The following is a 445,839-nucleotide window of genomic DNA, read 5'->3' as shown; positions in this document are numbered from 1 at the left end:
GACACGCGAGCAGTGCCAGCCGACGACCGTTCACTGGACCTATGACACCGCCGCGCTGGCCAATGGCACCGGCGGTGCCGTGACCAATGCCGGCGGCGAAAAGTGGTTCTTCCTGACCGCCGACTACGCCTTCGGTCACTCGCTCGAAGAGAACACGATGGAAGTCGTCAAGCAGAATGGCGGAGAGGTCGTGGGCTCCGTCCGCCATCCGTTCCCGTCGCAGGATTTCTCGTCCTTCCTGCTGCAGGCACAAGGTTCGGGCGCTGATGTGATCGGTCTGGCCAATGCAGGCGGCGATACCGTCAATGCGATCAAGCAGGCGTCGGAATTCGGCATCACGCAGGCCGGGCAGAAGCTGGCGGCGCTGCTCATGTTCGTGACCGATGTGCACTCGCTCGGCGCCGAAACCGCGCAGGGTCTAAACCTGACCGAAGCCTTCTACTGGGATCAGAACGATACGACCCGCGAATGGTCGGCCCGGTTCGAAGAGCAGATGGGCTCCAAGCCGACGATGGTTCACGCCGGCGCCTATTCCGCGACCATGGCCTATCTCGAAGCCGTCGAAGCAGTGGGCAGCGCCGAGGATGGCCGTGCCGTTGTCGCCAAGATGAAGGAGATGGATATCGACGATCCGCTCTTTGGAAAGACGAAGGTGCGCGGCGATGGCCGGGTGATCCACGACATGTATCTCTTTGAGGTAAAAGCGCCGGGCGAGTCCGAGGGCGAGTGGGATCTTTACAACCAGGTCTCAACCATCAGCGGCGACGACGCGTTCCTGCCGATGCTCGACGAGTGCGATTTCACCAAGAAATAAGCCGATTGCCTGGGCCGGCCCGCCAAGGGCCGGCCCAGGTCTCACGGAATATCTGAAAGACAGGGCCGAGGCATGTTCGAACTCTTAGGTATCTCTCCGCCGGTGCTGATGGGCCAGCTTTTGCTCGGGCTCATCAACGGATCGTTCTACGCGGTCCTGTCGCTCGGTCTGGCCGTCATCTTCGGCCTGCTCAACATCATCAATTTCGCGCATGGCGCGCTCTACATGATGGGCGCTTTCGTGGCCTGGATGCTGCTGAATTATGTCGGCATCGGCTACTGGCCCGCGCTCATCCTCGCGCCGATCATCGTGGGCGCGTTCGGCATCCTGCTCGAACGCACCATGCTGTCCCGGCTCTACCATCTCGATCACCTCTACGGCCTGCTTCTGACCTTCGGTCTCGCGCTCATCATCCAGGGGTTGTTTCGCAATTACTACGGTATCTCGGGGCTGCCATACCAAATCCCGGAGGTGCTTTCGGGCGGCCAGAACCTTGGTTTCATGTTCCTTCCGAACTATCGCGGCTGGGTCGTTGTGGCATCAATCATCGTGTGTTTCGGCACCTGGTTCATGATCGAGAAAACCCGCCTCGGCGCCTACCTGCGCGCAGCTACCGAAAACCCGGTGCTTGTGGGCGCGTTCGGCGTGAATGTGCCGCTGATGATCATGCTGACCTACGGATTCGGCGTCGCGCTGGCCGGGTTTGCCGGCGTGCTGGCCGCGCCGATCTATTCGGTCAATCCGAACATGGGCGCCGATCTCATCATCGTGGTCTTCGCGGTCGTGGTGATCGGCGGAATGGGCTCGATCATGGGGGCCATCCTGACAGGCTACCTGCTCGGCATCATCGAAGGGTTGACGCGGGTGTTCTATCCCGAGGGCTCGGCCGTCGTGATCTTCGTCATCATGGCCATCGTGCTGATGATAAAACCTGAAGGATTGTTCGGGAGGCCCGCCTGATGGCTATGGCAGAAAAGACAACCGCAACCGTGCCCGTCAGCCAGACGGCCGGTATGCCGCGGCTGCACAAGATCATCTTCGCCGTGCTTCTGGCGGTGCTGCTCGTGCTGCCCTTCTTCGTCTACCCGGTTTTCGCGATGAAGGTGATGTGCTTTGCGCTTTTCGCCGCCGCGTTCAACCTTCTGCTGGGGTTCGGCGGTCTGCTGTCCTTCGGGCACGCGGCTTATTTCGGCGGCGCGAGCTATGTCGCCGCCCATGCCGCCAAGGTCTGGGGGCTTACGCCCGAGCTTTCCGTGCTTTGCGGCGCCGCCGCGGCTGGTGTTCTGGGCTTTGCCATCGGCTCGCTGGCGATCCGGCGGCAGGGCATCTATTTCGCAATGGTCACGCTTGCCTTTGCGCAGATGGTTTATTTCGTCGCGTTGCAGGCTGAATTCACCGGAGGCGAAGACGGTATCCAGAGCGTGCCGCGCGGCGATCTGTTCGGCGTGATTTCGCTTCAGAACAACATCGCGCTCTATTTCTTTGTTCTGGCCGTCACCTTCGGCGGGATCCTGTTCCTCTACCGGATCGTCCATTCGCCCTTCGGGCAGGTGCTCAAGGCCATCCGGGAAAACGAACCGCGCGCGGTATCGCTGGGCTATGACGTGAACCGCTACAAGATCATCGTCTTCACCCTCTCCGCGACGATGGCGGGCGTTGCCGGCGCCACCAAGAGCCAGGTGTTCCAACTGGCCTCACTCACCGATGTGCATTGGTCGATGTCCGGAGAGGTGGTGCTGATGACCCTCTTGGGCGGCATGGGCACGATCTTCGGCCCGCTGCTCGGCGCTGGGATCATCGTGACGATGCAGAACTATCTCGCCACCTTCGGCGCATGGGTGACGATCATCCAGGGCGTGATCTTCGTGATCGGAGTTCTGGCCTTCCGCGAGGGGATCATCGGGGTGCTGTCGCGCTGGCTCAAGAAACCGCTCTAGGCGGTTTTCGCGGCCCCGCATGCGGCACGCGCCACTGGCCTTCCCGCGCATACGCCTGCGCCTCGTCGAGCGGCAGATCTCGCTCGGCTGAGCGCAGGTGTTCGAAGCCCTCCGTCGCCGCTTCGCCGCGCAGGAAATTGAGCGCGATGCGGCGCGAAGCCAGTGCGGCGGCGGCGCTGGTGCCGACGATCCGCGCACCCGAGCCGGACAGGATGCCGATCGAGGGGATGCCCGGCCGGAAAGCGTCCTGATCCGAAACTGCGCACGCGATCGGTGCCTCCAGCCCGACAAGGGCACGCCCCTCGGCGCGCACGTCAAGTGACGCGCTGCCGCTATAGGACGCGGGTTTGCCGCTGCCTTGCACATATCCCGCCACGCGAAACACCGATGGGGCGGTGCCGATCCCGTTCAGGCAGCCATAGCCGCGCACGGGCCGAAGCGGCGGCGGATCGAGCGGGCGCGGCGGGGCAGGGCGCTCAAGATCGACAAGATAGCTTTGCTGCCCGCCGGTGCCGAGCTGCGTCGGATCGTCATCGCGCTGGACCCAGATATCGAGACATTGGCCATCTTCCAGCGGGGTGCCGGCCATGTCGATGGTGATGGTCCATAGGCCCGATGGCGCGCGCCGGGATATATGAGCCGACGGCGCGGTCGGGATCAGCGCCAGCAACACCCGCCAGCGATTGCCCTGGTGCTTGTCGGCGGAAAGCTGGCCTATATTGCCCTCCGGCATCTCGAGCTCCGTGAACCGGCGCGGATCGCCGCCGGTCAATTCCGGATCCGGCGAAATCTCCATCGTCCCGCAGCCGGAAAGCGTCACGCCATGCGGCGGGCTGACCGTCACGCGCCAGCCGTCCGGTTCGAAGCCAAGCGGGAGCCAGATTTCAAGATAGCTCGATGTCCGGTCATTCGGCTTGACCTGCCATCCGAACGCGTGCCGCCCTTCGGCGGCATCCTTCGCGCCGAAATGGGCGTGCATTCGGTTCGAGAAATTGTTTCCCGTGGGCATGACGAGTTCGGTCAGAGGTTGCGCCTCCTTCCGCCTCGAAACGAGGCTTTCGACAGCCCGCTCGAAACTCGATTGCCCATCATGCCGGTTCGCGCTCCAGCCATAGCTGAAATTGACCACCAGCGGCAATTCGGGGCTATCGCAAGCCTGCGCGATCATGCGGGCGCGGTGAAAGACATATTCCACGGCGCTGAGCATCATCATTTCCTTGCCGAAACCGGACGTGTCCCAGGCGATGGTATTTGGCAGCTGAACCGCGATGATCGCCGCGTCATCGGGCAGGTGCGGAGCTTCCGTCCGAATGTCGTTCCCGGCGGCCAGCCCCATAATATGCGCGCCGTGACTGGCGTGATGGGCCAGCACCGTGCCAAGCTCGGGCAGATCGCGGTCCACCGCCCCGGCGGCGCGATAGGCGGCCGGCTCCCGAACGCCATGCGCGTTGTGCAGATCGTCGATCTCGCGGTTCGTCAGTTCCCGGCCAAACGGAACGGCGGCAGCCTGCGCGCCGCGTGCGGCCTGCAGCCAGCAGAAGGCGATGCGGCTATGGCCATCCCGGTCCCGAAAAGCGCGATGCAGGAATGGAATGGCATCGTCGATCACGCCGATGATCGCCTTTGGCCGGCGTTTCGGCGGCCTCCAGCCGCCTGGCCGGGCCGATGGATCGTAATGGCCGGTCCAGGTCGCATCGGCGAGCGGCATGCTCAGCCGATATCGCGCGCCGGGCAAGGCTTCCAGGATGCGGGCGATGCGCGTATCGCCTATGGACGGGCCGAACGGCTCGGCCAGATCGCGCATGGCGAAGGGGGTGATCTCGGGCGCCTCGCTCCAGAGCGGCGGCACCCTAACATCGACCGTGTCGCTGCTCTCAACCCTGCCGCGCCCTTCCATCAGCGCGGTGATATGGCTCGACGGTCCGCTGCGGATGGCGGGAAAGGCGAAGGGGCGGCCTAGCTCTTCGGAGAAGATCCAGCGCTCGTACGGGCCGGTATAGCTGTCGATCCGCTGCCCCTCGGGACGTTCGCGAAACATGGCCTAAACCCCCTGCGCTTCGCCAAGCGCTTCGGCCCAGAGCCACGAAAAGGTCTGCTTCGCTTCCAGTTGAAACGCCTCACCATCCGGCTTGAGCCCCGCATCCGCGGCCTTGTCGGGGTCGCGATAGTCATCGTCGAAGAAATCACGGTTTTCGGGCGCATAGATCATCGGCGTTGCCTCCGCCTCGACGCCGCAGCGGTTCAGCACGACCGTTCCGACGACCCGGCCAAGCGCGGCACCGGCCCAGCTGTCGATGGGGTAATGCACCCCGGCCACCGTGCGGTTCACCGCGATCCGCTCGGCCAGGGCGCGCAGCGTGCCAAGCCGTTCCGGCCCGTCAGACAGGCTTTTCCACGCGCCCACCAGCGCTTCGAGGACCGTCAGGACGGCATAGGCTTCGGTCGCATGAGCGGATGGGAAACTGCCATGTCCCGGCGTCGGGATCATCGGCATGATCCGCGCATCGAGCTGATCGGGGCGGCGCACGGCCAGATGGCCCTTGACGATCATCGCGGTATGCGCAGCGGCGACCTGCGTTGCGGTGATGAGTTCGAAACTTCTGGCATTCTGCGCACTGTGCAGCCCCAGCAGCATTGCGAAATACGCCGTCGGAAAGCCCAGTTGCGAAGTGATCTCTGCCGTGCGTTCGGCCCGCAAGGCGCCATAATCGGTGACATAGGCGCATTGCTTGCGCAAAAGGTCGGGTTTCGGGCGATGCAGGGTGAGGCTCGTCTTGCCGTCGAACGCCAGCGCAACCTGCGCCGGGGCATCGCAGCTTGCCTCTTGCGCTTCGGCGGAAATGCCGGCCAGAAATTCGCTGACGTAAAGCGAGCCGCGCACCCATGTCGCCATCCCGTCCAGGGTGTCGGGGCTGGAGAAGGGCAGTTCCTTGTCGTTCGGGGTGGCTCCGGCTTCGGTCAGATGGCGCAGCCCCTCGGCGGTTGTCTGCAGCCCGTGCGTTGTCATCGGGTCGTAGCCGCCGGGATCCTGCGCGCCCAGGAATCCGCCGAGGCCGGTGAAATTGGTGCCGCCGCCAAAGCCACCGAAACCGCCGAACCCCCCGAATCCGCCAAATCCTCCGAACCCCCCGAACCCGCCATATTGTGCCATTGCCATGCTCCTTAAGGTAAATTCAGGTTATGCCCGCCTCGGAAAGCGCCGTAATCACCAGCTGGCCCGTCTTGCTGCCTGCCGACGGGTGGGTGCGGCGGTAATCGTCGAGGCTGAAATCGGGAAAGCGGCGCTGCAATTCGCTCGCCGTGCGGCGCGCCTCGTCGCCGCGATCGAGAGCGTGCAGGGCGGCAATACGCGAGCGCAACGTCGAGATATGCCGGTCATTCGCCGCCAGCGAGCGGTCCGCCAGTTCCAGCGCCTCCTCGTATTCGCCGCCCGCCAGATGCGCCGAACTGGCAAGGCTGTCGAAATAATATCCGAACGGATCCACGGGCGACAGATCGCGGGCCATGCGCGTCGCGCGGATCGCCGATCGCCCCTCGTCGCGAAACGCCATGAGCGAGCCGCGCAAAAGCCATGCGAGGCTTTCGCTCGGGTTGATGTCCTGCGCCGCCGCGTAGCGTTGCTCGGCGACCGTCATGTTCTTGAGAATGTTGCCGTTGAGAAACCCGTCTATCGTCAGCGCAAAACTGGAATGGGGATCGAGATCGAGCGCGCGCGCAGTGCAATCGAGCGCGCGCCGCGTGTCGCTGTCCCGGTCGGTGCTGTAATTCTTGAAAACGCTCAGCACATACCATTTGCCCAGCCACGCCAACACGTTGGCATTGTTCGGCGCACGCCCCACCGCTTCGTCCAGAAGCTGCCGCGCGCGCAGGAAATCCCCCAGCCCCGGCAGGTGCATCGCCGTTGCGCCGCCGATCAGCAGCTTGTGGTCGGGCAGATCGGGCAGCGCCGTTTGCCGGCCCAGATGCAACGCCGTTTCAGCGATCGAGCGGCCCACCGATTGCACCACATTGACAAGCCATTCCGACGCGGCCTGCCCGAAGCCGTCGGTGCGGCAGGACATATGGCGGTTCCAGAGCAGGGTGCCGCCGTGGATGTCCGTCAGATCGATATCGGCAACGATCCTGCCGCCTTGCCGGCGCAGGGTTCCGGTGAGCAGGTAATCCACATCCAGCGTATCGCGCACCTCGCCGATATCGACGAACCGTTGCGAGATCGCGCGCCCGGAAAGATGCGAGATCACCGATAGAAGACTCGAGCGCGACATCATGCGCAGCGTCTCTTCGGCGATCCAGTCGCCGGCAATCGCCAGATCGGCATCGCCGGGTGGAACTGTCAGGGGCAGGGCGCAGACGCGGGGCCGGATGCGCGCCGGGCCGATCTTGCGCGCGATGACGCAAAGCGCCTTGGCCGGGGCCGGATCGCGCCGGATCGCGTCGCGCCATGCGACGAAGCCGGGCTCGCGCACATGCAGATCGTCGAGGAACGGCCCGTCCGACGGATCTCCGGTGACCCGGACGTGCCGCATGTCGAGCTCGATTTCCTGATTGGAGACGGTCAGGATCGCATCGAAGGCCGGCCCGAGCCGTTTGCGAAGATCCGACAGTGCCCGGCGCAGGTTCTGATGGCCGCTTTCGTAATCGGCCAACCCCCAGAGCGTTTCCTGCAGGAACGCGCGCGAGCGGCGGTGCAGCGGGGCCGTTACGAGAAGGGCGAACAGCGCGCGGTGCTTGATCCCGGTGATCTCCAGATCCACGGGGTCATCGCCCCGCGCCGCGACAACACGCAGGATACAGGAGCCGAATAACGATATCTCGAGCCTCGCGGCCAAACCTGCATCCTCCCTTACCTTGGGTTATGCTATCCGCCAAAGCGCGATGAACCAAGCGCTTCACACTGTTTTCACAGTAAAAACGCGCCCCGTTTTGATAGGCTGGGCGGGATCGGTTCGAGGAGTGTGACGGTTATGCCGGACGAGGAAACGCCGCGGCCCATCGCGGACGCGGTGGATTTTTACAGCCGGTGGCCGAGGTTGCGCGCCCGTGCCCATGTGCTGATCGACAGCCAGGACAATCGCGAGGATGCCGAATTGCTGCGCTGGATGGTACGGCTGATCGATATGCTGGGCCCGAACGACATTCACCCGCGACGCTGACGCCGAGCGGCCCTAGCTGACCGATTTGCGCACCATGTCCCAGTAGATTGCCTCGACCTCGCCCTGCGACAGCCGCCCGCCGCTGCGATACCAGGTGTTCACCCCGGTCAGCATCGCGATGATCGCAAGCGCGGCGATCTTGGTGTCCGGAACGGTGAACCGGCCGGCCTGTCGCCCCTCCCGCAGGATCGCCTCCAACGCTGCTTCATAGCGCCGCCGCAGCTCTTCGATCACGGTGAAATTCTCTTCGGTCAGGTTGCGAAGCTCCATGTAGGAGATGAAGACCGCCTCGGCCCGTTCAAGGTGAAACCGGATATGAAACCGCGTGAAGGCTTCGAGACGCTGCTCGGGCGGCCCCAAGAACCGTTCCGCCTCGAAGGCGGCAAGCAAGTCGTCCATATGCCCCTTCAGCAGGCTGAACAGGAGCGATTGCTTGTCGGGCGTGTAATTGTAAAGCGCGCCGGCCTGTACGCCGACGGCCCGCGCGATCTGGCGCATCGATACCGCGGCATAGCCATGACGCGCGAAAAGCGACAGCGCGGCGGCGCGGATGCGGGGGCGGGTGATATCGGCATGGGATCCTGTCGTGCGCGCCATGCGCGGCAGGGTATCTGAACGCCCGTTCAAATCAAGCGCGGTTGCGCGCGGCGCATCGCTGCGGCATGACTGTGCCAGCAAGGAGCGAAGCCGATGTGGCGTGCAGCATTGATCGCGGTGGCGGCCCTGACGGCCTGCGCCGAATTTCCGCAGGTCGATACCGCCTTGGCCGAAGGCAATCCCGATCTGGACTATCCCGATCTTCTGCCCTTCGAGCGATTGCTTGACGGCGCGCCGCCCCGGCTCGATCCGGCCGAGGATGAGAACTTGCGCGCGCGCGCCGACGCCGTGCGCGCCCGTGCGGACAACCTGCGCGGCCCGGTGATCGAGCCGGAAACGCGCGGGCGGATGGAAGACGGCGTAACCCCGCGCTGAGCCGCCCGTTGCAGCCGCCGGGACAAGGCGCTATTGCGAGCCGGAATTACGCCCGTTTCTCGAAAGGATGCCCCGATGACCGAACCTCTGCGCCTTGGAATTGCCGGTCTGGGAACGGTCGGGGTGGGGGTCGTCAAGATCGTGCGCCAGAAGGCTGCTCTGCTCGAGGCGCGCGGCGGACGGCCGATCCGCATTTCCGCCGTCTGCGCGCGCAGCAGGGTCAAGGATCGCGGCGTATCGCTCGACGGGTATGATTGGGAAGACGATCCGGTCGCGCTCGCGCAGCGCGACGATGTGGATGTTTTCGTCGAACTGATGGGCGGCAGCGACGGGCCAGCCAAGGCCGCGACCGAGGCGGCCTTGCGCGCCGGCAAGGATGTCGTCTCCGCCAACAAGGCGCTTCTGGCACATCACGGCCAGGCGCTTGCCGAAGCGGCGGAAGCATCGAATGTCGTGCTCAGGTTCGAAGCGGCGGTCGCGGGCGGTATCCCGGTGGTCAAGGCGCTGACCGAAAGCCTTGCCGGCAACGACATCAACCGGATCATGGGCGTCATGAACGGCACCTGCAATTACATCCTGACACGGATGGAATCGGCCGGGCTGAGCTATGAGGAGGCCTTTGCCGAAGCCGATGGGCTGGGCTATCTCGAAGCCGATCCCGAACTCGATGTGGGCGGGATCGATGCGGGCCACAAGCTGTCTTTGCTCGCCTCCATCGCCTTCGGCACGCAAGTCGCGTTCGATGCGGTCGAGCTTGAAGGGATCGGCCGGGTGAGCATCGAGGATATCCGACAGGCTGCCGGAATGGGCTACAAGGTCAAACTGCTCGGCGTCTGCCGGATGACGGGGCGCGGGCTGGAGCAGCGCATGTCGCCCTGCCTTGTGCCTGCCAGTTCTCCGCTCGGGCAGCTCGATGGCGGAACCAACATGCTTGTCATCGAGGGAGATCAGGTCGGCCAGATCGTCATGCGTGGCGCGGGCGCCGGCGAGGGGCCGACGGCCAGCGCCGTCATGGGCGATATCATCGACATCGCGCGCGGCACACGTGTGACGACCTTCGGGCAGCCGTCGCATAGCCTCGTTCAGGCCACCCCGGCCCGCGCCGGCGCGGCCGCGCCCTACTATCTGCGCCTCACGCTGCTCGACAAACCGGGCGCGTTGGCCAAGGTGGCGGCGGTGCTGGGTGAGGCGGGCGTTTCCATCGACCGGATGCGCCAGCGTAGCCACGACAAGGAAACCGCGCCGGTGCTTATCGTCACGCACAAGACCACCCGCGCCGCGCTCGATACCGCGCTGGCCGCAATGGACGGAACCGGTGTGGTCCGCGACGAGCCGGTCGCCCTCAGGATCGAGAAGGTCTGACGGGGTAGCGCAATCACGCTTGTCTCGCCCCGGCGCGGCGCATAACAAACCGCAGGATTATTGCAAACTGGAGGCATTCATGCCCGATCGTATCGATTTCAATGACCGCATGTTGTCTCTGGGCCTCGCAAGGGTCGCCGAACAGGCGGCGATCGCCACCGTTGACCTCGTCGGCCGCGGGGATGAAAAAGCGGCCGATCAAGCGGCGGTGAACGCCATGCGCGAGCAGCTCAACCTGCTCGATATCAAGGGTGTCGTGGTCATCGGCGAAGGCGAACGCGACGAGGCGCCCATGCTCTTCATCGGCGAGGAAGTCGGCAACGGCAACGGCCCCGGCGTCGATATCGCCCTCGATCCGCTCGAAGGCACGACGCTCACCGCCAAGGACATGCCCAACGCGCTGACCGTGATCGCGATGGGGCCGCGCGGCTCCATGCTGCACGCGCCGGATGTCTACATGGACAAGCTCGCCATCGGGCCGGGTTATCCCGAAGGCGTCGTTTCGCTCGACATGCCGCCCGCTGCACGGATCGCCGAACTTGCGAAGGCCAAGGGCTGCGAGCCGCGCGACATCACCGTTTGCGTGCTCGAACGCCCGCGCCATGCCGACATGATCGACGAGATTCGCTCGACCGGTGCTTCCATCCGGCTGATCACCGATGGCGACGTGGCCGGCGTGATGCATTGCGCCGAGCCCGGCCAGACCGGGATCGACATGTATATGGGCACCGGCGGCGCACCCGAGGGCGTGCTGGCGGCCGCGGCGCTGAAATGCATGGGCGGGCAGATCTTCGGCCGTCTGCTTTTCCGCAACGACGATGAAAAATCCCGCGCCGCGAAAGCCGGGATCGCCGATCTTGACCGGGTTTATTCGCGCGACGACATGGTGACACAGGATGTCATCTTCGCCGCGACCGGCGTCACCAGTGGATCGCTCCTGCCGGGGATCAAGCGCGAGGTCGGCTATTACACGACCGAAACGCTGCTCATGCGCTCCAAGACCGGCTCGGTGCGGCGCATGACCTATCGCAACCCGCGGCAGGGCTGACGGCCGCGTGACCGGCTATCTGGGTGTCGACAGATCGCTGACCGGGCGCAGATGGATCGGCCCGACGCCCGAGGTGACGCGCCTGTCCGAAACGCTGGTGCAGCGCACCGGTCTGCCGCAGGCACTTTGCCAGACGCTCGCCCGGCTCGGCGTGTCCTGCGAGGAGGCGACGGGGTATCTGGAGCCGACCCTGCGCGCGTCGCTGCCCGATCCGCGCAGCTTGCGTGACATGGAAGCTGCCGCAGGGCGGCTTGTGCGCGCGGCGGAACACGGCGAACGGATCGCGATTTTCGCCGATTACGATGTCGATGGCGGCGCTTCTGCCGCCTTGCTGATCGATTGGCTGCGCCAGTTGAACCGCAGCGCGACCCTCTATGTGCCCGACCGGATCGATGAAGGATATGGCCCGAACGAGCCGGCCATGGCCGCGCTTGCCAAGGACCATGACCTCATCATCTGCGTCGATTGCGGAACCCTGTCGCACGGGCCCATCGCGGCGGCGAAAGGCGCCGATGTTGTCGTGCTGGATCACCATCTGGGCGGTGAAACCCTGCCCGACGCTCTCGCCGTGGTGAATCCCAACCGGCAGGACGAGGATGGCGCGCTCGGACACCTCTGTGCCGCTGGTGTGGTGTTCCTGGCTCTGGTCGAGGCAGGGAGGCAGTTGCGCGAGGCGGGGCGGCAAGGGCCGGATCTGATGAGCCTGCTCGATCTGGTGGCGCTGGCGACGGTCGCGGATGTCGCACCGCTGCGCGGCGTCAACCGCGCGCTCGTGCGGCAGGGGCTCAAGATCATGGCGCAACGCAGGCGGCCGGGGCTTGTTGCGCTTTGCGATGTCGGGCGGCTCAGCACGGCTCCGAAATCCTATCACCTCGGCTTCGTGCTCGGTCCGCGCGTCAATGCTGGCGGGCGTATCGGCAAGGCCGATCTCGGCGCGCGGCTGCTCTCGACCACCGATCCGCATGAAGCGCAGGCGATGGCCGAACGGCTCGATGCGCTCAACGCCGAGCGCCGCGAGATCGAGGAGGCGGTGCGCGCCGCCGCTTTGGAGCAGGCCGAGGCGCGCGGACTGGACGTGCCGCTCGTCTGGGCAGCGGGCGAGGGCTGGCATCCCGGCGTCGTTGGCATCGTCGCATCGCGCCTGAAGGAATTGACCAATCGCCCCGCCATCGTCATCGGGTTCGACGGCGAGGATGGCAAGGGATCGGGCCGCTCGGTCAGCGGCATCGATCTGGGCGCATCGATCCAGAAACTCGCGGCGGAAGGGCTGATCGCCAAGGGCGGCGGTCACAAGATGGCAGCGGGGCTGTCGCTCTCGCGCGCGCAACTCGAGCCTGCGATGATGCGGCTAACCGAGCTATTGGCGAAACAGGGCGCGGATCGGCTCGGCCCGATGGATCTGCGCCTCGACGGCCCGTTGATGCCCGGTGCCGCGACGCCGGAGTTGATCGACCGGATCGAAACCGCCGGACCGTTCGGCGCAGGCGCCGCAGCGCCCCGTTTCGTCTTCCCCGACATCCAGATCGGTTTTTCCAAGCGCGTCGGTGCCTCGCATCTCAAGCTCGGCTTCGGCGACGGCATCGGTGCGCGGATCGACGCCATCTCTTTCGGTGCCTTCGACGGACCGCTCGGAGCTGCGCTCGAAAACCACGGAGGCGCGCGATTCCACCTCGCCGGTCGGCTCGAAATCAACGAATGGGGCGGACGACGCAACGTGCAGCTCCGGCTCGAAGACGCCGCGCCGGTAACGACATAACCGGCGTAAGGCGCTGAATTAAAAAGATTTGTGTTGCAGTTTTTCGGCTTTGACGAAAGATTGAAAAAACCTCTGCGCAAGCCAAATTTCTGCTTGCATGGCCGCGCGGCTTTGCCTAGATACACCGCACGTCACGCGACAGTGGCCCGTTCGTCTATCGGTTAGGACGCCAGGTTTTCAACCTGGAAAGAGGGGTTCGATTCCCCTACGGGCTGCCACTTTCCTTCTCCCTCATCTTGCAAAGCGTGCCAGCCCCGGACATATCGCGGGCATGAATGATCTGTTCGATACCGGCGATATGCCTGATACCGCGCCTCGGCCGCTTGCCGACAGGCTCAGGCCGCAAAAGCTGTCCGAGGTGATCGGGCAGGCGCGTGTGATCGGGCCGGAGGCGCCGCTGACCGTGATGCTGGAGGCGGGCAGCCTTGGCTCGGTAATCTTCTGGGGGCCGCCAGGTGTGGGCAAGACGACCATCGCGCGGCTGCTGGCGGACGAGACGGATCTGCATTTCGTGCAGATCAGCGCGATCTTTTCCGGGGTGCCGGAACTTCGCAAGGTGTTCGATGCGGCCCGGCAGCGGCGCAAGGCGGGGCAGGGCACGCTTCTTTTCGTCGACGAGATTCACCGTTTCAACAAGGCGCAGCAGGACAGTTTTCTGCCGCATATGGAGGATGGCACGATCCTTCTGGTGGGGGCCACGACCGAAAACCCCTCCTTCGAGCTGAACGCCGCTTTGCTGAGCCGGGCGCAGGTGCTGATCCTGGAGCGGCTGGCGCTTTCCGATCTTGAGCGTCTTGCGCAGCGCGCGGAAATGGAGCTTGGGCGCTCGCTGCCGCTTGACGGCGCGGCGCGGGAGAACCTGCTGGAGATGGCCGATGGCGACGGACGCGCGCTGCTCAATCTGATCGAGCAGGTGATGGCCTGGAAGGTGGACGGCAAGATGGACAGCGCCGCACTCGGTCAGCGGCTGATGAAGCGCGCGGCGCAATACGACAAGTCTGGGGACGCGCATTACAACCTGATTTCCGCGCTTCACAAATCTGTACGCGGCTCCGATCCAGATGCCGCGCTTTACTGGTTCGCGCGCATGCTGGATGCGGGCGAGGATCCGCGCTATCTCGCCCGCCGCATCACCCGCATGGCGGTCGAGGATATTGGACTCGCCGACCCGCAAGCGCAGGCGGTTTGCCTGCAAGGCTGGGAGACGTTCGAGCGGCTGGGCAGCCCCGAGGGCGAATTGGCCATCGCGCAGGCGCTCGTCTATATCGCGCTCGCGCCGAAATCGAACGGGGTCTATGCCGCCTACAAGGCGGCGCGGCGGGCGGCGAAAAAGACCGGATCGCTGATGCCGCCCAAGCATATCCTCAACGCGCCGACCAAGCTTATGAAGGACGAAGGCTATGGCGCGGGCTATGCCTACGACCATGATGCCGAGGACGGGTTTTCCGGGCAGGATTATTTTCCCGAGGAGATGGGGCGCACGGAATTCTACGCCCCCGTCGAACGCGGCTTCGAGCGCGATCTGAAAAAGCGGCTGGAGTATTTCGCGCGGCTGCGCGCCAAGCGGCAAACTTGACTCTGCCGTTCGCCCGCGCGACAGACCGCGCATGGTTCAGACCCTGTCTCTAGTGGCCCTCGGAGGGGCAATCGGCGCCAGCCTGCGCTATCTTGCGGGCCTTGGCGTGACGCGTCTTGCCGGGCAGGGAGAGTTTCCGCTCGCGATCCTGACGGTCAATATCGTCGGATCGGTCCTGATGGGCGTGTTCGTGGTGGCCGCGGCGGAGCGCGGGCTGGCGCATTTGTCGCCGTTCGTGATGACCGGCGTTCTGGGGGGCTTCACCACTTTCTCCGCCTTCTCGCTGGAGACGATGACCCTGATCGAGCGGGGGGCCTTTGGACCCGCGCTGCTCTATGTCGCGTTATCGGTGGGGCTGTCGGTGGGCGGTCTGGCAATCGGCCTGATGGCCGCAAGGAGTGTTTTCGCATGAGCCGCGTTCAGACCATCACCATCGGGCCAAGCGATGCCGATCAGCGCATCGACCGCTGGCTCAAGCGGCTGTTTCCGCATCTGGCGCAGGGGCGGATCGAGAAGATGTGCCGTAAGGGCGAATTGCGCGTGGATGGCGGGCGGGTCAAGGCGAATACGCGGCTGGCGACCGGGCAGGAGGTGCGCATCCCGCCACTGCCCGAACCCGGTGAGGTCACGTCCGCCCCGAAACCTGCCGTCTCGGACAAGGATGCCGAGATGATGAAATCGCTGGTGCTTTACCGCGATGATCACATCATCGCGCTGAACAAACCCGCTGGTCTGCCGACGCAGGGCGGCAGCAAGCAGATCCGCCATATTGACGGGCTGTCCGAGACGCTGACCTTCGGCTCTGACGAGAAACCGCGCCTCGTGCACCGGCTCGACAAGGACACGTCGGGCGTTCTGCTTCTGGCGCGCACGCGGGCGGTGGCTGGGGCGCTGACGCAGGCGTTCCGCGCGCGCGAGACACGCAAGATTTACTGGGCGGCGGTGGCCGGCGTGCCGGTTCCTCAGATGGGCACGATCAAGTTCGGTCTGGTCAAGGCCCCCGGCCATGGCGCTGGCGGCGAGAACGAAAAGATGCGCTGTTTGCATCCCTCCGATGTCGCACGCACCGAAGGCGCGAAGCACGCAACCACCGATTACGCGGTCCTCAGCGCGCTGGGCAAACGCGCCGCGTGGGTGGCGATGGTGCCGATCACCGGGCGCACGCATCAGTTGCGCGCGCATATGTCGGAACTGGGGCACCCGATCATCGGAGATGGCAAATACGGCGGCTCGGGACAGGAAAACCTCGGCGATGGATGGGGTGCGATGCTGGGCGGCGCGATGAGCCGCAAACTTCATCTTCATGCACGATCCATTTCGCTCGGACACCCCGTCACCGGCGCGCGGCTGCACATTACCGCGCCGCTGCCCGAGCATATGCAGCGGACTTGGGATTTCGTGCAATGGAACGCGGGCGACGTGCCGGCCGATCCGTTCGAAGACCTCGATTGACGCACCGCACCGCAATTCCCGCGATCTGGAAAGAGGCTGATATGAGCGAATGGGCTCCCAAACGGTTCTGGACCAAGGCCGAGACCACACAAACCGAAAGCGGCTTTGGCATCCTGCTGGACGGGCGGCCCGTGCGCACGCCGGCCAAGGCGCTGTTGCATGTCCCGAGCCACGCGCTGGCAGAGAAGATCGCGGCGGAATTCGACGCTCAGGGCGATAAGATCGATCCCGGAACGATGCCCTTCACCCGCACCGCGAATTCGGCCATCGACAAGGTTGTGCCGCAGCACGGAGCTGTCGCGGATATGCTGGCCGATTATGGCGACAGCGATCTTCTGTGCTATCGCGCCGACGCGCCCGAGGCTCTTGTCGCGCGGCAGGAGCGCGCCTGGGATCCGCTGCTGGACCGCGCGGCGGCGGAGCTGAACGCCCGTCTGGAGCCGCGCACCGGCGTGATGCACCGCCCGCAGGATCCGCAAGCGCTCGAAACCCTGCGGCGCAGGGTGCACGAGCTCTCGCCGTTCGACCTCGCTGCGTTTCACGATCTGGTGTCCCTGAGCGGATCGCTGATCATCGGTTTCGCGGCGAGGCTGCATTGGCTCCCGATGGAGGAGCTTTGGGCGATTTCACGACTGGACGAAATTTGGCAGGAAGAACAATGGGGCAGGGACGAAGAAGCCGCGCGGATGGCGCAGATCAAGAAAGACGCGTTCTTGCATGCAGGGAAATTTGCGGATTTGATCCCGCGTGAAAATTCGGCTTGACGTACCGTCAATCCCCGGGCGCACGCGAAAAAAGCCGCTAATAAGCTTGACCTGAAAGATTGAATCCTCCCAAAATCGGCTCCATCGATTGCGGGTTTGCTCCCGCTTCACCGGAATGGGCGCAAAACCGCTCATGAAAAACGCGCCCCAAGGCGCGGCACAACAGGAAGAGGTATACATGAAACAGATTGCAATCCTTGGCGCGATGACCGTGGCGGGCCTTTCGGCCGGTGCCGTATCGGCGGGCACGCTCGACGATGTGAAGGCGCGCGGCAAGCTGAATTGCGGGGTCGTGACCGGGCTTGTGGGCTTCGGTGCGCCGAATGCGAATGGTGAATGGGAAGGGTTCGACGTGTCCTATTGCCGGGCGCTCGCCGCTGCGGTTCTGGGCGATCCGACCGCCGTGGAATTCATTCCGACCACCGGCAAGACACGCTTTACCGCGCTCGCATCCGGTGAGATCGACGTGCTCGCCCGTAACACGACATGGACCTTCTCCCGCGATGTCGATCTGAAGTTCGATTTCATCGGCGTCAATTACTATGACGGTCAGGGCTTCATGGTGCCCAAGGAACTGGGCGTGTCCTCCGCCAAGGAACTTGATGGCGCGACGGTCTGTATCCAGACGGGCACGACGACCGAATTGAACCTCGCCGATTACTTCCGCAAGAACAACATCGATTACGAGCCCGTTCCCATCGAAACCAACGCCGAGGCGCAGCCGCTCTATCTCGAAGGCGCGTGCGATGTCTACACGACCGACGCATCCGGCCTTGCCGCGACACGCGCCGCGTTCGAAAATCCGGGCGATCACGTCGTTCTTCCCGAGATCATCTCCAAGGAGCCGCTTGGCCCCGCCGTGCGACATGGCGATAACGATTGGGCCGACGTGGCACGCTGGACCTTGAACGCGCTGATCGCGGCCGAGGAATACGGCGTCACCTCCGCCAATGTCGAGGATATGGCGGCGCAGGCCGGCGACAGCCCGGAAGTGAACCGCCTGCTCGGCACCGAAGGCAATCTTGGCGAAATGCTCGGCCTCGATGCCGATTGGGCCAAGCGCGCCATCGCCGCCGAAGGCAATTACGGCGAGATCTTCGAAAAGAACATCGGGGAGAATACGCCGATCGGTCTTGCGCGCGGACTCAACGCCCAATGGACCGAAGGCGGGCTTCTTTACGCACCGCCCTTCCGCTAAAATCGGGTTTCGAAAGGGCGCGGCACGGACCGCGCCCTTTCCGTTTGAATGACCTCCGGGCAAGGCACTAGAGCGGGCAAACCGCCAGCCGCATCATTCCGGGAAAACAGGGAAACACGCATGTCCACATACGCGGACCCACCGTCTCGCGCGTTCACGCCGTCGATGCTGATCAACGACAGGCGATACAGATCCTATACCTTCCAGTTCATCGCCCTTCTCCTTCTGGCATTGGCGATCGGGTATCTCGTTTCAAACCTGCTCGAAAATCTCAGGGTGGCGGGGCTGAACCTGTCCTTCGATTTCCTTGGGGAGCCGGCAGGGTATGACATCAACCAGACCCTGATCGATTACACCAGCCAATCGACGCATCTGCGCGCCTCGATGGTGGGCGTTCTGAACACGCTGCTGGTCGCGCTTCTGGGATGTGTCATGGCAACGATCATCGGCGTTGCGGTGGGCGTCCTTCGGCTCAGCAACAACTGGCTCGTGCGCAAGCTGATGTCCGGCTACGTGGAGATTTTCCGCAATGTGCCGGTGCTGATCTGGATCCTGATCGTGATGGCGGTGTTCGTCGCTGTTCTACCGCAGCCGCGCGATTTCCGGGGCGACGATGCGGAAGCGCAGATGCTCTGGGACGCCTTCGCCTTCACCGGGCGCGGCTTCTACCTGCCCAAGCCGATCTTCGCCGCGGGATCGGGGATCGTGATTACGGTATTCGCGGCTTCGATCATCGGCATCTTTGCCTATCGACGCCACGCAACGAAAACGCTGTATGACACGGGGCGGTTGCTGCCGACCTTCTGGCCCTCGGTCGCGATCTTCTTCCTGCCGACGCTTCTGGTGTTTTTCCTTCTCGGCGGGCCCATTGCGCTCGAATACCCCGAGCTCAAGGGCTTCAATTTCCGCGGCGGCATCTACATGCGCAATTCGCTGATTTCGCTTTGGTTCGCGCTCTCGATCTACACGGCGGCATTCATAGCGGAAAACGTGCGCGCCGGAATACTCGCGGTCAACAAGGGGCAAAGCGAAGCGGCCGCGTCGCTGGGCCTGCGCCCGCGCCGGATCATGAACCTTGTGATCCTGCCGCAGGCCTTGCGCGTCATCATCCCGCCTTTGATCTCGCAATATCTCAACCTGACGAAGAACAGCTCCCTGGCCATCGCCGTCGGCTATATGGACCTGACCGGCACGCTGGGCGGCATCACTCTCAACCAGACGGGGCGTGCCATCGAATCCGTTGTGCTCTTGATGCTGTTCTACCTGCTGATCTCTCTCGCCATCTCGGCGATCATGAATGTCTATAACAACGCCGTTCGGCTGAAGGAGCGTTGAGATGAGCGATACACATGCCGAATCCGTCGCCTATGTGCGCGACACGATGCTGCCCCAGCAACCGCCGCCGGCCTCCGAAGCCGGTGCGGTCAAATGGATGCGCGAGAACCTCTTTTCGGGCTGGTTCAACACGCTTCTGACCTTGGTCTCGCTCTACTTCATCTACCAGATCGTGACCGGAGCATGGCCGTGGTTCGCCAATGGCATCTGGACGGCGAGTTCGCTTGCCGAGTGCCGCGAGATCCTCGGCGGACAGACAGGGGCCTGCTTTTCGGTTCTCACGGAGCGGTGGAACCAGCTTCTGTTCGGGTTTCAATACCCGTCCGACCAATACTGGCGCCCGGTGACGGCCTTCGTTCTGCTGATCGTCGCGCTGGCCCCGGTGCTCTATCCGAAGGCGCCGCGACAGCTTCTTGTGGTCACGGCGCTTTATCCGTTCGTCGCGTTTTGGCTGATCTGGGGCGGAACGCTCCTGGCCCCGCTTGTTGCGCTGATCGGTGTGGCGGGCGGCTATGTCGCCTTCAAGCTGGTGGAGCATCAAAGCTTCGCCATGGGCGCGTTTGCAGGCCTCGTCGCTGCATTGGTGATCTGGGTGCTGGGCGGGTTCGTGTCCGGTTCCGCCGAGAACGTTCTGGCGCTCCAACCGGTGCCGTCGCGCGATCTCGGAGGTTTCATGCTCAACATGATCCTCGGCACCGTCTGCGTGTCGCTGTCGCTGCCCATCGGCATCCTGCTGGCGCTGGGGCGGCAATCCTCCATGCCAATCATCAAGTGGATCTGCGTGATCTTCATCGAGTTCATCCGCGGCGTGCCGCTCATCACGCTGCTGTTCGTCGCGAATGTGGTGCTGGCCTATTTCTTTCCGCCCGATGCCAATATCGATCTGGTGCTGCGCGTCATCATCATGATCACGATGTTCGCCTCCGCCTATATCGCCGAGGTGATCCGGGGCGGTCTGGCCGCCCTGCCGCGCGGTCAATACGAGGCCGCCGACAGCCTCGGCCTCGATTATGCGCAGGCGACGCGGCTCATCATCATGCCGCAAGCGCTGAAAATATCCATCCCCGGCATCGTCAATGTCGCCGTCGGGCTTTTCAAGGATACGACGCTGGTGTCGGTGATTTCCATGTTCGATCTGGTCGGCATGATCCGCGGGCCGATCCTCGCATCGACGGAATGGAACGGTGTCTATTGGGAGCTGTGGGGCTTTGCCGTCCTGCTCTTCTTCATCGTCTGCTTCAGCATCTCGAAATATTCACAGTGGCTGGAGCGTCAGCTCGCCACCGATCACCGTTAAGGAGGCCTGACCATGGCTCAACCCGCACAGAAGCCCGTCTCGGGCGAGGTCGCGATCCAGATCGAGAACATGAACAAATGGTATGGCGCGTTCCACGTCCTGCGCGACATCGATCTCACGGTCTACCGCGGCGAACGTATCGTCATCGCCGGCCCGTCCGGTTCGGGTAAATCCACGCTGATCCGCTGTATCAACGCGCTCGAAGAGCATCAGAAAGGGTCGATCACCGTGGACGGCACGTTGTTGTCTTCGGACGTGAAGAACATCGACAAGATCCGTTCCGAGGTCGGTATGGTGTTCCAGCATTTCAACCTGTTTCCGCATCTGACCATCCTCGAAAACTGCACGCTTGCGCCGATCTGGGTGCGCAAGATCCCCAAGCGCGAGGCCGAGGAAACCGCCATGCATTTCCTCGAAAAGGTCAAGATCCCCGAACAGGCCGACAAATATCCCGGCCAGCTGTCAGGCGGCCAGCAGCAGCGCGTGGCCATCGCGCGCTCGCTCTGCATGCGCCCCCGGATCATGCTGTTCGACGAGCCGACATCGGCGCTCGATCCGGAGATGATCAAGGAGGTTCTCGACACGATGGTCGAACTGGCCGAGGACGGGATGACCATGCTCTGCGTCACGCACGAGATGGGCTTTGCCCGGCAGGTCGCGCATCGGGTGATCTTCATGGATGCCGGTCAGATCGTCGAACAGAACGAACCCGAGGCGTTCTTCAACAATCCGCAGAACGACAGGACCAAGCTCTTCCTGAGCCAGATCCTGGGGCACTGACGCGGCGGCACGTCACTCCGGCACAACGTCGCGCGGGGTGACGTCGCCCGGAGTGGCGAAGCCTTCGCAGATGCCGCTGCGCCTGCGGATGTCCGACCAGTCGGCGATTTTGAAGCTGAGTAGCGTCGTCGCGCAGGTCGGGTAATCGTCGAAACGGGGATGCGGCGGCGCCTCGCGCACGAGCGAATGGGCCAGGTCCGCGAGGCCATGATTGTGCCCGACCACCAGCACTGTCTCCGCTTCGACGCCGTGGAGCGCCGCGAGGATCTCATCGGCCTCGGCGAGATAGAGACGGCGTTCGAAACAGGCGCGATCCTCCGGCATTTCCAATAGCGCCAGCGTCTCACGCGTCCGCGCGGCGGTGGAGCAAAGAATTTCACCCGGTATCCAGCCCCTCTCGCGCAACCAGTCGCCCATCGCCTCGGCCCCGGCCCGGCCGCGCGGGGTCAACCGGCGCGCGTGATCGCCCCCTTCCGCATGCCAGTCGGCCTTGCCGTGGCGCATAAGGATCAATCGCTTCAAACCCGTCGCCCCTTTCGCGAATGGCACGCTATCGGCGGATGAGCGATCCGGCGCCATGCTCTGTGAACAACTCCAGCAGACACGCGTTGGAGACCCGCCCGTCGAGGATAACGACCGCCCGAACGCCCTCGTCGATGGCCTTGAGCGCCGTTTCGGTTTTCGGGATCATCCCCCCCGCAATCGTGCCATCCGCGATCATTGCGCGCACCTCGTCCGGTGTCATGGAGGTGACAACCTTGCCGCCCTGATCCTTGACACCGCTCACATCCGTGAGCAGCAGGAGCCGGTCGGCCCGCAAAGCGCCGGCGATTGCGCCCGCTGCCGTATCTCCGTTGACGTTGAACGTCTCGTTCTTGCCTCGGCCCGTCCCAATGGGTGCGACGACGGGAATGATCCCCGCATCGAACAAATCGCGAAGCACCTGCGGATTCATCTTGCTCGGGCGCCCGACAAAACCCAGTTCGGCATCGTCCGCATCGCAGACCATCAAATTGTCGTCCTTGCCGGAAAGCCCGACCGCGCGGCCGCCTTCGGCCATGATCGCCTGAACGATCCGCTTGTTGACCAGCCCGGTCAGCACCATCTCGACGACCTGGATCGTCGCCTTGTCGGTGACGCGCTTACCGCGCACGAACTCCGAAACGATCCCAAGACGGCTGAGCATCTCGTTGATCATCGGCCCGCCGCCATGCACCACGACGGGGTTTATACCGACCTGCCGCATCAGAACGATATCGCGCGCGAATTCCGCCATGGCCGCATCGTCGCCCATCGCGTTGCCGCCGAACTTCACCACTACGATCGCGCCTGCATAGCGCTGCATATAGGGGAGCGCTTCGGACAGGGTGCGGGCGGTGGCGATCCAGTCTTGGTTCATGTGTCGGGATTTCATCATCTGTCTCATCACTGCCGAAACGCTGTCGGCCCGCCATGTGTGCGCCAGCCCGATCTGCGAGGCAAGTCGTTTCCCGCGCGCCGGTTCAGACGAGCCCGGCAATGATGCTGCGCAGCGTCGCGATCCCGTCACCCTTTTCGCTGCTGGTCAGAACCAGTTCGGGATAGGCCGCGGGATGGCGCGCGAGCTTGTCGCGCACCTGCCTGAGAAGCGCCTCATGTTGGGACGGTTTGATCTTGTCCGATTTGGTCAGCACCGCCTGAAAGGTCACGGCGCTCTTGTCCAGCAGCGTCATGATCTCCTCATCCACGGGCTTTATCCCGTGCCGGCTGTCGATCAGCACAAAAGCCCGCCGCAGATTTGCGCGGCCGGACAGATATTGCTTGAGCAGGGCCTGCCATTTCTCGACCACCTGCACCGGCGCGTTCGCATAGCCGTAGCCCGGCAGATCGACGAGATATCTGTCATCGCCCAGGGTAAAAAAGTTGATCTCCTGCGTGCGCCCCGGCGTGTTCGACGCCCGCGCCAGTGCCTTGCGGCCGGTGAGCGCGTTGATCAGGGAAGATTTACCGACATTCGAACGTCCGGCGAAGCAAACTTCGATCCGGTCCGCATCGGGGAGTCCCGACATGGCAACGACGCCCTTGAGGAAATCGATTTCTCCGGCGAAGAGTTTGCGGCCCTTTTCGAGCATCGCCGCGTCCGGCGCCTCTGCCAGGGGGAACCGCATCTGTGCGTCAGACATAAGCGACCTCGTCATTGATGGACAGTGTTCCGCCCCGAACGACCTCCGCGCGGACGGAAAATTCTTGGTGCCCCCATGTTTCGAGGCCGCCCAGAATGTCGGCATCCCGTTTCCCGGTGGCGGGATTGCTATGAGTAGCCTTGCACCGTTCCGTAAGTTCCCGCACATGGAACTGTACGCTTCCAATCCGGATTTCCCGACCGAGCCAGTCGCGCTCTTCCCACGGTTCGAGCCCCTCGATCCAGACATTTCCCCGCCACCGCAGATGCGACAGGGTTCTGCTCATCTCGCTCTCAACGGCGCGGTGCGAGGCCGCGTTGCAGAGCGTCACGCTCGGGAACGGGCTGTCGGTGAAGGCCGGCCCGCGCGCGCGCAGCAGGCGCGCAGGTCTCAGGCTATCGGTTTTCACGATCTCCGAAATCCAGTCGAGAAACCGCGCCTCTTCGGTATCGGGATCGAAGCACAGATCGTCATGACCCGGAATGCGCAGCGTCATCTTCGACGTCTCCGCACAATAGGACGCGGTCATCGCCATCAATTCCCGCATTTTGGCCACACGGCAGAAGTTGCCGCAGTGTGCCCATTCCGTTCCATCCGCGCGTGATCGTTCATGTGCCACGGCCCAGAGGCGATCGAATGGCATTGCCTCGCCTGCTCTCAGCATCACCGTGTCAAGCGGTTCCCGACCGTGGCTCTTGATCGGGTGCCGCCAGATCCCGGTGACATGCGCCATCACTTCTCGCCAGTCTTGGTCCGCCGCTTCACACCCGATTTGATGTTGCCGAAGACGTCCGGTTTATAGCCCTGCGACCGCATGATGAGATATTGCTGCGTAAAGGTGATCGTGTTGTTGGCGATCCAGTAGATCACCAGACCGCTGGCGAACCCGCCGAGCATGAACATGAAAACCCACGGCATCCATGCGAAGATCATCGCCTGTGTCGGATCGGTCGGCGCCGGGTTCAGCTTCTGTTGCAGGAACATCGAAACGCCCAGCAATAGCGGCAAGATGCCGACGAAGATCAGCGCCAGGATCGACCCCGCCTCGGGCGCCGCCCAGGGCAGCAGGCCGAAGAAATTGAAGATCGAGGTCGGATCGGGAGCCGAGAGATCCTGGAACGGGCCGAGCCAGGGGGCGTGCCGTAGTTCCAGCGTGACGAAGATCACCTTGTAGAGCGAAAAGAAGATCGGGATCTGCAGAAGGATCGGCAAACAGCCGGAGGCCGGATTGACCTTCTCCTTTTTGTAGAGCCCCATCATCTCCTGCTGAAGTTTCTGACGATCGTCGCCGGCGCGTTCCTTGATCTTTTCCATTTCCGGCTGCAATTCTTTCATTTTCGCCATGGAAACGTAGGATTTATACGCCAGCGGGAAGAGCAAGGCCTTGATGATGAGGGTCAGGCTGATGATGGCCCAGCCCATGTTCCCGATCAGCAGGTTGAGGTGGTGCAATAGCCAGAAGATCGGTTTCGTCAGGAAGAAGAACCAGCCCCAGTCGATGCTGTCGATGAACCGGTCGACGCCGGCGCGCTGATAGTCGCGGATGGTCTCCCATTCTTTTGCGCCGGCGAAAAGCTGCGTGGTCACTTCCTGCGTTTCGCCGGGCGCGACGGTCACCGTGGGCTGGACGGCTTCGGTCTGGAAGATGTTGCTGGCCTCGTTGAACTTCGCGACCTGACGGAATGGCGCATCGCTGCCGGGGATGAGGGTGGTCATCCAGTAGTGGTCGGTGAACCCGATCCAGCCATTTTCATTGACCTGCATCACCTCCGCACGCGCGGCCTGGGCCGCCAGCACCGGAAACTCGGTAATCTCGTCGTAATCGATTTCCGATAGCGTGCCGTCGGTCATGGCGACGACACCTTCGTGCAGAATAAAGAAGTTCTTGAGATCCTGCGGCTCGCCGTGCCGCGCGATAAGGCCATAGGGCGCAACGGTCAGCGGTTCGCTCCCGGCGTTCTCGACCGATTGGGTGACGCGGAACATATAGTCATCGTCAACCTCGATCTGCCGGCGGAACACCGCGCCTGTCGGGCTTTCCCAGCGCAGGGTGATCGGGGTTTCCGGCGTCAGGGTTTCGCCGGCCTCCAGCGTCCAGGGCGTGGTCACGCTCGGCACATCGTCGAGCCCGAGGCCGCCACCGGGTGCCCAGCCGAAAAGCGCGTAATAGGGCTCATCCGAGCTGACAGGGTTCAGAAGGTGGACGATATCGGAATCTTCGTCGGTAGAGACGCGATACTCCTTCAACTTCAGATCGTCGATCCGGCCCCCGGCAAGCGAGATCGAGCCTTCGAGCTTGCCGGTCATGATCGGCACGCGCGGCGCTTCCACGACCTCGGGCGGGGCCGCGCCGGTCGCCGGCGCATCGCCGTCCGGCGCGGCCTCGGGCAGGGATGCGACATCAGGCGATACGCTTTCGCTGACAGGCGGCAGATCGGTCTCGGGATCGACGGCGGAGTCGGGTGGCGGGAACAGGACAAACCACACCAGAATGATCGCAAAGCTGAGCGCTGATGCGATAAGTAGGTTCTTGTTCTGATCGTCCATCGGAGACCGCCACCTGTGCTTTTGGATTATCGCAGCGTTCAACAGGCCTCGTGCGCGAAGGTCAAGCAGATTCACGGGCACGGATGCAGGATGACGCGGAGGGTCCGGCAGGCGCAGGGCGCTTCATCTGGCGCTGCGAATGTCGGTAACGTCGGCCGCGCCGGCCATACCGCTCTGGGCCAGCCATTCGCCGCACTCGTCGACAGGCATGGAGTGTGCGAAGAGGAAGCCTTGCGCGGCGCGGCAGCCGACCTGCCGCAGCAGGGATTGCTCCTCGATCGTTTCCACGCCCGCGGCGAGCGTTTCGATGCCCATCGTTTCCGCCATGCCGCAAATCGCGCTCAACATGGTTTGACGGGCCGGTATGGTATGCGCGTGTCTGACCAGCGTGCGGTCGAGCTTGATGCGGGAGATAGGCGCTTGCTGCAAGGCCAGAAGCGACGCGTGGCCGGTGCCGAAATTGTCGATATCGAGCCGGCAGCCGAGCCCGGTGATCTCTCGCAAATTTGTGCGGACCATATCATCGCCCTCGAAAAGCGTGGTTTCGCCGATCTCCAGAACCAGCCGACGGGGCGCAAGGCCGAGCCTGTCGAGCCGTTCGCCGATTGCGCCAGCCAGATCGGGCACACGCAGTTCCTGTGCGGAAAGATTGAGACTGACGCTATCCACGCCGCGCCCTTCGCGATCGAACCGGAACAGTGCTTCGGTCGCTTGGTCGAGCATCGTGGCGCCGAGCCGGCTCATCTGACCGCTGTCCTCCAGGGCGGGGATGAATTCGCGAGGCTCGATGAGCCCCCGCGCCGGATGGTGCCAGCGCGCAAGGATTTCGAGTCCGGTGGCGCGCCCGGAGTGAAGGCTGATCTGGGGCTGGAAATGCGCGACGAAACTGCCGGTATCCAATCCGGCGTCAATGTCGGCGCGCAGGTTGGTGCGGAATTGCGCGTTGCGCGACAGTTTGTCGGACCAGACGCGGATCGACGGCGCGTTTGAGGCAAGAGCCTCATCCAGGGCAAAACCCGCCGAATCGATCCATTTTGCCGCTGTGATATTCCGTCCGAAGGTCAGCGAGGAGGCAATGCCGACGGATGCGGACAGGTTGCGGGTTGTTTGTGACACCGAAAGCGGTTCTTCGGCGGCCTCCCGAAGGCGCCGGGCGATATCGAGCAGATTTTCGAGCTTCATGCGGAACCCCGGCGCCAGCAGGATGATGAAGCGGTCGCTTCCTCCTTCGAACACGCGGTCGGATTCGCGCAGCGCCGAGATCAACCGCCCTTTGAGGACATTTTTCGCCTCCGCCGCAGCACCGCATCCGAGCGTGCGGCCCAGATCGTCAAGCCCCTCGAGCGCGATCTGGAAACAGGCGGTCGTCTGACCGTTATGAAGCGCAGCTTTCAGGAACCCGTCCGCGGTATCGAGCAGATCGGCGCTGGCCGGTTCGGGCGCGGGGGGCGGCACCGTTCCGAAACCGCCGGTCAAAGCGTAGAACAACGGCACCGCCAAGGCGCAGGACACGAGCAGTATTTCCCCTCCGGTCCAATATGCGGCAAGGCACAGCGCTGGAAGGAAGGCGAGCATATGCACGCCTGACAAAGCCTGGATCGCGTTGCGCCTTGCTGTTCCGACGCTGAAATTCGACCGTTTCATCAATCCGTCCTCAAGTACCTGTCAGGACCATGAGGCGCGGTGAGTGACCAAATCCTTAACGCAGCTTGGGGATCTCCGGCGAATTTTCGTCAATTTCAGAAGGGTTCAGGGAAAGACCTTTGAAATCAAAAAGATCACTATCGAGCAGATGCGAAGGGCGTGCATTTGTCAAGGCGCGGAACATGACCTGACGACGGCCGGGGCTGTTCTTTTCCCACTTGTCGAGGATCGCCTTGACCTGCTGACGCTGCAGCCCATCCTGGCTGCCGCAGAGATCGCAGGGGATGATCGGATAACCCATGGCGGAGGCGAATTTCTCGCAATCGGCTTCGGCGACATGCGCAAGGGGCCGGTAGACGAAAAGATCGCCCTCTTCGTTCACCAGCTTCGGCGGCATCGTGGCCAGACGTCCGCCGTGAAACAGGTTCATGAAAAACGTCTCGAGAATATCGTCGCGGTGGTGGCCAAGGACCACGGCCGAGCATCCTTCCTCGCGGGCGATCCTGTAGAGATTGCCGCGCCGAAGCCTCGAACATAGTGCGCAGAACGTGCGGCCTTGCGGAATCTTGTCGACAACCACGGAATACGTGTCTTGGTATTCGATCCGGTGTGGAACGCCCATTTTTTCAAGGAATTCAGGCAGAACCGTCGCGGGAAATCCCGGCTGGCCCTGATCGAGATTGCAGGCCAGAAGATCGACCGGCAAAAGCCCGCGCCACTTCAATTCGTGCAAAACGGCAAGCAGGGTATAGCTGTCCTTTCCGCCTGACAGGCAGACAAGCCATTTCGGCGGCACCTCGTCGGCGCGGTCGATCATGCCATACTGCTCCACCGCCTCGCGCACGTTCTTGACGATACGTTTGCGCAATTTCCTGAATTCGGTCGTCCGGGGGGCGCCGAAGAAAAGCGGGTGAATATCGTCTGCGTCATCGAGCATGGCGTGTCCTCTAAGCGCCGAAAGCAGGTTCGGCAAGGGCTGTCAGCGGCCTCGCGGCTTGGCACGCAGGGTCGGATCCGCTGCGGTCGGGTCTTCGGGCCACGGATGTTTTGGGTAGGCGGCGCGCATGTCCTTGCGCACATCGGCATAGGAGCCCGCCCAGAATCCCGGCAGATCCATCGTCGTTTGAACGGGCCGCCCGGCGGGGGAAAGCAATGTCACGCGCAATGGCGCGTTGCCGACGCGCGGATGGTCGGTTTGCCCGAAAAGCTCCTGTAGGCGCAGGGCGATTTCCGGCTGATCGCCGGAATAGTCGATCGGTATCTCCCGGCCGAGCGGTGTGATGAAGCGCGCCGGCACGGTCGCGTCCAGCCTCTGCATCTGCTGCCAATCGAGCATTGCGCGCAGCGCCGGAAGGAGATCGAACGCCTTCCAATCAGCTGCACTGCGCACGCCGTGCAGATGGGGGAGAAGCCAGCTGTGGAGAGAGGCCAGCAGGGCGCTTTCGGACATATCGGGCAAATCCTGGCCAGCCTCTCGTGCGATACGGACACGGGCGCGGAAGCGTTCCGTCGCGTTCGACAACGCCGGGGAAAGTCCCAGATCGCGCACCCCGTCGAGCATGGCTTCGGAAATCTTGCCGGGGGGCGCATCCTTCCAGAGCCGGTCATCGAGCGCGACGGCGCCGAACCGTTCCTGCCGCCTCGAGACAACGCGCCGTTCGCGGCGCGACCATTCGCAAATATCGATCCAATGGATCTGATCCTCGAAGAGCTGCCTTAACGCGCCTTCCTCGATGCGGATGGCTTGGCGAATCCGGGCCTCGCGCGGATTGCCGTCAAGGTCGGTCGCCACGATCAGGCGCGCGCCTGCGATCGGATCGCTTTCGTCCATCACCGCGCCCTTGCCGCCCGCCAGGCGATAGCGGGGCGCATCACCCTTGCGGCGCAGTCCGATGCGGTCGGGGTAGGCGAGCGCTGCCATTTCGGCCGGACTCAGATCGGGAATGGCCGGCTTCGGCGCCGCGCGTTCGAGCCGCTTTGCCTCGGTTCTTATTCTCTCCAAGGCGCTGCGGTTCGCCGTTCCGCGCTGCGTTCGTGTAAAACGAGCCGGATCGCGGAGCGCGTCCAGACGTAGCATCAGATCGACGCCGGCACCCTGCACCGGATCGCGGTCGGCCATCAGTGCGGCAAGCGGCGCGCCCGGCGCGCCGGCCATCGCCATCATATGCGCAAGACGGGGATGCAGCGGCAATCGGGCAAGCGTGCGGCCGTGATCGGTGATACGATCCCGAGCATCGAGCGCACCGAGCATCCGAAGCAGAGCCTGTGCCTCTGCGAACGCGCCTTCGGGAGGCTGCGTCGGGAATGGCAAGTCGGACGGCTTCGCGCCCCAAAGTGCGAGTTCGAGCGCCAGGGACGCCAGATCGGCCGCCTCGATTTCGGCAGGGGGGAAGGCGCGCAGGGCGCCTTCCTCGCCCTTGGTCCAGAGCTTGTAGGCCGTCCCTTCCGCAACGCGCCCCGCCCGGCCGGCGCGCTGGGCGGCTTCGGCCCGTGTGACCTTTTCAGTCACCAGGCGCGACATGGCCGATCCTGGATCGAACCGCACGCGCCGGGCGCGCCCGCCATCGACGACGGTGCGTATATCCTCGATGGTCAGCGATGTCTCCGCGATGGAGGTGGCCAGAACGATCTTGCGCCCATCGGTTTCGGGCAGGATCGCTTGTTGCTGGGCCTTGAACGGCATCGCGCCATAGAGCGGGCGGATATGCGCGCCACCCGGCAACCGGCCGCCGAGCAACGCCTGAACACGCCGGATTTCGCCTTCTCCGGGCAGGAAGGCGAGCACCCCGCCGGTGTCTTGCCGGGCGGCATGCACGATCAGATCGGCCATCGCGGTCTCAAAGCGAACGGATTTCGGCACGGGAGTGTCGAGCCATCGTGGCTCGACCGGGAAGCTGCGCCCTTCCGATGTGACCGTGGGGGCCGACATCAGCTCCGCCACCGGCCCGGCGTCGAGCGTTGCAGACATCGCCAGAAGGATCAGATCGTCGCGCAGCGCGCCGGCGATCTCCAGGCAGAGCGCAAGGCCGAGATCGGCATTCAGCGAGCGTTCGTGGAACTCATCGAAGATGACCGCCCCGATCCCGGCGAGTTCCGGGTCAGACTGGATCATCCGCGTCAGGATTCCTTCGGTGACCACCTCGATCCGCGTGCCGGGGCCGATCTTCGTGTCGTCCCGCACGCGGTAGCCCACCGTCTTGCCGACCGGCTCGTTCAGCGTTTGCGCCATGCGCTCGGCCGCCGCCCGTGCGGCAAGGCGGCGGGGTTCGAGCATGACGATCTTTCCTGGCGCAAGATCGGCGCCCAACATCGCCAGAGGCACCCGCGTCGTCTTGCCCGCCCCCGGCGGCGCCTGCAGCACGGCGCGGCCTTCGTCCCGAAGGCAGGCGATCAATTCGGGCAGGGCATCGTCTATGGGAAGGCGCGTCATGGGGTCTTCTAATCGGCCGGCCAGCCGCGCGGCAAGGTGATTACGGATCCTCGGGCGGGAAGGCGGCAAGGCAAGCATCCGCGCCGCGTTGGGCGGCCTTTTCAAGCGCCGGCAGATCCCTCGCGAGCTGCGCATCCCGCGCCGTCAGAACCGCGCGATCGATCGGGACGCGGCGCGTAACGGGGTAGGTCTCGCGATCCCAGCAGGGAACGAACCCACCATCCGCGCGGTGGCAGCGCGTGAACACCCGGCGGGTGCGGAACTCCGTCACATAGTCGAAGCCGCGGGCGAGGGTTTCCGCGATCTCGGCGCGTTCCTTGAGCGCGGCGCGATAGGGCGCGGCGGCGTCGTTGATACAGCGCTCCTGCGGGGTGGCGCAGGCGGCCAGAAGGGCCAGGCATGGCAGGGCGACGCGGAGCATGACGCGACTGTAGCGCCGCGCCATCTCGCGGGCAACGCGCGCCGGTTTGCCGGATCGGCAAGCCACCACGTGACATACGCGCCTTCGATCTTATGTCAGAATGACAGGAAGCAAAGGAGACGCCCCAATGAAATGCCCGATAGACGGAACCGAACTTGTCATCACGGACCGCTCCGGTGTCGAGATCGATTATTGCCCGCAATGCCGGGGCGTCTGGCTGGATCGCGGCGAGCTTGACAAGATCATCGACCGAAGCACCGCATATATGCCCGAACCCGCGCGCGACTACGGGGAGACCCGCTACCGCGACGATCAGGGCTATCGCAAGAAAAAGAAACGCGGCGGGTTTTTGGAAGAACTGTTCGACTTCTAGCAAAGTTGCAAATAGCAAGGCGCGATGTTTGCAACATCACGGATCGCCCGATGCGCCTCTTTTTTTTGCCTGATCGTTCTTTGTGCCGTGTCCGGCTGCGGCGTGCCGTTCATCCCCTTGATCTAGCGCGCCGTCACCTTTTCTTTCGCCGCTGCACGTTGCCGCCGCGTTGGCCGGGGCGTCCTGCGGTGGAGCGACCCGACGCCTTGACGGCCTCCTCGCTCGCCTTGGCGACCGCCTGCTGACGCGCGAGCGGATCGTCGGCGACAGCGAGGTCGACCGCTTCGAGCCGCTTGACCTCGTCGCGCAGCCGCGCCGCTTCCTCGAATTCAAGGTTCTCGGCCGCCTTGCGCATATCCGCGCGCAGCCCGTCGAGCACGGCTTGCAGGTTGGAGCCTTGCATCTTGTCGTCGATCTTCGCGGTGACGCGATTCATGTCCACGTCGCCCTTGTAGAGCCCGGCAAGAATGTCCTCGACGTTCTTCTTGACCGTTTCCGGCGTAATGCCGTGTTCCTCATTATAGGCGATCTGCTTGGCGCGCCGGCGGTTGGTTTCCTCAAGCGCGCGCTCCATCGAGCCGGTGATGCGGTCGGCATACATGATGACCCTGCCATCGGCATTGCGCGCCGCGCGGCCGATGGTCTGGATGAGTGACGTTTCGGAGCGCAAGAAGCCCTCCTTGTCGGCATCGAGAATGGCTACTAGCCCGCATTCAGGAATGTCGAGCCCTTCGCGCAGCAAGTTGATCCCGACGAGCACATCGAACGCGCCGAGACGCAGATCGCGCAGGATCTCGATCCGCTCGATCGTGTCGATGTCGCTGTGCATGTAGCGGACCTTGATGCCCTGTTCGTGCATGTATTCCGTCAGATCCTCGGCCATCCGCTTGGTCAGCGTCGTGACCAGCGTGCGGTAGCCGTCCGCCGTGACCTTGCGCACCTCGTCGAGCAGATCGTCGACCTGCATTTCCACTGGCCGGATCTCCACCTCCGGATCGAGGAGCCCGGTGGGGCGGATCACCTGTTCGGTGAACACGCCGCCGGTCTGTTCGATCTCCCATTTGGCGGGTGTGGCCGAAACGAAGACCGATTGCGGGCGCATCGCGTCCCATTCCTCGAACTTGAGCGGACGGTTGTCCATGCAGGAGGGCAGGCGGAAACCGTGTTCCGCCAGCGTGAACTTGCGCCGGTAGTCGCCTTTATACATCGCTCCGATCTGCGGAACCGAAACGTGGGATTCATCGGCGAATACGATGGCATTGTCGGGGATGAATTCGAACAGCGTGGGCGGCGGCTCTCCGGGGGCGCGGCCCGTCAGGTAGCGCGAATAATTCTCGATCCCGTTGCACACGCCCGTGGCTTCCAGCATTTCGAGATCGAAATTCGTGCGCTGCTCAAGTCGCTGTGCTTCAAGGAGCTTGCCCTCGCTCACCAACTGATCGAGCCGCATGCGCAGTTCTTTCTTGATGCCCTGGATCGCCTGCTGCATCGTCGGTTTGGGCGTGACGTAGTGGCTGTTCGCGTAAACGCGGATGCGCTCGAACGTGCCGGTCTTCTCCCCGGTCAGGGGGTCGAATTCGGTGATGCTTTCCAGTTCCTCCCCAAAGAACGAGAGCTTCCATGCGCGATCTTCGAGGTGGGCTGGAAAAATCTCCAGCGAATCGCCGCGCACGCGGAAACATCCGCGCTGGAAGGCCTGATCGTTGCGGCGATATTGCTGGGCCACCAGATCGGCCATGATCTTGCGCTGATCGTATTCCTTGCCGACATGCAGATCCTGCGTCATCGCGCCGTAGGTCTCGACCGAGCCGATGCCGTAGATGCACGATACCGAGGCAACGATGATCACATCGTCCCGTTCAAGCAGAGCGCGGGTGGCCGAATGGCGCATCCTGTCGATCTGCTCGTTGATCTGCGATTCCTTCTCGATATAGGTGTCGGAGCGCGGCACATAGGCTTCGGGTTGGTAATAGTCGTAATAGCTGACGAAATACTCGACCGCGTTGTCGGGGAAGAAGCCCTTGAACTCACCGTAAAGCTGCGCGGCCAAAGTTTTGTTGGGTGCCAGGATGATCGCCGGGCGTTGCGCCTGTTCGATCACCTTGCCCATGGTAAATGTCTTCCCGGTGCCGGTCGCGCCAAGCAGAACCTGATCGCGCTCGCCATCGAGAACGCCCGCGGTCAACTCCTCGATTGCGGTCGGCTGATCGCCCGCAGGCTCGAACTCGGTCTGCATCCTGAACCGGATGCCGCCCTCGAGCTTTTCGCGGTTACGCACATCCGGCGCGGGGTTGGCCATCATCGGCATCTGTTCGATGGTATCGCTTTTCGGCACGCAGCTATCCTTGGAAAAAACGGTCCTCTATAAGTGTCATGAATCGCACGCCGTTCAAGAGGGCGACCCGAACAGGCGCTTACTTGAGCAAACGCCTGCGATTGGCGCGCACCTTGCGAGACAGCGGTTTTATCGAAGCAGCGACGATATCGTGCGCCGGCCGTCCGCTCAGGGCCGCTTTCGCTCCCGCGCCCCAGGCATCGATCAGAGCTTTCTGCTTTTCCGAAACCATGCGCGCGTTTTCGCCTCGGCGTGCCGGAATCGCGCCGCTCATGCCAAGCAATCTGAGCGTGATCACGGTTTGCGCATTGAGCGCCATCAGCGCCATGTCGGTTTGCAATTTGAGCAATGCGGGCAGATACATGAAAAGCCTCCTGCGGTTGTCCTTGCTGCGTTGCAGCGCCCGCGAGGCAAACCGCCGCGGCCTCTTGATGGTTCCCGTGAAATGTCCGATACAGCCGCGAGTCCGAGACGGAGATCCTCATGCGCGCACGTCTGTATCAACCCTCCCGCACGGCCATGTCGTCAGGCACCGCCAAGACGCGGCACTGGCTGCTCGAATTCCTGCCCGACAGCAAGCGCGAGATCGATCCGCTCATGGGATGGACCTCGTCAAGCGACACGCAGACCCAGGTGCGCCTGAAGTTCGACACGCTCGAAGCTGCGCAGGCCTATGTCAAGGAACACGGTATCGACGTGGTCCAGTTTCAGCCCAACAAGCGCAAACCGAATATCCGCCCGCGCGGATACGCGGAAAATTTCGCCGTCGATCGTAAGGGCGCCTGGACACATTGAGCCGCCCCGGCGCTTGGCCGAGGCGGAAAGAGGCGTTTATTGCGCTTCGCGCCGGAATACGCCGCAAGCGATCCGGTCGCCTGCAGCGCCGGCGGGCTGGCTGACGTAATCGTCGCCGTCAGAATGCATGATGAAGGCAGCGCCGTCTTCATCGAAAAGCTGCGACATCTCTATCAGCGGATTGAAGAAGGCGACATTCACAACGCCATCATCGCCCACGACCACATTGGGCAGATCCCCCGGATGCGGGCCGCCCTCGACCCCGATCCCGTGCTGCGCATCACCGGCGATATGCCCCCCGGCCGACGAAAAATCCTCGGCAGAGCAATCGCCCGTTTCATGCAGATGCACCGCATGATCGCCTTCGGGGATATCGGTCAGTGCCAGGATAACCAATGCGTGGCCCGAGGGCTGGCTTGTTACCGTCACGGTGCCGATGGAGGTGCCATCGCGGTTTTCCACATCGGCGGCAGCGATCTCGGACTCTTGTGCCGCCAGCGGCAAGGCAGGCAGAACGGCCAGCGCGGCAGCGAGGAAGGAACGGGTCATCGTGATCTCCTTTCGGTGGTGTTTAGGCTTCAACCGCCGTCGGGGCGTGCATGTTCCATTCAATCTTTGACGCCGCGCCGCTCCTGTCGTAATCGACACTCAGCGGTCCCTTAGCTCAACTGGATAGAGCAGCTGACTTCTAATCAGCAGGTTTGGGGTTCGAGTCCTCAAGGGATCGCCAGCTTTGCCCCGTAACACATTGCCATCACGCTAGGTCATCTGCGCGGAATCGGGGGACTTTGCGCAATATCAAATTCGTGCGCGGCAAAGGCTGGTAGGTCGCGGGCATGAAGACGCTTTGCTGCACCCTTTCCCGACTCGTCCTGGCCCTGTGCCTGGCGATCTATGGCCCGGCCTCTGTGGCCTTGGCCGGGGAAAACGGCGCTGTGGCGTTTGTGGAAATTTGCGCCGATGGTGCGGTGCAAACCATCGCGGTCGATGCTGATGGCGCGCCGGTCGAGGAGGGCGGCGTCTGCCTGAAATGCCTGACCTGTTGTAGCCTCCATCTCGACACGCTCGAACCGGATGTGCAGAATGTGTCGGCCCGTCCGGTGCCTGCCGATCCTCTTGGCGGGGTGCGACAGCATTCCGTCACTCATACCCACTTCGAACTCGGCCCCATGCCGCGCGGTCCTCCGGCGCGTCGCATTCCTTCGTCGACCAAGCCGGATCACGGTGCGGGCGCATTGCGCGCCGGCCTCGATCCGCGTTGCGATGGGCGCCCAATCTTGCAGGACGCCGTTGCATGACTGCCCTTTCCCATCTCCTCAAATCGCTTGTCCTCGTCTTCGCTTTGCTGCTCTTCGGGCAGGGTGCAGCGGCGCAATCCGTTTTGTCGGATCTTCTTCCCGATGTCGAAGCCGGTGCCTTGGTCGAAGGTGCCGATGCCTTCGGCGCGATCCGCGACGATATCCCGGTGGTCGAGGTTCTCTCCGGCGGGGACAGGATTGGCTGGGCCTTCATTGCCTCGGATTTCGTCTCCACCACCGGCTATTCCGGCAAGCCCATCCATACGATGGTCGCCGTTGATGACGCCGCGCAGGTGATCGGTGTCGAACTGGTCAAACATTCCGAACCCATCGTTCTCATCGGTATTCCGGATTCCAAAATCAAGGCGCTGGTCGCCGATTATCGCGGGCTGGACCTTGTCGCGGAGGCCGAGTCGGGCGGCACGGCGCATGAGCTCGATATCATCTCCGGCGCAACCGTGACGATCATGGTGATCGACGATTCCATCATCCGCGCCGGTCTCAAGGTCGCGAGGCGGCTGGGTCTTGGCGGGCTGGCGGTCGAGGAGGAAGGCACCGGCCCGCAGTTCGAGATCGACCCGGATGCAGTCGCGGCCGATGACTGGATGACGCTGGAGGGCGACGGCACCTTGCGCCGCCTGTCGCTCGATGTCGGGCAGGTCAATGCGGCCTTTGCCGCGATGGACGATCCCCGCGCGACCAAGCGCGCGCTGACCGAGGCGCCTGAGACGACGTTCATCGAGATGCAGGCCGCGCTGGTCTCGCATCCTTCCATCGGCGAGGTTCTTCTTGGAGAGGCCGAGGCGCAGAACCTGCAAGCGTGGCTGGACGAGGGCGACCATGCCGTGGCGATCTTCGGGCGCGGCATCTATTCCTTCAAGGGATCAGGCTATGTGCGGGGGGGCATCTTCGACCGGATCGTTCTGATTCAGGACGATATTTCCGTCCGCTTCCGTGACCGTATGCACAAGCGTATCAATGGTATCGCCGCCGATGGCGCACCCGAGTTCAACGAGGCGGATCTGTTCAAGATCCCCGCCGATAGCGGGTTCAACCCTGCCGAGCCGTTCCGGATTCAGCTCCTCGTGCAACGCGAAGTCGGGGCGATCGAGAAGATTTTCACCACGTTCGATCTGGGCTACGAGTTGCCCGACGCCTATCTTCAGCGCGTATCGCCCCCTCCTGCCGCCGAGGTGCCCGCCTCCGTCGATCAGGTGACGACGCAATCGGAGGCCGCCGCGCATCAGGCGCTCTGGAAGCGCATCTGGGAAAGCAAGACGACCGAGATCATCGTGCTGGGCGTGATGCTCGCGCTGCTGACCGGCGTGTTCTTTTTTCAGCATTTCGTTGTTCAGAACGAACGCAGGTTCTTCTGGTTCCGCATGGCCTTCCTGACTGTCGTGCTGGTCTATCTCGGCTGGTATGCGAATGCGCAGCTTTCTGTCGTCAACCTGATCGCGCTCTTCAATTCGCTGACCTCCGGGTTCAGCTGGCAGGCGTTTCTGCTCGATCCGCTGACCTTCATCCTGTGGTTCGCGGTTGCGGCGGCGCTGATCTTCTGGGGGCGGGGCGCCTATTGCGGTTGGCTTTGCCCCTTCGGCGCGCTGCAGGAATTGCTCAACAAGATCGCGCGGGCGCTGCGCATCCCGCAATGGGATTTGCCCTGGGGGCTGCATGAGCGCCTTTGGCCGCTGAAATACATGATATTCCTGGGGTTGTTCGGCGTGTCGCTCGTCAGCGTGGAGCAGGCGGAGAGACTGGCCGAGGTGGAGCCGTTCAAGACCGCGATCATCATGAATTTCGTGCGCGCCTGGCCCTTTGTCGCCTATGCGGTGGCGCTTCTGGTGGCGGGGCTCTTCGTGGAGCGGTTCTTCTGCCGCTACCTTTGCCCCTTGGGCGCCGCGCTCGCGATTCCCGCGCGGATCCGCATGTTCGACTGGCTCAAGCGCTATCACGAATGTGGAAACCCGTGCCAGATCTGCGCCAAGCAATGCCCCGTTCAGGCGATCCATCCCACGGGTGAGATCAACCCGAACGAATGTATCGACTGCCTGCATTGCCAGGTGCTCTACCAGTCGGAAACCACCTGCCCGGTGGTGATCAAGAAGTTGCGGCGGCGCGCCAAGGTCGGCGCCGCGCCCGACCTGTCCCGGAATATCGCGGGGCATCCGAACCAACCCAAAACCCAACCAGCAACTTGAAAGGAAAAAAGATGTCTGAGGGGAATAAACTGCCGATCACCCGGCGCGGCCTTCTCGGCGCGACCGCAGGAGGCGCGGCGCTTGCCGGCGCTCTCGGCACACGCGCGATGCTGACGGGCACCGCCGCCGTCGGCGCAGCCACCGTTGCAAGCACCACCAGCGCCCGCGCCACCGGCGCCGAAGTCGGGCCGGGCCAGCTTGACGAATATTATGGCTTCTGGTCCTCGGGTCAGGCCGGCGAGATGCGCATCCTGGGCGTGCCGTCCATGCGCGAGCTGATGCGGGTGCCGGTGTTCAATATCTGCTCCGCGACCGGCTGGGGCATCACCAACGAATCCAAGAAGATCCTGACCGAAGGCCTGCTGCCGGAGACAAAGGAATTCCTCAAGGCCAACGGCCATGAATTCCCGCCCAACGGCGATTTGCACCACCCGCACATGTCCTTCACCGAAGGCACATATGACGGTCGTTATCTCTTCATGAACGACAAGGCCAACACCCGCGTCGCGCGCGTGCGCTGCGACGTGATGAAATGCGACAAGATCATCGAGATCCCCAACGCCAAGGCGATCCACGGTCTGCGTCCGCAGAAATGGCCGCGCACCAACTATGTGTTCGCCAATGGCGAAGACGAGGTGCCGATGGTCAATGACGGCAAGATCCTCGACGAGCCGGAAAAGTATGTGAACTTCTACACCGCCATCGACGCGGACGAGATGAAGGTCGCTTGGCAGGTGATGGTGACGGGCAACCTCGACAACACCGATTGCGATTACGACGGCAAATACGCGTTCTCGACCTCCTATAACTCGGAAATGGGCATGACCCTGCCCGAGATGACGGAAAAGGACATGGACCATGTCGTCGTGTTCAACATCAAGGAGATCGAGAAGGGCATCGAGGCCGGCGATTATCAGGAGTTGAACGGGGTCAAGGTTCTCGACGGCCGCAAGGATGCGGGCAACAAGTATACCGCCTATGTGCCGATCCCGAACAACCCGCATGGCTGCAACATGGCGCCCGACAAGATCCACCTGTGTATTGCCGGCAAGCTGTCGCCGACCGTTTCGGTCATCGACGTGCGCAAGCTGGACGATGTGTTCGACGGCAAGATAGAGCCGCGCGACGCCGTGGTTGCAGAGCCGGAGCTGGGCCTCGGGCCGCTTCACACCGCGTTCGACGGCAAGGGCAACGGCTACACCACGCTCTTCCTCGACAGCCAGGTCGTGAAGTGGAACATCGAAAAGGCCAAGCAGCTTTACGCAGGTGAGGACGTCGATCCGATCATCGTCAAGAAGGACGTGCATTATCAGCCCGGCCACAACTCGACCGTGATGGGCGAAACGCTTGAGGCGACCGACAAGTACTACCTGACAATGAACAAGTTCTCCAAGGACCGGTTCCTCAATGTCGGCCCGCTCAAGCCCGAGAACGAGCAGCTCTTCGCCATCGACGGGGACGACATGACGCTGATTCACGACGGCCCGACCTTTGCCGAGCCGCACGATTCGATCATCGTCGATCCGTCCAAAGTGAACCCGGTTTCGGTCTGGGATCGCAATGACGTGATGTGGGAGGACGCGCGAAAGCAGGCCGAAAAGGATGGAGTCGATCTCGACGACTATCAGGACACGATCATCCGCGATGGCAACAAGGTGCGGGTCTATATGTCGAGCCAGGCGCCGAACTTCTCGATCGACAAGTTCACCGTGCAGCAGGGCGATGAGGTTACCGTCTATGTCACCAACCTCGACGACATCGACGATCTGACCCACGGCTTTACCATGAACAACCACGGCGTTGCGATGGAAGTCGCCCCGCAGGCGACGGCCTCCGTCACCTTCACGGCGGCCAAGCCCGGCGTTTACTGGTATTACTGCCAGTGGTTCTGCCACGCGCTCCACATGGAGATGCGCGGCCGGATGTTCGTCGAACCGCGTGCGAGCTAAGCCATGATGCGTGTCCTGCCCTTCCTTCTGTCCGTGTGTTTCGCGCTGCCTCTCTGGGCGGACGAAATTGCCGTGCAGCCGGGGCAGGGCACGCTGGCCACCGCCATCGCCGGGGCCGATCCCGGCGATGTGCTGCTTTTGCAAGATGGGCGCTATGAGGGCGCCATAACCATCGACCGCCCCCTGACGCTGCAGGGCGAGGGCGAGGCGATCATCGACGGGATGGGCAACGGAACCGTCGTCACCATCGACGCGCCGGATGTGACCCTGCGCGATCTGACCGTCACCGGATCGGGCCTGAACAGCGAGGCGCTGGATGCCGGGATCAAGATCCTCAAGGAAGCCGACCGCGCGCTGATTGAGAACAACAAGGTGCTGGGCAATCTGCACGGCGTCGATGTGCATGGCGGCCATGACGCAAGGGTCATCGGCAACACCATCGAAGGCACGCAACAGCAGCGCATGAACGACCGGGGCAACGGCATCTATGTCTGGAACTCTCCCGGCACGCTGGTCGAGGGCAATTCCGTCCGCTGGGGCCGCGACGGCATCTTTTCCAACACCTCGCGCACCGGCACCTACCGGAACAACCTGTTCCGCGATCTGCGGTTCGCTGTGCACTATATGTATACCAACGACTCCGAAGTGTCCGGCAACGTGTCCATCGGCAACCATCTGGGCTATGCCATCATGTTCTCGGATCGCGTCGTGGTGAAGGACAATCTGAGCCTGTCCGACATCAGCCACGGCGTCATGCTGAACTATGCCAATAACGCCGATGTGTCCGGCAATCTCGTGCGCGGGGGTGCGAACCGCTGCACCTTTATCTACAATGCGCATAAGAACCTGATCGTCGGCAACCGTTTCGAGGGCTGCGAGATCGGCATCCATTTCACCGCCGGATCGGAGCGCAACGTGCTGACCGGCAATGCCTTCATCGGCAACAAGACGCAGGTGAAATATGTCGGTACGCGCGATATCGAATGGAGCTTCGAGGGGCGCGGCAATTACTGGTCCGACCATCCCGGCTTCGATCTGGGCGGCGACGGCATCGCCGATAGCCCGTTTCGGCCGAATGACCTGATGGACCACATCCTGTGGTCCCAACCCGCCGCCAGCCTGCTGACCGGCGCGCCGGCGGTGCAACTGATCCGCTGGGCGCAATCCAGCTTTCCGGCCACGCTGCCCGGCGGCGTCGTGGACAGCGCGCCCCTTATGCGAGCACCGCAGATTGCGGTGCCCGATGAATACACCCGCATGGAGGCCGAAGCGGTCGCCAACCGGGACGAAAGTGACCTCGATGACTTCGACATTAACGATCTCTCATCTCACTAAGACATATGACGGGGTCGCGGCCCTGTCTGACGTGTCCCTCAGCGTCGCTCCCGGCGAGCGGGTGGCGCTGCTCGGCCATAACGGGGCGGGCAAATCCACGCTGATGAAAGTGATCCTTGGCCTCATCGCACCCAGTGGCGGCGAGGTGACGGTCTGCGACGCGAAGCCCGGACAGGCGGCGGCGCGCGAGCAGGTCGCCTACCTGCCGGAAAACGCGACCTTCCATTCGGCGCTCACGGGGCTTGAACAGATCACCTTCTACATGCGCCTGCGCGGGCAGGATACCGCCGGCGCGATGGAGCTGCTGGAGCGGGTCGGCCTCGGCCATGCCGCGCGGCGGCGGATCGGCACCTATTCCAAGGGGATGCGGCAGCGGGTCGGACTGGCGCAGGCGCTGATTGGCGCGCCGCGCCTTCTTGTGCTGGACGAGCCCACAAGCGGGCTCGATCCGGTTTCGCGCCGCGATTTCTATGAATTGCTGGATGGCCTCGCCGCCGACGGCGCGTCGATCCTGCTGTCGAGCCATGCGCTGACCGAGGTGGAGGCGCGGACCGACCGGCTGCTGATCCTGTCGGGCGGGCGCATGGTGGCCGAAGGCACGCTGCCCGATCTGCGCCGCGAAGCCGCGTTGCCGGTTGCAATGCATATTACCGCGCTCAACGGCTATGACAGCGACATCATGGCGGCGCTGCCCAACGCGATCCGTGTCGGCGAGGGCTTGCAGATTTCCTGCACGCAGGAAGAAAAGCTCGCCACGCTGGCGCGGATTTCCGAGCTGCGCGGCAAGGTGGTCGATCTGGAAATCATCCCGCCCAGCCTTGAAGATATCTATAGCCATTACAGCCGGAGGGACGGACAATGATCACCCGCATCCTTGCCACCGCCGCAACCGAGATCCGCATCGCCAGCCGCAACCGCTGGGTGCTGATCGCCGTCGTGCTGATGGTGCTTTTCTCGCTCGTCCTTTCGGCCGCAGGCTCGGCGCCCACCGGTGCGCTCGGCGCGGACCGGCTGTCGGTCGTTGCGGCATCTCTCACGTCGCTTTCGGTCTATCTTGTGCCTCTGGTCGCGCTGCTCATGTCTTTCGACGCCGTGGCGGGCGAGGTCGAGCGCGGGACGTTGCCGCTCTTGCTGACCTATCCCGTCGCCCGCTGGGAAGTGCTTGCGGGCAAGCTGCTGGCGCATACGGCCATCCTCATCCTTGCCATCGTCGCAGGCTACGGCGCGGCGGCGGCCATCGCGATTGTGGTCGATCCGGCGGCATTGTCCGGCCTCGCGGCGCTTTGGCGGCTGACATGGACCTCCGTTCTTCTCGGCGCGACCTTCCTCGGCATCGGCTATGCGCTGTCCTCGCGGGCAAAGCGTGTCTCCGGCGCGGCGGGGCTGGCGATCGGGCTTTGGCTCGGGCTGGTGGTGCTTTACGATCTGGGCCTTCTGGCGGCCGTGGTCGCCGACGATGGCGGCTTCTTCACCAAGAGCATCTTCCCGGCCGCATTGCTCGCCAACCCGGCGGACGCGTTCCGGCTCTTCAACCTCACCGCCGCCGAAGCCACGGCAGCGGCCTCAGGCGTCGCTGGCGCGGCGAATGCGATCCCGCAATGGCAATCGCTTCTTTCGGTCGCCGTCTGGCCCTTCATCGCGCTGGCGCTTGCCGCGCTCAGCTTCCGAAAGGTGGTGCCATGAGAGTCCTGCCGATCATCGCCATGCTCCTGGCCCTTGCCGCCTGCAAGGAAGAGGTCGCGCAGGATGTCTCTGCCGTTCCGCTGTCCGAAGATGCGGTCGGGCATTATTGCCAGATGAACCTTCTGGAACATGACGGCCCCAAGGCCCAGGCGCATCTGGCCGGCCTTCCGCAAGCGCCGCTGTTCTTCAGCCAGGTGCGCGACGTGGTCGCCTATATGCGCATGCCCGAGCAGAGCCACGAGATCCTGTCGGTCTGGGTCAATGACATGGCCGCGCCCGGAGCGACATGGGCGCAGCCCGGCAAGGACAACTGGATTGATGCTGAAGACGCGCTTTATGTCGTCGGGTCCGCGGTCAAGGGCGGCATGGGCGCGCCCGAGATCGTTCCCTTCTCCGATCCCGACAAGGCCGCAAGTTTCGCCGCCGAGAATGGCGGGAACGTCATGCAGTTAAGCGAGATCCCCGACAGCGCCGTTCTGGCCCCCGTCGATCTGGGTGGGGATTCCGACGATGCCGATTTCGAACAACGTCTGCGCAACCTGTCGCGCACATCCGGAGGATGACAATGACCACTCGCCGCCGTTTCCTCGCCATCAGCGCCGCCGCCTTTGCCGTTCCCGGCATCGCGCGGGCCGAGCCGGTCTATACCTGGCAGGGCGTCGCCCTTGGCGCACGTGCCACGCTGCGCCTCGCGCATCCAGACGCCAAGGCTATCGCCGAACGCGTCGCGTCCGAGATTTCGCGCCTGGAGGATATCTTCAGCCTCTATCGCGCCGAAAGTGCCCTGTCGCGACTCAACCGAGATGCCGCGCTTGAAAATCCGCCGTTCGAGCTGCTTGAATGCCTGTCTCTCGCCGGGGCCGTGCATAACGCCAGCAGTGGCCGGTTCGATGTGACCGTGCAGCCGCTTTGGGCGGCTTACGCCGAGGCGGGTGCGCGGGGTTCGCTGCCGGCTGCTGGGGAAATCGAGGTTGCGACGGCGAAAACCGGATGGAGCAAGGTGTCGCTTGCACCCTCGGCGATCACGTTAGAGCAGGGCATGGCACTGACGCTGAACGGGATCGCGCAGGGTTATATCGCCGACCGCGTCGCGCAAATGCTTGAGAAAGAGGGATTGACCGACATCCTGATCGACACCGGAGAGTTTCGCGCCATCGGCGGTCATCCCGGCGGCGGGGCGTGGCCGGTCAAGCTGGCCGCTGGCGGCAGCGTGCGGCTCGCGACGCGGGCGCTCGCCACATCCGCGCCGCTCGGCACCAGCTTTGACGCAGGCGGGCAGGTGGGGCACATCCTCGACCCTCGGACCGGCAAGCCGGGCACTTCTAAATGGCGCGAGATCAGCGTGACGGCGCGTTCCGCCGCGCTGGCAGATGCACTGTCCACCGCCGCTTGCCTCATGTCGTCACCTGACGAGATCGGCGCTTGCATCGCGCGGTTCGACGGGGCGCGGCTCGAAAAACTGACCGAGGCATGATCAGCCTTCGAGACCGAAACTGAACGGGCGCGGTGCGTCGAACACCGCGCGCGTCAGGATGTTATGTTCTGCGTCGAGCGTCAGCCGAAAGGCACGGTCCCTGTAGAAGAACGTCAGCCGCGAACGCCCCGCATCCTCGTCCATGCCGGTCTCGCTCCGCGAGGTGATGGCCCCGCTTTGCATCAGTGGCTGAACCTCTGCCGGATCGAGCTTGAACGCCTTGGCGATCAGCCCGGCATCGACGACATATCCATCCTCGCCAAACTCGACATCCGCCATCACCTGTCCTTCCAATACCCGTTCGCCGCCGCCACCGTCGCGAAATGGGTGGCGACCACCTGGCTGACCGCGATCAGGGAATCCGCATCCTCCGCATATTCGGGGCGCATCTTGTCGCGCGCCTCGGCATCGGGCTGGGTCAGCTTGACGGTCATGCGCGACAGTTTGACCGCAAGCTCATAGCCCTCTTGCGGCGTGTCGGTGATCAGAGTGGGGAGCCATTGTGACATGAGGTATCCTTCCTTTTTCGGTGGGTGAACTCAGGCATCGACCGGGATCGCCGGCAGAGAGATATCGGCGAGGGTGGATTGATCGAGGTGATCGAGAAAGGCCGTTTCCGCCCCCCGCAGGCGAGATTTCAGGGCGCACCGCCCATCGAGCGTGCATTGCGCGCCGGGCTGGAAACACTCGACAAGCGGTTGATCCTGTTCAAGAAGCCGCACGATATCGCCAAGCCGGATCTGCGCCGGCTTCCGCGCCAGGACCGCGCCGCCGCCGCTGCCGCGCCGGGTATCGACAATGCCGCCCTTTGCCAGACGCTGCATGATCTTGCTAAGGTGGTTGCGCGACAGGCCGAATTCCTCGGCAAGCTCCGCAGTCGAATGGGCGCGCCCCGGCGCGCTGGCCATGCGCATGAGCATCCGCAGGCCGTAATCGGTAAAGGAGGTCAATCGCATGGGCGCCCGTTTGCATTGCTGTTGAATAAGTATTTACAATACCGATTAACAGGTTTAGCAGGGAATGCAAAGCGAATATCTGCAAGGCAAGGCAGGCCGATGGCCGACACGAAACATCCCGAACTGCGCGTCTCCTCCGCCCGGCCTGAAATGACTGCGAAGATCATGGCCGAAACCGGGCTCGACGAGGATATCCTGACGCGCCTCGTGCATCGCTTCTATGATCGCATCCGCGCCGATGCGGCCCTCGGCCCGATCTTCGAGGCGCGCATCACCGATTGGCCCACCCATCTGGATCGCATGGTGACGTTCTGGTCCTCCGTTGCCCTGATGACGGGCCGGTATCACGGCGCGCCGATGCCCAAACACGCGAAGCTGCCGGTGACTTGGGACCATTTCGACCATTGGCTGACGCTTTTTCGCCAGACCGCACAGGAGGTCTGCACGCCCGCAGGCGCGGTGCATGTCATCGAACGGGCCGAACGGATCGCCCGCTCGCTTCACATGGCGGTGGAGGATATGTCGCGACGGGAAGCGCGGATCGTTCCGATGCTGAGGCGCGCGCCATGACCGGATCGTCACCCTACGCCTCGTCGCCCTGCATGGCGCCGGAGCTTGCGTTGCCGAAGGACGTGCCGGCCTGGCGCAGGGCCGAGCGCGCGCGTCTGCGAGCCGAACGGATGGCGATGGGCGTTCAGGAGCGCGAAACCATCGATGCGGCGCTGCGCAACCACTTGCGCGATCTGCTGGAACGGCGTTTCGCGGGCGGTGCAGGCAAGGTGCTGTCCGCCTATTGGCCGATCAAGGGAGAGCCGGACCTGCGCCCCCTGATGAAGGATCTGCACGAGGCCGGCGTCATCGTCTGCCTGCCCATCGTGGAACAGAAATTCGCTCCGCTGGTGTTCCGCCGCTGGACGCCCGACACCAAGATGACCCGCGGCGATTGGAACATTCCCGTGCCGCCACCCGAAGCCGAGGCGGCCGCGCCCGACATCACGCTCGCCCCGCTGATGGGCTGGAGCGCGGATGGCTACCGGCTCGGCTATGGCGGGGGGTACTTCGACAGAACGCTGGCGGCGCTCTCGCCGCGGCCTTTCACCATCGGCATCGGGCTGCAATCGGCACGGCTCGACACGATCCACCCGCAACCTCACGATATCCCGCTAGATGTTATCCTGACCGAAGCGGGAACACAGACAAGTTGATCCCATGAGCACCACCGCAGAACTGATGCGCGCCTGGCGCGGCCCGGCAATCCTGAGTTACGGTTTCAGGCCGTTCTTCTTCGGCTCCGCGATCTGGGCGCTTCTTTCAATGGCGCTTTGGATTCCAATGCTGTCCGGGGCGATATCCCTGCCGACCGCCTTCGATCCGGTTTCATGGCACGCGCATGAATTTCTCTATGGCTATCTGTCTGCGGTGATCGCCGGCTTTCTGCTGACCGCCGTGCCGAACTGGACGGGGCGCTTGCCGATCGTCGGATGGCCGCTGGGCGGGCTATTTCTGTTCTGGGTGCTGGGCCGGCTCATCGTCGCCGCCTCGCTGGGTCTCTCGCCGCTTTGGGTGGCGCTGATCGATCTGACATTCAACATCATGCTCGCTTCGGTTCTGGCGCGCGAGATCGTGGCGGGCAAGAACTGGCGCAACCTGATCGTGTTGGCGATGCTGGTCGTCTTCACGCTGGGCAATGCGGTCTTCCACTGGGAAGCGGCGCAGGGCGCGTTCGCGGCGCAAGGATACGGTCTGCGCATCGGGCTTGGGGCGGCGATCATGATGATCGGCGTGATCGGCGGGCGGATCGTGCCGTCCTTCACCCGCAACTGGCTCGTCAAACGGGGCGAGACGCGCCTTCCGACCCCGCCCATGCGGAAATTCGACAAGGCGGCGCTTCTGGCGCTGCTCGCATCGCTCCTGCTCTGGACGGCGCTGCCATATCACCCCGTCACGGGCGCCGCGCTTCTGGCTGCCGGTGCGCTGCACACGGTTCGGCTCGCCCGTTGGTCCGGGCATCTTACCCTTGCTGAGCCGCTGGTGACCGTTCTGCATGTCGGCTACGCCTTCGTTCCGCTCGGCGCGCTGGCGATGGGCGGGGATATCCTGCTCGGTGGTTCCGGTCTCGCGGCGATACAGCATTTCTGGATGGCCGGCGCGATCGGTCTGATGACGCTTGCGGTGATGACCCGCGCGACGCTGGGCCATACGGGCCAGACGCTTGCGGCCAGCCCCGCCACAAGCGCCATCTACATCGCGATGCTGGTGGCCGTACTCGCGCGTGTCGCCGCGGGCATCTGGCCCGAGCAAAGCGCGGCGCTGCATGTTGCCGCCGGGTTTGGGTGGATGGGGAGTTTCGCGCTTTACGCAGCAGTCTATGGCCGGCTGCTTCTTTTCAAATCCCCGGCCAAACGCGCGGCGAATTGAGGCAGGTTCATGGGGTGGCTTGAATTCATCGCGGCATGGATCGTGTTCTTCCTGTCCCATTCGGTGCCGATCCGTCCGCCGGTGCGACCGTGGCTGGAGGCTCGGCTTGGGCAACGCGGCTTCACGCTCGCCTACTCGCTTCTTTCTCTGGCAATACTGTTCTGGCTGATCGCGGCCGCGGGGCGTGCGCCCTATGTGGCGCTCTGGCATTGGGCAGACTGGCAGCGGCATGTCCCTCTGACAGTCATGCTTCCGGTCTGTATCATCATCGCGCTGACAATCGGACGCCCCAACCCGTTTTCCTTCGGAGGGGCGCATCGCGAACGGTTCGACCCCGAACGCGCCGGGATCGTTCGGGTCAGCCGCCATCCGCTGCTGCTCGCGCTGGCGCTTTGGGCGGGCGCGCATCTGGTGGCCAATGGCGATCTGGCGCATGTCATTCTCTTTGGCGTCTTCACCCTCTTTGCGGCTTTTGGCGGCCGCCTGATCGACCGGCGGCGCAAGCGTGAGATGGGGCCGGATTGGCAGCGGCTGAGGCGAGAGACGACGGCGCGCTTGTCGCATGCCCGCCCGGCTTCATGGACTGGCGCGGCCCTGCGTATCTTGGTGGGAATTGCCCTTTACGTCTTTTTGATCTGGCTGCATCCTTGGCTTTTCGGCGTCAGCCCACTGGGGTGACGCGGCAGCAGGAGACGACTGGGCATGACGCGACTGGAGAGTAAATTCGCCGAACTGGGTGCCGAGAACGCGCCGGGCCAGGAGGTCCGCCAAGGCACGGGGCAGCTTTCCGCGGTGATGCGCGGCGATGTCATACCCGGCACGCCGGTCGATTTCTCGCATGGCGATGTCGATGCCTTTGCACCCACGCCCGGCGCGCGCGAGGCTTGGGAGGCCGGATATGAGGCCGGCGGCGCGCAGGCCTATACCGAATATCGCGGCGCTGCCGCGATCCGCGAGCGGCTTGCAAGGCGCCTTGCCGGTTTCACCGGTGCGCCGGTTGATCCGGTGGACGAATTGATCCTTACGCCCGGCACGCAGGGTGCGTTGTTTCTTGCACTGGGCGCATTGGTGGATCACGGCACGCGCGTCGCCATCATAGAGCCGGACTACTTCGCCAACCGCAAGCTGGTGCGGTTCTTCGGCGGGCAGATTCTGCCGGTGGCTCTGCGCTATCGGGATGCGGAAACCGGGCCGGATCTGGACGCTCTGGAAGCGGCGTTCCGCGATGGGGCGGAGGTCTTTGTCTTTTCCAACCCCAACAATCCGACCGGCGTGGTCTATTCGCAAGACGCCATCACGCGGATCGCTGAACGTGCCGCGCGATATGGTGTGACGGTGATCGTCGATCAGCTTTATTCACGGCTTCTCTACCGCGGCGAAAGCTACACCCATCTGCGCGCGCAGCCGCAGAGGCCCGACAATCTGATCACGATCATGGGGCCGTCGAAAACGGAATCGCTCAGCGGCTTCCGGCTTGGCGTTGCCTTCGGCAGCGCGCATCTCGTGGACCGGATGGAAAAGCTGCAGGCGATCGTTTCGCTGCGCGCCGCCGGGTATAATCAGGCGGTGCTAAGCACATGGTTCGATGAGCCGGATGGCTGGATGGAAGACCGGATCGCGCAGCATGAGGCCATTCGGGACGATCTTCTGGCGGTGTTCCGGGGCGCCGGCCTGCCGGTCGCAACGCCGCAGGCCGGCAGCTATCTTTTTCCCGAATTGCCGGGCCTTGCGGTGCCGCCGGAAACCTTCGTGCGCCTGCTCCGAGTTCAGGCGGGCGTGACGGTGACGCCGGGATCGGAATTCGCGCCGCAGACCGCGTCGAGCATCCGGCTCAACTTTTCGCAGGATCACAAGGCGGCGGTCGCGGCGGCAAAGCGGATCGTGGAGATGGTGGCGCGCTACCGCGCCTGAGCCGCCGGACGGTTCAATCGTCCAGCCGAACCGATCCCGAGGATGCGCCGCGTTCCTCGGCGCTCCATCCCGCGCCTTCGAGGATGAAATTCGCCGCGACGGCGATCACCGCGATGGCGACAAATCCAAGGATCATGGCTTTCACTTCTCGTCCTCCTCCGGCGCGGTGCGATCGCGCAGGTATGCCACCAGATCGGCCCGGTCCTGCGCGCTGGTGATCCGCTGCATCGGCATCTTGGTTCCGGGAACATACTCTTCGGGGCCGATATCGAAAAGCCCGTCTATCGTCGTCTCGTTCCAGATGATGGACGAGCCGTCAAGCGCGTCCGAATAGCTGTAATCCTCGACCGTTCCGGCGCGCCGTCCGAATAGGCCGTGCAGGCTCGGCCCGGCGCGGCGGGCGCTGCCCGGGGTGAGCGTGTGGCAGATCGAGCATTTGCGCATGAATTGCCGCTCGCCATTCGTCATGGTGGCAGGATCCTTGAGATACTCGGGCGCGCCGGTTTCCATCGGACCCATTTCGTCCATCGTATCGATGGGCCAGGAATAAAGCCTCGGGTCGAGCCCGCCGGCATGGATGCTCTCGCCATCCGCCGAAAAGGCCAGGGCCCAGATCGGTCCGCGCTCGGTTGCGCGGAAATCATGCGAGATGCGCCAATCGCGCGAATCCACGATCATGATATAGCCCTCTCCATCCCCCACGGCGAGGCGCGTGCCACCCGGGTCCTGCTCCAGCGCGAGGATGGGTCTGCGCTCCAGCGTGAGATCGGCCAGCGTGTCGCCGCTTTGCAGATCGATCGCCCGCGTGCCGCCATCGACGGCGCCATAGGCGAGCCATCCGTCGCCTTCGTTCAACGCGATCTCGTTGATGCCGAACCCGTGTTCGATCACGCGCTGGCGTTCCTGCCCGGTCTCGATATTCCAAAGCCGGATACTGCCATCGGCAGAGGCCGAATAGAGCGCTGCGCCCCCATCGGCGAAGGCCACGTCGTTGACCGGCCCGGCATGGCCATCGAGAAAGCGCGGCGCGGAACCGTCCTGGGGCCAGAGCCCGATGGTGCCGTCCCAACTGGCCGAGGCGAGGAGCGCGCCATCCGGCGACAGCGCGAGCGCGACGATCTTGCCCCGATGCCCCGCCAGCACCTCGGGCGCGTTATCTGCGCCGCGCCAGACCCGGATGGTGAAATCGTCACCGGCGGAATAGATCGTGCCGTCCCCGGACATGGCAAGTGCATTGACCGCAGCCTCGTGCCCGTCGAGCCAGAGCGGATCCTCTCCGTTCCAAAGCCCGACAGCATTGTCGAAACTCCCGGTCGCGATCTGGCCGGACCCCGAGACCGCAATCGCCATGATCGGACCACCATGCCCGTTCAGGGTGAAAAACTCGCCTGCCGAAGCAAGCGTGGCGACGCTTAGCGCAGCGCAGGTTGCAAACGCGCGCCGCATGTCATTCGGCAGGCGTCGTGCGCCCCGGCGCGGCGGCTTCGCGCGATTTCACTTCATCGACCCAGAGGCTGTGATGCTCTCGCGCCCATTGCTCCTCGACATCGCCCGATCCCATCGCATCGAAGGCGCCTTCCATCCCGATCGAGCCGATATAGATATGCGCCAGGATGATCGCCATCAGGACGAAACTGACGATGGCGTGCCAAAGCTGCGCGAACTGCATCTCTTCCTGCGGGCTGAGCGTTTCGGGCAACGTGCCGAGCCCCGCAAGCTCAGGCAGCCCGCTTGCGTTCAGCCACCCAAAGGTCTTGGCGAAGAGCGGGAATTCGAAGGGAAAGAGCAGCGATACACCGGACACTGCGATGGAGCCACCAAGCACAATGGTGGACCAGAAGATCAGCTTCTGCCCGGCGTTGAACTTCTTGGCGGGAGGATGCCCGTTGCCGAAAAGCCCGCCCGCCTGCGCCAGCCATTTCACATCGGTCCGGTCGGGCAGGTTGTGAACGACCCACATGACGAACACCATCACGAGCCCGATAATGAAGGCCCAGGCGACGTTGTTGTGTATCCATTTGGACCAGGTTGCGATGGCCGAATAGGGCTCGTGCCCGAAGGCCGGAATGAGAAACTTGCGACCCATCAGCGAAACGAGCCCGGTGAGGCCCAGCAGGATGAACGAGCCTGCAAGCAGCCAATGGCCAAAGCGTTCGACCGTCTTGAAGCGCTCGATCGTGCGGCCGGTCTTTTCGCCGTCGATCCGGATCCGCCCCCGCAGCAGGTAGAAAAGCGCCAGCAGCACGATCGTTCCGACGAGCAGCCAGCCGCCATAGGTCAGAAGCGGTCCCTCCCGGAACTGGAGCCACCACATGCCGCGATCCTGAATCAGAACCTCCGCCGCCGGCCCGCGGATCTGCGTCGAGATATCGGCATCGTTGAACCGCACGCCGCGCCACAGATCGGGGTCGGAGGCACCGCCGAGCGTGCCGAGCTGATCCGATACCGGCGGTGCATCGTCGCCCGCGCCGGTGTTCTGCCTGCGAAACGCGTTATCGACCTTGAGCCCTTCCTGACGGCGCAGGATATCTTCAAGCGTGGTCGCCCCGCCGGTGGCGGATCGGTCGCTTTCGACAGTTGCAGAGGGCGGGCCGTCTTGCGCAAGTGCAGGGGCGAGCGCAGAAAACAGCATGGCAAATGACAGAAGAAGGACGGTCATCGAGGATCGGAAGGCTGGCATTTGGCTGGGCTCCCTGGAGAAGAACGACATTGCGGACCCTTGCAAATGGCCCAAGACTTTGTTCGTGCATAATAATGCATATCTGTCACTTGTCACCTGGATTGCAGGGCTGACACGAATGGGAAGGCACGGACGATGAGCGAAGCGGCGAATGGCAGGCAAATGCGCACGCGGCGGACGGGCCGGGCGGCATGATCGACATTCTCACGCCCCTCAATGCCGGAATCGTTCTCATCGTCGCCCTACTCAGCCTCGGCGTCGCCTATCGCGCCGTGCTGACATCGCGCACGCCTCAAGGGGCGACCGCGTGGATTTTGCTCATCCTTCTCTTGCCGGTGATCGGAACGCTGCTTTATCTGGTGTTTGGACATGCCAATTTCCGCCGCTTCGAACGGGATCGCAAACGGTCTGACGATCAGCTGTTCGAACTCGATCCCGGTGAGGACGGATACAAGCCCGGCTCGCGGCTCAATGCGTTCTCGCGTCTGGCGCGATTGCCGGTGGTCGGCGGCAATGACATGAAGCTTCTGATCGATGCGCGCGCGACCTATGACGCGATGAACGACGCGATAGGCGGCGCAAGTTCCCATGTCTTCGTGCAGTTCTATACCATCGAGGATGACGAGGTCGGCCGCGCCTTGCGCGAATTGCTGATCGAGCGGGCGCGGGCCGGCGTGTCGGTCTGGGTGCTGCATGACGCGCTGCCGTTCTTCGGGCTGCCGACACGGTTCAAACGCCCGATGCTGGAGGCCGGTGTTCGCGTGGCGCGCACCAAGGGGCCGACGCGGCTGCTGGGGCGGTTTCAGCTCAACTACCGAAACCATCGCAAGCTTGTCATCGTTGACAACGAAACAGCCTTCACCGGAGGGATCAACATCTCGACCGACTATCTTGGCATGAACCCGTCCATCGGGCCGTGGCGCGATACCTTCGCGGCGTTCCGCGGCCCGGTTGTGGAACAATTGGCGCGGCATTTTTCCTCTGATTGGAAATGGGCGAACGGAGACGATCTGAGCCGGATCGCCTCTCGCGCCCCGGAGCCGGCGGGCGATCTCGATGCGGTCGCGCTTGCGCCATCTCCGGCGGAACATGTGGCGGCCGGGAATATGTATTTCATCGCTCTCGCCCATGCCGCCCAAAAGCGGCTCTGGATCGCGACGCCCTATTTCGTGCCCGACAGGGACGTTCTGACCGCCCTGCGCTTCGCGGCGATCCGGGGCGTCGAGGTCAAGCTCCTGGTGCCGGAGAAGACGGATTCCTTCCTGACCCATTATGCCGCGATGGCCTATTTCGACGATCTGCGCTCCGTTGGCGCTGAGGTCTGGGCCTACAAGGCCGGTTTCCTGCATCAGAAGGTTATTCTCGTCGATGACGATCTGTCCTCCATCGGGTCCGTCAATCTGGACATTCGTTCCGGGTTGCTGAACTTTGAAATCGCGGTGGTCGTCGATGGCAAGAGCGCCGCGCGCGATGTGCGCGAGATGCTGGAGGCGGATTTCGGGAAGGCGGAGATGATTGATTTCAATCTGGCGGAACGCTCGTTTTTCACCCGTGCGGCGGCGCGGATCACCCGTTTGATGGCGCCGGTGCTCTGATGCGAATCGTCAGTTACAATATCCGCAAGGCGGTCGGGCTCGACTGGAAGCGCGATCCCTATCGCATCATCCGTGTGCTGTCGGACCTCGACGCCGATGTCGTCGCCTTGCAGGAAGCCGACAAGCGGCTCGGCGTGCGGCCCGCCGTTCTGCCGGAAGCGCTGCTTTACGAACAGACCGGATTGCGCATCCTCGACGTGATCGACGGGCCAAGCTCGGGCTGGCACGGCAACGCGCTGCTCGTGCGCGACGGCTGGACGGTGCATGACGCCGAACGTCTGACGCTGCCGGGGATCGAACCGCGCGGCGCGGTGGTTGCCGATCTGACCGGGCCGGACGGCGATGTCACGGTTGTCGGCACGCATCTCGGCCTGCGCCGGGGCTGCCGGCAGTTGCAGCTGGCCCATCTGCGCGAAACCATCGCGGACCGCGCGCCGCGCACGATCATCGCCGGGGATATGAATGAATGGTCTCCGAGGATCGGGTTCGATCTGATCGAAAAGGAGTTCGACCTGATCGCGCCAGGCCCGAGCTTTCACGCCAGCCGTTTGCTTGCTCCGCTCGACCGGTTCGCGCTGGGCAAGGGGCTCGGCCTGCGCGATTCCGGTGTCGTCCTTGGGGGCGAAGCCCGGCGCGCATCGGATCATCTGCCGATCTGGGCGGATATTGACGTGGGGAATACGTAAAGCCTTGAGGCAATACCGGAAGAGAAAGCGCCCCGACGGTTTTGCCGGGGCGCTTTGTCTGATCACTGATTGAAAGGTTCAGCCGCCCTTCTGGTCGTAGGCGGTGCCCCAGCCCCATGCGCCCGAGCCGAAGCCGCGGGCGACGACGCGTTCGCGGTAGATCGAGGACACCACGTCGCCATCGCCGGCCAGCAGTGCCTTGGTGGAACACATCTCTGCGCAGAGGGGCAGTTTGCCCTCGGCGATCCGGTTGCGCCCGTATTTGGCGAATTCGGCGGCGGAATGGTTCTCTTCCGGGCCGCCGGCGCAGAAGGTGCATTTGTCCATCTTGCCGCGGCTGCCGAAATTGCCCGCTTGCGGGTATTGCGGCGCGCCGAAGGGGCAGGCGTAGAAGCAATATCCGCACCCGATGCACAGATCCTTCGAATGCAGAACGATGCCTTCCTCGTTCTGATAGAAGCAATCCACCGGGCACACCGCCATGCAGGGTGCGTCCGAGCAATGCATGCAGGCCACCGAGATCGAGCGTTCGCCCGGTTTGCCGTCATTGATCGTCACCACCTTGCGGCGGTTGATGCCCCAAGGCACCTCATGCTCGTTTTTACAGGCCGTCACGCAGGCATTGCATTCGATGCAGCGTTCGGCGTCGACAAGGAATTTAGCTCGTGCCATGTCTCTTTCTCCTCCTTACGCCGCTTGGATCTTGCAAAGCGTGGCTTTGGTTTCCTGCATCTGGGTCACGCTGTCGTACCCATAGGTCTGTGCAGTGTTGGTGGATTCGCCCAGAACATAGGGATCGGCCCCGTCGGGATATTTGTGGCGCTGATCCTCGCCCTGGAAATGGCCGCCGAAGTGGAACGGCATGAAGGCCACGCCGGGTGCGACCCGTTCGGTGAGCATCGCCATGACCTTGACCTTGCCGCCCTCCGGCCCTTCGACCCAGACCTGCGATCCGTCACGGATGCCCAGATCGTTGGCGTCGCGCGGGTTGATCTCGACGAACATGTCCTGCTGAAGCTCGGCCAGCCACGGGTTCGAGCGCGTCTCGTCGCCGCCCCCCTCGTATTCGACAAGCCGGCCCGAGGTCAGAACGATGGGATAATCGCCCGAGAAATCCTTGGCCTGGATCGACTTGTAGAGCGTCGGCAGGCGGTAGAATTTCTTGTCCTCGTAGGTCGGATAATCGGCAACCAGATCGTAGCGCGGCGTATAGAGCGGTTCGCGATGGATCGGCACCGGGTCGGGGAACGTCCAGACGACCGCGCGGGCTTTGGCATTGCCGAAGGGTGCACATTCATGCTTGATCGCCACCCGCTGGATGCCGCCCGAGAGGTCCGTCTTCCAGTTGATCTTGGCAACGCGCGCATTGAAATCGGACGGGAAAGGCGACATCGCCTGCTCGCCCACTTCCTCGGCCGCGCCCTGGATGCCGTCTTTGCCGCTGGTCAGGCCCTGGGCCATTTCCTTTTCGTCGCCGTCATCGGCGTTGCCCAGATCGTTGCGCAGCTCCATCCCGACGATGCGCGCCATGGTCCGGCGCTCCTCGTCGGTCAGATCCTTGTCCCAACCTAGATCGACGAGCATCTGATAGGTGAACTCCGGATAGCCGTCCTGGATCTCCGATCCTGCGGAAGCCACACCTTCGGCCAGAAGGTTGTCGCCGTCCCGCTCCACGCCGAAGCGCGCGCGGAAGGTCAGACCGCCCTTCGAGACCGGCTTGGACATATCGTAAAGGTTCGGCGTGCCGGGATGCTTCATATCGGCAGTGCCCCAGCACGGCCATGGCAGGCCGTAATAATCGCCATCCGCCGGCCCGCCGACCGCCTGCAGCGTGGTGCGATCGAACGTGTGCTGATTGGCCATGTGCATTTTGAGCCGTTCCGGCGACTGGCCGGTGTAGCCCACCGTCCACATGCCCTTGTTGAACTCGCGCGTGACGCTTTCGATGTTCGGCGTGTTCTCGTCTTCCATCTCGATATTGCGGAAGAAGCGGTCCGCGAAACCGAACTTGTTGGCGAAAAGGCCGATGATCTCATGGTCCGGCTTGGCTTCGAAGAGCGGTGCCATGATCTGGTCGCGCCATTGCAGCGATCGGTTCGATGCGGTGACCGAGCCGCGCGTTTCGAACTGCGTGGCCGCCGGCAGCAGGTAGACGCCATCGGTGCGGTCATGCAGCACGGCCGAAACCGTCGGGAACGGATCGATCACGACCAGCGTGTCGAGCTCCTCCATCGCGGTCTTCATCTCGGTCATCCGGGTCTGCGAGTTGGGCGCGTGGCCCCAGAGCACCATCACCTTGACGTTGTCCGGCTGGTCCATGTTCACGGGGTCTTCGAGAACCCCGTCGATCCAGCGCGAGACCGGAATACCGGTGCTGTTCATCAGATTGACGGCATCCTCGCCTTCGCCATCGCTGTGGAACCGCGCCTTGAGCCAGTCCACATCCTCTTCCCAGACGCGCGCCCAGTGATCCCAGGCCCCTTCGCTGAGACCGTAATAGCCGGGCAGCGTATGGCTGAGCACGCCAAGATCGGTCGCGCCCTGCACGTTGTCATGGCCGCGGAAGATGTTGGTGCCGCCGCCCGATGTGCCCATGTTGCCCAGCGCAAGCTGCAGCACGCAATAGGCGCGGGTGTTGTTGTTGCCGTTGGTGTGTTGCGTGCCGCCCATGCACCAGATCACGGTGCCGGGGCGGTTGTTCGCCATGGTCCGCGCGACGCGTTCGAGCTGGCTGCCCGGTGTGCCTGTAACGCGCTCGACCTCCTCGGGCGTCCATTTGGCGACCTCTTCCTTGATCTGGTCCATGCCCCAGACACGGGTGCGGATGAACTCCTTGTCTTCCCAGCCGTTCTCGAAGATGTGCCACAGGATCCCCCAGACCAGCGCCACATCGGTGCCGGGACGGAAGCGCACATATTCATCGGCATGGGCCGCCGTGCGGGTGAAACGCGGATCGCAAACGATCAATGGCGCGTTGTTCTGCTCCTTGGCCTTCAGGACATGCAGCAGCGAAACCGGATGGGCTTCGGCCGGGTTGCCGCCGATGATGAAGATCGCGCGGGAATTGTGGATGTCGTTGTAGCTGTTGGTCATGGCGCCGTAGCCCCATGTGTTCGCCACGCCGGCAACGGTGGTCGAGTGGCAGATCCGCGCCTGGTGATCGACGTTGTTCGTACCCCAATAGGCCGCGAACTTGCGGAAGAGATAGGCCTGTTCGTTATTGTGCTTGGCCGAGCCGAGCCAGTAGACCGAATCCGGGCCGTGCGCCTCGCGGGAGGCCAGCATCCGATCGCCAACCTCGTTGATCGCCTGCTCCCAGGAAATGCGCTTCCACTCGCCGCCCTCTTTCTTCATCGGGTATTTCAACCGGCGCTCGCCATGCGCGTGCTCGCGCACCGATGCGCCCTTGGCGCAATGCGCGCCGAGGTTGAAAGGGCTGTCCCAGCCCGGTTCCTGACCGACCCAGACGCCATTGCTGACCTCGGCGATGACGGTGCAGCCGACGGAGCAATGGGTGCAGACGGATTTGACGGTTTCGACCGCGCCGGTGATTGCCTGCTGGGCGCTCGCCTGCGTGACGGTGCCGCCCGTGGCGCTGATCGCGGCGAGTCCGCCGATGGCGAGGCCCGAGCCGCGCAGGAAGGTGCGGCGGTCGACGGTCTTGTTCGCGGTTTCGGAAATCAGGCCGGCGCGGGGCGCGCGAGAGACGGGCCTTCCGGTTTTCTTTCTAAGCATGGGGTTCCCTCATTGGCTACCTGGGGCGCGGCGTCGCGCGTTCGGCTGGGTTGCATCCTGCGGCGCGGCAATGCGCGGCCTGCGGGAAGGGCGGGTCGTCAGAAACGCGCGCTTTCGAAATAGGCGCGGGTATGGGCGGTGTCCTGCATCCGGCCATCCTCAGCGCGGATCTCGTCGGCTTGTGCTTCCTTGCCAGACATGGCGACGGCGGCCACCGCTGCTGGCGCGGCGGTTCCGGCGAGCTTCAGAAAATCGCGCCGGCTCGACGCGGGTTCGGATTTTTTGGTCATGGCAGTTTCCTCCCTTTCATAGTCCGTATCGTGGAGCCGTTGCGGCTCAGTTCGCTGTCAGTCTGAACGCTTCGCGTTCGATATCCATGAAGGCCTTTCCGACAGAGCCGAGGGCGCTGTAGAGCATGGCCGATTTCGCCGTTTCGAGATCGGCGAAGAAATGGCCCGCCCACGGGCCGATGTGACGGTTGAAGAACTCTTTTTGATCGTCCAGCGAGGCCGGGCGGTCGAAACGACCCACGATGAGCCCACCCATCACCTCCATCAGCGTGGCGATGTTGTCTTCGGGTTCATAGACGTTCGGCGCACGTTCGATCCGGCGGGCCGACAGATCGCCGCGCAGCGTGGCCAGCGGTTTTTCGTTGAGAAAGCCGGTCAGGTAAAAGCTGGCATAAGGGAGCAATTCCCCTCGGCCGAGACCGATGAAAAGCGCGTTGAACTCGCGCTCGGCCTGTTTCGGCTGCGTCGTGCGCGCGCAATCGGCCAGCCGCGCGATAGCCCGTCCCAGATCGGTCTCGTCCCCGGTCAGGCCGGCGGTCTGCGCCAGCAGGAACTCATCCGGTGGGGAGGCGAGCATCAGCCCGAGGTAATTGTAAAGATCCGCCCGCAGACGGTCTTCCTCGGTCACCGATGGGGTGTGCTGCACCGCGCTCGTGCTCATCACGTATCGCTTTCAAGTCTGAAACGCATCCGACGCGGACGCGCTGTCACCTCTTCGATTGTATCCGACGGTGTGCCGTCGGCATATTCTGCGACGTCTACGACTTTAGTTGTATATGCGGCGGAGTCATTTGCGTTTTCCTGCATATTTTCCGTTTTTTCGATAGCTTCTTCGAAAGTTCTGGAATCTTTGCAGTCGCCCTCGATATCTGACAGATTCTCTGCGGTATCAACGGGTTCGGTCTCGTCCTTCCCCTTCCGAACCTCCTGTGCAGCGATATGTTTCAATAGCCCTTGGCCGACGCGATACGCGGTGACCACCCCCGGTGCATCGGTCGCCGCGTTGGTGAAATCGTCGTTGTAATCGCAAAGCCCGTCCAGATTGGCGAGCGCCGGATTGATCCGCCACAAGCGCCGCAATGCGCGCTGGCGCAGGCGATCCGGGACGATCTTCTGCATGAAGGCTGAAATGTCCTGCCCCGGCTCCAGCGCGTCGGGGTCGGGCAATCCAAGCTCCTGCAGAATTTCCTCGTCGGGCCTGTCTTCCAATTCGGCCCGCGCCGCGCGGGTCTCGGCCTCCTCGGCATCGCGCGCTTCCCTAGCCTCTTCGGCTTCGACGGCACGCTTACGGCGCGACCAGAAATCGGAATTGCGTGTCATGACAGCCTCGGCTTTCTCGCGCGTGACGGGGCGCGGTAGACATCGCTCGTTTGCGCGATGCGTGGATCGCCCTTGCCGTCCTGCACCTTGTCCTCGCGGTAGCGGTCGCGTTTGCGCTTCTTGAAGGGTTCCTCCACGAAATGGCGGTCTGTCCAATCCTGAACCCAAGCCACAAGCGCCGGCGGCATCGGCACCTTTTCGACCAGATCGTCGCCCCCTTCGGCATATTGCATCGCCTCGTTGGGATTGGCCGTCACCAGCTTGAGCCGGTATGGACGATCCCCGCCCTGCGGGGCGAGCACGACATAGGCGCAGACGACAGGTTCGGCGAGGTTGACGCGATAGGCCTCCGCATCGGTGCGCCAAAGCGTCAGGGGCAGGGTGCCGATATGGAATTCGGCGACATCGCCCTCCTCGCGCAGCAGCTTCCAATCGGCGGCACCCGCACCGGGCAGCAGCGCAACGGGCGACCAGGCCCATGCCTGCCAGCGCGTGACACCGGGCTTGCGCTGCAGCACGACACCGACAGGCAATTCGGTATAGCGGTGATCGGGGTCTTCGGTCATCCGGCCTCCTTGTCGCGGCGACAGCGTGACGGGGCGTGATCGGCCCTTGGCCGCGGTTGACTTCCTGATAGCATGGTCCTTCTTTAGGACAAATCCCGAACCTTTGGTAAACTGGCGCAAAACACCGCGCCGCGAAAGGGCATGATGCGACCCAAACTGCTTTTATGCGACTGTCTCGGCAGTCAGACCGTCGATGCGAGCCGGATCGGCGAGGCAAGCGGCCTCGTGCCGAGCCCGGTATTCCGCAATCTCTGCGGTGCGGACGCCAAGGCGGCGGCGTCGATGCTCGGCGAGGGGGATGTGATCGTCGCCTGCGGGCAGGAACGGGCGTTCTTCGAGATGCTGGCCGAGGAAATCGGCGCCGAGGCGCCCGGTTTCGTCGATATACGCGACCGCGCCGGATGGAGCGATGAAGCCGATCGCGCCGGCCCGAAACAGGCGGCGCTGGCCGCCGAGGCGGCCTTGCGCCTGCCCGCGCCCAAGGTCATGGATGTGGTGAGCGAAGGCACCTGTCTGATCGTCGGGGATGGCGCCGCGGTTTTCGCTGCGGCGGCGCAGCTTTGCGACACGTTGGCGGTGACGGTTCTTCAGACCGATGACGCGGACGCGCCGGCCGATCGCCGGTTCGACATCATCCGGGGCGATCTGCGCCGCCTGACCGGCGCGCTGGGCGGCTTTGCCGTGAAGATCAACCGGTTCTCGCAGCTCCAGCCGGGCGGGCGCGGAGCGTTCACCTTTACCGATCCCGTAGATGGGGCGATTTCGGAATGTGATATCGTGATCGATCTGACGGGCACGACGCCGTTCGTTCCCGCCCCGCACAAGCGCGAGGGCTATCTGCGCGCCGATCCGCGTCAGCCCGGCGCGGTGGGCGCGGTGCTGACAGAGGCGGTGCAACTGGTCGGCTTGTTCGAAAAGCCGCTCTATCTCGCGGTCGAGCCTGCGCTCTGCGCCCATAGCCGGGCCGGGCAGACCGGCTGTTCGAAATGCCTCGATATCTGCCCGACCGGGGCGATCCTGCCGGAGGGCGATCATGTCACTGTCGATCCGATGATCTGCGCGGGCTGCGGGGCCTGCGCGTCGCTCTGCCCATCGGGCGCGATCACCTATGACGCGCCGCCGGTATCAACCATCTTCCGGCGTCTCGACACGCTTGCAGGCACCTATCGCCGTGCGGGCGGCGAGGCGCCCCGCCTTCTGGTGCATGACGAGGGGTTCGGGGCGGAGCTGATCCAGCTTGCGGCACGTTTCGGGCGCGGGCTTCCGGCGGATGTGATCCCGTTCGAAGTACCGGCGCTCAACGGGTTCGGCCATGCCGAAGTGCTGGCCGCGCTCTCCTGCGGGTTCGCATCGGTCGATGTCGTGCTGTCCCCGCGCACCGAACGCGAGACCCCGGAGTTCGAAACGGCGCTGGCCAACGCGCTCGCGGGGCGCGAGGCGGTGTCTTTGCGCGCGCCGGAGGATCCCGACACGCTTTCGGATACACTCTACGGGCATAAGAGCGCATCTGCAGCTCCGGCGCCGGTGCTGCCGATGGGCACGCGCCGCCAGGTTGCGCGGCTGGCGGCAAAGGCCCTCAGCCCCGAGGCCGAGATCCTGCCTTTGCCCGACCGCGCGCCCTATGGCGCGGTTCTGGTCGACCGGGACGCCTGCACATTGTGCCTGTCCTGCGTGTCGCTTTGCCCGTCGGGCGCGCTCGGCGACAACCCCGATCTGCCGCAGCTTTTGTTCCAGGAGGATGCCTGCCTGCAATGCGGGATCTGCGCGACGATCTGCCCCGAAGACGCCATCGCGCTGGAGCCGCGCATGAACCTGACGGAAACGGCGCTGAGCCAAATGGTCCTGAACGAGGAGGAGCCGTTTGCCTGCATCGAATGCGGCGCGCTGTTCGGCGTGAAATCCACCGTCGAGAAGATCACCGAGAAATTGGCCGGCAAACACGCGATGTTCGCAAGCGGCGACGCGGCGCGGATGATCCAGATGTGCGACAATTGCCGGATTCAGGCGCAGTATCACTCAAAGGACAATCCCTTCGCGATGGGTGCTCCGCGCAAGCCGCGCACCACCGAGGACTATCTCGCCGAACGCGGCGCGGTTCCGGGCAAGGACCGCCGCGATCACTGAGCGCGCTTGATGCGTTGACGCATCAAGACGTTTCCGTCGACGGAAACGGGCGCTTGCGCGTCATTCGCGCATCGCTTGCACCGGCCGGCCCAGATCGGCGGGCGGAACGGACTGGACGAAGGCGAGAATGTCGTCGAGATCGCTCAGGCTCATTTCAAGCGCCCGGATCGGGGAGGGCCGGGACGGATCGAAGGGCGCCGTCAGGCCGGCAATCTGAGTGAAGGCGGGATGCGGGTTCTGGACGTAGAATGTCTCGAACCGCGTGCGCCAGTTGCGCAGCGTGCGCAAGACGGCAAAGGATGGCGTCGAGCCGATGGAGTTCATCCGGTTCGCCTCGCCGATCACATGGCAGCGTCCGCAGAGCGCGAGCGAGGCGCGCTCGCCGCGGGCCGCATCACCGTCCAGTGCCGCTTTCGGCGCCGCTAGCGGGCGCTGGGTGACGGCGCTGAAAACGGGTGCGCCATCGGCGCTGAACGCCTCGATCGTCCTTCGCCCGATGTCTGAGCGGAGCCACTCGCCGAAACGCTGCGCGTCCGGGTCCGGGCCGGGATCGAAATGCCACACGCGGCCATCGCCTTCGAACACCGCGACCCCGGCATCGCCGAAACGCGCATCCGCTGCGCTTTGGGTTGTCTGCATCTCGATGGCCATGCGCGTCTTGAGCGAGAAGCGCGGCAGAAGGTAGTCCAGAAAACCGCTGCCTTGCAGCTTTTCCGGCGCGGCAAGCGAGAAGCGCTTGTCGCTCTGAGGCTCCGCCCCGGCCGGCGTGCTGCACAGGCCGAGAGCGAGCGCGAACAGGGCGCGTTTCGGAATTGCTGGCATCGGCGCCACCTCCTCGGCTTGAAAGCCTACGGGCAGTGGCTTACACCCGTCAACGCTCCAGCTTTCGAGCCGATGGCCTTTACCAAGTAGGGATCCCCCATGAGCGACGATTTCAACATGTCCATGCGCAAGTTTCTGAAACAGGTCGGGGTCACGTCCCAGCAGGCCATCGAGGAGGCGATGCGGGGCGCCGATACCGCCGGAAAGACCTTCGACGCCAAGGTCGTGCTGACCATCGACGGGCTCGATCTTGAGCATGTCGTGACCGGAACGATCAAGGGTCAGGGCTGACGTGGCTCTGACGCGCGATGCGGTTCTGGCCGCGCTGAAGGAGATTGCCGATCCGGTCTCTGGGCAGGATATCGTTTCGGCCGGGCTGGTCCGGGCGCTGAATGTCGATGATGCCTCCGTGCGCTTCGTGCTGGAAGTCGCGCCCGATCATGCCGAGGCTTATGCGCCGGTGCGCCAGACCGCAGATGAGGCGGTGCGCGCGCTTGGCGCGTCGAATGTGTCGGTCGTCATGACGGCCCATAGCGCACCCAAGCCGCCGCCCGATCTGAAAGCCGGTGCAAAGCCGAAACAGGCGGGGCCGGAGAAGGTGCCTGGGGTCGAGCGGATCGTCGCCATCGCGTCCGGCAAGGGGGGCGTCGGTAAATCGACCCTGACGGCGAACCTCGCCTGTGCGCTCGCCGCCGAAGGGCGGCGCGTCGGGCTGCTCGATGCCGATGTCTACGGGCCGAGCCAGCCGCGCATGTTGGGCGTGTCGGGGCGGCCCGCCAGCCCGGATGGCAAAACCATCCTGCCGATGCGCAATTTCGGCGTGACGATGATGTCCATGGGCCTGATGGTGAACGAGGCGCAGGCGGTGGTTTGGCGCGGTCCGATGCTGATGGGCGCTTTGCAGCAGATGCTGACGCAGGTGCAATGGGGCGCTCTGGATGTGCTGCTCGTCGATCTGCCGCCCGGCACGGGCGATGTGCAGATGACGCTGTCGCAAAAGGCGCAGGTGGATGGCGCCATCGTCGTCTCCACGCCGCAGGACGTGGCGCTGATGGATGCGCGCAAGGGGATCGACATGTTCAACCAGATGAACGTGCCGATCATCGGGCTGGTAGAGAATATGTCGACGCATATCTGCTCCAATTGCGGGCATGAGGAGCATATCTTTGGCCATGGCGGCGTCGCGGCGGAGGCTGCAAAACTCGGCGTGCCGCTGCTGGCGGAAATTCCGTTGCATCTCGATATCCGCAAGGCCGCCGATGGCGGTGCGCCGATCGTCGTGTCCAAACCCGACAGCCCGCAAGCCGCAGCGTTCCGCGATCTGGCGCGGGCGCTGGTGGATGCCGGCAAGGCATGACCGGCACGCCCGCTTTCCCGCCGCTGATGCAGGGGATGAACGCGGCGGGGGCCGATCCGTTCGAGGCCGCCTGCGTCGAGGCCGCGCGCGGCTGCGATGCGGGCCTGATCCTTTACGATATCGCGCCCGAGCGGTTGCGCGCCGCCATCGTGCTGGCGCCCGAAGTGGCGTTGAAGCAGGCGGCGGCGATGCTTCCGCTGACGGGCGTTGCGGTGCAGAACACGCTAGGCGCGCTTGGCCCGCCCGAGCTTGCCGTGCATCTGGGCTGGACCGGCGCGATCTTCGTCAATGGCGCCGCGTGCGGGCAACTGCGCGCCGCATCGGACAGCTGCGTGCCGGAGGATGTGCCGGGCTGGCTCGTGACCGGGGTCGAGGTTGTCTTTGCCCGCCCCGGTCTGGATGGCGGCGAGTCGCCGGGGGAGACGGACCTTTCTGCCGAAGGCTGCGGCGATCTCGAGCCTGCTGCCGTGCTGGAAAGCTGGTCGCGGCATCTGATGAACTGGCTGAGCCGCTGGGAGGACGAGGGCATCGCGCCGCTGCACCGCGAATGGAGCGGTCTGGCGCATGGGCTGGGCGAGCCAGCCCGTGTGCAGGGGCAGAGCGGCACATTCCTCGGCCTTGACGAAACACTCGGTCTCTTGCTTCGGCAGGACACAGGCACCATTGTGATCCCGCTTACCGACCTGCTGGAGACCCGCCCATGAACCTTGCCCGCGCGATCCATTTCGACGAAAGCGACCAGCGCGTCTTTCACAGCCCGGCACGGACCGGGGAATGGTGCATTTCCGGCGGGTTTGAGTTTTCCAACTGGTCGGAGGCCGATCTGAACGGCAAGGCTCGGCAGGCCTTCGCCAATGGTTGGCTGGGGATCGAAACCTTCGGCCGGGTCAGTTTCGTCGCTGTCACCCGGATCGAAGATGCGGAGCGCGCGGCGCTGGAGCAAGGGCTCGCGCAGCATTTTGTCGATCTTTACGGCGCGCCTTCGGTCGAGGCGGCCCGCGATGTCGCACAAGAGGAAATCGCACATATGATAGAGCTTTGCGATGATCACGCGCCGAACACGCTGCTGACGGTGGCGCGGGAATTGACCGACGCGGGGGTGCGCGAAGCCTTCCGCGTGATCGAACCGCAGGACGCGGACCTGACGATCCTCGCGGTGCATGGATCGCTCGATGAGTAACGGGTGACGTCGGCATGCGTTTTCAGCATGTCGTATCCCGGCTTGTCCGAGGTATCTACTCACGCCGAGGTCCCCGGATCGAGCCCGAAAATGACACGCTTCGCGACGTCCGACTTGCCTCTTGATCCGCGTCAACGCTTTGGCGAGGATCGTCCGATATTCTATCGCGGAGACAGACGGAGGACACGCCATGCGGACCCTGATTGCCACCATCGCGGGATTGATGCTTCTGACCACGGCCGCCGCCGCACAGGATCCCGATAAGGGGGCCGCGCTCTACAAGACCCATTGCGCGGAATGTCACGGGATCGATGCCGGCGGCGACGGCCCTCTTGCCGGCGCGCTTCTCATAAAGCCGACGGACCTTACAGCGCTGGCCAAAGCCAATGGCGGGGAGTTCCCGCTCGAACGCGTGTTGCGCCGGATCGACGGGACCGATCCGCTGGTCAGTCACGGCTCCCCGATGCCGGTTTTCGGGCCATATTTCGAAGGTGTCGCCAACACGCCGATGAAGCTCAAGAGCGGGCAGCCGATCATGGTATCCGACCCGATCGCCGATCTTGTCAGCCATATCCTGACGCTGCAGGAGGGGAGCGAGGCGCAATAGAAAACCCCGCCGAAGCGGGGTTCTCGAAACGCTGCGATGCGGTCGATCAGTTCGGGATCTCTCCGGTGATCCCCTCGACATAGAAATCCATTCCCGCGAGCGTGCCGTCATCGGCCACTTCGCCCTCCGCCAGCCATGCGCTGCCGTCCTGCTTGTTGATCGGGCCGGTAAAGGGGTGATACTCGCCCGATGTCATCTTGGCGATCAGTTCCTCGGCTTCGGCCTTCACATCGGCGGGCACGGCTTCGGTGATCTCGCCGATCACGACCTCGCCCTCGGGCATGCCGCCCCAGCTGGCCTGCTGCTCCCAGGTGCCATCCATCACCGCGCCGACGCGGTCGATGTAATAGGGCGCCCAGTTGTCGATGATGGAGGCGACGCGCGGCCCCGGCGTGCCGTCATCGTTTGTCTTGAACGCCGCCATGTCCGATGCCTGACCGAAACCGATCACCTTGCCGCCTTCCTTGGCCGCTTCGCCCAGGGGCGCGGTGGAATCGGTATGCGCCGCGATCACATCGACACCCTGATCGATCATCGCCCGCGCGGCATCGGCCTCCTTGGCCGGGTCGAACCACGTGTAGGCCCATGTCACCACAAGCTCCACATCCGGGTTCGCCTTCTTGGCATGCAGATAGTAGCTGTTAATCCCCTGGATGTTTTCGGGGATCGGGAAGGAGCCGATATAGCCGATCTTGTTCGTCTTGGTCATTTTGCCCGCGATATGCCCCAACACGGCACGACCCTCGTAGAACCGCGCGTCATAGGTGGATACGTTGGGATGATCGCGCTTGTAACCGGTGGCGTGCTCGAACTTGATATCGGGGAACTTGGCGGCGACGTTGTTCGTCGCGTCCATGAAACCGAAGGAGGTGGTGAAGATGATGTCGCAGCCCGACAGCGCCATCTGGGTGATGACCCGCTCGGCATCCGCGCCTTCCGGCACGCTTTCCTGATAGGCGATCTCGACCTTGTCGCCGAATTCCTCCTTCACGGCCATCGCGCCTTCATGGTGCTGATAGGTCCAGCCGCCATCGCCGATGGGGCCGACATAGACGAAACACGCCTTGGTCGGATCGTCCTGCGCCATCGCAGGCGCGGCAAGGCCCAGCGTCAGCCCGGCGGCGGCACTGGCAAGTAGAGTTCTGCGGATCATGGAAAGTCTCCCGAGTTGGCGGGGCGCTAAACGCCCCATTTGGTTGCACGCGCCGCTTCACCGCGTCGCGTGGAAGGTTTGCCCCAGATTGGCCGGCGCATCATGCGACATGCGGCTGCGGTTGGATGAAATGAACACCAGCACGAGGATGGTGACAAGATAGGGCGACATCGACAGGTATTGCACACCCCATGTCATCCCCGCCGCTTGAAGGTTGAGTTGCAGAACGCTGATGCCGCCGAAAAGATAGGCGCCGATCAGCACCCTCCCGGCGCGCCAACTCGCGAAGACCACGATGGCCAGCGCGATCCATCCGGCGCCGGCGGTCATCCCTTCGGTCCATTGCGGCACGCGCACAAGGCTCAGATACGCGCCGCCCAACCCGGCGCAGGCGCCGCCGAACATGATCGCGGCAACGCGCACCTGCACCACCTTGTAGCCAAGCGCATGGGCGCTTTCCGCGCTTTCGCCCACCGCCCGCAAGATCAGCCCGGCGCGGGTGTATTTGAGGAACGCCCAGACCGCGAGGACCAGCAACAGGCTGAAATAGACCATGATGTCATGCGAAAAGAGCATGCGCCCCACCACCGGCAGATCGCCGAGCAGCGGAATGTCGAGCTTGGGCAACGAGGCGGCCTTCATCCCCTCATAGGGCTTGCCGATGAGGGAGGACAGGCCCAGCCCCGCCAGCGTCAGGCCAAGCCCTGTCGCCACCTGGTTCGACAGCAGAACCTGCGTGAGCAGCGCAAAGCTGAGCGACAGCGCCGCGCCAGCCAGGGCCGCAGCCACGAAACCCAGCCCCGGCGAGCCGCTGTTGATCGCGGCGACGAACCCGACCACCGCGCCGGTGATCATCATGCCCTCCACCCCGAGGTTGAGAACGCCCGATTTCTCCACCACCATCTCGCCGATCGCCGCCAGCAGGATCGGCGTGGCCGAGATCATCAGCGAGGCGATCAGAAGGACCGGGCTGATCGAGGACAGATCCATCACGCCACCTCCCGCCGCGCGATCCGCACGCGGTAATTGGTCAGCACATCGACCCCGAGCAGGAAAAAGAGCAGCATCCCCTGGAATAGTTGGATCGATGCCGCCGGGACGTTCAGCATGAGCTGCGCCAGCTCTCCACCGATATAGGTCAGCGCCATAAGCAGTCCGGCCAGCAGGATGCCCACCGGATGCAGACGGCCCAGAAATGCCACGATGATCGCGGTGAAGCCGTAGCCCGAACCGAAATCGATGCTGATCTGCCCCGCCGGGCCGGTGACTTCGAAAAGGCCCGCAGCCCCTGCCAGCGCGCCAGCGAGCCCCAGGCAGAAGAGGATCGTCCGCGCCGGCGACACGCCCGCAAACCGCGCGGCCCGCGGCGCCGCGCCGCTCAGGCGGATGTTGAACCCCTCGATATGCCGCGTCAGCAGCACATAAGCCGCGATCACCGCGATAAAGGCGGCAACGACGCCGAGATGCATGCCGGTGTTCGGAACGAGTTCGAGGTTCTGAGAAGAGGACCATTGCGACAGGTTCCGCGAGCCGGGAAAGCCCATCCCTTCGGGGTTGCGCAACAGGCCGGAGGAGACCGAGGCAAGGATGTTCTCGGCCACGTAGACCAGCATCAGCGAAACAAGGATCTCGTTGGTTCCGAACCGCACCTTGAGCAGCGCCGGGATCATCGCCCAGGCCCAGCCGCCCAACGCCCCGCAAAGGATCATCAGCGGCAGGATAAGCGCAGAGTCCATGGGGTAAAGCGCGAGCCCCGCCGCCGCGCCGCAGATCGCGCCGATGATATACTGACCCTCGGCGCCGATATTCCAGATCCCCGCGCGAAAGCCGATCGAGAGCCCGATGGCGATCAGGATGAGCGGCCCCGCCTTGACCAGAAGCTGCGGGCGAGAGAACCCGGCGAATTGCGGATGAAAGAGCGGATCCCAGAAGATCGTGCGAATGGTCTCCAGCGGCGGCGTGCCGATCAGACCGAACATGATGCCGCCGAACAGCATGGTCAGCAGCACGGCAAGGAGCGGGGTGATCGTCGTCCAGATGCGGGACGGCTGCGGGCGCTTTTCCAGACGGATCATGAAATCACCTCGTCTGCGAGCATGGGGCAACCGTTCGCGTTCGAGTATTTGGAAAGAGAAGATAGCCCGGAAAGCGAGCCCGCTTGCGGCTTCTTTTCGTCATAAATACTCAAATTCAACGGAAACCGCAGGTGCAGCTGCGCGATATCCGGGCGCTCAGGGGTCCGCATGTGCCACCTCCATGTCATGCGCGCCGCCCATCATCAGGCCGATCTCCTCCAGTGACAGATCATCGACCGGTTTCACGGCGGACAGCCGCCCTTCATTGAGCGCGCCGAAGCGCTGCGCGACTTCCATCAATTCGTCGAGATCCTGGCTGATGACCAGGATCGCGGCGCCTTGAGCGGCCAGGTCGAGCAGCGCCTGCCGGATCGCGGCGGCGGCGGCGGCATCGACCCCCCAGGTAGGCTGGTTGACGACGAGGATGTCAGGCGCTTGCGCGACCTCGCGGCCGATCACGAATTTCTGCAGGTTGCCGCCCGAAAGCGCCCGCGCGGCCACGTCCGGCCCCGGTGTGCGCACGTCGAACCGGTCGATCACATCGCGCGCGAAACGTTCGGCGCGGGACCATTTGATGAACCCTTTGGCGATGAGCCGCTGACGCCGTCCGGCAGTCAGAACCGCGTTTTCGGTCAGGCTCATATCGGGGGCCGCCGCGTGGCCGAGCCGCTCTTCCGGCGCCGTCAGCAGACCGGCGGCGCGGCGGGCGACCGGACCCTGGCGGCTCAGATCCGCGCCCTTGACCCAGATCGTGCCGGTATCCGAAAGCCGTTCGCCGGAGAGTGCCGCGAGCACCTCGTCCTGTCCGTTTCCGGCCACGCCGCCCAATCCGAGCACTTCGCCGGCGCGAAGCTCGAAGCCGATGCCGCGCAAGGGCGTGCCGAAGGCACCGGGCGCCGGCATCGTCAGGTTGTCCACCCGAAGCAGCACATCGCCCGGCGTGGTGCGCCGGGCGGACGGGGCGGCGAAGCTCGATCCGATCATCATCTCGGCCATCGCGCGCGCAGTCGTCTCTGACGGGGTGCAGGTATCCACCATCTTGCCCAACCGCAGGATCGTCGCATGGTCGCAGAGCGCGCGGATTTCTTCGAGTTTGTGGCTGATATAGAGGATTGCCGTGCCTTCGGTCTTGAGCTTGCGCAGGGTCTGAAACAGGATTTCCACCTCCTGAGGTGTCAATACCGACGTCGGCTCGTCCATGATCAGCAGCTTCGGTTTCTGCAAAAGGCAGCGGATGATTTCCACCCGCTGCCGTTCTCCGGCAGACAGGGTGCCGACGATGCGGTGGGGATCGAGCGGCAGGCCATACGCTTCGGAGACATCGCGGATGCGCCGGGCCAGATCGCGCCGACGCGGCGGGTGCTCCATGCCGAGCGCGACGTTCTCGGCGACATCCAGCGCGTCGAACAGCGAGAAATGCTGGAACACCATGGCCACGCCGGCCTCGCGCGCTTGTCCGGGAGAGGCAGGGGCGTAGGCTTTGCCTTGCAGGGTCATCTCGCCCCTGTCCGGCTTGACGAGCCCGTAGATCATTTTCACGAGCGTGGATTTGCCCGCTCCGTTCTCGCCGAGAAGGGCATGAATCTCGCCCTCGCGAATATCGAAGGAGATATCGTCATTGGCGATGACGCCGGGATAGGCTTTCGTCAGACCAGAAAGGCGAAGGAGGATGTCGGACAATCTGCACCTGTGGCTCGGGCTGCTATGCCCAATAACTACGGCGGGATGCGGATGGCAATTGTCTCGACGCGAACGCCGGTCGATTTGTGACCGGCGGGGCACGCGGCGCGCGCCGTGGCGGGATCGGACGGGCGCTTGACGTGCCCGCCGGAGGCTGGATCAGAAGGACAGCAGCCCGTCGTTCAGATCGCGGCTCTGCACCGCGATCAGGGGCTGATCGCCGTCCAGCGAGAAAACGAAGACATGTGCCATGTCGTCCTTGAGTGTCAGGCGGCAGAAGGCGGTATCGTTGTCAAAAGGCGCGGGGCATTCGGCCAGATCGGCATGGGCGACGGCGGTTTCAAACGCCTCGTAGGTGAAGGCGCCGCCGTTCACCTCATGCGTGCCGGGCGCGCCTGAACCGGATGCCGCAGCGAGAGACGCGATAGCAGTGAAGAGAGCGGTTGTGGCGAGGGATTTCAACATATCCGATTCCTTTTGTCGGGTTTGATGGCGAATGGCTTACTGAATCCATCAGAATTAAAAAGTTCCAATTTTCGGCATCTTTGACGTGCAGGATTGGCTTTCATCGAGGATAGTCAAAGCATAGGCTGCGCCCATGGCAGATCCCCGATTCATTCACCTGCGCGTTCATTCCGAATATTCGCTGCTCGAAGGGGCCGTGCGGCTCAAGAAGCTGCCGGGTCTTTGCTCGGCGATGCAGATGCCCGCCGTTGCTCTGACCGATACCAACAACCTCTTCGCCGCGCTGGAGTTTTCCGTTGCCGCCGCGGGGGAGGGGGTGCAGCCGATCATTGGCTGTCAGATCGATCTGCGCGTGGCCGAACCTGCGCCGGGCGAACGGGCCGCGCCGCCTGCGCCGGTGGTCCTGCTGGCGCAATCGGAAACCGGATACGAGCATCTGATGAAGCTCAATTCCTGTCTCTACCTGCGCCATGACGGCGAGCTTGCGCATATAACGCTCGACGAGCTGGAGCGGCATTGCGATGGCGTGATCTGTCTCACCGGGGGGCCGGAAGGCGCTGTCGGGCGGATGCTTCAGCAGGGCAATCGGGGTGCGGCGGAAGCGGTGATGAAGCGGCTGGCGGGCATGTTCGGCGACCGGCTCTATGTCGAGTTGCAGCGCCATCCGGGCGAGAATGGTCTGCCCGAGGCCGAAAGGCTGACCGAACGCCCCTTTGTCGAAATGGCCTATGCGATGGGCCTGCCGCTGGTGGCGACGAATGATGTCTATTTCCCGGAATCCGAGATGTACGAGGCGCATGATGCGCTGATCTGCATTGCCGACGGTGCCTATGTGGACCAGCAGGAGCCGCGCCGGCGGCTGACGCCTCAGCATTACTTCAAGTCGCCGCAGGAGATGGCAACGCTTTTCGCCGATCTGCCGGAGGCGATAGAGAACACCGTCGAGATCGCCCGCCGCTGCGCCTTCATGGCCTATCGGCGCGATCCGATCCTGCCGAGATTCGCCGATGACGAGGTCGAGGAACTGAAGCGGCAAGCGCGCGAAGGCCTTGCAGCGCGGCTCGCGGTGATCCCCCACGCCGCCCCTGTCGAGGAATACGAGAAAAGGCTCGAATTCGAGCTCGGCATCATCGAGGGCATGGGCTTTCCCGGCTATTTCCTGATCGTGGCCGATTTCATCAAATGGGCCAAGGAGCAGGATATTCCGGTGGGGCCGGGGCGCGGCTCCGGCGCGGGCTCTCTGGTGGCCTATGCGCTGACGATCACCGATCTCGATCCGCTGCGCTATCAGCTCCTGTTCGAGCGGTTCCTGAACCCCGAGCGGGTGTCGATGCCCGATTTCGACATCGATTTCTGCATGGATCGGCGTGAAGAGGTGATCCGCTACGTTCAGGATAAGTACGGCCACGACAAGGTCGGCCAGATCATCACCTTCGGTGCGCTGCTGTCCAAGGCTGCCGTGCGCGACGTGGGCCGCGTTTTGCAGATGCCCTATGGGCAGGTGGACCGGCTGTCGAAAATGATCCCGGTCGAAGGCGTCAAACCCGTCAGCATCGAAAAGGCGCTCAAGGATGAGCCGCGTCTGCGAGAAGCAGCGCGCGAGGAAGAGGTGGTGGACCGGCTGCTCACCTATGGCCAGCAGGTCGAGGGACTTTTGCGCAATGCCTCCACCCACGCCGCTGGCGTGGTGATCGGCGACCGCCCGCTCGACGAGTTGGTCCCGCTCTATCAGGATCCGCGTTCTGACATGCCGGCGACCCAGTTCAACATGAAATGGGTCGAACAGGCGGGGCTGGTGAAGTTCGACTTTCTCGGTCTGAAAACCCTGACGGTGATCCAGTATGCGCTGGACATGATTTTCAAGACCGGGCGGCCCCTGCATATCGCCGCCGACGGGACGGAGCTTTACGCACCCGCACCGGGCGCCGAGAACGACATCGGGCATATTCCGCTCGATGATGAAACCACCTACAAACTCTACGCCGCCGCAAAGACTGTGGCGGTGTTCCAGGTGGAAAGCTCGGGCATGATGGATGCCCTGAAGCGCATGAAGCCCACCTGTATCGAAGACATCGTGGCACTTGTCGCGCTTTACCGGCCCGGCCCGATGGAGAACATCCCGACCTATTGCGAGGTCAAGAACGGGCTGCGTGAACGCGAATCCGTGCATCCGCTGATCGACCATATCCTTGAGGAAACCCAAGGTATCATCGTCTACCAGGAACAGGTGATGCAGATCGCGCAGGTCATGGCGGGGTACAGCCTGGGCGGCGCGGATCTGCTCCGCCGCGCGATGGGCAAGAAGATCAAGGAGGCGATGGACGCCGAACGCCCCAAGTTCGAGAAGGGCGCGGCAGAAAACGGGGTCGCGCCTGCGAAAGCCAAGGAAGTCTTCGACCTTCTGGAGAAATTCGCCAATTACGGCTTCAACAAGTCCCACGCCGCTGCCTATGCAGTGGTCAGCTACCAGACGGCATGGCTCAAGGCGAACCATCCGGTCGAGTTCATGGCCGGTGTGATGAATTGCGATATTCACCTGACCGACAAGCTCGGCGTGTTCTTCGAGGAGGTCAAGAAGGGGCTGAACCTGCCTTGGGTGCCGCCTTGCGTGAACCGTTCGGAGGCGATGTTCGACGTGCAGGATGGCGCGCTGGTCTATGCGCTGGGCGCTTTGAAAAATGTCGGCGTGGACGCGATGCGGCTTGTCGTCGAAGGGCGGGGCGACAAGCCTTTCGCGACGCTCTTCGATGTCGCCCGCCGCGTCGATCTCAAGCGAGTCGGCAAGCGTCCGCTGGAAATGCTGGCGCGGTCCGGCGCGTTCGACCAGCTTGACCGCAACCGCCGCCGGGTGTTCGAAAGCCTCGACGCGCTGGTCGCCTATTCCGCCGCCATCCACGAGCAGCGCGCTTCCGCGCAGGTGTCGCTCTTCGGAGAGGCAGGCGACGACCTGCCCGAACCGCGCCTGTCGCCGGTCAGCGATTGGCTGCCCGCCGAGCGGCTGGCCGAAGAGTTCAAGGCGGTGGGCTTCTATCTCTCCGGCCACCCGCTCGACGATTACATGGCGGCGCTCAGGCGCAAGGACGTCAAAACGCTCGACGATGTGCTGGCCAAGGCGCAGGGCGGGCCTTGCGTCGTCAAGATGGCCGGTGTCGTCGCCGGCCGGCAGGAGCGTAAATCGGCACGCGGCAACCGTTTCGCCTTCGCCCAGCTTTCCGACCCGACCGGCGCCTATGAGGTGACGCTTTTCGCCGATACGCTCGAGACGGCGCGCGATCACCTTGAGACCGGATCGAAAGTGATCGTCACCTGTGAGGCGACGCTTGAAAGCGATCAATTGAAATTGCTGGGCCGCTCGGTCGCGCCGGTCGATATCGCGGTTGCCGATGCGGTCAGCATGGGCTTGCGCATCTTCGTGGACGAGCCGGGCGCGGTGCCGCATGTCGCCTCGGTCCTGTCGCGCGCCGCCGATCAACTGCCGAAGGCGGGCAAGGGGCCGATCCGCATTTGCTGCCTCGGCGCGCCGGGACTGCCCGGTGAGGTGGATGTCGCGCTAGGGCGCGAGTTTCCAATCACGCCCGAGATCAAGGGCGCGATCAAATCGCTCGGCGGGGTTGTGGAGGTCGAGGAGCTTTGAACGGGACGCCATGCCGCAGTCGCGTCGCTGGACCGTCCAACGCAGCGCCGCTAGGCTGTGCGCGCCTGCAGGGAAGGGGCGCCATGCGACGTATCGCTGCGATCATCTGCATTGCCGCCGCCCTTGGCGGTTGCACGTCCGATCCGCTGGGGCAAGTGCCGCGCTTGTCGGAGGCTGACGTTCCCGATGGCGAGATGAAGGCGACCTTGCAAGCCGGCCCGGATAGCACGGCCAAGCAAAAGGTTCCGTCAGACGCGCCCGCCGGGGGCGGATTGCTCGGGTTTCTGGGCCGCGCGGCGCAGGCGGCGAAGGCAGAGCCGGACGACGGTGCCATCGCGCCCGGTGCGGCGGATGCACGGATCGTCGATCTGGGCGCGCGTCTGCCTTATGGCGAATTGGCACGGGTCTGCGGTGTTGGTCCGCGCCAACTCGGCACGCGCGTCGATCGCTATCCCGAAGGGCGCGGGGTTTACACACTCTACGATTCAGAGCCGGGCAATACCGCGCCGCATACGTTCTACGTGACCGGGTTCGAGGATGGGTGCGCCCGCCAGTTCACCGCCGCGATGAGCATGTTCGGCTCCCCCCAGACGCATGAGCAGTTGCGCTATGGCCTGCCATCGCAGGTGCAGCCCTATTCGAAGACCGATGCCGCTTACGAGAAAATCAAGGCAAAAATCTGCCGTGCGCCCAAGGGTAAGCCCTGCGGCTCGGCCATGCGGCGGCTGTCGCGCGATACCGTGTTCCTGAGCGTTTATGAGCGTTTCGGTTCGAACCCGGCCTGGAAAACGATCCTGCTGCATGACGGGCGGATCGTGGATACCGACATTCGCAGCAATTGACCGATCAGTAATGCGGCGGACGTTCGTCTCCCAGAACGATGCCGCCGCTTCCTTCGGCCTCGCGTTCGGCTTCGCGCTGCATCAGCCTTTCGACGCGCGCGGTCAGCCGTTCGATCTCGCGCGCCTGCGCGGCGACGGTGTCCGAAAGGTCGTCGGTCGTGCGCATCAGATGCGCGATCTTCTCTTCGAGGTCTGTCCTGTCCATCGCCCAGACATGCGCCCGGAGCGCGCTCTTGGCAATAGGTCAACATGCGCGCCCTATTGTTTCGCATGCGAAACATTGGGTCCGATGCGGACCTTTTGCCCCGCCCGTTCCCCTCGGCCGCCTTGCCCCCTCTGCCCCCAGCGTTTAGAGGGTGCGCGGACACAACCCACAGCCGGGACCATATCATGGCCAAGCAGAAGAAAGCCCCGCGCCCCAAGGCGCAGACCCCCAAGGGGTTCCGCGATTTTTTCGGACGCGACGTCACCGAACGCGCCGCGATGCTGAACGCGATTGCCGGGGTCTATCATCGCTATGGCTTCGATGCGCTGGAAAGTTCGGCTGTCGAAACGGTCGAGGCTCTGGGCAAGTTCCTGCCCGATGTGGACCGCCCCAATGAGGGCGTTTTCGCCTGGCAAGAGGATAATGACGGCGACTGGCTTGCGCTGCGCTATGACCTGACCGCGCCGCTGGCCCGCGTCTATGCGCAGCACCGCAACGATCTGCCGCTGCCCTACCGGCGCTATGCGATGGGGCCGGTCTGGCGCAACGAAAAGCCGGGGCCGGGGCGGTTTCGCCAGTTTTATCAATGCGATGCGGATACCGTGGGCGCGGCGAGCGTGGCTGCCGACGCGGAGATCTGCGCGATGCTTTGCGATGCGCTCGAAGAGGTGGGCATCCCGCGCGGCGATTACCTGGTGCGGGTCAACAACCGCAAGGTGCTGAATGGCGTGCTCGAAACGATGGGCGTGGGCGATGACAGCCAGCGCAACGCGGTTCTGCGCACCATCGACAAGTTCGACAAGGTCGGCGAAGCGGGCGTGCGTGAGCTGCTTGGCAAGGGGCGGCTCGATGCCTCGGGCGCCTATATCGACGGCGTGGGCCTGAACGATAAACAGGCCGCGCCCGTTATCGCTTTCTTAACGTCCAGGGGCGATAGTGCCGCGCAGACCTTGGGCAACTTGCGGGATGCGGTCGGTGACAGCACGATTGGCATGGAAGGCGTGGACGAGCTTGGGCAGATGGCTGATCTGTTGGATGCGGGCGGCTATGGGGCCGACCGTATCGTCATCGACCCGTCTGTCGTGCGCGGGCTGGGCTATTACACCGGGCCCGTGTTCGAGGCGGAGCTTACGTTTGAAATCCTCGATGAAAAGGGGCGGAAACGGCAGTTCGGCTCGGTTGCGGGCGGTGGGCGCTATGACGATCTGGTCAAGCGTTTCACCGGGCAGGCCGTGCCGGCCACCGGGGTCAGTATCGGCGTGGATCGCCTTTTGGCTGCCTTGCGCGAAAAGGGCCGTATTGGCCGCGAGGATCATGGCCCGGTGGTGGTCACCGTCATGGATCGCGACCGGATGAGCGATTATCAGGCGATGGTGACGGAGCTGCGCAATGCGGGCATCCGCGCCGAGGTGTATCTCGGCAATCCGAAGAATTTCGGCAACCAGTTGAAATATGCCGACAAACGCAATGCGCCGGTGGCGGTGATCGCGGGTGCGGAGGAGCATGAAAAGGGCATCGTCCAGATCAAGGATCTGATCCTCGGCGCGAAAATCGCCGAAAGCGCGAGCCTCGAGGAGTGGCAGGACCGGCCCAACCAGTTCGAAGTGCCGCGCGCCGATCTGGTGGCCAAAGTGCAAGAGATCCTGGGCCAGTATTGATGGCCGATATTGCCGATATCCGGACGGAAGCAGCACGGCTCTGCGCGATTTTCGAAGACGCGGGCGCGGTTCCGGTGGACTGCCCGATCCTTCAACAGGCTGAAACGCTGCTCGATCTCTATGGCGAGGATATCCGCGCCCGGACATACGTCACCCGCGATCCCTCTCGGGGCGAGATGATGTTGAGGCCGGATTTCACGGTGCCGGTTGTCGAACGCCACATGGCCGAAGGCGCCGATCCGGCGCGCTATACCTATGCCGGGGAGGTGTTTCGCCGGCAGGAAGATCACCCCGACCGGGCATCGGAATATATCCAGGTGGGCTTCGAGATATTCGATCGCGCGGCTCCCGCGACAGCCGATGCGGAGGTGTTCGCGCTTATCGCGGGTGCGCTGGCTCCTCTCGGACTCAAGGCGGTGACTGGCGATGTCGGGCTGTTGATCGCGATGGTCTCCGCGCTCGATCTGTCCGAGGACCGGCGCGCGGCGCTGATGCGCCATATCTGGCGCCCGGCGCGGTTTACCGCTTTGGTTAAGCGGTTCGCCGGTCTGACGCCGGTGCCGCCGACGCGTGCGGCGCTGCTTGCACGGGCGGATCCGATGGCATCGCTTGCGCCGCTGATCGGGCTGCGCGGTGAGGACGAGATCGCAGCACGCATCGCGGCACTCAGGGCCGATGCCGAGGAGCCGCCGCTGCACGCAGAGGCGGTGGCGCTCATTTCTGCGGTGCTATCGGTGTCGGAAACCTGCCCAAACGCGCTGGAGCAACTGCGCGATATCGCGGTGGATATGCCTGCGATCCTGCCCGCGCTCGAACGCTTCGAGGCACGGTGCGAAGCGCTCGCCGCGAAAGGTGTTGCGGTCGAGTCCCTGCAATTCGAAGCCTCCTTCGGGCGCAGTTCGATGGAATATTACGACGGTTTCGTTTTCGGCTTCTACGCCGAAGCCCGGCCCGATCTTCCGCCTGTCGCGACAGGTGGGCGCTACGATGCGTTGACGCGAAGATTGGGGCGTGGGCGAGAGATCCCGGCTGTCGGGGGGGTTATCCGGCCCGACATGGTGCTGCTTCTGGAGGCGGGGTCATGAGCGTCAAGCTGGGGGTGCCCTCGAAGGGCCGGCTGATGGAAAAGACGTTCGACTGGTTCGCTGCGCGTGGCATTGCCCTGTCGCGCACCGGCTCGGATCGCGAATATGCCGGATCGGTCGAAGGCATCGGGAATGTCGATCTCGTGCTGCTCTCGGCCGGGGAAATCCCACGCGAGCTGGCCGCCGGGCGCATTCATCTTGGCGTGACCGGCAACGATCTCATCGAGGAAAAGCTGGTCCAGTGGGATCAGCAGGTCAAGCCGCTCGCCGGGCTCGGTTTCGGTCAGGCCACGCTGATCGTCGCGGTGCCGGAGTGTTGGGTCGATGTGGACACGCTCGATGATCTCGATGGCGCGGCGGCGGCGTTCAGGGCGCGACACGGATTTCGGATGCGGATCGCGACGAAATATCACCGGCTCGTGCGCGATTATCTCAGGCGCGGTGGCGTGGCCGATTATCAGCTTGTGGACAGCCAGGGGGCGACTGAAGGCACGGTGAAGAACCTCACCGCCGAAGCGATTGCCGATATCACCTCCACGGGCGAGACCTTGCGCGCCAATCACCTGAAAATCCTCAGCGATCCTCCGGTGCTGGAAAGCCAGGCGACACTGTTCCTCAGCCGTAGGTCCGAGAAATCGGACGCAGATCGCGAAACGCTGCGGCTTTTGGCGCACATGCTTGGCGTTTAGCGCGCATCAGGCGTAGCGCTCGAACAGCGCGCGCAAATCCACCTTCGCGCCCAGCCGCGTTGCCAGCAGGAAGAGCCCGGCCGCCTTGCGTTGCAGGAACAGCATGTCGATGGGCGGGATGTGCTGCACCCGCCTGTCGCGGCCGATTTCTATGCCTTTTTGCCGCAGTTCGGCGACGAGCGCGGTTTGGCCGAAATCGAACCCGTTCGCGTCAAGAAGCGGCGGGTTTGCAAGCTCCACCAGCGCGAGAATGTCGCGGCGGGCGTCCTGCGGCATCGCCGGGTCCAGAAGCCCGAGATGTTCGAGCGCGTCTTCGATCTCTTCAAGGTTTCCCGAAAGCGCGCTGCGCAGCAGGTGGTGGGCGTTTCGTGCAATCGTGTCCGGTATCCGCCGGGCCGCGCCGAAATCGAGCAGGACGATCTTGCCCCGCTCCGGTTGCCAGCGGAAATTGGCGAAGTTGGGATCGGATTGAACGAAACCGAACTCGAACACCTCCCGCATGAAGAGCGTGATCAGACGTTCGGCCATTGCATCGCGCGTGGACTGATCCGCGCGCTCCAACGCGCTCATGAGCTCGGAGGGAATGAACTCCATGACCAGAACGCTCGGGGCCGATAGATCGGCTTCGAGCCGCGGGACGGTGAAATGCGGATCGTCGGATAAAAGCGTGCCAAACTCGGACAGGTTTTTCGCCTCTGCCGCGTAATCCGCTTCTTCATGAAGCTGTTGCCGCGCTTCCTCAAAAAGCGAGTCGAGCGGGATGTCGCGCGGCAGAAGGTTCGACGCGCGGAGCAAGGTGGCGAGGTTGCGCAGATCGCTGTCGATGCTGTCCCGAATGCCGGGATATTGCACCTTGATCGCAAGATCGCGGCCGTCGCGGGTTTGCGCGCGGTGAACCTGTCCGATCGAGGCGGCGGCGATGGGGCGGGGATCGAACCGCTTGAAACGGCGCGTGAAATCGTTGCCCCATGCGTCGCTCAGCACGCGCTTGAGCTGTTTGGGCGGCATGATATGCGCCTGCGCCTGAAGCGGCGCTAAGATCGCGGCGAGTTCGGGCGTGAGCATGTCGCCGGCTTCGAGAGACAGGAGTTGCCCGAATTTCATGGCTGCGCCGCGCATATGCGACAGATGCGCGGTCAGCCGCCGCGCGTTGCCCGGCGTGAGCAGCAGATCACGCGGCGCCGGGCGTTTGCCGTTCAGCAGCTGTTTCGCGCCGGACAGCGCAGCCGAGCCCAGAAGCCCGCCCGTCATCCCTCCCATGCGCAGGGCGCGGGCGGCGCGGCCCGTCGGGACGGGGCGGGATCGTGGATCGGTGGGCCGTGTCATGCCGCGCAAGGTAACGCGCCGACCCGAAGCGGCAAGCGGCGCTCAGTTGCCGCCGAGCTTGTCTTGCGTTCTGGTGTCGAAATCAGAGGCATCGTGGCGTTCGTGAAGTTGCTCGCTCGGATCGCCGAAGGTGCGGTTGACCTTGCGCCCGCGCTGCACAGCGGGTCGCGCATCGAGCATTTCGGCCCAGCGGACGACGTGTTCGTATTCGTGCACCGACAGGAACTCGCCCGCATCATACTGACGCCCGAGCGCGAGATTGCCATACCAGGGCCAGATCGCGATATCCGCGATGGTGTAGTGATCGCCGGTGATGAATTTTCGATCCGCAAGCGCGCGGTTCAGCACATCGAGTTGCCGCTTCGCCTCCATCGCGAAACGGTTGATGGGGTATTCCATTTTCTCCGGCGCGTAGGCGTAGAAATGCCCGAAACCGCCGCCCAGATAGGGCGCGCTGCCCATTTGCCAGAAAAGCCAGCTTAGCATTTCGGGGCGGATTTCGTCGGGGCCGAGGAAGGCGCCGAATTTTTCGGCCAGATGCATCAGGATCGCGCCGGATTCGAACACGCGCACCGGCGTCGTCCCGGAGCGGTCGACAAGGGCGGGGATCTTGGAATTCGGGTTCACCTCCACGAAGCCGGAGCCGAACTGATCGCCCTCTCCGATGCGGATGAGCCACGCGTCGTATTCCGCGCCCTTGTGCCCGGCTTCGAGAAGCTCCTCGAACATGATGTTCACCTTCACCCCGTTCGGGGTCGCTAGGCTGTAAAGCTGGAACGGGTGATCGCCGACCGGCAAGTCCTTGTCATGGGTCGGCCCGGCGATGGGGCGGTTCGTGCTGGCGAACTGGCCGCCATTGTCCTGGTCCCAGGTCCAGACCTTCGGGGGTGTATAGGCATCGGCCATGATCGTCGCTCCTTGGAAATTGGTATTTCTAATCTAGGGGATGTGGGACAGGGCGCCAGCGCGCTGCCGCGCAGGGCCTGTGCGCCGGGTTCAGAGAACGCCGATCTCCGCCAGGGCACCGGCCAGCTCGGCCGGCAGCGTATCGTCACTCGCGCGCGCCTTGCCGAGATCGACCGGCGCGTCTTCGGGCTTGAGATAGCGCCAGCCTTGGAAAGGGCGTTTCGGTGCGGTGGCGGTGCGAACAATCTCGGGGTCGAGCACGATGGCGCAGCGGCGGATACCGTCATCGCCGATCATCTCGTCGAGCCGGATGACCCGCTGGCGGGCCTGCAGCACCCCCTTGATCACCCAGTAGATCGACCCGCCATTCACGATCTCGGCCTCGCGTTTGGGCCACATGCGGGTCAGGTGATAATAATAGTCGTCCCGCCGCTGGCGCGAGCGGTTCTTCTGCCAATCCTCCATCTGCTCGACACTGTCGGAGCCGACGGAAAGCTTGATGAGGTGGATATGATCGGGCATCGGATTTCCTTTGCGCAGAACATAAGCGCCGGGCCGGGCGGCGCAAGTGCTTCCATGCCGCGCCGTGCCGGGCTAGTCTGGGTCTCCGCCGTCAGACAGGGAATCGCAGACATGACCCGCTTCACCGCGCCGATCGCCGAGCAGATCTGGGATATGAAATACCGGCTGAAAAAGGCCGATGGGACGGTGGTGGACAACACGGTCGAGGACACCTGGCGGCGCATCGCGCGTTCATTGGCCAGCGTGGAGGACGACCCTGCCCGTTGGGAGGCGGAATTCTACGCCGCGCTGGAGGATTTCAAATACCTGCCCGCGGGCCGGATCACCGCCGGGGCGGGCACCGCGCGGAAGGTGACGCTCTTTAACTGCTTCGTGATGGGAACGATCCCCGACAGCATGGGCGGGATTTTCGAGATGCTCAAGGAAGCCGCGTTGACGATGCAGCAGGGCGGGGGGATCGGCTATGATTTCAGCACCATCCGGCCCAAGGGCGCGGATGTGACCGGGGTCGCGGCGGATGCGTCCGGCCCGCTCAGCTTCATGGATGTGTGGGACGCGATGTGCCGCACGATAATGTCGGCGGGCTCGCGACGCGGTGCCATGATGGCGACGATGCGCTGCGATCATCCCGATATCGAGGCCTTCATCGCCGCCAAGGCCGATGCCGCGCGGCTTCGCATGTTCAACCTCAGCGTTCTGGTGACGGACGATTTCATGGCGGCGGTCAAGGCGGATGGGTCGTGGGACTTGCAATTCGGCGGCAAGGTCTATCGCACGGTCGAGGCGCGGGATTTGTGGAACCGCATCATGCGCGCGACCTATGACTATGCCGAGCCGGGGGTGATCTTCATCGACCGGATCAACGAGGCGAACAACCTGAGCTATTGCGAAACCATCGCGGCGACCAACCCCTGCGGCGAGCAGCCCCTGCCGCCCTATGGCGCGTGTCTGCTTGGGTCGATCAACCTCGCCCGCCTGGTGACCGATCCGTTCGAGGACGCCGCAGCGCTCGATACAGGTGCGCTGGACGAGCTGGTGGCGACGGGCGTGCGGATGATGGACAACGTGGTCGATGCGTCGAATTTCCCGCTCGAGGCGCAGGCGCGAGAGGCGCAGGCGAAGCGGCGGATCGGGCTGGGCGTGACGGGGCTTGCCGATGCGCTTTTGATGTTAGGGCTGCGCTACGGTTCGGACGAGGCGGCGCGTCAGACGGAGCGCTGGCTCCACGCGATCGCCCGCGCCGCTTACCTGGCGTCGGTCGAGTTGGCGAAGGAAAAAGGGGCGTTCCCGCTTTTCGATGCGGAGAAATTCCTCGCCTCGGGCATGATGCAGCGGATGGACGAGGATGTGCGCGAGGCGATCCGCGAGCATGGCATCCGCAACGCGCTGCTGACCTCGATCGCGCCCACGGGCACCATTTCGCTTTACGCCGGAAACGTGTCGTCGGGGATCGAGCCGGTCTTCGCCTATAGCTACAGCCGCAAGGTGCTGCAGAAAGATGGCACAAGAACGGAGGAGGAGGTTGTCGATTACGCGGTGCAGATGTGGCGCGAGATGTTCGGCGACCGCCCGCTGCCGGATCATTTCGTGAACGCTCAGACCCTGTCCCCGCTGGAGCATGTGAAAATGCAGGCGGCGGCGCAAAAATGGGTCGATTCGTCGATTTCCAAGACGATTAACTGCCCGGAGGACATCTCCTTCGAGGCCTTCAAGGACGTCTACATGGAGGCGTTCGAAACCGGCTGCAAGGGCTGCACCACCTACCGTCCGAATGACGTCACCGGATCGGTATTGAGTATTTCTGAAGAGAAGACCGAGGGCGGGGCGCCCGAGGTTCTGGCGGCGACGGGCGGCGAGCCTCAGCAGCCGCATGGCGATGTGATCTACATGTCCGAACCGCTCGACCGGCCGCAGACGCTGGAGGGCAATACCTACAAGCTGAAATGGCCCGACAGCGAACATGCGATCTATCTGACGATCAATGACATCATCGTCGGCGGGCATCGGCGGCCTTTCGAGGTGTTCATCAACTCGAAGAACATGGAGCATTTCGCCTGGACGGTGGCCTTGACGCGGATGATCTCGGCGGTGTTCCGGCGCGGCGGGGATGTGTCTTTCGTGGTCGAGGAGCTCAAGGCGGTGTTCGATCCGCGCGGCGGCGCCTGGGTTCAGGGCAAATACATCCCATCGATCCTCGCTGCGATCGGCGGGGTGATCGAGCAGCATCTGATCGCGATCGGGTTCCTGGAGGGCGAGGGCATGGGGCTGAAATCGGACCCGCGGGCGCAGGTCGTCAATCTCGACAATCCGCGCGGCGCGCCATGTCCGGCCTGCGGCCAGTATGACATGCGGATGATCGAGGGTTGCATGACCTGCGGATCGTGCGGTCACAGCAAATGCGGATGAAGCCTCGCGGCGGGGTGTGAGGCCATGTCTGACATAGCAAAACGTGACCATTCCTGAGGTTTTTTGACCTCTCGACACAGATCAAATGACCACCGAGAGCACTGCTTTCGGTGGTTTTCGTTTGTATTCAATGCCTTGTCCGAATTCGACGTATGAGGTGTCTTTAAGCGGACTGTACCGTGCGAGCATTGTGCCAAGGGCTTGCTCTGCGTCACGGATGTTCCCTAAAAGTTCTACAGGGTTCCGGAACCTTTCACATCTCACCGCCCGACTGATTTCGGCTTGGGCGACCTGCGCGGAGACGTCTTCGCGCATTGAAAGGATTCCACCATGACCCGCGCCACGACGACCATACCGTTTCACAACCTGACCTTCATGGACGACATCGCCAAACTCCGCGATATCGAGGAGCGGTGGAAGAGGTTCCTCAAGCATTTCCGTCGAGAGGCGCAGGAGGCGGACCTTGCGGCAGGGAAGATCACAAAGGAAGATCTGGTCGCCCCTTATGACCTGCTCGACGAGTTTGACCGCCGCCGCATCAAACGCCGCGCCATGCGTCTGCTCGAACGCGCGCATTCCAAGACGGGTATGTATCACCTGAGTGAAGAACACCGCGCCCGCCTGACGCCCCTGCGCGGCGGCTTGCCGGTCGCCAAGATCACAACCGAGCACGAGGCCGACGAGATCGCGGCAGCCCTTCACGCCGAGATGCCTTGGATGGCCCCTGCGACGGAAGAGGTGTGGCACGGATTGCGCGCATCAGCGCGTGAGGGACTACCAGGCCTTCGGTTCAATCCCATGGTGCTGGTCGGTTCACCCGGGATCGGCAAGAGCTTCTGGGCCCGACGATTGGCGCATCATCTGAATGTCCCAACGACCAAGATCGAAGCCACCGGAGAACCTGCCGCCTTTTCCATTGTTGGCTTGCAAAAGGGCTGGGGCAGTGCATCGCCGGGCAAACTGGTGCAAACCGTGCTGCGGGACCGTCACGCGGGGCCGCTGATGATCGTGGACGAGGTCGAGAAGGCTGACGAGGTTTATTCGAACAAAGGCTCACGCCATACGCTCACCGATGCCTTACTGCCCCTGTTGGAACGCATGACAGCCTGCGAATGGCAATGCCCGTTCTTTCAGATACACATGGACATGTCCTGGGTGAATTTCGTCCTGACGGCCAACAGCCGAAAGGGCTTGCCCGAGCCCTTTCAAAGCCGCTGCGTCGTTCTGGACCTGCCCGACCTGACGCCGGAGCAACTTCGGCACTTCGCGATCGCGGAAGGAACGCGACGCGGCTTCCCTGAACCAGCGCTGGTAGCACTGGTCGACGTCTTCGATTGCGGCGCCATCTCGAACGCGCGATTGAGCCTGCGCACGGTCAGCCGGATGTTGGACAGGGCGGAGACTTTGGCCCATCGACCGATGCTGAACTGAAAGGTCGAAAGACATGGATAGGAATTTTCATTCCGTTAAGAGCCGCCCAAAGGTGATCATATTGCACCTCGGGTCGGTCGAAAGTGGTGCTGAACGTATGTGTGGCGTCCTTGATGGCATCAGCGAGGCCGCAATTGCGACTGGGTTGCCCATCATCGTGATCGCTTCATCTGTAGGCAGCATGCCAGCCCCCCTTAAGGACATAGAAGCCCCACGAAATTCCGTCGCTCAAGACAGCCAGCAGGCATTGAACATGATGACGAAAATGGCGTTTTGCGAGCTGTCTGATGTATTGTGGGTCACGGGTGTGATGGAAAACGGTGCCACACCGGAAGGCGTTTCCAGAACTCCGTTAGAAGAAGCGATTCCCCGTCTCCAAAGCCTTTCTAATAGCCATCGCCGCGCCTCGCTCCGGGGAAATATACCAGCTGAACCCGAGATGGCGCATACAATCCTGTTGCCGCTGGACCTCGATCTTGGCTCCATGGAGGATCCCCATAGGCTTTTGACCCATGGGCGTTTCATCTTTGACGCCGTGTTGCTGCTCGAAGGTCAGGTTCCAATGGCCGGCTTCGCAGTAAAGACCCTTGAAAAACTTGTAGCGGACTTCGCGCCGATTGTTACCAACTTGGATAACGATTTCTTCGACGGGGGCGAAGAGCTGCGCACGAATTTACGTCGGCTCTCGGCAAGAGGTGCGAAATCGGTGATTGCGGTATCTCGCCATTTGGATGACGGGCCAGACTACCGGTTTGTGGAGGAACAGGTCAAAGCTGGAGGGCTATTATGGTACCACACCGCCTGGGATGGTTTGGTCAAAATAAATATCGGGACACCCGGCGCGCTCAGGCATGAGTGAACTCATCAAATTATCTGATACATGCCAAAGCGTGACGTCAGACTACAAGATGCGCGAAGAGCGGCTGTTCGAGGCATTCGCAAGCTATCGAGTTACCATGAGCGTAAGCTCGCAATAGCGTCGCGCATACATCCATACGCCATGACTTCTTGCGCCTTTAATAGATTCAACAGCCAATAAGAAAATGAGCTTCCGTCATTGACCCGACACTTGTAGCCTTTTGTTTTTGAAAAGTATGTTGTGTGAGAGAGGGGTTGAAACGGTGATGCCGGACAGCGCGAATATAGAAAAAAGCGACGATACTGTCCCTATGCGAATTCTAGCGTGGTCGGAAAACCGCCCGCTATGGCAACGCGATGCCCTGCGCCGCATTGTACTAAACGGCTATCCGGACGAAGCTGCGTTCGAGGAGTTATTGGCGCTCTGCAAGAAAGAGCACGGCGATGAGACGGTGACTTTGGCAGCCAGGCCACTCTCGAAGGACCACCTGCCGGTTGATCCTGGTGTCGGCGAGTCAGTTTCCCTGTCCGGCATCGCAAATGTTTCTGGTGTCAATCAGCTGGCAACCGGTCAGACCCTGAACTTTGAGGAGTCAGGCCTGACCATAGTTTACGGCCAGAACGGCACCGGAAAATCTGGCTACACTCGGATTCTCAAGAGGGCTTGTCGCTCAAGACATGCCGGCGAGATCATGCCTGATGTTTACAGCGCTTCGCCAACGCGCACTGCAAAGGCCGAGCTGAAAATTTCGCGTGCCAGTGGCACAGCGGAAACGGTCGCATGGGAAGATGAGGGTCAGACCGAAGAGATGCTTTCCGCCATTACGGTCTTCGACCGTGATGCGGCTTCGGTACACGTTCAGAAGAAGAATGAGGTTTGGTTCCGCCCCTTCGGCCTTGATATTCCGGATGACCTCGCCGGTGTTTGTCAGGAAATAAAGGCGCGCCTGACGACCGAGCAAGAAACACTGGAGCAAAAACGTAACTCTGTTTTCCTCAATCCGATCTGGTCAAGCCGCTCTGAGCTTGGCAAAGCCCTGTCTTCGCTTCGTCATGATACCGATGTCGGCGCCGTAACGCCCAAGACAGCCTTTTCGAATGCAGACGAAGCGCGCCTGATCAAGCTTCAATCCGATCTCGCTCAAGACTCCGCCGTGGCGGCACAAGCCCAACGCGACTACGCAGCCCAGCTCGATCAATTGGAAACCTATTTGAAGCGGATCGAGCAGACGCTGAATGACGAGGCCCGTCAGGCGCTACATGCGACGAAAAAGGGTGCTGACGACATGCGCATGGCCGCCAACACGGCAGCGCATGATGCGTTCTCTGGATTGGCGCTTGTTGGCGTTGGTGAAACCGTCTGGCGGACTCTCTGGGAATCCGCCAGATCATATTCGCAAATGGCGAAGGAAGGTGGTACGCCGTTTCCACCATCGGCTGGAGATATCTGCGTTCTGTGCCATCAGCAAATCGACGAGCCTACCGCGGCGCGGATGCTTGGCTTTGAAGATTTCATCAAGAAGGACACAGAAACTAAAGCGGCTGAAGCTGAGCACGCCTTCAAGGAAGCAGAGCAAAAATTCCGCTCCATGGTCGTTCACGTTAACAAGGTCTCGGCGGCATATCGAAGTTTGAGAGCCGGAAACTTCGCGCTCGCAAGGCAAGTGCTGAGGTTCATCGCGCTTGCGCGGCGTGTACAGGGGCAGACTCTTGCACAGCTATCCGGCCAAGATGTTCCGAATCCGTTGGCTTTGCCGGAATCCGTCGCGGAGGCGGTAAACACCGAAGCTGCGCAGACACGAGTCTATGCGGCTTCTCTCGATGATGCATCCGGCTGCGAAGCACGGGAAGCCTTGCTCGATGAACAGGCCGATTTGCAGGATCGGAAACAAAGTCACGAGTTGCTGGATATTGCGAAAACAGAGATCGCGAGGCTCGCAGAGTTAAAGCGCATTGAAGACTGCTTGCGCGACACTGCCACCACTGCGATCACGCGGCTCGGGAACGAAATCGCCGACAATCTTATCACGCCGCGTATGCGCGACCGGTTTCAACAAGAGATCGTTGCGCTGGCTGGTAATCGGGTGCGGGTCGAGGTCGTGCGCTCGGGGGGCAAATTCGGTTCACCGCAATATGAAGTAAAGCTCTATGCCAACCCTAAGGCCAAGGTTCATGATGTGCTCAGCGAGGGTGAGCAGACGTGCGTTGCGTTGGCTTCATACCTTACCGAACTAGCGAACGCATCGCACACATCGGCGCTTGTGTTCGATGATCCGGTTTCCTCGCTCGATCATCGCTGGCGTTCAAAAGTCGCCAAGCGCCTGGCAAAGGAAGCCGGCGTGCGGCAAGTAATCGTGTTCACGCATGACATGATCTTCGTCAACGATCTGGCACAGTTGGCTTCGCAGCGAAATACGCCGACTAAGCTGGCGCATCTTACGCGCGGACAGGATGTCGTCGGCATCGTAAACAAGGACTTGCCTTGGACGGCCTCTAGTATTCGAGACCGGATTGACAAACTTGAAAAAGAAGCTCGCGCGGCAACGCGCCTGTTCGAGGAGAATGACGACGAGGCCTACAAAACGGCAGTATCTTCGCTCTACAGCCGATTGCGTGCGACTTGGGAACGGGCGCTAGAGGACATCGTATTTAACAAAGTTGTAATGCGCCACCGCGATTACATTGACACCAAAAATCTGAAACGCGTCACAGCCTTGGAAGAGGCCGATGTGCAGATTTTCCAAAAAGGGTTCAAAAAATGCTGCGACTTTGTCGACGCGCATGATCCTTCCCGCGGCCATGATCCCGAGCCACCAGAGCCATCGGAAGTCATGGCTGACATTAAGTCGTTGCAGGACTGGACTGAAGGTTTGCGCTCCAAGATGAACCGGGTTTCTTGAAGCGATACCAACTGTATCATGGCTCGTTCTGAATGCCGTCCGCTTTGCCTTTGATATCAATACATCTTATCGATGCAAGCAACTAGTACCATCGCTGCTGAAGGAGATTCGAACTATGGAACAGGCGACTAAGCAGTATGTCCGCCTTCAGCCCCTCGCCGAACAACACTGCATCGCGGCCAATGTCGATGCCCTGATGGCACCCTGCGACCGGCTGGAGGCCAGCCTCACCGCCACTATCCGAAGCAAACTCCCCAACTTCGTCCTGCACGAGGCACTGAGGCCTTCTGTAGGATCAGTCAACGCATGACCGAAATTCGCGCGGTTCATCGGTTCTTTCCAGTTGGGCAAGGCTTGTTTGCCACCGGTTCGGTAGAGTTCTGGCCTCCCCGACGAAGACCGCGCCGAATTGTAGATACTGGCGGACCGTCGAGACCGGCACCGCTCGGGCCATATCGCTGGGTCTATGATTGTGGATCCAGTTCGGGAAAGCGGCTAGTCACCAACGCGATCGACGATTTGAAACGTGATTGCCGTGGTGAGAAAATCGACCTTCTCACCCTTTCGCATTTCCACAATGACCATATCAGCGGTGTAGTTGAACTGCTGAATGTGATCGGTGCCAAGACAGTAATGCTACCGTGGGCACCCTTGTGGCATCGCCTACTGATCGGTTTTGAACAAGGGCTGAGGGCAGAAGACCCCGAGATGTTGTTCTATGTCGACCCAGTGCAATACTTCACCCAGGAGGCGGGTGACGGGTTTGAACAGGTCCTGTTCGTTATGCCCTCTAACGATGATGGGCCACCATTCTCACCCGAACCAACTGCAGCTCCCGAACCGCCCGAAGAGTTTGATGACCCCGAAAAGCCGTCTGGGCCCGGCGAACCAGTTTCATATGGCGATTTGGAAGGTGCGTACGGTGACTTGGACCATCGCATTCGGATGCTTCCTCCTGGCAACGCAATTGCCATCTATGGGGTTTGGGAATTTCTGCCTTACAATGATCCCGCGACAAAACCAGATGACACATTTGGGTTTGCTTCAAAAGTCGACACATATCGAGGCTCGCTGCTGAACAGCAGCGAAAACAAACGGCAAAGTGCCCTTGATGACCTAAGGAAGCTCTATGAGACTAACTTCGGTCGTGGGGCGGCGATGAACAATGTCAGTTTACTCCTTTATGGCGGTGCAGTTGGACCTTGGATGGGGCAAAGGATTTGCAATTGTGATTGCGTTTATCGCCGACTTATCGGCGCTTGCGGCTGTTGGAAGGAACATGAAACGAGAGGTGCGATTCTGCTAACAGGCGATGGGAATCTGAACGCTGCGGAGAAATGGGACAGTTTTGAGAGTTACCTTGATGCGCGCCGCGCAAGACGCGTTAGCGTGTTTCAGGTTGCGCATCATGGTGCGAGGGCCAATTGGCACGATGGCCTTGCGGCACTTGCTGCGCCGACGACAAGCGTATTTAGCTCTGAGCCAAGCCTTAGCTACGGCCACCCGCATGCAGAAGTCCTACGAGATTTCTGGACGTTCGGCCCGATCCAAGTGGATCAGCTGTCAGGGTTTTCAGTTCGAATCCATCTGGAGCGGTGAGTTGGCTGATTTGAAAAAGTCTGTGGGTAAAGTCGAGCACAGTGAGTGGCCGAAACGCCCGGGTCCCGACTTTTGCATCGACAGGTAGATGTTCTTTGCGAAATCGGCAGTATTGGTGAACCAAATTGCGGCACTTTGAGGTGGCAGGTAAAATTTGAGCCGGCGTTGATTCCCAATGACGCTCACCTCGGAGCTGTGTTTCCCGCCCCCCGCATTGCTCGCTGGAACATCAACGCCATGAGCATCTTGCGCGCCTCCTCGTCCTGCATGAATGCGTTCCGCATAGCGTTATCCCGTTGGAAGGCCTGCCGGGCACGGCGCATGAATTCCTTGTCAAAATGGGGGCGGACGTCGCGAGGATCGTTGTTGCGGAGCATCTCGGCGAAATCATCGTCAGCCAAGATGTCGTTGTTCACCGCCTCAAACCGAATGTAGTCATCGTCGGTGAAGTTGGTCCCATGGCGGCTGTTGAAGGCCTCAATGATCTCGGCAAGAGTTTTAGACTCTTCTTCGGTGAAGGGGTTGGCACCGAACCGGTCGATCGGGCTAAGCGGTGCATTGTCGTCCCGATCGAGGCTTGCATCCATGGGGCCGCCTTCTTTCTCCAGTCGGTACGCCTCAAGTTCCAGCATGTCGTCAGTGACATCCTCCCCGTGGGGCGCCTGCCGGCTCGGCAGGATGCGCTTGAGCCATGACCCGTAGACATGCAGCTTCTCAAGGTCCGTGTCGCCCATATCGACCACCTGCGCGATGAAGGAATAGAAGCGCAGGAAAGAAGCGAGGACCTGCCGGAATTCTTCCTGATCCTCCTCGTTCAGGTTCTCGGAGAACCGCGAGACAGCCTGACGGACTATGCCTTCCAGGATCGGCCTCTCGTCGGCCCTCTGGCGCGCCGCAAGGAAGCGCTCGATGAACCGGTCGATTTCGGCCTGATCAATGACTCCAAACGTCTTGAGGCGTGCTTCAAGGTTATAGACCTGGTTGGGGTCGGACAGGTCTTCGAGAGTCGTGACGTTGTGGTAGGGCTTGAACGCCTCCTGTATCTCCTCGACGGAATTGCGGAAATCGAGAATGAAGGTGCGATCCTTGCATGGGTAGATCCGGTTAAGGCGCGCAAGTGTCTGGACGGCTTGCAGACCGCTCAGACGGCGATCCACATACATCGCCACCAGTTTCGGTTGATCAAACCCCGTTTGGTACTTCTGAGCTACCACGAGGACGTTATAGCCGTTCCCGTCGAATTGCCGTGGCAGTTCCGTTTCGCCAAACCCGTTCATGCCGGCTTCGGTGTAGGGCTGGCCGTCCACGTTGATTTCGCAGGAAAACGCAACCAGGGCGCGGACGTCGGTGTAGCCATGATCTTCGATGTATTTGGCGATGGCCATCTGGGTTCGGATCGCGTGTTCGCGGCTGGCCGTGACCACCATGGCCTTGGCCTGACCGGACAGCTCCGGCAGGGCATGGCGACGGAAGTGCTCGACGATCACCTCGGCCTTCTGGCTCATGGAATACTCATGGAAATCGATGAATCGCGCGACCTTGCGGGCGGACTTTCGCTCCAGCAGCTCGGGATTATCTTCGATCGCCTTCTCCAGCTTTGCGTAGGAGCTGTAGGTTTGATAGTTTCGCAAGACATCGAGGATGAAGCCTTCCTCCACGGCCTGCCGCATCGAGTAGAGGTGGAAGGGCTCTGGGCCGTTTTCACCCATTTGGCCGAAACGCTCCAGCGTGACGTTCTTGGGTGTTGCAGTGAAGGCGAGGTATGACAGATTGGCCTGAGGGCCGCGTAGACGTTGCAGTTCCAGCAGGGCCTGCTCGGTGGCGGCCAGCTCCTTTTCCTCATCGCTCAATTCCCCATCGGCCAGCACCTTTGCCATGCTGTCGGCGTGCTTGCCCGATTGCGAGCTATGCGCCTCGTCGATGATGATTGCGAAGCGCTTGCCGTCCTCATTTTTTAGAACCGACAGCTGATCGGTCGAGAACTTATGGATCGTTGAGATGATGATCTTCGCGCCTTCCTCAATCGCTTTTTTCAGCTGTCGCGAGGTGCCGTCGATCGGTCGAACATATTTGTCGGTCTGAGCGAAGGACTTCACTGTCTGCTGCAACTGGCGGTCCAGAACGACGCGGTCGGTCACAATGATAATCGTATCAAAGATCGCTTTGTCCTCATCGTCATGCAGCGTGGCCAAGTGATGCGCGGCCCATGCGATCGTGTTGGATTTTCCAGAGCCGGCGGAATGCTGAAATAGGTAGTTCTGCCCGGCGCCGTTGGTCTTAGCGTCCTGCACCAGCATCCGCACTGCGTCGAGCTGCTGGAAGCGCGGCCAGATCGTCGTGCGTTTGACCTTGCCGCCGGGCTGTTCGACCTCATCAACCAGAACGAAGCGATGCAGGATCGACAGGAACACCTCGCGCGAGAACACCGCCTGCCGCGCGCCGATATCGCGATATAGATATGCGATGCGGAACTCGTCCTCCACGTCCGGGTTGCCCGCACCGCCATCGCGGCCCCGGTTGAAGGGCAGGAAGCGGGTGCGGCCATTGTCCAGCCGCGTGGTCATCGACACGTTGTCCTGATCCAACGCGAAATGCACCAACCCGCCGCGCTTGAAGGTCAGCAGAGGCTCGCCATTGGGCGAGCGGTCCTTGCGATACTGCGCCTCAGCGGTCTGATAGGTCGATCCGGTGAGGGTGTTCTTCAACTCCAACGTCACCACAGGAATGCCATTGACGAAGAGCACCACGTCAATTGCGTTCTCGGACCGCTGGGAATACCGCACCTGCCGCATGACCCCAAGGATATTGCCCTCATAGGCGCGCAAGGTCGCGGGATTAAGGCCAGACGCTGGCTTGAAGGCGCACAGGTCGATCTTGATGCCCGGCACGATGGTGATGCCGCCGCGCAGCACGTCGAGGGTGCCCACGGCCTTCAGACGCGCCTCCACCTGCCGTACGAGCGTCTCACGCTCCTTGCCAGGGTACTGCCCGCAGAGCTTGTCCCAAGCGGCCGCTTGCGTGTTACGCACGAACTGCTCGATCATCTCGGAGTCCAGCGCTGTCTTGCGGTCAAAGGCCTGCCAGGGCCGCTCGACCCAACCTTGCTGACGGACGAGCTGGTCCACCAGATGTACTTCGACCGCTTCTTCGGTGTGCAGCTTGTCTCGGGAGATTTCGGGGCTGGTCATTGGTGTCTCGCAATCAATGTCTTTACAGATGAATGCAGGTTGCGCAGATCCCGTGCCGCCTTAGGCACGATCTCAATGCGCTCGAATGGAATGCCGTGGGCGATATCGTTTCGGGCATCCCGGATGTTTCGAAGGTTCGGAATGGCAACGCCTGCAAGCTGTCCACTGTTTTTCAGCCCTTCAAGCAGGGCAAGTTTGATCCCGAAGGACAAAGTCAGGATAGGCGACCCAAGATCGTCACGCCTGGCCGCGCGCTTGAGCCCTTTTTCAATCTCGATCTTGATGATCCCGCGTGGATCGTGGACCAACGTGTGCCATTTAGCCGGATCAGGAGCGGCAAGATCGAGCAACCCTGCAATGTCCTCTTCCAGATCGGTCAAAGCAGCGAATAAGGCAATCCGAACAGGCAGCCTCTGCAAATCGTGAACGGTGACGAGGCCACACACAATGGACCGCTCGTCTGCGGTCACAAATGTCAGCTCATCAACGCGTCCGCTTGCCGCGAACTCCAACAGGGGAAGGGTACTGCGGATGCCCACACAGTGTCGCTCCTGCATGTGCGTTGACACTGACTGACGCATCTCAGCTGGTGCGACTTCCCGGCAGTCTATGATGCCGATGACTTCCGCTGCGGGGTCCCTTGGGTCATTGCCTTCGATGACGGGCAGCGCGTCATAGACTTCGGGCACGTGCTGAAAAGCCTCGGCAACGGTCTGACCCTCGAGTGCGCAGAGGAATGCATCCCTTGGGGTCATGATCTGGTCTACCGTCAGCTGCGCCTGCAGGGCAGAGTGATCCCCTGTTCGGTAGCTGGCGACCGATACGACAGGCGCATTCATTCCTGCATCTCCCCTTCAATCCGGTCGAGGGTGGCGGAGGTCGTTTCGGTGCGGGTGTAGCTGTCCACGTCGATTTGGCCTGTGACGGCGGCGGTGATTAGGGCGGCACGGTATTCGCGGAGTAGTTCTGTAGCCTTCGCATTCTTTCTTACGAGCGTGTCTTCTCGGGCAGCACGTGCCCTGACCTGCTGCAATATTCTTGACTGTCGTTCCAAAGTTGGAACGGGCAAGCGCATATCCAAGAACGCGTCCGCGTATAGGCGAAGTCGGGAAGAGTGGATTCCCTTGCTGCGCCGCGTTGCCTCGGCGACGAAAGGTTTGGAGCGCACCAAAAGATCCAGGTATTCAGGTAACAACTTGCCACTGGTCGGGCGATAAATCCCATAGGCTGGACTTATGAGGCCGGCTTCTTTGCTGACACCCATGGCGCCCATCCACGCCCACATCGTATTGATCACAAGGTCATCAGGCTGGACAAGCTTATAACCCTCATGACTTTCGGCCATGATCATGTTCACGGTTTTTTCTGAACGCTTTGTGACGCCCGCGAGATGTGAAACGGTGAGCAATTCCTCTTCGCCATTCTCACTTAGCTCCACGCGCTCCCGAAAATGGACCTTCGCCCGTTCTCGATTGATCTCGCACGGCAGGTTTTCAAGCCAGTCGGTCGTGGATGGGCGCTGGCTTTCTTCCGGCAATCCAACCAGTAGACTAGCAACAAGGGCTTCTCGGCTCTCTTGTACTTTTGCCTCAAATTTTGCGCGCAACTCGATCAGCATATCAATGCGCGCGGTTTCGCGGTCGAGGAAGGCGGATCCGTTTTTGGGTGGGGAGGTCGGTTACAACTAGTCGATAGTTCAAGATTGCTTTTTCGCTAACTCGCTTCAAGCCGCCCGCGCCTGTCATACTTTTCAGGCCTTCTGCTCGAAAGTCTTCACTAGAAAGAAGGTAGATCAGAAATTGGGGATCAAGCTTTGATCGGTTCGGACGCACGACATGAACTTCGGATGTAGCAAAGCCAATTCCGTTCATAAGCTTGGTTGCGAGGGCTTTTTTGCCGTTTTCAAAACAGGGTGTCACTTTTGCCAGTAGGACATCACCATCTGCAAAGAAATTGTAACTGCCTGATCGCACTTCACCCAATGGCTTAGTTATGCTTGTATCAAGACCTCCAAGGCCATCTTGGAGCGCATCCATGGGTGCGAATGTTACCTCATCGCCGTCACCAATCTCACCGATTTCCGATGGTGACGGCGCAACACTGAGCAGGTGTCGAAGCCGCATCACGCCACACTCTCTTTCAGCAGCCCTGCAATACCGGCTTCCAGTGCCTTCAGCTCCGCATCAATCTCCTCCAGCGGCCGCGGCGGCACGTACTGATAGAAATACCGGTTGAAGTTGATCTCGTAGCCCACGCGGCCCACCTGACGGTCGGTAGCGTCCACATGGGATGTATCCACCCAGGCGTCGGGCACGAAGGGCTCGACCTCGCGCGCGAAATACGCCTGCCAGTCCTCGCCCAGGGGCACCAGCTCGTGATCGCGCAGCTTGGTATCGGGTTCGGGATCGCCGTTCTTGTCGGTGCAGATCTCGGCCTCTTCGTGCGGCTTGCAAAACTGCGCCACCAGCACCTTGAGCGCTGCGGCAGGCAGCTTGACCCCGCGCTCGGCCATGGCGTCCGTCACGTCAGCGATAAACACGGCGCGATCCATCCAGGCCTCGCCCAGTTTCTCCTCCAGCATGGCGCGCACTTTGTCGGTGAAGCCATCGAACTTCTTGCCCGCCTTCTCCAGCGCAGCCATGGCTTTTTCATCGGCCTTGAGGGCGCCCAGCAGATCATGGGTGATTTCAAGCCTAAGCCGTAGGGGGCGTTCCACCCGGATCTCGCGATAGCCGAAGTCGGTCGTGTCGAAGATCTTGGACACGTCGCCATAGCCCGACTGGCCATTCAGGAAATCGCCATAGATGCGCACGATCTCGGCCCGTGCCACATCGCCGATCTCGCGGCGTTTGGACCCCAGAGACTTGCGCATGGACTGCCAGAACCGCTCGCCGCTGGCGTCGATCAACTGTACCTTGCCGCGCCGCTCCGCAGGCTTGCGATTGGACAGAATCCAGATGTAGGTCTGGATGCCGGTATTGTAGAAAATGTCCGTGGGCAGGGCGATGATCGCCTCCACAAGATCGGTTTCCATGAGCCAGCGGCGGATTTCGGAATAGCCCGAGGCCGCGCCACCCGAGAACAGCGGCGAGCCGTTCATGACGATCCCCACGCGCGAGCCCTTTTCATCGTCTCGCATCTTGGAGATCATGTGCTGCACGAACAGGAGTTGCCCGTCAGACGTGCTGGGCAGGCCCGCGCCGAAGCGGCCCTGGTGGCCCAGGTCCTCGGCTTCTTCCTTGATGGGGGCGGCGTATTTCTTCCAGTCGACGCCGTAGGGCGGATTGGAGAGCATATAGTGGAAGGTCTCAGCGCGGTGGGCGTCTTCAGTCAGGGTGTTACCATAGGCAATGCGTGAGGCGTCGTGGCCTTTGACCATCATGTCAGATTTGCAGATCGCGAAGGACTCGCCGTTCAGTTCCTGCCCGAAGAGGTCGACCTTGAGCCCGTCGTTGAGTGCTTTCATGGATTCCTCGGCCACAGACAGCATGCCGCCCGTGCCGCAAGCAGGGTCATAGACCCGGCGGATGATGCCCTTGCCCGACAGCGCCTCTTCGTCATTGGCCAGCAGCAGATCAACCAACAGGCGGACGACCTCGCGCGGGGTGAAGTGTTCCCCCGCGGTCTCGTTCGACATTTCGGAGAAGCGACGGATCAGCTCTTCGAAAAGGTATCCCATTTCGAGGTTGGTGATCTTGTCGGGGTGCAGGTCGATCTGGCAGAAGCGGTCGAAGACCATCCAGAGCGAGCCTTTCTCGTCGAGGTCTTTCAGAATCTCGGTCAGCTTGAACTTCTCGATGAAGATGTCGCGAACATTGGGGCTGAAGCCCGCCAGGTAGTCCACGAGGTTGGTGCGCAGCTGCCCCGCGTCCTGCTGGCGCAGGGTTGCGAAGGTGAATTGGCTTTCATTGTAGATCTGTCCGCCCGCGTCCGCCGCATCACACAGGATGTCCATGCGCATCTCGTCGTCGATGCCCTCGGGCATGTTGGCGACCTCGTCGAGGACAGCTTGTTTGGTCCCGTCCAAAAGGCAATCAAGCCGCCGCAGGATGGTGAAGGGCAAGACGATCTTGCCATATTCGGATTGCTTGAAATCACCGCGCAGCAGTTCCGCGATAGACCAGATGAAAGAAGCGTTGTTATTGATGGTGTCCGTGCTCAAGGCCGGTCTCCTAAAGTATTGGGATTCAATCCAAGTTTTGACGAGCTTAGGAGCCAGTGCGAGGAATTGGAATCCGTGTTATCGCTATAGTTGTGGATTGCGGTGCATTGGGTCATCCGCCCTCAAAAAGCACTTTATGGGGCCAGCTTTGGTTTCTTGTCTTGGCCACTGCATGCTCTAACGCGTCGATCTGATCGAATAGCTTTTGCCGTTCGGCAAAGCCGGCTTCGACATCTGCAAGGGTCTTGTCATCCGGCACCGGGATCGGCAGCGACTTGATATCCTTCATGGCAAGCGTCTGGATCGCTGTTCCACCGGCGATGGATTGCAGATGCTCCCTTACGGTCGCGTTGGAGAGATATTCGAAGAGGGCAAGACTACTGACATGGATACGTTGCTTTGGGCGCAGGATCATCATGGATTGCCCTGAGGTCCAGATCACGCTCTCTCCTTCCTTGGGCACATCATCCGGCGCGAGGGCCGTGATCCCCACATTCCCCTTTATAGAGAGGAGTACGTCGCCTGGGCGGAGTTGCTGGTTGAAGGCCTTGTTGTACTTTGGTCGTGAGACGCTGATTTCGCGGCGCGGCTCGGCGATGAAGCCTCGTTTGTTCACGTCGCCCGGGGCGGCTTCGAAGAGGGTGTACTCGCCTTCTTCGTCCTCGGAGATCGTGACAGGGCGGATCAGTTCGACAATATCTTCGAGCGCCGCAACATCAGACTTGGCCAGAAGAGCGTCAATCCGATCGCGCGCACCACTGTTGAGGTAGCGCACGGGCACGAGCACGGTGTTATTGGCCATGACTTTGTCCAAATCCACATCCCGGACAAGGGTGGGGTCTTCAGAGCCTTGCGAGTCGAGGAGGGCGCGCCAATCAGCATCATCGGCGACCTCTAACCTACCACGACGCCCCTTCTGCGTGACGGTTGCATGGCCGAGGTCTACGAGCCGCACGGTGTCGGCCTTCTTGTCGGCGGGATCAATCACCACGAGGTTCGTTTTGATGCCTGTGTTCGCGAACATCATCCCTGAAGGAACAGCCATGACAGCTTTCAGACGTCCACTATCGATCAAGTTTCGCCGCGCGACTTTTTCAGTGCCAACCATGCGGAAAAGCTCACCGTCAGAGGTCGAGATAATGACGCGGTTTAATGTGCGTTGAAGGGCATTAGAAATAGAGGCTGTTTCGCAATTCAGTCGAACCGATTGCCTTTCATCCAAGTCGAGGAACGACAGCAGGCTCTGGGGTAAGGTCTCATATTTTGACACGTCTAGTCCGAATGGGGGCAAGATGACTTCGATAGCATCTTTCCGCGTCGTATGGTCGTCCCAGGGCATCGCCTGTACGATAGTCAGGTGGCTTTCAAGATCTGCAATCGCGGCCAAGTCTGAGGCAAAATCACATTCGTCCGTATTGGGAGAACAGAACTCAGCAGTAGCGGTGGTCCCTTGATCTCGCTTGGATGCGAGAAAAGTCATACATGGTCTTAAGCTCATGCCGAAGGAAAAGCGTACCTGCGGGGCATCGCCAATGAGCTTCGTAAGCTGCAAACAGGCACCTTTGCGGATCCAAACATCTGGGCCGTGATTGGACGCCCCAAGTATCAGCGCATCGACATAGTCCATGATTGCTGCGAAGCGCTCCGACGGCGCTTCTGACAGAAGCCGTTGCGATGTTGCAATGAGCGTATCCAGATCAATGTCGGAAATTGTCCTAGCGATCGGATTTTGCGGGGTTTCGCCGCGCGCGACTGCCGCTGCGACCTTGACGAAAAGCGCAAAGCTCTCATCGGAGCGCATCGTACTGCGGAATTGTGAAAGAGAGTCTAGTAGTTTCATGCCTATCCTAAAGTATAAACCTAACTATTTCTTATCAAGTTAGCATTGAAGTTGGATTTGCGGTAGGTGGTTATAAGGTTTTCGCCTTCGGCAACCACAACCACCCCACCTTTCTTTCGAGCGTCCGCGAGCAACTTAAGCCGATGTCGCAGCTCGGCCTCCTCTGCGCTGATCGCTTCTGACGATAAGACGATGCGATCGCCTTCTACGTCACCAATCTCCATTGTGAGGGCTACGAGATCTCCGCGAATGGCACGATGGTTCATTCTGGTATCAATGTGTTCTGTTTTGTTCATGAGGACCTCTGTTTTCATTTTCGATACATGGATCGACTAAACTTCAAAGTCAAGCAAAAACAAGAAAGTCAGCATATAACTTTTTAGAACAAGGTTGATCAATGATTGACTGTTGGTTGAGGCTTCGACGTTTGTCGTTTGATTTCAAATGGTTGCGCTATTCTCTCTTCTGCGCAGAGGTCCATGGCCAGCTCGTGTCAAGAGAAGGAAACGACCGCTGGTGGAAGTTCGGTCACCGTTCAAGGGTCGCTGAGAAATAAAATTTCCGAGGAAAATGTGAGTTTTGGAGTGCGGTGCCAATTCACATACATGCTCCCTATCAGCGATCGGTAGGGCATCTGGCATCTGATAGGGAGGAGGTAGCTCATCGACACAAGCCTTAACAATATCTACTCTTCACGCAGTCAGGTTTTGTTGCGACCTCGCCACAATCCGTCACACCGCGGGTCCCGATTGCCAATGCGTTTCTTGTTTTCGATCAGCGCATTGTGCATTTCTTGGCCCATGACACAAAGAACGCTTCATAACTTTTCCCGTCTCATACGGATAGCCTGACTCAGGCCACCTCGGTGCGGTTCCGCGCGCCGGGTTCGAAAGAAGCGTGCGAAAGCGAAGACCGTGTTTTTCTCCAGGTACCTTCCTTCTGGCCTCGGCCATATTGAATTGACGCGATGCCTATATTCGCCCTGCGAATCCCATGGTTTGATGGACTAGACTCCGGAATCATTTGTGGAAGGTAAGACAAAGAATAATTCCTGATATAAAGACTCAGGTAATTTTTCGCGCGTCGTTCGGAAGTGCGTGGTGACTTGGTCGATACCGGGTTTCGCAAGGCAGCCGTGGGCAAACACAACTACAGCTGGGGACCCATATGCGAAAAATGAGTCGCTCTGAGTTTCGTAAGGCTCTGAATTAAAACGGAAAAAAGTTTTCTCAAGCTGAGTTTGTTGGTAGCGTACCGACAGCCGAACGCTGAGAAAAAACAAGTAAAGGAACGATGATGCCCGAACCTTAAAAATGAAAATCGCGATCTGCGCCAACAGACCGCGACTTAACTCGAAAGACCGAGGTCTTCCTGACTTCAACGTGAAGCTATCACCTTAACGCGATCGCTTCAAGGACATCGGTCTTTTCACACATGACAGATCCCGCCCAACCCATCTCCAGATGGGGACAGGAGAGGCTTGTCTTCAGCAGTTTCACGACGGGTGCTCAGCGCCTTGGCGAAATCGGTTGGACGGCTTCTGGGGTCAACCGCTTTCCGAACTCTCGGGCAGCGATCCCCTTCTTATGTTCGAAAGAAAGAGACGATCATGTCCTATCACTTCCAATTCGGCGGTATCCGCCTTCCCGCATTCAGCCGTGGCAACCGTAAGACCCAAGTTGGCTCGACCAAGCACTTTACCGGCGGCCTCGTCCTGGGTGATCAGGAAGGCGTGCGCCTTGGCACTGAAAGCCATCTTGAGACTAACGCTGCCCTGTTGTTGGGCTACCGTCCAAACACTTTGGACCTCGTCGAACAAATTCAGTTCGCATGGTATGATGAGCACGGCGAGTTTTTTGACCATTTCATCGACCTGGTCGTCACACGGATCGATGGCACCGTCTGCGGCTACGCCGTTCGTCCGGCGAGCCGGGTCAGCCAAGCTTATGAGTGCAAGCTCGCGCGTATCAAAGAGCAGGCCATTGCGCAGTGTTTTCTGGACGATTTCCGCTTGTTCACCGAAGAGGACGTCTGCCCGGTCGAACTACACAATGCGAAGCTGTTCCACTCGGTACGTCGCCCTGATGCCTTTGCGGACCCCGTCGCTCAGGATGCATCCAGAAAGGTCTGCGGCACCACGACCGTTGGTGCCCTTGTGGACGAGACACGCCTCGAGGGAATGGGCTTTCGCGCCATCGTTCGACTGATCCGTTCAGGCCACCTCCAGATGGTGCGTCATGAACGCATCGAGCGCAGCACGGAAATCATGCGGACGCGCATGATCTGATCTTTCTCTCCGAAGGTCGGCCAGTTCCAAGTGATTAAGCGTGGCTGATCTTCACCCCCCCCTTTTTCCTGATTCCGCCGAGGCGACCTTCGCCTGGGTTCGACCTCTCTACGCCTGACGAAAGGACAAATAATGCCCCGATTCTTCTTAGAAGTTCTTATGAACTCTGACCGGACAATCGCTAGCTATCAGCTTGTCTCCCTAAATGGCGTCGATCGAAAACCTTCACCCTTTGAGCGGGTGGAGATCGACGATTGCTGGATGAGCATCGCTCCGCCCTCATTGCTGAGAACTCGCAAATAAAACAGCGCTTCGGACCGCTGTACCGCCTGCGAAAGCATGCATTTCCCGCGGCCTCATGCCGCCTGATCCCTTGAAAGGAAATTCCCATGGATCTCTCGTTCACCAACAAAAATGCCCACTACGCCTTTGGCAAGTTTGATCGCGTCACCATTGAAGGCGTCGGATATCGGCTCCATCAGGAAACGGAAGTTGGCCTTGTGTTCGTTCGCGATGACGAAACGCAACTCGCACGGCACTTCCCACATCAGGAGATGCAGCGGCTCGGCAATGCACACGCAATTCGGGTTGAGCAAGGATACTTTGATCCTCGCTTTGCGGCAAAGCGCCAACTTCAGATGAGCACTGCTTACGGTGGTCTTGTTTCGGGCAGAAAGACACGTGTGACCAAGCGTGAAGCCTACGCGCAAGCCCTTTTGGAGATCTATAACAAGGGCACGCTGAAAAAGACCGACGAATCCCTTAAGGCGAATGAAGACTTGCTGATTGCCAAGGCAATGAAGCTTGCGGACAATCTAAATCCTTCTGGGAAAGACAAGCTTCCCAAAGCTGAGGATTTCAGCATTCCTCCATCGCCAAGAACGCTGCGCCGGTGGCTGAGCGCTATGGAAAAGTTCGGCCCGAGCGGCCTTATTGATCGGATCGACAGCCGCGGCAATCGGTCATGCCGCATGGGACCGGAAGCGATCGGTCTGGTGATGAAAGAGGTGCGCACGTATCTCTCTCCGGAAAAGCCATCGATCAAGCATATCCATGAACAGGTGCAGATCAGCTTTCATGACCGCAACGAGCAGCGCGTCGCGAACGGACAATCACCGCTTACCATCCCCAGCCGCGAAACCGTGCGCCGCGCCATCCGTGCGCTGGACCCCTATCAGGTTGAATTGGCCCGTAACGGGGAAGCCGCCGCGCGCAAGAAGTTCCGGCCGGTTCTGAACGGCGTCTCGGTGACGCGGCCTTTGGAGCGCGTTGAGATTGACGAGTGGACGGTCGATGTCATGACGCTGATGCAGAGCAGCGGGATTTATGACCTCCTGGAGGATGACGCGAAGCGTTCGCTGGGTCTCTACGTCGAAGGTGATGAAGATGGATCGGGCAAGACGAAGCGCAAAAAGTGTGGTCGCTGGACACTGACCGCCGCAATCTGTTGTGCCACGCGCTGCATCGTTGGGATGGTTTTGAGCCGCAATCCCGGAGAGGAAGCGGCTATTCAGCTTTTGCAGATGATCACGACCAACAAAGGCGCGTGGTCAGATGCTGTGGGCGGCATGACGCCTTGGGACATGCATGGCACGCCTGAACTAATCGTTTTCGACGGCGGCGCAGCCTTCAAGTCGCAGCGGTTTCGCATGTCGGCTAGCGATCTCGGCGTCGCATGGGAAATGGCAATGAACGGTGTGCCTGAGAACCGCGGAACCATCGAGCGGGTGTTTGGTACTTTCGCAAGCGATTTTGCACCACGACTGACCGGTCACACTTTCAGCAGCATCATCGAGAAAGGTGATGCCGATCCGGAGAAGCGGGCCGTCCTAACCCTGGATGACTTCACTTTTGCCCTGATCCGTTGGGTGACGGACATCTACCACAATACGCCTCACGGTGGGCTGAATGGCGAGACACCCGTCAACGCGTGGCGTCGCCTGAGCAAGGAGTACGGGGTTCTTCCTCCGCCTGATATGGAAATGATGCGCCTGTGTTTCGGGCAGCAGCGCCAGTATCGTCTCGACAAGACCGGGATCACGATCCTTGGGGTGCGTTACCAGGCTGAACATCTGCAAACCTATATGCGCCGCAAGGATCCGCACATGGTTGATGTGCGGTGGCACCCAAAGGATATGGGTGCGATTTCGGTTCGGTTGGGCAAGGAATGGTTCGAGGTTCCGGCCCTGGACACTTCCCTGAAAGGGGTTGCTGCACAGACCTGGCTGACGGCTATCCGGCATACCCGTTCGGCCAACCCGACCTCGAACCGCTTGGCCAATGTGGCGGTGCGCGAAGCCATCAAGGCCATCAATGATCGCAACGAGCAGGCTAAGCAGGCGTCCAGCTTGAACCTTGAGGACTGGTCGGAGGAGCGCATGGAGCGCGCCGAGCGGGACCTGTTGGTCGGCGTCGAGTTCTTCGAGCGCAAGGCGCCTGCTCAGCAGAAGGGTGAACTGGGCCATCATATTCCGTCCACGGAAGAACTGACCGGTGTTCCCATGGATCACAACGCGCCGAAAAAGCCGTCTGGCGATGCGACCGCACCCTCGGACCTGCCCGCCAAGTCAACCAACATCACGATCGAGGAGGACTGATCATGAAGGATTTCGTCAACAAGGAAGCCGCTCTGGACGCGGTCCGCAAACTGCACATCGGGTTGGATTGGGATGCTGAGGCTGCCATGCATGTCAAGCGGCTGCTCGCACGGGACGGGGAGGGCAATCTCATCCCCAAGGCCCGCTACTTCACCAAGACAGGGGAGACTCGTGGGATGATGCTCGTCGGGGATCCCGGCAGCGGGAAGTCGCACCTGATGGACCGAACGCTGACCAAGATTCCCGAACTGGCTCCGGCCGATGATGGGGTGCCGCGTGTCATTGCTTGTCCAGTGCCTAGTCCTGCGACCTTCAAAAGCATGACCCTCGCGCTACTGGAGCGGTCTGGATATCCCGATGCTAATCCGCGGCAGGAGGCATGGTCGCTCTGGCAGCTCTTTCGGCATCGACTGAGCAAGTTGGGGGTCGCAGTGCTTTGGATTGATGAGGCGCAGGATTTGTTCTGTGCCGATCGCAAGGCCATCCTGCGGGCCCTCAAGTCGCTGATGCAGGGCGATGATGCTGTCGCCGTTATCCTGTCTGGCACCGACGATCTTGCACAGGTCATTCGGACTGACCCCCAGGTGAAACGTCGATTCACTGCGATGGTATTGCCGGAGCTCACCGAGGCGGCTCATGGAGACATGTTCTGCACGGTGATGTCGGACTACTGTGCGCGGGTCGACCTTGAGCCACCGGTGGAAGCCGACCTTGTTGCGCGCGTTTTCCATGGCGCACGGTATCGCTTTGGCCGCGCTGTCGAGCTCTTGCTGGTTGCCATGGAGTTCGCGATTGCCCGCAATGCGGAGCATCTGACGATCGACGACTTTGCCTCCGCCTATGCCATGAACGAGGCATGTCTTGCATCGCAGAATGTCTTCTACGCGGACAGCTACGTGCTTCTCAAACCTGATGCCGATGAGGACGCGCTTGCTTTTCCCAAGCGCCGTCAAGGCAAGGCGCGCAACTAATGAGCATGCTGTTTCCAAAAATCGAGCTCCATACCGGCGAAACGCCGATGTCATGGGCATCGCGGCAGGCGGCCTTCCATACGGGAGGCCGCGTCGTCCCGTTCCTGAACGATCTGGGGATCCCGGTTGCCGATCTAGCTCGTGGCAAGCGTGAAGCAGTTGTGAGGCTCTGTGCGAAGGCTGGCGAAGATCCTGCAGAGGTGATCCGCAACAGCATCGTCGCTGTCGGACTTCGTCGCTTCGAACTTTGTGGCCAGGAATTCTCAGCAGAGTTCACCACGGGGCCGGTCACTCGGTTTTGTCCGCTCTGCATTGCTGAGGACGTCGACGGCCATCGACATCCCGGTGAGGCGATGCGTCACCGGGTTCAGTGGCGGCTTGCGCCATATCGGACCTGTCCGAAACACAATCTGCCAATGAGCGACATCCGCATGGGAAAGTGGAGCGACATGCTCCACGAGCTTCAGGCCGTGCCGGAAGCACTCACGGAGCAGCTGGATGTTGCGAGGACAGGTGCCCGGAGAGAGCCGTCTCCTTTGCAGACATACGTGGAATGTCGGTTGAAGGGTGAGGCAGGCGCCGCTTGGCTGGACCTTCAGAGGGTCGACCAAGTCTGCCGCGCCGGTGAAATGCTGGGTGGCCTATTGCATTACGGGCCTGCCACAAAGGCTGCCGGGATGACGGAAGACATGTGGGACGCTGCGGGCCGCACCGGTTGGTCACTGTTGGAGGATGGTCCTGAGGTAATTCGGACGGTTCTCGCTGAAACCCTCAAAGGCTGTCTTCGTCAGAACGGGCATCCGAGCCCATGCAGCGCATTCGGCATGCTCTACGGGTGGCTGTTCGCCAGCCGATTGACCAAAGATCCAGGGCCAATTCGCGATCTCGTTCGAGACGTCATTATCGAACATGTTCCTCTGGTCCCGGGCCAGATGCTGCTCGGCAAGGCAGTGGAACATCCGCGGTTGTCAAGCATCGCCTCAATCGCGAAGGCTGAGGGATTGCATTCGAAGACACTGGCCAATGTCCTCCGTGTCGCCGGGGTGATTGAGGATGGAAAGGAGCAAAAGAGCGTTCGGAATGTGGTTGCCGACTATGCCAAGGCGAAGGACCTGATCGACAGGGCAAAGCGCGCGGTTCCGGTGACACAAGTGCCTGATATGCTCTCCGCGTCCCGTCCGATTGTGGCTGAGTTGATTTCACTAGGACAGCTGACGAGAATACAGGACCACGGTCAGCTGCAAAGCAAGCTGGGGAAGTCGATTGACGGACGGTCGGTTCAACGGACGCTCAACTTCATCGAAGGTTTCGGCCCGCTTGTAGAGAAGCCTCCCGAAACCCACGTCCACCTAGCCAAAGCTGCGGAGAAAACCCGGGTCACACTACGGGCCATTCTCGAAATGCTATTTGGGCAATTCCTGCAAACGGTCTATCGGCTACAGGGTTGCCACGGGTTAGAAGCGGTCTTGGTTTCACCGGATGAGATCATGGCATGCATCGAAGATCCGCCGCCCAATGCCTCTAACGAGATTCGGTTTTGGATGGGGTGAAAGGGCTTCAGTGGCTTGAAAGCCCAACGATTTTCCAAATTGCCGCTTTCGAGCGGCATATTTTTCGAACTTTCGATGGCCATTTGATCTGTGCAAAAGGTCATTTTGGTCGCCGGTGGATAATAATTATCCAATGAAATCAATACTTCAGAGTGGCGGAATGGTCACGTTTTGCTATGTCTCCACAGGCCATCGCCGATCCCTGGGGGGCAAGCGAAAGGCCCGGCGAAATGGCCCTGCCGATCATTGCGCCGGGGCGATTTCCAGTTCGATTTCTGCATACCAGTCGGAGATGGCCCGGATCTCGGCGTCCGTCAGCTTGGCGGCAATCTGTGACATGATGTCATGCCTGCGTTTCCCGCTCCGAAAGGCCTTCAGTTGGGTGTCGATATAGATATTCACCTCGCCGGCGAGGTTCGGCGCATCGAGCGCCGCAGAGATGCCATCGGCCCCATGACACGACACGCAGGCATCGGGAGCATCGGCCCCCGTTGCGCCCGGGGGCAGTGTCGCTGTCGCCTCATGCGCGGCATACCATGCCGCGACGTCCGATATTTGCTGCGCCGTGAGGTCGGCTGTGACCACCGACATCATCTCGTGCGTGCGCGCGCCGGTCTTGAACGCCATGAGCTGTGCTTCGAGATAGTCTTTCGGCTCGCCGCCGATATGCGGGGCGAGCGGAATTCGTGCATAGCCGTCGATGCCGTGACAGGTCTGGCACATGGTCGCGATCTTCCGTCCAGCGGCCGGATCGCCCGCCGTCGCGGCGTTGGCCCCGGCGAGCAGGAGCCCGCCGAGGAGAGCTGTCGCGGCAAGCCGTATCATTCAGGCGTCTGCGGGTTGTAGGCGATCCGCCAGATGGCACCGGCGAAATCGTCGGACACGAGCATTGAGCCATCCGGCAAAAATTCGATATCCATCGGGCGGCCACGATACTCGCCGGTCTCCTCATTGAGCCAGCCATCGGCGAAAACCTCGGCGCCCACCGCATCGCCCGTCTCTGGATCGAGCGCGGTGAACATCACGCGTGCCCCGACGGGGGTCGTGCGGTTCCAGGAACCGTGTTGCGCCCAGAAAATGCCGCCGTGATATTTTTCCGGAAAGCTGCTGTCATGGTAGAAGCGCATACCGAGATCCGCGGCATGGGCGGTCAATTCGAGTTGGGGTTCGATGAATTCAACGCCCTCTGGCCGCGGATGGTCGGATTCCGATACGATTTCGATCCGGGAATTCGTCCACGGAAAGCCGAAATGCTGGCCCGCCGCTGTTTGCCGGTTCAACTCGCCTGGCGGAATGTCGTCGCCCATCCCGTCCACCTGGTTGTCGGTCCACCACAGCTCGCCCGTTTCCGGATTGAAATCCTGTCCGACCGAGTTGCGCACACCGCGCGTGTAGACTTCGCGCCCCGTTCCATCCGTATTCATGCGAATGATGCCGCCAATACCGATCTTGTCATACATCTCGATCTTTTCGACCGGCTGCACGTTGTGAGGCTGGCCGAGCGAGACGTAAAGCATCCCGTCGGGTCCGATGTCGCAGACGCGTGCGGAGTGATTGAAGCTTTCTTCCTCGGGCGGGATCAATTCTCCCTGCGGCACGACGGTGCCAACGGCGATATCGGGACTCTCGAAGAAAAACTCCGCTGCGGGGAACACAAGGATGCGGTTGCGTTCTGCGATATAGAGAAATCCGTCGGGCGAGAAACAGGGCCCGTTGGGAATGTCGAAAGTAACCGACGGCGCGAAATCCTTGACCTCATCGGCAACACGGTCGCGGTCACGATCGACGATCGACCAGACCTTGTCCTTCCGCGTTCCGGCAAAGAGGACGGTGCCCTGAGGTGCCATGGCCATCGAGCGGGCGTCGGGAACCACAGCGTAGAGGCTGACCTCGAAACCATCGGGCACGTTGATATGTTCGACGATGTTGTTGAGCGCCTCCGCCCGTTCCCCTTCCTGTTCGATGAAGGTGAAGGTTGCATCCGTCTTTTGCATGTTGGAAAGCTTGTCCATGTTGTCCTGCGCCAATGTCGGCGCAGCCAACGCAGTGCTGAGCAGAAGCCCAGACGCGATATTTCTGCAAGTCATCAGTTCCTCCCATTGTCGATAGGCTGCCCAGCGATCGAGCGGCGTGGGCGCCTTACGCAACGGAAGCTTCGCCTTGCTTCAAGTGCGCTGTCAATGGTTTTGACGGCTCGCGGTCTGCGCCGAGGGGGTCAGCTTCCGGTGACCGCCCGGATGACGAAAAAGATCACGCCGGACAGGATCGCGGCGGCCGGAACCGTGATCACCCATGCGGCGATGATTGTCAGGAAATGCGAGCGGCGCACCAGTTTGCGGCGGCGGCGTTCCTCGGCGGAGTAGGTGGTGCGCTCGGGCATCGCGAGCCGCGCCTTGCGGATGCGACGTTCTGCGTCCCATTCGCGGAAAAATCCGACGCCGAACACGCCGCCGACGGCAATATGAGTCGAGCTGACGGGCAGACCGAGCCAGCTTGCCACGATGACGGTGATCGCCGCCGACAGCGCGACGCAATAGGCGCGCATCGGGTTCAGCTTGGTGATTTGCCCGCCGACCATGCGAATGAGTTTCGGCCCGAAGAGGAAAAGCCCGAAGGATATGCCGAACGCGCCGATGATCATCACCCAGAGGGGGATGTTGATCGCATCGCCGAAGCTTTCGGTTTGCGAGGCCTGCACGATCGCGGCGAGCGGCGCAACGGCGTTGGCCACGTCATTGGCACCATGGGCGAAGCTGAGCAGGGCGGCGGATACAACGAGAGGTATGCCGAAAAGCACCTTGAGCGACTTGTTGCGGTTCTCCAGCCCTTCGGATTGCCGGCGGATCACCGGGATCATCACCAACCATACGCCGAGCCCGAGACCGAGGCCGATCATCAGCGCGGAGGGCATGTCGATATCCATGATCTTTTTCAGGCCCTTGAGGGCGAGATAGGCGGCAAAGGCGCCAGCCATGATCCCCACAAGGATCGGAACCCAGACGCGGGCGGCTGCGATCTTGTCGGGCCGATAGATGATGCGCGACTTGATCAGCCACAGGAAACCGGCGGCGATCAGCCCGCCCAGAACGGGTGAGATCACCCAGCTTGCGGCGATGCCGCCCATGGTCTGCCAATCCACCGCAGCGAAGCCGGCGGCGGCGATGCCTGCGCCCATTACGCCGCCCACGACGGAATGGGTGGTCGAGACCGGCGCGCCGATCCATGTCGCCAGGTTCACCCAGAGCGCGGCCGACAGCAGCGCGGCCATCATCGCCCAGACGAAGATGGAGGCGGTGTCCATGCTTTGTGGCGCGATGATTCCCTTGGCAACGGTAGAAACCACATCTCCGCCGGCGATCAGCGCGCCGGCGCTTTCACAGACCACGGCGATGGCGATGGCGCCGCCCATCGAGAGCGCGTTGGCGCCCACGGCAGGACCCATGTTGTTGGCCACGTCGTTCGCACCGATGTTCAGCGCCATGTACGCGCCCAGACAGGCGGCGATGACGACGATCAGCGAATTGGTGGTCTGTCCGAAGAACAGCATCGCGGCGAGGCCCGCGAAGATGATGAAGACCAGCGCGATGCCTGGCCCGACCATCGGGCGCGATATGTAGCTGGTGGCGGTTTCAAGCTTGGAGAACCGCGCCAGATCGCGGTCGAGGGTTTCGAGGTGGCGGGGATCGCCCTGTTCCTGTGTCATGATCTTCCGTTCACGATGAGACACGCCCTTTTCGCGGCGACGACTACCGTTGCAATCGCGAAAAGATCAACCTTTCATTTGTGCCCCGGCGACGATTTCCGGGAACTGAGGATCTGAGGTGAAAGTCGCGGGTGCTTGCCCCCGGGTGAGCCGCCGAAGGGGCGAATCGGCTGGCTGCCGCGGCTTGCACGGCGGCGCTGCCGCGCCGACCGAACCCGCCGGGGCAGCGCGATTTCCGCCTAAGCGCCTTGGCGCGCGCAATTATTTGCGCGTGCGGACGCGGCTATGGGTTTCGTTGTGAGCGCGCCTGCGTATACTCTGGCCTGCAACGCGCCGGTATTTTGCGTGCGACAGGGAGATACGAGATTATGATACGCTCGGAATTGATCCAGAAGATTGCCGACGACAACCCACATCTATATCAGCGCGATGTCGAGCGCATCGTGAACACCATTTTCGAAGAGATCATCGATGCCATGGCGCGGGGCGACCGGGTCGAGCTACGCGGGTTCGGAGCGTTTTCGGTGAAAAAGCGCGATGCGCGGACGGGGCGGAACCCCAGGACGGGCGAAGCGGTTGAAGTGGAAGAGAAGCATGTGCCGTTTTTCAAGACCGGCAAGCTGCTTCGAGACAGGCTGAACGGAAAGTAAGGATCAGATGCGTTACATTCGCTATGCGTTTCTTGCGGTGCTTGCCATCGCGCTTGTGTCTGTGGCGCTTGCCAATCGCGGCATGGTCACACTGCAGCTGCTGCCAGCCGCGCTGGCCGATCTGGCGGGAATGAACCGGGTGATCGAATTGCCGCTTTTCGTGGTGATCCTCGGCGGGGTCGTCGCGGGGCTGATGATCGGCTTCGTGTGGGAATGGTTGCGCGAGCACAAGCACCGCGCCGCCGCCGCGCGCCGGGAGGCCGAGATCAAGCGCCTGGAGCGCGAATTGCGCCGCACCAAGGCGCAGCGCGACAAAGACAAGGACGAAGTCATCGCCCTTCTCGATCAGGCCAGCTGATCCGCGCATGGTTCCCGGAACACGCGTCAAAATCTGCGGTTTGAGCCGCGACGAGGAGGTCGCCGCCGCTGCCGAAGCGGGTGCGGCCTATGTCGGGTTCGTGTTCTTCCCCAAGAGCCCGCGCAACGTGACCATCGAAACGGCCCGCGATCTGGCGATCGATGTGCCGGTCGGCATCGCGAAGGTGGCGCTGGTCGTGAATGCCGGCGACGATCTGCTCGATGCGATCACCTCTGTCGTGCCGCTTGACATGTTGCAGCTGCACGGTTCCGAACCTCCCGAACGTGTGGCCGAGGTTCGGCATCGCTACGGTTTGCCGGTGATGAAGGCTGTCGGGGTCGCCGGGCCGGAGGATGTGGCCGCGCTCGACCGCTACAGCGTGGTTGCCGATCAAATCCTCGTCGATGCCAAACCGGCGCAGGGGGCCGATTTGCCGGGCGGCAATGGGGTAGCCTTCGATTGGCGTCTGATCGCGAACCGGCGCTGGAATGTGCCGTGGATGCTGGCAGGGGGGCTCACGCCCGACAATGTGGACGAAGCCATCGCGCTGACGGGCGCGCGGCAGGTTGATGTGTCGTCTGGCGTGGAATCGGCGCCAGGCGTCAAGGATCCCGTCTTGATCAGATCGTTTCTCGGCGTCTAGGGCGCGGATGCGTCGACGCATCCGGCCGTTTCGGTCGACCGAAACGGTCAGGCCCGGATTTCGCCCTTCGTGCCGACCGCATCCGCAACGCTTGCGAACCCGTCCCGTTCGAGCAGCGCCTCCAGCCCGGTCACGATCCTCGGAACGAGCCCAAGACCTTCATAGACGAGCGCGGAATAGAGCTGCACCGCCGATGCACCGGCGCGGATCTTGGCATAGGCGTCTTCGGCAGAGCCGATGCCGCCGACCCCGATGATCGGCAGGCAGCCTTGTGTTTCCCGGTAGAGCCGCGACAGAACGCGGGTCGATTTATCGAAGAGCGGACGCCCCGAAAGCCCGCCGGCCTCTCCCGCCTGCGCAGAGGCGAGGCCGGACCGGTCCAGCGTCGTATTGGTCGCGATCAGCCCGTCGATACCGGAGGTCACCGCGATTTCCGCGATATCCGCGATCTCGCCGTCCGAAAGGTCGGGCGCGATCTTGAGGAACACCGGAACCCGCTTGGCAAGCGTATCTCTCGTGTCGGTCACACCGGACAGAAGCGCGCCGAGCGCGTCCTTTCCCTGCAGATCGCGCAGTTTTTCCGTGTTCGGCGAGCTGACATTCACCGTTGCGAAATCGAGATGCGCGCCGCAGGTTTTCAGAACGGTTGCGAAATCCCCCGCGCGGTTCGCGCTGTCCTTGTTCGCGCCGAGATTGAGACCGATCACCGTGTCGCGGGGGCGCGCGGCCAACCGCGCCGCGATGGCCTCCATCCCGTCATTGTTGAAGCCGAAGCGGTTGATCACCGCGCGATCCTCGCTCAGGCGGAACAGCCGCGGCTTGGGATTGCCGGGCTGCGGGCGTGGCGTGGCAGCGCCGACTTCAAGAAATCCGAAACCGCTTCGGGATAGCGGCCTGAGCGCGACAGCGTTCTTGTCGAACCCGGCGGCCAGACCGACCGGGTTCGGAAGCGTCAGGCCCGCCAGTTCGGTTCGCAACCGCGCCGAAGTCAGCGTGCCGGCCGAAGGTGCAGCGCCCAGTTGCAAAAGACGCAGCGCAAACCCATGCGCGGTTTCGGGATCGAGGCGGTGCAGCAAGGCGAGCCCCGCCTTCTCGACGGCACTCATGCCAGATCGTCCGGAAAAACATGGCCGTCCGGGCCGAGGGGCAGGGGTTTGGCCCAAACAAGATCGGAATGGCGCAGGGGCGCGTGGAGATGTGGGAAAAGCGCGCCGCCGCGCGACGGCTCCCACCGCAGATCGCCGGTGATCGCCTTTTCATCGAAGGCCAGCAGCATAAGCCCGTCTTCGCCGGCGAAATGCCGGGCAGCGGTCTCGGGCACCTGCGCGGCTGTCGAGAAATGCACAAAGCCGTCGGCCACATCCACAGGCGCGCCCTCGATGACACCGCGGCTTTGCAGCGCGTCCCACTCGCCGGATCGGAGAATCTTGTAGATCATGGTCGCGATGTGCCGTCTGGGGGCAGCAAGGTCAAGCATTCGCCGGTGCCGTTTTCCTCCATCTTCCATACGCTTCGCTTTTGACTCCGCCCCCGGCGCGTTGCACCATCGTTTCAGAACAAGACAACAGAGAGGATTGAGATGACGTATCGACTACTCACCAGCGCAGCGGCGCTGGCGCTTTCGGCGGGTGTGGCACAGGCGGAGTATTCCCTGACCATCCTGCACACGAACGATTTCCACGCCCGTTTCGAGCCGATCAGCAAATACGATTCCGGCTGCTCCGCCGAAGATAACGAGGCGGGCGAATGTTTCGGCGGATCGGCACGGCTTGTCACGGCGATCAACGATGCTCGTCAGCGCAGCAACAACCATATCCTCGTCGATGGCGGCGATCAGTTCCAGGGCACGCTCTTTTATACGCAATACAAGGGCAAGCTGGCCGCCGAGATGACGAACAAGATGGGCTATGACGCAATGACCGTCGGCAACCATGAGTTCGACGACGGACCCGAAGTCTTGCGCGCCTTCGTCGACACGGTTGAGTTTCCGGTGCTGATGTCGAATGCCGATGTCTCGCAGGAGCCGCAACTCGCGGACGCGATCCAGAAATCGGTGGTGATCGAACGCGGCGGTGAAAAGCTCGGCCTCGTCGGGCTGACGCCGCGCGATACGGACGAGCTTGCCAGCCCGGGCCCGAACGTGATTTTCACCGATCCGGTCGAGGCGGTCCAGGCAGAGGTCGACCGGCTGACCGAAGAGGGAATCGACAAGATCATCGTGCTGTCCCATTCGGGCTACGGGGTGGATATGGATATCGCCGAACGCACCACGGGAATCGACGTGATCGTCGGCGGCCATTCCAACACGCTGCTGGGCGATATGGACCGCGCGGCCGGTGTCTATCCCACGATGGTGGGCGATACCGCGATCGTGCAGGCCTATGCCTATGGCAAGTTCCTTGGCGAATTAAACGTCACTTTCGACGATGAGGGAAAGATCATCGAAGCGGTCGGCGCGCCGATCATCATGGATCATTCGGTCACCGAGGACGATGTCACCAAGGAACGGATTTCCGAAGCGGCCAAACCGCTCGACGAGATCCGCAACAAGGTCGTCGCCAGCACGGAGCAAGCCATCGAGGGCAATCGAGAGGTTTGCCGCGTGCAGGAATGCCCAATGGGCAATCTGGTGGCCGACGCCTCGCTCGAACGGGTGAAGGATCAGGGCATCGACATCGCCATCGTCAACAGCGGCGGGCTGCGGGCGTCGATCGATTCCGGCGAGGTGACGATGGGCGAGGTTCTGACCGTTCTGCCCTTCAACAACACGCTGTCGACGTTCCAGATCACCGGCGAGACACTGGTGGAGGCATTGGAAAACGGCGTGAGCCAGATCGAGGAGGTCGCGGGCCGTTTCCCGCAGGTCGCGGGCATGAGCTTCACCGTCGATCCAAATGCCGAACCCGGTAGCCGCGTATCCGAGGTGATGGTCGGCGGCGAGCCCGTGGAGATGGACAAGATCTACGGCGCGGTTTCGAACAATTACGTGCGCAACGGCGGCGACGGCTACAAGATGTTCGTCGAGGCTCAGAACGCCTATGATTTCGGCCCCGATCTGGCGGATGTGACGGCAGAATATCTCGCCGAGAACAGCCCTTATCAGCCTTATACCGACGGTCGGATCACGGTTCAGGAATGAACGAAGTGCGGGCCGCGCGGTCGCGGCCCGCATATCCGCGAGGCGCAAGAATTCCTTGGGTGCAGAGGCCGCCGGATCGAGCGCGTCGATGACGCGTTTTCGCGAGAGTTTGTCATCCTCGGGCGCGACCCGAGGATCTTATGAGTCAAAGAACCGCGGGTCGGGTGCCCGCATTGGCTCGCGCCGCTGCGCAAACCGCTCGGCGATCCATGTATGAGTATGCCCGGGAAACCCCGCTTCGAACCGTTCAACAAGCTTGCTGTAAGAAAAGCCCAATTCGGATCCTTTGCAGACTCTGCTTCCTTCAGGATAAGTGAATAGCGCAAGGCCGCCGCCGGCCGGCCTCAATTCGTAGCCACATTCCTTCAAACGATGTCGCAGACTTTCCCAGCCGGTCGCATTGGCAAATTCAGGTGCGAGGCGCGCTCGCAAGGGCGCGATGAGCAGCTCGTCCGCCCGATTGGGCGGCCTCGCGTTCTTTCGGCGCGAGATTTCCTTCGCCAGCAGGTTACGCAAGAGTTGGCCGAGGCTGATATCGTCCTCTCGAGCGAGCATCGCGCCGACACGAAGCATCTCTTCCGGTATCTTGAAGTGAACGGTTCCCATGTCGCGGCTCAGTTTCCGCGAAGATTGTTAACATTCCGTTTCACACATCCAGTTCTTCAACAAACCGGGCATTCTCCTGAATATACTGAAACCGCAGCTCCGGTTTTTTCCCCATCAGCTGCTCCACCAGATCGCCGGTTTCCCCCGGCTCATCCTCGTCTATCGTCACCCGGATCAGTTTCCGCGACGCCGGGTCCATCGTGGTTTCCTTCAGATCCTTCGCGTCCATCTCGCCCAGACCCTTGAAGCGTTGCACGTCGATCTTGCCCTTGCCGCCAAGACCCTTTTCCATCATCTCATCCTTCTCGGCATCATCCGCCACGTAGAGCCGCTTGGCCCCCTGCGTCAGCCGGTAGAGCGGCGGGCAGGCGAGGTAGAGATGGCCCGCGTCGATCATTGGGCGCATTTGAGTGAAGAAAAAGGTCATCAAAAGCGATGCAATATGTGCGCCGTCCACGTCGGCATCCGTCATGATGATAACCTTGTCGTAACGAAGATCGTCCACATTGAACTTTGTCCCGAGCCCGACGCCCAGTGCTTGGGTCAGATCGTTGATTTCCGCATTCGTGCCCAGTTTGGAGGAGGCTGCCCCGAGAACGTTCAGAATTTTTCCCCTCAGCGGCAATAACGCCTGCGTTTTGCGGTCCCGCGCCATCTTGGCCGATCCGCCGGCGCTGTCGCCTTCGACGATGAAAAGCTCCGTTCCCTCGCGCGAGGTTGCCGAGCAATCCACCAGCTTGCCGGGAAGGCGCAGCTTTTTCGTCGCGCTTTTCCGGGCCGTTTCCTTTTCCTGACGGCGCCGCAGCCGCTCTTCGGCACGCAAAACGAGGAAATCGAGGATCGCGCCCGCCGATTTGGTATCGGCGGCCAGCCAGTTGTCGAAGTGATCGCGCACGGCGCCTTCGACCATGCGCTGCGCTTCGGTCGTGGCCAGACGGTCTTTGGTCTGGCCCACGAACTCCGGCTCGCGGATGAAGCAGGAAACCAGCGCGCAGCCTCCGGTGATCAGATCATCGCGGTTGATCTGCGCGGCCTTCTTGTTATTCGACAACTCGCCGTAAGCACGGATGCCCTTGAGGATCGCCGCCCAGAACCCCGCCTCATGGGTGCCGCCTTCGGGCGTGGGAACGGTGTTGCAATAGGACTGAATGAACCCGTCGCGCGACGGCGTCCAGTTGATCGCCCATTCCACCTTGCCCGACGCTCCGAATTTCTCGCGGAAATCCACGGTGCCGGAGAAGGGTCGCTCGGCATAGGTCGAGGCCTTGCCCAGCGTCTCGATCAGGTAATCGGACAGGCCGCCGGGAAAATGAAAGGTCGCCTCCCGCGGTGTCTCGCCGTCATCGACCGCCGATTTCCACCGAATCTCCACGCCGGAGAAGAGATAGGCTTTCGACCGCACCATCTTCAGAAGCCGGGCGGGCTTGAACCGGTGATGGCCGAAAATCTCTTCATCGGCGTGGAACGTCACGGTGGTGCCGCGACGGTTGGGCGCCTGGCCCACCTTTTCGACCGGGCCGAGCGGCACGCCGCGCGAGAAACGCTGTTCGAACAATTCGCGGTTGCGCGCGACCTGCACGACCATCGAATCCGAAAGCGCGTTGACGACCGATGCACCGACGCCGTGCAACCCGCCCGAGGTCTCATAGGCCTTGCCGGAGAATTTGCCCCCTGCGTGCAACGTGCAGAGAATCACCTCGAGTGCGGATTTGCCGGGAAATTTCGGATGCGGATCGATCGGAATCCCGCGCCCGTTGTCGCGGATCGTGATGGCGTGATCCTCGTGCAGTTCCACTTCGATCCGGTTGGCATGCCCTGCGACCGCCTCATCCATCGAGTTGTCGAGAACCTCGGCGACAAGATGATGGAGCGCCCTTTCATCGGTGCCGCCGATATACATGCCCGGCCGTTTTCGGACCGGCTCCAGCCCTTCCAGAACCTCGATGGAAGAGGCGTCATAATCGGTCGGTTCATGCCCTGTCAGGAGGTCTTCGGCCATCACGCTGCTCTGTATTGTTGGTTTGCCAGCCATTATGGCAGAGCGCGCAGGCCGGGGAAAGCGCCTAGCGCCTTGGCGCGCAGCCGTAGGGCCGGGTCTGGCTCCTTGCGCTGACCTTCAATCCGCCCCGTCGCCGTCGCGTTTCAGCAATCGGTCGGCCTTGCGGCGCACCAGAACGCTGCGCAGATCGTGCATTGCCAGCAGAAGTGTATCGGTCACGCGGCTCAACTCGTCGTCGGATGCACGCGATTGTGCCCATTGAGCGGTGAGATTGAGATGATCGACGGTTCGCAGGATGTCGTCGATCCGGCGCGCGTCGAGGTGTTGGCGCCGCTCTTCCATCCAGCCCTCGATCACCGCGATATCCTCCGCGCCAAGCTCGCGGTCACCGTGGGGTTTGATTTCCCCGTTGCGGATGTTCAGCACTGCGATCTGATCCATCTCGATCCGCCTTTGGCGGTTCTGGGAATCGACGCGGAAGACGAGCGCGCCGTTTTCGCGGATGCGGAAATAGTATTCGGGCAGACCCGCGCTCATGACGCGTGCAATCCGCTGCAAAACTTCCGAATTCGCGCGCAGGCTTCGGTAAGTTGTGCATCCGAGGTTGCGTAGCTGACCCGGAAATGGGGGCTCAATCCAAACGCCGCTCCGAAAACGACGGCAACACCTTCTTCCTCGAGCAGCGCGGTGGCGAATGCCTCGTCATCGTCGATCCGCGTGCCGCCGGCGCTCGTCTTGCCGATGCAGCCGGAAATGCAGGGATAGACGTAGAAAGCACCTTCGGGGGTTTCGCAGGTGACGCCCTTGGCCGCGTTAAGTTCACGCACCACCAGGTCGCGCCGCTTCCGAAACACGGTGCACCTTTCCGAAAGGAAATCTTGCGGCCCGTTCAACGCCTCGATCGCAGCGTATTGGCTGATCGAGCAGGGGTTCGTCGTCGATTGCGATTGCAGCTTGCGCATGGCGGCGATCAAGTGCTCTGGCCCGGCGGCATAGCCAATCCGCCAGCCGGTCATCGCATAGGCCTTCGACACGCCGTTCACGGTCAGCGTGCGATCGTAGAGCGCCGGTTCCACCTCCGCCGGAGTGCAGAATTCAAAACCGCCGAAGGTTAAATGCTCATACATGTCGTCGCTCATCACCCAAACATGCGGGTGCCGAAGGAGCACATCAGTCAGGCGCTTCACATCATCGCGCCCATAGCCCGCGCCAGTCGGGTTGGCGGGAGAATTGAAGATGAACCATTTGGTGCGCGGCGTAATCGCGGCCTCCAGATCCTCGGGGGTGATGCGAAATCCGTTCTCCTGACGGGCGGTCACGATCACTGGCGTGCCGCCGCCGAGGCGCACCATGTCCGGATAGCTGACCCAGTAGGGCGCGGGAATGATCACCTCGTCGTCGGGGTTCAGCGTTGCCATCAGCGCGTTGTAGAGCACTTGCTTGCCGCCTGTCGAAACCGACACCTGCGCCGGAGCGTAATGCAGCCCGTTGTCGCGCTGGAACTTGGCGCAGATCGCCTGTTTCAACTCCGGGATGCCATCGACGGCCGTGTATTTCGTTTTTCCCGCCTCGATGGCCGCAATCGCCGCAGCCTTTACGTTATCGGGCGTGTCAAAGTCAGGCTCACCGGCCCCGAGGCCGATCACATTGCGGCCCGCGGCTCTGAGCTCCATCGCCTTCTGCGTCACCGCGACCGTCGAGGACGGGCGGACGCGCGAGAGCGTTTCGGAGAGGAACGGCATCGCTGGCCTCTGTTTGTGATTGCACCGGGACTGTCTTAGGGTGCGGCCCGAATGCGATCAAGCGGGGATCGCGAAAGGAGACATGATGACTGAGAGCGAACAGGACTGGTATGCCCCTGAAATCGCGACATTCGGCGACCGTCTGACCGCCGCGCGCGAGGCCTCGGGAATGACGCAGGAGGCGCTTGCCAAGCGGCTCGGCGTCAAGAAGCTGACGCTGCGGAACTGGGAGGACGACCTGTCCGAGCCGCGCGCCAACCGTCTTTCGATGATGGCCGGGCTGCTGAATGTGTCGATGATGTGGCTCATCAACGGTGAGGGCGAAGGGGTCGATTCCCCCGGAGAAACCGATATGCCGGCAGATATCGTCGAGGTGCTTCTCGAACTGCGCGAATTGAAGACCGATCTTCACAAGAAGGCGGAGCGGCTTGCTCGGCTGGAAAAGCGTTTGCGCGTGATGGCGAGGGCCGAGCCATGAACGAGACGCGTGAAAATCGGCTCAAGAGGCTGAAAATGCGTTCGATGCGGCGCGGCATCAAGGAGATGGATATCATCCTGTCGCGCTATGCCGAGAGGCGCTTGGACAGTTTCGATCAGTCCGATCTGGACGCTTATGACGCGCTTTTGTCGGAGAACGATCAGGATCTCTATCAGTGGGTCAGTGGCCAGAAAACGCCGCCCGAGAGGCTGCGCCCGCTTATCGAGGATATCTCGAACGTGGCCTTTCAGGGGTAGACACGGGAAAATTTCGTGGCTTAACCGATTATTCGGGAATATGACGCATGCTCCTCCGCAACAGGTAAGGCGGAGAGACGAATGAGCATTCACACATCTGTTGATCACACCCGGACCAAGGGCGTTTTGCACGGCTATCTTGAGGCGCTCGCGCTTGTCGAACGATTGCACCGGCTGCTGCTCGATGTGATCAAGGACGAATTCGAACGCGTCGGCGTGATCGAGATCAACGCCGTTCAGGCGCTCTTGCTGTTCAATATCGGCGATAACGAGGTCACGGCAGGGGAGTTGAAGACGCGCGGGTATTACCAGGGCAGCAATGTCAGCTACAATCTCAAGAAGCTTGTCGAGATGGGCTACATGCATCACCAGCGTTGCGAGATCGACAGGCGATCGGTGCGCGTGCGGCTGACGGCGCGGGGGCGGGAAATCCGCGATCTGATTTCCGCGCTTTTCGCGCGCCATGCGACGGGCCTGCTCGATCAGAACGTGATCGACGATATGACGCTTGGGGATATGAGCGATACGCTCCGCCGCATGGAACGCTACTGGACGGATCAGATCCGCTATATCTATTGATGCAGCGCTGGCCTACCAATGGCCGGTATTGCCCATCGAGGTCCATGGCTCTTTAGGGGGCAGGGGATCACCGTTTTGGAGAAGCTCGATCGAGATATTGTCGGGCGACCTTACAAAGGCCATCCGCCCGTCATGCGGCGGGCGATTGATGGTCACGCCGTTGTCCATGAGGTGCTGGCACATTGCATAGATATCATCCACGCCATAGGCCAGATGCCCGAAATGCCGGCTGTCTGAAGGCAGCCCCTCATCGCCGTCCCAGTTATAGGTCAGCTCGATCGGGCACTCCTCCTGTCCTTCCGGCGCCATAAAGATGAGCGAAAAGCGGCCCTTGTCATTATCGGTGCGGCGCGTTTCCCTCAGGCCGAGCAGCTCGTAGAATTTCATCGATGCGTCCAGATCCTTGACGCGGACCATCGTGTGCAAATAGCGCAGCGGCATGTGTCACCTCCTTGTTCTTCGCGCGCAAGGCTAGAACAATTCGGCGCGGTGTCCAGCCGAAGCGTCAGAAGACGGAGCGGATGCCCAACTGGATGCCGTAATTCTCTGTCTCGTAAAGATCGATATTCGCATCCGTGCGCTCGGCATTGAAGGTGACGGTCGGGATGAAGCCGTAGGCGTCGAGACCCGGAAAGGCGGCCGTGATCGAGGCTTCGATGCTGCGCTCGTCGCGTCCATCCATGGAAACGGCCGACCGGTCATGATTCTTGTCCGACAATGTCACCCCGAAATCCAGCAGCGCAGGTCCGATGGGGCGCGCCAGCGCGTAGCGCAGGGACAGATCGCGCTGCGTATAATCGAGGTAATCCCCATCGCTAGAAGAGCGTGTCAGCCCCACCGACATGGCGAACCTGTCGCCGCCTTGCGCCGTCAGGTCATAGCCCAGCCGCGCGGACCAAATGGTTGCATCCTCGCGCCTGCCCTGTCCGATCTGGCCCTCGCGGGTGAGGCCCAGATCGATCCTGGCATCTTTGCTGATGGGTTTTGTAAGGCCAATTCCCGCACGGTTATAATGAAACAGCGGATCGCCCCCATACCAGACGCCGCCAATGCCAAGGTCCCAGCGCGCCTGCGCGCGCAGGGCGGACAACGCATGGCTCTCGGAAATCCCGGCAAAGACCGAGCTGGTGGCGAAATCGGATCCTTCGACATCCGGCGCGATGTCCTTTGCATCGTCCGATAGCTGGTATGTTCGGTGCGAGACGCGGAACGACAGATCGCGGCGCCGGGTGGGCGTGGACATCAGCCGGTAGCGCGCGCGAAACCCTGTCGAAACCTCGACGCCGGAAAGCGCTCGCGCCTCGCCCTCCAGCTGGAATTCGAAGGGCAGACCAAACAGCTCGGAGGTTTCGTTCCGGCTGCCGTTGTTGATGTTCGAGCTCGGCGCGACCGAGAAGGAAAAGGCGGTGGACCAAGGGTTTTGCGACCGGACATACCGAAAATCCCGCGCCGCCCGCGCCTTGAGCGCATCGCTCGGCGCATGATGCACCGCCCGCCGCAACCAAAGCTGCGCCGATGTGCGCCGCCCGGCGGAGGACAACGCCTGGGCCATGGCGAGAGAGGAGGCGTACTTTTCACTTGGGGTTCGTGACAGGGCCCATGCCGCCTTCGCATGCGCCGTTGCCTTTCCGGTATAGCCCAGATCACGTGCCGATCTGGACCGTATCAACTGGGCATTCAAATCGTTGGAATCGCGCGAGATCAACGCCCCGGAAAGGTCATAGGCCAACTCCGGGCGGCCTTGCAGAACCGCTTGACCTGCGAGTTCGCGCATTTCCTGCGGCGACAAAACGACCTGAGCCGTTGCATATCCTGTGGATAGCAGCGCAACCGCAAAAATCGCGATCCTGAGAAATTTTGCGATCATCATTGACGGTAGATGATAAATCCGCCGGTTTCCTGGAACGAGGTGTTGTCGGTGCGGGGATCATCGCCCTCGATGACCAGAACACCGACGATTTCGCCGGCATCCTCGCCGGAAACGATTGCGTAATAGTTCCCCTCCGCAGTAACCGAGGTCGCACCATCTTCGAACGTACCGACCTCCCGCAATTCGCCGGCGATCTCACCATTCGAATCCGCAATATTGGGAGAGATTACAGGCCGCAACGGCGGCAGAACCAACTCGCCGCGATCATTGACTTCGGCTGCGATACCGGGCGAGGACGTTCCGCCATCGCTGTCGGTTTCAAAGCTTGCCAGATACTCGGGTGTTACGTTTTTTCCGGTGCTGTCGAAAATCTGACGGTTCCTGACATAGAGAGCCACGCCGCGATTGCCATTGTTGAAATCCTTGAAGTCCACGAACATTTCGGCATCGCCCTGGACATATTCCAGCCCGCTGCGCCCCTCGAAGATCCGGATACCGGCATAGTCGCCCAAATATCTTGCATCTCCCTCATCCGGCAGGACCAGACGCACGGGATTGCCAGCGTCATCCACATCGTTGCGCTGATATACGAAGCCGCCGAACCCGTAATCGATATAGGAACCCGATCTCACAATCGCGAATTCGGTCTGGCCTGTCGTGCTGCGGCCATAAAGTGCGCGGTATGTGAAGGTATCGAGCGTGGTTCCGGTTACAGGATCGGTCGCCTGCTCCTTGCCTTCGTAAACGCCGTACGGGCCGAGCTGGGCAACGCCTGTCACCGGATCGCCCCTCGTGTAGACGTTGTCCCCATCGAAAGCGATGTTGTCGACGTAGAATTCGTCCTGACCTTGATCGTTGCGATATTGAATGTCGGTTGCGAACCCTCCGCCGGTCTCGTCATCACGCGGTTCGACCCGCACGATACCAGCGTTCGGGTCCGGCGATGTTGTTCCCGGCGGCAGCGCAGGCAAGCGGCCGTCGCTGTCTATAGGGTCGCCATCGCTGCCGGGATTTTCACCCTGGTTCCCGTTCTGCCCGCCATTCTCGCTCTCTTCTTCGTCGGGCGTTTGCAGAACGTCGCCGCCGCCGCTGTCGCAGGCTGTCAACATGCCGAGGCACAGGATCAGAAGTAGGGTACGCGTCATTAGAAAACTGCCTCGGTCTGATTGGTTTGTCGAGTTTGCCTGAACGTCCGGCAGCACCGCGGGAAAGTCAACGTCGCGCCGTGCGGTCGATCGAAAGATGCGGCGGCGCGACAACAGCTTGTGCACGGTTCTCAAAAAGAGCGGCGTTGACGTACCGTTCGGCCGTGGCTGTTAATATAGAGGCCATGTCGACTCACCTTCACGAAGGATTAACCGTGCCCCTGTCATCTGACCAGAAAGCCGAAATCGAAGAGCAACGCGCGAGCCATCGGCAGACGCTTCGCGCCGTCAGCGATGGCATGGAAGACCATCTTTATCGAGCCAATCCGGTGCTCGACCACGGTTTCGTTCGCGTGGTCGATTACATGGGAGACGATTCGGCGATTTGTCAGGCGGCGCGTGTGTCCTACGGCAAGGGCACCAAATCGGTTCAGAATGACGAAGGGCTGATCCGCTACCTGATGCGGCACTGGCATTCGACGCCCTTCGAGATGTGCGAGATCAAGCTGCACGTTAAATTGCCGGTCTTCGTGGCACGCCAGTGGATTCGCCACCGCACCGCGAATGTGAACGAATATTCCGCCCGATATTCGATCCTCGACCGGGAATTCTACATCCCGGAGCCCGAGCATCTGGCTGCGCAATCGGTGGTCAACAACCAGGGGCGCGGCGAAGCCCTTGGGGGGGAGGAGGCGGATCGGGTACTGCGCCATCTGCGTGAGGACGCGATGCGTTGCTACGATCATTACGAGCAAATGATTGACCAGGACGGGCAACAGGGGCTGGCGCGCGAGTTGGCGCGGATGAACCTGCCGGCCAATATCTACACGCAATGGTATTGGAAGGTCGATCTGCACAATCTGCTCCATTTCCTGCGACTGAGGGCAGATTCGCACGCGCAGTATGAAATAAGGGTTTACGCCGACGAAATTTGCAGGATCGTGTCCGATTGGGTGCCGTTCGCCTACCGCGCCTTCGAGGATTACCGGATGGGTGGTGCGCAACTGTCGAAAACGGGCCTGGATTGCGTGCGGCGCATGCTGGGCGGAGAGGACGTGACGCAGGAAACGTCCGGCATGTCCAAGGGGGAGTGGCGCGAGTTCCAGGCGCTTTTCGGCTAGATCGTTCAAATTCGCCGGATTTTCGCTTCAGTCCTTCGCCGTCTGTTAACCTCTGAGCGTCAGAAAGGGTCCAAGTTGACGCAATAGGGAGGTATCTGGATCAGGTCGCGTCTTTCGCATGATCGCGCACCGGCCCTTGGCATTGCCGGACGTCTTGCATATACGCCCGGTCTGATCGCGAACAGCCGGAGGCCCATGATGCAGGGCAGTGCCAATCTCAACATCATGATCAAGGCCGCGCGGAAAGCGGGCCGGTCGCTCAACAAGGATTTTCGCGAGATCGAAAATCTACAGACCTCCGATGCGAGTGCGGTGGATTTCGCCGCGCGCGCGGCGCGGGCGGCGTCGGACAGTCTGCGCGGTGATCTGATCGGCGCCCGGGCGACCTACGGGTATCTCGATCCTGCGGGCGAGGTCGCGGGTGAGGATCCGACACGGCGCTGGATCGTTTGCGGGCTCGATGGGGAGGTGAATTACCGGCACGCTCAGCCGCATTTCGCGGTCACCATCGCGCTTGAGCATAAAGGGCGGATCGCCTCGGCAGTCGTGTTCGACCCGGCCAAGGACGAGATGTTCTATGCCGAGAAGGGGCAAGGCGCCTGGCTAAACGACAACAAGCGCGTGCGTGTGTCGAGCCGGTCGAAAATGGTGGATTGCATCTTTGGCCATGCCGTTCCGTTCGGCGTAAAGCGGACCTTGCCGGCTACCATGAAAGATCTGGCGCGGGTCATGCCGGAATGTTCCGGTTTGCGGGCCTCGGGCTCTGTTCCGCTCGATCTGGCCTATCTGGCCGCGGGTCGGCTGGATGGCCTCTGGATGCGGGAGGCAAAGCTCTGGGAGCTTGCAGCGGCGACACTCATCGCGTCCGAGGCCGGGGCGCTGATCGAAGGTGTTCGGGAGGGTCAGGTGCCGCTCGAGGACGGCACGGTGCTTGCTGCGAACAACCAGGTATTCGATGCCTTCGCCAAGGTGATCCGAAGCGCGGACTGACCGGGGGCTATCGCCTGCATCGAGGGTGTGTATCATGATCCCGGTTGACGGGAGAATGACATGCGTCTCAGGGGTATAAGGCGAAGCCGGAATATCGAGGACAGACGTCGCCGCGGGGGCACCGCGAAGGCTGGGCTCGGCGGAGTCGGGTTGCTTGTCGTGCTGGCGATCGGATATTTCGCAGGCATCGATGTCACGCCGCTGTTGCAGCAAGGCATCGCGCCGGAGGAGACGCGCTCGCTCAGCGCCGAGGAGGAGCGCGCGGCGGAGTTCAGCGGCCGCGTTCTGGCAACGACGGAAGAAATCTGGTCCGAGCTGTTCGCATCGCAACTCGGCGCGTCCTATGATCCACCCGTGCTCGTTCTGTTTTCAGGCACAACCGCATCGCCCTGCGGCGGGGCGAGTGGCGCGACGGGGCCGTTCTATTGCCCGGCGGATCGCAAGGCGTATCTCGACACGGCGTTCTTCGCCACGATGGCGCGCCAGTTGGGCGCGCGCGGCGATTTCGCGGCCGCCTATGTCGTCGCGCATGAGGTCGCGCATCATGTGCAGAACGAGCTGGGCATCCTCGCGCAGGTCAATCAACGACGTCAGGTCGCGGACGAGGCCGGCGCCAATGCGCTGACGGTGCGGCTCGAATTGCAGGCCGATTGCCTCTCGGGCGTTTGGGCGCGCTTTGTGGGCGATTTGCTGGAGCCGGGCGATATCGAAGAGGCGCTGAACGCAGCGCGGATGATCGGGGACGATCATCTGCAGCGCCGCGCCGGGCGCGTGCCGCAGCCGCATACCTTCACGCATGGCACATCGGAGCAACGCGCGCGCTGGTTCGAGACAGGGTATCGCAGCGGCGAGATCGGGGCGTGCGACACATTCGGCGCGCAGCGGTTGTGACATGATCGTCTATGCGCTTCCGGTCGATCGCGGAATCCTCGGATTGTCCCGTATCCCCGGCCTGGAGGGCGATTTCCGTGGAGATGTGGAGCATTTGAAGGAATGGAAGCCGGCGATGGTCCTGTCGCTGGTGACGGATGTGGAGCTTGTGGCCGCTGGTGCGGCGGAACTCGGGCGTTTGCTGGTCGAGGCCGGCACGCGCTGGGAGCAGCCGCCCATCGGCGACGGGGCTGGCGCCAATGAGGCGTTCGACGCCATCTGGCCGAGGATCAGCGAGAATGCGCGGCGCGCGTTGGTCGGCGGCGGGCGGGTGCTGTTGCATTCACGCCGCGGCTGCGGACGTTCGGGGATGGTTGCGCTACGGCTGATGATCGAGCTTGGCGAGGCGCCGGACGAAGCGCTGAGCCGTTTGCGGGGCGTGCGCCCCTGCGCGATCGAAACAGCGGAGCAGATGCAATGGGCCAGACGCGCGCGGCGCGAGCCGGCGGTTTTTCTGCGGCATGACGGCGAAAGGTGAGAGGTTGGACAACGACCCAAGCGGGGCTCGTTACGGCTGCTTCCTTCCGGACCTGACCGGGTTGGCGAGGCGCTCGCCCGCGCCAACCTCTCAAGGGTGAGGTAATGCGCCACGGCGTGGATTGCAAGGCCGATGGGAAAAACCGGAGCCGGGCGATTGCGCGCGCCACGGCATCGTGGCATCGCAGGCCAAGGACGGGAAGGGAAATGCGATGCGGAATGCCGAACATGTCACATTCGGGGGCTCGCAATTCGACCGGGCGACCGAGATGCGCGGAAACGTCCCGGCGGTGGCAATGGCCATGCAGGATCCCTCCAGCCGCACGATCGTGCTTTGGCGCGGAAAGCCGCTTCTGGCGAACGGCGGAGACGTGACTGCGCTCGCGCGTCTGCCCTTGGCCCATCCGATCCTGAATGAAGCGGTGGAGCCACCGATCCTACTGGGACGCGAGGGCACAGAGGTGCGATTCGCGCATGATATCTCACGCTGGGAGCCGGCAGAGGGCACAGGCACGCTCGGTGCTTTTTTCGATGCGAGCGAGCAGCGCCACCCGGACGCGCCGGGCCATGTGTTCACCGAGTTGCGGCAGGTCATGACGACGCTGAGCCCGCGGGATGCGGAACTTGCGGCCTCGGCCAAGGCGATTCTCGGCTGGCACGAGACGCACGGGTTTTGTGCCCGGTGCGGCGCGAAGAGCGAGGTCACGCTCTCGGGTTGGCAGCGTGTTTGCCCGGCTTGCGGGGCGCGCCATCATCCGCGCACGGATCCGGTCGTCATCATGCTCGTCACCTGCGGCAACAAGGTGCTGCTCGGCCGCTCACCAGGGTGGCCTGTGGGGATGTATTCCTGCCTTGCCGGTTTCGTCGAACCCGGTGAGGCGATCGAGGCGGCGGTGCGGCGCGAGGTGTATGAGGAGGCCGGGATCGAGGTGGGCGCGGTGCGTTACCTGTCGAGCCAACCCTGGCCGTTTCCGGCCTCGCTCATGGTCGGATGCCACGCCGCTGCCTTGACCGAAAAGATCAGCATCGATCCGAGCGAGATCGAGGATGCGATCTGGTTCAGCCGCGAGGACGTTATGGACGCCTTCGCCGGCCTGCGCACCGGTTTGCTGCCCGCACGAAAGGGCGCCATCGCGCATTTCTTGCTGCGCAACTGGCTTGCCGATAGGCTGGACTGACGCAATCCGTTCAACGCCAGACCGAAAGGGCCGAGCCATGCAAATCACCGCGACAGAAGATGTGGCCGCGCCGGTCGATCATGTCTTTTCCGAGCTGACCTCCTTCGAGGTTCTGGAGCGGTATGCCATGCGGCGCGGGATCGAGGTGCAGCGGCGCTTCAAGGGCGATCTTCCTACAGCCGGTGAGGGGTGGATGCTGCGTTTCGCATTTCGTGGCAAGGAGCGCGAGGCGAGCATCGTTCTGGAGGAGTATCGCCCCTTCGACGGGCTCCGCTTCGGCGGCCGTTCCGGGGGGCTGGAAACAGACACATTGATCGAACTTGTGCCGCTTTCGCCATCGCGCACGCGCGTCAATCTGGTGTTCAAGATGACGCCGAAAACCCTGTCGGCGCGGCTTTTGGTTCAATCGTTCAAGCTGGCGCGCTCATCGATCAACCGGCGCGTGCAAAAGCGCATGGCGCAATATCGCGATGAGATCGAAGCGAGGCTCGCCAGATCGGCCTAGCCAGTCGCGCCGCCCGTTCAGGTCGTGTGCCAGTCGAAAAAGCCGGGGCCCGCGCGATCGAGCAGCGTTTGCGCAAGTGCCGTGCCCATTTTTGCGCCATCCTCGATCGGGCCGCTGATCTCATCGGCATGGGAGACAGACCCGTCCGGGCGCAGCACTTCGCCGCGCAGGCGCAGCGTGCCGCCATGCAGTTCGGCGAGGCCCGCAATCGGCGTTTCGCAGGATCCGTCGAGCTTGGCGAGAAATGCACGTTCGGCGAAGAGCCGTTGGGCCGTTTCGATATCGTGAATGGCGGCCAGCATCTCGGCGCTGCGGTTGTCCTCGGTGCGGCGTTCGATGCCGATTGCGCCTTGCGCCACGGCGGGGAGCACATCGTCTGGATGAATCGGCGTCTTCGGCACATCCTTCATCGCCAGCCGGTTCAGCCCGGCCATCGCAAGGAAGGTGCAGGACGCCACCCCGTCATCGAGTTTCTTCAGCCTGGTCTGAAGGTTGCCGCGAAATTCCACGACGTTGAGATCGGGCCGGCGGTTGAGAAGCTGCGCGCGGCGACGCAGCGATGACGTGCCGACGATGGCGCCTTCGGCGAGTTCCGAAATGGCGGAAAACTCAGGCGAAATGAACGCATCGCGCACATCCTCGCGCGGCAGGTAGCAATCGAGGGTCAAGCCTTCCGGCTGCTCGACCGGCATGTCCTTCATCGAATGGACAGCGATGTCGATCTCGCCGGCATACATCGCGTCCTCGATCTCCTTGGTGAAGAGCCCTTTGCCACCGATATCCTTCAAGGGGCGGTCGATGATCCGGTCGCCCGAGGTCTTGATGGCGACGATGCTGAACGCCTCGAAAGGCAGATCGAACGCATGGGCGAGCCGGTCGCGTGTCTCGTTCGCCTGCGCAAGCGCGAGCAGCGATCCACGGGTTCCGATCCTCAGGGGTTTGGCGGGGCTGGGCAAATCAATCGTCATGGCGCCGTGTGTAGGCGCGTAATCTTGTCCTGACAAGCGTACCCGGCTTGACTTATGGGCGGCAAGATAAGATCCGGGCGTAAAGACAAGGAATGTTTCATGGCCGAGACGAAAACCATCCTCCGCGCGCTGGCTGGGGAGACGCTGCCGACCCCGCCGATCTGGATGATGCGCCAGGCAGGGCGGTATCTGCCGGAATATCGCGCAGCGCGCGCCGAGGCGGGCGATTTCCTGTCGCTGTGCTACAATCCAGAACTCGCCGCCGAGGTTACGCTGCAGCCGATCCGGCGCTACGGGTTCGACGCGGCGATCCTCTTTGCCGATATCCTGCTCTTGCCGCAGGCGCTGGGCGCGGATCTGTGGTTCGTCACCGGCGAGGGGCCGCGCCTGTCCACCGTGACGACGCAGGCCGATTTCGACAAGCTCGGGCGCGGCGAGATGATCCACGACACGCTGAACCCGATCTACGAAACGATCCGCATCCTGCGCCGCGAATTGCCGCAGGAAACCACGCTGATCGGCTTTGCCGGCGCGCCCTGGACGGTGGCGACCTACATGATCGCGGGCAGGGGCACGCCCGATCAGGGGCCGGCCCATGCGCTCAAGGCCGAGAACCGCGCGCTGTTCGACGCGCTGATGGAGCGGCTGACCGAAGGAACGATCGATTATCTCTCGGCGCAGATCGAAGCCGGGGCCGAAGTGGTCAAGATTTTCGACAGCTGGGCCGGATCGCTGAACGGAGAGGATTTCCGCCGCTATGCGCTGGAGCCTGCGAAACAGATCACGCAGGAACTCAAGCGACGCCATCCAGGGATTCCCGTTATCGCCTTCCCGCGGCAGGCCGGGGGGGGCTATATCGGGTTCCATGAGGCCACGGGCGCCGATTGCGTCGCGGTCGATGACAGCGTTTCCCCCGAATGGGTTGCAAAGCACGTGCAGCCTGGCGGTTGCGTTCAGGGCAATCTCGCGTCGAAACACATGGTCACAGGCGGCCAGGCCCTTGTCGACGAGACGCGCCGCGTTGTCGAGGCGCTCTCGAACGGCCCTCATATCTTCAACCTCGGTCACGGGATCACGCCGGATGCCGATCCCGAGAACGTCAAGCTGATGGTGGAGACCGTGCGCGGCGCGTGATGCGCCGATGCCGGACGTCTCGTCGGCGCGGAAACCGCGAAAGGTGCCCTGATGCAGCCGATGGTCGAGATCAGCGATGTCTCCAAGACATACAAGGACGGCTTTCGTGCGCTGAACGGCGTGTCGCTCGATATCGAGGATGGCGAGATCCTCGCGCTGCTTGGGCCGAACGGGGCAGGCAAGACGACGCTGATTTCCGCCATCTGCGGCATCACGCGCCCCACCGATGGGACGATCCGGGTCGGTGGGCACGATGTGGTAGCCGAGTATCGCGGCGCACGAGCGCTTGTCGGGCTGGTGCCGCAGGAGATCAATCTGGAGCCGTTCGAGCGCGTGATGAACACCGTGCGCTTTTCGCGCGGCCTCTTTGGCAAGCCGAAGGACGATGGCTTTCTGGAAAAGATCCTGCGCCAGCTGTCGCTCTGGGACAAGCGCAATGCGCGGATCATGGAGCTTTCGGGCGGTATGAAACGCCGCGTGCTGATCGCCAAGGCGCTGGCGCATGAGCCGCGCGTGCTTTTTCTCGACGAGCCGACCGCCGGTGTCGATGTCGAGCTGCGCCGCGATATGTGGGAGGTGGTTCGCGAGCTCAAGCTGGGCGGCGTGACGATCATCCTGACCACGCATTACATCGAGGAGGCCGAGGCCATCGCGGACCGTATCGCGGTGATCGACAAGGGGCGTATCCTGCTGGTCGAGGAAAAGGATGCGCTGATGACGCGGCTGGGCCAGAAGGAACTCCGCATCGAGTTGCAGGAACCGATCGAGGCGCTTCCCGGCGCGCTGGCCGGGCGCGGGCTGCAGCTGGAGGAGGATGGCTGCGTCATCGTCTATACCTATGACACGGCCGAGGAGCGGACCGGCATCACATCCCTCATCACCGATCTGAGCGCGGCGGGGCTGGTCCTGCGCGATCTGCAGACGCGGCAGAACTCGCTCGAGGATATTTTCGTCGGGCTCGTCGGCGACAAGGGGGACGCGGCATGAACTGGCGCGCGATCCGGGCGATGTATGTATTCGAGATGTCGCGGTTTTTCCGCACGCTGCTGCAAAGCTTCGTCTCTCCGGTGATCTCGACCTCGCTTTATTTCGTCGTCTTCGGCGCCGCCATCGGCAGCCGCATCGATCAGGTCGAGGGGGTCAGCTACGGCGCCTTCATCGTGCCGGGGCTGATCATGCTGAGCGTGATGACGCAGGCGATCTCCAACGCGTCCTTCGGCATCTATTTCCCGAAATTCATCGGCACGATCTACGAACTACTGTCCGCGCCGATCAACTTCCTGGAGGTCGTTCTGGGCTATGTCGGTGCGGCGGCGACCAAGGCGCTTTTCATCGGGCTGGTGATCCTCGGCACCTCGTCGCTCTTCGTCGATCTGAGCATCCAGCACCCTCTGGCGATGCTGGCCTTCATGGTGCTGACCTGTCTAAGCTTCGCGCTTTTCGGTTTCATCATCGGCATCTGGGCGCAGAATTTCGAGCAGTTGCAGCTGATTCCGCTTTTGGTGGTCACGCCGCTGGTGTTCCTCGGCGGCTCCTTCTACTCGATCTCCATGCTGCCGCCCGCGTGGCAGACGATTTCGTTCTTCAATCCGGTGGTTTACCTTATCTCCGGCTTCCGCTGGTCGTTCTTCGGGGTGGCGGATGTGCCCATCGTCTTGAGCCTGCTCGCGATTGCGGGTTTCACCGCGCTTTGCCTGGGAATCATTTGGTGGATCTTCAAGACGGGCTGGCGCATCCGTGCCTGAGTACGGGTGGATCAGGGTCAAAAGCTGACCATTGCGACACCCAGAACGACCAGCGCACCGCCGAAAAGCTCCTTCGGCGAGAGGGTTTCGCCGATCAGGAACGTGGCGGCCAGGACAAGAAGCGTTTCGGTTGCGGTCACCGTGATATAGGCGATACCGAGATCGACTTGTCGAAGCAGCAGGATCTCAGCCGCTACCACGATGCACAGAACGATGACAATCGCACCCAGAACGATAAGGGAGACGCTGCCCGAAGCGACTTTCATGAGAAGCGTGGCGAGCGCATAACCGACACCGGCGACGATCGCTAGAGCGGACTTGTTCGTGATGATATCGAGAGCGACCATGCGGGAACCGGTGATAGATTGCATCTGGGTTGTGCTGTCGCATCTTAATGGCTTCGTGAGGTGCGGTATGAGTGAATTGCCTGTGAAATCCGGCGGCGAGGGTCGCGTCATACCTGTGCCGGTTGGCCGCGCCCGCCCAAAAGAATGTCCATGCTCATGCCGCCGATCCACATGCAAAAGAGCGCCAGCCATGCCGTGCCGGCGAAGATCGACCCGCCCGTCACCCCCGCTCCGATCGAGCAGCCGCCCGCCAGCATCCCGCCGAACCCCATCAGCGCCGCGCCGATCATCGCTTGGCGCATCGGCGTCGGCCCGTCGAACCCGCGAAACTTGAGCTCTCCGGCTAAGAACGCGGCAAGGAACGAACCGATCACGACACCGGGCACCAGCCCGATATCGAATTCGAGGATCGAGCCGCGATCGAGAAAGAACATCAGCGTGTTGGCCGAGGGGCCGGTAAAGGTGATGCTTTCGATCTGCACCAGATCGAAGGCGATCAGGCTGAGCGCATAGGTGAAGGCATAGCCCATCGCGACAGCAAAACCGACACCGGAGGCAAAAACGAGACGCTGCCAGCCGATGCGGTTGCGGCGCGCGAGTTCCAGCGCAAGAAGCGCGGTGGCCAGCCCGAAGACGAGCCCGGCGCCGCGCGGCAGATGCAGGGCGGTCAGCAGGTTCATGTTGCGCCCGCCCGAGGTGATCCACATCGCCGCCAGCTGGTCGCGCATCGGGGCGAGCCAGCCGGTCAGGCTCATCTGCGCGACGACGGCGAAGATCAGGCCCGAGACGACCGACCTGAGATTGCCGGTGGCCGCCAGAACCAGCAAGCGGCCCGAACAGCCGCGCGCCAGCACCATGCCCGCGCCGAACATCAGCCCGCCGATGATCGCGCCAGACCAGCTTCCCGGCACCGCCATCATGCGCGCGTCCGATGTATCGAAAATTCCCAGCAGATAGGCCGCTTGTACCCAGACAACGGCGGTCGAGAAGGTCAGCAGCCAGACCGCCACCTTGTCCCGCATCATGCCGCGCGCGAATTCGACCGTCGCGGCGCGAAGGCAAAAGCGCGATCGCTGCGCCGCCACGCCGAAGACGATTCCAGTCAATAGACCGAAGAGCGCGGTTGTCGGCGCTTCGCCGAGTCTGTCAACGAGAGCGATAAGATCCATGTCGGGCCTGTCTTTTCTCCGGCCATGGATGCAGGCATTTGAATGTAACGGCCTTGATTTATGTCAGATCCGCGGAATTTGCCTGGGCGCGTTAGTGATTTGTAAAATGCGCGGCGCGTATCACCGGGGGCATGACGGGGTATCTGAATGCCAATCCGAACCGATATTGCATCTCGCCAAGTCTGCGGCTTGGGCGTAGACCGATGGCCATGACACGCATCGTTCCCCTGGCCCAAGCGCGCAGCCTGCCGGTATATCGCAGGCCGCTCACGCTGCTTTTCCTGATGGCGATCGCGATGCCGCTGTCCTTTGCGACCTGGTCGGCGCTGCTGAACAACTTCGTGGTCGAGGCGGCGCAATTCGATGGGTCCGATATCGGCTGGCTGCATACCGTGCGCGAAATTCCGGGGTTTCTCGCCGTCGGGGTGATTTTCGTCATCATGTTCATGCGCGAGCAGACACTCGCGATGATCTCTCTTGCGATGCTGGGCATTGCCACCGCGATGACCGCCTGGTTCCCGACGATGGGCGGCATCCTCTTCATCACGCTTTTCAGCTCCATCGGGTTTCACTACTACGAGACCGTCAATCAATCGCTGCAACTGCAATGGCTGCGCAAGGATCGTGCGCCTCAGATGCTGGGGCTGCTCGTTGCCGCTGCGTCGGGTGCGACGCTGGTAGCCTATGGCGTGATCGTGCTGACCTGGCGGGCCTACGATCTGAGCTACAATTTCGTCTATATGGTCTCCGGCGGGCTGACGCTTGCGATTGTGGCCTATTGCGTGCTCATGATGCCGCATTTCGAGGCGCCCGATCCGCAGACAAAGAAATTCGTCCTGCGCCGGCGCTACTGGCTTTATTACGCGCTGCAATTCATGTCGGGGGCGCGGCGCCAGATTTTCGTGGTGTTCGCCGCCTTCATGATGGTGGAACGGTTCGGGCTCGGCGTCGATCAGATCACGCGCCTGATGCTGGTTACGCTGGTGGCGAACATGGTTCTGGCCCCGATCCTTGGCCGCGCGGTTCACCGCTTTGGTGAACGCAATGCGATGGCGTTCGAGTATATCGGGCTGATTACCGTTTTCGCGCTTTACGGCGGGATCTATTGGTTCGGCTGGGGCGCTGTGCTTGGCGGCGTGCTATACATCGCCAACAACATCTTTTTCGCGCTGGCGCTGGCGCTCAAGACCTATTTCCAGAAGATCGCCGATCCGGGCGATATCGCCCCTACAGCGGCGGTGGCCTTTACCATCAACCATATCGCCGCGGTGTTTTTGCCAGCGCTTCTGGGCTATTTGTGGTTGCTTTCGCCAGGGGTCGTCTTTGCGCTCGCGGCCTGCATGGCGGCAATCTCCCTCGCGCTGGCGCTCATGATCCCGCGCCATCCGGAGCCGGGGAACGAAACGATCCTGTCACGGGGGCTTCCCTCGCCGGCGCGCTGAGCTTGCAGGCCAGGTCGCTTCGTGTCAGAGGGCGCAATGTCTCATGCAGCCGGACCTCCAAAATCATGACCAGTTTCACCGCTTTCACCACGCTGAACGACAGGGATCGGGCAGAGGCCCTCGGCGCCGCTCTCGAGGAGATCGATCCCGCCCCCTACGGCGTCGGCGTGTTCGAGATCGAGGATGGATCGGGAAACTGGGAAATCGGCGCCTATTTCATGGAGGCGCCCGATGACGTCGCGCTGGCGCTGCTGGCGGCGGCCTATGGCGCGCGGGATTTCGCGGTATCGGAACTGCCCGAGACTGATTGGGTCGCAAAGGTGCGGCGCGAATTGACGCCCGTCCGCGCAGGGCGCTTTTTCGTTCACGGCAGTCACGACGCGGACGCGATTCCCGAAGGGGTCGAGCCGCTTCTTATCGAGGCTGCGATGGCCTTCGGCACCGGCCATCATGGCACCACCCAAGGCTGCCTCGAGGCTTTGGACAGGCTGATCGGCTCCGGCGTCCACTGCCGGAACGTCGTCGATATCGGCTGCGGAACGGCGGTGCTCGCGATGGCGGCAGCGCGCGTCTGGAGCGAGCCCGTCCTTGCAAGCGACATGGACCGGATCGCCGTCGATGTGGCCGAGGCGAATGTGGCGGCCAACGGGCTGTCGGGCAAGGTGCAATGCCTTGAAGCCGCCGGGTTCGATCACCCCGACCTGCACGCCGCAGCGCCGTTCGATCTCGTTTTCGCGAATATCCTGAAACAACCGCTGATCGATCTGGCTCCCGACATGGCGCGGCATGTCGCGACCGGGGGGCATGTGATCCTGTCCGGCATTCTCAATGAACAGGCCGACGAGGTGATCGATGTTTATGCACGCCATGGCATCAATCTTGTGCATCGCGCCGAGATTGGTGACTGGACGACGCTGACATTGCGTGCCGCGGCCTGAGAATCGACAAATTTAACCGGATTTTCCGGTTTTTGCCGCATTTGCAGAAAATCTGCCATGTTTGCCCAAATCTTGCCACATTCCGCCCCTATCAATGACACATCCGGTGGGGGCCGGAATCGAGAGCTGCTGGATATGACCAACAAGCAGGATATGTTTGACGAACGGTATCGCCGGGTGCTCAAGCGGCATCGGCAACTGTCGCGCGGTTATGTGACCCGGCTGGGCAAGAACGGTGTGATCGATCACTACCCGATCGGACATCTGCGCGATGCATTTTCCCTCAAGGCACTGCTGCTGCCGATCGGGATTCTCTTTTTCCTCAAGGCCTGCATGGTGACGGTGCTAGGGCAGGATGCTTATAGCGCGCAGGTCGCCTTGTTGCGGGAGGGGAGCCTCCTTGAACAGTTCGGGGCATTCTTCTTGCAGATGGACCCGATCACATGGCCGATGGCGCAAATGCTGGGCGCGGTGATCGGCTGACCTTGGTCGGATGTAGAAAAGCCGTGCGCGGGTATTCCCGGCACGGCTTTGTCTTGCGCGGCGGGCGCTTTCAGCGCGAATTGATATCGCCGCGGGTCAGGCCGATGTCCTCAAGCTCGAAATCCGAAAGCCTTGCCAGGATCTTGCGTGTCTGACGAGCGTCATGCCAATCCATGATCGCCGCGAAAAGCTGCGCGAAAGTTGCGCCAAGGCCCTTGCGTCCGGAGACATATGTCGGGCGGGAAGTGTCGAAAGCGGCCATTGCCATGCTCCTTGAGCGAGGGTTTGAGCGATGTGTCAAATTCGCAGTTAGATGCGGGAAATCACGCGCACAATGTCATTTAATGCATGGATCCCATGCGAGATTCACATGACTAAACCTTGCCGTATACTATCCCTAATTGCTTGCGATATAACGACATTTTCGGTGTCGTTTTCCGCTTTTGAAGATTGAAAGCGACCAAGCATCGTCCGGTTGCGACCCACGGGCATCATAGGCTGGCACGTATAGAAGGCTTGGCGTTTGTTCGCGTTTCGTGCTAGCCGTGATGCAAAAGCAACAAGGCGGCGAGCAGCCATGCGAGTTTTGGGGATCGATCCTGGGTTGCGCTTTCTCGGGTGGGGCGTGATCGAAGCAGAGGGCAGCCGCCTGAGCCATGTCGCGAACGGCGTGTGCCTGTCCGGCGCGGGTGATCTGGCCGAGCGGCTTCTGGCGCTGCATCGCGGGTTGACGGACGTGTTGCAGCGTTTCGCGCCGGAAACGGCCGCCATCGAAAAGACCTTTGTGAACAAGGATGCTGTCGGGACGTTGAAGCTCGGTCAGGCGCGCGGGGTCGCGCTGCTGGTGCCGGCGCAGTTCGGGCTCGAGATCGGGGAATACGCGCCCAATTCCGTCAAGAAGACCGTGGTGGGCGTGGGCCATGCGGACAAGCGGCAAGTGGAGCACATGGTCAGGATGCAGTTGCCGGGCGCGCGGATCGAGGGGTCGGATGCGGCCGATGCGTTGGCGATCGCCATTTGTCACGCTCATCACATGAACGCTCCCGGCCTGAGGAGACCCGCATGATCGGCCGGATCGCCGGGCGGGTGGAATACAAGGCGGACGATCACGTCCTGATCGATGTGCGCGGTGTGGGCTATGTCGTCTATTGCTCGGATCGCGTGCTGGCGCAGATCGCCGCGCCGGGCGAGGTGGCGGCGCTTTATACCGATCTGCTTGTGCGGGAGGATGTGCTCCAGCTTTTCGGTTTTCCGACTCTTATGGAGAAGGAATGGCATCGGCTCTTGATGACGGTGCAGGGCGTCGGTGCGAAGGCGTCGCTTGCCATTCTGGGCACGCTTGGCCCCGACGGTGTGAGCCGCGCGATCGCGCTGGGCGATTGGAACGCGATCAAGGCCGCCAAGGGGATCGGCCCGAAAACGGCGCAGCGGGTGGTCAATGAGCTCAAGGACAAGGCGCCGGCGGTCATGGCGATGAGCGGTGCGGCTTCGACGCCGGCGGTTGTCGAGGCAGCGGAGATGATCGAGAACGCGTCGCCCGCGCCGAAGCGGGCAGCCCCGACTGCCGCGCCATCCGCGCAGGCCGAAGCGCTTTCGGCGCTGGGCAATCTGGGTTACGCGCCCGGCGAGGCGGCAGGCGCGGTCGCGCGGGCGGCGGGAGAGGCGCCGGAGGCCGATACCGGCGCGCTCATCCGTGCGGCGCTGAAACTGCTGGCACCGAAAGGGTGAGGGCGATGCGATGAGTTCCGATCCGACATTGCGCCCGGAGCCGCTTCCCGAGGATCGCGACCGTGCGCTGCGACCGCAGATGCTGGATGATTTCGTCGGGCAGGCCGAGGCACGGGCAAATCTGCGCGTCTTCATCCAATCGGCCCGCCAGCGCGGCGAGTCGATGGATCACACGCTGTTTCACGGCCCGCCGGGGCTGGGCAAGACGACATTGGCGCAGATCATGGCGCGGGAGCTTGGGGTCGGGTTTCGCATGACATCCGGGCCTGTATTGGCCAAAGCGGGCGATCTCGCGGCGATCCTGACCAATCTCGAGGCGCGTGACGTGCTGTTCATCGACGAGATCCATCGGCTGAACCCGGCGGTCGAGGAGGTTCTTTACCCTGCGATGGAGGATTACGAGCTCGATCTGGTGATCGGCGAAGGGCCGGCGGCGCGCACGGTGCGGATCGAGTTGCAGCCCTTCACACTGGTCGGCGCGACGACGCGGCTGGGCCTGCTCACCACCCCCCTGCGCGACAGGTTCGGAATCCCGACGCGGCTGAATTTCTATACCGAGGATGAGCTGAACACGATCGTGGCGCGCAATGCGGTCAAGCTGGGCGTTCAGGCCGCGTCGGAAGGGGCGCGGGAGATCGCCCGGCGCTCGCGCGGCACGCCAAGGATCGCGGGGCGGCTTTTGCGGCGCGTCGTCGATTTCGCGGTGGTGGAAGGCGACGGGATCGTCACGCGCGAGCTGTCGGACAGCGCGCTGACGCGGCTGGGGGTCGATGGGCTGGGCCTCGATGCGGCGGACCGGCGCTACCTGCGGCTTATCGCGGAGAATTACCAAGGCGGGCCGGTCGGGATCGAGACCTTATCTGCGGCACTGTCGGAGAGCCGGGATGCGCTGGAAGAGGTGATCGAGCCTTACCTTTTGCAGCAAGGGCTGATCCAGCGCACGCCGCGCGGCCGGATGCTGGCGCAGAAGGGCTGGACGCATCTGGGCCTCGCGCCGCCGAGGCTGCCGGGACAAAGCGATCTTTTCGGTTGAGGCTGCGCCCAGCGATACCGGTGCGACATGAGTATTTTTGAAGAGAAGAAGCGGGGCGGCGTTCAGGGCGTGCAGAACATTTCGTAAAGCAGGGCGATCATGCGCTGGGTGTTGTCATCGCTCAGGCTGTAATAGATCGTTTTGCCGTCGCGGCGCGTTTTGACAAGATTTTCCTCTCGCAGCCGGGCGAGCATCTGGCTGACCGCCGCCTGCCGAATGTCGAGCAGCGCCTCCAGCTCGCCCACGGATTTCTCTCCTGCGCCGAGATGGCACAGGATCATCAGCCGGCCTTCATGCGCGAGGGTCTTGAGATAGGCCGACGCGTTCTGCGCGTTGGTTGCCATGTCCTGCGCCGCGGCAGGGGCGAGCGTGGTTTCGGTCATTCGGCGGAGCCCCGGGAGAAAAAACTGCGCTCCATATAGCACCGTTTTGGCGAAAGGTTCAAAGGTTTAACGGTTTCATGTTCAGTGGGCGAGCGACGAAAGGAAATCGCGTAGCATCTCGGCATAGGCGTCGGGGGCGTCGACGCAAGGGACATGGCCCGTCTTGCGGATCAACTCGAAGCGGGAACCGGGCACGAGCGCGGTCGTTTCACGAACCATGTCCGGCGGGGTCGAGCCGTCCTCGGAGCCGGCGATGCCGAGCGTGGGCAGGCGCAGGGCGGCGGTTGTGGTGAAAAAATCGGTGCCGGAAATGGCGTGGCAATAGCCGATATAACCGTCTACCGGCATGTTGAGGAACATGTTGCGCCAAGCGTGAAACGCGTCCGTTTCGCGGAAGGTGGCGGGGAACCACCGCTGCATCGTCGCATCGACGAGCGCTTCGAGGCCGCCCCGTTTCGCGGTTTCAATACGTTCGGACCAGACATCGCGATTGCCGAAACGGGCGGCCGTGTTGGCCAGCACCATTGCGCGTACGAGATCGAGCCGCTTGGCGGCAAGGCCCTGTGCGATCAGGCCGCCGACGGACTGGCCGACGAACACCGCATCCTTCACGTCGAGATACTCCATCAGGAGTTCGGCATCGCGGATCATTGCGCCCATCGCATAGGGTTCGGAGGGGCAATCGGAAAGGCCGTGTCCGCGCATGTCGTAGCGGATGTAGCGCCAGCCCGTATCGGGCATGCGTTCGAGCAGCGCGTCCCAGAGGCGAAGATCGGTGCCGAGCGCGTTGCCGAACACAACTGGCGCGCCGTTCGGATCGCCGTCGATACGGTAATGCAGGTGGATATTCCCGAGGCTTGCCATCTTCATCGCGCTCTCCCTTCGCTTGGGGTGGGGTGCCGCCGCAGGCGCATGGCGGCAGTTTACCGCGTAACCTCGCAGGGACAAACCGTTTTCCTATCCGGCGCGAAGCGTTCGATGGCGGTGCAGAACACGCCGGGATCGACATTGCCGCCCGAGATCGTGACGATGACCGTGTCTTCTTGCAACGCATCGCCATGATAGAGCGCGGCGGCGAGCGCGACCGCGCCGCCCGGTTCAGCCACCAGCTTGAGCCGCAAAAAGGCGGCAGCCATGGCGCGCTGCGCCTCTTCGTCGCTGACCACGAGGCCGGGGCCGCAGAGGCGCTGCATGATCGGAAAGGTCAGGGCGCCGGGCTGCGGCGTGATGATAGCATCGCAAAGCCCGGAGCTTCGGCTGTTGCACCGAATGCTGCCTGCAGCGAGGGAGCGGGCGGTATCGTCGAAGCCTTCGGGCTCGGCGGGGCGAACGCGCATGTCCGGCGCGTCCGCTTCTAGCGCGAGCGCGATGCCCGAGGTCAGGCCGCCACCGCCGCAGCAGGTGACGACTTCGGCGCGGGTGATGCCGAGTTCGGCAGCCTGCGCGGCGATTTCGAGACCGCAGGTGCCTTGCCCCGCGATCACCTCCGGCTCGTCGAAGGGTCTGATCAGGGTCAGGCCGCGATCTTTCGCGAGGCTGTCTCCGATGGCGTCGCGATCCTCGGCGGCGCGGTCGTATAGAACAAGCTCGGCGCCGAGCGCGCGGGTGTTGTCGATTTTGAGGCGCGGCGCGTCACTTGGCATTACGATCACCGAAGGCGCGCCGAATTGCCGGGCGGCGAGCGCGACGCCCTGCGCATGATTGCCTGAGGAAAAGGCGATCACGCCGCGCGCCCTTTGCTCTGGCGCGAGCGCCGATAGAGCGGCCCGCGCGCCGCGGTATTTGAAGCTGCCGGTATGCTGAAGACATTCGGGTTTGACGAGGATGCGCCGCCCCGCCAGATCGTCGAGGAAGGGGGAGAACAGGAGCGGCGTGCGGCGCGTATGGCCATTCAGACGGCGCGCGGCGGCGCGGATGCGGGCGATATCCATGGCTCAGCGCAGCATGTCGAGCCAGCGGCGCAGCGCGTTCAGGCTTTCGGGCTCATCGAGGAAGGGAATGTGACCGCGATCCGGCACGGTCGCGGCGATCATGTCCGGACGCCTGTCTTTCATCTTGTTGAATGTGCCCTCGGTCAGAAGATCGGAGTTTTCGCCGCGAATCGTTGCAAGCGGCAGCCCGGCAAGAGCGTCGAACAGGGGCCAGAGATCGGCGGCGGGCTGCGCGCCGTCCCTTAGAACGGCATCGCGCAGGCGCGGGTCGTAGGTCAGATCGAGCCCGTCCGGCGTTTCGCGGAAGAGGATATCGGCCTCCTGCAACCAGCGTTCATGCGGAACGTTCCGAAAGCCCGCCATCGCCGTGGCGCGCGCCGAAGCGGCGTCTTCCAGGGTTTTGGCGCGGGGCGGCTTGCCGATGTAGTCCTTGATCGCGGCGAGGCCCTCGGGCGCGATCTCGGGGCCGATATCGTTGAGCGCGACGCCCAGCAGGCGATCCTTGGCGGTAGACGCCAGAACCATGGCGATCAGACCGCCGCGCGAGCTTCCCAGGATGGCAGCGTTCTCGATGCCGAGATGATCGAGGAGTTCGACGGCATCGCGCGCCTCTACGGGGATCGTGTAGGTTTCGGGATCGGCCCATTCGGATTTGCCGCGCCCGCGATAGTCGAGCCGGATCAGGCGCACATTCTGCAAATGCGGCGCCACGAAATCGAAATCACGGCCGTTGCGCGTCAGCCCGGCAAGACACAGAAGCGGCAGGCCGCTGCCGTCATCGGTGTAATGCAGCGAAATTCCGTCGGATGTTGTGAATGTCGGCAAAGGGGGCGCTCCGAAACTGCGTGTTCGGCGGCACCGTGGCAGAGCATGCGCGGCAAGGGAAGGGCCGGCGCTGGCAAAAGAAAACCCCCGAACGGCGATGCCTCGGGGGGTTTCGATCGATACAAGTGCTGGAAGCCGCTGCTTAGAGCAAACCTTCGCGCTGTGCCTTCTTGCGCGCCAGTTTGCGCGCGCGGCGGATCGCTTCGGCTTTCTCGCGGGCTTTCTTTTCCGAGGGTTTCTCGAAGTGCTGACGCAGCTTCATCTCACGGAAAACGCCTTCACGTTGCAGCTTTTTCTTCAGAGCGCGGAGCGCCTGATCGACGTTATTGTCACGAACACTAACCTGCATGTGGTTTTCACCACCTTTCTAAGTTGGATTTGCAAGGATTTGCAGGAAGGCGCCTTCTAGCAGAGGTTTCCCGATTTGTCCAGCCGGCGATCACGCCTTGTCCGCGCTTTGATGCAACGGATTGGCGGGATAGAGGAAGATCGCCATCGACAACAGGGCAAAGATGCACTCATAGACCTCCCAGCGTCGACTCTCTTCGAGAAACGGGATCGCTGCGGTCACGAAGAGCGCGAAGCCGGCGTGATGCAGTTGCGGAACAGGGATCACCATTGCACGGGTCAGGCGGCGGACCCAATCGAGATTGAGCCAGAGAAGCGGTAGAAGCAAAAGATAGCTCAGGATGATCGTGGAGAGCACGGGGCCGAAAAGCGATTCGTCAAGCCGCACGTCGCCAATGGTGAGATTATGGAAGGTGAATTCCTGCTGGTCATTGTTCTGCTGGAAATACTCCGGGCTGTCGAAGCCCAGAATGCGCTGGCCCCAGGAGATTTCCTCCCCGGCGGCCCAGATATAGGCGAGCCCGTATAGCAGTCCGAGCGCGAGGACGGCGCCTGTGACATGCCGGCGGTCGCGCAGGATCCGGGCGATCAGAACCGCGCCCGCGCAAGCGAGGCCGATGGCCGTGAAATTCTCGATAAGCGAATCCTCGGCACCGAACCACGTGAAGAACGCCTCCTTCGAGATTGACGAGACCACGAAGGCGGAGACCAGGATGGCCGCGCCGAGATAGAGGAACACCATATCGAAAGACGGTCGGGTCACGGGATGGCTCGCAATCGGTTGTGGCAGATTTTTTCATGCTCTTGCCCCAAGTCTTCGCCGGAACGCAATAGGTCGGGGCGCGTTTGCTTGCCGGTGCGCCCGCGCCTTGCCGCTGGTATGGGCTGGCGCTTGCGCGGGTCGCGCCCTAGGTTAAGGCGCACAGCGGCACCCGAAACGGAGGGCTTCATGGCAACGATAGAGAATGACACGGCGACGCGGCTTCTCGATGCGATCCTGGCGCATGTGCCGTTCGACGGCTGGTCGCAGACGGCGTTCGAGGCGGCCATCTCGGACACGGATATTTCACCCGCCGTCGCGCGCGGGCTCTTTCCGCGCGGTGCCGTTGATATGGCGGCGGCCTTTCACCGGCGCGGCGACGATGCGATGGCCCGTGCGCTCAAGGAGCGGGACCTGTCGGCGATGCGTTTCCGCGACAAGGTCGCGCTCGCGGTTCGGCTCAGGCTCGAAGCGGTGGAGGACAAGGAGGCCGTTCGGCGCGGCATGACCCTTTTTGCCCGCCCGCCGCATTCTGCGGAAGGCGCACGGCTGGTCTGGAATACTGCCGATCGCATCTGGACGGCGCTGGGGGACAATTCGGACGATATCAACTGGTATACCAAACGCGCGACCCTGTCGGGCGTCTATTCGGCCACGGTGCTTTATTGGCTAGGTGACGATTCGCCGGATCACCGCGCAACATGGGAGTTTCTGGATCGGCGTATCGACGATGTGATGCAGATCGAGAAGCTGAAGGCACAGATTCGCAAGACGCCGGGACTGGGGCAAATGATGAAGGGCACGGAAACGGCGTTGTCACGCCTCGCGTCGCCCAAAGCCGCGCATGGCGATCTGCCGGGCGGCTGGTCGCTGAAACGCTCGCCGCGCTAGGGGATCGGCGCCATCAGGGCGTCGTTCTTGCGGCAGTCGCGAATGACATCGTCGCCGCAGCGCACCGGATTGAGCGATTTCGACAGGCAGATGCGCGCTTCCTCGATACGGCCATTCTTGCATGTGACGGTAATCATGTCCGGATCGAGCTGCGGATTGGCGTTGAGGAAGGCCTCTTCCACCACCGCGGCAGGCAGGGTCACGGCCCTGTCGAGACGCCGAAACGCCTCGGGCCGCGCGACCGCTTCGAAGGCCCGCCGGGCCAAATCGAAATACGTTTGTGCCGGCACACCTGCGCAGACGCCGTGCTTCTTCCATTGATGCCATGCAAGGCCCGGGCTGCCCATGATGTCGGCCATGCCGGCGGTCATGGCGCGCGATGGCGCGCGCGCGTCGGTTCGGCAATAGGACGGCCAGCCGCGATGGAATTGCGGCCAGAGCCCGTGCAGGATCCATCCCAAATCGGCCGTTTCATCGCATTGCGGTGCCCCGCGCGCCGCGCCTTCCAGCGCGCACCATGTGGGTGACCAGCTGAGCGAGAGCACGAAATAGTCGAACCCTTCCGCCCGGTCGCCCCTGGCGGAGAGCGGCTCCATCCACGCGATCACCGCCAGGACTGCCAAAACTGCCCGCATTTTCTCTTTCCTCTTCGCTTTGGCGCGACTATAAGGCCGCCAAGTTCCCTGACAATGGAAACCGTCCCGGCCTGATCCGGGACCTCCCGGACCGCTCCGGGAGACCGAACAAGCTTTGCGCAAGGAGACGCGAGATGGGTAAACCGATCATGGCCAAGGCCACCGCCGTCTGGCTGGTGGACAACACGACGCTCACATTCAAGCAGATCGCCGATTTCACCGGCATGCACGAGCTGGAAGTGCAGGGCATCGCCGATGGCGATGTCGCGACGGGCGTGAAGGGATTCGATCCGATCGCCAACAACCAGCTTGAGGCCGAGGAGATCAAAAAGGGCGAAAGCGATCCGTTGCACAGGCTCAAGCTCAAGCATTACGCTGCGGCGGAAGGCGAGGAAAAGCGTCGGGGCCCGCGCTATACGCCGCTGTCGAAACGGCAGGACCGGCCGGCCTCGATCCTGTGGCTGGTCAAGTTCCACCCCGAATTGAGCGACGGGCAGATCTCCAAGCTGGTGGGCACGACGAAGCCGACGATTCAGGCGATCCGCGAGCGCACGCATTGGAACATCCAGAACATCCAGCCGATCGATCCGGTCGCGCTGGGGCTGTGCAAGCAGTCCGAGCTGGACACGGCTGTGGCCAAGGCGGCCAAGAAACAGGAAGCGGTGATGAGCGACGACGAGCGCCGCAAGCTGGTGTCGACCGAGCAGAGCCTCGGCATGGATCCCGAACCGCGCCTGCCGACGGCCATCGAGGGTCTAGAGACATTCAGCCTTTCGGGCAGTTCGTCGGACGATGAGGACAGCCGGGATGACGCGGATTACGCGGATGCCGACAGTTTCTTCAACCTTCCGGATGATGACGACGAAGAGGACGACAAGTCCTGAACCGATGAGCTTCGGCGCTCGATGCGTTGACGCATCGAGCCGTTTGCGTCGACGCAAACGGGCGCGTCAGTCCTCGATCCGTGTGCAATCGTATTCGGTGCCATCGGGGTCGGCCTCGCGATAGCGCGCGGTGTCGCCCTTCATCCAGATCTCGCGCCCGAAATCGCCGGTATAGCGAATACCCGACGCCGTTCTGACCTGTGACGCCGTGGAAATCTCGCCATCGATCTCAAAGCGCAGTGCCTGAAGGTCAGTCTCGTAAAGGACGGTGGTGACGTGCTTGCCCGCCTTTCCGCAGCGCCATGTGTCGCGGGCAAGCTCTGGTTCAAGCTGCCAGCGGGCCACCAGTTCGCTTTCGCGCATAAGGTAGGATAGCCGCACACACTCACGCGCATCGTCCGCTTTCCAGCAGGCATCGCGGCCCTTTATCCAACCGCGTTGATAGGCGCGCAGCAGGTTCCGGGTCTCTTTTTCGCCCACCCGGTCGAGCGCCGCGCTGTAGCGTTCGGCCAGTCGGCGGTCGAGACGGGCCAGTTCGGAATCGGAGCAGACGAGCCGTTCGGCCTCGCTTTTCGCCTTGGCGCAATCGAAGGAGGGTGCATCCTGCGCGGCGAGAGGCGAAGCCAACGTGCAGACCAAAGCAATCCAGTAGGATCTCATATCGACGCCCCGTGCCTCATTCTAGATCGGTTTGCGCGCGCTCAGCGCCGCGCCAATGGTGCCTTCGTCCAAATAGTCGAGCTCGCCGCCGATGGGCACGCCCTGCGCAAGCGAGCTGAGTTGGACGCGGCCTTCGAGCTCGTCGGCGATGTAATGCGCGGTGGTTTGCCCGTCGATGGTGGCATTGAGCGCGAGGATGACCTCGGTGACGTCCTCGCTTTCGACGCGCGCGGACAGCTTGGGGATGCGCAATTCGTCCGGCCCAACCTGATCGAGGGCCGAGAGCGTGCCGCCCAGAACGTGATACCGGCCCTTGAACACGCCCGCGCGTTCCAGCGCCCAGAGATCGGCCACCCCTTCGACAACGCAGATCACGCCGATATTGCGCCGATTGTCGCGGCAGATGTCGCAAATGTCCTGCGTGCCCACATTGCCGCAGTTCAGACATTCGCGCGCGTCCTGCGCCACGCGCGTCATCGTTTCTGCCAGCGGCGACAGCAGCACCCCGCGCTTGCGGATCATGTGCAGCACCGCGCGCCGCGCCGAACGGGGGCCAAGCCCGGGCAATCGCGCCATCATGGCGATGAGGGTTTCTATGTCGCTATCGTCGCGCATCACGAACCGGCGCAGCCGTGCGGGGGCAACATGGCCGTCAAAACGGCAGATTCATACCGGGCGGCAAGCCAAGCCCTTCGGTCAACTTGCTCATTTCCTCTTGGGATTTCTCCTGCGCGCGGTGCTGGGCGTCCTTGATGGCGGCGAGGATGAGATCCTCGACCACTTCCTTGTCGTCGCCGTTGAAGATCGACGGATCGATATCGAGTCCGGTCAATTCGCCCTTGGCCGTCGCTGTCGCCTTGACGAGCCCCGCGCCGGATTCCCCGGTGACGGTCATGTTCGCCATGTCTTCTTGCAGTTGGGCCATCTTACCCTGCATTTCCTGCGCGGCCTTCATCATCTTGGCCATGTCGCCCATCTGGCCCAAACCCTTGAACATCTGTCTCTCCGATTGTCGGCGCCAGCGGCGCGTTTGAAAAACTGTCTTCTACATATTGTGACGCCTGCGCCGTTCAACACGCGGCGCCGTCAATCTTCCTCGAACGGATCCCATTCGTCCTCGACCTCGGGCAGCGCCTCGATCTCGGCTTCGGCGGCGAGTTGGTCGGGCGTGCGCACTTCCTCGATCCGCGCACCGGGGAAAGCGTCGAGAACCGCCTTGACCAGCGGATGTTCAGCCGCCTCGGCCTTGATCGCCAGTTCGGCGGCGTCACGGGTCTCGACGATCGTCGGAGCGTCCGATCCGTTGACGAGCGTGACGCCCCAGCGATTGCCGGTCCAGCGTTGCAGGCTCGTTCCGAGACGCTGCGCCAGATCGGCGGGGGCCTTGTCTGTCGGGGTAAATTCGATGCGTCCCGGCTGATAGGCGGCAAGGCGCACGCAGCTTTCGACCTCCACCAGCAGCTTCACATCGCGGTTGGCGCGGATCAGTTCGACCACATGTTCGAAACTCGGGTATCGCGCGAGCGCCTGATCGGTGGCGATGGCCAGAGCCGCGCCGCCATGGGAGGCGTGAGGGCCGGAGGAGGGCGCGTGGGTCGGGGCCGGCGCGCCCTGCGCGCTGTGCGTTGCGCGCGCCGTGCTCTGCACCATGCCGCCGCCCTGGGGGGGTGGGGGCGGCGCGTCCTGCAACTTGCGCAGCAATTCCTCAGGGCTTGGCAATTCGGAGACATGCGTCATGCGGATGATCGCCATCTCGGCGGCCATCATCGCGTTGGGCGCCTGCGCCACCTCGTCCAGCGCCTTGAGCAACATCTGCCATAGCCGGGTGAGCGGGCGCATTCCCAGAGCCTCCGCCAGTTCCTGACCGCGCTGGCGCTCGTCGGGGCCGATGGTCGGGTCTTCGGCGGCCTCGGGCGTGATCTTGACGACGGAAATCCAATGGGTGATCTCGGCCAGATCGCGCAGCACGGCCATCGGATCGGCACCTTCGGCATATTGTGCCGAAAGCTCGGTCAGCGCAGCGGCGGCATCTCCCTTCATCACCATGTCGAAGAGGTCGAGCACGCGGCCCCGGTCCGCCAGCCCAAGCATCGCGCGCACTTGCTCCGCGCCCGTCTCTCCGGCGCCGTGGCTGATCGCCTGATCCAGAAGCGAGGTCGCATCGCGCGCGGAACCCTCTGCCGCGCGCGTGATGAGCGCGAGCGCATCATCGGTGATCTCGGCGTTTTCGGCGGTCGCGATGCGGCGCAAAAGGGCGATCATCTCCTCCGGCTCGATCCGCCGCAGATCGAAGCGTTGGCAGCGCGACAGGACCGTCACCGGAACCTTGCGGATCTCGGTCGTGGCGAAGATGAACTTCACATGCGCGGGCGGCTCTTCCAGCGTTTTCAAAAGCGCGTTGAAGGCCGAGGTGCTTAGCATGTGCACCTCGTCGATAATGTAGATCTTGTAGCGCGCAGATGCCGCGCGGTAATGCACCGAATCGATGATTTCGCGAATGTCGCCAACGCCCGTGCGGCTGGCGGCATCCATCTCCATCACATCGACATGGCGGCCCTCCATGATCGCGGTGCAATGCTCGCAAACGCCGCAAGGCTGCGTCGTCGGCCCGCCGGTGCCGTCGGGGCCGATGCAGTTCAGCCCCTTGGCGATGATCCGCGCGGTTGTCGTTTTGCCGATGCCGCGGATGCCCGTCATGATGAAAGCCTGCGCGATCCGGTCGGCGGCAAAAGCGTTTTTCAGCGTGCGCACCATCGCTTCCTGACCGACGAGATCGGCAAAGGTCTCGGGGCGATACTTGCGGGCAAGCACCTGATAGGCGGTGTCGGACATGGATGTTCTTTCCTCGGCTTGTCGCTCAGGCTACCTGATCCGGGGGAGGATTCACAACAACCAAAGAATGATCCCCGTCGCCACGGTGCCCAAGCTGAAAACGACCGTAATCACGGTGATATGGTGGCGGGATTGCCCGTTCGCATCATGTGTGCTGAGCGATTCCCGCGTCCGATTGGCTTGTCGCCATGCCGAGACATAGATCAACAGCGCTGCGACAATGAAGACGGTCGCAACGGCCTTCGGCACCCAGGTCGGCTCATATGGGCCGAACAGCGCTTTCAGGCCAAGCGCGATGGCGACCGACGCCATGCCGGTGCGCATCCAGCCGGCGAAGGTGCGTTCATTGGCGAGAACGGTTCGATCCTCGGCCCATTCGGTGCGGTTTTCAGCGTAGTCTGTGCGGTCTTCGGCCAGATCGGTCTTGTCGGTCATGCGTGCAAGCTACTGCCGGAGCGGTTCGGGACCAATATCGAAAATATCACCGCGCATGAAAAAGGCCGCCCGGACCGGGCGGCCTTGAGAAAGATCGATGCAAAACGATCAGCGCTTGGAGAACTGGAAGCTCCGGCGCGCCTTGCGCTTGCCGTATTTCTTGCGTTCCACGACGCGGCTGTCGCGGGTCAGGAAACCGGCGGCCTTGAGCGACGAGCGCAGCGACGGATCGTAAAGCTGCAGCGCCTTGGAAATGCCGTGCTTGACCGCACCGGCCTGACCGGAAAGGCCACCGCCCTTGACTGTCGCGACGACGTCGAACTGGTCCTCGGTGCCGGAGATGGTGAAGGGCTGGCGGAGGATCATCTGCAGAACGGGGCGGGCGAAGTAGACCTTCTGCTCCTTGCCGTTCACGGTGACCTTGCCGGAGCCCGGCTTGATCCAGACGCGGGCGACCGCATCCTTGCGCTTGCCGGTTGCGTAGGCCCGGCCCAGATCGTCCCGCTGCGGCTCGCGCGGCGTTTCCACTGCTTCCGGCGCGGCGTCGAGGCCGGCGGCGGTGTTCAGCTCTTCGAGAGAATTGAGTTGCTCAGCCATTATTTCGCCGTCCGCGTGTTCTTGGAGTTGAGGGATTTCACATCCAGCACTTCGGGGCTTTGCGCCTCGTGCGGGTGATCGGTGCCGGCATAGACACGCAGATTCGTCATGATCTTGCGCGACAGACGGTTGCCCGGCAGCATCCGCTGCACGGCCTTCTGGACAACGCGCTCGGGATGCGCGCCTTCAAGGATCTGCTGCTTGGTGCGCGATTTGATGCCGCCCGGATAGCCGGTATGCCAGTAGTAGTTTTCCTGGCGCTTGTTGCCGGTGAGCTGCACCTTGTCGGCATTGATGACGATGACGTTGTCACCCATGTCCATGTGCGGCGTGAAGGACGGCTTGTGCTTGCCGCGCAAGCGTGTGGCGATGATCGACGCAAGACGGCCCAGAACGATGCCTTCAGCGTCGATCAGGATCCATTTCTTGTCGATATCTGCCGGTTTTGCAGAATAGGTTTTCATCGTGGGAAGCCCCTGACAAGTAAGTGTGATGCAGGGCACGCGCGCCCCGGTCATTTCGATGGGCGGGTTATAAGCTTTCGCAAGCTGCAGTCAAGCGGCTCTGCGCGCAATAATGCAAGTCATTTCAGTTGGTTAGAAATAAGGTATCAAATTACCCCACAAAATTCATCCCGTTTCAGCCGCAGGCAGCATCAATTTCCGATAGACGAGATACGGGGTCAGGGCGGGGGGAATGGTGCTGCTCTCGTAACGCTCCGAGTCTGTGAAGCCGAGGCGATCGTAAAGGGAAAGGATCGCGCTGTTGTCGCGCACCGCGTCGGAATAGACGGTTGTCGCACCCATCTCTCGCGCCTTGTCTATGCGCATTTCGATCAGCCTGCGGCCAAGCCCCAGCCCGCGCGCGAGGTCCCGCACATAGAGCCGCCGCAGCTCGGCGCGTTCGGCGTCGATCATGCGCACGAAGGCGCAGCCTAGCAGGAAGCCCGAACTGTCGCGCGCCAGCACCGTCGCGCCGCGCGGAGGCAGGAAGCTGTCCATCTCATCGAGTGCCGTCTGGACATAGTCGGAGATCGAAAAACGCGGCCCTCCGCTGGCCATCAGGCGTTCGCGGATCTGGGTGAAATATTCCGTCAGAATATCCGTCATCTCGACCCGGTCGGGTTCGGTCTGGGCAAAATCGAGCTGGATATCGAGGTCCATGGGATTTTCGAAATCAGTGAGTCGTTCGCGGCAGGTTAGCCGCCGTTTCGGGATCAGGCGACAGTTTATTCTGTGCCACCTTGGAAAATCAGTCACTTATCCCGCCCGGAGCGACGTGAATCAGGTGCCCCGCGCGGATTCAGCCGTTGTAAAGGATGCCCCAGCGCGCCAGAAGCCGCTGCTGCAGGTTGCGCGATCTTGCGCTGTAGTGCTTGCCGCCCGGCGGTCTTTCGCGTTCCTCGCGGCTGAGCGCATCGCGGCGTGGCAGATCGGCCGAGAAGAAGGCGAAGGCCAGTTCGGTGCCATCGGGCAGATCAATGAACCCGCCGAGCCCGCTGACGAAGTTCAGCGTGCCGGTCTTGGCGTGAACCGACATGGAAGGGGCATCGTCGCGCAGACGGTGCGCCTTGAGCAGCGGCTTGATCTGCAGACTCTTGCGGGCGGTGATGAGTGCGGTGACCATATCGCGCGAAGAGATCCGGCTGTCATCGCCGAGCCCGGAATGATCCTCGAGCGCGGGGTGGCGCATGCCGAGCGTGTCGCGCGCCCAATCGTTCATCGCCTCCGCCGATGCCTTGAGCGAGGTGGCACGCCCCTGCCGCGCCGCCGTGGCGGTCAGCCCGACACATTCGGCGGTGAGGTTGGTCGAGTATTTCAGCATGTCGCGCAGGATCGTCGTCAGCGGGGCGCTTCGATGCGCGGCAAGTTCGGTCGTGCCGGCCGGCAGTGCCTCGATCCGTTCGGGGGCGGGCAGGACGATCCCGTTCGAGCGCGCGAGTGTCTGGAATACCTCGGCGGTATAGAGCGCGGGTTTGCGGACCGGCAGCCAGCGCGCGCCTTTCTGCCCGAGCGCGCCGCGCGCCACCGTCCAATTGTCGTAGGTTCCTTCGTCGGCATAGGTGTAGATCGGATATTTGCGCGGCGCGACCTGCATGCGCGCCGACCTTACGGCGGGGCGCAGCGTGGCCGATGGCGCCTCCATGCTGATCTTGTAATCGTCGCCGTTGCGCACCCATTCGAAATGGACACGGTTGTAATTGAGGTTCAGCCCCGACAGGCCGGGATTGTAGCCGACCTGGTCGGGCTGCTCGGAATCGATGCCGGTGAGGCGCGGCAGGGCGAGATCCCAGATGCGAAACCGCCCGGTGACTTCGGCAATGCCCGCCTTGTCGCGCAGGTCGCCCGCCAGCGCGGCGAGCGCATCGGTATCCAGCGTCGGATCGCCCCCGCCGGCGAGGATCAGATCGCCCTCCAGCTTGCCGTCCTTTATTGGCCCGCTTGCCAGAAGCCGCGTTTCGAAGCGATGATCGGCGCCAAGCGTATCGAGCGCGTAGCAGGCCGTCAGCGCCTTGGCGACGCTGGCGGGGGGCAGGGCGCGGAGCGGGTTGTGCGATTCCAGCACCAACCCGGTCTTGACGTCGGCCACTTGCACGCTGATCTGTCCGGGCAGATCGGTCCTGGCGATCAGCTTGGAAAGCGGCGGCTGGTATGATTTGAGCAGCTCATCCGCCCGCGCGGAGGGACGCAGGGAGTTTTGCGGCGCGAGGGCGGATTGCGCGAAGGCCGAAGGTGCGAGTCCGCTTGCCACAAGGGCGCCGAGCACCGCGCGGCGTGAGATCCGGTCTGTCATAGGGGTGATCTATCCCGAGGATCGACGCGCTTACAAGGACACGCTTTGGTGATCGGTGCGGCTATTCCCTCCAATCGCCGCGCGCGCGGATCGCGGTCGAGCTCTGGGCTGTCATCGGCATGTTGACGAAGCACCAGACGGGCGGGACGTGCATCGGCAAAAGCTGCGATGCGGTGGCGGGCAGCATGTGCTGGCGATACTGGCGCGCGGTGCGCGAATGGAGCGCCGATTGCCGCCAGCCGGGCCGCGCCAGAACGCCGAGCGGAACGGCGCGCAGGATGTCCTGCCAGCGGTCCCAGAGGTGGAATTGCTGAAGGTTGTCCGCCCCCATCAGCCAGACGAACCGCACGCCCGGATGCGCGGCGCGCAGCGCATCGAGCGTGGCGGCGGTATAGCGCGTGCCAATGCGCGCTTCGACATCGCTGACGATGATGCGGGGATCGGTAACGAGCGCGCGGGCATGGGCGATCCGTTTGACCAGGGCGGCCGGTCCGCGTGCCTTGAGCGGATTGCCGGGCGAGACCAGCCAGACAACACGGTCGAGCGCAAAGCGCTTGAGCGCCACGCGGCTGATCTGCAGATGGCCCTCATGCGCCGGATCGAACGAGCCGCCGAGCAGTCCGACCGTCATGCCGGCCCGGACCGGCAGCCCGGTCCATGCTTTTATTGCGACCATTCGTGAGGGCGCTTTTCGAGAAACGCGCCGATCCCTTCCTCCGTGTCGCGCGACAGCATGTTCTGCACCATCACGTCGCCGGCATAGGCATAGGCGTCCTCGTCGCTCAGCTGCGCCTGTTCGTAGAACGCGGCCTTGCCCATACGCACAGCAGAGCCGAGCTTGCCTGCCACCAGATCCGCCAGCTCGGCGGTTTCGGCTGCAAGATCGGCCTCGGGCACGACCTTGTTCACAAGCCCTAGCACCTCGGCGCGCTCGGCATCGATGAATTGGCCCGTGACCAGCATTTCGAACGCCTGCTTGCGCGGGATGTTCCGGGTGAGCGCGACCATCGGGGTCGAGCAAAAGAGTCCGATATTCACCCCGTTCACACCGAACCGCGTGCCCTCGGCCGCGACCGCCATGTCGCAGGAAGCGGCAAGCTGGCAGCCGGCTGCGGTGGCGATCCCGTGGACCTGCGCGATCACCGGTTGAGGCAGGCGTTGCAGGCCGAGCATCACCTTCGCGCAGCGGTCGAAGAGATCGGCGAAATAGGCTTTGCCCCCGTCCTCCGCCTGCCGCCCCGCGGTCATTTCCTTGAGGTCATGGCCCGCGCAAAACGCCTTGCCCGCTCCCGAGATCACGACGCAGCGAATGGCGGTATCCTGACCGAGCGCGTCGATCTGTCCCTGAAGCGCGGCCAGCATGTCATCGGACAGCGCGTTGAGCCGGTCCGGCGCGTTCAGGCGCAGATGGCACACCGCGCCGCTGTCGTGACGTTCCAGAAGTTTCATCTTGTCCTCCCAACGGCTTGGCGCAACTCTAGCGGCGGATCGGGCAGGAGGAAAGCATGGCGCTTAAACTGGAACGCGATGAAATGATGGAGTTCCTCGGGGAGGTGTTTCCCCAGATCGAAGGCATGTTCACGATCGACAGACTCGACGAGGACCTTCTGGTAATGCGCCTGCGCACCACCGAAGAGCATCTGCGCCCCGGCGGCACCGTGTCGGGTCCGGCGATGTTCGGGCTGGCGGATGTGGCGGCCTATGTCGCGACAATGGCGCGGATCGGGCGCGAGGCGCTCGCCGTGACGACGAACTGTTCCATCGATTTCATGCGCAAGCCGGAAGCGGGCGTCGATGTTCTGGCCCATGCGAGGCTTCTCAAGCTGGGGCGCAACCTCAGCGTGACGGATGTTCTGCTCTATTCGGACGGCAAGCCCGATCCCGTGGCGCGCGCGACGCTGACCTATTCGATCCCGCCGCGGCGCGACGGCTGATCACATCCGCACATGCCGCGCGCGCGCGCCGCGTTCGATGGCGGCGGCGTGCAGCCGGTCGATATTGAGCTCGTAGCGCATCTCCTCCAGCAGGCGCAGCTCCGCCTCGCGCAGCGTGCCATCGGCAGCGGCCACATCGCAGGCCAGCGCATAGGCGGTCTCGAAAAGCCGTTCGGGCAGGTTGTCGCGGATGAGGCCGAACAGCGCATCCAGCCCATCCTCCTGTTCGAACAGATCGAACACGAGCGCTGACATCTCGGGGATGCGGGTTTCGTCATACTCGGCAAAGACCGGAAGATTGTTCACGGCGGAATTGATCTTGACCAGCTCGGCCGTGCGAATCCGCTCATCAGATGCGGAAATCGCGATCATGAGGGCAACGAGGCAGTCTTGCGGGCTGAGCGGATGGGGATCGGTATCTTGCACGGGCGGTCTTTCCGGATTGCGGGCAGGTTGCGCCAACTTATTGACCAGACCTGCCCGCCGCAATAGGGAGTGGCATTCGACGCGAGCGCGATCCCCGCGCAGCCTTTTGGAGTGTGAGAGCAAATGTCCGACCTGCGCGAAGCTGCAATGTCCTCAAAGGCGTGGCCCTTTGAAGAGGCGCGCCGGCTGCTCAAACGCTACGAGGCCGGACCGCCCGAAAAGGGCTATGTGCTCTTCGAAACGGGCTATGGCCCCAGCGGCTTGCCGCATATCGGCACCTTTGGCGAAGTGCTGCGCACCACGATGGTGCGCCGTGCCTTCGAAGCGATCTCGGACATTCCGACCAAGCTCATCAGCTTTTCCGACGATCTCGACGGGATGCGCAAGGTGCCGGACAACGTGCCCGACCGCGACATGCTGGCCGAACATCTGCACAAGCCGCTGACCAGCGTGCCCGACCCGTTCGGCGAATACGACAGTTTCGGCGATCACAACAACGCCATGCTGCGGCGGTTCCTCGACACGTTCGGGTTCGACTACGAGTTCATCTCGGCGCGCGATTTCTACCGCTCCGGCCGCTTCGACGAAACGCTTTTGCGCGCCGCCGAACGCTATGACGATCTGATGGCGGTGATGTTGAAAAGCCTGCGCGAGGAGCGTCAGCAGACCTATTCGATCTTCCTGCCGATCCATCCCGAAACGGGCCGCGTGCTTTACGTGCCGATCCGCCATGTCGATGCAAGGGACGGCACCGTCACCTTCGATGACGAGGACGGGCGCGAATGGACGTTGCCCGTCACCGGCGGCAACGTAAAGCTGCAATGGAAGCCCGATTTCGGCGCGCGCTGGGCGGCGCTTGGCGTCGATTGGGAACCTTACGGCAAGGAACACGCGCCCAATACGCCGATCTATACCAAGATCTGCTCGATCCTCGGCGGCCGCCCGCCCGAGATCTTTACCTATGAGCTCTTCCTCGATGAGCAGGGGCAGAAGATCTCCAAGTCAAAGGGCAACGGGCTGACGATCGACGAATGGCTGACCTATGCCAGCACCGAATCGCTGTCCTATTTTATGTATCAAAAGCCCAAGACGGCGAAGCGGATGCATTTCGACGTGATCCCGAAGGCGGTGGATGAATACCACCAGCAACTGCGCGCCTATCCCGCGCAGGATGTCGCCGCGCAGGTCAACAACCCGGTCTACCATATCCATTCTGGCGATGTGCCCGCTTCGCATATGGTCGTGCCGTTCTCGATGCTGCTCAACCTCGCTTCCGCCTCGGGGGCCGAGGACAAGGAGGCGCTTTGGGGCTTCATCCGGCGCTATGCGCCCGGTGCCACGCCCGAGACGCATCCCGACCTCGATCAGGCGGCTGGCTTTGCGGTGCGTTACTATCAGGATTTCGTCAAACCGGCGAAAACCTATCGCGCACCGGATGAAAGTGAACGCGCCGCGATGGCCGATCTGGCCGAGCGGCTGCGCGGCTATGACGGGCCCGTGGAGGACGAGGCGCTGCAAACGCTGGTCTTTGCGGTCGGCAAGGACCACGGGTTCGAGCCGCTGCGCAACTGGTTCAAGGCGCTCTACGAGGTTCTGCTCGGCCAAAGCCAAGGACCGCGTTTCGGTGGCTTCATCGCACTTTACGGCGTGTCGGAAACCGTCGATCTGATCGAAAAGGCGCTGACCGGCGATTTGCTCTGAAATTTTGCCTGCGCCGGCCCTTGCCCTAGCTTGTGTCCGGGGAGGATCGCCATGCGCAATTTCATCACGGCAGTATTCTTGAGCGCGGCCCTGGCCGGCGCGCCGTCCGCGCAGGATGCGCTGGCACCGGAGCGGCAGATCGAAGGAGTGATCCGAAGTCAGATCGATGCTTTTCTCGAAGACGACTTCGCGCGGGCCTTCACATTTGCCGCGCCGAACATCCAGCGTCTTTTCGGCACGTCCGAGACGTTCGGCGATATGGTCCGGCGCGGCTATCCGATGGTCTGGCGGCCGCAAACGCTGCGTTTCGGCGCGCTGCGCGAAAAGGTAGGCGTATTGCATCAAATGGTGGTGATCGAGAGCGCGGATGGCGCGATTCATTATCTCGACTACCGGATGGAGCGGATCGATGGCGCATGGCGCATTGCCGGGGTGCAGATTCTGGAACTGCCCGAACTCGCTGCCTGACGCATGGTGCCGGCAAGGCACAATCTTCCGCCGCGGCAATTTTTATGCTGCACCTGCGAGATAACGCTGTAGGCTCGGCGCGAATCGCAGGGAGACCAGCATGGCCGGACATGTCATCACCGTCGCGCAGCAGAAGGGCGGCTCTGGCAAGACCACCGTTTCGGCCAACCTCGCCACCGGGTTCCTGCGGCAGGGCAAGAGCGTGGCGCTTGTCGATATCGATCCGCAAGGCAGCCTGGGCCGCTGGTTCATGACGCGGATCGAGACCGGGAGCGGGCCGTGCGAGAACCTCGAATTCGCGACATCCTCCGCCTGGGGGATCACCTATGAGGTGCGCAAACTGTCCGGCACCCATGACATCGTCATCATAGATACGCCGCCCAAGGCCGATAGCGATTTGCGCCCGGCACTTCGCGTGGCCGATCTCGTGGTTGTTCCGGTCAGTGTGAGCCATGTCGATCTCTGGGCGACGGAAGGCGTGCTCGATCTGGCCCGGCGTGAGGACAAGGATGCGCTTGTCGTGCTCAACCGTGCACGGGCGAACACGCGGCTTGGCGCGGAGGTGGCCGCCGCGGCCGAGTCCCTGAACGCGCGCATCGCAGGGGCGACATTGGCCAACCGCGTGATCTATGCCGAGGCGCTGGGACAGGGGCGCGGCGCGGCCGAAGCCCGCAAGACGCCGGCACAGTCCGAGGTCGACGCGCTCACCGCAGAGGTGGCGCAGGTGCTGGCAAACGGCTAAACCCGCCGGGCCATACCGACCGGAGCCTGACATGACTGACCTCGATGACCTCGCCGCGCTGATCCGCGCCGACAGCCGCGCGCGCGGAGAGCCGCTGTCAAGGCTCGGCTATTTCTGCGCGCCCTTCCGCCCCGCCACTGGCCCCTTTTCCGAGAAGGTGATCAAGGTCTATCGTGGGCTCAAGGACGATGCCGCGCTGGACCGGCTGGCGCGCTGCCATGACGATTATGTCGCCGCGCTGAACGCGGCTGGTGTCGCCCTTCCCGAAACGGAATTTCACCTCCTTCCTGTCGATAATGCACGTATTCCCGTCATCGTGCAGCGCGCGCTGCCGTCCGATTCGATGATGCGTCCGCAGATGCTATCGGCCGATCGTGAAGAAACGCTCAAGATGATGGAGGCCGCCGGCGACGTAATCGCCACCTTCTGGAACAATGCTGATCGATCCGCGACGCGCATCGGCTTTCATCCGTCCATCCGAAACTTTGCCTATCTCGATGGAAAGGCGCTGTTTTTCGACACGTTCCCGCCCCTGATCCACTACAGCCGTGAAGAGATGGGTAGGCTGCTGCTGCTCTTCTCGGACAAAGCGGTGATGCGCTGGATCGGCCCCTTGATGCGCGCCCGTGTCACCGCGATCCAGGATGAATGGTATTCGCCCCCCGAAACGCTTGTCGGCCTTGTCGGCTCCGCGTGTCGGCTGCGTCCCGATGATGCGCAGGCCTATCTCGACTGGGGGCGCGATTTCGCATCCCGCCGCATGGCGCGCTGGGCCGAGGAGGCGCTGCCGAAACTGCACGAGCCGCCGCGTCTTCCGGGATACTGGACAGGCTTTCGCAAACTGCTCGGCTTGCAGGGCGAGCCGAACGTGCCCTGATGCGGATCAAGGCGGGGTTTTACGGGATATGCTAGAGTGCGGTCTATCGTGAAAGGATCCGCCATGTACGACACCATCCTCGTCCCGGTCGCGCTCGACAATGAAAACGGCCGGATCGGCCATGCCATATCGGTTGCCAGACGGCTCGCCTCGGACGGCGCATCCATCACGCTGCTGCACGTGGTCGAGGCGGTTCCCACCTACGCGATGAGCTATATTTCTGCCGACGTGATGTCCGAAACCCGCGAAGAGATCGAGATCGAAATGAACCGGCTTGCGGCAAGCGCGGGCGCCGGCGTTTCCGGCAAAGTCGTCGACGGCCATTCCGGCCGATCGATCCTCGACCATGCCGAGCAAACCGGCGCCGATCTGATCGTCATCGCCTCGCACCGGCCGGACATGCAGACGCTGCTGCTCGGCTCGACCGCGACGCAGGTGGTGCGCCACGCCAAATGCGCGGTGCACGTGCTGCGCTGACGGCTTTACTTGCACGCCCGGCCCATGCCACATCTGCGCCCGGATCAAGACGGAGCGCGCGCATGGATATCGACGATCTGGCACCCCGTATCCTTGCCGGGGAACGGCGCGCGCTGGCGCGGGCGATCACGCTGATCGAAAGCCGGCGCGAGGATCACCGCACCCATGCAGCGCAATTGCTCGACCGCTTGCGCGGCCATGGGCGCGAGGCGCTGCGAATCGGCCTCTCCGGCACGCCCGGCGTCGGCAAATCGACCTTCATCGAGGCATTCGGCTGCATGCTGACGGGGCACGGGCTCAAGGTGGCCGTTCTCGCGGTCGATCCCAGTTCGGCGCGCTCTGGCGGCTCGATCCTCGGTGACAAGACCCGGATGGAGCGCCTAGCCCGCGATCCGAACGCCTTCATCCGCTCCTCGCCCTCGCAATCGCATCTCGGCGGCGTCGCACGCCGCACGCGAGAGGCGATCGATCTGTGCGAGGCGGCGGGGTTCGACGTGGTGCTGATCGAAACTGTCGGCGTGGGTCAGTCGGAAACCGTGGTGGCCGAGATGTCCGACCTGTTCCTGCTCCTCTTGGCCCCCGCGGGTGGCGACGAATTGCAGGGCGTCAAACGCGGCATCATGGAAATGGCCGATATCATTCTCGTCAACAAGGCCGATGGCGATCTCGAACCCGCCGCCACCCGCACTCGCGCGGATTATTCCGGCGCGCTTCGGCTGCTGCGCAAACGGCCGCAGGACCCGGATGGCTTTCCCAAGGCACTGCTGGTCTCTGCGCTCGAGGATAAGGGGCTCGAGACGGCTTGGGAGGAAATCCAGGCGCTTGCGCGCTGGCGCCGCGTGAACGGACATTTCGCGGCCCGCCGCGCGGCGCAGGCGCGTTTCTGGTTCGAAGCGGAACTGCGCCATTCCCTTCTCTCCCGTCTCGAGCGAGAGCCGATGAGAGGCATTGTCGAGGCATTCGGCCGCCAGGTTGAAGACGGAACCCGAACCCCGTCACGCGCGGCGGAGATGGTCCTGGCTCAGATCGAAGGCGGGAGCGCACCGAACTGATGCGGCAATAGCTGCGGGCGTCGAGCCACCGGGGGCTTTGCCCCCCTGCCGCGCGGGCGCGGCATTCCCCCCAAGATATTTGGAAAACAGAGAAGTAACGGAATATTAAGCTTTGGCTATCAAATTTGTGAGGCGGTACAGGCGGAGACACCGATGACCGTAAACGGAGAAGCCCCCTGCCGATGCGCAGGGGGTGGACCAATCCTCCCACCTTCTCTGTTTTTCAAATATCTCGGGGGAGTCGCCGCTTGCGGCGGCGGGGGCAGAGCCCCCAATCGCGTGCGGGTAAACCCGGTGCGTTTTCGCCGGGCTGGCACTTGACGCTTTGAGCGCATGGCTCTAAGGACAGCAAACGAGATTCCGGGCGCTGTCAGTCGGCGCCCTTTCATATTGGTGCACGGCCGATCGGCCGCCTATGACAAGACGAGGACGAACCCATGTCGCGTGTATGCGAATTGACCGGTAAGGGCCCGATGACTGGCAACAATGTCAGCCACGCCAACAACAAGACACGCCGGCGCTTTCTGCCGAACCTCAATGATGTGACGCTGCAGTCGGAAACACTTGGGCGGGGCATCAAGATGCGCATCTCCGCGCATGCGCTGCGCAGCGTCGATCACCGCGGCGGGCTGGATAAGTTTCTTGCCAAAGCCAAGGATACCGATCTGTCGCCGAGCGCGTTGAAGGTCAAGAAAGAGATCGCCAAGGCGCAATCCGCCGAGGCGTAAACCGTTTCGATTTCCAGCTTCGCTCAGCCCCGCCGTTCGATCGCGCGGGGCTGTTTCCTTTTGTCGCCTTGCGATCGCGCCGTGGCAGCGTAGACCGATTCCATGCAGTCTTCGATACGCCGTTCGATTGGATTTCTTCTGGTTGCCCTGATCGGCGCGACCGGTGTTGAACTCGCCGCCGCGCGCGGACAGGCGCCGGCCGTTGGGATCATGGAAATCTGCACCGGCACAGGGCCGGTGCATGTTCTGGTCGATGAAGATGGCACGCCGACAGGCGGCACGGTCATTTGCCCGGACTATGCTATTGCGGGTCTTGTCGATTTGGAAAGGAACGAGCCCGCGGTAGCGCGTCATGAAATATGGGGCAAGCTCTGGACGGCGACTTACGAGCTTGTCTCGGCGGGGCGCAAAGCACCTGCCGAAATGGCACGCGGCCCGCCGCGTTTCGTTTGAGCGAAATTCACGAAACTCGAACGGAAAGACCAGACATGATCAAAACAATTCTGACCGGGGCAACAGCCCTATTCTTTGCCTTGCCCGCATTCGCCGAGATCGAGGTAAGCGATGCCTATGCACGTTCCGCCTCGCCGATGGCCAAGACGGGGGCGGCGTTCATGATCCTTCGCAACACTGGCGCCGAGGACGACCGGCTTGTCGATGTCTCCAGCGATATCGCCGCGAAGGTCGAGCTTCATACGCATGAAGAAAACGCAGAAGGCGTGATGCGAATGATCCATGTCGAGGAAGGCTTCGACCTGCCCGCCGGCGGCGAGACCGTCCTGCAGCGTGGAGGCAAGCACGTCATGATGATGGGGCTGAACGAACCTTTGGATGAAGGCAAGACAGTCAGCATCACGCTGACCTTCGAAAAGGCCGGCGACATGGTCGTCGATGTGCCGGTCGATCTCGAACGGCAGGATCACGGCGGAATGGATAAGGGCAAATCGCGGTAGCGGAAGATAGCGGGGCGGGCGATGTGCCCGCCCTTAGCGCTTCGGTTGAAGGAGCGCTTCGACCCAAGCCGGCACGATGTTGCTGGCCGGTCCGGTGATATGCGCGTCGAAGGCGCGTGACATATCGCTGTTCGTCAGGTTCAGCTCCGCGGTTTCGGCCCCGCTGCGCCGGGCCTCTTCGACGAAACCGGCGGCGGGATAGACCTGGCCCGAAGTTCCGATAGCGGCGAAAAGATCGCAGCTGTGGATCGCCGACAGGATACGCTCCATCTCATGCGGCATCTCACCGAACCAGACGATATCGGGGCGCGTGGCCGGCGCGGTGCAGGCGGGGCATGGATCGTCCGGTGACATCTCCGCTGGCGCGTCCCAGCGATAGGAGCAGGCCGCGCAAATCGCGCGGGACAAAGCACCGTGCATATGGATGGGACTTGCCCCTGCCGCTTCGAGAAGACCGTCCACATTCTGCGTCACAAGCGTGACCTCGCCCGGCCAATCGGCCTGCAATCTTGCCAGCGCGCGGTGGGCAGGGTTCGGTCGGGCCGAGGCCGCCTGTGCGCGGCGCATGTTGTAGAAACGGTGCACGAGGGCAGGATCGCGGGCGAAAGCCTCGGGGGTGGCGACATCCTCGATCCGGTATTGCGCCCAAAGCTTGCCCGCGTCGCGAAACGTGTCGAGCCCGCTTTCGGCCGAAAGGCCCGCGCCGCTTAGAATGACGATGCGTTCGATATCCGGCACGGGAGCGCAATCAGCCCTTGGAGATTTCCCGCGCCACATACCAGCTGACCGGAAGGCCCAGAAGCGCGCCGGCGGCCGCGGCGGCAACGATCGGCATGGGATCGACATAACCTGCGGTCAGCACGGCGATCACGCCGACGCCCGCGAGGGACGTGCCGATCAAGGAATATAGAATGGAAGCGAGGCGCAGCATCGAAGGCTCCTTTGCTAACGGATTTTTTGCGTTTATTCCACGCCGTGCAGGCTGCTTCCTTGACGCGGATCAAATCGCCGTGAGCTTAGGCAGAACGAGCGCAATCGCGGCACAGGGCGGTTTCAGGCACGGCCTTGAGCCGTTCATCCGAGATCTCGGCGCCGCACGAGGCGCAGGTTCCGTAGGAGCCATTCTCGATCCTGTCGAGGGCGGCATCGATGGCGCGGATGCGATCTACATCGGAGTTGCCGCGCGCCTGAAGCACCTCGTCTTCCTGCCGTTCGGAAGGAAGATCGTCCATGTCGTCGGACATCGGCTCATCCAGCCGATCCTCGATTTCGGCAAGATCGCTGGTGATCTCCTCGCGGCGTTTGAGCAGAAGCGATTTTTGTTCAGAGGTGTCCATCTTCGGTCTCCTGTGATTGCCGCCGAGCCTGCGCGGATTTGACGGTTCGGGCATTGACCTGAGGCAAACGCGCGAGCCGCGCTAATCGTTCACGACGCGCAGGCCGATATTTCCGATCACGGTGTTCCGCCCGTAATCGCGATGCATGAGCACGCCATCGGCGATATAGAGGTCTTCGACGTCGAAGATGAAAGGGCCGATGCCCGTCGAAGCGACGCGCAGTTTGTCCGTGCCGGCAATCGCATCGCGCCCCTTGAGCGTGACATATTCCGTGCCTTGCAGGATCAGTTGGAAGCGGGTCGGATCCGAGTTGGCCGCAAGGTTGCTCACGATGAAGAGAATCTCGTCATAGTCGGTGATTCGGTCCTCGCGGAAATGACACACACCTTCGTAGCTGCCCAGTGCGGCGGCGGTCAGCCCGGCGACCGCGATCGTGACCGGCGCGGTGGCGATGGCGGTCGCCGTGCCGAACGCTCCGCCCGCGCTGCCGGCGACGGTACTGCCGGCGGATACCGCGCCGCTGACTCCGCTGCCGATCATGCTGGCGCCCGAAACCGGGTTCTCCAGCGTGTAGACGCCGAGGGCGCGGACGCCTTCACCGGCCGCTCCGGCAACCGCTCCGGCGGTGGATTTTGCGACCTTACCGGCCTTTTCGGCAAGGATGCTGGGGCGGAAATCGCAGATCTCCGCCTGTGCGGAACTGGCTGCGAGGGTGAGGGCGGCAATCAAAAGCGCGCGCATGGGTTTGCTCCTGCTCGGGACTCGCGCGGGATCCTAGCGGGTGTCGGCCCGTATTGGCAGCGCTCTCCGCTCACGAAACCGTGGATCGGCAAGGCAATGCCGGGGCGTTCTCAGGTGTCCATCTTCAGGGCCGAGATGAAGGCTTCCTGCGGGATGTCCACCTTGCCGAACTGGCGCATCTTCTTCTTGCCGGCCTTTTGCTTTTCCAGAAGCTTCTTCTTGCGGGTCGCGTCGCCGCCATAGCATTTCGCCGTCACGTCCTTGCGCAGCGCGGCCAGCGTTTCGCGGGCGATCACCTTGCCGCCGATGGCCGCCTGTATCGGGATCTTGAACATATGGCGCGGGATCAGATCCTTGAGCTTTTCGCACATGGCCCGCCCACGCGTTTCCGCGCGGTCGCGGTGCACCATGGTGGAGAGCGCATCGACCGGCTCGTCGTTGACGAGGATCTGCATCTTCACGAGGTTATCCTCGCGATAGCCGATCACCTGGTAATCGAAGCTGGCATACCCCTTGGTAACGGATTTCAGCCGGTCGTAGAAATCGAATACCACCTCGTTGAGCGGCAGATCGTAGACGACCATCGCGCGGCTGCCCGCATACGTCAGATCGAGCTGGATGCCGCGCCGGTCCTGGCAGAGCTTGAGCACATCGCCCAGATATTCGTCGGGCACGAGGATCGTCGCCTTGATGCGCGGCTCTTCGAGATGGTCGATGGTGGAGGGGTCGGGCATGTCGGCGGGGTTGTGCAACTCCTGCATCTCGCCGTCCTTGGTGTAGACGTGATAGATCACCGACGGCGCGGTGGTGATCAAATCAATATTGTATTCGCGCTCCAGCCGGTCGCGCACCACTTCGAGATGCAGCAGGCCCAGAAACCCGCATCGGAAGCCGAAGCCGAGCGCGGCGGAGGTTTCCATCTCGTAGGTGAAAGACGCATCGTTGAGCGCCAGCTTCTCGATGGCGTCGCGCATATCCTCGAAATCATTGGCATCGACCGGGAACAATCCGCAGAACACCACCGGGATCGACGGTTTGAAGCCGGGCAGGGGCGTTTCGGTGCCCTTCTTTTCGGTCGTGATCGTATCGCCGACGCGAGTATCGGCGACGCGCTTGATCTGGGCGGTGATGTAGCCGATCTCGCCGGGGCCAAGCTCGTCCACCGTCTGCATCGCAGGGCGGTAGACGCCGATCCGGTCGATGTCATAGGTGCCGCCGGTCTTCATCATCTTGATGCGCTGGCCCTTTTTCAGCACACCGTCGATCACGCGGACGATCACCACGACGCCCAGATAGGGATCGTATTTGCTGTCCACCAGCATCGCCTTGAGCGGCGCATCCCGCTCCCCGCCATGCGGCGGCGGCAGACGTGTGACGATGGCTTCCAGAACGTCGGGAATCCCCAAGCCGGTCTTGGCCGAAATCTCGACCGCCTCCGAGGCGTCGATGCCGATCACATCCTCGATCTGTTCCTTGACGCGCTCGGGCTCGGCGGCGGGCAGGTCGATCTTGTTGAGCACTGGCACGATCTCGTGGTCGGCGTCGATTGCCGTATACACGTTGGCCAGCGTCTGCGCCTCGACGCCCTGCGTTGCGTCCACCACCAGAAGCGAGCCTTCAACCGCACGCATGGAGCGACTGACCTCGTAGGCGAAATCCACGTGGCCCGGAGTGTCGATCAGGTTGAGGATATAGACCTCGCCATCGGCGGCCTTGTATTCGATCCGCACGGTATTGGCCTTGATCGTGATGCCTCGCTCGCGTTCGATATCCATCGAGTCGAGAAGCTGCTCCTTCATCTCCCGTTCGGTGACGGTGTTGGTGGATTGGATCAAGCGGTCGGCCAGGGTGGATTTCCCGTGGTCGATATGGGCAACAATGGAAAAATTGCGGATGCGCGAAAGCTCTGTCATGGGGCGGATATGATGCGGTTTCAACCTCCGGTCAAGATGGCGCGAGGGCGGCCCGCTCCTTATGCAAAAGGTGATTTGAAATATCTCAGCGTTTGAGGCACGGTTGAGCCGGGCAGCCTTGCGGGTAGGGTGGCGCAAGACCATCCGCGCGGGGCGCGATGAAACCGGGCAGGCAATCATGAGAATATTTGCAGCATTGATGATGGCGGCGCTGCTTGCGGCTTGCGGAGGCGGGCGCGTCGACCGGATCGACAGCGGGGTCGTCACGCGTTTGTCCAGCGGGCCGATCAGCCGCGCATGTAACGCATCCGATCGCAAAGCGCGCAATCCGCGTCTGTGCGGATGTATACAATGGGTCGCCGACCAAACGCTTTCCGGCAGCGATCAGCGCAGATCGGCCAAGTTCTTCCGCGATCCGCAGCGCGCACATGACGTCTGGATGTCGAAATCGTCTTCCGACGACGCGTTCTGGGATCGCTACAAGCGGTTCTCGGGCAGTTCGGAACGCTATTGTCGGGGCTATTGATCGAGAAACGCCCTGACGGCGGCTTCGAACTCGCGCGGCTTTTCGGCGTGCAGCCAATGGCCGGCGCCGGGGATTTTCACGAAACGCGCTTTCGGGAACAAGGCGCGGATCGCCGGGCGATGCGCATGCGTGACGTAGTCGGATTGCGCACCTGACAGGAACAGAGCGCGCCTGTCGAACGTCGCGTCGATCTCGGGAAAGCCGAGGATATGCGGCATCTGATCGGCCAGCGCATCGAGGTTGAGTTTCCAGCGGCGGTTTTTCAGATCGAGCGACTGGGTGAAAAACGCCTGCAGGGTGGTGTCCTCGACATACGCGGCAAGCTGCGCGGCGGCGTCCGAGCGTTTTTCGACCTGCGCCAGATCGACGGCGCGCATCGCTTCGATGAATTGCATCTGCGAATGGGTGTATGCGACCGGCGCGATATCGGCGACGATCAAACGATTCACCAGATCGGGCCGCGTCAGCGCGAGCACCATCGCCGCCTTGCCGCCCATCGAATGCCCGACCACGTCCATGGGTGCGCCCTCGGCCTCGATTACCTCTGCCAGATCGCCGGCCATGTCGGTATAAGTATGGCTCTCGGCCCAGAAGCTGTCGCCGTGATTGCGCATATCCACCGCGACCGTTCGTCCACGATCCGAAAGCCGTTTGGCGATCACGCCCCAGTTGCGGCCCGAGCCGTAAAGCCCGTGCACGATGAGAAGCGGCGTGGCGGACCCGTCCGAGGGGTTTGGAAGGATGTTCAACATCGTGCCTGCATACTGCGCGGATGGCGGCTTGAGCAAGCCTGAGCGGCGACGTATCACTTGTCTTATGAACACGGGCATGGCGATCACGGATCAGGCAGAAGAGCTTTGCGCCTTGATGGCGCACCGGCTGGGCCAGCGGCGCGGTCCGCTCTCGCGCCGTCTGGCGCGGTCGCGGCGGCGTTTGCCCGCTTCGGTGCGTTCGGATATCGCCAGGATCGCAGAGGCTGACGCCATGGCGCAGAACCCGCGCCTTGCCGCCCGCACTGATCCGGGCGCGACACAAGCCGAGTTCGAACGTGCGCGAAGCTATCTGGCCGGAATCGACATCAAGGATCGCCGCAAAGGTCAGATCCTGTCCGTTCTCGGCAGCGTTGCGTTCGATCTGCTTGTGGTGACGATCCTCGTCATCACCGTCTTGCGCTGGCGCGGTCTGGCCTGATCCGGTTGACTGGCGGGGCGGCGGGCCTAGCTGAATGCGCCATGAAAAATGCACTTGTGATAGGCGCCAGCGGCGGTATCGGCAGCGCGGTTGCAGCGGCGCTTTCGGCGCGCGGCGTGGCGGTGACGGGTCTTTCGCGCAGCGAAGACGGTCTGGACGTGACCGACGAGACCAGCATCCGCGACGCGCTGAGCGCTTTGGACGGGCCGTTCGATTTGATCTTCGTAGCCACGGGCGCGCTTGTGATCGATGGTGCCGAGCCAGAAAAGACGTTGAAATCGGTTACGGCTAAAGCGATGGCGGATCAGTTTTTGTTGAACACGGTCGGCCCGTCGCTGGTGCTCAAACACGCAATCCCGCTTTTGCCGCGCAAGGGAAGGGCCGTCTTTGCGGCACTTTCGGCCCGTGTGGGGTCCATCGGCGATAATGGGCTGGGCGGCTGGTACAGTTACCGCACCGCGAAGGCGGCGCTCAACCAGATGCTGCACGGCGCGGCGATAGAGCTTGGCCGGACGCACAAGGATCTAATCTGCGTCGCGCTGCATCCCGGCACGGTGGCGACCGAGTTCACCGCGAAATACGCCGACTCGCACCCGACCGTGCCACCCGAGGAGGCCGCCGGGAACCTCTTGCGCGTGATCGAGGGGCTTGATCCGGCGCAAAGCGGCGGGTTCTACGATTGGCAGGGCAAGGAAATCCCCTGGTGAGCCGGCTCGTTCTGGTCCTCGGCGATCAGCTGAGCGATACGCTCTCCGCACTGCGGGAGGCCGAGAAGGCCAGCGATGTGATCGTCATGGCCGAGGTTTCGGACGAGACCACCTATGTGCAGCATCACCCCAAGAAAATCGCCTTTATCTTCGCCGCGATGCGCAAATTCGCGGCGCGGCTGCGCGGGGATGGATGGGATGTTCGCTATACGCGGCTCGACGATGAGGGCAACGCGGGCTCAATTCCGGGCGAGCTGCTGCGCCGTGCCGAGGAGATTGGCGCAACCGAGGTGATCGCCACCCAGCCGGGCGAATGGCGCCTGATCGCAGCCCTTGAGGATATGCCGCTGCGGCTGGCGATGAAACCCGATACGCGGTTCATCAGCACGCAGGCGGAATTCGACCGCTGGGCCGAGGGACGCAAGGCGCTTCGGATGGAGTATTTCTACCGCGAGATGCGGCGCAAGACGGGTATCCTCATGGATGGGGACGAACCCGAGGGGGGCAAGTGGAATTACGATGCCGAGAACCGTAAGCCCGCTCCGAAAGACATCGCTTTCAGCGGCCCGATGCAATTCACGCCGGATGACACGGTGGAGGATGTTCTCAACCTGGTTGAAGCGCGGTTCGGCAACAGTTTCGGCGCGCTTCGCCCGTTTTCCTTTGGCACCGATCAGGGGCAGGCCCGGCGCGCGCTCTCGCATTTCATCATCTACGCGCTGCCGCGTTTCGGCGATTATCAGGACGCGATGCTGAACGATAATCGCTTCCTCTATCACGCGCTGGTGTCACCCTATCTGAATGTCGGGCTGCTGGATCCGCTTGAGGTCTGCCGCGCGGCGGAGGATGCCTATTACGACGGCCACGCACCGCTGAACGCGGTCGAGGGGTTCATTCGCCAGATCCTCGGTTGGCGCGAATATGTCCGTGGCATCTATTTCCGCGAAGGCCCGGATTATCCGCGCCGCAACGCGCTGAACCACCAGCGCGCGCTGCCCGATTTCTACTGGACCGGCGAGACGGAGATGAACTGCCTCTCGAAGGCGATCACCCAGACGGCCGAAGAAGCCTATGCCCATCATATCCAGCGCCTCATGGTGACGGGCAATTTCGCTCTGCTCGCCGGGGTGAACCCAGCCGAGGTGCATGACTGGTATCTGCGCGTCTATATCGACGCCTATGAATGGGTCGAGGCACCCAACACGATTGGCATGAGCCAGTTCGCCGATGGCGGGATCATCGCGTCCAAGCCCTATGTCTCCTCGGGGGCGTATATCAACCGGATGTCGGATTACTGCAAATCTTGCCGCTACCGGGTGCAAGACAAGACGGGGCCGGATGCGTGTCCCTTCAATCTGCTCTACTGGCATTTCCTGGACCGCCATCGGCAAAGGTTCGAGGGCAACAACCGCATGAGCCGCATCTATGCCAACTGGGACCGGATGGATGCGGACCGCAAGGAAACGGTCCTTACCGAAGCGCAGGCTTTTCTGGAAAAGCTAGGCCGCGAAAAGGTCTAGCCGTATTTCGCTACCGGCGTGCCGGCAATCGCCGCCATGTTGAGCAGCCCGCGCGGTGTGATACCCGGTGTAACGACATGCGCGCGGTTGCCCATGCCCATGAGGATCGGCCCCACCTCCAGCCCGCCAGCCTTGGATTTGAGGATGTTCCGCGCCGCGGAGGCCGCGTCTGCATGGCCGAATATCAGCACATTGGCGCTGCCTTGCATCCGGTTGCCGGGGAAAAGCCGCTCGCGCAATTCCGGGTCGAACGCAGCATCGACATTCATTTCGCCCTCATAGCAGAAATCGCGCGGCGCCTGATCCAGAAGCCGCATCGCCTCGCGCAGCCGCTTGCCGGAGCCTTCGGCCTGATTGCCGAATTGCGATTGCGAGCAGAAGGCAATGTTGGGCGCCAACCCGAAGCGGCGCACATGGCGCGCGGCGCCGATCGCAGTTTGCGCCAGTTCTTCCGGGGTGGGCAGCGAGCGCACATGCGTATCGGCGACGAAGAGCGGGCCGTCTTCAAGGATGATCAGGCTGAGCGCGCCATGTGCGCTGAGGCTGTCGGAGCCGAGAACCTGTTCGATATAGTTCAGATGCCAGCGATATTCGCCAAACGTGCCGCAGATCAGGCTGTCGGCTTCATCGCGATAGACCATTACCGCGCCGATGGCGGTGGTGTTGGTGCGCATGATCGCACGGGCCAGATCGGGCGTGACGCCGCGCCGTGCCATGATGCGGTGATAGGTCTCCCAATAGTCGCGGTAGCGCGGGTCGTTTTCCGGGTTCACGATGGTGAAATCGCGGTCCGGGCGGATCTCCAGCCCGAGCCTTTCGCAGCGTGTGGCAATCACCTCCGGCCGGCCGATCAGGATCGGCGTTTCGGTGGTTTCCTCGAGGATCGCCTGCGCCGCGCGCAGCACGCGCTCGTCCTCGCCCTCGGCAAAAACGATGCGCCGTGCGGCGGTGGCCGCCGCCTCGAAAACCGGGCGCATGAGCAAGGCGGATTTATAGACGCTCGCATCCAGCTTATCCTTGTAGGCCTTGATATCGGCAAGCGGGCGCTGCGCGACGCCCGACTCCATCGCCGCCTTCGCCACAGCGGTCGAGACGACGCCCGACAGTCGCGGATCGAACGGTTTGGGGATCAGGTAATCCGGGCCGAAGGTGAGTTGCTCGCCCTGGTAGGCCGCCGCCGCTTCCGCGCTGGTTGTTGCGCGCGCGAGCTTGGCGATCCCCTCGACGCAGGCGATCTGCATCGCGTCGTTGATTTCCGTTGCGCCCACATCGAGCGCCCCGCGAAAGATGAACGGGAAACACAGCACGTTGTTGACCTGATTTGGATAATCGCTGCGCCCGGTGGCCATGATTGCGTCCGGGGCCACTGCCGTGACCTCATCGGGAAGGATTTCGGGGTTGGGATTGGCCAGCGCGAAAATAATCGGACGCGTCGCCATGCGCGCTACCATGTCCGGCTTGAGAACCTTCGGCCCGCTGAGACCGAGAAACAGATCGGCGCCGTCGATCACCTCGTCCAGCGTGCGCAGATCGCTTGTCTGGGCAAAGGCCGCTTTCTGGGGGTTCATATCCTCGGTCCGGCCTTCATAAACCAGCCCGTGAATGTCGCACAGCCAGATGTTCGAACGCCGCACGCCGAGCTTGACGAGCATGTTGAGGCAAGCGATCCCCGCCGCGCCGCCGCCCGTGGAGACGATCTTGATATCCTCGAACGATTTGCCCGCGACGTGAAGCGCGTTGGTCGCCGCCGCGCCGACGACGATGGCGGTGCCGTGCTGGTCATCGTGGAAGACCGGAATATTCATCCGTTCGCGGCAGATCTTTTCGACGATAAAACAATCGGGCGCCTTGATGTCTTCAAGGTTGACCGCCCCGAAGGTGGGCTCCAGCGCGCACACGATTTCGGCCAGCTTTTCGGGATCGGGTTGGTTCACTTCGATATCGAAACAATCGATATTGGCGAATTTCTTGAAAAGGACCGCCTTGCCTTCCATCACCGGCTTGGACGCCAGCGCACCGATATTTCCGAGGCCAAGTACGGCGGTGCCGTTGCTGACGACGGCGACCAGATTGCCCTTCGCGGTATAGCGCGAAGCTGCCGTTTCATCGGACTGGATCTCGATACAGGCCTCGGCCACGCCGGGTGAATAGGCGCGCGCCAGATCGCGTCCGTTCGCCATCGGTTTGGTGGCACGGATCTCGAGTTTGCCCGGTTTCGGATGCTCGTGATAGAAAAGCGCCGCCTGACGCAGCGTCTCGTTATTGTTGTCGGACATGCTGTCTCCCCCGAAAGCTATGCCTCAGGGGTAGCCGCATTTTTGCAGGAGGAAAAGGCCGCGCCTAGCTGAGATATTCCTCCAGATGCGCGATGCGGCGCTCAGCCTGACGGCGCGTCAGGCTACCGTCGAAGGCTTCTCCGGCTCGGGAAGTGAGTTCGCGTAGCTTGACCGCCTGCTTCTCGGTCATTTCCTCTTCGGGATCGGGGCCAAGCCCGACGGAAGGGTCGAGCGCGAGGCTGTTCTGCATGGGCATGGTCGGTCTCCTTTCTGACAAGTCAACGCGACGTTCCGATGCGCGGTTCCCCCCGGCCCTTGCAATCGCGGGCGCGCGCTCGCAATCATGGCATCCGCAACGCAGCTGCCGGGGGCATGGATGGAATTGAGGCAAAAGGCGCTCAGCGTCAGGGAAAACGCGCATGCGCCCTATTCGAATTTCAGGGTCGGGGCGGCCTTGCGCACACCGGATGGCCATATCTTTACCGGGTGCAATGTCGAGAATGTCGCCTATCCCGAAGGCACCTGTGCCGAGGCCGGGGCCATCGCCGCGATGGTGGCGGCGGGCGAGCGCGAGATCGTGGAGGTCTATGTGATCGCAGACAGTCCCGATCCGGTGCCGCCCTGCGGCGGATGCCGCCAGAAGCTCGCCGAGTTCGCCGGTGCCGATGTGCCGGTCACGCTTGCGACCACGCAGGGCACGGAGCGGCGGACGACCGTAGGCAATCTCTTGCCCGGCGCGTTCGGCCCGGGCCACATGGATCGCGCGTGATGGATGCACGCAGCGTCATTGCCGCGCTGCGCCGGGGGGAAGCGCCGGACGCCGAGGCTCTGGCCTGGTTCGCGCGCGGGCTCGCCGATGGCAGCGTCAGCGATGCGCAGGCCGGCGCTTTCGCGATGGGCGTGTGCTGCAACGGGCTTGGCGATGCCGGGCGCGCCGCCTTGACGACCGCCATGCGCGACAGCGGGGCGGTGCTGCGCTGGGATCTTGGCGCGCCGGTGCTGGACAAGCATTCAACGGGCGGTGTGGGCGATTGCGTGAGCCTCGTTCTGGCCCCCGCGCTCGCCGCCTGCGGCGTCTATGTCCCGATGATCTCGGGACGGGGGCTAGGCCATACCGGCGGCACGCTCGACAAGCTCGAGGCGATTCCCGGGTTGCGCACGGATCCCGGAGAGGCGCAGTTCCGGCGGATCGTCGCGGAGGCGGGCTGCGCCATCGTCAGTGCCACGGCCGATATCGCGCCCGCCGACAAACGGCTCTACGCGATCCGCGATGTGACGGCGACTGTCGAAAGCCTCGATCTCATCACCGCCTCGATCCTGTCCAAGAAACTCGCCGCCGGGCTCGATGGGCTGGTGCTCGACGTCAAATGCGGATCGGGTGCCTTCATGAAGACGCCTGAGAAGGCACGCGCTCTGGGCGGCGCGCTGGTGGAGACGGCCAAGGCGGCGGGGTGCCGGGCGTCGGCGCTCATCACCGATATGTCGCAGCCGCTGGCCAGCAGCCTCGGCAACGCGCTCGAAGTGGCCGAGGCGATGCGCGTGATGTGCGGCCAGTCCGAAGGACGGCTGGCCGAGTTGACCATCGCGCTGGGCACGGCGCTGTTGCAAAGCGCGGGTTACGAGGATGCCGAGATGATACTGCGGAAGGCCATCTCCTCGGGTGCGGCGGCGGAGCGGTTCGGGCGCATGGTCGCCGCGATGGGCGGGCCTGTGCAATTCGTCGAAAACTGGGCGCGTTTCCTGCCCGAAGCGCCGGTGATCCGCGAGGTGATAGCGCCGCAAGCCGGCACCGTTACCGCCATCGACGGCGAGGCGCTCGGGCTTGCCGTGGTCGGTTTGGGTGGCGGCCGGCAGGTGGAAACCGACAGGATCGATCCTGCCGTGGGTCTTTCCGACGTTGTGTCGCTGGGCAGCCGCATCGCAAAGGGCCAGCCGCTCGCGCGCATCCATGCGGCCCGCGAGGAACAGGCCGATGCCGCCGCACAGGCCGTGCTCGCCGCGATACGTTTCGGGGAAGATGCCCCGCCAACCAAGCTGATACTGGAGACAGTCATATGAGCCGTGCCTTTCTGATCGTGATGGATTCCGTCGGTATCGGGGGCGCACCCGATGCGGGCGAGTTCTTCAACGACAGCACGCCCGATACCGGGGCAAATACCGTGCTGCATATCGCCGAAGCCTGCGCGCGAGGGGAGTCCGAGGACCGCCGATCAGGTCCGCTTCGCGTTCCCAATCTGGCTGCGCTGGGCCTTGGCCCCGCGCTAACATTGGCCTGCGGGCAAACTGCGCCGGGCCTCGATGTTGTGCCGACAGGCTGCTGGGCGGCCGCCACGGAGGTATCACGCGGGAAGGACACGCCCTCGGGCCATTGGGAGCTTGCCGGTCTGCCGGTGCCCTGGGACTGGACCTATCTACCCGACACGCAGCCGGCGTTTCCGCCCGATATCACCGCGCGGATTTGCGAGCTTGCCGGCACCGATGGCGTTCTTGGCGATTGCCACAGCAACGGGGTCAAGGTCATCGAGGAGTTCGGCGCCGAGCATCTGCGCACGGGAAAACCGATCTGCTACACCTCCGCCGACAGCGTGGTGCAGATCGCCGCTCATGAAGAGGCGTTCGGGCTGGAGCGCCTGATTCGGCTTTGCGAGGATCTTGCCCCGATGGTTCACGAGCGCCGCATCGGGCGGGTGATCGCGCGGCCTTTCGTGGGCACCGAAGGCGCGTTCGAACGCACGACGAACCGCCGCGATTTCGCCATCGCCCCGCCCGAGCCGGTGCTGACCAACTGGGTTCAGGATGCCGGGCAAAGGGTGATCGCGATCGGCAAGATCGGCGATATCTTCTCCATGTCGGGCATCGACGAGGTTCACAAGGGCAGCGATGCGGTGCTGATGGAGCATCTGGCGGCACAGATCGAAACCGCGCCGGACGGCGCGCTGGTCTTTGCCAATTTCGTCGAGTTCGACAGCCTCTATGGGCATCGCCGCGACGTGTCGGGATACGCTCGCGCGCTCGAATGGTTCGATGGCGAAATCGGCAAGCTGCTTCCGACGCTTCGGGACACTGACCTGTTGCTCATCACCGCCGATCATGGCAACGACCCGACCTGGACCGGATCGGATCACACCCGCGAACGGGTGCCGGTGCTGATCGCCGGCGCGGGGCAGGGCGAGATCGGACCCGTCGGCTTTGTGGATGTCGGCGCCAGCGTTGCCGCGCATCTGGGCATACCGGCGCAGGGGCCGGGACGAAGTTTTCTCTAGCAAGGGATCGAACATGAACGAAGAGCAATTGCACCGGATCGAACGGCTGCCCAAGGTCGAGCTGCATCTGCACCACGAGGGCGCAGCCCCTCCGGCGTTCATCCGCGCGCTGGCGCAGAAGAAATCGATCGGCCTCGATGGCGTTTTCGCGCCCGATGGCAGCTATGCGTTCCGCGATTTCGTCCATTTCCTCAGCGTTTACGAGGCGGCGACGCAGGTGCTCAGGACGCCGGAGGATTACGCGCGGCTGACCACGGCGCTGCTGGAGGAATGTGCCGCCAACGATGTGATCTATGTCGAATCCTTCATCTCGCCCGAATTCTGCGGCGGCGGTGATCTGGCTGCATGGCGCGAATACCTTCATGCGATCCAGGACGCTGCGGACGCGGCAGAGCGTGACATGGGCATCATCCTGCGCGGCATCGTCACCTGCATCCGCCATTTCGGCCCCGAACGTGCCAAGGCCACGGCACGATGCGCCGCCGAGACGGCGGGCGACTGGATCACCGGCTTCGGCATGGGCGGCGACGAGAATATGGGCCAGCAAAAGGACTTCGCCTACAGTTTCGACATGGCGCGCGAGGCCGGTCTGCAATTGACTACCCATGCCGGCGAATGGGGCGGGGCGCAATCGGTGCGCGATGCGGTGCAGGATCTGGGGGTCGAACGCATAGGCCACGGCGTTCAGGCCGCGAGCGATCCCGCGCTGCTCGATCTTCTGATCGAGAAAGGCGTCACGCTGGAGGTCTGCCCCGGTTCGAACGTGGCGCTCGGCGTTTATCCCGATCTGGCCAGCCATCCGATCGACATGATGCGCAAGCGCGGCGTGAAGGTCACGGTCTCCACCGACGATCCGCCTTTCTTTCACACCACCATGCGCACGGAATACCGCAATCTTGCGCAGACCTTCGGCTGGGATGCCGAGGTGTTCGCCGATATCAACCGCACCGCCGTCGCGGCGGCCTTCTGCGATGAACAGACCCGCGCGCGGGTTCTCGAAAAACTGGAGCACGCATGAGCCAGCATCTCACCATCGTCGAACACCCGCTCGTTCAGCACAAGCTGACCCTGATGCGCGAGAAGGACACATCGACCAAATCCTTCCGTCAGCTCTTGCGCGAAATCAGCCTGCTGCTCGCTTACGAGGTCACGCGCGGATTGCCGATGACCACGCGGCGGATCGAAACGCCCATGTGCGAGATGGACGCGCCGGTGATCGATGGCAAGAAGCTGGCGCTGATCTCGATCCTGCGAGCGGGCAATGGGCTGCTCGACGGTATTCTCGAACTGATCCCGGCGGCGCGGGTCGGTTTCGTGGGGCTTTACCGCGACGAGGAAACGCTCAAGCCCGTGCAATATTACTTCAAGGTGCCGACCGGGCTCGACGAACGGGTCACGATCCTCGTCGATCCGATGCTTGCCACCGGCAACAGCTCCGCCGCGGCGGTCGATCTGGTCAAGCAGGCGGGGGCGACGAACATCATCTTCCTGTGCCTTCTCGCCGCGCCGGAAGGCGTCGCGCGCATGAGGGAGGCCCACCCGGACGTGCCCATCGTGACCGCCTCGCTCGATGAACGGCTCGACGAACGCGGGTATATCGTGCCGGGGCTTGGCGATGCCGGGGATCGGATGTTCGGGACGAAATAACGCTTTACAGGCAAGGGGCTGGCAGGCAGTCTCGCCCTGCATCTGTGGGGACGGATACATGACTGCTTTCACATCCCGGGCCTTGGCCGTGCTGGCCCTGCTCGCCTTCACCGCAACCGGGGCGCTTGCGCAGGGCGCACGCTCTGTCGGCCCGCCGGCCGAGGCGCCGCCCGAAGGCTACAAGGCGCGGCAATATGTCGATAGCCGCGGCTGTGTCTATGTGCGCGCCGGTGTCGACGGCGCGGTGAACTGGGTGCCGCGCGTGTCGCGGGATCGCAGGCCGATTTGCGGTCAGGAGCCGAGTATTCCGGCGCAACCGGTCGCGAAGGCTGCGCCCGAGATCGTCACCGCGCCGGCCCCGCAGCGCGCCGTGCGCGGTGTTCCGAACCGTGATCTGCCCAACCCGAAATACACCGCACCGAAGCGGTCGGCCGAAACGCGGATCGTTCCGCTGCATGTCTATACGGCGCAGGGCGATAGGCTGCCGCCCGTGCCCAAGGGCTACAAGCGCGCCTGGGAGGACGACCGGCTCAATCCCCACCGGGCGCATATGACGCCCGAAGGCTATATCGCCTCGCAACGGGTAATGAGCCATACCGTTCCCCGCCGCAGCGTCAGCGGCGCGACGACGATCCAGAGGCCCGTGATCGTCGGGCGCGGGAAAGGGCTCGGACACTGATCACTCGCCGCAAATTCCCTGTAGCCGCAGCCAATCTGCATCGCTGAGCACCGGGCGGGCGCCGCCGCCGGCCATCGGGTCGGCCTCGATCAGCGGCAGCGTGGTTTCGCCTGTCACGTCGAGCGCATAGGCATAGGGCGTCGAGCGCAGCTCGGCCGTTTCGAAGGCGGCGAGCAACATGTCATTCGACAGGGCCGGCGGGTTTTGCGACAGCAGATGCTCTGCGTATCGTTCGAGATCGGTTTCGCTCATCTCGCCGGTCGTCAGCAATCGCAGGCTCGACCACAGGCCAGTCTGAACGAGCATGTCTTCCAGCGGATCGCGGCTGAGCGCGCGGAGCCGTTCGGCGAGGATGTAACCGGCGGTCACATCGGGATCTTCGGGATCCTCGACAAGCGAGCGATTGAGAAGGATGCGTCCACCGGGGAGATGGGCCGTCGTTTTCACGCCGCCCGGAAGCACCACGAGCGCGCCGCGCTGACCGGGGCCGAGCACGCGGGACGCCATGCGGCGCAGCGGTTCGGTTGCCTCGCGCGATGTGCAAGCGGCACCGGAAATGCGCGTGATCCGTTCAAGAAGCGCGTCGCCGATTTCGTCGCGTTTGACCGCCGGAACCACCTGTACGGTATGGCGCAGCAGCGCATCGGGAAGCCAGAAAATCAGCCCCGCCAGCACGAGCGCAGCGATGAGCGCAGTGATCCAGACGCGCAGTTTTCCGGGGCGGGGGCGGCTTTTCTCGATGGCGGTGCGGATACGTTCGATCGCATCGATCATCTCGGGACTGTCCTTGCCGAGTTCGAGCGTTTCGCCCGGATCGCCGTCGGGATGGTAAATGGCAGGTGTCTGCCCCTTGTTTGCGCGCGCCACGGCGGCGACGGACCAATGCGCCAGCACGTTTTCCCGCAGATCGAAAATGGTAAGGGACGCATTGCCGAGCGAGACGATGACATCCTTGCGTTGATCTTCGGGCGTTGCGCGCCAGATGCCTGCGGCTTCAAGCCGTTGAAATTCCTTGAGCGCGGTCATGCGGGCTGCTCTGCCTCATTGATTGGACAAAGCCTACACAAGGCGCGCTTTCCGCGCAATGCGCCAGCCGCTTGCCAGTGTCTGCAATCGCTGCCACACCCGGCGCATGATCATCTCGCCGGGACGCCGTTTCATCTTCGTTCACATTCCCAAGACGGGCGGCACATCGATGGCGCTCGCGCTCGAGGACCGCGCGCATCGCGACGACATCCTGATCGGCGACACACCGAAGGCGCGGAAGCGGAAGAACAGGCTTGCCAAGCTGCGCGGGCGAGGCCGGCTCTGGAAACACAGCACCCTTGCCGATATCGACGGGATCGTTTCGCCGGACGCGCTTGACGGGATGTTCGTCTTCACGCTGGTGCGGAACCCGTGGGACCGGCTGGTCAGCTATTATCACTGGTTGCGCGCGCAAAGCTTCGCACATCCTGCGGTCACGCTCGCCGCGGCGCTGCCATTCCCTCAATTCGTGGCGCATGAGCAAACCCGCACAACACTTTCCGCCGCGCCCTATCGCAGCTACACGCGCGATGCGTCTGGGCAGGATCGCGCGGCGCTTTTTATCCGGCTGGAGCATCTGGAAGAGGATCTCGGCCCACTTTCGCAGCACCTGGGGTTCACGCCAGCCCTGCCGCATGTGAACAGATCCGACCGGCCACGCGATCATCGCAGCGTCTATACGGATGCCGCCGCCGAAGCGGTGGCACAAATATGCGCAGAGGATATAGAGCAGTTCGACTATCGGTTTTGACCTCAACATTGAAACGCCGCCCGGCCGGGCCGGACGACGTCTAATGAACAAGGTCTGAAGAAACGGTTTACGCGGCCTGATCTTTCTGCCCGAACCGCCCATAGAACGACTGGCCCTTCGCCGCCATGTCGCGCAGCAAGTCGGGGCAGGCGAAGCGCTCCCCATATGCTGCCACCAACTCGTCGCAGCGTGCGGCGGCATATTCCGCGCCCAGCATGTCGAGCCACGAAAATGGCCCGCCCGACCAAGGTGCAAAGCCCCAGCCAAGGATCGCGCCCACGTCGCCTTCGCGAATGTCCATGAGCACCCCATCCTCCAGCGCGCGCACCGCTTCAAGCGACTGCGCGAAAAGCAGGCGGTGCTGCACATCGACAAGATCGGGCCGGTCGTCCGATTGCGGATATTGCGCCTTGACCACGTCAGACAGCCCCTCACGCTTGCCCTTGTCGTCGTAGTCGTAGAACCCCGCGCCGGTCTTGCGGCCCAGACGGCCTTGCTCTTCCATCCAGAAGATCACCTCGTCCACCTCGCCATCGGGATAGGCATCGCCCATCGCCGCACGGGTCGCGCGGGCGATCTTGGCGCCCAGATCAATGGATGTCTCGTCCACCAGTTGCAGCGGACCGAGCGGCATGCCGACCATCTTCGCCGCGTTCTCGATCAGGGCAGGGGCCACGCCCTCCTTCACCATGCGGATGCCCTCGTTGATGTAGGGAATGATGCAGCGGTTGGCATAGAAGAACCGCGCGTCGTTCACCACGATGGGCGTCTTGCGGATCTGGCGTACGAAATCGAGCGCCTTGGCCACCGCGCGGTCGCCGGTCTCGCGGCCCTTGATGATCTCCACCAGCATCATCTTTTCCACCGGAGAGAAGAAATGGATGCCGATGAACTGCTCGGGCCGTTTGCTGGCCTTGGCCAGATCGCTGATCGGCAGGGTCGAGGTGTTGGTGGCGAAGATGCACTCCTCGCCCACGACCTTTTCGACCTCCGCCGTCACTTCGGCCTTGATCTTCAGGTCTTCGAACACCGCTTCAACAATCAGATCGCATCCCGCGAGATCGCCGTACTCCGTGGTCGCCGTGATCCGCGCCAGCATGGCGTCGGCCTTGTCCTGCGTGATCTTCTTGCGGCTGACACCCTTGGCGGCATAGTCCGCGGAATACGCCTTGCCCTTGTCCGCTGCTGCCTGCTCGCGGTCCAGAAGCACAACCTCGATCCCCGCCTGCGCCGACACCAGGGCGATCCCGGCACCCATCATGCCCGCGCCCAACACGCCGACTTTCTTGACTGACTGATCGTCAACGCCCTCGGGCCGCACCGCGCCCTTTTCCAGCGCCTGCTTGTTGATGAAAAGCGACCGGATCATCGCCGAGGATGACGGGTTCAGCAGCACATTGGTGAACCATCGTGCCTCGATCCGCAGCGCCGTGTCGAATTCGACCAGCGCGCCCTCATAGACCGCCGACAGAAGCGCCTTCGCCGCAGGGAACGCACCCTTGGTCTTGCCGTTCACCATGGCAGAGGCTCCGACAAAGGTCATGAAGCCTGCGGGGTGATAGGGCGCGCCGCCCGGCATCTTGTAGCCCTTGGCGTCCCACGGCTTGACCAGATCGGCATCTTTCGCGTTCAGCACCCACTCGCGCGCAGCGGCGACCGGATCGTCCACCACCTCGTCGATGATGCCCGCCGCCTTGGCCTTCTTCGGGTCGGACAGTTTGCCTTCGAGCAGGAAGGGCGAGGCCGCCATCGCCCCCATCTTGCGCACCAGCCGCGTCGTGCCGCCAGCGCCGGGGAAGATGCCGACCATGATTTCGGGCAGACCGATCTTGGCTTTCGGATTGTCGGCGGCAAAGATGCGATGCGTGGCCAGCGGCAGTTCCAGCCCGATGCCAAGCGCCGTTCCGGGCAGGGCGGCCGCAATCGGTTTGCCGCCCTTGAGCGTCTTGGGGTCCATCCCGGCACGCTCGATCTTGCGCAACATGTGATGCCCGTTCATCGTGAACTCGAAAAGCGCCTTGGCGGGATCGTCTCCCGCCTCGGCGCGGATCGTCGCCAATGTGTTCAGGTCCATCCCGCCCGCGAAATCGGCCTTGCCGGACGTGATGACGATGCCCTTGACGGCCTCATCGGCCAGCGCGTCGTCGATCAGGTCATTGAGAACGACCATCGATTCCCGCGTCATGACGTTCATCGATTTGCCCGGCACGTCCCAGGTGATGAGGGCGACGCCATCGGCGTCCTTGTTCATGGTGAAATCGGTCATGTCGATGCTCCTCAAACCCGTTCGATGATGGTGGCCGCGCCCATGCCGGACGCGATGCAGAGCGTGGCGAGCCCCGTGCCTTTGCCGGTGCGCTCGAGCTCGTCGAGCAGCGTGCCGATGATGATCGCGCCCGTCGCACCCAGGGGATGGCCCATCGCGATGGCGCCGCCATTGACGTTCACCTTGCCGGCGTCCACGTCGAAGGCCTGCATGAACCGTAGCACGACGCTGGCAAACGCCTCGTTCACCTCGAACAGATCGATGTCGCCTATGCCCATGCCGCTGGCGAGAAGGATCTTCTCCGTCACCGGAACCGGCCCGGTCAGCATGATCGTCGGATCGGTGCCGATCTTGGCCGTCGCCTTGATGCGGGCGCGGGGCTTGATGCCCCATTTCTCGCCGAATTCCTTGCTGCCGATGAGCACCCCGGCAGCGCCGTCCACGATGCCCGAGGAATTGCCCGCATGGTGGATGTGGTTGATCCGCTCCAGATGCGGGTATTTCATTAGCGCCACGGCATCGAAACCGGGCATCACCTCGCCCATCTGCTGAAACGCGGGGTTGAGCGCGCCGAGGCTTTGCATATCCGTCTGGGGGCGCATGTATTCGTCGCGCTCGAGGATCGGCAGGCCGTTCTGGTCGCGCACCGGGAGGATCGACTTGTCGAACCGCCCCTCGTCCCAGGCCGCCTTGGCGCGGCGCTGGCTTTCGACAGCCAGCTGGTCCGCCTCGTTGCGGGAAAAGCCATACTCCGTCGCGATGATGTCGGCAGAGATCCCCTGCGGGACGAAATAGGTCTCCATCGCAAGCGACGGGTCGACGGCAATCGCCGCGCCGTCGCTACCCATGGCGACGCGGCCCATCATCTCGACCCCCCCGGCAATGTAGGCGCTTCCCGCGCCACCGGCGATCTGGTTGGCGGCGAGGTTCACCGCCTCCATGCCGCTGGCGCAAAAGCGGTTGATCGCAAGGCCGGGAATACTTTCGTGCAGGCTTGAAGCGAGCACGGCAGATCGCGCAAGGCAGCCGCCCTGTTCGCCGACCTGCGTGACATTGCCCCAGATCACATCCTCGACGGCATGGCCCTCCAGCCCGCTCCGCTCCCTGATCCCGTCCAGCACCTGCGCGGACAACCGCACGCTCGTCACCTCATGCAGGCTGCCATCCTTGCGGCCCTTGCCGCGCGGCGTGCGCACGGCGTCGTAGATATAGGCTTCCGTCATATCAGTCTCCGTTTCAGGCCCGGTCCGCAGGGGAGCCGGGCATCAGATCGTAGGGGTGTTTCCAACCGGGCACAGATTCGATGTTCGACAGCCACCGGTCGATATTGGGCCAGTCCGCGCGGGCGAACCCGAAAGGTTCGGGATAGAAAAGATACCCGCAGCAGGACAGATCGGCATTGGTGAGCGCGTCGCCGACGATCCAGTCGCGCCCGCCCAGATGGGTGTCGAGCACGCCGAGCGCGGCTTTCAGCCGTCCCTGAAGAAACGCGATCACCTCGGCCGGGCGTTTATCCTCCGGCATGAAGTTCATCAGGAACCGGGTCATGCCGGCCTGGCTCGACAGCTTGTGATTGTCCCAGAACATCCAACGTATCACTTCGCGCGCATCCCGCGCTGTCGCACCCCCGAAATTGCCGGTCTTTTCCGTCACATACATCTGGATCGCGCCAGACTGTGACAGCCGCATGTCGCCATCGACAAGCACCGGCGCTTCGCCCATTGCGTTTACATCACGCCGATACTCGGGTGAGCGCGTCTCACCGCCAAAGAAATCCACCTTGACCGGCTCCCAGTCGAGTCTGGCAAGCTCCAATGCCAGGGCGGCCTTGTAGGCGTTGCCGCTTTCACCAAAACAGTAAAGCTGAAGGGTCATGGGCGGCTCCTTTTTGAGTATTTAGGACGAGAAGAAGACGAGCCAGTAACCGGCCGTTAACGTTAATGCGCGACAAAGGAAGGTGCGGTACAGGCTGGAGAGCCGATGGCCGTACGAGGAGAAGCCCCATCGACGGTCGACCAAGGGCCGCGCCCGATACTGGTGCCGTGCGATGGGGTGGACCCGATCCCTTCTTCTCGTTCCAAATACTCATCTCCTGCCGCAGGGCGTTCCCCGTCGCCTAGAAATTCGCAGCCTCCAGCGCCATCACCGGATCGGCCCCGGTTTGAATGCGGGCAAGGTGCATTTTCGTGGCGGGCAATTGCCGCGCCATGTAGTAGCGGCCCGTTGCCAGCTTGGTTTCATGGAACGCAGTGTCTTCCGCACCTTCGGCAAGCCTGTTGGTCGCCGCCAGCCCCATCCGCGCCCACATGTAGCCAAGGCAGACATGGCCGAACATATGCATGAAGTCATAGGACCCGGCCAAAGCATTGTTGGGGTTCTTCATGCCGTTTTGCATGAAATACATCGCGGCGGCCTGCAAATCCTTCGAGGCTGCTTTGAGCGGCTCCAGGAAGTCGCGATCGAACGCTTCGTCCTGGCCCTTGTTCTCGGACGCGAAACTCTTGATCGTGTCGAAGAACGCCATGACATGCTTGCCGCCGTCTTGCGCCAGTTTCCGGCCAACCAGATCGAGCGCCTGGATGCCGTTAGCGCCTTCGTAGATCATGGCGATCCGGGCGTCGCGGGCGAATTGGGACATGCCCCATTCCTCGATATAGCCGTGCCCGCCATAGACCTGCTGGGCGTTTACCGCCATTTCGAAGCCCTTGTCCGTCAGGAAGCCCTTGACCACCGGGGTGAGCAGGGAAATCAGGCCGTCCGCGTCCGTGTCGCCGTTTCGATGGGCGCGGTCGATCAGGTAGGCGCCCCAATAGGTGAAGGCGCGCGCGCCTTCGGTGAAGGATTTCTGATCCATCAGGTTGCGGCGGATATCGGGATGCACGATGATCGGATCGGCCGCCTTTTCAGGCGCATGCGCGCCGGTCACATCGCGGCCTTGGAGCCGATCATTGGCGTAATCAACCGCGTTTTGATAGGCGACTTCCGCCTGCGCATAGCCCTGTAGTCCGACGCCAAGCCGCGCTTCGTTCATCATGGTGAACATCGCGCGCATGCCCTTGTGTGCCTCGCCGACGAGATAGCCCGTCGCGTCGTCGTAATTCATCACGCAGGTGGCGTTGCCGTGAATGCCCATCTTCTCTTCGAGCTTGCCGCAAACCACGCCATTGCGCGCGCCAAGACTGCCATCCTCGTTCACGAGGAATTTCGGCACGATGAACAGCGACACGCCCTTGATGCCCTCCGGGCCGCCCGGAATTTTCGCCAGAACGAGGTGGATGATGTTCTCGGCCATGTCGTGATCGCCGGCGGAGATGAAGATCTTCTGCCCGGTGATCTTGTAGCTGCCATCGTCCTGCGGCACCGCCTTGGTGCGCATCAGGCCGAGATCGGTGCCGCAATGCGGCTCCGTCAAGTTCATGGTGCCGGTCCATTCGCAGCTTGTCAGCTTGGGCAGATAGGTTTGCTTCTGCTCCTCCGAGCCATGCGAATAGATCGCCGAATAAGCGCCGTGTGTCAGGCCCTGATACATGTTGAAGGCCATGTTCGCCGATACGAACGGCTCCTGCGCCGCCGTGTGCATGACATAGGGAAGCCCTTGGCCGCCATAGTCCGGATCGCAATCGAGCGCCGTCCAGCCGCCGTCGCGCATCTGGTCGAACGCTCCCTTGAAGCCGTCAGGCGTGCGCACGACACCGTTTTCCAGCCGGCACCCCTGCTGATCGCCCACCGCGTTGAGCGGCATCAAAAGCTCGGAGGCCAGCTTGCCCGCTTCCTCGATCACCGCGCCGGTGAAGGCGGGGTCGAGTTCCTCGTAACCGGGAATGTCCTGTTCGGACGCCTTGAGAACGTCGTGCAGGATGAACTGCATGTCCTTCAGGGGGGCGGTATAGCGTGGCATCTGGGTCTCCCTTGGTCGCGGCGGCCTATTCGGCGGCCTTCTTCGTCTGGTCCATCGAGGCGAGCATCTTCTCGCCCCAGCGCATCTGTTCCTTGAGCTCGTCGATGGCCTGGGTCAGCTCATCGCGCTGCGCTTCCATATCGGCGAGCCGCTCTTTGGCGATCTCGTAGGTGCGGGCGAGTTGCGTGCGCTGTTGATCGCCCATGTCGTAGAGATCGAGCAGCTGGCGGATTTCCTCCAAGCTGAAACCGAACCGCTTGCCGCGCAGGATGAGCTTGAGTCTCGCGCGGTCGCGTTTCGTGAACAGCCGTTTCTGGCGCTCGCGGATCGGAAACAGAAGCTCCTTCGCTTCGTAGAACCGCAGCGTGCGCGGTGTGACGTCGAACTCGTCGCACATCTGCCGGATCGTCATCGTGGCCTCTGTCATCTGGTTGGCCTGTGTCGTCATGGTTTTCCCTCTCGAATGCCGTAGCGGCACCGAGATGCGCGGGCTCGTCCCTTCTTACAATGGGAAATCACGTTGACGTAACTTATACGCCGCGTCACATTTTGGGTGACGTAAGATCAGGCAAGGTCAACGCTGGAGCGCGGCAACTTTCTTTCAAGGCGCTTTGGGCGATATTGCCGCCAGCTTACCGGCGGCGCGCCGCTTGGCGGCGATGAGGCGCTGCCCGCGTCAGCTGTCCAGAGAGGCGATCGTCTGATCTCGCAGGGATTGCAGCTCGTCAATCGTTTCATCGAGCTGCTTGCGTTGCTCGGCCAATTCGACGAGCTGCCGGTTGGCCATCTCTATCCATGTGCGCATCTGCGCATCGGTGCCGTCCTGTTCGTAGATCAAGAGCCACTGACGGATCTCTTCAAGCTGGAATCCGAATTTCCGCCCGCGCAGGATGAGCGTCATGCGGGCGATTTCGCGCGGACCATACCAGCGCGAACGGCCTTCGCGTTCGGGCTGAAGCAGCTCGATATACTCATAGTATCGAAGCGTGCGCGGCGTCACATCGAATTTTGCGCACATTTCCTTGAAGCTCAATCGCGGCTCGGCCATTTGCTGTCCTCATCCTTCGGTGCGAACCATAGGAGCGCGCTACGTGCTCGGCAACCGGATCGCGGCTGGCCTTGCGCCTTCGGGTTGCGTAAAGCGATATGACACGACGAGGAACAGTTCAATGAGCGCAGACAAAGCGAGAATTGCCCGCCAGTTCATTCAGTCGATTCCCCATGCGCGGGCGCTCGGCATGCAGATCACCGCGCTGGACGACGGTATGGCCGAAATCACGATGCCCTATGACACCCGTCTGATCGGCGATCCGGAAACCGGGGTGATCCATGGCGGCGCGGTCTCGGCCCTGATGGATACTTGCGGCGGGGCGGCGGTGATGAGTCATCCGGCGGCTCCGGCCGGAACGGCGACCATCGATCTGCGGATCGATTACATGCGCGCCGCCACGCCCGGCCAATCGATCACGGCGCGGGCGGAGATCTATCACATCACGCGCAACGTCGCGTTTGTGCGCGCGACCGCACGCGACGAAGATGCCGAGCTCCCGGTGGCGACCGCGACCGGCGCCTTCACCGTCGAGGGGAGCTGACATGAGCCGCAAGACACCGGAGCCGGTTCAGGTCGTCAAGCAGCGGCGCGATGCGGCGCTCGCCGCGCTGGTGGGCGGTGTGCCCTATATCTCGTTTCTCGGCATCGCCTTCGACCGGCGCGGCGACGAGTTGACCGCCGTTCTGTCCTTTGACGAAATGCTGATCGGCAACCCGATTTTGCCGGCGATCCATGGCGGCGTGACTTCCGCCTTCCTAGAAGTGACGGCGCTGATCTCGCTGAGTTGGGCACATATCTGGAGCGATCTGGAAAGCGGCGTTCTGGATGTAGAGGGGTTGACGGCGGGCAAGCTGCCGCGGCTGCCCAAGACCATCGATTTCACGGTCGATTACCTGCGCTCCGGGCTGCCGCGCGATGCCTATGCCCGAGCGACGATCACGCGCGCCGGGCGGCGCTATGCCTCCGTGCAGGCCGAAGCATGGCAGGACAATCGCGCGCGTCCCTTCGCGCAGGCGACCGCGCATTTCCTGATGCCGCGTCCGGTTTCAGGCGATGACTGACGCGGCCCTCCGGCCGCGCGAAGTCACCAGCCGGCGCATTCTGGCAATCGCGCTGCCGATCGTGCTGTCGAATGTCAGCGTGCCGATCCTCGGCGCGGTGGATACCGGCGTGGTCGGCCAGATCGGTGAGGCGGCACCCATCGGTGCGGTGGGGATCGGGGCGATTATCCTCTCGGCGATCTACTGGATTTTCGGCTTCCTGCGGATGGGCACGACGGGCCTTGCCGCGCAGGCGCAAGGGCAGGGAGATAGCGCCGAGGTCGCGGCAATCCTGACGCGCGTTCTGCTTATCGCCTTCACCGGCGGCGCGGCGATCATCCTGCTGCAGGTGCCGCTGATCTGGGCCGCGTTCCAGCTTGCGCCCGCCAGCGCCGAAGTCGAGACGCTGGCGCGCGGCTACATGGCGATCCGCATCTGGTCCGCGCCTGCCGCGATTGCCGTGTTCGGGATTACGGGCTGGCTCATCGCGCAGGAGCGCACACGCGCGGTGCTGGCGCTCCAACTCTGGATGAACGGGCTCAACGCGGCTTTGAACCTGTGGTTCGTGCTTGGGCTGGGCTGGGGTGTGAACGGCGTGGCCTTCGCTACATTCGCGGCAGAGTGGGGCGGGCTCGCGATGGGTCTTCTCCTCTGCCGCGCAGCCTTCCGCCGCCCGGACTGGCGCGATCGGGCGCGGGTTTTTCACCGTCCGGCGCTGCTTCGGATGGCACGGGTCAATACCGACATCCTGATCCGATCCGCGCTGCTGCAGGCGATCTTCCTGTCGTTCATGTTCCTCGGCGCGGGGTTCGGCGATGTGACCCTTGCGGCCAATCAGGTGTTGCTGCAGTTCCTCTTCATCACCGCATACGCACTCGACGGATTCGCCTTCTCGGCTGAAGCCATTGTCGGTCAGGCGGTCGGCGCGCGCGCGCTGCCAGCGCTGCGTCGCGCCGCGATCCTGTCGAGCGCTTGGGGTCTTGGCGCTTCGGTCATCCTGGCTTGCGGGTTCTGGGTGTTCGGGCCGTGGATCGTCGAAATCATGGCAAAGAGCAACGATGTGCGCGCTGCCGCCGCGGTTTTCCTGCCGTGGATGACAGCGGCGCCGGTGCTGGCGCTCGCCTCCTTCATGTTCGACGGTATCTTCATCGGCGCAACGCGCACCGGCGATATGCGAAACATGATGATCCTGTCGGTTGCGATCTACGCGGCGAGTGTTGCAATTCTGGTTCCGGGCCTGGGCAATCATGGGCTCTGGGCGGCATTGCTGGTGTCCTTCATCGCGCGCGGGGCCACGCTGGCATGGCGCTACCCTGCATTGGAACGCGCAGTTGCCACGTGACGCGCGCCGGAAAGCGGTTTTCAGGACAATTCGAGTCGGCCTGTCCGGGCGGTTTCGATCCCGCCGGCGCTTGCCCCGAACGGGCCGAGCCGCTACCTGTGGCCCGTTGGAGATAAGAGGCGCGCGATGAACGATCTGGTCAATAGTTTCATGACAGGCCCCGACGAAAAGGGCCGTTTCGGCATTCATGGCGGGCGTTTCGTGTCCGAAACGCTCATGCCGCTGATCCTCGATCTTGAACGGGAATACGAGCGCGCCAAGACCGATGACAGCTTCTGGACCGAGATGGATTTCCTCTGGAAGCACTATGTCGGCCGCCCCAGCCCGCTTTATCATGCCGAGCGCCTGACCGAGCATCTGGGCGGTGCCAAGGTCTATATGAAGCGCGACGAGCTCAACCACACGGGCGCGCACAAGATCAACAACGTGCTGGGCCAGATCATCCTCGCCCGCCGCATGGGCAAGACCCGCATTATCGCCGAAACCGGCGCGGGCCAGCACGGCGTGGCGACAGCGACCGTTTGCGCCAAGTTCGGCCTGAAATGCGTTGTCTACATGGGCGCGCATGACGTGGAGCGCCAGCAGCCTAACGTCTTCCGCATGAAGCTGCTGGGCGCCGAGGTCGTGCCGGTGACGTCGGGGCGCGGCACGCTCAAGGACGCGATGAACGATGCGCTGCGCGACTGGGTGACCAATGTGCGCGACACGTTCTACTGCATCGGCACGGTGGCCGGCCCGCACCCCTATCCGGCCATGGTGCGCGATTTCCAATCGATCATCGGCAAGGAAACCCGCGAACAGATGGAGGAGGCCGAGGGCCGCTTGCCCGACACGATCATCGCCGCGATCGGCGGCGGCTCGAACGCGATGGGGCTGTTCTACCCGTTTCTCGACGACAAGGAGGTGAACATCATCGGCGTCGAGGCGGGCGGCAAGGGCGTCAACGACAAGATGGAGCATTGCGCCTCGCTCACGGGCGGGCGGCCCGGCGTGTTGCATGGCAACCGCACCTATCTATTGCAAGACGATGACGGCCAGATCCTCGAAGGGTTCAGCATCTCCGCCGGACTGGATTACCCCGGCATCGGACCCGAGCACGCCTGGCTGCACGATGTGGGCCGCGCGCAATATGTGTCGATCACCGACAAGGAGGCGTTGGAGGCGTTCCAGCTTTGCTGCGCGACGGAAGGCATCATTCCAGCATTGGAGCCATCCCACGCGCTCGCCCATGTGATGAAGATCGCGCCGGAGCTTCCGAAGGACCACATCATCTGCATGAATATGTGCGGACGCGGCGACAAGGACATCTATGCCGTGGCCAAGCATCTCGGCTTCGACATGGGCTGACGCGCCGCGTCAGCCCTCCGCCTCGCCCTGATCGACACGCAGCGGCTCCTTGAAGGTCAGCGTGCGATAGGGGAAGGGGATTTCGATACCGGCATCGTCCAGCGCGCGTTTGATCGCGGCAACCACCGTGTCGCGCGACTGATGCTCGCCCAGCGGGGTGCTTTTGGCCCACCAGCGCACCATGAAATCGATGGAAGAGGAATTGAACGTCGTGGCGAAGACCTGAACCGGCTTGTCGGCCGAAACCGTTTCCAGACCGTTCACCGCGCCTTCGATCACCTCACGCGAGCGATCCACATCCTCGCCGTAAGCCACACCGACCACGACCTCGATCCGCCGCAGATCCCGGTCGGTCAGCACCCGTACCGGGTTCTTGTAGATAAAGGAATTGGGGACGAGGATCAATTCGCCCGAGCGTTTGCGCAAAAAGGTATCGCGAATGGTGATCTGCTCGACCTGCCCGCTCAGGCCGTTGCATTCGATATCGTCCCCGATCCGCATGGGCTTGCGCAGCAGAATCAGGAACCCCGCAAGAAAATTTTCGAACACATCCTTGAATGCAAGACCGACAGCAATGGAGCCGAGTCCGAGCCCGGCGAGCAGTTTCGTCGGGGTCAGGTTCGGGAAAAGCACCGTCAGGGCGATCATCAATCCGAAAGTCCAGACCACGATCTTGACCAGAGTGACGACCGCGCTGACGAGCGATGGTCGCCGCTTCGAGCGTCTGAGGATGCCGCGCGTCAATCGCACGAGGCCATAGGCGACAAGCGCCGTAAGCAGGATGATCCCGATGGCGGCGATGAGGTTCGGAAGGAGCGCTATGGTATCGCGCGCGAGCGTTTCGATCTGGTCGTAAAGAATGCGAAGCGGGTGGACATCGTCCAAGGCGGGCTCCATGCGCGGCGATCCTTGCTGTTTCGGTCTTGGTCAACGCGGCTCGGGGCCGGTGGTTCCGGGTCAGCCGCTCTCGGTTGCGTGCTGCTCAAGGATCGTCAGCGGCACGATCTCGAGCGCGCGGCGATGCGTCGCCTCAAGGTTGACCCTGGGCGCGCAGCCCTCGTCATGCGCCTGAAGAAACCGCCCGGCACAAAGGCACCACAGATCCCCCGGCTGCAATCCGGGAAACCGGAACTCGGGCATCGGTGTGCTCAGGTCATTGCCGACATATTTCGAGTAGGCGAGGAATTCGGCCGTCATGACTGCGCAGACCGTGTGGCTTCCTTGATCGGCGGCACAGGTATTGCAATGTCCGTCCCGGAAGAAGCCTGTCAACGGATCGGTGGAGCAGGGCGCCAAGGCGGTGCCGAGCACGTTTATTGAATCGTCTTGCTGCATGATCGCCTCCGCTCGCGTTGTTGTTGCAGGACGTAGCGGGACCGTCGCACCTTTCCACCGCACCGCGCAAGTCCACCGCACCGTGCAAGGTGCCGTTCAGCGAAACCTGTCGACCAGCTTTTGCAGCGCGCTGCGATCGTCGGGCTTGGGCGTTTCTTTCGGTTCTTCACCTGTTTTCGGCGGCGCATCGTTTCGCGGCGGGGCGCTGCCCGAGGAGCGTGGCGGCGCGGTGCGCAGCGCGACGGCATTCTGAAACCGCCCGGTATCCCCTTCGGCGAGCTGCGGCGCTCCGTCTGAAATACCGCGCAGAAGATCGTCCAGCCATTCCGCATCGGCCTTGGCGAAATCGTGCAGCACATAGCCCGATACCTTGTCCTTGTGGCCCGGATGCCCGATGCCGAGCCGCACGCGGCCATACTCCGCGCCGATATGGCCGTGGATCGAGCGCAAACCGTTATGGCCCGCATGTCCGCCGCCTTGCTTGACGCGGAGCTTTCCGGGGGCGAGATCGAGCTCGTCGTGAAAGACGATCACGTCTTCGGGCAGCAGCTTGTAGAACTGCATCGCCGCCTGAACCGATTGGCCGGAGCGGTTCATGAAGGTGCCGGGTTTGAGGAGCAACACCTTTTCGCTGCCGAGCCGCCCTTCGGCCGCTTCGCCCTGGAATCGCGCTTTCCAGGGTCCGAATCCGTGATCGGCAGCGATCCGGTCCACCGCCATGAAGCCGATATTGTGCCGATGCCCGGCATATTTCGCGCCGGGATTGCCAAGACCCACGATGAGTTTCATGCCTGCTCATGCCCCCAGTGCCGCGTCATAGCGCCCTGTCTAGGCCAAAGCGATGTCGGTGGCAAAAGGCGAAGTGGCCCGGCAAACGAAAACGGCCCCGCAGGGGCGGGGCCGTTCGTTCGGGATATCCTAACGGATCAATCCTCGTTCTGCTCCGTTGCGGGAACTTCATCCGCATCGGGCGTTTCTTCCTCATCTTCGCTCTCGGAAGCGCGCAGCCCCGACGGCGCCGAGATGTTCGCGATAACGAAATCGCGGTCGATCGTCGGCTTGGTGCCCTTGGGCAGCGTGATGTCGGAAATCGTGACCGTGTCGCCGATATCCAGACCGGCCAGATCGACGGTCAGCTTCTCGGGAATATCGCCTGCGGTCACGACCAGCTCGACCTCGGGGCGCACAGTCGTCAGCACGCCGCCACGCTTGAGGCCGGGCGCCTCTTCCTCGTTGATGAACTCGACCGGGATGAAGAGCGCGATCTTCGTCGTGCGGCGCAGGCGCATGAAATCGACATGCGTCGGCAAATCCTTGACGACATCGCGCTGCACATCGCGGCAGACCACGCGCACATCCTCATGGCCGTCCACTTTCATGTTGAACAGCGTCGACTTGAAGCGGCCCGCTTTCAGGCGCTTGAGCAATTCGTTGAACGGAATGTTGATCGCGAGCGGGTCTTTGTCGCCGCCGAAAACAACGCCCGGAACCATGCCATCGCGGCGTGCCTGACGAGCGGCGCCCTTGCCTGTCCCCGTCCGTTCCAGAGCTACGAGATCAGGAATCTCACCAGCCATGATATATCTCCAAATTGTAAGGGCAGGGTGCCTCCAAGGCTGTCACCCCGCGTGAAGCCTGCGCGTTAAACCGGATCGGGCGGCAGGGCAAGCCCAAAGCGCGGGGTTTTGCGGGAAAGGATGACGTATACTTGCAAAAGAGGGCCGAACCGAACGCAAGGACATGAACCGGCGCGCTGCCTAGTCTTCCCAATCGCCGGAAAAACCCTTGGGCACCATCAGGATGCTCCTGTCGAGCGTCGTCACATCGGTGCGCCCGCAAAGGCCCATCGACACGTCGAGTTCCTTGTGGATGATGTTCAGCGCGTCGGTCACGCCCTGTTGGCCGCGCGCGCCCAGACCGTAGACCCATGCGCGCCCGATATGCGCGCCCTTGGCCCCGAGCGCGAGCGCCTTGAGCACGTCCTGACCGGAGCGGATGCCGCTGTCGATATGCACCTCGATTTTGTCGCCGACCGCATCGAGGATCGGCTCCAGCGCGCGAATGGAGCTGAGCGCGCCGTCTAGCTGCCGCCCGCCGTGGTTCGACACGATGATCGCGTCCGCGCCTACGTTGAGCGCCTCCAGCGCATCGCGCGGGTCCATGATGCCCTTGATGATGAGCGAGCCGTCCCACATCTTGCGGAACTGGCGGATACGATCCCAGTCGAGCGATTGATCGAAGGCCTGCGCCGTCCATTCGGAAAGCGAGGACGGGTCGGTCACACCCTCGGCATGGCCCACGATGTTGCCGAAGAACCGCCGCTTGGTCTGCAGCATACCCAAGCCCCATTGAACCTTGGTCATCATGTTGGCGACCGATTTCGGCGTCAGCTTGGGCGGGGCCGACAGGCCGTTCTTGATGTCCTTATGCCGCTGTCCCAGCAATTGCAGATCGACCGTAATCACCGCTGCCGAGCATTTGGCGTCTTTCGCGCGGTCGAACAGGCGGCGCATGTAATCGTCGTCCTTGAGCGTATAGACCTGCATCCAGAACGGCTTTTCGGTGTGTTCGGCCACATCCTCGATGGAGCAGATCGACATGGTCGAGAGGCAAAACGGCACGCCGAACGCCTCTGCCGCGCGGGCGGCCTTTATCTCACCGTCGAAATGCTGCATCCCGGTCAGGCCGACAGGGGCGAGCGCGACCGGCATCGTCACATCATGCCCGATCATCCGCGAGGCGGTGCTGCGCCCCTCCATGCTGATGGCGACCCGCTGGCGCAGGTAGATCTTGTCGAAATCGGAGGAGTTCTCACGGAAGGTCTGCTCGGACCAGCTGCCCGACTCCGTGTAATCGAAAAACATCTTGGGCACGCGGCGCTTGTAGAGGCGACGCAGGTCTTCGATTTCCGTGATTGCGGGCATGGCGCGCTCCTGATGGAGATTGGTTAGGTTTGCTTACCAATCCCGCCCGCGGCGTGCAATGCGGCTCAGGCCCGATGTGCCCCGTCCGCAAGCGATTTGACGAAGGCCAGCACGTCGGCGACCGGCTTGCCGCTGGCCATTTCCGCCACGATGGCCGATCCGACGACGCAGCCATCGGCGACCCCCGCGATCGCCTGCGCGGCCTCCGGCGTCCTGATGCCGAAGCCCACGATCACCGGCAGATCGGTCTTGTCCTTGATCCGCGCCACTTCCGGCGCCACATCCGATGCCTGCGCCTCGGCGGCGCCGGTGATGCCGGTGATGGAGACGTAATAGACGAAGCCGGAGGTGTTCTGCAGCACCTTGGGCAGGCGTTTGTCATCCGTTGTCGGCGTGGCGAGCCGGATGAAGTTCAGCCCCGCCGCCTGCGCCGGGATGCACAGCTCCTCGTCCTCCTCGGGCGGCAGATCGACGATGATCAGCCCGTCGATACCGGCCTCGCGCGCATCCGCTAGAAACCTGTCTACGCCGCGCGAATAGATCGGATTGTAATAGCCCATCATCACGATGGGCGTCGTGTCGTCCCCCTCGCGGAAGCGCCGCGCAAGATCGAGCGTGCGCTCCAGCGTCATGCCCGCCTCCAGCGCGCGCTGGCCAGCCAGCTGGATCGTGCTGCCATCGGCCATGGGATCGGTGAACGGCAGGCCCAATTCGATGACGTCGACCCCGGCGCCGGGAAGCCCCCTGACCAGTTCGAGCGAGGCGTCGAAATCCGGATCGCCCGCCATGACATAGGCGACGAACGCCTTTCGTCCGCTTTTGCGCAGGTCGGCGAATTTGGCGTCGATACGGGTCATGTCGGTCTCCTGAACTGTCGGGGTTTCGACTGCCGGAAGCCGCGCGGAAAATCAATGGGCAAGCGCGTATTGACGTGCCTCAAGGACATCTTTGCGCGCTTGCAGTAGGCTTGAGGCATCACAACCGATGGAGCCTCCACATGACGCAATCGCCCGCCGTTCTAGCCCCCGTTCATGACGATCCGGCCGATCCGAACGCTCCGGCTTCGATCCGGCGCGCCTTCGAGAGCGGGGATTACCCCTACAGCACGCGCATGTCGCGCAAGAGCTACGAGGCGCAGAAGGCGGCGTTGCAGGCCGAATTGCTCAAGGTGCAGCATTGGGCACAGGAGACCGGCGAGAAGTTCGTCATGCTGTTCGAGGGTCGCGACGCCGCCGGCAAGGGTGGCACGATCAAGCGTTTCACCGAACATCTCAACCCGCGCAGCGCGCGCGTGGTCGCGCTCAACAAGCCGACGGAGGAGGAGCGCGGGCAATGGTATTACCAGCGCTATATCGCGCATCTGCCGACCGCCGGGGAAATCGTGTTCTATGACCGCTCGTGGTATAACCGCGCCGGAGTCGAGCGGGTGATGGGGTTCTGCGAGCCGAATGAGTATCTCGAATTCATGCGCCAGACGCCCGAGCTCGAACGGATGCTGACGCGCTCGGGCATCCGGCTTTACAAATATTGGTTCTCGGTCACGCAGGAGGAGCAGAAACGCCGCTTCGCCAGCCGCGAGACCGATCCGCTCAAGCAATGGAAGCTGTCGCCGATCGACAAGGCGAGCCTCGGCAAATGGGACGAATATACCGAGGCCAAGGAAGCGATGTTCTTCTATACCGACACCGCCGACGCGCCCTGGACCATCGTGAAATCAGACGACAAGAAGCGCGCGCGGCTCAACTGCATGCGGCATTTTCTGACCTCGCTCGACTATCCGGGCAAGGATCCCAAGGTGGTCAAGGCGCCCGATCCGCTGATCGTGGGCGGCGCGGGGCACGTGATCCATCGCTCCGATCATATCCTCGGCACCGCGCTGCATCCCGAGACCCGCAAGGCCCGCGCCTGAAGCGCGGCGATCCGCCGGCGCATTGGCGCGATATTGCCTTGCGCGCCGGCGCGGCTTACCCAAGCGGCATGAAACGGCTTCTCTCCATCGCCGCCCTGGGGATGCTGGCGCCGCCCGCGCTCGCGCATCCGCATGTCTTCGTCGATACCGCCCTGCGGTTCGAGATCGACGAGAACGCGCGGATCACCGGCGTTACGATGACCTGGGCCTATGACGATTTCTTCAGCCTGCTGATCCTGGAAGATATGGGGCTTGATCCCGATGGCGATGGCGTGCTGACCGAGGCCGAACTGCAATCGCTGCACGGGTTCGATCTGGTCGAATGGCCCGACGGCTTCGAGGGCGATCTCTACATTTTTTCGCACGGTGACAAGATCGAGATGCCGCGCCCCGAGCCGATCGGTGTGGCGATCGAGGATGGCCGGATCGTGTCGGTGCAATACCGCGAGATTCCGGCGGTGCCGGCAGAGGGGCTGGAGATCCTGCAATACGATCCGACCTATTACGTCGCCTATACCGTCAGTCAGGGCATCAGCTTCACCGCGCCCGATTGCGCGGCGCAGGTGACAGAAGCGGATCGCGCCGCTGCCGAGGCCGAGGTGGAAAAGGAGCTTGGCCGCTCGATGGACGATATCTTCGACGAAATGGAGGTCGGCATCCATTTCGCCGACCGGATCTCCGTGACATGCTCCGCGCGCTCCAACTGATCGCGGTGCTCGTGCTGGCACTGGCCGTCTGGCTCTGGGGCTTCGGCGGCGCGGCGATGCTCGAAGGCTGGGCTGCGGAAGGTCAGCGCGCGGCGCAGAGCGGCATGGCGCGCGGCTTGCGCGCGCTTCGGGCAAACGAGCCGGGCGCGCTGCTGGCGTTGATGGCGGTGTGTTTCGGCTATGGCTTCTTTCACGCCGTGGGGCCGGGGCATGGCAAGATTCTGATCGGCGGCTACGGCCTGGCGCGCCGCGCCCCCCTGGCGAGGCTATCGGCGCTCGCGGTGCTCTCCAGCCTCGCGCAATCGGTCACAGCGATCCTGCTCGTCTATGGCGGGATCTGGCTCTTCGGCCTGGGGCGCGAGGCCATGGTCGGCGCGACCGAGGACTGGTTCGCCCCGCTCAGCTACGCCGCCATCGGGGCCATCGGCATTTGGCTGGCACTACGCGGCGCGGGGCGGCTTTGGCGCACGCGCGCGAGCCACGCTCTGGCGGACACCTGCGCCAGTTGCGGCCATGCCCATGGGCCGACGCCGGAAGACGCCGAACAGGTGCGCTCCTTTCGCGACGCGGCGTTGCTGATCGGCGCCATCGCGATCCGGCCCTGCACCGGCGCGCTGTTCCTGCTCATCCTGGCGGTGCGGATGCAGATTGAGCTTGCCGGCATTCTTGGCACGCTGGCGATGGGGCTCGGCACTGCCAGCGTGACGCTTATCGCGGCCATCGCCGCTGCCACGCTGCGCGAAGGCGCGCTGTCGCGGCTTGCCTCCGGGCCGCAGACGCTGCGCGCGATGGGCCTGATCGAGACGGTGTCGGGGCTGATCATCGCCGTGCTGGCCGGCCAGATCTTGCTCCGCGCGCTCTGAGCGGGGTTTGCCCTTGCCCGGCGCGCCGCGCGGGGCTAATCGCACGGGATGCAACCGCCCGCCATGTCATATCCGGCCCATGTCAAGGCCATCCTCGTGCTCGGTCTGCCGCTGGTCGGCGGGCATCTGGCGCAGATGGGCATCGGGCTGACCGACACGATCATGGTGGGCTGGTATGGCGCGGAGGCGCTGGCGACGGTCACGCTGGCGAGCACGCTGTTCATGACGGTCTTTCTTGCCGGATCGGGATTTGCCTGGGCGGTGATGCCGATGGTGGCGAAATACGTTGCCGAAGAGGACGAACAACAGGTCCGCCGCGCCACCCGCATGGGGCTCTGGCTGTCGGCGCTCTATTGCGCGGCCATCTTTCCGCTGCTTTGGTGGTCCGATCCGGTGCTGCGGGCGCTGGGGCAGGCGCCCCAGATCGCCGCCGAAGCGCAGGTTTATCTGCGTTTCCTCGTCTTCGGTCTTCTGCCTGCGCTGGTGACGATGACGCTCAAGAGCTATCTCGCGGCACTCGAAAAAACACAGGTTGTGTTTTGGGTCACGGCCATCGCCGTTCCGTTCAACGCAGCGGCGAATTATGCGCTCATCTTCGGCAATTTCGGCTTTCCCGAGCTTGGCATCAAGGGCGCCGCGATCGCGTCGCTCAGCACGCATGTCTTCTCGGCCGTCGTCACGGCGGGCTATATCATCGGGTTCGTGCCGCAACACGCGCTTTTCCAGCGGCTCTGGAAATCGGATTGGGACATGTTCGGCACTGTGTTCCGGCTTGGCTGGCCCATCGGACTGACCACGCTGTCCGAGGTCGGGCTGTTCGCCGCCTCCGCAATCATGATGGGCTGGCTCGGAACGATCCCGCTTGCCGCGCATGGCATCGCGCTGCAACTGGCCTCCGTGATGTTCATGCTGCACCTTGGCCTGTCGAACGCCGCAACGGTGCGTGCCGGCAACGCGTTCGGCCGGCAGGACTGGACGCATATGGCACGCGGCGGCGCGATGGCGCTCGCGCTTTCGGTCGGTGTGGCATTGGCGACGATCATTCTCTTCATCGCGCTGCCGGAGCCGCTCATCGTGATCTTCCTCGACCCCGGCGATCCCGCCCGCGCCGCGATTATAGAGACCGGCATCGTCCTTCTGGCGGTGGCCGCGGTGTTCCAGCTGGTCGATGGCGCGCAGGTCGTGGCGCTGGGCCTGCTGCGCGGAGTGCAGGATACCCGTGTGCCGATGTGGATCGCGGCAGTGTCCTACTGGGTGCTCGGGCTGCCGGCGGCCTATCTGTTGGGGTTCACCTTCGGCCTTGGCGGGGCGGGAGTCTGGGGCGGTCTCGTCGTCGGGCTGGCGGCGGCGGCGGTGCTGCTCAATCACCGTTTCTGGCGCCGCATCCTGCCCGGTTTCAGCCGCCTTGCAGCGCCCGGCCCGACCGCATAGAAGCGGCGCGACATCGCCAGCGCAGGAGAAACGGGAATGGGGTTCAAGGTCGGAATCGTGGGTCTGCCCAATGTGGGCAAATCGACCCTTTTCAACGCGCTGACGAAAACGGCCGCGGCGCAGGCGGCGAATTTTCCCTTCTGCACCATCGAGCCGAATGTCGGCGACGTGGCCGTGCCCGATGCGCGGCTCGACAGGCTGGCAGAGATCGCCAAATCGAAACAGACCATCCCGACCCGCATCACTTTCGTTGATATCGCCGGTCTGGTGAAAGGCGCGTCGAAGGGCGAAGGCCTCGGCAACCAGTTCCTTGCCAATATCCGCGAGGTGGATGCCATCGCTCATGTGCTACGCTGTTTCGAGGATAGCGACGTGGTGCATGTGGACGGCCGCATCGATCCGGTGGCCGATGCCGAAACCATCGAAACCGAGCTGATGCTGGCCGATATCGAAAGCCTCGAAAAGCGGCTTCAGAACATCACCCGCAAGGTGCGCGGCGGCGACAAGGAAGCCGTGCAGCAGGAACGTCTGATGAAAGCGGCGCTGGCCGCGCTGGAAGAAGGCAAACCCGCTCGCACCGTCGAGGTGGACGCCGAGGACCGCCGTGCCTGGGACATGCTCCAGCTTCTGTCCACCAAGCCGGTGCTCTACGTCTGCAACGTCTCCGAAGCCGACGCGGCGGACGGCAACGCGCTTTCTGACGCGGTGGGCGAGATGGCGGCGGCGCAGGGCAATTCCCATGTCGTCATATCCGCCCAGATCGAGGAAGAGATCGCCCAGCTCGATGCCGAGGAAGCACGCGAGTTCCTGTCCGAAATGGGTCTCGAAGAGCCGGGCCTGGACCGCGTGATCCGGGCCGGTTACGAACTCTTGCATCTTGAGACTTATTTCACCGTCGGCCCCAAGGAGGCCCGCGCCTGGACCATCCGCGAAGGCACGGCCGCCCCGCAAGCGGCCGGCGTCATCCATGGCGATTTCGAGAAGGGCTTCATCCGCGCGGAAACCATCGCCTATGACGATTACGTCACCCTAGGCGGCGAGACTCCGGCGAAAGACGCAGGCAAGATGCGCGCCGAAGGCAAGGGCTATATCGTCAAGGATGGCGACGTGCTGCATTTCCTGTTCAACACGTAGCCGACCCGCGCGTTCAATGCGTTTTGGGGTCAAGGCAGTGGAGATCGTCGATCCGTTCCATCCCGTGTGAATTCGAAAGGATGATCTGCCGCACCGCATCGTCGAGATCTTCGCCGATCTCGGACAGGGTATCCATACGCATCGCGACGGTGACCTCGGCGATGGCATGCATGACCTCTTCGGCCGCCGCTTCGGAAAGCTCGCCTTCGCTCAGCCCGGACAGAAGCCGTTTCAGAACCAACTGAAACGCCTCGATCACGTCGCGGCTCCCGACCACGGCCAGCTTGTGGTTGAGCACCCGAAGCGCATCGACAAGCTCGTCGTCATAGCGCCGGTATTCGACGATGTCGGCCACCGTTTCGATGGCCGCCATGTAGACCGCGTTTTTCTGCTCCAGAAGCAGCACACTCCCTTCCTTGCGCAACTCAAGCTCGGTCTGGCGGTTGAGCAAGGTCGCCGTGATGAAGATCGTGGCGGTCGCGCCAAGCAGCACGAGGATCGATTCCTGCGCGAACACGGCTCCGTCTCCGGCGTAAAACAAAAATCGGAACGCGGCGTAGCCGGCCACCAGAAGCGCAACCGCCAGAACGGCATATGCCAGATCGCGCTGTCGATAATGGCTTTGTCGCTTCGGTTTCACGATCCCCTCCCGAACAGTGTTCCTTTATAACCCGCGACGCCGCTCAGAAGTTCACGCAGCGCCACGTTACGCGCAACAAAGAGCCCGGCGCGGTTCCCGGAGGCAATCGCATCGCCTTCACGGGTCGAGGATGAGCTTTTTTCCAAAGCCTCCAGTTTCGCCTTGTAATCCCCCAAACCGCTTGGCTATACGCGTCCTCGGAGACGTGGCCGAGTGGTCGAAGGCGCTCCCCTGCTAAGGGAGTAGGCCCGGAAGGGTCTCGAGGGTTCGAATCCCTTCGTCTCCGCCACCTGCCATTGCGATTGTTCTTCCCGGAAATTCGGAATGGCGGCGCACCCTTAGCAGTTAGCGGCCAGGAAGAATGCGCCGTCCAGGGGGGTGCCTTTCGGGGTCACGCGATTGGTGAGCATTTCGGAAGGGAAGTGGTCTGCGTAATGCGGGCCGATGCCCCCGGTGAAACAGAGGCGATTTCCGGACGTGAACCCCGATCGTGTGAGGGCATTCTGAAGGTAATCGGCGCCGCGTTTCATAAGCGGTGCGGCAATTGCATCGCCGGCTTTGGCGGCGTTGACGATTTGGGGGGCAAGTGCCGCGAAATCGCCGGCTCCGGCCGTTTTGGCAAAGTGCACGAGACGTGCCGGATCGCAGCTGAAGCTTTCGAGCAGGGCGTGGGTCAGGGGGCTGTGCTCCTTTAGCCCGTCGTGGCAAAGAAGAACGCTTTCCAATGCGTTTCGGCCCAACCAGGCGCCAGAGCCCTGGTCCGAGATCTGAAATCCCCATCCACCGACCGAAGAGGCGACGCCGTTCTTGCGCGCCGCGACGAAGCTGCCGGTGCCGGCCGAGACGAGGTAGCCGTCGCGGCCGCCCAGAGCGCCGGCGAGCGCGGTCGTGCAATCGTCCGTGACGGTTACCTGCGCGAAGGGCAGGGCAGCTGCGACGCGCGACGCGTCTTTTTCGGACAAAACCCCGGCCAGTCCGAGATGCAACCTGACGCCGGCTGAAAGATCGTCGATCCCGGCGCGTCGGCAGGCTGTATCTATCGTGGAGAGCAGGTTGCGGATGGCGAGGTCGAAATCGGTGGTCACATTCGCCGCGCCGCCTTCGGCCTGCGCGCGTATGCCTTCGGCGCGCGTTCCCACCGCAACGCGGCAGCCGGTGCCGCCACCATCGACGCCGATGAGGATAGAGGTATCGGGCATCGCAATTCCTTACGCAACGAATGTCGAGCATCGTGAATGACGATACTTTTGCACATGCAAAAGCAACACTTGAGAACCTGCCGAGACCCGAAGAATGTGGTGGCGGTGCAGGGACTTGAACCCCGGACACGCGGATTATGATTCCGCTGCTCTAACCAACTGAGCTACACCGCCAGAACGCCGTGGTGATTACGGGCGGCGTTGGCTGACGTCAAGGGGAAATCGTGCGAAAAATCGCGTCCGGACGCTGCCGCATCCAAGAATTACAGACGGTTTGAAATCTACCTTGCGTCATTTCACGATATGCTCATCTTTCACGAACATGTTGCCCCACGCGCGATCGATCAGTTCCGGCGTCATCTTGTAAGGCCAACCTTCGAAATCGCACACGGCAATCATCTGATCGATCAAGAAGACCGGTTGGTAATTGGCGTAGACATTGCCGATCGTGGGGTATTTCGTCTTTAGCAGATGGATCAGCGATTTTTCGCAAAGCTGCATCTTTTTCTTCTTGGCGACCATCGAGAAGATCTTCAGGAAATTCTGCTGATCCGGGCCGTCGATCTTGATCTTGAAGAAGATCCGACGCAGGGCCGCTTGGTCGAAAATCTCGTTCGGATGGAAGTTCGTCGAAAAGATCACCAGCGTATCGAATGGGACCTGGAACTTTTCACCCGACTGCAGCGACAGGATATCGCGCGCCTCTTCCAGTGGAACGATCCAGCGGTTCACCAGTTTCTGCGGCGGTTCGGCCTGCCGGCCAAGGTCGTCGACGATGAAGATGCCACCGGTGGATTTAAGCTGCAGCGGCGCCTGATAGGTCCGCGCCGTCGGGTTGTAGACGAGATCGAGCATGTCGAGTGACAACTCGCCCCCCGTGATCACGGTTGGGCGGTCGCAAAGCACGTAACGCGTGTCGAACCGGTTTGTAAGCCGCAAGCCGCTATTGCTTGCGGCGCTTTCGGCGGCGCTATGCACGATCGGATCGTAGACGGTGATAACCTGGCCGGCATATTCGATCGCATGGGGGACATAGATCTTATCTCCCATGGCGTCACGGATACCGTTGGAGATCGAGGATTTGCCGTTCCCCGGCGGGCCATACATCAGGATCGAGCGTCCCGCGCCCACGGCGGGCCCGAGGTTGTCCAGAAGATCGGGCGGCAGGATGAGGTGGCCCATCGCGCCGGTCAGCTGGTCGCGGCTGATATGGATGTTGCGGATCGATTGGCGCTCCACCTGCTGCGAATAGACCGCGAGCGGCACCGGCATGGGCCCGTAATATTCCGATTGCGACAGCGCATCGAGCGCGCGTGCCTTGCCTGCATCGGTGAGCTGATAGCCCATTTCGGAACCGTTATTGGCATTCAGGGTGCCGGTGGCTTCGAGCAATAGTTGGCCGCGGGTATAGTCGATCAGTTCCTGCGTGATCGGAACCGGCAGGCGAATGCCTTGCGCGATATCCGTCGCCGTCGAGACATTCTTGCGGAAGATCGTCTTGAGCATGATGTCACGCATCATCACCGTTTGCAGATGCATGTCCTCGATGCGCTTCGGCGGCGGCGGCGCCATGACGGCGCTGGATTGCATGTTCATCGGATGCCCCGGTCTTTATGCTTGACTGTTCACGCGTCAGGCTCGCCGATCATTGTGGCAAGAGATGGGCCGAGGCGGGACCGTTCTGGACAAGTGTTACCGCCCGAACCAGACCCCGAGCGCGAGATAGAGCGCGAGAGTGCCGCCAAGCGCAAGACCCATCGGGAATTTGGGGTTGTCCCAGCTTTTCCAATGCGGGGCGATGCGCTTCAGGCCGCTATGCTTACCGATCCGGTGGGTGACGAAGGCGGCCAGCATGTTCGCGGCGAAGAGCGCGACCAGAAAGCGCACATCGGCCAGTTGGATGAACGGAGCGGCGGCGGCGGCGAACTTCGCGTCTCCCGCGCCGAGCGCGCCGCCGGCATTGAGCGCGATACCGGCCACCAGGACCACCAGCACATGAAGATAGCGCCACGCATACACATCGAGCGGCAGCGCGATCAGCCCGACGATGGCGAAGACGGCGAATAGCGCCACCACCATCTGATTGGGGATGCGCATATCCCGCATGTCGGAAAAGGCGACGTAGATGCAGATCGGCAGCGCAAAAGGCAGAAAAAGCAGCGCCGCAAAGGCCGAGATATCCATCCCGCGCCTCAGTTCACGACATTGGATTCAAGCGCCTTGAGACTGCGCGCGGCGGTTTCGAAATGCTGCGGATGGGTGTCGATCGCCTCGCGCATCAGGCCCTGGCCCGTCACCACGTCGCCGCGCTTGACCGCCGCAAGCCCCATCGAATGCAGCAACTCGGCGCGTTCGACCTGGCTCATCGGGATGACGGGCAGCACATAATTTCCCTGCGCTCCGCGCGCGAGCACCAGGTTGTTCTTGGCGGTGAAGAGGGAATCGTCATTCTGGATCGCCTGGGCGAAAAGCCGCTCCGCACCGCTGTAATCACCTCGGGTGAGTTTGGAGAAGCCCCAGTTGTTCATCACCGATGCCGGTTTCGTCGTCAGCCCGACGGCCACCTCGTAGAAGCTGTCGGCCTTGTCCCATTCCTTGTTGCTATCGGCGATCATCGCTTCGAGCCGGTAGCGCTTGTAGGTTTCATGCGTGGGCGGAATGGCGTCGAGGACGGTTTCGGCGCGCTTCCATTCGTTGTTGCGAATGAGCGCATCAGCCAGTTCAACCCGGTCGTCGCTCGTGGCCTCTTCATGCGAGACGACACGCGACCACGCAGCAACGCCTTCGGTGCTGCGCCCGGCGCGGATGAGCGAGGATGCGAGGCCGCGCTGGAGATCGATCCGCTCGGGTGCCTTGCTGCTCGCGCGCTGGAAATACGAGACCGCCTCATTCGGATCGGACACCGTCAGCATGACCTCGTTGAGATTGGTGCCGTCGATGGCGTTCACGTCCTGAAACTGCCGATCGACGGTTTCGGTATCGATGCCTTGCTCGCATCCGGCAAGGGTGAAAGCCCCGGTCACACACAGGGTCACGATAAAGGGATGGCGCATTTTCGCGTCCTTTTACTGCTCTGCCTCGTTACTGTGCCGGGCGGATCAGGAAGTCGCTGCTGCCGCGCCGCACAAGCTTGTATTCTTTTTCTGTGTCGCGACCATACTGCGGATTTTCGATTTTTGCGAGTGCCAAGCGAAGATTGTCGCGGATTGCAACACTTTGGCCATTGTCGAGCGCGAAGGCGCGGCGAAACGCCTGCGCGGCTTCGGCATGCCGGTTCCGCTCCATCAACACGACGCCGAGGTTGTTCCATGCGCCGGGATCGGCCTCATCGGCCGCGATCGCGCGGCGCAGAAGCGTTTCGGCCTGTCCAAGCCGGCCGAGCCCGAGATTGGCCGAACCGAGCGCGGAGACCACATCTGGCGTCAGCCCTTGCTCGGCGGCGGCGAGTTGGAAGGCGCTGAGCGCAAGCTCGTATTCGCCCGCATTCATCAGGCGATGCCCGACCGTCAACTGATCGATGGCCGCCCCGCGCGGATCGGCGGGGGGCGCGAAAACCGGATCGTCCGACGCGGAAAAGCCGCCCGGCGAGCAGGCGGCCAATCCGAAGACCAAAACAAGAGCGCATAACGCGCGTGGGATCATGGGCCGGCCATCCCTGCCATGTTTCCGAGTTGCTGGATGCCGACCACGGAGGGCCCCACCAGGATGATGAGAAGCGGCGGCACGGTCAGCATCATTGTGGTCAAAGTCATTTTGGTTGGCAACTTGTTTGCCTTCTCCTCGGCGCGCATGACGCGCTTGTCGCGCATTTCCGATGCATAGACGCGCAGGGCGTCGGAGATCGGCGTGCCGAAGCTCTGGCTCTGATTCAGAACCGTGACGAAGGACATAACGTCCTGCACGCCGCAACGCTCGCCCATATCGTCGAGCACGGTCGATTTGTCCTTGCCCGCCTTCATCTCGTAGCTGACAAGTTCGAATTCGTCCGCGAGGCTCGGATAGGAGGCGCGCAGTTCCTGGCTGACCCGAACGATGGACTGGTCCATCGATTGACCCGCTTCGACGCAGACCAGCATCATGTCGAGACTGTCGGGAAACCCGTCCTCGATTTCCTGCTGGCGGGTCTGGACGCGTTTGGTGATCCAGTATTTCGGGAAAAGATAGCCCGCTGCACCCGGACCCATCGTATAAAGAAGTGTCTGGGTCGTCGTTGCTTGCGAGCTGTCCATTGCCAGCGTGAAATAACCGACGCCGAGGATCAGTCCGCCGATACCGAGCGCGAATTGCGCGAAGTAATAATACTGCACCGCATCCTTGCCGCGATAACCGGCCTGAAGCAGCTTCATGCGGATTTCCGACAGTTCCTTCTCATCCTGCGGCTCCAGGAAATGGGCGTATTTGTTCAGCTTTTCGTTCTTGCGCTTATCGCGCAGCACCGCACGGGTTTCCGCGTCGATCTTCTGCCGCCCGGCATTTGCATCGAGCCGGTCCATCGGGTTCGGCTTGGAGGCGAAGAACATCGGAATAGCGAGCAAGAGCAGCAAAACGCCCAGCCCGGCAATCCCGATCATCGGCCCGGCAGGGCCGAACATATTGATCATCATGTTGTTCAAAGCTTGCATGTCAGGGCCTCACACTTTGATGTTCACGAGCATGCGCATCACGATCAGGTTGGCGATCAGGAAGGCGGCGACAAGGAAACAGGCGGGAATGAACCAGGGGTGATCGAGAACGTCGTCGTAGTAATGCGGATCGGTGACCTGGATCACGATGAGCGCGGCGACGGGAAAGCCCGAGAGGAACTTGCCCGACCATTGCGCCTCCGCGGTGATGGCCTTGACCCGGCGGAAAAGCCGGAAGCGCGCGCGGATCACCTTGGCCAGACCTTCGAGGATTTCCGCAAGGTTGCCGCCCGATTGCTGCTGGATGGTCACGGCTACGGCGAGGAAGCGCAGATCCTGCATGTCGAGCCGTTCGGCCATCGCCTTGAGCGATTCGCCGATGTCGCGCCCGTAGCTCGATTCATCGGCGATCACACCAAACTCGGTCGCCAGAGGATCCTTGATTTCCTTGGAAACGATGGAAATTGCCGATGAGAACGGATGTCCGACACGCAGACTGCGCACCATCAATTCAACGGCATCGGGAAGCTGCTCCTCGATCAGCGCGAGGCGCTTCTTGGCTTTCGAATTGATCCAGAAGAACACTCCGCCGACGCCGATGGCGATCCCCATCACGATGCGCACCGGCAATTGCGCCTCGGTCCCCACCGTGAGACCGACGAAGGCAAGCACGCTGACCGCGGCCATGACCATCACGATCTGTTTGGGTGTGAAGGCGATGGCGGCTTTCTGCGCCCGGTCCGCGAGGATCGAGTAGAGCGGGAAGCCGCGCGAGGCCATGTGCTGGTCCATTTCCTTGCGCAGCTTGGCCAGCACCTCTTCGCGTTTGGTGCCCTTGTCGAGCATTTCAAGGCGGCGGTTGACCCGTTTGTTCAGGCTGATGGATTTGCCGAAGGCAACGAGGTAGACCCCTTCGACAAGCACCAGGACGGCGACGAAGATCAGGCCATAGACGATGGGTTCTGCGCTCAGGGTCATGATCAGTAATTCCCGTTGAAGGGTTCGAAGATCGATGGCGGCAGATCGTAGCCCCACATCTTGAAGCGCTCCGAAAAGTTGGAGCGCACGCCGGTGGCGGTGAAATGACCGATGATCTTGTTCTCCGGCGTCAGGCCGACGCGCTGGAAGCGGAAGATCTCCTGCATGGAGATGACTTCGCCTTCCATGCCGGTGATCTCGGTGATCGAGGTCATGCGGCGCGAGCCGTCCTGCAGGCGGCTGGCCTGCACGATGAGGTTCACAGCCGAGGAAATCTGGGAGCGCATCGCCTTGAGCGGCATCTCGATCCCGGCCATCGCGATCATGTTTTCCAGGCGGCTCACGCCGTCGCGTGCGGAGTTGGCGTGGATCGTCGTCATCGAGCCGTCATGGCCCGTGTTCATGGCCTGCAACATGTCGATGACTTCCTCGCCGCGCGTCTCCCCGACGATGATGCGGTCGGGGCGCATCCGCAGCGCGTTCTTCAGACAGTCGCGGGGCGTCACCGCGCCCTTGCCCTCCACGTTGGCGGGCCGGCTTTCCATGCGCCCGACATGGGTCTGTTGCAGCTGGAGTTCCGCCGTGTCCTCGATCGTGAGGATACGTTCGCTGTCGTCGATGAAGGAGGAAAGCGCGTTCAGCGTGGTCGTCTTGCCCGAGCCCGTGCCGCCCGAAACGATCACGTTGAGGCGCGTGGCAACGGCGGCTTGCAGGTAGACGGCCATTTCCTCGGTAAAGGCGCCGAAATTGACCAGATCGTCGATGCTGAGCTTGTCGGTCTTGAATTTACGGATCGAGACGAGGCTGCCATCCACCGCGATGGGCGGCACCATCGCGTTGAAGCGCGATCCATCCTGCAAACGGGCGTCCACATAGGGGTTCGATTCATCGACCCGACGTCCCACGGCGGAAACGATCTTGTCGATGATCCGCATGAGGTGGCGTTCGTCCTTGAACGTCACGTCGCTCAACTCCAGCTTGCCGAACCTTTCGACAAAAATCTGCTGCGGCCCGTTCACGAGAATATCGCTGACGCTTTCGTCCTTGAGCAGCGTCTCCAGCGGGCCGAGCCCTTTGACCTCGTCGTAGAGCTCCTGATTGAGCGCGGTGCGTTCCTCGCGGTTCAGCACCATGCCGCGCTCTTGCAGGCTTTCGGCGGTGATCGCGTTGATCTCGTCCTTCAGTTCCTTCTCGGTCGCCTTGTCGAGTGCCGCGAGGTTGAGGTTGTCGAGCAGCGCGCGATGCAGTTCCAGCTTGATCTCACCAAGCCGCTCCTTGCGCTTCTTCTCGCGATCGGCCGGCTGGGCTTCGGCGTGTTTGACCGGCTTGACCTTGCGTTTGACCTTGCTTGTCGCATCGACCATCGCAGCAGGAGAGCGGGCCGCCGGTGCGGGTTGCGCAGCGACTGCGGCGGGGGCGGCGGTGCCGTTCGGTTTCTTGTAGCGCGAAAACATCGGGGCGCCTCCTTAGGCCGCTTCGGCGTCGGACTGGCCGACCTCGAAGAGCGATTGCGCGAGTTTGGCAATTTCCTTGCGCAGCGGGTTTTTGGGGTATTGAAGACCCAGCGGCTGACCATGATCGCCCGCTTCGGCAACGGGCTTGCCCCCGTCGGGCAATTGCAGATCGACGGAAATATCCAAGCTCTCCTGCATCCGCTTGAGCCGGCTCTTGCCCTGAAGATCGGTAAATCGCGGCGCGCGGTTGAGGACGAAACGGATCTTCTCGAACGGCAGATCCTCGGATTGCAGCGCCCGCTTCAGCCGGAAGGTGTTTTGCGCCGAACGCATGTCGAGCTCGATCACGCCGAAATAGACCTGCGCGGCGTAGAGCACGGTTTCGGACCATTGCACGAGACTCGGGGGCATATCGACGATCACGAAATCGAAATGCCGGGCGGCAGTGTCCAGAAGGTGCTGAACCTCCGATTGCCCGACGATATCGAGCGGCGGCAGATCGGCCGGGGAGGTGAAAATCTGCAAACGGTCCTCGAAGGTCACCAGAGCCTGCGCAAAGCTTTCGTCGTCCAAGGCTTCGGGGTCGGTCAAAAGCTCCAACACGGATTCCCGCCGCTGTGCATCGAGGTAAGTGGTGACAGCGCCGAATTGCAGGCCGAGATCGATGATGCAAACCTTGGGCGGACTCTCTTTGGAAACCGTCGCCAGTTCCCAGGCCAGGTTCGCGGCGAAAGTGGTCGCGCCGCAACCGCCGGCCATGCCCTGAACGGCGATGATAACGCCATCGCCGTCATGCGAGAGTTTGACCGTATCGCCATCCTTCGGCTGCGAAGCCGCAGCGGAGGGAGGAGCCGCGCGCATCCGGTCGATCGCGGCGGCAAGCTCGCCCTCGGGCAAGGGGTAGGGGACAAACTCGTTCGCGCCCTGTCGCAGCAGATGATGCAGCGCCGAGGGGGTGACGTCATGTGCGATCAGCACGACCTTGATGTCGCGCGCCTTGGCCGCTGCGATGATCGCAGACAGATGCTCGACATCATCCTCATCCTCGGAATCGACGGCAAGCGCCACGAATTCGAGATCACTCGCATCGTCCTGCGAGAAGAAATGCATCGCCTCGTCGAAACCCAGATCGCCCCAGCCTTCGCCAAGCGCCGCTTCCATGTCCTCGATCAGAAGGTCAAATTCCTGAACGTCCCGGCTGATTGTACACGCAACGAGCGGTGCCGGGTCCGGGGTGCCTGGTAGGATAGTCGTCATGTGCCTCGTTTCCTCTTTCTTCCTATCGCCCGGCGCGGGCATTCTGCGCACGCCGCTGGCGATAATCCCGAGTTGCGCGGGAGGACTGCTATTGTCCGAAGGTCGGTGGAAAACTTGGCAACATTGGGGCCGAATTACCGAAATTGTACGGTATTTCAGGCCGCTGGAACGGCCCTTCACCGGGCCGTTCCTTGAGTGTCGGCGCGTCAGCCGCCTTCTACCGCTGTCACCACTTGGCGCGGAACCGCGCTGTTGATGTATTCGCGATAGATGATCTGGGCATATTTGCCCTCGAGCACCATCGGATGCGAGGCCACGAACCCGGACACCTCGGTCACCGTGCGCCGGTTGCGGCGCTCGCGCCCTTGGGTCACGATGAGCGGCTGTGTTTCGCCAAAGGAAACAACCGCTTCGAGCCGCGATGTGCTGATGCCTTGCGACGCGAGGAACGCCACCACCGCGTTGGCTCGGGCCAGACCGAGACGCTTGTTGTAGGCTTCGCTGCCCACCAGATCGGTATGTCCGTAGACGCGGAAGTGCACCTCGGGGAATTGTTTGATCCAATTGGCCTGCTCGCGCAGCGTATCGCGCGCTCCGTTGTCGAGCACGGCGCTGTTGAAAGCGAAATTCACCGTGGTCATCACTTCGCTGGCGAACCGCTGCGAGAGGTCATATACATATTGCCGTTCGCCGCTCATGACCTGCGTGTTGTTCATGGTGGCGTTGCCGAAATGTCCGGTATCGAGCAATGCGCCGGCTTCGCGGTGAAAGGCGCTGTAGACGGGATCGTTGCCGGCGCAGGCCGCCATCAGGGCAAGGCCGGTGAGGGCAACGGGGATACGAAAGTTCTTTTCTACTGCCATCGCCTCAATCCATCACATAACCATAAGAGCCGTTGAAATCCTGCTTGGCAACCTCTCCGGCCGCCCCGCGAAGCGGTGTGCCATCTCCGGTGACGCGGCCGAAGAGGAACAGATCCTTCTCGCTCGGCGGCCGCACGCGATCTGTCGGCAGCGCCAGCGCTTCGCCTCGTGTCGGAGTGACGAGATGCGGCGTGATGATGATCACCAGTTCGGATTGCTCGCGCTGATATTCCGCGCTGCGGAAAAGGGCACCGAGAACCGGAATGTCGCCCAGCCATGGGATTTGATCGTTCACATCGCGGAAATCGTCCTGCAGAAGACCGGCGATGGCAAAGCTTTCGCCGTCGCGCAACTCGACCGTGGTGCTCGTCTCGCGGCGCTGGAAACCATCGATGCGGATCGATCCGGTGTCGACGCCGCTTGATGGATCGATGGAGGAAACAGCTGCTTCGAGTTCGAGATTGATGATATCCTTGTCCAGAACGCGAGGGATGAAATTCAGCTCGACGCCGAACGGCTTGAACTGCACCGAAATCCGGCCGTCCTCCTGCGAGACCGGAACGGGATATTCGCCGCCAGCAAGGAACTTGGCTTCCTGGCCCGACAGGGATGTCAGGTTCGGCTCAGCCAGCGTTCGCACAACACCCTTCGATTCAAGAGCTTCGAGCAGGATGCCGACTTCGAGCCCGCCGGCATTGAAACCGAAAAGGATCGCGCCCTGGCTATCACTGGATGAGGCCAGTTTATCGGCCACGCTGTCTACAGCCGCGAAAGGAGCGGAGTTGCCTGTGCCGAGCTCCAGGCCCAGATCGCCGTCGAGAACCGACCCGCCGGTGGCGAGAGAGCTGCGCAGCGCTTTGGATACCGAGCGCTGCATCTCGGCGAAACGGACCTTGAGCATGACCTGCTGCACGCCGCCGACCGTCATCAGGTTCGACACACGCTCCGGCGCGTAGCGCTGCGCCAGTTCGAGCGCGCGTTCCATGCGCACGATGCTCGAGACCGTGCCGGACAGGACGATCCCGTCATTCGCAGTGCGCACCTCGATGGTTTCGTTCGGCAGGATTTGCCGCAGCCGTTCCTTGAACTCGCTCAGATCGGGCGCGACCCGCACATCGACATTCGCGATCAACTGGCCGTTGGCATCGAGAATGGTCATCGACGTCGTGCCGGGTGTTTTGCCAAGCACGTAGATCGTGCGTTCCGACAGGGAGGAAATGTCGGCGATTGCGGGGTTGGCGATGCTGAGCTCGGCGAAGGGAACTTCGCTTTCGACAACAACGGCCCGGTTCATCGGGACGTTCAAAGTGGATTCCGTGTTCGTCCGGATCACACGCAGCGTGTCGGCGAAGGCCGTGTCGGCAATCGGAAAAATCGCAAGCGCCGCCCCGACGAGAGCGGCCTTGAAAGTAGTGCTCGTAAACATGTGACCTGCCTTTCGGATCACGCCTCGGATTGTGGGTCTTTTCGCCCGATTTTCCCGTCAACCTGCGGCAAGACACGATTTATTGCAAGAATCAATCATTTCACTGCGATGCTTCATGTGGATAAGGCGCAACATGTCGTTGCGCCTCTGCCGTGCCTCAGAACGGATCGCTCAATTCGTGCAGGGGATCGGAATTTCCGTCAATTCGCCGCCCTTGCGTGTTCGGATGGTGCAGATTTCGGGGCGCGAGGGCGCCTCGACCCGTTCGCGCGCCTCGATGCCGAGGAGCGATCTCTGATCGACCTCGATCACATCCGCCACGGTGTCGTCGTCACGTGCCATGAGCGACAGCGACAGGCGCCCCGTCGACTGTGCCTGCGCCAGGGCCGCAACCTGCTGCGGGCTGGCAGAGACCGTCACCGTGCGGGCGATGGTGGCGCTGGAACTTTCGGTTTGTGACGTCTGGTCGATCGCGATCAGCTTGACGCCAGTGTCGATCAGGCGGGTCACATCGCCTGTCGGCGTGTCCGCGTCGGCGAAGTTCATCCGGCCTGTCCAGTAGACGTCAACCCTGTCGCCGGGCCGCAAGAAACCGGAAACACCGGAGGCCACATCGACCTTGATTGCGAAGGCACGCTGCCCCCGCTCCAATTGCGATGTCAGGCCGGCGGTGCCACCTGGTTCGCTGACCTTGACGCTCATCAAGGCTTCATGCTTTTCAATCTGCCGAAGCGCTACGCGTGTTGCCTGTCCTTCGACGTAGATCGGGTTTTCGGCATCGAAAAACGTCTCGGGAAGGGCTTGTTGGGGCCAGGGCATCAGCGCAACGTCATCTGACGTGATATCTTCGCCGAACTCTATTGCACGGGTCGTCACGTAGATTTCCTGCATTGGAACGACTTCGGCAGCCTTGCTGCGTTCCTGCTGCAAGGCGTTCTCATAGGCTCCGATATAGTTCTGGGCCATGTAGACGGCGAAGCCGGCCAGTGCCAACCCGGCAACCAAGACAAGTCCAAAAACAACGCGCATAGCGCCTCCTCCTTCTTCCGTGCAGAACCCTCGCGTGTCGCAACAAAAACGGGGTCTGATACGTCAGTTTCGCCGATGATTGTGACTACGGCTTGTTCGGTTCACGGCGAAAGTTTGCATTATCGTGGGCACGCAATACGGGCGCCAGTTTTTTGGCGTCCGACGCGTCAGAAATTGCTCCGATGCTTGAAACCCGACCATTATACCGGTCAAGTGTGCGCCTTATTGCAGGATAGTTGAAATATCTTGGCTGGTCGCAACTGGTCCGTTGACACTTGAAATAGCGTTTCCGGTTGAAAGCACAATGCTATCAGAGCCACTGGCGACCATATCGTAAGTCGCGATGGCGAGACCCACTAGGGCGGCCGTCAGGACTAGGAAATCGAGTGTGACCGCACCAAGTTCTTCAGCTAGGAAGTTTTTGAGGAAAAAGCTCACTCGATACTCCACTTGTCAGGGTGTGATCGAAGGCGCAATTTGCGCCTTCTAAATCTTTCTCGATAAACTTGCCGTTGTTTAGGGTTGGCTGCCGCCACCATTGAGATTCGAGATGTCCGCAGACGTTGTTCCGGGGCCGCTAACACTACTTACTGCGGTGCCGGTCGCAGTCAAAATCGAGCCGGTGTTGTCGGCAATCATTGTGTAAGCCGCGATGGCCAGACCAACAACGGCTGCGGTCAGGACGACCCAGTCGACCGTTACGGCGCCGTCTTCGTCTTTGCGGAAGTTTTTGATGAACTTGATCATGTCTATCTCCTAGTCCTGGTTTGCTCACGTTTGCCAAGTTGGGGATGCTTCCGAGCGCTCTCTCTTTCGCTCCATCCCGTCTTGGATGAACACTTATAGTCGCCGGATTGGGGCAGCAGTTTGACGCGATTGGTCCGTTTTTGCAGCTTGCGGAAAATGCGAACGAATTTTGGTTAGGTTACTGAAAGTAAATGATTATATTTTTGGAAATTTGTTAAATTTTCTCTGAACCCGCAATTTCCAGGCGCCTTCGCGATTGCAATTGGCGCAAGGCTGGAAACGAAATGGCGAAGAGCGACGGATTGTGCGATACTGGCGCAAAACACGGGCATCGAGCAGGAGCCTGACATGAAACGATTGCCAGCCTTGACGCTCTGCGCACTCGCGCTTTGTGCGCCGCACGCTTTCGCCGAGCCGCCGCCTTTCCCGGAATTTTCCGCCAAACGGGTCAAGCCGCCGAAGCCCGGTGTGCAGAAGCGGATCACCGTCCAGATCGCGCCCCGTGCGCCGGAACCGGACACGCCCCGGACGCCGCAGTCAGAGCCGCGACCGAGTGGATCGGAAATCCTCAGCTGGTTCTGGGCGGAAATATCGCCGTCGCTCGACGCGCAAGGGCCGGGGCGGCTCGAACCGGCGCTGGTGCGGCTCTCCAACCCGCCTGCGGGGGAAGGCGTTGCCGCACCGCGATTGCAGGATCTCCAGGATATCGCCGCGCGCTACGGGGCGGATATCCTGCTCAACAGCGCCGGCACGCGTGTGTCTCCGGCGCTGGCGCTTGCGGTGATCGCGGTGGAATCCGCCGGGCGCTTCGACGCGGCAAGCTCCGCAGGGGCGCAGGGGTTGATGCAACTCATGCCGGATACCGCCGCGCGTTTCGGCGTGCAGGACAGCCTGTCGCCGGCGCAGAATATCAGGGGCGGGATCGCCTTTCTGGATTTCCTGATGACGACCTTCGACAATGACGTGATCCTTGCGCTGGCCGGATACAACGCGGGCGAGAACGCCGTGTTGCGCAGCGGCGGCGTGCCGGATTATGCCGAAACGCGCGTTTATGTGCCCAAGGTGCTGCAGGCGTTCCAGCTTGCCAAGGGGCTCTGCCTGACGCCGCCGCAGCTTGTCACGGATGGCTGCGTCTTTCGCGTCGCCTCACGGTAGCACTGCACCGGGGTTCATGATGCCCCTGGGATCGAGCGCATCCTTGATCGCCCGCATCGCCGCCAGTTTCGCAGGATCGCCATAGCGCGCCAGATCGGCCTTCTTGAGCCGCCCGATGCCATGCTCGGCACTGACCGAGCCGCCCAGATTATGCGCGATGTCGTGCACGGCGCGTTTGATCTGTGCGGTTTGCTTCAAATACTCATCGCGCGAGCGGCCCTCGGGTGGAAAGACATTGAAATGCAGGTTGCCGTCGCCGACATGCCCGAAACAGTTGATGCGGAACGTGCCGATCTGCCCGATTGCAGCCTCGGCGCGTTCGATGAAAGCCGGCAACGCGCCGAGCGGAACCGACACGTCATGGCTCGACACCGATCCGATGCGCCGGTTCGCTTCGGGGATGTGTTCGCGCACGGACCAGAAATCGGCGCGCTGCGCTTCGGACTGGGCGATCAACGCGTCGGAGACCAATCCGTCGGTTTCGGCCGCAACGAATAGATCGGCCAGCGCGTCCTGCGGATCGAGCCCGCGCGGCAATCCGATCTCGATCAGCACCATCCATTCGGGGGGGGCTGCGCCGAAGGGCTGGCGTATTTCCGGCACGGTCTTGGACAGAAAATCGAGCCCGGTACGGTGGATCAGTTCGAAGGCGGTGATGCTCTCGGCAAGATGCGACTTGGCGAGCGAGAGCAGATCGAGCGACGCTTCGGGGGACGGGATCACAAAAATCGCGGTGCCTTGCCCAGCGGGGCGGGCAAAGAGCTTGAGTGAAGCGGCGGTGATGATGCCGAGCGTGCCTTCTGCGCCGATCAGAAGGTTGCGCAGGTCGTAGCCGGAATTGTCCTTGCGCAGCCGCCGCAGACCGTTCCAGATCGATCCGTCCGGCATCACGGCCTCCAAACCCAGACAAAGATCGCGTACATTGCCATAGCGCAGCACGTTCACACCTCCTGCATTGGTCGCCAGCAGCCCGCCCATCCGCGCCGATCCCTCCGAAGCCAGCGAAAGCGGAAAGAGCCGATCCTCGGCCGCCGCTGCGGCCTGCACGTCGGAAAGCACGGCACCGGCTTCGGCAATCAGAACATTCTCCTGTGGATAGATCGCACGTATCGCGGTCATGCGTTCCAGCGACAGGATAAGAGGGCTCTCGCCCTCTGCTTTCGGGGCGATCTGGCCGCCGACAAGGCCCGTGCCACCGCCATAAGGAATGATCCCGATCCCGCGTTCCGCGCAGGCGCGCACGAGGCCGGAAACCTCCTGCGTGTTGCGGGGGCGGGCCACGAAGCCCTCCGCGCCGTGCCAGCGTCCGCGAGGCTCTTCGAGGTAGCGTTGTTCGGCGGGCCGGAACATATCGGCGGGGAAACGGGCGGAAAGCGCGTCGACGAATTCGGTATCGGCGGATGGGCGTGGCATGGATCGGCTCCGGCGGGTCTATTGCGGCGCGTCCCGCAACCAGTCGGGGCGCAGAACCACGACCGTAGGCCGGGGCGGCAGATCGCGCAACGAGATCTCGATATGCGAGGCGTTGCGGCGGTCGATCAGAAAGCTGTCTTCGACCTCGGACAGGAAGGCGTCGAGTGCCGCGCCGGAAAACCAGTGCATCGGAATGACGACGCTCGATCGCAGCCTGTCCACGATCCGCACAACCGTTTCGCGCGGCATGGTGTAGCCGCCATCGACCGGGACCATCACCACGTCCAGACGCCCGATCGCGGCATATTGCGCTTCGGAGGGTTCGTGATGCAGATGGCCGAGATGGCCGATGCAGAGCCCTTCGATCTCGAAAATGAAGATCGAATTGCCGTTCTCCTCGGTTCCGCCAAAGGGCGACCGGATATCGGTGGACACGTTGCGGATCAGCACCTCTCCAAGATCGAGATGATGATCGATCCCCTCCCCGAACGGCCCCCAGCCGGGCAGGACATGCGGGATCGCCGGATCGGGATTGGCGGTCCAATGCGTGCCATGCGCGTGGTTCATCGTCACTACATCGGGGATGAGAGCGGTGTTGCCCAGAAACCCGGTGAAATCGGTGGCGATGTTCAGCCCGCCGGGGGTTTGCAGCAGGAAGGTCGCATGCGAGACATAGTTGAGCCTGACGCTGAAATCAGGCACCGGCTCTGTGAACGCGGCGCGCTGGATGACCGGGTTCTCGGGCGCGGTGCGGGCGACGGCGAGGCAATGGCTCGGGCGGCGTGTGTCCTGCGCGGCCGCCGTGGCGGCAGCCGTGATGATGGCAAGACAGATGACCAAGGCAAAGCGCATCGCAGCCCCTCCCGTCCACGAGGATAGTGCCACACCGCCCTTCGTCCACAAAGCGCGTTTGAACGCGCTTGCAAGACCTTTCGAAAGGTCTTGGCTCTTATCCTGCTGTCGTGCGGCCGCGCCGATCGCTACGCAGGGAGGCGTAAAGCACATGCGTGCGCCAGCGCCCGTCGATCTGCAGGTAACTTTGCGCGACCCCTTCGTATTTGAAGCCCGTCTTCTCCAGAAGCCCGCGCGAGGCGGCGTTCTCTGGCAGGCAGGCGGCCTCGATCCGGCTCAGGTCGAGCCGGTCGAAAGCGTGATGCACCACCGCTTCAATGGCCTCGCACATGTAGCCTTGCCGCGCGAAGGGGGCGCCGATCCAGTAACCGAGCGTTGCCGATTGCGCCGGCCCGCGCCGGATATTGTCGAGGGTGATCGCGCCAAGAAGCGCGTCGTCCTCGCGCCGGATCAGGAACAGCGGGATCGCCGATTCATTTCCGATGGCGCGGTTTGCCCAGTAGACGCGGTTCGTGAAGGACCGGCGCGTCAGGTGGTCCTCGGCCCAGCTCGGTTCCCACTTTGTCAGGAACGCCTCGCTGCTCGTGCGCAGGGCGGCCCAGGGATTGAAATCGCCATGGGTGGGAGGACGCAGCAGAAGCCGCTCGGTGTCGAGCCGCAATTTGCGCCGGAGCGACAGCATCAGGCCACGCGGCGCTCTTGCAGGGCGGCAAGTTCGGGCGCGGCATCGACCGGCCCGTAAAGCGCCAACGCAGCGGGGGCCTGTCGCACGAGATCCTCGCCGAAGGCGCGCACATCGCCTGTCGTCACGCTGTCGATCCGGCTGATCGTGTCGTCGAGCGGCGGCACCTCGCCCCAGATCTGGACCATGCGGGCCAGCCGTTCGGTGCGCGCGGACGGGCTTTCCAGCCCCATCAGCAGCCCGGCCTTCATTTGCGCACGCGCGCGGGCGACTTCCGCGCAGGACATATCCTCGGCGGCGCGTTTCATCTCATCGATGGTCAGGTGGGTGAGGTCATGGATTTCCGCGCCGCTGGTGCCGGCATAGATCGTGGTCATGCCGGTATCGCAATAGGCCCCCGTCTGCGCGAAGATGGTATAGCACAGCCCGCGCTTTTCGCGGATTTCCTGAAACAGGCGGCTCGACATGCCGCCGCCAAGCGCGGTCGAATAGACCTGCGCCGCATAGAAGGACGGATCGCGATAGCCGGGCGATTCGAAGGCGAGCGCCAGATGCGCCTGTTCGAGATCCTTGATCTTGCGGCTTTCGCCGCCGCGAAACTCGGCGGCATCCGCCACTGCGGCGGGGCGCGCAGTCATATCGCCGAAAAGCTGTTCGGCCTGCGCGACGATCTTCGCGTGATCGACCGCGCCGGCCGCTGCGAGAATCAGTTGATCAGGGCCGTAATGTTCGTCCACGAAGGTCTTCAGATCGGCTTCGGTGAAGGAGGACACGCGGCCGCTTTCACCGAGAATGGTGCGGCCGATGGCCTGGCCCGGATAGGCGCTTTCCTGCAGCCAGTCGAAGATCACGTCGTCCGGCGTGTCGGCGGCCTGACCGATCTCCTGAAGGATGACGCCGCGCTCGATGTCGATTTCCCTCGGATCGAAGACGGGATTGCGCAGGATATCGGCGATCACGTCGAGCCCCAGTTCCACGTCATTGCGCAGGACACGTGCGTAATAGGCGGTGACTTCGCGTGAGGTGTAGGCGTTGATATAGCCGCCGACATCCTCGATGGCTTCGGCGATCTGCAACGCGCTGCGCGTTTCGGTGCCCTTGAACGCCATATGTTCGAGGAAATGCGCGATGCCATTCTGTTCGATGCGCTCGTGACGGCCCCCGGCCGTGACCCAAACGCCGATGGCCGCACTTTCGAGACCCGGCATTTCCTCTGTGACGATGCGGAAGCCGTTGGAAAGGGTGGTGAGTTGAACGGTCAAGAGGCGATCCTGTCGTGAATAAGTGTTTCGAGTTGGCCCAGATCGTTCGGCGCGCGCGTGACGCGTTCCTCGCGGTCGAAGAGATCGGCCATACGCTCGGGCAGGGGCGGGCGAACGCCGCTGGCCTTTTCGACCGCATCAGGGAATTTCGCGGGATGCGCCGTGGCGAGCGTGATCATCGGCACGGCCGGATCGCGCTGCGCCTCGGCCACGGCAACGCCGATGGCCGAATGTGGGCAGAGCAGTTCTCCCATGTGCCTGTGCGCATGGGCGATCATGGCGAATGTTTCGTCTTCTGAGACCCGGCCCGAATCGTAATGCTCGCGCAGGGTTTCCAAAGCGCCCTGACTGACATGGAAGCCGCCCTGTTTCAGTTCTTCCATCAGCTGCGCCACGGCGTTGCCGTCACGCCCATAGGCATCGAACAGGGCGCGTTCGAAGTTCGACGATACTTGAATATCCATCGAGGGGCTGATCGACGGCGCGACGCTGCCGGTCGTGTAGTCCCCCGAGGACAGGCAGCGGTGCAGGATGTCGTTCTGGTTCGTCGCGACAATCAGGCGGTCGATGGGCAGACCCATGCGCTTGGCGATGTAGCCGGCGAACACGTCGCCGAAATTGCCCGTGGGCACGGTGAAGCTGACCTTGCGGCCCGGCGCGCCGAGACTGACGGCGGAAGAGAAATAATAGACCACCTGCGCCAGAACGCGGCCCCAGTTGATCGAATTGACCCCGGCAAGGTTCACCGCATCGCGGAATTCGAAATGGTTGAACATGTCCTTGAGCCGCGCCTGGCAATCGTCGAAATCGCCATCGAGTGCGAGGGCATGCACGTTGCTCTCGGCCGGCGTCGTCATCTGGCGCCGCTGCACATCGGACACGCGGCCATGCGGGTAGAGGATAAACACATCGACGGCGTCGAGCCCGCGAAACGCCTCGATCGCGGCAGAGCCCGTGTCGCCACTCGTCGCACCGACAATCGTGACACGATCGCCGCGCCTCGTGAGGGCTTCTTCGAACATCCGTCCGATGAGCTGCATCGCGAAATCCTTGAACGCGAGCGTCGGGCCGTGGAACAACTCCAGCAGGAAGTGGCCGCTGCCGAGTTGAACGAGCGGCGCGCGCGCATCATGGCCGAACCCGGCATAGGCCTTGCCGATCAGATCGGCGAAGACCTCGTCGGTGAAGGCGTCGCCTATGAAGGGGCGCATCACGCGGAAGGCGATTTCCTCGTAGGGCAGGCCGTGCATCGCGCGGATCTCGTCCGCGCTCAATGTCGGGATGGTTTCGGGAACGTAAAGCCCGCCGTCGCGGGCAAGGCCCGACAGCATCGTGTCTTCGAATCCAAGCGCAGGCGCCTTGCCGCGGGTCGAGATATAGCGCATCAGCCGATGCCTTCCTTGCCTTTGTATTGCCGCCAGATAAGCACGGAGATCATTCCGAACCAGAAGGCAGCGAGAGAAAACCACGTGATCGCGTATTGCAGGTGATCGTTCGGGATGCCGCTGCTGTCCACGGGCAGCGGTGTCACACCCGGCTCGCGCGGCGTGACGCGGCGGGCGATGACCAAAAGCGGCTCGGTATCGAGCAGCTCGGCCATCTCGGCCACGTCGCGGGCGAACCAGGTGTTGCCAGCAATGTCGTTCTGGGGCGTGGACGGAGTGCGGTCGTCCGGCCAGTGGAGGTTGCCCTCGACGGTGATTTCGCCGGAGGCGCTGCGCTCCGCGGCGCGATCCTGCACCGGGATGAAGCCCCGGTCGATCAGGATGCGGCGCCCCTCTGCGAGGATGAGGGGCGAGATCACGCGATACCCCGCGCCGACATGCTTTTGCGAGACGAGCACCAGGATTTCGTCCTCGCCCAATGTTCCCTCCAGCATAACGGGCAGGTAGCGGTCCCGTTCGGGGTTTGCCGCGCCGGGCGCGGGGAGGGGTTGGAACGTGCCACCGATCCGGGCGTCGATCTCGGCCAGTATCTCGCGCTTTTGCTCCAGACGGTCCAGTTGCCAAAAGCCGAGCCAGAGCAGAAAGCCGAAGCCGATAAGACCGAACAGAATGGAGAGGGCGAGGCGCAAGGGGCGGGGTTCCGTTCAACGTAGACAGGGCGCACCGAACCGGCGCGCCCTGCTTTAGCCTTGTCCAAGCCTCCGGTTCAAGCCGGAAAGCCCAGCGCGGGGTCAGCGGCCCCAGACGTAGATCGCGGCGAAGAGGAAGAGCCAGACAACGTCAACGAAATGCCAATACCAGGCAGCGGCTTCGAAGCCGACATGCTTGTTCGGCGTGAAGTGACCGCGTGTCAGACGCATCAGGCAAACGAAGAGGAAGATCGTGCCGATGATCACATGCGCGCCATGAAAGCCCGTCGCCATGAAGAAGTTGGCGCCGTAGATATTGCCCGAGAAGCCAAATGCCGCGTGGCTGTATTCATAGGCCTGCAGCCCGGTGAAGATGACGCCGAGCGCGATGGCGATGATCAGGCCCCATTTCATGTCCTGGCGGTTGTTCTCATGAACGAGCGCGTGATGTGCCCATGTTGCCGCCGCGCCCGAGCACAGCAGGATCAACGTGTTGATCAGCGGCAGGTGCCAGGGGTCGAACGTTTCGATCCCGGCGGGAGGCCATTGTCCGTCGATAGCGGGGCTATCGGGGCCCATGGGATACATGGCGTGCTTGAAGAAGCTCCAGAACCATGCCGCGAAGAACATGATCTCGGACATGATGAAGAGGATGAAGCCGTATTTCAGGCCGATTTGCACGACGGGCGTATGATCGCCGACTTGGCTTTCGGCGACGACATCGGCCCACCAGCCGAACATCGTGTATAGCACACCGACAACGCCGATGAGGAACAGCCAGGGGCCGTTGTCATGCATCCAGAGAACTGCTCCGAACAGCATCACGAACCCCGCTACCGCGCCGATGAACGGCCAGATGGAAGGGTTCAGGATGTGATAGTCGTGATCTTTTGCGTGCGCCATTTTTGTCCCTCTTGGATAGGCGTTAGTTCAGTGTCGTGCTGTCCGTTTCGTCGGCGTCGAGCATGGCCTGCATGTCGTCGGTCAACTCGATCTCGTGGAACGTATAGGACAGGGTGATGTGTTTGGCGAATTTCGCGTCCGAATCGTCGAGGATGTCGGGATCGACAAAGAAACTGACCGGCATGTCGACCCGCTCGCCCGGCATCAGAAGTTGCTGCTCGAAGCAGAAACAGTCGATCTTGGAGAAGTAGCTGCCCGCACCGAAGGGGGCGACGTTGTAACTGGCCGTGCCGGCGACGGGGCGGTCGGTTGGGTTGTAGGCTTCGTAGAAGGCCAGACCTTCCTCGCCGAGCCGCAACTCCATCTCGAGTTGCTTGGGCTTGAATTCCCACGGCATGCCGCGTTCCAGCGAGGCATCGAAGCGCACCTTGATCGTGCGATCAACAATCTCGGAGCTGCCGGCCTCGGCGACATTGGTTTCCCCGCCATAGCCGGTGACGCGGCAGAACCAGTCGTAGAGCGGCACGGAGGCCCAGGCCATCGCGCCCATGAAAAGCACGACGGCGACTCCCTGAAGCGCGGTTTTCGTCTTTGGATCAAGCGATGTCATTGCGTCACCGTTTGTGTTGCGGGTGTCTCATAGTCGCCGCGCGTGACCTTGACGACGGTCAGGCCGAAAACGATGGCAATCAGCGCCACCAGAACCAGCCCGACACCGATATTGCGGCCGCGTCGGCGGGAGTGAAGCTCGTGTTGCTTGGATAGGCTCATGCCAGACCCCCGAGCTTGTCGATCCCCGCCTCGATCAGGATCGCACCGAAATGCGCGAAGAGATAGAGCAGGGAAAGTTTGAAGAACTTGCGTTCGGCAAGATAATTGTCGGCCTCGGCCATATCCTCGTCGCGCCGCCAGATACGGATCGCGCCGCGCAGGAAAAGCGCGTTGAGCGTGATGGCAACGGCGAGGTAGACCGGCCCGCCGATCTGTGTGAAGCCCGCCGCGACAGCGAGCACCGCAAGCAGCGCGGTATATACAAGGATGTGCAGGCGGGTCGCCGGCCGTCCATGCGTAACCGTCAACATCGGGACATCGGCGTTGTCGTAATCCTTGCGCATGAAGAGCGCGAGCGCCCAGAAATGCGGCGGCGTCCACATGAATGTCAGGCAGAACATCAGCACCGATTCAACGCTGATGCCGCCGGTCGCGACGGCCCAGCCGATCATCGGTGGAAAGGCTCCGGCCGCACCGCCGATGACGATGTTCTGCGGCGTCCACCGCTTGAGCCACATTGTGTAGATCACGACATAAAAGAAGATCGTAAAGGCCAGCAGCCCGGCAGCGACCCAGTTCGTCGCAAGCCCGAGAAAGACCACCGCGAAGGCCGACAGCGCGATGCCGATGGCAAAGGCTTCGCCTTCGGTCACCTTGCCGGCAGGAATGGGGCGCCGCTGCGTGCGTTTCATTACAGCGTCGATATCGGCGTCATACCACATGTTGAGCGCGCCCGATGCGCCGCCGCCGATGGCGATGAACAGGATGGCGCAGAACCCGATGAAAGGGTGCACCGGGGCCGGGGCAGCCAAGAGCCCGACGAATGCGGTGAACACCACGAGCGTCATCACGCGAGGTTTGAGCAGGGCGAAATAATCGCCGAATTGCGCCTCGTGTTCGGTGCTGCATGCGCGGGTGTTGATGCTTGTATCGCTCACTGGTCTCTCGGCTCGGCTGGGGATGCGTCTGGTCTGGGCCGGCGCGCGACAGGGCCGCGCGACGGCGTTCAAATCAGTTGGTCAGGACGGTGCGGACATCCACGTAGTCCCCGGCCTCCTTGGAGGCGGCAAGCCAGGCGTCATAGGCCGCTTCGCTCACCACCTTGACGGTGATCGGCATATAGGCATGCGCGATCCCGCAAAGCTCGGAACATTGACCGTAATAGATGCCCTCTTTCTCGGCGGTGAACCAGAGCTCGGCAAGGCGGCCCGGAACGGCATCCTGTTTCACGCCAAAGGCGGGGATCGTCCAGGAATGGATCACGTCCGCGCCGGTCACCTGCATCACGATGGTCTTGCCGACGGGAACGACGACGGCGGTATTCGTTGCAAGAAGGAAGTCGTCGCGGCTGTAGCCGGCTTCGACAAGCTGCTCCTCGACCTCGGGCGTGAGGCGATTGTCTCCGCCGGTAAAGGGCGAGCCGATCATGTAGGAATCGTAAACGAGTTCCTCGCCGACATAGTCATACCCCCAATACCACTGGTAGCCGGTGACCTTGATGGTCACGTCGCCTTCGGGAATTTCCTGCTGCTTGAAGAGCACGGGCAGGGAAAACGCCCCGATGAACACCAGAATGAGGATCGGGCCGAGCGTCCACGCGATCTCGATCGGGGTGTTGTGGGTGAAGCTGGACGGTGTCGGGTTGGCGCGGCGGTTGAAGCGCACGATGCAATAGGCGATCAGCGCCGTCACCAGAAGCACGATGGCGGTGATGATGATGAGGATGATCCCATCGAGCCATTGAAGATCCCGCGCCAGTTCGGTGGCGGCGGGCTGAAAGCCGGTTCCCTGGTCCACCGGACGGCCGATGACCTCCAGCGTTTGCTGGGCAAACGCCGGTGCGGCGGCAAGTGCGGCGGTCAGCCCCAAGAGCAAAGATTTGAGTTGCATGTCCTACCCTGATCGGTTGCGTAAATGTTCAAGCGGCGCCGGAGGCGGCCCGGAATCGGCCGACGACCCGAACTGCCCCGTTGTCTTCGGTTGCGGTTAAAACCATATTCTACACATCAGTTAAAGAAACTTGCTTGCGGCAAAAAAGCGCTTTCTTTGATCTAGATCAAATTTATCCCGAAGGAGACCCCATGTCCGACGCTTCTTTCAAACCGTTCGAAACGCATCTCGACCGCGATCGCGCGCTTGCCCTGTTGAAGGATGCGGTTTCGGGCGCGGATGATGGCGAGCTGTTTCTGGAGCGTCGGCGGTCCGAGGTTCTGGTGTTCGATGACGGGCGCGTGCGCACCGCCAGCTATGACGCATCCGAAGGGTTCGGGCTGCGCGCAGTGCGCGGCGAGGTCGCCGGATATGCCCATTCGACGGATATTTCCGAATCGGCGATCAAGCGTGCCGTCGAAACCGCGCGCCTTGCAGTGGGCGAGGGTGGGGGCACGCTTGCCGACAGGCCGCAGGGCACGAATACGAAGCTCTATACCGACGCCGATCCCATCGACGGGCACAGTTTCCCCGTAAAGGTCGAGACCCTGCGCGAGATCGACGCCTTCGCCAGGGAACTCGATTCGCGGGTGGTTCAGGTCAGCGCGACGATTGCCGCGTCGCTTCAGGAAGTGGCGATCCTGCGCCCGGAAGGCACGCTTGTGACCGATACCAGGCCAATGACCCGCGTGAATGTCAGCGTCATCGTCGAGGAGGACGGCCGTCGCGAATCGGGCTCGGCAGGCGGCGGCGGGCGCGTCTTGCTGGATGGGCTGCTCGATCCCGCCGATTGGCAGGCCAAGGCGCGCGAGGCGCTGCGCATCGCGCTTGTCAATCTGGGTGCTGTGCCCGCGCCCGCCGGGGTCATGGATATCGTCCTCGGACCGGGCTGGCCCGGCATCCTGTTGCACGAAGCGGTGGGCCACGGTCTTGAGGGCGATTTCAACCGCAAGGGCTCATCGGCCTTTGCCGGGCTGATGGGCCAGCAGGTGGCGGCGAGGGGCGTGACCGTTCTGGACGATGGCACGATCCCCGACCGGCGCGGGTCGATCACGGTGGATGACGAAGGCACGCCCTCGGGCAAGAACGTGCTGATCGAGGACGGAAAGCTCGTCGGCTTCATGCAGGACCGCCAGAACGCCCGGCTGACGGGTGTCAGACCCACCGGAAATGGCCGGAGGGAAAGCTATGCGCACATCCCGATGCCGCGCATGACCAACACCTATATGCTAGGCGGCGACAGCGATCCGGGCGATATCGTCGCCGATCTGAAGGACGGTATCTGGGCGGTCGGCTTCGGCGGCGGACAGGTCGACATCACCAATGGCAAGTTCGTGTTCTCCTGCACCGAGGCATACCGCGTGAAAGACGGCAAGGTGGGCGATGCCGTCAAGGGCGCGACGCTGATCGGGGATGGCGCGACCGCGCTGCAGCAGATTCGTGCGCTTGGCAATGACATGGCGCTCGATCCGGGCATGGGCAATTGCGGCAAGCAGGGCCAATGGGTGCCTGTCGGGGTCGGTCAGCCGACGGTCATGATCGGTGGCTTGACGGTCGGTGGATCGGAAGGGTGAAAATAGTTTTATTCATTATCAGTTGGTTATCGAATTAATCGGCCGGCAGGCAATGTTTCCGCCAGCCATTCACGCTTGATTAACCCTCCGCTGCCTAATGTCGCTTCAGCAAGCAGACGGAGGCAGGCTGACATTGGAACCCAACTCTTCCACTCACCCCCTACTCCCACCCACCACGGAAGACCAACGCTTTGACTGGCTCCGTCTCTTGCGCTCGCGCCGCGTGGGCATCAGCACGTTTTACCGCCTCATGGGCGATTGCGGCTCTGCGGGTGCGGCGCTCGACAGGCTGCCTGACATCGCACGGGCGGCCGGGGTCGAGGATTACAGGACTTGCCCAGAAGCCGTCATTCACGCCGAACTCAAGGCCGCGCGTCAGGCGGGGGCGCGTTTGCTCTGCCGCGGCGATCCCGCCTATCCGAAAACGCTGTGCGATCTTGATGATGCGCCGCCGGTTCTTTGGGCGGTTGGCGATGCTGACATCCTGAGCCAGCCGCTGATCGCGATGGTCGGGGCGCGCAACGCGTCGTCTTTGGGTGGTCGGATGGCGCGCGCATTGGCGGGCGGCCTTTCCGAGGCTGGCTTTCGCGTCGTGTCCGGCATGGCGCGGGGGATCGATACAGCCGCGCATCTCGCCGCGCTCGACCACGGCACGATTGCGGTTCTGGGCGGTGGTGTCGATGTGCTTTATCCCGCCGAGAACGCGAAACTCGCCGAGGATATCACCGCAAAGGGCGGCATGCGTCTCAGCGAACAACCGATGGGCCTGCAGCCAATGGCGCGGCACTTTCCGGCGCGCAACCGCATCATCTCCGGCCTTGCCCGTGCCGTTGTCGTGGTCGAGGCGGCGGTGAAGTCAGGCTCGCTCATCACGGCGCGCACCGCGCTCGATCAGGGCAGGGAGGTCATGGCCGTGCCCGGCCATCCTTTCGACGCGCGCGCCAGCGGCTGCAACCTGCTCCTGCGCGACGGGGCACGGCTGGTGCGTAGCGCCGATGATGTGATCGAAGCGCTAGAACCATTGTCGGTGCCAGAGCCGCAATTGCCGCTGGAGCCGGCCGTGCCCGAGCGTTCTTTGGCAGACGTCGCTCAACTCCACCAGCAGATCCTCGACAGGCTCGGCCCGTCGCCGTTGGGTGAGGACCAATTGATCCGCGATCTGGGCGCTTCGTCCCGCGCGGTATCGCCGATCCTGACGGATCTCGAACTTGACGGGCGCATCAACAGGCAGGCCGGAGGGCTCATCTCGCTCATATCATGAAAAAAATTTTCGAAGTTCTGGAACAATCTGAAAAACCGCCGCGTTGGCAGCCAGAGGCCGATGACAAACTGCGTATCTAATCGCGATCGACGGCTGGAAGAGGAAACAGAAGGATCATATCCCAATGCTCAAGAAATCCACACTCGCCATTTGCACGACATCGGCCCTGACGCTCGCCGCCTGCGCTGACGATCCCGAACCGATGGCGCAAACGACGCCGATTTATGCCAAGGATGGCACGATCATCGGGCAGACCGTCGTGGTTCCGGAGCGGCAAGGCTCGGCTGCGCCCGGCGTGATCTCCGAACAGGATGACAGCGCGTTTGCCGATGGCGTCGATATCGACGACGACAACATGGACGAAAGCGATGACGGGTAAGCCCCACGGCTTCACCGACTGACCGGTCCAGGCCGCTCCGCGTTTTCTTCGGAGCGGCCTGTTTCGTCAGATCAATGATATTATCAGAAAGGCCCTCGACATGATTTTACGCCTTACCGCCGTTCTCGTCGGATTTTCCGCGCTATTTCTCTCTGCCTGCGACGATTTCAATGCCTCCCCAGGCCAGGCAATGCCGGCCGATGAAACCGGTATCATTTCCCCTGACGACAACGATACGGGCTTCGCCAACTAGCGCAATCAACCTTGAGAGAACACGATCGGCAGGCATCGCCTGCCGGCCGCTTCGCGCCGCGGTCCAGCGCGCTCGCCGATTGGCGGCGAATTGACAATTGGACCTTGCACACCACATCCTGCCCCGCCATATGCAGCCGAACCCGGTAAGCCGCAGTCAGAAAGGTGTCCTGTTCATGCCCGTTGTCGTTGTCGAATCCCCGGCCAAGGCCAAAACGATCAACAAATATCTGGGATCCGACTACACTGTTCTGGCGTCCTATGGGCATGTGCGTGATCTTCCGGCCAAGAACGGATCGGTCGATCCCGAGCATGATTTCGACATGACCTGGGAGGTCGGATCTGATTCCCGCAAGCATGTCGCAGCGATTGCCGACGCCTTGAAATCCGATGATGCGCTGATCCTCGCAACCGACCCCGACCGCGAGGGCGAAGCGATTTCGTGGCACCTCAAGGAAGCCTTGACCAAGCGCCGTTCGATCAAGAAATCCACCGATGTAAAGCGCGTGACGTTCAACGCGATCACCGAGGCGGCCGTGTCCGAAGCGATGGCGAATCCGCGCGATATCGACGAGCCGTTGGTGGAGGCGTATCTCGCGCGCCGTGCGCTCGACTATCTGGTCGGCTTCAACCTATCGCCGGTGCTGTGGCGGAAGCTGCCGGGAGCGCGCAGCGCCGGACGCGTGCAATCGGTCTGCCTGCGCCTAATTGTCGAGCGCGAGATGGAGATCGAGGCGTTCCGCCCCCGCGAATACTGGACGGTCAAGGCGCTTCTTTCCACGCCGCGCGGACAGGACTACGAGGCGCGGCTGACGGTTCTGGCGGGCAAGAAGCTCGACAAGTTCGACCTAGAGAACGAAACTCAAGCCGAATTGGCGGTGCAGGCGATCACCAGCCGTGATCTTTCGGTGCAGTCGGTCGAGGCGAAACCGGCATCGCGCAACCCCTCCGCGCCCTTCATGACATCGACGCTGCAACAGGAAGCCAGTCGCAAGTTCGGCATGGGCGCGCGTCAGACGATGAATGCGGCGCAGCGGCTTTATGAGGCGGGTCACATCACCTACATGCGGACCGATGGGATCGACATGGCCCCCGAAGCCGTCGATCAGGCGCGTGCGGCGATCAAGGACCGCTACGGTGCCGATTACGTGCCAAGCGAAAAGCGCATCTACAAGAACAAGGCCAAGAACGCGCAGGAGGCCCATGAATGTATCCGGCCAGCCGACATGTCCAAGGATGCGCAAAGCCTCAAGATCAGCGAACCGGACCAGCGCAAGCTCTACGATCTGATCTGGAAGCGCACGTTGGCCTGCCAGATGGCGTCGGCCCGGCTGGAGCGCACCACGGTTGAGATCGGAAGCGCGGACGGTCAGGTGGGCTTGCGGGCAACGGGGCAGGTGGTGCTGTTCGACGGGTTCCTCAAGGTCTACGAGGAAGGCCGCGACGACACGGTCGTCGATGAGGACGACAAACGCCTGCCGCAGATCATGCAAGGCGAGAAGGCCGAGAAGCGAAAGATCACACCCGACCAGCATTTCACCCAGCCGCCGCCCCGTTATACCGAGGCCACGCTGGTCAAGAAGATGGAAGAGCTGGGCATCGGTCGCCCCTCGACCTATGCCAGTATCATCACCACGATTCAGGATCGCGAATACGTCCGCAAAGAGCAGAACCGCCTGATCCCCGAAGACAAGGGCCGGATCGTCACGATCTTCCTGCTGAATTTCTTCAAGCGATATGTGGAATACGATTTCACTGCCGCGCTGGAAGCCGAGCTTGACGACGTCAGCGCTGGCGAGAAGGACTATAAGGAATTGCTGGGCCGGTTCTGGCGCGATTTTTCGGCGGCGATCGCGGAAACGTCCGATCTGCGCATTGCCGAAGTGCTCGACGTTCTGGATGACGCGCTGGCGCCGCAGCTTTATCCGCCGCGCGAGGATGGCAGCGATCCGCGTATTTGCCCGCTGTGTGGCGAGGGCCAGTTGCATCTCAAGACCTCGCGCACCGGCGGGTTCGTCGGCTGCGGACGCTATCCCGAATGTCGTTACACCCGGCCCATCGGCGGCGATGCGGCCGAGACCGGCGACCGTGTCCTTGGCGTCGATGATGGCGACGAGATCTCGCTCCGCTCCGGCCGGTTCGGGCCATATGTGCAGCGCGGCGAGGCGACCGAAGAGAACAAGAAACCCAAGCGGGCCAGCCTGCCCAAAGGCTGGCAGGCCGATGAGATGACGCTGGAGAAGGCGCTGACATTGCTCAGCCTGCCGCGCGTGATCGGAGAGCATCCGGATGGCGGCGAGATCAGTTCGAATTTCGGGCGGTTCGGCCCGTACATCATGCACAAGGGGCCGGAGGACGCGAAGCCGGTCTATGTCAATCTCAAGGATCCGGCGGATGTGTTCGAGATCGGCATGAACCGCGCGGTGGAGCTTTTGGCCGAGAAGCGCGCCAATCCGGGCCGGGGGCGCGGCACGGCGGCCAAACCGCTCAAGGAACTCGGCGAGCATCCCGAGGAGGGCGGGCCGGTCAACGTCATGGAAGGGCGCTACGGTCCTTACGTCAAATGGGAAAAGGTCAACGCGACGCTGCCGAAGGATGTTGAGCCCGAGGCGGTAACGATGAATATGGCGGTCGCTCTTATCGCGGAAAAGGCGGCGAAGGGCGGCAAGAAGAAAACGGCCAAGAAGGCCCCCGCCAAGAAAGCTGCCACCAAGAAAACTACGGCGAAAAAGAAGGCGACAGGCAGCAAAACGGGCGCAAAGAAATCGACAGCCAAGGCAGATCAGGACAGCTGAGGCAGGCGGAAAACCGCGGAACATATCTTTTCAATTGAATGTTATTGGCCATGCGAGATCGCCCGTGCGACGTCTTGGCCGAACAATCAAGAAAGGAGCAGACATGTCCGATCCCCGTTTTTCCCGCCGCACCCTTCTTGGCGCTGCCGCAGCGGCTTGCACGGTTCCGGCGCTCGCCCGCGCCGAGCCGTTCAACCGCCGCAACATCTCGTCTTTCGCGCAGCAGAGCTGGCGCGCGCATTTCAGCGAACTGGGGCAGGGTGCAATCGTATGCGACACCGTTTCGCGCGCGCTGCATTTCTGGAGCGGGGATGGCACCGATTATCGCGTCTATCCCACTTCCGTGCCGAAATCGGACGAGTTGACCAAGCGCGGCTATACCAAGATCGTGCGCAAGAAGATCGGCCCCTCCTGGACGCCGACGGCAAGCCAGATGGAGCGGTTTCCCGATTGGAAACCCGTCGCGGGCGGCGCACCGGACAATCCGCTCGGCACTCACGCGCTTTATTTCGATTGGCCTGCCTATCTCATTCACGGCACACATGACACGCGCAAGATCGGGCGCAAATCGTCGGACGGGTGCATCGGCCTTTACAACGAGAAGATCGAAGAGCTTTACGGGCTGGTTCCGATCGGCACGCAGGTCAGGCTGATTTGACCGGATCGGTTTTCCAAGAGCATGGCCGCGGGTCCGAAAGGGCGCGCGGCTTTTTCGTCTTGGACAGGCGTGTTTGCCGCCGTTGACTTACCTCCGGGGACGGGCGAAAACGGCGACAACGCGCAAGGCAGGGGAGAGCTATGAAAAAGGTCTATGGATCGGCAGCGGAGGCACTTGACGGGCTTCTTGCCGATGGAATGTTGATCGCGGCAGGCGGGTTCGGGCTATGCGGGATCCCTGAGTTGCTTCTCGAAGCGATCCGCGACAGCGGCGTCAAGGATCTGACCTTCGCGTCGAATAACGCAGGCGTGGATGACTTTGGCATCGGCATCCTGCTTCAGACCCGGCAGGTGAAAAAGATGATGTCGTCCTATGTCGGCGAAAACGCGGAATTCATGCGCCAGTATCTGTCGGGCGAGCTCGAGCTCGAGTTCAACCCCCAGGGCACGCTTGCGGAGCGGATGCGGGCCGGCGGCTGCGGGATTCCGGGGTTCTATACCAAGACGGGTGTCGGCACGGTGATCGCCGAGGGCAAGGAACACAAGGATTTCGACGGCGAGACCTATATCCTCGAACGCGGGATTTTCGCCGATTTGAGCATCGTGAAGGCATGGAAGGCCGACGATACGGGCAACCTCGTCTTCCGCAAGACCGCGCGCAACTTCAACCCGCCGGCGGCCATGTGCGGCAAGGTCTGCGTAGCCGAGGTCGAGGAGATCGTGCCGCGCGGATCGCTTGACCCCGACCATATTCACTTGCCGGGAATTTACGTGCACCGCCTTATCCAGGGAGAGCACGAGAAGCGCATCGAACAACGCACTGTCCGCAAGCGGGAGGACGCATAATGCCTTGGGATCGCAATAAGATGGCCGAACGGGCCGCGCAGGAACTCGAAGACGGCATGTATGTCAATCTCGGCATCGGCATCCCGACGCTGGTGGCCAATTACGTCGGCGACAAGGACATCACGCTGCAATCGGAAAACGGGATGCTCGGGATGGGGCCCTTTCCCTACGAGGGCGAGGAAGACCCCGATCTGATCAATGCCGGCAAGCAGACGATCACCGAACTCAGCCGCACAGCCTATTTCGACAGCGCAATGAGCTTCGGCATGATCCGCGGCGGCAAGATCGCGGCGGCGATCCTCGGTGCGATGGAAGTGGCCGAGAATGGCGATCTGGCGAACTGGATGATCCCCGGCAAGCTGGTCAAGGGCATGGGCGGCGCGATGGATCTGGTGGCCGGGGTCAAGAAAGTCGTGGTCGTGATGGACCACACCAACAAGCATGGCGACAGCAAGCTGCTGAAGGAATGCACCTTGCCGCTGACCGGCAAGGGGGTGGTGGACCGGATCATCACGAACCTGGGGGTTCTCGATGTGGTCGAGGGCGGGCTCCGGATCGTGGAGACGGCCGACGGCGTGACCGAGGACGATATTCGCGCCGCAACCGAGGCGACGCTGGTCTGACGCGGACCGAATTTTCGAAAAATTCGGAAGGCGATCCTTCGAAGGGTCGCCTTTGGCGTTTGTTTAGGCTTGAAACGCATGGCAGGTATTCGCCCGGCGCAATGGTCTTTTGGCGGCAAACCGACTAGGCAGCGCCCCTTACATCCGTCCATACCGAGTGTGTTCATGCCCAAGGGTCTTCTGGCCTCCTTTGCCAATCGTCTTGCCATCCCCGATCTCAGCTTGATGCCGAAAGAGCGTTTGACGCCATCGCGCATCCGCATCGAGCTTCTGTCGGGTTTGACGGTGGCGCTGGCGCTGGTGCCCGAAGCGGTGGCGTTCGCCTTCGTCGCCGGGGTGCATCCGCTCGTCGGTCTGTATGCGGCCTTTCTCGTTGGATTGATCACCGCCCTGATTGGCGGCCGGCCCGGCATGATTTCGGGTGCGACCGGTGCTCTTGCGGTCGTCATGGTCGCGCTCGTGGCGGAGCATGGGGTCGAATATCTTTTCGCGACCGTTGTTCTGATGGGGATCTTGCAGATCGTCGCGGGGGCGATGCGATGGGGCAAATTCATTCGCCTCGTGCCGCATCCGGTGATGCTCGGCTTCGTCAACGGTCTTGCGATCGTCATCTTCCTCGCGCAACTCGGACAGTTCAAAGTTCCCGGTTCCGCAGAGGCCACGGGGCACGGCATGGGCGGCGGCGAATGGCTCTCGGGCGCGCCGCTCTATCTGATGCTTGGCCTGACCGTGCTGACCATGGCGATCATCTGGGTCATGCCGCGTTTCAGCCGCCTCGTGCCGGCACCGCTTGTCGGGATTGCTGTGGTGGCGGCGCTGGTGATCGGGTTCGACCTCGATGTGCCGCGCGTCGGCGATCTCGCCTCGATCCAGGGCGGATTGCCGGCGTTCCACATCCCGCTCGTGCCGCTCAACTGGGAAACCCTTGAGATCATCCTTCCCTACGCCGTGATCCTTGCCGCCATCGGGCTTATCGAATCCCTGCTGACGTTGAACCTGGTGGGAGAGATCACCGGCCAGCGCGGCGGTGCGAGCCAGGAATGTATCGCGCAGGGTATCGCCAACACCGTCACAGGCTTTTTCGGCGGCATGGGCGGCTGCGCCATGATCGGCCAATCGATGATCAACGTCAAATCCGGCGGCCGCACGCGTGTCGCGGGCATCGCGGCGGCCCTGTTCCTGCTGGTGTTCATCCTCTTCGCCGCGCCGCTGATCGAACTGATCCCGCTGGCGGCGCTTGTCGGGGTGATGTTCATGGTGGTGATCGGCACTTTCGCGTGGAATTCGCTGACGATCCTGCGCAAGGTGCCGCTGACCGATGCATTCGTGATCTTGCTCGTGACTGTCGTGACGGTGCTTGAGGATCTCGCCGTGGCGGTGGTTGTCGGCGTGATCGTCTCGGCGCTCGCCTATGCGTGGAACAACGCGCGGCGCATCCACGCCATCACGCGCGACAGCACGACCTCGAAAGGCGCGAAAGTCTATGAAATCCAAGGGCCTTTGTTCTTCGGCTCGTCCGATGGCTTCATCGAGATCTTCGACGTTGAGGGCGACCCTGACCTCGTGATCGCCGATTTCGCGCAAAGCCGCGTCGTCGATCAATCGGCGTTGCAGGCCATCGAGGCGGTCGCGGGCAAATACGAGGCCGCCGGCAAGCAGCTGCAACTGCGCCACCTGAGCCGCGACTGTCACAGATTGCTGTCCAAGGCAGGGCATCTGGTGATCGACAGCGACGATGATCCCGACTACGCGCTGGCCGTCGATTACGGTGTGCGCACTGGGATCCTCGGCGATCACTAGGCCCCCGAGCTTTTCCAAAAACGCTCGCAAGGGCTTCCGAAAGCCCTTGGCCCTAGCCCTGACGCGGAAGGAACGCTTCGACTGCTGCTGTGGCGACGACCAGCACATTCCCAGTGTCGGGATTGGTGACGTTGAGCCCGCCCTCGACCGCTGTCACCTCCGCGCGTCCGCGCGGAAGGTTCCGCGCCAGAGCGGCGCAATCGACCTTGTCCGGCTCCGCGACGCCGATCGTCACCTGCACGCGCATCTCGTCATGCGACCGGCCGGTCGCCTCGAACAGCGGGATCGCGGAATGGCGGATCGCGTCCTCGATCGCGCGGGCGGCGGCCTTGGTGTAGTCCATTCCGTATTGATCGTTGCCCATCCCCATCTCGATGATGAAACGCTGCTCGCTCATGCGGTATCCTCCAGATCGAGCGCGACCGAGATCGCGGCATTCGCGATCACTGTCGGTTTGCCGCCGTCGCTGCGCGGCACGTCCAGCCCGCCTTTGCGCGCGATGACGTCGATCCGGCCATAGGGGAAAAGCTCCGCGACACGCTGGACATCGACACGGCCCGGTTCCTGAACGCCGATCTCGACCGTGATGCGCATATCGGATTTTTCCTTGCCGTAGAGTTCGGCGAGGTTAATCGAATTGTGCCAGAGCGCATCGCGCACCGCGCGCGCGGCCGCTTCGGTATAGTCCTGTCGGCGCAGCGAACTGCCCATGCCGAATTCGGTGATCAGGCGTTTCAGGGCCATTGTGGTCTCCCTCGGGTTCGGAACGCGGAGCCGGGACCGGCGCGCCGCGCCAGCATATGCGCGGAAGATACGGCATGACAACGGCGCAAGGTTCGCGGTTTGCCGCCGCAAGGGCTGCGTGATAGGCGCATCGCAATCCGCCCGCCAACGCGTAGAGCCGCCCTATGTTTACCCTGCACCCCGAGACCCCGGACGACTGGTGGGAGGTCGAAGCCCTGTTCGATCTCTGTTTCGCTCCGGGACGGGAAGCGCTGTCATCCTACCGGCTGCGCGAGGGGGTCGCTCCGGTGTCATCCCTGTCGCGCGTTGCGCGCGATGAGCAGGGCATCCTGGGCGGCGCGATCCGGTATTGGCCGGTGCGCATCGGCGCTGCGCGCTCCCTGCTGCTCGGCCCGGTCGCGGTGCATCCGACGGCGCAGGGCGAAGGGCTGGGCGGCGCGCTTATCCGCGACAGTCTGGAACAGGCGCAGCAGGATGGCTGGCCGCGCGTTCTGCTGGTGGGCGATGCGCCCTATTACGGGCGGTTCGGGTTCCGGCGGCTGGATCAGGTCCTCATGCCGCCACCGACCAACCCTTTGCGCGTTCTGGGCCTTTCGCTGCAAAACGGCGCCTGGGACGGAATTCGCGGGCCGGTCACTTCGGAGGCTTGAACGCCTTGCGATCAGACCCAATCTCATAGCGCATGACACATACCGATCTCGTTCACACCGACACGCAGGTTGCCATCGCCGCTCTGGCGCGACGTCACAAGGCGGCCGGAGGCGTCGGGCTCCAGGTTCTCAACATGCTGGGCGGGCGGGCCGAGAACCTGCTGGAACGGCTGCCCGCTCCGGTTCGAAGCGGGCTCGATGGGGCAACCGAGCGCGCGCTGCGGGTGGCGCTTCTGGCCGCCCGGCAATCGCGCCGCGCGGTGCCGGATCAGAAACCCTGGCTGAACACGGCCCTGACCACCGCGATGGGTGCCGCGGGCGGCGCCGGCGGATTGCCGACCGCCCTGGCCGAGTTGCCGGTCACGACGACGATCCTGCTGCGGGCGGTGCAGGGGATCGCGGCGGAACGGGGGTTCGATCCGAACGATCCCGGCGTTCTGAGCGATTGCCTGACGGTCTTTGCGAGCGCAGGACCGCTGGAAGCCGATGACGGCGCGAACATGGCGTTTCTGAGCACGCGAGTGACGCTGACCGGTGCGACGGTCCACGGCCTGTTGCGTTCGGTCGCCCCGCGCCTTGCAACGGTTCTTGGTCAGAAGCTTGCTGCGCAGACGGTTCCGATTCTCGGCGCGGCAGCGGGCGCGGCGACGAATTACGCCTATACAAGCTATTATCAGGAGATGGCGCATGTGCATTTCGGGCTGCGGCGTCTCGCACTCGAAACGGGCACGTCCGAGACTCTCTTGGTGCAGGAACTCAAACGCGCGCTGAAGGCCGTCTGACGGCAGGCGCGGCGCCGTGATGGCGTTCGGCGGGTTTGCGCCGGGGCGCGGATGCATGTTCGACGCAGTCTTGGCTTTTCTCGTTGGCAGCGGATTGCCGATGGCAGAGGTCTGTGGCAAAAAACAGGTCAAACAACTGAACGAACGAGTTTAGGACATGAGCGATTTTGCCGCCCGCCGGAACATGATGGTCGACACGCAGGTGCGCCCTTCGGATGTGACCAAGTTTCCCATCATCGACGCGATGCTGTCGGTCAAGCGCGAGGTGTTCGTTCCGTCCGAACAGATCGAAGCGGCCTATATCAGCGAGAATGTTCCGCTGGCGCCCGGCCGGGTGGTGCTCGAGCCGCGAACCTTGGCCAAGCTGCTCGATGGGCTGAACATCCAGCGGGACGAGCTGGTGCTCGATATTGGTGCGGGTTACGGCTATTCCTCCGCGGTGATCGCCCATCTCGCGGAAGCGGTGATCGCGGTCGAGGAAGATGCCGACATGGCGCAGGAGGCGCAGGGGCTGCTGGCCGAACAGGGCGCCGACAACGTCGTGCTGCATCAGGGCGCGCTCACCGAAGGGGCGCCGCAGCACGGGCCGTATGATGCGATCATCCTGCAAGGCGGTGTCGCCGAATTGCCCGATGCGCTTCTGGACCAGATCAAGGATGGCGGGCGGATCGGTTGCGTGTTCATGGAAGGCGCGCTCGGTGTCGCGCGGATCGGCTACAAGTTCGACGGCGTGATGACATGGCGCTTTGCGTTCAACGCATCCGCGCCGGTCATGCCGGGATTCGAAAAGAAAACCGCCTTCGCGCTTTAGGCCCGAAAGGCGACAATCATAACGGGCAGACAGTCCGAGGAGAGCAGGAATGGCGAAACGCAAAACGATGACGAGCCTTGCGCTGATCTTCGGCCTTGCCACGGGCGGAACCGCGGCCTTGGCCGAAACGCTGGCCGACGCGATGATCGGTGCCTACAAGACCAGCGGTTTGCTCGAACAGAACCGGGCCGTCTTGCGCGCGGCCGACGAGGATGTCGCGCAGGCCGTTGCGTCCCTTCGCCCGGTCTTCAACTGGTCGGCGGATGCGACGCGCCAGTTCGGCACCTCGCGGAGTGCCTCGACGCGCAATGAGATCGTGCCGACGGTCTCCAACACCATTTCGGGCAGCCTGATCGGGGAGCTGACGCTTTATGACGGCGGCCAGAACCGGCTCGCCATCCGCACCGCGAAGGAAGCGGTGCTCGGCACACGGCAGCAACTTGAATCGGTCGAGCAGCAGGTGCTTTTCTCGGCGGTCGAGGCGTTCATGGAAGTGCGTAGGGCGCTTGAGAACGTGGCGCTGCGGCAGAATAACGTGCGGCTCATCACGCAGCAATTGCGTGCGGCGCAGGAACGGTTCGAGGTCGGCGAGGTGACGCGGACCGACACGTCGCTCGCCGAAGCGCGCCTTGCCGCCGCCCGCAGCCAGCTTGCCGCCGCGCAGGGTGCATTGACCATCGCACGCGAGGAATATCTAGCCGTCGTCGGCCGCTTGCCCGGTGATCTTCAACCGCCGCGCACATTGCCCAATCTGCCGAACACCATCGAAACGGCCAAGGCCATCGCCGTTCGGCTGCATCCGCAGATCAAATCGGTGCAGCATCAGGTCGCGGCGGCCGAATTGAATATCCTGCGGGCCGAAGCGGCGATGAAGCCATCGGTGCGCCTTGCAGGGCGCCTGACCGTGACCGAGGGAATCGACAGCGAACGGTTCACGCGCGGTGGCTCTATCGGGGTCGAAGCCGGCGGACCGATCTATCAAGGCGGACGTCTCTCATCGCTTGTTCGGCAGGCAATGGCCAATCGCGATGCGGCACGCGGATCGCTCCATCAGACCATCGATCAGATCGCGCAGAATGTCGGCGTCGCCTATTCGCAGCTTCGTATCGCGCGGGCCAGTATCGAGGCGACCGAAAAGCAGGTCCGCGCAGCGACCGTGGCTTTCAGGGGCATCCGGGAAGAGGCGGCTCTCGGCGCGCGCACCACGCTCGACGTTCTGGACGCAGAGCAGGAATTGCTCGATGCCCGGTCGGCGCGCATCTCGGCGCAGGTGGACGAAACGATCGCCGCGTATCGCGTGCTGCAGGCTCTGGGCCAGCTGACGACCGAAGAGCTGAGCCTCAACGTGCCGCAATACGATCCCGCGGCTTACTATAACCTCGTCAAGGATGCGCCTTCGCATCTCAGCAACGAGGGCAAGCAACTTGACCGTGTTCTCAAGGCGCTGGGAAAAGACTAAGATTTTCGCTATCTGTTGTGCGATTGGCCGATGGCCGCTACTCTGAACACGAGGTAGCAGTGGTGAGCCATGTCTGATCCCGTGACAAGCGTGGAAATCGAGGACGTTCTGTCGTCCATTCGCAAGCTCGTGGCCGAGGAAGCGCGCGCCATGCCGCCGGCACGCAAGCCCTCGGAAGAGCCCGACAAGCTCGTTCTCACGCCAGCGCAGCGCGTTGACGAACCGGCGGACCGGGGGCGCGATCCAGTGCTGCTGACCGAGCCGGTCCGTGAGGCTGCGCCGAAACCGATTGAGGATTTACCGAAAAACGCGCGTCTGTCCGAATTCGGTGACGTCGAGCACAGTTTCCCCGACGCGGAGGATGCGCCCCACCAGGATCGGTCGGACGAGGCCGGGGCGAGCGATAAGCTGGGTCTGGCGCGGCTTGTAGAAGAAGAGGTCGCCGCCGTGCTCACGTCGCATGACGCGGGGCCGGAAACAGAGGCGCCCGACGAGCAGGCTGAGGATAATGCGCAAGAAAGCGATGCTGCTACTGACGAGGCTTCGGATACCGCCGAGATAGCCGTGCAGGACGCGCCGCCCTGGCCGCCGCTCAGTCTGGAGGACAAGGTCGCCGCGCTGGGCCGTCTTGTCGCGCGCGATAGCGGCGAATTTGAGGAAGAACGCGAAAGCGCGGTGGACGACACAGCGCCCATGCCCTCCGATCCGATGGATTGGTCCGAGACCGCGCCGTTTGTCGAGGTGCCGGAAGAGGCAGCGGAGCCTTCGCCATCGAACGTGGTGCATCCGCAGGGAACATGGCCCGAACCCGAGCAAGACATTGGCGAAACTCATCAGGCGCCCGTCAATACCATGTCGCCGCTCGATGAGACTGAAGCCGAGGCGGGGACGTCTGACGTTGAGGAGCGCGGTGCAGATCAGCCTTGCGATGAGTCGCAGATCGGATCGCTTCCGATCGACGAGGCACAACTCCGCGCATTGGTGAGCGATATCGTGCGTCAGGAACTGCAGGGCACGCTTGGCGAGCGGATCACTCGAAATGTACGCAAACTTGTGCGCCGGGAAATTCATCGAATGTTGATTGCCCAGGAACTGGATTGAAGACCGGCCGAGCCCGCGCTGGCTAAGGGTCTAGCGGTCCAGATTCCGAACCAATATGCAGAAATGCAAAGAACGCGCCCGGATCAGGACGCGTTCTTTGCATATTGGCAGTCTTGTCGTATTCAGGCGGCTTCGGCCTGCTGTGCCGCGGCGTTGCGACGCTCGCTTTCCTCGCGCGAGAGCGCGACGGACGTGCGCACACCCTTACCCACGAATTCCATCAGCCCGGCGACAACCCGTTCGTTCGGATCGATCCCGGCGCAGCTGAGAACCTCGCGGCCATCCCGCGAGCGCGCCCAACGGGCGATCTGTTCGGGCCCGTTGCCGTATTTCTTGTCATCGGCAATTGCGTCATCCAATGCAGCAAGAACCACCGCCGCAAACAACTTGCGTGCGCGATTGCCTTGCTCTGCGTTGAAGGCGGTACCGTCAACGAAATCCTTCATGACTCGTCCTGTGATTATTGCTCTTGTCTTTCCGGCGTGAGGCTCGTTATGGCGTAATTCCTTCGATTCGGATACACCATGTCAGCATACCATCCATGCGCGCTGCGCATGGCTTGGGGCGATATTGCCACGAGATATGGTCGTCTGGACAGGCACTCATCACCCAGATATAGGGTCGGCCAAATCCCCATCAACCTTTTGTCAAAGATTTGCCATGCCCAAGATCAACGGAAACGAAATTCGCCCCGGAAACGTCCTTGAACACAATGGCGGTTTGTGGGTTGCGGTGAAAGCCGACCATGTAAAGCCCGGTAAAGGCGGCGCCTTTGCTCAGGTCGAAATGAAAAACCTGCGCAACGGCTCCAAGCTGAACGAGCGCTTCCGCTCCGCCGACAAGGTCGAGCGGGTGCGGCTCGAACAGAAGGACATGCAGTTCCTTTACGAAAGTGACGGGATGCTGGTGTTCATGGATACCGAAACCTACGATCAGGTCGAATTGCCCGCCGACATCCTCGGCGACCGCCGCCCGTTCCTGCAGGACGGCATGACCATCGTGGTGGAGTTCCATGAGTCCGAGGCGCTGAACGCCACACTGCCACAGAAAGTGACCTGTCAGGTGACGGAGACCGAACCGGTCGTCAAAGGCCAGACAGCGGCCAACAGCTTCAAGCCGGCGATCCTCGATAACGGGGTCAAGGTGATGGTGCCGCCCTTTGTGGGGCAGGACGAGATGATCGTGGTGAACACCGAAACGATGGAATACGCAGAGCGCGCCTAACCTTTCGAAATCAGCATGACGGCCGCGTCGCCCGCCGTTATGCCGCCCTCCGCACGATCGAAGCGCAGATAGGCCAGACCCTTATCGCCTGCCTGCGTGTAAAGCGTACCGGCAGGTTTTTCGCCCGACAGTATCTCGGTGCCGACTGGCACCTGCTGCGAGACAGAGACCTGTGCAAGCCCCTTGCGCAGTTCGGTCTTGTGCTTCATGCGCGCCACGATTTCCTGTCCGACGAAACATCCCTTGCGAAAATCCACACCGTTCAAACGCTCGAACCCCATTTCGAGAATGAAGCTGTCAGGCGTCAGTTCAATCCCGCTTTCCGGCACGATGGCATCGACGCGAACGGCGTCCCAGTCGACATCCTTATCGCCGGGCTGGCCTTCATATCCGCGCCAGCCCAGAGCCGCATCACGCGGGTCGGCAAACGCACCTCCGGGCGGTGTGCCAAGCCCGCGCGTGACCGCGATATCGGTGTCCTCTATTTCGACAGCGGAGCGGAGCTTGTACATTGAAAGCGCCTGTTTCAGTCCGGCCGCGAGGGGCGTTGCCACATCGAGCAGAACGCCGTCACCGTCCGGCACGAGGAAGAAATCCGCACGATACTTGCCTTGCGGCGTCAGAAGCGCGGCATAGACAAGCCCTGCGTCCAGCCTGGAAACGTCGTTCGTAACGATGCCCTGCAGGAATTCGCGTGTGTCATTGCCGCTTAAGCGAAAGATCGTGCGGTCGGTCATGTATTGCTTGCCCCTCGAACCAGCCCTTGGAAGACAGGTAAGCCCTCCGCGGCGGCCTGCAAGGGTCAATCCTCGGGCCGGTCCCGATCGAGCGGCTCCAGAGCACCGCGACGCGGGGTTCCGTCTGCCATAGGAGGCAGGGTGATCGACAAACACCGATCGGCATCGACGAGAACCCAGGCATTGCCTTGGTAGTCGACGGTCGCGCTACCGGCCTTGTTGCGCTCGGGATCGCTCAACCCGTCATTCTCGCCGGCGAGGACGACACCATAGCATTTTTCCTTCGCCTGGGCATACGCAGGCTGCGGTGCGGCGCCGAGGAGCGACAGCGCGGCGGCCGAGATCAGAAAACGCGAAATCACCTTGGTTGCATCCTTTGCACAATGATATCCGTCGCGCAGCAGTATCGCGCCAAACCGTTTGCGCTGCAAATCCCCCGAATGGGCGGGGGCCGCACCCCACCGGCGCGACCCGAATTCATCAACGCAGGTCGGGCGGCGTTGCGTCGATGCCGAGGCTTTGGACCACCTCATCGAGCGCCTTCACCCCGGTGCGCTTGTCGCCCAATCGGCGCACCGTCACCGTCCGGTCCTCGACCTCGCGATGGCCGATGGCCAGGATCACCGGCACCTTGGCGACGCTGTGTTCGCGCACCTTGTAATTGATCTTCTCGTTACGCGTATCGGCCTCGGCCCGAACGCCCTGCGCCTGCAGTGCGGCGACGACCTCGTGAACGTAATCGTCCGCCTCGGAGACGATGGACGCCACCACAACCTGACGCGGCGCGAGCCAAAAGGGCAGTTTGCCTTCCCAATTCTCAATCAGGATGCCGATGAACCGCTCGAAAGAGCCGAGACAGGCGCGGTGCAGCATATAGGGCCGGTGACGATCCCCATCCTGCCCTATATAGCTCGCGCCGAGCCGTTCGGGCAGGTTCGGATCGACCTGGAAGGTGCCGCATTGCCAGACGCGGCCGATGGCATCGGTGAGGTAGAAATCGAGCTTCGGGCCGTAGAACGCGCCATCGCCCGGCTCCAGCACATAGTCGCGCCCGACCGCCTTGATCGCGTTTTCCAGCGCGCCTTCGACGTGATCCCAGCTTTCGTCAGAGCCAACCCGCTTTTCCGGGCGGGTGGCAAACCGGATCTCGAAATCGTCGAAGCCGAGTTCCTTGTAGACATTGGCCAGAAAGTCGATGAAGCGGGCGCATTCCTCCTGAATCTGGTCCTCGGTGCAGAAGATATGCGCATCGTCCTGCGTGAAGCCGCGCACGCGCATGATGCCGTGCAGCGCGCCCGACGGCTCGAACCGGGCGCAGGAGCCGAATTCGGCCAGCCGCAGCGGCAGGTCTCGATAGGATTTCAGACCCTGGTTGAACACCTGCACATGGCAGGGGCAGTTCATCGGCTTGAGCGCATTGATGCGGGTGTGATCGCTGTTCTTCGCGCTGGCATCATCGGTCTCGCCGTCGCGGCTCTCGTCCACCTCGACGATGAACATGTGGTGCTGGTATTTCTCCCAGTGCCCCGACGCCTCCCACAGTTTGCGGTCCACCACCTGTGGCGTGTTGATCTCGCGGTAGCCACCGGCGCGTTGCTTGCGGCGCATGTAGTCCTGAAGCGCGGTGTAGATGGTCCAGCCGTTCGGATGCCAGAACACCTGACCGGGGGCTTCCTCCTGCATGTGGAACAGGTCCATCTCGCGGCCAAGACGGCGGTGGTCGCGCTTTTCGGCTTCTTCGAGGAAGGTCAGGTATTTTTTCAGATCGTCGCGGTTCTTGAACGCCACGCCATAGATCCGCTGGAGCATCGGGCGCGAATTGTCGCCAAGGAAATAGGCGGCGGAGACGTTCATCAGCTTGAACGCATCGGCGGGCACCTGCCCGGTATGCGCCAGATGCGGGCCGCGGCAGAGATCCATCCAGTCGCCATGCCAATACATGCGGATGTCCTCACCCTCGGGAATCCGGTCCAGAAGCTCGATCTTGTAGGGCTCGTTCGTGTCGGTGTAGTGCTGGCGGGCCTTGTCGCGGGACCAGACTTCGGTGCGCACGGCATCGCGGGTGTTGATGATCTCTTTCATCCGCTTCTCGATCGCGCCCAGATTCTCGGGGGTGAAGGGCTCCTCGCGGTCGAAATCGTAAAACCAGCCATTATCACGCACCGGGCCGATGGTGACTTTCACGTCGGGCCAAAGCTCCTGCACCGCGCGGGCCATGATATGCGCAAGATCGTGACGGATCAGTTCCAGCGCCGGTTCGTCATCGGCCATCGTGTTGATGGCGATTTTCGCGTCTTCGTTGATCGGCCATTGCAGATCGTAATGCGCGCCGTTCACATTGGCCGATATGGCCTTTTTCGACAGCGATTTGGAGATGCTCTCGGCGACGGCGGCAGGGGTCACGCCCTTGTCGTAATCGCGCGCAGAGCCGTCAGGGAATGTCAGGGAAATCTGGCTCATGGCCGATACTCCTCGTCGGTTTGGCGCCCACGGAACGCCCGGTTGCGGGTTATGTGTGTGGGCGCCTTTTCCTCCCGGGGGCGCGGCGTGTCAAGAGCTTGCCCGCCCTTGGGCGCGCGGCGCATAACGGCTATAGCGCGGGGCAGGAAGGAGATGAGACATGAGTGGAATCGACCATCTGGACGGGCCCGGCGGCCGCAGGCTCGCCTATGTCAAAACCGAAGGGCAGGGGCCGTGCGTGGTGTTCCTGTCGGGATTCAAATCCGACATGGAGGGCACCAAGGCCATACATCTGGAGGCATGGGCAAAACGGCAGGGCCGCGCCTTCCTTCGGTTCGACTATTCCGGGCATGGCGCGTCAGGCGGCGCCTTCGAGGAAGGGTGCATCGGCGACTGGGCGGCGGATGCCGAAGCGGTGATCGCGGCAGCGACAAGCGGGCCGGTGATCCTCGTCGGCTCTTCGATGGGTGGCTGGATCGCCAGCCTGCTGAGCAAGCGGCTTGACCGGATCGCCGGCTTTGTCGGTATCGCCGCCGCGCCGGATTTTACCGAGGACGGGTTCTGGGCGCATTTCTCGGACGCGCAACGCGGGCGGATCATGAATGAAGGGCAACTTGCGCTGCCATCGGATTATGACGAGCCCTACATCATCACGCGGCGGCTGATCGAGGATGGCCGGGACCGGCTTGTCCTGCGCTCGCCTTTGCCGATGCCGTTTCCGGTCCGGCTGCTTCAAGGCACCGAGGATGGCTCCGTCACCCGCGAGACCGCGTTGCGCTTGCTCGACCATATCGATGGATCGGACGTGCGGCTGACATTCGTGAAGGGTGCGGATCACCGGTTTTCCGATGATGCCTGCCTCGATCTTATCGAAGCCTCCATCAGGGATATTTCAGGCTAGGGCGTGTTTTTGCAAACGTGTGCAAGTTTCCCTTGAGAGCACCGGGCGGCCCGCTATGCTGAAGCGGGCTACAACAGGGAGAGCGAGATGGCCGAGTATCTCAAGCGGGGAAAGCCGGAGGCCGAGCGGGCCGAGGACGACGCGAAGACCCGCGAGGTCGTCGAGGCGACCCTCGCCGATATAGAGACGCGCGGCGATGCCGCCGTGCGCGATCTGGCCGCGAAGTTCGACGATTACACGCCGGAGAGTTTCCGCCTGAGCCAGCAGGATATCGACGCGCTGATGGCCGAGCTGACGCCGCGCGAGTTGGACGATATCAGGTTCGCACAGGAACAGGTGCGCAATTTCGCACAGGCGCAGCGCGATTCCATGCTGGATATCGAGGTCGAGACGCTGCCGGGCGTCATTCTGGGCCACAGGAACATCCCGGTGCAATCGGTCGGCTGCTATGTGCCCGGCGGCAAGTTCCCGATGGTTGCATCGGCGCATATGTCCGTTGCCACGGCCAGCGTTGCCGGCGTGCCGCGCATCGTCGCCTGCACGCCGCCCTGGCAGGGCAAGCCCAACCCCGCCGTGATTGCGGCAATGCATCTGGGCGGCGCGCATGAGATTTATGTGCTGGGGGGCATCCAGGCGGTCGGTGCGATGGCGCTCGGCACCGAGAGCATCGAGCCTATACATATGCTGGTCGGGCCGGGTAACGCCTTTGTCGCCGAGGCAAAGCGACAGCTTTATGGCCGCGTCGGGATCGATCTGTTCGCCGGCCCGACGGAGACAATGGTGATCGCCGACGAAACAGTCGACGCGGAGCTTTGCGCAACCGATCTTCTGGGGCAGGCCGAGCATGGCTACAATTCTCCGGCTGTTCTGGTGACAAATTCGCGCCGGCTGGCCGAGGCAACGATGGCGGAAGTCGACAGGATTTTGAAAATCCTGCCCACCGCCGAGACGGCATCGGTGTCTTGGAAGGATTACGGCGAAGTGATCCTGTGCAAGGATCATGACGAGATGCTCGCGGTGGCGAATGACATCGCCTCCGAGCATGTGCAGGTGATGACGGATCGCGACGACTGGTATCTGGAGAACATGACCAGCTACGGCGCGCTGTTCCTCGGACCGCGCACCAATGTCAGCAATGGTGACAAGGTGATCGGCACCAACCACACGTTGCCGACCAAGAAGGCCGGGCGCTATACCGGCGGGCTCTGGGTGGGCAAGTTCCTGAAGACCCATTCCTACCAGAGGATCACCACCGACGAGGCCGCCGCGATGATCGGCGCCTATGGCTCGCGGCTTTGCATGCTAGAGGGTTTTGTCGGTCATGCGGAGCAATGCAATATCCGGGTGCGGCGCTATGGCGGGGTGAATGTGCCCTATGGTGAAGCTGCGCCGCACCGGGATGCCGCTGGGTAGCGGATGATCGCGGGGGCTTTGCCCCCGCACCCCCAGGATATTTTCAGCAAGAAGAAAGGGGACGCGACATGCGGGCGGCGGCGGAAACGCGGGCGGTCATGGCGCCCTGGTTCGAGGCGTTGAGCGATATGTCCAATGTGGCCGAATTACCGGAAGGAGTTTTCGCGCCAGATGCCATATTGCGATTGGGGTATCCTTTCGAAGCGGCGCGCGGGATCGGGGCGTTTTGGCTGGCGGCCTATGATCCGTTGAAGGCCGCGCTGTCCGGCCTGGAGCGGCAGGAAACCATTCGGATCGCCGGGCTTGACGGGGACGGGGCGCTATGGGTCGGATCGTGCGGGCAATATCTGGGGCATTGGTCGGCACACTGGCTCGGGATACCGCCATCGCATGGCACGGCTTCGATGCGGTTTCACGAGTTCTACAGGGTTGAAAACGGCGTTTGCGTCGAGATGCAGGCGCTTTGGGACATTCCCGAGATGATGATGCAGGCGGGCGTCTGGCCCATGGTGCCGCAGCTCGGCCGCTTTCATCACGCGCCGTCGCCGATGACGCAGGACGGGCTGGGCCCGCATGATGCGGGGATGTCTGAGGGCTCCTGCGCGCATGTGGTGGCCATGCTCGCGGCAATGGGACGGCATCCTTTGCAGGGCGGGCCGGAAGTGATGGAGATGGAGCGTTTCTGGCATCCGCGCTTCATGTGGTACGGTCCGGCAGGGATCGGCACGGCGCGCGGGGTCGAGGAGTTCCGCCGCTTTCATCAAATCCCGTTCCTCGCCGCCATGCCGGACCGCGGGCAGCACGCGACGCGCACGCGGCATCATTTCATTGCCGAAGGCGCCTATGTCGGTGTGACGGGGTGGCCCAATATGTGCCAGACGCTGAGCGGCGGCGGCTGGCTGGGACTGCCGGCGCTGGGCCATCTCGTCACTCTGCGTTCGCTCGACTTCTGGCGTATCGAGAATGGTCTGATCCGGGAAAACTGGGTGCTTGTTGACCTGCTCGATCTCTATGACCAGATCGGTATCGATGTCTTCGCCCGGATGAAGGAGCTCGCCTGGAGCCGTGGAAGGGCTTGAGGCGGGGTCGTCCGTCGGCTCCGGATGGGACTGGACAGGGGGATCTCTCGGGTCTAGCGTAGCTTTGCACAGGTATGCAAAACAGGAAAGGCGCGCCGCGTGACATTGCCGAATACACCGTCCTTCCGTCTCGATGGGAAGCGTGCGCTGGTGGCTGGAGCCTCGCGCGGGATCGGGCTCGGCTGCGCGGTCGCCCTGGCAGAGGCGGGGGCGGAAGTCATTCTTGCCGCCCGCGGACGCGAGGCGCTCGACAAGGCCACGGGTGACTTGGTGGCCGCCGGATGGACCGCATCGGGCGCGGTGCTGGATGTGACGGATCCCGACCGGGTGCGAGACCTGCTGGAAGAGATCGGGCCGCTAGATGTGCTGGTCAATTCCGCCGGGCTGGCGCGTCACGGGCCAGCTTTGGAGACCGAGCCCCGCGACTTCGACGCCGTTTGCGCCGTCAACATCCGGGCCGCGTATTTCCTCGCGCAATGCGCTGCGCGGCACATGCAGGAGCGTGGTGGCTCGATCATCCAGATCAGCAGCCAGATGGGTCATGTCGGCGGGCCGGACAGGGCCGTCTATTGCGCGACGAAACACGCGGTCGAGGGTATGACGAAAGCCATGGCCATCGAATGGGGGCCGCAGAATATCCGTGTGAACACGATTTGCCCGACCTTTATCCTGACCGATTTGACCCGCGCCACCTTCGACGATCCGCAAAAACGTGCCTGGATCGAAAGCAAGATCAAGCTGCCGCGTGTCGGCAAGGTCGAGGATATCATGGGCCCCTGCCTGTTCCTCGCCTCGGAGGCCAGCGCGATGGTGACCGGGACGTCGCTTCTGGTCGATGGCGGCTGGACAGCCGAATGAGCGCGCGCGTCACGGCCTTTGACGTCGCCGCGCGCGCCGGGGTCAGCCAATCGGCGGTCAGCCGGGTATTCTCCGGTGCCTCCGCCAGTGGCGAGACCGTGCGAAAGGTGCGCGAGGCGGCCGAGGCGCTGGGCTACCGACCCAATGTGCTTGCCCGATCGCTCATTACCGGGCGCAGCCGGATCGTGGGGATGGTCGTGGCCTATCTGGACAATCCGTTCTATCCCGACGCGTTGGAGCGGTTCAGCCGCGCTTTCCAAAGCGAGGGCTATCACACAATGCTGTTTACGCTCCCCGAAAGCGCGCCGGAGCGGGAATGTGACCGGATCGTTCAGCAGATGCTCGACCATCAGGTCGACGGGCTGGTGCTGGCCAGCGTCGGGCTCAGCGATGCGCTCGCGGCACGCTGCGCGGCGGCGGGCATTCCCGTCGTGCTGTTCAACCGTGGTCAGAGCGGCAGCGCGTTGGCGCAGGTCACGTCCGCCAATCGGGCCGGCGGGGCCAAGGTGGCGGAGTTCCTGATCGCAGCGGGGCATCGCAGGATCGGGCATATAAGCGGATGGCAAGGATCCTCGACGGGGCGCGACCGGACGCAAGGCTTCATCGAGGCTTTGCGCGCAGCAGGTTGGGAGTTGGCCGGGATCGAGGAAGGGCGCTACGATCACGGCGCGGCCATTCGGGCGGCGGATCGCCTGATTGAAAACGATGTCGATGCACTGTTCGTCGGTAACGATCATATGGCCTTCGCGGTGATGGATCATTTGCGCTTCACGCGCGGTCTGTCGGTGCCGGAAGATGTGTCGGTTATCGGCTATGACGACGTTCCGATGGCGGCTTGGGCGGGATATGAGTTGACCACCGTGCGCCAGCCCGTGGGGCGCATGGTAAGTGCCGCGGTAGCCGCGCTTTTGCGCCAGATGGAAGACATGTCCGCGCAAGCGGGAATCGAGGAAATCGATGGGCCGCTGATCCTGCGCGGCTCGGCGAGACGACCGGAAGGACTGACATGAAGGGATTTGACGACCGTTTCGCGGATTTCCCGGGGTATATCCTCGGCATAACCGAGGAGATCTGGGAAAATCGCGGTCTCGGGGCGCGGATGAAGGCCTATTACCATCCCGATGTGATCGTGCGGATGCCCGGCGGTATCTCTTTCGGAGAGCCGGCCTCTACCGCCGCCACCATGTCGACGCTGGTGGAGTTTCCCGATCGGGTGCTCCTGGGAGAGGATGTGATCTGGTCGGGGCGGCCCGAGGTGGGGATGCTGTCCTCGCATCGCATTCTGTCCACCGCGACCCATACGCGCAGCGGCATGTTCGGTCCAGCCACCGGGCGAAAGGTGACTTATCGCGCGATCGCCGATTGCTATGCGAAGGCCAACATGATCAGCGATGAATGGCTGATCCGTGACAATGCGGCGATCGTCCGGCAATTGGGCTTCGATATCGAGGATTGGGTGCGTGAGCGAATGGCTTCGCTTGATCCCGAAACGCAGCCGTTCCGGCCGGAAATCGACGTTCAGGGGCCATATACCGGGCAGGGCAATGACAACCAATGGGGCGCGGCCTTTGCCGACCTGTTGAACCGGATGATGCAGGCCGAGTTTTCCACCATTCCCGATCAATATGACCGCGCCATTCAGGCCGATTATCCCGGGGGGCGCACGGTGCATGGCTGGGCCGAGGTGGATGCGTTCTGGCTCGGTCTGCGCGCGTCCTTTCCTTCGGCGACGTTCGAAATTCATCATCAGATCGGCATGGAAGAGCCGAACATGCCGCCGCGCGCCGCGATCCGCTGGTCGCTGACCGGTCGGCATGATGGCTGGGGCTGCTTCGGTGCGCCCTCCGGTGCGCAGGTGCATGTCATGGGCATCAGTCATGCCGAGTTCGGCCCGCGCGGGTTGCGCCGCGAATGGACGCTTTACGATGAAACCGCGATCTTGATGCAAATTCTGGCCCAAAAGGGCTGAGCCGAAAAGGAAACGCCGAATGACACCGCAAGAGATGGAAACCCGCATCGTCCGCTACGGCGATCTGCAACCCTGCCGCACCGCCTTTATCGATGCGCATACGCCGGGCAGCAATCAGAAAGAGAATTTCACGATCATCGGCGGCGGCGTGTCCGAATCCGCCGATCAGCATGTGCACATTGCCGATACACCCGGTTTCAATATCGGTGCGGCCGGCCAGCCGCCCAAGTGCCGCAATTCGCTGCACAGTCACCGAACCGCCGAAGTGTTCTTTGTCCTCAAGGGGCGATGGCGGTTCTTCTGGGGCCGCTGGGGCGATGCGGGCGAGGTGGTTCTCGAAGAGGGAGACATCTTCAACATCCCGACCGGCATTTTCCGAGGGTTCGAGAATATCGGCACCGATTACGGAATGATCATGGCGATCCTCGGCGGCGATGACGCCGGCGGCGGCGTGATCTGGGCACCGCAGGTGATCGAGGACGCGCAGGATCACGGTCTGATCCTGGGCGAGAACGGCAAGCTTTACGATAGCAAGAAGGGCGAGGCGCTGCCCGAGGGCGTGGCCCCGATGCCGCTGCTGAGCGAGGAAGAGTTGACGGCATTTCCCGAACCGACCGCGCAAGACGTGGTGCCGCACTATGTCGCGCGCTACTGGGATCTGGTGGCGTTGGCGGGCAAGGCACCGGCGCAGGTGATCGGCCCCGAGGGCAAGCTCAGGGACCGGCCGGGCTTCGATGTCGATTTCATCACGCGAGAGTCGATCCCGGCCGAGCCTTACACCGTCCAGGGGCACGAAGTGCTGATGCCCCTGCGCGGCCATTGGCGCCTGACATGGGAGGGTGGCAGCACGGCGCTCAACCCGGGCGATACCGCCGCCATTCCGCCCGGCCTGCCGCATGGTCTTGCCCCGGCGATGACCGGCGAAGCCGCGATGTATCGCGTCAGATCGACGGATGATCCGGCCGGTCCCACTTGGAAGGGATAGGCTTGCTCGCATGGGGCGGCGTTCGGTGATAGGCTGACGGCAAGGAGGACAGTCCATGCTCACGATCACGAAACCGGAGCCCAACCGGCTCGATGTGGAGCTTGCGGGCAAGCTCGATGCCGAGGCGATGGCGAAAGGGCTCGATGAGTTGATCACGCTATCGCGGGACATCAACCGCGGCGTGATGCTCTATCGCGTCATCAGCGTCGAATTCCCCGATCTCGGCGCGTTGAGCGTGCAGATGACCCGCCTGCCCAAGCTTTTCGGTTTGCTCGGACGGTTCGACCGTTGCGCGGTGCTCAGCGATGCGGCTTGGGTGCGCACAGCCGCGGAGGTCGAAGGCGCGTTCTTCCCCGGGATCGAGATCAAGGCGTTTGCGCTAAATCAGGGCAGCGCCGCGGAGGCATGGCTTAAAACGGGTATGGCATAAGCGCCTCGATGCGTCGACGCATCGAGCCGTTTGCGTCAACGCAAACGGGCGCCCGTGTCGATGGTCTCACGCTCCGTAACGATCATGTCGAGCGGCTGATCGGTCGGCTCCAGTGGCAAGTCGTCCATTTCCTGCGCGCCATAGGCAAAGCCGATGGCGAGGACCGGACACGCCTTGCGCAGCATCTCCAGCGTCCGGTCGTAGAACCCACCGCCATAGCCGAGCCGCCCGCCTTCGCGGGAAAACGCCACCAGCGGCACGATCAGGATTTCCGGCTGCATCAGGAATTCCCGGCGCGGGACGCGCGCGCGGAAGGCACCTTCGACCATGTCGCTGTCCGGTTGCCAGCGAGAGAACACCAGCGGCTGATGCGGCGCGCGGATGACCGGCACCCCCACCGGCCCGTGCGCCGCCGCCTCGGCCATGGCGGGGAGGGGATCGATCTCGTTGCGCAGCGGCATGTAGCCTGCCAGCGGAACGCCGCGATAGCCGGCCAGAACGCTGCTCAGAACCCCTGCGGAACCGGGACCGGCAGCCTCATGCGCCGCCCTGCGCCGCGCCAGCGCCTCCCGGCGCAGTTCCGTCTTGCGCGCTGCCGGGCTCACAACAACACGATCACCGCGAGGCCGAGAAAGGCGAAGAACCCGACCACGTCCGTCACCGTGGTCACGAAGGCACCGGAGGCCAGCGCCGGATCGATCTTCAGCTTTTCCAGCAGGATCGGGATTGCCGTGCCTGCGAGGCCTGCAACAACAAGGTTGATCACCATCGCCGCGGCGATCACCCCGCCCAGCGCCGCCGATCCGAACCACGCATAGCCGACGCCGCCCATGATGACCGCGAAGGCCAGACCGTTTATCAGCCCGACCAGGATTTCGCGCCGGATCACCCGCCAGACATTCGACCCGGTCAAATCCTTGGTCGCCAGCGCGCGCACCGCGACAGTCAGCGATTGCGTTCCCGCGTTGCCGCCCATGGAGGCCACGATCGGCATCAGGACCGCGAGCGCCACGATGGTCGCGATGGCGCTTTCGAATTGCGAGATCACGAGGCTGGCGAGGATCGCCGTCACGAGGTTCACGAAAAGCCAGGGAAAGCGCCGCTTCGTCGTTTCGCGAACGCGGTCGGAGACCGAGCTTTCGCTGTCCACACCGGCGAGGCGCAGGATGTCCTCCTCGTTCTCCTCGTCGAGCACCGCCATCGCATCGTCGATGGTCACAACGCCGACAAGCCGGTCGTTCTCGTCCACGACCGGGGCGGAGATGAGGTGATACTGGTTGAACGCATAGGCCACGTCGGCCTCGTCCTGCAGCACGGGGATGATGTGAAACGTGTCCTCGACGATCGATTTCAGCAGCACCTCGCGCCGCGAGCCCATCAGTTTGCCAAGGGTGACGTTGCCAACCGGGCGCAAGCGCGGATCGACCAGCGTGATATGGTAGAACTGATCCGGCAATTCGTCGCTGTTGCGCAGAAAATCGATCGCCTCGCCGACGTTCCAATGTTCGGGCGCCATGACCACTTCGCGCTGCATCAGGCGGCCTGCGGAAAATTCCGGGTAAGTCAGCGATTTCTGCACTGCCACGCGGTCGCTGTCCTCAAGAACCTCGAGAATGGCGTCCTGCTGGGGCTGGTCCAGATCCTCGATCAGATCGACGACATCGTCGCTTTCCAGCTCGCGCACCGCATCGGCGAGCACCTCGGGCGCGAGCAGCCCGACCACTTCCTCGCGGATTGATTCGTCGAGCTCAGACAGGATGTCTCCGTCGAACTCCTTGTCGTAGAGCCTGATCAGACGCATCCGCTCCCAAGCGTCGATCTGTTCGAGAAGGTCAGCAATATCGGCCGGGTGGAGCGGCTCCATCAACTCGATGAGCAGCGCTCGATCTTCCAGATCCACCGCCTGCAATATCCGAGCGACCGCGCGGCGATCCAGCGAATAGGCGCCGTCGCTCTCTTCGGCCTCGGCGGCCTCGGTGGTCTGGTCTTCGCTCATCCGGGCGCCTCCGATCCTCTGCCGCCACCATTACGCAAATATGCGGTGAAACGACAAGGCGCAAAGATGTTTCCGAAGCACTGCTTTGCGCCGCCGCTATAAAAGAAAGGCCGCGCGGGACGATCCCAGCGCGGCCTTGTCTTCACTGTCCCCGAACGGGAAGGCTTACTTGATCTTGCCTTCCTTGTATTCGACATGCTTGCGCGCGACCGGGTCGTATTTGCGCACGGTCATCTTTTCGGTCATCGTCCGCGCGTTCTTCTTGGTCACATAGAAATGACCCGTTCCCGCAGACGAGTTCAGGCGGATCTTGATTGTGGTCGGCTTCGCCATGGGTCGTCTCCTGCACCGGGCAAGGACTGCCCGTAAATTCCATTCTTGAAGGCTGCCTTCTACAAGCGGAGACGTCCGAGTCAACCCTTCTGATGCGGCTTTCGCAGGGAATCGGGCAATAATCGCGCGCGGAGGGCCTGTAAGCCGGATTCTGTCCTTCTCGCGAAGGGACGACCATTCATCTGGGACCGCTGTTGCCAACGGCCTCGTGCTGCCAACCCGGAGATCCGGGCTGAAGCGGCCCTGCCGCAAGCGGCGCGATCTCCCTATTCGGCATTGCTCCCGGTGGGGCTTGCCATGCGAGGACTGTCACCAGCCCCCCGGTGGGCTCTTACCCCACCGTTTCACCTTTTCCCAGTCGCATCGGCTGCGCCGAGCCGGCTGGGTAGTCTCTTTTCTGTGGCGCTTTCCGTCGGGTTGCCCCGCCCGGGCGTTACCCGGCACCGTTGCTTCAGGGAGTCCGGACTTTCCTCCCGAGCCCGCTCCGGCATGACCGGGCAGGCAAGGGCGGCCGTCCGGCCCTCCGCGCTGCATCGACCTATGCTGCGCCGGGGCGGGCGTCAATCCCGAGGTAGCAGGCAGGTTCGGACCTTCCGATATCCGGGGTGCAGTGATATGGCGAGACGGCACGCGATCTCTGGAGGCTCGTTTATGGCACATGCGAACATCCCGGCAGCAATTTCCGCCCTGCGCGATTTTCTCGGGGAGCGCGTCTCGACCGGGGACTCCATTCTCGACCAGCACAGCCATGACGAGGCGCACACTGCGCCGGTGCGGCCCGATGCCGTTGTTTTTCCGAACAGCACCGAAGAGGTATCGCGCATTCTCGCGATCTGTTCGCAGAATGGCTGCCCGGTCATTCCCTACGGGATCGGTTCTTCGCTGGAAGGGCATGTGGTGCCGGTGCATGGCGGCATCACGGTCGATACGAGCGGAATGAACAAGGTGATCGAGATCCACGAAAGCGATCTCGATGCGGTGGTCGAGCCGGGCGTGACGCGCACGCAGCTCAATGACGCGCTGCGCGCTACCGGGTTGATGTTCACCGTCGATCCGGGTGCCGACGCCACGCTGGGCGGCATGGCGGCAACGCGGGCGTCGGGCACCAACACGGTGCGCTATGGCACGATGGCCGACAATGTGCTGGCGCTGGAGGTGGTTCTGCCGGACGGGCAGATCATAGAAACGGGCAGCCGCGCGCGCAAATCGTCAACGGGCTACGACCTGACGCGGCTTTTCGTGGGATCCGAAGGCACGCTTGGGATCATCACCAAGCTGACGGTCAAGCTGCATGGGCAGCCGGAGCATATCGCGGCGGCGACCTGCGCCTTTCCCGGCATCGCATCGGCGGTCGATACGGTGATCCTTGCGATCCAGATGGGCTTGCCGATGGCGCGGATCGAATTGCTGGACGAGGTGCAGATGCAGGGGATGAATGTCTACAACTGTGATCTGGGCCTGCCGGAGGTGCCGCATCTCTTCCTCGAATTTCACGGCACCGAGGCGGGCGTGGCCGAACAGGTCGCGGCCTTCGAAGAGATTGCGAAGGATTTGGGAGGTCAGGATTTTCAATGGGCCACGCGCACCGAGGATCGCAACCGGCTCTGGCAGGCGCGGCATAACGCCTATTATGCGGGCAAGGCGTTGCGCAAGGGCTGCGAAGGGGTAGTGACTGATTGCTGCGTGCCGATCTCGGCGCTGGCCGATTGTATCGGGCGCACCAAGGACCTGATCGCGCAATCGGGCATGATCGCGCCGCTGGTCGGGCATGTGGGGGACGGCAATTTTCACTTGCTGATCCTGATCGATCCGAACGACCCGGAGGACGCGGCGCGGGCGGCAGAACTGGCGGCGGCGGTGAACGATCTCGCGCTCAGCTTCGGCGGCACGGTCAGCGGAGAGCATGGCATCGGGCTGGGCAAGCGTAAGTACCTGCCGAAGGAGCACGGGCCGGCCTACGACCTTATGGCAACGCTGAAACGCGCCGTCGATCCGGGGAACATCATGAATCCGGGCAAGCTGGTCACGCTGGAGTGATCGGGTGCGTTGAGGCGTCCGGGGCTTTCCCTTGCCGGGAAGGCTAGCCTTTCACGGCGCCTGCCGTCAGGCCCGAAACGATCTGTCGCTGGAAGAACATGACGAGAAGGAAGAGCGGCGCGGTGGTCGAGACCACGGCGGCAACCGCGAACATCACGTTGCCCTTGGTCTGCGTCGTGCCGAGGAAAGACGCGATCTTCGGCACCATCGTCTGGTTCTGCTTGTCGAGGATCATCGCCGTGACAGCGAAATCGTTGTAAGCCAGCAGGAAACTGAAAAGCCCGGTGGTGATGACGCCCGGCCACATGACCGGAATGATGACGTGCCGGAACGCCTGAAATCGCGTGCAGCCATCGACCATCGCGCTTTCGTCCAGGTCCTGCGGGATGTTCTTGAAGAAGGAGTGTAGCATCCAGAGCGTGAAGGGCTGGTTGATCGCCACGAGAACGATGATCGCGGTCGGCAAATAGCCCCAGACATTCCATTCGAAAAACACCGGCAGATAGCCCGAGACCAGCGTGATCGGCGGCATGGCGCGAAAGATCAGCGCGATCAGCAGGAACCAGAACGCATAGCGATAGGTCGAACGCGCCAGGGCGTAGCCGCCGAGCGTGCCGAAGGTCAGCGATATGGTGACGACGAAGATGCAAACCAGCGTCGAATTCCACGCCGCGCGCCAGAATTCTTCCTCGATCCACGCGCCGTAATAGCCCTGGCCGGTAAAGCTGCCTCCGGTTTCGATCTCTGTCATGCGGCCGGTCAGCACGTTGGACCAGTTGGCGAGCGAGAAAAAATCGCCCTCGACCTTGAACGATCCCCAGAGCGTCCAGAGGAAGGGAAAGGCCGCGGCCAGCATCCAGACGATCAGCACCGCGATCAGAAGGATGTTCAGCACGGCTGGGCGTTTCTGGGCTTTGCTCGACATCTCGCGCTCTCCTCAGGCCTTGCCGTATTCGCGCCAGGTGCGCACCAGGACCGGCGAGAGCAGGATCGCCACGCCGAGGATCGTCAGCACCGAGGTCGCCGCGGCAGAGGTCAATTGCTGCGTTTCGCCGCCCAGATCGTTGTAGATCGCCCAACTGAGCGAGGTCGCATGGGCGCTTGCATTGAAGCTGACGATGGGTTCGAACACGCGGAAATTGTCCATCAGCTGCATGAGCGCGATGAAGGTGGTCAGCGGCAGCAGATGCGGGATGACGACGTGCCGGATCTGTTGCCAGCGCGACGCGCCGTCGATCCGCGCGGCCTCCAGCGTGTCCTTGTTCACGGTCTGCAACCCGGCGTAATAGACGATGAAGGCGAAGGGCGCGGCGTGCCAGACGCCGTAGACCATCAGCATGATCCACATGAGCCCCGTATCGGCCTTGACCGACAGCGTCGGATCGCCTGCTATCCATTGCAGCACCGATCCGATGATGCCGCGCGCGTCGATCATCCAGAAGAGGATCAGCGCGCCGATCAGCGGCGTCACCATCATCGGCAGGAGCGAGAAGAAGATCAGCGGCCCGCGAATGGCCTGCGCCGCGCTGTTGACGGCAACGGCAATGATGAAACCGGCGATTATGGTCAGCGGCGTGACGACGAATGTGAAGGTCAGTGTAAAACCGATGGCCTTGTAGAAGGGCAGGTTCATCAGCCGGTCGATGAACTGGCCGATGCTGTCGCTCTGCGTCCAGATGCGGCTCACTTCGGTCGTGGCGAGGTGGTTGCGATCAGTGTAGATCTCCAAACCCGCGAACTGGCCCAGCGGCTGCTCGGCACGCAACGCGGCCGTCGCTTCCTGGTCGATGGCGGTCGCCGTGGTGCAGCCGAAGGGACCGCAATTCTCCACCTCGATGATGATTTGGTCGTGTTCGGTGAAAACCGATTGCATCAGCACCGACACGATCGGGAAAAAGATGAAAAGCACCATCGCGGTGGCCGACGGCAGCACGAACCAGAAAAAAGCGCCGTGTTTCATGAAATGACCCCGGATGGTTCCAGATGCGGAGGCGAAGGCGGAAGACCGCCTTCGCCGCGGGCGATATCAGTTGACGAAGCCCTTTTCGCGCGCTGCGGTCATATAGGCGGCCTCGATGTCCGAAAGAGCCTGCTCGGCGCTTTCCTTGCCCTGCATGAAATCGGCGATATTGTCGCCGAGCGCCGTGTGCAGAAGCCCGTGGTGCGGCAGCATCGGATAGGGTTGCGTTCCCATCTGAATCGCGGCGGCCACGCCTTCGCTGACAGGGGCGGATCGATATCCTTCGATCATCCAGACAGCCTGGTCCATGTTCTCCTCGTTCAGAAGCTGGGGGCTCGTTGCGTGAGCCATCGCCTTGAAGGTTGCCTCCGCATCCTGATCGCTGATGTTCTTCGCGACGGTCCAGCCGTCCCACCACAGGGTCGAGGCGGGCGTATCGCCGCCGGCAACGGTCAGCGGCGGACCGACGCGCGTGTTCTCGTAGACCTGCGGCTCGGAGCCTTCATCGTCCATCAGGATCTGCATCCGGCTGCCCCACATATGCATGAGAGCCACGTTCCCCGCCTCCCATTCGGCCTGTGTTCCGTTGCTGTCATGGGTCAGGTAATCGGGGTTCATGTATTCCGACAGCGCCTTCATCATCTCCAGCGTGGCGACGCCCTGTTCGTTGTTGATCGAGATCTGCGCCGTGCCGGGTTCGTAGAACTGACCGCCATGGCCGATATACATGTTGGTGAATTCCTGCGCGAGGTTCCATCCGGCGGCGTATGGCCCGCCAAGCGGGTTTTCCATGATCCCCTGCTCGCGGATCATCTTCGCGGCCTCCAGCATGTCTTCATAGGTCTTGGGCACATCGACACCGATCTGGTCGAGAATGTCCTGCCGATAGGCGAGTGTCTGCGCGTTCGCCATGAAGGCCACCGCCATCACCTCGCCATTGACGGTGATGAGCTGACTTTGCGGAATATCCTGCCCATGTGCCGCGATCAGATCGCCGAGCGGGCGGATGACGTCCTCGTTGATCAGCGCCACGATCGAGGAATTGGCGACGATGGCGGAGGTGTATTCCGCCGGATTGCCCTGCATCCCGGCGAGGTTGATCTTCTGGTGATCGGCGGTCAGGTTCGCTTTCGCCTCGTCCAGCCCATCGCAGGCGCGCGCAGCCGCAGCGACGGTCTGGATCGCCGGAAATTCATTGCCGATGATGCTGAGCCGGCCGCCCTCGATGCCGCAATCGGCGGCGAGGGTCGCGGTCGCGCTGGCTGAAACCAGAATCGATCCGGCCATCAGGATTGTCTTGAGGTGCATGTTCAGTCTCCCTGTCATTGTCGGATGCGCCTTGAGCGCGCGCATCTTCGTTTTCCGGCCCGGCCCGGACCTTCCGTATCACCCTCCGATCCGCTGCCCCGTTGCGGTATCGAAGAGGTGGCATATCTCGGGCGGCACCCGGATCGATACCGGATCGCCGATTTCTGCGCGGAACGACTTGTCTGCCTTGACCGCGACCAGTGACGGCCCGATCCGCACGGCGATCATCGTCGCATCGCCAAGCAGTTCGAGCGTGTAGATCGGCGCGGTGATCTGGCCGCGCCCATCCTCGGCCAGCGCCGCATCCTCGGCACGGAAGCCGAGCGTGACCTTGCCGTCCTGGCCGGAAAGTCCGGGTATCGAGGTGCGTACGGTCTCGAACGTGCCGCCGCGAAGATCGCCATCGATCAGGTTCATCGCCGGGTTGCCGATGAAGCTGGCGACAAAGGCGTTCGCCGGCCGGTCATAGATTTCTGTCGGGCTGCCGACCTGCTGGACGACCCCTTTTTCCATGACGACGACACGGTCCGCGAGCGTCATCGCCTCGATCTGATCATGGGTGACGTAGATCGTCGTCACGGCAAGCTCATGGCTGAGATTCTTGATCTGCGCCCGCGTGCTGACGCGCAGTTTCGCATCGAGATTGGACAGCGGCTCGTCCATCAGAAACACGTTCGGCTCGCGCACGATGGCGCGCGCGAGCGCAACACGCTGGCGCTGGCCGCCGGAAAGCTCGGCCGGCTTGCGGTGCAGGAATTCGTCGAGTTCCACCATCGCGCTGGCGCGGCGGACCTTTTCGTCATGCGTCGCACCGTCCACGCCGCGCACGCGCAGCGGAAAGCGGATGTTTTCATAGACATTCATGTTCGGATAGAGCGCGTAGGACTGGAACACCATCGCGACGTCCCGGTCCTTGGGATCGAGATCGTTGATGACACGTCCATCGATCGTGATCTCACCTTCGGAGACATCTTCGAGGCCGGCGATCATGCGCATGGTCGTCGTCTTGCCGCAGCCCGATGGCCCAAGTAGAACCAGGAATTCCTTGTCGGCAATCGTCAGGTCGAAATTATCGACCCCGACAAACGATCCCCATCGTTTGTTCACCCCACGGAGCTGGATTTCGGCCATCGATTTCCCCGCTGACATGCCGCCGATGCGGCCATTCTTGATCAGCAAGCCATAGCCTCCCGCGTTTGGCAAGCGTTCATTGCAAACGTGTGCAAAAAATATGCGCCACCTGCGCATGTTTCTTTTCGGCTGGATTTCCGGCAGCGCTCTGGAGATTTGCCCGCCGGGAACGTAGCGTCATAGCGTCCTGCCCTTGCGTCGGGCTATGACGCGGGCGTGATATTTCGTCTAAGCTGCCGGGCGAGGGGTAACGACAGAGCCCATGAGCGGGCGAACAGGGAGGGGACGGACATGACCTTTGCGAGCTTTGCGGATCGCGATGCCATCGAAAACGAAATGCCTTGGAGCGAGCGCGAGCTGCCGAAGACGCTCTATGCGCAGCTGAGCAAGACGGCGGCGGCTTTCCCGGATCGTCCGGCGGTAAGCTATCAGCTTTTCTCGGGGCCGAAGGACAAGGCCGAAACGCTGTCCTGGTCGGATTTGCTGGCAAAGACGACACAGGCGGCGAACCTGTTTCGAAAGCTGAAGATCAACGAAACGGATGTGGTGGCCTATGTGCTACCCAATGCGACCGAGACGATCCTGTCGCTTCTCGGCGGGGCCGTGGCCGGCATCGTCAACCCGATCAACCCGCTTCTGGAGCCCGAACAGATCGCGGCGATCCTGCGCGAAACGGGCGCCAAGGTCGTGGTGACGCTCAAGCCGTTCCCGAAATCGGATGTAGCGCAGAAGGTTGCGGAAGCCTGCCGTCATGCGCCGAAGGTGCATACCGTTTTGGAGGTTGATCTCAACCGGTATCTCACGCCGCCGAAATCCTGGATCGTGCCGTTCCTGCGGCCAAAGGGGGCGGGACAGCCGCATGCGGACATACTCGATTTCAACGCCGAACTCGCACGCCAGAACACGACGCTCGATTTTTCCGACAGCGACGGAAACCGGGTGGCGGCCTATTTCCACACGGGCGGGACCACGGGGATGCCCAAGGTCGCGCAGCATACATATGAGGGGATGATCTATAACGGCTGGATCGGGCACGAGCTGCTCTTTACCGAGAAAGACAGCCTGATGTGCCCGCTGCCGCTTTTCCATGTCTTTGCCTGCCATGTGGTTCTGATGGCCTCGGTCGTGTCGGGGGCGCATACTGTCTTCCCGACGCCGCAGGGCTATCGCGGGGAGGGGGTGTTCGACAATTTCTGGAAGCTGTGCGAGCGCTGGAAGACCACTTTCATTATCACCGTGCCGACCGCCATGTCGGCACTGATGCAGCGTCCGGTCGATGCCGATCTGTCCACCATCAAGACAGCGTTCTCAGGCTCCGCACCGTTGCCGCTGGAGCTGTTCAACAGGTTCGAGAAAGCCTGCGGCGTGCGCGTTGTCGAAGGGTATGGGTTGACGGAGGCGACCTGCCTTGTGTCCTGCAATCCGCCCGAAGGGGTCAAGAAGGTGGGATCGGTCGGTATCCCCTTCCCCTATACCCATGTGAAAATCCTGTCGATGAAGAACGGCACCCGCGAGGAATGTGCCGTCAACGAGATCGGGGAGATCTGCATCTCGAGCCCCGGTGTCTTCGCCGGATCGACCTATACTGAAAAGGACAAGAACCACGATCTGTTTCACGAGGGCATCTATCTGCGGACCGGCGATCTGGGCCGGATCGACGAGGATGGCTATCTCTGGATCACCGGGCGGGCGAAGGATCTGATCATCCGGGGCGGGCACAATATCGATCCTGCCGAGATAGAAGAAGCGCTGCTCGGCCATCCCGCGATCGCCTTCGCCGGCGCGATCGGCCAGCCCGATGCGCATTCGGGTGAATTACCCTGCGCCTATGTCGAAACCGTCGACGGCGCGGAGGTGAGCGAGGCGGAGCTCATGGAACATTGCAAGGTGCATGTGCATGAGCGCGCGGCGATCCCGAAACATATCGAGATCCTGGATGAACTGCCGAAAACCGCGGTGGGAAAGGTCTTCAAGCCCGATCTGCGCAAACGGGCGATCACGCGTATCTACAACGGCGCGCTCGAGGCCGAAAACCTGCCGGCGCGTGTCGTGTCCGTGATCGATGACAAGACGCGCGGATTGGTTGCGCAGGTCGATCTGAATGGCGCGGACAAGGACAAGGTCGGGCAGGTTCTGGGGAACTTCACCTATGCCTGGGATGTCGCGGCCTAGCGCTTTGGGGGATCGGATCGGCGTTGCCGATCCGACCGGCGCGCGCCTCGGGCGCGCGCTTTCGAGTATTTGAAACGAGAAGAAGGTAAGAGGTCGGCGCGATATGCTGGATGCGGACGAGGCAGAGCGGTTGTTCACGAGATCTGACGGGCAGTATTTCTTTGCTCGTTGGGGGCGGCCCATCGCACCCATCGTGTTCGGCGTCGAGGATGCGACGCTTTCGATTGTCAAGGGCGCGTTCGAAGCGGTTTGCACGGTGGCCGGTCATTCGATGAGCGAGACCGATCCGGAGCTTGGCAGCAACGCCATGGTCTTCTTCTTTCGGGAATGGGACGAGCTGCTTGCCGTTCCTGATCTGGACCGTTTGATCGACGGTCTGGAGACGATGGTCGCGCGATTGTCGGCGGCGGGGGCCAATCAATACCGGGTGTTCCGCTTCGACGAGCACGGCGCGATCAAAGCCTGTTTCATTTTCCTGCGCATGGACGAGGCGCTTTCGGATATGCCAGCGGAAACGCTGGCGCTGGGGCAGGTGGTGCAGAGCATCGTGCTATGGTCGGACACCGCCTTCGCGCACCGGTCGCCGCTGGGGCAGTTGGAGGACGGGCGTGTCGTGCTGCGCCCTGAGATCGCCGAAGTGATCCGGGCCGCTTACGATCCGGTGATGCCGGCGCAGGCGGACGATCCGAGCCATGCGCTGCGTCTTGCCGCGCGAGCCGCGATGGGCGGGGAGGCCTAGCGCATGTCTCACAGCTTTTCGATCCGCGTCTATTATGAAGACACCGATATGGGCGGCATCGTCTATTACGCTAATTACCTGCGCTATATCGAGCGGGCGCGGTCCGACTGGGTGCGCGCGCTCGGGATCGATCAGAACGCGATGCGCGAGCAGGACGGCACGGTGTTCGTCGTGCGCAAGCTGGAGGCCGAATATCTGGCGCCGGCGAAATTCGACGATGAGCTTGTGGTGCGGACATCTGTGGCGGCGGTGACGGGCGCCCGGCTGGTTCTGGCGCAGGATGTCTGCCGGGATGGCGCGCCGATCTTCCGCGCGCGTGTCACGGTCGTTTGCGTGGCGGAGGGCGGCGCACCCGCGCGGCTTCCGGCGAAGATCCGCCAGCAGGTTCACTGAAAGCGCCGCGTTCGACGCGGCTCTGACGGCATTGTGTTGGCGTTGCCGCCGGGATTGCGTTATGAAGATCGGTAATCAGAACCCGGTCAATCGGGGCCAACCGGCTAAAGAGCAGGCAGATGGAAGCAGAAACACTTGCGCTGGCGCAGGAGATCGATTTCTCCATGTGGGGACTTTTCGCGCGCGCCACGTTGACGGTCAAGCTCGTGATGGTGCTGCTTTTGCTGGCATCCTTCTGGGCTTGGGCGATCATCATCGAGAAACTCATTTCCTACCGCCGCGCGCGGTCCGAGGCGGCGGCGTTCGACCGCGCGTTCTGGTCGGGCGAGCCGCTGGACGAGCTTTTCGACCAGATCGGGCCGGAACCGGGCGGCCGGGCGAAGAAGGTCTTTGCTGCGGGGATGACGGAATGGCGGCGCTCTCATCGCGATGATGGCGGGCTGATCGCGGGCGCGCATGCACGGATCGACCGGTCGATGGATGTCGCAATCCAGAAGGAAGGCGAGGATTTGCAGAAGAACCTTGCGGTTCTGGCGACAGTCGGATCGGTCGCGCCGTTCGTCGGGCTCTTCGGCACGGTCTGGGGCATCATGCACGCTTTCGTCGAGATCGCGCAGCAGCAGAACACGTCGCTCGTGGTGGTCGCGCCCGGCATCGCCGAGGCGCTTCTGGCGACCGCGCTCGGCCTGCTTGCTGCAATCCCGGCGGTGGTGTTCTACAACAAGCTATCCGCCGACAGCGACCGAATTCTGGCGGGATACGAATCCTTCGCCGATGAATTCTCGACCATCCTAAGCCGCCAGTTGGACAGCTGAGCGATGGCGGGCGGGGTCATCAAATCCGGCGGCGGCGGGCGCAGGCGGCGCAAGAGCCGGACGATGCCGATGGCGGAGATCAACGTCACGCCCTTCGTCGACGTGATGATGGTGCTGCTGATCATCTTCATGGTGGCCGCGCCGCTACTGACGGTTGGAGTTCCGGTGGAGCTGCCGAAAACCGCCGCGTCGGCCTTGCCGTCGGAGACCGAGGAGCCGCTGACGGTGACGATCAGCGCCGATGGTGCGGTTGCGATCCAGAACACCGAAGTGGCGCAGGCCGATCTGGTGCCGCGCCTGCGGGCGATCGCTGCCGAACGTGCGGATGACCGGGTTTTCCTGCGCGCCGATGGCGGTGTGACTTATGAGCGGGTGGCGCAGGTCATGGGTGCGCTCAATGCGGGCGGGTTCAACTCGATCGGTCTGGTCACGGATACCGGCGGCCCGGCGCTTGACGGGTCGGATGGCTGAGGCAAGGGGTGCATACGGGCCATTATATCTCGGGCGGGGCGCATGGGGCCTTGATCCTTTGGCTGCTGCTTGGCGGTGTGTTCGACAGCGCGCCGCCCGAAATGCAGGTGGCTGATGTGTCGATCCTGTCGGAGGCCGAGTTTGCCGCGCTGACGCAGCCGCGCGCCGCGCCGGTGCTGGGCGCCGAGCCCGAGGTCTTGCCTGAGCCGGAGCCGGAAGAGGCTGCCCCCGAGGCGCCCGCCGAAGAGAGCCAGCCGCAAACGCCGCCCGAGCCGGAAGAGCCGGCGGCATCGGAGCCCGATGCGACGCCGGAGCCGATTGCGCCGGTTGCCGAGCCCGAAGTGGCCGAAACGCCTCCGCAGCCGCCCGCACCGGAGCCCGTGCCGCAGGTCGAGGCGCCGGAGATCGCGGCGCGTCCGACGCCCCGCCCGGCGCCGCGGGTCGCGCCGCAGGCGGTGCCCGAACCCGAGCCGGAAGCCGAGATCGCGCCCGAGGTTCAGGAAACGGTCGAGCGGTCGGAGACGCCGGACAGCACGGCGGACGAGGAGCAGGAGGCGACGGCCCCCGAAGCCGCCGCGACCGAGATCGTGACCGAAGCCGAAGAGCCGGCGCGCGCGCCGGCCGCATCGGTGCGCCCCCGCACCCGGCCGATTAGGCCCGCGCCAAGCGAAGTGGCCGAGCAGGAGGCTTCGCCCGCGTCCGAGCCGGCACCCGCGCCGGAGCGCCCGCCGGTGCAAAGCAGCGATACCGCGTCGGCCATCGCAGGCGCTCTGGAAGAGGCGCTTGGCGGTGCGGCGAATGGCGCGCCCGAAGGACCCCCCTTGACCGACGGTGAGACGAACGGCTTTCGTATCGCCGTTCAGGAATGCTGGCAGGTGGATGTTGGCTCGCAGGCGGCGAATGTGACGGTAACCGTCGGGTTCGATCTGGATCGATCCGGGCGCGTGACGGGGGCGTTGAAGATGCTGGCCTCGGAAGGCGGGAGCGGCGCTGCGGCCGAGGCCGCCTTCCAGTCGGCCCGCCGCGCTATACTGCGGTGCCAGGGCAACGGCTATGACCTGCCGAAAGACAAGTATGACCACTGGAAGAGTGTCGAGATGACTTTCAACCCCGAAAACATGAGGATCCGATGAAACAGATTGTCGCTGCACTGGCCGCGCTGCTTCTGTTCTGCGCCGCGCCGGGTATCGCGCTGGCACAGAGCGGCCCGCTCAGGATCGAGATCACCGAGGGCGTTGTCGAGCCGATGCCTTATGCGGTGCCGGATTTCGTGGCCGAAACGGCCGAAGCGCAGCAACTCGGGCAACAAATCTCGCGGGTCATCGCCGACGATCTGAGCGGCACGGGTTTGTTCCGCGAGGTCCCGCGCGAGGCGCATATCAGCCAGGTCACCAGTTTCGGAAGCCCGATCCAGTTTGCCGACTGGAAGGCGATCAACGCGCAGGCGCTCATCACCGGCGCGGTCAGCGTGTCGGGCGGGCAGGTCACCGTCAAGTTCCGCGTCTGGGACGTGTTCGCCGGAACCGAGCTGGGGCAGGGCATGCAATTCGCGGGCACGACCGAAGGGTGGCGGCGCATGGCGCACAAGGTCGCCGATCAGGTCTACAGCCGGATCACCGGGGAGTCGGGCTATTTCGACAGCCGCGTGGTGTTCGTTTCCGAAAGCGGGCCGAAGGACAACCGCGTCAAGCGCCTCGCGGTGATGGATTACGACGGCGCGAATGTGCAGTTTCTCACCGGAAGCAATTCTCTGGTGCTGGCCCCACGCTTTTCCGATGACGGGCAGCGCGTGCTTTATACCAGCTATGAGACCGGCATGCCCCGCGTGCATGTGCTCGAGGTCGGCACGGTGCAAAGCCGTATCCTGCAGGGTCAGGACGGCGTGATGAGCTTTGCCCCCCGTTTCGCGCCGGATGGTCAGACTGTGGTCTACTCGCTGACGCAGGGGTCGAACACCGATATCTGGGCGATGGACATCGCCAGCGGAACCACCCGGCAGCTGACCTCCGCGCCGTCGATCGAAACCGCGCCCAGCTATTCGCCCGATGGCAGCCAGATCGTCTTCGAGAGCGATCGCTCCGGCACGCAGCAGCTTTACGTCATGCCCGCCAGCGGCGGCGAGGCGCGCCGGATCAGTTTCGGCGAAGGGCGTTACTCCGCGCCTGTATGGTCGCCGCGCGGCGACATGATCGCCTTCACCAAGCAGAACGCTGGCCGGTTCTTCATCGGTGTGATGCGCACGGACGGCTCCGAAGAGCGTCTGTTGACCGCGTCCTTTCTCGACGAGGGGCCGACCTGGGCACCCAATGGCCGCGTCATCATGTTCGCGCGCGAGACGCAAGGCGCACAGGGCGCGTCCTCGCTCTACACGGTCGATATTTCGGGCCGCAAGCTGACCCGCGTGCGCACGCCCGAAGGCGCCTCCGATCCCAGTTGGGGGCCTCTGCAATGATCCGCGCAGCGTCTTGCGAAACGCGCGCCTGTGCCGCAAGATATTTGCGCACCGGCCGCGCTGTGCTAGGCAAACGGTAACATCAGAACAGGGCAGGATACTCAAATGCGATTTTCCGCGAAATTCACGATGCTGATGGCCGTTCTGGCCGTTTCGGCGTGCACCAATGCCAACCGGTTCGACAATGACGCAGTCGATCTGAACGCAGCGACCGGATCGGCCGGCGGGATCGTGCCGGGCAGCGCGAATGATCCCAGCTCGCCGGCCTATTTCCAGCAAACGGTCGGTGACCGCGTGCTCTTCGCCATCGATCAATCCACGCTCAGTCCCGAAGCGCGTGCCACGCTCGACGGCCAGGTGCAGTGGCTCTTGCGCAACACCGACTATAACGCAGTGATCGAAGGCCACGCGGATGAGCAGGGCACCCGTGCCTATAACCTCGCGCTCGGCGCACGCCGGGCCAATGCGGTGATGGAATATCTCGTTGCGCAGGGTGTTTCGGCCAACCGGCTGCGTTTCGTCAGCTATGGCAAGGAACGCCCGATCGAGATTTGCTCGCAAGAGGCGTGCTATGCCAAAAACCGCCGCGCCGTGACGATCATCTCTTCCGGCTTGACAAGCTGACGGGGCGGATGATGCGGTTTGCGGCCCTGATCCTGACCGGCGCTCTCGGCCTTGGCCCTGTGGCGACAGCATCGGCGGAGACACTGGCGGATATCCGGCAGGATCTGTCGGTGCTGCATGTCGAGATCCAGAGACTCAAGCGCGAGCTCAGCACGACAGGGCCAAGCTCGGTCCAACTGCCGCCCGGCGCGCTCGACCGGCTCAACGCCGTCGAATCCGAGTTGCAGCGCGTGACCGCGAAAGCCGAAGAGCTCGAGTTCCGGGTTTCGCGCGTGGCCGAGGACGGCGCGCGGCGGATCGGCGATCTGGAGTTCCGCCTGTGCGAGCTGGAGCCGGGCTGCGATATCGCGAGCGTCGGCAAGGTGCCCAATCTCGGCGGCGAGCCCGACGCGGCGACCCCGGCTGCGCCGCAACCTTCCCAGCAACCCGCGACCGGCGAGATGGCGGTCGGCGAAGAAACGGATTTCCGGCGAGCCGAGGAGGCGCTCGCCAATGGTGACTTTCAATCCGCCGCGAACCAGTTTGCGACCTTTCGCCAGACCTATCCCGGTGGCCCGCTAGAGGCCGACGCGCTTGTCATGGAAGGCCGGGCGCTGGAGGGGATGGGCGATCTGCGCGAGGCCGCGCGCCGCTATCTCGACGCCTATGCCGGCTACCCAGACGACAGCGCCGGCCCCGAAGCGCTCTGGCGTCTCGGCGCCGCTTTGGGCGAGCTTGGCAATCAGGCGGAGGCCTGCGTGACCCTGTCGGAAGTCGCGGACCGCTATCCGGGCAGCCCCGCGATCGCGGAGGCCGAGGCCGCAAAGGCGCGGTTCAACTGCCCGTGATCGAGCCGCCGCTGGCGCGGCGTTTCGCCGAAGAGATGGGGCAGCTTCTCGGGCCGGATTTTCCCGGCGATATCGGCCTTGCCGTTTCCGGCGGCGGCGACAGCATGGCCATGCTCTATCTCGCGCACAACTGGACGCGCGACTATGGCGTAAGGCTCTGGATCGTCACGGTCGATCACGGTCTGCGCGCCGAAAGCGCGGCAGAGGCCGATATGGTTGCGCAGGAGGCGGGCCTGCTCGGTTGGCCGCATGCCACGCTGCGCTGGGCCTGGGATGGAGCGGGGAACCTTCAGAACGCCGCGCGCGAGGCGCGTCTTACCCTGATCGACGCCTGGCGCGGACATCTGCGGCATGTCCTTTTTGCGCATACACAGGACGATCAGGCCGAAACCGTCCTGATGCGCCTGGCGCGCGGATCGGGTGTGGACGGGCTCGCCGGAATGCGCGGGCGGCGCATTGCGGTGCCGCATCCGCTGGGCGCGGCGGCGCTGCCGGACAGCGCATGGCATGGCACCTTGCCGCCGCGGGGTGACGCAGCGCCGGGGTTCGAGCTGCTGCGTCCCTGCCTCGGCATGAGCCGGCAAGAGCTGCGCCATTACGCGCGCGTTCTCAAGGGGCGATGGGTCGAAGATACGTCGAACGACGATCCGGCCTATGATCGTGTCCGTGTTCGCAAAATCTTAGGACTCTTGCGCGAGGAAGGGGTGACGACAGAAGCGCTTGCCGAAACGGCGGCGCGAATGGCACGTGCGCGGGACGGGCTGAACGCCCGTCTGGCGGATGCGGTGAAGGAGGTATGCAAAAGCGCACCCACAGGCCAGGTGCGCATCGACCGCGACGGCTTCGCCGCGCTTGACCGCGAAACGCAGCTTCGTTTGCTGACGGCGGCATTGCGCTATGCCGCCTCTGAGGAGCACCGGCCGCGCTCGGCAGCCAGCGAAGGTTTGCTCGAAAGCGCGCTCTCCGGTGGCGGCGGCACGCTGCATGGGGCGGAATTGTCGGTCGAAAAGGCGCATCTGCGCATCTTTCGCGAGCCGGCAGCGGCCTCGGACCGGAAGGTGCCGCTTGGGGCGCTTTGGGACGGGCAATGGGTATTGAAAGGAGACGGAACATGCGACGCGGACGGAGTGACCGTCGGTGCGTTGGGGCAGGGCGGATGGGAGCAGATCACGCAGCGCGGCGATCTGCCGGTTCCGCATCGCGCCGCGCGCGGCCTGCCTGCGGCGTGGCGGGGCGAGCGTCTGCTCTCAGTGCCGGCGCTTGGCATCGGAACGGGGCTGACCGCACGGCGATATGTGCTTGGGCGGCCCGACACCGGTTTCGAGGCATTTTGTCTTTCGCATTGAACCCCGGCAGCGCATCTCTATGTTATACTCCAAGAGACGCGGGCCCGATTGCCTCCGTCGAATTCAGGAGAAATTTTCTTGGGTAATGCACGAAACATCGCCTTTTGGGTCGTTCTGTTCCTGCTCATTCTGGCGCTTTTCAACATCTTCTCGGGCGGCGGAAACACGCTCCAAAGCCGCGAAATCAGCTATTCGGATTTCGTTGCCGCCGTTGAGGATGACACCGTCAGTTCCGTCACGCTCGATGGCGAACAGGTCCGCTTCCGCAGCACGGACGGGCAGGATTACGTCGCGATCAAGCCCGAAGACGCAACAGTCACCGAGCTTCTGATCGAACAGGGCATTCCGATCCGCGCCGAACAACAGCAACAATCGGGCTTCCAGTCCTTCCTGCTCAGCCTGTTGCCGTTCCTTCTGCTGATCGGGGTGTGGATCTATTTCATGAACCGCATGCAGGGCGGCGGGCGCGGCGGGGCCATGGGGTTCGGCAAGTCCAAGGCCAAGCTGCTTACGGAAAAGCATGGCCGCGTCACCTTCGACGATGTCGCTGGTATCGACGAGGCCAAGGAAGAGCTCGAAGAGATCGTCGAGTTCCTGCGCAATCCGCAGCGCTTCTCGCGCCTTGGCGGCAAGATTCCGAAGGGCGCGCTGCTCGTCGGCCCGCCGGGGACCGGTAAGACGCTGCTGGCGCGCGCCATCGCGGGCGAGGCAGGTGTGCCGTTCTTCACCATTTCCGGCTCGGATTTCGTGGAGATGTTCGTCGGCGTCGGTGCGTCGCGGGTGCGCGACATGTTCGAGCAGGCCAAGAAGAATGCGCCCTGTATCGTGTTCATCGACGAGATCGACGCGGTGGGCCGTGCGCGCGGTGCCGGTTATGGCGGCGGCAACGACGAGAGGGAACAGACTCTCAATCAGCTTCTGGTCGAGATGGACGGTTTCGAGGCCAATGAGGGCGTCATCATCGTCGCCGCGACCAACCGCCGCGACGTGCTCGATCCGGCGCTGTTGCGGCCGGGCCGGTTCGACCGTCAGGTCACCGTGCCCAATCCCGACATCAAGGGCCGGGAAAAGATTCTCGGCGTGCATGCCCGCAAGACGCCGCTGGGTCCGGATGTGGATCTGCGCATCATCGCGCGCGGCACGCCCGGTTTCTCGGGCGCCGATCTGGCGAACCTGGTGAACGAGGCGGCGCTGATGGCCGCGCGCGTCGGGCGACGCTTCGTCACAATGGAAGATTTCGAGAACGCCAAGGATAAGGTCATGATGGGCGCAGAGCGCCGTTCGATGGTGCTCACGCCGGAACAGAAGGAAAAGACCGCCTATCACGAGGCCGGTCATGCCATCGTCGGGCTGACGCTGCCGCAATGCGATCCCGTCTACAAGGCCACGATCATCCCGCGCGGCGGCGCGCTTGGCATGGTGGTCTCGCTGCCCGAGATCGACCGGCTGAACTGGCACAAGTCAGAATGCGAGGAAAAACTCGCCATGACGATGGCCGGGAAAGCGGCCGAGATCATCAAATACGGTGAGGAGAATGTCTCCAATGGCCCGGCGGGCGATATCCAGCAGGCCAGCGCGCTGGCCCGTGCGATGGTGCTGCAATGGGGCATGTCCGAAAAGGTCGGCAATATCGATTATCGCGAGGCGGCCGAGGGCTATAGCGGCAACACCGCCGGCTTCTCCGTTTCCGCCAATACCAAGGAAATGATCGAGCAGGAGGTCAAACGGTTCATCGCGGAAGCCTATGACCGTGCCTATGCGATCCTCATGGACAAGCGCGAGGAATGGGAACGTCTGGCGCAAGGCCTTCTTGAATACGAGACCCTGACCGGCGATGAGATCAAACGCGTTATCCGGGGCGAGCCGCCGCATTCGGGCGATGACGACAGCTCGGATGACGCCAGCGATACGCCAAGCGTGACAGCCATTCCCAAGACGAAGCCGAAGTCCCGCCCCCAATCGGGTGACAAGCCGCCGGAGCCGGAACCGGTATCCTGAACCGAATATCTTCCGAGAAACCCCGGCAGCCAGACAGGCGCCGGGGTTTTTCCATGGCCGCGCCGCCGCAGTCTTGCGGGGAAGTGTCGGTTTCGCCGCGTCTTTTACCCTGTGCGCGGCGCTATGGATCTTGTAGATCATGTGCCAAACGGGGAGCCCTTCCATGAGCTACAAGTCGGATATCGAAATCGCGCGCGAGGCGAAGAAGCGCCCGATCCAGGAAATCGGCGAGAAGATCGGTATCGGCCCCGACGATCTGCTGCCCTACGGGCATGACAAGGCCAAAGTCAGTCAGAGCTTCATCGATTCCGTTCAGGATCGGCCCGATGGCAAGCTGATTCTGGTGACCGCGATCAATCCGACCCCGGCGGGAGAGGGCAAGACGACAACGACCGTGGGGCTCGGTGACGGGCTGAACCGGATCGGCAAACGTGCGGTGATCTGTATCCGCGAAGCGTCGCTCGGCCCGAATTTCGGCATGAAGGGCGGAGCGGCCGGGGGAGGGCATGCGCAGGTCGTGCCGATGGAGGATATGAACCTTCATTTCACCGGAGATTTCCACGCGATCACCAGTGCCCATTCCTTGCTCAGCGCGATGCTGGACAACCATATCTATTGGGGCAATGAGCAGGAAATCGACATTCGCCGCGTTCAATGGAAACGCGTTGTCGATATGAACGATCGCGCCTTGCGCCAGGTGAATGTGTCGCTTGGCGGAGTGGCGAACGGGTTTCCCCGCGAGGGCGGTTTCGATATCACCGTTGCTTCCGAAGTCATGGCGATCCTGTGTCTTGCCAGGGATCTAAAGGACCTCGAACAGCGGCTCGGCGATATGATCGTTGCCTACCGTCGCGATCGCAGCCCGGTTTTCTGCCGCGATATCAAGGCCGAAGGCGCGATGACAGTGCTGCTCAAGGATGCGATGCAGCCCAATCTCGTGCAGACACTGGAGAACAACGCGGCTTTCGTGCATGGCGGCCCGTTCGCGAATATCGCGCATGGCTGCAATTCGGTGATCGCGACGACCACCGCCCTGAAGCTGGCCGATTACGTCGTGACCGAAGCGGGCTTCGGGGCCGATCTGGGCGCCGAGAAATTCATGAACATCAAATGCCGAAAGGCCGGCATCGCGCCATCGGTGGTGGTTTGCGTGGCCACGGTGCGGGCGATGAAGATGAATGGCGGCGTCGCCAAGGCCGATCTGGGGAATGAGAATGTCGAGGCCGTCAAGGCCGGCTGCCCGAACCTTGGCCGGCATATCGAGAACCTCAAGAGTTTCGGGGTTCCCGTCGTGGTGGCGATCAATCATTTCGTCACGGATACCGATGCCGAGGTCGCGGCGATCAGCGCGTATGTCGCGGAACACGGCGCCGAGGCGATCGTCAGCCGGCACTGGGAGCTTGGTTCGGAAGGCTCCGCCGATCTCGCGCGGAAGGTCGCGGAAATCGCCGACAAGGACAGTGCGCATTTCGCGCCGATCTATCCCGATGAGATGCCGCTTGCCGAGAAGATCCAGACCATCGCGAAGCGAATATACCGCGCCGACGAGGCGTTGATGGACAAGAAGATCCGCGATCAGCTCAAGCTTTGGGAAGATCAGGGCTATGGCAAGCTGCCGGTCTGTATGGCCAAGACGCAATATTCGTTCAGCACCGATCCCAACCTCCGCGGTGCGCCGGTGAACCATTCGGTTCCGGTGCGCGAAGTGCGGCTTTCGGCCGGAGCGGGATTCATCGTCGTTGTCTGCGGCGAGATCATGACGATGCCCGGCCTGCCTCGCGTGCCCGCGGCGGAGACCATTCGTCTGAACGACGACGGCCAGATCGAGGGGCTGTTCTGACGGAATGACGGTGCGGCGCTCGGGCTTTGCCCGTCGCCCCGCCCGCCATCCCGCCGGTTTGAGTATTTTCGAAGAGAAGAAGGACGCGACATGGCTGCTGAAATCATCGATGGGAAAGCCCTTGCGGCCGATTTGCGGGGCAAGGTCGCCGATCATGTCGCCAGATTGAAGGCGGAGCATGATCTGGTTCCGGGGCTGGCCGTCGTCTTGGTGGGAGAGGACCCTGCCAGCCAGGTTTATGTGCGTTCGAAAGGGAAGATGACCTTAGAGGTGGGGATGGCATCTTTCGAACATCGGCTGGGGGCCGATACCGAGGAAGGCGAGTTGCTGTCTCTGATTGCCCGACTCAACACTGATCCGAAGGTGCACGGGATTCTGGTGCAGCTGCCATTGCCCGATCACATAAACGAGGAACTGGTGATTAATGCCATCGATCCGTCCAAGGATGTCGATGGTTTTCACATCTTGAATGTCGGGTTGCTGGGCACGGGGCAGAAATCCATGGTTCCCTGCACGCCGCTGGGCTGTTTGATGATGCTCAGACAGTATCACGGGAGCTTGTCGGGCCTCGATGCGGTGGTAATCGGTCGCAGCAACATCGTCGGCAAACCGATGGCGCAGCTTTTGTTGGGTGACAGTTGCACGGTCACCATTGCGCATAGTCGCACCAGGGATCTGCCTGGCATCGTGCGGCGGGCGGATATCGTCGTAGCGGCGGTAGGGCGTCCGGAAATGGTGACGGGCGACTGGATCAAGCCCGGCGCGACGGTGATCGATGTGGGCATCAACCGCGTCGATGCTCCTGAACGCGGAGAGGGCAAGACCAGATTGGTAGGAGACTGCGAGTTCGACAGCTGCGCCGCAGTCGCCGGTGCGATCACGCCGGTTCCGGGCGGGGTCGGGCCGATGACGATTGCATGTCTTCTGGCCAATACCGTCACGGCCTGTTGCCGGGCGCATGGAATCGATGAACCGGACGGCCTGACGGCCTGATCTGCATGAACGGCTCGCTTAGATTTCGGTTGGTATCATGGTTCCGATGAGGGTCGCGATATGTGTCTCTGCGCCATCGGAGCGCGCGAAAACATCCGCCGCTGTCACGATCAGCCGTCGGCCCGGTTTGATGACGCGGCCGCGGGCGATCAGCAGATCGCCTTTGGCCGGCGCGAGGAGATTGATCTTCATCTCCGCCGTCAGGACCTCCTGATCGGCACGCAATATGGAAAGCGCGGCGTATCCGGCCGCACTGTCGCCGATGGAAAACGTCAGCCCGGCATGTCCAAAGCCCTGTTGTTGAAGCGTTTCGGGAAGGATCGGCGCGGTGATGGCGGCGCGGCCATTCTCGGCCGCGGTCAATTGCGCGCCCAGCGTGCGCATCATCGATTGGCGATCGAAACTGGATTGGATGCGGGGATCGACGCTCATGCGGCAACGCCCGGCAGCGGCAGCCTTGCCGGCCTCTGCCCGGTGAGGATCGCCTCAGCACCGGCCGGAAACAGTCGAGTGATCGCCGGATCGGTGCAGGCCAGACCGCCGGTGAAGGCACCATAGGCTGGCAGGAGGAGCCGGGTTTGATCGAAAAGGAAACAGGGGCGGGTCAGGCGCCGCCCACGCAGATCGACGGTGATTTTCGGATGGTAATGACCCGATACTTCCCCGCGCGTGTGCGACGCTGCTGCGATATGGCTGAAATGCAGCGGCCCGAGCGACACCCCGCTCATATGCGCACCGCCGAGGGATACCGGCCCGGGATCGTGATTTCCTTCGATCCATATCCATTCGCGTCCGGCTTGCAGGGCGACGAGCGAAAGCCGGTCGGCGTCGGGTAGCGTATGCTGCATGGGGGCGGCGTCGAAACTGTCGCCGAGGCAGATCACGCGTTTGGCGCCCGTGCTGGCGAGGTCGGACGCGAGCCGCGCAACCGTTTCCCGCGTTTCGTAGGGAGGCAGTTGGGCGCCGCCGAAACGGGCGACACGCGCCGATTTGCCGAAATGCAGGTCCGACACGACGAGCAGGCTTTCGGACGGCCAGAAGAGTGCGCCCTTACCGAGCGCTAGCAACGTTTCGCCGCAAAACTGGAATTCGAGACAGTTCATGATTTGTTCATGGCTTGCCTCTAGCATGATGGCAAGGGGCAAATGCTCCGGTTCATAGCATAGCGGGCACGACCTGATCGGGAGGTCGGTGCCCATCGGCGAAAGTTTTGACATTGATGATCACTTTTTCACCCATCTCGATACGCCCTTCATGCGTGGCCGATCCCATATGCGGAAGCATGACGACGTTCGGCATGTCGCGCAATTCCGGTGCGCCGCGATGGCCGTGTTCGTAGACATCCAGCCCCGCGCCCGCGAGATCGCCGGATTTCAGCATCCGGGTAAGCGCGTTTTCGTCGATCACCTCGCCGCGCGAGGTGTTCACGATCACCGCGCTCGGTTTGAGCAGTTTCAGCCGGCGCGCGTTGAGAAGATGGAAGGTCGATGGCGTGTGGGGGCAGTTGATCGACAAGATATCCATGCGCGCGACCATCTGGTCGAGGCTTTCCCAATAGGTCGCTTCCAACGCGTTTTCGACCTCGGGGCGAAGCCGGCGGCGGTTATGGTAGTGGATCTGCATACCGAAGGCGCGTGCGCGGCGCGCCACCGCCTGACCGATCCGCCCCATGCCGAGGATGCCGAGCCGCTTGCCGCCCAGGCGGGCGCCGAGAAAGGCGGTCGGCGCCCAGCCGTCCCATTCGCCCTTCTGCATGACGCTCAGGCCTTCCTGAATTCGCCGGGTCACGCCGAGCATCAGGGCCAGGACCATGTCGGCGGTATCTTCGGTGACCACACCCGGCGTGTTCGACACGAGGATGCCCCGGCTGCGGGCGGTATCCACATCGATATGATCGACACCGGCGCCGAAATTCGCGATGAGGCGGAGGCGCTCGCCTGCCTGGCCGATAAGTCCGGCATCGATCCTGTCGGTCAGGGTCGGAATGAGGACATCGGCGGTCTTGACGGCTTCGATCAGTTCCGCTTGCGTCATCGGTGCGTCGGTTTCGCGCAGGCGCACGTCGAAAAGCTCTTTCAGGCGCGTCTCGACCGCGTCAGGCAAGCGTCGCGTGACAACAACACTCAGGCTTTTGGATGACATGCGTTTGCTCCTGCCGCTTTTCCGGGTATTTACGTTTTGGCACAGTGTCTCAAAGGCGTGGCAGGCACAAGAACCTGCCGGGAAAAACAGAAAACACCAATCATGTCGAGGCTCATTCCATGAACTGGCGTTCGGTTCGGCGCATGCCGGTCACTTTCGTGTCGGTCACTGTTTCGCTGATGCTCGTGTCGGCGCACCCGATATGGGCGGCGGACAAGGGATCGGTCACGAACCTGCCTTTGCCGCGCTTCGTTTCGATGAAAGCGAGCGAGGGGAATGTCCGGCGCGGGCCGTCGCTGTCTCACCGGATCGATTGGGTCTACAAGAGGCGCAATATGCCTTTGCAGATCACGGCGGAGCATGGGCATTGGCGCCGTGTTCAGGATCGCGATGGCGCCGGCGGATGGGTGCATTACGCGCTTCTATCGGGTGTGCGCACCGCATTGGTCGAGGCCGAGCTGCTGGCGCTGCAGGCCCGGCCCGAAACCGGCGCGCCGGTTGTGGCGCAATTGTCCATGGGTGTTGTCGCGGAGTTGCGGCAATGCCGGGTCGACTGGTGCGAGCTGTCGGCGGGCGGCTATTCCGGCTGGGCGCCGAAGGAAGGGTATTGGGGCGTTCTGCCGTCGGAAACCTTCGAATAGGATGCAGCTTCGCGCTGCCATCCTGCGCGGCGCGCTCAGGCTGCCTGATGCAGCAGGATCGCCGCTTCGGAGGAGCTCAGGTTCCGCCGCGCGAAATCGCCATAGCCGTGAGGGCATGTTTCGACCTCGGGAATGAGTTGCGACAACCTTGCGCGGTCCACCGCATCCAGCGTCGAAAGGGCCGCATTCGCGGGATGGAAGCTTTCGGTTTCAACGCCGTTGGCGAAAAGGATTTCGTGCTTCGGCATGAGCATGTGGATATACGTCACTTCCTTGACGAGGAGATCCACGCAAACGCGTTCGTGATCGATCAGGTCGCGCGCCGCAACAAGCACTTCGGGTGCGTTGAAAAGATCGCGCGCCACCGGGCCCTTGACCAGCATCCGATGCTCCGGCGAAACGAGAAGATCCGCATCGGGCGCATCGATACCGAACAGGCCGGCGCGGATGCGGATCGGCCGCAATCGGGGCATCGCGAAGAGCCGCGCGCCGCTCATGCGCCGATGGCCCATCCAGCGGATGGGTTGCACGCCATTGTCCTTGGTCTGCACCGGATCGCCTTCGCGCAGCTCCTCGATCGGGCGCGCGCCTGCAGGCGTGAGAATCCGCGTTCCGGGGGTGAAGCAGATCACCGCGCCCTTGTGTTCCGCAAGCGTTTGAGGTGCGGCGTTGGCCAGCGCCGTATGCACGACCCACAAGTCGCGGTCGCGCGGTGGCGCCGCGTTGAGGAACATGAGCAGGGGCGGTTTGGCGGTTCCCGACTCGATCAGCGTCACGGTATAGGTCCGTGCGCCATCGGTGACGACGAAAGAGGCGTCGGCGACCGGATGTTCGGGCTCGAACGCCGTTTCGCGCGGCGCGGCGCCGATGGCCTCGCCGATCAATCGTCTGACCATGCGCGCGGCGCGCTCGCGCCGCTCCGCCTCGCCTTCCGCCTCTTCCAGCCGCAACAGATCGTTCGGCCCGTCAACGCGAACGGCCTCTCCGATCCAGCTCCATGCAGCGCCTGTTTTCAGCATGTCGGCCGGAGCCGCCTGAAGGCTGTCGATGGAGGTTTGCGCCCAGGAAATGACGAACGTGCCGTTGAAAGCCGTTCCCATTGTTCCGTTAGCCTGCCCGTTTTTGTTTTTTACAGACTAGCAAGCCGGATCGGCGGAAACCTGCCCGAAGTTTTCGTTAACTGAATATTAACGAAAACCGTGATTCCCGCGCAACGCTTTGCTGGGCTGGGATTATTCCGCGGGGCTGAAGCCCACGATCAACTGGCGCAGGCCGATCATCGCGCCGGTGAAAATCGCCGCGAAGGTGACGGGCGCGCTGAAGGCGAGCATGGAGAAGGCGCTGACGCCTTGCCCTATGGTGCAGCCCATCGCGATCACCGCTCCAGCGCCCATCAGCGCGGCGCCGAAGATCTGGCGCCGCAACTCGCGCGGGTCCTCGCAAGCTTCCCAGCGGAAATGACCTTTGATCAGCGATCCGGCGAACGCGCCGAGCCAGACCCCGGCAACGGAGCCGACGGCGAAACTGATCGGTTGCGCCGACCCGATCATCCACCAAAGAATGCTCTCGCCCAGAGGCGCGGCAAAGCTGTGCGAGACGACGGGCAACGCATCGAAGCCCGTGCTGGCCACCCACGCCGTGCCCGCCCAGCCGCTGACGATGGCGACCCCGACGAGCATGGCCCAGAAGAGCGCGCTCGGCTCTTCGGCGAACGCGCGCGTTGCGGCCGAGCTCGCAAAGATGACGAGCCCCATTCCCATGCCGATCCATGTCACCGGCAGGCCGATGAAAAGCGCCGCATGGTGGGCCAGCCCCGGCGGCGCATCGCCGGGTGCGATGGGCGATTGCGGAAAGACGAAATCGCGCAGGGGCGCAAGTGGGCCGTTCAGCACCACATAGGTCGACACGCCCATGACCAGAACGATGACGAAGCTGCGCAGATCACCGCCGCCGAGCCGGGCAATGGCGCCGTAGCCGCAATTGCCCGCAAGCGCCATGCCGTAACCGAACATCAGCCCGCCCGCGACGGAGGCCAGAGGCTGCCAGGCGATCGAGAGATAATATGTCTCGGGGCCGTCGAGCAGCCCGGCCTGCATCAAGGCGAAACTGCCGAAAACGGCCGTGCCGATGGCGATGCCCCACATGCGCAATCGGGTGTGGGAGCCGCCATGAAGCGCATCCTCGATGGCGCCCAGCGTGCAGAACCGCCCGAGCCGCGCGGCGAGGCCGAGAAGCGTGCCGCCGAAAAGGCCGACAAGCGCCACCAGAAGGGGTTCGGGAATCGTATCGAGCACAGGCGTTCCTCCCAAAACGTCTTGCGGTGATTATGCGCGGCCCTCGCGGCGCCGGCAAGGCGATCAGTCGTCCTGGCAGAAAAGCTCGTAGACACATTCCAGCATCTTGCGCGGACGATCATCGGCGAGCCGGTAATAGATCGTCTTGCCGTCGCGCCGGGGAATCACCAGCCCCTCGAGCCGAAGCCGCGACAATTGCTGCGACACCGCCGCCTGCCGCGCCGACAGCAGTTCCTCGAGTTCGGTCACGGTTTTTTCGCCCGAAACGAGGTGGCACAGGATCATGAGCCGCCCCTCATGACTGATCGCCTTGAGAAAATTCGACGCGGTCGTCGCTTTGTCGGCGATCCGGTCGAGATCGTCGGGCTTCATATTCGGGCTCAGCTGTGGAAGTGCCATATCCCTGCCTCCGGTCGTCTATTTGCCGCCCTGCGCCGGGGCCGGCTCGAAATCGGTATGCTCGCCCAGCATCTCGCCCAGCAACGGCCAGAAGAAATCCTCGCCCGGATAGCCTTCGATGCGGCCCAGTTCCGCGCCGTTCTCGATCAGGATGAAAGTCGGCGTGAAAACGACGCGGCGCGCATAGGTGATCCCCTCCGGCGGGCCGCTGCGCAAGTCCGCGCGAAGAAGCGGGGCGAATTGCCCCTCGTCCGTGTTGGGATAAGCCGGAGCGATCTCGGCATCCCAGCGCTGGCAATAGATGCAGCCCGGCTGCTCGACCATGACAAGCCGAGGATCGGCCACGGCGCTGCCGGCGGCGCATAATACGGCCGCAGACAGGGCGATGGATCTGAATGGGGCCGGCGAATTCATGTGCGACCGATTGACCTTTGTTTCATAAAACACCTAATCTGAATATGTGAATAATTCAAGGAATCTCGGTCCATGTTCGACATTTCCTTCGCAGGTGCGGCTCTTGCGGGGCTTCTGAGCTTTTTCACGCCCTGCATCCTGCCAATGGTGCCGTTTTACCTGTGCTACATGGCCGGAATTTCGATGAACGAGCTGCGCGGCGAGGAAGAGGTGCCACAGGGCGTGGCGTGGAACCTTGTCCTTTCGGCGTGTCTTTTCGCGCTGGGCGTGACGACGATCTTCGTTCTGCTTGGCATGGGGGCCACGGCGGTCGGGCAGGCTTTCGCGGACTACCGCGAGCCGTTGCGATATGTCGCGGCGGTGGTTCTGGCCGCGTTCGGGCTTCATTTCCTTGGTATCGTGCGGATCCCGATCCTCTATCGCGAGGCCAAGGTCGAGGCGAAGACCGAACCGACAACGTGGCTCGGCGCCTATATCATGGGGCTCGCCTTCGGTTTCGGCTGGACCCCTTGCGTCGGCCCGGCGCTGGCGTCGATCCTGATGATCGCGGGGGGCATGGGCGATGTCGTCAAGGGCGGGGCGCTGCTGCTGGTCTACGGGCTCGGCATGACATTGCCCTTCATCGTCGCGGCGCTGTTTTCCGGGCCGTTCCTGCGCTGGACGGCGCGCAATCGCGGGCTGCTGGGCTATGCCGAACGGGTGATGGGCGGTATGCTGATCGTCTTCGCGCTGCTCATCGCGACCGATACCGTCAACCTGATTGCGAACGCGATGCTGCGCTGGTTCCCGGCGTGGTCGTCGCTGGGATGAAGCTTTGAATACGGAGGAGGAAGGATGAAACATCTCATGGCGAGCGCGCTGGCGCTGATGATGGCCCTGCCGGCCCATGCGGCGGAAATGGGTGACGACGGGCTGCACAAGCAGCCCTGGATGCGCGACACGTTCAAGGATTTGCGCGAGGATCTCGAAGAGGCGAATGCCGAGGGAAAGCGGCTGGTTCTCTTCTTCGAACAGCGCGGCTGCATCTACTGCACGCAGATGCATGAGGAGGTGTTCTCGGACCCCGCGATCAGCGACTATATCGCCGACAATTTCTTTGTCGTGCAGCTGAACCTGCATGGCGATATCGAGGTGACGGATTTCGATGGCGAGGCGCTGCCCGAAAAGGACATGGCGCAGCGGTGGCGCGTGATGTTCACGCCCAGCATCGTGTTCCTGCCCGAGGAGGTGCCCGAGGATCAGACCGCGCTTGAGGCGTCGGTCGCGGTCATGCCGGGCGCGTTCGGGAAGGGCACAACCATCGATATGTTCACCTGGGTCAACGAAAAGCGCTATTTGCTTGATAATGGAGAGGATTTCCAGCGCTATCATGCGCGGCGCATCCAGGAGCGCAGCAATGGCAGTTTCGACTGACGGCGAAAGATTCATACTCAATTATTCACGAATGTGAATTTGATCTTGCGTGAATCGCTGTCGGTGGCCTACGGTATGCAAAGCCACATTTCGCCCGCACCTAAGACGGGCGGCAAGGGAGGAAGGATGAAGCTAACAGGAATTTCGGCGGCTATCGCGCTTTGCGCGTCTGCCGCATTGGCGAACCCGATCGTGCCGGCAGAGGTCGATTATACCGAGTATGGTGAGATCGAGGCGTCGCTTTCGGGCACCCCTGGCGATGCGGATCGCGGCCGGGAAATCATGATCAATCGCGGCAAGGGCAATTGCATCGCTTGCCACGAGGTGACGGCTCTCAAGGACGCGCCGTTCCATGGCGAGGTTGGCCCGACGCTGGATGGGATCGGCGAATACCGGACCGAAGCGGAGCTGCGCGGCATCGTCGCCAACGCGAAAAAGACGTTCGAGGGCACGGTGATGCCGGCGTTCTACAAGACCAGCGGCTTCATCCGTCCCGGCGACGGCTATACCGGAAAGGCCGCGCAGGGGGAGCTTGAGCCGATCCTGTCGGCACAGGAGATCGAAGACGTGGTGGCGTTTCTCATGACGCTGAAAGACGGCTGAGCCGTTCCACATTGAGTTAGGAGAGAAAGATGGATTTCACGAGACGCGAAGCCTTGGCGATTGGCGGAGCAGCGGCGCTGAGCTTCGTTCTGCCGCTGCGCGCGAATGCCGCGGTCGATGATCTGATCGCCGAGTTCACCGGCGGAGCCGATATCGGTGACAGCGGTGTCGAATTGACCGCGCCCGAAATCGCGGAGAACGGCAACACCGTTCCGATCGAAGTGTCGGCTCCCGGCGCATCGGCCATCATGGTGCTGGCCGCCGGCAACCCGACGCCGCCCGTCGCGACGTTCAATTTCGGCCCGCTGGCTGCATCCCAAACCGCGAGCACGCGCATCCGTCTGGCCGGAACGCAGGACGTGATCGCCATCGCCAAGCTGGAAGACGGCAGCTTCGCCCGCAGCGCCAAGACCGTGAAGGTCACCATCGGCGGCTGCGGCGGCTGACGCCCGACACATCAATTCAGGAGAGATCAAGACATGGCATCCGGAGTAAAACCCCGCGTCAAGGTTCCCAAATCCGCTTCGGCGGGCGACGCGATCACGATCAAGACGCTCATCAGCCACCCGATGGAATCCGGCCAGCGCAAGGATGGCGACGGCAATACCATCCCGCGCTCGATCATTAATCGCTTCACCTGCGATTTCAACGGCGAGAACGTCATCGATGTGAAGATGGAACCGGCGATTTCCACCAACCCCTATTTCGAGTTCGAGGCCCAGGTGCCCGAAGCCGGTGAATACAAGTTCACCTGGTACGACGATGACGGGTCGGTCTACGAAGAAACCAAGGCGATCGCCATCGGCTGATCCTATCCTGCCCCATCATTCGGGGCAGGACCGCCAAGACCCGCCGCACATGAATGGCGGGATAGCCCAAGGGGAGGACAGGAATGAAACTGAAGGCGATGACGGCGCTCTGCGCCACGCTCGCCGTCGCGGCGCCGTTGGCGTTCGCGGGCGGCCCGGATGATGACACGCTTGCCATCGACGGCGAAGAAATGGTCACAAAGACGGACGCGCCGGCGCATATGGAGGAAACCGGCATCGATACGGTCATGTCGGGCTGGCATTTCCGCGAGGATGACACGCAGGCGATGCAGGCCGATACGTTCGACAATCCCGGCATGATCTTCGTCGATCAGGCGGTGGATATGTGGAACACCGCCGAAGGCAGCGCGGAGAAATCCTGCGCCTCTTGCCATGAAGGGCCGGACTCCATGGAAGGCGTCCGCGCGGTCTATCCGAAGTGGAACGAAGAGGCCGGCGAGGTGCGCACGCTCGCCATGCAGATCAACGATTGTCGCACGGAGCGCATGGGCGCGGAGCCCTTTAAATATGACGGCACCGACATGACCGCCATGGAGGCGCTAATCTCGGTGCAATCTCGCGGCATGCCCGTCAATGTCGCCATCGACGGCCCGGCGGCAGAGACATGGGAAAAGGGCAAGGAAATTTACTACACCCGGTTCGGCCAGCTCGAACTGTCTTGCGCGAGTTGCCATGAAGAGAATTACGGCAATTACATTCGCGCCGATCACCTGAGCCAAGGGCAAATCAACGGGTTTCCGACCTACCGGCTTAAGCAGGCCAAGCTGATCCAGCAGCATAACCGCTTCAAGGGCTGCATCCGCGACACACGGGCCGAGACCTACTCGCCCGGTTCGCCGGAATTCGTGGCGCTCGAGCTTTATGTCGCCTCGCGCGGCAACGGCCTGTCGGTCGAAGCTCCGGCGGTTCGCAACTAGCCAATTCCCCGTGCCGGAATCGGTGCGGGGATTTGCACAGATATATTATTCACACATGCGAATGTGTGGGGTGAAATTGAGGAAGGCATGACCAAATGATCTCAAGACGCGATTTCCTTCAGGTGTCGATGGCGGCCTCTGCGCTTGTCGGGGCGTCGGGTTTCGGCAACTGGTCCCGGCTCGCGGCACAGCAGGCGCTGACGCAGGAACAGCTGTTGCAGTTCGACACGTTCGGGAACGTGTCTCTCATCCACGTCACCGACATTCACGCCCAGCTCAAGCCGATCTATTTCCGCGAGCCGTCGATGAATATCGGTGTCGGCGCGAACAAGGGCGTTGTGCCGCATGTCACCGGGGCCGAGTTCCGCCGGCTTTACGGCATCGACGATGGCAGCCCCTCGCATTACGCACTGAGCTCCGGCGATTTTTCGGCACTGGCGCGGGAATATGGCCGTGTCGGCGGGCTCGACCGCGTGGCGACGGTGGTGAACGCAATCCGCGCGGACCGGCCGGATGCGCTCTTGCTCGATGGGGGCGATACATGGCACGGCTCCTACACCTGCTATCACACCGAGGGGCAGGACATGGTCAACGCGATGAACGGGTTGAAGCCGGACGCGATGACCTTCCACTGGGAATTCACGCTCGGCTCTGACCGCGTGGCCGAGATCGTCAAGGGGCTGCGCTTTGCCGCATTGGGCCAGAACATCTTCGACGCCGAATGGGACGAGCCGGCAGAGCTTTTCCCGCCCTACAAGTTCTTCGAACGCGGCGGCGTCAAGATCGCGGTGATCGGGCAGGCCTTCCCCTACATGCCGATCGCGAATCCGGGCTGGATGTTCCCCGAATACAGTTTCGGCATCCGCGACGAGAACATGCAGGCGATGGTCGACGAGGTGCGCGCGCAAGGCGCGGAGCTTGTCGTGTGCCTCAGCCATAACGGCTTCGACGTCGACAAGAAGATGGCCGGCGTGGTCAAGGGGATCGATGTGATCCTGTCGGGCCATACGCATGACGCGCTGCCCGAGCCGGTGCTGGTCGGCGATACGATCATCGTCGCTTCCGGGTCCAACGGGAAATTCGTCAGCCGCGTCGATCTGAACGTGCAGAACGGGCGGATGATGGGCTTCCGTCACAAGCTGATCCCGATCTTCTCGGACGTGATCGAACCCGATGCGGAGATGACCGCGCTCATCGATGAGCAACGCGCGCCCTATGAGGCCGAGCTGAAAGAGGTGATCGGCCAGACCGACAGCCTGCTTTACCGGCGCGGCAATTTCGATGGCTCCTGGGACAACCTGATCTGCGACGCGCTGCTGAGCGAGCGCGAGGCCGAAATCGCGCTGTCTCCGGGCGTGCGCTGGGGGCCGAGCCTGATTCCGGGCCAGGATATCACCCGCGAGGATATCTGGAACGTCACCTCGATGACCTATGGCGAAGCCTACCGGAGCGAGATGAGCGGCGAGATGCTCAAGATCGTGCTGGAGGATGTGGCCGACAATATCTTCAACCCCGATCCCTATTACCAGCAGGGCGGCGACATGGTGCGCACCGGGGGGCTGGGCTACCGCATCGACATCAGCAAGCCGCAGGGCGAGCGCATCAGCGACATGACCCTTCTCAAGACGGGCGAGCCCATCGATCCGGGGCGGAATTACGTCATCGCGGGCTGGGCCTCCGTCAACGAAGGCACCGAAGGGCCGAAAATCTGGGACGTGGTCGAGGCGCATATCGCCAAGCTCGGCACCGTCACCGTTTCCGACAATGACAGCGTCACCGTTGTGGGCGCGTAACTCAAGCAGAGCGTGAGACATGTCTGACAGTTTCAAACCCTCCCGCCGCGCGTTCCTGCGCGGCTCGGCGGCCGCCGCGGCCGGCCTGACCGCGGGCACCGCGGCGCGGGCGCAATCACCCGATCCGCTGATCACCGAACCGCAGGACTGGGCGATCTATTTCGGCGATTCCGTCGATGCGCATCCCTATGGCATGCCCATCGAATACGAGAGCGACGTGATCCGCCGCAATGTCGAATGGCTGACCGCCGATACGATTTCATCGATCAACTTCACGCCCATCCATGCGCTCGACGGGACGATCACGCCGCAGGGCTGCGCCTTCGAGCGGCATCATTCCGGCGCGATCGAGCTGCGCAAGGAAGATTACCGCCTGATGATCAACGGGCTTGTCGATACTCCGCTGGTCTTCACCTATGACGATCTGGAACGCTTCCCGCGCGAGAACCATGTCTATTTCTGCGAATGCGCGGCCAATACCGGCATGGAATGGGCCGGCGCGCAGCTGAACGGGGCGCAGTTCACCCACGGCATGATCCACAACATGGAATATGCCGGCGTGCCATTGCGCACCCTGCTGGAAGAAGCGGGGCTCGATGCGGCCGGCGATCTGGCGGACAAATGGGTCTTTGTCGAAGGCGCCGATGCGTCCTCGAACGGGCGCTCGATCCCGATGGAAAAGGCGCTTGACGATGTGCTCGTTGCGTTCAAGGCAAACGGCGAGGCGCTGCGCAAGGAGCACGGGTATCCGGTGCGGCTCGTCGTGCCGGGCTGGGAAGGCAATATGTGGGTTAAATGGATCCGCCGGATCGAGGTCATGGACGGCCCCGTCGAGAGCCGCGAGGAGACCAGCAAATACACCGACACGCTGGCCGATGGCACCAGCCGCAAATGGACATGGGTGATGGATGCCAAATCCGTCATCACATCGCCCAGCCCGCAATCCCCGATCAAACACGGCCACGGGCCGCTGGTCATCTCCGGTTTGGCCTGGTCCGGCCACGGCGCGATCACGCGGGTGGATGTGTCGAAGGACGGCGGCAAGACATGGGAGACCGCGCGGCTGGCCAAGCCGGGCGAGAAGATGGCGCTGACGCGCTTCTATCTCGACACGACATGGAACGGCGAAGAGATGCTGCTTCAGGCGCGGGCGATGGACGAGACCGGATATGTCCAGCCGACCAAGGACGAATTGCGCGAAGTGCGCGGCGAAAACTCGATCTATCACAACAACTGTATCCAGACCTGGCATGTGATGCAGAACGGGGAGGCGGAAAATGTCGAAGTTTCCTAGCGCAATCACCGTCGCGTTTGTCGCGCTTGCTGCAACGCAGGCCATGGCGGGCGACACGTTCGGCCTTGGCCGCGAGGCATTGCCCGAAGAGATCGCTGCCTGGGATCTGGATGTGCGCCCCGATGGCAGCGGTTTGCCTGTCGGCTCTGGATCGGTGGCTGATGGAGAGAGGCTCTTTTCCGACAATTGCGCCGCCTGTCACGGCGAATTCGCCGAGGGCGTCGGCAACTGGCCGGAACTGGCGGGCGGGGAGGGCACGCTGGCGGATGCCGATCCGGTCAAGACGGTCGGCAGCTATTGGCCCTATCTTTCAACCGCCTGGGATTACGTCCATCGCTCCATGCCCTATGGCAACGCCCAGTCGCTGGAGCCGGATGAGGTCTACGCCATCGTGGCCTATATCCTCTACTCCAATTTCCTGGTCGACGACGATTTCGTTCTGAGCAACGAGAATTTCCTTGAAGTGGAGATGCCGAACGCTGACGGGTTCATCGTCGATGACCGTGCCGAGGCGGAATATCCGCAATGGCGGCGCGAGCCCTGCATGACCGCGTGCAAGGACAGTGTCGAGATCACCATGCGTGCCACGGTGCTCGACGTGACGCCCGACGAGGCGGATACGAATTGACCGGTATTTGGTATAGTATGAATGGCGATGGTTGAGACACGATGACAGCGCGCGCGCTTGCGGCTTTTCTTATTGCTCTGACCCCGGCAGGGGCCGGGGCCGAAGAGGAGGCGCGCGCCATTGGCGACGCGGGGCGCGGCGCGGTCCTCTTCGAGCAGTGCAGCGGATGCCATGAGGTCGGGCCGGGTGCCGAGAACGGGATCGGCCCGCATCTCAACGGCATATTCGACCGCAAAGCCGGGGCCGTGACCGGATTTTTCTACTCCAAGGCGCTCGAGCGGGCGGCGGCGGACGGGCTGATCTGGGATCTGGAGCATCTCGATGCCTATCTCGAGAACCCCAAGGCGCTCGTCACCGGCACGCGCATGTCGTTTCGCGGGATCGCCTCGTCGCGGGACCGATCCGATGTTTTGGCCTATCTGCGCCGGTATTCCGACGATCCTCAGAACATACCCGAAGCCGCGCCGACCGCGCGGGCACGCGAGGTCGATCTTTCGGCAGAGGTTCTGGCGCTTGTCGGCGACGCGGAATACGGCGCCTATCTTTCGAGCGAGTGCACCACGTGCCACCAGCAGGACGGATCGGATGCCGGTATCCCGTCGATCACGCGCTGGCCGGTCGAGGATTTCGTGATCGCGATGCATGCCTACAAACGCAAGCTGCGACCGCATCCGGTGATGCAAATGATGGCCGGCCGCCTGTCGGACGAAGAGATTGCCGCTCTGGCGGCGTATTTCGCCGAAGCGCGGTAAGGATCGTTTCCCGCAGCGAAGATTTGGGGTTAGGGTAAAACGTAGGGAGGAACGACCATGAAACTCAGCAGAAGAACATTCGTCGGAACCGGTCTGGCGGCGGCATCGATGTCCGCGCCAATGCTGCACGCCGCCTCGGAGGGCAGACCGAAGGTCGTCGTCATCGGCGGCGGGGCGGGGGGCGCCACGGCGGCGCGCTATATCGCCAAGGACAGCGCCGGCGAGATCGACGTCACGCTGGTCGAGCCGAGCCGAAGCTATTACACCTGCTTTTTCTCGAATCTCTATCTCGGCGGCTTTCGTGACCTGCAGAGCATCGCGCATTCCTATGGCAGGCTCGCGGCGGAGTATGGGATCAATGTGGTGCATGACTGGGCCACCGGCATCGACCGCGATGCGAAGACCGTATCGCTGGCCGGAGGTGGAACGCTGCCCTATGATCGGCTGATCCTGAGCCCCGGCATCGATTTCGTCGACGGCTCCGTGCCGGGTTGGGATATCTCGGCACAGAACGCGATGCCCCACGCCTACAAGGCCGGCAGCCAGACGCAACTGCTCAAGGCGCAGATCGAGGCGATGCCGGAAGGCGGCACCTTCGTGATGATCGCGCCGCCCAACCCCTATCGCTGTCCGCCGGGGCCGTATGAACGGATTTCGATGGTGGCGCATGTGCTCACGGCGACCAACCCGACCGCCAAGATCCTCATCGTCGATCCGAAGGAGAAGTTTTCCAAGCAAGCGCTTTTCGAGGAAGGCTGGCAGAAGCACTACACCGGTATGATCGAGCGGATCGGCCCCGATTTCGGCGGCCAGAACGTATCTGTCGATCCCGGCGCGATGCGCGTCGATATCGACGGCGAAATCGTCGAGGCGGATGTCGTCAACGTGATTCCGGCGCAGCAGGCGGGGCATATCTGTGCCGCGGCCGGCTTGACCGAGGGCGGTTGGGCGCCGGTAAACGGGCATGACATGACATCGCGGATGGACGAGGCCATTCATATCCTGGGAGATGCGACGAACCAGGGCGACATGCCGAAATCGGCGTTTTCGGCCAACAGTCAGGCCAAGGTCGCGGCGATGGCGGTGCGCGGGGCGCTGACCGGTGCGCGCGTGTTTCCGGCGAAATTCTCGAACACCTGCTGGTCGCTCATCGACACGGAGGACGGTGTAAAGGTGGGCGCGACCTATGAGGCGACCGACGAGAAGATCGCCAAGGTCGACGGGTTCATCAGCCAGACCGGCGAAGACGCGGCGCTGCGGAAGCAGACCTTCGAGGAGAGTCTCGGCTGGTATAAGGGGATCACGACGGATATGTTCGGATAGGATCGGATCGCTGGGCGATCCGACCGGTTGGGGGGCCAGCCCCCCAAACCCCCCGGAGTATTGTCAACGAGAAGAAAGGGGCTTCGGTTGAAGATCGAGAGCCTCGATCATCTTCGGGATCTTCTTTCTGAGCTTGAAATACCCGGCAGTCGCGTTGGGCCATGTCAGGCGGTCGTAATCCCGCAGCAGGCGGATGACCGGGATCGCGGTGACGCCGTTCAGGATCGTTGCGGCGGGTCCGACGGGCGGGTAGGCGGTGACGATCTGTTCGGCGCCGCGAGCGCTTGCCCATGTTTCGATATCTTCGGCTGTTTCAAGGTTGCGCGTTGGCGATCCGATATTGCGGGAATGGCGGGCGATTGCGTCTTCGATCAGCGCTTGTTTGAAGGACAGGACGTTCGGTGACACATTCAGCGGACTGATACCGGCGCCGGCCTCGAGCGTTGCCGTGGCTGCGGGGGACACCCCGAACGCGAAGAGCCAGCCGAGTTCGAGATCGTCGTCATGCACCAACAGCACGCTGCGTTTGCCGGGATCGAAGCTGTCGCCGGTCGGAGCGGCGATGGGTGCGGGGTGGGGCGGGCCGTCGATCGGTGCGGGATCGCGGGCCAACTGGCCCTTAGGGTTGAAACGGCCGCCGGTGAAACGGGCGATGTTATCGGGCGCGGCGACATAGTGCTTGCCGCGGGAGTGCAGCCCCGCGACCCAGCGCCAGCTCAGCGTGTTGGAGGCCGGATCGCCGTCGAGCAGATGGCGCAGGAAAAAATCCGCACCGAGTTCCCAGGGCAGGCGCAGGGTGAAAATCCAGATCGAGGCGAACCACATGCGGGCATGGTTGTGCAGGTATCCGGTTTCGGCCAGTTCCGCCGCCCAATGATCGAAACCGTCGATGCCGGTTTGGGCGGTGCAGGCCGACCGCCATCGCTCGCGCAGGTGCGACTGGGTTTGAACGTCGTCCCAAGCGCGCAGAAGGCCGTTCCGGTAGTCCTGCCAGACCGACGGGCGCATCTCCAGCCAGCCCTTGAAATAGGTGCGCCAGAAGAGCTCCTGCACGAATTTGGAAGCCGCGTGCATATCGTGTTCGGCCAGAGCGGCACGCAGAATTTCAGGTTCCGTCAGCACGCGGTGGCGGATATAGGGCGAGAGGGTCGACACGGCATTTCGGCGCGCATCGTCGAAATTCCGGCCTTCGGCATAGGCGCGTCCGGCATGCGGGATAAAGGCGCGAAGCGTTGCAAGGGCCGCATCGCGGGATGGGGGAAACGATCTTGGCATGGGCGGCAGATAAGCCCGGGGGCCGCGCGGTCAACAGCTGCACGCCATCGACCCCCCTTGCAGCCCCCCGAGGGCAACACTAGTCTCTGCCCAACTCGCAACCGCTCCGCCCTATCGGTGGTCCAGAATTCAGGCAGGCACAGATGAACGATCCTTTCGAGACCTATATGAACACGCTCGTCCCCATGGTGGTGGAGCAGACGAGCCGCGGCGAGCGGGCCTATGACATTTTCTCGCGGCTGCTCAAGGAGCGGATCATCTTTCTGAACGGGCCGGTGCATGACGGGATGTCCTCGCTCATCGTCGCGCAGCTGCTGCATCTCGAGGCGGAGAACCCGTCCAAGGAAATCAGCATGTATATAAACTCGCCCGGCGGCGTTGTGACGTCGGGCCTGTCGATTTATGACACGATGCAATACATCAAGCCGAAGGTGTCGACCCTCGTGATCGGTCAGGCGGCCTCGATGGGATCGCTTCTGCTCACGGCCGGTGAGGCGGGGATGCGCTTTTCGCTGCCCAACAGCCGCGTCATGGTGCACCAGCCGTCCGGCGGATACCAAGGTCAGGCCACCGATATCATGATCCATGCGGAAGAGACGCTGAAGCTCAAGAAGCGGCTCAACGAGATTTATGTCAAGCATACCGGGCAGAGCCTCAAGAAGGTCGAACAGGCGCTAGAGCGCGACAATTTCATGTCCCCGCAAGAGGCCAAGGAATGGGGCCTGATCGACGAGATCGTCGAGAACCGGGTCAAGAAGGACGAGGACGAATAATCGTGATTGGCCGCATCGGCGATGGTGTATTTTGCCGTTGTGGCCCAAACCGCGCTGTCCTAAGGTTCGGATAGGAAATACGGCACACGCATGAGGGGAGCGTCTGGCAAGAGCGGCGCCCCGAAGCAGAGTCGGGAAAGGTAAGACATGGCGACGAATTCTGGCGGCGACAGCAAAAACACTCTTTATTGCAGTTTTTGCGGCAAGAGCCAACATGAAGTCCGCAAGCTGATTGCCGGGCCGACGGTGTTCATCTGTGACGAATGCGTCGAGCTTTGCATGGATATCATCCGCGAGGAAACCAAGGGCGGCGGGCTGAAGTCGACCGATGGCGTGCCGTCCCCGCGCGAGATCTGCGATGTGCTGGACGATTACGTGATCGGGCAGGCGCTGGCCAAGCGGGTGCTGTCCGTGGCCGTGCATAACCACTACAAGCGGCTCAACCATTCGCAGAAATCCTCGGATATCGAACTGGCGAAATCCAACATCCTGTTGATCGGCCCGACTGGCTGCGGCAAGACGCTCTTGGCACAAACGCTCGCGCGCATTCTCGATGTGCCCTTCACGATGGCCGATGCGACCACGCTGACCGAAGCCGGTTATGTCGGGGAGGATGTGGAAAATATCATCCTCAAGCTGCTTCAGGCATCCGAATACAATGTCGAACGCGCGCAGCGTGGCATCGTCTATATCGACGAGGTCGACAAGATCACCCGCAAGTCGGAAAATCCCTCGATCACCCGCGATGTCTCGGGCGAAGGCGTGCAGCAGGCGCTACTCAAGTTGATGGAAGGCACGGTCGCTTCGGTGCCGCCGCAGGGCGGGCGCAAGCATCCGCAGCAGGAATTCCTGCAGGTGGATACTACCAATATCCTCTTCATCTGCGGCGGTGCCTTTGCCGGGCTCGACCGGATCATCAAGCAGCGCGGCAAGGGCTCTGCCATGGGCTTCGGCGCCGATGTGCGGGATGACAGCGAGGCGGGGATCGGTGAGACGTTCAAATCGCTGGAGCCCGAGGATCTGCTGAAATTCGGCCTGATCCCGGAATTCGTCGGCCGCTTGCCGGTGATCGCGACGCTCGAGGATCTGGACGAGGATGCGCTTGTCATCATCCTGACACAGCCCAAGAACGCGCTGGTCAAACAGTATCAGCGTCTCTTCGAGCTGGAAAATACCACGCTCACCTTCACCGATGATGCGCTCAGCGCTATCGCCAAGCGTGCCATCGAGCGCAAGACCGGCGCGCGCGGGCTTCGCTCCATCCTCGAGGATATCCTGCTCGATACGATGTTCGAACTGCCGGGCATGGATGACGTGGTCGAGGTGGTCGTCAATGAAGAGGCGGTCACATCCGATGCCAAGCCGCTGATGATCTACGCCGATCAGAAGAAAGAGCCGGCAACAGCGGGTTGATCTCGACTATAATGAACCGATGGAAAAGGGGGGTGCGTGCATCCCCTTTTTTCCATTTAAAGCAGCGGAAGAAAGCCCACCGCTGCGGCATAGCTGCGCTGGACCTTGGGGCGAAAACCGCCCTATAAGGGCGCAAACGAAAACCCGAGGAGTCGTCCATGGGCCTTATGAATACCCTCCTGCGCAGCGTGACTTGGTGGAACAGTCAGACGCTGGGAACGCAGTTCTACACATGGCGCAAAGGCGAAAAGGTCGGCGAGGATACGCAAGGCAACGTCTTTTACCGCTCAAAGGACGGCAAACGGCGCTGGGTGATCTACAACGGCGAGATCGAGGCGAGCCGCGTCGATCCCGATTGGCACGGATGGCTGCATCATACATTCGACGAATTGCCGAGCGAGCGGCCCTTGCCCAAGAAGCCGTGGGTCAAACCGCATCAGGAGAACCTGACCGGCACTGCGCTGGCCTATGCGCCCGATGGATCGATCCGCCGCCCCGTTCCGGCGGAGCGGAAGGATTACGAGGCGTGGCGCCCTGAATAGGGTGCTGCCATTCGTCCGGGGGCAGGTGCGCGTGATGTGGAGACTTCCCGTGATCGCAGTCTTCGGCCTCGCTGCCGCCGTCGCGGGGGCGCAAATTGCGACCGATACCGGAACCGGGGTGACGGTGCGGGCGCTGGACAAGCTGACCGGGCAGGTGAGCGATGTGGAAATTCCCGCGCGCCAATCGCAGCGCGTCGGTCGGATCGAGATCACGGCGCATGAATGTCGCTATCCGCAGGGCAATGCAGCGGGCGAGGCCTATGCCTCCATCACAGTTCGGGAAAACGGCGATGACCTGCCGGCCTTCGAGGGATGGATGATCGCGTCCTCGCCGGCGCTCAACGCGATGGATCACCCCCGTTATGATGTCTGGGTGTTGCGCTGCACCACGTCCTGACCGGATGAAGCGAGCGGCACGCTTTCGAAATCGGCCGCGTGGCGCAAGGCTTTGGACAACCGGCGATGATAGTCGCTGCGCGAAATCTCGACCGCGCCAAGCGACGCGAGATGATCGGTGAGGAATTGCGTGTCGAAGAGGACGAACCCGGCACGGCGCAGCAGATCGACCAGCCAGGCCAGCGCGACTTTCGACGCATCGCGTTCGTAGGAGAACATGCTCTCACCACAGAAGACCGCGCCCACGGTGACGCCATACACTCCGCCGACCAGACGATCCGTATCCCAGACCTCGACCGAATGAGCCGCACCGCGCGCGTGTAATTCGAGATAAAGCGCACGGATTTGCGGATTGATCCAGGTTTCCGCGCGATCGGCACAGGCGTCGATCACATCGTCGAAGCAGCGGTTGCGCGTGACCTGAAACCGATCCCGGCGCAACGTCTTGGCCAGGCTGCGCGAGATATGAAAGCCATCGAGCGGAAAGATTCCCCGCCGATGCGGATCGACCCAGAACAGCTCTGGATCGTTCCGATGTTCCGCCATGGGAAACACGCCGGCGCGATAGGCCTTCAGAAGCAGATCAGCGGTCACGCTCATCGCAAGCGCCTCGGGTCAATGCGCGGGGCGGGTTATCCCTCGGGCGCAGCATAGGTGCGTTCGAGCCAGCGTTCGAGCCAGTGGATGTTGTAATTGCCGCTCTGGATATCGGGATCTTCCAGCAGATCACGGAAAAGCGGCACCGTGTTGTCCACGCCGTCCACGATCAGCTCGCCCAGCGCCCGCGACATGCGCGCGAGGGCCTCGTCCCTGTCGCGGCCATGCACGATGAGCTTTCCTATCAGGCTGTCATAATAGGGCGGAATCGAATAGCCGTCGTAAAGGGCACTGTCCATCCGCACGCCAAGCCCGCCTGGCACGTGATATTGCGTGATGCGGCCGGGGGAGGGGGAGAAGTTCGGCAGCTTCTCGGCATTGATCCGGGCTTCGAGCGCGTGTCCGTTGATGCTCAGATCGTCCTGGGTGAAGGACAGCGGCATCCCCTCGGCGACGCGGATCTGTTCGCGCACCAGATCGACGCCGAAGATCGCCTCCGTCACCGGGTGTTCCACCTGCAGGCGGGTATTCATCTCGATGAAGTAGAACTCGCCGTTCTCGTAAAGGAATTCAATCGTGCCGGCGCCGGCATAGTTGATGCGAGCCACAGCATCGGCGCAGATCTTGCCGATCCGCGCGCGCTCCTCTTCGGTGATGGAGGGGCCGGGCGCCTCTTCGAGCACTTTCTGGTGGCGGCGCTGCAAAGAGCAATCGCGTTCACCGAGATGAACGGCGTTGCCTTTGCCGTCGCCGAAGACCTGCACCTCGATATGGCGCGGGGTGGTCAGGTATTTCTCGATATAGACTTCGTCATTGCCGAAAGCCGCTTTCGCTTCCGATCGCGCCGTCTGGAACGCGCGCTCCATCTCCGAGGCGTTCTGCGCCACTTTCATGCCGCGCCCGCCGCCGCCGGCGGTGGCCTTCACGATGACAGGATAGCCGATCTCGGCGCCGATCGTCTGCGCCGTTTCCAGATCGGTCACGGCACCGCCGGAGCCTGGCACGCAAGGCACGCCAAGCGCCTTGATCGTTTCGATCGCGGTGATCTTGTCGCCCATGATGCGGATATGTTCTGCGGTCGGGCCGATGAATGTCAGCCCGTGATCTTCGACGATCTGCACGAAACGGGCATTTTCCGACAGGAACCCGTAGCCCGGATGTATTGCCTGCGCGCCCGATATCTCGCAGGCCGAGATGATGGCCGGGATCGACAGGTAGCTGTCGGTCGATGAAGGCGGACCGATGCAGATCGCCTCATCGGCCATGCGCACATGCATGGCGTCGGAATCGGCGGTGGAATGGACGGCGACGCTGGCGATGCCCATTTCGCGGCACGCGCGAATGACGCGAAGGGCGATTTCGCCGCGATTGGCGATCAGGATTTTATCGAACATGGCACCCCCCGATTATTCGAGGATCACGAGCGGCGCGCCATATTCTACGGGCGCCCCGTCTTCGACGAGGATGCGCTTGACCGTGCCTGAGCGCGGCGCAGGAATGTGGTTCATCGTCTTCATCGCCTCGACGATGAGCAGCGTGTCGCCTTCGTTGATCTGCTGGCCGACGGAGATGAAGGCCGGCGCGCCCGGTTCGGCTTGCATGTAGACGGTGCCGACCATCGGCGAGGTGACGGCGCCGGGGTGATCGGCCGGATCTTCCGGCGTCGTGGGGGCAGGAGCGGCGGATTGAGCCGGGGCCGCGATAGCGGCGGGCGCGGGCGCCGGGGCAGCCGCGATGGTCGGTGCAGCTTGGGCAACTCGGCTGACGCGGACGTTGAGACTGTCATCCTCGCCATATTCGCGTTTGACCTGAAGCTCCGTCAGATCGTTCTCGCGCAGCAACTGCGCCAGCGCCTCGATGAAGGCCACATCCTCGTTGTGCTTGTTCTTCGTCATGCCGTTCCTCGCCCGGTTCGTTGTCGCCGCCTATCCGCGCCCGCGATGCGTCGCACCGTCAGGTCGCTTTGCCGATAGGCACCGCCCGAAATTGATGTCTTTCCTTGCACCGATTGAGCCACGGGAGCAAGGGTAAGCGGGCGAGGAATATGTCAAGGAGCGCCTCAAAAGCGGACCAAACCCCTTGTTCAGCGCAACCCAGGGTCGGTTTTGCGATCATAGGGGTTCGAGGGCGGCGCGGCATCGCCCTTGGTTTGCGCCGCCTTTGCCTGTTCCTCGATCAGGGCCGAGATCTGCATCTGCACCGCCGAAGGCGGCGCGGCAGGCGCGGCGCTTTCAGTCGCGCCATCGCTCTCGGTGCACAGAGCAGGTGTTTGCGGTGCGGGCGCGACGAGCGCGTTTTCAGTGCAATGCACATCCGGTTTGCGTGCGACCGGCGGAACCAGGCTGGAGCCTTGAGGAATTGACGGCATGGTAGTGTCCTTTCGACATGACGCCCCGCACCCCCAAAGCCTAGCAGAACGACGCAGCCTCCGCATCGCCGATCTACCCCGGATTTGACTCGAATGATCGCGAAATCGTCTGCTCAGATCGCGAGATATTCCGCGCGCAGCGACTCGTTCTCCAGCACCTCCTGCGCCGTTCCATCGAACACGATGGAGCCGGTATCGAGGATGATCGCCCGGTCCGCCAGTTGCAACGCCCGCACCGCGTTCTGTTCGACGAGGATCGTCGTCATCCCCTGTTCCTTGATGTGGCGCAGGGTCTTCTCGATCTCGTCAACGATCACCGGGGCCAAGCCCTCATAGGGCTCGTCGAGCAGCAGCACCTTGATGTCGCGCGCCAGAGCGCGGGCGATGGACAGCATCTGCTGCTCGCCGCCCGAGAGCGTAACGCCCTCCTGCTTGCGCCGTTCGCCAAGACGCGGGAAAAGATCGTAGAGTCGTTCGATGGACCAGCCGATCGGCGGTGCGATCTGCGCCAGTTGCAGGTTTTCCTCGACCGTGAGGCCAGGGATGATGCAGCGGTCTTCCGGCACGAGCCCGAGGCCGACGCCCGCCGCTTCATGGCTCTTCATCCTTTGCAACGGCTGGTGATCGAGCCAGATCTCGCCGCGATTGACCTGCGGGCTGTCCATCCGCGCGATGGAGCGCAGCGTTGTCGTCTTGCCGGCGCCGTTGCGGCCCAGAAGCGCGAGGATCTCGCCTTCGTGGACGTTAAAGGAAATGCCCTGCACGATATAGCTTTCGCCGTAATAGCTGTGCATGTCCCAGACCGACAGGAAGGCGGGGGCCGTTTCGGCCATGTTGGCATGTTTTGAAAAATCGGGTTTGACGTTCATGGCTGTGCGTCCTTTCGCGGATCAGGCGGCTTCGCCGAGATAGGCTTCCTTGACCTTCGGATGGCCCTTGATGTTTTCCGGCGTGTCCTCGACCAGCGGCGTGCCCTGCGCCAGCACGGTGATCCGTTCGGCAAGGGAGAACACGACATGCATGTCATGCTCGATGATCGCGATGGTGATGTTGCGCTTGTCCTTGATCTCTTTCAGCAGGTCGATCGTGTTGTTCGTATCGGCCCGCGCCATGCCGGCGGTCGGCTCGTCGAGAAGCAGAAGCTGCGGCTTCTGCACCAGGCACATCGCCATTTCCAGCCGCCGCTTATCGCCGCGCGACATGGAGGCGGAATGCATGTTCCGCTTGTCGAGCATGTTGACATCCTCCAGCATCTGCTCGGCCTGATCGCGCAGCTCGCCCTCGCTGGCGACCGACCGGATACCGTGAAGCGCGAAGACACCGTCGCGCCGTGCGAAGCAGGGGATCATCATGTTCTCGATCACCGTCAGATCGCCGAAGATCTCGGGCGTCTGGAACACGCGGGAAATGCCCATCTGATTGATTTCGAAAGGCGTGCGTCCCAGCACCGACTCGCCCTTGAACAGGACCGATCCGGTATCGGGTATGAGCTTGCCCACGAGGCAGTTGAGCAGGGTCGATTTGCCCGCGCCATTCGGGCCGATAATCGCGTGGCAGCTGTTCTCCGCCACGCTGAGATTGACATCACCAAGCGCCTGCAGCCCGCCGAACCGCTTGTTCACATTCTTGACTTCGAGAATACCCATCGCGACGTTTCCTTATTCTGCGGGGTTTTGCTTGGCCGCTTCGGCCTCGGCACCGCCAGCATTGGCGCTGCGCCGCCGGAACACCGCCGCGATCTTCTGGCCGCCCTGCACCAGCCCGCCGGGCAGGAAGATCACCACCAGCATGAACACGATCCCGAGCGTCAGGTGCCAGCCCTTGCCGATGAACGGATAGATCAGCCCGACAACAACATCCTCCAGCCCGTCGGGCAGGAAGGCGAACCAGGTGTGCAGGATATCGGAATTGATCTTGGAGATGATGTTCTCCATATATTTGATCATGCCCGCGCCGAGAACCGGCCCGATCAGCGTGCCGACGCCGCCGAGAATGGTCATCAGCACCACTTCGCCGGAGGCCGTCCAGAACATCCGCTCCGCACCCGCCAGCGGATCCATCGAGGCCATCAGCCCGCCCGCGAGCCCGGCATACATGCCCGAGATCACGAAGGCTGCCAGCGTGTAGGGACGGGGGTTCAGGCCGGTATAGTTCAGCCGCTGCTGGTTCGATTTGACCGCCCGCAGCATCATGCCGAAGGGCGAACGGAAGATGCGGATCGACAGGTAGAAGGCGATCAGCATCACCAGCCCGCAGAAGTAATAGCCGAAGTTGAATGTAAAGACCCAGGCGCCGAAGGTCAGGTCCACACTGTCGCGCATCTCCATGCCGAAAAGGCTCGGCACCGGGATGTTGCCGCCCGCCGCCGCCGCGTCGAGAATACGCGGATCGTCAAGCGCGAGTTGCAGCCCCGTCTCGCCCCCGGTGATCGGGGTGAGCACCGAATAGGCCAGCGCGAAGGACATCTGCGCGAAGGCCAGCGTGAGGATCGAGAAATAGATTCCCGACCGGCGCAGGCTGACATAGCCGATGACAAGGGCGAAAAGACCCGCCGTGATCACCGCCAGAATGATCGCCGGGATCACGTTCATGCTCAGCAGCTTGAACATCCACACCGCCGCATAGGAGCCGACGCCGAGAAAGGCGGCATGTCCGAAGCTCAGATAGCCGGTGAGGCCGAAGAGGATGTTGAAGCCGATGGCGAAGATGCCGAAGATCACGAAGCGCTGCATCAGGTCGGGGTAGCCCGCGTTGAACTGCGCCCAGCCGGACTCCGCCGGAAACGGGTTGAGAATGAATGGCGCGAAGACGATGAGCGCCGCGACGATGGCCAACAGGGTCGCGTCCTTCCGGTTCAATCCGAACATCGGATCAGTCCTCCATCACGCCCTTGCGGCCCATCAGGCCGCGCGGACGCGTCAATAGAATGATGATGGCAACAAGGTAGATCACGACCTGGTTGATGCCGGGAACGATGGCGATGACCTCGCGCATCGAGGCGAAGCTTTCGAGAATGCCGAGCAGGAACCCCGCAAGCACCGCGCCGGGCAGCGATCCCATACCGCCGACGACGACGACCACGAAGCTGAGCACCAGAAAATCCATGCCCATGTGGTAATTCGGTGAATTGATCGGCGTATACATCACCCCCGCAAGCCCGGCGACCGCGGCGGCGAGGCCGAACATGATGGTGAACCGCTTGTCGATATTGATGCCCAGAAGCCCGACGGTTTCGCGATCCGCCATGCCGGCGCGCACGACCATGCCGAAGGTGGTGAATTGCAAAAAGGCGAAGACCGCGCCGATGATCACCACTGCGAAGGCGAAATAGACGAGCCGCCAATAGGGATAGATGATCGTGCCCGGATCGAAGCCGATCAGCGCGCCGAAATCGAACGATCCGACAAAAGCCGAAGGGGCAGGGGTCGGGATCGGGTTGGCACCGTAGTAGAACTTGATGATCTCCTGCAGGACGATGGCGAGACCGAACGTCACGAGGATCTGATCGGCATGGGGGCGCTTGTAGAAGTGCTTGATCAACCCGCGCTCCATGATGACACCTATGCCGATCATCACCGGGATGGCGAAGAGGATCGAAAGCGGCACCGCCCAGTCGATGATCGTCGCGCCGAGATTCTCGCCGAAGATGTCGTAGGCGTAAGGCACCTCGCGCATCTTGGGATTGCCGAGGAAGTCGACCTCGCCGGGCACCGCGACCTGATGGCTCAGGCTCAGCAGGCGCGACAGGGTGACGGCGCAGAACGCCCCGATCATGAAAAGCGCGCCATGCGCGAAATTCACCACGCCGAGCGTGCCGAAGATGAGTGTCAGGCCAAGCGCGATCAGCGCATAGGCCGAGCCCTTGTCGAGCCCGTTGAGAATTTGCAGGATTATCGCGTCCATCGCCCCGTCCCTTGTGGCAATTCAGTGCAAACGGCGGTCCGGGCAGGCATGATGCCCGCCCGGAGACACGTTCACGCGCCGTTGTTGCAGGTGCCGAGCGCACCGCCCGCGAATTGCGGGTGATCGGGAGCGTATTTGACCTGATCGACCGGCGTGACCTCGACGATTTCCAGAAGGTCGAACTCGGATTCCGGGTTCTCTTTCCCCTTCACGACAAGCACGTCCTTGAAGCACTGGTGATCCTCGGCCCGGTAGAGCGTGGGACCATTGCCCATTCCGTCGAACTCGAACCCTTCGAGCGCCTCGACCACCGCGCAGGGCGCGAACGAACCGGCCCGCTCCACCGCATCGGCATAGAGCAGCGCCTGGACGTAGCAGGTATGCGCCGCCTGAGACGGCGGGAAGCCGTATTTCGTGCCGAAGGATTTGACGAAGGCCTGCGAGCCTTCATCCTGCAGCGACCAATGCCAGTTGGTGGAGCCGAAGATCCCCTTGACGTTCTCGCCCGCGCCCTTGGCCATCAGGCGTGAATAGAGCGGCACGACGATTTCGAACTGCTTGCCGTTGACCATCCGGTCGCGGAGGCCGAACTGCACTGCGTTGGTCAGCGAATTGACCATGTTGCCGCCGTAATGGTTCAGCACCAGCACATCGGCGTCCGATTGCAGGACCGGCGTAATGTAGGACGAGAAATCGGTCTGCGTCAGCGGTGTCAGGACGGTGCCGACGGTTTCCCAGCCCATCGCTTCGGTAGAGGATTTCACCGCCTCTTCGGTCGTGTAACCCCAGTTGTAATCGGCTGTCAGGTGATAGGCCTTCCGGTCCTTGCCGTAATTGGCGGCCAGCACCGGCGCGAGCGCCGCGCCGGACATGTAGGAGTTGAAGAAATGGCGGAAGCCGTTGGCCTTCTTGTCCTTGCCGGTGGTGTCGTTCGAATGGGTCAGGCCGGCCATGAAAATCACGCCGGCTTCCTGGCAAAGGGCTTGCACCGCAACCGCGACGCCCGAGGAAGAGCCGCCGGTGATCATCACCGCGCCGTCCTTTTCGATCATCGACTTCGCCGATGCGCGGGCTGCATCCGATTTGGTTTGAGTGTCGCCGGTGACGTATTCGACCTTCTTGCCGAGAATGCCGTTGCCCTTGAGCGCCTTTGACGAGAAGGTGTTCATCATCCCGCCATCGCCTTCGCCGTTCAGATGCTCGACGGCCAGCTCATAGGCGCGCAGCTCGTCGGCACCCTCTTCGGCATAGGGGCCGGATTGCGGCACATTGAAGCCGAGCGTCACCGTCGATCCGGTGGGTGCGTTGGTGAAACCGCTGTCCTGCGCGCGCAGATAGGTCGGCAGCGTCAGCCCGGCGCCGGCAACAGCGCCGGTCTTGAGCACGCCGCGACGTGTCAGGTTCCCTTTGGTCATATTATCCTCCCAATGAATGTGAACGCGCGGCTCTCCCTTGCCGCGGTTCGGCACTTATGTGCTAAGCGATTATCCGCTATGCATTGAAAACATGGCAATAACTGCTTTAGGCCGCAGGATTTTTCTGTCAAAAAATGAACACTGCATTGCAGAAATTTGTAAATTACTTTCTACTGCGCCGCAGAAAGCAGTTGAAAGAACCGGAAAAATGCCGACCTCGCGCGATACTCTGACCGGCAGTCGCATCCGTGAAAAGCGGATCGTGGCCGGCCTCAAACAATCCGAGCTTGCGCGCCGGGCAAATATCTCGCCATCCTATCTCAACCTGATCGAACATAATCGCCGCAGAATCGGCGGAAAGCTGCTGATCGATCTGGCGCAGGCACTACAGGTCGAGCCGGTCACGCTCACCGAAGGGGCGGAGACCGCGCTGCTGGCCAATCTGCGCGAGGCCGCGACCGATGGCGATCTGCCGGAAAGTGAGCTTTCGCGGATCGAGGAGTTCGCCGGCCGCTTTCCCGGCTGGGCCCGGCTTCTTGCCGACAACAGGCGCCGAGTGGAATCGCTCCAACGCAGCGTCGAGGCGCTGACGGACCGCCTGACGCATGACCCGCACCTGGCCGCATCGCTGCACGAGATGCTCTCGACGGTGACGGCGATCCGCTCGGCGGCCTCCATTCTTGCGGAGCCGGGCCAGATCGAGCCGGAATGGCAGCGCCGCTTCAACCGCAACATCTACGAGGACAGCGCGCGTCTGGCCGATAGCAGTCGCACATTGGCGCAATATCTCGAAAAGGCCGATTCCGATGCGACCGAGACCAATGCACCGCAGGACGAGGTGGATGCCGTGCTGCTGCGCGCCGGGTTCCATTTGCCGGCGCTGGAAGGTCCAGGCGCATCGGTCGACGCGGCCATGGAGGAGCTTGGCGCGGGCCTGTCGCAGTCGGCGCGCTGGCTCTTGCAGCGCGCGCTGGTGCGCTATGCCGACGACGCGCGCGCGATGCCGCTGGGCCAATGCGCCGAGGCGATTGCCCAGACCGGAAGCGATCCGCTGGCGCTCGCCCTGCGGCTGGACGTCGATGTCGCGCGCGCGATGCGGCGGCTGGCGCATTTGCCCGACGATATGCTGGACGCGCCGGTCGGGCTGGCGATCTGCGATGGATCGGGCGTGACGACCTATCGCAAGCCGCTGCCGGAATTCCCGCTGCCCCGGCTCGGTGCAGGTTGCGCGCTCTGGCCGCTGTATCGCGCGCTGACGCGTCCGATGATGGTGCTGTTCGAACTGGTGCAGCAATCCTCGCGCACCGGCGCGCGGCACAGGGCGATCGCCGTCTCGCAACCCGTCCAGCCCGCGCGGCTGGGCCAGGATGCGCTTTTCGAAAGCCATATGCTGATCGTGCCGGAACGCGGCGCGGACACGCAGGAGGCGGTGCGCCCGGTGGGGTTGACCTGCCGCATCTGTCCGCATCCCGGTTGCGAAGCCCGGCGCGAGCCCTCCATTCTGATCGCATCGAATACGCACAGGTTTTGACACTCCGGCTCTGTCAGGGTTTAGTTGAATCGCGAGGCAGGAGGCGCGAAGAACACTCCGCCCGGTAACGGCACCAGGGGAGGGTGTGCATGAACAAACAGGTCTTGCTGGTCGAGGACGAGCCGAACATCATCGAGGCGATCAGCTTCATCCTGTCGCGCGATGGGTGGGTCGTCAAAACCCATTCGAACGGTGCCGATGCCGTCAGCGCCGTTCTGGATCGCAAACCTGATGTGCTCATTCTCGATGCGATGCTGCCCGGCAAGAGCGGCTATGACATCCTGCGCGAATTGCGCGCCGATCCGGCAACGCGGAAACTGCCGGTTCTGATGCTCACCGCGCGCGGTCAGGTGAAGGACCGCGAGATCGCGGAGCGCGCCGGATGCGATGCGTTCATGAGCAAGCCCTTCTCGAATGCCGACATGCTCGAAACCGTGAGATCCCTGGCCTCGAAATGACCGGCCCGGCGGACAGGCCCGGACCGCCGCCCGTCTTTCACGAAAAGCGCACCTATCGCCGCCGCCGCCTCATCGATGCCGCGCGCATCGCTCCGGTCGCCGTCCTTTTCCTGTGGCTGTTGCCACTGATCTGGCCGCAGACCGAAGGCACCGGACTGCGCAGCGCAACCGCGCTCGTCTATATCTTCACCGTCTGGGCGCTGGTGATCCTGTGCAACCTCGTTCTGTCGCGCCGTCTTGGCAGCGGGCCAGAGCGGGACGAGGACGCGCCGCCATGACGACGTTCAACATCCTCGTCGCGGTCTGCGCGTGTTATGTGCTGTTCCTCTTCGCCGTGGCCTTCGCCGCCGACCGGATGGCGATGCAGGGTCACAAGCCGTGGCTGCGCTCGCCGCTCATCTACACGCTGTCGCTGTCGATCTACTGCACCGCCTGGACCTTCTACGGCGCGGTCGGATCGGCGGCTCGAACGGGTTTCGAATATCTGACGATCTATCTCGGCCCGACGCTGGTGATGGTCAGCTGGTGGTGGCTCCTGCGCAAGCTGATCCGCATCGGCCGGACGCAGCGTATCACATCCATCGCCGATCTCATCTCCTCGCGCTACGGCAAGTCGAACCTGCTGGCTGCCGGGGTCACGCTGCTCGCGGTAATCGGCACAACGCCCTATATCGCGCTGCAACTGCAATCGGTGACATTGTCGTTCTCGGTTTTCGTGCCCGAGGCGTCCACGGCACCGGATGCGCAGAACGGGACGCTGGCGCTGTATCTGTCCATCGGACTGGCGGTTTTCACCGTGCTTTTCGGCACGCGGAACCTCGATGCCAAGGAACGCCATGACGGGGTTGTCATGGCCATTGCCGTTGAAGCGGTGGTCAAGCTGGTGGCGCTGATGTCGGTGGGGATCTTCGTCGTCTGGGGTATCTCCGGCGGCGCGTCAGAGGCGCTGGCGCGGATCGATGCGTCGGAGTTCGGCGGCTGGCAGATCGACCGCAGCCGATGGACCGGACTGATCTTTCTCTCCGCTGCCGCGTTCCTGTGCCTGCCGCGCACCTTTCAGGTGCTGGTGGTGGAGAACAGCAACGAAGGCCATCTGCGCACCGCAAGCTGGGCCTTTCCGCTCTATCTCGGGCTGATGAGCCTTTTCGTCGTGCCCATCGCTGTTGCCGGGCTGGACCTGTTGCCGGAGGATGCCAATCCCGATCTGTTCGTCCTGACCATCCCGCTGCATTTCGGGCAGGACAGCCTTGCCATGCTGTCCTTCCTCGGCGGGTTCAGTTCAGCGACCTCGATGGTGATCGTCGCCGCGATCGCGCTGTCGACCATGGTGTCGAACCATATCGTCATGCCGATCTGGCTGCGGCTCAGCACGCGCGGCGCGAGCGTGTCAGGCGATGTGCGCCATGCGGTCCTGATGGCGCGGCGCGTTTCCATCGTGGCCGTCGTGATGCTGGGCTATCTCTATTACCGCGCCTCCAGCGGCGGCGAGGCGCTGGCGGCCATCGGGCTGGTATCCTTCTGCGGGCTGGCGCAGGTGCTTCCGGCAATGCTCGGCGGTATCTTCTGGCGTGGAGCGACCCGCGCGGGCGCCTTTGCCGGTCTGACGGCGGGGTTCGCCACCTGGCTCTACACGCTCTACCTGCCCAGCTTCGGCGCGGGATCGATCCTGCCGGTGTCGGTGATCGAATTTGGGCCGTTCGGGGTGGACTGGCTCAAGCCGGATGCGCTGTTCGGCATTTCCGGGCTCGACAGGCTGATGCACGCGCTGCTCTGGAGCATGACCTTCAACGTCGCCGGCTTCGTCGCGGTCTCGCTGCTGACCTTTCCGTCGCCGCTCGAACGTCTGCAGGCGGCGCAATTCGTCAATATCTTCGATCATTCCGCCAGCACCCGAAGCTGGACCGGCGGGGTGGGGCAGGCCGAGGATCTGATGGTCATGGCCCAGCGCATCCTCGGCGCGGAAGAAGCCCGCGCACTCTTCTCGCGCCACGCGCGCCTTCAAGGGGCGAAGGGCGATCTGCCCTATCCAAGCCCGGATTTCCTCGAAGTGCTGGAGCGCGAGTTGTCGAGTTCCGTCGGGGCGGCGACGGCCCATGCGATGGTTGGGCAGATCACCGGCGGCATGGCCGTTTCGGTCGAGGATCTGATGGCCGTGGCCGACGAAACGGCGCAGATGCTCGAATATTCGGCGCGGCTCAAGGAGAAGTCGGAGGAGCTCAGCCGGACCGCGCTGGAGCTTCGCAACGCGAACCAGAAACTGACCCGTCTGTCGATCCAGAAGGACGCCTTCCTCAGCCAGATCAGCCACGAGTTGCGCACGCCCATGACCTCGATCCGCGCGTTTTCCGAAATCCTGCGCGATACCGACGGGCTGCAAAGCGCGGACCAGTCGCGCTATGCCTCGATCATCCATGACGAGGCGCAGCGGCTCACCCGGCTTCTGGACGATCTGCTCGATCTCAGCGTCGTCGAGAACGGTCAGGTCAATCTCAATCTGCGCGAAGGCATGCTCGGCGATGTGCTCGACCGTGCGGTCGCGTCGGCGGCCATCGGCGAGGACGGCGCGCGCTTCCGGATCGACCGCGTGCCGGAGGACGAGACGATCCTGCTGCATACCGATCTCGACCGCCTTGCGCAGGTCTTCATCAATCTCATCTCGAATGCGCGTAAATATTGCGATGCGCCCGATCCAGGGCTGACCATCCGCGTGAGCCGCGAGAACAGCGCTGTCATCATCGATTTTCAGGACAATGGCAGCGGCATATCGCCCGAAGCGGCCGATATGATCTTCGAGAAATTCGCCCGCGTGAGCGATCAGAAGGCCGGCGGTGCAGGCCTTGGCCTTGCGATTTGCCGGCAGGTGATGGCGCGGCTGGGCGGCAGCGTCGATCTGGTTCCGGGCGGGGAGGGCGCGACGTTCCGCGTGGTTTTGCCCGGGCCCAGGGCGATGGCGGCGCAATAATCCGCCAAATGCTATATTCGCTAAGCCATTGGTAACGATTTGCCCCCATAAGCAGAAATAGGCGGTTAGAAGGGCAGCTTGCAAGCCATGTCGGAGGCGGAATCGGTTCTGGAACGAAAGGCGCGGGCGCAGCGCAAGGCGCACGATATCGGCGCCATGGCAGTGCCGCGCGCGCTCGGGCGCAGCCTGTCCATCGCCGCCGACGCGCTGTGGGGGCTCGGCTGCACCGCGACGGTGCAAAGCGATGTCCCTGCCTCGCCGGAACGCGCGGTCGAGGCGCTGTCTTCCGATAATCTGCTCATCGTGATCGCGGCGGAGGATCGCCCTTGCGGACTTGTCGCGCTCAGCCGGGAGATCGTGACCGGCCTGATCGAGGTGCAGACCCTTGGCAAGGTCACGCGTATGCCGCTCGATGATCGCCGCTTTACCCCGACGGATGGGGCGATGATGGCTCCCTTGATCGAGGCGGCCTTGCCACGCTTCGCCTCCATGCTGGCCGGTCAACCGGATTTGGCGCATCTCCAAAGCTTTGCCTTCGCCGCCTTCGCCGAGGATCGCCAGACCGCCGGTCTCGCGCTCGATGCCGCCACGTATCGGGTCTTGGGATACGACGTATCACTGGCTCAGGACACGCGCCGCGGTCACGCGACGTTCCTCTTCCCCGAGCCGGACAAGCCATCTTCGGCCAAGAGCGGGCAGCCAAGGGAAGGAAAACACGCGGCGGAACTGCGCCTCGTTCCCGCCCGGATGCAAGCTGTTCTGACGCGTATTCATATACCGCTGGAAAAGGCGCAGGCGCTCAAGCCCGGCGATCTCCTGCCGATCTCGGGCGCAGCACTCGCCTCGACGATGCTGGTTGTGGATGGCGGGCATGTCGCCGCGCGCGGCAAGATGGGGCAGATGAACGGCTTTCGCGCGGTGCGCATCGGCGGGCAGGAAAGTCCGCTGCATCCGCCTGTGGCCGCCCAACCGCCCGAAAGCCCCGCGCTCCCGCAGACGAGCGGCACTGACGCGGCGCCACTGAAAACGGCGGATCTCACGATCGATACGTCTTTCGAAACAAGCCCCGGTGAGCTTGCCAGGACGCAGCCGGATGGAAGCTAGAGCAAGACAATTCAGCCACCGTCGACGCCTTTTCGCCGGGACAGGGGCAGCGCGGCGGCTATTTTTCCGTCGCTGTCGCCTTGGCAATGGCCTCGATGGTCGGGCGCAAGCCCGACAGATCGTAGCCGGCGCTTTTCGCCTGGTGCAGGATGTCATCGGTCGGCATTTCGCCCGCACGGCCCAAGGCCCAGATCACGGTGGAGCGCGTGCCGGAGGCGCAATAGGCCAGCACCGGGCCATCGGACTCGGCTATGATCCCGGATTGCTGCAAGATCCGGTCCGGCGTCATCGTCTGATGGGTGATCGGCAAAAGCTCGAAGTGCAGGCCTGCGGCCTCGACGGCGCTGCGGATGGCATCCGCCTGCTGCGCGGGGGGCACTTCGGCATCGGGCCGGTTACAGATGACGGTGGTGAACCCGGCGGCCTTGATCGCGGCGGCATCGCCGGCTTCGATTTGAGGCGAAACGCTGTAGCGGCTGCTGATCTTTCGAATATCCATGCCGGTGTCCTACTTCGCCCCCGCGGCGCTGTCCAGCGGCGGGGCCGTTTCGGACCTCAGCCGGTATCGAAAACGGATTGCCTTTTCGGCTTTGCCCGGACTAGCTGGTTATATGCCCGATCCCGTGTTCCAGCGCATCGCCCTTTACCACGTCCCGGATGGACCACTGGGCAATTTTGGGGCAGATTGGCTTGGGTGGGACGCACGGTCCGGGACAGTCCGCGAAAGTGCGACCCCCGATCACTGGACGAGCCGCGCGCGGCGCTACGGGTTTCATGCCACGCTCAAGGCACCGTTCCGGCTGGCAGACGGAGCGACCCTTGCGCAAGCCGCAGCCCTTTCCGAGGCACTGTCGCAGACACTCAGGCCGGCCACGATCGGCGATCTCGAACCGCGATGGCTCGGGCGCTTTCTGGCGCTTGTGCCTGTGCAACCGACGAACGCGATCCGCGATCTGGCCGCCCAGTGCGTCCGGGCGCTGGAGCCGTGTCGCGCTGCGTTATCGCCCGCCGAGGCCGAAAAATACGCCGCGCGCGATTTGCCGCCGGAATTGCAGGCCAATGTAAACCGTTGGGGCTATCCGCATGTGATGGACGCGTTCCGCTTCCATCTCACGCTCACGGATCGCCTGCCGAAGGCGGATCGTGCAGCGGCTCAAGCGGCGCTTTGCCTGCCGCCCGAGAGACTTGGTTACCGGCTTTCGCATATCTCTCTGATGGGGGAGGACACAGGCGGCTACTTCCACGAGATCGCGCGCTACGCGCTCGCGGACCGCCCGGAAGGATCGGCGAGGTGAGTCAGCACGTCGTCCTTGCCGATCACGCCGATGGGGGTACCGTTTTCGATCACGGACAGGTCACCGGAGCTTGCCGAGAGCCGCGCCATGACTTCGTGCATGGTGGCATCTGCGTCTACAGTGTCGCCGCCGCCAGTGCCGTCGCGCATGACATCACGCGCGCGCAGCACGCCGAGAGGATTCATGTGATGCACGAATTCGGCTACGTAATCGCTTGACGGATTGCGGAAAATCTCCTGCGGGGTTCCGCTTTGCACGATCCGGCCGCCTTCCATGATGGCGATGCGGTTGCCGATCTTGAACGCTTCGTCGAGATCGTGGCTGACGAAGATGATTGTCCGTTTCAGCTTCGCCTGAAGATCCAGCAAATCGTCCTGCAGCTTCGTCCGGATCAGCGGATCGAGCGCCGAGAAGGGCTCGTCCATGAGCAGGATCGGCGCATCCGTGGCAAACGCCCGCGCCAGCCCGACACGCTGCTGCATGCCGCCCGAAAGCTCGGCGACCTTGTGATCGGCCCATTCGGACAGGCCGACAAGCTCGAGCTGCGCGGCGACGCGCTTCGCCCGTTCGGCCTTTGGCACACCGCCAAGCTCCAGCCCAAGCCCCACATTCTCGCGGACGCTGCGCCAGGGCAGAAGGCCGAATTGCTGGAACACCATCGCGACATGGCGCAGGCGGATCCGCCGCAAGGTCGCGGCATCGGCATGGGTGACATCGACCATTCCCTGCCCGTCGTGAACCCGCACGCTGCCCCGCGCGACGGGGTTGAGCCCGTTGACAGCGCGCAAAAGCGTGGACTTGCCCGAACCGGAAAGGCCCATGAGCACGAGAATCTCGCCCTCCGCCACGTCGAGCGTGCAATCGTGCACGCCCAGCACCTGGTTGGTTTCGGCCTGGATCTCGCTCCGGCTCCGGCCCGCATCCATCAGGGTCAGGGCGCTTTGCGGCTTGTCGCCGAAAACAATCGAAACATGATCGAACGCAACGCGGATATCGCTCATTTGCGGCGCTCCATCCGCAACATCCGGTCGAGGATGATGGCCACGACGACGATGACGAACCCGCTTTCGAACCCGCGTGCGGTGTTCACCTGGTTGAGCGCGCGCACCACGGGCACGCCCAGCCCGTCCGCCCCGACAAGGGCCGCGATCACCACCATCGAAAGCGACAGCATGATCGTCTGGTTGAGGCCCGTCATGATCTGCGGCAAGGCCGAGGGCAACTCTACCTTCCACAAAAGCTGCCGCCGGGTTGCGCCGAAGGCCTGTGCCGCCTCGATCAGCGGCAGGGGGGTAGAACTGACGCCGAGATGGGTCAGCCGGATCGGCGCCGGCAACACGAAGATCACCGTCGCGATCAGCCCCGGCACCATGCCGATGCCGAAAAAGACGATGGCCGGGATCAGGTAGACGAAGGTCGGCAGCGTCTGCATCAGGTCGAGCACCGGGCGCATCCACGCATAGAGGCGAGGCCGATGCGCCACGGCGATGCCGATCGGCACACCGATCCCCATGCAGACGACGCAGGCCGACAGCACCAGCGTCAGGCTTTCCGTGGTTTCTTCCCAATAGCCCTGATTGATGATGAACAGCAGCCCCAGAGCGACGAAAAGGCTGACCTTCCAGCTGCGCTGAAGCGCCCATGAGAGCGCGACGAATAGCGCCACGACGATCAGAGGATTGGGCGTTTGTAACAGCCAGAGCAGCGCCTCGATCATCGCATCGAGCCCGTCGGAGACCGCATCGAAAAAGAAGGCCCCGTTGCGTTCGAGCCATTCGAACCCGTCCCCGGCGATTTTTCCCACCGGGATCTTGTTATCGGTCAGCCAGTCCATGCCACGCCCCCGTCATCCGCCGGATCGGCGCGAAGCCTTGGCCTCGCGCCGTCGCAGGATCAATCCAGCAGAGCCTTGCTCGCCGTTTCGAAAGCGTCATTGCCGTCTGCGTCCTTGACCCCTTCGAGCCATGTCCGCAACGTATCGGGGTTCTGCGCGATCCAGTTTTCTGCCGCCTCGCGCGGCTCCTCGCCATCGTTGAGGATGCCGCTCATGATCTCGTTTTCCATCGATAGGCTGAACTCCAGGTTGTTCAGCAGCTTGCCGATATTCGGACATTCCTCGACATAGCCCGCGCGCGTGTTCGTGTAGACGGTGGCGCCGCCGAAATTCGGGCCGAACCAGTCATCGCCGCCGCTCAGATAGGTCATGTCGAAATTCGCGTTCATCGGATGCGGCTCCCAGCCGAGAAACACCACCGGCTCGCCCCGCTCATCGGCGCGCGCAACCTGCGCCAGCATCCCCTGTTCGGAGCTTTCGACCACTTCGAACCCCTTGAGCCCGAACGCGTCGGCCTCGATCATGTCCATGATCAGGCGATTGCCGTCATTTCCCGGCTCGATACCATAGATTTCGCCCTCCAGCGCCTCGCGATTCGCGGCGATGTCCTCGAAACTGTCGATCCCCAGGTCCGCAGCCGCCTTGTTCGCCGCAAGCGTATATTTCGCGCCTTCCAGGTTGGCCCGCACAACGTCCACCGTTCCGGCCTCCCGATAGGGGGCGATGTCGGCCTCCATCGTGGGCATCCAGTTTCCAAGGAACACATCCACATCGCCCTCGTCGAGCGCGGTGTAAGTCACCGGCACCGACAGCACCTTGATATCGGTCTCATAGCCCAACGCGTCGAGCACCGCCGTCGTCGCCGCCGTCGTGGCGGTGATATCGGTCCAGCCGACATCGGAAAAGACGATCTCTTCGCAGTCGGCCGCCGCCATGCCCGCCGCGCAGATCGCCGCGATGGAAAGTGAGGATTTCAACATGATGTGCAGTCTCCCTGTCAGGTCTCTTGTTTGTTGATTGACGAGTCAATAAAAAACGCCATACGGTCCGGCCCATCCTCACACCCGGAGAAAAACGTGCCGAAGCTCGGAATGGAGCCTATACGCCGCGCGGCGCTGGTTAAAGCCACGATTGCCCAGATCGGCGAGACGGGTTCGCTCGACGTAACCGTCGCGCAGATCGCGCGCCGCGCCGACATGTCCCCGGCGCTGGCCCATCACTATTTCGGCGGCAAGGATCGCATTTTCCTTGCCGCGATGCGCCATATCCTGTCGCTCTATGGCGCCGAGGTGCGCCGTGCCCTGAACTGTGCCGAAGGCCCGCACGCCCGGATCGGGGCGATCCTGCGTGCCAGTTTCACCGACACGCATTTTTCGCGCGAGGTGATTTCGGCCTGGCTGAATTTCTACGTCCTCGCGCAATCGAGCGAGGAGGCGCGCCGTCTCCTGACGGTCTACCAGCGCCGGCTCCATTCGAATCTCGCGGCCAGTCTGCGCCCCCTCATCGGTTCGGAAGCCCCGGACGCCGCGCAGCGTCTCGCCGCCCTCATTGACGGTCTTTACCTGCGCGAGGCGCTGACCCGGCGCGCGCCTTCGGGCGAGGACGCGCTGCGCCAGACGCGCGCCGCGCTGGAGCAGGAGCTTTCACTTTCCGGCAAGGATATTGCGCGATGACTCATGACACCCAGCCCAAGGCGAGCCATTTCGTGGACGGCGCCTATCTCGAAGACAAGGATGGCGCCGCGTTCCCCGTCATCTACCCGGCCAGCGGCGAAAGGATCGCCACGGTCCACAGCGCCACGCCCGCCACGATCGACCGCGCATTGGACGCGGCAAGTCGTGCCCAAAAGGACTGGGCCGCGATGACGGGCGCCCAGCGCGGCCGCATCCTGCGCCGCGCCGCCGACCTGATGCGCGAACGCAACCGCGAATTGTCGGTGCTTGAGACCTATGACACCGGCAAGCCGCTGCAGGAAACGCTGGTCGCCGACGCCACTAGCGGCGCCGACGCGCTGGAGTATTTCGGCGGTCTGGCGGCCAGCCTGACCGGGGAGCATATCCAGCTCGGCCAGGATTGGGTCTATACCCGCCGCGAGCCGCTGGGCGTCTGCGTCGGGATCGGCGCGTGGAACTACCCGACCCAGATCGCCTGCTGGAAGGCCGCGCCGGCCCTGGCCTGCGGCAACGCGATGGTGTTCAAACCGTCCGAGACAACACCGCTCTGCGCGTTGAAGGTGGCGGAAATCCTGCATGAAGCAGGCCTTCCCGCGGGTGTCTTCAACGTCGTGCAGGGGGCGGGCGAAGTGGGCGCGGCGCTCGTCACCGATCGGCGCGTCGCCAAGGTTTCCCTCACCGGATCGGTGCCGACCGGCAAGAAGGTCTATGCCGCCGCCGCAGCCGAGATGAAACATGTCACGATGGAACTTGGCGGCAAATCGCCCTTGCTCGTTTTCGACGATGCCGATCTCGACAACGCCGTCGGTGGCGCGATCCTGGGCAATTTCTACTCGTCCGGACAGGTCTGTTCCAACGGCACGCGGGTCTTCGTGCAAAAGGGCATCAGGGGCGCTTTTCTCGACCGGCTATCGGAACGGCTCGCCGGCGCAGTGATCGGCGATCCGCTGGACGAGGCGACCAATTTCGGCCCGCTTGTCAGCGACGCACAGATGAAGATCGTGCAGGATTACATCGCGAAGGGCGAAGCCGAAGGCGCGCGGCTGGCCTATGGCGGCAAGCGGCTGGACCGCGCCGGCTTCTATCTGGAGCCGACTGTCTTCGCCGATGTCACCGACGACATGACCATCGCGCGCGAGGAAATTTTCGGCCCCGTCATGGCCGTGCTCGATTTCGACACCGAGGAAGAGGCCATTGCCCGCGCCAATGCCACCCGATACGGCCTCTCGGCAGGCGTGTTCACCCAGAACATCACCCGCGCCCACCGCGTCATCGCAGAGCTTCAGGCCGGAACCTGCTTCATCAACTCCTATAACGACGCCCCCGTCGAGGCGCCCTTCGGCGGCGTGAAACTCTCGGGCGTCGGGCGCGAGAACTCGAAAGAGGCGGTCCACCACTACAGCCAGCTCAAATCCGTCTATGTCCGCATGGGCGATGTGGAGGCGCCGTTCTGACGATGCGATTTCCTGCCTTCTTCTCGTTTCAAATACTCCCGCCGGAGGCGTCCGCAAGGTGACGCAAGCTCCAACGGCCGATTACGTCATCGTCGGCGCGGGCTCGGCGGGCTGCGCCATCGCCTGCCGCCTTGCCGAGGCGGGCAGGTCGGTGATCGTCATCGAACATGGCGGCTCCGATGCCGGGCCGTTCATCAACATGCCCGGCGCGCTCAGCTACCCGCTCAACATGAAGCGCTACGATTGGGGCTATCGCACCGAACCCGAGCCGCATCTGGGCGGGCGGCGGCTGGCCTGTCCGCGCGGCAAGGTGATCGGCGGGTCCTCCTCGATCAATGGCATGATCTATGTGCGCGGCCATGCGCGCGACTTCGACCATTGGCGCGACCAGGGTGCGGCGGGCTGGGGCTATGCCGATGTTCTGCCCTATTTCCAGCGGCTTGAGAACTGGCATCACGGCGGGCATGGTGGCGATCCCGATTGGCGCGGCAGCGGCGGTCCGCTGCACATCACGCGCGGGGCGCGGGACAATCCGCTGACCCGCGCCTTTGTCGAGGCAGGGGCGCAGGCGGGATACGGGATGACCGGCGATTACAACGGTTACCGGCAGGAAGGCGTCGGGCCGTTCGATATGACGGTCTGGAAAGGCCAGCGGTGGTCTGCGGCGAAAGCCTATCTGCGGCCTGCGTTGAGAGGAGGAAACTGCAAGCTCGTCAATGGCTTCGCCCGGCGCGTGACATTTGAAAACACGCGCGCCACCGGGGTCGAGATCGCGCGCAAGGGGCGTATCGAGACGATCCGGGCAAACCGCGAAGTGATCGTGACGGCCTCTGCGATCAATTCGCCCAAGCTGCTGATGCTCTCGGGCATCGGGCCGGCCAAGCAACTGAAAGAGAACGGCATTCCGGTTCTCGCTGACCGCTCAGGGGTTGGCCGGAACTTGCAGGATCATCTGGAGGTCTATGTGCAGGCCGCTTCCAGTCAGCCGGTCAGCCTTTATCGCTACTGGAACCTGATGGGCAAAGCCTATGTCGGGGCGCGCTGGATGCTGACGAAAACCGGGCCGGGTGCCTCCAACCAGTTTGAATCCGCTGGATTTATTCGCTCGCGCGCCGGGGTCGACTATCCCGATCTGCAAATCCACTTCCTGCCCATTGCAGTGCGCTATGACGGTCAGGTGGCGGCCGAGGGCCACGGGTTTCAGGCCCATGTCGGGCCGATGCGGTCGCCCTCGCGCGGTCAGATCACGCTGCAATCGGGCGATCCGAAGGACGATCCGCGCATTTTCTTCAACTACATGAGCGATCCGGATGACTGGATCACCTTTCGGCAGGGCATTCGACTGGTGCGCGAGATCTTCGCGCAGAACGCGTTCAAGCCTTATTACAAGCACGAGATCCAGCCCGGCGAGGCCGCGCAAAGCGACGACATGCTTGACGAATTCATTCGCGATCATGCTGAAAGCGCCTATCACCCCTGCGGCAGTTGCAAGATGGGCGCAGTAGATGATCCCTTGGCCGTGGTCGATCCAGAATGCCGGGTGATCGGCGTTCAAGGTCTTCGCGTCGCCGACAGTTCGATCTTCCCGCGCATCACCAACGGCAATCTCAACGCTCCGTCGATCATGGTCGGGGAAAAGGCGGCAGATCACATTCTCGGCCGCCCTCCACTTGCGCCGGACGACCGTGCGCCGTGGGTGCATCCCGATTGGCAGCTTTCCCAGCGCTGAGCCGTACGGACCGTCCAGATGGCACGGCGCAACGGTACGTTTGCCCGGTACAGATGCATGAGATCTGTTCCCCCGCCCCCCGATCCCCTATGTAAAGGCGCATGTCCGACTCGCTTTCAGACCTGATCGCCTGCCCGAAATGCGACGCGCTGCATCACCTGCCAAAGGTCGAGGTCGGCGAGAAGGCGCAATGCGTGCGCTGCGGGACGGTGCTGATGGCACCGAAGGAACGGGCCATGACCTGGATCGTCATGCTCTCGGCGACTGCGCTGATCCTGATGGTCGCTGCGGTGTTCTTTCCGTTCCTCGAACTGAGCACGCATGGGCTGGGGCGCAAAAGCTCGGTTTTCGATGCGATCCTGGCGTTTTCGCACGGGCTGATGCTGCCGCTCAGTTTCGCGGTGGGGGCGCTGATCGTGTTTTTGCCGATGACCCGGTTCATCGCGCAAATCTATGTCTTTGCGCCGATGGCGCTGGGCTGGGCGCCGGCGCGCCATGCGGGGGAGGTGTTTCGCCTGTCCGAACGCATCCGGCCCTGGGCGATGGCGGAGGTGTTCATCATCGGCGTGGCGGTCGCGCTGATCAAGGTGGCGGGGCTGGCGCATGTCACGCTCGGGCCGGCCTTCTGGGCCTTTGTCGGTCTGGTGATCGTGACAATCCTCAAGGACAGTTTCATGTGTCGGGTGACGGTATGGCAAACGCTGAACGCGCGCAGCCCGTCCTGACGGCGCGGGCCGCCGGGCTGGTGGGCTGTTCGCAGTGCGGGCATGTGCATCCGCGCGGCACCGAAGAATGTTCGGTCTGCGGCGCGCATCTGCAAAGCCGCGACAAGACGAGCCTGCAACGCGTCTGGGCCTGGCTCTTTGCCGGAATGGTCGTCTACATCCCGGCCAATGTGTATCCGATGCTGCGCACCTCGACGCTGGGCCATACGACGGAAAGCACCATCGTCGGCGGTGTGTTCGATCTGGCCGATCACGGCGCCTATGGCATCGCGCTCATCGTCTTCGTCGCCTCGGTCGTCATTCCGGTCAGCAAGTTCATCGCGATCGCCTATCTCGCCATCCGCGTGCAGCGCGGGCTGCCCGGCACGCCCGCGCATTTCCACCTTTACGAGGTGGTCGAGTTCATCGGGCGCTGGTCGATGATCGACGTTTTCGTCGTCGCGATCCTGTCGGCCTTGGTGCAACTCGATTTCGTGGCATCGATCAATCCGGGCATCGCGGCAGTGAGTTTCGCCCTTTCGGTTGCATTCACGATGATTTCCGCCAATAGCTTCGATCCGAAACTGATCTGGGACAGCCGGGAAGGGGCCGAAGCGTGAGCGAACCGGAAGCTGCTGAAATGAAGGTCTCGCCCCGTCGCAGATCGTTCTGGCGCAATCTTTCCTTCGTCTGGCTGGTGCCAATCATCGCGCTGGGCGTGTCGCTGGGCATCGCGTGGCAGAGTTTTGCGGATCGCGGCACACTGATCGAGATTTCTTTCGGCAACGCCTCGGGCGTGATCGCCGGCGAGACGACCCTGCGCTATCGCGATGTGGTGGTCGGGCAGGTTGAGGAGGTGCGCTTTTCGAGCGATCTGGGCCGCGTGCTGGTCTATGTGCGTGTCGATAACGACGTGGCGCCCTTCATCGATGAAAGCGCCGCGTTCTGGGTGGTCCGGCCGGAGGTCTCCGCGCGCGGGATCAGCGGGCTGTCGACGGTTCTGTCCGGGGTCTATATCGAAGGTGCCTGGGACAACGAACAAGGGATCGAAGCCTACGAGTTCGAAGGCACCGACACGCCGCCATTGGTGCAGCCGGGCCGCCCCGGCAAGCGGATCACGCTGGCCACCGATGACGGCACGACGATCTCGAACGGATCGCCGGTGCTGTTTCGCGGGGTCGAGGTGGGACAGCTTGAAACTCCGCGCCTGTCGGCCGATGGGCGCACGGTGCTGGTCGATGCCTTCATCGAGGCACCGCATGACCGCCGCCTGACGCAGGCGACGCGGTTCTGGGATACATCGGGCTTCGAGTTGTCATTCGGCGCGTCCGGGTTCTCGGTCGATTTCGACTCGCTGGCCTCCTTGCTGACAGGCGGGATCGCCTTCGACAATCTTTACGACGACGGCGAGGATATCTCGCCCGGCTATGTCTTCACGCTTTACCCCGACGAGACGGAGGCGCGGCGCAACCGTCTGGTGCGCGGGCCGGCGCAGGGCGTGCCGTTCACCATCGCCTTCGACGAATCGGTCAGCGGTCTGGAGGCGGGCGATGACGTGACCTATCAGGGGCTCGATGTGGGCGTGGTGACCGAGTTGCGCTCGCGCGTGGTGGATACCGATTTCGGGCCGGAGCTGTCGCTGATCGTCAGCGTCGCCATCGATCCGCAGCGCATGGGCCTTCCGGCGGGCGCGACGCCCGAGGAAACCGTCGAGTTCTTCCGGTTCGCCGTTTCGACCGGGATGCGCGCGCGGCTCGCGACGCAAAGCCTGCTGAGCAGCGATCTGCGCGTCGAGCTTGTCGTGCTGGACGATGTTCCGAGCGCGCAGTTGCAGGAGATGGAGGGCGAGCCGCCGCGCCTGCCGAGCATCGAATCGAACCTGTCGGATTTCACCGCCACCGCGGAAGGCGTTTTGGAGCGGATCAACGCGCTGCCCATCGAGGAGGTAATGCAACAGGCGATCAGCCTGATGGATGCCGTCGAGACGCTGGCGCGCAGCGAGGATTTGCAGCGGGTTCCCGGCTCGGCCGTGGCCTTGATCGACGACGCGCGCGCGTTGGTCGGCAGCGAAGCATTGCAGGCGATCCCGGCGCAGATCGAAGCGGCGGTCGCCGATCTGCAATCCATCGTCGCGGATGTGCGGGCGGGCGGTGCGGTAGAGTCTCTTACATCGGCGCTGGCGAGCCTCGATGAGGCGATGGTCGGCATCAGCGCGGCGGCGCAGGACGCGCCGGAGCTGACGCGGAACCTTGCACGTTTGACCGAGGAGGAGATCCCGGCGGTCCTGAGCGAATTGCAATCGGTCGCGCAGACGGCGCAGGAGCTCGATCTAGAAGCGCTGGTCGCCAGCGCGACGCAGACGCTGAACCGTGTCGATGCGCTGATCGCGGGTGAGGCAGTGCAAGCCATTCCCCAAGCAGTGACGGAGGCGATTGCCGATGTGCGGCAGGTGGTGGCCGATCTGCGCGAGGAAGGCGCGGTGTCCGCGCTGGGCAGTTCGCTGCGCAATCTCGACCGTGCGATGGCCGATATCAGCGTCGCCTCGCAGGACGCGCCGGCTCTGACGGCCAACCTGCGGCAGATCACCGAGACGGAGATTCCGGCTCTGCTCAGGGATCTCGACGAGGTGGCGCAGACGGCCAAGGATCTGGAGTTGCAGGCGCTCGTGGACAGCGCGACCGGCACCCTGGCCCGCGTCGATGCGCTGATCGGCAGCGACGACACGATGGATCTGCCCGGAACGCTGAACGATGCGTTGACGGAAATGCGCCTTGCGCTGGCCGAATTACGCGAGGGCGGGGTGGTGGAAAACCTCAACGCGACCTTGCAATCGGCTTCCGATGCGGCATCCTCGGTGGCGACATCGGTGGAGGATCTGCCCGACCTCACCGCGCGGCTCGAACGGCTTGTAGCGGAGACGGAGACGGTGATTTCCTCCTATGGCGCGCGGTCGGATTTTAACGAGCAGACGCTGTCGGCGCTGCGCGAGGTGAAAGCGGCGGCACGGTCGATTTCGGAACTGGCCCGCGCGATTGAGCGCAGCCCCAATTCGCTGATTTTCGGGCGCTGATTAAGGGATTTTCAGGATGGTTGTGATGAATTGGCGTTTGATGGGATTGGTGCTGGCTTTGCCGCTCGCGGCCTGCGGCACGGCGGAGGATACGCGCTATCTGATCGGCGCGCCGGCTTTGGTGGAGCCTGCGAAGGCGCGGGTCGGGTTGCGCAGCGTGGAACTGCGCGATGTGACGCTGCCTGAGCATGCGTCGGGAACGGATGTGCTGTTCCGGCACGAGGATGGCGCGCTGCGCCCGCTGGGGGATGCGGTCTGGGCGGACGATCCCGAACGCGCGGTGACGGGCACGCTGGCGCAACTGCTCGATGCGCGCAGCAGCGCGGTCGTCGCGCCGGAGCCGTGGCCGCTTCGCGATGGGCCGTCGGCGCGGATGACGGTGCGGATCGACAAGATGATCGCGAGCAGCACGGGGCTGTTCGAGATCACCGGCCTTGCCGCGATCGCCGGGGTCGAGGGACGCCCGCGCGAGAGGGTGGAGCGGTTCGGCATCGCCGTGCCGTTGACGGCGGCGACGGCGGCGGCGGTGACGGAGGCGCAGGGGCGGGCGCTCGTGGCCCTGTCCGACGAGCTGGTCGGGCTGCTGCGCTAGGGATCGTGGCCTGGACACCGCCTTCGCTGGCCGATCTGCTGGATCACGGCTTCGACACGGTGATCGACGTGCGCAGCCCGGCGGAGTTTGCCGAGGACCATGTGCCGGGCGCGATCAACCTGCCGGTGCTGGACAACGAGGAGCGCGCGCGCGTCGGCACGCTTTACGCGCAGGTCAGCCCGTTCGATGCCCGAAAGCTGGGCGCCGCGCTGGTGTTCCGCAACGCGGCGGCGCATATCGAGGGCGCGCTGTCGCATCACGAGGGCGGCTGGCAGCCGCTGGTCTATTGCTGGCGCGGAGGGCAGCGCTCGGGCGCGTTCGCCTGGATGCTGCGCGAGATCGGTTGGCGGGCGGAGCTGATTGCCGGGGGATACAAGACCTATCGCCGGCTGGTGGTGGACATGCTGCAGCGCAAGCCGCTGGCGCACCGGATCGTGCAGTTGGGTGGCTATACCGGCACGGCCAAGACGGACCTTCTGCCGCTTCTGGAGGCGCGCGGGGTGCAGGTGGTCGATCTTGAAGGGCTGGCCAACCATCGCGGCTCGCTTCTGGGCGCGATGGGCGGGCAGCCGTCGCAAAAGGCGTTCGAGAGCGCGCTGGCGGTGCGGCTTTGCGGGATGGATCCGGCGCGGCCCGTGTTGGTGGAGGCCGAGAGCAGCAAGATCGGCGGGCTTCTCATCCCGCCGAGCCTTTGGGCCGCGATGAAGCGCGCGCCGTGGATCGAGGTTTCCGCCCCGATGAAGGCGCGAGCCGAGTATCTGGTCCGGGCCTATGAGGACATTCTGGCCGATGCGGATGGATTGCAGCGCAAGCTCGCGCCGCTCAAGGCGCATCGAGGCGAGGCGCTGCTGGCGCATTGGGCGGCGCTGGGCGCGGCAGGGGACCGGCACGCGCTGGTGCGCTCGCTGATGGAGGATCATTACGATCCGGCCTATGCCAAGTCGATGAAGGCCACCGCGCCGAAGGTTCTGGCGCGGGTGGAGGCGGCGGGGCTTGCGCCCGCGCAGCTTGAGCGGGTGGCCGATGGCGTGGCGGCGGCGCTTCAATCGGCGGTGATCTGACCGGGCGGGCCGTCATGCAGATGGCCGATGATCGCGGCGCGGTCGAGGCCGGCGGCGTGCAGCTGTGAAAGCAGCGCTTGCGCCTGCTCCTGCGGCACCGCAACGAGCAGCCCTCCACCGGTTTGCGGATCGAAGAGCAGGCGTGTGGCGGGCGTGTCGGCGATGTGGTCGAACCCTTCGCGATTGCTGGGATAGAGCGAGGAATGCTCGCCTGCCGCCGAAAGCGCCTCCGCGCCGGGCAGGAGCGGGATATCGGCCATGCGCAATGTCGCGGCGAGATTCGAACTGGCGCAGATGTTGTAGAGATGCCCGGCAAGGCCGAAGCCGGTGACGTCGGTCATCGCCTGCGCCGCGCCGCGCAGGAGCGTCGCGGCGGCGGCTTGGCCCTGTTGCATCGCCTCCAGCGCGGCGGCGACATGCACGCCGCGCGCGGTGCCCGACATATGCGCCGCCATGATGACGCCGGTGCCGATGGGCGCTGTCAGGATCAGCGCCGCGCCGGATTTGGCTCCGGCCAGGGTGATCGGGGCGTCCTCGCACAGGCCGGTGATCGCCAGACCGATGGTCAATTCGTCGCCGATGGTGCTGTGGCCGCCGACGATATCGGCGCCGGCATCGCGCAGGATCGGTTCGGCAGCGGCGAGGATCTCGGCCATGCTGCGCCTGGCGAGCGCATCCGACAGGCGCGGCAGGGTGAGCGAGAGCGTCGCGGCTTGCGGCGCCGCGCCCATTGCCCAGATATCGCCGAGCGCGTGGTGCGCGGCGATGCGGGCCATCACGACCGGATCGGGCCAGAAGCTGCGCAGGTGATCGGTGGTGAAGACCTGCCGCGCGTCGCCGGTATGCAGCAACGCGGCATCGTCGCCCGGCAGCATCGTGACATCGGCGCGCTGCGGCGGGGCGAGGGCGGCCAGCGCATCGCCGAGCGCGCCGCGCGACAGCTTGGCCCCGCAGCCGCCGCAAAGCGGTTTGGGGCCGAGCGCCTCATCGACGCCGAGCGCGCGCACCTTGGGGAGCGGCGGCGTGGGCATTTGCGGCAGATCGCTGAATGTGCGCATGAACTTGCGGTCGATATGGTCCTTCCAGCGCCAGACCCAGGGGCCGGAAAAGCTGAGCCCGAACCGGTCTCCGAGCGCGGTCTTGCTGCCGGTGGAGATCAGCTTGAGGTAATCCTTTTGCGGGCGATAGGGTTTCATCGCCCCGCCGGAGAGCGCGGCGCGGAGGTTATGGGTCAGGACAGGGGCTTGCCGGACGGCATAGACCCCGGCCTTGGGGCGCGGATCGAAGGTGAGATGCGCGCAATCGCCCGCCGCGAAGATACGCGGATCGCTGCTTTGCAGGTGCTTGTCGACGGTGATGAAGCCGTCTTTCGTCTCCAGCCCCGTTTGCACGAGCCAGCCATAGGCGCGCGCACCGGCGGCGCCGGTGATGAACCCGGCCTCGATGGGGGCGGCGTCGTGCAGGTGGAGGGTGTTTTCCGTGATATGCGTCACCCGCGCGTTCTCGAGCAGGGTGACGCCGAGATCGGCGAGCGCGCGCCGGAGCCTGGCGGCGCTTTTCGGCGGCAGGTCCGAGAGCGCGGTGCCGTCGTCGATCAGATGCAGCGTGGCCGGGCGGTGCGCCGCGCGCAGCGCGAAGGCCATCGCCATGACAAGCTCGGCCCCCGCGACGCCGCCACCGATCACCGCGACCGAGGCCGGGCCGGCGCCGGCGCGATAGGCGTTCCAGCGCGCGGCAAAGGGTCCGAGCGGTTTGACGGGGACCGCATGTTCGGCAAAGCCGGGCAGCGACGGCATGGCGGAGGTGATGCCGATATCGATCGAGGCGATGTCGAAGCCGACGGGCGGGCGGTTTTCGACCGTGATGTCGCCGCGCGCGAGATCGATCCCGGTCGCGGCGCCGAGGATGAGCCGCGCGCCGGCGGCGCGAGCGAGTTGCACGAGATCGATATCGAGCGTCTCGCGGCTGTAATGACCGGCGACGAAGCCGGGAAGCATGCCGGAATAGGGCGCGGTCGGGTTCGGATCGATAAGCGTGAGCCGCGCGCCGGGGAGGGGATCCATCGCCCATTTGCGCAGCACGAGCGCATGTGTGTGACCGCCGCCGATAAGGACGAGATCGCGCGCGAGGGGCAGGGAAGGCGGGTGCATGGGCGGGCTCCTTCGGGGTTTCGGAGCGGGCTTAGCATGGCTGGCCGGGCGATCCCATGCGGCGCGGGCACCTCGGCAAGGCTTGCCGCCGGGGGCGGGATTGTCCAGAACGGGGCAGAGAGGGGGCGCTGCCCCCGCCGCCGCGGGGCGGCGACTCCCCCGGGATATTTGGGGCAAGAAGAAAGGGCGGGATATGGGCAGGACGATCATCATCACCGGGGCGGGGAGCGGGATCGGGCGTGACTGCGCGGAAACGTTCCTGCAGGCCGGCTGGCGTGTCGGGCTGATCGGGCGGCGGGCGGCACCGCTTGAGGAGATGGCCGGCGGGCATGAGCGGGCGCTGGCGCTGCCGTGTGACGTGACGGATGAAGGCGCGGTGGATGCGGCATTCGATGCGGCGATGCGCGCATGGGGGCGGCTCGATGCGCTGTTCAACAATGCCGGGATGGGGGTGTTCGGGGCGAGCATAGACGAGATCCCGGTCGAGGAATGGCGGCGCTGTATCGAGGTGAACCTGACGGGGAGTTTCATCTGCGCGCGCGCGGCCTTTGCGCGGATGCGGGCGCAGGTGCCGCAGGGCGGGCGGATCATCAACAACGGTTCTATCTCGGCGCATGTGCCGCGCTGGGGCTCGGCGCCCTATACGGCGAGCAAGCATGCCATAACCGGGCTGACCCGGTCGATCTCTCTCGATGGGCGGGAATTCGGGATCGCCTGCGGGCAGATCGATATCGGCAATGCCGGGACCGAGATCGTGGCATCCTTGCGCCGGCAGGCGGAGGCGGCCGGGCGCGAGGTCGAGCCGGTGATGGATGTGGCGGATGTGGCGGCATCGGTGCTGCATATGGCGCAGTTGCCGCTGGAGGCGAATGTGCAATTCATGACCGTGATGGCGACGAATATGCCGTATATCGGGCGTGGATAGACGGTTTTGCCTGTTTCGGCGCGAAGGATGCGGTATAGGCAGGCTCGCGCGCAGGCGCGATGACGGAAACGGTCGGGAGATCACGATGACAGGTATCAAGGATGTGCTTGCTTGTGCGGCGCTGGCGCTCGGGATGGCGGGCAGCGCGGCGGCGCAGGAGGTGACGCTGCGGATGCACCAGTTCCTGCCCGCGCAGGCGAATGTGCCGGCCAATATCCTTCAGCCCTGGGCGGACCGGGTCGAAGAGGCGTCGGGCGGGCGGATCGAGATCCAGCATTTCCCGTCGATGCAGTTGGGCGGCACGCCGCCGCAGCTGATCGATCAGGCCATCGACGGCGTTGTCGATATCATCTGGACGGTGGCCGGCTACACGCCGGGGCGGTTTCCGCGCTCGGAAGTGTTCGAGCTGCCCTTTACCGTGAGCGACGCCGGAGCGGCGTCGGCGGCGTTCTGGGAGATGACGCAGGACGAGGCGGTGCGGGAGGAATACGCCGATTTCAAGCTGCTGGGCGTGTGGGTGCACGGGCCGGGGGTGATCCATTCCGAAGAACCGATCGAGGTGCCGGGCGATCTGCGCGGGGTCAAGCTGCGCGCGCCGACGCGGGTGACGAACATGCTGCTGAACGATCTGGGCGCGAGTGCCGTGGGCATGCCGGTGCCGGCGCTGCCCGAAGCGCTTTCCAAGGGGGTGGTCGATGGTGCGCTGCTGCCCTGGGAGGTGACCGGGGCGTTGAAAGTGGCCGAGATGGTCGGCCATCATACCGAGTTCGAGGGCGCGCCGCTTTACACGATGCCATTCCTTTTCGCGATGAACCGCGACAGCTACGAGGCGTTGCCCGAGGATTTGCAAGCGGTGATCGATGCGCAATCGGGGCTGGAGTTTTCGCGCGAGGCCGGGCGGCAGATGGCGATCGACGATGGGCCGGCGCGCGAGGCGGCGCTCGATCTTGGGAACGAGGTGATCACGGTCAACGGTGCCGAAGCGGAGGCGTGGCACGCCGCGGCGCAGGGTACGATCGCGCGCTGGACTGCCGAGATGGAGGCAAAGGGCATCGATGCGGAGGCGCTGATCGCCCGCGCGGCGGAGCTTGTGGACAAGCATAGCGAGTGACAGCGGCGCGCGTCAGGCGGGGAATCGCGCTTCTGGCGCAGGGCATGGCCCTGATCGGTGGGGCCGTGCTCCTGGCGCTCATCGCCCTGACGTCGGTGTCGGTGCTGGGCCGGGGGCTTGATACGCTGGCCTATTCGGGGCGTCTGCCGCAATCCTTGGCGGATGGGCTGATCGCATTGGGAGCCGGGCCGATCACGGGCGATTTCGAGCTGGTCGAGGCGGGTATCGCCTTCGCGATCTTCGCCTTTCTGCCGATCTGCCAGTTGCAGGGCGGGCATGCGACGGTGGATATCTTCACCTCGCGGCTGGGCGCGCAGGCGCAAGCCTGGCTTGCCGCGCTTTGGGAGGGGCTGCTGAGCGCCGCGATCTGTCTCATCACCTGGCGGCTCGGCGCGGGGATGCTGGATAAGCTGGGCAACGGCGAGACGACATTCCTGCTTCAATTTCCGGTCTGGTGGGCCTATGCCGCGAGCCTTGCGGCGGCGGCGGTCGCCTCGGTGGTGGCGATCTGGTGCGTCCTGGCGCGGCTGGCGCAGGCCGGGGCGGGGCAGGGCAATGCGCCGGGCGGGGAGGCGGAATGAGCCTGCTCGAGCTTGGGCTGTGGTCCTTTCCGGTGCTGCTCGCGCTGATTTTCCTGCGCGCGCCGATCGGGCTGGCGATGCTGCTTTGGGGGATCGGCGGCTTCTGGATCGCGCTGGGCAGCCCGGATGCGATCCTCGCCAAGCTGAAATCGGAAACCTATTCGACCTTTTCAAATTACTCGCTGTCGATCATCCCGATGTTTCTCTTGATGGGGCAGTTCGCCTCCGTGTCGGGCATGTCGCAGGCGCTGTTTCGGGCGGCGGAGGCGTGGCTCGGGCATCGGCGCGGCGGCGTGGCGATGGCGGCGGTGGGCGCATGCGCCGGGTTCGGGGCGATCTGCGGCTCGTCGCTGGCGACGGCGGCGACGATGGGGCGCGTGGCGCTGCCGGAATTGCGGCGGACGGGCTATTCGGGCGGCTTCTCGACCGCGACGCTGGCGGCGGGCGGCACGCTGGGGATCCTCATTCCGCCGTCGGTGATCCTCGTGATCTACGCGATCCTGACCGAGCAGAATATCGCCAAGCTCTTTCTGGCGGCGGTTCTTCCCGGAGTGCTCGCGGCGCTGGGCTACATCATCGCGATATCGCTTTATGCGCGGCGCCATCCCGGCGAGATCGGGCAGCGCGCGCCGATGCCTTATGCCGAACGCTGGCGCGCGCTGGGCGAGGTCTGGCCGGTGCTGCTCGTTTTCTTGCTGGTCGTAGGCGGCATCTATGCCGGATGGTTCACGCCGACCGAAGGCGCGGCCGTGGGGGCGGCCGGGACCGGCGTGATCGCCGCGCTGTCGGGGCGCATGACGCTGGCGCGGCTGCGCGAGAGCCTGATTTCCACCGCGATCAGCAGCGCGATGATCTTTTTTATCGTGCTCGGCGCGGCCTTCTATAACGGGTTTCTGGCGCTGACGCAGGTGCCGCAGGCGCTGTCGCTCTGGGTGGTCGAGATGGGGCTGGCGCCGCTCGCGGTGCTTCTGATCATCCTTGCCTTCTACCTGCTCTTCGGTTGCGTGATGGACAGCCTGTCGATGATCCTTCTCACGGTGCCGATCTTCTTTCCGGTCATCTCGGCGATGGATTTCGGATTTGTCGAGCTGGCAGCGTTGCAGGCCGATGCCGCGCGAGAGGTGTTGGCGGCGGGGGTTCCCGAGGGGATGGGACCGGAGATGCTGGCCGGGATCGAGCAGGCCATCGCGAGTGGCGCGGAGCTCAGCCGTGAGCAGATGCGGGCGCTGGATATTCGCGTCACGCAAGGGATCGCGGAGCGGATCGAGGCGGAATATGTCGCGATCTGGTTCGGGATACTGGTGCTGGTCGTCGTCGAGGTCGGGTTGATCACGCCGCCGGTCGGGATGAACCTGTTCATCATCAATTCGATGGATCGCGATACGCCGCTGGTTGCGACCTATCGCGCCGTTCTGTGGTTCATCGCGTCGGATATCCTTCGCATCGCGCTTCTGGTGCTCTTTCCCGCGATCACGCTGGTCTGGCTTTACTAGCCCGCCGAGGCGCGGCACACAGGGGCAGGACAATCGCAGGGAGAGGCGTGATGAAATTTCTGGTGGGCGATCTGGATGGCAAGCGTTCGGTGTTCGCGGTGCGCGGCGACGGGGCTGTCGATCTTTGCGCAATCGATCCGCGCGTCGGACAGGACTTGATGGCGCTGATCCGCGACGATGGCCTGCGTGCATCGGTGTTGGAGCGGGCCGCACAAGCGGAGACCGTGCCGGTGGATCGCATCGCACCGGCTTTGCCGCTTGCCGATCCGGGCAAGATCATGTGCCTGGGGCTGAACTACGCCGATCATGCGAAAGAGGCCGGGATGGAGGTGCCGGACTATCCGACCGTCTTCATGCGCAGCCGAACCTCGCTGGTGCCATCTGGCACGCCTTTCGTGCGCCCGGCCTGTTCGGACGCGCTCGATTACGAGGCCGAGCTGATGATCGTGATCGGCCGCGGCGGACGGCATATCGCGGAGGAGGACGCGCTGGGCCATGTGTTCGGTTATACCACCTTCAACGACGCGACATTGCGCGATTTCCAGAACAAGACCCAGCAATGGACGCCGGGCAAGAATTTCGACGCTACCGGCGCCGTCGGCCCCTATGTCGTGAGCGCCGATGCGCTGCCCGCCGGGGCGTCTGGGCTGGCGATTTCGTGCCGCGTGAATGGCGAGACGCTGCAATCGTCGAACACGGATGAGATGATCTGTCCCGTTGCGCGGACGGTTGCGATCCTGTCGGAATTCACCACGCTGGAGCCGGGCGACCTGATCGCGACGGGCACGCCATCAGGCGTCGGCATGGCGCACCGGCCAGAGCCGCGCTGGCTGCGCCCCGGCGATCACGTCGAGGTTGAGATCGAGAGGATCGGAACCTGTGTGAATCCGGTGATCGCGGAAGGGACCGGATAGCGCTTCAAGGAGGTTTACCAAAAGCCAAAGTGTTGCTTTCCCGAAACGCGCTTATTGGGTGAAAGGCCCGGTTCGAAACATCCAAGACTGTCGCAATTTCAATTCTTTAGCGGCGTCTTCTTCGAAACAGGTTGCGAATCGTCGTATTACCGACCTATTAATATTTCATAAATGCTGACGTAGTTTTGTAGAAAGTTGTTTGTAGGCGCGGTTTCTATAGATAATCTGATATTGGGTAACGGTCTTTTGTAGGCGCGTGTAGAGGTAGAGTTGTGGAACGTCTCGTGTTTCGGGCAGCGATATTGGGGGCCATCCTGTCCGGCCCCGTGCATGCCCAGGATCTGGTCTTTCAGTTCACCAACCCGTCCTTCGGCGGCAATACCTTCGCCTCCTCTCATCTTCTGTCGCTGGCCGATATCCAAAACCAGCACACGGAAAAGGAGAAGAGCGCCTCGCGAGCGACGAGCTCGCAATCCGATCTTTTCGTTCGCCAGCTTCAGAGCCGCCTTCTGTCGTCGCTCTCTTCGGGGCTTTCCGAGGTGATCACGGGCGCTCAGCCCGGCGACACGGATACGATCGTGATCGGCGATCAACAGATTTTCTATGAACGGTCTTTGGAAAACATCCGCGTGCAGATCACCAATCTGCTGGACGGATCGAGCACGGAGATCGTTTTGCCGGTCGTCGAAGGGGCGGAGGCGATCAACTGAGTCTTGCCGGCCCGTCCGGCGAATGGGGTGAGTTTTAGATGAAGCGTTTGCGTTCCAGGTTTGCACTATGTCTTGCGTCCTTGGCATTCGTGGCAGGATGCGACGCGATGCATGATATGGCGCAGGAGCCGGAACTGCCCGCCATCACCTCCACGCGCAGCGCGCTTCTGACCTTGCCGGAACCGGCGAGCCGGGTCGATGTGGCGGTCTACCAGTTCGAGGATCTGACCGGCCAGTTCAAACCGTCCGAGGGGTTTCAGACCCTGTCCAAAGCCGTTTCGCAGGGCGGCGCGCCGGTGCTGATCAAGGCACTGCGCGATACCGGGCAGGGATCGTGGTTCCGCGTGATCGAACGCGCCAATCTCAAGAACCTACTGCAGGAGCGGCGCGTCATTCAGGAGATGCGCCAGCTTTATCTCGGCGAGGAAAAGATCAATCCCAAGGCGCTGCCGCCGATGCTCTTTGCAGGGGTCATCATCGAGGGCGGCGTGGTCGGCTATGACACCAATGTCATCACCGGGGGCGCGGGCGCCGCGCTACTGGGGATCGGCGCGCGGAGCGAGTATCGCAAGGATACCGTGAGCGTCAATCTGCGCACCGTCAGCGTCAAGACCGGGGAGGTTCTGGCCTCTGTCGTCGTGCAGAAATCCATCATCTCGACAAGCGCGGGCGCGAGCGTGTTCCGCTATATCGAAATCGACGAAATTCTCGAGCTCGAAGGCGGCGTGACCGCCAATGAGCCGGGCTTTGTCGCGCTGACCCGGACCATCGAGAAGGCGATCTATGCGCTCATCATGGAAATGGCCGAGCGCGATCTATGGAGCTTCAAGAACGAGCGCACAGGTGAAATGCTCGTTCGGGAGTATCTGAACGAGGACGGGCGTGCGCGTCCGGGCTCGATCTCTAACCAGAATTACGAGGACGCGAGAACGTCCCGCAAGACCTCGGCCGTGATAACGCCGGGCGAGGCAAACACAATCTGAGCAGTATGACATATCGCCCGGTCATCCGGGCGAGTTGAAGGAGGATGCGGCGTCCACTCGGCTGGACACCTAAGACGCCGCACCCTGATCAAGGGCCGCGTTCGCGCGGCCGTCAACCAGCACCAGAGATGCTCTGGTGCTTATAATAGAGGTTTGCCTCATGAAAAAGCACCTTATCGCAACTGCCTCCGTTCTTGCGCTGTCTTTTGCCGGCCAGGCGATGGCCAATGACAGTTTCATCGACCAGATCGGGCTGGGCAATTCGACTTTGATCGACCAGACCGGCGGTGTCGAAGGCGTGTCTTCCGTTATCCAGGACGGCACGAACAATGTGGCTGAGGTCACGCAATCGGAAAATCCCAATGGGATCCCCAATTTCAGCATTCCGACGAACGATGCGTCGATCATGCAGGTCGGAGAGAATGCGCGCGCGCGGATCACGCAGTCGAACCCCGATCAGCCGAACGCACCGACCAATAGCGCGACGATCACGCAATACTCCAACGGCACGCCGCAGACGCCGCCGGATGGTATTCCGTCGGGCTTCAGCGTGAACGCGAATATCGTTCAGACCGGGTCGGGCAACACCTCCGACATCCTGCAGTCGGATCGCCCCGCAGGCTCCGGCCCTGCCTCTGGCGTGACGGCCTATAACGAGCAAGTCGGGAAGGACAACCAGTCATCGATCACGCAGGCCGTGCGCAACGAGGATGCCGATCCTTATTCCGACGTGGATGTCTTTCAGTTCGGCGATGCGAATATCTCGAATGTCGAGCAGGGCGGCTCCGACTCGCGTGTGCTTGTCGAGCAGAATGGCGTGAACAACTTCTCGAATGTCGAGCAGCGCACCAATCGCGAGATGATCGCGACCGTCGAGCAGGATGGCAGCGATCACGAGAGTTTCGTCACCCAGACGGCGCGGACGGTCGAGGCCACGGTTAAGCAAAGCGACACAAGTCAATTCTCGACTGTCTTCCAAGGTCCGCAAAGCCGCTATTCCGAGGCAACAGTCACCCAGAGCGGTGACAACAACGACAGCGATGTCTCGCAAACCAACACGAGCGCCATCGCGACGGTCACGCAATCGGGCGTCGACGGATCGAGCACGATCTCGCAATCCGATGGCGAGGGCGCGGAGGCGACGCTGATGCAATCGGGCTTCGGCAACTACAACCTGATGACGCAGACCGGCGACGATCAGACCGCGTCCGTCACGCAATCGGGCGATCTGAACGACAGCACCATCACGCAGAGCGGCAACGATCAGCTGGCGACGGTGCTCCAGACCGGCGACAACAACGCGAGTTTCATCACCCAGAGCGATGACAACCAGATCGCCTATGTCGAGCAAGCGAGCCACAACAACTACAGCGAGATCACACAGTCGGGCATTGGCGCCGGAAACACGGCGAATGTCTACCAACTCGCAACGAGCGGCAACTCCTCGATCATCTCGCAAGCCGGCACAGGCAACCTTGCCACAGTCAACCAGTAACGCGTTCCGTTCGGCCCGCCGCTCAACGAAACGCGGGTCGAACCTTTGTTCAAAAGGATCAATGATATGAAAAATCTTCTTCTCACCACCGCCATCACCCTTGGAATGACCGGCGCGGCGCTCGCCAATGATAGCACGATCGATCAGATCGGCCTGTCCAACATGGCGACCGTCGATCAGACAGGCGGCAGCGAAGGCATCTCCGGCATCGAACAGATCGGCGGCTCGCATCAGGCTAGCGTTACGCAATCGGACAATCCGAATAACGGCACGCCGAATTTCAACGTCGCGTCGAACACGTCGAACATCTACCAGGAAGGCTCCGGCGCGGAAGCGACCGTGAACCAGACTGGCGATCCGAACGGCAACCCCGGCAACGTGTCCACAATCGAGCAGTTCAACGATGGCCCGCCCGCAGCTGTCGCTATTGTGGAGCAGGACGGAACGAACAACAGCTCTTTCGTGTCGCAGGGCCGGGATGTCGATCCTCTCGACCGCCGGGGGCAAACAGCCGACGTGTCGCAGATCGGGCATGACAACAGTTCGAGTGTGATTCAGAGGGGCAATCTGAACACCGCGAATGTGACTCAAACGGCCGATGGCAATACGTCGATTGTCGATCAATCGGGGCTCGACAACCTCGCCGACGTTTTGCAATCGGGCAATGGCAACCTGAGCACCGTCACCCAAAGCGCCAATTTCGGCACGGTCGATGTGGAGCAGTCGGGTGACAACAACATCAGCGATGTGACGCAGTCCGGTCGCGCCAATAGCTCTGTCGCGGCGCTGATCCTGCAGGATGGCAATGACAATACCAGTACCGTTCTGCAAACCTCGCTCGTGGCGGGGGCGGGCAGCGCGAACCAGTTCGCCGAAGTCACGCAATCGACCGATGGGAACAGCTCCTACATCGAACAGGATGGCGGCGATCCGGTCGCGGATGCGTCCAATCCGGGCAACAGCGCGTCGGTGTTCCAAATGGTGACAGCCGGCAATGTCTCGACCATCTACCAGTCGGGCGCCGGGAACACGGCGACGGTTAACCAGTAACAGGGTTTGCGTTTGGGGCCTCGCGCGTGAAGCGCGGGGCTCGCCAAGCGCGCAGTCAGGATGAACACCATGAAAAATCTACTTCTCACCTCCGCCATTACGCTCGGCATGACAGGCGCGGCCTTCGCCAATGACAGCCAGATCGACCAGATCGGGCTGGGCAACGACGCGACAGTCACCCAGAGCGGCGGCACCGGCAGCGGGTCCGTGGTTCTGCAAACCGGCGACAACGATATCGCGACGGTCGTGCAATCCGATACCGGCGGCAGCGATACCAACTCCTCGACCATCCAGCAGCTCGGCGGATCGGGCACGCAAACGGCGACCGTGACGCAGAGCTATAATGGAAGCGGGCTGGAAAACACCGCGCTGATCGTTCAGGATTCGACGCAGGGCGGCAATGTCGCGGCCGTCACCCAGGATGGCGACGATAACTTCGCGGATGCGCGGCAGGGGCCGGGGGCGGCGGTCAACTGTTTCGATCCGTTCGGATGCTCTGGAACAACGCCGGCGGCGATCACCAACAGCGACACGAACATCGTGCAGAGCGGCACGAACAATTCCGCAACGACGACCCAGATCGTCGGATCGAATGGAGGCGACAATAACCGCGCCGCTATCGATCAGAACGGGCTCAGCAACAACGCCTCGATTTTGCAGGGAACGGGAGCGGTTGCGAACACATGGTTCATTCCGAACCCCGCATCGACCGACAATGACAACCTTGCAGACATCCTGCAGGACGGCGACGGCAACGCCTCGATCATTGCGCAGGGCGGAGAATCCGGCGTCGCGTTCAGCTCTCAATTCGGCAATGACAACAGCTCGGATATCGTGCAGTCGGGCGGAATACCGGGGCTGGGGAACGCCACGACCGTCGTTCAGGACGGGGATCGCAACACAAGCACCGTCACGCAGAGCTCGACCAATGGCGATCTGCCTGTGGTTCCCTCCGGAACGGTCGCGAATGTCCAGCAGACCGGCAACGACAACGAAAGCCACGTCACGCAGAAACCGCTTGGCGGGCATTTCGCAAGCGTCATGCAGATGGGCGACGATCACTTCAGCCTGATCGAACAGGATGGTTTGCTCAATATTGCCAAAGTCACCCAGGAGTTGCATGACCAAAGCAGCGAGGTCCATCAGACCGGGCCGTCCATCGTCGGTCCGCTCGGCAATACGGCGATCGTCAATCAGACGATAACCGCCGGGAACACCTCCTATGTCTCGCAGCAGGGCATCGGCAATCAGTCGACCGTGCTGCAATAAGCGGCGATCCGGTGTAACATGACCCATGCGCCGCCGGGCGTCCGGCCTGGCGGCGCATCACAACAGGGATAGCGCCATGACCCTTCCAACACGCCTTTGCCTACTCTGCGTTCTCGCGGCGAGCCCCGTCCTCGGGCAGGACAACATCGCCCAGATCACGCAGGAGGCCGGCGGCAACATCACCACCCTCGATCAGAGCCGCGCGGCCGGCGGCGAAGTCGCGATCGAGCAGATCGGCAGCGACAATTCCGCGGATATCGCCGATCAGGGCGCGAACAGCCTCCTGCTCGTCGAACAGCGCGGGGCAGAGCAAAGCGCGCTTGTGCGGCTGAGCGGCGATGGCAACGAGGGCGATCTGGTGCAGGACGGGCTCGGCAACCGCGCCGATCTGGCCATCACGGGCACGGTCAACAGCTTCCGGATCGACCAGAGGGCAAGCGACTCCGACCCCGCCCGGAGCGGCAACCGCCTGACGTTGAGCCAGACCGGCATCGGCAATATCGCCTTCACGACGCAGGACGGATCGGAAAACCGCATGACGCTGCGCCAGACCGGCGACGACAATTTCGCCGACATGTCGCAGGACGGCCGGGCGAATCTGATGGAACTCGAACAGAACGGGCCGGGCAATACGGCCGAACTGAAACAGATCGGCATCGCCGCGGCGCCGATCATTGTCACCCAGACCGGCGGAATGTCGGTTCAGATCACCCAGACGGGGGAATGACCCATGACAGATAATCGCAACACATGGCCGGGCAGGTGGCTCGCGGCCGTTCTGGCCCTCGGGCTCGGGCCGGGAGCCGCTATGGCCGACAGTGCCGATCCCGGCTGGATCGTCGCCACCCGGGAAGGCGGGGCGGTGCAACTCGAAGTTTTCTCGAAGCTGGAGAATGGCGAGCCGGGCCGCTACGAATTGCAGGCGACCAAGATCGGGCCGAGCGGCAAATCCGTCAGCCGCCAGACCGGCACCATCCCCGCCACACATGACGCCGCCGCGCCACTCTCGGTCTCTCGCTTGTCCCTGGAGCCGGGCGCGACATTGCTGGTCGAGCTGAAAGTACAAACCGCCAACGGCCAAACCCACGAATCCCGCGCGGAATTCGACGGGGAGTAAAGGTAAAGGGGTGAAATGGTGCCCCCACACGGAACTAACGCATTGTTTTTTATTGTTTTTATTTGTACATCTTTGCCCGTACCCACCTAAAAACATGGCCGCAGTTGTCCTGTCATGTCTTGTCGTGTCCGTCCTTATCCACTAACTTAGGGTGGATATTTAGGGGGATATGAAATGCGGGCACAGAACAGGCTTTCGGCGCAATTCGTCAAATCCGCACCAGTGGGCAAACACTGCGATGGGGCTGGGCTGTGGCTGGTGAAGCGCGAGGATGGCGGGGCGCAGTGGGTACAGCGTGTAACCGTTTACGGAAGGCGCAAGGAAATGGGTTTGGGTGGCTTCCCAACCGTGTCGCTGGCCGAAGCCCGCAAACAGAGCGAACGCTGGCGCAAGGTCGCTGCGGCGGGGCGCAACCCCATGAAGGAACGTGAAGCCGAAGAACGCGCAGCGCGGCGCGAGGATATATCGCTTGCCATTATCACGGAGGATGCGTTCGAGGCGCGCAAGGCCGAACTCAAGGGCGACGGAACGGCGGGCCGGTGGTTGTCTCCCCTGAGCATTCACGTTTTGCCGAAGCTGGGCAAAGTGCCAGTAACCGACTTAGACCAGCGCGACATTCGCGACACGCTGGCCCCTATCTGGCACACAAAGGCCGACACAGCGCGCAAAGCCTTGAACCGCCTTTCAATTGTGATGAAGCACGCGGCGGCGCTGGGCTTGGATGTGGATTTGCAGGCGACCGAAAAGGCGAAGGCGCTGCTGGGGAAAACCCGGCATGTGCCTAAGAATATCCCGGCGATGGATTGGCGCGATGTGCCTGACTTCTACGCAAGCCTCGAAGAACCGACGCCAACCCATCTGGCGCTGCGCCTTCTTATCCTGACCGGCGTGCGTTCGGGGCCGCTGCGCAACATCCGCTTAGACCAAATCGAAGGCGACGTGTGGACCGTGCCAGCAGAAGCGATGAAGGGCCGCAAAGGTGCGACCGATGATTTTCGCGTGCCCCTGTCGGCAGAAGCCCAGCGCGTGATTGACCTAGCGCGACCGCACGCCCGCAAAGGCTATTTGTTTCCGAACAGCCGAAAGGGCGTAATCAGCGACATGACGCTTTCGCGGCACATGGAACGGCGGGGGCTGGAAGCGCGCCCGCATGGATTCCGCACCAGCCTGCGCACTTGGCTGGCCGAAGCGACTGACGCCCCGCACGAAGTCGCAGAAGCGATGCTGGCGCATGTGGTGGATGGTGGCGTGGTGCGGGCCTATCGACGCACAGATTATCTCGCCAAGCGCGCCCCGCTGTTAGAGCGCTGGGCCGACCTTGTGACCGGCGGCGCTGGGCGGCTGGTGAAACTGGCGGGGGCAGTATGATAAAACAAAAGAACCGTGCCTTCTTAGGTGGCAAGGACTGGTCGCCAAGAGATACATTTGTTCGAACCTTTGTCAGCAAAGACGAGATTGAAACCGCGCTAGACAGCGCGGTTTCAGGCATTGCTTCTCAAGCTAATCAAGGGAAACAGCTTGCCCCCGGCTGGCATCTTATGTCGGCAATTGGGGTCGATTTCATAGAGATTGGCGAAGCCAAGTTTCCCCATCTGGATGAAGCTCGCGCGGCTAAACTGGTCGATCTGGCTTGCAAAAATTGCCACGCTTTCGATTTAGCGCAACATATCGCGGGGATGCAAATTGTTGCCCTCAAGGTCACTGGTGTCGATACTTGCCCGGTTTTGACCACTTTCGGGGCAAAAATCCTCAATGGAGAAGCGAAACGTCCGCGTCAATATGGACGGCCACTTGGCAACGACGCATTGCTCAAGTTGTGGCAATACTTGCTTTGTAAATTTATTGTCGCAACAACCACGGTTCGACTGACTCGAAATGATGCTACCGATGATGGTTTCAGCGCCTGCGATGCCGTGGCCGATGCCTTCACCCGCGCCAACCGATATACGACCTATTCTCAAGTGAAGTCTGTTTGCTTTGACAAAGGCGCTAAAGAAATTCGCGAATTAGCGGATTACATCGGACTTATAGACCCGTTCGAGCCGCCAAGCCCAGTGTCGTAAAATAGACCTCACTTAAACTCCACGAAAACCGAAACACGCAGGGCCATCCTCGCACCATCTGAAACACAGAAGGATGATGCGATATGCAGAAATACCTCACTCTAACTGAATTGCGCGCCAAGCTGGGCAATCGCTCACGCTCTGCAATCTATGCCGACTTGGCGGCGGGCCGTTTGCCCCAGCCCATCAAGCTTGGGGGCCGCATCTATTGGGCAGAAGGCGATGTGGACGCCCATCTAAGCACCTTGCGCGAAAAGGCCGCTTGATATGAGCGGCGGAAACGAAGTGACCCGGAACCTGTTGGGGCAGGAACCGGGCCGGAAATATCGCCATGCGACTGCGGCGGATACTCCGAAAATAGCACACCGCAAAGCCAAGCGCCACAATTCTGGCACGCCCTATCGTGTCACGCCAAGTGCAGGCGACCCGTTCCGCATTGTCGTTTCGGGCCGTGACCGCTGGGCGCTCGAAGAACTGCGCAAGGCCGGGGCCAAGGGCTGCACGCCCATCGACAACCCCGCGCCCCGTTGGAGCGCGTATGTGTTCAACCTGCGTGAACTTGGCGTTGACATCGAAACCATCACCGAATCGCACGAAGGCGTCTTTCCGGGGCATCACGGGCGCTATGTGCTGCGCTCTGGTGTGGCCCCTGACTGGAAAGGGGGTACGCAATGACCCGATTGCAGATCCTCTATCTTCGCCGGTTTCACGGTCTGACCGAAGCGCAGGCGAACGCGCTGGCCGCTCTGATCTGGGGGGCCGCGCAATGACAGATGCATGCGACCTGACACGGGCGCTGGGCGGCAAGTGGTATCGGTCTTACGGGGCGGCAGCTTGCCCCGTTTGCCAGCCCCAGCGGCAAAAACACCAGAACGCCCTGACTTTGGCCGATGGCCGCAACGGGCGGCTGGTGCTGGATTGCAAGAAAAGCGGCTGCGCCTTTCTCGACGTTCTGGCGGCGGCTGGTCTGCGGACGGGGGATTACACGCCCCCGGACGCGGCAACGCTGGCCCGGCGCGAAGCCGAACAACGGGCCGAAGCCATAAAACGGACGGCGCAGGCGAAACAGGTGTGGAGCGAAGCTCAGCCCATCGCGGGCACGCTTGCGGAAACCTACCTGCGCAGCCGTGGCATCACCTGCGACCTGGGCCAGGTGTTGCGCTTTCACGGGCAATGCTTCCACGGGCCGACCGCCAAGCGCTATCCCGCGCTGGTGGCCGCTGTGCAGGGGGCAGACGGGGCGTGCGTGCATCGCACGTGCCTGCGCGCCGATGGCTCGGGCAAGGCCGAGATTGACCCGCCCAAGCTGATGCTGGGGGCCGTCACGGGCGGCGCTGTGCGGCTCACGGACGGGCCGGGGCCGCTGGTGGTGGCCGAAGGCATCGAAACCGCCCTGAGCCTTGCCTCTGGCCTACTGCGCACGCCTGCGACCGTCTGGGCCGCGCTGTCCACATCGGGCATCCGAGGCCTGCGCCTGCCGGACAAGCCGGGGCGGCTGACCATCGCCCCCGATGGCGACACGGCGGGCCGTGAAGCTGCAAACGCATTGGCCGCACGGGCGCACGCGCTGGGCTGGCAAGTCTCGCTCTTGCCTGCCCCCGATGGCCGCGACTGGAACGACATTCTGACAATGAAAGGGGAAGTCGTATGAACGCGCCCCAGCCTATTCAATACACGCCCGAAGGGCCGCAACCGCTGGTGCGCGGCATTGCCCCCGGCGCAGCTTATCCCGTTCACGCGCTGGGGCCGCTGCGCGGGGCCGTAGAAGCGGTGCAAGGCATTACGCAAGCTCCCGTCGCCATCCCGGCGCAATCCGCGCTGTCGGTGGCTTCTCTAGCCGTGCAGGGCTTTGCCGATGTGGACACGCTGGGCGGGCCGCGTGCGCTGTCGCTCTATGCCTTGACCATCGCCCGAAGCGGGGAACGGAAATCAGCCTGCGACGCGCCGCTGATGGCGGCGCTGCGCGACCATGAACGGGAGCAGGCTATTGCCCAGCGCGACGCGATGGAAAGCTGGCGCAACGCGCAAGCGCTCTGGAAAGGCGAACGCGACCGCATCCTTTTGGACGCCAAGAAAGGCAAAGGGGAAAAGCGAACGGCGGCGCAAGCTGACCTCGAAGCGCTGGGGCCGGAACCCGAAGCCCCGCCATCCGCTGACCGGACCGTGACCGAACCGACCTTCGAAGGGCTGACCAAGCTATTCGCAACGGGCCAGCCCAGCCTTGGCCTTTTCTCGGATGAAGGCGGGCAATTCTTGGGCGGGCACGCCATGAACAGCGACAACCGCCAAAAGACCTTGGCGGCATTAAACGACCTTTGGCAGGGGAACCCCATCCGGCGCACGCGCTCGGGCGATGGACACGCGACGCTCTACGGGCGGCGGCTGGCGGTACACTTGATGGTGCAACCGACCGTCGCGCGGGGCTTCATGGCTGACCCGCTGGCGGCGGATACCGGCTTTCTGCCCCGCTTCCTGATGTGCGAACCGCCCAGCGCCATTGGAACCCGGATGCAAGCCAACGCGCGGCGCGATGACATGGCGCTCGGCGCATTCGGGGCACGGCTGCGCGCCATCCTCGAAACGCCCATGCCGATTGACCCGGAAACCCGCGAATTGCAACCGCGCATCCTTGGTCTTGCCCCCGACGCCCGCACATTGCTGGCGGGCTTTGCCGACGCGACCGAAGCGGCACAATCCCCCGGCGGTGACTTGGCGCATATCACGGGTACGGCATCGAAGGCGGCGGAACAGGCGGCGCGCATTGCAGGCGTGCTGACGTTGTGGCGTGACCTCGAAGTGCAACAGGTGCAGCCCAGCGACATGGCCGACGCCATTACACTAGCGCAATTCTATCTGTCTGAGGCTTCACGGCTGGCAAGCGCTGCAACCGTATCTGCGGAAATCGACAAGGCAGAAGCCTTACGGCGGTGGTTGCTGGAAAGCTGGGAACATCCTGAAATCATGGTGCGGGATGTGGTGCGGCTGGGACCGAACGCTCTACGCGAAAGCCCGAAGGCTAGAGCCGCGCTGGGCATACTCGAAAAGCATGGATGGGTGGTGCGGTTGGAGGCGGGCACGGTTGTGCGCGGCGCATCACGGTCCGAGGCATGGCACATCATGCGGAACGTTGGCGATGTGGTTTGACGCGCAAGCCGAACTCGCAAAGCTAGGCGGGGGCCGCGAAAGCGTGACCTACGCCCCTGCGACAACCGCGACTTCTGCGACACCAGCCCCGAATGTCGCAATTGTCGCGAGTGTCGCAACGCCCAGCGCGCCAGAAATCACATCGCAACACCAGACAGCCGGGGGCCGCGTGAAGACTTGGACCGGCCGTGTCGTATCTCTGGATGAATGGCGAAGCCTGACCGAATGGCAAAGGCAGGGGCCGAATGGGCGGTGCTGGTGCGGCAACACTTCGAATTGGATAAACCTGAAAGGCGAATGACATGGCAAACAACGTTCAACAAACATCCGGCAAAAATCCGGAACCGGCACAGCGCAAGACGCCATCCATGACGGTCTATGAGGATGACAGCAACACGCTGCAAATCGACATTGCCGGGGACTATTCCCGCATATCGAGCAATGCAGTCAGCAAGCCTGTCGCGCTGGGCTTGATTGGTCAGATTGCCACCCTTGGCACGCACGGAAGACGCGTTGATCAAGACGGGGCCAACTTCGTGGTTGGCTTTGTGGATGCGATGAAGCCGAAGGACGCAGCCGAAGCCCTGTTGCTGACCCAGATGGCGGCAACGCATCAGGCTACCATGATGCTGGCACGGCGCTTGAACCATGTTGAGAACATCCCGCAACAGGACGCGGCCGAACGGGCTTTGAACAAGCTGGCACGCAGCTACGCCGCTCAGATGGACACGCTCAAACGCTATCGCTCGAAAGGCCAGCAGACCGTGCGCGTGGAACGCGTGACCGTCGAAAGCGGCGGGCAGGCGGTAGTCGGAAATGTTGAAAGCGGGGGGCGGGGCCGTGAAGGAAAGTGACGCTAACCCCATGCAAAGCGCTCACAGCGCGCCCAGATGCACCGCAAAATCAAAGCGCACTGGTCAGCCATGCAAAGCGCCAGCCGTTCGCGGCTGGAGCGTTTGCCGGATGCACGGCGCTCGGAGCGGGGCAAAGGCCGGTGCAGCGCACCCCAACTGGAAACACGGGCCGCGCTGCGCTGAAGTTGTGAAAAGACGGAGTCGCTTTTTGATGAGGGCTCAGACCAGATTTCTAAATGAACACGTCAATTTGCACAGCATAGGTGTTTCCATCAGGTCCACCGGAACTTAGGTTGCTCACCTCGTAAAAGAATGTGCCTGTGCCATCTGCTTCAAAAGTGAATCCGGTGTTCTCGCCAGCCGAAGCGATGATAGAGTCGAAAATTCGGTTGTTTTGGTCGTAAAATGCCATTCGTACCGTTTCATCGGTAATACCCAAATCATTCATGTTGTTCAGTTCAACGGTATATTGCCGACCTGCTTCCAGCTCTATGCGGAACACATCCTCGTCACCGTTGCGCTCTATCTCGCCAGTTGTGACATCACCGAAGGTCAGTGCGGTTGCTGTGCTATTCCGATTGTTCGAGTGGTCATCGGAGCCAGAAAGCTCGTCAATTTGCACAGCATAGGTGTTTCCATCAGGTCCACCGGAACTTAGGTTGCTCACCTCGTAAAAGAATGTGCCTGTGCCATCTGCTTCAAAAGTGAATCCGGTGTTCTCGCCAGCCGAAGCGATGATAGAGTCGAAAATTCGGTTGTTTTGGTCGTAAAATGCCATTCGTACCGTTTCATCGGTAATACCCAAATCATTCATGTTGTTCAGTTCAACGGTATATTGCCGACCTGCTTCCAGCTCTATGCGGAACACATCCTCGTCACCGTTGCGCTCTATCTCGCCAGTTGTGACATCACCGAAGGTCAGTGCGGTTGCTGTGCTATTCCGATTGTTCGAGTGGTCATCGGAAGGCGTCGATGGCTGGTCATCATCCAAAATCGTGTGAAGCGCTTCAAATCCCTTGATGACCGTTCCACTTTGGTCAAGCACAGCACCTTGCGGATTGCTCAACTCAACACGGAATATCTCGTCAGGCTCGTACTCCGTATCACCCACAATCTCGACATCGAAGGTCCGCTGCGTTGTGCCAGGCGAGAACACTAGACTTCCCGAAGCTGCCAAGAAATCCACATCTGACTGCGCGGTGGAGCTGGCCGTTGCGTAGTCCACTGCTACCAAGTCATCAGACGCGCTCGACAGCGTTGCCGTAAAGGTCACAACCGTGTTGCCGTTATCGCCTTCGGTGGTTTGACCATTCGTCGGAGCAAGACTGACCGTTGGCAAAACTGGCAACCCACCACCGCCTGTATCGTCCACGGTAACTTGCCCGCCTTCGACCAGGTTCCCGCCATCGAGGGTCACACCGAGCACATCTTGTGCAAAGTCAGCGTAGTTCAGGTCCGCGCCGGTCGTATCGCCCACTAGAACGTTCTGACCAACTTTGTACGTAAAGGTATTCGCACCACGGATATCAATGACCGCGCCATTGCTCAGCGTCAGAATGGCTTGGTCAGAAACAACCAAGCTGCTGGTGATTGTCAGACCTGCTGGAAGCTCAATGGCGTTGTTGCCACCTTGGTCTACGATGGTGATAGTTTCACCGGCCCCGGTCAGGAAGGGGCTGATGCTGTAGGTCTGGTCGCGGCTGTCACCATTGTAAGTATCCCCGGCAGTTTGGGCCAAGACATAGCTTTCGGTTACGTTCTGAATCGCCATACTGATTTCCTTAAACGAGAAAATTGTTTGTCATCACCACCACCCACAGGCCAAAAAAAAGATAAGCGCAGCAGCCGGAGTCGCATTTTATCAACTTTAACTTGCAACAGTCAGTCAGCGTAAGCAAACTGGAAAAGGTGGGCAGGGCCGTGAAGAAAAGTAACATTAACCTGATGCAAAGTGCGCACGATGCGCCCAGATGCACCGCGAAATCAAAACGCACGGGTAATCCATGTAAAGCCCCAGCCGTTCGCGGTTGGGCAGTTTGTCGGATGCATGGCGCACGGGGCGGCGCAAAGGCCGGTGCTGGGCACCCGAACTGGAAACATGGCGCGCGTAGTGCTGATGCAATCGCTTTACGGAAGTTGGTGAACAAGCTGGGCCGTGAAGCACTCGATTTGGCCGAGGCGATAGACTTGCCCGAAACCAAAGCCATCATCGCCCTTAGGGGGGATATTTAGGGGGATACGGCAGACTGCATTATCCACTTAAACTACTGAAGGCAATGGTTTACGTAAATTTAATGGTGCCCCCACACGGACTCGAACCGCGGACCTACTGATTACAAATCAGTTGCTCTACCAGCTGAGCTATAGGGGCACTCTGGTGTGTGATTACTGAGTGCGGGAGCGGCGTGCAAGGGGCATTCGGGAGATTTTCGGTCGGAGGACGGTTTGCATCGTCCGCGCCGCGCTTGTATTCAGCGGGTGCCGAGCGGGAAAGTCCTCGATATGCAAATCGCCCTACATACCGGCCTGCACGAGACGGGCGCCGACCGGCTGCTGCGGACATTGCTGCGCAATCGCGACGGCGTTCGGCCCATGGGGGTTGCGGTGCCGGGGCCGGGAAAATACCGCAGGCTCATTTCGGAATGGCTCAATGCGCTGGGGGCTGAAATTCCGGCACCCGGAACGCGGGAGGTGTTGCTGGATGCGATGCTCGACGAGGATGGCGGTCATGTTGACCGATTGATCCTGTCGCATGAGAACCTCTTTTCGGTGCCCAAGATCGCGTTTCAGGGCGGCGTCGCCTATCGCCGGGCGCCGCGGCGTCTGCGGGCGCTGGCCGATGTGTTCGCCCCGGACGAGATCGAGATCTTCATCGCGCTGCGCAGCCCGGTGACTCTCCTGCCGGCCCTGCTTGCGACAACGCCGCACCAGACGCTGGAGACGCTTCTGGGCGGGCTCGATCCGGCGGAACTGCGATGGTCGGAATTGATGGCCCGGATCACGCAGGCGGTGCCCGGCGTGCCGATCACCGTCTGGTGCGACGAGGACAGCCCGCTGATCTGGGGGCAGGTGGTGCGCGAGATGCTCGGTGTGGAGCCTTCCTATCCGCTGATCGGCGCCTATTCACGGCTTGCCGATATCATGACGCAGGACGGTATGAGCCGCTTTCGTGCCTATCTCGGCGAACGTCCCGGCATTCCGGAGATACAACTGCGCCGGATCATGGAAGCTTTTCTGGACAAATATGCCGATGAGACCAAGATCGAGGATGAGCTCGATCTGCCGGGCTGGGACGCCGCATTCGTGCAGGAGATGTCGGATCGCTACGAAGAGGACATGTTCGATCTGTCGCGACTGCCGGGGGTGACGCTGATCACCCCCTGAGATCCTGCCCGGCGGCTCAGCTCATGCCGAGCGCTTCCTTATACATATCGAGCACCGCTTCTTCTTCCGCGATATCGTCCGGCTCGCGCTTGCGCAGCGCGATGACCTTGCGCATCACCTTGGTGTCGTAGCCCCGCCCCTTTGCTTCGGCCATGACTTCCTTCTGCTGCTCGGCGATGTCCTTCTTCTCGGCCTCCAGCCGCTCGAACCGTTCGATGAACTGGCGCAGCTCGTCGGCGGTCACGCGGTAATTGGCTTCGATTGCGCTGTCATCCATCGGTGCGGCTCCTTTGACTCTGCGCGCCGTCCTAGCCGCGCGGGCGGGGGCGATCAAGGGCTTGTCACCGCGCGGGCGATCAATTACCGCGCGGCGGGAACGCAGCGGATGGAGAGCGGGACATGGACATTCTGATCTGGTCGGGTGCGGCGCTGTCGCTGCTGGGGCTCGGCGGGCTGATCTATTGCATCATCCGCGTGAACCGCGCCCGCCGCGCCGGGCTGGAGGACGCGGCGCTGCGCGATGCGGTGCGGCAGGTCATGCCGATCAATCTCGGCTCGCTCTTCGCCTCGGTGCTGGGCCTGATGATGGTGATCCTGGGGATCTTCCTCGGCTAGGATCAGGCGACGTTCTTCAGGTCCGCTTTCGGCGTCACGCCAAGCGCGTGGCATACGTCGCGGGTCAATTCGGGGCGGTTGAGCGTGTAAAAATGCAGCGCATCGACGCCGCCGTCGATCAGTTCGGAGCAAAGCTCCGTGCAGATCGCGGTTGCGAGCAGATCCTCGCGCCCGTCACGCTCGGCCTTCTCGAAGGCGTCCGTGACCCAATCGGGGATGCGGGTGCCGCAATTCCTGGCGAAACGCGCCGCGCCCTTCCAGTTCTCGATCGGCAGGATGCCGGGGATGATCGGCTTGTCGATTCCGGCTTTCTCGCAGGCGTCGCGGAAGCGGAAGAAGGTCTCGGCCTCGAAGAAGAACTGCGTCAGCGCCTCGCTCGCGCCGGCGTCGAATTTGCGCTTGAGATAGGCCACATCGGCGCCGCTATCGGCGGCTTCGGGATGGGTATCGGGATAGGCGCCGACGCGGATGTTGAAATCGCCGGCCTCGCGCAGCCCCGCGATCAGATCGACGCTGGACGCGAAGCCGTCCGGGTGAGGCACGAAACCGCTCGACCCCTTGGGCGGATCGCCGCGAAGCGCCACGATATCGGTCACGCCCGCCGCGGCGAAATCGCGGGCGATTTGCAAGGTTTCCTCGCGGGTGGCGTCAACGCAGGTCAGATGCGCCGCGACCGGCAGGCCGGAAGATTTGTGCAGCGTCGCGACCGCCTCGCGGGTCAGATCGCGCGTGGTGCCGCCCGCGCCATAGGTGACGGAGACGAAACGCGGCCCCAGAGGCGCCAGCGCCTGCACCGTGTCCCAAAGCCGGAACGACGCCGCGAGCGTTTGCGGGGGGAAGAATTCGAACGAAATGGCCGGTGCGGGCATGATCGGGATCCTTGAATCTGCGTCCCGTCTTGTCGCACAGGGTGCATTGTGAGACAAACTCATAAATCTAATCACCAACATGAGAGCGGTTGATAATGCATATCGAGTTTCGCCATCTGCGCACGATCAAGGCGATCCATGATTTCGGCGGCGTGGCGCGCGCGGCAGACCAGCTCAACATCACGCAATCGGCGCTCAGCCATCAGATCAAGGCGCTGGAGGATCAGGCCGGGGTGGAGCTTTTCGTGCGCCGCTCCAAGCCGATGAAACTGTCCGCGGCGGGGATGCGGCTTTTGCGGCTGGCCGAGCAGGTGCTACCGCAGATCGAGGCGCTGGCCAGCGAGTTCGAGGGGTTGCGCGGCGGATCGACCGGGCGGATGCATATCGCCATCGAATGCCACGCCTGTTTCGAATGGCTGTTCCCGGTGCTGGAGGCGTTCCGCAAGAGCTGGCCCGAGGTCGATGTGGATATTCGCCCCGGCCTTGCGTTCGACGCGATGCCCGCGCTGCAGAAGGAGGAGGTCGATCTCGTCGTCTCCTCCGATCCCGAGGACATGACCGATGTGACCTTTACGCCGCTGTTCGACTACAACCCGGTCTTCGTCGCCTCCGCCGTGCATCCGCTGGCGCAAAAGCCGTTCATCGAGGCGGAGGATTTCCGGGGCCAGACGCTCATCACCTATCCGGTGGAGCGTTCGCGGCTCGATGTGTTCAGCCAGCTTCTGATCCCCGCCAAGGTGGAGCCCGGATCGGTGCGGCAGGCCGAATTGACGGCGGTGATCCTGCTCCTGGTGGCGTCGAACCGGGGTGTCGCCGTGCTGCCCGATTGGGTGGTGCGCGAGGTGAAATACAACTCCGATTACGTCACCCGTCCACTGACGCAAAACGGCATTACGAGGCGGCTTTATGCGGCGACGCGCAGCGCGGATACGGAAAAACCCTTCGTCGCCGATCTGATCCGCCTTGCGCGGCAGGAGGCCGAGCGGCTACAGGCCGCGTGACAGGAGGTGACGCCATGATCCTATACGGTTTGAAAACTTGCGATACATGCCGCAAGGCGCTGAAATCGCTGCCCAATGCGGAATTCGTCGATGTGTCGGTCACGCCGGTTCCCGAAGCCACGCTCGACCGGGCGCTCGATACGTTCGGCGACAAGCTGGTCAACAGCCGCTCGACCACTTGGCGCGGGCTGGACGAGGCGGAACGCGCGCGACCGCCGAAAGACCTGCTCATCGCTCATCCCAAGCTGATGAAACGCCCGCTGATCGACGATGGCGGCACGCTCTATCTGGGCTGGGACAAGAGCGTTCAGGGCGCGCTGGCCTAGCCCTGAGCCTGCATCCGGTGCAGCGCGGCATAGGCACCGCCCTCGGCGAGCAAGGCGTCATGCGTGCCTTGCTCGACCACGCGACCCCGGTCCATCACGACGATCTTGCCAGCGTCCCGCACGGTGGACAGGCGATGCGCGATCACCAGCGTCGTGCGCCCCTTGGACAGCGTGTCGAGCGCGGCTTGCACCTTGGCCTCCGATCCGGTGTCGAGCGCCGATGTCGCCTCATCCAGCAGCAGGATCGGCCGGTCGCGCAGCAGCGCCCGCGCGATGGCGACGCGCTGACGCTGCCCGCCCGACAGGGCCGACCCGCGCGGTCCGACAGGAGTATCGAGGCCAAGCGAGAGTTGCGGCAGGAAATCGGTGACATGCGCGGCATCGAGCGCGCGTTTCAGATCGGCCTCTGGCACATCCGTCTGCCCCAGCAGCACGTTTTCGAGGAGCGTATCGTCAAAAAGCAGCGCCTCTTGCGAGACCACCGAGAAGAGCCCGCGCAGATCGCCCAGATCCATCTCGGCCACCGGCACGCCGCCGATCCGGACCGCGCCGTCGGTCGGATCAAGAAGCCGGGTCAACAGATTGAAGACGGTCGATTTTCCCGCGCCAGACGCGCCGACAAGCGCGGTTGTCCGGCCAGCCTCGGCGGTGAAGGTGCATCCGTCGAGAATTGTTGTGTCTCCGATGCTTAGAGAGACATCTTCAAGCACGACATCCGGCACGCCCTCCGGTGCCTGCACTGGCTTGGCCGGGCTGCGCAGATCGGGGACGGTTTCGAGGATTTGACGGATGCGCTCGATCCCGGCGGCTGCGACCTGCCAGACACCGGCGACATTGCCGAGCCGCCGCAGCGGCTCGAAGGCAAGGCCGATGGCGGTGAAGAACGCCATGAAATCGCCGACGGTCTTTTCCCCGCCGAGAATCTCGGAGCCGCCATAGAACAGCACGCCCATGAAGCCGAGACCGGCCATTATGTCGATCATGCCCGGAATCGTGGCCTGCCCAAGCGCGCTGCGCGTCTCTACGCGAACCCGCTCTTCGGTCAGGCGGCGGTAGCGGTCCGACTGATACCGCTCCAGCGCGTTGAGCTTGACCGGCACGATGCCGTGAAACGCCTCGTTCAGCCGCACCGAAAGCCCCGCCGCCACGTCCCGCGCGCGCCGCGCCTGACCGCGCACGTAGCGTTGCAGCAGAACCGACGGCGCCAGCAGGATCGGCGCACCGACAAGCGCGATCAGCGTCCAGCGCCAATCGACCGAAACCGCCACGCCCAAGAGCGAGACGAGCGCGATCACGTCGCGCCCCGCGCCGGTGATGATGGTGCGCCAGACCTTGCTGATCGCATCCACATCGCCCTCGACCCGCTGCATCAGGTAACCGGGCGAATGGCTCTGGTGATATTGCGTGTCGAGCACCATCAGATGCGCCAGCAGATCCTGCCGGATGTCGGCGACCGAAAGCTGGGATATGCGCGTCAGCAGCACTTTCTGCACGACACTGGCCGTGGCGCGAAGCACGAATATGCCCAGAAACACGAGCCCGACCCAAACAATCGCATCGCTGTCGCCGCCCACGAACACCCGGTCGAACATGGGCTTCATCATGTAGGACAGCGCGCCGAACATGCCCCCTTCGAGCGCCATGAACCCCATCGCCACCAGCAAGAGTCGCCAATGCCGCGCAAGATAGCCGCGCCAGACCCAGAGCAGCAGCCCGCGCGGATTGACCTCCGCGCCGCTCACGGATCCTCGCTGGGGGGCAAGCGAAGGTCCTCCGGCTTCCGGCGCGCCTCGAAGGCGGCCTGAATGGCCTTGGCGTCGTATTCGGTGCGGATCCACTCCTCGAACCCGATCGGCGCGCGGGCATTGCGCGCGGCATAGACCTTGAGGATGTAATCCTGCACGCCCGTCGCCGTGAAATCGAGATGAATGTATTTCAGCGAAAGCTGCTTGCGCGCCACCTCGACCGGCTGGTTCTCGAACACCATCAGATACATCGCGGCCACGAAACCGGCCCTATCCGCGCCCGATTTGCAATGAAAGACCAGCGGCTTGTCGGCCTGTCTCAGCGTGTCGATGACATGCACGATCCGCTTGCGGCTGGCAGCGTTGCGCGCCCAGAGTTTCGCGTTGAGCAGCGTCAGGCCAAGCGCCTCGCAGGTTTCCTTTTCAAAGAGGTAATGGGCGTATTTGTCCTCTCCGCGAAGGTTGACCACGGTGTGAATACCCATCGCCTTGTATCTGGCGAAACGCGCATGCGTCGGCTGGTTGGAGCGATAGACGCCCGGTGCGATCTGGAAGAAATTGGTCCAGAAGGTGCGCAGGAAGGCGTGATCGAACACATGGTAATGGAACCGCGACCAGCGGCGCTGGGCGGGATCGGTGATGTCTTTTCCAAAGGACCGCCGCAGCCTGCGCTCGGCGGTCTCGATCCTGGTCCAAAACCGTTTGAGCATCCGGTCCCTTTCAACTTCCGCGCGGATGTAGAGATTGCGCGCCGCGCTGGCAAGCCGTGCCGTGTTGACGGCGCGGCGGGGGCGGGTAATGTCCGGCGCGGGCGCGCCATGCGCGCGGCCCGTTTCTCCTACCCGTCGAGGATGTTCCATGCCGCTTGCCAATGGTCGCAGCTATCTTGCCATTCCGGGCCCGTCGGTGGTGCCGGACGCCGTGTTGCGCGCGATGCATCGCGCTGCGCCCAATATCTACGAGGGCGAATTGCCGGACATGATGCCGGGGATCGTGGCCGATCTGAAACGCGTGGCGCGCACCGATCATTTCGCGGCGATTTACATGGGCAACGGCCATGCGGCCTGGGAAGCGGCGCTCGCCAATACGCTGGCGGCGGGGGACCGCGTGCTGCTCTTGGCGACCGGCTTTTTCGCGCATGGCTGGGCGCAAGTGGCAAAGGCGCGGGGGATCGAGGTGGACACGCTCGATTTCGGCAATGGCGGGCCGGTCGACGCCGGCCGCGTGACCGAGGCTTTGCGGCAAGATAAAGCGCATCAGATCAAGGCGGTGCTGGCCGTTCATGTCGACACGTCCAGCTCCAACCGCAACGCTTTTGCGCCGCTGCGCGCCGTGCTGGACGATCTGGAGCATCCCGCGCTGCTGATAGCCGATTGCATCGCCGGCATGGGCTGCGACCGGTTCGAGATGGATGCAAGCGGCGTCGATGTGGCGATCACCGCATCGCAGAAGGGGCTGATGTGCCCGCCGGGGCTGGGCTTTGTGTTTTTCAACGACCGCGCGGCGGCGGCCCGCCGGGCGCAGGCGCGAGTGAGCGCCTATTGGGACTGGACCCCGCGCGCCGAGCCGCAGGCGTTCTGGCAATATTCCGGCGGCACCGCGCCGACGCATCACCTCTACGGTCTGCGTGCGGCGCTAAATATGATCCATGCCGAAGGGATGGAGGCCATCTGGGCGCGTCACGCCGCGCTCGCCCGCGCGATCTGGGCCGCGGTGGAGCATTGGGGGCAGAGCGGGCCGATGCGGCTCAACATCGCTGACCCTTCGCTGCGCAGCCATGCGGTGACGGCGATCCATATCGGAAAGCCCCACGGCACCGCGCTGCGCCGCTGGTGCGAGGAACGTGCCGGGGTAACGTTGGGGATCGGGCTGGGGCTGGGCACCGAGGACGATCCGCAGAGCGAAGGGGTGTTCCGCATCGGCCATATGGGCCATGTCAACGCCCATATGGTGCTCGGGGTTCTGGGCGTGATCGAGGCGGGGCTGGCGGCGCTCGCCATTCCGCACCGGCCCGGCGGCGTTGCGGCAGCGGCGCAGGCCATCGCCGCCGCGTGAGCCTTAGCCGCGCGCGGCGTCCAGTGCGCGGGGCAGGGCGTCTGCCAGAATGTCCAGATCCGCCGGCGTTCCCGCACCGATGCGGATCGCGCGGTTGCCCGGCGCGGCAAAGGGCATACGGACGAAAACGCCCTCATCCGCAAGAGCCTCAAGCACCGCGCGCGCGAAACCGGCATCGCGCCCGCAATCCACGGTGACGAAATTCGTGGCCGAGGGCAGGGGCGTAAGCCCGTTCTCGCGCGCAATCTGCGCGATCCGCTCTCGCGCCTGCGCGGTTCGGGCCACCACATCGGCCAGCCAGCCGGGATCGTTCAGCGCGGCCAGAGCGCCGGCCTGCGAGACGCGCGACATGCCGAAGTGATTGCGCACCTTGTCGAAGCTTTGGATCAGGTCGGGCGCGGCAATGCCATAGCCCACACGGGCTCCGGCAAGCCCATGCGCCTTGGAAAAGGTGCGAAACCGGATCACGCGCGGATCATCCGCATCGATCCGTGGCGCGGTGCCATCGGGGGCGAACTCGATATAGGCCTCGTCCAGCACCAGAAGCGTGCAGTCCGGCAGCGCGTCAAGCGCCGCTTCGATCCGCTCGCCCGGATGCCAGCTTCCCATCGGGTTGTCGGGGTTCGACAGGTAGACGATCTTGGCGCCCACCTCGCGCGCCGTCGCCATCAGCGCCTCGGGTTCCTCGTGATCGTCTTTGAACGGCACCTTGTGCAGCACTCCGCCGAAGCCCGCGACATGGTAATTGAAGGTCGGATAGGCACCATCGGACGTAACGACCGGATCGCCCGGCGCCACGAGCAACCGCACCAGGTTGCCGAGCAGCCCGTCGATGCCTTCTCCGACGATGATGTTCTCCATGCCGACGCCAAGCTGCGCGGACAGCGCCTGCATCAGGTCTTGGCTTTTCGAATCGGGATATTTCCACGCCTCCGCCGCCTCAGCGCGCATCGCCTCAATGGCCTTCGGCGAAGGGCCGAACACGCTTTCATTCGCCCCCAGCCGCGCACGAAAAGGCGCGCCGCGCATCCGCTCCTGCACTTCGGGGCCGACGAAGGGCACGGTGGCGGGAAGACGGGCAATCAGGTCGGGATATCTTGGTCCGGTCATGGGCATGTTAATGCCGCTCCCGCGCGGGCAGGGCAAGAGGGCGGCGCTTGACCCCGCCGGTCCGAGCCGCCACTTATCGCGGCAACCAAGCAGAAAGACCGACATGGCCCGAACCCCGCCCCCCTTCGCCCCGTTCGAATGGATGATCGCCTGGCGCTACCTGCGCGCGCGCCGCGCCGAGGGCGGCGTGAGCGTGATGACATGGATCAGCCTCATCGGCATCACGCTGGCGGTTTTCGCGCTGATCGCGACGCTGGCGGTGCGGTCCGGGTTCCGGGCCGAGTTCGTCGATACGATCCTCGGCTCCAATGCTCATGTGACGGTCTATTATACCGCCGAAACGGACGAGGCCGGCCGCACATCGCGCGCGATCACCGACTATTCGGTGCTCGCGGCACAGGTTGCAGAGGTGCCGGGCGTCACCCGCGCCGCGCCGCTGGTCAAGGGGCAGGTGATGGCCACCGCGAACGGGCGCAATGCGGGGGTCGAGGTGTTCGGCATCGCTGGCGCGGATCTGGCCACCATCCCGCGCATCGCCGACCCCGAAACCGCGCTGGGCGATCTGGCGCGCTTCAGCGAGGGGATCGCCATCGGCTCGGGCGTCGCGCGCGAGATGGGCGTTGGACTGGGCGACAATGTGCGGCTGATCTCGCCCGACGGGGTGCGCACCGCCTTCGGCACGAGCCCGCGCGTCAAGGCTTACGAGGTCGTCTATATCTTCACCGCCGGGCGCTACGACATCGACCGCACGCGCGTCTACATGCCCTTCGCCGAGGCGCAGCTTTACTTCAACCGCGATGGGGCGGCGGACGAGATCGAGGTGATGATCGCCGATCCCGACCGCGTGGAGGACATGACCCTGCCCATTCTGCAGGCAGCGGGAAGCCGCGCCCTCGTCTGGACATGGCAGGACGCCTCCGGCGGGTTCCTGCGCGCGCTGGAGATCGAGGACAACGTGATGTTCATCATCCTGTCGATCCTCGTTCTGATCGCGGCGATGAATATCGTCTCCGGGCTGATCATGCTGGTCAAGAACAAGGGCCGCGATATCGGCATCCTGCGCACGATGGGCCTCACCGAAGGCTCGGTGCTGCGCGTCTTTTTCATATGCGGCGCGTTCACGGGGCTTTTGGGCACGCTCTTCGGTGTGATCCTCGGCTGCCTTTTCGCGCTCTATATTGACCCGATTTTTTCCTTCGTGAACTACGTCGCCGGTGGCGGTGTCTGGGATCCGGCGGTGCGGGGCATTTACCAGCTTCCGGCGCAGTTGCAGCTCGGCGATGTGCTGAGCGCGGTGGCGCTGTCGCTGGGGCTCAGTTTCATCGTGACGATCTTTCCCGCCCGCCGCGCGGCGCGGATGAACCCGGTGGAGGCGCTGCGCTATGAGTGAGGTTGCGCTGAAACTGACCGGCATCGCCAAGACCTACAACAAGGGCACGCAAGCCGCCGTGGAGGTGTTGCGCGGCGTCGATCTGACGCTGGCGCGCGGCGAAGTGGTGGCGCTGGTCGCGCCCTCGGGGGCGGGCAAATCCACGCTCCTGCATATCGCAGGTCTGCTGGACACGCCCGATAGCGGCACGGTCGAGATCGGCGGCGCGGATGCGGCGGGGCAATCGGATCGCAAACGCACGATCCTGCGGCGCGACCGGATCGGCTTTGTCTACCAGTTCCACCATTTGCTGCCCGAATTCAGTGCGCTGGAAAATACTGTCCTGCCGCAGCTTGCGGCCGGCACGCCGCGCGCCCAGGCCGAGGCCCGCGCGATGGAGCTTTTGGAGATCGTCGGCATCGCGCAGCGCGCGCAGCACCGCCCGGCCGCGCTGTCCGGCGGAGAGCAGCAGCGCGTCGCCTTCTGCCGTGCGCTGGCGAACGGGCCGTCCGTCCTACTGGCCGATGAGCCGACCGGCAATCTCGATCCCGCGACCTCCGATACGGTCTTCGCGGCGCTCATGACGCTGGTGCGCGAGACCGGGCTTTCGGCATTGATCGCCACGCACAATATGGCGCTGGCGGACCGGATGGACCGGCAGTTGCATCTCGATCAGGGGATCTTGGCACCCCCTCACGCGATCGTTTGATGCGCCGGGGCAGGGCGGGTTGCTAGGCTGGGCGGGTTCAACCTGAAAGGTCTTGCTCATGTTCCGCCCCATCGCCGCTGCGTTTTGCCTGACTGCCTTGCCGGTATTCGCGGCTCCCGTGGCCTTCGACGGCGCGTGGAAAACGCAGCGTTTCTCGCTATTTTCGGCCAATTCCTACGGGTTCAACGGCGGCTCGCTCTCGGTGGCCTCCGATGGGTCCGTCTCGCTCGCCTATCGCGAATTGCCGCCCGGTTTCGCGAACGCGCGCAGCGCGCGCTGGACGTGGCAAGTCAGCGAAGGCGTGCCTGCAACCGATCTGACGCGAAAGGGCGGCGATGATCGCAATCTCGCGCTCTATTTCGTCTTTCTGCCCGCGTCGCAGGCGGCCGCGCTGCGCGGCTCCAGCGTGCGACAACTTCTGACGAACGATGCGGCGCGCGTGCTCGTCTATGTCTGGGGCGGGGCGCACAAGCGAGGGGCGGTGCTGCCGAGTCCGTATCTGGGCAGTCGCGGCAAAACCGTGGTTCTGCGCGGCTCCGGCACCGGACGGGCAAGCGAAAACGTCGATCTGGCACGCGATTATGCGCGGGCTTTCGGCGGGGGTGATGCGGCGCTGGTCGGGCTTGCGGTTTCCGGCGACAGTGACGACACGAATAGCCGCATTCGCGCCTCGATCAGCGATCTGCGGGTGGAGTGAGCCCGGTCCAACGCGCTTGCGCCCGGCGATCCTCTGCGCGTGCGGTTGTGGCCGGTTGCGCGGGATGCAAAAGGCAGGCACTCTGGCATCAAAAGAAAATGGAGGCAGATATGCGAGCGCAAGGAATACGCCTGGGCATCGCGGGCGCGATGGCGGCCACGCTCACGGCCTGCACGCCGGAGGAGATGCCCGCCCCCAGCGACGGGCGCGCGCTGTTCATGGAAAATTGCGCGATCTGTCACGGCGCGGACGGCAAGGGTGACGGCGCCATGGCGCGCGCCATGCGACAACCTCCGCCCGATCTGACGCTGATCGCATTGCGCCGGGGCGGCACCTTCCCGAAAGCCGAGATCCTCTCGACCATCGACGGCTATGCGCGCTCCGACCTGAGCGGACCGGATATGCCGGAATTCGGCGAATTGCTGAAAGGCGATCTGGTGCCCGTGGACACTGGCGACGGCATCATGACGCCGACGCCGCGCAAGCTGGTGGCGCTCATGGAGTATATTCAGAGCATTCAGGCCCAAAGATAGAGCCGCGCGTCACTTGGCGCGCAGCTCGCTGTGGCTCTTGAGCACCTCGTCGCCATCCTCTTGTTCGATGAGGTAGGCCGGCGCGTCCTCGCTTGCATTGCGGGTGATTTCGGAGCCGTCGATCTTCTTGGTGATCTTCTGGGTGTAGACCTTGGTGATCTTTCCGCTTCCGGTGCCGTTGCCCCAGTCCCATTCGACCGTCTTGCCTTCGGAATAGGCCATTTCAGCGGCTCCTCAGGGCGTCGATCAATTCGTCCTTCGTCATGTCCGAACGACCGTCGATATCGAGTTCCTGCGCCCTGTCGTAAAGCTCGTCCTTGGTCCACTTTTCGTAGGGAGGCTGCTTGCCGCCCTTTTTCGATGGATGCTGGCTGTCATTGGCCTGCGCATTGGCGATGCGCGCGGCGGCTTCCTTGCCGTAACCATCGTCGCGCAGGGCTTCGTAGGTTTCGTCATCCTTGATGGACGATCCGTGGTTCTTTGCCATTCCCGTCTCCTATTCGGCAACCGTGACGCCCGGTTCGACAACGTTTTCGGCCTCGTCGCCCGGCTCATTGCCTTCGGCGGCCAGGAACGTGACGTAAAAGAAATATCCCAGCGCAACCAGAACGACCAATATGCCCATACCCCAAAGGGCCGGGCGATGGCGTTTTTCCTGCTTTTCGATATTCGTCTTCGGTGCGGACATTCGGCACCTCCCTCCGTTTTTGCTCAGACACCCAACGCGGGGACGGGGTGAAAGTTCCGATCCTAGCCCAATCGGCGGCGCATCGCGCGGGTCTGGTCCCGGCTTTCGCGGTAAGCCTGCGCCGAAGTGACGAGCGCGCGGAAGAGCGCGCGCTGGCGGTGCGCGTAGACGAGATATTCGGGGTGCCATTGGACGCCGATGGCGAAAGGATCGCGGATCCGTTCGATGGCCTGCACCATGCCGCCGGTATCGCGCGCCGAGATGCGCAACCCCTCGCCGAGCCTGTCCACCGCCTGCGAATGCAGCGCGTTGACATGCATCGGGGCCAGCCCGCCGATCAGCGACAGATGCGTTTCGGCTTCGATATGCACCTCGCGTTTGGGAAGGATCGTGGTGATCTTGCGATCCGCGCTATAGGTCTCCCAGGCGGTCTGATCGAGGCTGCCGCCAAGCGCGACATTGAGCATCTGCGCACCCCGGCAAATGCCCAGAACGGGGATGTTCCGCTCCAGCGCCGCTTCGGCCAGCCGCCGTTCGAGCGCATCGCGTTCCGGGTCGAGCCGTGCGGAAATTCCGATCCGGCCGCCGTAAAGTTCGGGGCCGATATCGTCACCCCCGCCGATCACCAGCCCATCGACATGCGCCAAGTCGCGCACCCGGCCGACGCGCCAGCGCTCGCCGCGCCCGCCGCCGAGCCATATCCCCAGGTTGATGAACGGAAACACCCGCCAGCCGGTGCGCTGCGAGGTGGTGACGGCGATCAGAGGACGGCTCATCCTTCTACCTTCGCGCCATGCGCGGCCAGCAGGTGATCGACCGTATCGACCCAGATCGCCTTGCGCTCGAAGAGCGTGGCGTCGTGGATTTTCCACGCCGCGCGCAGTTCTGCGATCAGATCGACATTCGCTGCGACGATCTCGACCTGCCGCCAGAGTTGCCAGGGCTGAAGCAGGGACCATCCCGGCTCGTCGATGCGGCTGTCGGGGAGGCGGAAATGGAAGGTGGGGCGGGCCGATGTCTTGCCGGTATCGCCGAACAGCGTGTCAAAGAGCGCCGGCTCGGCCTGTTTGAAGAGGGGCAGCAGATCGAGAGAGTGGTTGCGGCTTTTTATGTGGCGCGCCGCGATCCGCATGATCTCGGCCAATGTGTCAGGTTCCATCCCGGCCAGATCGGAGACGAACGCCTTGGGCCAAGGCGCAACGAACGGCATGACGCGGCGCGTGGCGTTCACCTCTTCGAGGGCGCGCAGCCACGGTTCGAGCAAGCCGAACGCCATGATCGTTCGCAGTGTGTGAGGATGGTCTTCCCCCACCACGGCCGGGTTGAGATGAACGCCGAAGCCATGCAGCACACCCTTTCGCGAGCCGATCGCGCCTTCGGCGCGCAGCCGTTCGCAAATCCGGTCGAACCCGGCCAATTGCTCGCAGCTCAGCGGCGGAGTGACGAGCTCCACCGGGATAAGTCCGCGAAAGAGATCGAGCCCCTCGTTCAAAAGCGGCACATCCTCGCGCTTGCGCAGCGATATGTCCAGTTCGATGAAGATGTCGCCGTATTCAGTGTCGCGCACGATCAAAGCGTGATTGCCGGCGTTTTCGATCGTGCCGCCGAAACAGCCCGCCACGATATCAGCGGTTTCGCGTTCCGTCGGTCCGGCGAATTCGATCTCGACACCGCAATGACGCGGTGCGCCGGTTTCGGTCTCGGCAATCGGCAGGGCGGGGAAGCTCTCGATCATGACGGCCATGTCATGCCTGCGTCGGGGACGGATCCACCTGCGGCTCATCTTCCAGCGCGCCCGTTTGCGAGACGAAGACGCTGACCCAGACCACCACCGGCAGCGAAACGATACCGCCCACCGGACCCCAGAGCCAGAGGCCGAACACGATGGCGAGGAACACCACCAGCGGATTGAGCCTGAGCCTCTGGCCGACAAGCTGCGGCGTGACGAATTGCGCTTCGATCATGTTGAGCGAGAAATAGGCGAGCGGCGGCAGGATGGAATAGGCCCCGTCGAACTGGATCAGCCCGGCAATGAGCAGCGAAACGATCATCAGCACCGGGCCGAGATAGAGAATGAAGTTGAGCAGGAATGCGGCGAGCCCCCAAAGGACGGGGCTGGCCATCCCTATGGCCGTCATCACCGCGAACACCGCAAGACCGAGCACGGCATTGATCGTCGTGACTGTCACGAAGTAGTGCGATACCGCGCGATCCGCCTTGCGCAGCGCGTTCCTGTAATTCTCGAAATAGGCGTAAATCTCACGTTGCGTCAGGCTGAAGAAGAAGAACGTGCCCGCGAAGGTCAGAAGTTGCGCGGCGAAGTTGGGGGCGAGCCAGAGCGCATCGATCAGCGTTGGCACGGCTTCATCGACAGCACCGTCGCCGCCGGTCGACAGCGTTTCCTCAATTTCGCGGCGCACGAATTCGAGCCCGCGAATGGTGCGGCTCATGCGGATCAGCCAAAACCGCACATCGTCCTCGATGCGCGGAAGCTGTCCGATCAGATCCATCACCACCGGGCCGAGGGAAATCAGAAGAACTGTGGTGAAGGCCGCGACCATGAACAGACCGATGCTGGCACTCGCGGCGCGCGGGATGCCGATGCGTTCGAGCATCCGCACCCCCGGCGAAGCCACGATGCCGATGACCAGCCCCAAAACCACCGGTGCAGCGATGCTTTCGGTCAGGCGAAGCGTGTAGACCGCGGCCACAAAGGCAAGAAGCCCAAGGCAGACAAGCTGCACTTGGGCCAGTCTGGTGCGGGACCGCAGCATTACACGGAACTGCCGGGGGGTTGCGAGAATTCCGATCTCGCCTCAGCGATTCCGCTTTCGATGGCTGCCTTGCCACGTTGTTCAACGGCTGCGATCTCGTCGCGCAGCACGGCTTCGGCGTCGCGCATCATGCGGTCGCGGGTCTCGCCCATGAGATCGGCCTCGAACCGCGTCGAGGGCAGGAGCGAGCCGATCACCGCGCCGATCCCTGCGGCAATGGCGCCTGTGAGGAACGGCTGGGAGCTATGTGCTTCCTGCGCGCGCGCGCTGGCGCGGCGGGCATGGGTTTCGAGTTTTTCCTGCGCCTCGATCGCCTTGAGCCGCGCCTTGGTTACACGCGCGCGCGCCTCCGGCGACAGGCGGTCGAGCCCCTTGTCGAGCGACTTGCGCAGGCTGGACGCCGAGGGCGACTGGGCAAAGCGGCCCGATGCCGCCCTTTCACGGCGTTGCATCAAGGCGTCGGCGCGCGCCACACGTTCATCGAAATTGCCGCCGGTCGTTTCGGACGGTTTTGGCGCACCCGGCCGCACCGGGCCGGCGCTGCGTTGCGGGGTGCGGGCGGAGTTGAGCGCCACAAGCGCCGCGCCGATACCTATGAGGGCGAAACCCGCGGGGTTCCTTTTTGCTCCGCGAACCACCGAATGGGTGATCATCTGCCCCATGTCGGCTGCCTCACCGACGGCCTTGCGGGCGTAAGGGTCGGGGTTGAGCGACGAAGCCAGCCCGCTCAGCCGGTCGGCCAGCTGCGCGCGATGGGTCTCTGCCGCGCGTTCGAGTTTGTCTGTGTCAGACACGGGAGATCTCCTTGACTGCATGAATGTCGGATTTGACCTGCGCGATCGTGCGGTCGGGCCGCAACGCATCGGGCGAGAGGCGTGATTTGCCGATCAGCGCGAGGATCGCGGCCAGAACGATGAACGCCACCGCCACGATGAGCGCAGCCCATCCCAGCGGCACGCCAAGCGCAACGACGCCGAACGTGGCCGATACCGCAAGCGCGCAAAGCGCGACGAAAACCATCAGGAGTGCCACGCCGATCAGCGCCAAGCCGCCGCCTGCGCGCGCGAGGTTGTCGGACATCTCGGCCTTGGCAAGGGCCAGCTCGGTGCGCAAGAGGGCGCGCAGATCGGCAAGAACGCCGCGAATGAGCCCCGCGATACCGGCGGGATCGGGGGTTTGTTCGGGGATCGGACGCTCCGCCATCAGAAGCGCCCCGCATCGCCGCCAAGATGGCCGGACCACGGATCCTCGGCGGCATAGTCGTTGCGCGGCGCCGCGTTGCCGGATTTCATGAACCGCGCGGCGGCGAAGCCGAGCAGGGCCGCGCCGCCCAGAAAGAGCATGGGATTGCGGCGAGCGAAGATGGCGACATCGTCGAACATCTCTTCCGCCGGCTTGTCGCGCAGGGAGGCCGCGACGTTCTCGATCTGCTGGCCGATCTGGCCGAGCGCCGCTGCCTGGAGCGAACCGCGGTCGAATTCCGATTCGGCCGCTCGTGCAGCTTCGGCGGCGGTTTCCGCCTGATCGATTGCGCCCTCGCGCGGGTCTTCGGCTTCTTGCCTGGCGGCCTCGGTCGCGGCGTCTTTTGCATCCTGCGCCAGTTCGGAGGCTTTGCGTTTGACCTCGTCGGCGGTGCTGTCGGTATGTGTCATGTCGGGCTCCAAAGTCTTGTCGCGGAGCGGGGTTTGCAAACGGGGTTCGCAAATTTGCAAACCGCTGGCATCCACCCCTCTCATCGTCATCTGAACGCGTTAGCGCCCGACAAGTTCCTCCCCGAATGTCGGATGGATCCCCGGAGTGGCGCGCAGTTTTCGGCGCGCATCCGGCGCGCCCACCAGCGCGGCGAAAAGGCTGATCATGTCGGGCGCCGAGTCGTGAACGAGCGCCGCGCCGCACAGTCTGTCGTCGTCGAAATGCGTCGCATAGCCGTGACAAATCTCGCCCTCGGGTTTCAGCACACCACTTCCCAAACCGTCATTGCGCGTAAGATCGAGATCGTCGGGCAGCGTGCCGACTTGCGCGACCGGGGGGCAGACGAAGACGGCCGATGGCACCTTGTTCAGATCGATCTGATCCGCGCCGCTTCCGAAGTGCTGATCGGCAAAGGTCTTGCCGTCGCGCGTGGCCACCGGGGTCAGCGGAAGACGATCGGCGCAATCGCCGATGGCATGGACGTTTTCGACGGATGTGGCGAAGCGCGCATCGATCGCGAGCGCGCCGCTATCGGCGATGTCGAACCGGTCGCAAATGGGACCGAGCCTGTCGACGTTTGGCTGCCGCCCGGTCGAGAGGAGCACGCGTTCGGTCGTCAGGGTGGTGCCGTCCGACAATTCTGTCGTCAGACCCTCGTCCGATCGGCGGATCCTGTCCGGCGTGATGTTGAATTTGAACGCGACACCCTGTTTTTCGAGATGGTGCTGCGCCATGCGGCCGATATCGGGGATGAACTGGTCGATCAACTGGCCCTGATCGTTGACCAGCGTGACCTCGACGCCAAAAGCGTTCAGGATCGTTGCAAACTCGCATCCGATATAGCCGCCGCCGACGATCAGGAGGTTGCGCGGAAGGCGCGTCCATTCGAACACGTCATCGCTCACGTCGGCCAGGTCCGCGCCCTCGATATCCAGCCGCTTGGGCCGTGCCCCGGTGGCAAGCGCCAGCTTGCCCGCCTGCAGTGTCTTACCATTGACGCGTATGTCATCCGCGCTGCGAATTTCGGCCTCTCCACGAATGAGCGACACGCCGGCATCGGAAAGACGCTTTTCGTAAGTCTCGGTCAGATCGGCGGATTCCGCCTTGATGCGCCGGTGAAGCTGCACATAGTTCAGCGCCGGCTCGTTGGTGATGTCCATGCGGTATAGATTGGCGTGTTCCACGCGTTGGCGCGCGGGCATCCACATGAGCTTCTTGGGCACGCAGCCGCGATTGATGCAGGTGCCGCCGATCTTGTCCCGTTCGACCAGTGCGGTTCTGGCGCCGAGCTCTGCCGCCCGAATGGCTGTCGAAAGTCCGCCGGAGCCGCCGCCCACGACGATCAGGTCGAATGTGGTTGAAGTGTCTGAGTTTTCCATTTCAGGCAAACGCGAAACGCGCGAAATGGTTGCGCGTCAAATCAGCGGGCGTCGCCGCGGTTTGTAGCCGGAGGATCGGGCGAGCGCGGCAAGCTCCTTCGGGCGATGGACGGTGAGCGCGTCGTCGGCCCATGTCGCCACTCCGGCATCGCGCAATTTGGCAAGTGTCTTGTTCGTGTGCACCAGCGATAGACCCATCGCATCGGCGACGTCCTGCTGGCGATAGGGAAGCGGCACGCGGTCATGCTCGTTCATACCAAGCGCGCTCAACCGTGAGTAAAACCGGAAAAGCGACCAGGCGACCTTGGCAGTGCCATCCATCTGCCCCACTGCGGCAAGCGCCTCTCCAAGCGCATGTTCCTCGGAGGACGCAAGATGCGTCAGATCGAAGGCGCGTCGCGGGTTCGATTTGAACAGATCCCACAATTCGGAGCGATTGAAGACGCAAAGCACCATGCGCGTCGTCGCTTCGACGCTGTGCTGCATCTCGCCCATGACGCCGCTTTGCAACCCGACGAAATCGCCCGGCAGGATGAAACCGACCACCTGCCGCCGGCCGTCTTCAAGCGTTTTGTAACGCAACCCCATTCCTTCGAGCGCGGTATAGAGCTGCGTCGAGGATGCGCCTTCTGCGAGGATCTCGGTCCCGGGCTGTGCGGTGAATTCGCCGGTCTTGAAACGATTGGTGAAGGCCAGTTCATCGGCCGACATCTCTTCGAAGAGATCGAACTTGCGTAGAGGGCAGTTTCGGCAGTCGGTCGTCATCACCGGTCCTATGTCACAGTTTAATGCGCTGGCGGTTGTGCCGTGGCACATTTCGCCGATGGGACATCAATTTGCAGGAACAACGATGACGGCAGAGGCGCTCGACGCGGACTACACGATTCTGATCGTAACCGACAGCGTGCTTGAAGCCGATGACCTGAACGAGATGCTGCAAGGATACGGCCCGGCGCTTCATGTCCGCAATTTCGATCTCGCGCTCGATGCGTTGAAGCGGCGCGGCGCGTCGCTGCGGCTGGTGGTGTTCGGTGTTTCGGTGAAGGGGCGGCAGGCGGAGGCGCTTCTGGCGGCGGTCGATCCCGCGCGGACCGCGCTGCTGCTGATCGACGGATCTCCCGATCTGACGAGATCGGATGGGGCGGGGTTCGTGACCCGCCCCTATTCATCGGATGATATCTTCGCTGCGTTGGCACCGCTCCGGATCGAGACCTAGTCCCGCCCGCGCAGGGCCATGCCGACGAGAATTCCGACCCCAACCGCTCCAAGAATGGCGGCTGTCGGATTGCGCCGCACCATCGTGTCGAATTCATGTTGCAGGGCCGAGGCGTGCTCCGCACCGCGATCGACGGCGTGGGAGGTGCGCTCTGCCACCGAATGAGCCGCATCGCGGACATGCTCCTCGGCCGTCGCCGCTGCTTCGCGAACGGTCTGTTGAGCAGAGGCCGCGGCATCGCGCGCCTTGTCGGTCATTTTGTCGGATTTGCCCGCTTTCGCTGTCTCGATCTCATGCGATGTCGGTTTGGTGTTGGCCATGGATGGAAGCTCCTTTCGTTTCACCGCAAAACGCCCGAGCGGGGCAATGGTTCCGTGGCAAATTGTGTCGGAACATTCCCTGTCAGGTTCCGTTGAGCGGACAGACTTAACGGCCAACAAGGAGTAAAACATGCTCTACTGGGCAGTCATCTTCCTGGTCATCGCCCTGATCGCCGCCCTGTTCGGGTTCGGCGGTATCGCGTCCGCCTCGGCGGGGATTGCGCAGATCCTGTTCTATGTGTTCCTTGCGCTTTTCGTGCTCGCGCTGATCGTGCGCGCCATGCGTTCGAAGTAGGTCGACGACCTGCACGCCGAGTGAAAAGCCCCGCCGGAATGGCGGGGCTTTTTGCGTTATGCCTTGAGCGTCTCGGTCGAGGAAAAGAACATCGCCTGGCTGACCGCGGAACGGACCTGTTCCTCGGTATAGGGCTTGGCGATGAGGAACGCCGGCTCCGGCCCTTCGCCGGTGAGCAGTCGTTCGGGGAATGCGGTGATGAAGATCACCGGAATCTCGGGATCGTCCTTTACGATCTCGTTGACCGCGTCGATGCCGCTCGAATTGTCGGCAAGCTGGATATCCGACATGATGAGATGCGGCTTTTCGGTCTTGTAGAGATGCAGCGCGGCATCTTTGGTGCGCGCGATGCCCGTGACCGCATGGCCCATATCGGCAACGATGGCTTCGAGATCCATCGCGATGATCGCCTCGTCCTCGATGATCATGACGCGCCCGGAAAGCGATTTGGCCATTTCCGAATAGGCGATATCGATCAGGTTCTTCGCTTCCTCGGCGCTGACCGACAGCACCTTTGCCACCTCATCGAAGCTCAATTCCTCGATCGTGTGCAGCAGCAGCGCCTCGCGGGTGTCGGATGTCAGGCTCGACAAGTGCTTCTGCGCCTTTGCCGCAACGCCGGTTTCCGCATCGCTGAACGTCGCGCCGGAACTGGACCAGATCGAATGGAAGACCTTGAAAAGCGCCACCTTGTCCGACACGTTGTGGTCAAAGACGGAGGTATCGCTCAGGATCGCCTCGAGCGTGGCGACGGCGTATTTGTCACCCTGTTCCTGCGATCCCGTCAAAGCCCGTGCATAACGGCGCAGGTAGGGCAGGCAGGCGCCGACCTTGGTGGTCAGATCGTTGGGCTGGTCGGTGGACATAGAGTGAAACTCCCACTTTTTGATTTTCTCGGGAACCGAACGCATGGTTTTGCGTTAGGTTCCATCAGGACGCCGGGGGGTGCGGTTTATTTTGAAGGACAACATGAAACGGGAACGGAAGAAAATGTCAAATATGGAGCAGGCCATCGACGCGAACCTGCGGCGTGCGTATGAGGACGTCGCCAATCAGGACGTGCCGGACCGCTTTACCGAGTTGCTGAACCAACTGCGTGAAGCGGAGAAACATAAGGCGGAGAACCAGAATGATTGATCCGCGCGACGAGATCGTCGAGCATCTTGGCGCGATGCGTGCCTTTGCCATGAGCCTTACGAGGAACTCAGCGCTTGCCGATGACATGGTGCAGGATGCGCTCGTCAAGGCGTGGACGAAGATCGAGTCCTATCAGCCGGGAACGAATATGCGCGCGTGGCTCTTTACCATCTTGCGCAACACCTATTACTCGCATCACCGCAAGGCGCGGCGCGAGGTTGCGGACGTGGATGGGGAAATGTCCGCATCGCTTGCGCAGAAGCCCGATCACGACGGGCGCTTGCAGATGCGCGATTTCAACAAGGCATTCGATCAGCTCAACGCCGAGCAGCGCGAGGCGCTTGTTCTTGTTGGCGCAGGCGGGTTCTCCTATGAGGAAGCCGCCCAGACCTGCGGCGTTGCGGTCGGCACGATCAAGAGCCGAGTGAATCGCGCGCGGCGGCAATTGGCGGTGTTGATGCAACTCGATGACGATGAAGTGATGGAAGCCACCGATATCGTCACCAGCGGTATTGTCGGCAAACAGAAAAGCGTCGCGTAGGTGAATCGCGCGACGCGCAGACCCAAGAAGGCCTCGAATTGCTCGATCCTGATTCCGAACGGACCGTCGGAACGCTCCCCGATTTCGACGTTCTGATCACCGCAGACGAAACGTGGCCCGCATTCGAGCGGGCCGTTTTGCACGCGCGGTCCGAAATTCACGCCTCGTTTCGCATATTCGATTTGCGCACGAAGTTGCGTAGCCTGGATGCGCGCGCCATCGGTGACGACTGGTTCGATCTGCTCGCCCATGTCGTTGGGCGGGGCGTGAAGCTTAGGCTGGTGGTCAGCGATTTCGATCCGGTCGTCGGAACCTCGCTGCATGAATTGTCATGGCAAACGGTGCGGCAGGGCGTTGCGCTGGCCGAGATCACGGAGGCCCCGGCAGGGCAGATCACGGTGCGCGCCGCGCTTCATTCCGCGAGAGCGGGCGCGTTGCCCTGGATCGCGTTGTTGCCGGTTGCGCTCAAGCTGAAGTCGAGCCGTTTGCGACGGCTCGATGAGGCGCGGCTGTCGCGTCAGGCGGTGCGGCTCAATGAAGGAGAGGCGCCGCAGTTCCGAACCGCGACGCATCATCAGAAACTCGCGGTCATCGACGGCGAGACGCTGTTCATCGGCGGGCTCGATCTGAACGAGCGGCGCTTCGATACGACGGATCACGCACGGCCCGCCGATCAGACCTGGTCCGACGTTCAGGTCCTGATTCGCGGCGGACCGGAGCCGCTGGAGGCAAAGGAGCATCTGGAAACCTTTCTTGCCGTGACCGAAGGCGTCAAACGCCCGCCGAAGCTGCGCCATATCAAGCGCACCCTGTCCGCGCCGCGACGCCTGCAATTTCCGTTCCTGTCGCCGCGCACGGTGCTGCGCGAGATCGAGGAAGCGCATCTAGCGGCGTTCCGCAAGGCGCGGCACCTGATCCATATCGAGACGCAGTTCATGCGCTCCGGCGTCATCGCGGACGCTTTGGCCGAGGCAGCCAGCCGAAACGGCGATCTGCGACTGGTGATGATCTTGCCCGCGCTGCCGGAGGACGCGGCGTTCCAGACGTCCCACAGCCTCGATGTGCGCTATGGCATGGCGCTGCAACGCGACGCGCTCCATGTCATTCGCGAAGGCTTCGGCGACAGGGCCACCATCGCCTCGCCCGTGCGGCCCGTGATGGCCGCGCGCGAGGGTTTGCCGGTGCTGTCCGGCTCACCCATCGTCTATGTTCACAACAAGGTTCTCATCCGCGACGACGATTACGCGCTCATTGGATCGGGCAATCTGAACGGGCGGTCGCTGCGGTGGGACACCGAAGCGGCGGTGGAGATCACCGCGCCGGACAGAATGGGGATCGTGCGGCGCAAGATCCTCGATCACTGGTGGTTCGATCCCCTGCCGCCCGAAATGTGCGATCCCGAAACGCTGCAGCCGCTCTGGGCCGAAAAAGTCGCGAGGAACGGTGTGCGGCTGCCCGAGACGCGAACGGGGTTTCTTGTCCCCCACGATCCCGATACCCTTTCGGCGACAGCACAACCTTTGCCCGGCGTGACCGAAGACATCGTCTGACGCGCGTCCAGGTCAAAAACGGCGGGGCGCAGACCCCCGTCCAAGAAAGAGATTGCCGATGAGCCGGGGACGCGACGCAACCCATCCCAGTCACATACCGCTCAAGGGGCTGCTCGATGTGGCCATGCGCATGTGGTACAAGCAATTTTCGCAGAACCTCGGTGTCATTGCCGCCGGAATCGCGTTCTACGGTCTGCTCTCGCTCTTTCCGGCGATCACCGCTGCCGTGGCCTTCGCCGGGGTGTTCCTCGAGCCGTCCATGCTGATCGACAACAGCGAGGCGATCGCGGCGATGCTGCCGCCGGCGGCTGCGCAGATCGTCTGGGACCAGCTTGAGGAGGTGGCCAATGCCGACAACTCGACGCTGAGCTTCGCCGCGCTCCTTGCCATCAGCGTGACGCTTTATTCCGCCTCGCGCGCGGTCGCGACGCTGATCGCTGGGCTGAACATCATCTATGGGGAGCGGGAAAAGCGCAATTTCTTCAAGGTCAAGTTCCTGACCATCGTCCTGACGATGTGCCTGATCGCGGTGCTGATCCTAGCGATCCTGATCGTCGCGGCCATCCCGATACTTGCGGCGGTCTTCGACGAATCGGGGCATATCGACGATGCTGTGATGCTCATGCGCTGGCCGGTCCTCTTCGTCATGGGGGTTGCGGGGATCAACATCCTCTACCGCTACGGGCCGGATCGCCGTTCGGCCAAATGGCGCTGGCTGACGCCCGGTGCGGTGGTGGCCTGCGCGCTTTGGGTGGCGAGCAGCTATGGTTTCAGCCTCTATGTGCAATCCTTCGGCTATTACAACAAGACGTTCGGCGCGCTGGGCGGGGTGATCGTGCTGCTCACCTGGCTCTGGCTTTCGGCCTTTGTCGTGCTGATCGGCGCGCTGCTCGATGCCGAACTGGAGGCGCAAACGGCCAAGGACAGCACCATCGGCAAGGATCGCCCGATGGGACAACGTGGCGCGGTCAAGGCCGACACGCTGGGCCCCGTTCGCGGCGAAGATTTGACGGAACTCTAGCAGGCGACAAACGTTCACCCCTCAGCAACGCTGCAGAGGGACGCATGACCGCCAAACACCAGCCACATAGCCTATCCGAGCCCGCGAACCGCGGGACGGCTCCGGGGCGCCAGGCTGCATTGCCCGTCCCCGATGGCGCGGAGCGTCTGGCCCGGCTCGAACGGATCGCCACCACGCTTGACAGCCGCTTTCGCGTTCCGGGTATCGGTTTGCGCATCGGCTGGGATTCCATTCTGGGCCTCATCCCCGGACTTGGCGACGCGGTCACCGTGTTGCCCGCAGGGTATTTCCTTTACGAAGGCTACCGCATGGGTGCCCGGCGCCGTGTTCTGGCGCGGATGGGCCTGAACAGCGGGATTGATTTCCTTGTCGGGTCGGTGCCCCTCGTCGGTGATCTATTCGACGCCGGCTTCAAGGCCAATCTGCGCAATATCGCGCTGCTCAAAGCCGAGATGCAGCACAAAGTCACACAATCAAGCAATCAGGAGGTGTCACATGCCCGAACGTCGTAAATCGAAGGATGGCCGCCGCGAAACCGAGGAAATCCTGGGCGACGACAGCGAAGTGTCCCAGCAGGGTCGCGCAGGCGGCCGGATCGCCAAGGTCGTCGGCACCAAGGACGAAGAGAAGCGCGCCTATGAGCGCCCCGCGGGCATGACCCGCGCCACCAAGAGCGTTCAACAGGAGGATAGCAGCGATGACTCGTAAATCGGGCGTGCCGCAGGATGCGTGGGTGCTGATCGCCGATGGCGAGAAGGCGCTCTTTCTCGTCAACAAGGGCGATGAGGTGGACATGAACCTCGTCGTGCGCGGCAAGGAGGAACAGGAGAACCCCCAGGCGCAGGATTGGGCGGCCAATCGCCCCGGACGCTTCAACGACGGGCCGAGCGTGCATCGCTCCGCCGTTCAGGATACCGATTGGCACAAGCTCGAGAAGGAGCGGTTTGCCAAAGATCTCGCTGACCAGCTTTATCAGGACGCGCATAAAGGCAAGTTCGAGCATCTGATCATCGCCGCAAGTCGTCCCGCGCTCAGCGCTTTGCGCGACGAGTTGCATCAGGAGGTCACGGACAAGATCATTCTCGATGTGCCCAAGGTGCTGACGAATCATCCGCTGGACGAAGTGGAAGAGCTGATCAGCCGGGAAATGGAAAAGGCCTGACGGGCCGACATGAATTCCCGCTACGTCATACTCGCTGTCGTGCTGGCGCTGTCGGTGGTGATCGGGTTCTACATCGTCGATCTGGACCGCACCGATGACGGCGCATTGCCCGAGGTCTCCGTCGAGGGCGGCAGCGCGTCCGGCCTGACGGCTGGCACCGGGGATGTCGAGGTTGGCGAGCGGGAATTGGATGTGTCAAGCCAATAGCCTGACTCGGGCAGCGACTTGTCGCGACGCGGTTTTAACGCGCCGCGCAGGTCTTATGCCAGTCGGCATAGGCAATATCGGGCCGGTTGACCGCGTCACCGGCCGCGTTTGCTTCCCCAGTCTGACATGGCCTGAAGCACCGGCACGAGCGTGCGCCCGTCGCGGGTCAGCGAATATTCGACGCGCGCCGGCACTTCGGCAAAGACCTCGCGGCGCACCAGCCCGTCTGCTTCGAGCTCGCGCAGAGAGCGGGTGAGCATCCGGTCCGACGCTCCCGGCACCAGCCGCGCCAGATCGGAATAGCGGCGCGGCCCGGCCAGCAGGTGAAACAGAAGGATCGGCTTCCACTTGCCGCCGATCACCGCGACGGTGGACTCGACCGCGCAGTCGCTTTCTTGAACGGAGGGGCGTTCGGGCGTGACAGTTTGTGGAATCGTTTCATGTGCCATGATCCATTCATGCGCACCGACCAAAACGCGGTCAACTTACACCCATGTAAGCAGCACGCATTTGCGCCAGTAGACGCTCTTCTATGCGCGGCGCATCTCTTCGGTCAGCAAAGGACAGGAGAGACAACATGAGCAAGACAGTTCTGGTGACAGGCGCAACGGGAATGCAGGGGCGGCCCATCGTCGATGCCCTGCTGGCGGGCGGCTTTGCCGTGCGCGCGTTGACACGGAAGACAGCACCCGGCCTGCCCGAGGGTGTCGAGATCGCGAAAGGCGATATGGACGATCCGGCGAACCTCGGTGCCGCTTTTGACGGTGTGGACCGTCTGGTGCTGATGCTGCCTCTGGTCTTCGACGACGATCTGGTGCGCCGCTACGTGGGCAACATGATCGCCGCCGCGCAGGCTGCATCGGTCGAACTGGTGGTGTTCGATACCTCCGCCCCGGTGCCCGAGGCGCGCGTGGGCGTCGCGGCGGTCGATGTGAAGGTCACGGCGGCCGAGATGCTGGCAGCCTCCGGCCTGCCGGTCGTGACGGTGCGCCCGACGATCTATGCGGGCAACCTGGCCGCACCCTGGACCGCGCCGGGCATCGTGAACGACAAAACCATCGCCTATCCGCTGGCGGCGGATGTGCGCTGTTCGTGGATAACCTGGGAAGACGCCGCGCGCTGCGTGGCCGCGGCCGTTTCCGATCCGTCGCTTGCGGGCCAGAGCTTCGACATCGGCGGCCCCGACGCGCTCGACGGCGCGGCCCTCGCGCAGGCGTTCCGCCTGGCGCGCGGGCCTGAGCATCACTACGTCGCCGTGCCGCTGGACGCCTTCGAAGCGGGCCTCAACGGCGCGCTCGGCGCGCCCGTGGGCACCGAGATCGCGGCGCTCTACCGCTGGTTATCGGGTCAAGGCGCCGCGCATCTGAACGTCACGCGTGGCGGTCGGCAGAATGGCGCGGAGGCGCTTGGCGTCTCGCCCGTCTCGATGGCCAACTGGGCGGCGCAGGTACCGTGGGAGCGGATCGCGGGAAACACCGAAGCAGTCTGAACCGCTGCTCGCGAACCGGAAGGGCCGCTGGACGGATTGGAGGCGAGTACCGGAATCGAACCGGTGTACACGGATTTGCAATCCGGTTGCGACCACTGATTTCATTGGATTTCCCTGTAAACACCCCCGTTTTGTTCACGACGGGAAATCAAGGACTTATGAGGAAACTGTAAACGCCTCCGAGGGAGGTGTGCGATGAGTGATTTGCGCCCATTTAAAGAGGTTCAGCTTCAATGGCTCCGCTTGTTGCTTGCTGATACGTCGCTTAGCCCCCGTGCCGTGCAGTTCGCCACATACCTTGTCATCGTCCGATACAACGACAATTTTTGCAAGGCTTGGCCGTCACATGCGACGGTCTGCGAAGATCTTGGGCTTAAGAGCGAAAAGACCATCCAACGCCTGATCAAGGAACTCGATGGTAAGTGGTTCGAGATCAGGCGCGGGAATGGTCAAAAGCAGTCTACCGAATACGTGCCGTCCAAAACATCGCATCAGGCAGCCCAAGAGTTACGCGAAAAAGAGGAAGCGGGAAAGACGGACAAAATTGTCCCCCTTCGTGGGCGTGAAGGCGGACATTCTTGTCCCGGAACCCGGACAAAAATGTCGTGCGAACCCGGACAAAAATGTCCGCCAATAAAAGAGAAAGAAAAAACAAAGGAAAAAAGAGCGCTGACGCGGGATTTGCCTTATGAGGGGCAATCCCGCATTGCGCTTCGGTTGGTGCCCGGTGGTGGTGGCGTCTTTGAGAGAACATGGAATGATAGGTTGCAGGTGGTCGGGCTTGAACGCTTGGATCGTTTATTTCGACAGGTTCGTGATGAGCAGGGCAGAAGTTGCTACCTGTTGCCCGGAAACTGGCCGGAGCCGCCGGGTAGCAACGGTTGGCTCGCCCAGCTTTCTCAGATCTATCGAATGTCTGGCCGGGAGGTGCCGGGGAAACTGGCAACGGCAATAAGCGTGCGTTTTGCCGATGAACCGAGGTCGGCGGCATGAGCGGGGGTGGTTTTAAGTCCTTCGTCCGCGCGGAAAATGTGAAGGCGGGATCGACGGGAAAATCGTCGATGGGTGGGATTGAGGCCCATGCCAAGCGGCTCGACAAGACTTCTTTACTGCGTCGTGTCCGCGAGCTTGATCCGCTGGCGTGGTCGAAAATCGGTTCAGGCATCAACGAGGGCGGTTGCGACCTCTGGGGTGCCTTCAAGCGACACAAGGAAGAAACAGGCGCTGTCGAGCGTGGTGGTGCGTCGATTGCGCTGCATATGCTGGTTGGCGTGTCGCGGGAGTGGTTGGAGGAAGACGGGCGAGATGCGCACTCGGCTGAGAACGACCGCATCCGGCGACTTTTCGATGAAGCAAAGGCTTGGGCGGAAAGCTGGGCGGGTGAAGGCTCGGTCATTCACACTCGCTTTGATCTCGATGAGCAAGGCAGCGGCAATGTCGATCTGGTAGTTGTCCCGACGCGGATGCAACGGCGGAAATCCCGGAAGAACGCGGCGGCGAAGGAGGTGCTGACGATCTCCACGCGGATGGCGAAAGAAGATCTGCGCAAGGCGATGAAAACCAAGAATTCCGGTCAGGCGATGCAGTCGAGCTGGAACCAGTGGTGCAAGGAGCGCCTCGATCTGCGGATTGAGCGCGGGACAAGCAAGGATCAGACCCGCCGCGAACACATCCATGCCGACATTCTGCGAGCTGAGGCGAACAAGCTGCGGGATAAGCATCAGCTGGCCATGGAAGCGCTGGAACTTGAGAAACAGGAGGCCGCAGCGCGGGCCGAAGCCGAGGCCAAGGCCGCAAGCGAGGCGCTGTTCCTTTGGGCCAAGACAGCAAGTGGCCCCTATCACGGGCTGCTATTGGATGATCTGAGCGAACCTGAAAAGCAAGCCTATGACCTGCATCGCATGGTCGTGGGCCGCTATCGTGGGGCGCTGCGTGCGGAGCGCGACGGGCGGCTTTACCCCGAACAACGCCGCTTCCTCTCGGAGCTTCGCAAGGCCGAGCCGGACTCTGATCGCTATGTTGCGGCGGCACTGACCGAGGAAATCAGCAGCTCCGGGATTGGCCTAGACATGATCGAGCGGATTTCGGAACTGATGCGGCGGCTGTTGCGGCGCATCGTTCAGGCTGTCGAGCCCCATCTTCTGCGCTATTGGACGCGCGAGGATGGTGGGCATAAATGGCATGTCACAACGGCGCGATTGTGTTTGGGATCGGCAGAGCTGGTCGATCTGGAGGCTCGGGCGGAACGCGAGGCCGAGGCTTTGCGCACGGCGGAATCAGTCTATCGGCGCTTGGCCGATCATGGACGCAGACTTGATCAGTGATTTGCGGCGTGGCGTAAATTCTCATAATTTACGTTGAAGCGTAATTTCTTTTGGTTTACGCTCTGCCGTAAAAGGAGTCGCATCATGGACCTCTCTGCCAGAACTGCCGAACAGATCGGCGAAGCAATCCGGCGCGCGCGGAAAGCACGCGGCTGGACGCAGGGCGATGTTAGCGCGCGCACCAATCTGCGCGTGGCGACGATCTCTTCGCTGGAAAACGGCGACGCGGGCACCAAGCTGGCGACGCTTCTGGCTGTCATGGCGGCACTCGGGCTGGAGTTCCGGCTGGCGGAACGCGGTGGCTCTGTCGAGATCGAGGATATCTTCTAATGGCCAGACGCGGGCGCAGTGGAACGATGCAGGTCCTCCTGAACGGGCGGCTGGTGGGTCATCTGCGCCTCGCCAGCTCCGGCGCGATCAGTTTCGCCTATGATCCAGGTTGGCTGGCGTGGGAACATGCCATGCCGATCTCCCTCTCTCTGCCCTTGCGCGAGGAGGCGCATCAGGGCGCACCGGTCATTGCCTATCTGGAAAACCTGTTGCCCGACAATCAGGCGATCCGCGAGCGTGTGGCAGCACGGGTGCGTGCGGGCGGCACCGATGCCTGGCACATGCTGGAGAAGATCGGGCGCGACTGTGTGGGGGCGCTGCAATTCGTCTCGGGTGAAGCGCCCGAAGTGGGCGAGTTGGAAGGTGAACCAGTGACGGATGCCCAGATCGCTGCCATGCTGCGCAATCTGGCGAGCGCCCCACTTGGCCTCGATGAAGACGATGATTTCCGCATTTCTATTGCGGGCGCGCAGGAGAAAACCGCTTTGCTGCGCCACGATGGTGAATGGATACGACCCTCGGGCCTGACGCCCACGACCCATATCCTGAAAACGCAGCTCGGCGTGCTTCCGAACGGGATCAACCTGTCGGACAGCGTCGAGAACGAGTTCTTCTGCATGACCTTTTGCCGCGTGATGGGGGCGGATGTGGCGGAGGTTGAAATCGTCGATTTTGAGAATGTGCGCAGCCTTGTTGTCACGCGGTTTGACCGGCGCTGGACCGCAGACGGGCGGCTGATCCGCCTGCCGCAGGAGGATTTCTGTCAGGCGCTTTCGGTGCCGCCCAGTCAAAAATACCAGATGGATGGCGGGCCGGGGATAACCGAGGGCATTGGCCTGCTGGCGGGCAGCGATGACGCGCTGGCCGATCAGCGCGCCTTCTTTCAAGCTCAGATGTTGTTCTGGCTCCTAGGAGCGACGGACGGTCACGCCAAGAATTTCAGCATCGCGCTTCGCCCCGGCGGCTTCCGTATGACGCCGCTCTACGATGTGTTGAGCGCGCAGAAGGCTGTGGATGAGGGTCAGATCCGCAAGAACAGGATGCGCCTCGCCATGTCAGTGGGCGGGCACTATCGGATCAATGAGGTCGTGCCGCGCCATTTCCTGCAAGCGGCCAAGGTAGCGGGGTTCGGTGTGGCGCTGGCGGAAGAGGTGCTAGCGGAGATCGCGAAACGAATTGAGCCTGCCATTGAGAAAACGGTTGAGCGTATGCCCCCGGACTTCCCCATGGCTTTGACGCAGATCATCGCAGAAGGTGTCAGACAACGCGCGGCATCCTTCATTGTCGAGGAGGGGAGGGGCGCGGAATGACCAAGCTCGAATTTCTCAACGGGATCGTGCTGGAAGAGATTGTGGAAGGGCTTCTCGTTCGGCAGGGGGAGGAGGCTTATGTGGCGCGCGATTGGTGCCTGTCCGCTCCCGTGATCGAGCTTGTAGGGGCGGCAATGGTGGCGGGCCTGAACTGGATGATCCGCACCGATCATCCGCGCCGCAATGCGCGCTGGCCGAACCGGCGCGGCGTTGTCTATTTGGCGTTCTCACCTTCAGAGCATCAGCAATGGGCCTTGGCCATAGACACGATTCGGCCCGCGAGTGGTGATTTCGGCCATGGGGTATTCAACGGAAAATACCACGAACAGTTCGTGAAGCTGGGGCTGCCCTTCACCTTTGAGAAGCGCAACAAAGGGGCTGGGCATCTGGTCGTTTCGCGCGAGCATGTCTTGCCAACCCTTGCGGCCTTGCGCGGGTTCGACCATCGGGTTCTCGATTTGGGGCGCGCTGAGCGCAGCCATGCTGGATTTGCTACTGAATACGAGATTCAACGGGCAATCCTGAACCAATGGTCGGAAACGCCGTTCGCTAAGCGCCATGTTGTCGTACAGGACGAATACCCCGTGGATGGCGGGCTGAATTCCCGCCGGATCGACGTGTTGGCGCAGGATCTGCAATCGGGTGACTGGCTGGTGGTCGAGATCAAGCGGGCCGAGGCCAATGTGGGTGCTGTGCGACAGGTCGAGGACTATCTGCTGGCGCTTGGTCAGCAGGACGAATTTGCTTTCGGGAAGCTGGAAGGTGTGCTGATCGCCGAGCGCATATCAGCGCCGGTGCGTGAGGCTGCACAGCGCGCAGGGATCGCCGCCTATGAGATCGAATGGCCTGTGACCCTGCGCCGGGTGGCATAGCGCTGCCGTTCATTCCTCAATCGCGATGGTTCTCAACTTCCGCGCGGCGGCTTTGAGGTCTTCGGAAATTGCCGCCTCAAGCCGCGCGCGATGATCGACCAGCCAAGCGATCATCTCTGGCCAGTTCTGGATTTAGATCAATGTGATCCATAATGACCTACATTCCCACTTTTTAAGTGGTAACGCACTACCACTTATCCGGCGAGCCGGACCGCTCCGCTTAAGTTGTGCGCCCTGCGGGGCGGGGGAGCGCTGGAAACATCAGAGCGAGAACAACGGTGAATTTGGTGGCGATTGCTGCTATCTGTTCGTGCGAAACCAACCCAACCCGACAAAGGAGGGCCGCGCCATGTAGGTATGCAACTACATGTAAGGAGCCGGACGATGGCTCATCACAAACGTAAACGTCCGCGCGCGACATCCGGGCGGGATTACTCCGCCAAGGGGTTGGCGCGTCGGCTTGGTATTGACGACCACGAGGTACATTGGTGGGATCATAGCCCGCGCTGGCACCACATCATCGTGAACAAACGGCCAATGCGACGCCGGACCAAAGCGGCTGAGCGGGCAGCATTGAAGGCCCCCGATCCTGATGCGCTGATTTGGCCGGTCTCGGGAAAGCCTCACGATGATTACTGGTGATCCCAGCTACTGAAACCCACCTTCCCCTGCCGTTTGAGGGGCGATGTCAGGCGGGTTTCGGCAAGCGTAACGGTAGCCTGAAAATCCACATGAGCGAGACGCCAAGGATCGAGCGATTGTGGGGTTTCAGGCGGGCGTCAGCGCGAGTTCCGCTTTTGCTCTCGCTCCTTTTTTCTACCCTCCATTTTTAACATCAACTGGTCATAGATTTTTCGGGCCTCCGGATCCGCATCCAACTCATCTTTAAGCCGCCGCCTACGATCTTCAGCTTTGTTGGCCACGCGCTTGCGATCTTCTTCAGCCCATTTTTCCGCGCGCTCATTGAACTGTCTTAGTTCCGTGCTGATGTTGTTCATGCTTGCGGTGAAGCTGTCGAGACCATTTTCCACGGAGGCTACGAGACCCGATATGCCAAATTTGGGCACATGCGTGAGCTGCTTGTGATCGGCAATCATTCCATCCGACCCTTGCGCGCGGCTGGCGCGCGCCTGAGCTTTGCCGGCCAGCCAGTTTGAACGCGCTTGGCGAACCTGCTTGATGGCGGCTTCGGGCTTGTAAAGCGTGACTTTTGCGGGAATGCGCAGGATTTCATATCCTTTCGCAGCAAGCGCTTTGTCTCGTTCGGCATCGCGCTCGATAGCTTCGGGCGAGGAATGCCATTTTGCGCCATCGACCTCGACGATCAGGCCGTCGTCGATCAGGAAATCGAGGCGGTAATTCATGACCGGCACCTGCATCTGCAAGGTCAACCCGCTGCCGCGCAAGCGGCCTTTTTCAGGCGTAAGGTTAAAGGCTGCGACCATCGCGTCGAGAAAGGCGACTTCCGCCGGAGATTCGCAAGCATGCTGGAAATATCGGTGCCAGTCCTCGTCGTCTGTGGTCAGCGTTTCCAGCTTGCTGGGTCTGGGTGGCTCCTTTGAACTTGGATCAGTGATGTCCTCATAGATGGACCACGCAATGAGGGCCGCGAGCGCAAAACTGAAAGGAAAGATAAAGCCCAGCAAGAAGCAAAGAAATGTCGCCAAAATACGAAAGGGAAGGTTCATCGTAGAGGCATTTCTTTCAGTGAAATGAAGGTTACAGTTAGGATGACATAGGCTTTGGCTTTGTGTCATTATTAAGAAGATCAAAGGGTTATGTTTAGTCACAGCCCAATAGTGCGATAGCACTATCGCCCTATCCCGCTACGGTCAGTCCTCAAGCACAAAGGCAGGATCGAACTCATTCCCCTCCACCGGATACCCCCGTTGGTTCGTGACAAATCGGATCGGGCCGTGGTCGCCTTTGATCGCCCGGCTCTCCCCCTCATGGCTGTGGCCCCAGATCCATGTGTCGATGTCGAAGCCCCGGATCTCATCCCAGAGGTCGCTGGCGAACCCGTTGTTCATAGCGAGCTTCTCATGGCCGCCGATGGTGCGCCACGGGGTGATCAGTTCGCGCAGCGGCAGGTGGTGGGTCATGACCACGGTCGGGCCGTCGTGCGGGGTGCGCAGGGCGGCGAGGATTGCATCCTTGTCCTGCGCGTGGCGATCCAGCATGTCGTCGATGGTAAAGCAGGTGTCGGGCGCGGTGCGAATGGCGCGGTAGTCCTGCATGTAGGCCGAGACCATGATCCGCGCGAGGTCGTCGAACTCGGGGGAGAGTTGCAGGTCCGTCCAGAGCGTCGCGCCGATGATGCGCACGCCCGCGATTTCGGTGGCCGCACCATGCAGCACGCGGATATCGAGTCCTTCGCCGCGCAAAGCTGCAAGCTGGTGCTTCTCCTCGGCCAGCAGTTCCGACCAGACCGTGCCATAGGGCTCATGGTTTCCCCAGATCACTACGACCGGGCAGCCATATTTGCGCGCGGCCTGCGCAGGGATCTCCAGATGTCGTCCCAGCGTGTGCGTATCGCCAGCGATCAGAACCCCATCCACCGGCGCGGACAGGTCGGGCAAATCGAAGCCGCCCCAAAATTCGTCATGCAGGTCGCTCCAGACCAGAAATCGCGCCATCACACGCCTCCGTAGTGCGTTGGTGCGATAGTGCTTTCGCACCTTTATTAACCCATCTTACGATCTGAACTGTTTACCAACCTGCTTGAAACGACTTGGCCTGACCTCGATGTAAACAACTATCTTTCCAGAATTATCTCTGAACGAAAGATTTTGCCGATGGTCATAGATGCAAAGCCCTCGCTGCCCTTGCTCACGTTTCTTCCCAGTTCAGATGCCCAGCTGGACCCGGATTCCGACACAAGGCCTTCTATGCTCGGTTGTGATTGCATTTCGTCGATGGTTTCTTTTCGTAGTCCTTGCCTCAAGATCACGCGGTAGGCAGGCATATCGCCAACGAGCACGGGTCTCGGCAACAGAAACTGCCTTTCGCGGCCGACATAGTTTTCTGCGAACTGGATTGTGCGCTCTCTGCTTCCGAGCTCTTCGCGGGCGCGCTCATCACGCTGCTCAGTTTCAGCCGCTTCATCCGAGAACGTCTTGGATGCACGGCGTTCCGCGAAAAAGACATTATCATGCGGAGAGGCCATCGCTTCGGCCGTGGTTTCATAGCCCGCTTGGCGCAAGGCCTTTGAGACGACACATCTTGTTGCAGCATCATCCGCAAGTGTCATCTCCGCCTCATTAACCCGAAACGGTTCATCTGGCTTGGGGTCAACGATGGTCAGGCTGCTTGGTGCACCGTTCGGGACACCAATTTGAAGTCCGCTGACAAGGCGTTGTCCTGTATGCCCGGCGGGAAACACGATGGATCGTTTTTGAGCTATCCCACCCGAAGGCGGAGGGCCTGCTGCCCCCAGCTGTCGCGTACTGTATTCCAAGCCCGATTGCGTTCCTTTGCACTCGATCACATGCCATACGCCAGTGGCATCACGGGCGACAAAATCCGGGGTTTTATTCGGACCACGCTTGGCCGTTCTTCGTTGTGTCGCCCCTAACCTTGGTGCCAGGAATTCAACGAAATAGCGCCCATCCACTATTCGGTCTAAGTCAAAGCGTTCACTCAGCCACAGCAGAGGTGCCCCCATACCGAAGTCGTCGCTCAAGATTGTTTTCTGGTGGGAATCAAGTTCCGAAAAACTGCTCGTGAGCCTAAGATCCGAATCCGGCGTGATCGCAGATAAGTACCTTACCCATGCCCAAAACTCGCTCAGGGAGACGCCCGTGGATGTTGTGGGGGTGGTCAAATACCCGATCATGAGTAGCATCGCAGGAAAGTTCATATCCCACGGCGCAGAGCCCCTGTGAAAGGCACTCGGAAATGCGGGATGATTTCCGGGAGACGGCCAGGAGGACGCGTCTACGTCAACGATCAGGTTCCTATTCAAAGACTTCCCTCAGAAATAAATTGTTTCAACGGCTTAGGTGCTGCCAATGACTATGTATTCTCTAAGCTCAGTTTGTCGCAACGAATTTCCGATCAGACCCGGCAGGACGGCATGGCACTATCGCCCTATCTCGCCATCACGCGCCTATTGAAGGTAGGGTTGGATAGCATCCAGCGCCTTGGCTGTTCCCTCAAGGCTGAACTGGTGGGAGCGCCCGCCGAAGCTGATCTCGACCCATTCCGCCGCGCGGATGTTGTTCGCGAACAGCGCGGTCGCGCCCATGCCTGCGGTGGAATAATTGTCGAACAGGATCTCGCCGCCGCGTGCTTCGAAGTCCAGTGTCTCACCGTTCGAAAAGGTGATACGCACACGCTCCCGCGCTGCCGGAACATGCCCGCCCAGCATCAGCTTCACGGCGCAGTTGTCGAAGGTGCAAGACCCGTCCGGCCCCAGTTCATTCACTTCGTCCGAGCGGATGATCCAGATTTCATCGCCCATCACGCGGAGAGGGCTGACTTCGCCCGCTGCATTCGTGAATGTCCAGAATTCGGCCCCGCCTTCCAGAGACGCTTCGAAATACCAGCCTTCGGCGATGACTGGGGAGGCGAGCGCGATCAGCGTGGCAGCGAGAACAGCCTTCATGGTTTCAGATCCTCCGAAGGAATATCGACGCCCGCCTCGGCCAGCGCCTGAATGATCAACTGGCTCATGGTGATGCCACGTTTCAGAGCTTCAATCCGCAGCGCCTTGTGGCCCTCAGTGCTGATGTAGAACGAGGTATGTTTCTGCTCACGCGGGACAGTCATCGGTAAGGGCTGGCCAGCCGCAGATTGGCGAAGCAGTGGATCAGGGTTGCGGTGGCTTCGGGTGTGAGTCCGTGCTCGACATAAGTCTTGTCCTCGAAACCAATCCGGATGTTCAGTCCGCCCTCCGGGTTTGCCGTCAGCTCGAATGCCGCACCGTTCGCCGGGGCGCTGAGCTTGCGCGGGCTCGACCACTCGAGGATTTCATCTGCCGGAACTAGCTTGCGCCGGATACCAATGGCACTGTCTTCCAGAATGTCGATCAGCAGGTCCAGCACCTCAGCGGCGCGCTCGTTGTCCTCGACGGTCTGTGGTTCAGCCACATATTCGATCCAGTTTGGTTCAAGGAGCGGCTGCACCAGCGCCCTGAGCCGCCGTTCCACATCCTTTGGGTTATCCAAAATCAGCGATACCATTTTTCTTTTCCCTCCGAAGCGATGAAGATCCATGCAGCGAGGCCGAAAGGCAGCAAGGAAAGACTGCCCACGATTTTGAACCCCATCGCGTCGCCGTTGATCAGAAAGCCAAGGCCGACCAAAAGCGGCAGCAAGCCGATCGCCGCCACAACGCCCGCCCGCACCTTGAGGTCGTATCCGGTGAACCCTGCGCCCAGAACACCCTTCTTCGCGCCGCAGGACGGGCAAACGCGCGCCTCTTCGTGGATCTCGGTCATGCAGTGGGGGCATTGGGGCATGGGGCTACTCAGCATTTTGGTGTGAAAACACCAAGGCAGTAACCCGAAATGGGATAATCCTCAAGTAGGATTATCCGAATTCCGGATTTATTCGGAGTTCAAAACATGGGAAGAACCTTGCGCAGCCCGGGGCATCTGGCCCTCATGGCGGCACTGAAGCAGGCGCGGCTCGACGCAGGGCTGACACAGACCGAACTGGCGATCCGCCTCGAGCGGCCTCAGTCCTTCGTAGCGAAATACGAGAACGGTGAACGTAAAGTGGAAGTCGTCGAATTCGTTCAGATCGTGAGCGCCATCGGCTGCGATGGTCATGCGGTGCTCGATGTTGTGGCGCGGGCTGAGCTTGGTGAGTGACACAATCACTGGTGGATTCGATTTGCCGTCACCGCTAGAAATATGAGTGGTAGGGGAGAATCCTGCTCACGAATAACATACTGAGGCCAACGAGCAGATGTCGTTACAGAATTTATTGAGTTCATACCGAACCGCTGCGCGTACGGAACGCGACAAAGGAACCTATTTCGAGCGGCTAGCGATCGCATTTCTCGCGCATGACCCAGTTCAGGTGGAGTAATATTACGACGTCAAACCTTATACCCAATGGGCGCTCGAGCACGATTGGGATAGCCGCGACACCGGCATAGACCTCGTTGCGAAGCTGCGCGACGAGGACGGCTTCGCAGCGATCCAATGCAAGTTTTATGACGCGGATTATCGCATCCGCAAAGAGGACATCGACAGCTTTATCTCGGCGTCCGGCAAAGATCCGTTCAAACGCCGCGTCGTCATCGACACGACAGAAAAGCCTTGGAGCGAAAATGCTGAAGCGATGATCCGTGGCCAGATCATTCCGACTATCCGCATCGGTCTGAATGATCTGCAAGAAAGCCCGATAATTTGGGAGCACTTCGGTGATCAAGGCAAGGTCGTTCTGGCCGACAAAAAGCGCTTGCGTCCGCATCAAGAGGAAGCGGTTCGCGATGTTCGCGTCGGGTTGACAGACGCGGATCGAGGCAAGCTGATCATGGCTTGTGGGACAGGTAAAACCTTCACCAGCCTCAAAATAGCGGAAGATTTGGCGGGGATGGGTGCGCAGGTTTTGTTCCTAGTGCCTTCCTTGGCGTTGATGGCACAGACCGTTCGGGAATGGACGGCGGACACGGAAACGCCGCTAAGATCCTTTGCCGTTTGCTCGGATACGCAGGTTGGCAAGAGGCGCGTCGGAGTTGATGACGTTGCCGAGATCGACGTGCTTGATCTTGCATTCCCCGCGACAACGGATCCGCGCAAGCTTGCCGAGGGGGTGTTGCATCCCGCCTCCGACAAGATGACGGTTGTTTTTGCGACCTATCAGTCGATTCAGGTTATCGCTGACGCCCAGCGCGATCACGGGCTTCCAGAATTCGATCTCATCGTTTGTGACGAGGCGCACCGGACAACCGGCGTCACGTTGGTGGGCGAAGACGATTCTAATTTCGTCAAGGTTCACGACAACAGCGTCATCCGGGGCAAGAAACGCCTTTACATGACCGCGACGCCTCGGATTTTCGGTGAGAACGCCAAGTCCAAAGCTGACGATGTCGGTGCTGAACTGTGCTCGATGGATCGGCCGGATCTGTTTGGGGAAACGTTTTTTTATCGCGGATTCTCATGGGCGGTGCAGAACAACTTGCTGACGGACTACAAGGTCATCGTGCTGGCCATGGATGAGCAGCTAGTTTCGGATAGCGTGCAAAAGCGTTTGATGGATGGCGGAAGCGAGCTGCGGCTCGACGATGCCACCAAGATCGTGGGATGTTACAAGGCGCTGACTAAAGCCGATTTGCAGGCCGATGTTTCCACCGATCCGCATCCGATGCGCCGCGCATTGGCCTTTTGCAAGGACATCAAAAGCTCAAAACTAATCGAAACCGAATTCTCCGCTGTCGTTGATGAGTTCCTCGGGGACGATGCTGTTCTGGATGATGCTGACGAAGATGACCGCCTGCGTTGCGAGATCGAGCATGTCGATGGCACATTCAATGCCAAGGATCGCGGTCGCCTGCTCGATTGGCTAAAAGCTGATACGCCCGATCATACTTGCCGTGTCCTGACCAATGCGCGTTGCCTGTCAGAAGGCGTGGACGTGCCAGCACTAGATGCGATCATGTTCTTGCACCCGCGCAAAAGCCAAATTGATGTCGTGCAATCGGTCGGTCGGGTCATGCGAAAGACCGATACTAAGAAAATGGGCTATGTCATTCTGCCGGTTGGTATCCCGCACGGCAAGACACCGGAAGAAGCTCTTGCCGACAACGATAAATATCGCGTCGTCTGGCAGATTCTGAACGCCTTGCGTGCCCATGACGAAGACGGAATGGGGGCCACGATCAACCAAGCCTCTCTGGGCCAGGATATCAGCCACAAGGTTGAAATCGTTGGTATCACTGCGTCGCAAAGTGCCGAACTGGCTGCGGTGACGGCCGTTGTTGAAGATCTGCCAACGCGATCGCAACCTGCAACCGCCAGCATTGGCTCACCGGGACGCGATCCTGTGGCAACAGGTCCGGTGCAGGGCGAAATGTTTTTCTCAGTCGATGAATTCTCACGCGCGATCATGGCGAAGATCGTCAAGAAATGCGGAACCCGCGACTATTGGGAGGACTGGGCGGGCAACATTGCCGAGATTGCCAGTAACCACATCACACGCCTGAAAAGTCTATTGGACGCGCCTGACACCCGTGCGAGTGAAGCGTTCGCCGCCTTCCTCGAAGAGCTTCAGGACGATCTGAATGAAAGCGTGTCTCGCGAAGATGCCATTGAGATGTTGGCACAACATCTCATCACGCGACCCGTCTTCCAGACCTTGTTCGAGGGCCACCAGTTCACTTCCGAAAACCCCGTTTCCCGCGCCATGCAGCGGGTTCTGGATGTCTTGGACGAAGCCAATCTCGACAAGGAATCCGAAGATCTCGACAAATTCTATGCCGATGTGCAGCGCCGTGCCCAAGGCATCACCGATCCGGCGGCGAAACAGAATCTGATCAAGGAACTCTACGAGAAGTTTTTCAAAAAGGCCTTCACGCGCACCACCGATAAGTTTGGCATCGTCTATACACCGCCCGAGATCGTCGATTTCATCATCCATTCGGTCAACGATGTGCTGCAAGCCGAGTTTGGCCAGACGCTGGGATCTGAGGGCGTGCATATCATGGACCCTTTCACCGGCACGGGTACCTTCGTCACGCGGCTCTTGCAGTCGGGGCTGATCGCGCCCGAGGAGATGGAGCATAAATTCCGCCACGAGATCCACGCCAACGAGATCGTGCTGCTTGCCTATTACATTGCCGCGATCAACATCGAGGCGGTATATCATGGGCTTCAGGGCGGGGAATATGTGCCGTTTGAGGGTATCTGCCTGACCGACACCTTCCAGATGTATGAAAGCGATGATCTGATCTCGCACTACATGCCCGACAACTCGGAGCGGCGCAAACGGCAGAAGGCGACAGATATCCGCGTGATCCTTGGCAATCCGCCCTATTCCAAGGGGCAGGACAGCGCCAATGACGACAATGCCAATGTGGACTACCCGACGCTGGATGGCCGCATCCGCGACACCTATGCCGCACTGACCGATGCGCAGAACAAGAACGGCCTTTACAACAGCTACCTGCGCGCCTTTCGCTGGGCTAGTGACCGGATCGGCGATGACGGCGGCGTTGTAGCCTTCGTGACCAATGGCGGTTGGCTGGACGGGAACGCCACAACCGGCGTACGCAAGAGCTTCGCCAAAGAATTTTCCGACCTCTACATCTTCAATTTGCGAGGGGATGCGCACCTGACCGGCGAACGCCGTCGCAAGGAAAAGGGCAATGTCTTTGGCGCGGGCACGCGCACCCCTGTTGCGATCTCGGTTCTGGTCCGCAATCCCGATGCCGCACATTGCGGCCGCATCCATTACCGTGACATTGGCGACTACCTTGAAGAAAAGGAAAAGCTGGCGATCATTCGCGACTTCGGCTCAACACGCGGCATTGCCGAAGCCGATGGCTGGACCCAGATCGAACCCGACGAACACGGGGATTGGTTGAACCAGCGGGATGCGTCTTTCGATCAGTTCATCAAGATCGGGGACAAGAAGGACAAGACCGCCGAGACATTGTTCGAGACCTATTCCGCAGGGGTCAAAACCCAGCGGGATGCGTGGTGCTACAACCGCTCTCGCGCTGATCTTGAGCGCAACATTGGGGCGATGATCGACACCTACAATGATGAGCTGGCCAAGGCACGGCAGGCGCAGGATGCAGGCCAGCCAGCGCCGAAACTGTTGGGTGATCCGAGGCAGGTAAGCTGGACACGGGCGCTTTTGGCGGATCATGGCCGTGGCAAACCCTTGTCGATCGAGGATGGCCAGTTCGTGCCGTCGATCTATCGCCCGTTCGGGAAGGAGTGGTTGTATTTCAGCCGCCGCCTGAACGAGATGGTTTATCAGATCCCGCGCCTGTTCCCCGATGCCGACAGTCCCAACCGCGTGATCGCCATGTCGAGCCCCGGCGCGCGCGGATCGGTTTCTGCGCTGATGACGGATTGTATCCCAAGCCTTCACGCCGCTGATATGAGCGGTTCGCAATGCTTCCCGCTCTACATCTACGACGATGCTGATACCGGCGCGGATGACCTGTTTTCGGGCGCGGATCATGCCGCCCGCCGAGATGGCATCACCGACGCAGGCCTGCGCCATTTCCAAGCGGCCTATCCGGGCCAGCAGATCACGCGCGAGGATGTCTTCTATTATACCTATGGCCTTCTGCATTCCGAGGAATATCGCGCCCGCTACGCCGATAACCTGACCAAGGAATTGCCCCGCATCCCTTGCGTGAAGAAGGTCGAGGATTTCCGCGCCTTCGCGCAGGCGGGCCGCGATCTGGCCGATCTGCATGTGGGCTACGAGACGGTCGAACCCTACCCCGTCACCTTCAAGCAGGGCCATCCCGACACTTGGGTCATCGACGATCCGCAGGCCTTCTACCGCGTCACCAAGATGAAGCACGCGGGCAAGCGCCCGAACCTCGACAAATCGACGGTGATCTACAACGCCAACATCACCATGCAGGATATTCCGCTGGCGGCCTATGATTATGTCGTCAACGGCAAGCCCGCGCTGGAATGGGTGATGGAACGGCAGGCCGTGCTGAAGGACAGCAACAACCCCAAGACCAAGAAAGGCAGCGACATCGTCAACGACACCAACCGTTACGCCGTCGAGACCGTCGGCAACCCCGCCTATCCGCTGGAATTGTTCCAGCGCGTGATCACGGTCAGCCTGCGGACGATGGAGATCGTGCGGGGGCTGCCGAAGTTGGAGATTGATGCATGACTCGGGGGCCTTACAGATTTTTTGGGGCCGAGAGACGCCGTTTTAAGGGGTGAGGATACGCCATGAAGCCGATTTCAAAGATGGATTGGGACATCATCGACGCAAGGGTGTCGAAGACTTGCGAAAGGCACCAGTTCCCCAAGAAAACGGTAGGCTTTCTTGCTATCGTTCTCGGCCAGATTTTTCCCGGCCACGATGACCAGTTGCAAGAGATCATCACCGATGGCCCCGATGATAGGGGGATCGATGCGATTCACATCATCGAAAGCGAAAGCAGCGCCGAAGTTTTCCTGTTCCAGTCGAAATATCGGGAGAGCCAAAGCACTTGTCACAAGACGATCAATGACACCGAGATTCTGAAAGTTTCCCTTTTTCTCAACGAGTTGTTTGAGAAGTCAGATGGATTGGCAAATAGCGGAAACTTCCGACTTCAAGAAGCTGTTCGCCGGATCTGGGAATTCCACGACAAAGGTAAAATCTGCCGCTACAAGGCCATTTTCTGTTCGAACGGTGAAGGCTTCTCGACCTCTGCATTGGGCATCATCGAGACCATAAAGGCATCGCATACGTCGGTTTCATTTGAGTTCTACGGCGGGCATAGTGTTGTTCAAGCCATGGCTGGCGAAGGGCGTGCCCGCGAGGATGGTCAGCTACAGGTTATTGGCCGTGAAATCCTTGAGCGTTCGGACGGCGATGTTCGAGGGGCGATTGCGTCGATTGACGCAATGTCCTTTGTCGAGTTGATCACGGAAGACGACGGCGAAACAATCAAACGCCACCTGTTTGATGACAATCTGCGAGTGTTTCTCGGGGCCAAGGGTGGCTTCAATCAGGCGATTATCTCGACGGCCACATCAAACGATAGCTACCTGTTTTGGTACCTGAACAATGGCGTCACGATCACCTGCAAGAGCTTTTCATACAACAAGGGCCACACCAACCCGAAATTGGTCTTCAAGGACTTTCAGATCGTCAACGGTGCGCAAACCTCGCACTCGTTGGTGGAAGCCGCCCGCACCGATCCGGAGGCGCTGTCTGATGTCGTCGTGATGGTGCGCATGTATGCAACGGATCGGTCAGATATCGCGGAAAGGGTGGCTGTTGCGACCAACAGCCAAGCGCGGATTCAAAGCCGTGATCTCATGTCGAACCATGAAATCCTGAAGAAGCTGGAGCTTGCGTTCAAGGAAAAGGGCTACTTCTTCGAGCGGAAGAAGAATATGCACTCAGATCAACCAGACGACAAGAGGATTGACGCCCTGAAGCTGGGCCAAATCATCTTGTCGTTTGATCTCAGAGAGCCGGATCGCGCCAAGACTGAATCGGATTCGATTTTCGATGCCCGCTTCCAGCAGGTATTTGGGAGCCGTCAGAACATCGACGAGTTGATCAAGCTCTATCGGCTTTACGGGATCATTGAAGAGCTTCGCGACGCATACCAAGCAAAGTTTGGTTCCTCACCAGAGAGCGGACATGAGCACCAGTACCTCGTTTATGGACAATGGTTTATTCTCTTCGCTTGCAAGCTCCTTCATGTGAAATCGCAAAAGCCAGAGTTGCCCGAAGGTGATGCAGCGCTCGAATTGGTGGAAGAGGCCATTCGGCGAGTTGCAGCAGCTTGCAGCCAACAGAAAGCGGTTGCTCATTACCAAATGTTCCGCAGTCCACGAACGAAAGAACGTATTCTTGGTGAGATCAGCGCCAAGCAGACGGACTTCTTTGATCTCCTAGCCGTTTCGTGAAGCCCGTGCATAAATCAAGATTTATGCACGGCGGAGGCGCCTATATGAAATCAACCACTTGGGCCGTGCGAAAGTTGCGTGCATAAAGAAGGCATGAAATTGATTGGCTATGCGCGCGTTTCCACTACTGGTCAGACCCTTGATGCACAGCTTGAGCAGCTTCGTGCAGCTGGGTGTGCCTCGATATTCAGTGAAACAATGAGTGGGGCGCAGCGCGCCCGACCGGAGTTGATAAGCGCGCTCGCAACTCTCGCGGAAGGGGATGTGCTCGTTGTGACGCGACTTGATCGGCTCGCGCGATCGACGCGCGATCTTCTGGATATTGTCCACACGATCGAAACCAACGGTGCGAAGTTAAAGTCGCTTGTAGATTCATGGGCAGACACCACAACACCCACAGGCAAACTCATTCTCACCGTTCTGGGAGGGTTGGCGGAATTCGAGCGGTCTTTGATTGCCGAGCGGACCGCTGAGGGGCGCGAACGGGCGAGGCGAGCGGGGAAACGGCTTGGTCGTCCACCCAAGCTCACGTCTCACCAGCGCAACGCGGTCCTCAAACTGCGTTTGGAAGGACAGGACAATGCCGAAATTGCGCGTTTACTCGGGGTGTCCCGGTCAACGGTTTCCCGCATCAGATGAAATCAAATTTCCTAGATAACAAAGAGATCGAGCACTATGGTTCCCAACTTTTACGATGTTCTGCGTTACTGGCGTTCTTCGTTGGCCGATGGGGCTCTCGGGCGAGGGCGTTTCCGGCAGAAGGATCGAAAGAGCTTTATTGAGCTGACGACCGACACATTGCGAAACGGCAGCCTCCCCCAAAACCAAGTTCGACAAGTGTTCGCAGATCAGAAGCCGGACGCAGAAATTGTTTCGGTGAAAATCTGGCCTATGGTGACATCCCGAATGACCTCACACGGGACGACGGTTTTCAATGGTATGCCGGAAATTGTGGCCCCCGTTGTTACCGAGGCGACAGTGGACAGGTCGGGGGCTATTCTCCCATCTCGCAATGTTATCGCCAGAGATGTGCTGACACCACTGCCAAACGATGAGTTCTCGATGGGCTCTGTTGAGGATTTCGACCGCTTTCTATCGGCAACACCGCTCAAACTCGATGAAAGTAGAGCGATCTGGCCTCAATATCTCGACCATTGCCGTAGCATGGTAGATGCCGTCGCGCCCGGATGGCCTACCAAAGGTGCGGGCTACGCGCCTGCGGGTATTGGCTTTATGGAAGTTGCCGGTGACGCGGCAGCCACCATTGCCCAGATCATCAAACTCTACGACACATTGTTGAGCCATAAGCCCTCTTCGCCACTCTTGGAGAAAGTTGCCTGCCCGCCTGCCAAGACAATCGCACTTTCGGAAGAAACCGAGACGAACTTCATTAATCGTTTGGGGCACTCGAATGATCAGTATCCGCTTGCGGATCATCAACGTCAGGTTCTCTCCTATCTTTCAACAGGGCAGCTTGGCGATGTGCTGGCCGTCAATGGTCCGCCAGGGACTGGCAAGACGACGATGCTACTTTCGGCGATTGCAGATGCTTGGGTGCGCGCCGCTCTGGAGAAAGCAGAGCCTCCCATCATTGTGGCAGCCTCGACCAACAACCAAGCAGTAACCAATATCATCGATGCTTTCGGCAAGGATTTCGCTAGAGGCGAAGGGCCATTTGCGGGGCGCTGGCTACCAGACTTAAACAGCTATGGGATGTTTTTGGCCTCTCAAAAGCAAGAAAATGAAGGCGCATCGAAGCGCTACCAGACCGAGCGCTTCTATCTCGAACTTGAAACCGAGGATTATTTTGAGCGCGCCAAGGCGGCCTATGTCGACGCCGGGCATCGGGCGTTTCCAGAGATCGACACCCCCGGCGTGGAAGATATCGTCTCTCGGTTGCACGAATTGATCGTGCACGAGGCCGCAAAACTATCGGATATCGACGATGCCAGAGTCCGCCTTGCTGCCCTTTCTGAGAAGGTTCGGAGCCTTCTTGGGGACAATCCTGAGACTGCGTTGTCACGGTTCGAGGATGACGCGAAACGGATATCTGCTGAGCACGATAAGTGTAAAGCATGGGATGTGGCTTGGACTCGGCATCAAGCCGGTGAATCCTCCGTTCTGTCCCTCTTCAGTTTCCTACCCCCTGTCGCGCGCAAACGCGCTGCAAAGGCTCGTATGGCGCTTCAGGAAGTCGGCTGCACGCTCGATTTTGGGTATGATTCATCTGTTTCTGACATCGAATCGGCATTGAGAGCCGATATAGGCAACGCCGCTGAGCGCTCGCGTTCTGCTCAAGCTAAGCTTGAACAAGCTCGGTCGGCGCACGCCGATCTTAAGGCAGCAAATCAGGCATGGCAGGAAGCAACTGATCAACTCGGGGCACCGCCACCGCATATCACCGACGCACTGACCTTCGACCAGCTTGCGGATGTCACCTCACGGTTCCAACTGTTCCGACTTGCCAGTCATTATTGGGAAGGACGCTGGCTTCTTGAAATGGAAGCGGATTTGGAAGCAATTGTCGAAGATAACTGGAAAACTACACGGAGCGATGTCGAGCCTCGCTGGCGTCGCCGCATGATGCTGACTCCTTGCGCCGTATCCACATTTGCCAGCCTGCCCGGTAAAATGAAGTTCTGGCGACCACAGGGTGAAGGTTACTTGCTAGGCTTTATCGATCTTCTGATAGTCGATGAAGCCGGGCAGGTTCTGCCCGAGGTGGCCGCACCGTCTTTCGCGTTAGCGAAGCGCGCGCTGGTAATCGGGGATACGCAGCAGATCGAACCTATATCGTCAGTCTCCAGCTCGGTTGATATCGGCAATCTGCAAGGCTGTGGTCTTCTGCCCGATGTATATTCGGAAGCTGATCTTGTGGCCGTCTCAAACCGGGGTATTCGCAGCACGGATGGCAGTGCGATGCGGCTAGCTCAAGAGGCTTGCCCTTATGAACCCTATCCGGATTTGGAACGTGGCCTATACCTCTTTGAGCATCGGCGCTGCTATGATGAGATAATCGGTTTCAGTAATACGCTTTGCTACAACGGAGCACTCCGGCCCTTACGTGGCAACGCGCCGGATGACGGCGAGCGCCCGGCCATGGGATATCTGCACATAGACGGCAGAGCGGTGAGTTTTGGCGGCAGCAGGGCAAATGCGACGGAAGCGGCCACGATTGCCGACTGGCTCGCTTCAAATCAGAAATCACTGGAAGACCAATACGGGAAACGGCTCGCTGATATCGTTGGCGTTGTCACGCCGTTTGGCCGTCAGGTGCGAGAAATCAAAGCGGCCTGTGCCGAACGTGGTCTCGATAGCAGAATGACAGTCGGGACGGTCCATTCATTGCAGGGAGCCGAGCGCCCCATCGTGATCTTCTCTCCCGTCTACTCCAAGCATTCGGACGGCCAGTTTATCGATATGTCACCGAGCATGCTGAACGTGACGGTGTCCCGCGCCAAAGATTGTTTCTTGGTCTTTGGTGACATGGATGTCATTTCCGCAGCTGCGAAAGGGACGCCTCGTGGAATTCTGGCGGACAATCTATGTTCAGCAGCTGGCCGGGCTCTTGACTATGAAGCCCAGCCTCGTGCCGATCTGCAAGCGGCTGACCAGCCTTTGATGACTCTGCGCGACTCGGCCGAGCATGATAGATTTCTTCTCGATGTTTTGTCGTCGGATGCGCGGCAGTTGACCATTGTGAGCCCATGGGTGATCGCATCAACCATGAAACGTGCTGGTCTGCTGGATGGCTTCCGCAAGGCTGTGGCCCGCGGGGCCGAGGTGGACGTGTTTGCCGACCCTCTGCTGAATCAGAAATTGGACGGCCAAGGCCGAAGCCAGTTGGAGGTCACGAAGTCTGTGCTCAATGATGTTGGCGTATGCGTACACGAAGTGCGCCAATTGCACAGCAAGATCGTCGTTGCAGACTCTTCCCTTCTCTGCATCGGCTCATACAACTGGCTCAGTGCCGATCGAAAGGGACAGTACGCCCGACACGAGACCTCCATCGTCTATCGGGGATCGCATCTTCAGAATGAGATCGAGGTCATCATGGGAAGTCTTGGGCATCGAGAAAAGCGTTAGTATCAGCGGAGGTGTGCGGAAGAGCCGTGGGCATCGCCTGTTCGCCGACCTCGTGGTCTAGCGCTGCTTGCTCGGTTCGAAATCCTCATATCGGCCGGTGAGGGGTTCGTCGAAGAAGCTGGTTTCCTTCTTCACGCATTGCACGATATCGACTTGGTCTAGGCCCATTGTCGGGTCTTGGTTCAGCTCTCTTTCCTGTTCGCGTTTGCTCAGGGCACATTTCAGCACGCGGCGCACATCGTTCAGGTTCAGACCGTATTCTGCGACGAGGTGCATGGTCAGGTCGAGCGTTTCATCCACAATCTGGCACAGCTCTGCGTAGCTCTTTGCTTCGAAGTAGTGTGAGAGCAGCGAGTGAGCGGGCAAATCGAATTGGGCCCTAAGCTTCGCGAGGATATCAGACGGAATCGGCCTCTCACCGTATTCATAGTTTTGGTAGCCGCGCAGGCTAAGGCCAAGGATTTCAGCCATGCCGGTCTGAGAGAGCCTCCTTCCTTCGTCGTCGCGGAGTGACTTGCGGAGCTTTCGAAGCGCGAGGTGCGGTTTCATTCGTTGATATCGCTCGGCGCGTTCATGGGCAGACCACCCCCGTTTAAGCGATTCGTCAGCCTCGCGTTGCCGCATGGCGATCTCTCCATTTGTAAGTCTGTGCTTCTTAAATGCCATTGCGCTACCTTTGATCGCCATATTGCGCACAGATGTGCGTATTTTAAAAGTATTAAAAACAATCGCTTGTGATCTTCTGCTGCTTTGCGCTCAATGTCCGAAGGAGGTCGTTGAGATGTCGAAAATTCTTGAGATGGGCCGGACCCCTGATGAGTGGTCTAAGCGGCTGGAAATCAGAGGTTTCCACCTGTCGCCGCGCACGTTGCGCTCACGGGCGAAAGCGCATGGGCAGTATTTTTCGATCGGGAGCGCGATGATCATCACGCCCGATCAGATGGACGAAATTCTGTTACGAGAAGCATCCGGCCAGCCAGCCCCGGTGGACCTCGACCGGCTGGCCAGTCGTCGGGGAACAGCGAAATGATCCGGCTCGTAAGTTCCGATGAGTTGGCCCAGTCGCTTGGGTATTCGGCAGCGAATGATGCATTCAGATCGTGGTGCGCTAAGCTGCGGATCACCCCTGTTCCGGGGCGTCGAGGCTACTACGTCGAGGTGTTGGTCCGCCGCCGTTTAGATGAAGCTCAAGGGCTGATAGCCTCGGATGCCACTGACAGCCCCACGACGTCATTCGTTGAGATGAGGAGAGCGCGCCGTGGTCAAGGTTGAGCTGAAAGGTGTCCATCGTGTCAGAAGAAAGCTTGTGAGCGGGCTGTATCGGGAGCGCCACTATGCTTGGCGTGGCGGCCCTTGTTTCTGGTCAAGCGACTTGAACTTTTCGAAGCATAGTCCTGAATACATTTCTGCTTTTGCGGCCTGTTCAACTCGATTGGCTGAGCCGCGCTTGCTGACGAAGTCGGTTGTGGACCAGTTTCTGGACTCCGCTGAGTTCCTAAAAACGAAACCCCGCACGCAGAGCGACTACAAGAAATGGATGCTGCGATTTCAGGAGGAGTTTGCGGAAGATCCATTTGCCATGTTCGCCGAGCCAGAATCGCGCGGAGAGGTATCTGACTGGCGGCAACAATGGGCGCACTCCCCCAAGCAGTTCGACTATTGCGGGACGGTGGTCACACGTTTCCTGAACTGGGCCGAGGACAACGGCAAGATCAGTCGCCACTTCTGTCACAAGCTGCCAAAGGTCTATGAGTCTGACCGGGCTGAGATCGTCTGGACTCCTGCCGATGTTGATCTTTTCTGCCAAGCTGCTCCGGAATATGCCCGCCGCATTCTGATTTGCGCCTGTGAAACAGGGTTGCGACCCGGTGATTTGGCGGGCCTCAACCGTGGGCATATCCGCAAGACGCGGCATGGCCGCAGGCTACGGGTGCGCACAAACAAGCGCAGTAAGATCGCGACGATTCCTGTGTCCCAGAAGCTCGGGGCACTTCTGGATGCGACGCCGCCCGACCGGATGCTCATTCTCGTGGGGGACAAGGGGCAGAAGCTCGACGCTGAAAGCGCTTCAAAGGCGGTGAGCCGGTGGCGCAATCGCATTCCAGAGTTGGCACCGGACGCCAAGGGGTTCGACCTTCGGCTTTACGACGCGAGGGGCACGGCAGCGACGCGACTTCTGGAGGCCGGACTTGGGCTGAATGACATCGCGTCGTACATGGGCTGGAGCATTCGCTACGCGAGCCAGGTGATCGAGCATTATGCGGTGATTTCCGAGGACGAAACCGACCGCGTCAAACGGGCGCTGGAAGCCGCCCAGAAGACCGAAAATGGAACAAAACTGTAAACCGACCTGTAAACGGTCGATCTCAAAAGGAGGCGACAATGGCGCAAGTGCTTGAAATTAAATGGAGGCGAGTACCGGAATCGAACCGGTGTACACGGATTTGCAATCCGCTGCGTCACCACTCCGCCAACTCGCCGGACCGTTGTGGTGGATTGGATTTAGACCAAGGCGCGGGGGATCGCAAGTGGGGAGTGAGGGTTTGCGGCGGTGATGCCGCTTCGCCGAAGTAACCGAATCTTAAGGTTAATGGGCCTAGATCGGAGCGGGTCGCGGTGAAGGATGCGGCTCGGGCGGATGGCGGTGCGGCGAGCCTTTGGAGATCCGGCACGGATCGCCGCGCCGTCATTTGTGCGAGCGCAGTGAACCACCATCGGAAAATCCGATGGGCAAGGCCAGAATGGCCTTCGCGGGCAGGTCAGGCTCGCGCATGGCGGGGTTTGGGTCCATGTGCGGTGATTTCGCAACCGCGCAAGGTGCGATCAGTTACGCCGGGCAGGGGATCGGCGCTCGGGGCGGAACCTTGCGGATTGTGGGCGAGATCATCTCCGCGGCGGCCTTTTGCTACGGCAGGCTGCGCAGATATTCCATGACTGCGGGTCGCACGGTTTGCTCGCCGGCGTCTTTCGCGGTTTCGATGATGCGGCGCACTTCGGTCAGGTCGCAGCGCCGGAGCAGGTGTTTGACCGGGCCGATGGAGGCCGGACGCATCGAGAGCGACCGCAGACCGATGGCCGCCAGGCACAGCGCTTCGACAGGTCGCCCGGCATCTTCACCGCAGAAGGACAGGGGCGTGTTCGTGGCCGCGCAGCGCGTGACGATATCCTGCAGGAAGCTCAGAAAGCTGACATTGAGCGTGTCGTAACGGCGCCGGACGCGTTCGTTCTCGCGATCGGCGGCAAAGAAGAACTGCTTGAGATCGTTGCCGCCGATGGACAGAAACTCGACTTCCTCGAAAAAGCGCTTGCTGGCGAAGGCGAGCGAGGGCGTCTCCAGCATGGCGCCGATTTCCAGGCGTTCGGGCAGGACATGACCCAACCGTTCCTCGCGGGCGATGGCCTTGTGCACCTCGTTGCGCGCCGCGTCGTACTCAGCGAACTGCGCAACGAAAGGGAACATGATCGTCAGCGGCCGGCCGTTCGCGGCGCGCAGAAGCGCCTGCAACTGCATCCGCATGACGCCCGGCTTGTCGAGCCCGACGCGGATCGCGCGCCAGCCGAGCGCGGGATTGGGTTCGTCCTGCGGCGCCATGTAGGGCAGCACCTTGTCCGAACCGATATCAAGCGTGCGAAAGACCACACGACGGCCCCTCGCGGCATCGATCACGCGGGCATAGATATCGACGAGCTCGGTGCGTCTTGGCATCTTGTTGCGCACAAGAAATTGCAGCTCGGTGCGGAAAAGCCCCACACCCTCGGCGCCCGAGCTTTCGAGCGAGGGAAGATCGGCCATCAGCCCGGCATTCATGTCGAGCCGGATCCGCGTGCCGCAAAGCGTGACGGCGGGCTTGTCCCGGATCGAGGCGTAGCGCTCCTGCGCTTTCGCCTGCATCGCCATCTTGTCGCGAAAGGCGGTGACGACGGTATCGTCGGGGCGCAGATGAACAACGCCCTGATCGCCGTCGACCATGATGTGATCGCCGTTCAGCGCCTCGATCTGGATGCGTTTTGTGCCGATGACCAGCGGAATGGCGAGCGCGCGCGCGACGATGGCGGCGTGGCTGCCGACCGCGCCTTCCTCCAGCACGATTCCGCGCAGCGAACGGCCGTATTCCAGAAGCTCGCCCGGCCCGATATTGCGCGCCACGAGGATCGGGTTTTCGGGCAGCTCGGCGCCGGTCTGCATCCCCTGGCCGGTCAGGATGCGCAGCAGGCGATTGCTCAGGTCATCGAGATCCTGCAACCTTTCGCGCAGGTAAAGGTCATTGGCCTGCATCATCCGCGCGCGCACATCCGATTGTTCCTTCTCGACGGCGGCCTCCGCGCTCAGCCCGCGATCGATATTCTCCTCCATCCGCCGCAGCCAGCCTTTCGAGTTGGCGAACATCCGGTAGGCTTCGAGCACCTGCACCTGCTCGGCATCCTCGACCGCGCCGGAGAGCAGTTGATCGACGCTGATGCGTAGCGCCTCGACCGCCTCTATCAGGCGGGCGCGTTCGGTAGCCGGATCGTCGGCCACCAGATTGGTCACGACGACGCGCGGTTCGTGCAGCCAGACATGGCCTTCTGCACTGCCTTCCTGCCCGGTAATGCCGCGCAGCAGGACCGGTTCGGTATGCCGCGCGCGCAGCGCCGCGCCTTCGCCGACAAAGGCGCCCAGTTCCGTCATCTCGGCCAGAACCATCGCGACCACCTCGAGTGCATAGACCTCATCTGCGCTGAACTTGCGGGCATCCTTGGACTGCACCACGAGAACGCCGAGCTTTTCGCCCAATCGCTGGATCGGCACGCCGAGAAAGCTGGAATAAAGCTCCTCGCCCGTTTCGGCCATGTAGCGGAAGCCCCGTGTCGCGGGGGCGTCGGCGGTGTTGATGATCTTGCCGGTGCGCGCGACACGACCCACCAGACCTTCGCCCATCTTCATGCGGGTCTGATGCACCGCCTCGGGATTGAGCCCTTCGGTGGCGCAAAGCTCCAGCGTGTCGTCATCGCGGAAAAGGTAGATCGAACAGACTTCGGTGCCGATGGAATCGGCGGTCAGGTGGGTAATCTTGTCGAGCCGTTCCTGCCCGGCGGCCTTTTCGGCCATCGTGTCGCGCAGCCGCCCAAGCAGCTTCCGGCTCTCGCTTTCCACACGCTCGATCATGCGCCGCCCCTTGCCGCTTCGCCGCTGCTCGCCGGTATCGCGCGGCGATCAGCCGGTCTTTTCCAGCTCGAAGGCATCATGCAGCGCCTGAACAGCGAGTTCCATGTATTTCCGGTCGATCAGAACAGAAATCTTTATCTCGGAAGTTGTGATGACCTTGATGTTGATCCCCTCGTCCGAGAGCACCTTGAACATCTTGGCGGCAACGCCGGTATGGCTGCGCATCCCGATGCCGACCACGGAGATCTTGGCCACGGCGGTATCCGCGACCAGATCGTGAAAGTTGATGTCGCCTCGGGTTTTCGCTTCGGCGAGCGCCTTTTCCGCGCGCTGCACCTGATTGGTGGGGCAGGAAAACGTCATGTCCGTCCGCCCCTCCTCGGAGATGTTCTGAACGATCATGTCGACGTTCACCCCCGCCTCGGAGAGCGGCATGAAGATCGCCGCCGCGATGCCGGGGCGGTCAGCGACCGACACCAGCGTCATCTTTGCCTCATCGCGCGAATAGGCCACGCCTGCTACAACATTGCTTTCCATGATATCCTCCTCGGCGCAGACCAGCGTTCCTGCGTCGTCCGATTGTTCCTCGAAGCTGCTCACGACGCGCAGCCTGACCTTGTAGCGCATTGCCAGTTCGACCGAACGGGTCTGCAGCACCTTCGCACCGAGCGATGCCAACTCCAGCATTTCCTCGAAGGCGATCCGGTCGAGCTTGCGCGCCTTTTCGCAGATGCGCGGATCGGTGGTATAGACGCCGTCCACGTCGGTATAGATGTCGCAGCGCTCGGCACCGAAGGCAGCGGCGAAGGCGACGGCGGTTGTATCCGAGCCGCCCCGGCCCAGCGTGGTGATCCGGCCCTCCGGGCTGATCCCCTGAAACCCGGCGACGACGGCGACCTTCATGCCTTCCCCGAATTTCTGGCGAATGTTGTCTGTCGGGATATCCTCGATCCGCGCGGCGGAATGGGCGGAGGTCGTCTTGACCGGCACCTGCCAGCCTTGCCAGCTGCGCGCCGGCACATCCATTTCCTGCAAGGTCAGCGCCATCAGCCCGGCGGTGACGTTTTCGCCCGAAGCGACCACCGCATCATATTCGCGCGCATCGAAAAGCGGGGAGGTTTCCTCGACATATCCGACGAGCTTGTTCGTCTCGCCCGACATGGCCGAAACGATGACGATCACGTCATAGCCCTTGGAGACTTCCACCCCGACGCGCTTGGCCGCGCGCCTGATCCGGTCGAGCGTGGCGACGGAGGTTCCGCCGAATTTCATCACGAGAACGGGCATCAACGGCCTCCCCGGTTCGAACGTCGGCTGTCCTTTACGTGCCGGCGCGGGGCGGCGCAAGTGCGCGTCTCAGTTGGTCTTGCGGGTCGGGGTGAAGGGCAGGGGTGCGACCGGCACGCCGTCCTCGATCAGCTTTCTGGCCTCCTCGCGCTTCGCCTCGCCCCAGATCGGGCGGTCCGGGGCCGCGCCGTCATGGATGGCCCGCGCCTCGGTTGCGAAATTCTTGCCGACGTAATCGGAGTTTTTCTCGACGAATTTACGCATCGCCGACAAAGCCGTCTCCACCGGGCCCGCCGGGCGCGACAGGCTGCGTTTCGCGGGGGCGTCCGACGTGTCCGATTTGCCCACACGCGGCGCCATCATCGCCTTGCTCACGTCCGTCGAGCCGCAGACCGAGCAACCGACCATTCCGGCGGCCTGCAGCTTGTCGAACGCCGATCCGGACTGGAACCAGCTTTCGAAGCGGTGATCGTTGGCGCATTTCAAGGTGAACTGGATCATGGCGTGTCGGGATTGGAGGGGCAGGGGCGTGGAGCCGGTCGTCGAAATATGGGGGCTTCAGTGAAAATAAGCACAAACCGTTCGATATCAAGCATTGAGAACCGCTTGCACATCCCGCATCAGCGCATCGAAATCGGTGTCCTGCCGCAAGGCCTCCTGCGCGGCTCGGCCAAGTGCCTCCTGCGCCGACGCATCCGCCAGCGACACGAGCGCATCACCCAGATCGCCCGCGCCCGTCACGTCGATCATCGCCCCGGCATCTTTCAGGCGCGCATAGGCCGCGCGGAAATTTCCGGTATCCGGCCCGCTCAGGATCGCCGATCCGAAGGCGGCGGGTTCATAGGGCGTGTGCCCGCCGCGATCCGTCAGCGATCCGGCGACAAGGGTAACGCCCGCCAGCGCATACCAGAGCGGCATCTCGCCCAGCGTGTCGGCCAGATAGACCTGCGCGCCAGCCGGATCCTCGCCCCGGCTGCGCCGCGCGCAGCTGAGGCCCGCCTTGCCGATCAGCTGCTCGATCCCGGCCGCGCGTTTGGGATGGCGCGGCGCGAGGATCAACCTGAGACCCGGCCGCGCGCGCAGTGTGCGCTCATGCGCCGCGATCACGATGTCTTCCTCCCCCTGATGGGTTGAGGCGGCAAGCCATGTCTCGTGACGGGTGAAGGCGGCGCGCAGATCGGCGCCGGGCGTCGCATCCGGCGGCGTATAAAGTGCCTTGAGATCGAAAACCGGCCCGCGTGCCGCCGACTTCAGACCAAGCGCCGAGAACCGCTCCAGCGATTGCGCGTCCTGCGCCGACAGATAGCTTACGCGGCCCAGCATGTCGCGCGCGAGCCGGCCCAGCCGTGTCCAGCCCTTCGCCGTCCGCGCGGTCAGCCGCGCGCCCAGAACGATCACCGGGCCGGGAACCGACCGGATGCGGATGGGCCACAGATCGCTCTCGAATGTGACATGCGCCGTCACGCCCCATCGGGCTATCACGCGCCGCACCGGGCCGGGCAGATCGACGGGTGCCAGCCGCACCGACAGCCCCGGCACGTTCCATCCGCGCACCAGCGCAAGCGCCGTATCGGTGTTCACTGTCAGAAGGATCGCCTCGCCGCGCGCCGCCAGACGATCGATCACCGGACGGGCCGACATCGCCTCCCCGTTCGACGCGGTATGCATCCACAGATGCGGCCCCGGCCGCTCCGGCTTGGTGCGGCCGAGCCGCGCCCGAATGCCGTGCCAATCGCGCTGCGCGATGCGCCGCAGGATCTCCTTCGCGGCGAAAAGCGTCATCAACAGGCGGTAGAGACCCACGCCCGCCCCTCAGGCGGACACGCGCGGCAGGCAGGCCGCCGGGCCATCCGGCGGGATGGACAGCGTGGCCCGGATCCGGTGTTCGAGCCGCCGCAACAACACGTCATTGTCGAACCGCTCCTCGGCCACCGCCCGTGCGCGCATCGACATCGCCAGCGGGTCCGGCACCGCAAGCGCTCGCGAAATGGCGCGGGTGAAACCGGCCTCGTCATGTTCCTCGACCAGAAAGCCGGTCTCGCCCTCGTCAATTGCCTCTGGGATGCCGGCATGGCGTGTCGAAATGGTTATACAGCCGCAGGCCATCGCCTCCTGGATTGCGGTGGGCAGACCCTCGGTATTGCCGTCGCGCGCTGTGACGGAATGTTGCAGGAAAAATTGCGTGCTCATCAACCGGTCACGCACGGTGTGATGCGGCTGCGCGCCGTGAAAGCGCAGCTTGCCGCTGATGCCCAGTTCCTCGGCCAAAACCCGTGTCGGCTCGAAAAGCGGCCCATCGCCGATATAGTCGAGCCGCGCCTCGGGCATCCCTTCGGTCGCCCGTGCGAAGGCGCGCAGCGTCGTCATCGGCGCCTTCTTCTCGACGAACCGCCCGACGGCGAGAAAGCTCAGTGGCACCTTGGCACGCGGCGCAAAGCGGCGGATATCGACGCCCGAGGGGATCACCGTGCTGTTGGGATGCGAAATCCCGTGCCGCGCGAGATTGTCGAGCAGGAACCGCGAAACGGAAAACACCCCCGCCAGCCGCGGCATCATCTTGCGGTAGGCCGACCGCATCCGTTCGGTGCGGATCGCCTTGGAGGCATCGGTGCCGCGGAAATAGGTGAAGATCGGAATCCCGAGATGATTGGCGAGCGGCGCCAACGCCAGCGCTTGCGTGCCGAACTCGGCCAGCACGATCTCGACACGCTCCTCGCGCAGGAACTTGACCAGCGCGTCCCTGGCCTCCCCGAAGGGCAGGCGGGAGGTGCCGTGCCGCATCCGGTTGCGCAAAAGCCACCAGGGCGCGATCATCATGTCGCGCCCCGACAGCCCGTCGCGGCGCACGAAATAGGGCTTGCCATAGGGATTGTCCCCCCGGAACCGCCCGCAGACCACCACCGTATCGCCACCGAACAGATGCTCGATATGCCGATTGATGAACGTCTCGCCGCCCAGATGATATTCGCCTGTCGCGATGGCTGCGCGCATGAAAGCCTGCCCGAAGGATCAACGGAGCCTAGCTATCAGCGCATCGCGACGCCAGCAAGGTATCGCGGATCGGTTTGAACGGGAATGAGGGGTGGGAAATGGTGCTGTGAGAGAGGATTGAACTCTCGACCTCTCCCTTACCAAGGGAGTGCTCTACCACTGAGCTACCACAGCGCCGTGCGCCTTTAGCGATGTGGCGGGTGATTAGACTCTATCGCGAAACTGTGCAAGCGCAATCTGGACCCTTTTTCGCCGCTGCGATAGGAAGGCGCCATGACACGCAAACCCGCATCCGACAAATCAGAGGCCGAAGCGCGCGAGGACAGGCTGAAGGCCGCGCTCAAGGCGAATCTCGCAAGGCGCAAGGCGCAGGTGCGGGGGCGGATCGGGGAACAGACCGGCGGCGAACGTGCGGGCGGCGACACATCGGATAACGGCAAATCGGGCAAGGGCGTTTAAAAGGTATGGACCAGATCATCGTGACGGGGAACGGCGCGCTCAGCGGGCAGATCCCGATTGCCGGCGCCAAGAACGCCTGTCTGACGCTGATGCCGGCGACGCTTCTGAGCGACGAGCCGCTGACGCTGACGAATGCGCCGCGGCTCAGCGATATCCGCACCATGAGCACTTTGCTGCAATCGCTGGGCGCGGAGGTGCAGGCGCTCCAGGACGGGCAGGTGCTGGCGATGTCGAGCCATGATCTGACCTCGACCCGCGCCGAGTATGACATCGTGCGCAAGATGCGCGCCTCGATCCTCGTTCTGGGTCCGCTTCTGTCGCGGTTCGGCCATGCCGAAGTGTCGCTGCCCGGTGGCTGTGCCATCGGCGCGCGGCCTGTCGACCTGCATCTCAAGGCGCTGGAGGCGATGGGCGCAAAGCTTGAATTGCGCGACGGCTACGTTCACGCGACGGCTCCCTCGGGCGGGCTTCGCGGCGGGGTGGTCGAGTTTCCTTTCGTCTCGGTCGGCGCGACGGAGAATGCGCTGATGGCCGCAACGCTGGCAAAGGGCACGACCGTGCTGAAGAACGCCGCGCGCGAGCCCGAGATCGTCGATCTGGCGCAGTGCCTGCAAAAGATGGGCGCGCGGATCGAGGGCGAGGGAACATCCGAAATCACTATCGAGGGCGTGGACCGTCTGGGCGGCGCGACGCACCGCGTCGTCACCGACCGGATCGAGCTTGGCACCTACATGCTGGCCCCTGCGATCTGCGGCGGCGAGGTGGAATGCCTCGGCGGGCGGATCGACCTTTTGTCGGCTTTTTGCGAGAAACTGGATGCCGCCGGCATATCGGTCGAGGAAACCGCCGCCGGGCTCAAGGTCGCGCGCAAGAACGGCCGCATCCGGGCCGTCGATGTGACGACGGAGCCGTTCCCCGGCTTTCCGACCGATCTGCAGGCGCAGATGATGGCGCTTCTTTGCACCGCCGATGGCACCAGCGTTCTGGAGGAGAAGATCTTCGAGAACCGCTTCATGCATGCGCCTGAACTGATGCGCATGGGCGCGAAGATCGACGTGCACGGCGGCACCGCGACCGTCACCGGGGTCGAGCGGCTCAAGGGTGCGCCGGTCATGGCGACCGATCTGCGCGCCTCGGTCTCGCTGATCCTTGCGGGGCTGGCGGCGGAAGGCGAAACCGTGGTCAGCCGTGTCTACCATCTGGATCGCGGCTATGAGCATGTGGTGCGCAAGCTCGAAGCAGTGGGCGCGAAAATCGAACGGGTGAAAGAACAATGAATCGCGACGCGACATTCGGGGAAGGCGCCGAGCAGCCGTTGCGGCTTGTGGCGATGGACGAGGGCGATCTGCAGGTGGTCTCGGCCCTTTGTCAGGATGCGGTGTTCCCCGGATCGGAAATGCAGTGGCAGGCCGCGCGCAAGCGGTTCGGCATCCTGCTTAACCGTTTCCGCTGGGAGGATCTGCCGAAAGCCGACCGCGCGCACCGCACGCCAGAACGGGTGCAATCGGTGCTGGTCGTCGATCACGTCACCAGGGTTTCCAGCCAAGGCGTCGATCCGAAGGATGCTGACACGATCATGTCGCTCCTGTCCGTCGCCCCCGATCCCGAAGACGAAGGCGCGGTGATCCTGACGCTGGCCGGCGACGGTGCGATCCGGCTGGAGGTCGAAGAGATCGAAGTCACCCTGCGCGATGTGACCCGGCCTTATGCCGCGGTTTCGGGCAAAGCGCCGCGCCATCCGGAATAATCGTTTCCGGTCGTCAGAAAAGCCCCCTTCGGAGATCTCGATGCCCCAATTCCTCTCAACCCAGGACGCCGATTTCGACGCGCGATTCGCGGAGCTTTTGTCTGCCAAGCGCGAGGACTCCGCGGATGTGGATGACGTTGTCGCCGCGATCATCGCGGATGTGCGCGCGCGGGGCGATGCGGCGGTGTTGGAGTTGACGGCGAGGTTCGACCGGCTCGATCTGACGGCGGAGCGTATGCGCATTTCGGAGGCCGAGATTGATGCCGAGATCGCCCGTGTGCCTGAAACCGAGCGCGCGGCGCTGGAGCAGGCGGCGGAGCGGATACGCGGCTATCATGCGCGCCAGATACCGGGCGATGAAAGCTGGACCGATCCTGAAGGCGCGACGCTCGGCTGGCGCTGGACGCCGGTTTCGGCGGCGGGACTTTACGTGCCCGGCGGGCTGGCGAGCTATCCGTCCTCGGTCCTGATGAACGCGGTTCCGGCCAAGGTCGCGGGGGTGCAGCGGCTCGCGGTGACGGTGCCGACGCCGGACGGCGTAATCAATCCGCTGGTGCTGCTGGCCTGCCGCATTGCCGGGGTTGACGAGGTTTACCGGATCGGCGGCGCGCAGGCGATTGCCGCGCTGGCCTATGGCACCGAAACCATTGCGCCGGTGGACAAGATTACCGGGCCGGGGAACGCCTTTGTCGCGGCGGCCAAGCGCCGGGTGTTCGGCAAGGTAGGGATCGACATGATCGCCGGCCCGTCCGAGATCCTCGTGATCGCGGATGGCGAGAACGACCCCGACTGGATCGCGCTCGATCTGCTGAGCCAGGCGGAACATGACGAAAGCGCGCAATCGCTGCTCATCACCACCGATGCCGAATTCGGGCAGGCGGTGGCCGAGGCCATCGAAAAGCGGCTCGAAACGCTGGAGCGGCGCGCCATCGCGGGCGCAAGCTGGCGCGACTTCGGCGCGATCATCACCGTGCGCGATCTGGCGGAGGCGGCGGCGCTTTGTGACCGCATCGCGCCCGAGCATCTGGAGCTTTGCGTGCCCGATCCCGACGCGCTGGCGGGCAGGATCAGTCATGCGGGCGCGATCTTCCTCGGCCAATGGACGCCCGAGGCCATCGGCGATTACATCGGAGGGCCGAACCATGTGCTGCCCACGGCGCGCTCGGCGCGGTTCTCCTCGGGGCTGTCGGTGCTCGATTTCCTCAAGCGCACGACGCTGGCGCGGATGACGCCCGAGGCGCTGCGCGCCATCGGCCCGGCGGCGGAAACCCTCGCGCGTTCTGAATCGCTCGAAGCGCATGGGCTGTCCGTGACCGCGCGTTTGCGCAAGCTGAACGGGTAGGGCGATGATCCCGGTTCAAGGATTTTCTGGACGCAAGGTCGCGGTTCTGGGGCTGGGCCGCTCCGGCCTGTCGGCGGCGCGCGCCTTGCGTGCGGGCGGCGCGCTGCCGGTCTGCTGGGACGACATGCCCAAAGCCCGCGCGGCGGCGGAGGCCGAAGGGTTCGAGGTGGTGGGTCTAAGCCGCGCCGGCGCGTTCGAAGACGTGGCCTGCCTGATCGTAAGCCCCGGCATCCCGCATCTGTACCCCGCGCCGAACCCCGTGATCGCGAAGGCATGGGACGCGGGCGTTCCGGTGGACAACGATATCGGCCTCTTCTTCCGCTCGCTCGGCGGCGGCGGTTGGGATCACCACGACACCCCGCCGCGCGTCATCGCGGTGACGGGATCGAACGGCAAATCCACCACGGCGGCGCTGATCCACCATATCCTGCAGGAGGCCGGACGCAGCAGCCAGCTTGCCGGCAATATCGGACGCGGCGTGCTGGATATCGACCCGCCCGGCGATGGCGGTGTCGTGGTGCTCGAACTGTCGAGCTACCAGACCGATCTCGCGCGCGCCCTGACGCCGGATGTGGCGGTGTTCACCAATCTTTCGCCCGATCATCTGGACCGTCACGGGGGGCTCGGAGGCTATTTTGCGGCCAAGCGCCGGCTCTTTGCCGAGGGAGGGCCGGACCGGGCGATCGTTGGCGTCGATGAGCCTGAGGGGCGTTACCTCGCCAACCAGCTTGCCGAAGGGCCCGGCGATGATCGTTTGATCCGCATCTCCTCGGGCCAGAAGCTGTCCGGTCCGGGATGGAGCGTGTTCGCGCGCAAGGGATTTCTTTCCGAATGGCGCAAGGGGCGGCAGGTGGCGTCGATCGATCTGCGCGATGTCAAGGGCTTGCCCGGCGCGCACAATCACCAGAACGCGTGCGCCGCCTACGCCGCGCTGCGCGCGCTGGGCCTCGGGCCGCGCCAGATCGAGCCTGCGCTGGCGTCCTTCGGAGGGCTGCCGCATCGCAGCCAGATCGTGGCCGAAGCGGATGGCGTGACGTTCGTGAATGACAGCAAGGCCACCAATGTCGACAGCGCGCTCAAGGCGCTTCTGGCGTTCCGAAACATCCGCTGGATCTGCGGCGGATTGCAGAAGGAAGGCGGGCTGGACGGGCTGACCCCCGGCCTTTCCCATGTGCGCAAAGCCTATGTCATCGGGCGCGAGGCGGACGCGTTCGCGATGCAACTGCCCGGCATAGAGACCGACCCATGCGGCACGATGCAAACCGCTGTCGCCCGTGCCGCAGCGGAGGCCGAGCCCGGCGATGTGGTCCTGCTCGCTCCGGCGGCGGCCAGCTTCGATCAATACGATAATTTCGAACAGCGCGGCGAGGATTTCGCGGCGCAGGTCGCGGCGGTGCTGCGCGGCTGACATGCCGCCGGGGCATCAGTCCGGGAAATTCGGGCCGCGCGGGACTCGCATGGTGCGTAAAATCCGACTATACCGGCGGGGCGAAAACTCAAATGTGAGGCGCGAGGGATGATGCGAGTGGCAATGCGGAGCTTGAGTGCGGCGGTGTGCGCCGCGTTGATTGGAACGGCCGGCGCGGCGCAGGCCGATGTGCTCTCCACCAAGAACCGCGTTTCGCTCCTGTCGAGCAAGACCAAGGTGCTCGATACCCGCGCGGCGCAGCAATACAACAACTCGGTGCGTCTGCAGCCGCCCACGGTCGTCACACCGTCGAAATGGGGCGTGCCGGGCGGGGAGGTTCCGCGCTATACCGGGCGTTACAAGGGGCTTTACCTCGGTATGGCGCGCAATGCCGCACGGCGGCACGGTATTCCCGAGGATCTTTTCCTGCGGCTCGTGCAGCGCGAATCGGGCTTCAACCCCGGTGCCCGGTCGCACAAGGGCGCGATCGGTCTGGCGCAGCTCATGCCCGGCACCGCGCGGCTTCTCAGGGTCGATCCCAACGATCCCGAACAGAACCTCGATGGCGGCGCGCGGTATCTCAAGCAGCAGTTCCGCAAATTCGGCAACTGGCCGCACGCTCTGGCCGCCTATAACGCGGGGCCGGGCGCGGTGCTCAAGCACAAGGGCATCCCGCCCTACCGGGAAACCCGCGACTATGTGAAGGCGATCTGGGGCCGCTAGGCGCTCTCGGCTTTTGCCTTGAGCCGCGCGCCGAGGGTTTCGACGTCAGGATCGCTCGCTTTCGGCACGATCCGGTAAGCCGCGTTCACAAAGCAGAAGAGTGCGAAACCCAGAAGTCCGAGACAGATCAGCACGACGATGGACTGACCGAAAGGTTGCGAGGACAGCCATTCGAACACCTTGTTCATCCCGCCCGCGTCGGACGGATCGTAGGTGATCGCGGCGGAGAGGAAAAACCCGCCGACGATCCCGACTATGATCCCCTGCGCCGCGACACCGGCCTGAAGCGCCCAGTTCCAGTTGACGGTGAAATGGTTGGCCCGCAACTTTTCGTGATAGCTTTGGGTCGCCGCCTTGTGCAGGTAGTAGATGCCCGCGCCGACTGTCGCCGCGCCGGCGGCACCGATGAGGAAGCGGCCCATCGGCAGTTCCAGCGCCTGCCGCGTCAGGGACGAAATGCCCGACCCGCCCGTGCCGGTGCCCCATAGAATCGTGAAGGCCGCGATTCCGAGCGCGGCGTGAATGACGCCGGTGACGATCATGCCGATCCGCGCCACGATGCCCTTGCCGTCCGTGCCATAATCCTCCAGATCGAACGCCGCATCCAGCACGCGCCAGACGCAATAGGCCACCAGCCCGAGCGCGATCAGCCCCAGAACGATACCGCCGCCCGGCGTGCCTTCGAGCTTCGAGAGCGCGGATTGGGTGCCCTGTGCAGAGCCGCCCGACCAGATCGCCCAGAGGGACATGCCGGCGATCACCACATAGGTCAGCCCGCGCCCGGCATAGCCGGCCCGCATGACCGGAATCGCCCAGTCGAGCTTGTCGTTTTGCGAATGTTCCGCCATTGCATCGATCCTTCCCTGATGTGGAGGACCAATTCAGCCGGGCAGCTTCGGGTTCCGAAAGGGAGCGTTTGGCGCGGCGCGGATCACTTCGCCAGCGCCCATTTGTAGATCTGGGGCAGATAGGCGACATGCATCGCGGTTCCGATCACGCCGGGCCGGTTGTGCCGCACGAGAGAGCGCCAATAGGGCTGGATCGTCACGCCCTCCTCGACGAGGATCTCCTGCAGCCGCCCCATCACCGCGCGCCGCTCATCCGCATCTGCGATGGAGTCCGCCTCGGCCAGAAGCGCATCGAACTCTGCGTTTGAGAACCCCGTCTCGTTCCAGGCCGCTCCGCTGCGGTAGGCCAGGGCAAGGGTCTGCGTGCCGAGCGGGCGATGGTTCCAGTTGGTCGCGCTGAACGGATAGGTCGTCCAGTTGGCCCAAAACTCCCTGCCGGGCAGGATCCGGCGCTTCACCTTGAAGCCCGCATCGCGCAGTTGCGCTGCGACCGTATCGGCGGTGAGATTGCGCCAGTCGTCGTCGATCGAGATGAGCTCATGCTCGAACCCGGCCATTCCCGCCTCCTGCATGAGCGCCATCGCCGCCTCGGGGTCGTGCGGGATACGTGTCACTGACGGGTCATGCGCGGGATGCACCGGCGCGACATGATGGTTTTCCGCCGGGATGCCGCGCCCGCCATAGCCGAGCTCGAGGCAGATCGCGTTGTCGACCGCCATTGCCAGCGCGAGGCGCACGCGCTTGTCGGCATAGGGGCGCATTCCCTCGATCTCGGCGCGCTGGTTCGGGCGGATGCAGATCGTCGCCGCCGTCAGAACCTCGGAGCGTTCGAAACCCAGCGCGTCCAGAACCTCGACAAATTCGCTGACGCTCTCGTAGAAAAGATCCACCTCGCCGGCGCGCGCGGCCTCCACCCAGGCGGCGGGGTCGGTGCCGTAATCGATGAACTCGATCCGGTCTAGGTAGAAGCCGCCTTCCTCGAACACCGCGTCGCCCCACCAGGGATGATCGCCCCTGACGAGCACCGCGCGTTCGTTCACGGCAAGGCTTTCGATCACCATCGGACCGGTGCCGACCAGCGTGGAAAGCTCGGCCTCGGGATTGTAGCTTTCATGCACCACCGCCGCCGGGTAATCGGCCATCCCGGCGATCAGCGTGATATCGGGCCGCGAGGGCTTCAGGCGCAGCGTCTGCGAATCCACGATTTCGACCGCGCCATCGGCCAGCCTGCCGCTTGCGTCATCGACCAGCGAGGCCAGTCGTTCGGCCATCGAATTGCCCGGCACCTGCCGGTCGCACCAGCGCTCGACCATCCGGGCCACATCGGCCGAGGTGAAGCGATCGCCGTTGCTCCACGTCACGCCGGGGCGCAGGTGCAAGGTATAGAGCGTCGCGTCGTCATTGACCTCCCACGCCTCCAGCAACATGCCGCGAAAGCTGCCGTCAGAATTATATTCGACAAGATATTCCAGCGTTCCGGCGGTGATATAGGCCATCTGCGCCCAGTCATAGGTGCGGGGATCGCGGTGCGGGCGCACTTCCATCTGCATCCTCAGCGTGCCGCCGCGCCGAGGGACCGGCTCTTCGGCCGCCGGCGCGGGCAGGCCGCCCAAGGCATAGGCCGCACCGGTGGATACTCCGAGCATGGTCGCCCGCGCTAGGAATTCACGCCGATCCATGCGTCCGCGCCGGAACTCCCCGGCAAAGAGCCGGGCAGCGGCTGGAATGTTGCTTGGATGGGCGGCGTGGCTCATGTCGGTCTCCCTTTTGGCTTCGGTCGCGGGGGAACGCCTTTCGGCCTAAACCCAGAGGCGCGGTGCTCAGGTCAGATCGCTGGCCGACACGCGCTGCCAGTCGCGCATCCGCGCGCGGAACCAGGTGCGTTGACGTTTGGCGAATTGCCGCGTGAGGATTGTGACCCGCTCTGCCGCTGCGTCAAGTGCCATCTCGCCGTCCAGCACCGCCATCAGTTCCGCCGCACCGATCGCCTTGGCCGAGGGCAGGGCGGGGTGCCATCCCTCCCGGTTGGCGCGCGCCTCGTCCAACGCGCCGCCATCGATCATGCGCGCGAACCGTGCCGCGATGCGCGGGGTCAGCCAGTCCTTCGGCGCATCCACGACGAATGCCTGCGCCTCGCCCAGCGGCAGAAGCGGCGGCGGGGTCGCGTCCTGCCATTCGGCAAGCCCCCGGCCCGTCGCCTCGTGCACCTCCCAGGCCCGCTGCACGCGCATCGGATTCGCCAGATCGATCCTCCCGCGCGTGTCTGGATCGAGCGCGGCGATCAGGCTCTCATGCCCATCCCTTGCGATCCGGGCCATCGCCTCTTCGCGCAGATGCGCCGGGGTCTGCGGGATTTGCGCCAGACCTTCGGTCAGCGCGGTAAAGTAAAGTCCAGTGCCGCCGACGATGATGGGCCGCTCCGGCCCCGCGAGATACGGCTCCAGATCGCGCAGCCAGTCTCCCACCGAATAGGGCAGATGCCCCGGCACATGCCCGTAAAGCGCATGCGGCGCGCGCGCCTCGTCCGCGCGCGAAGGCCGCGCCGTCAGCACGCGCCAGTCTTCATAGACCTGAATCGCATCGGCATTGAGGATCACGCCGCCCTGCGCCTCGGCAATGCGCAGCGCCAGTTCGGACTTGCCGCTCGCCGTCGGCCCCGCGATCAGCACCGGGCGCGCGGGATCGAGCCTGTCTGCCCTGAAGGATGTATCGCGCATCTGTCGCGCCGGCCTTTCCACTCGCGCCGGACCGATCCGGCGCGACTGCATCTTGCCCCCCGGCCGGTTTTCCGACATTTTGGCGCGGATTTTAGACCGCCCATCCAACGGAGCGCAACATGCCCGATACCGACGCACCCGCAACGAAATACAACCGCGTCATGCTCAAGATATCCGGCGAGGCGCTGATGGGCGATCAAAGCTACGGTCTGCACCCGCCTACGGTCGAGCGCATCGCCCGCGAGGTCAAATCGGTGCATGATCTCGGCGTCGAGATCTGCATGGTGATCGGCGGCGGCAACATCTTTCGCGGGCTGCAAGGCTCCGCGCAGGGGATGGAGCGGACGACCGCCGATTACATGGGCATGCTTGCCACCGTGATGAACGCGCTGGCGATGCAATCGGCGCTCGAAGGGCTGAACATCCACACCCGCGTAATCTCCGCCATCACGATGAACGAGGTGGCGGAGCCCTATATCCGCCGCCGCGCCGTGCGCCACCTGGAGAAAAAGCGCGTCTGCGTTTTCGCCGCCGGCACCGGCAACCCGTTCTTCACCACCGACACCGCCGCGACGCTGCGGGCCAACGAGATGCGCTGCGAGGCGATCTTCAAGGGCACCAAGGTCGATGGCGTCTACGATTCCGATCCGGTGCGCAACCCCGACGCCAAGCGCTATGACCGCGTGACCTATGACGAGGTGCTGCAAAAGCGGCTCGGGGTGATGGATGCCTCCGCCATCGCGCTCGCGCGCGAGAACAACCTGCCGATCATCGTCTTCTCGCTCGACGAGCCGGGCGGCTTTCGCGGCATCCTTGCCGGGCAGGGCACCTATACCGAAGTGCACGGCGGCCCTCCGGGCACGGCCTGAGCGCCGGGCCGGGGCAAGACGCTATACAATCGGGCGCGGCTGGCCTAGAACAGCAGTCAAAGCAAAAACGCGATCTTGAGGGCCACATGGCAGACGATTTCCTACTCGATACCGACGATCTGAAACGCCGCATGGACGGCGCGATGGCGAACCTGCGCACCGAATTCGCATCCTTGCGCACCGGGCGGGCCAGTGCCTCCATGCTGGAGCCGGTGATGGTCGATGCCTATGGCAGCATGACGCCGATCAATCAGGTCGGCACCGTCAACGTGCCCGAGCCGCGCATGGTGACGATCAATGTCTGGGACAAGGGGCTTGTGGGCAAGGTCGAAAAGGCGATCCGCGAAAGCGGTCTGGGCATCAACCCGCAGCTCAACGGCACCATCATCATGCTGCCGATCCCCGAGCTGAACGAGGAACGCCGCCGCGATCTGACCAAGGTGGCCGGGCAATATGCCGAACATGCCCGCGTTTCGGTGCGCAACATCCGACGCGACGGGATGGACCAGATCAAGAAGGCCAAGGCCGATGGCATGTCCGAGGACGACCAGAAATTCTGGGAAACCGAGGTGCAGGAGCTGACCGACGATTACATCAAACGGATCGACTCCGCGCTCGAGACCAAGCAGGATGAGATCATGCAGGTCTGAGGGCCGCGACAGAAGGATAGCGCATCATGGCACAGCCGCAGCCAGAACAAACCGGCGATGGCCCGCGCCATGTCGCGATTATCATGGATGGCAACGGGCGCTGGGCAACCCAGCGCGGCCGCCCGCGCCTGTTCGGCCATCAGGCCGGCGCGCGGCGGGTGCGCGAGATCGTCGAGGCCTGCCCGGATCTGGGTGTCGATTACCTGACCGTCTTTGCCTTCTCGACCGAGAACTGGAAGCGCACTCAATCCGAGGTGGCGGGGCTGATGAACCTCTTTCGCCGCTACATCACCCGCGAGGCAAAGGCGCTGAAGGCAAACGATGTCTGCGTGCGGTTCATCGGCGACAGGGTGCGGCTCGATGCCAAGCTGGTCGCGATGATGGACGAGCTGGAGGCGCTGACGCTCGATTGCCGCACCGTCAACCTGACCATTGCGATCAATTACGGCGGCCGCGACGAGGTTGCCCGCGCCACCAAGCGGCTGGCTCGCGATGTGGCATCGGGACGGCTCGATCCAGAAAGCGTGGATGAAGAAACGCTGCCGAAGTATCTCGATACCTGCGTTTTGCCCGATCCGGATCTTGTCATTCGCACCAGCGGAGAGGCGCGGATCTCCAATTTCCTTCTCTGGCAATCGGCCTACTCGGAATACGAATTCATCGACACGCTCTGGCCGGATTTCACCGCAGCCGAGTTCCGTTCGGTCGTTGGCAGCTACGGCACCCGGGAACGCCGGTTCGGCGCCGTTTCCGCATGAGCGAAGGCCGCTGGAACGATCTGGCGCCGCGTTTGATCTCGGCGGTTGCGATGGTCGGTATCGGCGCGCTCGGCGTCTGGCTTGGCGGGCTGTGGTTTCACGCCATGATCGCGGTCATCGTCGGGATGATGGTCTGGGAACTGGTCAAGATGCTCGACGCGAGCCGCAACAATTCCGCTCTGCTGCTCGGGCTGGCGGCGGGGCTTGTGGCAATGGTGTCCATCGAATTGCCCGGTGCCTTTGCGCTACCGCTCCTGATGCTGCCCTCTATGCTCGGCCTCGGGCGGATGGAGAAGGGCGGCGTGACCTTTGCGGTCTTCACCGCGCTGATCCTGCTGGCGGGCTACGGGCTGATGGCCCTGCGCGACGATTTCGGGCTGACATGGATGGTCTGGCTGCTGCTCGTCGTCGTGGTGACGGATATTGCTGGCTATTTCGCCGGGCGGCTGATCGGCGGGCCGAAACTCTGGCCGCGCGTCAGCCCCAAGAAAACCTGGTCCGGCACCAGCGCGGGCTGGATCGGCGCGGCGATCGTCGCATTGCTTTTCGCCGGTGTCACCAAGGCCGGCGTGGGTCTCATCGGCGTCAGCATCGCCGTCAGCATGGCCAGTCAGATCGGTGACATCGCCGAAAGCGCGATCAAGCGGCGCGCCGGGGTCAAGGACAGCTCCAGCCTCATTCCCGGCCATGGCGGCTTGCTCGACCGGTTCGACGGCATGCTGGGCGCGGCGATCTTCATCGTCATCGCCGGGCAACTCATCGGGTTTCCACCGGGCACGCCATGAAACGCATCACCATTCTGGGGGCCACCGGGTCCATCGGGCAGAACACGCTCGACCTGATCGGCCGCGCGCCAGAGGAATACGAGGTCGTTGCCCTGACCGGCGGGCAGAACATCGACCGTCTTGCCGCCGATGCGCGGCGTTTCGGCGCGCGGCTCGCCGTCACCGCCGATCCATCGCGGCTCTCCGACCTGCGCACCGCGCTTTCCGGCAGCGGTATCGAAGCGGCCGCCGGGCCGGAGGCGCTTTGCGAGGCGGCGCGGCGCCCTGCTGATTGGGTCATGTCGGCCATTGTCGGCGCCGCCGGTCTCGCGCCGGGCCTCGAGGCGCTGGAGCAGGGCGCCACGCTGGCGCTGGCGAACAAGGAAAGCATGGTCTGCGCCGGCCCGCTCATGCTGGAGGCCGCGCGCCGCCACGATGCGCGCATCCTGCCCGTGGACAGCGAACATTCCGCCGTATTTCAAGCGCTTATCGGTGAAGATTCAAGTGCCGTGGAAAGAGTGATCATCACCGCGTCAGGCGGCGCGTTCCGCGACTGGCCGATGGAGGAGCTGGCCCATGCAACGCCGGAGCAGGCGGCGACTCACCCGAATTGGGACATGGGCCAGAGGATCACGATAGACAGCGCGTCGATGTTTAACAAGGCGCTTGAGCTAATTGAGACAAAAGAGTTTTTCGGATTACCCGCTGACAAGATCGAAGCCGTCGTGCATCCCGAATCGATGATTCATGCGCTGGTCGGCTTCCGCGATGGCGCGTTGATGGCGCATGTCGGCCCGCCCGACATGCGGCACGCCATTGGCTTTGCCCTGCATTACCCGGACCGCAAACCGCTGCCAGTCGAACGGCTCGATCTGGTCGCGCTCGGGCAATTCACCTTCCGCCCAGCCTGCGAGACGCGCTGGCCCGCGCTGCGGCTGGCGCGCGAGGTCATGGCGGCGGGCGGTCTGGCCGGCGCGGTGTTCAACGCCGCGAAGGAGCGCGCGCTTGACGGCTTCCTGGACCGGCGCATCGGGTTTCTGCAGATCGCAGAGGTCGTGGAGGAGGTGTTGAACCGCCTTTCGGCTCATCCGGGACATATTGATGCCGACATTACCCTTGATAACGTGACCGGCGCGGACCATCTCGCTCGGGTGAGGGCGGATGACATCATGAACGAAATGAGGATTTGAGGTTTGGATATTGCAGCGCTGCTGCCGCAATTCGGCGGCGTGATCTGGACGGTTCTGGCCTTCGTGATCGCGCTGTCGGTGATCGTCGCCATTCATGAATACGGCCATTACATCGTGGGGCGCTGGTCGGGGATCGACGCCGATGTGTTCTCGCTCGGCTTCGGCCCGGTGCTGTTCTCGCGCACCGACAAGCGTGGCACGCAATGGCAATTCGCGCTGCTGCCGCTGGGTGGTTACGTCAAGTTTCGCGGTGACGGTAATGCCTCCGGCGGCAAGGACGAAGAGGCGATGTCGGGCTTGTCCGAAGCCGAACGCAGGCGCACGATGAACGGCGCGCCGCTTTGGGCGCGGGCGGCCACCGTTGCGGCGGGACCGGTCTTCAATTTCGCGCTGTCCATCCTCATTTTCACCGGCATCTTCATGCTGCGCGGCGATGTGACCGACCCGGTGCAGGTCGGCGAATTGCGCGCGGTGCCGAGCCAGAACGAATTGCGGGTCGGAGACGAACTGGTCGCCATCCAGGGCCGCGCGCTGCCCCCCTTCGGCGAGGCAGAGGCGTTTCGCGCGCTGATGGATTCGCTGCCGCAGCAGGAAAACCTCGACTATACCGTGATCCGCGAGGGCAGCGAACGCGTGGTCAGCGGGCCTTACGTTTACCCGCCGGTTGCAACGCAGATCGTGCCGCGCTCGGCGGCCGATGACGCGGGGTTCCGGCCCGGCGATATCATCACGGCGGTGAACGGGCAGGAGATTTTCGCCTTCGATCAGCTCAAGGACGCGGTCGAAGGCTCCGACGGCGCGACGCTCGATCTGCAGGTCTGGCGCGACGGCGCTTATCGCGAATTGCAACTCACCCCGCGCCGGACGGACGAGCCGCAGCCCGATGGCAGTTTCAAGGCCGCCTATCGCATGGGCATCATCGGCGGGATGTTCTTCGAGCCGGCAACCGAAGTCATCGGCCCGGTGCAGGCCTTCGCCGCCGGGGTGGAGCAGACCGGCGCGATCATTCGCGGCTCGCTGTCGGGGCTGTGGCACATGATTACCGGCGCGATCAGCACCTGCAACCTCTCCGGCCCCATTGGCATCGCGGAAACCTCGGCTTCCATGGCGTCGCAGGGCACGCAGAGCTTCATCTGGTTCATCGCCGTTCTCAGCACCGCGGTCGGGCTGCTGAACCTCTTTCCGATCCCCGTTCTGGATGGCGGTCATCTGGTATTCCACGCCTATGAGGCCGTGCGCGGCCGCCCCCCCAGCGACAAGGCGTTGCGGGTGATGATGGCGATCGGGCTGACGCTTTTGCTGTCGCTGATGCTCTTCGCGCTGACCAACGACCTTTTCTGCCCGTAAGGCGAAAGGTCGCCAGAAAATCGTCACATCCGCCGCCAACGCGTGCCACAATCGTAAACGATACCTGACCTCGGAGCTACAGCTTGAGGTGCGCCATGCAGGCAATTCAGGAAGGATATCGCGGACTTGCCGTGCTGCTCGCGGTTCATTGGGACCGGCTCTATTACGGGCTCGCGATCATCTGTGCGCTCTTTCTCGGCTCTTTCTTCGGCTCGCTCATCATTGAGCTTATGACACATCCCGCTTTCCACTAGCCTGCACGCGCTTTGCGCTTTTGACATGGGCTGCCAATCTGGATACTCAGATTCCAAAAGGAACTCCGAGTAGGTAGTGGGCAATGACATATAAAACAGGCGGGCAGGGCAGCCGGAGCGATGTGTGCGGGTCCCGGTTTCGGCCCTTTCTGACAGCGGCATCGCTCGCCCTTTCAGTGGGTTACATCACCGCCCCCGATTTGGCCTTTGCGCAGGAGTTCCGCTTCAACACGATCGAGGTGCAGGGCAACCAGCGGATCGAGACCGGCACCATCGCCAATTACATCGGCGTCAGCCGCGGTCAGCCGATCTCGGCGGCCGAGCTGAACGATGGCTATCAGCGGGTTCTTGCCTCCGGCCTATTCGAGACGGTCGAGATCGAACCGCGCGGCAACACGCTGGTCGTGCGCGTCGTGGAATACCCGACCGTCAATCGCATCACTTTCGAGGGCAATGCCCGCATCGATGACGAGGCGCTGGCCAGCATCGTGCAATCGGAGCCGCGCCGCGTCTTCAACCCCTCCACCGCCGAAGCCGATGCCACGCGGTTGACCGAAGCCTATGCACAACAGGGCCGCATCGCCGCTCGGGTGCAGCCGAAGGTGATCCGCCGCTCGGACAACCGCGTCGATCTGGTCTTCGAGGTGTTCGAGGGCGGCGTTTCGGAGGTCGAGCGGATCGGCTTTGCCGGCAACCGCAAGTTCAGCGACCGCCGCCTGCGCCGGGTGATCGAGACGAAACAGGCCGGGCTCCTGCGCGCGCTGATCCAGTCCGATACCTTCATCGAGGATCGCATCGAGTTCGACCGCCAGGTGCTGCGCGATTTCTACCAGTCGCGCGGCTATATCGATTTCCGCACCACCGGCGTCAATGCCGAGCTGAGCCAGGAGCGCGACGGCTATTTCATCACCTTCAACGTCGAAGAGGGGCAACAATTCACCTTCGGCAACGTCACCGCCTCTTCCGATCTGCCCGAGGTGGATGTGGACAGGTTCCAGAGCGCGCTGCGCCTGCGCTCCGGCCGTGTCTATTCGCCGACCGCGGTGGAGAACGAAATTGTCCGGCTGGAGCGGCTGGCGGTGCGCGAGGGGCTGAATTTCGTTCGCGTCGAACCGCGCGTGTCGCGCAATGACCGCGATCTGACGCTGGATGTGGAGTTCCTGCTCACACGGGGCGAGCGCATCTTTGTCGAGCGGATCGATATCGAGGGCAACACGACCACGCTCGACCGCGTCGTTCGGCGGCAGTTCCGCGTGGTCGAGGGCGATCCGTTCAATCCGCGCGAGATCCGCGAAAGCGCTGAACGGGTGCGCGCGCTCGGCTTTTTCGGCGATGCGCAGGTCGAGGCGCGCGAAGGGTCCACACCGCAACAGGTCATCATCGATGTCGATGTCGAGGAACAGCCCACAGGCTCGCTCAGCTTCGGCGGCAATTATTCGACAAGCAATGGTTTCGGCGCCGCGATCACCTTCCGCGAGCGCAACTTCCTCGGTCGTGGCCAGCAACTCGCGCTTGGCGTGACGACGGGGGTGGACAGTGCGAATTACAATTTCAGCTTTACCGAACCGGCCTTCCTCGGGCGGGATCTCGCGTTCAATTTCAGCGTCGGGTATCTGGAGACCGACAATGCCGATGCCGAGTTCGACACCGCGATCGGCAATTTTTCCACCGGCTTCGCCTTTCCGGTATCGGAAAACGGCCGGCTGACGCTGCGCTACGGCGCGCGCTATTCGGATATCAACGATCTGGCACCCGAGGTCGGCTCGATCATTCGCGCCGAGGCAGAGGAGGGCGAAGTCTGGAGCAGCTTTGTCGGCTACCGCTACAGCTATGACACGCGCCGCACCGGGCTCGATCCCAATTCGGGCATCCTGCTCGAATTCGGCCAGGATTTCGGTGGGCTTGGCGGCGACAGCACCTATATCGAATCCAACCTGCGCGCCATCGCCCAGACCAAGGTGCTGAGCGAGGATGTGACGCTGCGCGCGACGCTCGAGGCCGGCGCGCTCAACTACACCGAGGGCAGCTCGCGCGTGACCGACCGGTTCGCGCTCGGCTCCAGCCGGATGCGCGGCTTCGAAGGCGGCGGCATCGGCCCGCGCGAGGTCGGCCCCGGCGATGTGAATGACGCGCTTGGCGGAAATTACTTCGCCGTTGCCCGGTTCGAGGCGGAATTTCCGCTGCCCTTCCCCGAGGAATACGGCATCTCGGGCGGCGTTTTCTACGACGTGGGCAGCCTCTGGGGTCTCGACGAGACGAATGACAATGTCCTTTACGAGGATTTCACCGCGCGCCAGAGCATCGGCCTGTCGCTCTTCTGGGACACGCCGCTCGGCCCGCTGCGCTTCAATTTCAGCGAGGCGATCAGCAAGGAAGAGTTCGACGAAGAGCAGAATTTCGATCTGACGATCTCGACCCAGTTCTAGATGCGGGCGCGCATGAGGCAGATCGCCAGCGCAGCGCTCGGAGCGTTTCTCTGGCTCACGGGTCCGGGCGCGGCGCAGCACGATGGCGGGCTGTCCAATCTGGGCGTCGTTCAAAGCGTGATCCTGACGATTTCTCCCGATAGGCTTTACAGTGAAAGCCGGTTCGGCCAGCGCATCGCGCGCGAGATCGAGGAGGAAAGCCGGCAGGTCGCGTCCGAGAACCGCCGGATCGAGGGTGAGCTTCTGGCCGAGGAACGCGAGCTGACCGAGCTGCGCCAGACGCTCGCGCCGGCCGAGTTCCGCGCCCGCGCCGACGCGTTCGACGAAAAGGTCCAGCAATTGCGCCGCACGCAGGATGAAAAGGCGCGCAGCCTCGGCCAGCGCAACGAGGAGGCGCGGCGGGCGCTGCTGAACGCGGCGCAGCCGGTGCTGCTCGACCTGATGCTGGAAAGCGGCGCGGTCGCGGTTCTGGACCGCCGGGCCGTGCTGCTGAGCGTCGATACGGTGGACATCACCGCGAAGGCCGTGGAGCGCATCGATGCCGAGTTCGGCGAGGGCGAGACGATCCTCCCCGCGCCGCGCTGAGCGCTTGCCCCTGAGCCGCCCGGTTGCTAGTCACGGGCGCAGCACAATCAAAGGACGCCCCATGAGCGACACGCTTCTTCGCGCCGATATCCAGCTGATCCAGCGTATCCTGCCGCACCGCTATCCCTTCCTTCTGGTGGACCGGGTGGAGCAGATCGACGGCACGCAATCGGCGCTCGGGATCAAGAACGTCACCATGAACGAGCCGCATTTCCAGGGCCATTTTCCGGGCATGCCGATCATGCCGGGTGTGACCATCATCGAGGCAATGGCGCAGACGGCGGCGGTGATGGTCGGCACGACGCTGGAGATGGCGGACAAGGAGATGAAGGTCTATTTCATGGCCATCGACAAGTGCAAGTTCCGCCGCAAGGTCATCCCCGGCGACGTGCTGGAAATGCGCCTGACCACGCTGCGCGGCAAGCCCGGAGGCAAGGTCTGGAAGTTCGGCGGTGAGGCCACCGTGGGCGGCGAGATGGCCGCCGAGGCCGAGTTTTCCGCCATGATGGACCTGCCCGCGTGACAGCGCAGATCCATCCCAGCGCCGTGATCGAAGAGGGCGCGCGGGTCGGCACGGACTGCGTGATCGGGCCGTTCTGCCATGTCGGCCCCGAGGTCGTTCTGGCGGATGGGGTGACGCTGAAAAGCCATGTCGTCGTGACCGGGCAAACCTCTATCGGTGCCAAGACGGAGGTCTTTCCCTTCGCGGTGATCGGGGAAATTCCGCAGGATCTGAAGTTCGACGGGGAGAAGACCAGGCTGGAGATCGGCGCGCGCAATCGCATCCGCGAGCATGTGACGATGAACACCGGCACCAAGGGCGGCGGCGGGCTGACGCGGGTTGGCGATGACGGGCTGTTCATGGCCGGGTGCCATATCGCCCATGACGTGCAGGTGGGCGACCGGGTGATCGTGGTCAACAATGCCGCACTGGCGGGCCATTGCGTGATCGAGGATGACGTAATCGTCGGCGGGCTGTCGGGCGTGCATCAATGGGTGCGCGTCGGGCGCGGTGCGATCATCGGGGCGGTCACGATGGTCACGCATGACGTGATCCCCTACGGCCTCGTGCAGGCCGATCGCGGGCGTCTTGACGGGCTGAACCTTGTCGGGCTGAAACGCAAGGGCGTGAGCCGCTCCGACATTACCGCGCTGCGCGCCGCGTTCCAGATGCTCGCGCAGGGCGAGGGCGCTTTTCAGGACCGCGCCCGCCGTCTGGGCGAAGAGACCGACAGCGCCTATGTGCGCGATATCGTCGAGTTCATTCTTGGCGATACCGGCCGGTCCTTCCTGACGCCGGGTTGAGCCGGTGAGGCTCGCGCTGATCTGCGGCCAGGGCAGCCTGCCGCGCATCGTGGTGGGCACCCTGACTGAGCGTCCGCTCGTCTGCGTGCTGCGCGGGTTCGAGCCGGAGGGCTTGGCCGCCGATCTGACCTTCCGGCTGGAACATCTCGGCACATTGATGACCGATCTGACCGCACGCGGCATCACCCATGTGTGCCTCTGCGGAGCGATCCGCCGCCCGCCGGTGGACCCGGCGCAGATCGATGCCGCCACCGCACCGCTGGTTCCGCGCCTGCAACGCGCGCTCACCTCGGGCGATGACAGCGCGCTGCGCATCGTCATGGAGCTTTTCGAGGAAGCGGGGCTCGGCATCGTGCCGGTGCACCGCCTCGTCGCCGATCTGATCGCCGGGCCGGGGATCCATACCGTGAAAGCGCCGCCATCCCACACCGATGAAGATGCGCGTCTGGGCGAGAAGACCGTCGCAGATATGGGCGCGCGCGATGTCGGGCAGGCCTGCGTGATCCGGGGCGGTGCGGTGATCGCACGCGAGGACGCCGCCGGCACCGACGCGATGCTGGAGCGGCTGACGCCGGGGGCGGGCGGTATTCTCTACAAAGCGCCGAAACCGACACAGGACCGCCGCGCGGACCTGCCCGCCATCGGGCCGGACACGCCGGAACGCGTGGCCGCGGCGGGGCTGGACGGGATCGTGATCTCGGCGGACGGCGTGCTGCTGCTCGACCGCGCGAAAACCGTGGCGCGCTGCGATGCGCTGGGGCTGTTCCTCTGGGTGCGGGAGCCGGATTGATGCGGGTTTTCGTGATCGCCGGGGAGGCATCGGGCGACAAGCTGGGCGCGGCGCTGATGGCGGGCCTGCGCGCCCATGCGCCGGATGTGACCTTCGAAGGCATCGGCGGTGCGCGGATGATCGAGGCCGGATTGCAGAGCCTCTTTCCGATGGACGAGATCTCGATCATGGGCATCACCGAGATCGCCGCGCAATATCGCAAGCTCAAGGCCCGCATCCGCCAGACCGCCGATGCGGTGATCGCCGCGAAACCCGATGTGCTCATCACCATCGACCTGCCGGAATTTTGCCTGCGCGTCGCGGCGCAGGTGAAGGCGCGCAGCGACATCCGCACCGTTCACTACGTCGCCCCCACCGTCTGGGCATGGCGGCCGGGCCGGGCGGCGAAGATGGCCCGTCATATCGATCAGGTGCTGGCCCTGCTGCCCTTCGAGCCGCCCTATATGGAAGCCGCCGGGATGCGTTGCGATTTCGTCGGCCATCCGGTCGTCACCGACCCGGTCGCCAACGCCGACGAGGCGGCGGCCTTCCGCAAGGCGCATGGGTTGGAAAACGCGCCCCTTGCGCTGCTTCTGCCCGGATCGCGGCGCAGCGAGGTGTCGAGGCTCATGCCGGTTTTCGGCAAGGTTGCCGCACGGCTGCAGGCCGCGCGCCCCGACATGCGCTTTGTTCTTCCAGCCGCGCCGAATGTCGCGCAAATGGTGGCGCAAGCGGCCGATGCCTGGCCGGTGCAGCCGGTCCTGCTCGGTTCGGACGCGAAGGACCAGGACGCCAAGCGCGCCGCCTTCGCCGCTTCGGATGTGGCACTCGCCGCATCGGGCACGGTTTCCCTGGAATTGGCCGCGGCCACGACGCCGATGGTCATCGCCTATGACATGAACTGGATCTCGCGCCAGATCATCGGGAGGATGCTGCGGGTCGACACCGTGACCCTCGTCAACCTCGTGTCCGAAACGCGCGCGGTGCCGGAATTCATCGGCCCCGATTGCCGGCCCGATCCGATCGCCGATGCCGTGCTGAATGTGCTGCAACATCCCGAGGAACAGGCCCACGCGATGGCCCTCGCGATGCAACGGCTAGGGCGCGGGGGCAAACCGCCGGGTGAACGCGCGGCGCTCGCGGTGCTGGACGGGCTGAACGAATAAGGGGCCAGGTGATCCCGGCCCCCGTCATTCATGCGGCAGTGCGCGGCTATTGCTGCGCCGGCTGCTCTAGCGCGGTGATCTCGTCATAGGCGGCTGTGAACCCGGAAAGTGACATCGTGACTGTCACGCGCTGATCGGGCGCCAGCGCGGGAACGAGCATCACGGTCGCTTCCTTGCCGCGCTTGAACGCCGCAACATCCTGCGCGGTAAAGCCGACACGGGCATAGCAGCCAACCGTCGTGCAGAAGGAATAATCGTAACGCTTGGCCTGTCCGGTATCGACGCGCACGTTGAGCTTCTCGGTCAGAAGCGTCTCGAGCGGCACGACGAAGGTGCCACCGGCCGCGACGCGATCGTTCTCGGGAAGGCGGAAGATGCTGACTTCCGCGACGCTTCCGCCATTGGCATCCTTGAGCAGCTGATACATCTGGCAGGGCTCCTGGCCCTTCTCGACGCGCAAACACTGCACCGCCCAATCGCCATGCGTCGTCTTCACATAGGTCTCGTCGGAAGCCGCGCCTTCATTCACCGTCTCCCCGGTGTCCAGCACCGACAGATCGTTGCCACCGGCCTCGGGCTCTGCCTTCGGCTCGGTATCCGCTTGCGCCTCGGGCGCAGCGGTTTCGGCCGCCGTTTCGGGCGTCTCGCCCTGCGGCGCATCGGCCTCGCTGTCCTGAGCGGCGGCCATGCCGGCCAGTGCAAGTCCTGCCACGGTGGTCATGAGAAACAGGGGATTGGTCATACAGTCCTCTCGATAAGCGCAAATCATGTTGCCGGTTGGCGTAACACGCGCGTCGGGCGCTGTCAGGCCAAAATACGAATACCTGAAGAGAGGCTTGGCGAAATCCCGCGCGGCGCTTCATGCAGGGCGGGAAGATCGCGAAACAAGCGCCTGAAACGAAAAAGGAAGACGCGTTCCCGCATCTTCCCTTGTTGTCTCCCTGTCGGACCGGCCGACTTATATTGCGGTGACGCTACGAAATGATTTCGAACCCGTCAACAGGGTTTTTCGGCGTAAAAATCATAGCCGACAAACGCCGCGCGATGCGTGCGACGCAAGCGCAGGGAGGATCGCCTGCGCGCGCACGGTGCGTGTCCCCGGACCGGCGAAAAACATGCTGGCCGCAAAAGGTTAAATTTGTATGTTCATGAGACGGGGCAACGGCGGAAGGGAATGCGCATGGAAAACGGGGTCTTCGTCGGCGGTGGCGGACCGGATTACGGCGACAAGCAATACCTCAGGCTGGATTACGCCAACCGCCACGGGCTGATCGCAGGGGCGACCGGCACCGGCAAGACGGTGACGCTGCAGATCCTCGCCGAAGGCTTTTCCGCGCGGGGCGTGCCGGTGGTCATGGCCGATGTGAAAGGCGATCTGTCGGGCCTCGCCAAGCCGGGCGACGCCGGTTTCAAGCTGCATGAGGCCTTTGCCGAACGCGCCGCCACCATCGGCTTCGACGATTACCGCTACGAGGGGTTTCCCGTCACCTTCTGGGATCTTTTCGGCAAACAGGGCCATCCCGTGCGCACCACGGTCGCCGAAATGGGCCCCCTGCTGATCGCCCGCCTGCTGGAGCTGACCGAGGCGCAGGAGGGCATTCTCAACATCGCCTTCCGCGTCGCCGATGAGGAAGGCTTGCCGCTGCTCGATCTGAAGGATCTGCAGGCGATGCTGGTCTGGCTCGGAGAGAACCGCAAGGATGTCTCGCTGCGCTACGGCAATATCTCGGTCGCGTCGGTGGGCGCGATCCAGCGGCGGCTCCTGGTGCTGGAGAACCAGGGCGCGGCCGATTTCTTCGGCGAACCGGCGCTCGATCTGGCCGACCTGATGCGCATAGCACCGGGCGGGAGGGGCCAGGTCAACATCCTCGCCGCCGACAGGCTGATGGCTTCGCCCCGGCTCTATGCGACCTTCCTGCTCTGGCTGCTGTCGGAACTCTTCGAGGATCTGCCCGAACTGGGCGATCCCGACAAACCCAGGCTGGTCTTCTTCTTCGACGAGGCGCATCTGCTTTTCGATGACGCCCCCAAGGCATTGGTCGACAAGGTCGAACAGGTCGCGCGGCTCATCCGCTCCAAGGGGGTGGGGGTCTATTTCATCACGCAGTCCCCCGATGATATCCCGCAGGACATCCTCGGACAGCTCGGCAACCGCGTGCAGCACGCGCTGCGCGCGTTCACCGCGCGGGACCGCAAGGCGCTGCGCATGGCCGCGGAAACCTATCGCGGGAATCCGGCTTTCGACACCGAAGATGCGATCCGCGAGGTCGGCGTGGGCGAGGCCGTGACCTCGTTTCTGGAACGCAAGGGCATTCCCGGCATGGTCGAGCGCACGCTGATCCGCCCGCCCTCGTCGCAACTCGGGCCGATCACGCCCGCCGAACGCGAAGACGTCATCCGCGCCTCCGATCTCGGCGCGCGCTACTCCGCGCCCATCGATCGCGAGTCGGCCTTCGAACGGCTCGCCGGACGCGCACAAAAGGCCGCCCGCGCCGCCGAGGAGGCCGAGCGCACCGAGCACGATCTCGACATGGCGATGCGCGAATACAAGACCGGCCGCCGCTTCACCGGCACCCGCGTGCCGCGCTCCGGCGCGCAGCAGGACAAACAGGCCGGCTTCGGCGAGATCCTGACAGGCCATGTGATGAAGGAACTCAAGGGCTCCACCGGCCGCCGCATCGTGCGCGGCATCCTCGGCGGGCTCTTCAAGAACCGCTGACGGCGTCCTCCCCTTTCTTCTTGCCGGAAATATCCCGGGGGTCCGGGGGCAGCGCCCCCGAAACGTCCGCCGCTGGCCTTCCGCGCCCCGCCGGGCTAGATCCCGCCGGACAGCAAGGAAAGCCCGCCCATGCCAGCCGACACCACCACCGACGCCCAGATCGCCGCCGAGGAGCGCCGCTCCGGCATCCGCACCATCCGCAAGGTCGGTCCCTATCTCTGGCCGAAGGACAAACCGTGGGTGAAACGCCGTGTGGTGATCGCGCTGGTCTGTCTCGTCCTTGCCAAGCTCGTCGGCGTTCTCGCGCCGCTGCTGTTCGGCCGCGCGGTCGATGCGCTCGGCGGCGAGGTGCCCGATCTGATGCTGGGCGGGGTGGGGCTGACGCTGGCCTATGGCGCGGCGCGGCTGATGAATGTCGGCTTTCAGCAGTTGCGCGACGGCGTTTTCGCGCGCGTCGGCCAGCGCGCCCTGCGCTCCCTGGCGATCGAGACCTTCTCGCATATCCACCGCCTGTCGATGCGCTATCACATCACCCGTAAGACGGGCGGGCTGAGCCGGATCATCGAACGCGGGGTCAAGGCGGTCGATTTCCTGTTGCGCTTTTTGCTTTTCAGCATCGGGCCGCTGATCCTCGAATTGCTGCTGGTTGCGGGGTTCCTGCTGGTGCTTCTGGATGTGCGCTACACGCTCGTCGTTCTGGTGACGATCGCGATCTATGTCGCCTTTACCTTCAAGGTCACCGAATGGCGCGTCCGCCTGCGCCGCGAGATGAACGCGCAGGACACCGATGCCAACCAGAAGGCCATCGACAGCCTGCTCAATTTCGAAACCGTCAAGTATTTCGGGGCCGAAGCGCGCGAGGTCGGGCGCTATGACGCTGCGATGCAGGGCTACGAGGGTGCGGCGATCAAGACGGCGACGTCGCTGGCCATGCTCAATTTCGGCCAGAGCCTCATCATCACCGGCGGGCTGATCACCGTCATGGTGATGGCCGCGCTCGGTGTGCAGAACGGAACGTTGACGGTGGGCGATTTCGTCATGGTCAACGCCTACATGATCCAGATCACCATGCCGCTCAATTTCCTCGGCACGGTCTATCGAGAGATCCGGCAAAGCCTTGTCGATATGGGCGAGATGTTCGACCTGCTGGGCCAGCCGCAGGAGGTCTCCGACAAGCCCGGCGCGCCGATGCTGGATGTCACGCGCGGCGCGGTCAGCTTCGACGATGTGCATTTCGGCTACGATCCGGCGCGTCCGATCCTTCGGGGCATCTCGCTCGATATCGCACCGGGACAGAAAGTGGCGCTAGTCGGCCCCTCCGGCGCGGGCAAATCCACCATCGGGCGTCTGCTCTTTCGGTTCTATGACGTGACGGGCGGCGCGGTTCGCATCGATGGGCAGGACGTGCGGGACGTCACGCAGGATAGCCTGCACGAGGCGATCGGCGTGGTGCCGCAGGACACGGTGCTTTTCAACGACACGATCCGCTACAACATCGCATATGGCCGCGACGGGGCTACCGAGGACGAGATCGTCGCGGCCGCCCGCTCGGCGCGCATTCACGATTTCATCATGTCGCTGCCGAACGGCTATGACACGATGGTCGGAGAGCGCGGGCTGAAGCTCTCGGGCGGTGAGAAACAGCGCGTCGGCATTGCGCGCACGCTGCTCAAGGATCCGCCCATTCTGATCCTCGACGAGGCGACCTCGGCGCTCGATTCGGAAACCGAAAGCTCGATCCAGGGCGCGCTGCGCCGCGCCGGCGAAGGGCGCACCGTCATCACCATCGCGCACAGGCTTTCCACCATTGCGGATGCGGACCGGATCGTCGTGCTGGAGGGCGGGCAGATCGCCGAGAGCGGCACCCATGCCGAATTGCTGGCAGGGGGGGGCCGCTACGCGGCGCTCTGGCAGCGGCAGATGCAGGAAGAGGAGGCGGCGTAGGGCACACGCCGTTTCGAAACGGCGTCAAAGCGCGTTCGAACGCGCTTACTCCGCTGCCCGAACCGGCGGTCCGCCCTTGCGGCGGCGCAGCACGGATTGCAGATCCTCCAGTTGCGGCGCGGCCTCCGCATCGTCGTAACCGGGGGCTGTGGCGTCGGTGTCGTCCCAGAGGATCGTCGGCGGTTCGGTCTTGCGCGCCGCGCGGGCGAGCGCCCAGTCGCTTGCCGCCCGTCCGCCGCCGAGCCGTGCCAGCAGACGCGCCGTCCAAAGCGCATAGGTGCCGAGCCAGACCCTGACCGCCAGCATCGACGGTGTGAAGACCAACGTCAGCACCGTTGCGATGCCGAGCCCGAAGACCACCGCCGTCGCCAGTTGCTTCCACCAGAGCGCGGTCGGGCTGTTGATGGAATAGCCGCCGCCGAAGAAATCGAGGCTCAGCCCGAACATCATCGGCGCCAGCCCGGCCATCGTGGTAATCGTGGTCAGCAGCACCGGGCGGATGCGGTCCTCTGCGGTGCGGATGATCGCCTCGATGCGAGGCATGTAGCGGGAATATTCCTGGTAGGTGTCAATCAGCACGATGTTGTTGTTCACCACGATCCCCGCCAAAGCGACGATACCGGTGCCGGTCATGATGATGCTGAAGGTCTGATCCATGACCAGCATCCCGATCAGCACGCCCGTGGTCGAGAGCACCACCGCCAGCAGCACCAGAACCGCGTTGTAGAAACTGTTGAACTGCGCCAGCAGGATGATGAACATCAGCCCCAGCGCCGCGCCGAAGGCCTTGCCGAGGAAAGCCTGGCTTTCGGCCTGTTCCTCCTGATCGCCGGTCCATTCCCATTCGATGCCGGGCAGGGGGTTGCCCGACAGCCAGTCGGTCAGCTGCGCGATGCGTTCATTGGCGTTCACCGGGATGAGCCTCGCGCCGCTGTCGAGCGCGTCCTGAACGTCGCTTGGCGCCGCGCCGCCCGCGTTCAGGATCGCATGGCGTGCGCCGCCCGGTCCGGTCAGCGGGCCGTTTTCGTCCGCGCGCAGGATGACCGGGTCGTCCTGCCCCGCGAGCGCAAGCTTGGACAGGCCCGGCAGCACATCCGCCTTGACGTCGAAATGGCGCTTCTGATCGACGCGGGTGATCTCGGCCAGCTTCTCAACCGGCTTTCGGGTGATGAAGTTGGACAGCGGCACCAGCCCGTCTGCGGTGCGCACGCGCAGCGTGTCGAGCGTGGACAGGAACCGGTCTTCCTCGGGCAAGCGGACGCGGATCTCGATTTCCTCGTCCGAGCTGTCCACCCGCATCGTGTCGAGCAGCAGCCCGCGCGTGACCAGTTGCACCATCGCGCCCACGGTGGCGACATCCGCTCCGTAGCGGCCCGCCTTTTCGACATCGACATCGATCTGCCAGTCGATGCCGGGCAGGGGCCGGGTGTCCTCGATCAGGGTCAGGCCGGGCGTCGCCTCGAATTTCGTGCGCGCGGTTTCGGTTGCGGCCAGCAGTCTGTCCCAGTCGTCGGATTTCAGCCGCAGATGCACCGGCTTGCCGCTGGCGGGGCCGCGGTTTTGCGACAGGATTTCGATCTCGATCCCCGGAATCCGCTCAAGCTGCGCGGTCAGTTCATCGAGCACCACATCGCCATCGAGCTCGGGCCGGTCCGCGCGGTCTTCCCACGGGATGGTTTCGAGCTGGACCTGTCCGATCGTGTCCTTGGGCACCTGCGCGCCACTGGCATCGGTGTTGAGCCCGCCGCGCCCCGCGAAGGAAAAGGCGTTCTGCACGCCGGGATGGGCCAGCACGATCCGCTCGGCGCGTTTGACCAGCGCGTCTTTCTCTTCGAGGCTGAGATTGCCGCGCGCGCGGACATAGACGATGGCCTGTTCGGGTTCGGATTCCACGAAGAACTCGACGCCGTTATTGTGTTCGCCGAAATAGGTGAAAACGCTGACGACGAAGGCCAGAACGGCACCGGCGGCGACGATCGGCATGACCGGATTGCCGGCGATCAGCTTGATGACATGCCCGAAAAGCGTGCGTTTGCGCGTCTCTATGCGCCGCTTGCGCCATTTGAAGGAGGCCGCATCGAGCACGATGGAGGCCAGCACAGAGCCGATCAGGAAAAGCGCGATGCCGGGCGCATGGGCGAGCGGGCCGCCTGCGACCGGCGGGATGAGGAATCCCGGATCGAGCAGCATCAGCGCACCCAGCAGCAAAAGACCCAGCACCAGCGGCACCAGCGCCAGCCGCGCGGGCCAGGGCAGGGCGGCACGCAGGCGTTCGGACGCGCGCGTCAACATGCGGCTGAAGCGGCCCGTCACGCCGCCGACCACGGGCAGATAAACGAGCGCGACCACCAGTGAGGCCGACAGCACGAAGATGATCGTGACGGGCAAGAGCCCCATGAATTCGCCCGGAATCCCCGGCCAGAACAGCATCGGCAGAAAGGCGCATAGTGTCGTTCCTGTGGAGCTTACCACCGGCCAGAACATGCGTTTGGCCGCCTCGACATAGGCGTGCATCGGTCCGGTTCCGGCCTGAATGCGCTTGTCCGCGTTCTCGACCACCACGATGGCGCCATCGACCAGCATCCCGACCGCGAGGATCAGGCCGAACATCACGATGTTCGAGATGCTCACCCCCATGATCGTCAGCAGCAGGAAGCACAGCAGGAACGAGGTGGGGATTGCAAAACCCACCAGCAGCGCCGCGCGCAGGCCGAGCGAAGCCAGAACCACGATCATCACGAGCGCCACCGCCGTCAGCACCGAGCCTTCGAGCTGGCGCACCATGCTGTCCACGATGCGCGACTGGTCGTTCGAGGAGCCGACCGTGACGGCGGCCTGCAATTCGGCGGGCCACTCGGCCTCGGCGGCGGCGACCACGGCCTTCACCGCGTCGGCGGTGTCGATCAGGTTGAAGCCCTTGCGCTTGACGATCTGCAGCGCCAGCGTCTTTTCGCCGTTGAAACGGGCGGTGCCGTCGCGGTCCTCGAAGGTCAGGTTGATCGTCGCCAGATCGCCCAGCGTGACCACGCGGTCGCCGTTCACCTTGACGGGCAGGTCGTAGACATCGCTCCGGTCGTCGAAGCTCGACGGGATCTTGACGGCGAAACTGCCCTGCTCGGCGGTGATTTCACCCGCTGCGATCAGTTGGTTGTTGTTCTGCACCACGCCGATCAACTCGCCCGCCGTGACGTTGTAGCTTTCCAGCTTGAGCGGATCGATCACGACCTCCAGCATCTCGTCGCGATTGCCCGCGATGCCGGCCTCAAGCACCGAATCAAGCCCCTCGATACGGTCCTGAAGATCCTTGGCGACGCGTGCCATGGTGCGTTCGGGCACAGGGCCGGTCAGGTTCACGATCAGAATCGGAAATTCGGAGAAGTTGATCTCGGTGATCGAATATTGCTCGGCCCCGGCGGGGAATTTCGCCTGCGCCTTGTTCATCGCGTCGCGCACGTCGGCCATGATGCGGGTCTTGTCCCAGCCGAATTCGAATTCCAGCGCGACGCCCGCATAGCCTTCGGCGGCGGTGCCGGACATGGATTTCAGCCCGTCGAGATCGGACAGCTCGGTTTCCATCGGCTTGACCAGCAGCGTTTCGCTATCGGCAGCCGAGATGCCGGGAAAGACGGTGGAGACGAACAGCGCCGGGATCTCGATATCCGGCTCGCCTTCCTTTGGCAGGTTCAGATAGGCAGCGCCCCCGATGACGAGCGAGAGCGCGATGAAGGCCAGCACCATGCGGGCGCGGCCGGCGGCCCAATCGACGATGCCGGTCATTGGATGACCTCCTCGAAGCTGGGCACGACCGGCACGCCATCGGTGACGAATTCCTGCCCCACGGTGATGACGTCGACCTGCGGCGGAAGCCCGGCGAGATAGACGCCTTCGGGCGCATCGCGCAGCACGGTGACCGGCATGAAGCGGGCCTGCATATCCGCGTCGATGCTGCGCACGCCCAGCGTGCCTTCGTCGTTCAGCGTCAGCGCGGAGGCCGCCAGCAAATGCGCCTCGACGCCCTGCGCCTCGATGCGGATTTCGGCGGTCTGGCCGTCGCGGATCGCGAGATCCGGGTTCGCCACCGTGAGTTCGACGCGGAAGGTGCGGGTGGTCGGGTCGGCGGCGCGGGACAGGAAGGTCACGCGTGCATCGGCCTGTGTGCCATCGCTCAGGCGCACCGTGCCATGTGCTCCGACCTCGACCCGCGCGACCTGCGTTTCGGGAACGAAGCCGACCACCTTGATCGGATCGAGCCGGATCACCGTCGCGCAAAGCGCGCCGGGTTGCAGAAGGCTGCCAAGCTCGGCCGTGTCGGATTCGAGCAGCCCCGCGAAGGGCGCGGTGATGGTCAGCCGGTCGATTTCCGTCTCGGCGCGGGCGACAGCGGCGGCGGCGCTTTCGATATTTGCCTGAAGCCCGTTCAGCCCGGCGCGCGCGGCCTCGACCCCGGCCTGCGCGCTGCGGATCGCCGCCTGTGCGCTTTGCACCGTCGCTTCGGTATTGGCGACGCGCGTCTGGCTGGCGAAACCGCCCTCGATCAGCCGCTTGGCGGCGGTCGCGTTTATCTCGGCCTCCTGCAGGCGCGCGCGGGCCTCGGCCAGCCGGGCCTCGGCTTCGGGGATGCGCGCCTCGGTCTCGGGCTGGCGCGCCTGCGCCTCGGTCAGCCGGGCTTTTGCCTCGGCGAGTGAGGCGGCACTGGTGCCGGGATCGAGTTGGCAAAGCGTGTCGCCGCGTTCCACGAAAGCGCCCTTGCGCAGCGGCTCGGAGACGACCTTGCCGCTGGCTTCCGACATGACGGAGACCTGCCGCGCCGCTTCGGTCTGGCCGCGCAGGACGACCTGAGTTTCGATTTCGCGCGCAACCGAGCGGGTCGCCATGACGCGGACGATGCCGTCCTCTGCCGTCTCGGGCTCCGGTGGCGCGGCCGCTGCGGTATCCTCCTGCGCGGCGGCGGCGGTGTCGGTGATGGGTGCGGGATCGGGGCGCGGGCTCAGATCGTTCACAAAGGCGAAGAGCCGGTCCCGCTCGATCACGATCGCGAAGAGGAACGCAGCCACCAGAACTGCCGTAATCAGGGGGACGATGCGCATCAAGCCAACCTTGTTTTCAAATCGAATTCGTTCTGCCGGACGCCGCCGGCGCAGGATCGCCTTTGTCTAGGTCATCATCGCGGCGCACAAAAGAGATACGGTAAACCGATGAGTTCAGATTAACATCGATGCGCTTTTTTACAACAATCCGCCCCGGCGCGCCGGCAAAGCACCGCTTGGCACCCTGCGCCAGCCGCGATAAGAGGGGCGCGATATGGCGCATGGGAGAATGGCGTGAGCGAGACCGACAGCTTTATCGACGAGGTGACCGAAGAGGTGCGCCGCGACCGGTTGTTCCGGCTGATGCGCCGCTATGGCTGGATCGCGGTGGTGCTGGTGCTGCTGCTGGTCGCCGGAACGGCGTGGCGCGAATATGCCCGCTCGGCCGAGGCTGCGCGCGCGCAGGGTTTCGGCGATGCGGTCATCGCGGCGCTGGAGAATGACGATGCGGCGGCCCGCGTCGAGGCTTTGGCCCGGATCGACGCGCCGACGGCCGGAGGGGCGGCGGTGCTCGACATGCTGATCGCCGCCGAACAGGCCGCGCAGGACAAGGGCGCCGAGGCCGCAGAACGGCTCAGCCGCGCGGCGACGAATGGCGAGCTGCCCGAGATTTATCGCCAGATCGCCAGTTTCAAGGCGCTGACCCGCCCCGAAAGCCCGATGAGCGCGGATGAGCGCCGCGCCGCCTTCGAGGCGATGGCGATGCCCGGCGCGCCGCTGCGGCTTCTGGCCGAGGAACAGCTCGCGCTGCTGGAGATCGAGGCGGGCGACACGGTTGCCGCTCTGGAGCGTCTGAACGCAATCCTTGCAGATGCCGAGGTCACGCCGGGCTTGCGCCGGCGGGCATCTCAGTTGATTGTGGCGCTCGGGGGCGAATTGAGCGCATCCTGACAGCGCCGGCAGGGGCGCGGATGAGACAGGCCAGAACGATACGGGGGCAGGGCAGTGCATAGCAAACTTCTGATGGCCGGACTTCTGGGGCTTGGCGCTCTGGCTGCCTGCACGGAACGCGAGATCATCCTGCCCGGCGACCGGCTCGGTGTGCGCGAGGTGCTGCAGGAGGGCGCGGAGGGCGCGCCCGCCGATCCCGCCAATTACAGCGCGCCCGCCAATATCCCCGCCGCGCGAGCAAATGCCGACTGGCCGCAGGCCCATGTGAGCCCGTCCTATCGCACGGCGAACGCTGCGCTGTCTCCGCGGCTGGCGCCGCTCTGGTCCGTGCCGATCGGGCAGGGCGACAAGCGCCGCGCGCGGATCATCACCGATCCGGTGGTCGCGGATGGCCGCGTCTTCACGATCGACAGCGCGGGCCGCGTGAGCGCGACCTCGACAGGCGGCGCGGCGCTCTGGAGCTATTCGCTCGTGCCGCTGCGCGATGACGCCAGCCAGGCGTTCGCCGGCGGGCTCGCCCATTCCGACGGGCGGCTTTTCGTGACCTCGGGCTTCGGCACGCTGACCGCGCTCGACGCGGCGACCGGCGGCGAGATCTGGACGCAGAAGCTTGGTGAAACGGCGACAGGCGCGCCCACGGTTTTCGGCGATCTGGTCTATCTCGTGGCCGGGGACAGCACCGCCTGGGCGGTCGAGCAATCCGACGGGCGCATCCGCTGGCAATCGGACGGTCTGGGCGACGTGAACAACGTGGCCGGCGCGGCCCCGCCTGCGGTCACGAACAAGCACGTCGTCTTTTCCTATGGCAGCGGCGCGGTCGAAGGCGCGTTCCGGCAGGGCGGGCTGCGGCTCTGGAGCGCGGATATCGTCGGTGGGCGCAAGGGGTTCGCGATTTCCTTGATCGACGACATCACCGGCTATCCGGTGATCGATGGCGACAGGGTCTATGTCGGCAATCATTCGGGGCGCCTCGTCGCGCTCAACGTCAATTCGGGCGAACGGCTGTGGACGGCGAAGCACGGCGCGCTCGATGCCGTCTGGCCGGCGGGCAATTCGGTTTATTTCGTTTCCGATCTGAACAAGCTGGTGCGACTCGATGCGCAGGACGGATCGCAAATCTGGTCGGTCGATCTGCCCGGCTATGTGCCGGTGCGCAAACCGCAGAAGGGGCGCGACGCCGCTTTCGTCAATCACGGGCCGATCCTTGCCGGCGGGCGTCTGATCGTCGCGTCCTCGGACGGGCTGCTGCGCGCCTTCGATCCGGCCTCGGGCGCGCTTGTCGGACAAACGGAGATCCCCGGCGGCGCGACCACGCGGCCCATCGTGGCGAACGGCACGCTCTATGTCGTGTCGAAATCGGGCGTTCTTCACGCCTTTCGGTAACCCCTTTCGCGAAGGCGGGAAATAGGCTAGGCGAGCGGTCTGATACCTGCCGGAGCCGCGTGCCCATGTCTTTCACCCTTGCCATCGTCGGACGCCCCAATGTGGGCAAATCGACATTGTTCAACCGTCTGGTCGGCAAGCGCCTCGCGCTGGTCGACGATCAGCCGGGCGTGACGCGCGATCTGCGTGAAGGCGCGGCGCGGCTTGGCGATCTGCGCTTTACGGTGATCGACACGGCGGGTCTGGAAGACGCGACCGATGAAAGCCTGCCCGGACGGATGCGCAAGATGACCGAACGCGCCGTGGACATGGCCGATGTGTGCCTCTTCGTGATCGATGCACGCACCGGCGTGACCCCGACCGACGAGATGTTCGCCGAGATACTGCGCAAGCGGTCGGATCACATCATATTGGCCGCCAACAAGGCCGAGGGGCAGGCCGCCGATGCCGGGGTTCTCGAAGCCTATGCGCTTGGGCTGGGCGAGCCGATCCGGCTGTCGGCGGAGCATGGCGAGGGGATGCCGGAACTCTACAGCGCGTTGCAACCCCTGGCGGATGAATACGACAAGCGCGCCGAAGCGGCGGCGCCCGAGATCGAGGTGGATGTCGGTGACGAGGAAGAGGGCGGCGCGCGCGCCATCACGGCGGCCAAGCCCTTGCAGATCGCCGTCGTGGGCCGGCCTAATGCGGGCAAATCCACGCTCATCAACCGCATCCTCGGCGAGGATCGCCTGCTGACCGGCCCCGAGGCCGGCATCACACGCGATGCGATCTCGGTGCAGACCGATTGGGACGGCACGCCGATGCGCATCTTCGACACGGCCGGGATGCGCAAGAAGGCGAAGGTGCAGGAAAAGCTGGAAAAGCTGTCGGTCTCAGACGGGCTGCGCGCGGTGAAATTCGCCGAGGTCGTGGTGGTCCTGCTGGATGCCGCGATCCCCTTCGAGAGCCAGGATCTGCGCATTGCCGATCTGGCCGAGCGCGAGGGGCGCGCGGTGGTCATCGCCGTCAACAAATGGGACGCCGAGGAACACCGGCAGGAAAAGCTGCGCGAATTGAAGGAGGCGTTCGAACGCCTCTTGCCGCAATTGCGCGGCGCACCGCTGGTCACGGTCTCTGCGCGAACGGGGCGCGGGCTCGACCGGCTGCACGCGGCGATCCTGAAGGCACATGATGTCTGGAACCGTCGGGTCACGACCGCGCAGCTCAACCGTTGGCTCGCCGGGATGATCGAACAGCATCCGCCCCCCGCGCCGCAGGGCCGGCGGATCAAGCTGCGCTACATGACCCAGGCCAAGACCCGCCCGCCCGGTTTCGTCGTGATGTGCTCGCATCCCGACAAGATGCCCGACAGCTACCGCCGGTATCTCGTCAACGGGCTGCGCGAGGATTTCGACATGCCCGGAACGCCCATCCGGCTGACCTTGCGCGGGCAGGGCGATCGGAACCCCTACAAGGGCCGGACGGAAAAGAACGCCGGGGCGCTCAGGAAGCATCTCGGCAAGGGTCGGCGATAGGCGCCTTCGGCATCGCCCGGCCCGCGAGGGAAACTGCTGACCTGCGCGGCGCGCCATGCTAAAGCGGTCGCGGACAATATTCGGTGACGACATGGCCAAGACCCCAAGCGGCAAGAACACGTCCGGACGCGGCCAGCGCGATCTGAAGGTCAAGGTGAAATCCGCGCGCGGCCGCAAGCTCAGCTCGACGCGCTGGCTGCAGCGGCAGCTCAACGATCCATATGTGAAGCGCGCCCAGACAGACGGCTATCGCGGACGGGCGGCCTACAAGATTCTGGAACTCGACGAGAAGTATCGCTTCCTGGTGCCCGGTGCGCGCGTCGTCGATCTCGGTTGTGCGCCGGGCGGCTGGTGCCAAGTGGCTGTGCAACGGGTCAACGCGCTGGGAGAAAAGCCGGGAAAGAAAGTCGGCACGGTTCTTGGGATCGATCTGCAGGAGGTCGATCCGATTGCGGGCGCGGAGATCCATCAGCTCGATTTTCTTGATGACGGCGCGGACGACAAGGTGAAGGCTTGGATTGGCGGCAAGGCCGATGTCGTCATGTCGGATATGGCGGCGGCCTCATCGGGTCACAAGCAGACCGATCACCTGCGCATCATGAACCTGTGCGAGACCGCGGCCCATTTCGCTTTCGATGTGCTCGAAGAGGGCGGCACCTTCGTGGCCAAGGTTCTTGCCGGCGGGGCGGAGGGCGAGTTGCAGAAACTCCTCAAGCAGCGATTTACAAAGGTGATGAACGTCAAGCCGCCGGCTTCCCGTTCGGACAGTTCCGAGAAATTCGTCGTCGCAACCGGCTTTCGGGGCGCCGCAGTCTGATCGCGTTGTAGCGAACGGATCGCGCGCTCGCGCAGACGCCGTTCGGCGGCGTCGCTGAGAACTGCCGGATTTTCCGCAGAGCCCCCGGCCAATCGTTGACGAGCCCGCTGGCGGTGGAGTTCGAAAAGACGGGCGAGCCGCGTGTCGGGGTGGTGCCAATCGCGTGTATGTTTCATCTCCCCCTCCTTTCGGGCTGTCAGGCGACCATAAAGGAGCTTTGCGGCCGATTTGTGCCGCGACAAAGGCCGCGGACCGACTCGCTCGCGAGCGATTCCACCGCGGGAGCGGGCGATTCCGGCAATTTTCCTTGCTTTACCTTGGGGCAAATGTGGGTAAAGCTGTGGATAAGTCTCAGAGCGGCGATCTGGACGTGACAGCGAGAGGCCGACCGCTCCGCTTTACGCAAGACCAACTCAGAGAGAATCCATTTGAAAACAATCGGTTGCGTTGTTTTCGCGAAAAATTCCGCTTTTCCTGAATTTTCTGCTTGCGCAGATCTCTCACTAACCGTAGAACCCCCCTCACCGGCGGCGCTGAGGCGCGGTTGGGG

At 62.7% G+C, this 445,839-nt stretch carries 457 protein-coding genes, 8 tRNA genes and 2 other RNA genes (1 of these 467 only partly in view); 256 read left to right on the top strand and 211 right to left on the bottom strand.

All coding sequences use genetic code 11. The features are described from left to right. The 3 genes from M3465_RS02330 to M3465_RS02320 form a co-directional block, all read left to right on the top strand. On the top strand, positions 1-814 hold the 3' portion of the coding sequence (locus tag M3465_RS02330) for an ABC transporter substrate-binding protein (RefSeq protein WP_249500092.1). 386 nt of this gene lie to the left of the window's left edge; 814 of the gene's 1,200 nt are visible here — the last part of the coding sequence; the start codon falls outside the window, past its left edge; it ends in the stop codon at positions 812-814. Between the two features lie 72 nt (positions 815-886). Continuing rightward, positions 887-1,774: a branched-chain amino acid ABC transporter permease gene (locus tag M3465_RS02325; RefSeq protein WP_249500091.1), complete on the top strand. Its 888-nt coding sequence runs from the start codon at positions 887-889 to the stop codon at positions 1,772-1,774. Further along, positions 1,774-2,751, top strand: a complete 978-nt coding sequence (locus M3465_RS02320; protein ID WP_249500090.1) for a branched-chain amino acid ABC transporter permease — start codon at positions 1,774-1,776, stop codon at positions 2,749-2,751. The genes M3465_RS02325 and M3465_RS02320 overlap by 1 nt, the downstream gene beginning before the upstream one ends. On the opposite strand, the gene M3465_RS02315 is transcribed toward M3465_RS02320, so the two are convergent. The 3 genes from M3465_RS02315 to M3465_RS02305 are packed head-to-tail and all read right to left on the bottom strand — an operon-like array spanning position 2,735 to position 7,580. Further along, positions 2,735-4,789, bottom strand: coding sequence for a S8/S53 family peptidase (locus tag M3465_RS02315; protein ID WP_249500089.1), 2,055 nt, complete (start codon positions 4,787-4,789; stop codon positions 2,735-2,737). The two genes, M3465_RS02320 and M3465_RS02315, sit on opposite strands and share 17 nt — an antisense overlap. Before the next feature lie 3 nt (positions 4,790-4,792). Next, positions 4,793-5,902: a phosphatase PAP2 family protein gene (locus M3465_RS02310; RefSeq protein WP_249500088.1), complete on the bottom strand. Its 1,110-nt coding sequence runs from the start codon at positions 5,900-5,902 to the stop codon at positions 4,793-4,795. A 22-nt stretch (positions 5,903-5,924) separates the two neighbouring features. Continuing rightward, a complete protein-coding gene (locus M3465_RS02305; RefSeq protein WP_249500087.1) occupies positions 5,925-7,580 on the bottom strand; it encodes a hypothetical protein in 1,656 nt (551 codons plus the stop codon). Between the two features lie 135 nt (positions 7,581-7,715). On the opposite strand from M3465_RS02305, the gene M3465_RS02300 reads away from it, so the two are divergent. Next, a complete protein-coding gene (locus M3465_RS02300) occupies positions 7,716-7,904 on the top strand; it encodes a hypothetical protein (protein WP_249500086.1) in 189 nt (62 codons plus the stop codon). Between the two features lie 12 nt (positions 7,905-7,916). On the opposite strand, the gene M3465_RS02295 is transcribed toward M3465_RS02300, so the two are convergent. After that, positions 7,917-8,501 carry a TetR/AcrR family transcriptional regulator gene (locus M3465_RS02295; protein WP_249500085.1) on the bottom strand — a complete coding sequence of 195 codons (585 nt, stop codon included), beginning with the start codon at positions 8,499-8,501 and terminating at the stop codon, positions 7,917-7,919. A gap of 93 nt (positions 8,502-8,594) precedes the next feature. Here M3465_RS02295 and M3465_RS02290 point away from each other — a divergent pair, with 93 nt between their 5' ends. The 13 genes from M3465_RS02290 to M3465_RS02230 all read left to right on the top strand — a co-directional run bounded on the left by M3465_RS02290 (position 8,595) and on the right by M3465_RS02230 (position 21,444). Next, positions 8,595-8,876 (top strand): hypothetical protein, encoded by a 282-nt coding sequence (locus tag M3465_RS02290; protein ID WP_249500084.1) that lies wholly within the window; start codon positions 8,595-8,597, stop codon positions 8,874-8,876. Between the two features lie 75 nt (positions 8,877-8,951). After that, positions 8,952-10,238: a homoserine dehydrogenase gene (locus M3465_RS02285; RefSeq protein WP_249500083.1), complete on the top strand. Its 1,287-nt coding sequence runs from the start codon at positions 8,952-8,954 to the stop codon at positions 10,236-10,238. A 79-nt stretch (positions 10,239-10,317) separates the two neighbouring features. Beyond that, complete coding sequence (gene glpX, locus M3465_RS02280) at positions 10,318-11,286, top strand: class II fructose-bisphosphatase (protein WP_249500082.1); 969 nt, start codon at positions 10,318-10,320, stop codon at positions 11,284-11,286. 7 nt (positions 11,287-11,293) lie between these two features. After that, on the top strand, positions 11,294-13,042 hold the full coding sequence (gene recJ / locus M3465_RS02275; RefSeq protein WP_249500081.1) for a single-stranded-DNA-specific exonuclease RecJ: 1,749 nt from the start codon (positions 11,294-11,296) through the stop codon (positions 13,040-13,042). Positions 13,043-13,185: 143 nt separating this feature from the next. Then, a tRNA-Glu gene (locus tag M3465_RS02270) sits at positions 13,186-13,260 on the top strand. Positions 13,261-13,313: 53 nt separating this feature from the next. Further along, positions 13,314-14,618 (top strand): replication-associated recombination protein A, encoded by a 1,305-nt coding sequence (locus M3465_RS02265; RefSeq protein WP_249500080.1) that lies wholly within the window; start codon positions 13,314-13,316, stop codon positions 14,616-14,618. A gap of 31 nt (positions 14,619-14,649) precedes the next feature. Next, positions 14,650-15,030: a fluoride efflux transporter CrcB gene (crcB, locus tag M3465_RS02260; protein WP_249500079.1), complete on the top strand. Its 381-nt coding sequence runs from the start codon at positions 14,650-14,652 to the stop codon at positions 15,028-15,030. Next, positions 15,027-16,070, top strand: a complete 1,044-nt coding sequence (locus M3465_RS02255) for an RluA family pseudouridine synthase (protein WP_249500078.1) — start codon at positions 15,027-15,029, stop codon at positions 16,068-16,070. The genes crcB and M3465_RS02255 overlap by 4 nt, the downstream gene beginning before the upstream one ends. 41 nt (positions 16,071-16,111) lie before the next feature. Beyond that, on the top strand, positions 16,112-16,834 hold the full coding sequence (locus M3465_RS02250; RefSeq protein WP_249500077.1) for an ATP12 family chaperone protein: 723 nt from the start codon (positions 16,112-16,114) through the stop codon (positions 16,832-16,834). Positions 16,835-17,012: 178 nt separating this feature from the next. Then, positions 17,013-18,032 (top strand): amino acid ABC transporter substrate-binding protein, encoded by a 1,020-nt coding sequence (locus tag M3465_RS02245; RefSeq protein WP_249500076.1) that lies wholly within the window; start codon positions 17,013-17,015, stop codon positions 18,030-18,032. Positions 18,033-18,152: 120 nt separating this feature from the next. Next, the gene (locus M3465_RS02240; protein ID WP_249500075.1) at positions 18,153-19,367 is read left to right on the top strand and encodes an amino acid ABC transporter permease; all 1,215 of its coding nucleotides are present in this window, start codon (positions 18,153-18,155) and stop codon (positions 19,365-19,367) included. A 1-nt stretch (position 19,368) separates the two neighbouring features. Continuing rightward, a complete protein-coding gene (locus M3465_RS02235; RefSeq protein ID WP_249500074.1) occupies positions 19,369-20,664 on the top strand; it encodes an amino acid ABC transporter permease in 1,296 nt (431 codons plus the stop codon). Between the two features lie 12 nt (positions 20,665-20,676). Next, complete coding sequence (locus M3465_RS02230) at positions 20,677-21,444, top strand: amino acid ABC transporter ATP-binding protein (RefSeq protein WP_249500073.1); 768 nt, start codon at positions 20,677-20,679, stop codon at positions 21,442-21,444. A gap of 12 nt (positions 21,445-21,456) precedes the next feature. On the opposite strand, the gene M3465_RS02225 is transcribed toward M3465_RS02230, so the two are convergent. The 9 genes from M3465_RS02225 to M3465_RS02185 all read right to left on the bottom strand — a co-directional run bounded on the left by M3465_RS02225 (position 21,457) and on the right by M3465_RS02185 (position 31,714). After that, on the bottom strand, positions 21,457-21,966 hold the full coding sequence (locus M3465_RS02225) for a SixA phosphatase family protein (protein ID WP_249500072.1): 510 nt from the start codon (positions 21,964-21,966) through the stop codon (positions 21,457-21,459). A gap of 28 nt (positions 21,967-21,994) precedes the next feature. Continuing rightward, entirely contained in the window at positions 21,995-22,858 is an 864-nt protein-coding gene (gene argB, locus M3465_RS02220; RefSeq protein ID WP_249500071.1) for an acetylglutamate kinase, read from the bottom strand. Between the two features lie 88 nt (positions 22,859-22,946). Continuing rightward, positions 22,947-23,606: a ribosome biogenesis GTP-binding protein YihA/YsxC gene (yihA, locus tag M3465_RS02215; RefSeq protein WP_249500070.1), complete on the bottom strand. Its 660-nt coding sequence runs from the start codon at positions 23,604-23,606 to the stop codon at positions 22,947-22,949. After that, the gene (locus tag M3465_RS02210) at positions 23,599-24,339 is read right to left on the bottom strand and encodes an MOSC domain-containing protein (protein ID WP_249500069.1); all 741 of its coding nucleotides are present in this window, start codon (positions 24,337-24,339) and stop codon (positions 23,599-23,601) included. The genes yihA and M3465_RS02210 overlap by 8 nt, the downstream gene beginning before the upstream one ends. Further along, positions 24,339-26,153 carry a membrane protein insertase YidC gene (yidC, locus tag M3465_RS02205; protein WP_249500068.1) on the bottom strand — a complete coding sequence of 605 codons (1,815 nt, stop codon included), beginning with the start codon at positions 26,151-26,153 and terminating at the stop codon, positions 24,339-24,341. The genes M3465_RS02210 and yidC overlap by 1 nt, the downstream gene beginning before the upstream one ends. A gap of 123 nt (positions 26,154-26,276) precedes the next feature. After that, the gene (locus M3465_RS02200) at positions 26,277-27,797 is read right to left on the bottom strand and encodes a GGDEF domain-containing phosphodiesterase (protein WP_249500067.1); all 1,521 of its coding nucleotides are present in this window, start codon (positions 27,795-27,797) and stop codon (positions 26,277-26,279) included. A 55-nt stretch (positions 27,798-27,852) separates the two neighbouring features. Further along, positions 27,853-28,734, bottom strand: a complete 882-nt coding sequence (gene ttcA / locus M3465_RS02195; protein ID WP_249500066.1) for a tRNA 2-thiocytidine(32) synthetase TtcA — start codon at positions 28,732-28,734, stop codon at positions 27,853-27,855. Positions 28,735-28,776: 42 nt separating this feature from the next. Then, on the bottom strand, positions 28,777-31,227 hold the full coding sequence (gene hrpB / locus M3465_RS02190; RefSeq protein ID WP_249500065.1) for an ATP-dependent helicase HrpB: 2,451 nt from the start codon (positions 31,225-31,227) through the stop codon (positions 28,777-28,779). Between the two features lie 40 nt (positions 31,228-31,267). Then, on the bottom strand, positions 31,268-31,714 hold the full coding sequence (locus M3465_RS02185; RefSeq protein WP_249500064.1) for an excinuclease ABC subunit B: 447 nt from the start codon (positions 31,712-31,714) through the stop codon (positions 31,268-31,270). A gap of 61 nt (positions 31,715-31,775) precedes the next feature. Here M3465_RS02185 and M3465_RS02180 point away from each other — a divergent pair, with 61 nt between their 5' ends. Then, the gene (locus M3465_RS02180) at positions 31,776-32,021 is read left to right on the top strand and encodes a TFIIB-type zinc ribbon-containing protein (RefSeq protein ID WP_249500063.1); all 246 of its coding nucleotides are present in this window, start codon (positions 31,776-31,778) and stop codon (positions 32,019-32,021) included. A gap of 133 nt (positions 32,022-32,154) precedes the next feature. On the opposite strand, the gene uvrB is transcribed toward M3465_RS02180, so the two are convergent. Next, positions 32,155-34,329, bottom strand: coding sequence for an excinuclease ABC subunit UvrB (uvrB, locus tag M3465_RS02175; protein WP_283254923.1), 2,175 nt, complete (start codon positions 34,327-34,329; stop codon positions 32,155-32,157). A 106-nt stretch (positions 34,330-34,435) separates the two neighbouring features. Continuing rightward, positions 34,436-34,684, bottom strand: a complete 249-nt coding sequence (locus M3465_RS02170) for an antifreeze protein (RefSeq protein ID WP_249500062.1) — start codon at positions 34,682-34,684, stop codon at positions 34,436-34,438. A gap of 155 nt (positions 34,685-34,839) precedes the next feature. On the opposite strand from M3465_RS02170, the gene M3465_RS02165 reads away from it, so the two are divergent. Next, positions 34,840-35,151 carry an ETC complex I subunit gene (locus tag M3465_RS02165; protein ID WP_249500061.1) on the top strand — a complete coding sequence of 104 codons (312 nt, stop codon included), beginning with the start codon at positions 34,840-34,842 and terminating at the stop codon, positions 35,149-35,151. A gap of 36 nt (positions 35,152-35,187) precedes the next feature. Here M3465_RS02165 and M3465_RS02160 read toward each other — a convergent pair whose 3' ends face one another. Continuing rightward, positions 35,188-35,700: a superoxide dismutase family protein gene (locus M3465_RS02160; RefSeq protein ID WP_249500060.1), complete on the bottom strand. Its 513-nt coding sequence runs from the start codon at positions 35,698-35,700 to the stop codon at positions 35,188-35,190. A gap of 104 nt (positions 35,701-35,804) precedes the next feature. Between M3465_RS02160 and M3465_RS02155 the strand changes: the two genes are divergently transcribed. The 9 genes from M3465_RS02155 to M3465_RS02115 all read left to right on the top strand — a co-directional run bounded on the left by M3465_RS02155 (position 35,805) and on the right by M3465_RS02115 (position 45,091). Beyond that, positions 35,805-35,881: transfer RNA gene (locus tag M3465_RS02155), tRNA-Arg, on the top strand. 106 nt (positions 35,882-35,987) lie between these two features. After that, positions 35,988-36,449: a hypothetical protein gene (locus M3465_RS02150; RefSeq protein ID WP_249500059.1), complete on the top strand. Its 462-nt coding sequence runs from the start codon at positions 35,988-35,990 to the stop codon at positions 36,447-36,449. Further along, complete coding sequence (locus M3465_RS02145) at positions 36,446-38,650, top strand: NosR/NirI family protein (RefSeq protein ID WP_249500058.1); 2,205 nt, start codon at positions 36,446-36,448, stop codon at positions 38,648-38,650. Before M3465_RS02150 ends, M3465_RS02145 begins: the two co-directional genes overlap by 4 nt. 11 nt (positions 38,651-38,661) lie before the next feature. Continuing rightward, positions 38,662-40,599, top strand: coding sequence for a TAT-dependent nitrous-oxide reductase (gene nosZ / locus M3465_RS02140; protein WP_249500057.1), 1,938 nt, complete (start codon positions 38,662-38,664; stop codon positions 40,597-40,599). 3 nt (positions 40,600-40,602) lie between these two features. Beyond that, positions 40,603-41,934, top strand: coding sequence for a nitrous oxide reductase family maturation protein NosD (locus M3465_RS02135; protein ID WP_249500056.1), 1,332 nt, complete (start codon positions 40,603-40,605; stop codon positions 41,932-41,934). Then, the gene (locus tag M3465_RS02130) at positions 41,900-42,796 is read left to right on the top strand and encodes an ABC transporter ATP-binding protein (protein ID WP_249500055.1); all 897 of its coding nucleotides are present in this window, start codon (positions 41,900-41,902) and stop codon (positions 42,794-42,796) included. The genes M3465_RS02135 and M3465_RS02130 overlap by 35 nt, the downstream gene beginning before the upstream one ends. Beyond that, positions 42,793-43,617 (top strand): ABC transporter permease, encoded by an 825-nt coding sequence (locus tag M3465_RS02125; RefSeq protein ID WP_249500054.1) that lies wholly within the window; start codon positions 42,793-42,795, stop codon positions 43,615-43,617. Before M3465_RS02130 ends, M3465_RS02125 begins: the two co-directional genes overlap by 4 nt. Next, positions 43,614-44,180 carry a nitrous oxide reductase accessory protein NosL gene (locus tag M3465_RS02120; protein ID WP_249500053.1) on the top strand — a complete coding sequence of 189 codons (567 nt, stop codon included), beginning with the start codon at positions 43,614-43,616 and terminating at the stop codon, positions 44,178-44,180. The genes M3465_RS02125 and M3465_RS02120 overlap by 4 nt, the downstream gene beginning before the upstream one ends. Next, complete coding sequence (locus M3465_RS02115; protein ID WP_249500052.1) at positions 44,177-45,091, top strand: FAD:protein FMN transferase; 915 nt, start codon at positions 44,177-44,179, stop codon at positions 45,089-45,091. Before M3465_RS02120 ends, M3465_RS02115 begins: the two co-directional genes overlap by 4 nt. Here M3465_RS02115 and M3465_RS02110 read toward each other — a convergent pair whose 3' ends face one another. Genes M3465_RS02110 through M3465_RS02100 form a run of 3 tightly spaced genes read right to left on the bottom strand, consistent with a single transcriptional unit; the run spans position 45,092 to position 46,047 of the window. Continuing rightward, complete coding sequence (locus M3465_RS02110; RefSeq protein ID WP_249500051.1) at positions 45,092-45,370, bottom strand: DUF6522 family protein; 279 nt, start codon at positions 45,368-45,370, stop codon at positions 45,092-45,094. Continuing rightward, a complete protein-coding gene (locus M3465_RS02105; RefSeq protein WP_249500050.1) occupies positions 45,370-45,600 on the bottom strand; it encodes a hexameric tyrosine-coordinated heme protein in 231 nt (76 codons plus the stop codon). The genes M3465_RS02110 and M3465_RS02105 overlap by 1 nt, the downstream gene beginning before the upstream one ends. A gap of 30 nt (positions 45,601-45,630) precedes the next feature. Next, positions 45,631-46,047 (bottom strand): RrF2 family transcriptional regulator, encoded by a 417-nt coding sequence (locus tag M3465_RS02100; protein WP_249500049.1) that lies wholly within the window; start codon positions 46,045-46,047, stop codon positions 45,631-45,633. 99 nt (positions 46,048-46,146) lie between these two features. Between M3465_RS02100 and M3465_RS02095 the strand changes: the two genes are divergently transcribed. Genes M3465_RS02095 through M3465_RS02075 form a run of 5 tightly spaced genes read left to right on the top strand, consistent with a single transcriptional unit; the run spans position 46,147 to position 50,376 of the window. After that, a complete protein-coding gene (locus M3465_RS02095) occupies positions 46,147-46,617 on the top strand; it encodes a group III truncated hemoglobin (RefSeq protein WP_249500048.1) in 471 nt (156 codons plus the stop codon). Next, entirely contained in the window at positions 46,614-47,252 is a 639-nt protein-coding gene (locus M3465_RS02090) for a 5-formyltetrahydrofolate cyclo-ligase (protein ID WP_249500047.1), read from the top strand. The genes M3465_RS02095 and M3465_RS02090 overlap by 4 nt, the downstream gene beginning before the upstream one ends. Before the next feature lie 4 nt (positions 47,253-47,256). Continuing rightward, entirely contained in the window at positions 47,257-48,465 is a 1,209-nt protein-coding gene (locus M3465_RS02085) for an NnrS family protein (protein WP_249500046.1), read from the top strand. Between the two features lie 9 nt (positions 48,466-48,474). Next, positions 48,475-49,143, top strand: a complete 669-nt coding sequence (locus M3465_RS02080) for an NnrU family protein (RefSeq protein ID WP_249500045.1) — start codon at positions 48,475-48,477, stop codon at positions 49,141-49,143. Between the two features lie 24 nt (positions 49,144-49,167). Continuing rightward, a complete protein-coding gene (locus tag M3465_RS02075) occupies positions 49,168-50,376 on the top strand; it encodes a pyridoxal phosphate-dependent aminotransferase (protein ID WP_249500044.1) in 1,209 nt (402 codons plus the stop codon). Positions 50,377-50,389: 13 nt separating this feature from the next. On the opposite strand, the gene M3465_RS17025 is transcribed toward M3465_RS02075, so the two are convergent. From M3465_RS17025 to M3465_RS02065, 3 genes are read right to left on the bottom strand one after another with little or no spacing between them, the layout of a single operon-like run. Continuing rightward, on the bottom strand, positions 50,390-50,521 hold the full coding sequence (locus M3465_RS17025) for a hypothetical protein (RefSeq protein ID WP_283254894.1): 132 nt from the start codon (positions 50,519-50,521) through the stop codon (positions 50,390-50,392). Continuing rightward, positions 50,518-51,822 (bottom strand): c-type cytochrome, encoded by a 1,305-nt coding sequence (locus M3465_RS02070; RefSeq protein ID WP_249500043.1) that lies wholly within the window; start codon positions 51,820-51,822, stop codon positions 50,518-50,520. Before M3465_RS02070 ends, M3465_RS17025 begins: the two co-directional genes overlap by 4 nt. A gap of 1 nt (position 51,823) precedes the next feature. Further along, complete coding sequence (locus M3465_RS02065; protein WP_502846093.1) at positions 51,824-53,056, bottom strand: formate dehydrogenase subunit gamma; 1,233 nt, start codon at positions 53,054-53,056, stop codon at positions 51,824-51,826. Between the two features lie 191 nt (positions 53,057-53,247). Here M3465_RS02065 and cls point away from each other — a divergent pair, with 191 nt between their 5' ends. Next, positions 53,248-54,651, top strand: a complete 1,404-nt coding sequence (gene cls / locus M3465_RS02060; protein ID WP_249500042.1) for a cardiolipin synthase — start codon at positions 53,248-53,250, stop codon at positions 54,649-54,651. Next, a complete protein-coding gene (locus tag M3465_RS02055) occupies positions 54,651-55,337 on the top strand; it encodes an endonuclease/exonuclease/phosphatase family protein (RefSeq protein WP_249500041.1) in 687 nt (228 codons plus the stop codon). Before cls ends, M3465_RS02055 begins: the two co-directional genes overlap by 1 nt. A gap of 78 nt (positions 55,338-55,415) precedes the next feature. Here M3465_RS02055 and fdh3B read toward each other — a convergent pair whose 3' ends face one another. The 6 genes from fdh3B to M3465_RS02025 all read right to left on the bottom strand — a co-directional run bounded on the left by fdh3B (position 55,416) and on the right by M3465_RS02025 (position 61,248). Next, positions 55,416-56,009, bottom strand: coding sequence for a formate dehydrogenase FDH3 subunit beta (gene fdh3B, locus M3465_RS02050; RefSeq protein WP_249500040.1), 594 nt, complete (start codon positions 56,007-56,009; stop codon positions 55,416-55,418). A gap of 15 nt (positions 56,010-56,024) precedes the next feature. Then, entirely contained in the window at positions 56,025-59,072 is a 3,048-nt protein-coding gene (locus M3465_RS02045) for a formate dehydrogenase subunit alpha (protein ID WP_249500039.1), read from the bottom strand. 98 nt (positions 59,073-59,170) lie between these two features. Next, complete coding sequence (locus tag M3465_RS02040; RefSeq protein WP_249500038.1) at positions 59,171-59,362, bottom strand: twin-arginine translocation signal domain-containing protein; 192 nt, start codon at positions 59,360-59,362, stop codon at positions 59,171-59,173. 46 nt (positions 59,363-59,408) lie between these two features. Next, entirely contained in the window at positions 59,409-60,023 is a 615-nt protein-coding gene (locus M3465_RS02035; RefSeq protein WP_249500037.1) for a TorD/DmsD family molecular chaperone, read from the bottom strand. Then, positions 60,023-60,682 (bottom strand): DUF3306 domain-containing protein, encoded by a 660-nt coding sequence (locus tag M3465_RS02030; protein ID WP_249500036.1) that lies wholly within the window; start codon positions 60,680-60,682, stop codon positions 60,023-60,025. Before M3465_RS02030 ends, M3465_RS02035 begins: the two co-directional genes overlap by 1 nt. Then, on the bottom strand, positions 60,679-61,248 hold the full coding sequence (locus M3465_RS02025; RefSeq protein WP_249500035.1) for a DUF3305 domain-containing protein: 570 nt from the start codon (positions 61,246-61,248) through the stop codon (positions 60,679-60,681). The genes M3465_RS02030 and M3465_RS02025 overlap by 4 nt, the downstream gene beginning before the upstream one ends. A 144-nt stretch (positions 61,249-61,392) precedes the next feature. On the opposite strand from M3465_RS02025, the gene M3465_RS02020 reads away from it, so the two are divergent. Then, positions 61,393-63,372, top strand: a complete 1,980-nt coding sequence (locus M3465_RS02020) for a 4Fe-4S binding protein (RefSeq protein WP_249500842.1) — start codon at positions 61,393-61,395, stop codon at positions 63,370-63,372. A gap of 60 nt (positions 63,373-63,432) precedes the next feature. Here the strand turns inward: M3465_RS02020 and M3465_RS02015 are convergent, their stop codons facing one another. Next, positions 63,433-64,194: a hypothetical protein gene (locus M3465_RS02015; protein ID WP_249500034.1), complete on the bottom strand. Its 762-nt coding sequence runs from the start codon at positions 64,192-64,194 to the stop codon at positions 63,433-63,435. Between the two features lie 99 nt (positions 64,195-64,293). Here M3465_RS02015 and M3465_RS02010 point away from each other — a divergent pair, with 99 nt between their 5' ends. From M3465_RS02010 to M3465_RS01990, 5 genes are all read left to right on the top strand, one after another. After that, the gene (locus M3465_RS02010; RefSeq protein WP_249500033.1) at positions 64,294-64,485 is read left to right on the top strand and encodes a DUF6494 family protein; all 192 of its coding nucleotides are present in this window, start codon (positions 64,294-64,296) and stop codon (positions 64,483-64,485) included. Between the two features lies 1 nt (position 64,486). After that, positions 64,487-65,551, top strand: coding sequence for an Mrp/NBP35 family ATP-binding protein (locus tag M3465_RS02005; RefSeq protein ID WP_249500032.1), 1,065 nt, complete (start codon positions 64,487-64,489; stop codon positions 65,549-65,551). Continuing rightward, the gene (locus M3465_RS02000; RefSeq protein ID WP_249500031.1) at positions 65,548-66,255 is read left to right on the top strand and encodes a biotin/lipoate--protein ligase family protein; all 708 of its coding nucleotides are present in this window, start codon (positions 65,548-65,550) and stop codon (positions 66,253-66,255) included. Before M3465_RS02005 ends, M3465_RS02000 begins: the two co-directional genes overlap by 4 nt. Continuing rightward, a complete protein-coding gene (locus M3465_RS01995) occupies positions 66,252-66,731 on the top strand; it encodes a DUF6505 family protein (RefSeq protein WP_249500030.1) in 480 nt (159 codons plus the stop codon). The genes M3465_RS02000 and M3465_RS01995 overlap by 4 nt, the downstream gene beginning before the upstream one ends. A 190-nt stretch (positions 66,732-66,921) precedes the next feature. Continuing rightward, complete coding sequence (locus M3465_RS01990; protein ID WP_249500029.1) at positions 66,922-67,338, top strand: c-type cytochrome; 417 nt, start codon at positions 66,922-66,924, stop codon at positions 67,336-67,338. Between the two features lie 46 nt (positions 67,339-67,384). Here the strand turns inward: M3465_RS01990 and M3465_RS01985 are convergent, their stop codons facing one another. From M3465_RS01985 to M3465_RS01960, 6 genes are all read right to left on the bottom strand, one after another. Continuing rightward, on the bottom strand, positions 67,385-68,491 hold the full coding sequence (locus M3465_RS01985; RefSeq protein WP_249500028.1) for a BMP family ABC transporter substrate-binding protein: 1,107 nt from the start codon (positions 68,489-68,491) through the stop codon (positions 67,385-67,387). Positions 68,492-68,548: 57 nt separating this feature from the next. Next, positions 68,549-69,481 (bottom strand): ABC transporter permease, encoded by a 933-nt coding sequence (locus M3465_RS01980; RefSeq protein ID WP_249500841.1) that lies wholly within the window; start codon positions 69,479-69,481, stop codon positions 68,549-68,551. After that, the gene (locus tag M3465_RS01975) at positions 69,481-70,566 is read right to left on the bottom strand and encodes an ABC transporter permease (RefSeq protein ID WP_249500027.1); all 1,086 of its coding nucleotides are present in this window, start codon (positions 70,564-70,566) and stop codon (positions 69,481-69,483) included. The genes M3465_RS01980 and M3465_RS01975 overlap by 1 nt, the downstream gene beginning before the upstream one ends. After that, the gene (locus tag M3465_RS01970; RefSeq protein ID WP_249500026.1) at positions 70,563-70,736 is read right to left on the bottom strand and encodes a hypothetical protein; all 174 of its coding nucleotides are present in this window, start codon (positions 70,734-70,736) and stop codon (positions 70,563-70,565) included. Before M3465_RS01970 ends, M3465_RS01975 begins: the two co-directional genes overlap by 4 nt. Further along, the gene (locus tag M3465_RS01965) at positions 70,723-72,246 is read right to left on the bottom strand and encodes an ABC transporter ATP-binding protein (protein ID WP_249500025.1); all 1,524 of its coding nucleotides are present in this window, start codon (positions 72,244-72,246) and stop codon (positions 70,723-70,725) included. Before M3465_RS01965 ends, M3465_RS01970 begins: the two co-directional genes overlap by 14 nt. Before the next feature lie 159 nt (positions 72,247-72,405). After that, a complete protein-coding gene (locus M3465_RS01960; protein ID WP_249500024.1) occupies positions 72,406-72,711 on the bottom strand; it encodes a hypothetical protein in 306 nt (101 codons plus the stop codon). A 133-nt stretch (positions 72,712-72,844) separates the two neighbouring features. Between M3465_RS01960 and dnaE the strand changes: the two genes are divergently transcribed. Both dnaE and M3465_RS01950 read left to right on the top strand, forming a co-directional pair. After that, complete coding sequence (gene dnaE, locus M3465_RS01955) at positions 72,845-76,345, top strand: DNA polymerase III subunit alpha (protein ID WP_249500023.1); 3,501 nt, start codon at positions 72,845-72,847, stop codon at positions 76,343-76,345. Between the two features lie 83 nt (positions 76,346-76,428). After that, the gene (locus tag M3465_RS01950; protein WP_249500022.1) at positions 76,429-77,187 is read left to right on the top strand and encodes a hypothetical protein; all 759 of its coding nucleotides are present in this window, start codon (positions 76,429-76,431) and stop codon (positions 77,185-77,187) included. Positions 77,188-77,191: 4 nt separating this feature from the next. On the opposite strand, the gene M3465_RS01945 is transcribed toward M3465_RS01950, so the two are convergent. Next, positions 77,192-77,392 carry a SlyX family protein gene (locus tag M3465_RS01945; protein WP_249500021.1) on the bottom strand — a complete coding sequence of 67 codons (201 nt, stop codon included), beginning with the start codon at positions 77,390-77,392 and terminating at the stop codon, positions 77,192-77,194. 185 nt (positions 77,393-77,577) lie between these two features. Between M3465_RS01945 and hisS the strand changes: the two genes are divergently transcribed. From hisS to hisG, 3 genes are read left to right on the top strand one after another with little or no spacing between them, the layout of a single operon-like run. After that, entirely contained in the window at positions 77,578-79,050 is a 1,473-nt protein-coding gene (hisS, locus tag M3465_RS01940) for a histidine--tRNA ligase (RefSeq protein WP_249500020.1), read from the top strand. Further along, positions 79,050-80,135, top strand: a complete 1,086-nt coding sequence (locus M3465_RS01935) for an ATP phosphoribosyltransferase regulatory subunit (protein ID WP_249500019.1) — start codon at positions 79,050-79,052, stop codon at positions 80,133-80,135. The genes hisS and M3465_RS01935 overlap by 1 nt, the downstream gene beginning before the upstream one ends. Continuing rightward, entirely contained in the window at positions 80,132-80,824 is a 693-nt protein-coding gene (gene hisG, locus M3465_RS01930; protein WP_249500018.1) for an ATP phosphoribosyltransferase, read from the top strand. The genes M3465_RS01935 and hisG overlap by 4 nt, the downstream gene beginning before the upstream one ends. Positions 80,825-80,830: 6 nt before the next feature. Here hisG and M3465_RS01925 read toward each other — a convergent pair whose 3' ends face one another. From M3465_RS01925 to M3465_RS01915, 3 genes are all read right to left on the bottom strand, one after another. Beyond that, positions 80,831-82,150 (bottom strand): ABC1 kinase family protein, encoded by a 1,320-nt coding sequence (locus M3465_RS01925; RefSeq protein ID WP_249500017.1) that lies wholly within the window; start codon positions 82,148-82,150, stop codon positions 80,831-80,833. Positions 82,151-82,192: 42 nt separating this feature from the next. Beyond that, a complete protein-coding gene (gene yghU / locus M3465_RS01920) occupies positions 82,193-83,056 on the bottom strand; it encodes a glutathione-dependent disulfide-bond oxidoreductase (RefSeq protein WP_249500016.1) in 864 nt (287 codons plus the stop codon). Positions 83,057-83,146: 90 nt separating this feature from the next. Then, positions 83,147-83,578, bottom strand: coding sequence for a DUF1489 family protein (locus M3465_RS01915; protein WP_249500015.1), 432 nt, complete (start codon positions 83,576-83,578; stop codon positions 83,147-83,149). A gap of 111 nt (positions 83,579-83,689) precedes the next feature. Between M3465_RS01915 and M3465_RS01910 the strand changes: the two genes are divergently transcribed. The 6 genes from M3465_RS01910 (at position 83,690) to M3465_RS01885 (ending at position 92,772) form a co-directional block, all read left to right on the top strand. Beyond that, positions 83,690-85,984, top strand: coding sequence for an adenosylcobalamin-dependent ribonucleoside-diphosphate reductase (locus M3465_RS01910; RefSeq protein ID WP_249500014.1), 2,295 nt, complete (start codon positions 83,690-83,692; stop codon positions 85,982-85,984). A 330-nt stretch (positions 85,985-86,314) separates the two neighbouring features. After that, positions 86,315-87,415, top strand: coding sequence for an AAA family ATPase (locus M3465_RS01905; protein ID WP_249500013.1), 1,101 nt, complete (start codon positions 86,315-86,317; stop codon positions 87,413-87,415). A gap of 13 nt (positions 87,416-87,428) precedes the next feature. Further along, positions 87,429-88,274: a hypothetical protein gene (locus M3465_RS01900; protein WP_249500012.1), complete on the top strand. Its 846-nt coding sequence runs from the start codon at positions 87,429-87,431 to the stop codon at positions 88,272-88,274. A 265-nt stretch (positions 88,275-88,539) separates the two neighbouring features. Next, the gene (locus M3465_RS01895; protein ID WP_249500011.1) at positions 88,540-91,173 is read left to right on the top strand and encodes an AAA family ATPase; all 2,634 of its coding nucleotides are present in this window, start codon (positions 88,540-88,542) and stop codon (positions 91,171-91,173) included. Positions 91,174-91,288: 115 nt separating this feature from the next. Further along, entirely contained in the window at positions 91,289-91,483 is a 195-nt protein-coding gene (locus tag M3465_RS01890; protein ID WP_249500010.1) for a restriction endonuclease subunit S domain-containing protein, read from the top strand. Beyond that, positions 91,480-92,772 carry an MBL fold metallo-hydrolase gene (locus M3465_RS01885; RefSeq protein ID WP_249500009.1) on the top strand — a complete coding sequence of 431 codons (1,293 nt, stop codon included), beginning with the start codon at positions 91,480-91,482 and terminating at the stop codon, positions 92,770-92,772. Before M3465_RS01890 ends, M3465_RS01885 begins: the two co-directional genes overlap by 4 nt. Before the next feature lie 182 nt (positions 92,773-92,954). On the opposite strand, the gene M3465_RS01880 is transcribed toward M3465_RS01885, so the two are convergent. The 7 genes from M3465_RS01880 to M3465_RS01850 all read right to left on the bottom strand — a co-directional run bounded on the left by M3465_RS01880 (position 92,955) and on the right by M3465_RS01850 (position 102,258). Continuing rightward, the gene (locus tag M3465_RS01880; protein ID WP_249500008.1) at positions 92,955-95,960 is read right to left on the bottom strand and encodes a type I restriction endonuclease subunit R; all 3,006 of its coding nucleotides are present in this window, start codon (positions 95,958-95,960) and stop codon (positions 92,955-92,957) included. Beyond that, positions 95,957-96,799, bottom strand: a complete 843-nt coding sequence (locus M3465_RS01875; protein WP_249500007.1) for a hypothetical protein — start codon at positions 96,797-96,799, stop codon at positions 95,957-95,959. The genes M3465_RS01880 and M3465_RS01875 overlap by 4 nt, the downstream gene beginning before the upstream one ends. Continuing rightward, positions 96,796-97,578 carry a restriction endonuclease subunit S domain-containing protein gene (locus M3465_RS01870; RefSeq protein ID WP_249500006.1) on the bottom strand — a complete coding sequence of 261 codons (783 nt, stop codon included), beginning with the start codon at positions 97,576-97,578 and terminating at the stop codon, positions 96,796-96,798. Before M3465_RS01870 ends, M3465_RS01875 begins: the two co-directional genes overlap by 4 nt. A 1-nt stretch (position 97,579) precedes the next feature. Beyond that, entirely contained in the window at positions 97,580-98,083 is a 504-nt protein-coding gene (locus tag M3465_RS01865; RefSeq protein ID WP_249500005.1) for a restriction endonuclease subunit S, read from the bottom strand. Further along, the gene (locus tag M3465_RS01860; protein WP_249500004.1) at positions 98,083-100,122 is read right to left on the bottom strand and encodes a type I restriction-modification system subunit M; all 2,040 of its coding nucleotides are present in this window, start codon (positions 100,120-100,122) and stop codon (positions 98,083-98,085) included. The genes M3465_RS01865 and M3465_RS01860 overlap by 1 nt, the downstream gene beginning before the upstream one ends. A 112-nt stretch (positions 100,123-100,234) precedes the next feature. Continuing rightward, complete coding sequence (locus tag M3465_RS01855) at positions 100,235-101,962, bottom strand: N-6 DNA methylase (RefSeq protein WP_249500003.1); 1,728 nt, start codon at positions 101,960-101,962, stop codon at positions 100,235-100,237. 20 nt (positions 101,963-101,982) lie between these two features. Next, the gene (locus M3465_RS01850) at positions 101,983-102,258 is read right to left on the bottom strand and encodes a hypothetical protein (RefSeq protein WP_249500002.1); all 276 of its coding nucleotides are present in this window, start codon (positions 102,256-102,258) and stop codon (positions 101,983-101,985) included. Positions 102,259-103,571: 1,313 nt separating this feature from the next. On the opposite strand from M3465_RS01850, the gene M3465_RS01845 reads away from it, so the two are divergent. From M3465_RS01845 to M3465_RS01830, 4 genes are all read left to right on the top strand, one after another. Beyond that, the gene (locus M3465_RS01845; protein ID WP_249500001.1) at positions 103,572-104,249 is read left to right on the top strand and encodes a PDDEXK family nuclease; all 678 of its coding nucleotides are present in this window, start codon (positions 103,572-103,574) and stop codon (positions 104,247-104,249) included. A 389-nt stretch (positions 104,250-104,638) separates the two neighbouring features. After that, the gene (locus M3465_RS01840; RefSeq protein WP_249500000.1) at positions 104,639-106,846 is read left to right on the top strand and encodes a TnsB C-terminal domain-containing protein; all 2,208 of its coding nucleotides are present in this window, start codon (positions 104,639-104,641) and stop codon (positions 106,844-106,846) included. Positions 106,847-106,848: 2 nt separating this feature from the next. Continuing rightward, positions 106,849-107,817, top strand: a complete 969-nt coding sequence (locus M3465_RS01835; protein ID WP_249499999.1) for a TniB family NTP-binding protein — start codon at positions 106,849-106,851, stop codon at positions 107,815-107,817. Further along, positions 107,817-109,367, top strand: coding sequence for a TniQ family protein (locus M3465_RS01830; protein ID WP_249499998.1), 1,551 nt, complete (start codon positions 107,817-107,819; stop codon positions 109,365-109,367). Before M3465_RS01835 ends, M3465_RS01830 begins: the two co-directional genes overlap by 1 nt. A gap of 243 nt (positions 109,368-109,610) precedes the next feature. Here the strand turns inward: M3465_RS01830 and M3465_RS01825 are convergent, their stop codons facing one another. From M3465_RS01825 to M3465_RS01815, 3 genes are all read right to left on the bottom strand, one after another. After that, a complete protein-coding gene (locus M3465_RS01825) occupies positions 109,611-110,192 on the bottom strand; it encodes a c-type cytochrome (protein WP_249499997.1) in 582 nt (193 codons plus the stop codon). Beyond that, entirely contained in the window at positions 110,189-111,379 is a 1,191-nt protein-coding gene (locus M3465_RS01820; protein WP_502846100.1) for a PQQ-dependent sugar dehydrogenase, read from the bottom strand. Before M3465_RS01820 ends, M3465_RS01825 begins: the two co-directional genes overlap by 4 nt. 203 nt (positions 111,380-111,582) lie before the next feature. Next, a complete protein-coding gene (locus M3465_RS01815; RefSeq protein WP_249499995.1) occupies positions 111,583-113,070 on the bottom strand; it encodes an inorganic phosphate transporter in 1,488 nt (495 codons plus the stop codon). Positions 113,071-113,438: 368 nt separating this feature from the next. Here M3465_RS01815 and ihfB point away from each other — a divergent pair, with 368 nt between their 5' ends. The 3 genes from ihfB to M3465_RS01800 are packed head-to-tail and all read left to right on the top strand — an operon-like array spanning position 113,439 to position 114,721. Then, the gene (gene ihfB / locus M3465_RS01810) at positions 113,439-113,720 is read left to right on the top strand and encodes an integration host factor subunit beta (protein WP_085631630.1); all 282 of its coding nucleotides are present in this window, start codon (positions 113,439-113,441) and stop codon (positions 113,718-113,720) included. A gap of 7 nt (positions 113,721-113,727) precedes the next feature. Beyond that, the gene (locus tag M3465_RS01805) at positions 113,728-114,078 is read left to right on the top strand and encodes a lipopolysaccharide assembly protein LapA domain-containing protein (RefSeq protein WP_249499994.1); all 351 of its coding nucleotides are present in this window, start codon (positions 113,728-113,730) and stop codon (positions 114,076-114,078) included. A gap of 7 nt (positions 114,079-114,085) precedes the next feature. Next, complete coding sequence (locus M3465_RS01800; protein WP_249499993.1) at positions 114,086-114,721, top strand: phosphoribosylanthranilate isomerase; 636 nt, start codon at positions 114,086-114,088, stop codon at positions 114,719-114,721. Between the two features lie 47 nt (positions 114,722-114,768). Here M3465_RS01800 and M3465_RS01795 read toward each other — a convergent pair whose 3' ends face one another. Further along, complete coding sequence (locus M3465_RS01795) at positions 114,769-115,827, bottom strand: quinone-dependent dihydroorotate dehydrogenase (protein ID WP_249499992.1); 1,059 nt, start codon at positions 115,825-115,827, stop codon at positions 114,769-114,771. Beyond that, positions 115,824-116,159: a DUF952 domain-containing protein gene (locus tag M3465_RS01790; protein ID WP_249499991.1), complete on the bottom strand. Its 336-nt coding sequence runs from the start codon at positions 116,157-116,159 to the stop codon at positions 115,824-115,826. The genes M3465_RS01795 and M3465_RS01790 overlap by 4 nt, the downstream gene beginning before the upstream one ends. A 141-nt stretch (positions 116,160-116,300) precedes the next feature. On the opposite strand from M3465_RS01790, the gene M3465_RS01785 reads away from it, so the two are divergent. Continuing rightward, complete coding sequence (locus M3465_RS01785; protein ID WP_249499990.1) at positions 116,301-117,860, top strand: bifunctional metallophosphatase/5'-nucleotidase; 1,560 nt, start codon at positions 116,301-116,303, stop codon at positions 117,858-117,860. A gap of 138 nt (positions 117,861-117,998) precedes the next feature. On the opposite strand, the gene M3465_RS01780 is transcribed toward M3465_RS01785, so the two are convergent. From M3465_RS01780 to M3465_RS01765, 4 genes are all read right to left on the bottom strand, one after another. Then, on the bottom strand, positions 117,999-118,466 hold the full coding sequence (locus tag M3465_RS01780; protein WP_249499989.1) for a relaxase family protein: 468 nt from the start codon (positions 118,464-118,466) through the stop codon (positions 117,999-118,001). A 40-nt stretch (positions 118,467-118,506) separates the two neighbouring features. After that, on the bottom strand, positions 118,507-120,465 hold the full coding sequence (gene parE / locus M3465_RS01775) for a DNA topoisomerase IV subunit B (protein ID WP_249499988.1): 1,959 nt from the start codon (positions 120,463-120,465) through the stop codon (positions 118,507-118,509). 117 nt (positions 120,466-120,582) lie between these two features. Next, entirely contained in the window at positions 120,583-121,002 is a 420-nt protein-coding gene (locus M3465_RS01770) for a hypothetical protein (RefSeq protein ID WP_249499987.1), read from the bottom strand. Next, positions 120,999-122,207: a pyridoxal phosphate-dependent aminotransferase gene (locus M3465_RS01765; protein WP_249499986.1), complete on the bottom strand. Its 1,209-nt coding sequence runs from the start codon at positions 122,205-122,207 to the stop codon at positions 120,999-121,001. The genes M3465_RS01770 and M3465_RS01765 overlap by 4 nt, the downstream gene beginning before the upstream one ends. A gap of 85 nt (positions 122,208-122,292) precedes the next feature. On the opposite strand from M3465_RS01765, the gene M3465_RS01760 reads away from it, so the two are divergent. From M3465_RS01760 to M3465_RS01750, 3 genes are all read left to right on the top strand, one after another. Continuing rightward, complete coding sequence (locus M3465_RS01760; RefSeq protein ID WP_249499985.1) at positions 122,293-122,685, top strand: helix-turn-helix domain-containing protein; 393 nt, start codon at positions 122,293-122,295, stop codon at positions 122,683-122,685. After that, entirely contained in the window at positions 122,682-122,942 is a 261-nt protein-coding gene (locus tag M3465_RS01755; protein ID WP_249499984.1) for a succinate dehydrogenase assembly factor 2, read from the top strand. The genes M3465_RS01760 and M3465_RS01755 overlap by 4 nt, the downstream gene beginning before the upstream one ends. An 81-nt stretch (positions 122,943-123,023) precedes the next feature. Further along, complete coding sequence (locus M3465_RS01750; protein ID WP_249499983.1) at positions 123,024-123,521, top strand: MarR family winged helix-turn-helix transcriptional regulator; 498 nt, start codon at positions 123,024-123,026, stop codon at positions 123,519-123,521. A gap of 12 nt (positions 123,522-123,533) precedes the next feature. Here the strand turns inward: M3465_RS01750 and M3465_RS01745 are convergent, their stop codons facing one another. The 3 genes from M3465_RS01745 to M3465_RS01735 form a co-directional block, all read right to left on the bottom strand. Next, positions 123,534-123,962, bottom strand: a complete 429-nt coding sequence (locus M3465_RS01745) for a VOC family protein (protein WP_249499982.1) — start codon at positions 123,960-123,962, stop codon at positions 123,534-123,536. A gap of 64 nt (positions 123,963-124,026) precedes the next feature. Continuing rightward, positions 124,027-125,295 (bottom strand): hypothetical protein, encoded by a 1,269-nt coding sequence (locus M3465_RS01740; RefSeq protein WP_249499981.1) that lies wholly within the window; start codon positions 125,293-125,295, stop codon positions 124,027-124,029. 92 nt (positions 125,296-125,387) lie between these two features. Then, entirely contained in the window at positions 125,388-126,650 is a 1,263-nt protein-coding gene (locus M3465_RS01735; protein WP_249499980.1) for a hypothetical protein, read from the bottom strand. Positions 126,651-126,751: 101 nt separating this feature from the next. Here M3465_RS01735 and thyX point away from each other — a divergent pair, with 101 nt between their 5' ends. The 4 genes from thyX to M3465_RS01715 all read left to right on the top strand — a co-directional run bounded on the left by thyX (position 126,752) and on the right by M3465_RS01715 (position 130,055). Further along, positions 126,752-127,657, top strand: coding sequence for an FAD-dependent thymidylate synthase (gene thyX / locus M3465_RS01730; protein WP_249499979.1), 906 nt, complete (start codon positions 126,752-126,754; stop codon positions 127,655-127,657). A gap of 198 nt (positions 127,658-127,855) precedes the next feature. Beyond that, a complete protein-coding gene (locus M3465_RS01725) occupies positions 127,856-128,647 on the top strand; it encodes an inositol monophosphatase family protein (RefSeq protein ID WP_249499978.1) in 792 nt (263 codons plus the stop codon). Between the two features lie 60 nt (positions 128,648-128,707). Continuing rightward, entirely contained in the window at positions 128,708-129,538 is an 831-nt protein-coding gene (gene ypfJ / locus M3465_RS01720; protein WP_249499977.1) for a KPN_02809 family neutral zinc metallopeptidase, read from the top strand. Position 129,539: 1 nt separating this feature from the next. Beyond that, positions 129,540-130,055: a protein-tyrosine phosphatase family protein gene (locus M3465_RS01715; protein ID WP_249499976.1), complete on the top strand. Its 516-nt coding sequence runs from the start codon at positions 129,540-129,542 to the stop codon at positions 130,053-130,055. Here the strand turns inward: M3465_RS01715 and ffs are convergent. Further along, positions 130,050-130,148, bottom strand: an RNA gene (ffs, locus tag M3465_RS01710) — signal recognition particle sRNA small type. The genes M3465_RS01715 and ffs overlap by 6 nt on opposite strands. 118 nt (positions 130,149-130,266) lie before the next feature. On the opposite strand from ffs, the gene nudC reads away from it, so the two are divergent. Both nudC and M3465_RS01700 read left to right on the top strand, forming a co-directional pair. Then, positions 130,267-131,232: an NAD(+) diphosphatase gene (gene nudC / locus M3465_RS01705; protein ID WP_249499975.1), complete on the top strand. Its 966-nt coding sequence runs from the start codon at positions 130,267-130,269 to the stop codon at positions 131,230-131,232. 37 nt (positions 131,233-131,269) lie between these two features. Next, positions 131,270-131,737, top strand: coding sequence for an SRPBCC family protein (locus M3465_RS01700; RefSeq protein ID WP_249499974.1), 468 nt, complete (start codon positions 131,270-131,272; stop codon positions 131,735-131,737). A 17-nt stretch (positions 131,738-131,754) separates the two neighbouring features. On the opposite strand, the gene hemC is transcribed toward M3465_RS01700, so the two are convergent. Beyond that, positions 131,755-132,705 carry a hydroxymethylbilane synthase gene (gene hemC, locus M3465_RS01695; RefSeq protein ID WP_249499973.1) on the bottom strand — a complete coding sequence of 317 codons (951 nt, stop codon included), beginning with the start codon at positions 132,703-132,705 and terminating at the stop codon, positions 131,755-131,757. Between the two features lie 99 nt (positions 132,706-132,804). Here hemC and hemE point away from each other — a divergent pair, with 99 nt between their 5' ends. Genes hemE through M3465_RS01680 form a run of 3 tightly spaced genes read left to right on the top strand, consistent with a single transcriptional unit; the run spans position 132,805 to position 135,584 of the window. Further along, entirely contained in the window at positions 132,805-133,839 is a 1,035-nt protein-coding gene (hemE, locus tag M3465_RS01690; RefSeq protein WP_249499972.1) for a uroporphyrinogen decarboxylase, read from the top strand. Between the two features lie 51 nt (positions 133,840-133,890). After that, positions 133,891-134,826: an ABC transporter ATP-binding protein gene (locus M3465_RS01685; RefSeq protein WP_249499971.1), complete on the top strand. Its 936-nt coding sequence runs from the start codon at positions 133,891-133,893 to the stop codon at positions 134,824-134,826. Next, on the top strand, positions 134,823-135,584 hold the full coding sequence (locus M3465_RS01680) for an ABC transporter permease (RefSeq protein ID WP_249499970.1): 762 nt from the start codon (positions 134,823-134,825) through the stop codon (positions 135,582-135,584). The genes M3465_RS01685 and M3465_RS01680 overlap by 4 nt, the downstream gene beginning before the upstream one ends. 17 nt (positions 135,585-135,601) lie before the next feature. Here M3465_RS01680 and M3465_RS01675 read toward each other — a convergent pair whose 3' ends face one another. After that, on the bottom strand, positions 135,602-135,955 hold the full coding sequence (locus tag M3465_RS01675; protein WP_249499969.1) for a 5-aminolevulinate synthase: 354 nt from the start codon (positions 135,953-135,955) through the stop codon (positions 135,602-135,604). Between the two features lie 83 nt (positions 135,956-136,038). Then, the gene (locus tag M3465_RS01670; RefSeq protein ID WP_249499968.1) at positions 136,039-137,100 is read right to left on the bottom strand and encodes a YeeE/YedE family protein; all 1,062 of its coding nucleotides are present in this window, start codon (positions 137,098-137,100) and stop codon (positions 136,039-136,041) included. Positions 137,101-137,309: 209 nt separating this feature from the next. Between M3465_RS01670 and M3465_RS01665 the strand changes: the two genes are divergently transcribed. The 3 genes from M3465_RS01665 to M3465_RS01655 all read left to right on the top strand — a co-directional run bounded on the left by M3465_RS01665 (position 137,310) and on the right by M3465_RS01655 (position 139,963). Then, positions 137,310-138,542, top strand: a complete 1,233-nt coding sequence (locus tag M3465_RS01665; RefSeq protein WP_249500840.1) for an MFS transporter — start codon at positions 137,310-137,312, stop codon at positions 138,540-138,542. A gap of 65 nt (positions 138,543-138,607) precedes the next feature. Continuing rightward, positions 138,608-139,480: a 50S ribosomal protein L11 methyltransferase gene (locus tag M3465_RS01660; protein WP_249499967.1), complete on the top strand. Its 873-nt coding sequence runs from the start codon at positions 138,608-138,610 to the stop codon at positions 139,478-139,480. A 57-nt stretch (positions 139,481-139,537) separates the two neighbouring features. Further along, positions 139,538-139,963, top strand: a complete 426-nt coding sequence (locus tag M3465_RS01655) for a hypothetical protein (RefSeq protein WP_249499966.1) — start codon at positions 139,538-139,540, stop codon at positions 139,961-139,963. Positions 139,964-140,033: 70 nt separating this feature from the next. On the opposite strand, the gene M3465_RS01650 is transcribed toward M3465_RS01655, so the two are convergent. Next, positions 140,034-140,225 (bottom strand): DUF1127 domain-containing protein, encoded by a 192-nt coding sequence (locus M3465_RS01650; protein ID WP_249499965.1) that lies wholly within the window; start codon positions 140,223-140,225, stop codon positions 140,034-140,036. Positions 140,226-140,540: 315 nt separating this feature from the next. Here M3465_RS01650 and ruvC point away from each other — a divergent pair, with 315 nt between their 5' ends. The 3 genes from ruvC to ruvB are packed head-to-tail and all read left to right on the top strand — an operon-like array spanning position 140,541 to position 142,724. Next, positions 140,541-141,029, top strand: coding sequence for a crossover junction endodeoxyribonuclease RuvC (gene ruvC, locus M3465_RS01645; protein ID WP_249499964.1), 489 nt, complete (start codon positions 140,541-140,543; stop codon positions 141,027-141,029). Beyond that, positions 141,026-141,691, top strand: a complete 666-nt coding sequence (gene ruvA / locus M3465_RS01640) for a Holliday junction branch migration protein RuvA (RefSeq protein ID WP_249499963.1) — start codon at positions 141,026-141,028, stop codon at positions 141,689-141,691. Before ruvC ends, ruvA begins: the two co-directional genes overlap by 4 nt. Before the next feature lie 10 nt (positions 141,692-141,701). Further along, a complete protein-coding gene (gene ruvB / locus M3465_RS01635; protein ID WP_249499962.1) occupies positions 141,702-142,724 on the top strand; it encodes a Holliday junction branch migration DNA helicase RuvB in 1,023 nt (340 codons plus the stop codon). 62 nt (positions 142,725-142,786) lie between these two features. Here the strand turns inward: ruvB and M3465_RS01630 are convergent, their stop codons facing one another. The 6 genes from M3465_RS01630 to M3465_RS01605 all read right to left on the bottom strand — a co-directional run bounded on the left by M3465_RS01630 (position 142,787) and on the right by M3465_RS01605 (position 146,974). Next, complete coding sequence (locus tag M3465_RS01630) at positions 142,787-143,107, bottom strand: ArsR/SmtB family transcription factor (RefSeq protein ID WP_249499961.1); 321 nt, start codon at positions 143,105-143,107, stop codon at positions 142,787-142,789. Positions 143,108-143,188: 81 nt separating this feature from the next. Continuing rightward, positions 143,189-143,977, bottom strand: coding sequence for a 3-oxoadipate enol-lactonase (pcaD, locus tag M3465_RS01625; RefSeq protein WP_249499960.1), 789 nt, complete (start codon positions 143,975-143,977; stop codon positions 143,189-143,191). A gap of 53 nt (positions 143,978-144,030) precedes the next feature. Beyond that, positions 144,031-145,038, bottom strand: coding sequence for a threonine ammonia-lyase (locus M3465_RS01620; RefSeq protein WP_249499959.1), 1,008 nt, complete (start codon positions 145,036-145,038; stop codon positions 144,031-144,033). Between the two features lie 3 nt (positions 145,039-145,041). After that, positions 145,042-145,863, bottom strand: a complete 822-nt coding sequence (locus tag M3465_RS01615) for an alpha/beta fold hydrolase (protein WP_249499958.1) — start codon at positions 145,861-145,863, stop codon at positions 145,042-145,044. Positions 145,864-146,005: 142 nt separating this feature from the next. After that, complete coding sequence (gene rpsU, locus M3465_RS01610; RefSeq protein ID WP_007818122.1) at positions 146,006-146,212, bottom strand: 30S ribosomal protein S21; 207 nt, start codon at positions 146,210-146,212, stop codon at positions 146,006-146,008. Positions 146,213-146,302: 90 nt separating this feature from the next. Next, a complete protein-coding gene (locus M3465_RS01605; protein WP_249499957.1) occupies positions 146,303-146,974 on the bottom strand; it encodes a hypothetical protein in 672 nt (223 codons plus the stop codon). A gap of 186 nt (positions 146,975-147,160) precedes the next feature. On the opposite strand from M3465_RS01605, the gene M3465_RS01600 reads away from it, so the two are divergent. Continuing rightward, a complete protein-coding gene (locus tag M3465_RS01600; protein WP_249499956.1) occupies positions 147,161-147,862 on the top strand; it encodes a COQ9 family protein in 702 nt (233 codons plus the stop codon). Here the strand turns inward: M3465_RS01600 and M3465_RS01595 are convergent. After that, positions 147,859-148,497 carry a ribonuclease T2 family protein gene (locus M3465_RS01595; protein WP_249499955.1) on the bottom strand — a complete coding sequence of 213 codons (639 nt, stop codon included), beginning with the start codon at positions 148,495-148,497 and terminating at the stop codon, positions 147,859-147,861. The two genes, M3465_RS01600 and M3465_RS01595, sit on opposite strands and share 4 nt — an antisense overlap. 134 nt (positions 148,498-148,631) lie before the next feature. Between M3465_RS01595 and M3465_RS01590 the strand changes: the two genes are divergently transcribed. Continuing rightward, positions 148,632-149,381 (top strand): DUF1013 domain-containing protein, encoded by a 750-nt coding sequence (locus tag M3465_RS01590; RefSeq protein ID WP_249499954.1) that lies wholly within the window; start codon positions 148,632-148,634, stop codon positions 149,379-149,381. A gap of 66 nt (positions 149,382-149,447) precedes the next feature. On the opposite strand, the gene M3465_RS01585 is transcribed toward M3465_RS01590, so the two are convergent. From M3465_RS01585 to M3465_RS01535, 11 genes are all read right to left on the bottom strand, one after another. After that, positions 149,448-150,041, bottom strand: coding sequence for an MliC family protein (locus tag M3465_RS01585; RefSeq protein ID WP_249499953.1), 594 nt, complete (start codon positions 150,039-150,041; stop codon positions 149,448-149,450). 21 nt (positions 150,042-150,062) lie between these two features. Further along, the gene (recR, locus tag M3465_RS01580) at positions 150,063-150,656 is read right to left on the bottom strand and encodes a recombination mediator RecR (RefSeq protein ID WP_249499952.1); all 594 of its coding nucleotides are present in this window, start codon (positions 150,654-150,656) and stop codon (positions 150,063-150,065) included. A 37-nt stretch (positions 150,657-150,693) separates the two neighbouring features. Beyond that, a complete protein-coding gene (locus M3465_RS01575; protein WP_249499951.1) occupies positions 150,694-151,038 on the bottom strand; it encodes a YbaB/EbfC family nucleoid-associated protein in 345 nt (114 codons plus the stop codon). Between the two features lie 89 nt (positions 151,039-151,127). After that, complete coding sequence (locus M3465_RS01570; RefSeq protein WP_249499949.1) at positions 151,128-152,873, bottom strand: DNA polymerase III subunit gamma/tau; 1,746 nt, start codon at positions 152,871-152,873, stop codon at positions 151,128-151,130. 51 nt (positions 152,874-152,924) lie between these two features. Next, entirely contained in the window at positions 152,925-153,308 is a 384-nt protein-coding gene (locus M3465_RS01565) for a YidH family protein (protein ID WP_249499947.1), read from the bottom strand. 108 nt (positions 153,309-153,416) lie between these two features. Then, positions 153,417-153,905, bottom strand: coding sequence for a 30S ribosomal protein S9 (rpsI, locus tag M3465_RS01560; protein WP_249499946.1), 489 nt, complete (start codon positions 153,903-153,905; stop codon positions 153,417-153,419). After that, positions 153,905-154,369, bottom strand: a complete 465-nt coding sequence (rplM, locus tag M3465_RS01555; RefSeq protein ID WP_249499944.1) for a 50S ribosomal protein L13 — start codon at positions 154,367-154,369, stop codon at positions 153,905-153,907. Before rplM ends, rpsI begins: the two co-directional genes overlap by 1 nt. A gap of 165 nt (positions 154,370-154,534) precedes the next feature. Next, positions 154,535-155,068, bottom strand: a complete 534-nt coding sequence (locus M3465_RS01550; protein ID WP_249499943.1) for a GNAT family N-acetyltransferase — start codon at positions 155,066-155,068, stop codon at positions 154,535-154,537. Between the two features lie 139 nt (positions 155,069-155,207). Then, positions 155,208-156,698, bottom strand: a complete 1,491-nt coding sequence (gene dacB / locus M3465_RS01545) for a D-alanyl-D-alanine carboxypeptidase/D-alanyl-D-alanine endopeptidase (protein ID WP_249499942.1) — start codon at positions 156,696-156,698, stop codon at positions 155,208-155,210. Between the two features lie 61 nt (positions 156,699-156,759). Next, a complete protein-coding gene (locus M3465_RS01540) occupies positions 156,760-157,374 on the bottom strand; it encodes a nicotinate-nucleotide adenylyltransferase (RefSeq protein WP_249499940.1) in 615 nt (204 codons plus the stop codon). Beyond that, positions 157,362-158,147 carry an enoyl-CoA hydratase gene (locus M3465_RS01535; RefSeq protein WP_249499938.1) on the bottom strand — a complete coding sequence of 262 codons (786 nt, stop codon included), beginning with the start codon at positions 158,145-158,147 and terminating at the stop codon, positions 157,362-157,364. Before M3465_RS01535 ends, M3465_RS01540 begins: the two co-directional genes overlap by 13 nt. A gap of 56 nt (positions 158,148-158,203) precedes the next feature. Between M3465_RS01535 and M3465_RS01530 the strand changes: the two genes are divergently transcribed. Further along, positions 158,204-158,632 (top strand): PaaI family thioesterase, encoded by a 429-nt coding sequence (locus M3465_RS01530; protein WP_249499936.1) that lies wholly within the window; start codon positions 158,204-158,206, stop codon positions 158,630-158,632. Here the strand turns inward: M3465_RS01530 and M3465_RS01525 are convergent, their stop codons facing one another. After that, entirely contained in the window at positions 158,633-159,004 is a 372-nt protein-coding gene (locus M3465_RS01525; protein ID WP_283254920.1) for a tellurite resistance TerB family protein, read from the bottom strand. A 177-nt stretch (positions 159,005-159,181) separates the two neighbouring features. Between M3465_RS01525 and M3465_RS01520 the strand changes: the two genes are divergently transcribed. From M3465_RS01520 to M3465_RS01480, 9 genes are all read left to right on the top strand, one after another. Further along, the gene (locus M3465_RS01520) at positions 159,182-160,759 is read left to right on the top strand and encodes a lysine--tRNA ligase (RefSeq protein WP_249499934.1); all 1,578 of its coding nucleotides are present in this window, start codon (positions 159,182-159,184) and stop codon (positions 160,757-160,759) included. 51 nt (positions 160,760-160,810) lie between these two features. Further along, positions 160,811-161,227, top strand: coding sequence for a DUF4864 domain-containing protein (locus tag M3465_RS01515; RefSeq protein WP_249499933.1), 417 nt, complete (start codon positions 160,811-160,813; stop codon positions 161,225-161,227). A gap of 100 nt (positions 161,228-161,327) precedes the next feature. Continuing rightward, the gene (gene parA / locus M3465_RS01510) at positions 161,328-161,969 is read left to right on the top strand and encodes a ParA family partition ATPase (protein WP_249499932.1); all 642 of its coding nucleotides are present in this window, start codon (positions 161,328-161,330) and stop codon (positions 161,967-161,969) included. A 31-nt stretch (positions 161,970-162,000) separates the two neighbouring features. Next, entirely contained in the window at positions 162,001-162,846 is an 846-nt protein-coding gene (locus M3465_RS01505; protein WP_249499931.1) for a DUF6206 family protein, read from the top strand. Positions 162,847-162,909: 63 nt separating this feature from the next. Further along, the gene (locus M3465_RS01500) at positions 162,910-163,323 is read left to right on the top strand and encodes a universal stress protein (protein ID WP_249499930.1); all 414 of its coding nucleotides are present in this window, start codon (positions 162,910-162,912) and stop codon (positions 163,321-163,323) included. A gap of 62 nt (positions 163,324-163,385) precedes the next feature. Continuing rightward, positions 163,386-164,375, top strand: coding sequence for a methylmalonyl Co-A mutase-associated GTPase MeaB (gene meaB / locus M3465_RS01495; RefSeq protein ID WP_249499929.1), 990 nt, complete (start codon positions 163,386-163,388; stop codon positions 164,373-164,375). A gap of 437 nt (positions 164,376-164,812) precedes the next feature. Continuing rightward, entirely contained in the window at positions 164,813-165,103 is a 291-nt protein-coding gene (gene rpmB / locus M3465_RS01490) for a 50S ribosomal protein L28 (protein ID WP_249499927.1), read from the top strand. Positions 165,104-165,205: 102 nt separating this feature from the next. Next, entirely contained in the window at positions 165,206-165,556 is a 351-nt protein-coding gene (locus M3465_RS01485; RefSeq protein WP_249499926.1) for a hypothetical protein, read from the top strand. 35 nt (positions 165,557-165,591) lie between these two features. After that, positions 165,592-166,056 (top strand): copper chaperone PCu(A)C, encoded by a 465-nt coding sequence (locus M3465_RS01480; protein ID WP_249499925.1) that lies wholly within the window; start codon positions 165,592-165,594, stop codon positions 166,054-166,056. A gap of 33 nt (positions 166,057-166,089) precedes the next feature. On the opposite strand, the gene M3465_RS01475 is transcribed toward M3465_RS01480, so the two are convergent. The 5 genes from M3465_RS01475 to lepA all read right to left on the bottom strand — a co-directional run bounded on the left by M3465_RS01475 (position 166,090) and on the right by lepA (position 170,047). After that, complete coding sequence (locus M3465_RS01475; RefSeq protein WP_249500839.1) at positions 166,090-166,785, bottom strand: NAD-dependent deacylase; 696 nt, start codon at positions 166,783-166,785, stop codon at positions 166,090-166,092. 19 nt (positions 166,786-166,804) lie between these two features. Continuing rightward, positions 166,805-166,987 carry a hypothetical protein gene (locus tag M3465_RS01470; protein ID WP_249499924.1) on the bottom strand — a complete coding sequence of 61 codons (183 nt, stop codon included), beginning with the start codon at positions 166,985-166,987 and terminating at the stop codon, positions 166,805-166,807. Between the two features lie 85 nt (positions 166,988-167,072). Next, positions 167,073-167,393, bottom strand: coding sequence for a TraR/DksA family transcriptional regulator (locus tag M3465_RS01465; protein WP_249499923.1), 321 nt, complete (start codon positions 167,391-167,393; stop codon positions 167,073-167,075). Between the two features lie 81 nt (positions 167,394-167,474). Further along, positions 167,475-168,134: a hypothetical protein gene (locus M3465_RS01460; protein WP_249499922.1), complete on the bottom strand. Its 660-nt coding sequence runs from the start codon at positions 168,132-168,134 to the stop codon at positions 167,475-167,477. A 110-nt stretch (positions 168,135-168,244) separates the two neighbouring features. Next, positions 168,245-170,047 (bottom strand): translation elongation factor 4, encoded by a 1,803-nt coding sequence (lepA, locus tag M3465_RS01455; protein WP_249499921.1) that lies wholly within the window; start codon positions 170,045-170,047, stop codon positions 168,245-168,247. A gap of 178 nt (positions 170,048-170,225) precedes the next feature. Between lepA and M3465_RS01450 the strand changes: the two genes are divergently transcribed. Beyond that, positions 170,226-170,573 (top strand): hypothetical protein, encoded by a 348-nt coding sequence (locus M3465_RS01450; protein ID WP_249499920.1) that lies wholly within the window; start codon positions 170,226-170,228, stop codon positions 170,571-170,573. Here the strand turns inward: M3465_RS01450 and M3465_RS01445 are convergent. Then, positions 170,567-171,325 (bottom strand): alpha/beta fold hydrolase, encoded by a 759-nt coding sequence (locus M3465_RS01445; protein ID WP_249499919.1) that lies wholly within the window; start codon positions 171,323-171,325, stop codon positions 170,567-170,569. The two genes, M3465_RS01450 and M3465_RS01445, sit on opposite strands and share 7 nt — an antisense overlap. A 76-nt stretch (positions 171,326-171,401) precedes the next feature. On the opposite strand from M3465_RS01445, the gene M3465_RS01440 reads away from it, so the two are divergent. The 3 genes from M3465_RS01440 to M3465_RS01430 are packed head-to-tail and all read left to right on the top strand — an operon-like array spanning position 171,402 to position 173,991. Next, the gene (locus M3465_RS01440) at positions 171,402-171,764 is read left to right on the top strand and encodes a hypothetical protein (RefSeq protein WP_249499918.1); all 363 of its coding nucleotides are present in this window, start codon (positions 171,402-171,404) and stop codon (positions 171,762-171,764) included. Between the two features lie 41 nt (positions 171,765-171,805). Further along, on the top strand, positions 171,806-172,471 hold the full coding sequence (locus M3465_RS01435) for an SDR family NAD(P)-dependent oxidoreductase (protein WP_249499917.1): 666 nt from the start codon (positions 171,806-171,808) through the stop codon (positions 172,469-172,471). Then, entirely contained in the window at positions 172,468-173,991 is a 1,524-nt protein-coding gene (locus M3465_RS01430; RefSeq protein ID WP_249499916.1) for a cryptochrome/photolyase family protein, read from the top strand. The genes M3465_RS01435 and M3465_RS01430 overlap by 4 nt, the downstream gene beginning before the upstream one ends. On the opposite strand, the gene M3465_RS01425 is transcribed toward M3465_RS01430, so the two are convergent. After that, positions 173,988-176,267 (bottom strand): NADP-dependent malic enzyme, encoded by a 2,280-nt coding sequence (locus M3465_RS01425; RefSeq protein WP_249499915.1) that lies wholly within the window; start codon positions 176,265-176,267, stop codon positions 173,988-173,990. The genes M3465_RS01430 and M3465_RS01425 overlap by 4 nt on opposite strands. Positions 176,268-176,331: 64 nt before the next feature. Beyond that, the gene (locus tag M3465_RS01420) at positions 176,332-176,523 is read right to left on the bottom strand and encodes a DUF3072 domain-containing protein (protein WP_249499914.1); all 192 of its coding nucleotides are present in this window, start codon (positions 176,521-176,523) and stop codon (positions 176,332-176,334) included. A gap of 120 nt (positions 176,524-176,643) precedes the next feature. Between M3465_RS01420 and M3465_RS01415 the strand changes: the two genes are divergently transcribed. The 6 genes from M3465_RS01415 to M3465_RS01390 are packed head-to-tail and all read left to right on the top strand — an operon-like array spanning position 176,644 to position 181,856. After that, positions 176,644-177,036, top strand: a complete 393-nt coding sequence (locus M3465_RS01415) for a cytidine deaminase (protein ID WP_249500838.1) — start codon at positions 176,644-176,646, stop codon at positions 177,034-177,036. Beyond that, on the top strand, positions 177,036-178,325 hold the full coding sequence (locus tag M3465_RS01410) for a thymidine phosphorylase (RefSeq protein ID WP_249499913.1): 1,290 nt from the start codon (positions 177,036-177,038) through the stop codon (positions 178,323-178,325). The genes M3465_RS01415 and M3465_RS01410 overlap by 1 nt, the downstream gene beginning before the upstream one ends. Beyond that, positions 178,322-179,530 carry a phosphopentomutase gene (locus tag M3465_RS01405; RefSeq protein WP_249499912.1) on the top strand — a complete coding sequence of 403 codons (1,209 nt, stop codon included), beginning with the start codon at positions 178,322-178,324 and terminating at the stop codon, positions 179,528-179,530. Before M3465_RS01410 ends, M3465_RS01405 begins: the two co-directional genes overlap by 4 nt. Before the next feature lie 13 nt (positions 179,531-179,543). Further along, positions 179,544-180,548, top strand: coding sequence for an adenosine deaminase (locus M3465_RS01400; protein ID WP_249499911.1), 1,005 nt, complete (start codon positions 179,544-179,546; stop codon positions 180,546-180,548). Then, entirely contained in the window at positions 180,545-181,177 is a 633-nt protein-coding gene (upp, locus tag M3465_RS01395) for a uracil phosphoribosyltransferase (RefSeq protein ID WP_249499910.1), read from the top strand. Before M3465_RS01400 ends, upp begins: the two co-directional genes overlap by 4 nt. 58 nt (positions 181,178-181,235) lie before the next feature. Next, positions 181,236-181,856 carry a hypothetical protein gene (locus M3465_RS01390; RefSeq protein ID WP_249499909.1) on the top strand — a complete coding sequence of 207 codons (621 nt, stop codon included), beginning with the start codon at positions 181,236-181,238 and terminating at the stop codon, positions 181,854-181,856. Here M3465_RS01390 and M3465_RS01385 read toward each other — a convergent pair whose 3' ends face one another. Next, entirely contained in the window at positions 181,857-182,882 is a 1,026-nt protein-coding gene (locus tag M3465_RS01385) for a hypothetical protein (protein WP_249499908.1), read from the bottom strand. 106 nt (positions 182,883-182,988) lie between these two features. On the opposite strand from M3465_RS01385, the gene M3465_RS01380 reads away from it, so the two are divergent. Next, positions 182,989-183,633, top strand: a complete 645-nt coding sequence (locus tag M3465_RS01380) for a sulfotransferase family 2 domain-containing protein (protein WP_249500837.1) — start codon at positions 182,989-182,991, stop codon at positions 183,631-183,633. Between the two features lie 67 nt (positions 183,634-183,700). Here the strand turns inward: M3465_RS01380 and M3465_RS01375 are convergent, their stop codons facing one another. The 6 genes from M3465_RS01375 to M3465_RS01350 all read right to left on the bottom strand — a co-directional run bounded on the left by M3465_RS01375 (position 183,701) and on the right by M3465_RS01350 (position 190,845). Continuing rightward, complete coding sequence (locus tag M3465_RS01375) at positions 183,701-185,899, bottom strand: 3-hydroxyacyl-CoA dehydrogenase NAD-binding domain-containing protein (RefSeq protein WP_249499907.1); 2,199 nt, start codon at positions 185,897-185,899, stop codon at positions 183,701-183,703. Between the two features lie 11 nt (positions 185,900-185,910). Further along, on the bottom strand, positions 185,911-187,122 hold the full coding sequence (locus M3465_RS01370; RefSeq protein WP_249499906.1) for an acetyl-CoA C-acetyltransferase: 1,212 nt from the start codon (positions 187,120-187,122) through the stop codon (positions 185,911-185,913). A gap of 13 nt (positions 187,123-187,135) precedes the next feature. Then, a complete protein-coding gene (locus M3465_RS01365; RefSeq protein WP_249499905.1) occupies positions 187,136-187,774 on the bottom strand; it encodes a glutathione S-transferase family protein in 639 nt (212 codons plus the stop codon). A 241-nt stretch (positions 187,775-188,015) separates the two neighbouring features. Beyond that, positions 188,016-189,797: an acyl-CoA dehydrogenase C-terminal domain-containing protein gene (locus M3465_RS01360; protein WP_249499904.1), complete on the bottom strand. Its 1,782-nt coding sequence runs from the start codon at positions 189,795-189,797 to the stop codon at positions 188,016-188,018. A gap of 25 nt (positions 189,798-189,822) precedes the next feature. Next, positions 189,823-190,224 carry a MerR family transcriptional regulator gene (locus M3465_RS01355; protein ID WP_249500836.1) on the bottom strand — a complete coding sequence of 134 codons (402 nt, stop codon included), beginning with the start codon at positions 190,222-190,224 and terminating at the stop codon, positions 189,823-189,825. A gap of 249 nt (positions 190,225-190,473) precedes the next feature. After that, on the bottom strand, positions 190,474-190,845 hold the full coding sequence (locus M3465_RS01350; RefSeq protein ID WP_249499903.1) for a MerR family transcriptional regulator: 372 nt from the start codon (positions 190,843-190,845) through the stop codon (positions 190,474-190,476). 121 nt (positions 190,846-190,966) lie between these two features. Between M3465_RS01350 and M3465_RS01345 the strand changes: the two genes are divergently transcribed. From M3465_RS01345 to trpB, 4 genes are all read left to right on the top strand, one after another. Then, entirely contained in the window at positions 190,967-191,389 is a 423-nt protein-coding gene (locus tag M3465_RS01345) for a PaaI family thioesterase (RefSeq protein WP_249499902.1), read from the top strand. A 1-nt stretch (position 191,390) separates the two neighbouring features. Beyond that, positions 191,391-191,909, top strand: a complete 519-nt coding sequence (locus M3465_RS01340) for a PaaI family thioesterase (RefSeq protein WP_249499901.1) — start codon at positions 191,391-191,393, stop codon at positions 191,907-191,909. After that, the gene (locus M3465_RS01335) at positions 191,902-193,230 is read left to right on the top strand and encodes an MATE family efflux transporter (RefSeq protein ID WP_249499900.1); all 1,329 of its coding nucleotides are present in this window, start codon (positions 191,902-191,904) and stop codon (positions 193,228-193,230) included. Before M3465_RS01340 ends, M3465_RS01335 begins: the two co-directional genes overlap by 8 nt. 126 nt (positions 193,231-193,356) lie before the next feature. Continuing rightward, entirely contained in the window at positions 193,357-194,577 is a 1,221-nt protein-coding gene (gene trpB / locus M3465_RS01330) for a tryptophan synthase subunit beta (RefSeq protein ID WP_249499899.1), read from the top strand. Between the two features lie 9 nt (positions 194,578-194,586). On the opposite strand, the gene M3465_RS01325 is transcribed toward trpB, so the two are convergent. The 6 genes from M3465_RS01325 to trpA form a co-directional block, all read right to left on the bottom strand. Then, the gene (locus tag M3465_RS01325; RefSeq protein WP_249499898.1) at positions 194,587-195,474 is read right to left on the bottom strand and encodes a mechanosensitive ion channel family protein; all 888 of its coding nucleotides are present in this window, start codon (positions 195,472-195,474) and stop codon (positions 194,587-194,589) included. Positions 195,475-195,534: 60 nt separating this feature from the next. Then, a complete protein-coding gene (locus M3465_RS01320) occupies positions 195,535-195,912 on the bottom strand; it encodes a DUF2237 family protein (RefSeq protein WP_249499897.1) in 378 nt (125 codons plus the stop codon). Between the two features lie 96 nt (positions 195,913-196,008). Beyond that, positions 196,009-196,701 carry an aminoacyl-tRNA hydrolase gene (pth, locus tag M3465_RS01315; protein WP_249499896.1) on the bottom strand — a complete coding sequence of 231 codons (693 nt, stop codon included), beginning with the start codon at positions 196,699-196,701 and terminating at the stop codon, positions 196,009-196,011. A gap of 137 nt (positions 196,702-196,838) precedes the next feature. After that, a complete protein-coding gene (locus tag M3465_RS01310; protein ID WP_249499895.1) occupies positions 196,839-197,489 on the bottom strand; it encodes a 50S ribosomal protein L25/general stress protein Ctc in 651 nt (216 codons plus the stop codon). A 180-nt stretch (positions 197,490-197,669) separates the two neighbouring features. Continuing rightward, positions 197,670-198,836, bottom strand: a complete 1,167-nt coding sequence (locus tag M3465_RS01305; protein WP_249499894.1) for an alpha-hydroxy acid oxidase — start codon at positions 198,834-198,836, stop codon at positions 197,670-197,672. A 65-nt stretch (positions 198,837-198,901) separates the two neighbouring features. Beyond that, positions 198,902-199,693, bottom strand: coding sequence for a tryptophan synthase subunit alpha (gene trpA, locus M3465_RS01300; protein ID WP_249499893.1), 792 nt, complete (start codon positions 199,691-199,693; stop codon positions 198,902-198,904). 140 nt (positions 199,694-199,833) lie between these two features. On the opposite strand from trpA, the gene ppk2 reads away from it, so the two are divergent. The 5 genes from ppk2 (at position 199,834) to ychF (ending at position 204,880) form a co-directional block, all read left to right on the top strand. After that, a complete protein-coding gene (ppk2, locus tag M3465_RS01295) occupies positions 199,834-200,745 on the top strand; it encodes a polyphosphate kinase 2 (RefSeq protein WP_249499892.1) in 912 nt (303 codons plus the stop codon). 68 nt (positions 200,746-200,813) lie between these two features. After that, positions 200,814-201,452 (top strand): DUF1007 family protein, encoded by a 639-nt coding sequence (locus M3465_RS01290; RefSeq protein WP_249499891.1) that lies wholly within the window; start codon positions 200,814-200,816, stop codon positions 201,450-201,452. Beyond that, complete coding sequence (locus M3465_RS01285) at positions 201,431-202,315, top strand: nickel/cobalt transporter (protein WP_249499890.1); 885 nt, start codon at positions 201,431-201,433, stop codon at positions 202,313-202,315. The genes M3465_RS01290 and M3465_RS01285 overlap by 22 nt, the downstream gene beginning before the upstream one ends. Before the next feature lie 63 nt (positions 202,316-202,378). Beyond that, the gene (locus M3465_RS01280) at positions 202,379-203,746 is read left to right on the top strand and encodes an MATE family efflux transporter (protein ID WP_349305015.1); all 1,368 of its coding nucleotides are present in this window, start codon (positions 202,379-202,381) and stop codon (positions 203,744-203,746) included. A 36-nt stretch (positions 203,747-203,782) separates the two neighbouring features. Then, a complete protein-coding gene (ychF, locus tag M3465_RS01275; RefSeq protein ID WP_249499888.1) occupies positions 203,783-204,880 on the top strand; it encodes a redox-regulated ATPase YchF in 1,098 nt (365 codons plus the stop codon). Between the two features lie 13 nt (positions 204,881-204,893). Here ychF and M3465_RS01270 read toward each other — a convergent pair whose 3' ends face one another. Next, positions 204,894-205,520 (bottom strand): hypothetical protein, encoded by a 627-nt coding sequence (locus tag M3465_RS01270; protein ID WP_249499887.1) that lies wholly within the window; start codon positions 205,518-205,520, stop codon positions 204,894-204,896. Between the two features lie 199 nt (positions 205,521-205,719). Here M3465_RS01270 and M3465_RS01265 point away from each other — a divergent pair. After that, a tRNA-Ser gene (locus M3465_RS01265) sits at positions 205,720-205,809 on the top strand. Positions 205,810-205,858: 49 nt separating this feature from the next. On the opposite strand, the gene M3465_RS01260 is transcribed toward M3465_RS01265, so the two are convergent. The 15 genes from M3465_RS01260 to M3465_RS01190 form a co-directional block, all read right to left on the bottom strand. Then, the gene (locus tag M3465_RS01260; RefSeq protein WP_249499886.1) at positions 205,859-206,719 is read right to left on the bottom strand and encodes a glucosamine kinase nucleotide-binding domain-containing protein; all 861 of its coding nucleotides are present in this window, start codon (positions 206,717-206,719) and stop codon (positions 205,859-205,861) included. Positions 206,720-206,816: 97 nt separating this feature from the next. Further along, positions 206,817-206,893 (bottom strand) — tRNA-Met (locus M3465_RS01255). Between the two features lie 117 nt (positions 206,894-207,010). Continuing rightward, entirely contained in the window at positions 207,011-208,315 is a 1,305-nt protein-coding gene (locus M3465_RS01250) for a DUF8689 domain-containing protein (RefSeq protein WP_249499885.1), read from the bottom strand. A gap of 96 nt (positions 208,316-208,411) precedes the next feature. Further along, positions 208,412-208,903, bottom strand: a complete 492-nt coding sequence (locus M3465_RS01245; RefSeq protein ID WP_249499884.1) for a prepilin peptidase — start codon at positions 208,901-208,903, stop codon at positions 208,412-208,414. Between the two features lie 8 nt (positions 208,904-208,911). Then, the gene (locus M3465_RS01240; protein ID WP_249499883.1) at positions 208,912-209,772 is read right to left on the bottom strand and encodes a tetratricopeptide repeat protein; all 861 of its coding nucleotides are present in this window, start codon (positions 209,770-209,772) and stop codon (positions 208,912-208,914) included. Between the two features lie 28 nt (positions 209,773-209,800). Beyond that, positions 209,801-210,361, bottom strand: coding sequence for a tetratricopeptide repeat protein (locus tag M3465_RS01235; RefSeq protein ID WP_249499882.1), 561 nt, complete (start codon positions 210,359-210,361; stop codon positions 209,801-209,803). Then, positions 210,358-211,341, bottom strand: a complete 984-nt coding sequence (locus tag M3465_RS01230; RefSeq protein ID WP_249499881.1) for a type II secretion system F family protein — start codon at positions 211,339-211,341, stop codon at positions 210,358-210,360. Before M3465_RS01230 ends, M3465_RS01235 begins: the two co-directional genes overlap by 4 nt. A gap of 9 nt (positions 211,342-211,350) precedes the next feature. After that, positions 211,351-212,319, bottom strand: coding sequence for a type II secretion system F family protein (locus M3465_RS01225; RefSeq protein ID WP_249499880.1), 969 nt, complete (start codon positions 212,317-212,319; stop codon positions 211,351-211,353). A gap of 2 nt (positions 212,320-212,321) precedes the next feature. Beyond that, entirely contained in the window at positions 212,322-213,773 is a 1,452-nt protein-coding gene (locus M3465_RS01220; RefSeq protein WP_249499879.1) for a TadA family conjugal transfer-associated ATPase, read from the bottom strand. Between the two features lie 12 nt (positions 213,774-213,785). Then, the gene (locus M3465_RS01215; RefSeq protein ID WP_249499878.1) at positions 213,786-215,030 is read right to left on the bottom strand and encodes a CpaE/TadZ family protein; all 1,245 of its coding nucleotides are present in this window, start codon (positions 215,028-215,030) and stop codon (positions 213,786-213,788) included. Between the two features lie 206 nt (positions 215,031-215,236). After that, positions 215,237-215,893, bottom strand: a complete 657-nt coding sequence (locus M3465_RS01210; RefSeq protein WP_249499877.1) for an OmpA family protein — start codon at positions 215,891-215,893, stop codon at positions 215,237-215,239. A 4-nt stretch (positions 215,894-215,897) separates the two neighbouring features. Continuing rightward, complete coding sequence (locus tag M3465_RS01205) at positions 215,898-217,319, bottom strand: type II and III secretion system protein family protein (protein WP_249499876.1); 1,422 nt, start codon at positions 217,317-217,319, stop codon at positions 215,898-215,900. Positions 217,320-217,490: 171 nt separating this feature from the next. Further along, on the bottom strand, positions 217,491-218,348 hold the full coding sequence (gene cpaB / locus M3465_RS01200; protein WP_249499875.1) for a Flp pilus assembly protein CpaB: 858 nt from the start codon (positions 218,346-218,348) through the stop codon (positions 217,491-217,493). Positions 218,349-218,570: 222 nt separating this feature from the next. Further along, complete coding sequence (locus M3465_RS01195) at positions 218,571-218,786, bottom strand: hypothetical protein (protein WP_249499874.1); 216 nt, start codon at positions 218,784-218,786, stop codon at positions 218,571-218,573. A gap of 78 nt (positions 218,787-218,864) precedes the next feature. Next, positions 218,865-219,095: a Flp family type IVb pilin gene (locus tag M3465_RS01190; protein ID WP_249499873.1), complete on the bottom strand. Its 231-nt coding sequence runs from the start codon at positions 219,093-219,095 to the stop codon at positions 218,865-218,867. Positions 219,096-219,443: 348 nt separating this feature from the next. Here M3465_RS01190 and M3465_RS01185 point away from each other — a divergent pair, with 348 nt between their 5' ends. Further along, complete coding sequence (locus M3465_RS01185; RefSeq protein ID WP_249499872.1) at positions 219,444-220,250, top strand: lytic transglycosylase domain-containing protein; 807 nt, start codon at positions 219,444-219,446, stop codon at positions 220,248-220,250. Here M3465_RS01185 and M3465_RS01180 read toward each other — a convergent pair. The 11 genes from M3465_RS01180 to coxB form a co-directional block, all read right to left on the bottom strand. Further along, entirely contained in the window at positions 220,242-221,663 is a 1,422-nt protein-coding gene (locus M3465_RS01180; RefSeq protein ID WP_249499871.1) for an FAD-binding oxidoreductase, read from the bottom strand. The genes M3465_RS01185 and M3465_RS01180 overlap by 9 nt on opposite strands. A gap of 18 nt (positions 221,664-221,681) precedes the next feature. Next, positions 221,682-222,515, bottom strand: coding sequence for an MBL fold metallo-hydrolase (locus M3465_RS01175; RefSeq protein WP_249499870.1), 834 nt, complete (start codon positions 222,513-222,515; stop codon positions 221,682-221,684). A gap of 97 nt (positions 222,516-222,612) precedes the next feature. After that, positions 222,613-223,197, bottom strand: a complete 585-nt coding sequence (locus M3465_RS01170) for a GNAT family N-acetyltransferase (protein ID WP_249499869.1) — start codon at positions 223,195-223,197, stop codon at positions 222,613-222,615. Further along, positions 223,197-224,459: a M16 family metallopeptidase gene (locus M3465_RS01165; protein WP_249499868.1), complete on the bottom strand. Its 1,263-nt coding sequence runs from the start codon at positions 224,457-224,459 to the stop codon at positions 223,197-223,199. The genes M3465_RS01170 and M3465_RS01165 overlap by 1 nt, the downstream gene beginning before the upstream one ends. Beyond that, positions 224,456-225,844, bottom strand: a complete 1,389-nt coding sequence (gene thrC / locus M3465_RS01160) for a threonine synthase (RefSeq protein WP_249499867.1) — start codon at positions 225,842-225,844, stop codon at positions 224,456-224,458. The genes M3465_RS01165 and thrC overlap by 4 nt, the downstream gene beginning before the upstream one ends. Continuing rightward, a complete protein-coding gene (locus M3465_RS01155; protein WP_249499866.1) occupies positions 225,844-226,533 on the bottom strand; it encodes an SURF1 family protein in 690 nt (229 codons plus the stop codon). The genes thrC and M3465_RS01155 overlap by 1 nt, the downstream gene beginning before the upstream one ends. A gap of 102 nt (positions 226,534-226,635) precedes the next feature. After that, complete coding sequence (locus tag M3465_RS01150) at positions 226,636-227,436, bottom strand: cytochrome c oxidase subunit 3 (RefSeq protein WP_249499865.1); 801 nt, start codon at positions 227,434-227,436, stop codon at positions 226,636-226,638. A gap of 22 nt (positions 227,437-227,458) precedes the next feature. Further along, entirely contained in the window at positions 227,459-228,046 is a 588-nt protein-coding gene (locus M3465_RS01145; protein ID WP_249499864.1) for a cytochrome c oxidase assembly protein, read from the bottom strand. Then, positions 228,043-228,207, bottom strand: coding sequence for a cytochrome c oxidase system small membrane protein (locus M3465_RS01140; RefSeq protein WP_249499863.1), 165 nt, complete (start codon positions 228,205-228,207; stop codon positions 228,043-228,045). Before M3465_RS01140 ends, M3465_RS01145 begins: the two co-directional genes overlap by 4 nt. Then, positions 228,204-229,145 (bottom strand): heme o synthase, encoded by a 942-nt coding sequence (cyoE, locus tag M3465_RS01135; protein ID WP_249499862.1) that lies wholly within the window; start codon positions 229,143-229,145, stop codon positions 228,204-228,206. The genes M3465_RS01140 and cyoE overlap by 4 nt, the downstream gene beginning before the upstream one ends. A gap of 73 nt (positions 229,146-229,218) precedes the next feature. Continuing rightward, positions 229,219-230,097, bottom strand: coding sequence for a cytochrome c oxidase subunit II (gene coxB, locus M3465_RS01130; RefSeq protein ID WP_249499861.1), 879 nt, complete (start codon positions 230,095-230,097; stop codon positions 229,219-229,221). Positions 230,098-230,288: 191 nt separating this feature from the next. On the opposite strand from coxB, the gene tldD reads away from it, so the two are divergent. The 9 genes from tldD (at position 230,289) to M3465_RS01085 (ending at position 240,323) form a co-directional block, all read left to right on the top strand. Next, positions 230,289-231,710 carry a metalloprotease TldD gene (tldD, locus tag M3465_RS01125; RefSeq protein WP_249499860.1) on the top strand — a complete coding sequence of 474 codons (1,422 nt, stop codon included), beginning with the start codon at positions 230,289-230,291 and terminating at the stop codon, positions 231,708-231,710. 127 nt (positions 231,711-231,837) lie between these two features. Continuing rightward, positions 231,838-232,971, top strand: coding sequence for a DNA-processing protein DprA (gene dprA / locus M3465_RS01120; protein ID WP_249500835.1), 1,134 nt, complete (start codon positions 231,838-231,840; stop codon positions 232,969-232,971). 124 nt (positions 232,972-233,095) lie between these two features. Further along, a complete protein-coding gene (locus M3465_RS01115) occupies positions 233,096-233,350 on the top strand; it encodes a hypothetical protein (protein ID WP_249499859.1) in 255 nt (84 codons plus the stop codon). Between the two features lie 100 nt (positions 233,351-233,450). Then, positions 233,451-233,603: a hypothetical protein gene (locus M3465_RS01110; protein ID WP_249499858.1), complete on the top strand. Its 153-nt coding sequence runs from the start codon at positions 233,451-233,453 to the stop codon at positions 233,601-233,603. Positions 233,604-233,778: 175 nt separating this feature from the next. Next, on the top strand, positions 233,779-236,397 hold the full coding sequence (topA, locus tag M3465_RS01105) for a type I DNA topoisomerase (RefSeq protein WP_249499857.1): 2,619 nt from the start codon (positions 233,779-233,781) through the stop codon (positions 236,395-236,397). Positions 236,398-236,500: 103 nt separating this feature from the next. After that, on the top strand, positions 236,501-237,055 hold the full coding sequence (locus tag M3465_RS01100; protein WP_249499856.1) for a L,D-transpeptidase: 555 nt from the start codon (positions 236,501-236,503) through the stop codon (positions 237,053-237,055). A gap of 140 nt (positions 237,056-237,195) precedes the next feature. Beyond that, positions 237,196-237,900 (top strand): CoA transferase subunit A, encoded by a 705-nt coding sequence (locus tag M3465_RS01095; protein ID WP_249499855.1) that lies wholly within the window; start codon positions 237,196-237,198, stop codon positions 237,898-237,900. Continuing rightward, positions 237,900-238,523: a 3-oxoacid CoA-transferase subunit B gene (locus M3465_RS01090; protein WP_249499854.1), complete on the top strand. Its 624-nt coding sequence runs from the start codon at positions 237,900-237,902 to the stop codon at positions 238,521-238,523. Before M3465_RS01095 ends, M3465_RS01090 begins: the two co-directional genes overlap by 1 nt. 165 nt (positions 238,524-238,688) lie before the next feature. Further along, positions 238,689-240,323: a SulP family inorganic anion transporter gene (locus M3465_RS01085; RefSeq protein WP_249499853.1), complete on the top strand. Its 1,635-nt coding sequence runs from the start codon at positions 238,689-238,691 to the stop codon at positions 240,321-240,323. 52 nt (positions 240,324-240,375) lie between these two features. Here M3465_RS01085 and M3465_RS01080 read toward each other — a convergent pair whose 3' ends face one another. Both M3465_RS01080 and M3465_RS01075 read right to left on the bottom strand, forming a co-directional pair. Beyond that, positions 240,376-240,720, bottom strand: a complete 345-nt coding sequence (locus tag M3465_RS01080) for a Lin0512 family protein (protein ID WP_249499852.1) — start codon at positions 240,718-240,720, stop codon at positions 240,376-240,378. After that, positions 240,717-241,067 (bottom strand): Lin0512 family protein, encoded by a 351-nt coding sequence (locus M3465_RS01075; protein ID WP_249499851.1) that lies wholly within the window; start codon positions 241,065-241,067, stop codon positions 240,717-240,719. Before M3465_RS01075 ends, M3465_RS01080 begins: the two co-directional genes overlap by 4 nt. A 164-nt stretch (positions 241,068-241,231) precedes the next feature. On the opposite strand from M3465_RS01075, the gene M3465_RS01070 reads away from it, so the two are divergent. The 5 genes from M3465_RS01070 (at position 241,232) to M3465_RS01050 (ending at position 245,870) form a co-directional block, all read left to right on the top strand. Beyond that, positions 241,232-241,717 (top strand): GNAT family N-acetyltransferase, encoded by a 486-nt coding sequence (locus M3465_RS01070; RefSeq protein ID WP_249499850.1) that lies wholly within the window; start codon positions 241,232-241,234, stop codon positions 241,715-241,717. A gap of 32 nt (positions 241,718-241,749) precedes the next feature. Beyond that, positions 241,750-242,499 carry an EcsC family protein gene (locus M3465_RS01065; protein ID WP_249499849.1) on the top strand — a complete coding sequence of 250 codons (750 nt, stop codon included), beginning with the start codon at positions 241,750-241,752 and terminating at the stop codon, positions 242,497-242,499. Positions 242,500-242,656: 157 nt separating this feature from the next. Next, positions 242,657-243,310, top strand: coding sequence for a protein-L-isoaspartate O-methyltransferase family protein (locus tag M3465_RS01060; RefSeq protein WP_249499848.1), 654 nt, complete (start codon positions 242,657-242,659; stop codon positions 243,308-243,310). Between the two features lie 49 nt (positions 243,311-243,359). Next, positions 243,360-244,769 (top strand): TolC family outer membrane protein, encoded by a 1,410-nt coding sequence (locus M3465_RS01055; RefSeq protein ID WP_249499847.1) that lies wholly within the window; start codon positions 243,360-243,362, stop codon positions 244,767-244,769. Positions 244,770-244,838: 69 nt separating this feature from the next. Then, the gene (locus M3465_RS01050; protein ID WP_249499846.1) at positions 244,839-245,870 is read left to right on the top strand and encodes a hypothetical protein; all 1,032 of its coding nucleotides are present in this window, start codon (positions 244,839-244,841) and stop codon (positions 245,868-245,870) included. Between the two features lie 122 nt (positions 245,871-245,992). On the opposite strand, the gene M3465_RS01045 is transcribed toward M3465_RS01050, so the two are convergent. Next, positions 245,993-246,316, bottom strand: coding sequence for a DUF6280 family protein (locus M3465_RS01045; protein WP_072776460.1), 324 nt, complete (start codon positions 246,314-246,316; stop codon positions 245,993-245,995). 214 nt (positions 246,317-246,530) lie between these two features. Here M3465_RS01045 and efp point away from each other — a divergent pair, with 214 nt between their 5' ends. Continuing rightward, entirely contained in the window at positions 246,531-247,094 is a 564-nt protein-coding gene (gene efp / locus M3465_RS01040) for an elongation factor P (protein WP_249499845.1), read from the top strand. Here the strand turns inward: efp and ygfZ are convergent. The 3 genes from ygfZ to thrS all read right to left on the bottom strand — a co-directional run bounded on the left by ygfZ (position 247,091) and on the right by thrS (position 250,291). Then, a complete protein-coding gene (gene ygfZ, locus M3465_RS01035; RefSeq protein ID WP_249499844.1) occupies positions 247,091-247,831 on the bottom strand; it encodes a CAF17-like 4Fe-4S cluster assembly/insertion protein YgfZ in 741 nt (246 codons plus the stop codon). The genes efp and ygfZ overlap by 4 nt on opposite strands. A 65-nt stretch (positions 247,832-247,896) precedes the next feature. After that, positions 247,897-248,193 (bottom strand): BufA1 family periplasmic bufferin-type metallophore, encoded by a 297-nt coding sequence (gene bufA1 / locus M3465_RS01030; protein ID WP_502846092.1) that lies wholly within the window; start codon positions 248,191-248,193, stop codon positions 247,897-247,899. A gap of 118 nt (positions 248,194-248,311) precedes the next feature. Continuing rightward, positions 248,312-250,291 carry a threonine--tRNA ligase gene (gene thrS, locus M3465_RS01025; protein WP_249499843.1) on the bottom strand — a complete coding sequence of 660 codons (1,980 nt, stop codon included), beginning with the start codon at positions 250,289-250,291 and terminating at the stop codon, positions 248,312-248,314. Positions 250,292-250,451: 160 nt separating this feature from the next. Here thrS and M3465_RS01020 point away from each other — a divergent pair, with 160 nt between their 5' ends. The 8 genes from M3465_RS01020 (at position 250,452) to M3465_RS00985 (ending at position 257,926) form a co-directional block, all read left to right on the top strand. After that, on the top strand, positions 250,452-251,192 hold the full coding sequence (locus tag M3465_RS01020) for an alpha/beta hydrolase (protein ID WP_249499842.1): 741 nt from the start codon (positions 250,452-250,454) through the stop codon (positions 251,190-251,192). Positions 251,193-251,279: 87 nt separating this feature from the next. After that, entirely contained in the window at positions 251,280-252,605 is a 1,326-nt protein-coding gene (hisD, locus tag M3465_RS01015; RefSeq protein ID WP_249499841.1) for a histidinol dehydrogenase, read from the top strand. A gap of 68 nt (positions 252,606-252,673) precedes the next feature. Further along, positions 252,674-253,684 (top strand): ester cyclase, encoded by a 1,011-nt coding sequence (locus M3465_RS01010; protein WP_249499840.1) that lies wholly within the window; start codon positions 252,674-252,676, stop codon positions 253,682-253,684. Positions 253,685-253,783: 99 nt separating this feature from the next. Beyond that, complete coding sequence (locus M3465_RS01005) at positions 253,784-254,542, top strand: SDR family NAD(P)-dependent oxidoreductase (RefSeq protein WP_249499839.1); 759 nt, start codon at positions 253,784-253,786, stop codon at positions 254,540-254,542. Next, entirely contained in the window at positions 254,539-255,552 is a 1,014-nt protein-coding gene (locus M3465_RS01000) for a LacI family DNA-binding transcriptional regulator (RefSeq protein WP_249499838.1), read from the top strand. Before M3465_RS01005 ends, M3465_RS01000 begins: the two co-directional genes overlap by 4 nt. Next, positions 255,549-256,511, top strand: coding sequence for a nuclear transport factor 2 family protein (locus M3465_RS00995; protein ID WP_249499837.1), 963 nt, complete (start codon positions 255,549-255,551; stop codon positions 256,509-256,511). Before M3465_RS01000 ends, M3465_RS00995 begins: the two co-directional genes overlap by 4 nt. Before the next feature lie 19 nt (positions 256,512-256,530). Then, positions 256,531-257,496 (top strand): cupin domain-containing protein, encoded by a 966-nt coding sequence (locus M3465_RS00990; protein ID WP_249499836.1) that lies wholly within the window; start codon positions 256,531-256,533, stop codon positions 257,494-257,496. A 55-nt stretch (positions 257,497-257,551) separates the two neighbouring features. Then, a complete protein-coding gene (locus M3465_RS00985; RefSeq protein WP_249499835.1) occupies positions 257,552-257,926 on the top strand; it encodes a SpoIIAA family protein in 375 nt (124 codons plus the stop codon). A 35-nt stretch (positions 257,927-257,961) separates the two neighbouring features. Here M3465_RS00985 and M3465_RS00980 read toward each other — a convergent pair whose 3' ends face one another. The 4 genes from M3465_RS00980 to rnpB form a co-directional block, all read right to left on the bottom strand. Further along, the gene (locus tag M3465_RS00980; protein ID WP_249499834.1) at positions 257,962-258,531 is read right to left on the bottom strand and encodes a 5-formyltetrahydrofolate cyclo-ligase; all 570 of its coding nucleotides are present in this window, start codon (positions 258,529-258,531) and stop codon (positions 257,962-257,964) included. Further along, on the bottom strand, positions 258,528-259,922 hold the full coding sequence (gene mgtE, locus M3465_RS00975; protein ID WP_249499833.1) for a magnesium transporter: 1,395 nt from the start codon (positions 259,920-259,922) through the stop codon (positions 258,528-258,530). The genes M3465_RS00980 and mgtE overlap by 4 nt, the downstream gene beginning before the upstream one ends. A gap of 165 nt (positions 259,923-260,087) precedes the next feature. Beyond that, positions 260,088-260,255 (bottom strand): 50S ribosomal protein L33, encoded by a 168-nt coding sequence (gene rpmG / locus M3465_RS00970; RefSeq protein ID WP_008885060.1) that lies wholly within the window; start codon positions 260,253-260,255, stop codon positions 260,088-260,090. Positions 260,256-260,379: 124 nt separating this feature from the next. After that, positions 260,380-260,782, bottom strand: an RNA gene (gene rnpB, locus M3465_RS00965) — RNase P RNA component class A. A 124-nt stretch (positions 260,783-260,906) separates the two neighbouring features. Here rnpB and M3465_RS00960 point away from each other — a divergent pair. Continuing rightward, a complete protein-coding gene (locus M3465_RS00960; protein ID WP_249499832.1) occupies positions 260,907-262,292 on the top strand; it encodes an FAD-binding oxidoreductase in 1,386 nt (461 codons plus the stop codon). Positions 262,293-262,335: 43 nt separating this feature from the next. Here the strand turns inward: M3465_RS00960 and M3465_RS00955 are convergent, their stop codons facing one another. From M3465_RS00955 to M3465_RS00940, 4 genes are all read right to left on the bottom strand, one after another. Continuing rightward, on the bottom strand, positions 262,336-263,217 hold the full coding sequence (locus M3465_RS00955) for a carbohydrate ABC transporter permease (RefSeq protein WP_249499831.1): 882 nt from the start codon (positions 263,215-263,217) through the stop codon (positions 262,336-262,338). A 12-nt stretch (positions 263,218-263,229) separates the two neighbouring features. Next, positions 263,230-264,252: a carbohydrate ABC transporter permease gene (locus tag M3465_RS00950; protein WP_249499830.1), complete on the bottom strand. Its 1,023-nt coding sequence runs from the start codon at positions 264,250-264,252 to the stop codon at positions 263,230-263,232. Positions 264,253-264,318: 66 nt separating this feature from the next. Beyond that, complete coding sequence (locus M3465_RS00945) at positions 264,319-265,560, bottom strand: ABC transporter substrate-binding protein (protein WP_249499829.1); 1,242 nt, start codon at positions 265,558-265,560, stop codon at positions 264,319-264,321. Positions 265,561-265,638: 78 nt separating this feature from the next. Further along, a complete protein-coding gene (locus tag M3465_RS00940; RefSeq protein WP_249500833.1) occupies positions 265,639-266,691 on the bottom strand; it encodes an ABC transporter ATP-binding protein in 1,053 nt (350 codons plus the stop codon). 291 nt (positions 266,692-266,982) lie between these two features. Here M3465_RS00940 and M3465_RS00935 point away from each other — a divergent pair, with 291 nt between their 5' ends. The 13 genes from M3465_RS00935 to folD all read left to right on the top strand — a co-directional run bounded on the left by M3465_RS00935 (position 266,983) and on the right by folD (position 281,361). Next, on the top strand, positions 266,983-268,863 hold the full coding sequence (locus M3465_RS00935; RefSeq protein ID WP_249499828.1) for an acyl-CoA synthetase: 1,881 nt from the start codon (positions 266,983-266,985) through the stop codon (positions 268,861-268,863). 103 nt (positions 268,864-268,966) lie between these two features. Beyond that, on the top strand, positions 268,967-269,602 hold the full coding sequence (locus M3465_RS00930; protein ID WP_249499827.1) for a hypothetical protein: 636 nt from the start codon (positions 268,967-268,969) through the stop codon (positions 269,600-269,602). A 3-nt stretch (positions 269,603-269,605) separates the two neighbouring features. Next, the gene (ybgC, locus tag M3465_RS00925) at positions 269,606-269,995 is read left to right on the top strand and encodes a tol-pal system-associated acyl-CoA thioesterase (RefSeq protein ID WP_249499826.1); all 390 of its coding nucleotides are present in this window, start codon (positions 269,606-269,608) and stop codon (positions 269,993-269,995) included. Positions 269,996-270,114: 119 nt separating this feature from the next. Further along, positions 270,115-270,810 (top strand): protein TolQ, encoded by a 696-nt coding sequence (tolQ, locus tag M3465_RS00920; RefSeq protein WP_249499825.1) that lies wholly within the window; start codon positions 270,115-270,117, stop codon positions 270,808-270,810. 3 nt (positions 270,811-270,813) lie between these two features. After that, the gene (gene tolR / locus M3465_RS00915) at positions 270,814-271,281 is read left to right on the top strand and encodes a protein TolR (protein ID WP_249499824.1); all 468 of its coding nucleotides are present in this window, start codon (positions 270,814-270,816) and stop codon (positions 271,279-271,281) included. A gap of 50 nt (positions 271,282-271,331) precedes the next feature. Further along, positions 271,332-272,414 (top strand): cell envelope integrity protein TolA, encoded by a 1,083-nt coding sequence (tolA, locus tag M3465_RS00910; RefSeq protein WP_249499823.1) that lies wholly within the window; start codon positions 271,332-271,334, stop codon positions 272,412-272,414. Continuing rightward, entirely contained in the window at positions 272,411-273,733 is a 1,323-nt protein-coding gene (tolB, locus tag M3465_RS00905) for a Tol-Pal system beta propeller repeat protein TolB (protein ID WP_249499822.1), read from the top strand. The genes tolA and tolB overlap by 4 nt, the downstream gene beginning before the upstream one ends. Before the next feature lie 105 nt (positions 273,734-273,838). After that, complete coding sequence (pal, locus tag M3465_RS00900; protein WP_249499821.1) at positions 273,839-274,357, top strand: peptidoglycan-associated lipoprotein Pal; 519 nt, start codon at positions 273,839-273,841, stop codon at positions 274,355-274,357. 11 nt (positions 274,358-274,368) lie between these two features. Next, the gene (gene ybgF, locus M3465_RS00895) at positions 274,369-275,184 is read left to right on the top strand and encodes a tol-pal system protein YbgF (RefSeq protein ID WP_502846091.1); all 816 of its coding nucleotides are present in this window, start codon (positions 274,369-274,371) and stop codon (positions 275,182-275,184) included. Then, positions 275,181-276,530: a tRNA lysidine(34) synthetase TilS gene (gene tilS / locus M3465_RS00890; protein ID WP_249499819.1), complete on the top strand. Its 1,350-nt coding sequence runs from the start codon at positions 275,181-275,183 to the stop codon at positions 276,528-276,530. Before ybgF ends, tilS begins: the two co-directional genes overlap by 4 nt. A gap of 78 nt (positions 276,531-276,608) precedes the next feature. Further along, positions 276,609-278,528: an ATP-dependent zinc metalloprotease FtsH gene (gene ftsH / locus M3465_RS00885; RefSeq protein WP_249499818.1), complete on the top strand. Its 1,920-nt coding sequence runs from the start codon at positions 276,609-276,611 to the stop codon at positions 278,526-278,528. A 163-nt stretch (positions 278,529-278,691) separates the two neighbouring features. Next, positions 278,692-280,368, top strand: a complete 1,677-nt coding sequence (locus M3465_RS00880; RefSeq protein ID WP_249499817.1) for a formate--tetrahydrofolate ligase — start codon at positions 278,692-278,694, stop codon at positions 280,366-280,368. A gap of 90 nt (positions 280,369-280,458) precedes the next feature. Next, a complete protein-coding gene (folD, locus tag M3465_RS00875) occupies positions 280,459-281,361 on the top strand; it encodes a bifunctional methylenetetrahydrofolate dehydrogenase/methenyltetrahydrofolate cyclohydrolase FolD (protein WP_249499816.1) in 903 nt (300 codons plus the stop codon). Positions 281,362-281,379: 18 nt separating this feature from the next. On the opposite strand, the gene M3465_RS00870 is transcribed toward folD, so the two are convergent. The 3 genes from M3465_RS00870 to M3465_RS00860 are packed head-to-tail and all read right to left on the bottom strand — an operon-like array spanning position 281,380 to position 283,503. Continuing rightward, positions 281,380-281,793 (bottom strand): PaaI family thioesterase, encoded by a 414-nt coding sequence (locus M3465_RS00870; protein ID WP_249499815.1) that lies wholly within the window; start codon positions 281,791-281,793, stop codon positions 281,380-281,382. Then, positions 281,790-282,464, bottom strand: a complete 675-nt coding sequence (gene pdeM, locus M3465_RS00865; RefSeq protein WP_249499814.1) for a ligase-associated DNA damage response endonuclease PdeM — start codon at positions 282,462-282,464, stop codon at positions 281,790-281,792. The genes M3465_RS00870 and pdeM overlap by 4 nt, the downstream gene beginning before the upstream one ends. 52 nt (positions 282,465-282,516) lie before the next feature. Then, positions 282,517-283,503 (bottom strand): 2-hydroxyacid dehydrogenase, encoded by a 987-nt coding sequence (locus M3465_RS00860; protein WP_249499813.1) that lies wholly within the window; start codon positions 283,501-283,503, stop codon positions 282,517-282,519. Positions 283,504-283,682: 179 nt separating this feature from the next. On the opposite strand from M3465_RS00860, the gene M3465_RS00855 reads away from it, so the two are divergent. After that, entirely contained in the window at positions 283,683-284,144 is a 462-nt protein-coding gene (locus M3465_RS00855) for an SH3 domain-containing protein (RefSeq protein ID WP_249500832.1), read from the top strand. A 35-nt stretch (positions 284,145-284,179) separates the two neighbouring features. Here M3465_RS00855 and M3465_RS00850 read toward each other — a convergent pair whose 3' ends face one another. From M3465_RS00850 to M3465_RS00835, 4 genes are all read right to left on the bottom strand, one after another. Continuing rightward, positions 284,180-285,244 (bottom strand): Hint domain-containing protein, encoded by a 1,065-nt coding sequence (locus M3465_RS00850; RefSeq protein WP_249499812.1) that lies wholly within the window; start codon positions 285,242-285,244, stop codon positions 284,180-284,182. 132 nt (positions 285,245-285,376) lie between these two features. Then, on the bottom strand, positions 285,377-286,438 hold the full coding sequence (locus M3465_RS00845) for a YeeE/YedE family protein (protein ID WP_249499811.1): 1,062 nt from the start codon (positions 286,436-286,438) through the stop codon (positions 285,377-285,379). Positions 286,439-286,501: 63 nt separating this feature from the next. After that, on the bottom strand, positions 286,502-286,837 hold the full coding sequence (locus M3465_RS00840) for an ArsR/SmtB family transcription factor (RefSeq protein ID WP_249499810.1): 336 nt from the start codon (positions 286,835-286,837) through the stop codon (positions 286,502-286,504). An 18-nt stretch (positions 286,838-286,855) separates the two neighbouring features. Continuing rightward, on the bottom strand, positions 286,856-287,251 hold the full coding sequence (locus M3465_RS00835; protein WP_249499809.1) for a thioredoxin fold domain-containing protein: 396 nt from the start codon (positions 287,249-287,251) through the stop codon (positions 286,856-286,858). Positions 287,252-287,323: 72 nt separating this feature from the next. On the opposite strand from M3465_RS00835, the gene M3465_RS00830 reads away from it, so the two are divergent. The 11 genes from M3465_RS00830 (at position 287,324) to M3465_RS00780 (ending at position 296,804) form a co-directional block, all read left to right on the top strand. Then, the gene (locus M3465_RS00830) at positions 287,324-288,061 is read left to right on the top strand and encodes a cytochrome c biogenesis CcdA family protein (RefSeq protein ID WP_249499808.1); all 738 of its coding nucleotides are present in this window, start codon (positions 287,324-287,326) and stop codon (positions 288,059-288,061) included. 24 nt (positions 288,062-288,085) lie between these two features. After that, on the top strand, positions 288,086-288,664 hold the full coding sequence (locus M3465_RS00825) for a thioredoxin family protein (RefSeq protein WP_249499807.1): 579 nt from the start codon (positions 288,086-288,088) through the stop codon (positions 288,662-288,664). A gap of 126 nt (positions 288,665-288,790) precedes the next feature. Further along, a complete protein-coding gene (soxX, locus tag M3465_RS00820; protein ID WP_249499806.1) occupies positions 288,791-289,267 on the top strand; it encodes a sulfur oxidation c-type cytochrome SoxX in 477 nt (158 codons plus the stop codon). 29 nt (positions 289,268-289,296) lie between these two features. Continuing rightward, entirely contained in the window at positions 289,297-289,713 is a 417-nt protein-coding gene (soxY, locus tag M3465_RS00815) for a thiosulfate oxidation carrier protein SoxY (RefSeq protein ID WP_249499805.1), read from the top strand. 33 nt (positions 289,714-289,746) lie between these two features. Continuing rightward, on the top strand, positions 289,747-290,076 hold the full coding sequence (gene soxZ, locus M3465_RS00810) for a thiosulfate oxidation carrier complex protein SoxZ (RefSeq protein ID WP_249499804.1): 330 nt from the start codon (positions 289,747-289,749) through the stop codon (positions 290,074-290,076). Between the two features lie 83 nt (positions 290,077-290,159). Beyond that, positions 290,160-291,014, top strand: a complete 855-nt coding sequence (gene soxA / locus M3465_RS00805; protein WP_249499803.1) for a sulfur oxidation c-type cytochrome SoxA — start codon at positions 290,160-290,162, stop codon at positions 291,012-291,014. Between the two features lie 95 nt (positions 291,015-291,109). Beyond that, on the top strand, positions 291,110-292,807 hold the full coding sequence (gene soxB / locus M3465_RS00800; protein ID WP_249499802.1) for a thiosulfohydrolase SoxB: 1,698 nt from the start codon (positions 291,110-291,112) through the stop codon (positions 292,805-292,807). Between the two features lie 19 nt (positions 292,808-292,826). Then, positions 292,827-294,101 carry a sulfite dehydrogenase gene (gene soxC / locus M3465_RS00795; RefSeq protein WP_249499801.1) on the top strand — a complete coding sequence of 425 codons (1,275 nt, stop codon included), beginning with the start codon at positions 292,827-292,829 and terminating at the stop codon, positions 294,099-294,101. Further along, complete coding sequence (locus tag M3465_RS00790; RefSeq protein WP_349305014.1) at positions 294,085-294,729, top strand: c-type cytochrome; 645 nt, start codon at positions 294,085-294,087, stop codon at positions 294,727-294,729. The genes soxC and M3465_RS00790 overlap by 17 nt, the downstream gene beginning before the upstream one ends. A 41-nt stretch (positions 294,730-294,770) precedes the next feature. After that, positions 294,771-295,481 (top strand): c-type cytochrome, encoded by a 711-nt coding sequence (locus M3465_RS00785; protein ID WP_249499800.1) that lies wholly within the window; start codon positions 294,771-294,773, stop codon positions 295,479-295,481. Positions 295,482-295,538: 57 nt separating this feature from the next. Then, the gene (locus tag M3465_RS00780) at positions 295,539-296,804 is read left to right on the top strand and encodes an NAD(P)/FAD-dependent oxidoreductase (RefSeq protein WP_249499799.1); all 1,266 of its coding nucleotides are present in this window, start codon (positions 295,539-295,541) and stop codon (positions 296,802-296,804) included. A 63-nt stretch (positions 296,805-296,867) separates the two neighbouring features. On the opposite strand, the gene M3465_RS00775 is transcribed toward M3465_RS00780, so the two are convergent. Further along, the gene (locus M3465_RS00775; protein WP_249499798.1) at positions 296,868-298,079 is read right to left on the bottom strand and encodes an FAD-binding domain-containing protein; all 1,212 of its coding nucleotides are present in this window, start codon (positions 298,077-298,079) and stop codon (positions 296,868-296,870) included. Between the two features lie 143 nt (positions 298,080-298,222). Here M3465_RS00775 and M3465_RS00770 point away from each other — a divergent pair, with 143 nt between their 5' ends. The 4 genes from M3465_RS00770 to M3465_RS00755 all read left to right on the top strand — a co-directional run bounded on the left by M3465_RS00770 (position 298,223) and on the right by M3465_RS00755 (position 301,204). Then, positions 298,223-298,852, top strand: a complete 630-nt coding sequence (locus M3465_RS00770; protein WP_249499797.1) for an ATP-dependent Clp protease proteolytic subunit — start codon at positions 298,223-298,225, stop codon at positions 298,850-298,852. Positions 298,853-298,999: 147 nt separating this feature from the next. Continuing rightward, a complete protein-coding gene (clpX, locus tag M3465_RS00765; protein WP_249499796.1) occupies positions 299,000-300,265 on the top strand; it encodes an ATP-dependent Clp protease ATP-binding subunit ClpX in 1,266 nt (421 codons plus the stop codon). A 158-nt stretch (positions 300,266-300,423) separates the two neighbouring features. Continuing rightward, positions 300,424-300,807, top strand: coding sequence for an NADH:ubiquinone oxidoreductase subunit NDUFA12 (locus M3465_RS00760; protein ID WP_249499795.1), 384 nt, complete (start codon positions 300,424-300,426; stop codon positions 300,805-300,807). A 34-nt stretch (positions 300,808-300,841) separates the two neighbouring features. Next, positions 300,842-301,204: a DUF2155 domain-containing protein gene (locus M3465_RS00755; RefSeq protein WP_249499794.1), complete on the top strand. Its 363-nt coding sequence runs from the start codon at positions 300,842-300,844 to the stop codon at positions 301,202-301,204. Here the strand turns inward: M3465_RS00755 and aat are convergent. The 9 genes from aat to M3465_RS00710 form a co-directional block, all read right to left on the bottom strand. Then, complete coding sequence (aat, locus tag M3465_RS00750) at positions 301,168-301,803, bottom strand: leucyl/phenylalanyl-tRNA--protein transferase (RefSeq protein WP_249499793.1); 636 nt, start codon at positions 301,801-301,803, stop codon at positions 301,168-301,170. The two genes, M3465_RS00755 and aat, sit on opposite strands and share 37 nt — an antisense overlap. A gap of 32 nt (positions 301,804-301,835) precedes the next feature. Next, the gene (gene accC / locus M3465_RS00745) at positions 301,836-303,194 is read right to left on the bottom strand and encodes an acetyl-CoA carboxylase biotin carboxylase subunit (protein ID WP_249499792.1); all 1,359 of its coding nucleotides are present in this window, start codon (positions 303,192-303,194) and stop codon (positions 301,836-301,838) included. Between the two features lie 12 nt (positions 303,195-303,206). Beyond that, positions 303,207-303,695: an acetyl-CoA carboxylase biotin carboxyl carrier protein gene (gene accB, locus M3465_RS00740; RefSeq protein ID WP_249499791.1), complete on the bottom strand. Its 489-nt coding sequence runs from the start codon at positions 303,693-303,695 to the stop codon at positions 303,207-303,209. Positions 303,696-303,883: 188 nt separating this feature from the next. Further along, the gene (locus M3465_RS00735; RefSeq protein ID WP_249499790.1) at positions 303,884-304,168 is read right to left on the bottom strand and encodes a hypothetical protein; all 285 of its coding nucleotides are present in this window, start codon (positions 304,166-304,168) and stop codon (positions 303,884-303,886) included. A 113-nt stretch (positions 304,169-304,281) separates the two neighbouring features. Further along, positions 304,282-305,037 (bottom strand): ABC transporter ATP-binding protein, encoded by a 756-nt coding sequence (locus M3465_RS00730; protein WP_249499789.1) that lies wholly within the window; start codon positions 305,035-305,037, stop codon positions 304,282-304,284. A gap of 21 nt (positions 305,038-305,058) precedes the next feature. Further along, positions 305,059-305,814: an ABC transporter ATP-binding protein gene (locus M3465_RS00725; protein WP_249499788.1), complete on the bottom strand. Its 756-nt coding sequence runs from the start codon at positions 305,812-305,814 to the stop codon at positions 305,059-305,061. 12 nt (positions 305,815-305,826) lie between these two features. Next, positions 305,827-307,035: a branched-chain amino acid ABC transporter permease gene (locus tag M3465_RS00720; RefSeq protein WP_249499787.1), complete on the bottom strand. Its 1,209-nt coding sequence runs from the start codon at positions 307,033-307,035 to the stop codon at positions 305,827-305,829. A gap of 4 nt (positions 307,036-307,039) precedes the next feature. Beyond that, positions 307,040-308,071, bottom strand: coding sequence for a branched-chain amino acid ABC transporter permease (locus M3465_RS00715; protein WP_249499786.1), 1,032 nt, complete (start codon positions 308,069-308,071; stop codon positions 307,040-307,042). A 71-nt stretch (positions 308,072-308,142) separates the two neighbouring features. Beyond that, positions 308,143-309,486: a substrate-binding protein gene (locus tag M3465_RS00710; RefSeq protein WP_249499785.1), complete on the bottom strand. Its 1,344-nt coding sequence runs from the start codon at positions 309,484-309,486 to the stop codon at positions 308,143-308,145. Positions 309,487-309,694: 208 nt separating this feature from the next. On the opposite strand from M3465_RS00710, the gene M3465_RS00705 reads away from it, so the two are divergent. The 5 genes from M3465_RS00705 to M3465_RS00685 all read left to right on the top strand — a co-directional run bounded on the left by M3465_RS00705 (position 309,695) and on the right by M3465_RS00685 (position 315,541). After that, positions 309,695-311,017 (top strand): helix-turn-helix domain-containing protein, encoded by a 1,323-nt coding sequence (locus M3465_RS00705; protein ID WP_249499784.1) that lies wholly within the window; start codon positions 309,695-309,697, stop codon positions 311,015-311,017. Positions 311,018-311,106: 89 nt separating this feature from the next. After that, positions 311,107-311,475 carry a response regulator transcription factor gene (locus tag M3465_RS00700; RefSeq protein WP_249499783.1) on the top strand — a complete coding sequence of 123 codons (369 nt, stop codon included), beginning with the start codon at positions 311,107-311,109 and terminating at the stop codon, positions 311,473-311,475. Then, positions 311,472-311,753, top strand: a complete 282-nt coding sequence (locus tag M3465_RS00695; protein WP_249499782.1) for a hypothetical protein — start codon at positions 311,472-311,474, stop codon at positions 311,751-311,753. Before M3465_RS00700 ends, M3465_RS00695 begins: the two co-directional genes overlap by 4 nt. Continuing rightward, on the top strand, positions 311,750-314,437 hold the full coding sequence (locus M3465_RS00690; RefSeq protein WP_249499781.1) for a sensor histidine kinase: 2,688 nt from the start codon (positions 311,750-311,752) through the stop codon (positions 314,435-314,437). Before M3465_RS00695 ends, M3465_RS00690 begins: the two co-directional genes overlap by 4 nt. Positions 314,438-314,524: 87 nt before the next feature. Then, on the top strand, positions 314,525-315,541 hold the full coding sequence (locus tag M3465_RS00685) for a FliM/FliN family flagellar motor switch protein (RefSeq protein WP_249499780.1): 1,017 nt from the start codon (positions 314,525-314,527) through the stop codon (positions 315,539-315,541). Between the two features lie 58 nt (positions 315,542-315,599). Here the strand turns inward: M3465_RS00685 and M3465_RS00680 are convergent, their stop codons facing one another. Further along, entirely contained in the window at positions 315,600-316,040 is a 441-nt protein-coding gene (locus M3465_RS00680; RefSeq protein WP_249499779.1) for a protein tyrosine phosphatase family protein, read from the bottom strand. Positions 316,041-316,152: 112 nt separating this feature from the next. Here M3465_RS00680 and M3465_RS00675 point away from each other — a divergent pair, with 112 nt between their 5' ends. Continuing rightward, positions 316,153-316,836 (top strand): DUF1045 domain-containing protein, encoded by a 684-nt coding sequence (locus M3465_RS00675; RefSeq protein WP_249499778.1) that lies wholly within the window; start codon positions 316,153-316,155, stop codon positions 316,834-316,836. On the opposite strand, the gene choV is transcribed toward M3465_RS00675, so the two are convergent. Genes choV through choX form a run of 3 tightly spaced genes read right to left on the bottom strand, consistent with a single transcriptional unit; the run spans position 316,797 to position 319,650 of the window. After that, a complete protein-coding gene (choV, locus tag M3465_RS00670) occupies positions 316,797-317,837 on the bottom strand; it encodes a choline ABC transporter ATP-binding protein (protein WP_249499777.1) in 1,041 nt (346 codons plus the stop codon). The two genes, M3465_RS00675 and choV, sit on opposite strands and share 40 nt — an antisense overlap. Then, complete coding sequence (choW, locus tag M3465_RS00665) at positions 317,834-318,670, bottom strand: choline ABC transporter permease subunit (RefSeq protein ID WP_249499776.1); 837 nt, start codon at positions 318,668-318,670, stop codon at positions 317,834-317,836. The genes choV and choW overlap by 4 nt, the downstream gene beginning before the upstream one ends. 59 nt (positions 318,671-318,729) lie before the next feature. Then, positions 318,730-319,650 (bottom strand): choline ABC transporter substrate-binding protein, encoded by a 921-nt coding sequence (gene choX / locus M3465_RS00660; protein WP_283254891.1) that lies wholly within the window; start codon positions 319,648-319,650, stop codon positions 318,730-318,732. A gap of 111 nt (positions 319,651-319,761) precedes the next feature. Here choX and betI point away from each other — a divergent pair, with 111 nt between their 5' ends. The 8 genes from betI to mnmH all read left to right on the top strand — a co-directional run bounded on the left by betI (position 319,762) and on the right by mnmH (position 328,953). Then, positions 319,762-320,343 (top strand): choline-binding transcriptional repressor BetI, encoded by a 582-nt coding sequence (gene betI / locus M3465_RS00655; RefSeq protein WP_249500830.1) that lies wholly within the window; start codon positions 319,762-319,764, stop codon positions 320,341-320,343. Beyond that, positions 320,340-321,797, top strand: a complete 1,458-nt coding sequence (gene betB, locus M3465_RS00650) for a betaine-aldehyde dehydrogenase (RefSeq protein ID WP_249499775.1) — start codon at positions 320,340-320,342, stop codon at positions 321,795-321,797. The genes betI and betB overlap by 4 nt, the downstream gene beginning before the upstream one ends. Before the next feature lie 58 nt (positions 321,798-321,855). Next, positions 321,856-323,526 (top strand): choline dehydrogenase, encoded by a 1,671-nt coding sequence (gene betA, locus M3465_RS00645; protein ID WP_249499774.1) that lies wholly within the window; start codon positions 321,856-321,858, stop codon positions 323,524-323,526. A 101-nt stretch (positions 323,527-323,627) separates the two neighbouring features. Continuing rightward, positions 323,628-324,251, top strand: a complete 624-nt coding sequence (locus M3465_RS00640; RefSeq protein WP_249499773.1) for a paraquat-inducible protein A — start codon at positions 323,628-323,630, stop codon at positions 324,249-324,251. Beyond that, on the top strand, positions 324,218-324,850 hold the full coding sequence (locus M3465_RS00635) for a paraquat-inducible protein A (RefSeq protein ID WP_249499772.1): 633 nt from the start codon (positions 324,218-324,220) through the stop codon (positions 324,848-324,850). Before M3465_RS00640 ends, M3465_RS00635 begins: the two co-directional genes overlap by 34 nt. Beyond that, on the top strand, positions 324,847-327,300 hold the full coding sequence (locus tag M3465_RS00630; RefSeq protein ID WP_249499771.1) for an MlaD family protein: 2,454 nt from the start codon (positions 324,847-324,849) through the stop codon (positions 327,298-327,300). Before M3465_RS00635 ends, M3465_RS00630 begins: the two co-directional genes overlap by 4 nt. A gap of 25 nt (positions 327,301-327,325) precedes the next feature. Next, positions 327,326-327,892, top strand: coding sequence for a PqiC family protein (locus tag M3465_RS00625; protein WP_249499770.1), 567 nt, complete (start codon positions 327,326-327,328; stop codon positions 327,890-327,892). 5 nt (positions 327,893-327,897) lie between these two features. Further along, entirely contained in the window at positions 327,898-328,953 is a 1,056-nt protein-coding gene (gene mnmH, locus M3465_RS00620) for a tRNA 2-selenouridine(34) synthase MnmH (RefSeq protein WP_249499769.1), read from the top strand. On the opposite strand, the gene selD is transcribed toward mnmH, so the two are convergent. Then, positions 328,935-331,103 (bottom strand): selenide, water dikinase SelD, encoded by a 2,169-nt coding sequence (gene selD, locus M3465_RS00615; RefSeq protein WP_249499768.1) that lies wholly within the window; start codon positions 331,101-331,103, stop codon positions 328,935-328,937. The two genes, mnmH and selD, sit on opposite strands and share 19 nt — an antisense overlap. 193 nt (positions 331,104-331,296) lie before the next feature. Here selD and M3465_RS00610 point away from each other — a divergent pair, with 193 nt between their 5' ends. The 19 genes from M3465_RS00610 (at position 331,297) to M3465_RS00520 (ending at position 348,812) form a co-directional block, all read left to right on the top strand. Continuing rightward, positions 331,297-332,028, top strand: a complete 732-nt coding sequence (locus M3465_RS00610) for an SDR family oxidoreductase (RefSeq protein ID WP_249499767.1) — start codon at positions 331,297-331,299, stop codon at positions 332,026-332,028. Positions 332,029-332,113: 85 nt separating this feature from the next. After that, positions 332,114-333,139 (top strand): TRAP transporter substrate-binding protein, encoded by a 1,026-nt coding sequence (locus tag M3465_RS00605; protein ID WP_249499766.1) that lies wholly within the window; start codon positions 332,114-332,116, stop codon positions 333,137-333,139. Then, a complete protein-coding gene (locus M3465_RS00600) occupies positions 333,136-333,720 on the top strand; it encodes a TRAP transporter small permease (protein ID WP_349305013.1) in 585 nt (194 codons plus the stop codon). Before M3465_RS00605 ends, M3465_RS00600 begins: the two co-directional genes overlap by 4 nt. Beyond that, a complete protein-coding gene (locus tag M3465_RS00595; protein ID WP_249499765.1) occupies positions 333,717-335,213 on the top strand; it encodes a TRAP transporter large permease in 1,497 nt (498 codons plus the stop codon). Before M3465_RS00600 ends, M3465_RS00595 begins: the two co-directional genes overlap by 4 nt. A gap of 50 nt (positions 335,214-335,263) precedes the next feature. Then, positions 335,264-336,127, top strand: coding sequence for a fumarylacetoacetate hydrolase family protein (locus M3465_RS00590; protein ID WP_249499764.1), 864 nt, complete (start codon positions 335,264-335,266; stop codon positions 336,125-336,127). A 284-nt stretch (positions 336,128-336,411) separates the two neighbouring features. Continuing rightward, positions 336,412-336,837, top strand: coding sequence for a curli assembly protein CsgF (locus tag M3465_RS00585; RefSeq protein WP_249499763.1), 426 nt, complete (start codon positions 336,412-336,414; stop codon positions 336,835-336,837). A gap of 107 nt (positions 336,838-336,944) precedes the next feature. After that, positions 336,945-337,820 carry a CsgG/HfaB family protein gene (locus M3465_RS00580; RefSeq protein ID WP_249499762.1) on the top strand — a complete coding sequence of 292 codons (876 nt, stop codon included), beginning with the start codon at positions 336,945-336,947 and terminating at the stop codon, positions 337,818-337,820. A 160-nt stretch (positions 337,821-337,980) separates the two neighbouring features. Further along, on the top strand, positions 337,981-339,315 hold the full coding sequence (locus M3465_RS00575; RefSeq protein WP_249499761.1) for a hypothetical protein: 1,335 nt from the start codon (positions 337,981-337,983) through the stop codon (positions 339,313-339,315). A 66-nt stretch (positions 339,316-339,381) separates the two neighbouring features. After that, a complete protein-coding gene (locus tag M3465_RS00570; RefSeq protein ID WP_249499760.1) occupies positions 339,382-340,365 on the top strand; it encodes a hypothetical protein in 984 nt (327 codons plus the stop codon). A 69-nt stretch (positions 340,366-340,434) separates the two neighbouring features. Continuing rightward, positions 340,435-341,634: a hypothetical protein gene (locus M3465_RS00565; RefSeq protein ID WP_249499759.1), complete on the top strand. Its 1,200-nt coding sequence runs from the start codon at positions 340,435-340,437 to the stop codon at positions 341,632-341,634. A 76-nt stretch (positions 341,635-341,710) separates the two neighbouring features. Further along, positions 341,711-342,361 (top strand): hypothetical protein, encoded by a 651-nt coding sequence (locus tag M3465_RS00560; RefSeq protein WP_249499758.1) that lies wholly within the window; start codon positions 341,711-341,713, stop codon positions 342,359-342,361. A gap of 3 nt (positions 342,362-342,364) precedes the next feature. After that, the gene (csgH, locus tag M3465_RS00555; protein WP_249499757.1) at positions 342,365-342,751 is read left to right on the top strand and encodes a curli-like amyloid fiber formation chaperone CsgH; all 387 of its coding nucleotides are present in this window, start codon (positions 342,365-342,367) and stop codon (positions 342,749-342,751) included. Between the two features lie 174 nt (positions 342,752-342,925). Beyond that, positions 342,926-344,119, top strand: coding sequence for a tyrosine-type recombinase/integrase (locus M3465_RS00550; protein ID WP_249499756.1), 1,194 nt, complete (start codon positions 342,926-342,928; stop codon positions 344,117-344,119). Continuing rightward, a complete protein-coding gene (locus M3465_RS00545) occupies positions 344,116-344,814 on the top strand; it encodes a hypothetical protein (protein WP_249499755.1) in 699 nt (232 codons plus the stop codon). The genes M3465_RS00550 and M3465_RS00545 overlap by 4 nt, the downstream gene beginning before the upstream one ends. A gap of 83 nt (positions 344,815-344,897) precedes the next feature. Next, positions 344,898-345,080: a helix-turn-helix transcriptional regulator gene (locus M3465_RS00540; protein ID WP_249499754.1), complete on the top strand. Its 183-nt coding sequence runs from the start codon at positions 344,898-344,900 to the stop codon at positions 345,078-345,080. Between the two features lies 1 nt (position 345,081). Next, positions 345,082-345,489: a winged helix domain-containing protein gene (locus M3465_RS00535; protein ID WP_249499753.1), complete on the top strand. Its 408-nt coding sequence runs from the start codon at positions 345,082-345,084 to the stop codon at positions 345,487-345,489. A 91-nt stretch (positions 345,490-345,580) separates the two neighbouring features. Next, positions 345,581-346,465: a DUF7146 domain-containing protein gene (locus M3465_RS00530; protein ID WP_249499752.1), complete on the top strand. Its 885-nt coding sequence runs from the start codon at positions 345,581-345,583 to the stop codon at positions 346,463-346,465. Continuing rightward, entirely contained in the window at positions 346,462-347,958 is a 1,497-nt protein-coding gene (locus tag M3465_RS00525; protein WP_249499751.1) for a YfjI family protein, read from the top strand. Before M3465_RS00530 ends, M3465_RS00525 begins: the two co-directional genes overlap by 4 nt. Before the next feature lie 302 nt (positions 347,959-348,260). Continuing rightward, positions 348,261-348,812, top strand: coding sequence for a hypothetical protein (locus M3465_RS00520; protein WP_249499750.1), 552 nt, complete (start codon positions 348,261-348,263; stop codon positions 348,810-348,812). Positions 348,813-349,044: 232 nt separating this feature from the next. Here M3465_RS00520 and M3465_RS00515 read toward each other — a convergent pair whose 3' ends face one another. Both M3465_RS00515 and M3465_RS00510 read right to left on the bottom strand, forming a co-directional pair. Then, positions 349,045-350,583, bottom strand: coding sequence for a Calx-beta domain-containing protein (locus tag M3465_RS00515; protein ID WP_249499749.1), 1,539 nt, complete (start codon positions 350,581-350,583; stop codon positions 349,045-349,047). A 524-nt stretch (positions 350,584-351,107) separates the two neighbouring features. Next, a tRNA-Thr gene (locus tag M3465_RS00510) sits at positions 351,108-351,183 on the bottom strand. Positions 351,184-351,314: 131 nt separating this feature from the next. On the opposite strand from M3465_RS00510, the gene M3465_RS00505 reads away from it, so the two are divergent. Next, on the top strand, positions 351,315-352,196 hold the full coding sequence (locus M3465_RS00505) for a hypothetical protein (protein WP_249499748.1): 882 nt from the start codon (positions 351,315-351,317) through the stop codon (positions 352,194-352,196). A gap of 16 nt (positions 352,197-352,212) precedes the next feature. On the opposite strand, the gene M3465_RS00500 is transcribed toward M3465_RS00505, so the two are convergent. Continuing rightward, complete coding sequence (locus tag M3465_RS00500) at positions 352,213-352,473, bottom strand: DUF2312 domain-containing protein (RefSeq protein ID WP_249499747.1); 261 nt, start codon at positions 352,471-352,473, stop codon at positions 352,213-352,215. A 122-nt stretch (positions 352,474-352,595) separates the two neighbouring features. Here M3465_RS00500 and M3465_RS00495 point away from each other — a divergent pair, with 122 nt between their 5' ends. Beyond that, positions 352,596-352,811, top strand: coding sequence for a hypothetical protein (locus M3465_RS00495; protein WP_249499746.1), 216 nt, complete (start codon positions 352,596-352,598; stop codon positions 352,809-352,811). 2 nt (positions 352,812-352,813) lie between these two features. Here the strand turns inward: M3465_RS00495 and metF are convergent, their stop codons facing one another. Then, positions 352,814-353,680 carry a methylenetetrahydrofolate reductase [NAD(P)H] gene (gene metF / locus M3465_RS00490; RefSeq protein WP_249499745.1) on the bottom strand — a complete coding sequence of 289 codons (867 nt, stop codon included), beginning with the start codon at positions 353,678-353,680 and terminating at the stop codon, positions 352,814-352,816. A 95-nt stretch (positions 353,681-353,775) separates the two neighbouring features. Between metF and M3465_RS00485 the strand changes: the two genes are divergently transcribed. Beyond that, positions 353,776-354,681, top strand: a complete 906-nt coding sequence (locus M3465_RS00485; RefSeq protein ID WP_249499744.1) for a LysR family transcriptional regulator — start codon at positions 353,776-353,778, stop codon at positions 354,679-354,681. Between the two features lie 14 nt (positions 354,682-354,695). Continuing rightward, a complete protein-coding gene (locus tag M3465_RS00480) occupies positions 354,696-355,007 on the top strand; it encodes an arsenate reductase family protein (protein WP_249499743.1) in 312 nt (103 codons plus the stop codon). Here the strand turns inward: M3465_RS00480 and M3465_RS00475 are convergent. Both M3465_RS00475 and M3465_RS00470 read right to left on the bottom strand, forming a co-directional pair. Next, complete coding sequence (locus M3465_RS00475) at positions 355,004-356,749, bottom strand: ABC transporter ATP-binding protein (RefSeq protein WP_249499742.1); 1,746 nt, start codon at positions 356,747-356,749, stop codon at positions 355,004-355,006. The genes M3465_RS00480 and M3465_RS00475 overlap by 4 nt on opposite strands. Continuing rightward, positions 356,746-357,462 (bottom strand): phosphatase domain-containing protein, encoded by a 717-nt coding sequence (locus tag M3465_RS00470; RefSeq protein WP_249500828.1) that lies wholly within the window; start codon positions 357,460-357,462, stop codon positions 356,746-356,748. The genes M3465_RS00475 and M3465_RS00470 overlap by 4 nt, the downstream gene beginning before the upstream one ends. A gap of 148 nt (positions 357,463-357,610) precedes the next feature. Between M3465_RS00470 and M3465_RS00465 the strand changes: the two genes are divergently transcribed. Next, positions 357,611-358,807, top strand: a complete 1,197-nt coding sequence (locus tag M3465_RS00465) for a pyridoxal-phosphate-dependent aminotransferase family protein (RefSeq protein ID WP_249499741.1) — start codon at positions 357,611-357,613, stop codon at positions 358,805-358,807. A 3-nt stretch (positions 358,808-358,810) separates the two neighbouring features. Here the strand turns inward: M3465_RS00465 and M3465_RS00460 are convergent, their stop codons facing one another. Next, positions 358,811-359,917: a pyridoxal phosphate-dependent aminotransferase gene (locus M3465_RS00460; RefSeq protein ID WP_249500827.1), complete on the bottom strand. Its 1,107-nt coding sequence runs from the start codon at positions 359,915-359,917 to the stop codon at positions 358,811-358,813. 103 nt (positions 359,918-360,020) lie between these two features. On the opposite strand from M3465_RS00460, the gene M3465_RS00455 reads away from it, so the two are divergent. The 4 genes from M3465_RS00455 (at position 360,021) to M3465_RS00440 (ending at position 363,225) form a co-directional block, all read left to right on the top strand. Beyond that, entirely contained in the window at positions 360,021-361,307 is a 1,287-nt protein-coding gene (locus M3465_RS00455; RefSeq protein WP_249499740.1) for a lipoprotein-releasing ABC transporter permease subunit, read from the top strand. After that, entirely contained in the window at positions 361,300-361,995 is a 696-nt protein-coding gene (locus M3465_RS00450) for an ABC transporter ATP-binding protein (RefSeq protein ID WP_249499739.1), read from the top strand. The genes M3465_RS00455 and M3465_RS00450 overlap by 8 nt, the downstream gene beginning before the upstream one ends. A gap of 58 nt (positions 361,996-362,053) precedes the next feature. After that, the gene (locus M3465_RS00445; protein WP_249499738.1) at positions 362,054-362,692 is read left to right on the top strand and encodes a DUF3047 domain-containing protein; all 639 of its coding nucleotides are present in this window, start codon (positions 362,054-362,056) and stop codon (positions 362,690-362,692) included. Positions 362,693-362,802: 110 nt separating this feature from the next. Then, on the top strand, positions 362,803-363,225 hold the full coding sequence (locus tag M3465_RS00440; RefSeq protein ID WP_249499737.1) for a c-type cytochrome: 423 nt from the start codon (positions 362,803-362,805) through the stop codon (positions 363,223-363,225). 9 nt (positions 363,226-363,234) lie between these two features. Here the strand turns inward: M3465_RS00440 and M3465_RS00435 are convergent, their stop codons facing one another. The 11 genes from M3465_RS00435 to M3465_RS00385 all read right to left on the bottom strand — a co-directional run bounded on the left by M3465_RS00435 (position 363,235) and on the right by M3465_RS00385 (position 370,523). Then, a complete protein-coding gene (locus M3465_RS00435; RefSeq protein ID WP_249499736.1) occupies positions 363,235-363,447 on the bottom strand; it encodes a hypervirulence associated TUDOR domain-containing protein in 213 nt (70 codons plus the stop codon). Position 363,448: 1 nt separating this feature from the next. Beyond that, positions 363,449-363,712 carry a DUF7218 family protein gene (locus tag M3465_RS00430; RefSeq protein WP_249499735.1) on the bottom strand — a complete coding sequence of 88 codons (264 nt, stop codon included), beginning with the start codon at positions 363,710-363,712 and terminating at the stop codon, positions 363,449-363,451. Positions 363,713-363,721: 9 nt separating this feature from the next. Then, positions 363,722-363,913: a hypothetical protein gene (locus tag M3465_RS00425; protein ID WP_249499734.1), complete on the bottom strand. Its 192-nt coding sequence runs from the start codon at positions 363,911-363,913 to the stop codon at positions 363,722-363,724. Positions 363,914-363,975: 62 nt separating this feature from the next. Further along, a complete protein-coding gene (locus tag M3465_RS00420) occupies positions 363,976-364,689 on the bottom strand; it encodes a gamma-glutamyl-gamma-aminobutyrate hydrolase family protein (protein WP_249499733.1) in 714 nt (237 codons plus the stop codon). Then, on the bottom strand, positions 364,686-365,657 hold the full coding sequence (locus M3465_RS00415) for an amidoligase family protein (protein ID WP_249499732.1): 972 nt from the start codon (positions 365,655-365,657) through the stop codon (positions 364,686-364,688). The genes M3465_RS00420 and M3465_RS00415 overlap by 4 nt, the downstream gene beginning before the upstream one ends. A 1-nt stretch (position 365,658) precedes the next feature. Beyond that, positions 365,659-366,687 carry an AI-2E family transporter gene (locus M3465_RS00410; RefSeq protein ID WP_249499731.1) on the bottom strand — a complete coding sequence of 343 codons (1,029 nt, stop codon included), beginning with the start codon at positions 366,685-366,687 and terminating at the stop codon, positions 365,659-365,661. Beyond that, entirely contained in the window at positions 366,687-367,481 is a 795-nt protein-coding gene (locus tag M3465_RS00405; RefSeq protein WP_249499730.1) for a hypothetical protein, read from the bottom strand. Before M3465_RS00405 ends, M3465_RS00410 begins: the two co-directional genes overlap by 1 nt. After that, positions 367,474-367,890 carry a phage holin family protein gene (locus M3465_RS00400; protein WP_249499729.1) on the bottom strand — a complete coding sequence of 139 codons (417 nt, stop codon included), beginning with the start codon at positions 367,888-367,890 and terminating at the stop codon, positions 367,474-367,476. The genes M3465_RS00405 and M3465_RS00400 overlap by 8 nt, the downstream gene beginning before the upstream one ends. Continuing rightward, positions 367,890-368,339 carry a hypothetical protein gene (locus tag M3465_RS00395; protein ID WP_249499728.1) on the bottom strand — a complete coding sequence of 150 codons (450 nt, stop codon included), beginning with the start codon at positions 368,337-368,339 and terminating at the stop codon, positions 367,890-367,892. Before M3465_RS00395 ends, M3465_RS00400 begins: the two co-directional genes overlap by 1 nt. A gap of 99 nt (positions 368,340-368,438) precedes the next feature. Continuing rightward, entirely contained in the window at positions 368,439-369,758 is a 1,320-nt protein-coding gene (locus tag M3465_RS00390; protein WP_249499727.1) for a dihydrolipoyl dehydrogenase family protein, read from the bottom strand. Positions 369,759-369,794: 36 nt separating this feature from the next. Continuing rightward, positions 369,795-370,523 carry a Crp/Fnr family transcriptional regulator gene (locus tag M3465_RS00385; RefSeq protein WP_249499726.1) on the bottom strand — a complete coding sequence of 243 codons (729 nt, stop codon included), beginning with the start codon at positions 370,521-370,523 and terminating at the stop codon, positions 369,795-369,797. An 85-nt stretch (positions 370,524-370,608) separates the two neighbouring features. Here M3465_RS00385 and M3465_RS00380 point away from each other — a divergent pair, with 85 nt between their 5' ends. Further along, positions 370,609-370,974 carry a hypothetical protein gene (locus M3465_RS00380; RefSeq protein WP_249499725.1) on the top strand — a complete coding sequence of 122 codons (366 nt, stop codon included), beginning with the start codon at positions 370,609-370,611 and terminating at the stop codon, positions 370,972-370,974. Here the strand turns inward: M3465_RS00380 and M3465_RS00375 are convergent. Beyond that, complete coding sequence (locus M3465_RS00375; RefSeq protein WP_249499724.1) at positions 370,971-371,294, bottom strand: hypothetical protein; 324 nt, start codon at positions 371,292-371,294, stop codon at positions 370,971-370,973. The genes M3465_RS00380 and M3465_RS00375 overlap by 4 nt on opposite strands. A gap of 130 nt (positions 371,295-371,424) precedes the next feature. On the opposite strand from M3465_RS00375, the gene M3465_RS00370 reads away from it, so the two are divergent. Continuing rightward, positions 371,425-371,589, top strand: coding sequence for a DUF1328 domain-containing protein (locus M3465_RS00370; protein ID WP_249499723.1), 165 nt, complete (start codon positions 371,425-371,427; stop codon positions 371,587-371,589). 56 nt (positions 371,590-371,645) lie between these two features. On the opposite strand, the gene M3465_RS00365 is transcribed toward M3465_RS00370, so the two are convergent. Beyond that, positions 371,646-372,455 carry a response regulator gene (locus M3465_RS00365; RefSeq protein WP_249499722.1) on the bottom strand — a complete coding sequence of 270 codons (810 nt, stop codon included), beginning with the start codon at positions 372,453-372,455 and terminating at the stop codon, positions 371,646-371,648. 103 nt (positions 372,456-372,558) lie between these two features. Between M3465_RS00365 and M3465_RS00360 the strand changes: the two genes are divergently transcribed. The 8 genes from M3465_RS00360 to M3465_RS00325 are packed head-to-tail and all read left to right on the top strand — an operon-like array spanning position 372,559 to position 377,207. Then, on the top strand, positions 372,559-372,726 hold the full coding sequence (locus tag M3465_RS00360) for a NepR family anti-sigma factor (protein ID WP_249499721.1): 168 nt from the start codon (positions 372,559-372,561) through the stop codon (positions 372,724-372,726). Beyond that, positions 372,719-373,267: an RNA polymerase sigma factor gene (locus tag M3465_RS00355; RefSeq protein WP_249499720.1), complete on the top strand. Its 549-nt coding sequence runs from the start codon at positions 372,719-372,721 to the stop codon at positions 373,265-373,267. Before M3465_RS00360 ends, M3465_RS00355 begins: the two co-directional genes overlap by 8 nt. A gap of 38 nt (positions 373,268-373,305) precedes the next feature. Beyond that, positions 373,306-374,817, top strand: coding sequence for a phospholipase D family protein (locus M3465_RS00350; RefSeq protein ID WP_249499719.1), 1,512 nt, complete (start codon positions 373,306-373,308; stop codon positions 374,815-374,817). Positions 374,818-374,875: 58 nt separating this feature from the next. Then, positions 374,876-375,838: a YihY/virulence factor BrkB family protein gene (locus tag M3465_RS00345; protein ID WP_249499718.1), complete on the top strand. Its 963-nt coding sequence runs from the start codon at positions 374,876-374,878 to the stop codon at positions 375,836-375,838. 44 nt (positions 375,839-375,882) lie between these two features. Continuing rightward, on the top strand, positions 375,883-376,350 hold the full coding sequence (locus M3465_RS00340) for a DUF4112 domain-containing protein (protein WP_249499717.1): 468 nt from the start codon (positions 375,883-375,885) through the stop codon (positions 376,348-376,350). Beyond that, positions 376,334-376,546, top strand: coding sequence for a hypothetical protein (locus tag M3465_RS00335; RefSeq protein ID WP_249499716.1), 213 nt, complete (start codon positions 376,334-376,336; stop codon positions 376,544-376,546). The genes M3465_RS00340 and M3465_RS00335 overlap by 17 nt, the downstream gene beginning before the upstream one ends. Continuing rightward, on the top strand, positions 376,536-377,000 hold the full coding sequence (locus tag M3465_RS00330; RefSeq protein WP_249499715.1) for a baeRF12 domain-containing protein: 465 nt from the start codon (positions 376,536-376,538) through the stop codon (positions 376,998-377,000). Before M3465_RS00335 ends, M3465_RS00330 begins: the two co-directional genes overlap by 11 nt. Positions 377,001-377,009: 9 nt before the next feature. Continuing rightward, positions 377,010-377,207, top strand: a complete 198-nt coding sequence (locus M3465_RS00325) for a hypothetical protein (protein WP_249499714.1) — start codon at positions 377,010-377,012, stop codon at positions 377,205-377,207. 95 nt (positions 377,208-377,302) lie between these two features. Here the strand turns inward: M3465_RS00325 and M3465_RS00320 are convergent, their stop codons facing one another. Further along, positions 377,303-377,656, bottom strand: a complete 354-nt coding sequence (locus M3465_RS00320; RefSeq protein ID WP_249499713.1) for a winged helix-turn-helix transcriptional regulator — start codon at positions 377,654-377,656, stop codon at positions 377,303-377,305. A gap of 128 nt (positions 377,657-377,784) precedes the next feature. Here M3465_RS00320 and M3465_RS00315 point away from each other — a divergent pair, with 128 nt between their 5' ends. Further along, positions 377,785-378,696: an SDR family oxidoreductase gene (locus tag M3465_RS00315; protein ID WP_249499712.1), complete on the top strand. Its 912-nt coding sequence runs from the start codon at positions 377,785-377,787 to the stop codon at positions 378,694-378,696. Positions 378,697-378,733: 37 nt separating this feature from the next. Here the strand turns inward: M3465_RS00315 and M3465_RS00310 are convergent. Next, a tRNA-OTHER gene (locus M3465_RS00310) sits at positions 378,734-378,798 on the bottom strand. Between the two features lie 93 nt (positions 378,799-378,891). On the opposite strand from M3465_RS00310, the gene M3465_RS00305 reads away from it, so the two are divergent. The 6 genes from M3465_RS00305 (at position 378,892) to M3465_RS00280 (ending at position 384,174) form a co-directional block, all read left to right on the top strand. Continuing rightward, positions 378,892-379,689 carry a helix-turn-helix domain-containing protein gene (locus tag M3465_RS00305; protein ID WP_249499711.1) on the top strand — a complete coding sequence of 266 codons (798 nt, stop codon included), beginning with the start codon at positions 378,892-378,894 and terminating at the stop codon, positions 379,687-379,689. Positions 379,690-379,757: 68 nt separating this feature from the next. After that, positions 379,758-381,020, top strand: coding sequence for a plasmid recombination protein (locus M3465_RS00300; protein WP_249499710.1), 1,263 nt, complete (start codon positions 379,758-379,760; stop codon positions 381,018-381,020). Between the two features lie 84 nt (positions 381,021-381,104). After that, entirely contained in the window at positions 381,105-381,350 is a 246-nt protein-coding gene (locus M3465_RS00295; RefSeq protein WP_249499709.1) for a helix-turn-helix domain-containing protein, read from the top strand. After that, the gene (locus M3465_RS00290) at positions 381,350-382,660 is read left to right on the top strand and encodes a type II toxin-antitoxin system HipA family toxin (RefSeq protein ID WP_249499708.1); all 1,311 of its coding nucleotides are present in this window, start codon (positions 381,350-381,352) and stop codon (positions 382,658-382,660) included. Before M3465_RS00295 ends, M3465_RS00290 begins: the two co-directional genes overlap by 1 nt. Continuing rightward, positions 382,657-383,532, top strand: a complete 876-nt coding sequence (locus M3465_RS00285; protein WP_249499707.1) for an endonuclease NucS domain-containing protein — start codon at positions 382,657-382,659, stop codon at positions 383,530-383,532. The genes M3465_RS00290 and M3465_RS00285 overlap by 4 nt, the downstream gene beginning before the upstream one ends. 384 nt (positions 383,533-383,916) lie before the next feature. Then, positions 383,917-384,174 carry a hypothetical protein gene (locus M3465_RS00280; protein ID WP_249499706.1) on the top strand — a complete coding sequence of 86 codons (258 nt, stop codon included), beginning with the start codon at positions 383,917-383,919 and terminating at the stop codon, positions 384,172-384,174. A gap of 137 nt (positions 384,175-384,311) precedes the next feature. On the opposite strand, the gene M3465_RS00275 is transcribed toward M3465_RS00280, so the two are convergent. From M3465_RS00275 to M3465_RS00245, 7 genes are all read right to left on the bottom strand, one after another. Further along, entirely contained in the window at positions 384,312-385,220 is a 909-nt protein-coding gene (locus M3465_RS00275; protein WP_249499705.1) for an endonuclease domain-containing protein, read from the bottom strand. Between the two features lie 144 nt (positions 385,221-385,364). Further along, complete coding sequence (locus tag M3465_RS00270; RefSeq protein WP_249499704.1) at positions 385,365-386,168, bottom strand: metallophosphoesterase; 804 nt, start codon at positions 386,166-386,168, stop codon at positions 385,365-385,367. Positions 386,169-386,287: 119 nt separating this feature from the next. Beyond that, on the bottom strand, positions 386,288-387,214 hold the full coding sequence (locus M3465_RS00265) for a hypothetical protein (protein WP_249499703.1): 927 nt from the start codon (positions 387,212-387,214) through the stop codon (positions 386,288-386,290). A 426-nt stretch (positions 387,215-387,640) separates the two neighbouring features. Beyond that, positions 387,641-388,138, bottom strand: coding sequence for a hypothetical protein (locus M3465_RS00260; protein ID WP_249499702.1), 498 nt, complete (start codon positions 388,136-388,138; stop codon positions 387,641-387,643). After that, positions 388,135-388,302 (bottom strand): hypothetical protein, encoded by a 168-nt coding sequence (locus M3465_RS00255; protein ID WP_249499701.1) that lies wholly within the window; start codon positions 388,300-388,302, stop codon positions 388,135-388,137. Before M3465_RS00255 ends, M3465_RS00260 begins: the two co-directional genes overlap by 4 nt. Next, positions 388,299-388,715 (bottom strand): hypothetical protein, encoded by a 417-nt coding sequence (locus M3465_RS00250; protein ID WP_249499700.1) that lies wholly within the window; start codon positions 388,713-388,715, stop codon positions 388,299-388,301. The genes M3465_RS00255 and M3465_RS00250 overlap by 4 nt, the downstream gene beginning before the upstream one ends. Next, the gene (locus M3465_RS00245; protein WP_249499699.1) at positions 388,703-388,972 is read right to left on the bottom strand and encodes a hypothetical protein; all 270 of its coding nucleotides are present in this window, start codon (positions 388,970-388,972) and stop codon (positions 388,703-388,705) included. Before M3465_RS00245 ends, M3465_RS00250 begins: the two co-directional genes overlap by 13 nt. 126 nt (positions 388,973-389,098) lie before the next feature. Here M3465_RS00245 and M3465_RS00240 point away from each other — a divergent pair, with 126 nt between their 5' ends. The 5 genes from M3465_RS00240 to M3465_RS00220 all read left to right on the top strand — a co-directional run bounded on the left by M3465_RS00240 (position 389,099) and on the right by M3465_RS00220 (position 400,180). Continuing rightward, positions 389,099-389,347: a helix-turn-helix domain-containing protein gene (locus M3465_RS00240; RefSeq protein ID WP_249499698.1), complete on the top strand. Its 249-nt coding sequence runs from the start codon at positions 389,099-389,101 to the stop codon at positions 389,345-389,347. A gap of 286 nt (positions 389,348-389,633) precedes the next feature. Next, the gene (locus M3465_RS00235; RefSeq protein ID WP_249500826.1) at positions 389,634-394,352 is read left to right on the top strand and encodes a type ISP restriction/modification enzyme; all 4,719 of its coding nucleotides are present in this window, start codon (positions 389,634-389,636) and stop codon (positions 394,350-394,352) included. Positions 394,353-394,414: 62 nt separating this feature from the next. Continuing rightward, positions 394,415-396,094, top strand: a complete 1,680-nt coding sequence (locus M3465_RS00230; RefSeq protein ID WP_249499697.1) for an AIPR family protein — start codon at positions 394,415-394,417, stop codon at positions 396,092-396,094. A 93-nt stretch (positions 396,095-396,187) separates the two neighbouring features. Beyond that, a complete protein-coding gene (locus M3465_RS00225; RefSeq protein ID WP_249499696.1) occupies positions 396,188-396,733 on the top strand; it encodes a recombinase family protein in 546 nt (181 codons plus the stop codon). Positions 396,734-396,769: 36 nt separating this feature from the next. Continuing rightward, positions 396,770-400,180: an AAA domain-containing protein gene (locus tag M3465_RS00220; protein WP_249499695.1), complete on the top strand. Its 3,411-nt coding sequence runs from the start codon at positions 396,770-396,772 to the stop codon at positions 400,178-400,180. Between the two features lie 57 nt (positions 400,181-400,237). Here the strand turns inward: M3465_RS00220 and M3465_RS00215 are convergent, their stop codons facing one another. After that, positions 400,238-400,804, bottom strand: a complete 567-nt coding sequence (locus M3465_RS00215; protein ID WP_249499694.1) for a helix-turn-helix domain-containing protein — start codon at positions 400,802-400,804, stop codon at positions 400,238-400,240. Between M3465_RS00215 and M3465_RS00210 the strand changes: the two genes are divergently transcribed. Both M3465_RS00210 and M3465_RS00205 read left to right on the top strand, forming a co-directional pair. After that, positions 400,803-401,210 (top strand): hypothetical protein, encoded by a 408-nt coding sequence (locus M3465_RS00210; RefSeq protein ID WP_249499693.1) that lies wholly within the window; start codon positions 400,803-400,805, stop codon positions 401,208-401,210. The two genes, M3465_RS00215 and M3465_RS00210, sit on opposite strands and share 2 nt — an antisense overlap. Before the next feature lie 228 nt (positions 401,211-401,438). After that, complete coding sequence (locus tag M3465_RS00205; protein WP_249499692.1) at positions 401,439-402,524, top strand: tyrosine-type recombinase/integrase; 1,086 nt, start codon at positions 401,439-401,441, stop codon at positions 402,522-402,524. A gap of 62 nt (positions 402,525-402,586) precedes the next feature. Here the strand turns inward: M3465_RS00205 and M3465_RS00200 are convergent. The 7 genes from M3465_RS00200 to M3465_RS00170 all read right to left on the bottom strand — a co-directional run bounded on the left by M3465_RS00200 (position 402,587) and on the right by M3465_RS00170 (position 409,778). Next, positions 402,587-402,660 (bottom strand) — tRNA-Cys (locus tag M3465_RS00200). Positions 402,661-403,085: 425 nt separating this feature from the next. Further along, positions 403,086-405,326: a phosphoenolpyruvate--protein phosphotransferase gene (gene ptsP / locus M3465_RS00195; protein WP_249499691.1), complete on the bottom strand. Its 2,241-nt coding sequence runs from the start codon at positions 405,324-405,326 to the stop codon at positions 403,086-403,088. A 48-nt stretch (positions 405,327-405,374) separates the two neighbouring features. Continuing rightward, positions 405,375-406,613, bottom strand: a complete 1,239-nt coding sequence (locus tag M3465_RS00190; RefSeq protein WP_249499690.1) for an aspartate kinase — start codon at positions 406,611-406,613, stop codon at positions 405,375-405,377. A gap of 69 nt (positions 406,614-406,682) precedes the next feature. Further along, a complete protein-coding gene (locus M3465_RS00185; protein ID WP_249499689.1) occupies positions 406,683-407,114 on the bottom strand; it encodes a DUF1178 family protein in 432 nt (143 codons plus the stop codon). 87 nt (positions 407,115-407,201) lie between these two features. Then, the gene (locus M3465_RS00180; protein ID WP_249499688.1) at positions 407,202-408,416 is read right to left on the bottom strand and encodes a 3-deoxy-D-manno-octulosonic acid transferase; all 1,215 of its coding nucleotides are present in this window, start codon (positions 408,414-408,416) and stop codon (positions 407,202-407,204) included. Between the two features lie 9 nt (positions 408,417-408,425). Next, positions 408,426-409,604 carry a glycosyltransferase gene (locus M3465_RS00175; protein WP_249499687.1) on the bottom strand — a complete coding sequence of 393 codons (1,179 nt, stop codon included), beginning with the start codon at positions 409,602-409,604 and terminating at the stop codon, positions 408,426-408,428. Between the two features lie 99 nt (positions 409,605-409,703). Then, a tRNA-Thr gene (locus tag M3465_RS00170) sits at positions 409,704-409,778 on the bottom strand. 99 nt (positions 409,779-409,877) lie between these two features. Between M3465_RS00170 and M3465_RS00165 the strand changes: the two genes are divergently transcribed. From M3465_RS00165 to M3465_RS00140, 6 genes are all read left to right on the top strand, one after another. Continuing rightward, positions 409,878-410,063, top strand: a complete 186-nt coding sequence (locus M3465_RS00165) for a hypothetical protein (protein ID WP_249499686.1) — start codon at positions 409,878-409,880, stop codon at positions 410,061-410,063. Between the two features lie 5 nt (positions 410,064-410,068). Continuing rightward, positions 410,069-411,340: a UDP-N-acetylglucosamine 1-carboxyvinyltransferase gene (murA, locus tag M3465_RS00160; RefSeq protein WP_249499685.1), complete on the top strand. Its 1,272-nt coding sequence runs from the start codon at positions 410,069-410,071 to the stop codon at positions 411,338-411,340. Further along, positions 411,337-411,810, top strand: coding sequence for a DUF2948 family protein (locus M3465_RS00155; RefSeq protein ID WP_249499684.1), 474 nt, complete (start codon positions 411,337-411,339; stop codon positions 411,808-411,810). The genes murA and M3465_RS00155 overlap by 4 nt, the downstream gene beginning before the upstream one ends. A 40-nt stretch (positions 411,811-411,850) precedes the next feature. Then, a complete protein-coding gene (gene hisD / locus M3465_RS00150; RefSeq protein WP_249499683.1) occupies positions 411,851-413,152 on the top strand; it encodes a histidinol dehydrogenase in 1,302 nt (433 codons plus the stop codon). 4 nt (positions 413,153-413,156) lie between these two features. Further along, a complete protein-coding gene (gene murD / locus M3465_RS00145; RefSeq protein ID WP_249499682.1) occupies positions 413,157-414,560 on the top strand; it encodes a UDP-N-acetylmuramoyl-L-alanine--D-glutamate ligase in 1,404 nt (467 codons plus the stop codon). A gap of 123 nt (positions 414,561-414,683) precedes the next feature. Next, the gene (locus M3465_RS00140; RefSeq protein ID WP_249499681.1) at positions 414,684-415,283 is read left to right on the top strand and encodes a lytic transglycosylase domain-containing protein; all 600 of its coding nucleotides are present in this window, start codon (positions 414,684-414,686) and stop codon (positions 415,281-415,283) included. Here the strand turns inward: M3465_RS00140 and M3465_RS00135 are convergent. The 3 genes from M3465_RS00135 to miaA form a co-directional block, all read right to left on the bottom strand. Next, entirely contained in the window at positions 415,280-416,131 is an 852-nt protein-coding gene (locus M3465_RS00135) for a DUF1206 domain-containing protein (RefSeq protein ID WP_249499680.1), read from the bottom strand. The genes M3465_RS00140 and M3465_RS00135 overlap by 4 nt on opposite strands. A gap of 83 nt (positions 416,132-416,214) precedes the next feature. After that, positions 416,215-417,885: an ABC transporter substrate-binding protein gene (locus M3465_RS00130; protein WP_249499679.1), complete on the bottom strand. Its 1,671-nt coding sequence runs from the start codon at positions 417,883-417,885 to the stop codon at positions 416,215-416,217. Between the two features lie 66 nt (positions 417,886-417,951). After that, positions 417,952-418,848, bottom strand: coding sequence for a tRNA (adenosine(37)-N6)-dimethylallyltransferase MiaA (gene miaA / locus M3465_RS00125; RefSeq protein ID WP_249499678.1), 897 nt, complete (start codon positions 418,846-418,848; stop codon positions 417,952-417,954). 119 nt (positions 418,849-418,967) lie between these two features. Between miaA and pyrH the strand changes: the two genes are divergently transcribed. The 13 genes from pyrH to lpxB all read left to right on the top strand — a co-directional run bounded on the left by pyrH (position 418,968) and on the right by lpxB (position 430,931). Then, positions 418,968-419,717, top strand: coding sequence for a UMP kinase (pyrH, locus tag M3465_RS00120; protein WP_249499677.1), 750 nt, complete (start codon positions 418,968-418,970; stop codon positions 419,715-419,717). 86 nt (positions 419,718-419,803) lie between these two features. Further along, on the top strand, positions 419,804-420,367 hold the full coding sequence (gene frr, locus M3465_RS00115; protein ID WP_249499676.1) for a ribosome recycling factor: 564 nt from the start codon (positions 419,804-419,806) through the stop codon (positions 420,365-420,367). A 26-nt stretch (positions 420,368-420,393) separates the two neighbouring features. Further along, entirely contained in the window at positions 420,394-421,125 is a 732-nt protein-coding gene (uppS, locus tag M3465_RS00110; RefSeq protein WP_249499675.1) for a polyprenyl diphosphate synthase, read from the top strand. Continuing rightward, positions 421,122-421,910: a phosphatidate cytidylyltransferase gene (locus M3465_RS00105; protein WP_249499674.1), complete on the top strand. Its 789-nt coding sequence runs from the start codon at positions 421,122-421,124 to the stop codon at positions 421,908-421,910. The genes uppS and M3465_RS00105 overlap by 4 nt, the downstream gene beginning before the upstream one ends. Further along, a complete protein-coding gene (gene dxr / locus M3465_RS00100) occupies positions 421,907-423,079 on the top strand; it encodes a 1-deoxy-D-xylulose-5-phosphate reductoisomerase (RefSeq protein WP_249499673.1) in 1,173 nt (390 codons plus the stop codon). The genes M3465_RS00105 and dxr overlap by 4 nt, the downstream gene beginning before the upstream one ends. A gap of 3 nt (positions 423,080-423,082) precedes the next feature. Continuing rightward, positions 423,083-424,426: an RIP metalloprotease RseP gene (gene rseP / locus M3465_RS00095; RefSeq protein WP_249499672.1), complete on the top strand. Its 1,344-nt coding sequence runs from the start codon at positions 423,083-423,085 to the stop codon at positions 424,424-424,426. A gap of 95 nt (positions 424,427-424,521) precedes the next feature. After that, the gene (locus tag M3465_RS00090) at positions 424,522-424,680 is read left to right on the top strand and encodes a hypothetical protein (RefSeq protein ID WP_249499671.1); all 159 of its coding nucleotides are present in this window, start codon (positions 424,522-424,524) and stop codon (positions 424,678-424,680) included. A gap of 83 nt (positions 424,681-424,763) precedes the next feature. Next, positions 424,764-427,106, top strand: coding sequence for an outer membrane protein assembly factor BamA (bamA, locus tag M3465_RS00085; RefSeq protein WP_249499670.1), 2,343 nt, complete (start codon positions 424,764-424,766; stop codon positions 427,104-427,106). Between the two features lie 12 nt (positions 427,107-427,118). Then, on the top strand, positions 427,119-427,691 hold the full coding sequence (locus tag M3465_RS00080; protein ID WP_249499669.1) for an OmpH/Skp family outer membrane protein: 573 nt from the start codon (positions 427,119-427,121) through the stop codon (positions 427,689-427,691). A 61-nt stretch (positions 427,692-427,752) separates the two neighbouring features. Beyond that, positions 427,753-428,214: a 3-hydroxyacyl-ACP dehydratase FabZ gene (gene fabZ / locus M3465_RS00075; protein ID WP_249499668.1), complete on the top strand. Its 462-nt coding sequence runs from the start codon at positions 427,753-427,755 to the stop codon at positions 428,212-428,214. Further along, positions 428,211-428,996, top strand: coding sequence for an acyl-ACP--UDP-N-acetylglucosamine O-acyltransferase (gene lpxA / locus M3465_RS00070; protein ID WP_249499667.1), 786 nt, complete (start codon positions 428,211-428,213; stop codon positions 428,994-428,996). Before fabZ ends, lpxA begins: the two co-directional genes overlap by 4 nt. A gap of 4 nt (positions 428,997-429,000) precedes the next feature. Further along, on the top strand, positions 429,001-429,786 hold the full coding sequence (locus tag M3465_RS00065) for an LpxI family protein (protein ID WP_249499666.1): 786 nt from the start codon (positions 429,001-429,003) through the stop codon (positions 429,784-429,786). Next, positions 429,786-430,931 (top strand): lipid-A-disaccharide synthase, encoded by a 1,146-nt coding sequence (gene lpxB / locus M3465_RS00060; RefSeq protein ID WP_249499665.1) that lies wholly within the window; start codon positions 429,786-429,788, stop codon positions 430,929-430,931. Before M3465_RS00065 ends, lpxB begins: the two co-directional genes overlap by 1 nt. Before the next feature lie 46 nt (positions 430,932-430,977). Here the strand turns inward: lpxB and M3465_RS00055 are convergent, their stop codons facing one another. Next, positions 430,978-431,673 carry an invasion associated locus B family protein gene (locus M3465_RS00055; RefSeq protein WP_249499664.1) on the bottom strand — a complete coding sequence of 232 codons (696 nt, stop codon included), beginning with the start codon at positions 431,671-431,673 and terminating at the stop codon, positions 430,978-430,980. A gap of 438 nt (positions 431,674-432,111) precedes the next feature. Between M3465_RS00055 and M3465_RS00050 the strand changes: the two genes are divergently transcribed. Beyond that, positions 432,112-433,650: a helicase HerA-like domain-containing protein gene (locus tag M3465_RS00050; protein ID WP_249499663.1), complete on the top strand. Its 1,539-nt coding sequence runs from the start codon at positions 432,112-432,114 to the stop codon at positions 433,648-433,650. 129 nt (positions 433,651-433,779) lie between these two features. Further along, positions 433,780-435,594, top strand: a complete 1,815-nt coding sequence (locus M3465_RS00045) for an ABCB family ABC transporter ATP-binding protein/permease (RefSeq protein ID WP_249499662.1) — start codon at positions 433,780-433,782, stop codon at positions 435,592-435,594. Between the two features lie 45 nt (positions 435,595-435,639). Here M3465_RS00045 and M3465_RS00040 read toward each other — a convergent pair whose 3' ends face one another. The 3 genes from M3465_RS00040 to M3465_RS00030 are packed head-to-tail and all read right to left on the bottom strand — an operon-like array spanning position 435,640 to position 440,904. Then, a complete protein-coding gene (locus tag M3465_RS00040) occupies positions 435,640-439,371 on the bottom strand; it encodes an efflux RND transporter permease subunit (RefSeq protein ID WP_249499661.1) in 3,732 nt (1,243 codons plus the stop codon). After that, a complete protein-coding gene (locus tag M3465_RS00035) occupies positions 439,368-440,681 on the bottom strand; it encodes an efflux RND transporter periplasmic adaptor subunit (RefSeq protein WP_249499660.1) in 1,314 nt (437 codons plus the stop codon). The genes M3465_RS00040 and M3465_RS00035 overlap by 4 nt, the downstream gene beginning before the upstream one ends. Positions 440,682-440,697: 16 nt before the next feature. Further along, on the bottom strand, positions 440,698-440,904 hold the full coding sequence (locus M3465_RS00030; RefSeq protein ID WP_249499659.1) for a hypothetical protein: 207 nt from the start codon (positions 440,902-440,904) through the stop codon (positions 440,698-440,700). A gap of 11 nt (positions 440,905-440,915) precedes the next feature. Between M3465_RS00030 and M3465_RS00025 the strand changes: the two genes are divergently transcribed. The 4 genes from M3465_RS00025 to M3465_RS00010 all read left to right on the top strand — a co-directional run bounded on the left by M3465_RS00025 (position 440,916) and on the right by M3465_RS00010 (position 445,289). Beyond that, on the top strand, positions 440,916-441,572 hold the full coding sequence (locus M3465_RS00025) for a tetratricopeptide repeat protein (protein ID WP_249499658.1): 657 nt from the start codon (positions 440,916-440,918) through the stop codon (positions 441,570-441,572). A 54-nt stretch (positions 441,573-441,626) separates the two neighbouring features. Then, on the top strand, positions 441,627-442,955 hold the full coding sequence (locus tag M3465_RS00020; RefSeq protein ID WP_249499657.1) for an outer membrane protein assembly factor BamB family protein: 1,329 nt from the start codon (positions 441,627-441,629) through the stop codon (positions 442,953-442,955). Between the two features lie 65 nt (positions 442,956-443,020). Further along, positions 443,021-444,472 (top strand): ribosome biogenesis GTPase Der, encoded by a 1,452-nt coding sequence (der, locus tag M3465_RS00015; protein ID WP_249499656.1) that lies wholly within the window; start codon positions 443,021-443,023, stop codon positions 444,470-444,472. Between the two features lie 91 nt (positions 444,473-444,563). After that, positions 444,564-445,289 (top strand): RlmE family RNA methyltransferase, encoded by a 726-nt coding sequence (locus M3465_RS00010; protein ID WP_249499655.1) that lies wholly within the window; start codon positions 444,564-444,566, stop codon positions 445,287-445,289. 196 nt (positions 445,290-445,485) lie between these two features. Here the strand turns inward: M3465_RS00010 and M3465_RS00005 are convergent. Then, positions 445,486-445,839 (bottom strand): hypothetical protein (locus tag M3465_RS00005; RefSeq protein WP_249499654.1); only part of this gene is annotated, 354 nt, incomplete at its 5' end.

Origin of the sequence: Marivita sp. GX14005, from assembly GCF_023370775.1 — a bacterium.
Classification (GTDB): domain Bacteria; phylum Pseudomonadota; class Alphaproteobacteria; order Rhodobacterales; family Rhodobacteraceae; genus Marivita.
The sequence above is the reverse complement of the archived record's forward strand: the minus strand, read 5'-3'. Positions and strand labels throughout refer to the sequence as shown.

Excerpts from the sequence above, each read along its gene's own strand:
- ruvA (WP_249499963.1), top strand. The coding sequence starts at position 141,026 with ATGATCGGCCGGATCGCCGGGCGGGTGGAATACAAGGCGGACGATCAC.
- csgH (WP_249499757.1), top strand. The coding sequence starts at position 342,365 with ATGACAGATAATCGCAACACATGGCCGGGCAGGTGGCTCGCGGCCGTT.
- M3465_RS00825 (WP_249499807.1), top strand. The coding sequence starts at position 288,086 with ATGAAACATCTCATGGCGAGCGCGCTGGCGCTGATGATGGCCCTGCCG.
- metF (WP_249499745.1), bottom strand. The coding sequence starts at position 353,680 with ATGCCCGCACCGGCCATTTCGTTCGAATTCTTCCCCCCGCAAACGCTC.
- M3465_RS01975 (WP_249500027.1), bottom strand. The coding sequence starts at position 70,566 with ATGATCCGTCTGGAAAAGCGCCCGCAGCCGTCCCGCATCTGGACGACG.
- M3465_RS00220 (WP_249499695.1), top strand. The coding sequence starts at position 396,770 with ATGGTTCCCAACTTTTACGATGTTCTGCGTTACTGGCGTTCTTCGTTG.
- M3465_RS00280 (WP_249499706.1), top strand. The coding sequence starts at position 383,917 with ATGGCTCATCACAAACGTAAACGTCCGCGCGCGACATCCGGGCGGGAT.
- M3465_RS00250 (WP_249499700.1), bottom strand. The coding sequence starts at position 388,715 with ATGGTATCGCTGATTTTGGATAACCCAAAGGATGTGGAACGGCGGCTC.
- yidC (WP_249500068.1), bottom strand. The coding sequence starts at position 26,153 with ATGGACGATCAGAACAAGAACCTACTTATCGCATCAGCGCTCAGCTTT.
- M3465_RS00410 (WP_249499731.1), bottom strand. The coding sequence starts at position 366,687 with ATGCTGCGGTCCCGCACCAGACTGGCCCAAGTGCAGCTTGTCTGCCTT.
- M3465_RS00415 (WP_249499732.1), bottom strand. The coding sequence starts at position 365,657 with ATGGCCGTCATGATCGAGAGCTTCCCCGCCCTGCCGATTGCCGAGACC.
- M3465_RS00290 (WP_249499708.1), top strand. The coding sequence starts at position 381,350 with ATGGCCAGACGCGGGCGCAGTGGAACGATGCAGGTCCTCCTGAACGGG.
- M3465_RS02000 (WP_249500031.1), top strand. The coding sequence starts at position 65,548 with ATGACCGGCACGCCCGCTTTCCCGCCGCTGATGCAGGGGATGAACGCG.
- M3465_RS01880 (WP_249500008.1), bottom strand. The coding sequence starts at position 95,960 with ATGACCAGCCCCGAAATCTCCCGAGACAAGCTGCACACCGAAGAAGCG.
- M3465_RS01905 (WP_249500013.1), top strand. The coding sequence starts at position 86,315 with ATGACCCGCGCCACGACGACCATACCGTTTCACAACCTGACCTTCATG.
- M3465_RS01340 (WP_249499901.1), top strand. The coding sequence starts at position 191,391 with ATGAGCCGCAAGACACCGGAGCCGGTTCAGGTCGTCAAGCAGCGGCGC.
- accB (WP_249499791.1), bottom strand. The coding sequence starts at position 303,695 with ATGACGAAGAACAAGCACAACGAGGATGTGGCCTTCATCGAGGCGCTG.
- fdh3B (WP_249500040.1), bottom strand. The coding sequence starts at position 56,009 with ATGGCACGAGCTAAATTCCTTGTCGACGCCGAACGCTGCATCGAATGC.
- M3465_RS01465 (WP_249499923.1), bottom strand. The coding sequence starts at position 167,393 with ATGGACACCTCTGAACAAAAATCGCTTCTGCTCAAACGCCGCGAGGAG.
- M3465_RS01180 (WP_249499871.1), bottom strand. The coding sequence starts at position 221,663 with ATGCCACGCCCATCCGCCGATACCGAATTCGTCGACGCGCTTTCCGCC.
- aat (WP_249499793.1), bottom strand. The coding sequence starts at position 301,803 with ATGAGCGTGACCGCTGATCTGCTTCTGAAGGCCTATCGCGCCGGCGTG.
- ygfZ (WP_249499844.1), bottom strand. The coding sequence starts at position 247,831 with ATGACCGACCGCACGATCTTTCGCTTAAGCGGCAATGACACACGCGAA.
- M3465_RS00260 (WP_249499702.1), bottom strand. The coding sequence starts at position 388,138 with ATGAAGGCTGTTCTCGCTGCCACGCTGATCGCGCTCGCCTCCCCAGTC.
- nudC (WP_249499975.1), top strand. The coding sequence starts at position 130,267 with ATGCGGAATGCCGAACATGTCACATTCGGGGGCTCGCAATTCGACCGG.
- rpmB (WP_249499927.1), top strand. The coding sequence starts at position 164,813 with ATGTCGCGTGTATGCGAATTGACCGGTAAGGGCCCGATGACTGGCAAC.
- M3465_RS01215 (WP_249499878.1), bottom strand. The coding sequence starts at position 215,030 with ATGACGACTATCCTACCAGGCACCCCGGACCCGGCACCGCTCGTTGCG.
- M3465_RS00520 (WP_249499750.1), top strand. The coding sequence starts at position 348,261 with ATGGCAAACAACGTTCAACAAACATCCGGCAAAAATCCGGAACCGGCA.
- M3465_RS01865 (WP_249500005.1), bottom strand. The coding sequence starts at position 98,083 with ATGCGGCTTCGACACCTGCTCAGTGTTGCGCCGTCACCATCGGAAATC.
- M3465_RS00530 (WP_249499752.1), top strand. The coding sequence starts at position 345,581 with ATGACAGATGCATGCGACCTGACACGGGCGCTGGGCGGCAAGTGGTAT.
- M3465_RS00330 (WP_249499715.1), top strand. The coding sequence starts at position 376,536 with ATGACTCGTAAATCGGGCGTGCCGCAGGATGCGTGGGTGCTGATCGCC.
- M3465_RS00790 (WP_349305014.1), top strand. The coding sequence starts at position 294,085 with ATGTCGAAGTTTCCTAGCGCAATCACCGTCGCGTTTGTCGCGCTTGCT.
- M3465_RS02090 (WP_249500047.1), top strand. The coding sequence starts at position 46,614 with ATGACCGGATCGTCACCCTACGCCTCGTCGCCCTGCATGGCGCCGGAG.
- M3465_RS01020 (WP_249499842.1), top strand. The coding sequence starts at position 250,452 with ATGAGTGGAATCGACCATCTGGACGGGCCCGGCGGCCGCAGGCTCGCC.
- M3465_RS01675 (WP_249499969.1), bottom strand. The coding sequence starts at position 135,955 with ATGCAATCTATCACCGGTTCCCGCATGGTCGCTCTCGATATCATCACG.
- M3465_RS01085 (WP_249499853.1), top strand. The coding sequence starts at position 238,689 with ATGCCCAAGGGTCTTCTGGCCTCCTTTGCCAATCGTCTTGCCATCCCC.
- M3465_RS00295 (WP_249499709.1), top strand. The coding sequence starts at position 381,105 with ATGGACCTCTCTGCCAGAACTGCCGAACAGATCGGCGAAGCAATCCGG.
- M3465_RS01835 (WP_249499999.1), top strand. The coding sequence starts at position 106,849 with ATGAAGGATTTCGTCAACAAGGAAGCCGCTCTGGACGCGGTCCGCAAA.
- M3465_RS01655 (WP_249499966.1), top strand. The coding sequence starts at position 139,538 with ATGTTTGCCCAAATCTTGCCACATTCCGCCCCTATCAATGACACATCC.
- M3465_RS01305 (WP_249499894.1), bottom strand. The coding sequence starts at position 198,836 with ATGCCCGCAATCACGGAAATCGAAGACCTGCGTCGCCTCTACAAGCGC.
- parA (WP_249499932.1), top strand. The coding sequence starts at position 161,328 with ATGGCCGGACATGTCATCACCGTCGCGCAGCAGAAGGGCGGCTCTGGC.
- rpmG (WP_008885060.1), bottom strand. The coding sequence starts at position 260,255 with ATGGCGAAGCCGACCACAATCAAGATCCGCCTGAACTCGTCTGCGGGA.
- recR (WP_249499952.1), bottom strand. The coding sequence starts at position 150,656 with ATGCGCGACGATAGCGACATAGAAACCCTCATCGCCATGATGGCGCGA.
- M3465_RS00495 (WP_249499746.1), top strand. The coding sequence starts at position 352,596 with ATGGACATTCTGATCTGGTCGGGTGCGGCGCTGTCGCTGCTGGGGCTC.
- M3465_RS01390 (WP_249499909.1), top strand. The coding sequence starts at position 181,236 with ATGACTGCTTTCACATCCCGGGCCTTGGCCGTGCTGGCCCTGCTCGCC.
- M3465_RS01090 (WP_249499854.1), top strand. The coding sequence starts at position 237,900 with ATGCCTTGGGATCGCAATAAGATGGCCGAACGGGCCGCGCAGGAACTC.
- M3465_RS02080 (WP_249500045.1), top strand. The coding sequence starts at position 48,475 with ATGGGGTGGCTTGAATTCATCGCGGCATGGATCGTGTTCTTCCTGTCC.
- M3465_RS00725 (WP_249499788.1), bottom strand. The coding sequence starts at position 305,814 with ATGGGTATTCTCGAAGTCAAGAATGTGAACAAGCGGTTCGGCGGGCTG.
- M3465_RS00685 (WP_249499780.1), top strand. The coding sequence starts at position 314,525 with ATGTCGGAGGCGGAATCGGTTCTGGAACGAAAGGCGCGGGCGCAGCGC.
- M3465_RS00300 (WP_249499710.1), top strand. The coding sequence starts at position 379,758 with ATGGGTGGGATTGAGGCCCATGCCAAGCGGCTCGACAAGACTTCTTTA.
- M3465_RS02170 (WP_249500062.1), bottom strand. The coding sequence starts at position 34,684 with ATGGCGCTGATGGCGCTCAATGCGCAAACCGTGATCACGCTCAGATTG.
- M3465_RS00680 (WP_249499779.1), bottom strand. The coding sequence starts at position 316,040 with ATGGATATTCGAAAGATCAGCAGCCGCTACAGCGTTTCGCCTCAAATC.
- M3465_RS01790 (WP_249499991.1), bottom strand. The coding sequence starts at position 116,159 with ATGATCTACAAGATTCTCCGATCCGGCGAGTGGGACGCGCTGCAAAGC.
- M3465_RS00760 (WP_249499795.1), top strand. The coding sequence starts at position 300,424 with ATGGGCCTTATGAATACCCTCCTGCGCAGCGTGACTTGGTGGAACAGT.
- M3465_RS01990 (WP_249500029.1), top strand. The coding sequence starts at position 66,922 with ATGCGGACCCTGATTGCCACCATCGCGGGATTGATGCTTCTGACCACG.
- M3465_RS02250 (WP_249500077.1), top strand. The coding sequence starts at position 16,112 with ATGAGCGAATGGGCTCCCAAACGGTTCTGGACCAAGGCCGAGACCACA.
- M3465_RS00370 (WP_249499723.1), top strand. The coding sequence starts at position 371,425 with ATGCTCTACTGGGCAGTCATCTTCCTGGTCATCGCCCTGATCGCCGCC.
- M3465_RS01600 (WP_249499956.1), top strand. The coding sequence starts at position 147,161 with ATGGCAACGATAGAGAATGACACGGCGACGCGGCTTCTCGATGCGATC.
- M3465_RS01525 (WP_283254920.1), bottom strand. The coding sequence starts at position 159,004 with ATGATCGCGATTTCCGCATCTGATGAGCGGATTCGCACGGCCGAGCTG.
- M3465_RS02100 (WP_249500049.1), bottom strand. The coding sequence starts at position 46,047 with ATGCGATTGACCTCCTTTACCGATTACGGCCTGCGGATGCTCATGCGC.
- M3465_RS02075 (WP_249500044.1), top strand. The coding sequence starts at position 49,168 with ATGACGCGACTGGAGAGTAAATTCGCCGAACTGGGTGCCGAGAACGCG.
- M3465_RS01760 (WP_249499985.1), top strand. The coding sequence starts at position 122,293 with ATGACTGAGAGCGAACAGGACTGGTATGCCCCTGAAATCGCGACATTC.
- M3465_RS01385 (WP_249499908.1), bottom strand. The coding sequence starts at position 182,882 with ATGACCGCGCTCAAGGAATTTCAACGGCTTGAAGCCGCAGGCATCTGG.
- M3465_RS01595 (WP_249499955.1), bottom strand. The coding sequence starts at position 148,497 with ATGCGGGCAGTTTTGGCAGTCCTGGCGGTGATCGCGTGGATGGAGCCG.
- hisD (WP_249499841.1), top strand. The coding sequence starts at position 251,280 with ATGGCCGAGTATCTCAAGCGGGGAAAGCCGGAGGCCGAGCGGGCCGAG.
- M3465_RS01785 (WP_249499990.1), top strand. The coding sequence starts at position 116,301 with ATGACGTATCGACTACTCACCAGCGCAGCGGCGCTGGCGCTTTCGGCG.
- M3465_RS01280 (WP_349305015.1), top strand. The coding sequence starts at position 202,379 with ATGTCATATCCGGCCCATGTCAAGGCCATCCTCGTGCTCGGTCTGCCG.
- M3465_RS00335 (WP_249499716.1), top strand. The coding sequence starts at position 376,334 with ATGCCCGAACGTCGTAAATCGAAGGATGGCCGCCGCGAAACCGAGGAA.
- M3465_RS00715 (WP_249499786.1), bottom strand. The coding sequence starts at position 308,071 with ATGGACGCGATAATCCTGCAAATTCTCAACGGGCTCGACAAGGGCTCG.
- M3465_RS02105 (WP_249500050.1), bottom strand. The coding sequence starts at position 45,600 with ATGTCACAATGGCTCCCCACTCTGATCACCGACACGCCGCAAGAGGGC.
- M3465_RS00050 (WP_249499663.1), top strand. The coding sequence starts at position 432,112 with ATGGAAAACGGGGTCTTCGTCGGCGGTGGCGGACCGGATTACGGCGAC.
- M3465_RS01885 (WP_249500009.1), top strand. The coding sequence starts at position 91,480 with ATGACCGAAATTCGCGCGGTTCATCGGTTCTTTCCAGTTGGGCAAGGC.
- M3465_RS00780 (WP_249499799.1), top strand. The coding sequence starts at position 295,539 with ATGAAACTCAGCAGAAGAACATTCGTCGGAACCGGTCTGGCGGCGGCA.
- M3465_RS01400 (WP_249499911.1), top strand. The coding sequence starts at position 179,544 with ATGAACGAAGAGCAATTGCACCGGATCGAACGGCTGCCCAAGGTCGAG.
- M3465_RS00505 (WP_249499748.1), top strand. The coding sequence starts at position 351,315 with ATGCAAATCGCCCTACATACCGGCCTGCACGAGACGGGCGCCGACCGG.
- M3465_RS02180 (WP_249500063.1), top strand. The coding sequence starts at position 31,776 with ATGAAATGCCCGATAGACGGAACCGAACTTGTCATCACGGACCGCTCC.
- pcaD (WP_249499960.1), bottom strand. The coding sequence starts at position 143,977 with ATGAAGATGGCAAGCCTCGGGAATATCCACCTGCATTACCGTATCGAC.
- M3465_RS01375 (WP_249499907.1), bottom strand. The coding sequence starts at position 185,899 with ATGACCGATTTCACCATGAACAAGGACGCCGATGGCGTCGCCCTCATC.
- M3465_RS02030 (WP_249500036.1), bottom strand. The coding sequence starts at position 60,682 with ATGACACGCAATTCCGATTTCTGGTCGCGCCGTAAGCGTGCCGTCGAA.
- M3465_RS00590 (WP_249499764.1), top strand. The coding sequence starts at position 335,264 with ATGAAATTTCTGGTGGGCGATCTGGATGGCAAGCGTTCGGTGTTCGCG.
- M3465_RS01260 (WP_249499886.1), bottom strand. The coding sequence starts at position 206,719 with ATGCCCGATACCTCTATCCTCATCGGCGTCGATGGTGGCGGCACCGGC.
- M3465_RS00935 (WP_249499828.1), top strand. The coding sequence starts at position 266,983 with ATGACCTTTGCGAGCTTTGCGGATCGCGATGCCATCGAAAACGAAATG.
- M3465_RS01220 (WP_249499879.1), bottom strand. The coding sequence starts at position 213,773 with ATGTTTTCGCGCTACAAGAAACCGAACGGCACCGCCGCCCCCGCCGCA.
- M3465_RS00770 (WP_249499797.1), top strand. The coding sequence starts at position 298,223 with ATGAACGATCCTTTCGAGACCTATATGAACACGCTCGTCCCCATGGTG.
- selD (WP_249499768.1), bottom strand. The coding sequence starts at position 331,103 with ATGCACCCGCCTTCCCTGCCCCTCGCGCGCGATCTCGTCCTTATCGGC.
- M3465_RS01355 (WP_249500836.1), bottom strand. The coding sequence starts at position 190,224 with ATGACAGAGGCCACGATGACGATCCGGCAGATGTGCGACGAGTTCGAC.
- M3465_RS01540 (WP_249499940.1), bottom strand. The coding sequence starts at position 157,374 with ATGGTCGCAATAAAAGCATGGACCGGGCTGCCGGTCCGGGCCGGCATG.
- M3465_RS00675 (WP_249499778.1), top strand. The coding sequence starts at position 316,153 with ATGCCCGATCCCGTGTTCCAGCGCATCGCCCTTTACCACGTCCCGGAT.
- M3465_RS00455 (WP_249499740.1), top strand. The coding sequence starts at position 360,021 with ATGGCCCGAACCCCGCCCCCCTTCGCCCCGTTCGAATGGATGATCGCC.
- M3465_RS01745 (WP_249499982.1), bottom strand. The coding sequence starts at position 123,962 with ATGCCGCTGCGCTATTTGCACACGATGGTCCGCGTCAAGGATCTGGAC.
- M3465_RS00470 (WP_249500828.1), bottom strand. The coding sequence starts at position 357,462 with ATGCTCAAACGGTTTTGGACCAGGATCGAGACCGCCGAGCGCAGGCTG.
- lepA (WP_249499921.1), bottom strand. The coding sequence starts at position 170,047 with ATGACAGAGCTTTCGCGCATCCGCAATTTTTCCATTGTTGCCCATATC.
- betB (WP_249499775.1), top strand. The coding sequence starts at position 320,340 with ATGACTCATGACACCCAGCCCAAGGCGAGCCATTTCGTGGACGGCGCC.
- M3465_RS00550 (WP_249499756.1), top strand. The coding sequence starts at position 342,926 with ATGCGGGCACAGAACAGGCTTTCGGCGCAATTCGTCAAATCCGCACCA.
- rpsI (WP_249499946.1), bottom strand. The coding sequence starts at position 153,905 with ATGGCTGAGCAACTCAATTCTCTCGAAGAGCTGAACACCGCCGCCGGC.
- M3465_RS00240 (WP_249499698.1), top strand. The coding sequence starts at position 389,099 with ATGGGAAGAACCTTGCGCAGCCCGGGGCATCTGGCCCTCATGGCGGCA.
- M3465_RS00400 (WP_249499729.1), bottom strand. The coding sequence starts at position 367,890 with ATGGCGGAGCGTCCGATCCCCGAACAAACCCCCGATCCCGCCGGTATC.
- M3465_RS00480 (WP_249499743.1), top strand. The coding sequence starts at position 354,696 with ATGATCCTATACGGTTTGAAAACTTGCGATACATGCCGCAAGGCGCTG.
- M3465_RS01680 (WP_249499970.1), top strand. The coding sequence starts at position 134,823 with ATGAACTGGCGCGCGATCCGGGCGATGTATGTATTCGAGATGTCGCGG.
- M3465_RS02115 (WP_249500052.1), top strand. The coding sequence starts at position 44,177 with ATGACAATGACCACTCGCCGCCGTTTCCTCGCCATCAGCGCCGCCGCC.
- M3465_RS00460 (WP_249500827.1), bottom strand. The coding sequence starts at position 359,917 with ATGACCGGACCAAGATATCCCGACCTGATTGCCCGTCTTCCCGCCACC.
- hrpB (WP_249500065.1), bottom strand. The coding sequence starts at position 31,227 with ATGACGCGCCTTCCCATAGACGATGCCCTGCCCGAATTGATCGCCTGC.
- M3465_RS00985 (WP_249499835.1), top strand. The coding sequence starts at position 257,552 with ATGCTCACGATCACGAAACCGGAGCCCAACCGGCTCGATGTGGAGCTT.
- M3465_RS01310 (WP_249499895.1), bottom strand. The coding sequence starts at position 197,489 with ATGGCTGGTGAGATTCCTGATCTCGTAGCTCTGGAACGGACGGGGACA.
- M3465_RS02045 (WP_249500039.1), bottom strand. The coding sequence starts at position 59,072 with ATGCTTAGAAAGAAAACCGGAAGGCCCGTCTCTCGCGCGCCCCGCGCC.
- M3465_RS01575 (WP_249499951.1), bottom strand. The coding sequence starts at position 151,038 with ATGTTCAAGGGTTTGGGCCAGATGGGCGACATGGCCAAGATGATGAAG.
- uvrB (WP_283254923.1), bottom strand. The coding sequence starts at position 34,329 with ATGCCGATGATGGCCAACCCCGCGCCGGATGTGCGTAACCGCGAAAAG.
- M3465_RS00545 (WP_249499755.1), top strand. The coding sequence starts at position 344,116 with ATGATAAAACAAAAGAACCGTGCCTTCTTAGGTGGCAAGGACTGGTCG.
- M3465_RS02265 (WP_249500080.1), top strand. The coding sequence starts at position 13,314 with ATGAATGATCTGTTCGATACCGGCGATATGCCTGATACCGCGCCTCGG.
- M3465_RS00390 (WP_249499727.1), bottom strand. The coding sequence starts at position 369,758 with ATGGAAAACTCAGACACTTCAACCACATTCGACCTGATCGTCGTGGGC.
- M3465_RS01715 (WP_249499976.1), top strand. The coding sequence starts at position 129,540 with ATGATCGTCTATGCGCTTCCGGTCGATCGCGGAATCCTCGGATTGTCC.
- M3465_RS01970 (WP_249500026.1), bottom strand. The coding sequence starts at position 70,736 with ATGCGGACCCCTGAGCGCCCGGATATCGCGCAGCTGCACCTGCGGTTT.
- M3465_RS02165 (WP_249500061.1), top strand. The coding sequence starts at position 34,840 with ATGCGCGCACGTCTGTATCAACCCTCCCGCACGGCCATGTCGTCAGGC.
- M3465_RS02295 (WP_249500085.1), bottom strand. The coding sequence starts at position 8,501 with ATGGCGCGCACGACAGGATCCCATGCCGATATCACCCGCCCCCGCATC.
- M3465_RS00695 (WP_249499782.1), top strand. The coding sequence starts at position 311,472 with ATGACCGGCCCGGCGGACAGGCCCGGACCGCCGCCCGTCTTTCACGAA.
- M3465_RS01440 (WP_249499918.1), top strand. The coding sequence starts at position 171,402 with ATGGCGATCACGGATCAGGCAGAAGAGCTTTGCGCCTTGATGGCGCAC.
- accC (WP_249499792.1), bottom strand. The coding sequence starts at position 303,194 with ATGTTCGATAAAATCCTGATCGCCAATCGCGGCGAAATCGCCCTTCGC.
- M3465_RS01985 (WP_249500028.1), bottom strand. The coding sequence starts at position 68,491 with ATGATCCGCAGAACTCTACTTGCCAGTGCCGCCGCCGGGCTGACGCTG.
- thrS (WP_249499843.1), bottom strand. The coding sequence starts at position 250,291 with ATGAGCCAGATTTCCCTGACATTCCCTGACGGCTCTGCGCGCGATTAC.
- M3465_RS00855 (WP_249500832.1), top strand. The coding sequence starts at position 283,683 with ATGCTCGTGTCGGCGCACCCGATATGGGCGGCGGACAAGGGATCGGTC.
- M3465_RS01010 (WP_249499840.1), top strand. The coding sequence starts at position 252,674 with ATGCGGGCGGCGGCGGAAACGCGGGCGGTCATGGCGCCCTGGTTCGAG.
- M3465_RS01805 (WP_249499994.1), top strand. The coding sequence starts at position 113,728 with ATGCGTTACATTCGCTATGCGTTTCTTGCGGTGCTTGCCATCGCGCTT.
- M3465_RS00990 (WP_249499836.1), top strand. The coding sequence starts at position 256,531 with ATGACACCGCAAGAGATGGAAACCCGCATCGTCCGCTACGGCGATCTG.
- soxA (WP_249499803.1), top strand. The coding sequence starts at position 290,160 with ATGAAACTGAAGGCGATGACGGCGCTCTGCGCCACGCTCGCCGTCGCG.
- ruvC (WP_249499964.1), top strand. The coding sequence starts at position 140,541 with ATGCGAGTTTTGGGGATCGATCCTGGGTTGCGCTTTCTCGGGTGGGGC.
- parE (WP_249499988.1), bottom strand. The coding sequence starts at position 120,465 with ATGGCCGAAGACCTCCTGACAGGGCATGAACCGACCGATTATGACGCC.
- M3465_RS00840 (WP_249499810.1), bottom strand. The coding sequence starts at position 286,837 with ATGGCACTTCCACAGCTGAGCCCGAATATGAAGCCCGACGATCTCGAC.
- M3465_RS01670 (WP_249499968.1), bottom strand. The coding sequence starts at position 137,100 with ATGGATCTTATCGCTCTCGTTGACAGACTCGGCGAAGCGCCGACAACC.
- M3465_RS01795 (WP_249499992.1), bottom strand. The coding sequence starts at position 115,827 with ATGAGTGCCGTCGAGAAGGCGGGGCTCGCCTTGCTGCACCGCCTCGAT.
- M3465_RS00030 (WP_249499659.1), bottom strand. The coding sequence starts at position 440,904 with ATGCGCCATATCGCGCCCCTCTTATCGCGGCTGGCGCAGGGTGCCAAG.
- M3465_RS01650 (WP_249499965.1), bottom strand. The coding sequence starts at position 140,225 with ATGGCCGCTTTCGACACTTCCCGCCCGACATATGTCTCCGGACGCAAG.
- M3465_RS00870 (WP_249499815.1), bottom strand. The coding sequence starts at position 281,793 with ATGAGCGTCGATCCCCGCATCCAATCCAGTTTCGATCGCCAATCGATG.
- M3465_RS01325 (WP_249499898.1), bottom strand. The coding sequence starts at position 195,474 with ATGGAGCCCGCCTTGGACGATGTCCACCCGCTTCGCATTCTTTACGAC.
- M3465_RS00465 (WP_249499741.1), top strand. The coding sequence starts at position 357,611 with ATGCCGCTTGCCAATGGTCGCAGCTATCTTGCCATTCCGGGCCCGTCG.
- M3465_RS02055 (WP_249500041.1), top strand. The coding sequence starts at position 54,651 with ATGCGAATCGTCAGTTACAATATCCGCAAGGCGGTCGGGCTCGACTGG.
- M3465_RS00105 (WP_249499674.1), top strand. The coding sequence starts at position 421,122 with ATGAGCGAAGGCCGCTGGAACGATCTGGCGCCGCGTTTGATCTCGGCG.
- soxB (WP_249499802.1), top strand. The coding sequence starts at position 291,110 with ATGATCTCAAGACGCGATTTCCTTCAGGTGTCGATGGCGGCCTCTGCG.
- pal (WP_249499821.1), top strand. The coding sequence starts at position 273,839 with ATGCGATTTTCCGCGAAATTCACGATGCTGATGGCCGTTCTGGCCGTT.
- M3465_RS00435 (WP_249499736.1), bottom strand. The coding sequence starts at position 363,447 with ATGGCCTATTCCGAAGGCAAGACGGTCGAATGGGACTGGGGCAACGGC.
- M3465_RS00230 (WP_249499697.1), top strand. The coding sequence starts at position 394,415 with ATGAAGCCGATTTCAAAGATGGATTGGGACATCATCGACGCAAGGGTG.
- M3465_RS02095 (WP_249500048.1), top strand. The coding sequence starts at position 46,147 with ATGGCCGACACGAAACATCCCGAACTGCGCGTCTCCTCCGCCCGGCCT.
- M3465_RS02235 (WP_249500074.1), top strand. The coding sequence starts at position 19,369 with ATGAGCGATACACATGCCGAATCCGTCGCCTATGTGCGCGACACGATG.
- soxC (WP_249499801.1), top strand. The coding sequence starts at position 292,827 with ATGTCTGACAGTTTCAAACCCTCCCGCCGCGCGTTCCTGCGCGGCTCG.
- M3465_RS00955 (WP_249499831.1), bottom strand. The coding sequence starts at position 263,217 with ATGTCGAGCAAAGCCCAGAAACGCCCAGCCGTGCTGAACATCCTTCTG.
- M3465_RS01140 (WP_249499863.1), bottom strand. The coding sequence starts at position 228,207 with ATGAGCCTATCCAAGCAACACGAGCTTCACTCCCGCCGACGCGGCCGC.
- M3465_RS01450 (WP_249499920.1), top strand. The coding sequence starts at position 170,226 with ATGAGAATATTTGCAGCATTGATGATGGCGGCGCTGCTTGCGGCTTGC.
- cpaB (WP_249499875.1), bottom strand. The coding sequence starts at position 218,348 with ATGCGCGTTGTTTTTGGACTTGTCTTGGTTGCCGGGTTGGCACTGGCC.
- ptsP (WP_249499691.1), bottom strand. The coding sequence starts at position 405,326 with ATGATCGAGCGTGTGGAAAGCGAGAGCCGGAAGCTGCTTGGGCGGCTG.
- M3465_RS02210 (WP_249500069.1), bottom strand. The coding sequence starts at position 24,339 with ATGGCGCATGTCACCGGGATCTGGCGGCACCCGATCAAGAGCCACGGT.
- M3465_RS02285 (WP_249500083.1), top strand. The coding sequence starts at position 8,952 with ATGACCGAACCTCTGCGCCTTGGAATTGCCGGTCTGGGAACGGTCGGG.
- M3465_RS00635 (WP_249499772.1), top strand. The coding sequence starts at position 324,218 with ATGGCAAACGCTGAACGCGCGCAGCCCGTCCTGACGGCGCGGGCCGCC.
- M3465_RS00610 (WP_249499767.1), top strand. The coding sequence starts at position 331,297 with ATGGGCAGGACGATCATCATCACCGGGGCGGGGAGCGGGATCGGGCGT.
- M3465_RS01410 (WP_249499913.1), top strand. The coding sequence starts at position 177,036 with ATGGATGCACGCAGCGTCATTGCCGCGCTGCGCCGGGGGGAAGCGCCG.
- M3465_RS01110 (WP_249499858.1), top strand. The coding sequence starts at position 233,451 with ATGATTTTACGCCTTACCGCCGTTCTCGTCGGATTTTCCGCGCTATTT.
- M3465_RS01240 (WP_249499883.1), bottom strand. The coding sequence starts at position 209,772 with ATGCGCCATCCCTTTATCGTGACCCTGTGTGTGACCGGGGCTTTCACC.
- M3465_RS02085 (WP_249500046.1), top strand. The coding sequence starts at position 47,257 with ATGAGCACCACCGCAGAACTGATGCGCGCCTGGCGCGGCCCGGCAATC.
- M3465_RS00850 (WP_249499812.1), bottom strand. The coding sequence starts at position 285,244 with ATGGGAACGGCTTTCAACGGCACGTTCGTCATTTCCTGGGCGCAAACC.
- dxr (WP_249499673.1), top strand. The coding sequence starts at position 421,907 with ATGAAACGCATCACCATTCTGGGGGCCACCGGGTCCATCGGGCAGAAC.
- M3465_RS02040 (WP_249500038.1), bottom strand. The coding sequence starts at position 59,362 with ATGACCAAAAAATCCGAACCCGCGTCGAGCCGGCGCGATTTTCTGAAG.
- M3465_RS01075 (WP_249499851.1), bottom strand. The coding sequence starts at position 241,067 with ATGGCCCTGAAACGCCTGATCACCGAATTCGGCATGGGCAGTTCGCTG.
- M3465_RS00185 (WP_249499689.1), bottom strand. The coding sequence starts at position 407,114 with ATGATCCAGTTCACCTTGAAATGCGCCAACGATCACCGCTTCGAAAGC.
- crcB (WP_249500079.1), top strand. The coding sequence starts at position 14,650 with ATGGTTCAGACCCTGTCTCTAGTGGCCCTCGGAGGGGCAATCGGCGCC.
- M3465_RS00215 (WP_249499694.1), bottom strand. The coding sequence starts at position 400,804 with ATGCGGCAACGCGAGGCTGACGAATCGCTTAAACGGGGGTGGTCTGCC.
- M3465_RS00285 (WP_249499707.1), top strand. The coding sequence starts at position 382,657 with ATGACCAAGCTCGAATTTCTCAACGGGATCGTGCTGGAAGAGATTGTG.
- choX (WP_283254891.1), bottom strand. The coding sequence starts at position 319,650 with ATGTTGAAATCCTCACTTTCCATCGCGGCGATCTGCGCGGCGGGCATG.
- M3465_RS00735 (WP_249499790.1), bottom strand. The coding sequence starts at position 304,168 with ATGCCGTCAATTCCTCAAGGCTCCAGCCTGGTTCCGCCGGTCGCACGC.
- M3465_RS00710 (WP_249499785.1), bottom strand. The coding sequence starts at position 309,486 with ATGACCAAAGGGAACCTGACACGTCGCGGCGTGCTCAAGACCGGCGCT.
- M3465_RS02230 (WP_249500073.1), top strand. The coding sequence starts at position 20,677 with ATGGCTCAACCCGCACAGAAGCCCGTCTCGGGCGAGGTCGCGATCCAG.
- M3465_RS00785 (WP_249499800.1), top strand. The coding sequence starts at position 294,771 with ATGACAGCGCGCGCGCTTGCGGCTTTTCTTATTGCTCTGACCCCGGCA.
- glpX (WP_249500082.1), top strand. The coding sequence starts at position 10,318 with ATGCCCGATCGTATCGATTTCAATGACCGCATGTTGTCTCTGGGCCTC.
- frr (WP_249499676.1), top strand. The coding sequence starts at position 419,804 with ATGGCAGACGATTTCCTACTCGATACCGACGATCTGAAACGCCGCATG.
- ychF (WP_249499888.1), top strand. The coding sequence starts at position 203,783 with ATGGGGTTCAAGGTCGGAATCGTGGGTCTGCCCAATGTGGGCAAATCG.
- M3465_RS01290 (WP_249499891.1), top strand. The coding sequence starts at position 200,814 with ATGAAACGGCTTCTCTCCATCGCCGCCCTGGGGATGCTGGCGCCGCCC.
- M3465_RS00775 (WP_249499798.1), bottom strand. The coding sequence starts at position 298,079 with ATGCCAAGATCGTTTCCCCCATCCCGCGATGCGGCCCTTGCAACGCTT.
- M3465_RS01175 (WP_249499870.1), bottom strand. The coding sequence starts at position 222,515 with ATGCGCTTTGCCTTGGTCATCTGTCTTGCCATCATCACGGCTGCCGCC.
- M3465_RS00540 (WP_249499754.1), top strand. The coding sequence starts at position 344,898 with ATGCAGAAATACCTCACTCTAACTGAATTGCGCGCCAAGCTGGGCAAT.
- argB (WP_249500071.1), bottom strand. The coding sequence starts at position 22,858 with ATGAAATCCCGACACATGAACCAAGACTGGATCGCCACCGCCCGCACC.
- miaA (WP_249499678.1), bottom strand. The coding sequence starts at position 418,848 with ATGCGCGATACATCCTTCAGGGCAGACAGGCTCGATCCCGCGCGCCCG.
- trpB (WP_249499899.1), top strand. The coding sequence starts at position 193,357 with ATGAACGATCTGGTCAATAGTTTCATGACAGGCCCCGACGAAAAGGGC.
- M3465_RS01590 (WP_249499954.1), top strand. The coding sequence starts at position 148,632 with ATGGGTAAACCGATCATGGCCAAGGCCACCGCCGTCTGGCTGGTGGAC.
- M3465_RS01800 (WP_249499993.1), top strand. The coding sequence starts at position 114,086 with ATGGTTCCCGGAACACGCGTCAAAATCTGCGGTTTGAGCCGCGACGAG.
- M3465_RS00575 (WP_249499761.1), top strand. The coding sequence starts at position 337,981 with ATGAAAAAGCACCTTATCGCAACTGCCTCCGTTCTTGCGCTGTCTTTT.
- M3465_RS00040 (WP_249499661.1), bottom strand. The coding sequence starts at position 439,371 with ATGACCGGCATCGTCGATTGGGCCGCCGGCCGCGCCCGCATGGTGCTG.
- M3465_RS00175 (WP_249499687.1), bottom strand. The coding sequence starts at position 409,604 with ATGCGCGCAGCCATCGCGACAGGCGAATATCATCTGGGCGGCGAGACG.
- M3465_RS02065 (WP_502846093.1), bottom strand. The coding sequence starts at position 53,056 with ATGCCAGCCTTCCGATCCTCGATGACCGTCCTTCTTCTGTCATTTGCC.
- M3465_RS01620 (WP_249499959.1), bottom strand. The coding sequence starts at position 145,038 with ATGGATATCGCCCGCATCCGCGCCGCCGCGCGCCGTCTGAATGGCCAT.
- mgtE (WP_249499833.1), bottom strand. The coding sequence starts at position 259,922 with ATGAGCGAAGACCAGACCACCGAGGCCGCCGAGGCCGAAGAGAGCGAC.
- hemE (WP_249499972.1), top strand. The coding sequence starts at position 132,805 with ATGGCCGAGACGAAAACCATCCTCCGCGCGCTGGCTGGGGAGACGCTG.
- M3465_RS01505 (WP_249499931.1), top strand. The coding sequence starts at position 162,001 with ATGACTGACCTCGATGACCTCGCCGCGCTGATCCGCGCCGACAGCCGC.
- ybgC (WP_249499826.1), top strand. The coding sequence starts at position 269,606 with ATGTCTCACAGCTTTTCGATCCGCGTCTATTATGAAGACACCGATATG.
- M3465_RS01980 (WP_249500841.1), bottom strand. The coding sequence starts at position 69,481 with ATGGATCTGTCCTCGATCAGCCCGGTCCTTCTGATCGCCTCGCTGATG.
- M3465_RS01830 (WP_249499998.1), top strand. The coding sequence starts at position 107,817 with ATGAGCATGCTGTTTCCAAAAATCGAGCTCCATACCGGCGAAACGCCG.
- M3465_RS02315 (WP_249500089.1), bottom strand. The coding sequence starts at position 4,789 with ATGTTTCGCGAACGTCCCGAGGGGCAGCGGATCGACAGCTATACCGGC.
- M3465_RS00395 (WP_249499728.1), bottom strand. The coding sequence starts at position 368,339 with ATGACACATACCGACAGCACCGCCGACGAGGTCAAACGCAAAGCCTCC.
- M3465_RS00305 (WP_249499711.1), top strand. The coding sequence starts at position 378,892 with ATGAGTGATTTGCGCCCATTTAAAGAGGTTCAGCTTCAATGGCTCCGC.
- M3465_RS00090 (WP_249499671.1), top strand. The coding sequence starts at position 424,522 with ATGCAGGCAATTCAGGAAGGATATCGCGGACTTGCCGTGCTGCTCGCG.
- M3465_RS00385 (WP_249499726.1), bottom strand. The coding sequence starts at position 370,523 with ATGACGACCGACTGCCGAAACTGCCCTCTACGCAAGTTCGATCTCTTC.
- M3465_RS01960 (WP_249500024.1), bottom strand. The coding sequence starts at position 72,711 with ATGTTGAAATCCCTCGCCACAACCGCTCTCTTCACTGCTATCGCGTCT.
- M3465_RS01210 (WP_249499877.1), bottom strand. The coding sequence starts at position 215,893 with ATGGCAGTAGAAAAGAACTTTCGTATCCCCGTTGCCCTCACCGGCCTT.
- M3465_RS00940 (WP_249500833.1), bottom strand. The coding sequence starts at position 266,691 with ATGGCCGAAATCCAGCTCCGTGGGGTGAACAAACGATGGGGATCGTTT.
- murA (WP_249499685.1), top strand. The coding sequence starts at position 410,069 with ATGGACCAGATCATCGTGACGGGGAACGGCGCGCTCAGCGGGCAGATC.
- M3465_RS00445 (WP_249499738.1), top strand. The coding sequence starts at position 362,054 with ATGTTCCGCCCCATCGCCGCTGCGTTTTGCCTGACTGCCTTGCCGGTA.
- M3465_RS02200 (WP_249500067.1), bottom strand. The coding sequence starts at position 27,797 with ATGAAACGGTCGAATTTCAGCGTCGGAACAGCAAGGCGCAACGCGATC.
- ttcA (WP_249500066.1), bottom strand. The coding sequence starts at position 28,734 with ATGCTCGATGACGCAGACGATATTCACCCGCTTTTCTTCGGCGCCCCC.
- betI (WP_249500830.1), top strand. The coding sequence starts at position 319,762 with ATGGAGCCTATACGCCGCGCGGCGCTGGTTAAAGCCACGATTGCCCAG.
- ypfJ (WP_249499977.1), top strand. The coding sequence starts at position 128,708 with ATGCGTCTCAGGGGTATAAGGCGAAGCCGGAATATCGAGGACAGACGT.
- M3465_RS00605 (WP_249499766.1), top strand. The coding sequence starts at position 332,114 with ATGACAGGTATCAAGGATGTGCTTGCTTGTGCGGCGCTGGCGCTCGGG.
- M3465_RS02010 (WP_249500033.1), top strand. The coding sequence starts at position 64,294 with ATGAGCGACGATTTCAACATGTCCATGCGCAAGTTTCTGAAACAGGTC.
- M3465_RS01380 (WP_249500837.1), top strand. The coding sequence starts at position 182,989 with ATGATCATCTCGCCGGGACGCCGTTTCATCTTCGTTCACATTCCCAAG.
- rpsU (WP_007818122.1), bottom strand. The coding sequence starts at position 146,212 with ATGCAGGTTAGTGTTCGTGACAATAACGTCGATCAGGCGCTCCGCGCT.
- M3465_RS01530 (WP_249499936.1), top strand. The coding sequence starts at position 158,204 with ATGGCGCTTAAACTGGAACGCGATGAAATGATGGAGTTCCTCGGGGAG.
- coxB (WP_249499861.1), bottom strand. The coding sequence starts at position 230,097 with ATGCAACTCAAATCTTTGCTCTTGGGGCTGACCGCCGCACTTGCCGCC.
- M3465_RS00835 (WP_249499809.1), bottom strand. The coding sequence starts at position 287,251 with ATGAATTCGCCGGCCCCATTCAGATCCATCGCCCTGTCTGCGGCCGTA.
- M3465_RS02145 (WP_249500058.1), top strand. The coding sequence starts at position 36,446 with ATGACTGCCCTTTCCCATCTCCTCAAATCGCTTGTCCTCGTCTTCGCT.
- M3465_RS01515 (WP_249499933.1), top strand. The coding sequence starts at position 160,811 with ATGCGCAATTTCATCACGGCAGTATTCTTGAGCGCGGCCCTGGCCGGC.
- M3465_RS00325 (WP_249499714.1), top strand. The coding sequence starts at position 377,010 with ATGAATTCCCGCTACGTCATACTCGCTGTCGTGCTGGCGCTGTCGGTG.
- M3465_RS01425 (WP_249499915.1), bottom strand. The coding sequence starts at position 176,267 with ATGTCCGACAACAATAACGAGACGCTGCGTCAGGCGGCGCTTTTCTAT.
- M3465_RS01725 (WP_249499978.1), top strand. The coding sequence starts at position 127,856 with ATGCAGGGCAGTGCCAATCTCAACATCATGATCAAGGCCGCGCGGAAA.
- M3465_RS00755 (WP_249499794.1), top strand. The coding sequence starts at position 300,842 with ATGTGGAGACTTCCCGTGATCGCAGTCTTCGGCCTCGCTGCCGCCGTC.
- pth (WP_249499896.1), bottom strand. The coding sequence starts at position 196,701 with ATGAAACTCATCGTGGGTCTTGGCAATCCCGGCGCGAAATATGCCGGG.
- der (WP_249499656.1), top strand. The coding sequence starts at position 443,021 with ATGTCTTTCACCCTTGCCATCGTCGGACGCCCCAATGTGGGCAAATCG.
- M3465_RS01115 (WP_249499859.1), top strand. The coding sequence starts at position 233,096 with ATGCTCAAGAAATCCACACTCGCCATTTGCACGACATCGGCCCTGACG.
- M3465_RS00275 (WP_249499705.1), bottom strand. The coding sequence starts at position 385,220 with ATGAACCTTCCCTTTCGTATTTTGGCGACATTTCTTTGCTTCTTGCTG.
- M3465_RS01095 (WP_249499855.1), top strand. The coding sequence starts at position 237,196 with ATGAAAAAGGTCTATGGATCGGCAGCGGAGGCACTTGACGGGCTTCTT.
- M3465_RS02320 (WP_249500090.1), top strand. The coding sequence starts at position 1,774 with ATGGCTATGGCAGAAAAGACAACCGCAACCGTGCCCGTCAGCCAGACG.
- M3465_RS01935 (WP_249500019.1), top strand. The coding sequence starts at position 79,050 with ATGGCCGATATTGCCGATATCCGGACGGAAGCAGCACGGCTCTGCGCG.
- M3465_RS01700 (WP_249499974.1), top strand. The coding sequence starts at position 131,270 with ATGCAAATCACCGCGACAGAAGATGTGGCCGCGCCGGTCGATCATGTC.
- nosZ (WP_249500057.1), top strand. The coding sequence starts at position 38,662 with ATGTCTGAGGGGAATAAACTGCCGATCACCCGGCGCGGCCTTCTCGGC.
- M3465_RS00365 (WP_249499722.1), bottom strand. The coding sequence starts at position 372,455 with ATGTCCACCGACCAGCCCAACGATCTGACCACCAAGGTCGGCGCCTGC.
- M3465_RS01345 (WP_249499902.1), top strand. The coding sequence starts at position 190,967 with ATGAGCGCAGACAAAGCGAGAATTGCCCGCCAGTTCATTCAGTCGATT.
- M3465_RS01230 (WP_249499881.1), bottom strand. The coding sequence starts at position 211,341 with ATGCAAGCTTTGAACAACATGATGATCAATATGTTCGGCCCTGCCGGG.
- M3465_RS01205 (WP_249499876.1), bottom strand. The coding sequence starts at position 217,319 with ATGTTTACGAGCACTACTTTCAAGGCCGCTCTCGTCGGGGCGGCGCTT.
- M3465_RS00225 (WP_249499696.1), top strand. The coding sequence starts at position 396,188 with ATGAAATTGATTGGCTATGCGCGCGTTTCCACTACTGGTCAGACCCTT.
- M3465_RS01415 (WP_249500838.1), top strand. The coding sequence starts at position 176,644 with ATGGAATTGAGGCAAAAGGCGCTCAGCGTCAGGGAAAACGCGCATGCG.
- upp (WP_249499910.1), top strand. The coding sequence starts at position 180,545 with ATGAGCCAGCATCTCACCATCGTCGAACACCCGCTCGTTCAGCACAAG.
- M3465_RS02300 (WP_249500086.1), top strand. The coding sequence starts at position 7,716 with ATGCCGGACGAGGAAACGCCGCGGCCCATCGCGGACGCGGTGGATTTT.
- M3465_RS00425 (WP_249499734.1), bottom strand. The coding sequence starts at position 363,913 with ATGTCCGCACCGAAGACGAATATCGAAAAGCAGGAAAAACGCCATCGC.
- M3465_RS01765 (WP_249499986.1), bottom strand. The coding sequence starts at position 122,207 with ATGCCGTTCCTCTCCGAAACGCTCTCGCGCGTCCGCCCGTCCTCGACG.
- M3465_RS01995 (WP_249500030.1), top strand. The coding sequence starts at position 66,252 with ATGAACCTTGCCCGCGCGATCCATTTCGACGAAAGCGACCAGCGCGTC.
- M3465_RS00515 (WP_249499749.1), bottom strand. The coding sequence starts at position 350,583 with ATGGCGATTCAGAACGTAACCGAAAGCTATGTCTTGGCCCAAACTGCC.
- M3465_RS02310 (WP_249500088.1), bottom strand. The coding sequence starts at position 5,902 with ATGGCACAATATGGCGGGTTCGGGGGGTTCGGAGGATTTGGCGGATTC.
- M3465_RS00130 (WP_249499679.1), bottom strand. The coding sequence starts at position 417,885 with ATGAGCCACGCCGCCCATCCAAGCAACATTCCAGCCGCTGCCCGGCTC.
- dacB (WP_249499942.1), bottom strand. The coding sequence starts at position 156,698 with ATGACAGACCGGATCTCACGCCGCGCGGTGCTCGGCGCCCTTGTGGCA.
- M3465_RS00375 (WP_249499724.1), bottom strand. The coding sequence starts at position 371,294 with ATGGCCAACACCAAACCGACATCGCATGAGATCGAGACAGCGAAAGCG.
- M3465_RS00880 (WP_249499817.1), top strand. The coding sequence starts at position 278,692 with ATGAGCTACAAGTCGGATATCGAAATCGCGCGCGAGGCGAAGAAGCGC.
- M3465_RS00055 (WP_249499664.1), bottom strand. The coding sequence starts at position 431,673 with ATGACCAATCCCCTGTTTCTCATGACCACCGTGGCAGGACTTGCACTG.
- M3465_RS00035 (WP_249499660.1), bottom strand. The coding sequence starts at position 440,681 with ATGCGCATCGTCCCCCTGATTACGGCAGTTCTGGTGGCTGCGTTCCTC.
- M3465_RS00525 (WP_249499751.1), top strand. The coding sequence starts at position 346,462 with ATGAACGCGCCCCAGCCTATTCAATACACGCCCGAAGGGCCGCAACCG.
- thrC (WP_249499867.1), bottom strand. The coding sequence starts at position 225,844 with ATGCGCTATATCTCGACCCGCGGCAAGGCGCCTGCGCTTGGATTCGAA.
- ihfB (WP_085631630.1), top strand. The coding sequence starts at position 113,439 with ATGATACGCTCGGAATTGATCCAGAAGATTGCCGACGACAACCCACAT.
- M3465_RS01910 (WP_249500014.1), top strand. The coding sequence starts at position 83,690 with ATGACCCGCTTCACCGCGCCGATCGCCGAGCAGATCTGGGATATGAAA.
- M3465_RS00580 (WP_249499762.1), top strand. The coding sequence starts at position 336,945 with ATGCATGATATGGCGCAGGAGCCGGAACTGCCCGCCATCACCTCCACG.
- M3465_RS01170 (WP_249499869.1), bottom strand. The coding sequence starts at position 223,197 with ATGCTGTCGCTCCGGCGCAAATTGCGGCTCGACACCGAGCGGCTTCTG.
- M3465_RS01875 (WP_249500007.1), bottom strand. The coding sequence starts at position 96,799 with ATGAATGCGCCTGTCGTATCGGTCGCCAGCTACCGAACAGGGGATCAC.
- M3465_RS01665 (WP_249500840.1), top strand. The coding sequence starts at position 137,310 with ATGACACGCATCGTTCCCCTGGCCCAAGCGCGCAGCCTGCCGGTATAT.
- M3465_RS01365 (WP_249499905.1), bottom strand. The coding sequence starts at position 187,774 with ATGACCCTTCAGCTTTACTGTTTTGGTGAAAGCGGCAACGCCTACAAG.
- folD (WP_249499816.1), top strand. The coding sequence starts at position 280,459 with ATGGCTGCTGAAATCATCGATGGGAAAGCCCTTGCGGCCGATTTGCGG.
- M3465_RS01855 (WP_249500003.1), bottom strand. The coding sequence starts at position 101,962 with ATGAAACTACTAGACTCTCTTTCACAATTCCGCAGTACGATGCGCTCC.
- rplM (WP_249499944.1), bottom strand. The coding sequence starts at position 154,369 with ATGAAAACCTATTCTGCAAAACCGGCAGATATCGACAAGAAATGGATC.
- M3465_RS01485 (WP_249499926.1), top strand. The coding sequence starts at position 165,206 with ATGCAGTCTTCGATACGCCGTTCGATTGGATTTCTTCTGGTTGCCCTG.
- efp (WP_249499845.1), top strand. The coding sequence starts at position 246,531 with ATGCCCAAGATCAACGGAAACGAAATTCGCCCCGGAAACGTCCTTGAA.
- M3465_RS00995 (WP_249499837.1), top strand. The coding sequence starts at position 255,549 with ATGAAGGGATTTGACGACCGTTTCGCGGATTTCCCGGGGTATATCCTC.
- M3465_RS00500 (WP_249499747.1), bottom strand. The coding sequence starts at position 352,473 with ATGGATGACAGCGCAATCGAAGCCAATTACCGCGTGACCGCCGACGAG.
- M3465_RS01840 (WP_249500000.1), top strand. The coding sequence starts at position 104,639 with ATGGATCTCTCGTTCACCAACAAAAATGCCCACTACGCCTTTGGCAAG.
- M3465_RS00945 (WP_249499829.1), bottom strand. The coding sequence starts at position 265,560 with ATGCACCTCAAGACAATCCTGATGGCCGGATCGATTCTGGTTTCAGCC.
- M3465_RS01660 (WP_249499967.1), top strand. The coding sequence starts at position 138,608 with ATGACCAGTTTCACCGCTTTCACCACGCTGAACGACAGGGATCGGGCA.
- M3465_RS00355 (WP_249499720.1), top strand. The coding sequence starts at position 372,719 with ATGATTGATCCGCGCGACGAGATCGTCGAGCATCTTGGCGCGATGCGT.
- M3465_RS00190 (WP_249499690.1), bottom strand. The coding sequence starts at position 406,613 with ATGCCCGTTCTCGTGATGAAATTCGGCGGAACCTCCGTCGCCACGCTC.
- M3465_RS00595 (WP_249499765.1), top strand. The coding sequence starts at position 333,717 with ATGAGCCTGCTCGAGCTTGGGCTGTGGTCCTTTCCGGTGCTGCTCGCG.
- M3465_RS01335 (WP_249499900.1), top strand. The coding sequence starts at position 191,902 with ATGACTGACGCGGCCCTCCGGCCGCGCGAAGTCACCAGCCGGCGCATT.
- cls (WP_249500042.1), top strand. The coding sequence starts at position 53,248 with ATGATCGACATTCTCACGCCCCTCAATGCCGGAATCGTTCTCATCGTC.
- M3465_RS01950 (WP_249500022.1), top strand. The coding sequence starts at position 76,429 with ATGCGACGTATCGCTGCGATCATCTGCATTGCCGCCGCCCTTGGCGGT.
- M3465_RS01145 (WP_249499864.1), bottom strand. The coding sequence starts at position 228,046 with ATGACATCGCTTGATCCAAAGACGAAAACCGCGCTTCAGGGAGTCGCC.
- M3465_RS01815 (WP_249499995.1), bottom strand. The coding sequence starts at position 113,070 with ATGACACAGGAACAGGGCGATCCCCGCCACCTCGAAACCCTCGACCGC.
- M3465_RS02120 (WP_249500053.1), top strand. The coding sequence starts at position 43,614 with ATGAGAGTCCTGCCGATCATCGCCATGCTCCTGGCCCTTGCCGCCTGC.
- M3465_RS01520 (WP_249499934.1), top strand. The coding sequence starts at position 159,182 with ATGTCCGACCTGCGCGAAGCTGCAATGTCCTCAAAGGCGTGGCCCTTT.
- M3465_RS02255 (WP_249500078.1), top strand. The coding sequence starts at position 15,027 with ATGAGCCGCGTTCAGACCATCACCATCGGGCCAAGCGATGCCGATCAG.
- M3465_RS00830 (WP_249499808.1), top strand. The coding sequence starts at position 287,324 with ATGTTCGACATTTCCTTCGCAGGTGCGGCTCTTGCGGGGCTTCTGAGC.
- M3465_RS01585 (WP_249499953.1), bottom strand. The coding sequence starts at position 150,041 with ATGAGATCCTACTGGATTGCTTTGGTCTGCACGTTGGCTTCGCCTCTC.
- soxY (WP_249499805.1), top strand. The coding sequence starts at position 289,297 with ATGGATTTCACGAGACGCGAAGCCTTGGCGATTGGCGGAGCAGCGGCG.
- ruvB (WP_249499962.1), top strand. The coding sequence starts at position 141,702 with ATGAGTTCCGATCCGACATTGCGCCCGGAGCCGCTTCCCGAGGATCGC.
- M3465_RS00485 (WP_249499744.1), top strand. The coding sequence starts at position 353,776 with ATGCATATCGAGTTTCGCCATCTGCGCACGATCAAGGCGATCCATGAT.
- M3465_RS01630 (WP_249499961.1), bottom strand. The coding sequence starts at position 143,107 with ATGACCGAAACCACGCTCGCCCCTGCCGCGGCGCAGGACATGGCAACC.
- M3465_RS00690 (WP_249499781.1), top strand. The coding sequence starts at position 311,750 with ATGACGACGTTCAACATCCTCGTCGCGGTCTGCGCGTGTTATGTGCTG.
- topA (WP_249499857.1), top strand. The coding sequence starts at position 233,779 with ATGCCCGTTGTCGTTGTCGAATCCCCGGCCAAGGCCAAAACGATCAAC.
- M3465_RS00430 (WP_249499735.1), bottom strand. The coding sequence starts at position 363,712 with ATGGCAAAGAACCACGGATCGTCCATCAAGGATGACGAAACCTACGAA.
- tldD (WP_249499860.1), top strand. The coding sequence starts at position 230,289 with ATGTCCGACGCTTCTTTCAAACCGTTCGAAACGCATCTCGACCGCGAT.
- M3465_RS02015 (WP_249500034.1), bottom strand. The coding sequence starts at position 64,194 with ATGCCAGCAATTCCGAAACGCGCCCTGTTCGCGCTCGCTCTCGGCCTG.
- choV (WP_249499777.1), bottom strand. The coding sequence starts at position 317,837 with ATGAGCGATATCCGCGTTGCGTTCGATCATGTTTCGATTGTTTTCGGC.
- M3465_RS01245 (WP_249499884.1), bottom strand. The coding sequence starts at position 208,903 with ATGGATATCTCGGCCTTTGCGGCGCTGCTTTTTCTGCCTTTTGCGCTG.
- choW (WP_249499776.1), bottom strand. The coding sequence starts at position 318,670 with ATGGACTGGCTGACCGATAACAAGATCCCGGTGGGAAAAATCGCCGGG.
- M3465_RS01770 (WP_249499987.1), bottom strand. The coding sequence starts at position 121,002 with ATGAGCGCGGGTCTGCCCGAATACTATTTCCGCATCCGCGAAAACGGC.
- M3465_RS00270 (WP_249499704.1), bottom strand. The coding sequence starts at position 386,168 with ATGGCGCGATTTCTGGTCTGGAGCGACCTGCATGACGAATTTTGGGGC.
- M3465_RS01900 (WP_249500012.1), top strand. The coding sequence starts at position 87,429 with ATGGATAGGAATTTTCATTCCGTTAAGAGCCGCCCAAAGGTGATCATA.
- M3465_RS01405 (WP_249499912.1), top strand. The coding sequence starts at position 178,322 with ATGAGCCGTGCCTTTCTGATCGTGATGGATTCCGTCGGTATCGGGGGC.
- M3465_RS00700 (WP_249499783.1), top strand. The coding sequence starts at position 311,107 with ATGAACAAACAGGTCTTGCTGGTCGAGGACGAGCCGAACATCATCGAG.
- M3465_RS02110 (WP_249500051.1), bottom strand. The coding sequence starts at position 45,370 with ATGGCGGATGTCGAGTTTGGCGAGGATGGATATGTCGTCGATGCCGGG.
- M3465_RS01570 (WP_249499949.1), bottom strand. The coding sequence starts at position 152,873 with ATGTCCGACACCGCCTATCAGGTGCTTGCCCGCAAGTATCGCCCCGAG.
- M3465_RS00560 (WP_249499758.1), top strand. The coding sequence starts at position 341,711 with ATGACCCTTCCAACACGCCTTTGCCTACTCTGCGTTCTCGCGGCGAGC.
- pdeM (WP_249499814.1), bottom strand. The coding sequence starts at position 282,464 with ATGAACTGTCTCGAATTCCAGTTTTGCGGCGAAACGTTGCTAGCGCTC.
- M3465_RS02020 (WP_249500842.1), top strand. The coding sequence starts at position 61,393 with ATGCGACCCAAACTGCTTTTATGCGACTGTCTCGGCAGTCAGACCGTC.
- M3465_RS00360 (WP_249499721.1), top strand. The coding sequence starts at position 372,559 with ATGAAACGGGAACGGAAGAAAATGTCAAATATGGAGCAGGCCATCGAC.
- hisD (WP_249499683.1), top strand. The coding sequence starts at position 411,851 with ATGCCCCAATTCCTCTCAACCCAGGACGCCGATTTCGACGCGCGATTC.
- M3465_RS01235 (WP_249499882.1), bottom strand. The coding sequence starts at position 210,361 with ATGATCCCACGCGCGTTATGCGCTCTTGTTTTGGTCTTCGGATTGGCC.
- M3465_RS01460 (WP_249499922.1), bottom strand. The coding sequence starts at position 168,134 with ATGCGCGCGCTTTTGATTGCCGCCCTCACCCTCGCAGCCAGTTCCGCA.
- soxZ (WP_249499804.1), top strand. The coding sequence starts at position 289,747 with ATGGCATCCGGAGTAAAACCCCGCGTCAAGGTTCCCAAATCCGCTTCG.
- fabZ (WP_249499668.1), top strand. The coding sequence starts at position 427,753 with ATGAGCGACACGCTTCTTCGCGCCGATATCCAGCTGATCCAGCGTATC.
- M3465_RS00165 (WP_249499686.1), top strand. The coding sequence starts at position 409,878 with ATGACACGCAAACCCGCATCCGACAAATCAGAGGCCGAAGCGCGCGAG.
- M3465_RS01870 (WP_249500006.1), bottom strand. The coding sequence starts at position 97,578 with ATGCTGATCGAGTTGCGCGCAAAATTTGAGGCAAAAGTACAAGAGAGC.
- M3465_RS01435 (WP_249499917.1), top strand. The coding sequence starts at position 171,806 with ATGAAAAATGCACTTGTGATAGGCGCCAGCGGCGGTATCGGCAGCGCG.
- M3465_RS01285 (WP_249499890.1), top strand. The coding sequence starts at position 201,431 with ATGCTCCGCGCGCTCCAACTGATCGCGGTGCTCGTGCTGGCACTGGCC.
- M3465_RS00210 (WP_249499693.1), top strand. The coding sequence starts at position 400,803 with ATGGCGATCTCTCCATTTGTAAGTCTGTGCTTCTTAAATGCCATTGCG.
- M3465_RS00010 (WP_249499655.1), top strand. The coding sequence starts at position 444,564 with ATGGCCAAGACCCCAAGCGGCAAGAACACGTCCGGACGCGGCCAGCGC.
- M3465_RS02035 (WP_249500037.1), bottom strand. The coding sequence starts at position 60,023 with ATGAGCACGAGCGCGGTGCAGCACACCCCATCGGTGACCGAGGAAGAC.
- M3465_RS02025 (WP_249500035.1), bottom strand. The coding sequence starts at position 61,248 with ATGACCGAAGACCCCGATCACCGCTATACCGAATTGCCTGTCGGTGTC.
- M3465_RS02130 (WP_249500055.1), top strand. The coding sequence starts at position 41,900 with ATGACTTCGACATTAACGATCTCTCATCTCACTAAGACATATGACGGG.
- M3465_RS00080 (WP_249499669.1), top strand. The coding sequence starts at position 427,119 with ATGAGGCAGATCGCCAGCGCAGCGCTCGGAGCGTTTCTCTGGCTCACG.
- tolB (WP_249499822.1), top strand. The coding sequence starts at position 272,411 with ATGAAACAGATTGTCGCTGCACTGGCCGCGCTGCTTCTGTTCTGCGCC.
- M3465_RS01070 (WP_249499850.1), top strand. The coding sequence starts at position 241,232 with ATGTTTACCCTGCACCCCGAGACCCCGGACGACTGGTGGGAGGTCGAA.
- M3465_RS02070 (WP_249500043.1), bottom strand. The coding sequence starts at position 51,822 with ATGCGGCGCGCGTTTGCAACCTGCGCTGCGCTAAGCGTCGCCACGCTT.
- M3465_RS01250 (WP_249499885.1), bottom strand. The coding sequence starts at position 208,315 with ATGAACATGCAATCCAGCGCCGTCATGGCGCCGCCGCCGCCGAAGCGC.
- M3465_RS02240 (WP_249500075.1), top strand. The coding sequence starts at position 18,153 with ATGTCCACATACGCGGACCCACCGTCTCGCGCGTTCACGCCGTCGATG.
- M3465_RS02150 (WP_249500059.1), top strand. The coding sequence starts at position 35,988 with ATGAAGACGCTTTGCTGCACCCTTTCCCGACTCGTCCTGGCCCTGTGC.
- M3465_RS00155 (WP_249499684.1), top strand. The coding sequence starts at position 411,337 with ATGAATCGCGACGCGACATTCGGGGAAGGCGCCGAGCAGCCGTTGCGG.
- M3465_RS01895 (WP_249500011.1), top strand. The coding sequence starts at position 88,540 with ATGCCGGACAGCGCGAATATAGAAAAAAGCGACGATACTGTCCCTATG.
- M3465_RS01535 (WP_249499938.1), bottom strand. The coding sequence starts at position 158,147 with ATGAAACTTCTGGAACGTCACGACAGCGGCGCGGTGTGCCATCTGCGC.
- M3465_RS01225 (WP_249499880.1), bottom strand. The coding sequence starts at position 212,319 with ATGACCCTGAGCGCAGAACCCATCGTCTATGGCCTGATCTTCGTCGCC.
- M3465_RS00950 (WP_249499830.1), bottom strand. The coding sequence starts at position 264,252 with ATGAAACACGGCGCTTTTTTCTGGTTCGTGCTGCCGTCGGCCACCGCG.
- M3465_RS01565 (WP_249499947.1), bottom strand. The coding sequence starts at position 153,308 with ATGACCGACAAGACCGATCTGGCCGAAGACCGCACAGACTACGCTGAA.
- M3465_RS00730 (WP_249499789.1), bottom strand. The coding sequence starts at position 305,037 with ATGAACGTCAAACCCGATTTTTCAAAACATGCCAACATGGCCGAAACG.
- M3465_RS00440 (WP_249499737.1), top strand. The coding sequence starts at position 362,803 with ATGCGAGCGCAAGGAATACGCCTGGGCATCGCGGGCGCGATGGCGGCC.
- M3465_RS01000 (WP_249499838.1), top strand. The coding sequence starts at position 254,539 with ATGAGCGCGCGCGTCACGGCCTTTGACGTCGCCGCGCGCGCCGGGGTC.
- M3465_RS01150 (WP_249499865.1), bottom strand. The coding sequence starts at position 227,436 with ATGGCGCACGCAAAAGATCACGACTATCACATCCTGAACCCTTCCATC.
- hemC (WP_249499973.1), bottom strand. The coding sequence starts at position 132,705 with ATGACGATTGATTTGCCCAGCCCCGCCAAACCCCTGAGGATCGGAACC.
- M3465_RS01055 (WP_249499847.1), top strand. The coding sequence starts at position 243,360 with ATGGCGAAACGCAAAACGATGACGAGCCTTGCGCTGATCTTCGGCCTT.
- M3465_RS00245 (WP_249499699.1), bottom strand. The coding sequence starts at position 388,972 with ATGACCGAGATCCACGAAGAGGCGCGCGTTTGCCCGTCCTGCGGCGCG.
- M3465_RS00640 (WP_249499773.1), top strand. The coding sequence starts at position 323,628 with ATGTCCGACTCGCTTTCAGACCTGATCGCCTGCCCGAAATGCGACGCG.
- M3465_RS00340 (WP_249499717.1), top strand. The coding sequence starts at position 375,883 with ATGACCGCCAAACACCAGCCACATAGCCTATCCGAGCCCGCGAACCGC.
- M3465_RS00345 (WP_249499718.1), top strand. The coding sequence starts at position 374,876 with ATGAGCCGGGGACGCGACGCAACCCATCCCAGTCACATACCGCTCAAG.
- M3465_RS01360 (WP_249499904.1), bottom strand. The coding sequence starts at position 189,797 with ATGCCACGCTATACCGCCCCCCTGAAGGACATGCAGTTCATCCTGCAC.
- M3465_RS01825 (WP_249499997.1), bottom strand. The coding sequence starts at position 110,192 with ATGATACGGCTTGCCGCGACAGCTCTCCTCGGCGGGCTCCTGCTCGCC.
- M3465_RS00255 (WP_249499701.1), bottom strand. The coding sequence starts at position 388,302 with ATGACTGTCCCGCGTGAGCAGAAACATACCTCGTTCTACATCAGCACT.
- murD (WP_249499682.1), top strand. The coding sequence starts at position 413,157 with ATGATCCCGGTTCAAGGATTTTCTGGACGCAAGGTCGCGGTTCTGGGG.
- M3465_RS01845 (WP_249500001.1), top strand. The coding sequence starts at position 103,572 with ATGTCCTATCACTTCCAATTCGGCGGTATCCGCCTTCCCGCATTCAGC.
- M3465_RS02135 (WP_249500056.1), top strand. The coding sequence starts at position 40,603 with ATGATGCGTGTCCTGCCCTTCCTTCTGTCCGTGTGTTTCGCGCTGCCT.
- M3465_RS01820 (WP_502846100.1), bottom strand. The coding sequence starts at position 111,379 with ATGGACAAGCTTTCCAACATGCAAAAGACGGATGCAACCTTCACCTTC.
- M3465_RS01350 (WP_249499903.1), bottom strand. The coding sequence starts at position 190,845 with ATGGCCGAGCCGCGATTGAGCTTCAAGGAAATGTGCGCAAAATTCGAT.
- hisG (WP_249500018.1), top strand. The coding sequence starts at position 80,132 with ATGAGCGTCAAGCTGGGGGTGCCCTCGAAGGGCCGGCTGATGGAAAAG.
- M3465_RS01370 (WP_249499906.1), bottom strand. The coding sequence starts at position 187,122 with ATGACGGAAGCCTATATCTACGACGCCGTGCGCACGCCGCGCGGCAAG.
- M3465_RS01100 (WP_249499856.1), top strand. The coding sequence starts at position 236,501 with ATGTCCGATCCCCGTTTTTCCCGCCGCACCCTTCTTGGCGCTGCCGCA.
- M3465_RS00570 (WP_249499760.1), top strand. The coding sequence starts at position 339,382 with ATGAAAAATCTTCTTCTCACCACCGCCATCACCCTTGGAATGACCGGC.
- M3465_RS00315 (WP_249499712.1), top strand. The coding sequence starts at position 377,785 with ATGAGCAAGACAGTTCTGGTGACAGGCGCAACGGGAATGCAGGGGCGG.
- M3465_RS02325 (WP_249500091.1), top strand. The coding sequence starts at position 887 with ATGTTCGAACTCTTAGGTATCTCTCCGCCGGTGCTGATGGGCCAGCTT.
- M3465_RS01080 (WP_249499852.1), bottom strand. The coding sequence starts at position 240,720 with ATGAGCGAGCAGCGTTTCATCATCGAGATGGGGATGGGCAACGATCAA.
- yihA (WP_249500070.1), bottom strand. The coding sequence starts at position 23,606 with ATGTCTGACGCACAGATGCGGTTCCCCCTGGCAGAGGCGCCGGACGCG.
- M3465_RS02290 (WP_249500084.1), top strand. The coding sequence starts at position 8,595 with ATGTGGCGTGCAGCATTGATCGCGGTGGCGGCCCTGACGGCCTGCGCC.
- M3465_RS01500 (WP_249499930.1), top strand. The coding sequence starts at position 162,910 with ATGTACGACACCATCCTCGTCCCGGTCGCGCTCGACAATGAAAACGGC.
- M3465_RS00930 (WP_249499827.1), top strand. The coding sequence starts at position 268,967 with ATGCTGGATGCGGACGAGGCAGAGCGGTTGTTCACGAGATCTGACGGG.
- pyrH (WP_249499677.1), top strand. The coding sequence starts at position 418,968 with ATGCCCGATACCGACGCACCCGCAACGAAATACAACCGCGTCATGCTC.
- M3465_RS00380 (WP_249499725.1), top strand. The coding sequence starts at position 370,609 with ATGACGGCAGAGGCGCTCGACGCGGACTACACGATTCTGATCGTAACC.
- meaB (WP_249499929.1), top strand. The coding sequence starts at position 163,386 with ATGGATATCGACGATCTGGCACCCCGTATCCTTGCCGGGGAACGGCGC.
- M3465_RS00045 (WP_249499662.1), top strand. The coding sequence starts at position 433,780 with ATGCCAGCCGACACCACCACCGACGCCCAGATCGCCGCCGAGGAGCGC.
- M3465_RS00860 (WP_249499813.1), bottom strand. The coding sequence starts at position 283,503 with ATGTCATCCAAAAGCCTGAGTGTTGTTGTCACGCGACGCTTGCCTGAC.
- bamA (WP_249499670.1), top strand. The coding sequence starts at position 424,764 with ATGACATATAAAACAGGCGGGCAGGGCAGCCGGAGCGATGTGTGCGGG.
- M3465_RS02245 (WP_249500076.1), top strand. The coding sequence starts at position 17,013 with ATGAAACAGATTGCAATCCTTGGCGCGATGACCGTGGCGGGCCTTTCG.
- M3465_RS01420 (WP_249499914.1), bottom strand. The coding sequence starts at position 176,523 with ATGCCCATGCAGAACAGCCTCGCGCTCGACCCTTCCGTCGGGCTTGGC.
- M3465_RS01740 (WP_249499981.1), bottom strand. The coding sequence starts at position 125,295 with ATGCGCGAACTCGCAGGTCAAGCGGTTCTGCAAGGCCGCCCGGAGTTG.
- M3465_RS01045 (WP_072776460.1), bottom strand. The coding sequence starts at position 246,316 with ATGAAGGATTTCGTTGACGGTACCGCCTTCAACGCAGAGCAAGGCAAT.
- M3465_RS00705 (WP_249499784.1), top strand. The coding sequence starts at position 309,695 with ATGCCGACCTCGCGCGATACTCTGACCGGCAGTCGCATCCGTGAAAAG.
- tolR (WP_249499824.1), top strand. The coding sequence starts at position 270,814 with ATGGCGGGCGGGGTCATCAAATCCGGCGGCGGCGGGCGCAGGCGGCGC.
- M3465_RS01050 (WP_249499846.1), top strand. The coding sequence starts at position 244,839 with ATGTCTGATCCCGTGACAAGCGTGGAAATCGAGGACGTTCTGTCGTCC.
- M3465_RS01750 (WP_249499983.1), top strand. The coding sequence starts at position 123,024 with ATGAGCATTCACACATCTGTTGATCACACCCGGACCAAGGGCGTTTTG.
- M3465_RS01850 (WP_249500002.1), bottom strand. The coding sequence starts at position 102,258 with ATGAACAAAACAGAACACATTGATACCAGAATGAACCATCGTGCCATT.
- M3465_RS01945 (WP_249500021.1), bottom strand. The coding sequence starts at position 77,392 with ATGGACAGGACAGACCTCGAAGAGAAGATCGCGCATCTGATGCGCACG.
- M3465_RS00320 (WP_249499713.1), bottom strand. The coding sequence starts at position 377,656 with ATGGCACATGAAACGATTCCACAAACTGTCACGCCCGAACGCCCCTCC.
- M3465_RS01065 (WP_249499849.1), top strand. The coding sequence starts at position 241,750 with ATGACACATACCGATCTCGTTCACACCGACACGCAGGTTGCCATCGCC.
- trpA (WP_249499893.1), bottom strand. The coding sequence starts at position 199,693 with ATGACCCGTATCGACGCCAAATTCGCCGACCTGCGCAAAAGCGGACGA.
- M3465_RS00135 (WP_249499680.1), bottom strand. The coding sequence starts at position 416,131 with ATGGCGGAACATTCGCAAAACGACAAGCTCGACTGGGCGATTCCGGTC.
- ppk2 (WP_249499892.1), top strand. The coding sequence starts at position 199,834 with ATGACGCAATCGCCCGCCGTTCTAGCCCCCGTTCATGACGATCCGGCC.
- M3465_RS00535 (WP_249499753.1), top strand. The coding sequence starts at position 345,082 with ATGAGCGGCGGAAACGAAGTGACCCGGAACCTGTTGGGGCAGGAACCG.
- M3465_RS01550 (WP_249499943.1), bottom strand. The coding sequence starts at position 155,068 with ATGGACCTCGATATCCAGCTCGATTTTGCCCAGACCGAACCCGACCGG.
- M3465_RS00140 (WP_249499681.1), top strand. The coding sequence starts at position 414,684 with ATGCGGAGCTTGAGTGCGGCGGTGTGCGCCGCGTTGATTGGAACGGCC.
- hisS (WP_249500020.1), top strand. The coding sequence starts at position 77,578 with ATGGCCAAGCAGAAGAAAGCCCCGCGCCCCAAGGCGCAGACCCCCAAG.
- M3465_RS01925 (WP_249500017.1), bottom strand. The coding sequence starts at position 82,150 with ATGACACGGCCCACCGATCCACGATCCCGCCCCGTCCCGACGGGCCGC.
- uppS (WP_249499675.1), top strand. The coding sequence starts at position 420,394 with ATGGCACAGCCGCAGCCAGAACAAACCGGCGATGGCCCGCGCCATGTC.
- M3465_RS01755 (WP_249499984.1), top strand. The coding sequence starts at position 122,682 with ATGAACGAGACGCGTGAAAATCGGCTCAAGAGGCTGAAAATGCGTTCG.
- M3465_RS01890 (WP_249500010.1), top strand. The coding sequence starts at position 91,289 with ATGGAACAGGCGACTAAGCAGTATGTCCGCCTTCAGCCCCTCGCCGAA.
- M3465_RS00960 (WP_249499832.1), top strand. The coding sequence starts at position 260,907 with ATGGCACATGCGAACATCCCGGCAGCAATTTCCGCCCTGCGCGATTTT.
- M3465_RS02125 (WP_249500054.1), top strand. The coding sequence starts at position 42,793 with ATGATCACCCGCATCCTTGCCACCGCCGCAACCGAGATCCGCATCGCC.
- M3465_RS01445 (WP_249499919.1), bottom strand. The coding sequence starts at position 171,325 with ATGTTGAACATCCTTCCAAACCCCTCGGACGGGTCCGCCACGCCGCTT.
- M3465_RS01060 (WP_249499848.1), top strand. The coding sequence starts at position 242,657 with ATGAGCGATTTTGCCGCCCGCCGGAACATGATGGTCGACACGCAGGTG.
- M3465_RS01480 (WP_249499925.1), top strand. The coding sequence starts at position 165,592 with ATGATCAAAACAATTCTGACCGGGGCAACAGCCCTATTCTTTGCCTTG.
- M3465_RS01190 (WP_249499873.1), bottom strand. The coding sequence starts at position 219,095 with ATGATCAAGTTCATCAAAAACTTCCGCAAAGACGAAGACGGCGCCGTA.
- tolQ (WP_249499825.1), top strand. The coding sequence starts at position 270,115 with ATGGAAGCAGAAACACTTGCGCTGGCGCAGGAGATCGATTTCTCCATG.
- soxX (WP_249499806.1), top strand. The coding sequence starts at position 288,791 with ATGAAGCTAACAGGAATTTCGGCGGCTATCGCGCTTTGCGCGTCTGCC.
- M3465_RS00720 (WP_249499787.1), bottom strand. The coding sequence starts at position 307,035 with ATGTTCGGATTGAACCGGAAGGACGCGACCCTGTTGGCCATCGTCGCG.
- ybgF (WP_502846091.1), top strand. The coding sequence starts at position 274,369 with ATGCGGTTTGCGGCCCTGATCCTGACCGGCGCTCTCGGCCTTGGCCCT.
- M3465_RS01780 (WP_249499989.1), bottom strand. The coding sequence starts at position 118,466 with ATGGGAACCGTTCACTTCAAGATACCGGAAGAGATGCTTCGTGTCGGC.
- M3465_RS00420 (WP_249499733.1), bottom strand. The coding sequence starts at position 364,689 with ATGAGCCGTCCTCTGATCGCCGTCACCACCTCGCAGCGCACCGGCTGG.
- M3465_RS01185 (WP_249499872.1), top strand. The coding sequence starts at position 219,444 with ATGAAACGATTGCCAGCCTTGACGCTCTGCGCACTCGCGCTTTGTGCG.
- M3465_RS01320 (WP_249499897.1), bottom strand. The coding sequence starts at position 195,912 with ATGCAGCAAGACGATTCAATAAACGTGCTCGGCACCGCCTTGGCGCCC.
- M3465_RS00565 (WP_249499759.1), top strand. The coding sequence starts at position 340,435 with ATGAAAAATCTACTTCTCACCTCCGCCATTACGCTCGGCATGACAGGC.
- M3465_RS02160 (WP_249500060.1), bottom strand. The coding sequence starts at position 35,700 with ATGACCCGTTCCTTCCTCGCTGCCGCGCTGGCCGTTCTGCCTGCCTTG.
- clpX (WP_249499796.1), top strand. The coding sequence starts at position 299,000 with ATGGCGACGAATTCTGGCGGCGACAGCAAAAACACTCTTTATTGCAGT.
- M3465_RS01915 (WP_249500015.1), bottom strand. The coding sequence starts at position 83,578 with ATGCCCGATCATATCCACCTCATCAAGCTTTCCGTCGGCTCCGACAGT.
- M3465_RS00450 (WP_249499739.1), top strand. The coding sequence starts at position 361,300 with ATGAGTGAGGTTGCGCTGAAACTGACCGGCATCGCCAAGACCTACAAC.
- yghU (WP_249500016.1), bottom strand. The coding sequence starts at position 83,056 with ATGGCCGATGCCTATACACCCCCGAAGGTCTGGACCTGGGACCAGGAC.
- M3465_RS01470 (WP_249499924.1), bottom strand. The coding sequence starts at position 166,987 with ATGCTGCGCCTCGCTTCCATTCTATATTCCTTGATCGGCACGTCCCTC.
- M3465_RS00625 (WP_249499770.1), top strand. The coding sequence starts at position 327,326 with ATGAATTGGCGTTTGATGGGATTGGTGCTGGCTTTGCCGCTCGCGGCC.
- M3465_RS01685 (WP_249499971.1), top strand. The coding sequence starts at position 133,891 with ATGCAGCCGATGGTCGAGATCAGCGATGTCTCCAAGACATACAAGGAC.
- lpxB (WP_249499665.1), top strand. The coding sequence starts at position 429,786 with ATGCGGGTTTTCGTGATCGCCGGGGAGGCATCGGGCGACAAGCTGGGC.
- dnaE (WP_249500023.1), top strand. The coding sequence starts at position 72,845 with ATGGCAGATCCCCGATTCATTCACCTGCGCGTTCATTCCGAATATTCG.